The organism is Pyramidobacter sp. YE332, assembly GCF_033060595.1.
In the GTDB taxonomy this organism is placed as follows: domain Bacteria; phylum Synergistota; class Synergistia; order Synergistales; family Dethiosulfovibrionaceae; genus Pyramidobacter.
In genome coordinates this window covers 860,855-1,320,775 of record NZ_CP133038.1, presented here as the reverse complement: position 1 = coordinate 1,320,775, position 459,921 = coordinate 860,855, and the positions used below count along the sequence as shown (strand labels likewise).

At 60.4% G+C, this 459,921-nt stretch carries 423 protein-coding genes, 6 tRNA genes, 1 other RNA gene, 4 pseudogenes and 2 riboswitches (2 of these 436 only partly in view); of the genes and pseudogenes, 223 read left to right on the top strand and 211 right to left on the bottom strand.

Annotated features, from left to right (window positions below; all coding sequences use genetic code 11):
* Window positions 1-846: the 5' portion of a hypothetical protein gene (locus RAH42_RS06180; protein WP_317540194.1), read on the bottom strand. It extends 234 nt beyond the left edge of the window; the window shows 846 of its 1,080 coding nt (coding positions 1-846); its start codon is at window positions 844-846; its stop codon lies off the left edge, out of view.
* 6 nt (window positions 847-852) lie between these two features.
* On the opposite strand from RAH42_RS06180, the gene RAH42_RS06175 reads away from it, so the two are divergent.
* Window positions 853-1,743, top strand: coding sequence for a hypothetical protein (locus RAH42_RS06175; protein ID WP_317540193.1), 891 nt, complete (start codon window positions 853-855; stop codon window positions 1,741-1,743).
* On the opposite strand, the gene RAH42_RS06170 is transcribed toward RAH42_RS06175, so the two are convergent.
* Complete coding sequence (locus RAH42_RS06170; RefSeq protein ID WP_317540192.1) at window positions 1,731-2,270, bottom strand: ankyrin repeat domain-containing protein; 540 nt, start codon at window positions 2,268-2,270, stop codon at window positions 1,731-1,733. The two genes, RAH42_RS06175 and RAH42_RS06170, sit on opposite strands and share 13 nt — an antisense overlap.
* Window positions 2,271-2,299: 29 nt before the next feature.
* Window positions 2,300-2,827 (bottom strand): ankyrin repeat domain-containing protein, encoded by a 528-nt coding sequence (locus RAH42_RS06165; protein WP_317540191.1) that lies wholly within the window; start codon window positions 2,825-2,827, stop codon window positions 2,300-2,302.
* 301 nt (window positions 2,828-3,128) lie between these two features.
* Between RAH42_RS06165 and RAH42_RS06160 the strand changes: the two genes are divergently transcribed.
* The 7 genes from RAH42_RS06160 to RAH42_RS06130 all read left to right on the top strand — a co-directional run bounded on the left by RAH42_RS06160 (window position 3,129) and on the right by RAH42_RS06130 (window position 10,205).
* Complete coding sequence (locus RAH42_RS06160; protein ID WP_317540190.1) at window positions 3,129-4,760, top strand: PucR family transcriptional regulator ligand-binding domain-containing protein; 1,632 nt, start codon at window positions 3,129-3,131, stop codon at window positions 4,758-4,760.
* Between the two features lie 358 nt (window positions 4,761-5,118).
* Window positions 5,119-5,838: a DUF5058 family protein gene (locus tag RAH42_RS06155; protein WP_120371895.1), complete on the top strand. Its 720-nt coding sequence runs from the start codon at window positions 5,119-5,121 to the stop codon at window positions 5,836-5,838.
* A gap of 27 nt (window positions 5,839-5,865) precedes the next feature.
* Window positions 5,866-6,522: a hypothetical protein gene (locus RAH42_RS06150; RefSeq protein ID WP_078016120.1), complete on the top strand. Its 657-nt coding sequence runs from the start codon at window positions 5,866-5,868 to the stop codon at window positions 6,520-6,522.
* 124 nt (window positions 6,523-6,646) lie between these two features.
* Window positions 6,647-7,831, top strand: a complete 1,185-nt coding sequence (locus tag RAH42_RS06145) for a M20 family metallopeptidase (RefSeq protein ID WP_120371897.1) — start codon at window positions 6,647-6,649, stop codon at window positions 7,829-7,831.
* Window positions 7,832-7,846: 15 nt separating this feature from the next.
* Entirely contained in the window at window positions 7,847-8,110 is a 264-nt protein-coding gene (yajC, locus tag RAH42_RS06140) for a preprotein translocase subunit YajC (RefSeq protein WP_078016122.1), read from the top strand.
* Window positions 8,111-8,250: 140 nt separating this feature from the next.
* Window positions 8,251-8,368: riboswitch (SAM riboswitch) on the top strand.
* Window positions 8,369-8,461: 93 nt separating this feature from the next.
* Window positions 8,462-9,646, top strand: a complete 1,185-nt coding sequence (gene metK / locus RAH42_RS06135) for a methionine adenosyltransferase (protein ID WP_078016123.1) — start codon at window positions 8,462-8,464, stop codon at window positions 9,644-9,646.
* Window positions 9,647-9,815: 169 nt separating this feature from the next.
* Window positions 9,816-10,205: a hypothetical protein gene (locus RAH42_RS06130; protein WP_317540189.1), complete on the top strand. Its 390-nt coding sequence runs from the start codon at window positions 9,816-9,818 to the stop codon at window positions 10,203-10,205.
* A 147-nt stretch (window positions 10,206-10,352) separates the two neighbouring features.
* Here RAH42_RS06130 and RAH42_RS06125 read toward each other — a convergent pair whose 3' ends face one another.
* The 3 genes from RAH42_RS06125 to typA all read right to left on the bottom strand — a co-directional run bounded on the left by RAH42_RS06125 (window position 10,353) and on the right by typA (window position 13,515).
* The gene (locus RAH42_RS06125) at window positions 10,353-10,523 is read right to left on the bottom strand and encodes a 4Fe-4S binding protein (RefSeq protein WP_078016125.1); all 171 of its coding nucleotides are present in this window, start codon (window positions 10,521-10,523) and stop codon (window positions 10,353-10,355) included.
* Window positions 10,524-10,632: 109 nt separating this feature from the next.
* Window positions 10,633-11,625, bottom strand: coding sequence for an NAD(P)H-dependent glycerol-3-phosphate dehydrogenase (locus tag RAH42_RS06120; RefSeq protein WP_317540188.1), 993 nt, complete (start codon window positions 11,623-11,625; stop codon window positions 10,633-10,635).
* Window positions 11,626-11,640: 15 nt separating this feature from the next.
* On the bottom strand, window positions 11,641-13,515 hold the full coding sequence (typA, locus tag RAH42_RS06115; RefSeq protein WP_317540187.1) for a translational GTPase TypA: 1,875 nt from the start codon (window positions 13,513-13,515) through the stop codon (window positions 11,641-11,643).
* Window positions 13,516-13,539: 24 nt separating this feature from the next.
* Between typA and RAH42_RS06110 the strand changes: the two genes are divergently transcribed.
* The gene (locus RAH42_RS06110; RefSeq protein ID WP_205948269.1) at window positions 13,540-13,860 is read left to right on the top strand and encodes a hypothetical protein; all 321 of its coding nucleotides are present in this window, start codon (window positions 13,540-13,542) and stop codon (window positions 13,858-13,860) included.
* On the opposite strand, the gene RAH42_RS06105 is transcribed toward RAH42_RS06110, so the two are convergent.
* From RAH42_RS06105 to RAH42_RS06095, 3 genes are all read right to left on the bottom strand, one after another.
* The gene (locus tag RAH42_RS06105) at window positions 13,857-14,447 is read right to left on the bottom strand and encodes a hypothetical protein (protein WP_317540186.1); all 591 of its coding nucleotides are present in this window, start codon (window positions 14,445-14,447) and stop codon (window positions 13,857-13,859) included. The genes RAH42_RS06110 and RAH42_RS06105 overlap by 4 nt on opposite strands.
* Before the next feature lie 86 nt (window positions 14,448-14,533).
* Window positions 14,534-16,051 carry a DUF1846 domain-containing protein gene (locus RAH42_RS06100; RefSeq protein WP_078016129.1) on the bottom strand — a complete coding sequence of 506 codons (1,518 nt, stop codon included), beginning with the start codon at window positions 16,049-16,051 and terminating at the stop codon, window positions 14,534-14,536.
* 8 nt (window positions 16,052-16,059) lie between these two features.
* Entirely contained in the window at window positions 16,060-16,551 is a 492-nt protein-coding gene (locus RAH42_RS06095; protein WP_078016130.1) for a YchJ family protein, read from the bottom strand.
* 216 nt (window positions 16,552-16,767) lie between these two features.
* Here RAH42_RS06095 and RAH42_RS06090 point away from each other — a divergent pair, with 216 nt between their 5' ends.
* The gene (locus RAH42_RS06090; protein ID WP_078016131.1) at window positions 16,768-17,154 is read left to right on the top strand and encodes a (deoxy)nucleoside triphosphate pyrophosphohydrolase; all 387 of its coding nucleotides are present in this window, start codon (window positions 16,768-16,770) and stop codon (window positions 17,152-17,154) included.
* 56 nt (window positions 17,155-17,210) lie between these two features.
* On the opposite strand, the gene RAH42_RS06085 is transcribed toward RAH42_RS06090, so the two are convergent.
* Window positions 17,211-18,458, bottom strand: coding sequence for an amidohydrolase (locus RAH42_RS06085; RefSeq protein ID WP_317540185.1), 1,248 nt, complete (start codon window positions 18,456-18,458; stop codon window positions 17,211-17,213).
* Window positions 18,459-18,493: 35 nt separating this feature from the next.
* Entirely contained in the window at window positions 18,494-19,711 is a 1,218-nt protein-coding gene (locus RAH42_RS06080; protein WP_317540184.1) for an amidohydrolase, read from the bottom strand.
* Between the two features lie 112 nt (window positions 19,712-19,823).
* On the opposite strand from RAH42_RS06080, the gene tmk reads away from it, so the two are divergent.
* From tmk to RAH42_RS05915, 33 genes are all read left to right on the top strand, one after another.
* Window positions 19,824-20,429 (top strand): dTMP kinase, encoded by a 606-nt coding sequence (gene tmk / locus RAH42_RS06075; RefSeq protein WP_317540183.1) that lies wholly within the window; start codon window positions 19,824-19,826, stop codon window positions 20,427-20,429.
* A 122-nt stretch (window positions 20,430-20,551) separates the two neighbouring features.
* Window positions 20,552-21,241, top strand: a complete 690-nt coding sequence (locus RAH42_RS06070) for a DNA polymerase III subunit delta' (protein ID WP_317540182.1) — start codon at window positions 20,552-20,554, stop codon at window positions 21,239-21,241.
* Window positions 21,171-22,655, top strand: coding sequence for a regulatory iron-sulfur-containing complex subunit RicT (gene ricT / locus RAH42_RS06065; RefSeq protein WP_317540181.1), 1,485 nt, complete (start codon window positions 21,171-21,173; stop codon window positions 22,653-22,655). Before RAH42_RS06070 ends, ricT begins: the two co-directional genes overlap by 71 nt.
* Entirely contained in the window at window positions 22,634-23,563 is a 930-nt protein-coding gene (gene ftsY / locus RAH42_RS06060; protein WP_120371906.1) for a signal recognition particle-docking protein FtsY, read from the top strand. The genes ricT and ftsY overlap by 22 nt, the downstream gene beginning before the upstream one ends.
* 21 nt (window positions 23,564-23,584) lie before the next feature.
* A complete protein-coding gene (gene purB, locus RAH42_RS06055; RefSeq protein WP_317540180.1) occupies window positions 23,585-24,877 on the top strand; it encodes an adenylosuccinate lyase in 1,293 nt (430 codons plus the stop codon).
* A 33-nt stretch (window positions 24,878-24,910) separates the two neighbouring features.
* Window positions 24,911-25,918: a class II fructose-bisphosphatase gene (gene glpX, locus RAH42_RS06050; RefSeq protein ID WP_078016139.1), complete on the top strand. Its 1,008-nt coding sequence runs from the start codon at window positions 24,911-24,913 to the stop codon at window positions 25,916-25,918.
* Window positions 25,919-26,196: 278 nt separating this feature from the next.
* Window positions 26,197-27,015 carry a Nif3-like dinuclear metal center hexameric protein gene (locus RAH42_RS06045; protein ID WP_317540179.1) on the top strand — a complete coding sequence of 273 codons (819 nt, stop codon included), beginning with the start codon at window positions 26,197-26,199 and terminating at the stop codon, window positions 27,013-27,015.
* Window positions 27,002-27,745, top strand: coding sequence for a segregation/condensation protein A (locus RAH42_RS06040; RefSeq protein WP_296428576.1), 744 nt, complete (start codon window positions 27,002-27,004; stop codon window positions 27,743-27,745). Before RAH42_RS06045 ends, RAH42_RS06040 begins: the two co-directional genes overlap by 14 nt.
* Window positions 27,717-28,352: an SMC-Scp complex subunit ScpB gene (gene scpB / locus RAH42_RS06035; RefSeq protein ID WP_078016142.1), complete on the top strand. Its 636-nt coding sequence runs from the start codon at window positions 27,717-27,719 to the stop codon at window positions 28,350-28,352. Before RAH42_RS06040 ends, scpB begins: the two co-directional genes overlap by 29 nt.
* A complete protein-coding gene (locus RAH42_RS06030; protein WP_317540178.1) occupies window positions 28,339-29,055 on the top strand; it encodes a pseudouridine synthase in 717 nt (238 codons plus the stop codon). The genes scpB and RAH42_RS06030 overlap by 14 nt, the downstream gene beginning before the upstream one ends.
* A gap of 26 nt (window positions 29,056-29,081) precedes the next feature.
* Window positions 29,082-29,747 (top strand): (d)CMP kinase, encoded by a 666-nt coding sequence (gene cmk / locus RAH42_RS06025; RefSeq protein WP_078016144.1) that lies wholly within the window; start codon window positions 29,082-29,084, stop codon window positions 29,745-29,747.
* A complete protein-coding gene (locus RAH42_RS06020) occupies window positions 29,740-30,378 on the top strand; it encodes a lysophospholipid acyltransferase family protein (protein WP_078016145.1) in 639 nt (212 codons plus the stop codon). Before cmk ends, RAH42_RS06020 begins: the two co-directional genes overlap by 8 nt.
* A 29-nt stretch (window positions 30,379-30,407) precedes the next feature.
* Window positions 30,408-31,505, top strand: coding sequence for a GTPase HflX (gene hflX / locus RAH42_RS06015; protein WP_317540177.1), 1,098 nt, complete (start codon window positions 30,408-30,410; stop codon window positions 31,503-31,505).
* A 28-nt stretch (window positions 31,506-31,533) separates the two neighbouring features.
* Entirely contained in the window at window positions 31,534-32,403 is an 870-nt protein-coding gene (locus RAH42_RS06010) for a YicC/YloC family endoribonuclease (protein WP_317540176.1), read from the top strand.
* 3 nt (window positions 32,404-32,406) lie between these two features.
* Window positions 32,407-32,670 (top strand): DUF370 domain-containing protein, encoded by a 264-nt coding sequence (locus RAH42_RS06005; protein ID WP_009163576.1) that lies wholly within the window; start codon window positions 32,407-32,409, stop codon window positions 32,668-32,670.
* The gene (gene gmk / locus RAH42_RS06000) at window positions 32,657-33,232 is read left to right on the top strand and encodes a guanylate kinase (protein ID WP_078016148.1); all 576 of its coding nucleotides are present in this window, start codon (window positions 32,657-32,659) and stop codon (window positions 33,230-33,232) included. The genes RAH42_RS06005 and gmk overlap by 14 nt, the downstream gene beginning before the upstream one ends.
* Window positions 33,233-33,243: 11 nt before the next feature.
* Window positions 33,244-33,576, top strand: a complete 333-nt coding sequence (locus RAH42_RS05995) for a DNA-directed RNA polymerase subunit omega (RefSeq protein ID WP_078016149.1) — start codon at window positions 33,244-33,246, stop codon at window positions 33,574-33,576.
* A 21-nt stretch (window positions 33,577-33,597) separates the two neighbouring features.
* Window positions 33,598-34,506, top strand: a complete 909-nt coding sequence (locus RAH42_RS05990) for a hypothetical protein (protein WP_317540175.1) — start codon at window positions 33,598-33,600, stop codon at window positions 34,504-34,506.
* Window positions 34,470-35,384, top strand: coding sequence for a hypothetical protein (locus tag RAH42_RS05985; protein ID WP_317540174.1), 915 nt, complete (start codon window positions 34,470-34,472; stop codon window positions 35,382-35,384). Before RAH42_RS05990 ends, RAH42_RS05985 begins: the two co-directional genes overlap by 37 nt.
* Window positions 35,385-35,416: 32 nt before the next feature.
* Window positions 35,417-36,748: a ribosome biogenesis GTPase Der gene (gene der / locus RAH42_RS05980; RefSeq protein WP_296428532.1), complete on the top strand. Its 1,332-nt coding sequence runs from the start codon at window positions 35,417-35,419 to the stop codon at window positions 36,746-36,748.
* Window positions 36,749-36,804: 56 nt separating this feature from the next.
* A complete protein-coding gene (locus tag RAH42_RS05975) occupies window positions 36,805-37,122 on the top strand; it encodes an HU family DNA-binding protein (RefSeq protein ID WP_255415964.1) in 318 nt (105 codons plus the stop codon).
* Window positions 37,123-37,395: 273 nt separating this feature from the next.
* Window positions 37,396-38,610 (top strand): DUF3798 domain-containing protein, encoded by a 1,215-nt coding sequence (locus RAH42_RS05970; protein WP_296428526.1) that lies wholly within the window; start codon window positions 37,396-37,398, stop codon window positions 38,608-38,610.
* Between the two features lie 429 nt (window positions 38,611-39,039).
* Entirely contained in the window at window positions 39,040-40,251 is a 1,212-nt protein-coding gene (locus RAH42_RS05965; RefSeq protein ID WP_078016154.1) for a DUF3798 domain-containing protein, read from the top strand.
* 312 nt (window positions 40,252-40,563) lie between these two features.
* Window positions 40,564-42,162 (top strand): sugar ABC transporter ATP-binding protein, encoded by a 1,599-nt coding sequence (locus RAH42_RS05960; protein WP_296428524.1) that lies wholly within the window; start codon window positions 40,564-40,566, stop codon window positions 42,160-42,162.
* Complete coding sequence (locus RAH42_RS05955; protein WP_317540173.1) at window positions 42,159-43,202, top strand: ABC transporter permease; 1,044 nt, start codon at window positions 42,159-42,161, stop codon at window positions 43,200-43,202. Before RAH42_RS05960 ends, RAH42_RS05955 begins: the two co-directional genes overlap by 4 nt.
* Window positions 43,202-44,311, top strand: coding sequence for an ABC transporter permease (locus RAH42_RS05950; RefSeq protein ID WP_317540172.1), 1,110 nt, complete (start codon window positions 43,202-43,204; stop codon window positions 44,309-44,311). The genes RAH42_RS05955 and RAH42_RS05950 overlap by 1 nt, the downstream gene beginning before the upstream one ends.
* Complete coding sequence (locus tag RAH42_RS05945) at window positions 44,308-44,694, top strand: DUF6672 family protein (protein ID WP_317540171.1); 387 nt, start codon at window positions 44,308-44,310, stop codon at window positions 44,692-44,694. The genes RAH42_RS05950 and RAH42_RS05945 overlap by 4 nt, the downstream gene beginning before the upstream one ends.
* A 165-nt stretch (window positions 44,695-44,859) precedes the next feature.
* Window positions 44,860-45,480, top strand: coding sequence for a 30S ribosomal protein S4 (rpsD, locus tag RAH42_RS05940; RefSeq protein ID WP_120371918.1), 621 nt, complete (start codon window positions 44,860-44,862; stop codon window positions 45,478-45,480).
* Between the two features lie 166 nt (window positions 45,481-45,646).
* A complete protein-coding gene (gene gpmA, locus RAH42_RS05935; RefSeq protein WP_317540170.1) occupies window positions 45,647-46,396 on the top strand; it encodes a 2,3-diphosphoglycerate-dependent phosphoglycerate mutase in 750 nt (249 codons plus the stop codon).
* Window positions 46,397-46,495: 99 nt separating this feature from the next.
* Window positions 46,496-47,374 carry a lysophospholipid acyltransferase family protein gene (locus tag RAH42_RS05930; protein ID WP_296429082.1) on the top strand — a complete coding sequence of 293 codons (879 nt, stop codon included), beginning with the start codon at window positions 46,496-46,498 and terminating at the stop codon, window positions 47,372-47,374.
* 1 nt (window position 47,375) lies between these two features.
* On the top strand, window positions 47,376-47,816 hold the full coding sequence (locus RAH42_RS05925) for an endonuclease (protein WP_317540169.1): 441 nt from the start codon (window positions 47,376-47,378) through the stop codon (window positions 47,814-47,816).
* Between the two features lie 14 nt (window positions 47,817-47,830).
* A complete protein-coding gene (locus RAH42_RS05920) occupies window positions 47,831-49,195 on the top strand; it encodes a chloride channel protein (RefSeq protein ID WP_317540168.1) in 1,365 nt (454 codons plus the stop codon).
* A 702-nt stretch (window positions 49,196-49,897) separates the two neighbouring features.
* A complete protein-coding gene (locus RAH42_RS05915) occupies window positions 49,898-53,383 on the top strand; it encodes an ESPR-type extended signal peptide-containing protein (RefSeq protein WP_317540167.1) in 3,486 nt (1,161 codons plus the stop codon).
* Window positions 53,384-53,554: 171 nt separating this feature from the next.
* Here RAH42_RS05915 and RAH42_RS05910 read toward each other — a convergent pair whose 3' ends face one another.
* The 3 genes from RAH42_RS05910 to RAH42_RS05900 all read right to left on the bottom strand — a co-directional run bounded on the left by RAH42_RS05910 (window position 53,555) and on the right by RAH42_RS05900 (window position 57,430).
* Window positions 53,555-54,652 (bottom strand): ABC transporter ATP-binding protein, encoded by a 1,098-nt coding sequence (locus RAH42_RS05910; protein WP_317540166.1) that lies wholly within the window; start codon window positions 54,650-54,652, stop codon window positions 53,555-53,557.
* Window positions 54,652-56,298, bottom strand: coding sequence for an iron ABC transporter permease (locus tag RAH42_RS05905; RefSeq protein ID WP_317540165.1), 1,647 nt, complete (start codon window positions 56,296-56,298; stop codon window positions 54,652-54,654). The genes RAH42_RS05910 and RAH42_RS05905 overlap by 1 nt, the downstream gene beginning before the upstream one ends.
* A 145-nt stretch (window positions 56,299-56,443) precedes the next feature.
* Window positions 56,444-57,430, bottom strand: coding sequence for an ABC transporter substrate-binding protein (locus RAH42_RS05900; protein ID WP_317540164.1), 987 nt, complete (start codon window positions 57,428-57,430; stop codon window positions 56,444-56,446).
* A gap of 263 nt (window positions 57,431-57,693) precedes the next feature.
* Between RAH42_RS05900 and RAH42_RS05895 the strand changes: the two genes are divergently transcribed.
* Window positions 57,694-58,656: an NrtA/SsuA/CpmA family ABC transporter substrate-binding protein gene (locus tag RAH42_RS05895; protein WP_120372971.1), complete on the top strand. Its 963-nt coding sequence runs from the start codon at window positions 57,694-57,696 to the stop codon at window positions 58,654-58,656.
* A 93-nt stretch (window positions 58,657-58,749) separates the two neighbouring features.
* On the opposite strand, the gene RAH42_RS05890 is transcribed toward RAH42_RS05895, so the two are convergent.
* Together RAH42_RS05890 and RAH42_RS05885 are read right to left on the bottom strand one after the other, a co-directional pair.
* Complete coding sequence (locus tag RAH42_RS05890; RefSeq protein ID WP_317540163.1) at window positions 58,750-60,024, bottom strand: Glu/Leu/Phe/Val dehydrogenase; 1,275 nt, start codon at window positions 60,022-60,024, stop codon at window positions 58,750-58,752.
* Window positions 60,025-60,463: 439 nt separating this feature from the next.
* Window positions 60,464-61,105: a methyltransferase type 11 gene (locus RAH42_RS05885; RefSeq protein ID WP_078017079.1), complete on the bottom strand. Its 642-nt coding sequence runs from the start codon at window positions 61,103-61,105 to the stop codon at window positions 60,464-60,466.
* A 229-nt stretch (window positions 61,106-61,334) separates the two neighbouring features.
* Between RAH42_RS05885 and RAH42_RS05880 the strand changes: the two genes are divergently transcribed.
* The 4 genes from RAH42_RS05880 (at window position 61,335) to recQ (ending at window position 66,697) form a co-directional block, all read left to right on the top strand.
* Window positions 61,335-62,645, top strand: a complete 1,311-nt coding sequence (locus RAH42_RS05880; protein WP_078017078.1) for a Na+/H+ antiporter NhaC family protein — start codon at window positions 61,335-61,337, stop codon at window positions 62,643-62,645.
* A gap of 284 nt (window positions 62,646-62,929) precedes the next feature.
* Window positions 62,930-64,213: an ArsB/NhaD family transporter gene (locus tag RAH42_RS05875; RefSeq protein WP_078017077.1), complete on the top strand. Its 1,284-nt coding sequence runs from the start codon at window positions 62,930-62,932 to the stop codon at window positions 64,211-64,213.
* Between the two features lie 54 nt (window positions 64,214-64,267).
* A complete protein-coding gene (locus RAH42_RS05870; RefSeq protein WP_078017076.1) occupies window positions 64,268-64,747 on the top strand; it encodes a CBS domain-containing protein in 480 nt (159 codons plus the stop codon).
* A 93-nt stretch (window positions 64,748-64,840) separates the two neighbouring features.
* On the top strand, window positions 64,841-66,697 hold the full coding sequence (recQ, locus tag RAH42_RS05865) for a DNA helicase RecQ (RefSeq protein ID WP_078017075.1): 1,857 nt from the start codon (window positions 64,841-64,843) through the stop codon (window positions 66,695-66,697).
* 65 nt (window positions 66,698-66,762) lie between these two features.
* On the opposite strand, the gene rsmA is transcribed toward recQ, so the two are convergent.
* Together rsmA and RAH42_RS05855 are read right to left on the bottom strand one after the other, a co-directional pair.
* Window positions 66,763-67,572 (bottom strand): 16S rRNA (adenine(1518)-N(6)/adenine(1519)-N(6))-dimethyltransferase RsmA, encoded by an 810-nt coding sequence (gene rsmA, locus RAH42_RS05860; protein ID WP_078017074.1) that lies wholly within the window; start codon window positions 67,570-67,572, stop codon window positions 66,763-66,765.
* Window positions 67,573-67,628: 56 nt separating this feature from the next.
* Window positions 67,629-67,706 (bottom strand) — tRNA-Pro (locus RAH42_RS05855).
* A gap of 491 nt (window positions 67,707-68,197) precedes the next feature.
* Between RAH42_RS05855 and RAH42_RS05850 the strand changes: the two genes are divergently transcribed.
* From RAH42_RS05850 to RAH42_RS05700, 31 genes and pseudogenes are all read left to right on the top strand, one after another.
* Window positions 68,198-68,632: a hypothetical protein gene (locus RAH42_RS05850; RefSeq protein WP_317540162.1), complete on the top strand. Its 435-nt coding sequence runs from the start codon at window positions 68,198-68,200 to the stop codon at window positions 68,630-68,632.
* Between the two features lie 419 nt (window positions 68,633-69,051).
* Complete coding sequence (gene ychF / locus RAH42_RS05845; RefSeq protein WP_078016730.1) at window positions 69,052-70,143, top strand: redox-regulated ATPase YchF; 1,092 nt, start codon at window positions 69,052-69,054, stop codon at window positions 70,141-70,143.
* 35 nt (window positions 70,144-70,178) lie between these two features.
* Window positions 70,179-70,613, top strand: a complete 435-nt coding sequence (locus RAH42_RS05840; RefSeq protein ID WP_078016731.1) for a hypothetical protein — start codon at window positions 70,179-70,181, stop codon at window positions 70,611-70,613.
* 71 nt (window positions 70,614-70,684) lie between these two features.
* Window positions 70,685-72,550 (top strand): nucleoside-diphosphate sugar epimerase/dehydratase, encoded by a 1,866-nt coding sequence (locus RAH42_RS05835; RefSeq protein ID WP_143521813.1) that lies wholly within the window; start codon window positions 70,685-70,687, stop codon window positions 72,548-72,550.
* Entirely contained in the window at window positions 72,547-73,029 is a 483-nt protein-coding gene (locus tag RAH42_RS05830; protein ID WP_078016732.1) for a prepilin-type N-terminal cleavage/methylation domain-containing protein, read from the top strand. The genes RAH42_RS05835 and RAH42_RS05830 overlap by 4 nt, the downstream gene beginning before the upstream one ends.
* Window positions 73,030-73,133: 104 nt before the next feature.
* Window positions 73,134-73,645, top strand: a pseudogene (gene lepB / locus RAH42_RS05825) (signal peptidase I).
* Window positions 73,645-74,511 (top strand): GTPase, encoded by an 867-nt coding sequence (locus tag RAH42_RS05820; protein ID WP_078016734.1) that lies wholly within the window; start codon window positions 73,645-73,647, stop codon window positions 74,509-74,511. The pseudogene lepB and the gene RAH42_RS05820 overlap by 1 nt, the downstream one beginning before the upstream one ends.
* Complete coding sequence (locus RAH42_RS05815) at window positions 74,508-75,068, top strand: ribonuclease HII (RefSeq protein ID WP_078016735.1); 561 nt, start codon at window positions 74,508-74,510, stop codon at window positions 75,066-75,068. Before RAH42_RS05820 ends, RAH42_RS05815 begins: the two co-directional genes overlap by 4 nt.
* Before the next feature lie 40 nt (window positions 75,069-75,108).
* Window positions 75,109-75,603: a YraN family protein gene (locus RAH42_RS05810; protein ID WP_078016736.1), complete on the top strand. Its 495-nt coding sequence runs from the start codon at window positions 75,109-75,111 to the stop codon at window positions 75,601-75,603.
* Window positions 75,587-77,098, top strand: coding sequence for a YifB family Mg chelatase-like AAA ATPase (locus RAH42_RS05805; RefSeq protein WP_240496155.1), 1,512 nt, complete (start codon window positions 75,587-75,589; stop codon window positions 77,096-77,098). Before RAH42_RS05810 ends, RAH42_RS05805 begins: the two co-directional genes overlap by 17 nt.
* Window positions 77,095-78,162, top strand: coding sequence for a DNA-processing protein DprA (gene dprA, locus RAH42_RS05800; protein WP_317540161.1), 1,068 nt, complete (start codon window positions 77,095-77,097; stop codon window positions 78,160-78,162). The genes RAH42_RS05805 and dprA overlap by 4 nt, the downstream gene beginning before the upstream one ends.
* An 18-nt stretch (window positions 78,163-78,180) precedes the next feature.
* The gene (locus RAH42_RS05795; protein ID WP_078016739.1) at window positions 78,181-79,062 is read left to right on the top strand and encodes a pyruvate, water dikinase regulatory protein; all 882 of its coding nucleotides are present in this window, start codon (window positions 78,181-78,183) and stop codon (window positions 79,060-79,062) included.
* 69 nt (window positions 79,063-79,131) lie between these two features.
* Window positions 79,132-81,510, top strand: a complete 2,379-nt coding sequence (ppsA, locus tag RAH42_RS05790) for a phosphoenolpyruvate synthase (protein WP_078016740.1) — start codon at window positions 79,132-79,134, stop codon at window positions 81,508-81,510.
* Window positions 81,511-81,594: 84 nt separating this feature from the next.
* Window positions 81,595-81,927 (top strand): hypothetical protein, encoded by a 333-nt coding sequence (locus RAH42_RS05785; protein WP_143521817.1) that lies wholly within the window; start codon window positions 81,595-81,597, stop codon window positions 81,925-81,927.
* A 24-nt stretch (window positions 81,928-81,951) separates the two neighbouring features.
* Complete coding sequence (gene topA / locus RAH42_RS05780; RefSeq protein ID WP_317540160.1) at window positions 81,952-84,252, top strand: type I DNA topoisomerase; 2,301 nt, start codon at window positions 81,952-81,954, stop codon at window positions 84,250-84,252.
* On the top strand, window positions 84,253-85,590 hold the full coding sequence (gene trmFO / locus RAH42_RS05775; protein ID WP_078016743.1) for a methylenetetrahydrofolate--tRNA-(uracil(54)-C(5))-methyltransferase (FADH(2)-oxidizing) TrmFO: 1,338 nt from the start codon (window positions 84,253-84,255) through the stop codon (window positions 85,588-85,590).
* 176 nt (window positions 85,591-85,766) lie between these two features.
* On the top strand, window positions 85,767-86,654 hold the full coding sequence (locus RAH42_RS05770; protein ID WP_233543519.1) for a tyrosine recombinase XerC: 888 nt from the start codon (window positions 85,767-85,769) through the stop codon (window positions 86,652-86,654).
* Between the two features lie 2 nt (window positions 86,655-86,656).
* A complete protein-coding gene (hslV, locus tag RAH42_RS05765; protein ID WP_078016744.1) occupies window positions 86,657-87,199 on the top strand; it encodes an ATP-dependent protease subunit HslV in 543 nt (180 codons plus the stop codon).
* Window positions 87,199-88,614 (top strand): ATP-dependent protease ATPase subunit HslU, encoded by a 1,416-nt coding sequence (gene hslU / locus RAH42_RS05760; RefSeq protein WP_078016745.1) that lies wholly within the window; start codon window positions 87,199-87,201, stop codon window positions 88,612-88,614. Before hslV ends, hslU begins: the two co-directional genes overlap by 1 nt.
* Before the next feature lie 30 nt (window positions 88,615-88,644).
* The gene (codY, locus tag RAH42_RS05755) at window positions 88,645-89,535 is read left to right on the top strand and encodes a GTP-sensing pleiotropic transcriptional regulator CodY (RefSeq protein WP_078016746.1); all 891 of its coding nucleotides are present in this window, start codon (window positions 88,645-88,647) and stop codon (window positions 89,533-89,535) included.
* A gap of 115 nt (window positions 89,536-89,650) precedes the next feature.
* Window positions 89,651-90,277 carry a transglycosylase SLT domain-containing protein gene (locus tag RAH42_RS05750; RefSeq protein ID WP_168170087.1) on the top strand — a complete coding sequence of 209 codons (627 nt, stop codon included), beginning with the start codon at window positions 89,651-89,653 and terminating at the stop codon, window positions 90,275-90,277.
* Window positions 90,278-90,340: 63 nt separating this feature from the next.
* The gene (locus RAH42_RS05745) at window positions 90,341-90,646 is read left to right on the top strand and encodes a hypothetical protein (protein WP_009164346.1); all 306 of its coding nucleotides are present in this window, start codon (window positions 90,341-90,343) and stop codon (window positions 90,644-90,646) included.
* 39 nt (window positions 90,647-90,685) lie between these two features.
* Complete coding sequence (locus RAH42_RS05740) at window positions 90,686-91,129, top strand: S1 RNA-binding domain-containing protein (RefSeq protein WP_317540159.1); 444 nt, start codon at window positions 90,686-90,688, stop codon at window positions 91,127-91,129.
* Window positions 91,120-91,698, top strand: coding sequence for a DUF501 domain-containing protein (locus RAH42_RS05735; protein ID WP_317540158.1), 579 nt, complete (start codon window positions 91,120-91,122; stop codon window positions 91,696-91,698). The genes RAH42_RS05740 and RAH42_RS05735 overlap by 10 nt, the downstream gene beginning before the upstream one ends.
* A 68-nt stretch (window positions 91,699-91,766) precedes the next feature.
* Window positions 91,767-91,842 (top strand) — tRNA-Lys (locus tag RAH42_RS05730).
* Window positions 91,843-91,849: 7 nt separating this feature from the next.
* Window positions 91,850-91,925, top strand: a tRNA-Glu gene (locus tag RAH42_RS05725).
* A gap of 8 nt (window positions 91,926-91,933) precedes the next feature.
* Window positions 91,934-92,009: transfer RNA gene (locus tag RAH42_RS05720), tRNA-Thr, on the top strand.
* Between the two features lie 221 nt (window positions 92,010-92,230).
* Complete coding sequence (locus tag RAH42_RS05715) at window positions 92,231-93,223, top strand: integrase arm-type DNA-binding domain-containing protein (protein ID WP_078016750.1); 993 nt, start codon at window positions 92,231-92,233, stop codon at window positions 93,221-93,223.
* The gene (locus RAH42_RS05710) at window positions 93,220-93,465 is read left to right on the top strand and encodes a hypothetical protein (RefSeq protein ID WP_168170088.1); all 246 of its coding nucleotides are present in this window, start codon (window positions 93,220-93,222) and stop codon (window positions 93,463-93,465) included. Before RAH42_RS05715 ends, RAH42_RS05710 begins: the two co-directional genes overlap by 4 nt.
* Window positions 93,466-93,529: 64 nt before the next feature.
* Window positions 93,530-93,751 carry a DUF6290 family protein gene (locus tag RAH42_RS05705; protein WP_078016752.1) on the top strand — a complete coding sequence of 74 codons (222 nt, stop codon included), beginning with the start codon at window positions 93,530-93,532 and terminating at the stop codon, window positions 93,749-93,751.
* Entirely contained in the window at window positions 93,748-94,017 is a 270-nt protein-coding gene (locus RAH42_RS05700; protein WP_078016753.1) for a type II toxin-antitoxin system RelE/ParE family toxin, read from the top strand. Before RAH42_RS05705 ends, RAH42_RS05700 begins: the two co-directional genes overlap by 4 nt.
* Before the next feature lie 451 nt (window positions 94,018-94,468).
* Here the strand turns inward: RAH42_RS05700 and RAH42_RS05695 are convergent.
* From RAH42_RS05695 to RAH42_RS05675, 5 genes and pseudogenes are all read right to left on the bottom strand, one after another.
* Window positions 94,469-95,667, bottom strand: a pseudogene (locus RAH42_RS05695) (TRAP transporter large permease).
* A gap of 92 nt (window positions 95,668-95,759) precedes the next feature.
* Window positions 95,760-96,269 (bottom strand): TRAP transporter small permease subunit, encoded by a 510-nt coding sequence (locus RAH42_RS05690; RefSeq protein WP_078016755.1) that lies wholly within the window; start codon window positions 96,267-96,269, stop codon window positions 95,760-95,762.
* Between the two features lie 90 nt (window positions 96,270-96,359).
* Window positions 96,360-97,340 carry a TRAP transporter substrate-binding protein DctP gene (dctP, locus tag RAH42_RS05685; protein WP_078016756.1) on the bottom strand — a complete coding sequence of 327 codons (981 nt, stop codon included), beginning with the start codon at window positions 97,338-97,340 and terminating at the stop codon, window positions 96,360-96,362.
* 94 nt (window positions 97,341-97,434) lie between these two features.
* The gene (locus RAH42_RS05680) at window positions 97,435-98,370 is read right to left on the bottom strand and encodes a hydroxymethylglutaryl-CoA lyase (protein ID WP_078016757.1); all 936 of its coding nucleotides are present in this window, start codon (window positions 98,368-98,370) and stop codon (window positions 97,435-97,437) included.
* A gap of 53 nt (window positions 98,371-98,423) precedes the next feature.
* A complete protein-coding gene (locus tag RAH42_RS05675; protein WP_078016758.1) occupies window positions 98,424-99,620 on the bottom strand; it encodes a CoA transferase in 1,197 nt (398 codons plus the stop codon).
* A gap of 583 nt (window positions 99,621-100,203) precedes the next feature.
* Here RAH42_RS05675 and nifJ point away from each other — a divergent pair.
* The 3 genes from nifJ to RAH42_RS05660 all read left to right on the top strand — a co-directional run bounded on the left by nifJ (window position 100,204) and on the right by RAH42_RS05660 (window position 105,305).
* Complete coding sequence (gene nifJ, locus RAH42_RS05670) at window positions 100,204-103,761, top strand: pyruvate:ferredoxin (flavodoxin) oxidoreductase (protein WP_078016759.1); 3,558 nt, start codon at window positions 100,204-100,206, stop codon at window positions 103,759-103,761.
* Window positions 103,762-104,248: 487 nt separating this feature from the next.
* On the top strand, window positions 104,249-104,482 hold the full coding sequence (locus RAH42_RS05665) for a hypothetical protein (RefSeq protein ID WP_317540157.1): 234 nt from the start codon (window positions 104,249-104,251) through the stop codon (window positions 104,480-104,482).
* Entirely contained in the window at window positions 104,472-105,305 is an 834-nt protein-coding gene (locus RAH42_RS05660; RefSeq protein WP_078016760.1) for a hypothetical protein, read from the top strand. The genes RAH42_RS05665 and RAH42_RS05660 overlap by 11 nt, the downstream gene beginning before the upstream one ends.
* On the opposite strand, the gene RAH42_RS05655 is transcribed toward RAH42_RS05660, so the two are convergent.
* Window positions 105,273-105,632, bottom strand: coding sequence for a hypothetical protein (locus RAH42_RS05655; RefSeq protein WP_168170085.1), 360 nt, complete (start codon window positions 105,630-105,632; stop codon window positions 105,273-105,275). The two genes, RAH42_RS05660 and RAH42_RS05655, sit on opposite strands and share 33 nt — an antisense overlap.
* Here RAH42_RS05655 and RAH42_RS05650 point away from each other — a divergent pair.
* The 3 genes from RAH42_RS05650 to RAH42_RS05640 are packed head-to-tail and all read left to right on the top strand — an operon-like array spanning window position 105,544 to window position 107,584.
* On the top strand, window positions 105,544-105,759 hold the full coding sequence (locus RAH42_RS05650; protein ID WP_040550366.1) for a 4Fe-4S binding protein: 216 nt from the start codon (window positions 105,544-105,546) through the stop codon (window positions 105,757-105,759). The two genes, RAH42_RS05655 and RAH42_RS05650, sit on opposite strands and share 89 nt — an antisense overlap.
* Window positions 105,760-105,775: 16 nt before the next feature.
* The gene (gene vorB / locus RAH42_RS05645) at window positions 105,776-106,828 is read left to right on the top strand and encodes a 3-methyl-2-oxobutanoate dehydrogenase subunit VorB (protein WP_078016761.1); all 1,053 of its coding nucleotides are present in this window, start codon (window positions 105,776-105,778) and stop codon (window positions 106,826-106,828) included.
* Between the two features lie 12 nt (window positions 106,829-106,840).
* Window positions 106,841-107,584 carry a thiamine pyrophosphate-dependent enzyme gene (locus tag RAH42_RS05640; protein WP_009164321.1) on the top strand — a complete coding sequence of 248 codons (744 nt, stop codon included), beginning with the start codon at window positions 106,841-106,843 and terminating at the stop codon, window positions 107,582-107,584.
* Between the two features lie 188 nt (window positions 107,585-107,772).
* Here RAH42_RS05640 and RAH42_RS05635 read toward each other — a convergent pair whose 3' ends face one another.
* Window positions 107,773-108,960: an IS110 family transposase gene (locus RAH42_RS05635; RefSeq protein ID WP_317540042.1), complete on the bottom strand. Its 1,188-nt coding sequence runs from the start codon at window positions 108,958-108,960 to the stop codon at window positions 107,773-107,775.
* Window positions 108,961-109,227: 267 nt separating this feature from the next.
* On the opposite strand from RAH42_RS05635, the gene RAH42_RS05630 reads away from it, so the two are divergent.
* From RAH42_RS05630 to pfkA, 37 genes and pseudogenes are all read left to right on the top strand, one after another.
* Entirely contained in the window at window positions 109,228-109,779 is a 552-nt protein-coding gene (locus RAH42_RS05630) for a 2-oxoacid:acceptor oxidoreductase family protein (RefSeq protein WP_009164320.1), read from the top strand.
* A gap of 368 nt (window positions 109,780-110,147) precedes the next feature.
* Complete coding sequence (locus RAH42_RS05625; protein WP_317540156.1) at window positions 110,148-110,801, top strand: histidine phosphatase family protein; 654 nt, start codon at window positions 110,148-110,150, stop codon at window positions 110,799-110,801.
* A gap of 136 nt (window positions 110,802-110,937) precedes the next feature.
* Window positions 110,938-111,528, top strand: coding sequence for a sigma-70 family RNA polymerase sigma factor (locus tag RAH42_RS05620; RefSeq protein WP_078016581.1), 591 nt, complete (start codon window positions 110,938-110,940; stop codon window positions 111,526-111,528).
* Window positions 111,529-111,552: 24 nt separating this feature from the next.
* The gene (locus tag RAH42_RS05615) at window positions 111,553-112,173 is read left to right on the top strand and encodes a hypothetical protein (protein WP_317540155.1); all 621 of its coding nucleotides are present in this window, start codon (window positions 111,553-111,555) and stop codon (window positions 112,171-112,173) included.
* Between the two features lie 55 nt (window positions 112,174-112,228).
* Window positions 112,229-113,986 (top strand): BamA/TamA family outer membrane protein, encoded by a 1,758-nt coding sequence (locus RAH42_RS05610; protein WP_078016579.1) that lies wholly within the window; start codon window positions 112,229-112,231, stop codon window positions 113,984-113,986.
* A 59-nt stretch (window positions 113,987-114,045) separates the two neighbouring features.
* Window positions 114,046-115,323, top strand: a complete 1,278-nt coding sequence (locus RAH42_RS05605) for a hypothetical protein (RefSeq protein ID WP_078016578.1) — start codon at window positions 114,046-114,048, stop codon at window positions 115,321-115,323.
* Between the two features lie 25 nt (window positions 115,324-115,348).
* Complete coding sequence (lpxD, locus tag RAH42_RS05600) at window positions 115,349-116,392, top strand: UDP-3-O-(3-hydroxymyristoyl)glucosamine N-acyltransferase (RefSeq protein WP_078016577.1); 1,044 nt, start codon at window positions 115,349-115,351, stop codon at window positions 116,390-116,392.
* The gene (gene lpxC / locus RAH42_RS05595) at window positions 116,361-117,191 is read left to right on the top strand and encodes a UDP-3-O-acyl-N-acetylglucosamine deacetylase (RefSeq protein WP_078016576.1); all 831 of its coding nucleotides are present in this window, start codon (window positions 116,361-116,363) and stop codon (window positions 117,189-117,191) included. The genes lpxD and lpxC overlap by 32 nt, the downstream gene beginning before the upstream one ends.
* Before the next feature lie 97 nt (window positions 117,192-117,288).
* Entirely contained in the window at window positions 117,289-117,732 is a 444-nt protein-coding gene (gene fabZ / locus RAH42_RS05590; RefSeq protein ID WP_078016575.1) for a 3-hydroxyacyl-ACP dehydratase FabZ, read from the top strand.
* Between the two features lies 1 nt (window position 117,733).
* Window positions 117,734-118,552 carry an acyl-ACP--UDP-N-acetylglucosamine O-acyltransferase gene (lpxA, locus tag RAH42_RS05585; protein ID WP_078016574.1) on the top strand — a complete coding sequence of 273 codons (819 nt, stop codon included), beginning with the start codon at window positions 117,734-117,736 and terminating at the stop codon, window positions 118,550-118,552.
* Window positions 118,549-119,025, top strand: coding sequence for an HAD hydrolase family protein (locus RAH42_RS05580; protein WP_317540154.1), 477 nt, complete (start codon window positions 118,549-118,551; stop codon window positions 119,023-119,025). Before lpxA ends, RAH42_RS05580 begins: the two co-directional genes overlap by 4 nt.
* A gap of 3 nt (window positions 119,026-119,028) precedes the next feature.
* On the top strand, window positions 119,029-120,135 hold the full coding sequence (gene lptG / locus RAH42_RS05575) for an LPS export ABC transporter permease LptG (protein WP_317540153.1): 1,107 nt from the start codon (window positions 119,029-119,031) through the stop codon (window positions 120,133-120,135).
* Window positions 120,132-120,956 carry a UDP-2,3-diacylglucosamine diphosphatase LpxI gene (gene lpxI, locus RAH42_RS05570; RefSeq protein WP_078016571.1) on the top strand — a complete coding sequence of 275 codons (825 nt, stop codon included), beginning with the start codon at window positions 120,132-120,134 and terminating at the stop codon, window positions 120,954-120,956. Before lptG ends, lpxI begins: the two co-directional genes overlap by 4 nt.
* The gene (locus RAH42_RS05565; protein ID WP_078016570.1) at window positions 120,941-122,047 is read left to right on the top strand and encodes a lipid-A-disaccharide synthase; all 1,107 of its coding nucleotides are present in this window, start codon (window positions 120,941-120,943) and stop codon (window positions 122,045-122,047) included. Before lpxI ends, RAH42_RS05565 begins: the two co-directional genes overlap by 16 nt.
* Window positions 122,044-123,153, top strand: a complete 1,110-nt coding sequence (locus RAH42_RS05560; RefSeq protein ID WP_143521802.1) for a lipid-A-disaccharide synthase — start codon at window positions 122,044-122,046, stop codon at window positions 123,151-123,153. Before RAH42_RS05565 ends, RAH42_RS05560 begins: the two co-directional genes overlap by 4 nt.
* Window positions 123,134-124,879: an ABC transporter ATP-binding protein gene (locus tag RAH42_RS05555; RefSeq protein ID WP_317540152.1), complete on the top strand. Its 1,746-nt coding sequence runs from the start codon at window positions 123,134-123,136 to the stop codon at window positions 124,877-124,879. Before RAH42_RS05560 ends, RAH42_RS05555 begins: the two co-directional genes overlap by 20 nt.
* Window positions 124,876-127,113, top strand: a complete 2,238-nt coding sequence (gene lpxK, locus RAH42_RS05550) for a tetraacyldisaccharide 4'-kinase (RefSeq protein WP_317540151.1) — start codon at window positions 124,876-124,878, stop codon at window positions 127,111-127,113. The genes RAH42_RS05555 and lpxK overlap by 4 nt, the downstream gene beginning before the upstream one ends.
* A 30-nt stretch (window positions 127,114-127,143) precedes the next feature.
* Complete coding sequence (gene kdsA, locus RAH42_RS05545) at window positions 127,144-127,995, top strand: 3-deoxy-8-phosphooctulonate synthase (protein ID WP_317540150.1); 852 nt, start codon at window positions 127,144-127,146, stop codon at window positions 127,993-127,995.
* Window positions 127,992-129,011 carry a KpsF/GutQ family sugar-phosphate isomerase gene (locus RAH42_RS05540; RefSeq protein ID WP_317540149.1) on the top strand — a complete coding sequence of 340 codons (1,020 nt, stop codon included), beginning with the start codon at window positions 127,992-127,994 and terminating at the stop codon, window positions 129,009-129,011. Before kdsA ends, RAH42_RS05540 begins: the two co-directional genes overlap by 4 nt.
* Window positions 129,012-129,013: 2 nt before the next feature.
* Window positions 129,014-130,264 (top strand): 3-deoxy-D-manno-octulosonic acid transferase, encoded by a 1,251-nt coding sequence (locus tag RAH42_RS05535; RefSeq protein WP_317540148.1) that lies wholly within the window; start codon window positions 129,014-129,016, stop codon window positions 130,262-130,264.
* A 22-nt stretch (window positions 130,265-130,286) separates the two neighbouring features.
* A complete protein-coding gene (locus tag RAH42_RS05530; RefSeq protein WP_078016564.1) occupies window positions 130,287-131,486 on the top strand; it encodes a hypothetical protein in 1,200 nt (399 codons plus the stop codon).
* A gap of 1 nt (window position 131,487) precedes the next feature.
* Window positions 131,488-132,216 carry a 3-deoxy-manno-octulosonate cytidylyltransferase gene (kdsB, locus tag RAH42_RS05525; RefSeq protein ID WP_317540147.1) on the top strand — a complete coding sequence of 243 codons (729 nt, stop codon included), beginning with the start codon at window positions 131,488-131,490 and terminating at the stop codon, window positions 132,214-132,216.
* A 93-nt stretch (window positions 132,217-132,309) separates the two neighbouring features.
* Window positions 132,310-133,467 (top strand): LarC family nickel insertion protein, encoded by a 1,158-nt coding sequence (locus tag RAH42_RS05520; RefSeq protein ID WP_317540146.1) that lies wholly within the window; start codon window positions 132,310-132,312, stop codon window positions 133,465-133,467.
* A gap of 2 nt (window positions 133,468-133,469) precedes the next feature.
* On the top strand, window positions 133,470-134,618 hold the full coding sequence (locus RAH42_RS05515; RefSeq protein WP_078016561.1) for an ELM1/GtrOC1 family putative glycosyltransferase: 1,149 nt from the start codon (window positions 133,470-133,472) through the stop codon (window positions 134,616-134,618).
* The gene (locus RAH42_RS05510; protein ID WP_317540248.1) at window positions 134,615-134,803 is read left to right on the top strand and encodes a glycosyltransferase; all 189 of its coding nucleotides are present in this window, start codon (window positions 134,615-134,617) and stop codon (window positions 134,801-134,803) included. The genes RAH42_RS05515 and RAH42_RS05510 overlap by 4 nt, the downstream gene beginning before the upstream one ends.
* A pseudogene (locus RAH42_RS05505) lies at window positions 134,791-135,633 on the top strand (glycosyltransferase); the annotation flags it as partial. The gene RAH42_RS05510 and the pseudogene RAH42_RS05505, both read left to right, overlap by 13 nt.
* 73 nt (window positions 135,634-135,706) lie before the next feature.
* Window positions 135,707-136,738: a glycosyltransferase family 4 protein gene (locus RAH42_RS05500; protein ID WP_317540143.1), complete on the top strand. Its 1,032-nt coding sequence runs from the start codon at window positions 135,707-135,709 to the stop codon at window positions 136,736-136,738.
* A 37-nt stretch (window positions 136,739-136,775) separates the two neighbouring features.
* Window positions 136,776-138,056 carry an O-antigen ligase family protein gene (locus RAH42_RS05495; RefSeq protein ID WP_317540142.1) on the top strand — a complete coding sequence of 427 codons (1,281 nt, stop codon included), beginning with the start codon at window positions 136,776-136,778 and terminating at the stop codon, window positions 138,054-138,056.
* Between the two features lie 45 nt (window positions 138,057-138,101).
* Window positions 138,102-139,091 carry a hypothetical protein gene (locus tag RAH42_RS05490; protein WP_317540141.1) on the top strand — a complete coding sequence of 330 codons (990 nt, stop codon included), beginning with the start codon at window positions 138,102-138,104 and terminating at the stop codon, window positions 139,089-139,091.
* Window positions 139,081-140,103 carry a glycosyltransferase family 9 protein gene (locus RAH42_RS05485; protein WP_317540140.1) on the top strand — a complete coding sequence of 341 codons (1,023 nt, stop codon included), beginning with the start codon at window positions 139,081-139,083 and terminating at the stop codon, window positions 140,101-140,103. Before RAH42_RS05490 ends, RAH42_RS05485 begins: the two co-directional genes overlap by 11 nt.
* A gap of 175 nt (window positions 140,104-140,278) precedes the next feature.
* Window positions 140,279-140,680 carry a hypothetical protein gene (locus RAH42_RS05480; protein ID WP_317540139.1) on the top strand — a complete coding sequence of 134 codons (402 nt, stop codon included), beginning with the start codon at window positions 140,279-140,281 and terminating at the stop codon, window positions 140,678-140,680.
* On the top strand, window positions 140,587-141,102 hold the full coding sequence (locus tag RAH42_RS05475; protein ID WP_317540247.1) for a glycosyltransferase family 9 protein: 516 nt from the start codon (window positions 140,587-140,589) through the stop codon (window positions 141,100-141,102). Before RAH42_RS05480 ends, RAH42_RS05475 begins: the two co-directional genes overlap by 94 nt.
* 7 nt (window positions 141,103-141,109) lie before the next feature.
* The gene (rfaE2, locus tag RAH42_RS05470; RefSeq protein WP_317540138.1) at window positions 141,110-142,600 is read left to right on the top strand and encodes a D-glycero-beta-D-manno-heptose 1-phosphate adenylyltransferase; all 1,491 of its coding nucleotides are present in this window, start codon (window positions 141,110-141,112) and stop codon (window positions 142,598-142,600) included.
* Window positions 142,593-143,138: an HAD family hydrolase gene (locus RAH42_RS05465; protein ID WP_317540137.1), complete on the top strand. Its 546-nt coding sequence runs from the start codon at window positions 142,593-142,595 to the stop codon at window positions 143,136-143,138. Before rfaE2 ends, RAH42_RS05465 begins: the two co-directional genes overlap by 8 nt.
* Before the next feature lie 10 nt (window positions 143,139-143,148).
* A complete protein-coding gene (gmhA, locus tag RAH42_RS05460; protein WP_317540136.1) occupies window positions 143,149-143,736 on the top strand; it encodes a D-sedoheptulose 7-phosphate isomerase in 588 nt (195 codons plus the stop codon).
* Window positions 143,737-143,797: 61 nt separating this feature from the next.
* Window positions 143,798-144,532: a hypothetical protein gene (locus tag RAH42_RS05455; protein ID WP_078016551.1), complete on the top strand. Its 735-nt coding sequence runs from the start codon at window positions 143,798-143,800 to the stop codon at window positions 144,530-144,532.
* 124 nt (window positions 144,533-144,656) lie between these two features.
* A complete protein-coding gene (gene pfkA / locus RAH42_RS05450; RefSeq protein WP_078016550.1) occupies window positions 144,657-145,619 on the top strand; it encodes a 6-phosphofructokinase in 963 nt (320 codons plus the stop codon).
* Here the strand turns inward: pfkA and hypF are convergent.
* Window positions 145,616-147,877: a carbamoyltransferase HypF gene (hypF, locus tag RAH42_RS05445; RefSeq protein ID WP_317540135.1), complete on the bottom strand. Its 2,262-nt coding sequence runs from the start codon at window positions 147,875-147,877 to the stop codon at window positions 145,616-145,618. The two genes, pfkA and hypF, sit on opposite strands and share 4 nt — an antisense overlap.
* Before the next feature lie 78 nt (window positions 147,878-147,955).
* On the opposite strand from hypF, the gene RAH42_RS05440 reads away from it, so the two are divergent.
* From RAH42_RS05440 to RAH42_RS05425, 4 genes are all read left to right on the top strand, one after another.
* Entirely contained in the window at window positions 147,956-148,993 is a 1,038-nt protein-coding gene (locus RAH42_RS05440; protein WP_078016549.1) for a tRNA methyl transferase PRC-barrel domain-containing protein, read from the top strand.
* Window positions 148,994-149,007: 14 nt separating this feature from the next.
* On the top strand, window positions 149,008-151,449 hold the full coding sequence (locus RAH42_RS05435) for an ATP-binding protein (protein WP_296427885.1): 2,442 nt from the start codon (window positions 149,008-149,010) through the stop codon (window positions 151,447-151,449).
* Window positions 151,446-152,150 (top strand): endonuclease III, encoded by a 705-nt coding sequence (gene nth, locus RAH42_RS05430; RefSeq protein WP_078016547.1) that lies wholly within the window; start codon window positions 151,446-151,448, stop codon window positions 152,148-152,150. The genes RAH42_RS05435 and nth overlap by 4 nt, the downstream gene beginning before the upstream one ends.
* A gap of 157 nt (window positions 152,151-152,307) precedes the next feature.
* Window positions 152,308-153,627: a replication-associated recombination protein A gene (locus RAH42_RS05425; RefSeq protein ID WP_078016546.1), complete on the top strand. Its 1,320-nt coding sequence runs from the start codon at window positions 152,308-152,310 to the stop codon at window positions 153,625-153,627.
* A 74-nt stretch (window positions 153,628-153,701) separates the two neighbouring features.
* Here the strand turns inward: RAH42_RS05425 and RAH42_RS05420 are convergent.
* Window positions 153,702-153,787 (bottom strand) — tRNA-Leu (locus tag RAH42_RS05420).
* Between the two features lie 235 nt (window positions 153,788-154,022).
* Here RAH42_RS05420 and RAH42_RS05415 point away from each other — a divergent pair.
* The gene (locus tag RAH42_RS05415) at window positions 154,023-154,334 is read left to right on the top strand and encodes a YerC/YecD family TrpR-related protein (protein ID WP_078016545.1); all 312 of its coding nucleotides are present in this window, start codon (window positions 154,023-154,025) and stop codon (window positions 154,332-154,334) included.
* 397 nt (window positions 154,335-154,731) lie between these two features.
* On the opposite strand, the gene RAH42_RS05410 is transcribed toward RAH42_RS05415, so the two are convergent.
* Window positions 154,732-155,259 (bottom strand): hypothetical protein, encoded by a 528-nt coding sequence (locus tag RAH42_RS05410; protein ID WP_317540134.1) that lies wholly within the window; start codon window positions 155,257-155,259, stop codon window positions 154,732-154,734.
* Window positions 155,223-156,086 (bottom strand): ISNCY family transposase, encoded by an 864-nt coding sequence (locus tag RAH42_RS05405; RefSeq protein WP_317540133.1) that lies wholly within the window; start codon window positions 156,084-156,086, stop codon window positions 155,223-155,225. Before RAH42_RS05405 ends, RAH42_RS05410 begins: the two co-directional genes overlap by 37 nt.
* Window positions 156,087-156,263: 177 nt before the next feature.
* Here RAH42_RS05405 and RAH42_RS05400 point away from each other — a divergent pair, with 177 nt between their 5' ends.
* The 4 genes from RAH42_RS05400 to RAH42_RS05385 are packed head-to-tail and all read left to right on the top strand — an operon-like array spanning window position 156,264 to window position 159,768.
* Window positions 156,264-156,806, top strand: coding sequence for an FmdE family protein (locus RAH42_RS05400; RefSeq protein ID WP_078016585.1), 543 nt, complete (start codon window positions 156,264-156,266; stop codon window positions 156,804-156,806).
* 38 nt (window positions 156,807-156,844) lie between these two features.
* Complete coding sequence (locus tag RAH42_RS05395) at window positions 156,845-157,918, top strand: iron ABC transporter substrate-binding protein (protein ID WP_317540132.1); 1,074 nt, start codon at window positions 156,845-156,847, stop codon at window positions 157,916-157,918.
* Between the two features lie 3 nt (window positions 157,919-157,921).
* Window positions 157,922-158,992, top strand: a complete 1,071-nt coding sequence (locus RAH42_RS05390) for an iron ABC transporter permease (protein WP_078016587.1) — start codon at window positions 157,922-157,924, stop codon at window positions 158,990-158,992.
* The gene (locus tag RAH42_RS05385; RefSeq protein WP_120372370.1) at window positions 158,989-159,768 is read left to right on the top strand and encodes an ABC transporter ATP-binding protein; all 780 of its coding nucleotides are present in this window, start codon (window positions 158,989-158,991) and stop codon (window positions 159,766-159,768) included. Before RAH42_RS05390 ends, RAH42_RS05385 begins: the two co-directional genes overlap by 4 nt.
* A 127-nt stretch (window positions 159,769-159,895) precedes the next feature.
* Here the strand turns inward: RAH42_RS05385 and grdD are convergent, their stop codons facing one another.
* The 4 genes from grdD to yedE form a co-directional block, all read right to left on the bottom strand.
* Entirely contained in the window at window positions 159,896-161,050 is a 1,155-nt protein-coding gene (gene grdD, locus RAH42_RS05380; RefSeq protein ID WP_317540131.1) for a glycine/sarcosine/betaine reductase complex component C subunit alpha, read from the bottom strand.
* Between the two features lie 12 nt (window positions 161,051-161,062).
* Window positions 161,063-162,592 carry a glycine/sarcosine/betaine reductase complex component C subunit beta gene (gene grdC, locus RAH42_RS05375; RefSeq protein ID WP_078016590.1) on the bottom strand — a complete coding sequence of 510 codons (1,530 nt, stop codon included), beginning with the start codon at window positions 162,590-162,592 and terminating at the stop codon, window positions 161,063-161,065.
* A gap of 335 nt (window positions 162,593-162,927) precedes the next feature.
* Entirely contained in the window at window positions 162,928-163,137 is a 210-nt protein-coding gene (locus tag RAH42_RS05370) for a sulfurtransferase TusA family protein (RefSeq protein WP_078016591.1), read from the bottom strand.
* Window positions 163,138-163,149: 12 nt separating this feature from the next.
* Entirely contained in the window at window positions 163,150-164,226 is a 1,077-nt protein-coding gene (yedE, locus tag RAH42_RS05365) for a YedE family putative selenium transporter (protein WP_078016619.1), read from the bottom strand.
* Window positions 164,227-164,418: 192 nt separating this feature from the next.
* Here yedE and RAH42_RS05360 point away from each other — a divergent pair, with 192 nt between their 5' ends.
* The 22 genes and pseudogenes from RAH42_RS05360 to RAH42_RS05255 all read left to right on the top strand — a co-directional run bounded on the left by RAH42_RS05360 (window position 164,419) and on the right by RAH42_RS05255 (window position 186,924).
* A complete protein-coding gene (locus tag RAH42_RS05360; RefSeq protein ID WP_078016592.1) occupies window positions 164,419-164,640 on the top strand; it encodes a DUF3343 domain-containing protein in 222 nt (73 codons plus the stop codon).
* 108 nt (window positions 164,641-164,748) lie between these two features.
* Entirely contained in the window at window positions 164,749-164,940 is a 192-nt protein-coding gene (locus RAH42_RS05355) for a hypothetical protein (RefSeq protein WP_317540130.1), read from the top strand.
* Window positions 164,933-165,322, top strand: coding sequence for a translation initiation factor (locus RAH42_RS05350; protein ID WP_205948286.1), 390 nt, complete (start codon window positions 164,933-164,935; stop codon window positions 165,320-165,322). Before RAH42_RS05355 ends, RAH42_RS05350 begins: the two co-directional genes overlap by 8 nt.
* Before the next feature lie 75 nt (window positions 165,323-165,397).
* A complete protein-coding gene (locus tag RAH42_RS05345) occupies window positions 165,398-167,335 on the top strand; it encodes a transketolase (RefSeq protein WP_317540129.1) in 1,938 nt (645 codons plus the stop codon).
* A gap of 9 nt (window positions 167,336-167,344) precedes the next feature.
* Window positions 167,345-167,896: an epoxyqueuosine reductase QueH gene (locus tag RAH42_RS05340; RefSeq protein ID WP_078016595.1), complete on the top strand. Its 552-nt coding sequence runs from the start codon at window positions 167,345-167,347 to the stop codon at window positions 167,894-167,896.
* Between the two features lie 15 nt (window positions 167,897-167,911).
* On the top strand, window positions 167,912-169,027 hold the full coding sequence (locus RAH42_RS05335) for a Xaa-Pro peptidase family protein (protein WP_317540128.1): 1,116 nt from the start codon (window positions 167,912-167,914) through the stop codon (window positions 169,025-169,027).
* 100 nt (window positions 169,028-169,127) lie between these two features.
* On the top strand, window positions 169,128-169,289 hold the full coding sequence (gene rd / locus RAH42_RS05330; protein WP_078016597.1) for a rubredoxin: 162 nt from the start codon (window positions 169,128-169,130) through the stop codon (window positions 169,287-169,289).
* Window positions 169,290-169,485: 196 nt separating this feature from the next.
* Entirely contained in the window at window positions 169,486-170,793 is a 1,308-nt protein-coding gene (miaB, locus tag RAH42_RS05325) for a tRNA (N6-isopentenyl adenosine(37)-C2)-methylthiotransferase MiaB (RefSeq protein ID WP_078016598.1), read from the top strand.
* A 19-nt stretch (window positions 170,794-170,812) separates the two neighbouring features.
* Window positions 170,813-171,430: a ComEA family DNA-binding protein gene (locus RAH42_RS05320; RefSeq protein WP_078016599.1), complete on the top strand. Its 618-nt coding sequence runs from the start codon at window positions 170,813-170,815 to the stop codon at window positions 171,428-171,430.
* 6 nt (window positions 171,431-171,436) lie between these two features.
* Window positions 171,437-172,849, top strand: a complete 1,413-nt coding sequence (locus RAH42_RS05315; RefSeq protein ID WP_317540127.1) for a ComEC/Rec2 family competence protein — start codon at window positions 171,437-171,439, stop codon at window positions 172,847-172,849.
* Between the two features lie 22 nt (window positions 172,850-172,871).
* Window positions 172,872-173,873, top strand: coding sequence for a tRNA-dihydrouridine synthase family protein (locus RAH42_RS05310; protein ID WP_078016601.1), 1,002 nt, complete (start codon window positions 172,872-172,874; stop codon window positions 173,871-173,873).
* A 1-nt stretch (window position 173,874) separates the two neighbouring features.
* Window positions 173,875-175,407, top strand: a complete 1,533-nt coding sequence (gene lysS / locus RAH42_RS05305) for a lysine--tRNA ligase (RefSeq protein WP_078016602.1) — start codon at window positions 173,875-173,877, stop codon at window positions 175,405-175,407.
* 143 nt (window positions 175,408-175,550) lie between these two features.
* Window positions 175,551-176,726: a cation diffusion facilitator family transporter gene (locus RAH42_RS05300; RefSeq protein ID WP_317540126.1), complete on the top strand. Its 1,176-nt coding sequence runs from the start codon at window positions 175,551-175,553 to the stop codon at window positions 176,724-176,726.
* A gap of 1 nt (window position 176,727) precedes the next feature.
* The gene (locus RAH42_RS05295) at window positions 176,728-177,096 is read left to right on the top strand and encodes a hypothetical protein (RefSeq protein ID WP_317540125.1); all 369 of its coding nucleotides are present in this window, start codon (window positions 176,728-176,730) and stop codon (window positions 177,094-177,096) included.
* A gap of 17 nt (window positions 177,097-177,113) precedes the next feature.
* The gene (ligA, locus tag RAH42_RS05290; RefSeq protein WP_317540124.1) at window positions 177,114-179,150 is read left to right on the top strand and encodes an NAD-dependent DNA ligase LigA; all 2,037 of its coding nucleotides are present in this window, start codon (window positions 177,114-177,116) and stop codon (window positions 179,148-179,150) included.
* The gene (gene gatC, locus RAH42_RS05285) at window positions 179,143-179,439 is read left to right on the top strand and encodes an Asp-tRNA(Asn)/Glu-tRNA(Gln) amidotransferase subunit GatC (protein WP_078016605.1); all 297 of its coding nucleotides are present in this window, start codon (window positions 179,143-179,145) and stop codon (window positions 179,437-179,439) included. Before ligA ends, gatC begins: the two co-directional genes overlap by 8 nt.
* The gene (gene gatA / locus RAH42_RS05280) at window positions 179,439-180,899 is read left to right on the top strand and encodes an Asp-tRNA(Asn)/Glu-tRNA(Gln) amidotransferase subunit GatA (protein WP_078016606.1); all 1,461 of its coding nucleotides are present in this window, start codon (window positions 179,439-179,441) and stop codon (window positions 180,897-180,899) included. The genes gatC and gatA overlap by 1 nt, the downstream gene beginning before the upstream one ends.
* Window positions 180,899-182,371 carry an Asp-tRNA(Asn)/Glu-tRNA(Gln) amidotransferase subunit GatB gene (gene gatB / locus RAH42_RS05275; protein ID WP_078016607.1) on the top strand — a complete coding sequence of 491 codons (1,473 nt, stop codon included), beginning with the start codon at window positions 180,899-180,901 and terminating at the stop codon, window positions 182,369-182,371. Before gatA ends, gatB begins: the two co-directional genes overlap by 1 nt.
* A gap of 99 nt (window positions 182,372-182,470) precedes the next feature.
* Window positions 182,471-184,554: pseudogene (gene fusA, locus RAH42_RS05270) on the top strand (elongation factor G).
* A 6-nt stretch (window positions 184,555-184,560) separates the two neighbouring features.
* The gene (gene tpiA, locus RAH42_RS05265; protein ID WP_317540123.1) at window positions 184,561-185,391 is read left to right on the top strand and encodes a triose-phosphate isomerase; all 831 of its coding nucleotides are present in this window, start codon (window positions 184,561-184,563) and stop codon (window positions 185,389-185,391) included.
* Window positions 185,392-185,498: 107 nt separating this feature from the next.
* The gene (locus RAH42_RS05260; protein WP_078016610.1) at window positions 185,499-185,852 is read left to right on the top strand and encodes a hypothetical protein; all 354 of its coding nucleotides are present in this window, start codon (window positions 185,499-185,501) and stop codon (window positions 185,850-185,852) included.
* A 100-nt stretch (window positions 185,853-185,952) separates the two neighbouring features.
* Entirely contained in the window at window positions 185,953-186,924 is a 972-nt protein-coding gene (locus tag RAH42_RS05255) for an NAD(P)-dependent oxidoreductase (RefSeq protein ID WP_317540122.1), read from the top strand.
* An 85-nt stretch (window positions 186,925-187,009) separates the two neighbouring features.
* On the opposite strand, the gene RAH42_RS05250 is transcribed toward RAH42_RS05255, so the two are convergent.
* The gene (locus RAH42_RS05250; RefSeq protein ID WP_078016612.1) at window positions 187,010-187,927 is read right to left on the bottom strand and encodes a TIGR01212 family radical SAM protein; all 918 of its coding nucleotides are present in this window, start codon (window positions 187,925-187,927) and stop codon (window positions 187,010-187,012) included.
* Between the two features lie 229 nt (window positions 187,928-188,156).
* On the opposite strand from RAH42_RS05250, the gene RAH42_RS05245 reads away from it, so the two are divergent.
* From RAH42_RS05245 to RAH42_RS05235, 3 genes are read left to right on the top strand one after another with little or no spacing between them, the layout of a single operon-like run.
* Window positions 188,157-191,261, top strand: a complete 3,105-nt coding sequence (locus RAH42_RS05245; protein ID WP_078016613.1) for an efflux RND transporter permease subunit — start codon at window positions 188,157-188,159, stop codon at window positions 191,259-191,261.
* Window position 191,262: 1 nt separating this feature from the next.
* On the top strand, window positions 191,263-192,555 hold the full coding sequence (locus RAH42_RS05240; RefSeq protein WP_078016614.1) for a TolC family protein: 1,293 nt from the start codon (window positions 191,263-191,265) through the stop codon (window positions 192,553-192,555).
* Window positions 192,552-193,640: an efflux RND transporter periplasmic adaptor subunit gene (locus tag RAH42_RS05235; RefSeq protein WP_078016615.1), complete on the top strand. Its 1,089-nt coding sequence runs from the start codon at window positions 192,552-192,554 to the stop codon at window positions 193,638-193,640. Before RAH42_RS05240 ends, RAH42_RS05235 begins: the two co-directional genes overlap by 4 nt.
* A 59-nt stretch (window positions 193,641-193,699) precedes the next feature.
* Here the strand turns inward: RAH42_RS05235 and RAH42_RS05230 are convergent, their stop codons facing one another.
* Window positions 193,700-195,016, bottom strand: a complete 1,317-nt coding sequence (locus RAH42_RS05230) for a M18 family aminopeptidase (protein WP_078016616.1) — start codon at window positions 195,014-195,016, stop codon at window positions 193,700-193,702.
* 209 nt (window positions 195,017-195,225) lie between these two features.
* Here RAH42_RS05230 and clpB point away from each other — a divergent pair, with 209 nt between their 5' ends.
* Entirely contained in the window at window positions 195,226-197,835 is a 2,610-nt protein-coding gene (gene clpB, locus RAH42_RS05225) for an ATP-dependent chaperone ClpB (RefSeq protein ID WP_078016617.1), read from the top strand.
* 126 nt (window positions 197,836-197,961) lie between these two features.
* Here clpB and RAH42_RS05220 read toward each other — a convergent pair whose 3' ends face one another.
* The 4 genes from RAH42_RS05220 to RAH42_RS05205 form a co-directional block, all read right to left on the bottom strand.
* Window positions 197,962-204,633, bottom strand: coding sequence for a YadA-like family protein (locus RAH42_RS05220; RefSeq protein WP_317540121.1), 6,672 nt, complete (start codon window positions 204,631-204,633; stop codon window positions 197,962-197,964).
* 626 nt (window positions 204,634-205,259) lie between these two features.
* Complete coding sequence (locus tag RAH42_RS05215) at window positions 205,260-206,306, bottom strand: Fic family protein (protein ID WP_078016095.1); 1,047 nt, start codon at window positions 206,304-206,306, stop codon at window positions 205,260-205,262.
* Between the two features lie 174 nt (window positions 206,307-206,480).
* Window positions 206,481-207,290, bottom strand: coding sequence for a DUF4428 domain-containing protein (locus tag RAH42_RS05210; RefSeq protein WP_317540120.1), 810 nt, complete (start codon window positions 207,288-207,290; stop codon window positions 206,481-206,483).
* 83 nt (window positions 207,291-207,373) lie between these two features.
* Window positions 207,374-208,783: a hypothetical protein gene (locus RAH42_RS05205; RefSeq protein ID WP_168170026.1), complete on the bottom strand. Its 1,410-nt coding sequence runs from the start codon at window positions 208,781-208,783 to the stop codon at window positions 207,374-207,376.
* A 16-nt stretch (window positions 208,784-208,799) separates the two neighbouring features.
* On the opposite strand from RAH42_RS05205, the gene RAH42_RS05200 reads away from it, so the two are divergent.
* Window positions 208,800-208,967 carry a hypothetical protein gene (locus RAH42_RS05200; protein WP_158606262.1) on the top strand — a complete coding sequence of 56 codons (168 nt, stop codon included), beginning with the start codon at window positions 208,800-208,802 and terminating at the stop codon, window positions 208,965-208,967.
* Window positions 208,968-209,045: 78 nt separating this feature from the next.
* Here RAH42_RS05200 and RAH42_RS05195 read toward each other — a convergent pair whose 3' ends face one another.
* The 8 genes from RAH42_RS05195 to RAH42_RS05160 form a co-directional block, all read right to left on the bottom strand.
* A complete protein-coding gene (locus RAH42_RS05195; protein ID WP_078016092.1) occupies window positions 209,046-209,846 on the bottom strand; it encodes an ABC transporter ATP-binding protein in 801 nt (266 codons plus the stop codon).
* Between the two features lie 12 nt (window positions 209,847-209,858).
* Window positions 209,859-210,614, bottom strand: coding sequence for an ABC transporter ATP-binding protein (locus RAH42_RS05190; protein WP_120372122.1), 756 nt, complete (start codon window positions 210,612-210,614; stop codon window positions 209,859-209,861).
* Complete coding sequence (locus tag RAH42_RS05185) at window positions 210,601-211,854, bottom strand: ABC transporter permease (RefSeq protein ID WP_078016090.1); 1,254 nt, start codon at window positions 211,852-211,854, stop codon at window positions 210,601-210,603. The genes RAH42_RS05190 and RAH42_RS05185 overlap by 14 nt, the downstream gene beginning before the upstream one ends.
* Entirely contained in the window at window positions 211,851-212,828 is a 978-nt protein-coding gene (locus tag RAH42_RS05180) for an ABC transporter permease (RefSeq protein WP_317540119.1), read from the bottom strand. The genes RAH42_RS05185 and RAH42_RS05180 overlap by 4 nt, the downstream gene beginning before the upstream one ends.
* Entirely contained in the window at window positions 212,825-213,370 is a 546-nt protein-coding gene (locus RAH42_RS05175) for an ABC transporter substrate-binding protein (RefSeq protein ID WP_317540118.1), read from the bottom strand. The genes RAH42_RS05180 and RAH42_RS05175 overlap by 4 nt, the downstream gene beginning before the upstream one ends.
* Entirely contained in the window at window positions 213,337-214,494 is a 1,158-nt protein-coding gene (locus tag RAH42_RS05170; RefSeq protein ID WP_317540117.1) for an ABC transporter substrate-binding protein, read from the bottom strand. Before RAH42_RS05170 ends, RAH42_RS05175 begins: the two co-directional genes overlap by 34 nt.
* Before the next feature lie 146 nt (window positions 214,495-214,640).
* The gene (locus RAH42_RS05165) at window positions 214,641-215,927 is read right to left on the bottom strand and encodes an AAA family ATPase (RefSeq protein WP_317540116.1); all 1,287 of its coding nucleotides are present in this window, start codon (window positions 215,925-215,927) and stop codon (window positions 214,641-214,643) included.
* Window positions 215,879-216,772: an AAA family ATPase gene (locus RAH42_RS05160; protein ID WP_317540115.1), complete on the bottom strand. Its 894-nt coding sequence runs from the start codon at window positions 216,770-216,772 to the stop codon at window positions 215,879-215,881. Before RAH42_RS05160 ends, RAH42_RS05165 begins: the two co-directional genes overlap by 49 nt.
* A 181-nt stretch (window positions 216,773-216,953) precedes the next feature.
* Here RAH42_RS05160 and RAH42_RS05155 point away from each other — a divergent pair, with 181 nt between their 5' ends.
* Genes RAH42_RS05155 through RAH42_RS05145 form a run of 3 tightly spaced genes read left to right on the top strand, consistent with a single transcriptional unit; the run spans window position 216,954 to window position 219,337 of the window.
* The gene (locus RAH42_RS05155; RefSeq protein ID WP_317540114.1) at window positions 216,954-218,000 is read left to right on the top strand and encodes an HD domain-containing protein; all 1,047 of its coding nucleotides are present in this window, start codon (window positions 216,954-216,956) and stop codon (window positions 217,998-218,000) included.
* A gap of 2 nt (window positions 218,001-218,002) precedes the next feature.
* Window positions 218,003-218,950, top strand: a complete 948-nt coding sequence (locus tag RAH42_RS05150) for an RluA family pseudouridine synthase (protein WP_317540113.1) — start codon at window positions 218,003-218,005, stop codon at window positions 218,948-218,950.
* 15 nt (window positions 218,951-218,965) lie between these two features.
* On the top strand, window positions 218,966-219,337 hold the full coding sequence (locus tag RAH42_RS05145; RefSeq protein WP_317540112.1) for a hypothetical protein: 372 nt from the start codon (window positions 218,966-218,968) through the stop codon (window positions 219,335-219,337).
* A gap of 196 nt (window positions 219,338-219,533) precedes the next feature.
* Here RAH42_RS05145 and RAH42_RS05140 read toward each other — a convergent pair whose 3' ends face one another.
* From RAH42_RS05140 to RAH42_RS05130, 3 genes are all read right to left on the bottom strand, one after another.
* Window positions 219,534-220,466, bottom strand: coding sequence for a GTP-binding protein (locus tag RAH42_RS05140; protein WP_317540111.1), 933 nt, complete (start codon window positions 220,464-220,466; stop codon window positions 219,534-219,536).
* A 70-nt stretch (window positions 220,467-220,536) separates the two neighbouring features.
* The gene (locus tag RAH42_RS05135; protein WP_078016083.1) at window positions 220,537-221,598 is read right to left on the bottom strand and encodes an NAD(P)-dependent alcohol dehydrogenase; all 1,062 of its coding nucleotides are present in this window, start codon (window positions 221,596-221,598) and stop codon (window positions 220,537-220,539) included.
* Entirely contained in the window at window positions 221,595-221,894 is a 300-nt protein-coding gene (locus tag RAH42_RS05130) for a hypothetical protein (protein WP_317540110.1), read from the bottom strand. Before RAH42_RS05130 ends, RAH42_RS05135 begins: the two co-directional genes overlap by 4 nt.
* Window positions 221,895-222,033: 139 nt before the next feature.
* On the opposite strand from RAH42_RS05130, the gene RAH42_RS05125 reads away from it, so the two are divergent.
* The 13 genes from RAH42_RS05125 to RAH42_RS05065 all read left to right on the top strand — a co-directional run bounded on the left by RAH42_RS05125 (window position 222,034) and on the right by RAH42_RS05065 (window position 234,621).
* The gene (locus RAH42_RS05125; RefSeq protein WP_317540109.1) at window positions 222,034-223,419 is read left to right on the top strand and encodes a Na+/H+ antiporter NhaC family protein; all 1,386 of its coding nucleotides are present in this window, start codon (window positions 222,034-222,036) and stop codon (window positions 223,417-223,419) included.
* A 91-nt stretch (window positions 223,420-223,510) separates the two neighbouring features.
* Window positions 223,511-224,683 carry a M20 family metallopeptidase gene (locus RAH42_RS05120; RefSeq protein WP_317540108.1) on the top strand — a complete coding sequence of 391 codons (1,173 nt, stop codon included), beginning with the start codon at window positions 223,511-223,513 and terminating at the stop codon, window positions 224,681-224,683.
* 215 nt (window positions 224,684-224,898) lie between these two features.
* Window positions 224,899-226,530, top strand: coding sequence for a phospho-sugar mutase (locus tag RAH42_RS05115; RefSeq protein ID WP_317540107.1), 1,632 nt, complete (start codon window positions 224,899-224,901; stop codon window positions 226,528-226,530).
* Window positions 226,531-226,550: 20 nt separating this feature from the next.
* A complete protein-coding gene (locus RAH42_RS05110) occupies window positions 226,551-226,877 on the top strand; it encodes a hypothetical protein (protein WP_317540106.1) in 327 nt (108 codons plus the stop codon).
* A gap of 136 nt (window positions 226,878-227,013) precedes the next feature.
* Window positions 227,014-227,835 carry a TIGR02757 family protein gene (locus RAH42_RS05105; RefSeq protein WP_317540105.1) on the top strand — a complete coding sequence of 274 codons (822 nt, stop codon included), beginning with the start codon at window positions 227,014-227,016 and terminating at the stop codon, window positions 227,833-227,835.
* Window positions 227,832-228,347 (top strand): TlpA disulfide reductase family protein, encoded by a 516-nt coding sequence (locus RAH42_RS05100; RefSeq protein WP_317540104.1) that lies wholly within the window; start codon window positions 227,832-227,834, stop codon window positions 228,345-228,347. The genes RAH42_RS05105 and RAH42_RS05100 overlap by 4 nt, the downstream gene beginning before the upstream one ends.
* Window positions 228,347-228,484, top strand: a complete 138-nt coding sequence (locus RAH42_RS05095) for a CD1871A family CXXC motif-containing protein (protein ID WP_317540103.1) — start codon at window positions 228,347-228,349, stop codon at window positions 228,482-228,484. The genes RAH42_RS05100 and RAH42_RS05095 overlap by 1 nt, the downstream gene beginning before the upstream one ends.
* On the top strand, window positions 228,477-229,373 hold the full coding sequence (locus tag RAH42_RS05090) for a 4Fe-4S binding protein (protein ID WP_317540102.1): 897 nt from the start codon (window positions 228,477-228,479) through the stop codon (window positions 229,371-229,373). The genes RAH42_RS05095 and RAH42_RS05090 overlap by 8 nt, the downstream gene beginning before the upstream one ends.
* 184 nt (window positions 229,374-229,557) lie before the next feature.
* Entirely contained in the window at window positions 229,558-230,148 is a 591-nt protein-coding gene (locus RAH42_RS05085; RefSeq protein WP_317540101.1) for a 3'-5' exonuclease, read from the top strand.
* 507 nt (window positions 230,149-230,655) lie between these two features.
* Window positions 230,656-231,435, top strand: coding sequence for an ISAs1 family transposase (locus RAH42_RS05080; RefSeq protein ID WP_317540100.1), 780 nt, complete (start codon window positions 230,656-230,658; stop codon window positions 231,433-231,435).
* 289 nt (window positions 231,436-231,724) lie between these two features.
* Window positions 231,725-232,582, top strand: a complete 858-nt coding sequence (locus tag RAH42_RS05075; protein ID WP_317540099.1) for a sce7726 family protein — start codon at window positions 231,725-231,727, stop codon at window positions 232,580-232,582.
* Window positions 232,583-232,585: 3 nt separating this feature from the next.
* Entirely contained in the window at window positions 232,586-233,539 is a 954-nt protein-coding gene (locus RAH42_RS05070) for a sce7725 family protein (protein ID WP_317540098.1), read from the top strand.
* 5 nt (window positions 233,540-233,544) lie between these two features.
* Window positions 233,545-234,621 carry an RES family NAD+ phosphorylase gene (locus RAH42_RS05065; RefSeq protein WP_317540097.1) on the top strand — a complete coding sequence of 359 codons (1,077 nt, stop codon included), beginning with the start codon at window positions 233,545-233,547 and terminating at the stop codon, window positions 234,619-234,621.
* 281 nt (window positions 234,622-234,902) lie between these two features.
* Here RAH42_RS05065 and RAH42_RS05060 read toward each other — a convergent pair whose 3' ends face one another.
* The 7 genes from RAH42_RS05060 to thrC form a co-directional block, all read right to left on the bottom strand.
* The gene (locus tag RAH42_RS05060; protein ID WP_317540096.1) at window positions 234,903-236,267 is read right to left on the bottom strand and encodes a solute carrier family 23 protein; all 1,365 of its coding nucleotides are present in this window, start codon (window positions 236,265-236,267) and stop codon (window positions 234,903-234,905) included.
* A gap of 190 nt (window positions 236,268-236,457) precedes the next feature.
* The gene (locus RAH42_RS05055) at window positions 236,458-236,898 is read right to left on the bottom strand and encodes an Hsp20/alpha crystallin family protein (protein ID WP_317540095.1); all 441 of its coding nucleotides are present in this window, start codon (window positions 236,896-236,898) and stop codon (window positions 236,458-236,460) included.
* A gap of 368 nt (window positions 236,899-237,266) precedes the next feature.
* Complete coding sequence (gene ftsH / locus RAH42_RS05050) at window positions 237,267-239,090, bottom strand: ATP-dependent zinc metalloprotease FtsH (protein ID WP_317540094.1); 1,824 nt, start codon at window positions 239,088-239,090, stop codon at window positions 237,267-237,269.
* A 224-nt stretch (window positions 239,091-239,314) separates the two neighbouring features.
* Window positions 239,315-239,725 carry a GtrA family protein gene (locus RAH42_RS05045; protein WP_317540093.1) on the bottom strand — a complete coding sequence of 137 codons (411 nt, stop codon included), beginning with the start codon at window positions 239,723-239,725 and terminating at the stop codon, window positions 239,315-239,317.
* Complete coding sequence (locus RAH42_RS05040; RefSeq protein WP_317540092.1) at window positions 239,718-240,722, bottom strand: glycosyltransferase family 2 protein; 1,005 nt, start codon at window positions 240,720-240,722, stop codon at window positions 239,718-239,720. Before RAH42_RS05040 ends, RAH42_RS05045 begins: the two co-directional genes overlap by 8 nt.
* Window positions 240,723-240,755: 33 nt before the next feature.
* Entirely contained in the window at window positions 240,756-242,294 is a 1,539-nt protein-coding gene (locus RAH42_RS05035; RefSeq protein ID WP_317540091.1) for a glucosyltransferase domain-containing protein, read from the bottom strand.
* A 138-nt stretch (window positions 242,295-242,432) separates the two neighbouring features.
* On the bottom strand, window positions 242,433-243,614 hold the full coding sequence (thrC, locus tag RAH42_RS05030; protein WP_317540090.1) for a threonine synthase: 1,182 nt from the start codon (window positions 243,612-243,614) through the stop codon (window positions 242,433-242,435).
* A 224-nt stretch (window positions 243,615-243,838) separates the two neighbouring features.
* On the opposite strand from thrC, the gene RAH42_RS05025 reads away from it, so the two are divergent.
* A complete protein-coding gene (locus RAH42_RS05025; protein WP_317540089.1) occupies window positions 243,839-244,792 on the top strand; it encodes a hypothetical protein in 954 nt (317 codons plus the stop codon).
* A 38-nt stretch (window positions 244,793-244,830) separates the two neighbouring features.
* Complete coding sequence (locus RAH42_RS05020; RefSeq protein ID WP_317540088.1) at window positions 244,831-245,229, top strand: hypothetical protein; 399 nt, start codon at window positions 244,831-244,833, stop codon at window positions 245,227-245,229.
* A gap of 98 nt (window positions 245,230-245,327) precedes the next feature.
* Here the strand turns inward: RAH42_RS05020 and RAH42_RS05015 are convergent, their stop codons facing one another.
* Window positions 245,328-246,491 carry an ISAs1 family transposase gene (locus tag RAH42_RS05015; RefSeq protein WP_317540087.1) on the bottom strand — a complete coding sequence of 388 codons (1,164 nt, stop codon included), beginning with the start codon at window positions 246,489-246,491 and terminating at the stop codon, window positions 245,328-245,330.
* A gap of 279 nt (window positions 246,492-246,770) precedes the next feature.
* On the opposite strand from RAH42_RS05015, the gene RAH42_RS05010 reads away from it, so the two are divergent.
* Window positions 246,771-247,832 (top strand): potassium channel family protein, encoded by a 1,062-nt coding sequence (locus RAH42_RS05010; protein ID WP_317540086.1) that lies wholly within the window; start codon window positions 246,771-246,773, stop codon window positions 247,830-247,832.
* 16 nt (window positions 247,833-247,848) lie between these two features.
* The gene (locus tag RAH42_RS05005) at window positions 247,849-248,586 is read left to right on the top strand and encodes an NAD(P)-binding protein (protein ID WP_078016065.1); all 738 of its coding nucleotides are present in this window, start codon (window positions 247,849-247,851) and stop codon (window positions 248,584-248,586) included.
* 282 nt (window positions 248,587-248,868) lie between these two features.
* Here RAH42_RS05005 and RAH42_RS05000 read toward each other — a convergent pair whose 3' ends face one another.
* From RAH42_RS05000 to RAH42_RS04990, 3 genes are all read right to left on the bottom strand, one after another.
* Window positions 248,869-250,065, bottom strand: a complete 1,197-nt coding sequence (locus RAH42_RS05000) for a bifunctional 3,4-dihydroxy-2-butanone-4-phosphate synthase/GTP cyclohydrolase II (RefSeq protein ID WP_343228918.1) — start codon at window positions 250,063-250,065, stop codon at window positions 248,869-248,871.
* 110 nt (window positions 250,066-250,175) lie between these two features.
* A riboswitch (FMN riboswitch) is annotated at window positions 250,176-250,290 on the bottom strand.
* A 50-nt stretch (window positions 250,291-250,340) separates the two neighbouring features.
* Window positions 250,341-253,025 carry an AAA family ATPase gene (locus RAH42_RS04995; protein WP_317540085.1) on the bottom strand — a complete coding sequence of 895 codons (2,685 nt, stop codon included), beginning with the start codon at window positions 253,023-253,025 and terminating at the stop codon, window positions 250,341-250,343.
* On the bottom strand, window positions 253,022-254,230 hold the full coding sequence (locus tag RAH42_RS04990) for an exonuclease SbcCD subunit D C-terminal domain-containing protein (RefSeq protein WP_078016062.1): 1,209 nt from the start codon (window positions 254,228-254,230) through the stop codon (window positions 253,022-253,024). The genes RAH42_RS04995 and RAH42_RS04990 overlap by 4 nt, the downstream gene beginning before the upstream one ends.
* Before the next feature lie 115 nt (window positions 254,231-254,345).
* On the opposite strand from RAH42_RS04990, the gene RAH42_RS04985 reads away from it, so the two are divergent.
* The 4 genes from RAH42_RS04985 (at window position 254,346) to RAH42_RS04970 (ending at window position 259,200) form a co-directional block, all read left to right on the top strand.
* Window positions 254,346-255,140, top strand: a complete 795-nt coding sequence (locus RAH42_RS04985; RefSeq protein ID WP_120372144.1) for an ADP-ribosylglycohydrolase family protein — start codon at window positions 254,346-254,348, stop codon at window positions 255,138-255,140.
* A 250-nt stretch (window positions 255,141-255,390) separates the two neighbouring features.
* Complete coding sequence (gene ldcC / locus RAH42_RS04980) at window positions 255,391-257,532, top strand: lysine decarboxylase LdcC (protein WP_078016060.1); 2,142 nt, start codon at window positions 255,391-255,393, stop codon at window positions 257,530-257,532.
* 56 nt (window positions 257,533-257,588) lie between these two features.
* Window positions 257,589-258,056 (top strand): hypothetical protein, encoded by a 468-nt coding sequence (locus RAH42_RS04975; protein ID WP_317540084.1) that lies wholly within the window; start codon window positions 257,589-257,591, stop codon window positions 258,054-258,056.
* Between the two features lie 166 nt (window positions 258,057-258,222).
* Window positions 258,223-259,200, top strand: coding sequence for a hypothetical protein (locus RAH42_RS04970; RefSeq protein WP_317540083.1), 978 nt, complete (start codon window positions 258,223-258,225; stop codon window positions 259,198-259,200).
* A gap of 62 nt (window positions 259,201-259,262) precedes the next feature.
* On the opposite strand, the gene RAH42_RS04965 is transcribed toward RAH42_RS04970, so the two are convergent.
* From RAH42_RS04965 to RAH42_RS04955, 3 genes are all read right to left on the bottom strand, one after another.
* Window positions 259,263-260,336, bottom strand: a complete 1,074-nt coding sequence (locus tag RAH42_RS04965) for a hypothetical protein (protein ID WP_317540082.1) — start codon at window positions 260,334-260,336, stop codon at window positions 259,263-259,265.
* A 168-nt stretch (window positions 260,337-260,504) separates the two neighbouring features.
* Window positions 260,505-261,308 carry a hypothetical protein gene (locus RAH42_RS04960; RefSeq protein WP_317540081.1) on the bottom strand — a complete coding sequence of 268 codons (804 nt, stop codon included), beginning with the start codon at window positions 261,306-261,308 and terminating at the stop codon, window positions 260,505-260,507.
* Entirely contained in the window at window positions 261,305-262,321 is a 1,017-nt protein-coding gene (locus RAH42_RS04955; protein WP_317540080.1) for a hypothetical protein, read from the bottom strand. Before RAH42_RS04955 ends, RAH42_RS04960 begins: the two co-directional genes overlap by 4 nt.
* 263 nt (window positions 262,322-262,584) lie before the next feature.
* On the opposite strand from RAH42_RS04955, the gene RAH42_RS04950 reads away from it, so the two are divergent.
* Entirely contained in the window at window positions 262,585-263,346 is a 762-nt protein-coding gene (locus RAH42_RS04950; protein ID WP_317540079.1) for a hypothetical protein, read from the top strand.
* A 129-nt stretch (window positions 263,347-263,475) separates the two neighbouring features.
* Here RAH42_RS04950 and RAH42_RS04945 read toward each other — a convergent pair whose 3' ends face one another.
* From RAH42_RS04945 to RAH42_RS04915, 7 genes are all read right to left on the bottom strand, one after another.
* A complete protein-coding gene (locus tag RAH42_RS04945; RefSeq protein ID WP_317540078.1) occupies window positions 263,476-265,476 on the bottom strand; it encodes a putative dsRNA-binding protein in 2,001 nt (666 codons plus the stop codon).
* 144 nt (window positions 265,477-265,620) lie between these two features.
* Window positions 265,621-267,429: an aspartate--tRNA ligase gene (gene aspS, locus RAH42_RS04940; protein WP_317540077.1), complete on the bottom strand. Its 1,809-nt coding sequence runs from the start codon at window positions 267,427-267,429 to the stop codon at window positions 265,621-265,623.
* Window positions 267,430-267,501: 72 nt separating this feature from the next.
* A complete protein-coding gene (gene hisS / locus RAH42_RS04935; protein WP_317540076.1) occupies window positions 267,502-268,773 on the bottom strand; it encodes a histidine--tRNA ligase in 1,272 nt (423 codons plus the stop codon).
* Window positions 268,774-269,018: 245 nt separating this feature from the next.
* Entirely contained in the window at window positions 269,019-269,354 is a 336-nt protein-coding gene (locus tag RAH42_RS04930) for a cupin domain-containing protein (RefSeq protein ID WP_317540075.1), read from the bottom strand.
* A gap of 43 nt (window positions 269,355-269,397) precedes the next feature.
* Complete coding sequence (locus tag RAH42_RS04925; protein ID WP_317540074.1) at window positions 269,398-269,526, bottom strand: hypothetical protein; 129 nt, start codon at window positions 269,524-269,526, stop codon at window positions 269,398-269,400.
* An 87-nt stretch (window positions 269,527-269,613) separates the two neighbouring features.
* Window positions 269,614-270,138 carry a nitroreductase gene (locus tag RAH42_RS04920; protein WP_078016043.1) on the bottom strand — a complete coding sequence of 175 codons (525 nt, stop codon included), beginning with the start codon at window positions 270,136-270,138 and terminating at the stop codon, window positions 269,614-269,616.
* A 136-nt stretch (window positions 270,139-270,274) separates the two neighbouring features.
* The gene (locus tag RAH42_RS04915; RefSeq protein ID WP_317540073.1) at window positions 270,275-270,907 is read right to left on the bottom strand and encodes a hypothetical protein; all 633 of its coding nucleotides are present in this window, start codon (window positions 270,905-270,907) and stop codon (window positions 270,275-270,277) included.
* Window positions 270,908-271,244: 337 nt separating this feature from the next.
* On the opposite strand from RAH42_RS04915, the gene RAH42_RS04910 reads away from it, so the two are divergent.
* Complete coding sequence (locus RAH42_RS04910; RefSeq protein ID WP_317540072.1) at window positions 271,245-271,949, top strand: phenylalanine--tRNA ligase beta subunit-related protein; 705 nt, start codon at window positions 271,245-271,247, stop codon at window positions 271,947-271,949.
* A 426-nt stretch (window positions 271,950-272,375) separates the two neighbouring features.
* Here RAH42_RS04910 and RAH42_RS04905 read toward each other — a convergent pair whose 3' ends face one another.
* The 3 genes from RAH42_RS04905 to RAH42_RS04895 form a co-directional block, all read right to left on the bottom strand.
* The gene (locus RAH42_RS04905) at window positions 272,376-273,122 is read right to left on the bottom strand and encodes a response regulator (protein ID WP_078016041.1); all 747 of its coding nucleotides are present in this window, start codon (window positions 273,120-273,122) and stop codon (window positions 272,376-272,378) included.
* Window positions 273,119-274,735, bottom strand: coding sequence for a sensor histidine kinase (locus RAH42_RS04900; protein ID WP_296429035.1), 1,617 nt, complete (start codon window positions 274,733-274,735; stop codon window positions 273,119-273,121). The genes RAH42_RS04905 and RAH42_RS04900 overlap by 4 nt, the downstream gene beginning before the upstream one ends.
* 482 nt (window positions 274,736-275,217) lie before the next feature.
* Entirely contained in the window at window positions 275,218-276,792 is a 1,575-nt protein-coding gene (locus RAH42_RS04895; protein ID WP_120372883.1) for an AbgT family transporter, read from the bottom strand.
* A gap of 217 nt (window positions 276,793-277,009) precedes the next feature.
* Between RAH42_RS04895 and RAH42_RS04890 the strand changes: the two genes are divergently transcribed.
* Both RAH42_RS04890 and RAH42_RS04885 read left to right on the top strand, forming a co-directional pair.
* Window positions 277,010-277,660, top strand: a complete 651-nt coding sequence (locus RAH42_RS04890) for a nuclease-related domain-containing protein (protein WP_078016037.1) — start codon at window positions 277,010-277,012, stop codon at window positions 277,658-277,660.
* On the top strand, window positions 277,657-278,763 hold the full coding sequence (locus tag RAH42_RS04885; RefSeq protein ID WP_296429032.1) for a M20/M25/M40 family metallo-hydrolase: 1,107 nt from the start codon (window positions 277,657-277,659) through the stop codon (window positions 278,761-278,763). Before RAH42_RS04890 ends, RAH42_RS04885 begins: the two co-directional genes overlap by 4 nt.
* A 120-nt stretch (window positions 278,764-278,883) precedes the next feature.
* On the opposite strand, the gene rfbA is transcribed toward RAH42_RS04885, so the two are convergent.
* Complete coding sequence (gene rfbA, locus RAH42_RS04880; RefSeq protein ID WP_078016034.1) at window positions 278,884-279,771, bottom strand: glucose-1-phosphate thymidylyltransferase RfbA; 888 nt, start codon at window positions 279,769-279,771, stop codon at window positions 278,884-278,886.
* A gap of 167 nt (window positions 279,772-279,938) precedes the next feature.
* On the opposite strand from rfbA, the gene RAH42_RS04875 reads away from it, so the two are divergent.
* Window positions 279,939-280,562: a flavodoxin family protein gene (locus RAH42_RS04875; RefSeq protein ID WP_317540071.1), complete on the top strand. Its 624-nt coding sequence runs from the start codon at window positions 279,939-279,941 to the stop codon at window positions 280,560-280,562.
* A 68-nt stretch (window positions 280,563-280,630) separates the two neighbouring features.
* On the opposite strand, the gene carB is transcribed toward RAH42_RS04875, so the two are convergent.
* The 14 genes from carB to RAH42_RS04805 form a co-directional block, all read right to left on the bottom strand.
* Complete coding sequence (gene carB / locus RAH42_RS04870) at window positions 280,631-284,725, bottom strand: carbamoyl-phosphate synthase large subunit (protein WP_317540070.1); 4,095 nt, start codon at window positions 284,723-284,725, stop codon at window positions 280,631-280,633.
* Window positions 284,712-285,815 carry a carbamoyl phosphate synthase small subunit gene (locus RAH42_RS04865; RefSeq protein WP_317540069.1) on the bottom strand — a complete coding sequence of 368 codons (1,104 nt, stop codon included), beginning with the start codon at window positions 285,813-285,815 and terminating at the stop codon, window positions 284,712-284,714. The genes carB and RAH42_RS04865 overlap by 14 nt, the downstream gene beginning before the upstream one ends.
* 49 nt (window positions 285,816-285,864) lie before the next feature.
* Window positions 285,865-286,911: a dihydroorotase family protein gene (locus RAH42_RS04860; RefSeq protein ID WP_317540068.1), complete on the bottom strand. Its 1,047-nt coding sequence runs from the start codon at window positions 286,909-286,911 to the stop codon at window positions 285,865-285,867.
* Window positions 286,908-287,840, bottom strand: a complete 933-nt coding sequence (locus RAH42_RS04855; RefSeq protein WP_317540067.1) for an aspartate carbamoyltransferase catalytic subunit — start codon at window positions 287,838-287,840, stop codon at window positions 286,908-286,910. The genes RAH42_RS04860 and RAH42_RS04855 overlap by 4 nt, the downstream gene beginning before the upstream one ends.
* A gap of 356 nt (window positions 287,841-288,196) precedes the next feature.
* Window positions 288,197-289,198 carry an ATP-binding cassette domain-containing protein gene (locus tag RAH42_RS04850; RefSeq protein WP_317540066.1) on the bottom strand — a complete coding sequence of 334 codons (1,002 nt, stop codon included), beginning with the start codon at window positions 289,196-289,198 and terminating at the stop codon, window positions 288,197-288,199.
* Window positions 289,176-289,898 carry a GTP-binding protein gene (locus tag RAH42_RS04845; RefSeq protein WP_317540065.1) on the bottom strand — a complete coding sequence of 241 codons (723 nt, stop codon included), beginning with the start codon at window positions 289,896-289,898 and terminating at the stop codon, window positions 289,176-289,178. Before RAH42_RS04845 ends, RAH42_RS04850 begins: the two co-directional genes overlap by 23 nt.
* A 20-nt stretch (window positions 289,899-289,918) precedes the next feature.
* Window positions 289,919-290,944: an iron ABC transporter permease gene (locus tag RAH42_RS04840; RefSeq protein ID WP_317540064.1), complete on the bottom strand. Its 1,026-nt coding sequence runs from the start codon at window positions 290,942-290,944 to the stop codon at window positions 289,919-289,921.
* Between the two features lie 240 nt (window positions 290,945-291,184).
* Entirely contained in the window at window positions 291,185-292,117 is a 933-nt protein-coding gene (locus RAH42_RS04835; protein WP_317540063.1) for an ABC transporter substrate-binding protein, read from the bottom strand.
* 15 nt (window positions 292,118-292,132) lie between these two features.
* The gene (locus tag RAH42_RS04830; protein ID WP_317540062.1) at window positions 292,133-292,738 is read right to left on the bottom strand and encodes a class I SAM-dependent methyltransferase; all 606 of its coding nucleotides are present in this window, start codon (window positions 292,736-292,738) and stop codon (window positions 292,133-292,135) included.
* A 13-nt stretch (window positions 292,739-292,751) separates the two neighbouring features.
* Window positions 292,752-293,666, bottom strand: coding sequence for an ABC transporter substrate-binding protein (locus RAH42_RS04825; protein WP_317540061.1), 915 nt, complete (start codon window positions 293,664-293,666; stop codon window positions 292,752-292,754).
* Window positions 293,663-294,493 (bottom strand): ABC transporter ATP-binding protein, encoded by an 831-nt coding sequence (locus RAH42_RS04820; RefSeq protein ID WP_296428970.1) that lies wholly within the window; start codon window positions 294,491-294,493, stop codon window positions 293,663-293,665. Before RAH42_RS04820 ends, RAH42_RS04825 begins: the two co-directional genes overlap by 4 nt.
* A gap of 35 nt (window positions 294,494-294,528) precedes the next feature.
* On the bottom strand, window positions 294,529-295,083 hold the full coding sequence (locus RAH42_RS04815; RefSeq protein WP_317540060.1) for a chromate transporter: 555 nt from the start codon (window positions 295,081-295,083) through the stop codon (window positions 294,529-294,531).
* Window positions 295,080-295,652 carry a chromate transporter gene (locus RAH42_RS04810; protein WP_317540059.1) on the bottom strand — a complete coding sequence of 191 codons (573 nt, stop codon included), beginning with the start codon at window positions 295,650-295,652 and terminating at the stop codon, window positions 295,080-295,082. Before RAH42_RS04810 ends, RAH42_RS04815 begins: the two co-directional genes overlap by 4 nt.
* A gap of 184 nt (window positions 295,653-295,836) precedes the next feature.
* Complete coding sequence (locus RAH42_RS04805; RefSeq protein ID WP_317540058.1) at window positions 295,837-296,571, bottom strand: metalloregulator ArsR/SmtB family transcription factor; 735 nt, start codon at window positions 296,569-296,571, stop codon at window positions 295,837-295,839.
* 194 nt (window positions 296,572-296,765) lie between these two features.
* Between RAH42_RS04805 and RAH42_RS04800 the strand changes: the two genes are divergently transcribed.
* Entirely contained in the window at window positions 296,766-297,131 is a 366-nt protein-coding gene (locus tag RAH42_RS04800; RefSeq protein ID WP_078016206.1) for a VOC family protein, read from the top strand.
* Between the two features lie 168 nt (window positions 297,132-297,299).
* Here RAH42_RS04800 and RAH42_RS04795 read toward each other — a convergent pair whose 3' ends face one another.
* Genes RAH42_RS04795 through citC form a run of 3 tightly spaced genes read right to left on the bottom strand, consistent with a single transcriptional unit; the run spans window position 297,300 to window position 304,791 of the window.
* On the bottom strand, window positions 297,300-300,929 hold the full coding sequence (locus tag RAH42_RS04795; RefSeq protein WP_317540057.1) for a UvrD-helicase domain-containing protein: 3,630 nt from the start codon (window positions 300,927-300,929) through the stop codon (window positions 297,300-297,302).
* Entirely contained in the window at window positions 300,919-303,756 is a 2,838-nt protein-coding gene (locus RAH42_RS04790) for a PD-(D/E)XK nuclease family protein (protein WP_317540056.1), read from the bottom strand. The genes RAH42_RS04795 and RAH42_RS04790 overlap by 11 nt, the downstream gene beginning before the upstream one ends.
* A gap of 42 nt (window positions 303,757-303,798) precedes the next feature.
* The gene (gene citC, locus RAH42_RS04785) at window positions 303,799-304,791 is read right to left on the bottom strand and encodes a [citrate (pro-3S)-lyase] ligase (protein ID WP_317540055.1); all 993 of its coding nucleotides are present in this window, start codon (window positions 304,789-304,791) and stop codon (window positions 303,799-303,801) included.
* Window positions 304,792-304,954: 163 nt separating this feature from the next.
* On the opposite strand from citC, the gene RAH42_RS04780 reads away from it, so the two are divergent.
* Entirely contained in the window at window positions 304,955-306,472 is a 1,518-nt protein-coding gene (locus RAH42_RS04780) for an ankyrin repeat domain-containing protein (RefSeq protein WP_317540054.1), read from the top strand.
* Between the two features lie 81 nt (window positions 306,473-306,553).
* Here RAH42_RS04780 and RAH42_RS04775 read toward each other — a convergent pair whose 3' ends face one another.
* Complete coding sequence (locus RAH42_RS04775; RefSeq protein WP_317540053.1) at window positions 306,554-307,357, bottom strand: Cof-type HAD-IIB family hydrolase; 804 nt, start codon at window positions 307,355-307,357, stop codon at window positions 306,554-306,556.
* Window positions 307,358-307,625: 268 nt separating this feature from the next.
* On the opposite strand from RAH42_RS04775, the gene RAH42_RS04770 reads away from it, so the two are divergent.
* Window positions 307,626-307,931, top strand: coding sequence for a DUF1622 domain-containing protein (locus RAH42_RS04770; protein ID WP_317540052.1), 306 nt, complete (start codon window positions 307,626-307,628; stop codon window positions 307,929-307,931).
* A 75-nt stretch (window positions 307,932-308,006) separates the two neighbouring features.
* A protein-coding gene (locus RAH42_RS04765) for an IS5 family transposase (protein ID WP_317539161.1) occupies window positions 308,007-308,797 on the top strand; the annotation gives its coding sequence in 2 pieces (ribosomal slippage) (window positions 308,007-308,375 and window positions 308,378-308,797; 789 coding nt in all).
* A 257-nt stretch (window positions 308,798-309,054) separates the two neighbouring features.
* Here the strand turns inward: RAH42_RS04765 and RAH42_RS04760 are convergent.
* The gene (locus RAH42_RS04760; protein WP_317540051.1) at window positions 309,055-310,593 is read right to left on the bottom strand and encodes a hypothetical protein; all 1,539 of its coding nucleotides are present in this window, start codon (window positions 310,591-310,593) and stop codon (window positions 309,055-309,057) included.
* A gap of 238 nt (window positions 310,594-310,831) precedes the next feature.
* On the opposite strand from RAH42_RS04760, the gene RAH42_RS04755 reads away from it, so the two are divergent.
* The 3 genes from RAH42_RS04755 to RAH42_RS04745 all read left to right on the top strand — a co-directional run bounded on the left by RAH42_RS04755 (window position 310,832) and on the right by RAH42_RS04745 (window position 314,555).
* Window positions 310,832-311,263, top strand: coding sequence for a hypothetical protein (locus RAH42_RS04755; protein WP_317540050.1), 432 nt, complete (start codon window positions 310,832-310,834; stop codon window positions 311,261-311,263).
* A gap of 293 nt (window positions 311,264-311,556) precedes the next feature.
* On the top strand, window positions 311,557-313,137 hold the full coding sequence (locus RAH42_RS04750) for a hypothetical protein (protein ID WP_078016197.1): 1,581 nt from the start codon (window positions 311,557-311,559) through the stop codon (window positions 313,135-313,137).
* Window positions 313,134-314,555 carry an ATP-binding protein gene (locus tag RAH42_RS04745; protein ID WP_078016196.1) on the top strand — a complete coding sequence of 474 codons (1,422 nt, stop codon included), beginning with the start codon at window positions 313,134-313,136 and terminating at the stop codon, window positions 314,553-314,555. Before RAH42_RS04750 ends, RAH42_RS04745 begins: the two co-directional genes overlap by 4 nt.
* A 34-nt stretch (window positions 314,556-314,589) precedes the next feature.
* Here the strand turns inward: RAH42_RS04745 and RAH42_RS04740 are convergent, their stop codons facing one another.
* Window positions 314,590-315,201, bottom strand: a complete 612-nt coding sequence (locus RAH42_RS04740) for a response regulator transcription factor (RefSeq protein WP_168170036.1) — start codon at window positions 315,199-315,201, stop codon at window positions 314,590-314,592.
* Window positions 315,202-315,453: 252 nt separating this feature from the next.
* Here RAH42_RS04740 and RAH42_RS04735 point away from each other — a divergent pair, with 252 nt between their 5' ends.
* The 7 genes from RAH42_RS04735 to pbpC all read left to right on the top strand — a co-directional run bounded on the left by RAH42_RS04735 (window position 315,454) and on the right by pbpC (window position 330,169).
* Window positions 315,454-316,779, top strand: a complete 1,326-nt coding sequence (locus RAH42_RS04735) for a hypothetical protein (RefSeq protein WP_240496131.1) — start codon at window positions 315,454-315,456, stop codon at window positions 316,777-316,779.
* Window positions 316,780-316,802: 23 nt separating this feature from the next.
* Complete coding sequence (locus RAH42_RS04730) at window positions 316,803-317,918, top strand: hypothetical protein (protein WP_078016193.1); 1,116 nt, start codon at window positions 316,803-316,805, stop codon at window positions 317,916-317,918.
* 16 nt (window positions 317,919-317,934) lie between these two features.
* On the top strand, window positions 317,935-319,605 hold the full coding sequence (locus RAH42_RS04725) for a hypothetical protein (protein ID WP_317540049.1): 1,671 nt from the start codon (window positions 317,935-317,937) through the stop codon (window positions 319,603-319,605).
* 345 nt (window positions 319,606-319,950) lie between these two features.
* Window positions 319,951-321,306: an SPFH domain-containing protein gene (locus RAH42_RS04720; protein ID WP_317540048.1), complete on the top strand. Its 1,356-nt coding sequence runs from the start codon at window positions 319,951-319,953 to the stop codon at window positions 321,304-321,306.
* A gap of 51 nt (window positions 321,307-321,357) precedes the next feature.
* A complete protein-coding gene (locus RAH42_RS04715; protein WP_078016189.1) occupies window positions 321,358-322,587 on the top strand; it encodes a hypothetical protein in 1,230 nt (409 codons plus the stop codon).
* Window positions 322,588-322,647: 60 nt separating this feature from the next.
* On the top strand, window positions 322,648-327,918 hold the full coding sequence (locus RAH42_RS04710; protein ID WP_317540047.1) for an alpha-2-macroglobulin family protein: 5,271 nt from the start codon (window positions 322,648-322,650) through the stop codon (window positions 327,916-327,918).
* Window positions 327,919-327,931: 13 nt separating this feature from the next.
* A complete protein-coding gene (gene pbpC / locus RAH42_RS04705; protein WP_317540046.1) occupies window positions 327,932-330,169 on the top strand; it encodes a penicillin-binding protein 1C in 2,238 nt (745 codons plus the stop codon).
* 204 nt (window positions 330,170-330,373) lie between these two features.
* Here the strand turns inward: pbpC and RAH42_RS04700 are convergent, their stop codons facing one another.
* The 4 genes from RAH42_RS04700 to RAH42_RS04685 form a co-directional block, all read right to left on the bottom strand.
* Complete coding sequence (locus tag RAH42_RS04700; RefSeq protein WP_078016186.1) at window positions 330,374-331,561, bottom strand: glycine betaine/L-proline ABC transporter ATP-binding protein; 1,188 nt, start codon at window positions 331,559-331,561, stop codon at window positions 330,374-330,376.
* Window positions 331,542-332,444, bottom strand: a complete 903-nt coding sequence (locus RAH42_RS04695; protein WP_078016185.1) for an ABC transporter permease subunit — start codon at window positions 332,442-332,444, stop codon at window positions 331,542-331,544. The genes RAH42_RS04700 and RAH42_RS04695 overlap by 20 nt, the downstream gene beginning before the upstream one ends.
* Window positions 332,445-332,480: 36 nt before the next feature.
* Window positions 332,481-333,458 carry an ABC transporter substrate-binding protein gene (locus RAH42_RS04690; protein WP_078016184.1) on the bottom strand — a complete coding sequence of 326 codons (978 nt, stop codon included), beginning with the start codon at window positions 333,456-333,458 and terminating at the stop codon, window positions 332,481-332,483.
* Window positions 333,459-333,607: 149 nt separating this feature from the next.
* Window positions 333,608-334,255, bottom strand: a complete 648-nt coding sequence (locus RAH42_RS04685) for a TrkA C-terminal domain-containing protein (RefSeq protein WP_168170035.1) — start codon at window positions 334,253-334,255, stop codon at window positions 333,608-333,610.
* Window positions 334,256-335,077: 822 nt separating this feature from the next.
* Between RAH42_RS04685 and RAH42_RS04680 the strand changes: the two genes are divergently transcribed.
* The 6 genes from RAH42_RS04680 (at window position 335,078) to pepT (ending at window position 341,969) form a co-directional block, all read left to right on the top strand.
* Window positions 335,078-336,598: an ABC transporter substrate-binding protein gene (locus tag RAH42_RS04680; protein WP_317540045.1), complete on the top strand. Its 1,521-nt coding sequence runs from the start codon at window positions 335,078-335,080 to the stop codon at window positions 336,596-336,598.
* Window positions 336,599-336,781: 183 nt separating this feature from the next.
* Window positions 336,782-337,714 carry an ABC transporter permease gene (locus RAH42_RS04675; protein WP_078016181.1) on the top strand — a complete coding sequence of 311 codons (933 nt, stop codon included), beginning with the start codon at window positions 336,782-336,784 and terminating at the stop codon, window positions 337,712-337,714.
* Between the two features lie 13 nt (window positions 337,715-337,727).
* Window positions 337,728-338,606: an ABC transporter permease gene (locus RAH42_RS04670; protein ID WP_078016180.1), complete on the top strand. Its 879-nt coding sequence runs from the start codon at window positions 337,728-337,730 to the stop codon at window positions 338,604-338,606.
* A 13-nt stretch (window positions 338,607-338,619) separates the two neighbouring features.
* Entirely contained in the window at window positions 338,620-339,609 is a 990-nt protein-coding gene (locus RAH42_RS04665) for an ABC transporter ATP-binding protein (RefSeq protein WP_078016179.1), read from the top strand.
* A gap of 15 nt (window positions 339,610-339,624) precedes the next feature.
* Window positions 339,625-340,608, top strand: a complete 984-nt coding sequence (locus RAH42_RS04660) for an oligopeptide/dipeptide ABC transporter ATP-binding protein (protein ID WP_078016178.1) — start codon at window positions 339,625-339,627, stop codon at window positions 340,606-340,608.
* A gap of 125 nt (window positions 340,609-340,733) precedes the next feature.
* Complete coding sequence (gene pepT / locus RAH42_RS04655; protein ID WP_078016177.1) at window positions 340,734-341,969, top strand: peptidase T; 1,236 nt, start codon at window positions 340,734-340,736, stop codon at window positions 341,967-341,969.
* Window positions 341,970-342,061: 92 nt separating this feature from the next.
* Here the strand turns inward: pepT and RAH42_RS04650 are convergent, their stop codons facing one another.
* The 5 genes from RAH42_RS04650 to ggt form a co-directional block, all read right to left on the bottom strand.
* A complete protein-coding gene (locus RAH42_RS04650; protein ID WP_078016176.1) occupies window positions 342,062-343,597 on the bottom strand; it encodes a hypothetical protein in 1,536 nt (511 codons plus the stop codon).
* 360 nt (window positions 343,598-343,957) lie between these two features.
* Window positions 343,958-345,946 (bottom strand): TRAP transporter permease, encoded by a 1,989-nt coding sequence (locus tag RAH42_RS04645; protein WP_078016175.1) that lies wholly within the window; start codon window positions 345,944-345,946, stop codon window positions 343,958-343,960.
* Between the two features lie 21 nt (window positions 345,947-345,967).
* Window positions 345,968-346,393: a DUF1850 domain-containing protein gene (locus RAH42_RS04640; protein ID WP_317540044.1), complete on the bottom strand. Its 426-nt coding sequence runs from the start codon at window positions 346,391-346,393 to the stop codon at window positions 345,968-345,970.
* A gap of 212 nt (window positions 346,394-346,605) precedes the next feature.
* A complete protein-coding gene (locus RAH42_RS04635; RefSeq protein ID WP_078016173.1) occupies window positions 346,606-347,565 on the bottom strand; it encodes a TAXI family TRAP transporter solute-binding subunit in 960 nt (319 codons plus the stop codon).
* Window positions 347,566-348,057: 492 nt separating this feature from the next.
* Window positions 348,058-349,779: a gamma-glutamyltransferase gene (ggt, locus tag RAH42_RS04630; RefSeq protein WP_317540043.1), complete on the bottom strand. Its 1,722-nt coding sequence runs from the start codon at window positions 349,777-349,779 to the stop codon at window positions 348,058-348,060.
* A gap of 283 nt (window positions 349,780-350,062) precedes the next feature.
* On the opposite strand from ggt, the gene RAH42_RS04625 reads away from it, so the two are divergent.
* On the top strand, window positions 350,063-351,250 hold the full coding sequence (locus RAH42_RS04625) for an IS110 family transposase (RefSeq protein WP_317540042.1): 1,188 nt from the start codon (window positions 350,063-350,065) through the stop codon (window positions 351,248-351,250).
* 244 nt (window positions 351,251-351,494) lie between these two features.
* Here the strand turns inward: RAH42_RS04625 and RAH42_RS04620 are convergent, their stop codons facing one another.
* From RAH42_RS04620 to RAH42_RS04590, 7 genes are all read right to left on the bottom strand, one after another.
* Window positions 351,495-352,640, bottom strand: a complete 1,146-nt coding sequence (locus RAH42_RS04620) for a succinylglutamate desuccinylase/aspartoacylase family protein (protein WP_078016171.1) — start codon at window positions 352,638-352,640, stop codon at window positions 351,495-351,497.
* 13 nt (window positions 352,641-352,653) lie between these two features.
* On the bottom strand, window positions 352,654-352,797 hold the full coding sequence (locus RAH42_RS04615) for a hypothetical protein (protein ID WP_168170033.1): 144 nt from the start codon (window positions 352,795-352,797) through the stop codon (window positions 352,654-352,656).
* Window positions 352,798-352,811: 14 nt separating this feature from the next.
* The gene (locus RAH42_RS04610) at window positions 352,812-354,098 is read right to left on the bottom strand and encodes an SLC13 family permease (RefSeq protein ID WP_317540041.1); all 1,287 of its coding nucleotides are present in this window, start codon (window positions 354,096-354,098) and stop codon (window positions 352,812-352,814) included.
* Between the two features lie 9 nt (window positions 354,099-354,107).
* Window positions 354,108-354,650 carry a DUF6305 family protein gene (locus RAH42_RS04605; RefSeq protein ID WP_317540246.1) on the bottom strand — a complete coding sequence of 181 codons (543 nt, stop codon included), beginning with the start codon at window positions 354,648-354,650 and terminating at the stop codon, window positions 354,108-354,110.
* A gap of 136 nt (window positions 354,651-354,786) precedes the next feature.
* Window positions 354,787-355,590 (bottom strand): glutamate racemase, encoded by an 804-nt coding sequence (murI, locus tag RAH42_RS04600; protein ID WP_009164805.1) that lies wholly within the window; start codon window positions 355,588-355,590, stop codon window positions 354,787-354,789.
* Window positions 355,591-355,747: 157 nt separating this feature from the next.
* A complete protein-coding gene (gene pepF / locus RAH42_RS04595) occupies window positions 355,748-357,598 on the bottom strand; it encodes an oligoendopeptidase F (protein ID WP_317540040.1) in 1,851 nt (616 codons plus the stop codon).
* 32 nt (window positions 357,599-357,630) lie between these two features.
* On the bottom strand, window positions 357,631-358,383 hold the full coding sequence (locus tag RAH42_RS04590; RefSeq protein WP_317540039.1) for a hypothetical protein: 753 nt from the start codon (window positions 358,381-358,383) through the stop codon (window positions 357,631-357,633).
* Between the two features lie 157 nt (window positions 358,384-358,540).
* Between RAH42_RS04590 and RAH42_RS04585 the strand changes: the two genes are divergently transcribed.
* Window positions 358,541-359,206, top strand: coding sequence for a nitroreductase (locus RAH42_RS04585; RefSeq protein ID WP_317540038.1), 666 nt, complete (start codon window positions 358,541-358,543; stop codon window positions 359,204-359,206).
* A gap of 62 nt (window positions 359,207-359,268) precedes the next feature.
* Here the strand turns inward: RAH42_RS04585 and RAH42_RS04580 are convergent, their stop codons facing one another.
* The 4 genes from RAH42_RS04580 to RAH42_RS04565 all read right to left on the bottom strand — a co-directional run bounded on the left by RAH42_RS04580 (window position 359,269) and on the right by RAH42_RS04565 (window position 362,274).
* Window positions 359,269-359,406 (bottom strand): hypothetical protein, encoded by a 138-nt coding sequence (locus RAH42_RS04580; protein ID WP_154528004.1) that lies wholly within the window; start codon window positions 359,404-359,406, stop codon window positions 359,269-359,271.
* Window positions 359,407-359,581: 175 nt separating this feature from the next.
* The gene (locus RAH42_RS04575) at window positions 359,582-360,109 is read right to left on the bottom strand and encodes a TetR family transcriptional regulator (RefSeq protein ID WP_120371569.1); all 528 of its coding nucleotides are present in this window, start codon (window positions 360,107-360,109) and stop codon (window positions 359,582-359,584) included.
* A gap of 198 nt (window positions 360,110-360,307) precedes the next feature.
* Window positions 360,308-361,690: an S-layer homology domain-containing protein gene (locus RAH42_RS04570; RefSeq protein WP_078015938.1), complete on the bottom strand. Its 1,383-nt coding sequence runs from the start codon at window positions 361,688-361,690 to the stop codon at window positions 360,308-360,310.
* Between the two features lie 230 nt (window positions 361,691-361,920).
* Complete coding sequence (locus tag RAH42_RS04565) at window positions 361,921-362,274, bottom strand: helix-turn-helix domain-containing protein (protein WP_158606205.1); 354 nt, start codon at window positions 362,272-362,274, stop codon at window positions 361,921-361,923.
* 433 nt (window positions 362,275-362,707) lie between these two features.
* Between RAH42_RS04565 and RAH42_RS04560 the strand changes: the two genes are divergently transcribed.
* The 3 genes from RAH42_RS04560 (at window position 362,708) to RAH42_RS04550 (ending at window position 364,124) form a co-directional block, all read left to right on the top strand.
* A complete protein-coding gene (locus RAH42_RS04560; RefSeq protein WP_168170016.1) occupies window positions 362,708-362,983 on the top strand; it encodes a type II toxin-antitoxin system RelB/DinJ family antitoxin in 276 nt (91 codons plus the stop codon).
* A 1-nt stretch (window position 362,984) separates the two neighbouring features.
* Window positions 362,985-363,257: a type II toxin-antitoxin system YafQ family toxin gene (locus RAH42_RS04555; RefSeq protein WP_078015935.1), complete on the top strand. Its 273-nt coding sequence runs from the start codon at window positions 362,985-362,987 to the stop codon at window positions 363,255-363,257.
* 76 nt (window positions 363,258-363,333) lie between these two features.
* Window positions 363,334-364,124 (top strand): IS5 family transposase gene (locus RAH42_RS04550; RefSeq protein WP_317539161.1). Its coding sequence is split into 2 segments (ribosomal slippage): window positions 363,334-363,702 and window positions 363,705-364,124, totalling 789 coding nucleotides; the frame shifts between segments, so codons are not numbered across the junction.
* A gap of 369 nt (window positions 364,125-364,493) precedes the next feature.
* Here RAH42_RS04550 and RAH42_RS04545 read toward each other — a convergent pair.
* The 9 genes from RAH42_RS04545 to RAH42_RS04505 all read right to left on the bottom strand — a co-directional run bounded on the left by RAH42_RS04545 (window position 364,494) and on the right by RAH42_RS04505 (window position 374,473).
* On the bottom strand, window positions 364,494-365,660 hold the full coding sequence (locus RAH42_RS04545) for an efflux RND transporter periplasmic adaptor subunit (protein ID WP_317540037.1): 1,167 nt from the start codon (window positions 365,658-365,660) through the stop codon (window positions 364,494-364,496).
* Window positions 365,661-365,671: 11 nt separating this feature from the next.
* Entirely contained in the window at window positions 365,672-367,120 is a 1,449-nt protein-coding gene (locus tag RAH42_RS04540; RefSeq protein ID WP_078015933.1) for a TolC family protein, read from the bottom strand.
* Between the two features lie 23 nt (window positions 367,121-367,143).
* Window positions 367,144-370,155 carry an efflux RND transporter permease subunit gene (locus RAH42_RS04535; RefSeq protein ID WP_317540036.1) on the bottom strand — a complete coding sequence of 1,004 codons (3,012 nt, stop codon included), beginning with the start codon at window positions 370,153-370,155 and terminating at the stop codon, window positions 367,144-367,146.
* Between the two features lie 29 nt (window positions 370,156-370,184).
* Window positions 370,185-370,805, bottom strand: coding sequence for a TetR/AcrR family transcriptional regulator (locus RAH42_RS04530; protein ID WP_317540035.1), 621 nt, complete (start codon window positions 370,803-370,805; stop codon window positions 370,185-370,187).
* Window positions 370,806-371,113: 308 nt separating this feature from the next.
* An RNA gene (gene ffs, locus RAH42_RS04525) (signal recognition particle sRNA small type) lies at window positions 371,114-371,212 on the bottom strand.
* 133 nt (window positions 371,213-371,345) lie between these two features.
* Entirely contained in the window at window positions 371,346-371,714 is a 369-nt protein-coding gene (locus RAH42_RS04520) for a YegP family protein (RefSeq protein WP_120371577.1), read from the bottom strand.
* Between the two features lie 218 nt (window positions 371,715-371,932).
* On the bottom strand, window positions 371,933-372,376 hold the full coding sequence (locus RAH42_RS04515) for a hypothetical protein (protein WP_317540034.1): 444 nt from the start codon (window positions 372,374-372,376) through the stop codon (window positions 371,933-371,935).
* The gene (locus tag RAH42_RS04510) at window positions 372,367-373,572 is read right to left on the bottom strand and encodes a hypothetical protein (protein ID WP_317540033.1); all 1,206 of its coding nucleotides are present in this window, start codon (window positions 373,570-373,572) and stop codon (window positions 372,367-372,369) included. Before RAH42_RS04510 ends, RAH42_RS04515 begins: the two co-directional genes overlap by 10 nt.
* Window positions 373,573-373,672: 100 nt before the next feature.
* Entirely contained in the window at window positions 373,673-374,473 is an 801-nt protein-coding gene (locus RAH42_RS04505; RefSeq protein ID WP_317540032.1) for an ankyrin repeat domain-containing protein, read from the bottom strand.
* Between the two features lie 209 nt (window positions 374,474-374,682).
* Here RAH42_RS04505 and RAH42_RS04500 point away from each other — a divergent pair, with 209 nt between their 5' ends.
* From RAH42_RS04500 to RAH42_RS04485, 4 genes are read left to right on the top strand one after another with little or no spacing between them, the layout of a single operon-like run.
* Window positions 374,683-375,183, top strand: coding sequence for a hypothetical protein (locus RAH42_RS04500; RefSeq protein ID WP_120371580.1), 501 nt, complete (start codon window positions 374,683-374,685; stop codon window positions 375,181-375,183).
* A complete protein-coding gene (locus RAH42_RS04495; RefSeq protein ID WP_120371581.1) occupies window positions 375,180-375,716 on the top strand; it encodes a pilus assembly protein PilX in 537 nt (178 codons plus the stop codon). The genes RAH42_RS04500 and RAH42_RS04495 overlap by 4 nt, the downstream gene beginning before the upstream one ends.
* Window positions 375,713-377,257: an FAD-binding protein gene (locus RAH42_RS04490; protein ID WP_317540245.1), complete on the top strand. Its 1,545-nt coding sequence runs from the start codon at window positions 375,713-375,715 to the stop codon at window positions 377,255-377,257. The genes RAH42_RS04495 and RAH42_RS04490 overlap by 4 nt, the downstream gene beginning before the upstream one ends.
* Window positions 377,254-377,958 carry a 2Fe-2S iron-sulfur cluster-binding protein gene (locus tag RAH42_RS04485; protein ID WP_317540031.1) on the top strand — a complete coding sequence of 235 codons (705 nt, stop codon included), beginning with the start codon at window positions 377,254-377,256 and terminating at the stop codon, window positions 377,956-377,958. Before RAH42_RS04490 ends, RAH42_RS04485 begins: the two co-directional genes overlap by 4 nt.
* 105 nt (window positions 377,959-378,063) lie before the next feature.
* On the opposite strand, the gene RAH42_RS04480 is transcribed toward RAH42_RS04485, so the two are convergent.
* The 9 genes from RAH42_RS04480 to RAH42_RS04440 all read right to left on the bottom strand — a co-directional run bounded on the left by RAH42_RS04480 (window position 378,064) and on the right by RAH42_RS04440 (window position 385,994).
* Complete coding sequence (locus tag RAH42_RS04480) at window positions 378,064-378,750, bottom strand: ABC transporter ATP-binding protein (RefSeq protein ID WP_078015924.1); 687 nt, start codon at window positions 378,748-378,750, stop codon at window positions 378,064-378,066.
* Between the two features lies 1 nt (window position 378,751).
* Window positions 378,752-379,960, bottom strand: a complete 1,209-nt coding sequence (locus tag RAH42_RS04475; protein ID WP_120371585.1) for an ABC transporter permease — start codon at window positions 379,958-379,960, stop codon at window positions 378,752-378,754.
* Between the two features lie 2 nt (window positions 379,961-379,962).
* Window positions 379,963-380,394 carry a DUF4418 family protein gene (locus RAH42_RS04470; protein WP_078015922.1) on the bottom strand — a complete coding sequence of 144 codons (432 nt, stop codon included), beginning with the start codon at window positions 380,392-380,394 and terminating at the stop codon, window positions 379,963-379,965.
* Between the two features lie 4 nt (window positions 380,395-380,398).
* A complete protein-coding gene (locus tag RAH42_RS04465) occupies window positions 380,399-380,812 on the bottom strand; it encodes an FMN-binding protein (RefSeq protein WP_078015921.1) in 414 nt (137 codons plus the stop codon).
* 15 nt (window positions 380,813-380,827) lie between these two features.
* The gene (locus RAH42_RS04460) at window positions 380,828-381,520 is read right to left on the bottom strand and encodes an ABC transporter ATP-binding protein (RefSeq protein ID WP_078015920.1); all 693 of its coding nucleotides are present in this window, start codon (window positions 381,518-381,520) and stop codon (window positions 380,828-380,830) included.
* Between the two features lie 3 nt (window positions 381,521-381,523).
* Window positions 381,524-382,732, bottom strand: coding sequence for an ABC transporter permease (locus tag RAH42_RS04455; RefSeq protein WP_317540030.1), 1,209 nt, complete (start codon window positions 382,730-382,732; stop codon window positions 381,524-381,526).
* A complete protein-coding gene (locus RAH42_RS04450) occupies window positions 382,722-384,008 on the bottom strand; it encodes an ABC transporter permease (protein ID WP_078015918.1) in 1,287 nt (428 codons plus the stop codon). Before RAH42_RS04450 ends, RAH42_RS04455 begins: the two co-directional genes overlap by 11 nt.
* 15 nt (window positions 384,009-384,023) lie before the next feature.
* Window positions 384,024-385,238 (bottom strand): Fe-S-containing protein, encoded by a 1,215-nt coding sequence (locus RAH42_RS04445; RefSeq protein WP_078015917.1) that lies wholly within the window; start codon window positions 385,236-385,238, stop codon window positions 384,024-384,026.
* Window positions 385,239-385,397: 159 nt separating this feature from the next.
* Window positions 385,398-385,994 (bottom strand): iron transporter, encoded by a 597-nt coding sequence (locus RAH42_RS04440; protein WP_078015916.1) that lies wholly within the window; start codon window positions 385,992-385,994, stop codon window positions 385,398-385,400.
* A 268-nt stretch (window positions 385,995-386,262) separates the two neighbouring features.
* On the opposite strand from RAH42_RS04440, the gene RAH42_RS04435 reads away from it, so the two are divergent.
* Window positions 386,263-387,450: an IS110 family transposase gene (locus tag RAH42_RS04435; protein ID WP_078017176.1), complete on the top strand. Its 1,188-nt coding sequence runs from the start codon at window positions 386,263-386,265 to the stop codon at window positions 387,448-387,450.
* Between the two features lie 245 nt (window positions 387,451-387,695).
* Here the strand turns inward: RAH42_RS04435 and RAH42_RS04430 are convergent, their stop codons facing one another.
* The 9 genes from RAH42_RS04430 to RAH42_RS04390 form a co-directional block, all read right to left on the bottom strand.
* On the bottom strand, window positions 387,696-389,132 hold the full coding sequence (locus RAH42_RS04430; RefSeq protein WP_317540029.1) for an FTR1 family protein: 1,437 nt from the start codon (window positions 389,130-389,132) through the stop codon (window positions 387,696-387,698).
* Window positions 389,133-389,619: 487 nt separating this feature from the next.
* A complete protein-coding gene (locus RAH42_RS04425) occupies window positions 389,620-390,876 on the bottom strand; it encodes a CoA transferase (protein ID WP_296428637.1) in 1,257 nt (418 codons plus the stop codon).
* A 58-nt stretch (window positions 390,877-390,934) separates the two neighbouring features.
* Entirely contained in the window at window positions 390,935-391,933 is a 999-nt protein-coding gene (locus RAH42_RS04420) for an electron transfer flavoprotein subunit alpha/FixB family protein (protein ID WP_317540028.1), read from the bottom strand.
* A 13-nt stretch (window positions 391,934-391,946) separates the two neighbouring features.
* On the bottom strand, window positions 391,947-392,732 hold the full coding sequence (locus RAH42_RS04415; protein ID WP_317540027.1) for an electron transfer flavoprotein subunit beta/FixA family protein: 786 nt from the start codon (window positions 392,730-392,732) through the stop codon (window positions 391,947-391,949).
* Window positions 392,733-392,760: 28 nt separating this feature from the next.
* On the bottom strand, window positions 392,761-393,894 hold the full coding sequence (locus RAH42_RS04410) for an acyl-CoA dehydrogenase family protein (RefSeq protein ID WP_317540026.1): 1,134 nt from the start codon (window positions 393,892-393,894) through the stop codon (window positions 392,761-392,763).
* A 96-nt stretch (window positions 393,895-393,990) separates the two neighbouring features.
* Window positions 393,991-394,203, bottom strand: coding sequence for a hypothetical protein (locus tag RAH42_RS04405; RefSeq protein WP_317540025.1), 213 nt, complete (start codon window positions 394,201-394,203; stop codon window positions 393,991-393,993).
* A gap of 277 nt (window positions 394,204-394,480) precedes the next feature.
* Window positions 394,481-395,881 carry an ATP-binding cassette domain-containing protein gene (locus RAH42_RS04400; RefSeq protein WP_317540244.1) on the bottom strand — a complete coding sequence of 467 codons (1,401 nt, stop codon included), beginning with the start codon at window positions 395,879-395,881 and terminating at the stop codon, window positions 394,481-394,483.
* Between the two features lie 49 nt (window positions 395,882-395,930).
* Window positions 395,931-396,743: a hypothetical protein gene (locus RAH42_RS04395; protein WP_317540024.1), complete on the bottom strand. Its 813-nt coding sequence runs from the start codon at window positions 396,741-396,743 to the stop codon at window positions 395,931-395,933.
* A 293-nt stretch (window positions 396,744-397,036) separates the two neighbouring features.
* Window positions 397,037-397,495 carry a MarR family transcriptional regulator gene (locus tag RAH42_RS04390; protein ID WP_078015909.1) on the bottom strand — a complete coding sequence of 153 codons (459 nt, stop codon included), beginning with the start codon at window positions 397,493-397,495 and terminating at the stop codon, window positions 397,037-397,039.
* A gap of 244 nt (window positions 397,496-397,739) precedes the next feature.
* Between RAH42_RS04390 and RAH42_RS04385 the strand changes: the two genes are divergently transcribed.
* A complete protein-coding gene (locus tag RAH42_RS04385) occupies window positions 397,740-397,940 on the top strand; it encodes a hypothetical protein (RefSeq protein ID WP_078015908.1) in 201 nt (66 codons plus the stop codon).
* Complete coding sequence (locus RAH42_RS04380; protein WP_317540023.1) at window positions 397,937-398,332, top strand: YrzE family protein; 396 nt, start codon at window positions 397,937-397,939, stop codon at window positions 398,330-398,332. The genes RAH42_RS04385 and RAH42_RS04380 overlap by 4 nt, the downstream gene beginning before the upstream one ends.
* 133 nt (window positions 398,333-398,465) lie before the next feature.
* Here the strand turns inward: RAH42_RS04380 and RAH42_RS04375 are convergent.
* From RAH42_RS04375 to argH, 8 genes are all read right to left on the bottom strand, one after another.
* Window positions 398,466-398,553 (bottom strand) — tRNA-Ser (locus RAH42_RS04375).
* Window positions 398,554-398,706: 153 nt separating this feature from the next.
* Window positions 398,707-399,543, bottom strand: coding sequence for a polysaccharide deacetylase (locus RAH42_RS04370; RefSeq protein ID WP_315506613.1), 837 nt, complete (start codon window positions 399,541-399,543; stop codon window positions 398,707-398,709).
* Entirely contained in the window at window positions 399,536-400,405 is an 870-nt protein-coding gene (locus tag RAH42_RS04365; RefSeq protein WP_317540022.1) for a polysaccharide deacetylase, read from the bottom strand. The genes RAH42_RS04370 and RAH42_RS04365 overlap by 8 nt, the downstream gene beginning before the upstream one ends.
* A gap of 24 nt (window positions 400,406-400,429) precedes the next feature.
* A complete protein-coding gene (locus RAH42_RS04360) occupies window positions 400,430-401,152 on the bottom strand; it encodes an amino acid ABC transporter ATP-binding protein (RefSeq protein ID WP_296427005.1) in 723 nt (240 codons plus the stop codon).
* On the bottom strand, window positions 401,139-401,912 hold the full coding sequence (locus RAH42_RS04355; RefSeq protein WP_078015903.1) for an amino acid ABC transporter permease: 774 nt from the start codon (window positions 401,910-401,912) through the stop codon (window positions 401,139-401,141). Before RAH42_RS04355 ends, RAH42_RS04360 begins: the two co-directional genes overlap by 14 nt.
* Window positions 401,913-402,036: 124 nt before the next feature.
* Window positions 402,037-403,545: a transporter substrate-binding domain-containing protein gene (locus RAH42_RS04350; RefSeq protein ID WP_078015902.1), complete on the bottom strand. Its 1,509-nt coding sequence runs from the start codon at window positions 403,543-403,545 to the stop codon at window positions 402,037-402,039.
* 49 nt (window positions 403,546-403,594) lie between these two features.
* On the bottom strand, window positions 403,595-404,329 hold the full coding sequence (locus RAH42_RS04345) for an aspartate/glutamate racemase family protein (RefSeq protein WP_317540021.1): 735 nt from the start codon (window positions 404,327-404,329) through the stop codon (window positions 403,595-403,597).
* Complete coding sequence (argH, locus tag RAH42_RS04340) at window positions 404,326-405,648, bottom strand: argininosuccinate lyase (protein WP_078015900.1); 1,323 nt, start codon at window positions 405,646-405,648, stop codon at window positions 404,326-404,328. The genes RAH42_RS04345 and argH overlap by 4 nt, the downstream gene beginning before the upstream one ends.
* A 338-nt stretch (window positions 405,649-405,986) precedes the next feature.
* Between argH and RAH42_RS04335 the strand changes: the two genes are divergently transcribed.
* Window positions 405,987-406,853: an NAD(P)-dependent oxidoreductase gene (locus RAH42_RS04335; protein ID WP_078015899.1), complete on the top strand. Its 867-nt coding sequence runs from the start codon at window positions 405,987-405,989 to the stop codon at window positions 406,851-406,853.
* Window positions 406,854-406,866: 13 nt separating this feature from the next.
* Entirely contained in the window at window positions 406,867-408,378 is a 1,512-nt protein-coding gene (locus tag RAH42_RS04330) for a carboxypeptidase M32 (RefSeq protein ID WP_317540020.1), read from the top strand.
* 73 nt (window positions 408,379-408,451) lie between these two features.
* Here the strand turns inward: RAH42_RS04330 and RAH42_RS04325 are convergent, their stop codons facing one another.
* From RAH42_RS04325 to RAH42_RS04285, 9 genes are all read right to left on the bottom strand, one after another.
* The gene (locus RAH42_RS04325; RefSeq protein WP_317540019.1) at window positions 408,452-409,747 is read right to left on the bottom strand and encodes an L-serine ammonia-lyase, iron-sulfur-dependent, subunit alpha; all 1,296 of its coding nucleotides are present in this window, start codon (window positions 409,745-409,747) and stop codon (window positions 408,452-408,454) included.
* A 36-nt stretch (window positions 409,748-409,783) separates the two neighbouring features.
* Window positions 409,784-410,785, bottom strand: a complete 1,002-nt coding sequence (locus tag RAH42_RS04320; protein WP_296426991.1) for a uroporphyrinogen decarboxylase family protein — start codon at window positions 410,783-410,785, stop codon at window positions 409,784-409,786.
* 80 nt (window positions 410,786-410,865) lie between these two features.
* On the bottom strand, window positions 410,866-411,609 hold the full coding sequence (locus tag RAH42_RS04315) for a GntR family transcriptional regulator (RefSeq protein WP_078015895.1): 744 nt from the start codon (window positions 411,607-411,609) through the stop codon (window positions 410,866-410,868).
* On the bottom strand, window positions 411,602-412,189 hold the full coding sequence (locus tag RAH42_RS04310) for a hypothetical protein (RefSeq protein ID WP_296426987.1): 588 nt from the start codon (window positions 412,187-412,189) through the stop codon (window positions 411,602-411,604). Before RAH42_RS04310 ends, RAH42_RS04315 begins: the two co-directional genes overlap by 8 nt.
* Entirely contained in the window at window positions 412,182-413,153 is a 972-nt protein-coding gene (locus RAH42_RS04305) for an oligopeptide/dipeptide ABC transporter ATP-binding protein (protein ID WP_078015893.1), read from the bottom strand. The genes RAH42_RS04310 and RAH42_RS04305 overlap by 8 nt, the downstream gene beginning before the upstream one ends.
* Window positions 413,154-413,155: 2 nt before the next feature.
* A complete protein-coding gene (locus RAH42_RS04300) occupies window positions 413,156-414,181 on the bottom strand; it encodes an ABC transporter ATP-binding protein (RefSeq protein ID WP_078015944.1) in 1,026 nt (341 codons plus the stop codon).
* 9 nt (window positions 414,182-414,190) lie between these two features.
* Complete coding sequence (locus RAH42_RS04295; RefSeq protein WP_078015892.1) at window positions 414,191-415,039, bottom strand: ABC transporter permease; 849 nt, start codon at window positions 415,037-415,039, stop codon at window positions 414,191-414,193.
* 14 nt (window positions 415,040-415,053) lie between these two features.
* On the bottom strand, window positions 415,054-415,977 hold the full coding sequence (locus RAH42_RS04290) for an ABC transporter permease (protein WP_078015891.1): 924 nt from the start codon (window positions 415,975-415,977) through the stop codon (window positions 415,054-415,056).
* Between the two features lie 131 nt (window positions 415,978-416,108).
* The gene (locus RAH42_RS04285) at window positions 416,109-417,653 is read right to left on the bottom strand and encodes an ABC transporter substrate-binding protein (protein WP_078015890.1); all 1,545 of its coding nucleotides are present in this window, start codon (window positions 417,651-417,653) and stop codon (window positions 416,109-416,111) included.
* Between the two features lie 557 nt (window positions 417,654-418,210).
* Here RAH42_RS04285 and RAH42_RS04280 point away from each other — a divergent pair.
* On the top strand, window positions 418,211-419,398 hold the full coding sequence (locus RAH42_RS04280; protein WP_317540018.1) for a M20 family metallopeptidase: 1,188 nt from the start codon (window positions 418,211-418,213) through the stop codon (window positions 419,396-419,398).
* Between the two features lie 194 nt (window positions 419,399-419,592).
* Here the strand turns inward: RAH42_RS04280 and RAH42_RS04275 are convergent, their stop codons facing one another.
* From RAH42_RS04275 to RAH42_RS04235, 9 genes are all read right to left on the bottom strand, one after another.
* Window positions 419,593-421,110 carry an ABC transporter substrate-binding protein gene (locus RAH42_RS04275; protein WP_317540243.1) on the bottom strand — a complete coding sequence of 506 codons (1,518 nt, stop codon included), beginning with the start codon at window positions 421,108-421,110 and terminating at the stop codon, window positions 419,593-419,595.
* A gap of 81 nt (window positions 421,111-421,191) precedes the next feature.
* The gene (locus RAH42_RS04270; RefSeq protein WP_078015887.1) at window positions 421,192-422,169 is read right to left on the bottom strand and encodes an alpha/beta fold hydrolase; all 978 of its coding nucleotides are present in this window, start codon (window positions 422,167-422,169) and stop codon (window positions 421,192-421,194) included.
* A 115-nt stretch (window positions 422,170-422,284) separates the two neighbouring features.
* Window positions 422,285-423,796: a hypothetical protein gene (locus RAH42_RS04265; RefSeq protein ID WP_078015886.1), complete on the bottom strand. Its 1,512-nt coding sequence runs from the start codon at window positions 423,794-423,796 to the stop codon at window positions 422,285-422,287.
* Between the two features lie 63 nt (window positions 423,797-423,859).
* The gene (locus RAH42_RS04260; protein WP_317540017.1) at window positions 423,860-424,585 is read right to left on the bottom strand and encodes a sulfite exporter TauE/SafE family protein; all 726 of its coding nucleotides are present in this window, start codon (window positions 424,583-424,585) and stop codon (window positions 423,860-423,862) included.
* Window positions 424,586-425,332: 747 nt separating this feature from the next.
* Window positions 425,333-426,850, bottom strand: a complete 1,518-nt coding sequence (locus tag RAH42_RS04255) for an ABC transporter substrate-binding protein (RefSeq protein ID WP_078015883.1) — start codon at window positions 426,848-426,850, stop codon at window positions 425,333-425,335.
* Between the two features lie 28 nt (window positions 426,851-426,878).
* Window positions 426,879-427,403 (bottom strand): M20/M25/M40 family metallo-hydrolase, encoded by a 525-nt coding sequence (locus RAH42_RS04250; RefSeq protein ID WP_317540016.1) that lies wholly within the window; start codon window positions 427,401-427,403, stop codon window positions 426,879-426,881.
* A gap of 26 nt (window positions 427,404-427,429) precedes the next feature.
* Window positions 427,430-428,089 carry an amidohydrolase gene (locus RAH42_RS04245; RefSeq protein ID WP_317540015.1) on the bottom strand — a complete coding sequence of 220 codons (660 nt, stop codon included), beginning with the start codon at window positions 428,087-428,089 and terminating at the stop codon, window positions 427,430-427,432.
* 361 nt (window positions 428,090-428,450) lie between these two features.
* Window positions 428,451-430,070, bottom strand: a complete 1,620-nt coding sequence (locus tag RAH42_RS04240; protein WP_078015881.1) for an amidohydrolase — start codon at window positions 430,068-430,070, stop codon at window positions 428,451-428,453.
* The gene (locus RAH42_RS04235; RefSeq protein WP_317540014.1) at window positions 430,067-431,203 is read right to left on the bottom strand and encodes a Na+/H+ antiporter NhaC family protein; all 1,137 of its coding nucleotides are present in this window, start codon (window positions 431,201-431,203) and stop codon (window positions 430,067-430,069) included. Before RAH42_RS04235 ends, RAH42_RS04240 begins: the two co-directional genes overlap by 4 nt.
* Window positions 431,204-431,976: 773 nt before the next feature.
* Between RAH42_RS04235 and RAH42_RS04230 the strand changes: the two genes are divergently transcribed.
* Entirely contained in the window at window positions 431,977-432,756 is a 780-nt protein-coding gene (locus RAH42_RS04230) for an IclR family transcriptional regulator (protein WP_317540013.1), read from the top strand.
* Between the two features lie 147 nt (window positions 432,757-432,903).
* On the opposite strand, the gene RAH42_RS04225 is transcribed toward RAH42_RS04230, so the two are convergent.
* From RAH42_RS04225 to rpoC, 43 genes are all read right to left on the bottom strand, one after another.
* Window positions 432,904-433,584 (bottom strand): ComF family protein, encoded by a 681-nt coding sequence (locus RAH42_RS04225; protein ID WP_078015878.1) that lies wholly within the window; start codon window positions 433,582-433,584, stop codon window positions 432,904-432,906.
* Entirely contained in the window at window positions 433,581-434,813 is a 1,233-nt protein-coding gene (locus tag RAH42_RS04220; RefSeq protein ID WP_317540012.1) for a DUF3084 domain-containing protein, read from the bottom strand. The genes RAH42_RS04225 and RAH42_RS04220 overlap by 4 nt, the downstream gene beginning before the upstream one ends.
* Window positions 434,813-435,328: a YkgJ family cysteine cluster protein gene (locus tag RAH42_RS04215; protein WP_078015876.1), complete on the bottom strand. Its 516-nt coding sequence runs from the start codon at window positions 435,326-435,328 to the stop codon at window positions 434,813-434,815. The genes RAH42_RS04220 and RAH42_RS04215 overlap by 1 nt, the downstream gene beginning before the upstream one ends.
* Window positions 435,325-436,368, bottom strand: coding sequence for a rod shape-determining protein (locus tag RAH42_RS04210; RefSeq protein ID WP_078015875.1), 1,044 nt, complete (start codon window positions 436,366-436,368; stop codon window positions 435,325-435,327). The genes RAH42_RS04215 and RAH42_RS04210 overlap by 4 nt, the downstream gene beginning before the upstream one ends.
* Before the next feature lie 92 nt (window positions 436,369-436,460).
* Complete coding sequence (gene truA / locus RAH42_RS04205) at window positions 436,461-437,204, bottom strand: tRNA pseudouridine(38-40) synthase TruA (protein WP_078015874.1); 744 nt, start codon at window positions 437,202-437,204, stop codon at window positions 436,461-436,463.
* The gene (locus tag RAH42_RS04200; protein WP_078015873.1) at window positions 437,204-438,013 is read right to left on the bottom strand and encodes an energy-coupling factor transporter transmembrane component T; all 810 of its coding nucleotides are present in this window, start codon (window positions 438,011-438,013) and stop codon (window positions 437,204-437,206) included. The genes truA and RAH42_RS04200 overlap by 1 nt, the downstream gene beginning before the upstream one ends.
* Complete coding sequence (locus RAH42_RS04195) at window positions 438,010-438,870, bottom strand: ATP-binding cassette domain-containing protein (protein WP_078015872.1); 861 nt, start codon at window positions 438,868-438,870, stop codon at window positions 438,010-438,012. Before RAH42_RS04195 ends, RAH42_RS04200 begins: the two co-directional genes overlap by 4 nt.
* On the bottom strand, window positions 438,846-439,688 hold the full coding sequence (locus RAH42_RS04190) for an energy-coupling factor transporter ATPase (RefSeq protein WP_078015871.1): 843 nt from the start codon (window positions 439,686-439,688) through the stop codon (window positions 438,846-438,848). The genes RAH42_RS04195 and RAH42_RS04190 overlap by 25 nt, the downstream gene beginning before the upstream one ends.
* 12 nt (window positions 439,689-439,700) lie before the next feature.
* Window positions 439,701-440,054 carry a 50S ribosomal protein L17 gene (rplQ, locus tag RAH42_RS04185; RefSeq protein WP_078015870.1) on the bottom strand — a complete coding sequence of 118 codons (354 nt, stop codon included), beginning with the start codon at window positions 440,052-440,054 and terminating at the stop codon, window positions 439,701-439,703.
* Window positions 440,055-440,060: 6 nt separating this feature from the next.
* Window positions 440,061-441,068: a DNA-directed RNA polymerase subunit alpha gene (locus RAH42_RS04180; protein ID WP_317540011.1), complete on the bottom strand. Its 1,008-nt coding sequence runs from the start codon at window positions 441,066-441,068 to the stop codon at window positions 440,061-440,063.
* A 92-nt stretch (window positions 441,069-441,160) separates the two neighbouring features.
* Window positions 441,161-441,544, bottom strand: coding sequence for a 30S ribosomal protein S11 (rpsK, locus tag RAH42_RS04175; protein WP_009165399.1), 384 nt, complete (start codon window positions 441,542-441,544; stop codon window positions 441,161-441,163).
* Between the two features lie 18 nt (window positions 441,545-441,562).
* Window positions 441,563-441,943: a 30S ribosomal protein S13 gene (gene rpsM / locus RAH42_RS04170; RefSeq protein ID WP_009165400.1), complete on the bottom strand. Its 381-nt coding sequence runs from the start codon at window positions 441,941-441,943 to the stop codon at window positions 441,563-441,565.
* 5 nt (window positions 441,944-441,948) lie between these two features.
* Window positions 441,949-442,074 (bottom strand): 50S ribosomal protein L36, encoded by a 126-nt coding sequence (rpmJ, locus tag RAH42_RS04165; protein WP_009165401.1) that lies wholly within the window; start codon window positions 442,072-442,074, stop codon window positions 441,949-441,951.
* Between the two features lie 65 nt (window positions 442,075-442,139).
* A complete protein-coding gene (infA, locus tag RAH42_RS04160) occupies window positions 442,140-442,361 on the bottom strand; it encodes a translation initiation factor IF-1 (RefSeq protein ID WP_009165402.1) in 222 nt (73 codons plus the stop codon).
* A 31-nt stretch (window positions 442,362-442,392) separates the two neighbouring features.
* Window positions 442,393-443,163, bottom strand: coding sequence for a type I methionyl aminopeptidase (map, locus tag RAH42_RS04155; RefSeq protein ID WP_078015868.1), 771 nt, complete (start codon window positions 443,161-443,163; stop codon window positions 442,393-442,395).
* Window positions 443,160-443,810 (bottom strand): adenylate kinase, encoded by a 651-nt coding sequence (locus tag RAH42_RS04150; protein ID WP_078015867.1) that lies wholly within the window; start codon window positions 443,808-443,810, stop codon window positions 443,160-443,162. Before RAH42_RS04150 ends, map begins: the two co-directional genes overlap by 4 nt.
* Window positions 443,811-443,822: 12 nt before the next feature.
* Entirely contained in the window at window positions 443,823-445,109 is a 1,287-nt protein-coding gene (secY, locus tag RAH42_RS04145) for a preprotein translocase subunit SecY (RefSeq protein WP_078015866.1), read from the bottom strand.
* Window position 445,110: 1 nt separating this feature from the next.
* Complete coding sequence (gene rplO / locus RAH42_RS04140) at window positions 445,111-445,557, bottom strand: 50S ribosomal protein L15 (RefSeq protein ID WP_009165406.1); 447 nt, start codon at window positions 445,555-445,557, stop codon at window positions 445,111-445,113.
* Window positions 445,544-445,756 (bottom strand): 50S ribosomal protein L30, encoded by a 213-nt coding sequence (gene rpmD, locus RAH42_RS04135; RefSeq protein WP_078015865.1) that lies wholly within the window; start codon window positions 445,754-445,756, stop codon window positions 445,544-445,546. The genes rplO and rpmD overlap by 14 nt, the downstream gene beginning before the upstream one ends.
* A 13-nt stretch (window positions 445,757-445,769) precedes the next feature.
* Window positions 445,770-446,273, bottom strand: coding sequence for a 30S ribosomal protein S5 (gene rpsE / locus RAH42_RS04130; protein ID WP_078015864.1), 504 nt, complete (start codon window positions 446,271-446,273; stop codon window positions 445,770-445,772).
* A 12-nt stretch (window positions 446,274-446,285) separates the two neighbouring features.
* Complete coding sequence (rplR, locus tag RAH42_RS04125; protein WP_078015863.1) at window positions 446,286-446,657, bottom strand: 50S ribosomal protein L18; 372 nt, start codon at window positions 446,655-446,657, stop codon at window positions 446,286-446,288.
* 16 nt (window positions 446,658-446,673) lie between these two features.
* Window positions 446,674-447,213 (bottom strand): 50S ribosomal protein L6, encoded by a 540-nt coding sequence (rplF, locus tag RAH42_RS04120; RefSeq protein WP_078015862.1) that lies wholly within the window; start codon window positions 447,211-447,213, stop codon window positions 446,674-446,676.
* Between the two features lie 14 nt (window positions 447,214-447,227).
* On the bottom strand, window positions 447,228-447,632 hold the full coding sequence (rpsH, locus tag RAH42_RS04115) for a 30S ribosomal protein S8 (RefSeq protein WP_009165411.1): 405 nt from the start codon (window positions 447,630-447,632) through the stop codon (window positions 447,228-447,230).
* A 28-nt stretch (window positions 447,633-447,660) separates the two neighbouring features.
* Window positions 447,661-447,846 carry a type Z 30S ribosomal protein S14 gene (locus tag RAH42_RS04110; protein ID WP_009165412.1) on the bottom strand — a complete coding sequence of 62 codons (186 nt, stop codon included), beginning with the start codon at window positions 447,844-447,846 and terminating at the stop codon, window positions 447,661-447,663.
* A gap of 11 nt (window positions 447,847-447,857) precedes the next feature.
* Window positions 447,858-448,406: a 50S ribosomal protein L5 gene (gene rplE, locus RAH42_RS04105; protein WP_317540010.1), complete on the bottom strand. Its 549-nt coding sequence runs from the start codon at window positions 448,404-448,406 to the stop codon at window positions 447,858-447,860.
* 15 nt (window positions 448,407-448,421) lie between these two features.
* Window positions 448,422-448,751 carry a 50S ribosomal protein L24 gene (gene rplX / locus RAH42_RS04100; RefSeq protein WP_229769299.1) on the bottom strand — a complete coding sequence of 110 codons (330 nt, stop codon included), beginning with the start codon at window positions 448,749-448,751 and terminating at the stop codon, window positions 448,422-448,424.
* 12 nt (window positions 448,752-448,763) lie between these two features.
* A complete protein-coding gene (rplN, locus tag RAH42_RS04095; RefSeq protein ID WP_009165415.1) occupies window positions 448,764-449,132 on the bottom strand; it encodes a 50S ribosomal protein L14 in 369 nt (122 codons plus the stop codon).
* Window positions 449,133-449,135: 3 nt separating this feature from the next.
* The gene (rpsQ, locus tag RAH42_RS04090; protein ID WP_009165416.1) at window positions 449,136-449,426 is read right to left on the bottom strand and encodes a 30S ribosomal protein S17; all 291 of its coding nucleotides are present in this window, start codon (window positions 449,424-449,426) and stop codon (window positions 449,136-449,138) included.
* Window positions 449,427-449,432: 6 nt separating this feature from the next.
* Entirely contained in the window at window positions 449,433-449,648 is a 216-nt protein-coding gene (rpmC, locus tag RAH42_RS04085; protein ID WP_078015860.1) for a 50S ribosomal protein L29, read from the bottom strand.
* Between the two features lie 2 nt (window positions 449,649-449,650).
* Entirely contained in the window at window positions 449,651-450,073 is a 423-nt protein-coding gene (rplP, locus tag RAH42_RS04080) for a 50S ribosomal protein L16 (protein ID WP_078015859.1), read from the bottom strand.
* Entirely contained in the window at window positions 450,074-450,763 is a 690-nt protein-coding gene (rpsC, locus tag RAH42_RS04075) for a 30S ribosomal protein S3 (RefSeq protein WP_078015858.1), read from the bottom strand. It abuts the gene before it with no gap.
* A gap of 13 nt (window positions 450,764-450,776) precedes the next feature.
* Window positions 450,777-451,106, bottom strand: a complete 330-nt coding sequence (rplV, locus tag RAH42_RS04070; RefSeq protein ID WP_009165420.1) for a 50S ribosomal protein L22 — start codon at window positions 451,104-451,106, stop codon at window positions 450,777-450,779.
* 14 nt (window positions 451,107-451,120) lie between these two features.
* Complete coding sequence (gene rpsS / locus RAH42_RS04065) at window positions 451,121-451,423, bottom strand: 30S ribosomal protein S19 (RefSeq protein WP_078015857.1); 303 nt, start codon at window positions 451,421-451,423, stop codon at window positions 451,121-451,123.
* 20 nt (window positions 451,424-451,443) lie between these two features.
* Window positions 451,444-452,274, bottom strand: coding sequence for a 50S ribosomal protein L2 (gene rplB / locus RAH42_RS04060; RefSeq protein ID WP_078015856.1), 831 nt, complete (start codon window positions 452,272-452,274; stop codon window positions 451,444-451,446).
* A 20-nt stretch (window positions 452,275-452,294) separates the two neighbouring features.
* On the bottom strand, window positions 452,295-452,591 hold the full coding sequence (gene rplW / locus RAH42_RS04055; RefSeq protein ID WP_009165422.1) for a 50S ribosomal protein L23: 297 nt from the start codon (window positions 452,589-452,591) through the stop codon (window positions 452,295-452,297).
* On the bottom strand, window positions 452,588-453,211 hold the full coding sequence (gene rplD, locus RAH42_RS04050) for a 50S ribosomal protein L4 (protein ID WP_317540009.1): 624 nt from the start codon (window positions 453,209-453,211) through the stop codon (window positions 452,588-452,590). Before rplD ends, rplW begins: the two co-directional genes overlap by 4 nt.
* Window positions 453,212-453,231: 20 nt before the next feature.
* Window positions 453,232-453,858 carry a 50S ribosomal protein L3 gene (gene rplC / locus RAH42_RS04045; RefSeq protein ID WP_078015854.1) on the bottom strand — a complete coding sequence of 209 codons (627 nt, stop codon included), beginning with the start codon at window positions 453,856-453,858 and terminating at the stop codon, window positions 453,232-453,234.
* Window positions 453,859-453,938: 80 nt separating this feature from the next.
* Window positions 453,939-454,244 carry a 30S ribosomal protein S10 gene (gene rpsJ / locus RAH42_RS04040; RefSeq protein WP_078015853.1) on the bottom strand — a complete coding sequence of 102 codons (306 nt, stop codon included), beginning with the start codon at window positions 454,242-454,244 and terminating at the stop codon, window positions 453,939-453,941.
* A 14-nt stretch (window positions 454,245-454,258) separates the two neighbouring features.
* Window positions 454,259-455,458, bottom strand: a complete 1,200-nt coding sequence (gene tuf / locus RAH42_RS04035; RefSeq protein ID WP_078017178.1) for an elongation factor Tu — start codon at window positions 455,456-455,458, stop codon at window positions 454,259-454,261.
* A 31-nt stretch (window positions 455,459-455,489) separates the two neighbouring features.
* Entirely contained in the window at window positions 455,490-457,589 is a 2,100-nt protein-coding gene (fusA, locus tag RAH42_RS04030) for an elongation factor G (RefSeq protein WP_078017086.1), read from the bottom strand.
* A 20-nt stretch (window positions 457,590-457,609) separates the two neighbouring features.
* Window positions 457,610-458,080: a 30S ribosomal protein S7 gene (rpsG, locus tag RAH42_RS04025; protein ID WP_078017087.1), complete on the bottom strand. Its 471-nt coding sequence runs from the start codon at window positions 458,078-458,080 to the stop codon at window positions 457,610-457,612.
* 20 nt (window positions 458,081-458,100) lie between these two features.
* Window positions 458,101-458,472 carry a 30S ribosomal protein S12 gene (rpsL, locus tag RAH42_RS04020; protein ID WP_009165707.1) on the bottom strand — a complete coding sequence of 124 codons (372 nt, stop codon included), beginning with the start codon at window positions 458,470-458,472 and terminating at the stop codon, window positions 458,101-458,103.
* A 412-nt stretch (window positions 458,473-458,884) separates the two neighbouring features.
* Window positions 458,885-459,921: the 3' end of a DNA-directed RNA polymerase subunit beta' gene (gene rpoC, locus RAH42_RS04015; protein WP_078017088.1), read on the bottom strand. The gene runs 4,093 nt beyond the window's last position; the window shows 1,037 of its 5,130 coding nt (coding positions 4,094-5,130); its start codon lies beyond the right edge, outside the window; its stop codon occupies window positions 458,885-458,887.

The window sequence follows — 459,921 nt, the reverse complement described above, 5'->3', positions numbered from 1 at the left end:
TTCGATCTCCGCAGCGCGCTGCGCCGCCAGCTCACGCTCGCGCTCCGCCAGCCGCCGCGCAAAGTCGGCGCGCAGCGCGGCCACGTCTTGCATCTTTTGCTGTTCCGCGCGGGCCAGGACGCTCTTTACGTCACGCTCGGCCCGGGCGGCGGCCTGTTCCATTTCTTGGCGGTGTTTGGCGTTGAGGGCGTCACTGGAGGTGGCGAACTCGATCTGCTGCTGCGTTTGCTGTTCCTTGAGCATTTTGTCGTACCGGAGTTCCGCCTGACGCAGCGACTGGGCGTAGGCCGTCTCGAGAAGGCGGCTGGCTTCCTGCCGACCCTGTTCGATGCCGGCTTTGGTCGCCGCGGCTTCTTTTTCCGCTTCCGCGCGCTTTTGAGTCTCGGCGGCGGCCAGAGTTGCGTCCAACAGCTCGCGGCTTTGGGCCTGCGCGACGTCGAAAGCGCGCTGCAGGGCGGAGACTTTTTCGTTCAATTCGTCGCCGCGGCTCTTTCTAAGACGGTTCAGCTCATCGTTATACTGGGCTTCCAACTTGGAAACGGCATCGAACATTTCCTGACGATGAGCGGTCTCCAGACGGGCTTTTTCGATCTCGAACGCGGCTTTGAGCTGAGTGTCCTGCGCTGTCAGCTTTTCGTTCAGTTCGGCGTGCAACTGTTTCTCACGGCTGTCCAGACGGGCCTGAACTTCGGCCAGATCTTGGGCGGCTTTGTCTTTCTGCGAGTTCAGCTCGGCTTCCAGAGCGGCGGAGATCTCGCGTTCCTTCCGCAGGCTGGCGTTCAGCACGACCAGCGTCTCGTCGAACTGCTTTTTCAAGGCGGAGTTCTCCTGCAGGGCAGCTTCCATTTTCTCGTGGAGTTCTTCGTCTTTCTGGCGGCTCAACGCCGAGATTTGAGCCTCGTGGGCTTCTTCAAGGCGCTTTTGCTGCTCGCCCAGCGCCACGGCGTGACGGCTCTGTTCCTGGAGGAGCGCGTTCCGTTGTCGTTCTTCCATGGTGGCGACGGTTTCCCGGATTTTCGCGTCAAGCTTCTGTTCGTTTTGCAGCGTAACTTCTTGCAGTTCTTTGGCGTGCCGATTTTTAAGCTCGGCCAGTTGCTGTTCGTATTTCAGGGCGTTTTCTTCAAGCAGGCGAGCCTGGCGAGATTTCAGGTCGATAACTTCCTGTCGGTGCTGGGACAGGGCCACGCTTTGATATTGAACGGCCTGGTGGCTTTTTTCCTCGCCGACGCGGATTTGGGCGTTCAGTCGCTCCACTTCGTTTCTGTATGCTTCTTCGAGATGGGACTTGACCGCCGCCAAATTGTTCTCCGTCTCGGCGCGTTCTTTGCCGAAATCAGCTTCGGCGGCCGCTTTCTCTTCGGCCAACCGGTTCGATCGCGCTTCGGCGGCCTGCAGGCGAGCGGCGAGCGCGTCGATTTCGCCTTTCCGCTTTTGGAAGTCCAGCCTGTTTTCTTCGATCAGTTTGAGGTTCTTCTGCATTTCGCTCTGCCACAACGCCGTCAGCGTGTCGATGTCCCCGCGGCTCAGTTCCAGCTCTTGCCGCTGGCTGGCCTTGAGTTCCGCGATGTTGTCGGTGAGCTGCTGGATCAGGCTTTTCTGCTGCTCCGACAGTTCGCGGCCGGTCTGGAGCCGTTTTTGGGCGTTTTCGGCCGTCTGGGCGGCGAGGTCGGCTTTTTTCCGCAACTCGACGGCGGCTGTCGTGAGGCGAAGGATCTCGTTCTGCTCGTCGGCTATTTTTTATAGAGCGGCACGATCCGCGGATTGTCCGCGGGGCCGCCGACGCTTTTCTGACGCTCGGCACCGATCTGGATGCCGCGCTCTTCCGCTTCGTTTACGCTTGCGGCGATGGAGGAAAGGAGCAGCAGATCCTCGGCGGCGAACGCCGGATTGGCCTGGGCGTAATCGAAGGCGGTCTTGCCGTCGACGTCGCGGTAATCGACGCGGGCTCCGTGAACGAGAAGCTCGGAAAGGACTTTCGGATTGCCGTTCGTCGAGGCGGCCAGGATCAGCGCGGTGCGCCCGCGGTCGTCGCGGGCGTTCTCGCGGGCCCCCCACTTCATGAGAACACCGACGACGTCGGGGTGCGCGTTGTACTGCGCGGCCCACATCAGCGGCGTCAGGCCATCGACGGGAGCGTTCGGGTCGGTGCGGGCCTCGAGGTAAAGACCGACGCGTCGTGCCAGACCGCGGCGGCAGAGTTTGGCGAAGCGTTCCGGCGTCATGGGGGCGGGAGCATTCTTTTGCTGCGTGCGCTCTTTGAGCGTGGCCAATTGTTCGGGAGTGTATTTTTTGCCGCTTTCTATGTAACTCCAGGCCGTCTTTTGTTGGCGCCGGTCACGGTGGGATCGGCGCCTTCGTCAAGCAGCGTGATCAGAACTTCGTAGGCGTTGCCGGCCCGCGCGGCCAGCATGAACGGGGTGGCGCCGGAGTTATCCGCGGCGGCGAGATCGGCGCCGAGGTCGATCAGCGCCGCGGCGATCTCGGGATTGGGATTGCGCATCGCCGCGAGACCGAGCGGCGTCCAGCCGCGGGAGCCGCGTTCTTCCAGCTCGGCTCCGGCCGCGGCCAGGGCGACGATAATCTCGGGATTGTCGCTGTCCTGGGCGGCGGCGGCCAGCGCGCGCATCCTCTCTTTGTTGGCGGCGTTGACGTTGCTTCCGGCGTTGACGAGCAGCCTGATTTTGTCGGGATCGGCGGCCTTGCCTTTGGCCTGGGCGGCCATCATCAGCGGCGTGTTGCCTTTGGCGTCGGCTTTGCCGACGGAGATCCCTTCGTCTTTCAGGGCCGATGCGACCTGCAGCGCGTCGCCGTTCAGACAAAGATCCATGAACTCCTTCTGCGAAAGCGCCCACGCTGGGGGACAAAGGCAAACGGCGGCGAACGCGAAAAACGCCGGGATTTTACTTTTGAGCAGAGTCATAATTTCTGGGAAGCCTCCTCAAATTTGCCTTCAGAGAATTTTCATGTAGAATTGAAACACTCGTCCTTATCGGCAGAGGACGCGCTGCTTTTCCGCCGCAAAGGCGGCAAAACAAAAACAGACGTCCCTTTATGACGAGCGAAAACGATACCTTTAAAATTCAACTCTATAATAGTACTATACTTTGCATGAAGTTCGCAAGTTCGAAATGCATAAGGAGATCTTGAGCGATGACGACAACTGTGCGGGAAACGTTGGCCCTGGAGTCTTTCAAGGGTTTCATGTGCTGGCGGGATTTGGCGGGCTCGACCGGGAAATTTCCACCACGACCTTTATCGAAGCCCCCGACTCGTGGAAATGGATCCGCGGCGGCGAGTGCGTGCTCACGCTGGCTTACGCTTTTCAGACGGAAGAACAGCTGCTCGCGCTCGTCCGCGAACTGATCGAACGTCAGGCCACCTGCATCGGCATCAAGACCGAACGCTACATCAAACAGGTTCCCCAGTCGGTGCTCGACCTGGCCGACCAGCATAAATTCCCCATCATCGACATTCCCATTTCCGTCCCCTTTGCCGCCATCATTCACCCGGTGCAGTCGCTGATCATTCACGACCAGGCGCGCCTGCTCAAATACTCCGAAAAAGTTCGCCACACCTTTTTCGGCCTCAGCGTGCGGGCGGCGGAGATCGAGGAAATCATGCAGGTGCTCTGCGAATTCACGCACGTGGATCTGGCCTTCGTGGATCTCGCGACGGACAGAAAGTACATTTTCTCCGATTCGCCGCAACTGCCGGCGGCGTTGGATACGCTTCCGCTCAAGGACGTGCTGAATCTTTATCCCCACGAGGACGTGATGCTCAACGGCCGGCTTTTGGGACACCTCATTTTCGACGCCGACGCCGAAAAGCTCAAAGACCGCTGGTCGGAGATCCCGATCAATCAGGCCAAGGGCGCGCTGCTCCTGTACTTTCAGCGCCGCGAGGTTCGGCATCAGGTGGAATCGCGTTATCGCAACGAATTCGTGCAGGACCTGATCACCCGTAACATCCGCATGGAGCAGGAGGCTTGGAATCGAGCCAAGAGTTTCAACTGGAACCTTGAAGGTCCTCAGCGCGTGGTCATCGTCGATATCGACAACTACAAGAGCTGCCTGACCCGCGCCATTTCCGGCGGCCAGGGCGTGAACGCCATCGAAAACAGCAAGTCGCGTATCTATGCGATCGCCCGGTCGTTCCTGGCGCGTCTTAACGGCGGAAAATATCCCTATGCGGAGATGAGCGACTCGATCGTCTTTATCTTTCCTTCGGGCGACGAAAACGGGGGAGGATTCTTTAACGACCTGCTGCGGCGCACGCTGGTCGATATGATGAAGGTGATCCAGACCGAAACCGGTTTTACGGTGACAGTCGGCGTGGGCGATCCGTGCAACAACGTCTTCGACTGTCCCGAAAGTTACCGCCAGGCCCAGCAGGGACTTGAACTTCTGCGTCGCAGCACGGGCGGCAACGTCATCGCATCGTGGTCGGAAATGGGGGTCTATAAACTGCTGTATGGCGTAGCCGGTACTTCCGAGGGCTGCAGCTTCATGGAGCGTTATCTGGGGCCGCTCCTGAGCGATGAACGGCCTGCCGGCGCCACGCTGCTGGATACGCTTCAGACGACGGTGAGCTGCAATTGGAACTTGAAAGACGCGGCCATGGCGATGGACGTTCACTATAACACGCTCAAGTACCGTTGGCGGAAGATCTGCGATCTCCTCGGCATCGATCCGTCCAAAAGCGGCGATCGACTCAACGTGATGATAGCTTTGAAGCTGTACCGCATGCACAAAAAGGCGTAACGGAAACGGCCGATCCTCATGGCCGCATGATGGTAAAATGTCGGTGCGATCTTGTCTCTTGAATACAAAATAAGCCACAGGAGCATGAAAATAGTCTCCTGTGGCTATTTTTATCGGTATTAATTTGTTGTAATTTGAAAAACTGATATAAAAAAAGAACTCAGATCGACGCTATGAAAAAATATCCTTGTTTTTTGTCTTTTAAGAACATTGATGTTTGTGAAAGAAATATTTATGATGAAAACAACGTCGGCGGTGAGCGCTGAAGGAGAAGAGCTGACGCGGGGCTTTATCGAAAAGGCCGGAACGTTGTTCTGGTCCATCTTATGGCGATCATTTTCGAGGAGGTACGGTTTTCATGGAGTCTTTGCAGGAAGTTATGAGAATTGGCAACCAGCCCATGGTCTGGGCCCTCTGCGCCGTCACCGTCGTGGTGTCGCTGGTTCAGTCGCTGCTGTTCACCCGTCTGGCCAAGCGGACGGCCCGCGAGGCGCAGATCAGTCCGGAAATCACCAAGACGGCGTTCCGCGTCGGACTGATCTCGGCCATCGGTCCCGCCATCGGCGTCTTCATCGTCATGGTCGGTCTGATGGCGACGATCGGTTCGCCTATGGCCTGGCTGCGTCTGTCCATCATCGGCGCGGCTCCGACCGAGCTGACGGCGGCTACTCTGGCGGCCGAGGCGGCCGGCAGCGGGCTGGGCAAGGAGAATTTCACGCTGCAGGTCATGGCCGTGACCTGGTTCGCGATGGCCCTGAACGGCTGCGGTTGGCTCCTCGTCAGCGGGCTCTTCGCTCCTTATCTGGAAAAACTCCGCGAAAAAATGGGCGGCGGCGACACGAAATGGCTGGCCGCGATCGGCGGCGCGGCCTCTCTGGGCGTCTTCGGCTATCTGTGCAGCAACGAGATCCGCCGCGGCACGGGCAACATGCTCGCCGCGCTGACCGGAGCCGTGGCGATGGTCTTCCTGGTGAAGTGCGTCGTGCCGAAGCATCCCAAGCTCACCGAATACGCGCTCGGCATCGCCATGCTCTTCGGCATGGCGTGCGCCGTGATCCACGACGTCGTCATGATGTAATCAGGATGGATGAAGGAGGTTTTTTCTATGGATCTGAACGCTCAGTGGAAAAAAGGTTGTATCCGTATCGGTACGCCGACGAATCTTCTCGCCGCCGCCATGAGTTTTTTGCCCGTTTTGTGGCTGTGCAGCGCTTATAACTGCTGGCCCAGCCTCGACGTGGTGCTGAAGGCCTGGGGGCTTGTGGCCGCATCCTTTGGCGCGTTCTATTTCGTCGAACCGATTTCCTATTATTCCGTGATCGGCCTTTCCGGGTCTTATCTCGTGTTCCTTTCCGGCAACATCGGCAACATGCGCGTGCCCTGCGCCGCTCAGGCGCTCGACGCCACGCACACCGAGCCCGGCACGCTCCAGGCCGAAGTGGTCTCGACGCTGGGCATCTGCGGCTCCATCGTCACCAATCTGATCGCCGTCCTCCTGGCCGCGTTCATCGGCGCGTCCGTCGTCGCCGCGCTGCCCAAGGTCGTTTCCGACGCTTTCGTCAAGTACGCGGCCGGCGCGATCTTCGGCGGTACCTTCGGCAACTTCGCGATCAAATATCCCAAGATCGCCGTTTTCGGCCTCGCTATCCCTCTGGCGCTGATCTACTTCGTCAAAACTCCGGCCTACATTACGATCCCCGCGGCGGTCTTCGGCTGCATCGCCATCGCCCGCGCGTTCTACGTGATGGAGAAGAAAGCCTGATTCATCGAAGCTATCCAAAAAAGGTGAGATTCGAACCTCTGTATCGAGTCAGGGCGGGGACGATGCCGTCTTTCGCCCTCTCTTTTATCACATGGATGTCATGGACTGAAAGGAGCTCTTGAATATGTGGGAGAAATGCCAATCGCTTCAAAACGATCTTGTGGCGCTGAGACGCCGGTTCCATCAGATCCCTGAGCTGGGCGAGGATCTTCCCGAAACTCAGGCGCTGCTGTGCGCGGAACTCGACGCGATGGGGATCCCTTACAAGAAGAACGCGCTCGATTCCGGCGTCGTCGCCCTGATCGAAGGCGGCAAGCCCGGCAAGGTCGTGGCCCTGCGCGCCGATATGGACGGTCTGCCTATCGCGGAGGCGACGGGGCTGCCCTTCGCTTCCAGGCACGAGGGACGGATGCATGCCTGCGGCCACGACACGCACATCACGATGCTTCTCGGCGCCGCCAAAGTTCTGAACGAGCACAAAGCCGACCTGAAGGGAACGGTCAAGCTGATCTTCCAGACCGGCGAAGAGACCTGCACCGGCTCTCAGATCATGCTCAAGGAAGGCGTGATGGAAAATCCCCACGTCGACGCCGTGTTCGGCATGCATATCGGCACCATCATCGACCCGAATATCCCCGCGGGGACGGTGATCGTGACGCCCGGTTGCTGCATGGCGTCGTACGACCATTTCATACTGCACGTGACGGGCAAGGGCTGTCACGGATCGACGCCCGAGAAAGGCGTCGATCCGATCGTCGTCGCGTCCAACATCGTGCTGGCTCTGGAGGAGATCATCGCCCGCGAGGTGCCTTCCACCAAGGCGGCGGTCGTCACCATCGGCCGGATCCATGGAGGCATCGCCTACAACGCCATTCCCGGCGAGGTGGAGATCGAGGGGACGACGCGCGCGCTCGAAGAAGAGGTGCGTCAGTATCTTGGCAAACGTATCGGCGAGATCGCCGCAGGCATCGCCACGTCGTACCGCGCCGAGTGCAAGTACGAGATGATCTGGGGCGCGGCCCCGGTGGTGAACGACGACGAAATGGCCAAGTTGGCGGCTGGCGCGGCGGTCAAGGTGCTGGGCGGAGACGGCGTGGTCACTTCCATTCCAGCGCCGAACATGGGCGGCGAGGATTTTGCCTTCTACCTTAGGGAACGTCCCGGCGCTTTTATGTTCCTGTCCTCGTCGAACCACGAAAAGCACACCGACGGCCCGCACCACAACCCCCACTTCGACGTCGACGAAGACGTGTTCTGGAAAGGTTCGGCGGTCTTCGTCTCCATCGTCGAAGATTATCTCGGCAGATAAAACGGCCGCCCCGCGATGGAAAGCAAGGGCCTGTACTACACGCTGCTCTATGTCGGCGTTCTGATCCTTTTCTATTACGCCTTCATTCTGATCCCGGGAAAGAAACGGAAGCGCGCGCACGATGAGATGCAGCGGGGCGTGAAGGCCGGCGACCGCGTCGTGACCATCGGCGGCGTCAAGGGAACGGTGCTCGAGGCCGATGAGGAAACTTTGGTCATTGAAACGGGCGGCAGCCGCATCGAGATTCTTCGCGGCGCTGTGCAGATGGTCTGCAAATAATTTTTGACGTCCCCGGGGGCGTACTGCCCTACGTCGTCGGGAACAAGGTGAGGGAGCTTGCGAGGAGGCGCGGGCTCCCTTTTTGTACGCTTTTATTCGGTTGACAACTTTATGGAGCTGTGTATAATGAACCGGTAAAACTCTTATCAAGAGCGGCTGAGGGACTGGCCCGACGATGCCCGGCAACCTGCCCGTACGGGGAGTGTGGTGCCAAAACCAGAGACCGGAGCGAGAATGCTGCGGGTCGGATGATGAGAGGAGCACACTCGGCTGTTTTTGAGTCTCTCCTCGCGGAGAGGCTCTTTTTTATCTCCCGTGAGAACGGCGATTTCACTTTATGGAGGTACTGCAATGGCGGAAAAAATCCTTATCTCTTCGGAATCGGTCACCGAAGGGCATCCTGACAAGCTGGCCGATCAGATTTCCGACGGCGTGCTCGACGCAATCCTCGCGCAGGACCCGATGAGCCGTGTGGCCTGCGAAACGCTGGTTGCCACAGGGGCGATCATCGTCGCCGGCGAGATCACCACGAAGGCCTACGTAGACATTCCCGGCATCGCCCGCAAAGCGGTGCTCGACGTAGGCTATAACCGTGCCAAATTCGGTTTTGACGGCGAGACCTGCGCCGTGTTCACGCAGATCGACGAGCAGTCCGGCGACATCGCCATGGGCGTTGACAGAGCCATGGAAATCCGCGAGTCGGAGATGGACGACGACCAGATCGATCGTATCGGCGCCGGCGACCAGGGCATGATGATCGGTTACGCGACCGACGAGACGCCCGAATTCCTCCCCATGCCGTTTGCGCTGGCCCAGCGCCTGGCCCGCCGTCTCACGGCCGTGCGCAAGGACGGTACGCTGAATTGCCTGCGTCCCGACGGCAAGACCCAGGTCACGCTGGAATACCGCGACGGCGTTGCCGTCGCGGCTGACACGATTGTGGTGTCGTCGCAGCACAGTCCCATGGTTTCGCTGGAAGAGCTGCGCGACTTGATCACCCGGGACGTCATCGAACCGGTTATGCCCAAAGAATTGATGAAGAATCCTCGCGTCCTCGTCAATCCCACGGGGCGTTTCGTCCTCGGGGGGCCGATGGCCGACACGGGGCTGACGGGACGCAAGATCATCGTTGATACGTACGGCGGCATGGTGCCTCACGGCGGCGGCGCTTTCTCCGGCAAGGACCCGACGAAAGTGGACCGTTCGGGCGCGTATATGGCCCGCTACGCCGCCAAGAACGTCGTCGCGGCCGGCCTGGCCAGGCGTTGTCAGATCCAGGTGGCTTACGCCATCGGCGTGGCTCGTCCCGTTTCGGTGCACGTGGAGACTTTCGGGACTTCTAAACTCAACGAGGAACAGCTGACCGAGCTGGTGCGCGCCAACTTCGATTTCCGTCCCGCGGCGATCATCCGCGATCTGGAGCTGCGCACGCCGCAATATCGCCGTCTGGCCGCCTACGGGCACATGGGGCGTATCGACCTCGAGCCTCTTCCCTGCTGGGAGAAACTTGATCGCGTCGACGCTTTGCGGCGCTGACGCAAAGGGCAGGCCGGCCCTCGCAAAATTTTGCGAGGGCCGGCCTGTGGTCTGGAGATGCTCGTGCGGGAAAGTTGTCCTTTGGGGTTGAATGCTGGTATAATTTTTACGGTCGGAACAAAGGCGTTTTCACGTGCCGGTTGAGAAAAATTTTAATGAGGTGAGATCGATGATCAAACGCTTGTTCGAGTGTCTGGCGCTGGGAATCCTGGCGGTGCTGGGCCTGGCGAAATTGAGGGGGAAAAAGGTCAATCCTCTGGCGCTGCGTGTGCTGCTGGGCATTCTCTGCCTCATGGCGATCCTCGTGGATTCCTCGCTGGTCCTTCTTTACGCGGGAACGTGGCTGCTGTTTTTGCTGGCGGGGGACTTGGGAAGGAAATTCAACGTCAATCTGAACCTTTTTGTGCCTGCGGGGGCGGAAAACGGTAATGCGTCCCTTGAAACGGAGGAAAGTTCCGCGCTGATCCTGCCTGCCGAAGATATCGCGACGGGATCCTTAAAGTTGGCTTTCTTGAAGAAGCCGCTCTCCCTTTTTGCCAGACGGAAGGGTAAAAAATAGATGGTCTCTGCGGAGCCTCTCCTTCCACCCTGCAGGAGCGAAAGGGGAGAGAGGCTCCTCTGATTGCAAAAGAAGACCACCGGCGATGCCGGTGGTCTTCTTTTGCAAAAAAATAAGGCCGTCCGCTGGGGAACGGCCCGATATTTCTTACAGGGAGATTGCTTCAACGGGGCAAGCGCTGACGCAGGAACCGCACTCAACGCACTTGCCTTCATCGACTTTAGACTTGCCGTCCTCAAGAGTGATTGCCTCAACGGGGCAAGCGCCTTCGCACGCGCCGCAGCCGACGCAGACGTCGACATTAACCTTCGCAGCCATTCTGTTGCACCTCCTTCGCTTTTTTGTCATTGACCAAAGTTTACAATAAGTCTTTGATATGCGCAAGAGTTAGCTTTTGTGTCAAATGGAGTAAAGCTAAAAAAATGGGCTATTCCGGTTTGGGATCGCGAGTCAGCAAATTCCGCAAGGCGTCTTCAAGATCGAGGTGCCCGTAAAGTACTTCATGGACTGCGGAAGAGATCGGCATTTCGACGGAGAACTTTTCCGCGAGTTCCTTGACGGCCTTCACGGTATAAGCGCCTTCGGCCACCTGTCCAAGCGCGGCCGCGGCCTCGTTCAGCGTCATTCCGCGGCCGATCATCTCGCCCAGACGGAAGTTGCGCGAATGACGGCTGTAAGCCGTGACCATCAAATCGCCTATGCCGGCGAGGCCGGAAAAAGTCTGGGGACGGCCGCCCAGCGCGACTCCCAAACGGGTAATCTCCGAAAGGCCGCGCGTGACCATCGCCGCCGTGGCGTTGTCGCCCATCTCCAAGCTGTGAAGGAGCCCCGAGGCGATGGCGACGACGTTTTTAACGGCGCCGCCGACTTCCACGCCGGTCACGTCCGGGTTCGTATAAACGCGGAACGTCTCTCTGTTGAGGAGTTTTTGCCAGAGCCTCGCCGATTCCCGATTCAGCGAAGCGGAAACGAGCGCCATCGGCAAGTTGCGGATCACTTCTTCCGCGTGGCTTGGTCCCGAAAGGGCCGTGTAGGCCGCTCCCGGGAAAAATTCTTCCAGCAGCTGGCTTATAAGCTTTAACGAACGTATCTCAACGCCTTTGGCCGCGTTGGCGATTTCGACTTTCGGCGTATAAAAAGGAACGATCTTTTCCAGCGTCGCGCGCAGGAACTGCGTGGGGGTGACGAAAAGCCAGTAATCAGAGAACTCTGCCGCTTCCTGCAGCGCGTGTGCGGCATGGATCAGCGGAGAAAGCTGGAAATCCTGGAGATAAGAAGGATTGTAGCCGTTTGCGTTGATGGCGCGTGCCTGCTCTTCAACGAAACACCAGAGGCACACTTCATGACCGCTGCGGGCGAGGCTTTGCGCTAACGCGGTCCCCCACGTGCCAGCCCCCCAAACCGTGACTGTGGCGTTCATATAATCGCTCCTTTCCTAAGCTTCGTTTTTGATCTTTCCAGCCTTCTTGCGTTCGGTCATATCGAGAATCGTCTTGCGGATGCGCACTTCCTTGGGCGTGGCCTCCACGAGTTCATCGTCTGCGATCCACTCCAACGCACGATCCAGAACGACTGTGCGGGGAACGTCGAGGTGGATCCCCATCTCCTTGGTCGACGAGCGGTAGTTCGTCTGGGCTTTTCTCTTGGTGGGGTTGCAGGGAATGTCGTTGGGGCGGGAATGTTCGCCGATCACTTCGCCGGCGTAGACTTCCGTGCCGGGACTGATGAAGAGCACGCCGCGCTCCTGAAGGTTCTCCAGCTGATAGCTCGTCGCGGTCCCCGTGTCCATGCTGACCATCGAGCCTCGGTTGCGGCTGACGACTTCGCCGCGCCACAGGTCGTAGCCGCGGAAACGCGAAGACATGATGCCGAGGCCGCGCGTGTCCGTCAGGAACGTGTTGCGGTACCCCAGCAACCCGCGGGTGGGAATGTCGAATTCCATGCGGACGATGCCCGTGGAAAGATTGTTCATGCTGACCATTTCGGCCTTGCGCCCCGCCAGTTTCTCGATGACCACGCCCTGGTACGTTTCGGGGACGTCGACGATCAGCTGTTCGATCGGCTCGAGAAGATGCCCCGACTCGTCGGTCTTGGTGATGACTTCGGGGCGGGAAACGCAGAGTTCCGAGCCTTCGCGGATCATCTGTTCCACCAGAATGGCCATCTGCAGCTCGCCGCGCCCGGAAACCTTCAGGCCGTCGGGGCGCCCCAGATCTTCGACTCTCAGGGCGACGTTCGTCTGGCATTCGCGCTCGAGCCGTCCCTTGAGCTGGCGCAGCGTCAGCGGCGTGCCGTCGCGTCCGGCAAAGGGGCTGTTGTTGACGAGGAAGAACATGGAAACCGTCGGCTCCTCGATGTCGAGCGGGTGGAGCGTTTCGCCGTTCAGCGCTTCGGAGGCCATCGTATCGCCGATGCTGATCGACTTGGGACCGGAAAGCCAGACGATGTCGCCGGCGAAAACTTCGTCGACCTCCACGCGTTCAAGGCCGCGCGTGACCCAGAGGTGCACGGCTTTCTCCTGATTGGAGGAAACCGTCTCCCAGCCTTTTTTGCGGTCGTTTTCGTCGATCCATTTGGTGCGGCTGTGGACGAACGGGTCGTTCTTGTGCAGCGTCCCCGCGACGACGCGGCCGCAGGCGATCTGTCCGACATAATCGTTCCAGGCCAGCGTGCTGACCTGCATGAGAAATGGTTTGTCGGCGGTGGCGGGAGGCGGCGGAACCCTGTCGACGATGGTCTGAAACAAGGCATCCATCCCTTCATGGGCATCCTTTTCGAGATTGCGCACCAGCCACCCGGCCAGTCCCGAACCGTAAAGCACGGGAAAATCGGCCTGCTCGTCCGTAGCGCCGAGTTCGAGAAACAGATCGAAAGTCTTCTCGAGCGCTTGGTAAGGCGTCGCTGCGGGACGATCCACCTTGTTGATGATGACGATCGGTTTCAGCCCCATGGCCAGCGCGCGGGAAAGGACGTAACGCGTCTGAGGCATCGGCCCTTCGTTGGCGTCGACCAGAAGGAGAACGCTGTCGACCATCGAGAGGACGCGCTCTACCTCGCCGGAAAAATCGGCGTGCCCGGGCGTGTCGATGATGTTGATCAGGTATTCGTTCCATTCGACGGTGCAATGTTTGGACGTGATCGTGATGCCGCGCTCGCGCTCGAGTTCGCCGCTGTCCATGACACGCTCCGCGATCTGTGCGTTTTCACGGAACGTGTGAGCGCCGCGGAAAATGGAGTCGATCAGCGTGGTCTTGCCGTGGTCGATGTGAGCCACGATCGCCAAATTTCGGATTTTGTCTACTGAATACATGAGAATGCTCCTTACTTTGCCGGATTGCTGCCGCTGAAAGATGTCTTTCAAAAAAGAAATGATACAGCAGATCCCTCTAAAGTACAAGTTGGGGCTCCCGGCAAAAATCAAAGAGGAACGCAGATGTTGCTCTGCATCCCTCTGTCACTTGGCTTAGCGAAATTCGGTCATAATGTAGTAGAGCACGATAAGCAGGGAGAAACCGCAGACGAAGTCGAACGCCGCTTTTCCCGGACGGCCGGCGCGCCGAAAGGAAAAACCCAGCCAGAAAAATGCCAGGGCACAGAGACAAAGGATCAACGGCGCTATCGTAGAAGTGAACATGTGCATGGTCTCCTTTTCTAAAAGCCGGACGGAGAATGGGTGCCGCCGTTTTGAGGAGCGAGGAGTTCGTAGAGTTCGTTTCCCTCGTGGCGTGCCGGCGCGGCTTCGTTTTCATTCTCCGCGTGCTTTTTCTTTTTATCCAGTTTTATCGAGATCCCCAGGCCGACGCCGCCGTGAGAAGGGCGAATTCTCGCGCTCTCGGCCTCGATTCCCAAAAGGCCGAGCGGTGCCTGCACGGCATTCAAAGTCGCTTCGTCGATGTCCTTTATCGTCTTGCCGGCGTTATCGACAAGTTTTTGGATCCCCGGGGAAAACTTGATCCCGCTCTGCTGCTCCTTGTCCTCAAGAAGATCGTGGGACTTCTCTTCGCGCACGAATCCCGTCTCGACTTTGCCGTGGGCGTTGCCGACGCCCTTAAAGCGAGGAAGCTGCGCAGGCCCCGCGGAAGAGCGGCGATGGTTCTGATCCTCCGCTGCCGGCGCCGGGACCTGCGGAACCGTTGTGGCCGTGACGCTGGCGTCTGGGACGGCGAACGCCGCAGAGAGCGAAGAACAGACGAGAAAAAGTGCGCCGGCCGCAACAAAGGATTTTCTGGCCGTGAAAGCCAAAAGGATCACCTCCCGATACTCGAAAGCTCCTGTTCAGTTTCAGTCAATTTTAGCATAAAGAAAAGCCGACGGCGCGCCGTCGGCTTTTACTCGTCGAAAAGACTTTTGCTCGAGAAAGACGGATCACTCGTGAGATTCATGCCCAGTTTGCGGAAACCGCTCTCGTCGCCCGGCGTCGGGATGTGCGAAAGGTGACATTCCCGGTTCCTCAGATGGCGCAGCTGTTCCACCGCGGCGGCGGCGGCGGGGTTGGAAGTGGCGCTGATGCTGAGGGCGAGCAAGGTTTCCTCGAGATCGAGGGCCAGCTTGTTCTCGCCGAAAATCTCTTTCTTGAAGTACGAAAGGGACTGGAGGATGTTGTGCGGCAGCAAGTCGATATCGTCGGGAATGTGAGCGAGGATCTTGGCTGCGTTCAGCACGGCGCTGGAAGAGGAATGGAGCAGCGGAGAATTCTTTCCCGTCACGATCGCGCCGTCGGCCAGTTCGATGGCCGCTCCGGTGAAGATGCCGCCGTCGCCTTTGCCGCGTGCCTGGCCTTCCTTGACGGCCTCCCGCGCCGGGATCACCACGCGGCGGTATTCGGGGAGAAGATCCAGCTCTTTCATGATCAGGCTGATGCGCTGCAGGCAATTTTTGTCCGCCTGACCGAGCGCGACCTCGCAGGAAGTGCGGAAATAGCGGCGAATGATCTCCTGACAGGAGGCTTCGCGCACGGCGCCGTCGTCGACGATCCCCCAGGCGATCCGGTTGACGCCCATATCCGTGGGGGATTTGTAGCCCGCGTCGCCGCCGGTGATACGGCAGAGGATCCGCTGGAGGATGGGGAAGGCTTCCAGATCGCGATTGTAGTTCACGGTCTTTCGGTCGTAGGCTTCGAGATGAAAATGGTCGATCAGATTGACGTCGCCGAGGTCGGCGGTCGCCGCCTCGTAGGCCAGATTCAGCGGATGCTTGAGCGGCAGGTTCCAGACGGGGAAGCTCTCGTATTTCGAATAGCCCGAATGGATGCCCCGTTTGTAATCGTGATAGATCTGTGAAAGGCACGTCGCCAGTTTGCCGCTGCCGGGGCCCGGCGCGGTGACGACGACGATCGGTTTGGTGGTGGGGATGTAGTCGTTGCGTCCGTACCCGTCTTCGCTGACGATGGTGTCCACGTCGGTGGGATAGCCTTTGGTGGCATAGTGCGTATAAACGGCGATGCCGCGGTTCTCCAGACGCCGGCGGAAGTTCTGGACGGTCGGCTGGCCTTCGAAACGGGTGATCACCACGCCGGCCACGTGCAGGCCGCGCTGCGTGAATTCGTCGATCAGGCGGAGGACTTCGGAATCGTACGTGGTGCCGAAGTCGGCGCGGATTTTTTTGCGCTCGACGTCTCCCGAATAGAGGCAGATGATGACTTCCGCCTCGTCGCGAAAACTCTCCAGCAGGCGCATCTTCACGTTGGGATCGAAGCCGGGAAGGCAGCGCGCCGCGTGATAGTCGAAAATAAGCTTGCCGCCGAATTCAAGGTAGAGTTTTTGCCCGTTTTGCCTGACCCGTTCCGCGATGGCCGCGGTTTGCTCCTTCAGGTATTTTTCGTTGTCGAAGCCGATTTGAGAAGCCATGGAAAGACCTAACGGTTTTTGCCGCAGCAGAACTTGTATTTCTTTCCGCTTCCGCAGGGGCACGGGTCGTTCCGTCCCACTTTCGGGGCCGAACGGACGTACGTTTCGGGGACGATCTGACCGTCCACGAAGAACCAGTTCCCGTTGATCTTTTTGAAGTACGATTTCTCGTGGTGGTTTATTTTTTTGCCCTCAAGTTCGAAATGGGCCACGAATTCGACGACGCCGTCGTCATCGTCCGGACCGCCGCCGACCGTGCTGAGGATCTCGATGCCGAGCCAGCGCGCCGAACGGGACCATTCTTCGGTCGCTTCCTTGCTGACGTTCTCCCGTGTTTCCGGATCATGGCTGGAAATGATAAAATCGACGTCGCCGGTCGTGTAGGCCACGTAGCGGGCCTTCATCAATTCTACGGCAGTTTTGGCGCGGCGGCTGCCTTTGATAATGGGTCGGCAGCATTCTTCCAATTCACGGTGTGAACCACAAGGACAAAGGGACATGATGGAACTCCTTTCGGGAAATGCAGAAGATTGGCCGGAGGAGGCAAAAGTCTGCTCCGGCTGAACATTGTCTCATTATAGCACTTCTTCAGCGAAAGACGTGAGCGGCGAACTCGACCGCACAAAAGCGGCCGAGCGACCTTGCGCGATTCGGGAGGACTGTTACAATGAAAATGACGATAGAAAATCCACCGTGCGAAAGCGAGGAAAGATGCCATGATCGACGTGGCGGCTGCCATCATCTGCGGCGATAAAGGGAAAATTTTGATCTGCCAGCGGCAAGGCGGCGGGAACTGCGCCGATCGCTGGGAGTTTCCCGGCGGCAAGCGCGAGCCCGGAGAATCCATGGAAGAATGTCTGATCCGCGAATGCCGCGAAGAGCTGGGCGTCTGCCTCAAGCTGGAGGGGCTTTATGCCGATCTGAGCTATGCTTATCCGGATGGGACGATCCATTTCAATTTTTTCAAGGCCCGGATTCAGAGCGGAACGGCGACGCTGAACGTGCATCGGGAGATGCGATGGGTCGCGCCGGCGCGTCTGTTGGATTTCGACTTCTGTCCGGCCGACGAAGGGATCGTTCGTCGGCTGGCGGCGGGACGATAGCATGATGAAAGCGGGGAATTTGCGGCGAAGCAGATTCCCCGCTTTCTGTCGTTTCTTTATTTTCCGGAGAGACGCCTGATAGCGCCGCAGAGGACGTCGCAGCCGATGGGCAGGCAGGCCTCGTCGAAGTCGAAATGGTCGTTGTGGTGTCCCGCGGCGATGGTCGCCCCCAGACCGACGTACGTGGCTTTGCCGCCGCGATCCTGCACGCGCTTCATCATCCAGCAGGCGTCGTCGCTTCCCGACATCAGCTGTTTGGGGAAGACTTTCGTGACGCCCTTAACCTCGCGGGCCGCGTCGCAGATGATGTCGACGATCTCCCGATCGCTGTCGGCGGTGTTCGCCTCGCCGCGTTTGAAGATCTCCGCCGTGCAGTCGTACATGGCGGCGGCCCCCTGAATGACTTGAACGGCGCGCTCGTACACATATTTGAGAATGTCGTCGGTCGCGCCTCGCGTCTCGATCTTCATGGACGCCTTGGGAGGCACGACGTTGCGTCCTTCGCCGGCCTGAAGCACGCCGACGTTGATGCGCGTCGGCCCGTCGCGATGCGGGGCGATGGCGTGGAGGTTCAGCGCGGCCGAGGCGGCCGCCAGCAGCGCGTTTTTCCCCTGATTGGGCTCGCCGCCGGCGTGGGCCCCCTTGCCGGTGAAATCGACGTCGATTTTCGTAGTGCAGAGGAAACCATAGGTGCCGCCGTAGACCGTTCCTGTCGGCACGCCGAGGCCGAGATGGAGCGCGATGAACCAGTCCGCGTCGTCCAGCAGGCCGGCCTGCGTCATCGCGTAGCCGCCGCGCACGCCCTCTTCCGCCGGCTGAAAGAGAAAACGGATCTTGCCTTTGAGGGAGTCTTTGTGTTCGGAGACGTATTCGGCCACCGCCAGGCCGATCGCGGTGTGCCCGTCGTGACCGCAGGCGTGCATCCAGCCCTTGTTGACGGAGCGGAAACCTTCCCTGGCGGGAAGGTGCCCTTCGTCCGCGGCTTCGTCGGTATCCACGCAATCGATGTCGAAGCGCATGGCGACGACGGGGCCGTCGCGTCCCGTGTCCAGCTCGGCGCAGAGGCCGGTGATGCCGCCCGTTTTTTTCACCCATGCGGGGTCGGCCCCCTGATCGACGGCGCGCCGCATCTGCGCTTCAACGTCGATCACCCGTCCCATGATCGTTTCCGGTCTCATGAAGTCCCCTCCGAATCTCAAGGTATAGCCGAGCCGATCCATGATTTCGGCGACTTTGGCCGTGGTGCGGAACTCCGTCCAGCCGGTCTCGGGATAGCGGTGAAAATCGCGGCGGCGTTCGATCATTTTCTGAATGCGATCGTTTTCGGTTAGCGTGCACGTCATTTTTTGAGTCCTTTCAGGTCGGAGTCGAGAAGTTTCAGCGCCATTGAAGCGAGGTACTGAATTCCATAGGGGAAACAGGCGGGGTCGGGAAGGAAACGGTCGTTGTGGAGCGCCGGCATGTCTTCGGGCTTGACGCCGTCAGGGCGGCAGCCGAGCCAGGCGAAAGCGGCCGGAACTTTCAGCGTATAAAACGAAAAATCCTCGCCCGTCGGCGGCACGGAAAGATCGGGCAGCACGCCCGTTTCTCCCAGCACGTCGCGGATCACTTCCCGGCCGATGCTCACGAGCCGTTCGTGGTTCATCGTCGCCGGGAATCCCCTCTGATAATCGATCTCGGCCGTGCAGCCGTACGCGGCGGCCGTGTTGGAGATCGCCCGCTCGATCCACTGCGGCAGCTTTTTGTGATCCGCCTCGTCGAAGCTGCGCACCGTGCCATCGAGGTCGACGCGGTCGGGGACGATATTGTAGCGGTCGCCGCCTTTGATGGTGCCGATGGTGATGACCGCGGTATTGCGGGGACACAGGTTTCGTGAAATAATAGGCTGAAGCGCCATGACGACGGCCGAGGCCGCCACGATGGCGTCAACGCCCAGGTCGGGCATCGACCCGTGACTGGCGACGCCATGGATCGTGGCGCGAAGATGATCGGAAGAGGCGGACACCGCGCCGGCCTGCAAGCCGATCGTCCCCGTCGCCAGCGTCGGCCAGACGTGAAGGCCGATGATCGCGTCGACATCGGGATTTTCAAGAACGCCGTCGCGGATCATCCCCGGCGCGCCGCCTGTCGGCGTCATCTCCTCCGAGGGCTGGAAGACGAACTTCAGCGAACCGGCGATCTGCGATTTCATCTCGCAGAGCACGTGGACGGTCCCCAACAGGATCGCCGTGTGGGCGTCGTGTCCGCAGGCGTGCATCACGCCGGGAGTTTGCGAGGCGAAGGGACAGTTCGTATTCTCCTGGATGCTCAGCGCGTCCATGTCGGCGCGGAGCGCGATGCACGGCCCCGGCCGTGCGCCCTTTAAAAGCGCGACGACGCCGTGACCGCCGACGTTCGGACGAATTTCGTCCAGCGGCAGGCTCTTCAAAATGTCGTACACGAAAGCCGCGGTTTTCTCTTCGTGGTAACTGAGCTCCGGATGAGCGTGGAGATGGCGGTAAAACGTCATGCAGCTTTCGCGGTATTTCTTTTCGAGTTCTCTGACGAGCTGGTTCACCGTGGATCGCCTCCCAATGAATTGATTCGTGTAAAATATTCGCAGCTTATAGTATAACTTTAGAAGCGCACGTATTCCAGTAAAAATTTCATTCTGGTGGAGTGAGGCATAAATGTTTATCACGATAGAAGGGATCGACGGCTCCGGCAAGTCGACACAGGCCAGGCGCCTCGCGACGCGTTTGAGGCGCGAGGGCAAAAAAGTGACGGAGACGCATGAACCGGGAGACTGGCCCCACGGGGATATTCTGCGCGCTCTTCTGCTGAACGGGCGGCTCCGGCACCCGATGACCGAGATCATGCTTTTTGTGGCCGACCGGTGCGAACACGTCGTGCAGGTCATTCAACCCGCTCTGGATCAAGGGGAATGGGTCGTCTGTGACCGCTATAACGACTCCACCCGGGCCTATCAGTGCTGGGGACGCGGACTGAAAGAAGACATTCTGGAGAGCCTGATAAAGTGGTGCGGGATTCCTGAGCCCGACCTGACGGTCTGGCTTGATCTCCCGGTGGAAGAAGCGAGGAAGAGGATGGCCGGCCGCGGCGGAAGCGATAGGATCGAAGGCGAAGACTTGAAATTCCATCAGACCGTCGCCTGCGGATTCAAGGAATTGGCCGAAAGGAACGGCTCGAGATTTTTCAGAGTCGACGCCCGGGCGGACGAGGACGAGATTGAGGAGACGATTTTCTCCGAATTGAAAAGGCGTTGCGTCAGATGAGTCAGAGCGAAATCTTTTGGCAGAACGACGTTCATTGGCGTGAGTTGCTGAAATTTATCGCTCGGGGATCGATCCCCGGCTCGATCGGCATCGAGATCCGTCTGCCCTGGCAGCGGGAGGTCATGCTTTCGCTGGCTCGCCGCATCCTGTGCGAATCGGGTTCCGCCTGCGGCCAGTGCCCATCGTGTCGGGCCTGGGTTGACATGGAACATCCCGACCTGTTGGTGGCCGGAGAACCAGATGTGCCCGCGCCCGTCGACGAATGCCGCGCGAAAAGCGCCGACCTGTCGCTTTCGCCTGTCGTCGCGCCGGTGCGGCTTCTGGTGTTTTACGCTCCCGAAAAGATGAGCCCGGGAGCCGTGAACAGTCTGCTCAAGATTACCGAAGAACCGCCGTCCAAGGGACGTCTTCTGTATATGATGGATCGCGGCACCATCCTTTCTACTTTGCGAAGTCGTCTGTGGATGTTATCATTCTCCGTGGAAGAAAAAATCGCACCTCTGACGCCTCCGGCTTCCCAGTCCGAATGGCTGCGCTGGCTGAAAGAAAACGAGAAAAACGACGGACAGAAATGGTACGCCATGGCGCATGGCTATGCGTCGTGGCTCTGCAAAAACGGAGAGTTGACGCGTGCCGGGGCGTTGCGTCAGCTTGCCGAGACGGCGCTCGCCACCCACTTGTCCGCAGCGATGTGGACAGACCTTTTGTTTCTTCTTTTGAGAGAGGAGTATCCCTTTGAGCATGTATTTGACGATTTTCGGCAAACCGCGTTACCTGGGGCTGATCGTTGCCGAAAACAGCATTCGTTTTGAAAAAGGCGAGCAGCTGCTCGTAGAAAGTTCTCGGGGGACGGAGATCGCCGTCGTCGCCGGGGAGATTACGGAACGCCAGGAAGCCCTTTACCGGGCCATAGACAATCGTCAGGAGGGACAGTCGGGCAGCGATTCCGGGCTCCAGAACGTGACCTTCCTGCATAGGGCCGAGACGGAAGATTTGGAGAAAGAAAAGGACAACCGCGGCGAAGAAGAGCGCGTCCTTGTCACCGCCAGACAGGTATTGAGCCGTCATGATCTTGACATGAAACTGGTCGACGTGGAATACATGAACGACCGCAAAAAACTGTTCCTGTATTTCACTTCCGAGCAGCGCGTCGATTTTCGCGCTTACGTTCGGGATCTGGCCCGCGAATTCCGTACGCGCATCGAGCTGCGGCAGATCGGAGTCAGAGACGAATCCAAGGTCGTCAAGGGCATCGGTGCCTGCGGCCGTGTCTGCTGCTGCAGCTACTGGCTTCATCGTTTTATGCCGATCGGCATCAAAATGGTCAAGGAGCAGAATCTGGCTCTCAATCCGACCAAGATCTCCGGGCTGTGCGGACGGCTTATGTGCTGCATGAGCTTTGAACAGAACACGTATCATGAATTGTGGAAGAGCCTGCCGTCTCACGGAGCCAAGATCAGGACGGAACAGGGAACGTGGATCTTGACGGGCGTCGATCTGGCGACGCGGACCTGCAGCATTCATGGTCCTGAAGGAAACGTCAGCATCCCCGTGACGATGTATCAACAGTTCAAGGAAACGCTGCTCGCCGGCAAACCGTGGAGCAACGAAGAGCACGGCCTTGACGAGAGAGGGCAAGCGCTGATGGTGTTTGAGGGAGGCGCTCCGATCGTCGGTGAGGAGCGCGGCTGTTCGGGATGTGAGAGTTGTCCTCAGTACAGCGGAACAAAAAAAATATCAGACGATCGCGACGAAACGCGGGTGACGGTTGTAAACGTTTCCGACGTAACGGCGGGCAATGGGAAAGGCACTGCGGAATATACAGAAGAAGCGCGCCGCCGGCATCGCAGGAAGAACACCCGCGTTTTTGCGACAGAGGGCAAGACAGATCCCAGGAGCAAAGAGGAGCCAGTTTGGGAGCAGAAGAAAGCGGGACAGAAAAATATTCTCCGAGGGGGCAAGGCAAAACCTTCCTCAAGATCGTCCGGCTCTAAAGATCAGAAGCGCAGAGATGAGCGGAGAACTGACGAGCAGCAGTCCCAGACCGCGGGAAGCATGGGGGCGGAGTGCCGGCAGAGGCGCGCCGCTCAGGAGCGTGGGCGCGCCGTTCCTCGACTCACGGGTCCCATCGCCCGGTCAACAGGAAAAGATCTGTCTCCGAGCCACCTTCGCGGGCAGATTCTGAGGAGGAAAAAAGCTAGCCCATGTCCTTTTTCGGCAAGTTGAAAGAGAAACTCGGCGGCGTTCGCTGTCGCTGGAGCGCCAACATCATGCGGCTCTTCGGCGGCGCGATCGACGAAGACTTTTGGATGGATCTCGAAGATGTGCTGATCGCGGGCGATGTGGGGCTGGAGACGACGGAAACGCTCCTTGACGAAATGCGAGCGTATCATGCACGATGCCGCTGTGAGGGAAAAGAGCTGCTCCGACATTTCAAAAGCGAACTGATAAAACGCCTCGACGGGATCCCGCGCATGGGCGCGCCGCTGCAAAGCGGCGAAAACGGCCTCTCGGTGATCTTGATGGTCGGGGTGAACGGCAGCGGAAAAACGACCACGACGGGAAAATTGGCGTGGCTTTATAAAGAATCGGGCAAGAAAGTCATTGTCGCCGCCGCGGACACCTTTCGGGCCGCAGCGATAGAGCAGCTGCAGGTCTGGGGCGAAAAAAGCGGGATCCGCGTGATCGCGCAGAAGCAGGGCAGCGATTCGGCCGCGGTCGTGTTCGACGCGATCACGGCGGCGCGGTCGTCCAAGGCAGATGTTTTGATCGTGGATACCGCGGGAAGACTCCAGTCCAAGCACAACCTCATGGAAGAACTGGGAAAAATCTATCGGGTGATCGAACGTGAAGTCGGAAAAGAGCACGTGGAAAGCATTCTTGTGCTCGACTCGGTCATCGGCCAGAACGCTTTCCGGCAGGCGGAAGTCTTCAACGAGGCCGCACGGCTGACCGGCGTCGTCCTCGCCAAGTACGACAACACGGCCAAAGGCGGGATCGTCCTCTCGATCGCCGACAAACTGCGTTTGCCCATTCGCTACATCGGTCTTGGCGAAGCGCCGGAAGACCTGAAACTCTTCGACGCCGAAGAATTTGTGGAAGCCCTTTTCGGAGAAGCGGCTCCGGAAAATTAACTCATTGGAGGCTCGTATAGCATGATCCCACGGTATGAGACGAAAGAAATGAAAGAGATCTGGTCTCTCGAGAATCAGTATCGCAGCTGGGAAGTCGTCGAACTGGCCGTTTGCCACGCCTGGGCGAAAGACGGCGTCATCCCGGCCGAAGCGATGAAGAAAATCGACGAGCGCAGCGGTTTCGACGCCGACGAGATCCTGAAGATCGAGGCCGAAGTTCAGCACGACATGATCGCCTTTGACACGAACATGGCCGACCATGTGGGGGCGGAAGGCCGTTACATCCATCTCGGCCTGACCAGCAGCGACGTGGAGGACACGGCGAGCGCCCTTCGCCTGCGGCAGTCGCTGGACGTCGTGATGCGCGAGCTCGACGTTTTCATGAAGGACGTGCTCGAACAGGCGGAAAAGTATAAATACACGCCTTCCGTCGGGCGCAGCCACGGCGTTCACGCCGAGCCGATCACGTTCGGCCTGAAGATACTGAACTGGTATTCGGAACTGCTGCGGGACCGCAAACGTCTGGAAAGTGCCAAAGAGGAAATCTCCTGCGGAAAGATTTCCGGCGCCGTCGGCACCTACGCCCATTGCCCGCCTCATATCGAAGCTGCCGTCTGCGCCGAACTGGGGCTGAAACCGGATCTCGTTTCGACGCAGATCATTCAGAGAGACCGGCACGCCGTCGTCATGTTCGCTCTGGCCAGCCTCGGCGCCGCGATGGAACGGATCGCCACCGAGATCCGCCACCTGCAGCGCACGGAAGTGCGCGAGGCGCTCGAGCCGTTCGGCAAGAAACAAAAAGGTTCGTCGGCGATGCCTCACAAGCGCAATCCCATCCAGTGCGAGAAAATCTGCGGTATGGCGCGCATGCTGCGCTCCTTCACGATCGTGGCGCAGGAAAACGTTGCCCTCTGGCACGAACGCGACATCAGCCACTCCAGCACCGAACGGCTCATCTGGCCCGACGCTTTTCATCTGGCCCACTACATGCTGAAAACGCTTGGGCGCGTCGTCCGCGGTCTTGACGTTTCGCCGCAGCGCCTGCAGGAGAACCTCGAGCTGACCGGCGGGCTGGTGTACAGTCAAAGAGTTCTTCTTCAGCTGGTGGAAAAGTACCGCATGCGCCGCGAAGACGCGTATCTGGCCGTGCAGCGCAACGCCATGAAGACATGGAACGGCGAAGGTCATTTCCTCGACCTGCTGGCTGGCGACGAACTGATCAAGGGGAAAATCGACCGAACGGAATTGGCGCAGCTTTTTACGAACGATTATTACTTCCGTTTTGTCGACGAGATTTTTGCTCGTTTTGAGTAGATCCAACGATATCCTTTGAGGGAGGGGTCCGTAGTGAAAAGTCTGTTTGGCACCACGCGTCTGCCCGATCGAAATTTAGCGCTTGAGTTTTGCCGCGGCACGGAGGCCGCCGCCATGTCGGCCGGGCGCCTGATGGGGCGCGGCGACAAAAACGCCGCCGACGGCGCCGCCGTCAACGCGATGCGTTACATGCTCAACACCGTGGACATGGACGGCATCGTGGTGATCGGAGAAGGAGAAAAAGACGAAGCGCCGATGCTGTTCAACGGCGAACACCTTGGCACCGGCAAGAACGCCGAAGTGGACATCGCGGTGGATCCCATCGACGGAACGCGTTTGACGGCCCTCGGCATCAGCGGCGCGATCAGCGTCGTCGCCGGAGCGCCGCGCGGCACGATGTTCAATCCCAAGACGGTTTTTTACATGAACAAACTGGTCGTCGGCCCTGAAGCGAAAGACGTCATCGACATCGAAGCTCCGGTGGCGGAAAATATCCGCCGCGTCGCGGAAGCCCGCAAAAAGGCCACGGGCGATATCACGGTGGTCGTGCTGGACCGTCCCCGCCATGAAAAACTCATTGGAGAGATCCGCGCGGCCGGCGCCCGCATCAAGCTCATCACCGACGGCGATATCGCCGGCGCGCTGCTGACCTGTAAATTGGAGCGCGGCGCCGACATGCTCATGGGTATCGGCGGCACCCCCGAGGCCGTCATTACGGCCTGCGCCATCAAGGCCATGGGCGGCAACATGCAGGGCAAACTTTGGGCGCGCAGCGACGAAGAGCGTCAGAAGGCGCTCGATGCCGGAATGGACTTCAATAAAGTACTGACGATCGACGACCTGGTTCGCAGCGACGACGTGTTCTTTGCCGCCACCGGCATCACGGACGGCGACTTTTTGAAGGGCGTCCGTTACGAGGGCGAACGGATCTACACGAGTTCCCTCGTGATGCGCGCCAAAAGCGGAACGGTCCGTTACATCGATGCGGTGCACAGTCTCTATAAGCTTGATAAAATTGCCGGAATTGATTACAAAGCATGATCGTTTTTCTTGAAATAGCGGACACGGATAAGGTCTTCTCCTTGATGGGGAAGACCTTATCCGTGTCCGGCGTGTCTTCGGGGCTTAAAAGCTTAACTTAAAAAGAGGAACGAACCTTCGCCTTTTTCGCGGAAACGAGTATGAAAAATTTGTTCTTCATGCGTCGTGGTATAATCATGGAAATTGTTCTTAAAAAGGGACTGAAATTGATTCTGTGTATTCTCTGGCGGCGGAGTGTGCTCCGGCGCCTTGAAGTCTTGCTGAAGAGAGTGGTGTGAATGAGCGCGTTGAAAGTGCGGGAACTGATCCCGCTGATCGATGATCTCGCTCCTTTCGAACTTGCGGAAAGCTGGGATCGTTGCGGCCTGCGACTCGGCAGATACGACGCGCTTGTCGCCAGGATCGCCGTGGCGCTGGATCCTTCCGCAGAGGCCGTCAGACAGGCGGCGCGGCGTGGCTGCGAGCTTTTGATCACTCATCATCCGCTGCTGTTCGCGCCGCAGGAAGATATGATCTGCGATCGCTGCGACCCGAAGACCGTCGAGGCGGCGTTTCAAAGCGGCGTCTGTCTCATCGCCTGCCATACGAATTTCGACAGCGCCCGCGGCGGCGTGAACGAGAAACTGGCGCAGCTGGCCGGACTTGGAGACGCAAGGCCGCTCGAGCCTCCGGCGACGGAGCGCGGTTTTGGCATGGGAGCGGTCGGTTCCGTTCGTTCCGCCCCGGCCGGAGAGATTGCCTGCGAAATTGCTCGGAAATGGGATCTCTCCGGCTATCGCCTCTATGACGGCGGCTCGGCGGTGGATTGCGTCGCTTTGTGCGGCGGCTCGGGCGGCGAGCTTTGGAAGAATCTGGGGCGGACCGGTTCCGTGCTTTATGCGACGGCCGACCTCCGTTATCATGAGTGCCTGGAAGCCGTCGACGCCGGTCTGAGCGTGATGCTCTGCGACCATGGCGAGATGGAGAATCCGCCGCTGTCGTATTTTTCGAAAGCTTTGGCGCAGAAGACGGGCCTGCCGGTTTATTTCCTCGATCTGATCGGAGCCAAGCGCCGCCGGGAACGCTGGTGCAGCGTCGAACGCCATGTTTCAGCTTGAAATTGAGGGGTTCTCCGGCCCGCTCGATCTGCTCTGCCATATGATTGATCAGGGCCAGATCGAGGCTGCGCGGATCAGCGTCGCCGAGGTCATCTCCATATACGGCGCCTATCTGGCCCGAAGCGGCGGGCTGCCGATCGCTTCGGTGGCCGAATTCATAGCGCAGGCGGCGCATTTGGTGCGGCAGAAGGCTTCGTCTTTGCTGCCCCGATATGAAGTCCATGAAGACGACGGTGAAGTAACCGTATTGGACGATGCCGAAAATGTCGAAAGTCTGTTGGAGCGTTATCGTCCTTACCGCGAGGCGGTCTCGCGGCTGATCGATCTGAAGGAAAAAGCCGACCGGCGCCGTTTCCGCAAAGGGGAAGCGCTCGATCCGTTTTTCGATCTCGGCGATCTTTATTCGCTCTCTCTGCAGTGGCTCGAACTGCTCGACCGTCGTCGGAGCGCGAGTCTCGAACTGCCCGACGAAGACGACTGGGACGACGGCGGAGTGCCGGCGCAGATCCCCGACGAAGTGCAGGTGGAAAACCGCATGGAACGCGTGCTCGAGCGTCTGACCGCTTTTTCGGAGGGGTTGTCCCTGCGTTCCCTGCTGAAGGAAGAGCCGGGACGCGGCGCGCTGGTGGTAACGCTGCTGGCGCTGCTGGAACTGTCGCGGAGGAACTTTGTGACGCTGGTGCAGAAGGAGCTGTTTGGCGATGTCTTTATCACGGCAAGAAGAGCCTGAAAATCTTCTGATCCGGCAGATCGAGGCGATCCTCTTCGTCGCGGCCGACGGCGCTTCCGTGCCGGAAATTTCGCTGGCGACGGGCCAGCCGGCGGCCTCGGTCCGCAAGGTGCTGGCTCGGTTGAGCGAAAGTTACGCTCTTTCGCACGGCCTGGAGATCGTCGAACTCGGCGGGAAGTGGTTCATGACGACCGCCAGCGATCTGAGCGAGACCATGGACAAATTTCACGCCGCCGACGAGAGCGAACGCGTCAGGCTGACGCGGGCGTCTCTCGAGACGCTGGCGGTGATCGCCTACAGCCAGCCGGTGACCCGTTCCGAGATCGAGGCGATCCGCGGCGTGCGCTGCGATCGCGTCATCGACACGCTGCTTGGCTACGGACTGGCGCGCATTGCCGGACGGCGCAAAAGCACCGGTTCGCCTCTTCTGTACCGCACGACGACGAAATTCCTGGAGATCTTCGGGCTGGGGGCCATCTCCGATCTGCCGACGATCGACGAACTCGAGGAGTTGAAGCGGCACCGTCCGGAACCGGAAGATCCTTCCGCGGAACTGGCAACGGTTCCGGAAACGGGAATCGAGGCCGCCGAAGATGAGACTGAATAAATATCTGGCCCTCTGCGGAGTCGGTTCGAGACGCAAGGTCGAAGAGTTCATCTTCGCCGGCCGCGTCGTTTGCGGAGGTTATCAGGTCACCGAGCCGGGCTACGACGTTTCCGACGGAGAGATCGTCACGGTCGACGACGTGGAGGTCCGTCCGGAGAGAAAAATCTACATGGTCCTCCATAAGCCGCGCGGATATATCTGCGCGGTGAGCGACCGCAGTTATCCCGTGATCCTCGATCTGCTGCCGCGCGAATACGACTATTACCGCCTGTTCCCGGTAGGGCGCCTGGATCTGCAGAGCGAGGGGCTTTTGATGCTGACGAACGACGGGGATTTCTCGCAGGAGATGATCCACCCCCGCGCGGGGATCACGAAAGAATACGAGGTCCTGCTCGACCGCGTGCCGAACGAACGGGAAATGCGGCGGCTTCGGGAAGGAACGATTTTCGCGGGGGAAAGGCTTCATCCCGTCGGCGTCGATTTTTTACGACGGGAGCCGGAAGGGCGGTGGCTGCGCTTCGTCCTGAACGAAGGCGTCAAGCGCGAGATCCGTCTCATCGCCGAGAGCGCCGGGCTGAAAGTGCAGGTGCTGTTCCGCCGCAGGATCGGCCGTATGGAACTGCGACATTTGAAAAGCGGCTGTGCCCGTGAGTACAGCGCAGATCAGCTGCGCCGCATGATCCGGCACGGCGGCATCGTATAGAGCGGATGTTTAAGGAGGAAGCGACAGTGAACTGGACGGGAGTTATCGCCATCGACGGCCCCGCGGGCGCCGGCAAAAGCACGGTAGCCAAGCTTGTAGCCTCGAAACTGGGCATCAGTTATCTTGACACGGGAGCGCTCTATCGGGCGCTGGCTTATTACCTCGACAGCCTTGCGATCCCTGCGCAGGAGAGCCCGGAACTTAGAAAAGCCCTTTTCGACGTAACGGTGGAGATCCGCGCTTCCTCCGTTTTTCTCAACGGCACGGACGTATCTTCGCTGATCCGCACGCCGGCGGTCGACAGGATCGCCTCGCTTTATTCGGCGCTGCCCTCGGTGCGCGAAAAACTGCTGATGCTCCAGCGCGATCAGGCTCTGAAAGGCGGTCTGGTGGCCGACGGACGCGATATGGGCACCGTGGTTTTCCCGTATGCGCCGGTCAAGGTGTTTTTGACGGCTCAGGCTGAAGTGCGCGCGCAGCGCCGTCACGACGAGCTGGCGGCCCGCGGCGTGAAGGTCGAGTATCGGAAGCTGCTCGATGAGATCCTCCAGCGGGACGAAGCCGACGTCAAGCGAAGCATCGCGCCGCTGAAACAGGCGCCCGGTGCCGTGCTGCTTGACTCGTCCGCGATGAACGCCGAACAGGTCGCGGACGCGATCGCCGATATCGCACGGGCGGTGTGCCATGTTTAGGGCGTTCCTGTACTGGCTTGCCAGGCACCTGTGCTTCGCCGTTTTGAAAATCCACAACGGCTTGAAGGTGACCGGGAGAGAGCTTGTTCCCGCTGACCGTCCCGTGATCGTCGCCGCAAATCACGTCAGCAATCTCGATCCTGTCGTGGTGGGGTGCGTGTTCCCGGGACGGCTCCGCCCGCTCGGCAAGGAGGAACTTTTTCAAATCAACCCGTTTTTCACCTGGCTCATGAACAATCTCGGCGTGATCTCCGTCAGCCGGACGACGGAGAAAGCCGCCGCGCTGGCGTTGAAAAAATTTCTTTCCCTGCTGAAAAACGGCGAAAGCCTGATGATTTTTCCCGAAGGCGCGCGCTCGTTCGACGGACGCCTCAAGCCGCTTGAGGGAGGCGTTGCCGTGCTGGCGACCAGCGTGGACGCCCCCGTGATTCCGCTGTATATCGAAGGGACGTATGAGGCCATGCCCGTAGGTTCCTCCAAAATCAAGCGAAATCCCATCACAGCGCATTTTGGCAAACCCATCATGCCACTCCCCAAGGAACAGCGGGGCTCGCTGAAAGAGGAGCGTGAACGGATACGAGTCACTCTTCAGAACGAACTGGAACGTATGGAAAAGGAGAGCATTGGCTGACGTCGCTGCCCCCGGATTTCAAAAATCGCGTGGAGGGGCGCCGCCGCGCGGTGATCACCGGTCTGGAACTGTCGCTGCGCGACGATCTGGAATTGCTTCTGGAAGAATTGCGCCTGTTGCTGGCGAACCTCGACGTAGAAGTCGTGGCCGTGGCGACGCAGAAAAGGGATCGCCCCGATCCCGCTTTTCTGCTGGGAGCCAGCAAGGTGGACGAGCTGAAAATCCTGACCCAGGCCTCGGAAGCCGATCTGATCGTCTGCAACGACCTGTTGATGCCGATCCAGCTGAGCAACATGCGGCGGAAAACCGACTGCGAGGTGTGGGACCGGGCGCTGGTCATCATGAAGATCTTCGAACGCCGCGCCTCGACCGCCGAGGCCAAACTCCAGGTGGATCTGGCGCGGTGCCGTTACGAGATGCCTCACATCCGCGGATTGGGAAAGCAGATGTCGAACGCCGGAGCCGGAATCGGCACGCGCGGCCCCGGCGAAACCGAGTTCGAACGGCATCGCCGCAAGCTGCAGGCCCGCATCGTCGAAGCTTCCCGCAAACTGGAGGAGATGAAAAAGCGCCGCCAGGGACAGCGGAAGCAGCGCCGCCGCAGCGGCATCCCCACGGTGGCTCTGGTAGGTTACACGAACAGCGGCAAAACCACGCTGCTGAAACGTCTCAGCGGCGACAAGAAACTTTACGCCGCCGATCAGCTCTTCGCGACGCTGGATACGACGGTCCGTTCGGTTCGTCTGCCGTCGGGGAGGAACATCCTCATGGCCGATACCGTGGGATTCATCCGCGAGCTTCCGCCGGAACTGATCGCCGCCTTCCGAACGACCTTGGAAGAAGCCTGCCAGGCGGATATGCTTCTTGTGGTGCTTGACGCCAACGATCCCGATGTGACGGCGACGTACGACGTGATCCAGCAGACTCTTGACGAGATCGGCGCGGCCGCGCTCCCAAGGGCCGTGGTGCTGAACAAGATCGATCGTTCGGGACTCTTTCGGGTCGAACGGATCAAAGCGCAGCTGAGGCATGACGGGCTGCCGGTCTGCGCCTTAAGCGCGCTGACGGGCGAAGGCGTCGAAAGCCTGTGGGGAGTCTTCGATTGGCTTGCCGTGCGCCGCAGCTGAGGAAAGGAGAAAAACAATGCTTTACAGCATGACAGGTTTTCATCGCGTCAGGCAAGACTTTCCATGGGGAACCCTTGCCGTGGAACTTTCCAGCGTCAATTCCCGTTATCTGGAAATCGCCGTGCGTGCCGACCGGGAACTCTCGAGTTTTGAACCGCTGATCCAAAACGCCCTGCGCGGCCGTCTGGCGCGCGGCAAAGTCGTGGCGCGCGCGGAGATCAGATGGGCGCCGGCGCTGATGCGCGAACGCCTGAACGGCGACGTCCTGCGGGACTATTACCGGGAGATTCAGGAACTGCAGGGCGAGCTTGGCGGACCGGTGCCTGCGGTGACAAGTTTGCTCTGTCTGCCCGGCGTCACCGAGTCCTCTTCCCTGATGGACAAAACCTCCGGCGAAGTCCAGTCGGCGTTGTTCGAACTGCTGGATCAGTGTGCGGACGGCCTGATAAAAATGCGCGGGGTCGAAGGCGAAGCGCTTGAGCGCGATATCATGCAGAATCTCGAAGAGTACGACAGCCTTCTGGAAAAAATCGCCGCTCGGTGGCAGAGCATCTCGCCGCAGTTTTTCGACGACTATCGCGCCAAGATCACGAAAACGATCGCGCAGCTCGGCTATGAGGCGGATCCCGCGCGTCTTGCCCAGGAACTCGTGATCCTGGCGGATAAGTGGGACATCTCCGAAGAATTGACCCGTTCGTCCAGCCATACGTCCCAGTTCCGCACGCTTTTGAAAAGCGGCGGCCCGGTGGGACGCAAGCTGGATTTTCTGGTGCAGGAGATGAACCGGGAAATCAACACGATGGGCTCCAAGTCGGCCAGCACCGAGCTTCGCTGGCTTGTGGTGGACGGCAAAGCGCTGCTCGAACGCATCCGCGAGCAGATCCAGAACGTGGAGTAGGCCATGGCGCGAACGCTTGTGCATGTCGGCTTCGGCAATATGATCGTGGCCGAACGGATCGTGGCGATCATCCAACCCGCCTCTTCTCCCGTCAAAAGGCTCAAGGAAGAGGCGCGCGCGGCCGGACGTCTGATCGACGCCACGAAAGGGCGCAAAACAAGAGCGATCATCGTGACGGACAGCAACCACGTCCTGCTTTCGGCTATCCAGCCGGAAACCATCGTCAACCGTATTTCAGAAGGGGACAGCGCCGATGACGAAGAATAGAAAGGGCACGCTGTTTGTCCTTTCCGGACCCAGCGGCGCCGGAAAAGGCACGATCCGTGCCAGAGTTTTCGAGGCGCTTGACGGATTGAGCTATTCCGTTTCCTGTACCACCCGTGCTCCGCGCGAGGGAGAACGGGACGGCGTAGACTATCGTTTCATCACGCCGGACGACTTTGCGGCGCATATCGCGGCGGGAGACTTCCTGGAATGGGCCGACGTGCATCGTCACCGCTACGGAACTCTGAAAAGCGATGTGGAAAAAGTCTTGAACGAAGGCAAGGACATGTTTCTGGAGATCGATGTGCAAGGAGCGCTTCAGGTCAAGAAAAAGATGCCCGAAGCCGTGACTCTTTTCGTTGTGCCGCCGTCCATCGAAGTCCTTGAAGAACGTCTCAGAGGGCGGCATACCGAAGGCGAAGCCGAGCTGCGGCTTCGCCTTCGGAACGCCGTCGAAGAAATGAAACAGCGGGACCGCTACGATTTCGTGGTGGTCAACGATTCCCTGGACGAAGCGGTAGAGCGCGTGTGCCGTTTCGTGGAGCAGCGCCGTCAGGCTCTTTGAGGAGAGGTAAAATGAATTTTCATAATCTGGATAAAATTATGGACAACGTGAACGTGCACAACAAGTATCTTCTCACGGCGGTCATCGCGCAGAGGGCGCGTCAGATCAGCGAAGTGAAGGGTGTCAACGGGATCCTTGAGAAACACCCCGGCGAAAAGGCCATCTCTTTGGCGCTGTGCGACATGGAAGATGGAAACGTCAGCGTGCAGCTGCAGACCGAAACGATCCCCGACGCCATCGAGAACGAGTTGGAGTCGGAAGCGGCGTTCGAAGAAGAACAGAAGAATCTGGAGCGCGCCGCGGAGAAAAAAAGTTCCGAAGCTGCCGACGGCCGTCGGAAATAAAAGCGGTCTCGGGCTCGGAGCATGCTTCAACTGCAGGTTTTGATCCCCGGGCCATGGTGGCATGAACTGACGTATCAAACAGACCGCGACGTGCCGCCCGGCGCGCGAGTGCTCGTTCCCATGGGACAAGGCGTCCGTGTCGGCCTTGCGGCGGGAAGGACGCAGTCCGCGGCGTCGATCCCGCTGAAAAACGTTCTGCGGGTCTTCGACGCGCAGCCGGTGCTGAACCGTCCTTATCTGCAGGCCGTACGTGAAATTGCCCGGGCCTTTTTGTGTTCGCCGTCGGAAATCCTGCGGCTGCTGATGCCGGCGTCGTTTTGGCGGGGAGAACCCTTCGTGCCGTACGGAGAGAGCGAAAAAATCCCGTTCTCATTTGAATTCTGTTATCGTTACGACGCTGAAGAGCGCTGGCGGCTCTATCGCGAAAAGATCCTCGCCTGTCGTCGCGGCGCGCTGGCGCTCTTTCCGGAACGAGAGCAGGCGCAAAGATTTTACAAAAGTCTGGTCGGCGCGATCCCAAAGGACCGCCTGATCCTGTGGCCGGCGTCGGGCGCTCAGGCGGCGACGAAGAGCTGGCGCCGGGCCCTGTCCCGCGACGACGCCGTGATCGTCGGCGGTCCGGGAGCGGCAGCTGCGCCGCTTGCCGCGCCGGAACTGTTCGTCGTCGACGAAGAAGCGAATCCATCCTGGCGCAGCAAAAAACGTCCGCCGTTCTCGCTGAAGAGCTTTGCCGCGGCCCGCGCCCGCGCCTCCGGCGGCTGTCTTGTCGTGGGGGGCGGATCCCGTCGTCGCGGGTGTTCAAAAACTTCCGCCCGGCCGAGCGGAAAACGCCGGCGCGGGCTGTCGCGCGCATCCTTGACCTCCACGGCGCTTCGCTTCTTCCGTTCAGGGGAGTGCAGTTTCCGCTGCCTCTTTCCGACGTGCTTGTGACGGAAACGCTGCGGCATGCGGCCGACAAGCGCGTCGTTTTTTGGCTTCTGGACCGGCGCGGCGTGAGCGGCGAACTGCAGTGCGCCGATTGCGGCCAAACGGTGCAGTGCCCGCGTTGCGGCGCCGCCATGGTTTTTGAGCGGGACGAGATGCGCTGTCCTCTCTGCGGCGCCAGGGCGGGAGTTCCCGAAGTCTGTCCGCAGTGCGGCGGGCGGATGTTCCAGGGCACCTCTCCCGGTCTGGAAGCGCTTCAGCCGATGGCGCAGAATCTTTTGGGCGCCAGTCCCGTGTGCCTGTGGCACGCCGAGAATCCTGCGAACCTGACCGACGGGCGCCGCCGGCTTGCCGAACTGAAGCAAAAAGGCGGGCTTTTGCTCGGCTCGCGGCGAGCGCTGAGCCTGCTTGACGAACTGCGTCCCGCTTTGATCGGCTGGCTGGACGCTGACGCCGAAGCTCGTCAGCCCGAATATGCATCGCGCTTTTCCGCGTTTTCCATGTTCGAGGAATCCCTGTGGCGGGGACAGGGGACGCGCACAGTTCTGTTTCAGACGCGCCGCCCCGGACAGTCGGTTCTCAAATCTCTTCAGGCCGGCTGGAGCTATTTCTGGCGGGAGGAATTGGCGGAAAGAAGCGCCTTCTCTTTTCCCCCCTATTCGCACCTGGTCAGAATGGAGCTGCCGAAAGGCTGGAAAGAGAAGGACGACTTTGTCTTCGGACTTGACGAAGCCGGTTTTACGACCATGCAGTCCGATGCGGCCGGCGCGGCGCTGACCGTTTTTACCGCGCGCATGGCGCCGTTGCGGCGTTATCTTGAAAAATATTTCACCATCCGGAGTTCCCGCCGAGGTTTCCCCAGCGTCGAAGTTTGCTCGGACTGACGGAAAATCCGCTCGCATGAAGGAGTTATGCAATGGCAATAGTGTCGATCGTCGGACGTCCCAACGTAGGGAAGTCATCGCTGTTCAACAGGATCATCGGCGAACGCCGGGCTATCGTCGACGATATGCCGGGCGTTACGCGCGACCGTTTGTATGGCTGCGTGCAATGGCAGGATAAAAGTTTTTACGTGGTCGATACCGGCGGCCTGCTGCTGAAAGACAAAGACCCGATCATGGAGAGCATGAAAGATCAGATATTCCAGGCCATCGAAGAGAGCGACGTCGTGATCTTCATGATCGACGGCAGTCAGGGCGTCACCTGGATGGACAAAGACGTGGCCCAGGTGCTTCGTTCTCATTCTTCGATGGTCATTCTCGCGGTCAATAAAATAGACGACTTCAGTCACGAGGACGACGTCGTCGAAGCCTATTCGCTTGGCTTCGAAAAAGTCGTTGGGGTCAGCGCGCTTCATGACCGCGGCGTTGACGAGCTTTTGGACCAGATCGTGCAGATGCTGGGCGATAAAGGAGACGCGCAGGGGGCGGAAGAAGGCGTCATCAACGTGGCGCTCGTCGGCCGTCCCAACGTGGGCAAGTCGAGCATCCTCAACGCGCTGACGGGCAGCCGGCGGTCGCTGGTCAGCGACATCCCGGGAACGACCCGCGATTCGATCGACGCCGTGCTCGAGTATAAGGGAGAACGCTTCCGCATTGTCGATACGGCCGGTCTGCGCCGCAAAAGCCGGGTCAAGGACGACATCGAGTTTTATTCGACGGTGCGGGCCATGGACGCGGTCGACCAGTGCGACGTGGCCGTCTTCGTGATGGACGCGCGGGAACTGGCGACGGAGCAGGATCAGCGTCTGGTGGGGGAGATTCTCGCCCGCGGCAAGGGCGTCGTCCTCGTGGTCAACAAATGGGATTTGCTGCCGAACACGCCGGAGACCGGCGACGAAGTGAACGGGAAACTCCGCGAGGAGTTCCGCTTCGTCAGCCATGCGCCGGTGCTTTTCACGTCGGCCGTTTCCGGGCGCCGTCTGCACCGGCTGCTCGATCTGGTCAGCCGGGTGCACAAGCGCCGCCAATCCAGATTCAGCACGACGGTATTGAACCGCATTATCCGCGACATGCTGGCTTTTGACCGTCTGCCGACGGACGGCACGGGACGCCGGCTGCGGATCTATTACTGCACGCAGAGCGCCGCGGTACCGCCGACGTTCATCTTCTTCGTCAACGACACTTCGATCGTGACGAAGAGCTTTGAGAACCATCTGTCAAGAAAAATCCGCGAAGCGGGAGATTTTGCCGGCGTTCCGCTGCGTCTTTTTTGGCGTTCCAGCCATGGAAGCAACGAAAAGGCTTGACCTTTCAGTGACATTGCGTTTAGAATAAGGGCGTCTCATTATGAGGCGCCCTTTTCATGCAGGCTTTTCGTATTGATAATTTAAGGAGGCAGAGAAAAATGACAAAGAACGATCTGATCAACGAAGTTGCCGCAAATGCTGGAATGAGCAAGAAGGCGGCGGGCGAGGCGATTTCGGCTACTTTTGCTGCGATCGAGAAGGCCCTTGCCAAGGGAGACAGGGTTCAGCTGGTCGGTTTCGGCACATTCGAAGTCCGCAAGCGTGCCGCCCGCGTGGGGCGCAATCCCCAGGATCCCAAGAAGACGATCCAGATTCCCGCCAAGAAGGTGCCCGTTTTCCGCGCCGGCAAAGGCCTCAAAGACCAGGTCAACTAATTCTTCGTGGTTTCGGAAACAGCGTGTATGGATTTTGCATGAGTTTTTCTAAAGAAGGGCGCTCAGTGAAAACTGAGCGCCCTTCTGTGTTTATGCCCGTCCAGACGGTGCGGTGCCCGCGAGGACGGCGCTTCTGGATAGTAAATTAATGTTTGTTCATGTTTTGTTTGCAATAAAAGTGTCATTGACGATGCCGAAATATTTGTGTAAGGTCTAAACGGCAAGTGAAATTGATTTTTTTTTGCTAAAATTTATGTATCGGAGGAGATAACAATGAAAAAGTTTGTTGTTGGTCTGCTGACCGCGGCGTTGTTTGCGGGGGCCGTGTCCGCCATGGCGGCAGAGTCGGCGAAGTTCCACATCGGCGTCTGCACGGGCACGGTTTCTCAGACCGAGGACGATCTTCGCGGCGCGGAAGAGCTGATCAAACGTTACGGCGACGTCGCCGACGGCGGCATGATCAAGCACATCACCTACCCCGACAACTTCATGACCGAGCAGGAAACGACGATCTCCCAGATCGCTTCGTTCGCCGACGATCCGCTGATGAAGGCCGTTATCGTCAACCAGGCCATCCCGGGCACGACCGAGGCGTTCCGCCGTATTCGCGAGACGCGCCCCGACATCCTGCTGTTTGCCGGGCAGAACCACGAGGATCCCGGCGTCATCTCTCCCACGTCCGACCTTGTCACTCACGCCGGAGATCTCGCCCGCGGCTATCTGATCATCCTCGCCGCCCACAAGCTGGGCTGCACCGATTTCGTCCATATCTCCTTCCCCCGCCACATGAGCTATGAGCTCCTCTCCCGTCGCGCCAAGATCATGGAGGCCGCCTGCAACGACTTGGGCATGAAATACCATTTCGAAACGGCTCCCGATCCCACCAGCGACGTCGGCGTGGCCGGCGCGCAGCAGTTCATCCTCGAGAAAGTTCCGCATTGGATCGAGAAGTACGGCCCGATGGCGGCTTTTTTCTGCACCAACGACGCGCATACCGAACCCCTGCTGAAGAGGATCGCCGAGGGGAAAGGCGGCTATTTCATCGAAGCGGACATGCCTTCGCCGCTGATGGGCTACCCCGGCGCGCTGGGCGTCGAGCTCTCTGACGTGGCGGGCGATTTCCCCGCGATCCTCAAGCGAGTCGAGGACGCCGTGATCAAGGCGGGCGGTTCCGGACGCATGGGCACCTGGGCTTACTCTTACGGATTCACCAACACTTTGGCGCTGGGCGAGTACGCCAAGAGCTGCATCGAAAAGGACGTCACGCCGAAAAACTTTCGCCGCAACTTCAAGATGGACGCTCTTCTGAAAACTTTCGACGCGGAAACTCCCGGCGCAAGCTGGAACGGGACGATCTACAAGGATGCGAGCACGGGCCTCGAGCTGAAGAACAACATCCTCGTCTATCAGGATACCTACATCTTTGGCAAGGGCTACCTCAACATGACCGGCGAGGTCATTCCCGAAAAATATCTCGACATGAAGTAAATATTTGCCGATATTTGAGGGGCGGAGAAGCGTGCTTCTTCGCCCTTTTTTGCAAAAAATAAGGCCTTGAGCGGGCGTCCGGCGTTCTTGCCGCATATGGGACACGCGGAATCTTTCTTTTGTTTTCATTGCATTAAATTTGAAATAGCTGTTATTTTTAATAGAGCTGTGTATTTATTATCTTAATATTTGACAAAAAGTCTTGGATAAGTCGACGTAAGCTTTTATCTCTGGGAGAGATGCGATGCGCATATCCGACCATGTTACACCGTCATAAATTTTTAGCAGTAAATTCAACGTTTAGTTTTCGTTTTTTTACAACTGACTCGTGATTGACGGTATTTCCTTCCTCGTGTAAACTTTTCCTATGCAAGTAAGAAAAGGCGAATTTCTTCTTGCTAAAATTTATGTATGTGGAGGGGATAAGTAATGAAAAAGTTTGTTGTTGGTCTGCTGACCGCGGCGTTGTTTGCGGGGGCTGTGTCCGCCATGGCGGCGGAGCCCGCGAAGTTCCACATCGGCGTCTGCACGGGCACGGTTTCTCAGTCCGAAGACGATCTCCGCGGCGCGGAAGAGCTGATCAAGCGTTACGGCGACGTCGCCAACGGCGGCATGATCAAGCACATCACCTATCCTGACAACTTCATGACCGAGCAGGAAACGACGATCTCCCAGATCGCTTCGTTCGCCGACGATCCGCTGATGAAGGCCGTCATCGTTAACCAGGCCATCCCCGGCACGACCGAGGCGTTCCGCCGTATTCGCGAAGCCCGGCCCGACATCCTGCTGTTTGCCGGCGAGAACCACGAGGACCCCGGCGTCATCGCGCCTTCGGGAGATCTTATCATTCACTCCGACAGCATCGCCCGTGGTTATCTGATCATCCTCGCCGCCCACAAGCTGGGCTGCACCGATTTCGTCCATATTTCCTTCCCGCGTCATATGAGCTATGAGCTCATGTCCCGCCGCGCCAAGATCATGGAAGCCACGTGCAACGATTTGGGCATGAAATATCACTTCGAGAGCGCTCCCGATCCCACCAGCGACGTCGGCGTGGCCGGCGCGCAGCAGTTCATCCTCGAGCACGTTCCGCAGTGGCTTGACAAGTACGGCCCCAATACCGCGTTCTTCTGCACCAACGACGCCGAAACCGAGCCTCTGCTGAAGAGGATTGCCGAGAGCAAGGGTTTCTTCATTGAAGCCGACCTTCCCTCTCCGCTGATGGGCTATCCCGGCGCGCTGGGCGTCGAGCTCTCTGACGTGGCGGGCGATTTCCCCGCGATCTTGAAGAGAGTGGAAGACGCCGTTGTCGCCAAGGGCGGCGCCGGACGCATGGGCACGTGGGCGTACTCCTACGGGTTTACGACGACCCTTGCTCTTGGCGAATATGCCAAGTCCTGCATCGAAAAGGATGTGACGCCCAAGAATTTCCGCCGCAACTTCAAGCGCGAAGATCTCCTTGCCGCCTATAACGGCGCCACGCCGGGCGCAAAGTGGAACGGTACCGTCTATATGGACGCCAACACCGGGCTCGAGCTGAAGAACAACATCCTTGTCTATCAGGATACTTATATTTTCGGCAAGGGCTATCTCAACATGACCGACGAGGTCGTTCCCGAAAAGTATCTGCAGCTGAAATAGCACATGAAACTCTAGGCAGAAAAAGGAGCGGGGGAGTAATTTTCGACCTCCCCCCGCTCCTTTTTTTAAGCGATCGTCCGGTACTTATACTAATTCTTGATGAAAGTATTGGCATAGTTTTCGGGGGCGCTGCGGGGAAGTTCAGTCGCTCAGAACTCCCTCGACTGCTGCGCGGTCTGCGCAGCTCGCTTTGTGAATCTCCCCGCAGCGCCCTTGCGTTCGGCTTTTTAATTGAGAAATAGTATCAAAGGTAATAGATCAATTTCTGACCGCTTGGAACGGCGGTTTATCTGGTAAAGGAGGTACTCGTCCATGGGAGGAGAACCTTTGCTTCGTGTGGAACAGGTAGGCAAAGCCTATTTCGGGAATCGAGTTCTCAAGAATATCTCGTTTTCCCTGGCTAAAGGACGGATTCTTGGTCTCGTCGGTGAGAACGGCGCGGGGAAATCGACGCTGATGAATATTCTGTTCGGCATGAACGTGATCGCCGAAACAGGCGGTTACGAGGGCAAATTTTACATCAACGGCAGAGAAGCGGACTTCCACAGCCCGAACGACGCGCTGGAAGCCGGCATCGGCATGGTCCATCAGGAATTTTCGCTGATCCCCGGCTTTTCGGTCACGGAAAATATCGTTCTCAATCGCGAGTCCCTCGTTTACAATCCTCTGGTTGAAGCTTTCGGCGACCGTCTGAAGACGCTGAATCGCGCCGACATGAAACTTCGCGCGACCGAGGCGATCAAAAAGCTGAATTTCTCGCTCGACGGCGAGACGCTCATTTCCGAACTTCCCGTCGGGCACAAAGAGTTTACCGAAATCGCCCGCGAGATCGACAAGAGCAAGACGCAGCTTCTGGTTCTCGACGAGCCCACGGCGGTCTTGACCGAGAGCGAAGCGGAGATTCTGCTCGACTCGATGCGCCGGCTGGCCAAAAACGGCATCGCCATCATCTTCATCTCGCACCGCCTGCGCGAGGTCATGGAAGTCTGCGACGACATCGTCGTCCTGCGCGACGGCGAAGTGGTGCTGACGACGGAGCCGTCGAAGACGACCGTGCGCGAGATCGCCAGCAGCATGGTGGGACGCAACATCGAAAAGGCGGCTCAGGGCGATGCGGAGGAGCGCAAGTTCGGGCGGGAGATCCTCAGGGTCCGCAATCTATGGGTCGATATGCCCGGCGAAACGGTGCGCGACGTCGATCTCGACATCAAGGAAGGCGAGATCTTCGGCATCGGCGGTCTGGCCGGACAGGGGAAACTTGGCATCTCCAACGGCATCATGGGGCTTTATGCGTCCGGAGGCTCGGTGGAATTCGACAGCAAGGCCGTACAGCTGAACGACCCGACCTCGCCTTTGTCGATGGGAATCTCCTCGGTTTCCGAGGATCGCCGCGGCGTCGGTTTGCTGCTCGACGAATCGATCGCGTGGAATATCATCTTTACGTCATTGCAGAATCAGAAACGTTTTCTCAAATCGTCGTGCGGCGGTTTGGTGAAGGTTCGCGACGACAGCGCCATTTTGGATTGCGCCAGAAAGTACATTCAGGAGCTGGAGATCAAGTGCGTCAGCCCGAAACAGCGCGTGCGCGAGCTCTCCGGCGGAAATCAGCAGAAGATCTGCCTGGCCAAGGCTTTCGAAACGCATCCCCGGTTGCTTTTCGTTTCCGAACCGACGCGCGGCATCGACGTCGGCGCGAAGAAAGTCGTGCTCGATACGTTGAAGAAGTATAACCGCGAACTTGGCATGACCATCGTGATGATCTCTTCCGAACTGGAGGAGCTGCGTTCGATCTGCGACCGCATCGCGATCATCGACAAGGGGACGGTCGTCGGCATCAAGCCCGCTTCCGCTTCTTCGGAGGAGTTTGGCTATCTGATGCTTGGTACCAGCGAGGAGGCTGCGAATCAATGAAAGACATCAAGAATTTTATCGAGGATGTTGGCTGGCCGCGAATCCTCATCGCGTTGTTCCTGCTCTCGTTGTTCGTGCTTGCGCCTTTTGTCGGCGTGCGTCTCGACGCGTCGATCAACGACACTTTGGTGCGCTTCGGCATGAACGGCGTCATGGTGCTGGCCATGGTGCCGATGGTCCAGTCGGGCTGCGGCCTCAATTTCGGTCTGCCGCTCGGCATCATCGCCGGGCTGCTGGGCGCCGTGACGAGCGTCGAGCTCGAAGTCACCGGACTGCCGGGCATCCTCACCGCCATGCTGATCGCCACGCCCATCGCCGTGGTCCTCGGTTGGTGCTACGGGCTTCTGCTCAACAAGGTCAAAGGCAGCGAGATGATGATCGCCACCTACGTGGGCTTTTCGTCCGTCGCTTTGATGTGCATCATGTGGCTGGTATTGCCTTACAAGAGCCCGAACATGGTCTGGGGCTACGCCGGCAAGGGACTGCGCACGACCATTTCCATCGAAGCTTTCTGGCAGAACGCCATCAGCAGCATCGGCGCGTTTCGCATCAACGAGTTCCTGGCGTTTCCCACGGGAATGTTCCTCTTCTTCCTGCTGCTCTGCGCTCTGATGTCCCTTTTCATGAGGACCCGCACGGGGACGGCCATGACCATCGTCGGTTCCAATCCCGATTATGCCCGTGCCAGCGGCGTGAACATCGACAAGATGCGCACGCTGTCGGTCATCCTTTCCACATGGCTGGGCGCGATCGGCATCATCATGTACGAACAGTGCTTCGGTTTCGTCCAGCTCTATATGGGGCCTTTCTACATGGCGTTTCCGGCTGTCGCCGCGATCCTGATCGGCGGCGCCTCCGTGAAAAAAGCCAATATCGTCAACGTGATCGTCGGAACGATCCTGTTCCAGGGGATCCTGACGATGACGCCGTCGGTTATCAACAGTATGATCCAGACTGATATGTCTGAAGTCATTCGCATTATCGTGTCGAATGGCATGATCCTGTACGCTCTGACTCGTGTGACGAAGGTGAGATCCTGATGAACAATACGAATAAAATCAAGATGTTCCTGATCAGGAACGCGGTGCCGATTGTCTTTCTTGTCGTGAGTGCGATTGCGATTCCGATCTCCCGTTTCTCTCTCGACTATCTGGCCCAGGAGATGCTGATCCGTCTGTCGCGCAACTCGTTCCTCGTCCTCTCGCTGCTCGTTCCCATCATGGCGGGGATGGGGCTGAACTTCGGCATGGTCCTGGGGGCCATGGCGGGGCAGCTCGGGCTGATCTTCGTCAGCGACTGGAACGTTGTCGGCCTGAACGGCATGGTGCTCGCGGCGATCATCGCCACGCCGCTGGCGATCTTTTTCGGCTGGATCTGCGGCGTTGTCCTGAACAAGGCCCGCGGCCGCGAAATGGTCACGTCGTATATCCTGGGATTTTTCATGAACGGCGTGTACCAGCTGGCGGTCCTCTACGGATTCGGCAGCATCGTGCCGATCACGAACAGCAAGCTGGTGCTGTCGAGAGGGTACGGGATCAGGAACACGATCAACCTCGACAACATCCGCCGCTGCCTTGACGACTTGATCCCGCTTGAGATCTTTGGGATCCAGATCCCCGTCGCGACGTTTGTCGTCATTGGCTTCTTCTGCCTGTTCATCGTCTGGTTCCGCAAGACCAAGCTGGGGCAGGACATGCGCGCCACCGGACAGGACATGGCCGTGGCCGATTCGGCGGGCATTCCCGTGCTCCGCACCCGCGTCATTTCCATCGTGATCTCGACGGTGCTGGCCTGTTACGGACAGATCATCTTCCTGCAGAACGTCGGTACGATGAACACCTATAACAGCCACGAACAGGCCGGCGTGTTCGCCATCGCCTCGCTGCTGGTCGGCGGCGCGAGCGTCAGCCGCGCTTCGATCCTCAACGTGTTCGTCGGCGTGATCCTGTTCCATCTGATGTTCGTCGTCTCGCCGATGGCCGGCAAGTATCTGACCGGCGACGCACAGATCGGCGAATTTTTCCGCGTCTTTGTGTCGTACGGCATCATTTCGCTGGCGCTGGTGCTCCATGCCTGGAGACGGCACGCCGATCGTGAGATTGCCCGCGCGCAGTTCCGCGGTCAGAATGCGGACGGAGGCACGAAATGAAGATGAAAAGAATCCTCGTAAACCTTGCGATTGTTTTGATTTTTGCGGCGCTGGGCTGGTATTGCTACGATCGCGGCAAAGCCTATGATTTTCTTGTCGAGAACACGGCCTATACCGGGGACGGCCAGGTGATCGAGTCGATGGAGGCCGTTCAGGTCTCGATCGATTCCAGGGAGGGGAAGATCCTTTATGCCGACGACCGCGATCAGGCCGTTGCGATCGGCAGCGGCACGCACAAAGCCAGGATCGATATCCTCGATATGGACGACAAACCGATCGAAGGACAAAGCCGAATTTTCACTTTCAAACTTTCCCGGCTCGGCAAGAAACCTGTTCTGAACATCCCCTTGGCGTACAAGAACGGCGATCCGGCAGCGAAATAGAGGATCTGTCGAGGGATAAAGAGAACGAGGCGCGTTTTTCATAGATAAAATACTGAAGAAACTCGATTCTCTCCTTGACAGAAACTGATCTTTGAAGTAAGTTTTACAGGCTGCTGGAAAGAAATATCCGTCCAATTTCTTTTGTGCGAAGGAGTAACATGATCAATGTCCAAGAATGTCAACAGAAAGGTCACTCCCAAGGGGAAGATCGTTCGTCGGCTCGGTGCCAACGTATTCGGCAACCCCAAGTACGATAAGCTGCTTGCCAAGAAGGCCACGCCTCCCGGAGGAGCGCCTCGTCGTCGTGCGAAGCAGTCCATTTATGGGCTTCAGCTTCAGGAGAAGCAGAAGATCCGCCTTGCCTACGGTGTGAGCGAGAAACAGCTTCGCGCCGTTTACGTCGCCGCCAAGAAGATGGATGGCGTTACCGGCAGCAACATGCTGGTCCTGCTCGAGAGCCGCTTCGACAACGTAGTCTATCGTCTCGGCTACTGCGTCACCCGTCCTCAGGCCCGTCAGCTTGTTCGCCACGGTCATTTCCTCGTGAACGGCCGCAAGGTCGATATGCCCGGCGTGCGTCTCAACCCCGGTGATGTCGTCACCGTTCGCGAGAACAGCGCCGAGATGGTGGTCCTCAAACAGAACCTCGAAGCGGCGGCAGCGGTTTCCAAGCCCGCATGGCTGACCCTCGAAGGCGGCAAGGGAACGATCGTTCGCCTGCCCGAACGGGCGGACATCCCCAACATCGCCGATGAGCAGATCGTCGTCGAGTTCTACTCCAAGTAAAAGCGTTTCGTGTTTTCAGCCCGTCCGGAGAGGACGGGCTTTTTCTATTTCTCCCGCAGGAGACGAAGCGGCATTTGTCGCGGAGAAAATCCTCGACGCCGGCTGTTTTTTCAGCTAAAATACATCTATCGGCACAGAACATTTTTACTCTCTGGAGGCTGCGATCATGACTTATAAGATAATTCTCCTGCGTCACGGCGAGAGTCAATGGAACCGAGAGAACCGTTTCACCGGGTGGACCGATGTGCCGCTGTCGGAGAAAGGGATCGAAGAGGCGCGTTCCGCCGGGAGGCTCATGAGGGAAGAAGGCTTCGTGTTCGACAAAGCCTACACGTCCTGCCTCAAGCGCGCCATCAAAACGCTGTGGCTCGCCCTGGAAGAGCTCGACCAGATGTGGATCCCGGTCGTCAAAGATTGGCGTCTGAACGAACGCCATTACGGCGCTCTGCAGGGATACAACAAGGCAGAAATGGCCGAAAAAGCGGGCGAGGCGCAGGTCAAGATCTGGCGCCGCAGCTATGACGTGCCGCCGCCCCCTCTGACGCGCGACGATCCCCGCTATCCCGGCAACGACCCACGGTACGTGAATCTGAGCCCGGCCGAACTGCCTTTGACCGAATGCCTGAAAGACACGGTCGCCCGCGTTCTGCCCTATTGGAACGAGGTGATCTGTCCGGAGATCGCGGCAGGGCGGCGGCTGATCGTCGCGGCGCACGGCAACAGCCTCAGGGCGCTGGTCAAATATCTGGACGGCACCGGCGACGAGGAAATCGTCGGGCTCAACATTCCCACGGGGATCCCGCTGCTCTACGAACTGGACGAGAACCTGCGCCCCGTTTCGCACCGTTATCTTGGCGATCCCGAAGCCGCGAAGGCCGCGGCGGAAGCCGTCGCCAACCAGGCCCGAAGAAAGTAATTTGTCGGCGCACGAGGACCGGAGGCAGTTTCCGGTCCTTTTTTGCGGCGCGCTGCGCGAAGCGGCGTTCTCACGACGGCCGCAGAGAGAGGAGAATCCATGCAGAATTTTTACTGGTACTTGATTTGCGCTCTCAAAGCGATTTTTTGCCGGCTGCCGCACAAAACAGCGGTCCGGCTGGGAGACGCGCTGGGAAAGGTCATGTGGCTGGTCTGCAAAAGCAGAGTCGACAAGGCGGAAGCGCGCTGCGTGCGCGCGCTGGGCGTCGGCGTCACGCCGGCGCGGCAGATCGTCCTGCGTTCCTACCGCAATATCGGCCGGGCCGTGGCGGAAACGCTGCGCCTTCCCAAGATCGCGGCGACCGTCGAACGGTATGTCGCTTTGCAGGGCGAAGAAAACCTTCGGCAGGCGCTCGCCCGCGGCCGCGGGGTCATCCTGTTGCTGGGGCATCTCGACAACTGGGAGATCGCCAACATCTGCGTGTCGAAAAAATATCCGCTCAACGTCGTCGCGGCGAATCAGCGCGATCAACGTATCACCGCCCTGCTCATGAAGCTTCGTTCGCTGGCCGGTTCGCGGAACGTGCAGAAAGGGCAGGGCCTGAAAGGCGCGATCCGCTGCCTGCGAAACGGCGAAGTGCTGTGCGTTCTTCACGATCAGGACGCCAAGGATCAGGGGCTTGTCGTCCCCTTCCTGGGGCTGCCGGCCAGCACGCCGACGGGCGTGGCCCGGCTGGCCGCGAAGTTCGGCGCGGCCGTGGTGCCGACGCATATCGTGCGCAACCCCGACGGTTTTACCCATCGGGTGATTTTCGAGCCGGCGCTCGCGGAGCCCTCCGGAACCGCGTTCGGCGAAAACGAAGAAAGCTGTCTGAAAATGTGCAACGACCGCATCAGCGCCTGGATCCGCGAACATCCCGGGCAGTGGCTGCTGTGGCTCTATCCGCGCTGGGCCAGCACAGTACCGGGGGATCGCTGAAATGTATCTGGGCATCGATCCGGGACGACAGAAGTTCGGCTGGGCGCTTGGCGGCGCTGAGGGCACGCTCGTGGCGTCGGGGATTGTTCCGGCGGAAGAACTCGAGGATTTTGCCCTGAAAGCCGCTCGCTCCTGCAAAGGCTGCGAAGAATGGCTGCTCGAAGGGGAACTCCCCGAAGACGGAAAGATCGCCAAAGTCTTCTGCGGCGACGGTACCGGACACGCGCGCTTTGTACAGGAACTGGCGCGCCATTTTGAAGTTGAGCTTGTCGAAGAGCTGAACACGACGTTGGAAGCGCGCCGGCTGTACTGGGACATGCACCCGCCGCGGGGGCTGAGACGGCTCGTGCCGCTTTCGCTGTTGGTGCCGCCGCGCTGTGTCGACGACCTGGCGGCGTTCTGCATCCTGCGTCGGGCGCTTGCTGCCGGCGCGATCGAATAAGTGGGGGATGAAGAGTGGGTAAAGACAACAGAGGCATCCGCATTTTTTTGGAAGAGTTCGTTTTGTGTTACGCCGTGATCAAATGGACGGTGTTGGCCGTACTGTCGGGGCTTGTCGTCGGCGGCGCGGTCAGTCTGTTCGTGGAGCTGCTCGAGTTCTCCATTGGCGTTGCGGGGAAACTGACGGGAATCTGGCATTACGCCATCCTGCCGCTGGGGCTTGCCGCCAGCGCCCTGATGGTTCATTATCTGGCCCCGGACGCCAGCGGGCACGGCACTGAAAAAGTCGTCGAGGCCGTTCACGAGCGGGCCGGGCAGATCGACGTCAAGGTCGTGCCGGTGAAAATGATCACCACGATCGTCACGGTCGCCGCCGGCGGCTCTGCGGGCAAGGAGGGCCCGGCCACGCAGATCGCCGCCGGGCTGACTTCGACGCTGGCGAAGCTGCTGAAGTTCAACGATCTGGATAAAAAGAAACTCGTTGTCTGCGGCGTTTCCGCCGGTTTTGCCGCCGTGTTCGGCACGCCGGTGGCCGGCGCGGTCTTCGCGCTTGAAGTCCTGTACATCGGTCAGATCTTTTACGACGTGCTGTTCGCCTCGTTCCTGAGCGGCGTCGTCGCCTGGCGCACGGCGCTGCTGCTGGGACTGAAATATTCGTTTTTCCCTGTGGCGGAGCACCTGCCGCTCTTTTCGCCGCAGAACTTCCTTTGGACCTTAGCTGCCGGCGTCTTCTTCGGCCTTGTTTCCCTGTGCTTCATCGAGATCATGAACTTCTCCGAAAAATGGTTTCATGACCTGAAAGCGCCGTTGACCGTGAAGGCTGTGATCGGTTCCGCTTTGATCCTCGCTCTGACCTGGTGCGTCGGCGATTCCTATTTCGGACTCAGCGAGGCGGGCATGGTCTCCGTGCTTCACGGCGGCCGCGTCTCCCCGTGGGCATGGCTCTGGAAGATCCTCATGACCGTGCTGACGCTCTCCTGCGGCGGCAGCGGCGGCGTCGTGACGCCGATCTTCTTCATCGGCGCGTCGGCCGGCGCAGCCTTTGCCTCGTTCTTCGGGCTGAACACGATCGCCTACGCCTCCTGGGGACTGGTCGGCGTTCTGGCGGGCAGCGCCAACGCGCCGCTCGCATCGACGATCATGGCCGTCGAACTGCTGGGCGGCCAGGCCGCGCCGTTCGCCGCGGTCGTCAGCGTCACGTCGTTTATGATCGTCGGGCACCGCAGCGTCTATCCCAGCCAGCTCCTGCAGCGCTCCAAATCCTCTCTGCTCGACGTTTCCGAGAAAGGACAGCGGATCGATCGGAACCTCACCGTCCCCACGCCGGAGCGTTCGCCTGTGCTGGGGCATCTGTCTTTGCGCATGAAACGCAAAAAATGAGGCGGCGTACGGCGGCTGTCGAAAAAGCGCCCAACGTCCCTCGAAACAAGAGCATCCGGCGCTTTTTTAAAGAAAAACACCAGCATAGCCTGGGTTTAAACAAGGAAAGGCTATCTCAAAATTACAGAACGACCTTCAAAGACAAATGCTGCATTTTATTCCTCTCATATGTAGCACTTTAGTACGGCATAGAATTCATCGGAGAAATGTAAAGAGGTCGCCTCAATTGATTTTTGAACTGCCCCCAAAAGCTAGATTCCTAGTCTAGCTTTTGGGGGCAGTTCATTTTTTTTTGAGACCTCTTTTTCTTGTATTCTGCAAGTTTCCGATGGATATTTGCCATCGTATAGAGTTGCGTAAGCCTGCGCGGTCGAGCGCGAGAAGGTGAGGGAAACAATGGATGTAAACAATAAGACATCTTTACGCGGGGGGGGGGGGGATGATATGATACCATTCACTGTTTAATTACAATTTGAATATATGAGAGTTATCAGTTTACATTCAACGAAACCATGAACGACGGCTCACATTCTTCAAAAGAGTTTGAAACAAGCCCAAAGGGCCGCGTCAAGAAAGTCCTGAGAAGGCAACGGAAAAATTTGCGACGGGAAGGGATCCATGCGAACGAAAACTTGAGGAAAAAAAACTGCCGAAGGACGGGTTCTTCGGCTTATTTTATGATTGCCTAAGGAGAGTGTATTTATGAATAAGGTTTACCAAGTCATCTGGAGCGGGGCAAGGGGCTGCCGTGTGGTCGTTTCGGAGCTGGTGAAACGCAACGGCAGGAACTGCGGGAGCTGCGGCGTGTCACTGCGGTCCCTGCTCTGCGCGGCGACTGTCGCTGGCGCCGCTTTGGCGCTGGCGCTGCCGGCCGGCGCAGTTCCCGCGGCGGCCGACGGAAAGCAAAAAGAAGTTGTCCTCGCCGCGTCTGACGGCAGTGTGCATTATTTCTCCGTCAAAGCGGACGACAGCGCGAGTCCCGATGGAACCAACTGGAATAACGACGGTGCCACGGGAGATTCGGCCGTCGCCATCGGCCGGAAGGGGCACGCCATAGGCGATTTTTCGGTAGCTATGGGGCATGATTCGCATGCGGCCGGAAAGGGTGGCATTTCGATCGGCCGTACGGACCTGGACTACCGCTATCAGGGCGCTTTGGGAGACGATTCCATCGCCATCGGTACGGACGCCATTGCCGGAGTCAAGGATCATCCCGAGGTGAGCGCTTCCGTGGCGCTGGGTATACGGGCCGTGAGTAACAAGACGGACGCTGTGGCTATCGGCAGCTACAGCGTCGCCGACCGCGAGCCTGTGGCCGATAAAACCTCGGTCTATATGGGCGGCGATGCGGCAGTACAGAACACCGCTGCAAGCACGAGAAGCGCCGTCGCTGTTGGGCGGACGACAGGCGGCAACAGCTCCTGGTCCGAACGGTTCAATCGTCAGATCACCGGTGTAGCGGCTGGCACGGAGAACAGCGACGCCGTCAACGTGGCCCAGCTCAAGGCCGTCGTCGCAATGGTAGGGACGGCAGCCGGTGGGGTGCATTATTTTTCCGTTAAAGCGGACGACGGCGCGAGCCCCGATAGCACAAACTGGAACAACGACGGCGCCACGGGAGAAAAGGCCATTGCGATCGGCAGATCGAGCAAAGCAAAAGGAAGCGATTCCATCGCCATTGGTTCCGAGTCACAGGTCGAGACAAACAGCGGCGTCGCCATTGGCCTTAAATCACAGAGCGGCAACAGCGGCGTCGCGATCGGCGCCAACTCGCAGAGCGGCAGCGAGTCCGTCGCTTTGGGCAACGGCGCGAAGGCGTACGGTCGCGGTGCTGTAGTACTCGGAGACGGCGCTAAAGCGGATGCGAAGGTCGGCAGCAGCGTTGCAATCGGTTCCTCCAGCACTGCCGACCGTGGTGGGTTTACGTCGAGCACAATCGCCCCTTTCAGCGGCGTCGAACTGAAGGATATCACTCTCGGCGCCGTTTCGGTAGCCGGCAGCGGCAAGCTGCGTCAGATCATCAACCTCGCTGACGGTACGGAACCTACCGACGCGGTGAACTTGCGCCAATTGCGAGCTGTGAGCAGTACAGTGGAAGCCAATACCAGCAACATCACGAAGCTTCAGGGCGGTTTCTACCTGAAAGCCGACAACACGACGTCGAACGTCGCCCTGGGCGGCGCGACGCCCCCGACCGTCGAATTCGCGGCAGGCAAGAATCTGACCGTAGGACTGACCGACAAGAAAATCACTTACGTCATCGTCGAGAATCCCGAATTCGCCAGCGTTACGGTCAAGAGCGGAACGAACAAAATCAAACTCAACGGCGCGACCGGCACCATCGCCGGCCTGAGCAACACCACGCTCGACGCCGGCTGGGGCGAAAACGACCGCGCCGGCCAGGCCGCGACCGAAGGGCAATTGAAACTCGTGAAGGATGACATCGACAATCTGACGCCGACAGTCAACAACGCTCTGCAGGATTGGAAAGTTCAGATCGACGGGGCTGACGTGAAGACTGTCAGCAAGACCGACAACATCCTCAACTTCAAAAAGGGCGATAATATCCTTCTGACGAACGACTTGGGCGCCGTGAGGATCGCTACCAGCCAGACGCCGCACTTTACCGAAGTGACCGTCGGCGCCGCTGGCGCTTCTAAGACTTACCTTTACGACGGCTACGCGACCTTCGGCGGCATTTCCATCAACGACGCCGCTGGAAGCAACACCGTCAAAGGCCTGAGCAACACCACCCTCGACACCGGCTGGGGAACCGGCATACGAGCCGGACAAGCCGCCACCGAAGGACAATTGAAAGCGGCCACCCTCGCCGCGGGACAGAACGCCACCTACACCATCGGCGCCGACCCCGCCGGAGCCGCCCCCGGCATCGTCCTCGACAGCGCGCACAAACGCCTCGACATCATCCCCACAGGCGACGTCATCACCACCGCCGTCAGCGGACGCACCCTCAGAGTCGGCCTCGACCCCGCCAAACTCCAGACCCTGATCAACACCACCACCGCGCCCGTCACCAACATCTCCGCAAAGTTCAGCGTCAGCGACGGAGCGAGCACCCCCCACAGCCACACCGTCACCCTCGCCAAGAACCAGACCCCCAACATCCAGTTCGTCGGCGCCTCCAACCAGATCGTCACCAACGTCACCACCACCCCCGCCGGCGGCGTCGTCACCATCGGCCTGCACCAGGACATCCTGGACGCCATCGCCAATGGCAGCGGCGGCAGCGGCGCCTGGAACCTCCAGACCAACGGAGACACCTCCACCCCCATCGGCAACGGCGACACCGTCCAGTTCAAAAACGGCAGGAACGTCGCCGTCACCCGCCCCCATAACGGCAAAGACGTCACCGTGAGCGTCGTCGACGCCCCCGTCTTCGCCGGCAAAGTGACGGCCAAGGGCTTCGACGCGAAGAAAGAGAAAGTCACCAACGTCGGCGCGGGGAACATCAGTTCCGACAGCTATGACGCAGTCAACGGCGCACAGCTGTGGAAAACCGCAAGCAGCCTCGCCACCCACCTCGGCGGCGGCTCCTCCGTCACCCCCGACGGCACCGTCTCCGCCCCCACCTACAAGTTCAAGTACGTAGGCGGCGGCAGCTACAACACCGTCGGCGACGCCTTGAGCGCCGTAGACCGCCAGTTCGGCAACGTCTACAACAACTTCGGCAACGTCTACAACCAGATGGGCGAACTGAGAAGCAGCATCAAGACCACCGGAGCGCTCGGCTCGGCCCTGTCCGCGCTCAAACCGATGCACTACGACCCCGTCGAACCCAGCCAGCTCATGGCCGGCTTCGGAGCCTACAAAGGCGAATACGCTCTGGCCCTCGGCTGGGCGCACTACGTGAAAGAAGACTTCATGGTGCACGCCGGCGTATCCGTCTCGCACCACGGCGAGTCGATGGCCAACGCCGGGCTGACGTGGAAGATCGGCAGGAAGGCAGACAAGGAGGCGATCCCCGAACGCTACCGCAAGGGCCCCATGAACAGCGTCTACGTGATGCAGAAGGAGAACGCTCAGCTGCAGGCGCAGGTGGCGTCAATGGAGAAGACCAACTCCCATCAGGCCGAGGAAATCGCCGAGATGAAGGCTTCGCAGAAGGAAATGCAGGAGCGGATGGAGCGCTTGGAGCGTCTGCTTCGCGCTTCGGGCAAAATCAAGTAAAAACGGAAACAAGAACTGACGCGGAGAAGCGGAGAAATGCAAAAGCAAGAAAAATGACGCCGCTTCCGCAGCGGAGAAAAAACTGAAACAGCGAGACGGAAAAGGCGCGACGATCATTGATTTCGATCGCCGCGCCTTTTCCATATAGAGTTTTGTGTTGTGTTTTGCGGTTTACTGGCGGGGAGTGTCGATGATCACGGCGCCGCGAGGATCGAACGAGGCCTGGGCGCTGGCGCCGCCGGCGCAGATCTGGGTGCCGGGCAGGAAGGGGACGGACAGGCTCAGGACGGGGCGCGGATCGCCGACCGCCAGTTCGGCGTGATAGTCGAGTCGATCGCCCTCGAAGAGGCAGCGCAAGACGCAGATCGGCAGGCTGTTCTCCTGTCCTTCCAGGCTGAGGTTCTCGGGGCGTACGATCAGCAGGGCGTCCTTTCCGACCTGCGGCGGGTTCTGTTTGCCGAGTCGCGCCCTGACCCGGCAGCCCGCAATTTCGAAGACGCCCATGTCGCCCTCGGCCGCGGCGAGGACGCCGGGGATCAAGTTGGCCTGGCCGATGAAGTCGGCGACGAACGGCGAGGCCGGATCGGCGTAGATGTCCATAGGTGTGCCGACCTGCTCGATGCGGCCGCGGTTCATAACCATGATGCGATCCGACATGGTCAGGGCTTCTTTCTGGTCGTGGGTGACGTAGAGACAGGTCAGCCCCAGTTCCTGCTGGATGCGGCGGATCTCCGCGCGCATGTGGATCCGCAGCTTGGCGTCGAGGTTGGAAAGCGGCTCGTCCATCAGCAGCAGTTTGGGACGCAGGACGAGAACGCGCGCCAGCGCCACGCGCTGCTGTTCGCCGCCGGAGAGCTGGTTGGGATAGCGGTCTTCGGCTTTTTCCAGTCCCACGAGCGCCAGCCCTTCGCGCACTTTCTTGGCGATCTCGGCGCGGCCGAGGCCGCGGACTTTGAGCCCGTAGGCGACGTTCTCGAAGATCTTCATGTGCGGGAACAGCGCGTAGTTCTGGAAGACGAAGCCGATGTTGCGCTCGTTGGCCGGCATGGTGGTGATGTCCGCGTCGCCCATGAGGATCTGCCCCGAGGTGGGGATCTCAAAGCCGGCGACCATGCGCAGCGTCGTGGTCTTGCCGCAGCCGGACGGGCCGAGGAAGGTCAGAAACTCTCCCGTGGTGACCGAAAGATTAACGTTTTGGACGGCGTGAAATTTTTCTCCGTCCTTCATGAAAACTTTATTGATATCGTTCAGAGTCAGTGAAACGGACATCAGCGAATTCCTCCTCCCGCATTGCCGGTGCGGCACAGAAGCCGGGCCAGAAGCGCCATCACGCCGCTGGCGATAAAAACAAGCACGATCAGCACGATCGAAAAGGCGCACGCCTGCGCGAACTGAAGTTCGGTCATGCACTCGAGGATACGCGTCGTGATCAGGCTCCAGCGCACGGAGACCAGGAAGATGGTGGCGCTGATCGCCGTCATGGAGTGGATGAACAGATAGCGCATGCCGGCCAGTATGGCGGGGAGCACCAGCGGCAGCGTCACCTTGCGGAACGTCCGCGCCGAGGAAGCCCCCAGACTCGCCGAGGCCTCTTCGATGGACGGGTCGATCTGCTGCAGCGAGGCGACGACGTTGCGGATACCGGCGGAGGAATAGCGGAACACGTAGGAAGCGACAAGGATCGAAACCGTGCCCGTCAGCACCAGCGGCTTGTCGTTGAAGGCGATCACGTAAGCGATGCCGACCACCGTGCCCGGCAGCGCGAAGTTGAGCAGCGAGACCGTCTCCAGCGTCTTATGCCCTTTGACCTTCAGACGTTCTGTGGCGTAGCCGACCAGAACGGCGAGCAGGCCGCCCAGCGGCGTGCCGATGCAGGCGATGATCAGCGTGTCTTTGATGGCCTTGCGCCCGAAGTTGAACACGTAGGCGTAGTTTTCCGACGTCAGCGCGTTGTTGATGCCCCAGACCTTGACGATCGAGCCCCAGAAAATCAGCGCGTAGATGTAGACGACGAAGATCATTACCGCCGCGATCAGGCCGATGATGCAGGCCGCAGGGAACGGCCCCGGCCCTTTCACGCTGCTGCGGCCGCCGGCCTTGCCCGAGATGGTCACGAAACTTTTTTTGCTCAGCCAGCAGTACTGGAGCGCGTAGACGACGAGCGCGGGCACCAGCAGCACGAAGGAGAGCGCCGCGCCGCCCTTGAGGTCGTACATGCCCGTGATCTGCAGATACGCCTGCGTCGGCAGCACGGGAAACGCGTGCCCGGCCAGGACCAGCGGCGTGGCGAAGTCCGCCAGCGAGCAGGCGAAGACGAGCAGAAAGGCGTTCGCCAGCCCCGGCGCCGACAGCGGCAGCGTCACCGTGCGGAAGACCCGCAGCGGCGAAGCCCCCATCGAATAGGCCGCGTCCTCCAGATTGGAGTCGATGCGGCTGAGGATCGTCGTCAGCGTCATGAAGGCGACGGGGTAGAACGTGAGCGTTTCCGAGAGGAACGTGCCCCAGAAGCCGTAGAAGTTGAAGTTTTCGAGCCCGAGCAGCTTGATCAGAAGGCCGTTCGGCCCCAGAGAGAGCGTCAGCGCGATGCTGCTGGTAAAAGGCGGCGAGATCAGCGGCAGCATGGAAATAATGGAAAGCAGCCATTTGAACCAGCCCGGCAGAGAAAGGCGCGTCACCGCGTAAGCGAAAACAAAGCCCAAGACCGTGCCGGAAACGGCCACGCAGCCGCCCAGCAGCAAGCTGTTGATCAGCGCCTGCCGGTCGTACCAATTGGTGAGGACCGGCGCGAGATTGGCAAGGGTGAATCTGCCGTCGACCCAGAACGCGATCCACAGCAGACGAAGAGCCGGATAGACCACGAAAATCCCCAGAGCGATCCAGAGCGCGGCGATCACGGCCCGAGTGGCGGGATCCAAACGGGGGCGAGTAGAAAGACTGTGCGTCAAAGTTTTTCACCTGCTTCAGTCGAAATATCACGTACGGGCTGCGTCCGATGGAGCGGCAGCCTGCCGGACCGTCAAAAAAAGGGGCTCCGCGAGGAGCCCCGGATAAATTGCCGCGCTACTTGATGACCTCGTTCTTCCAGCGCTCCACGAACTCGTCGCGCTTGGCGCCCTTCCATGCCACGTCGGTCTCGACAAGGTTGATCGCGTTCAGATTGAGCAGAGGGTTGTCGGTTGTGACGTCGGTGCGGGTGGGAACGTAGTTGATCTTGTTGGCGACGATGAAATCGGCAAAGCTCTTGCTGACCATCCAGTCGGCGAACTTCTTGGCGTCCTCGAGGTTCTTGGCTCCGTGCACGACGCCGCAGCCTTCGATGCCGTAGGACACGCCGTCCTTGGGATAGCTGATCACCACGGGGTAGCCCTGCTGCTGGATGTCGAGCGCGTCGACGATGTAGAAAATGCCGGAAGCGCACTGACCGGTCGCGATCGGCATGGCGCCGCCCGCGCCGCTCTTCGTGTACATCTGGATGTTGGCGTGCAGCTTCTTCTGATACTTGAAAGCTTCGTCTTCGCCCATGATCTTCACCAGCGAGAAAATACGCTCCGTCGCCGTGCCGGACGTGCGGGCGTCGGCCATCTGCAGACCGTTCTTGTATCTGGGATCGAGCAGATCGTTCCAGGTTGCGGGAGCCTGCATCTCGTTCTTCTTGAGGAAATCCTCGTTCGTCAGGAAGCACAGCGGGATGATGCCGATGCCCGTCCAGTAGCCGTCCGCGCTGCGGAACTTGGCCGGGATCGCCTCGACGCCCTGAGGCAGGTATTTCTCGAAGACGCCCTGCGTGACGATCGCTTCATAGGTATCGGCCGGTCCGCCGATCAGCACGTCGACCTGAGGATTGTTCTTCTCGGCTTCGAGGCGCGTCTTGGCCTCGCCGGAAGACAGACGCAGGAAATTGACGTGGATCCCCGTCTCCTGCTCGAACGCCTGAGTCACCTTGGAAACGTACTTCTCCGGCATGATCGAGTAGGCGTTGATCTCCGCCGCGCTTGCGGGCAGAGCCGTCAGGCCCAACAACAGAACGAGTGCAGCAAACTTTTTCATCACCGAAACATCCTTTCTGAAATGATTGAGATGAGACGCCAGATGGAACGTAAACATTATAGCGCAGATAGTCAGTGATTCCAAGTGAGATCCAACAGATAAAAATGACCGGAAAACCGAAAAAGGGCGAAGGGGAATCGTTCGTTGGCGCTGTTGCAATTTTTACCTTTGTGAGCGAAAATCCTGTATGGGCATCGCACACCTAAGCGCAGTCGAAATTTGTGCAATCACAGTTTAAATTATATTTTTAAGGAGGAGTTTCCATGGGATTGTTTTCTGTGGCGAAGCGTCTTGCGTTCATCGGGATCTGTTCGTTGGCGCTGAATGTCGGCGGCTTGAGGACGGCGAGTTTAGCCCGCACGGTCGAGTCGATGAACTTCACCTACGTGCAGTCGCCGCTGAACGTGCCTTCCATCGTCGAGAAAGCGCGGGGCAGCTTTGCCTCGTACTTCAAAGAACTGGGCCTGCCGGTGAACTACGCCAACCTGACCGCCGGACCGCAGCAGACGGCGGCCCTCGCTTCCGGCGACCTGCAGATCCTCAACGCCGTCGGCGGCACCTCGGTCATCCTGGCGGCGGCCAACGGCGCCGACGTCAAGATCATCAGCATGTACAGCCGTTCGCCCAAGGCGTTCATGCTGTTCTCCAACGACGCGGCCATCGATTCGCCGGCGGCGCTGAAGGGCAAGACCGTCGCCGGTCCCAAAGGCACCAATTTGCATGAATTGCTGGTCGCATACCTCAAAACCGGCGGCCTGACCATCGACGACGTCAAATTCGTCAACATGGGGATCCCCGCGGCGCTGGCCGCCCTCGAAGGCGGCACGATCGACGCGGCGCTGCAGGCCGGCCCCAGCGCCTACAACTGCATGAAGTCGGGCAAACATCTGATCACCGACGGCGACGGACTGATCGCGGCACTCATCGCCACGGCCACCAGCCAGAAATTCTACGACGAGAACAAAGAGTTGGTCGAAACGTTCGAGAGGGCGCAGCGCTCGGTCCTGCAGTTCATCGCCGAAAATCACGATGAAGCCATGAAGATGACGGCCGAGGCGACCGGCCTGAGCGTGGAAGCCGTGGAGGAAATGTTCCCCATGTACGATTTCGCCATGGACGTCTCCGAAAAAGACGTCGAAGACCTGAAGAAAACGGAACAGTTTCTGCTCGACAACGGCATGATCGACAAGGAGATCGACGTGAAGACGCTTTTCTTGAAGCGCTGAGGCAATGATAAGCAACAAAAAAGGACTGCTTTTCAGCAGTCCTTTTTTGTTGCTTCGGTATAGTGATAACTCACGACGGAGGAACCGTAAAACCTAGAGATACACTCCGCGCATTTCCGTGGCGTCGGCGACGCGTTTGATGGCGGCCAGGAACGCCGCGCGGCGCATCTTCACGTTGTGCGTCTGAGCGTAGTCCCAGACCTTCTTGAAATTGTCCTTCATGATGCTTAGCAGACGGTTGTTGTAGTCCTCTTCGGACCAGAAGAAACCGCCGAGATCCTGGCACCACTCGAAGTAGGATCCGATCACGCCGCCGGAGTTGGCGAGGAAGTCGGGAACGACGAGGATGCCTTTCTGATCGAGGATCTTGTCGCCTTCGGGCGTGGTGGGGCCGTTCGCGCCTTCGACGATGTACTTGGCCTTGATGTCGCCGGCGTTCTTCTCGGTGATGACGCCTTCCAGCGCGCAGGGCAGGAAGATGTCGCAATCGCACGTCTGGATGGAATTGATCATCGTGACGCCCGGTTCCTTGTCAAGACCCGTCAGGAGTTTCTTGGGGTTGGAAGCGATCAGTTTGAACGCCTTGGCGATGTCGATGCCGTTCTCATTGTAGTAAACGCCGGTGATGTCGCTGATGGCGACGACCTTGGCGCCGGCTTCGGCGAGGGTCTTGGCGGCGAAGGACCCGACGTTGCCGAATCCCATCACGGCGCACTTCATGCCCTTGATGTCCTTGCCGAGGGCCTTCATGAATTCGATGGCGCAGGTGGCGACGCCAAGGCCGGTGGCCGCGTTGCGGCCTTTGGAACCCCAGAGGGGAATGGGCTTGCCGGTGAAGATCGCCGGTTCGAGACGACCGCGCATGCGGCTGATGGTGTCCATGAACCAGGTCATGACCTGACCGTTGGTGTTCACGTCGGGCGCGGGAACGTCCGTCCAGGCGCCGACGACCGGTTCGATGCGGGCCGCATAGGTGCGGCTCAGGCGCTCGAGCTCCTTCTTGGAGAGCTTCAGCGCGTCGACGCGCACGCCGCCCTTGCCGCCGCCGTAAGGGATGCCGGCCAGCGAACACTTCCACGTCATCATGAAAGCGAGAGCTTCGCACTCGTCAAGGCACACGTCCTGATGGAAACGCACGCCGCCCTTGGCGGGGCCGACGGCGCTGTTGTGAGCGACGCGGAAACCTTCGAAGACCTTGATGGAACCGTCGTCCATTTCAACGGGGACGGAGACGCAGGTCTTGCGCTCGGAATGGGCGAGGATGTCGGTGATCCCCTCGTCAAGCCCCATTTCCTCAGCTGCGCCGTAGAAGTTCTCGAGTGCCGTGCGAAGGAGTACATTGTCAGACTTACGTTTTACCAAAGCCATAGCAAAACACCTCCTGAGATTTAGCGGTAAAATACCGCTTCAAACCGAACACATGCTACATCAATCACAATTTTATTTTAACACTCTTTCCTGGTGAGTCCAGTGCGTTTATGTGTATACATGTCTTGCTCATAAGTTATGAATATTGACTGTCACTGTAATTATTGATGTTTGCTGATTTTAGATGAAAAATAACTATATATTATCCAGCTTTTTGCTTTGCGACGATAAATATTTATAAAGCCTTTAATATATCTTTGAGCGGCGCACGTGAATGATCTCAGGAGGAATTTCGAAGCGTCCGTTCTGTCTCGGCTCAGAAAAGCCGGGCGAATGCGAGGCATTCGTCCGGCCAGAGAAACGATTTTTTGAATTGTGCGCGGCGGGAGCAAGGCGAGCGCACAAAATGGCAGAGCACCGCACCGTCGGGCAGGAGCGGTCATTGCGAAAGATTATGGCGTTCACTGAGCCTGTGCGCGAAAAAAAGCGCCGCCTTTTCCTCGGCGCGGTTTTGCGGCGTGTGGCAATCGTAGACGAACGCCGGCGGGATGTTGCGGAGCACGAACGAGATTCTGACCGATTCGAAAAGATGACAGAAAAGACGGTGCATTTGTCGGGAATATTGATAGGCGATGAATTGGCCGCTGGGTTTTAAGCATGTCACCACGCCCTGGAGGATTTTGCCGGAAACTTCTCTTGGGAGCGTTGTCCAGGGAAGGCTGGAAATGATCACGTCCAGCGAACGTGGCCTGATGACCTGCGCGAGGTCGCAGGCATCTGGGAACACGGCGATCTTAAATCTGTTTTCGATTTTTTCGCGCAGTTTCCGGTCCAGTTCGAAGACGGAAAGACAGGCATCGGGAGAGATTTTCCTGAGGAGCGCTTCCGTGACAACTCCGGTGCCGGCGCCGAGTTCAGCAACGTCGGTCACTGCGGCCCAGTCCGTGAGTTTGAGCATCTCCTGAACGAGAAAGTGAGAACTGGGCGCGACGCTGCCGATCTGTCCCGGCTGCGCGATAAAACGGCGCAGGAAAAGCAGGGTGCTCCAGCGGGGGAGCAGGGGAATCGGTTCTTTATCCATGAAGGGGCCTCCGAATTGTCGTGAAGGGATGAACGAGGCGTTGAAGTCGTTCCGTAAAATGTGAATAATATTGTATCATAGATCCGCGGGCTGCATGAGGCGGAATGTCGGCAGCGCCGCGCGGCGTTAAGAAAAGCGCGGGCTTAAGTATAAAACAGTTGACACTCCCCGTGGCAATTTTTAGAATCAAACTCTTCAGTGATCGAGTCGTTATTACAGAGGTGCTGGGATGGATCTTGTCGTAGCGTTCGTCTTTTTCGCAGGAGCGATGGCGGTGGGGCTCGGCTGTCGTCTGCCCATGTTCTGGGCGATGACCGTCGGCTATTTCGCTTTTGTCGCCGTGGGGCTGCATCGGGGGTACCGTCTTGGCGTCCTGTTGAAAATGTCATGGCCGGGCGCGAAGAATTCTCTGATCGTCATTCGCGTTTTGCTGTTGATCGGCATGTTGACGGGGCTGTGGCGTTCGGCGGGGACTTTCGCTTTCCTGGTAACGTGGGGAATGCGCCTGATCAGGCCTTCGTTGTTTATCCTCGCCGCCTATGCGCTTTCCTGCGGATTGTCCTACGCGATCGGCACCTCGTTCGGCGTCGCCGGCACTCTCGGCGTCGCCCTGATGGCTTTGGCCCGCGGCGGCGGGGCCAACGAGCTGATCACCGCAGGGGCCATCATGTCCGGCATCTACTTTGGCGATCGCTGTTCGCCGGTATCGTCCTGCGCAAATCTTGTCGCGTCGTTGACGGGAACCGAGCTTTACGACAATATCAGGCTGATGATGAAAACGTCTCTGACGGCGGTCGGGTGTTCGTGTCTGTTCTATTATCTTCTTTCTCTGGCTTACCCGATGCCACGCGCCGACAGCGGCATGATCCTGTCGTTGGAGAAGAGTTTCAATTTGACGCCGTGGGTGATCGTTCCCGCGGTCATCATGTTTGTGATGCCACTGCTGAAAGTGCGGCCGCTTTATGCGTTTCTTGCCAGCATCGCGTGTGCCTGGGGCTGCACGGTGTGTTTTCAGCACGCTTCCTGGAGCGGTTCGCTTCGATATGCCGCCTTTGGGTTCTCCGCCGAGCCCGGCTCTGCGGCGGCGCTGTTCAACGGCGGCGGGCTGAGTTCCATGCTCGACATGTGCGCCGTCCTGTTTATTTCCGGGACCTATTCGGGGATTTTCGACGGCACGCACATGCTCGACGGCCTTCAGGGGCGCCTTGTCGGCTTTATGCGCCGAACGAGTCCTTTTGCCGCGTTGACGCTGGTCGGCGTTATTGCCAACGGGATTTTCTGCAATCAGACGATCGGCATCATGATGACGACTCAAATGATGAAAAGCCCTTATGAACGCGCGGGGCTCAGTCGCGCGGAGCTGGCGCAGGACATTGCCAACTCGACGGTGGTGACGGCGGGGCTGATCCCGTGGTGTATCGCCTGTTCCGTGCCGCTGGCGATGCTGGGAGTCCCGGCGCGGGCTCTTCCGTATGCCGCGTACCTCTATTTGCTCCCTCTTTCCTATGCGCTGATGAAAAGGATCTGGTTCAAAAGCTGATCGCTCCGAAGAACGGGAATGGCCGAAGAAGCCGTTCTCGTTCTGTTTTTATGACTGTCGGTACGCTTTTGCCGTTCGCATCGGGGCGTTTGCGTACGCACGATGAATTCAAGGGGCTGGCTTGTAACTTGCAATGTGTTGTTTATGTGCTATTTGCCTTGCGTTTTTTTGGGGTTGAGCTATACTGCGCTATGCAATCCAAACGTAATGTTCCCCGGAGCGGCGAAACCGGCCGAGGGGGAAAAACGCCTTGGCATTATCATTTCGCTCAGGAGGCATGATACATGGACATCAGAGCTTGGGCGGCGCTATCCATCTTTGTCGGCGTCATCGCCGCGATCGCCAGCGGCAAGGTGAAGTCGACGACCGCCACGCTGCTGGGCGCCTCGGTGATGGCGCTGAGCGGCCTTCTTTCCGGCGATCAAATCGTCGCGGCGATCGACCACAACACGGTCGGTCTGCTCGTGGGCATGATGATCGTCGTGGGGATTCTGTCGAAGTGCGGCGTGTTCCAGTATATCGCCGTCAAGGCCGTGAAGGTGACCGGCGGCCGGGGGCGCCTGATCCTCTGGTCGATCTCGTTCATCACGGTGATCCTTTCGGCGTTTCTCGACAACGTCACGACGATCCTGCTGGTGACGCCGGTTGTATTGTCGCTCTGCGATCTGATCGGCCTCAAACCGCTTCCGTTTCTGATGGTGGAGAGCTTTGCCTCGACCATCGGCGGCACGGGGACGCTGATCGGCGATCCGCCCAACATGATCATCGGCTCCATCGCCGGACTCTCGTTCAATGACTTCATCAGAGTGATGACGCCTGTCGCCCTGGGTGTCTGGGCGGCCGTCACGCTGTATATGGAGCGCCGCTACCGCGCCGAGCTGAGCGCCGTGGACGCCGAGGCGACGGCCCGCCTGAACCAGGTCGACGAGTCGAAGCTGATCACCGACCGGCGGCTGATGACCAAGGCGCTGATCGTCATCTCCTTCGTCCTGGCCGCGTTCGTGCTGCAGAAGCAGATCGACGTCGAGCCCTCGGTTTCGGCCCTGACGGCCGCGGCCGTGCTTCTGATCATCACCGGCATCGACGACGCGGCGATCATCCGCGACGAAGTGGGCTGGACGACGATCATTTACTTCGTCTCGCTTTTCGTCATGGGCGGCGGGCTGCGCGCTACCGGCGTGATCACCGCCATAGCGCACGGCATCGCGTCGCTTTTCTCCGACTCGCCGCTGCTGATGGCGCTGGGGATCCTTTGGGTCTCGGGCATTGCCTGCATCTTCATCAACAGCGCGGCCTTTGCGGCGATCTTCGTCTACGTCGTCGCGGAAATCGCTTCGGCGACCGGCATGCCGGCGACGCCGCTGTACTGGGCGCTGGCTTTGGGCGCCTGTCTCGGGGGCAACGGCAGCTATCTGGGGGCGGCCGCCAATGCGGTGATGGCCGATCTGGCCGTGAAAAACAACGTCGGCATTTCCTTCGGGTATTTCATGAAGATCGGTCTGCGCGTCGTGTTGATCTCTCTGTTCATTTCTTCCGCGGCGGTGTACGTGATCTGCAAATTGTCGTAGAATCATGGTGCGGGGAACACCATTCAAAATCGATCGTTAAAGGGGCTGAGTATCGTGAAAATCGGCGAGTTGATGGACCGCGACCTCACGGCGCTGCACGAGGAGAACACCGTGGCGGAAGCGATCGAAACGCTTTTGCGGCATCACATGACAGGGCTCCCGGTGCTCGACGAGGATTGTCATGTCCTCGGTTTCGTCAGCGAAGAGGACATCATCAAATCCGCGCTGCCGGATTATGTCTCCAAGCTGCCCTCTTCGGCGTTCCTTCCCGATTACGGGCAGTTCTCCGCGCGTCTGGCCGCGGCCGGCGCAAAGCTGGTGAAAGACATCATGCACCGCGGCTGCGTCGCCTTCGATGTTGACGAGACGGATTTCGTCGTCGCGGCGGAAATGATCCGCAGGCACATCAAGGTCGCTCCCGTCCTCAAAGACGGCGTGATGGAAGGCTATATCAGCCGCGCCTACCTGATCAAGAGGATGATGCGCGCGGCGAACCCCGGAAGCGACGTGGGAGTTTTAGACGATCAGCACTGAATGCGAAAAGGGGAGGCCCGCGACGGGCCTCCCCTTTTTCATATCTGGTGTAGAATAGGCGTGAAGACCATTTGAAGCGGAGGCGGAAAAACGGTGGACGAAAAGCTGAAAATCCTGAAACGGTACTTTGGCTACTCTTCCTTTCGCCCCGGCCAGGAAAAAACGATCGACGCGCTGATCGGCGGGCGGGACACTTTCGCCGTGATGCCGACCGGCGCGGGAAAGTCCATCTGCTACCAGATCCCGGCGCTTCTGGGGCGCGGCGTCTCGCTGGTCGTCTCACCGCTGGTGTCGCTGATGAAAGACCAGGTCATGTCTCTCGTACAGATGGGAGTCAAGGCCGCTTATATCAACAGCTCGCTGACGCCGGCGCAGATCCGCGTCGTCCTCGGTCGGGCGGCTGCCGGGCAGTACAAGATCATCTACGTCGCTCCCGAGCGTTTGCTGACGGGTGGCTTTCTGCAGTTCGCGCGGAGCGCGCCGCTCGATTACGTGACGGTCGACGAGGCGCACTGCGTCTCCAAATGGGGGCAGGATTTCCGACCCAGTTATCTGGACGTGAAGGCGTTTATTTCCGAACTGCCGAAACGTCCTGTGCTCGGCGCCTTTACGGCCACGGCGACGGCGGAAGTCAGGGAAGACGTCGTCGACCTGCTGGGGTTGGAACGCCCGTACAAAGTGGTGACGGGATTCGACCGGAAGAATCTCTTTTACGAAGTGCGCCATCCGTCCGAGCGCCGGGCGGAGCTGCTGCGCATCGTCAAGGACTTTTCCGGGCGCAGCGGGATTGTGTACTGCGCCACGCGGAAGAACGTGGACGAAATATGCGAGATGCTTCGGGACCGAAACATTCCCGCCGCGCGCTACCACGCCGGGCTCGACGACGCCGAGCGCTCGCGCAGCCAGGACGACTTCATCAACGACCGCGTCGGCGTCATGGTAGCGACGAACGCCTTCGGCATGGGCATCGACAAGTCGAACGTTTCCTACGTCGTCCACTACAACATGCCCGGCGACATGGAAAGTTACTATCAGGAAGCGGGTCGGGCCGGCCGCGACGGCGAACCGGCACGGTGCATCCTGCTCTACGGCGCGCAGGACGTGCGCACGCAGCTTTTCTTCATCGAACACATGGGCGAAAATTCCGCGCCGGGCGACCGGAACCAGAGCGAACTGCAGGAATTGGCGCGACTCCGTCTGAAAGGCATGATCGATTACTGCTTTACTTCCGGCTGTCTGCGCGCCTATATTCTGAAGTACTTCGGCGAAGAGCCGCCGTCGCGCTGCGACAACTGCGGCAACTGCCAGAGAGTTCTCGAACAGGTCGACGTCACGATCGACGCGCAGAAGATCCTCTCCTGCGTGAAGCGCGCCCATGAAGCCTGGGGCGTCAAAGTCATCATGGACGTGCTGCGCGGCAGCAAAGCGGCCAAACTGCACGAGAACGGCCTCGACGGGCTGACGACGTACGGCATCATGGCGGACGTTTCCGAGCGGCGTCTGCGCGACATTATCTTCTATTTGATGCAGGAAAAATATCTGGCCAGTTCCGGGGGCCAGTATCCGCGGCTGATCCTGGGCGAACGGGCCGCGGAAGTGCTGCGCGACCGCAGAAATATCGCGGCGCCGCTGCCGCAGATCGAGAGCCGGGCCGCCCGCAGCGAAAAGAAGAAGCGCATGCAGGCGCAGATGACATCCGCTTCTCAGCCGGAACTTTACGAGCGGCTCAAGTCGCTGCGCTTCGAGATCGCCCGCGCCAAAGGCGTGCCCGCCTTTATGGTGTTCACGAACGCCGCGCTGACCGACATGAGCGAAAAAATGCCGCGGAGCATCGACGAATTCCTCGAAGTTTCCGGCGTCGGCGAGCGCAAGGCCGCGGAGTACGGCGAACGCTTCGTCGCCGCCATCGAAGCCTGGCTGAACGAACGGCGGCCGTCCGCGGAAAAATAAGGAGCCGATAACGAACAGGACGCGCGATGATCCCGGATCATCGCGCGTCTTCGTATGTACGGGCTTCAATTTTCGGCCGCTGCAAATTCCTGGAAAAGGGCGCGCCATTGGGGCGCGGTCAGCTCTTCGGCCCTGGCCGCGAGGCCGATCCCGGCCGCCGCAAAAATTGCGGGGAGCCTGCTTTTGTCGCAGCCGGCGGCCGCAAGATTGTTGACGAGCTTTTTGCGGCGCTGGGCAAAAGCCGCAGCCAGAAGTCGCCGCCACAGAGGGGAAGCGGCGAGGTCGAAGTTTTTTGTAAGAGCGATTGAGATGAGCGCCGACCAGACTTTGGGCGGCGGATTGAAAGAGCCGGGCGAGACTTTCATGAGCGTCCTGACCGCGCCCATCTGTTCCAGCGTGATCCCGAGCGGCGACCGCCCTTTTGTTGCCGGAGGCGCGTTCAGGCGGTCGGCGGCTTCTTTTTGCACCAGAAGGATCAGCCGTTCCAGGCGGTTCGGCCCCAGCTCGGCGAGGATTTTCCAGATCAGGTCGGTCGTGATGTTGTAGGGGATGTTGGCCAGGACCTTGGTGGGAAGCGGGGAAAGCTGCCTTAAATCGACGGACAGCGCGTCGCCCCAGGAAATCTTGAAACGGTCGGGGTGCCTGGTCCGGAGCGGTTCCAGCCACGGCGCGAGCCGCCGGTCGATCTCCAGCGCGTGCACGAAGCGGCAGGAGCTTTGCAAAAGCTCCCGGGTGAGCGCTCCCTGCCCCGGGCCGACTTCGAGAACGACGTCCGCGGGATTGAGCGCGCCCGCTTCGAGGCAGCGGCGCGCGACTGCGGGATTGTTGAGGAAATTCTGCCCAAGGCTGATTTTGTTGTTGAAAGTGTGTGTCATGGTCGAATCCCGGATTATGAAAAAAGCGGATGCCGGAGGCATCCGCTGGAAATTTCTGGTCGGGACGAGAGGATTCGAACCTCCGACCACCTGAACCCCATTCAGGTACGCTAGCCAGGCTGCGCTACGTCCCGTTTAAGACATTGGGCATTATAGCCCTGCGGTGAAGAAGTGTCAAGCGCCAATTTGAAAAGTTGCGCGATTTGCCGAATCTGTGAAATTCTTCAAGGTAAATGCAACGCAACATCCGGTACCCCGTTGCATTAAATCTGAATTAAAAGGAGCTTGCATTTAGTCTGAATTGATGAAAGACCTTTCTTACGAGACAACAGATCTCGGAAAGGAGTTCATCATCATGAACAAACATTTGACTCTGGCTGAAAGAAAAGCCATTGAAAGCGCCCTCAACCGGCGAGAATCTCTCAGAAGTATTGCCTCAACAGTTCTGAAGTCGCCGAGTACGATCTCCAGAGAGATCAGAAAACATGCAGAGACTGTCTTCAAAGGCTGTTATGGCCGGACAGCAAACTGCTGCCTTCACCGGTATGACTGCTCCGTTACTTCCCTTTGTAACACCTCTCCGAAATGCCGTTCACTGTGTTTCCGGTGCTCAAGATGTAATACGATGTGTCCTGACTTTAAGGAGGAGGTCTGCCCGCAGCTTTCGGTTCCTCCGTATGTCTGTAACGGCTGCCCCAACCGTCACCGCTGCACTTTAAAAAAACGGATCTATTCTGCTAAATCTGCAAATGACTCTTACGAGAAAACTTTGCATGAGGCTCGTGAAGGCTTCAATATCTCCGATGCCGAGCTTGCAGATATTGATTCTTTTTTCTCTCCTCTCATCAAACAGGGGCAGTCTCTCTATCATATTATCCGTAATAATCGAGATACTGTTCCCTGTTCTGAAAGTACCGCCAGACGGCTCCTGCTTTCGGGTATTTTAGAGGCACGGAAAATAGACTTGCCCCGAGCTGTCCGTTTTAAGAAGAGAAAGGGAAAAAGAAATAACATGAAGGTGGATAAAAAATGTCGTGAAGGCCGTACCTATCGCCGGTAAATAACGGCTCCTTTTTAATTTCTTGATTGCATTAACTCTGAACTGAAAATTTTGCTTTCAGTTGAGGATCACTTTTGTATGCACTTTTTTCGGACAATTTCCTCGTAACAGCTTTTCATCCCCTTGAATTTGTTCCGTTAGCGCAATCTTGATCGTTATTATGTGTTCGTAATGACTGCTTGCTGCTTTTGTCCTGTCAAAGTAAATGCAACCCCGTCGCATTTACTTTGACGAGGTTGCATTTACTCTGAAAATTTACCTCGCCGATTTTCAGCAGTGAAAATAATAAGAATCCGATGTAAAATGTTCAGTGCATGTGACACGGGGAAACTCTGCGCCGTACTCCGGGAAATCCTTTGCGTATGATTTTTTGCGGTTTGCCTGTTCATCTTCATCAAATTTGAAATGAGGGATCGTCGTTGAAATTAGGTATTGTAGGTCTGCCGAACGTGGGCAAGAGCACTCTTTTCAATGCCATCACAGCCGCCGGGGCGGACGCGTCGAACTATCCTTTCTGCACGATCGAACCCAACGTCGGCGTGGTGGAAGTACCCGATCCGCGTCTCAAAGTCCTTTCCGATATGTTCCACTCGGTGAAAATCACCCCCGCCGTCGTCGAATTTTACGACATTGCCGGTCTTGTGCGCGGCGCCAGCAAGGGAGAAGGGCTGGGGAACAAATTTCTCGCCAATATCCGCGAGGCCAGCGCCATCGTCCAGGTGGTGCGCTGCTTCGAGAACCCCAACATCGTCCACGTGGACGGCTCCGTGAATCCGGCCCGCGACATCGAGACCATTGAACTGGAGCTGATCCTTTCCGACCTGGAAATGGTGGAACGGAACCTCGCCAAACTGGAGAAACTGGCGAAAGCCGACAAAAAGCTGGCACCCAACCTCGAACTGCTGCGTCGGGCGAAGGAAACGCTCGAAGCCGGCAAACTGGTGCGCACCCTTGCGTTGAACGATGAAGAAAAGCAGTATCTTCGCGGTCTGAATCTCCTTTCCGACAAGCCGATGCTCTATGTGGCCAATATCGCCGAGGATGAAATCGGCGTGGCGGCGTTGAACGAGTACGCTCAGGTGGTCCGCGACCATGCGAAGGCCGAAGGGGCGGAGTTCGTGACGATATGCGCTCAGATCGAAGCGGAGATCGCCGAGCTTGCCGATGCTGAAAAGGCGGAGTATCTCGAAGCTCTCGGGCTGAAGGAAGCCGGGCTGGACCGTCTGATTTCCGCGGGATACCGTCTGCTGGGGCTGATCTCGTTCTTGACGGCGGGAGAAAAGGAATCGCGCGCTTGGCCGATTCGCAGAGGAACTTTGGCTCCGCAGGCGGCGGGCACGATTCACAGCGATTTCGAGCGCGGTTTTATCCGCGCCCAGATCGTCGGCTATGACGATCTGATCGCCTGCGGCTCGATCGCCGAGGCGAAAGCCAAGGGGCTGCTCCGTCTTGAAGGGAAAGAGTATGTCATGCAGGATGGCGACGTGGTGGAATTCCGTTTCAACGTTTAAACACGCATAAATTTCATGAAAGGTATGTGGTAAAAATGGCGATGCAGATCAGTCTCGATGAAGTGCTGTCCATGCTTCTTTCGCGCGTGGACGCCATGGCGGTGGCCAACGAAAACATGAAGAGCAAGTTCAACATCCTGGCGCGCGCTCTTTATAAAAAGGGGCTTTTGACGGACGATGACCTTGTCCAGTCGGTGAAAGACGAGCACAAACTGCTCCTCGACCTTGGCGCCATCAAAGAGATGCCTGACGATGCAGCGCTCAAATCGATCGCGGACAACATGATCGTCTGGATCAAGAACGATGCCGAGGCCATTCGGAAGAACATGAAGGATTACGAGGCGAAGGTGAAGGCGATGATCGAGGAAGAGGAAAAGAAACCTCGTCTCGACGTGGCTTCTGCCGCCGATTTGCAGCGGCTCGAACGCATGAGCGGCAAAAAGTCGGGCAGCGGACTTATTATTCCTTAAGGACGATGGGGCCGAGAACCGGATTTTGAAGAAAAACCGTTAAGAGGAGCCGGCTCAGGAGGGGAACGGAAGTGGAGAATTTTGGCCTTCAGATCGTCGGGGCGTGGCGCAGCCTGGGTGCCCGGAACGGCTGCGTGGCCCTGGTCGATGCGCTTCTGCTGAGCCTGGCGGTGTACGTGAGTTACGCCTTGAGATTCTCGATCTTTTTGGAACATGCGGCGGCTTATGGGATCTTCGAGGCGGGGCCGCTTTACGTTGCGGCCGTCATGTTTTCGTTTTATGCCGGCGGAGTCTATCGGGTCTACTGGCTGCAGACGAGCATCGAAGAACTTCTGATCCTGCTGAAAGCCTATCTGCCGGCCTGCGCCGTGCTGATCGGGCTGTATGTTGGGACCGACGTCCCGTTCGTGGTGCCGCGGAGCGTTATGGGAATGCTGTTCCTCTGCGGTTTTGCCTTCCTGACGCTGTCGCGCCTCTCATGGCGGCTGACCTTGCAGGAACACAACGGGAATCCGCGGAGGAGAACGCTGATCGTCGGCGCCGGGGAGGCGGGCGTGCTTTTGGCTCGCGACCTGAAACGACATGATTCTGACTTCAACGTCGTCGGCTTTCTCGATGACGATCCGGCCAAATTGAAAAAGACGATCGCCGGCATTCCCGTCCTTGGGACGCTCCGCGAGCTGATCGGCATTGTCGGGGCCGAGCGGATCAGCGACGTTTGGGTGGCGCTGCCTTCCGCTCCGGCTTGCAGAGTCCGCGATCTCCTGAACGGACTTCTGTCCCTGAAGAGTTCCGTGCGTATTCTGCCTTCGCTGCAGGAACTTGCGGACGGCACGGTCTCTCTGAACAAATTGCGCAAGGTCCGCCTCGAGGATCTGCTGCCCCGGGAGCCCGTCAGCCTCGATGCCGAACAGATCGGTCAGCTTCTCCACGGGCGGACGGTCTTGATTTCCGGTGCGGGAGGCTCGATCGGCAGCGAAATCGTCCGCCAGATTCTGCCTTACGCGCCCGCGGCGCTGGTTTTGCTCGGCCACGGCGAGTTCTCGATTTACACGCTGCTGGAGGAATTGCGGGAAAGGGCGTGCCAGACCGAACTTGTGCCGGTGATTGCCGACGTCGCTGATGAAAGGGCGATGGAAGAAGTTTTTTCTCGGTGGCGTCCGGACATCGTTTTTCACGCGGCGGCCCACAAACATGTGCCGCTGATGGAATGCAACGCCCGCGAGGCGATCCGTACCAACGCGCTCGGCACGTGGATTCTCGGCAGAATGGCCGGCAGATACGAGACGAAACGTTTTGTGATGATTTCCACGGACAAGGCGGTCAACCCGAGCAGCGTCATGGGGGCCAGCAAGCGGATCGCCGAGATGGCCTTGATGGAACTGCAGAAGGATTATCCGCAGACGGCTTACATGGCGGTACGCTTCGGCAACGTTCTCGGCAGCCGCGGCAGCGTTGTTCCCAAGTTCGAGCGCCAGATCGCGGCGGGCGGCCCCGTAACGGTGACTCATCCGCGGATGGTCCGCTATTTCATGCTGATCCCGGAGGCAGCCGGGCTGGTTCTGCAGACGGCGGCCATCGGTTCGCCTGGGCGGATTTACGTCCTGGACATGGGAAAACCCGTCAATATCGCCGAAGTCGCCCGGACGCTGATTCGTCTGAACGGTTACGAGCCGGACCGCGATGTCAGGATCGCGTATACCGGCATTCGTCCGGGCGAGAAGCTCTTTGAAGAACTTTTTTACGATGAGAAACACGTGGAAGCGACCTCGCACTCGAAAATTTTCTGCGCGAAAATCTCTGAAGAAGGACGCGCCGAGATCACAGGGATGCTTGGCAAAATCGAAACGCTTCTCGGGGAGCCTGAGATCGCGTCGTCTCTTGCGAAGATCGTCCCGGAATATAGAGGTTCGGGCGAAGCGGCTGGGGAAAAATGACGCGGGGACGGCGGCGGAAAGCTTTTTCTCTCGCGGAAGTCTTGATCGGCATGGCGATCGTCCTCACGCTTTCGGCGGGACTTTTCAATACGCTGCGCACCGAATCCGTCCAGGACCTGGCCAGGAGGGACATGGACGATCTGATGCAGTGGCTCGATTCGGCCATAGCCCGGGCTGACCGCTGGCGATGCAGTTTTTATCTGAGCGTTTACATGCCCTCGGATTTGTCCGCGCCGCATTTCATGACGCTGCGCTGGCTCGGCAGACATTCGGGCAGCGCGGCAGGAGAGAAGTTCAGCGCGAACGTGCAGGTGCGCTGGCGTCTGAATGTGGATCGTCGGAATTTCACGTATCGCTGGCAGACGCATACGATCACGCCGGCATTTACCGTCACGGCCTGCGAAGCGGGCGGCAAAAACACCGGCGAGTCTTTGAAGCTGTCCCTGCGCGGTTTGCTCACGCGGACAAGCTCTCGGTAAGATGTTTACTTTTGAAGAAGAACTTTCTGTCTGGAGGTAATGGTATGGTGATCAGGGAATGGTGGGAGAATTTGATCGCTCCCGCCGTGAGACTTTGGGAAAAGATGATTCCCGCGGCGTGGCTTCGCGAAACGTTGGAGACCGTGATCTGGGCGGTCGTCCTGGCCCTGCTTCTGAAGACGTTCGTCATCCAGGCTTTTTGGATCCCCAGCGGTTCGATGCTTCCCACGCTCCTTGAGGGAGATCGCGTTCTGGTCTGCAAATTCGAATATCTGCTCCGTTCTCCGCGCCGCGGGACATCTTTGTCTTCAAGTATCCCAAAGATCCCGGCGTCGATTACGTGAAGCGCCTGATCGCCCTGCCCGGCGATAAATTCGAGGTACGGAACGGCGTCGTCTGGATCAACGACCGGAAAGTCGACGAACCCTACGTGACGTTCCGCGACACGTACAATCATGCGCCGGTCGTCGTGCCCGAAAAGTCGTACATCGCGCTCGGCGACAACCGTCCGAACTCGGCCGACAGCCGTTATTGGGGCTACGTGCCCGAACAGAATATCCGCGGTCCCGTGATCCTGCGCTACTGGCCGCTGAGCAGGATCGGGCTGGTAAAATAATGGCGGGCAGGACGGCGTGGTTCCCCGGCCACATGGCCAAGGGCACCCGGCAGCTGGAAGAACTTCTCGACAAGCTCGACGTGATCGTCGAGGTCCGCGACGCGCGCGCCCCCGAGCTGACCGCGTCGCCGCTGACGAAAAAATTTGCGCGGCGCCGGCCCGTCTGGATCGTCATGACCAAACGGGATCTGGCGGACAAGGACATCACGGCGCAATGGCTCGGTCATTATAAAAATAACAGGCGCGAGGCGTGGGCGTTCGATCTGCTGTCACGGCAGATCGCGCCTTTGAAGCAGGCCTTCACGCGCTGCAAGCCCAAATATCGCGAGCTGCGGGTCGCGGTCGTGGGGATCCCCAACGTGGGCAAATCGGCGCTGCTGAATTTGCTGATCGGCAAAAAATCCGCGCCGGTCGGCGGCATCCCCGGCATCACCCGCGGCGTTTCCTGGTACCGCGGCGGCGATTTTCTGGTCGTCGATTCGCCCGGCATCCTCGATCCGCGCTCGGGCGCGGCCGTCCAAAGGGCCCTGGCCTGGCTCGGCTGTTCCAAGGCGGACGTGATCGGCGGCTACGACACGGTCGCCTGCTCTTTGATCGATTATCTGCAGCGGCAGGGGCTCTGGCATTTTATCGAAGAGAAGTGGGGCGTCCCCGCCGACCCGGAAGACACGGCGGCCGTTCTCGAAGCCGTCGGACGCCGATTGGGCTGTCTCGTCAGCGGCGGGATGGTCGATTATACGCTCGCCGGCCGGCGTTTTCTCGAATCGTTCTCCACGGGGAAGCTGGGCAATCTTTCGCTGGAGAGTCCGACGATGCCGGCGGCCGAAAGACTTCAGGCGCCGGAAGATGGGGATGAAGACGAGTGATTCTGGCAGGGGTCGACGAAGCGGGGCGAGGCCCTCTGGCCGGTCCCGTCGTGGCGGCGGCGGTCGTGCTGACGGAAGCGCAGCGGGAAGAACTGGTCGGTCTGGGGCTCCGCGACTCGAAAAAAATGACGCCGCCGCGGCGCGAAAAAGTACTGGCGCGCATGCTCGAACTGAACGTCGTCTGGCGCGCCGCGTCGGCGCCGGCCGAACGGATCGACCGGCTGAACATCCTGCGGGCGACTTTGTGGGCGATGCGCCGTGCGGTCGAAAGGCTCCCGCTTGACGTCGACGGCGTGATCGTCGACGGCAACCAGGAGATCCCCGGCCTGAACGTCTATCAGCAGGCGGTCGTCGGCGGCGACGATATCTATCCGCAGATTTCCGCGGCTTCCGTCGTCGCCAAAGTGCTTCGTGACCGCGTGATGACGGTCTACGACGGTATCTATCCCGATTATGGCTTTGCCCGGCACAAAGGTTACGGGACCGAGGCGCATCGCCGCGCGATTGCCGAACTGGGGCCAACGCCGATTCATAGAAGAAGTTTTTCCTGGAGGTAACCTTCCTGCGAATCCCCATTTCTTTACAAGAGGCGCTGTCATGAGACAACTCACGTTGAATCTTAAAGAGCGGATCGGCCGGCTGCTGAAGCCTGCGCGGCCTGCGAAAGATACCGAGAGCGGTATCCTGACGCAGGCCGAGCGGGCTTTTTTTCTGGCGAAGCAGCGCGCGGCCGTCGGCCGGTGGGCTGAGGAACTGGCCGCCGCTTTTTTGCAAGCGCGAGGGCTGAAGATTTTGGAACGCAACGTCAGAGAACGCTTCTCCGAGCTGGATCTGATCGCTCTGGAAGGGAACGTGCTCGTCTTTGTGGAGGTGCGCTGCCGGCGCAAAAATCCCGTCATGTCGGCGCAGGATTCGATCGGACCGCTGAAATGGAAACGCCTGGTCCGCGGCGCCGAGCTCTATACGCTGCGGCGTCGGTGGCGCGGCGAATGGCGGATGGATCTGGTCAGCGTCGACGTGGATCATGAACGCTGGCATTTGCGGTGGCTCAGATATCTGGAAATGGAAGGAGCGGATGACCGTGGCTGCTGAAATACAAGGCATCACGCTGCGCGGCATCGAAGCGTTGCCGGTGGAAGTGGAATCGGAGATCACGTCGGGGATGTTCTCCTTTTCGGTCGTGGGGCTGCCCGACGCGGCGGTGCGCGAATCGCGCGAACGCGTGCGCGCGGCGCTACGCGAGCTGGATATCTCCATTTACGGCCGCATCGCCGTCAATCTCGCTCCGGCCGATCTGCCCAAGGAGGGGAGTCTGCTCGATCTGCCGATCGCGGTGGCTCTGGCCTGCGAGAAGGAATATTGTTCTCCGCCCGGCGCGGCGATTTATATGGGCGAACTGGCGCTGGACGGACGGGTGCGTCCCGTCCGGGGCGCGGTCCCTGCGGCGATGCTGGCGCGTTCGCTGGCCCTGCCGCTTTTCTGTCCCGAAGGCAACGCCGCGGAAGTGGCGCTGGTCGACGGCGTTGAGGCGTACAGCGTGCCGACGCTGAAAGATCTTTTGCTCTTTCTGCGTCACGAGAAAGAGTTGAGCCGAGTCGTCAAGAACATGCCGCCTTCGGAGTTGAACGCCGTCGAACCGGATTTCGCGGACGTGAAGGGACAGATGATCGCGAGAAGAGCTCTCGAAATCGCGGCGGCCGGCCATCACAACATTTTGCTTGTCGGCTCTCCGGGCAGCGGCAAGACGCTGATGGCGCGCGCCTTGCAGGGCATTTTGCCGCCGCTGTCCGACGACGAGTTTCTCGAAACTCTGCTGATCCGGAGCGCCGTCGGTCTGTCGGCCCCCGTCGACCGACGCCGTCCTTTCCGACAAGTTCATCATACCGCGAGCACCGTCTCCATCTGCGGCGGCGGCAGCGATATCCGCCCCGGCGAAGTGAGCCTTGCGCACCGCGGCGTGCTGTTCCTCGACGAATTCACGGAGTTTCGCCGGGATCTGATCGAGGCGTTGCGTCAGCCGCTGGAAGACGGTTTCATCACGGTGAACCGGGCGGCGGGCAGCGTCACGTACCCGAGCCGGGTCTTGCTCGTGCTGGCGGCCAATCCGTGCGCCTGCGGCTGGCGCGGCGATCCGCTCGAGCAGTGCCGCTGCAGCAGTCAGGAACTGGAGCGCTATAAAAGAAAATTCTCCGGTCCGATGCTGGACCGAGTGGATCTCTACGTCTCGGTGCCGCGTTTGACGCCGCAAGAACTGCTCGAACTGGGAGGAACTCCCAGGGAAAGCAGCGCGGAAATCCGCGCCCGAGTCCTAAGAGCCCGAAAGCGGCAATGGGAGCGCAAAGAACGCGTCGGCGCGGAGTGCAACGCGGAATTGTCCGAGAAGATGCTGCGGTGCGAAATAGGCTTGAGCGCCGAGGCGCGAAGATACCTGACCGCGATGGCCGAACGCCTGCGGCTTTCCGGCCGGGGCTTGAGCCGCGTCCTGCGCGTCGCCCGCACGATCGCCGACCTCGCGGGGGAGCGAAACGTGGATGACCGCGCGGTCGCCGAAGCGCTGGCCTACAGAGATTCGGGAGTGCTGGAATGAACGAACTGGAATTGTGCGTCTGGCTGAACGGGTGCGAAGGACTTTCGGCAAACGCGCTCCAGCACGTGGATCTCTCCGACGGACCGGAAAGAATCGTTGAAAAGCTGCGCCACGGCGAAATCGTTTCTCAGCGCGGCGCCGAGAAATTGAAAAAATTGGCTCGGGAAAACTGGCACAAAAAGGAGATCGAGCGCGCGGAAAACGCTGGTATTTTTTTAATTTCATGGTACAGTAATGAGAGATACCCGTTTCGTTTGCGCGACATCACCGAACCGCCGCTGGTGCTTTACGCAAAAGGGAATTTGCCGGATTTCGAGTCGGCGTATTCAGTCGTAGGAACGCGTCGCTGCACCCCTTACGGGTTCAAAGTCGCCGCCCTGATCGGCAGCGCGCTGTCGCGCGCGGGAATGACCGTCGTCAGCGGCGGGGCGCGCGGCATCGACGGCGCCGCTCACGGCGGCGCGCTGGAAAACGACGGGACGACCGTGGCCGTTTTGGGCACGGGCGTGGATGTCGTCTGGCCGCCGGAACACGACGAGCTTTTCGACAATATCCTGCGCCGCGGCGCGCTGCTCAGCGAATACCCTCTGGGCACTGTGGGGCGCGCCTGGCGTTTTCCCCGCCGCAACCGCATCATCGCGGGGCTGTCGAAAGCGTTGATCGTTGTGGAATCGCCGCTCAAAGGCGGCGCGATGATCACGGCGCGGCTGGCCATGGAAATGGGGCGCGACGTGTGGGCGGTGCCGGGGCGGATCGACGAACGGGTCTGCGAGGGCAGCAATCGCTTGATCCTCGACGGCGCTTCGCCGTTGGTCAATGTGGCGGATTTCGTCGATCATGTCAGCCATTTCGGGCAGCTCGATCTGTTTGCTCCACTGGAACTCGGCGACGATGAACGGCGGGTTCTGGACTGTCTTGCCGATCAGGGGGACCTGACGCTGGATCAGATCTCAAAGAGAACCGGTATTGCCGCGGTAGAATTGATGCGCTTGATTTCGGGACTTCAGGTTCAGTCGCTTATTTATACTTCAGGGGGCGGACGCTGGAGAGCGGTTCCACATTAGAAAGCCGAGGGAAGACCGATGAGTACGGACAGTTACGAACTTTTCTCTTCTGAAGCCGAACAAAACGGTGTGAAGCTGGAGATCTTCATCGTTTCCGATTTTACGGGCGAAACCGCCGAAAGCGTGACGCGCGCCGCGCTGCGCCAGTTCGATGAGGCGCGGCACGTCGTGGCGCTGCATCGTTTCCGCACGGTTGATACGATCGACAAGCTGATCAACATCTGCTGGCAGGCGAAGGAAAACAAGGCGATCATCGTCTGCACTCTGGTGGCGCAGTCGGTGCGCGAGGCCCTGATGCGTTACGCGGGGGAGATGGGCCTGAAGGTCATCGACCTGATCGGTCCGACGCTGGATACGATCTCGGCACGGCTGGGAATTCCTCCCAAGGGGACGCCGGGGTCGCAGCACAAGCTTGACGAAGCCTATTTCCGCCGCGTCAAGGCCCTCGAGTTTTCGAGCACCTGCGACGACGGCGCCAACCCCAACCTCCTGCCGGAGGCCGAACTGGTCATCGTGGGCGTTTCGCGGACCTGCAAGACGCCTCTGTCGATGTATTTGGCCAACAAAGGCATCCGCACCGCCAATGTCCCGCTCGTCCCGGAACTGGCGCCGCCGGATGAGCTTTTCACTCTGCCGCACGGCCGCATCATCGGCCTGATCATCCAGCCCGAAGCGCTGCGCAAGATTCGCCGGGAACGGCTGCAAATCATCGGTCTCGATCCCGATAAAGCTTTTTACGCCCAAGAAGGACGCGTCAAAGCCGAGCTCGATTACGCGCGCCGTATTATGGAGCGCCTGCAGATCAAAGCGATCGACGTGACGGGCCGCGCCTTGGAGGAGACGGCTCAGGTCGTTCTGGACTATCTTCGTGAGCAGGGGTGCCCCGCTCTGCTGGGGTGATGGGCTCTCATCAGGCGGGATACACCCGGTTTCAAGCAATAAATATCTTAATTTTTGGAGGCTGCGCCGATGGAAAACTACAATGCAATTAAGTGGTTTGAAGAGATACGCAAAGATGATATTCCTGTTGTGGGCGGCAAGGGGGCTAACCTGGGCGAGCTGACCTCGACCGGCGCTCCCGTTCCTCCCGGATTCTGCGTGATTGCCGAAACCTATGCGCGTTTTATCAAGGAGAACGGCCTGAACGCGCAGATCTCGGACCTTCTCAAGGACCTGGATTTTGAAGATACGGCGGCGCTCCAGCAGAGGACGGAAACGATCCGGGCTCTGATCCAGAAAGCGCCGATTCCCGCTTCCATCGAAAAGCAGATCGTCGAAGCCTACGAAAAACTGGCGGATAAGGTGGGGCTGAAAGATCCCGACGTCGCCGTCAGAAGCTCCGCCACCGCGGAAGACCTGCCCGACGCCTCGTTCGCCGGGCAGCAGGACACCTACCTCCACGTGATCGGGGCCCCGTCGGTCGTGGATCATGTGAGGCAATGCTGGGCTTCGCTCTGGACGGCTCGCGCGACGTATTACCGCCAGAAGCAGAATTACGATCATTTCAGCGTTTCGCTGTGCGCCGTCGTGCAGAAGATGGTGGCCAGCGAAAAATCCGGCGTGATGTTCACCGCCAACCCCATCACGAACGAGCGCGGCCAGCTGATGATCAACGCCAGCTGGGGGCTGGGCGAAGCGGTCGTGTCGGGGGCGGTCTCGCCCGACGAGTTCATTCTCGACAAGGAGACGCTTACCGAGCTGGACGTCACCATCGCCGACAAAAAGATCATGATCGTCGACAAGGAAAAGGCCGGCGGCACCGCCACCGTGAACGTCGCCGATTATCTGGGACCGGCCGCGGTCAGCTCCCGCTGCATGAGCGTCGAAGAAGTCCGACGCTTGGCCGAGGCCGGCAAGGCCATCGAGGCGCATTACGGCGTTCCCATGGACATCGAATGGGGACAGGACAGGGACACGAAAAAACTCTACATCCTTCAGGCTCGTCCGGTCACGACCCTGAAAGCGGAACCCGCCAAAAAGGAGAACACGATCATGGATCAGAAAACTCTAACGGTGCTTGTGCGCGGACTGGCGGCCTCGCCCGGAATCGCCCACGGGCGTGTGGTGCGCATCGATTCGCTTCAGGAGATCGCCCGCGTCAAGGACGGCGACGTGCTGGTGACGGGCATGACCAATCCCGACATGGTCCCGGCCATGAAAAAAGCCTGCGCGGTCGTCACCGACGAGGGCGGACGCACCTGTCACGCGGCCATCGTTTCCCGCGAACTGGGGATCCCCTGCATCGTCGGCAGCAAAAACGGCACCGAAGTCCTGACGGAAGGCATGGAGATCACCGTCGACGCCACCCGCGGCGTCGTCTACCGCGGCAATGTCAACCTCTCTTCGGATCAGGACATTCATTCGCCCGTCGCCGAGGGCGCGGCCGCGAAACAGTCGGCGGCAGTCCTTGCGGAGGCCGCTCCGATCACGGGCACGAAGATCTACATGAACCTGGGCGACGCTTCGATCATCGGCAAATACAGCCGCCTGCCGTTCGACGGCATCGGCCTGATGCGCACCGAGTTCATCTTCTCGCATATCGGCGTGCATCCCATGTATTTGCTGCGCACGGGGCGCGGCGAAGTGCTGATCAACGACATGAGCGAGGCCATCACGACCGTGGCGCAGGCCATTTATCCCCGGCCTCTGGTCGTGCGCATGAGCGACTTCCGCACCAACGAGTTCCGCGGGCTCGAGGGCGGCGAAGTGGAACCGGAAGAGAACAACCCCATGATCGGCTGGCGCGGCGTCTCCCGTTATATCTCGCCGGCCTACGAAGAAGGGTTCCGCCTCGAGTGCAAGGCCATCAAGAAAGTTCGCGACGAGTTCGGCCTGATCAACGTCTGGGTCATGCTTCCCTTTGTGCGCACGACGTGGGAAGTGGCCCGCGTGAAGGAGATCATGGCTTCCGAAGGTTTGATCCAGAATAAATCCTTCAAGATCTGGATCATGGCCGAAGTGCCGGCGGTCGTCTTCCAGGCGGAAGAGTTCGCCCGGCTGGTCGACGGTTTCAGCATCGGCAGCAACGACCTGACTCAGCTGGTCATGGGCGTCGACCGCGATTCCGGCATCCTCAACAACATGGGCTACTTCGACGAACGCGATCCTTCCGTGAAAAATGCGATCAAGACGCTGATCCATGCGGCGCACAAACAGGGAATCACGTGCTCGATCTGCGGTCAGGGGCCGTCGCTCTATCCCGACTTCGCCGAGTTCCTGGTGCGCGAAGGCATCGACAGCATGAGCGTGAATCCCGACACGGTCGCCTACACGCGGCGGCTCGTCGCGGGCGTGGAGCAGAGAATGATCCTGGGCGGCATGAGAAAACTGATGGGACAGGAGCTTTAGCTTTTCACGACAAACGAAAAGGAGCCGGAGGTTTTTGCCTTCGGCTCCTTTTACAAATTTGACAATTGGAAATTGGACGCTAAAATGTCCGACAGTCATCAAGCGTTTTTTCGGATTTTTAAGATCGAGGAGAAAGGATGTGCCTGCATGATACGAGTTTTGAGTCCCGCAGAACAGTCCTGCCTGACTGTGGACGCGCAGGCTTTGATCTATCGATATCGAACCCAGAAGTGGCTTACGCAGAAGCAGTTCGAGGATCTGATCACCGAAGTTGTCGCGATCTCCAGGATGCGCGGTTTGCCCGGCGATGCCGAATTGGTTGCCGCCGTGCTCCGCAGTATGGGCGAGGCCGATACTGCGGCAGGGTTTTGGGAAGTATCGCTTCAAAAACAGGAATCAGACCATCTCTTCAGTTGAAAACATCATTGGAAGGAGAGCATCATGGCTCCGACAGCAAAAACTCGAAAGACGGCCGCGAAAACGGTCTCGAAAAGAAAAACGGGCGCCGCGGCGACGAAAAGCGCGGTGGCTTCCGGAAAGAAGACGACGGCCGGCGCTTCTGCAAGCTCCGCATCAGTAAGGAAAAAAACGACGAAGCCCGCCGGAAAAACGTCGGGAGAAGCGAAGAAGGCCGTGCCGCCCCGGAGCGGCAAGACGTTAGTGGTCGTCGAGTCGCCGACGAAAGCGAAGACGCTGACGAAGATTTTAGGCTCCGGCTACGTCGTCAAAGCCAGCGTCGGCCATATCGTCGACCTGCCCAAGAGCCGCCTGGCGATCGACATCGAAAACGGTTTCAAACCGGAATACATTCTCGTGAAGGGCAAGGCTCCCGTAAAAAAAGAGCTGCAGACCGCGGCGGCCGCGGCCAAGAAAGTTCTTCTCGCCGCCGACCCCGACCGCGAAGGAGAGGCGATCGCCTGGCACGTCGCCGGGCTGCTCGGCGTCGATCCCGCCGACGACTGCCGGGTGCGCTTTCACGAGATCACGGCCGAGGCCGTTAGAAGCGCCGTGAAGGAACCGACTCCCATCGACATGGACCGCGTCGACGCGCAGCAAGCGCGGCGCGTGCTTGACCGCCTGGTGGGCTACACGCTGAGCCCGCTTCTTTGGAAGAAGATCCGCCGCGGACTTTCGGCCGGGCGGGTGCAGTCGGTCGCTCTGGCGATCCTCTGCGAGCGCGAGCAGGAAATCGAAAATTTCGTGCCTCAGGATTACTGGAATGTCTTCGTCGACGCGACAGCCGACGACGGACGCGCCTACAGGCTGCGCGTCGAAAGGGAGAGCGGGCGCAGCCTGCTTTCCGACGGCAAAACTCTGGCGATCGACACGCCCGCCAAAGTCCGCGATATCGAAAAGACGCTGAAGGAGAAACCTTTGGTCGTCGCGAGTTTCACGGCGAAGAAAAACGCGCGGAAACAGCCGGCCCCGTTCAAAACCAGCACGATGCAGCAGATCGCCGCAAGCCGGCTGGGATTTTCCCCGCGGCGCACCATGGGGATCGCCCAGAGTCTCTTCGAAGGCGTCGCCATCCCCGGACACGGCACGGTCGGCCTGATCACCTACATGAGGACCGACAGCCTGCGCATGGCGCCGGAAGCGCTGAACCAGGCGCGAAAAGCGATCGAAGGGCGCTGGGGCAAAAAATATCTTCCGGCGAAAGCCGTCGTTTATCAGGCTGGCGCCAACGCCCAGGACGCCCACGAAGCCATACGCCCCACGGACTTCACCCTGACGCCCGAATCGCTCAGAGAATCTCTGACGGCGGAACAGTACCGGCTCTACGACCTGATCTGGCGGCGCAGCGTCGCCTCGCAGATGGCGCCCGCCGTCGTCGACTCCGCGACGCTTGACTGCGAGTGCGGGAAATACGGACTGCGCGCCCAGGGCGCCGCCGTCAGTTTCGACGGCTGGGGCGCCGTTTGGGATCTTGACGTCAAGGATGCCATGATACAGAAGGCGCAGGAAGGCGAGCTGCTGAATATCCAGAACGTCGATTCCAAAAAGGAGCAGACCAAGCCGCCGGCGCGCTTTACCGAGTCGACGCTGATCAAGACCCTTGAAGACGACGGGATCGGCCGCCCCTCCACCTACGCGACCATCGTCGAGACGCTTTACGACCGTTCCTACGTCGCGCGCGAGGAAGGCCGCAAGTTGAAGCCGAGCGAACTGGGACGGTCGGTGAACAAATTTCTGCTCGGGCATTTCGACGGAAAATCGACGTCGCCGATCGTCGATGTCGGTTTTACCTCTTCCATGGAAAGTTCCCTCGATCAGGTCGAGTCGGGAAAGAAAAACTGGGTGGAGCTGATCGGGCAGTTTTGGGAACCCTTCACTCACGCCATCGCCGAAGCCGAAAAAGCGCCGGCGGTCCCGCCTCCGCCGCCCGAGCTGACGGGCGAGACCTGTCCGCAGTGCGGCAGGCCGCTCGTGAAAAAGCAGGGGCGCTTCGGCGAATTCATCGGCTGTTCGGGATTCCCCGAATGCCATTACATCAAGCCGGTCCAGAAGGAAATCGGCGTTCCCTGCCCGAAGTGCGGAGCCGAGCACGGCGGGCAAGTCGTGCAGCGCAAAAGCAAAAAAGGGCGTACGTTCTACGGCTGCTCCCGCTATCCCGACTGCGATTACGTTTCCTGGAACAAGCCGGCGGCGGAAAAATGCCCGCTCTGCGGCGGCCAGATGGAATATGTCGGCCGTTCGCGGACGCCCGTCTGTACGCAGTGCGGCCGCAAGGGAGAAGCCTAAATGCAGCCCGTCGTCATCGCCGGCGGCGGTCTGGCCGGTTCCGAAGCGGCCTGGCAGCTTGTGCGGCGGGGAATTCCCGTGCACATGTTCGAGATGCGGCCGGTCGTCTCGAGCCCGGCTCACCGTACCGACAAGCTGGGCGAACTGGTGTGCAGCAATTCGCTGGGCTCCGACCGCGGCGACTCCGCGGCGGGACTTCTCAAGGAAGAGCTCCGCTCCCTCGACAGCCTGATCATGAAAGCGGCCGAGGCGCATTCGGTACCTGCGGGCAAAGCGCTGGCCGTGGACCGCGAACGGTTCTCGCAGTTTGTCACCGACGCGCTGCTGGGAAATCCTCTTTTTACGCTGACCCGCCGCGAAGTGACCGAAATTCCCGAAGGCCCCTGCATTATCGCCAGCGGGCCCTTGACGTCCCCGGCGCTGGCGTCGAAGCTTCAGGCGCTGTTCGGGCAGGATTATCTCTATTTTTACGACGCCGTCGCCCCGGTGATCGAGCTGGAATCGGTCGACATGTCCGTGGCGTACCGCAAAGACCGCTATGCCGACGACGAGGGCGGCGATTACATCAACTGCCCGATGGACGAACGGCAGTATCAGACGTTTTACGAGGCCCTGATCGCGGCCGAAAGGGCCCCGCTGCACGATTTCGAAGGAAAGGCGGAATACTTCGAAGGCTGCATGCCGGTCGAAGTCATCGCCTCGCGCGGGCGCGACACGCTTCGTTTCGGCCCGCTGCGCCCCGTCGGGCTGAACGATCCCCGCACGGGGAAGCGCCCCTACGCCGTCGTGCAGATCCGGCAGGACAACGCCGAAGCCACGCTTTACAACCTTGTCGGTTTTCAGACTAATTTGCGCTGGGGAGAGCAGCAAAGAGTTTTTCGCCTGATCCCCGGGCTCGAACATGCCGAGTTCGTGCGAATGGGCGTCATGCACCGCAATATCTACGTCGACGCGCCGCGCTGCCTCGACGGCTGCCTGCGGCCTCGGGGAATGGATTCCCTTTTTCTGGCGGGACAGATGACCGGCGTGGAAGGCTACGTGGAAAGCACGGCGATGGGAGCCGTCGCCGCGCTGGGCGTTTTCGCCTGCCTGAACGGGCTGCCTCAGCTTCGCTGGCCGGCGGAAAGCGCCATCGGCGCGCTGCTTTTCAGATTGCAGGACGCCACCAATCCCCGTTTCGCTCCGACGAACGCGAATATGGGGATTTTTCCGCCTCTGGACGAAAAAATCAAAAGCCGTCGCGAACGCCATGAGAAAATTTTAAGCCGCGGACGCCTGAGATTCTTACAATTTAAGGCAAATAACGCATTGTTCTTTTCTGAACCAGGCAAAGAGTGACTTCTTGAGTGAAAAAGAAGATTGGAAATAATTTTATTTGTGTGAAATGTACTATTGTCGAAGATTTTTGGACAGAACAAAGATTTCCCAAAATTAGTGATTTTTATGTGAATTCATGTTATGATTTGACCGGCAGCGATATGAAACGGTTCGTATAAAATAGAGGAGGAACGCCAATGTCTGAGGTTTCAATGAACAGCCAGCTGGATTCTTTCCTTGAATATCTGCGGAACAACAAGGCCAGTTCCGAAAACACCGTGACGAATTACGCGGTCGATCTCGCGCAGTTTGCCGACTTTGTCGAAAACCAGAGGATCGCCCCTCACGAAATTACGACGCCGTTGATCCGCGCGTTCCTGCGCTCGCTTGCCGGTTTTGGGTATGCCAATTCCTCGATCGCGCGAAAACTTTCCGCCGTAAAGGCGTTTGAACTCTATCTTCTTGAGAAGAGACTGATCGCGGCCGATCCCGCGGCGTCGATCCGCAGCCCCCGCCTTCCCGAACGGCTGCCACGAGCCCTGTCGCGCGAGGGGATCGAGCGGCTGATCGAGGAGGCGTGGAAAATAAAGCCTTCTTTGCGCAACGGCACGATCCTCGAAGTGATGTACGGCTGCGGCGTCCGCGTGGCGGAACTCGTCTCTCTGCGCTGGGAGGACGTCGATCTGGACGAGCGCTGGCTCAAAGTCAGAGGCAAGGGCGACAAGGAACGTCTCATCCCGTTCGGCCGCTATGCCAAAGAAGCGCTGATAAAATGGAAAGCCGTGTGCCCGCAGGAATCGGGATTTCTTTTTCCGGGAAAGGCGGGCGCCGGCATCACGGTGAGGACGGTGCACCGGCTCGTGGTGCAGGCCGCGCGCAACGCGGGGCTTGAAAACGTCACGCCGCATTCAGTGCGCCACAGCTTCGCCACGCATATGCTGGAAGGCGGGGCTTCGCTGAACGTCCTGCAGGAACTGCTGGGGCACGAAAGCCTGCTGACGACGCAGCGCTATCTGAAGATCACGCCCGGTCATCTGAGAGACAGCTACATGGCGGCTCATCCCAGATCGGGCGAGGAGGAATGAAAATGTCTCGGGACATGACGATTCATGGTACGACGATCGTCTGCGTGCGCAAGGACGGGCAGGTCGCCATGGGCGGCGACGGACAGATGACCCTGGGCAGCCAGATCATCAAAGCGGGAACGAAAAAAGTCCGCAAGCTCTACGACGGCAACGTTCTTGTCGGATTCGCCGGCGCCACGGCCGACGCGATGACGCTGATGGAACTCTTTGAGAAAAAATTGCAGGAATACAGCGGAAACCTGATGAGGGCATCCGTTGAGCTGGCCAAAATGTGGCGCACCGACCGCATGCTGCAGAAGCTGGAGGCCATGCTGCTCGTGGCCGATCGGGAACATACGATCCTGCTCTCCGGCGCCGGGGACGTGATCGAACCGGAAAACGACGTCGCTTCCATCGGTTCCGGTTCGGGATTCGCCTTGGCGGCGGCCCGGGCCTATCTGGACGTTTCGTCCCTTACGGCGGAGGAAACCGTGAAGCGTTCCCTGCTGATCGCTTCCGAAATCTGTATTTATACCGACAACATCCTCACGGTGGAGGTCCTGTGATGCTTCTGACGGAAGAGATGAAAAATCTGGTGCCAGCGGCCATCGTGCAGTATCTCGACCGCTATATCGTCGGACAGGAAAAGGCGAAACGCGCCGTGGCCGTCGCTCTGAGGAATCGCCTCAGGCGCCGCAGGCTGCCCGAAGATCTGGCACAGGAAATCGCGCCGAAAAACATTTTGATGGTCGGCCCCACCGGCGTCGGCAAGACGGAAATCGCCCGGCGCCTTGCCGATCTCGTCAACGCCCCGTTCGTGAAAGTCGAAGCGACGAAATTCACCGAAGTCGGCTATGTGGGGCGCGACGTCGAATCGATGGTCCGCGACCTCGTGGAAAACTCCATGCAGATGGTCAAGAAACGGATGATCGCCGGCGTCCAGTCCGTAGCGTTCGAACACGCGCAGGAGCGGCTGGTGGATTATCTTCTCCCGGTCAGAAAAGCTTCCTCTTCCGCGGGGATCCCCACCTTCCTGAATTATCTCAAGAAAGAACAGGCGGAACCGCCGGAAGGTTCGGCGCCGGAAGAGAGCCCGGCGGTGCGTCAGAGCACTCGCGAACGCATGCTGAACATGCTGAAGAGCGGCAAACTGGACGAACGCGAAGTGGAGATCGACGTGCAGGAAAGTTCCACTCCCATCACTTCTTTTGGCAACGGCGAAATGGGCGGCATCGGCATCAATATCTCCGAGATGTTGGGCGGCATGATACCCAAAAAGAGCAAAAAACGCCGCATGAAAGTGAAAGACGCGCTTCGCGTCCTGCAGGCCGAGGAAGCGGAGAAACTCATCGACATCGAAGCCGCCACGCAGGAGGCTTTGGATAAAGCGCAGCAGGAAGGGATCATTTTCATCGACGAGATCGACAAGATCGTCTCCCGGGGGCGCGGCGGCGGTCCGGACGTCAGCCGCGAAGGCGTGCAGAGGGATCTGCTCCCTATCGTCGAAGGCTGCTCCGTCACTACGAAATACGGCCAGGTGAAAACGGATCACATCTTCTTTATCGCCGCCGGCGCCTTTCACGACGCCAAGCCCTCCGACCTCGTCCCCGAGCTTCAGGGACGGCTGCCCATCCGCGTCGAACTGACGGCGCTTGGCAAGGAAGAGCTGCGGCGCATTCTGGTCGAGCCGCAACACAGCCTGATCCATCAGTCGGTCGCCCTGATCGAGACCGAAGGACTCACACTGCGATTTACCGACGAAGCCGTGGAAGAGATCGCGGCGATGGCCGAACGGATGAATCTGGAGATGGAGAACATCGGAGCGCGCCGGCTGCACACCATTCTGGAGCAGCTCCTGGAGGAAATCAGCTTTTCCGCGCCGGAGCGGGCAGGCGAAGCGGTTGAGATCGACAAATCTTTCGTTGTGAAGAAGCTTGAACCACTTGTTGGCAATAAGGATCTGCGGCGGTATCTTCTTTGATTTTCATGGCTGAAAGGAGACGGAATTCTTATGAAACGCTCATATGCAAAAGAAAAGTTGCCCGAAGGTTTAAACGGCGCTGTCGACAGTGTCGAGATGCATGAACTGCTTGAGAAAACGCGTCAGGTCGGGAGAGCGATGCAAGGCCGTCGCGAAGGGACGCGCCCCGATTACAACAAGCTGGCGCGCCTGCTCTGCGAATTCTCGACCGCGAACGTCTACGTTTTGAGCAGAGAAGGGCAGATCCTGGGATACGCATGGGTGAATGAATACCACAGCGAAGCCATCGCGTCCTTCATCGAACAGGGTTATATGCCTGAAAGTTTTGTGGAAAGGCTGTCGCAGCAGAGAGAGACCGTCCTGAGCAAAGCTGACGGAGCTCTTTTCGACGATCAGGCAGAGAATGTGACTGATAAGACGGCTCTCTATGTGCCGATCTATGGAGCCTCGGAGCGGCTGGGAACGCTTGTACTGGCCCGTTTCGCGAGTAACTTCTCAACCCAGGACCTCGTTCTGGCCGAATATCTGGCGACGCTGGTCGGCATTGAGATCCTGCATGACCGCTCCCGGCAGATCGAGGAGCTTGCCCGAGAGCGTCTTGTTGTGAATATGGCCATGAAAGCCCTTTCATATTCTGAAATCGACGCGATCAACCATATCATCACGCGGCTCAAGGAGCTCTCGGCCGAAAAGAACGCCGGTTTCAGAAAAGAGAACAACGAATGCGAGGGAGTCGTCATCGCCAGCAAGATCGCCGACCACGTCGGGGTGACCCGCAGCGTGATCGTCAACGCGCTGCGCAAGCTCGAGAGCGCCGGGATCATCGAAAGCCGCAGTTTGGGCATGAAAGGCACTTTCATCAAAGTGCTGAGTCCTTTGTTCGTGGAGGAGCTGGCTTCCAAATTTAAGCGCGCGGAATAACCGTCGGCGCCTGGAGCATGCTGTTCATTCCGAAGTTCTAAAAATTTGACACTGGCAAGCTCCCTTAACTTGAGATAAAATGGGCGTAATTCTACGACACTTCTGGAGGTATTTCATGAGTATGAGACGCCCTTTGTTGTGGAGAGGTCTGCTGCTGTTCCTGTTCGCCTCTCAATCATGCTGTCAAGCAAGGGCGGCTGTCGAGCCTGCAGGCCAGGTCAGACAGTCTGTGGATCCCGTACATTCTGGGAAACGCGTGCAGAAGGCGAAAACTGATGCGGCTTCTTATATTTTCCGTTACTACAACAGCTCTCTAAGCATGGACAAAGCGAACGAGTACGCTCGTTATGTCATGGAAGCGTCGAGCCGCTTCTCGGTGGATCCGGCGTTGATTACTGCTATAATTGTCAAGGAATCGCGCGTCAAAGTCAACGCGCGTTCCAAGTACGCGGTCGGCTTGATGCAGGTATATTGGAAGCTGCACCGCAACACGATCATGGCTCAATTTCCCCATATCCGTACAGAAAAGATATTGATGGAGCCTCGCAATAACATAATGGTTGGTACATGGATCTTTTCCAGGTACATGGCACACTGCAAGGGGAACGTTACAAAGGCGCTGAGGAGGTATCTGGGGTCTCAGGCTAATCGTTATGTGGCATTGGTCACGAAATATCGAGGGCACTACACTGAGAGGGTCCTGTTGAATCTGCAGCACGCTTCGAAACGGGCGGTTTCTTAGTGAATAATTATTGCGATGAAAAATGAATATCAATAAAATTTTTATGGAGGCGGAGAAATCATCATGAGCAAATTAGTTAATGACGTATATCTTTCCGGCGTGGTCCACTTTCTGAAGGGCGAAAGCTACGGCGAGAGCCGTTTGGGAAAATATTTCGAGTTTTCCCTCAAGCGTCAGTACAGCGATACGGACGGGTGTGACCGCGTCGATTATCTCCGGATGAGAGTCTTTGATCCCGCGATTCAGGAGTGGATCGTCAAACAGGAAGAAGGCGCGCCCGTGTGGATTGCCGGCGAACTTCGTTCGTCCCTTGGCAGCGGCCGGATCTACGTGATGGTTTCCAAGATTCAGGCATTGAATCAGCTTTAAAATTTAACACAATAAATTCGAGAAAGGGAAGTTCACACTATGCCCGATTTGGCACCAGGTGATGTGGTAACGGGAGTCGTCGAACAGATCATGCCCTATGGGGCTTTTGTTCGTCTTCAAAGCGGCCAGAAGGCAATGATCCACATCTCGCAGCTTTCCCACAAGTTTATCAAAAGCGTCGATGCCGTTCTGCAGCCGCAGCAGGAGATTAAGGCGAAAGTTATCAAGATAGACGAGAGAGGCCGCATTGATCTGTCTTTGAAAGCTCTTGAAGAGCCTCCGGCGGTCCCGGTTCAACGAATGCCCCGGCATATGCCGGCCGCAGGTTCGAATGACGAAGCGGTCGGTTCGGATGATTTCGAAAAAAAATTGTCCACTTTCCTGAAAAGCAGCGAGGAAAAAATTTCTTCGCTGATGAATGCCAAAAGCGGCAAGGGGGACGCCCGCCGCGCCGAAAAGGCGCCCGTCCCTAAATGCGTATGAGGAAATTACGGCGAGAGGTTCCTGCGAACCTCTCGCTTTTTTCAGCGCGCGACGAGATTGTTACGGCGGCTCAGATGGACGGGCGCAATTTTCAAAAGGGGCTTGTCATGTCTGTGGCGGTTCGCTGTAAATGGGGGATGCCCCAGGTTCTGAAATGTCGCCCCTTTTACAGAGGGCACCCCTTTCCGACGCTCTTCTGGCTGACATGCCCCCATTTGGCGTACCAATGCGGACGTCTCGAGTCCGGCGGAGGGGTCAGAGCTCTGGAAGATTTTCTCTGCGAGGATGAAAAGGCATATCGTCTCTACAATTTCCGCTATGCATGGGCGCGGATCTCTTCCTTGAGCCGCTGCGAACGATTTTTCCTGCGCCGATACTCTCCGAAGATCTGGAACGCCATGCTTAAAACCGGCATTGGCGGTATCCGCCGGACTGAAAGTCTGACCGTGAAATGTCTGCATCTCCAGGCGGCAACGATGCTCGCTTTGCCGGGACATCCTGCCGAAGCGTGGTTTGCAGAAAGATTTAAAGAGTTCTGTTGTAAAAAGGCTCACTGTAAAAATATTTAGACTGAAAAATACCTGATAGAATAAGCTTGACGAATCCTCGCCCAAGCGATAGAATATTCCTCGTTCGCGGGTCGTTAGCTCAGTTGGCAGAGCAACGGACTTTTAATCCGTGGGTCGAGGGTTCGACCCCCTCACGACCCACCATGGATGCGGTCCCATAGTCTAGTGGCCTAGGACATCGCCCTTTCAAGGCGAGCACCTGAGTTCGAATCTCAGTGGGACCGCCATTTTTTTCGCCGGTGTAGCTCAGTTGGTAGAGCAGCGCACTCGTAATGCGCAGGTCTCCAGTCCGAATCTGGACACCGGCTCCATCTGATTACTTCCGCGTGTTTCCGAATGCGTTTTCTAGCCCGCCGCGAGGCGGGCTTTTTTGCGTCTTCGTTCCGATTTTGTCTGATATAATGTCCAATACAGATTGATGAGAAACCGGACGTATGACCGTACCCGAAAATGAAGATTGCCCTGAGCGCGGTTTTTTGACCGTACCCACGCATTTTTACGAGTACGGTCGAGAAGGGGAGCGGGCTGAAAAATGCTGACGAACACTGCAATCGAGGGCGCAAAGAAAAAAGACAGGGCTTACATGATTCTTGACGGCGACGGGCTTTACCTCAAAATCTTGCCGACGGGAAGAAAAACATGGGTGCTGCGGTACTGGATCAACGGTCAGGAGATGAAAAAAACTCTAGGCGTCTACCCGATCATGACGGCTGCGAACGCCCGGAGAACTCGCGACGAGATCAAGACGAAGATCAAAGCGGGCGTGCCGCTGGAAGAGCCTAAATCCACGACGTTCGGCGAGATTGCCGAGCGCTGGTACAAGACGATGATGGAACCTAAAAAGGCTGAATCTTACCTGCACACGATCCGGCTGCGAATGAAATATCTTGCGGCGTTGTGGACAAGACCCATAGATGAAATTTCGCGCAAAGAATGCTTTGACGTGTTGTCGTTGATCTCCGCGAGCGGGCGCAAATCAACCGCCAAACGCACGGGGCAGATTGTCGGACAAATCTTCGATTATGCTACGGCGGCAGGCGAAGCGACGATTAACGTTGCCGCCGGCCTCAACCGTTCGCTCCCGTCGGAAAAGGTCAGGCATTTTGACGCCGTGACGAAAATCGCCGACATGCGTAAATTGCTTAATGCGCTGGACTACGTTGACGACTTCATCTTCCGTTCCGGCTTGCAGATTCTTGCTTATTGTTTTGTCCGCCGCAGTGAGTTGTTGCGGGCCGAATGGTCGGAGATCGATTTTGACAGAGCGGAATGGATTATCCCCGCGGCACATATCAAAGGCCGTCGCGATCACCTTGTGCCGCTTTCGAAGCAGGCGCTTGAGATTTTCCGGCGATTGAAAAGATTTCGCCCAAAGTGGGGAAAATTACGGGGAGCGCCAACCTCATCTTGCCTGCGTCGCGAGGCGCGAATACTGGCAGTCGCGTGGGCAACTCCACGTTACTCAAAGAGCTTAAGAGCTTGTACAAAAAACTCGATCCAGACGATCTACCGTCAGAGCCTATGACGCTTCACGGATTCCGGACGATGGCATCGACGTTTCTGAATGAATCCGGGTGGGCGAAGGACGTCATCGAATGTGAGCTTGCTCACTTGGAGGAAAACGAATCGCGCGAGGCGTACAATCGCGCGATGTACGCTCCGGAACGGCGACTCATGATGCAATGGTATGCGGACGCCCTGGACGCCGTGAAAGCGGGGCAGGACATAACGCCCGTTCCTGAAAACATCAAGAATATGCACCGATAAATTCAGGTCTTTACACCTGTACTCTTTTGTAGTACAATGAACTACAGAAAGGAGAGGTGAGGACATGGCATTTTCCATCAGACTGACCGAAGAAGAGCGGAACCTTGCCGACAGCTACGCAAAACTGCATTCTATGTCCATGGGCGAGGCTTTTAAAAAAGCTTTGTTCGAGCGCATCGAGGACGAATACGACATCGCCATCGCCAACGAAGCTTACGATGAATACCTCAAAAGCGGCAAAAAGAGCCGTCCGATCGGCGAACTCTGGAAAGACGTCGATCTATGAGTTACGACGTCCAGACGACCCAGCGATTCGACCGGGAATTTAAAAAGCTCGACAGATACACGCAGCTGATGATCAAATCGTGGATCAACAAAAACCTTGTTGAGTGCGCAGACCCGCGAATCCATGGAAAGCCGCTTGTTGCCAACCGTAAGGGGCAGTGGCGTTACAGAATCGGAGATTACCGCCTGATTTGCCTCATCGACGACCAAGAGTTGATCATTTTGGCCTTGAGCGTTGGACATCGGCGGGAAGCGTACAGGAATTAGATACGACAAAACAGCCCCGGCTGCTGCGGATCGATCATCCGCTGCCGGGGCTGTTTTCATGAAAATTGATGGAACAAGCACGATGCGCTGCACGAACAATCTAGCGCCGGGAGGCGGGAAGCGGCTGCTGCTCGGCGGCTGATTCCGATCGGGGGACAGGTATCGTTTCATCCTGCAGTCTGGCGCCGCACACGATAAATAAGATCCCTGAAATCAAGAACATCAACGCTCTTCCGGTTCTAAGGCCTCTGCTCCGGAAATGACGGAACACGAGCGCGCCAAGGGCAAAAACGATATTGGCCGTACCCAAGCAAAAGCAGAAAACGGGCAAATATCTCTCCATGAAGTTCACTCCTCAAATTCATCGAGCCGTCATGCGGCTGGAAGTGCGCAGGAGGAAAAGAGAGGCCGCCCCAAAAGTCGACCGGAGCAGCCTCTCTCTCTGATCCCATCACATCAGGGAGGGCAACCAGAGGCTCAGCTGAGGAACCATGCCGGCAATGATCAGAAGGACGATGATAATCGCGGCAAACGGAATGACTCCTTTGATGACCTCCTGCATTTTTACGTTGGGGAATAATCCGTTGATAACGTACAGGTTCATGCCGACCGGAGGCGAGATCAGCGCCATGGTCATGTTGATGGTGACCAGCACGCCGTACCAGATGGTGTTGACGCCGAGCGCGTGGAGAATCGGCGTTACCAGCGGCATGGTCAGCAGCACGACGGAAACCGTTTCAAGCAGCGCGCCGAGGACGAACATCAGCAGGTTCATGATGATGATGAACGTTGCGGCGGAGAGCTTGTTGTCGACCACGAAAGCGGTAAGAGCCTGAGGAATCCTCAAATAGGTCATAACGCGCCCGAACAGAAGGGCGCCGCAGATGATGATGGCGATCATGCAGCTTGAAGGAACCGCCTTCATACAGATCTTGGGGATGTCGGCAAATTTAACGGTGCGATAGACGAACAGCGTGATGAAAAGGCTGTATACCAGACCGACGGCAGCAGCTTCCGTGGGCGTGAAGATGCCGGTATAAATGCCGCCGATGATCAGCAGGGGCAGAAAAATGCCGGGCAGGTTCTTGATGGTGATGGACATGCGTTCTTTCCAGGGCGCTTTGGGTTCCGAGGTGTAGCCGCCATGCTTGCTTTTATACACGACATAAACGATGAACAGCGTAGCGAGAAGCAGCCCGGGAACGACTCCCGCCATGAACAGTTTGCCCGTGGAATCCTCAGTGACGGTAGCGTAAATGATCATGGGGATGCTCGGGGGATCAGGATGCCTAACGTTCCGCCGGCGGCCAGCAACCCCAGCGTAAGCGTTTTGTCATAGCCGTGCTTGATCAGGGCAGGATAGGCGACCATGCCGATCGTGGCGGCCGTCGCCGCTCCGGAACCGGTGATGGCGGCGAAAAAGGCGCAGGCGAGGATCGTGCCGATGCCCAGGCCTCCCGGCAGATGGCGGACCCAGGTGTTCATGACTTCGAACAGGTCGTCTCCCACCTTGCCGTCTAACAGTATCTGACTCATCAGGATGAAGATCGGGATAGACAGCGTGTTGAAACTCTCCAGCGACGACCACATGGTGGTGCCGATGATCTTGATGGGCAAGTGGAAAACCTGGATCAGGATCAGCGACGTCATGCCCAGGGAGAAGGCCACCGGCAGCCCCAACGCGAGGATAAAAAGCAGGATGGCGACGACGAGAAGAAAGTTGGTCATACGAGCATCCTCCCTTACTCGCTGAGGCCTTCGCCCGCGCGAAGAGCCGCGATACGGTCAAGCAGGTTGATGAAGAACTGCAGAGCAAGAAGTCCAAAACCCAGCAGCAGGGGAAGCTGGATCCACCACACCGGAATGTGCAGGAGATTGTCGGTCAGTTTGTTCAGCCTGATGCTGGAAGCGATCATGAGCCAGGCTTGCCAGGAGACAACGACGCAAAAGACGATGCCCATAATGCTGGTGACGACATCAAGATAAAGCTGGATTCTTTTCGGGAACTTATCGAATATCAAATCGATGCGGACATGTTTTCCCAGCATCAGCGTATAAGCCGCGCCAACCAGCATGGTCCACATGAACAGGTAAATGGCGGTGTTCATGACCCAGATCGTCGGGGCCTTGAAGATGCCGCGCATCACGACTTCGTACGCGAGGATCAGGCTCATCGCGAGAATCCCGAGCCCGCTGAGATAGCCGCAGAAGGTGTTGCCGGCCTTGACAAGAGCGCGAAGTTTGTTGAGCATATGGGAGAGACCTCCTCTTGTGAGCTGAACGGAGCCCCGGCGACGCCGTCGGGGCTCCGTATCGCATGGTCTGTTATCGGAAAGCTTCTTTTAGTCGAAGACTTTGTGAGCCAGATCAACGAGTTTTTGTCCCGTCTCTCCGGCGCGCGCAACGTAGGTGTCCCAAACGCTCTTGGTGGCCGCAACCATTTGGGCGCGTTCTTCGGCGGTCAGCGCGTTGACTTCAAGTCCCGCATCGCGGACGGTTTTTTCGGCGGCGCCTTCGGATTCCGCCACCGCGCCGCGGAGCCATTTCTCGGCGACTTTGCCGGCTTCGAGGATAGCTTTCTGGCTGTCGGCGTCAAGGCCGTTCCACCAGTCGAGATTGGCCTGAACGGAGAACTGGGCCGTGCTGTAATTGGCGATGGTCAGATATTTGCAGACCTCGTAAATCTTGCGGGACACCGCGGCAGGCATGCCGGTGGTCGCGCCTTTCACGGTGCCGTTCTGAATGGCCATATACATTTCCGCCGAGCTGATCAGAGTGGGGGCCGCGCCGAGAGCCTTCAAGGTAATGGAGTCGCCGGCGCTGTAGGAGCGCATCGTCAGTCCCTCAAAATCCTTGGGGCTGTGCAGAGGATGCTCGTTGTTCCACATCTGAATGAAACCGTAGTCGACCCAGAAAAGGTTTTTCACGCCCTTCTTGTTGAACTCGGCGTCAAGAATATCCGCCGCGCCGGCATTCAAAAACTTTTCCGGCGAGGACAAGTCGACGAACAGGAAAGGCAGGTCGAACACGTCGGCAGCGGGCACCATGCCGCCCCATTTGTAGGTGCCGACGAGGCCGACTTCGACAAGGCCGTCCTGGACCGCTTCGAGAATCTGGCTGTCATTGTACAGGGAACCGGAGTCCGCGACATTGACCTTCAGTTGGCCGCCGCTCAGCTCGACGACTTTGTCGGCGAAAACATGAATGGCCTTGGAAATATGGTGAGAAGGAGGAAATTGATTGGAAACAGTGAACTCCGCGCCAAAAGCGACGGAGCAGGACAGAACCGCAACCGCAGCAAAAGCCATTACTTTCTTGAACATCTACGACACCCCTCTGGAGAAATTTTTTGGAACTGGTCTCTGAGAATTTCAGGAGAAATGCGGAAATGGGATTCCGCCTGAAACCGTGAAAAAGTCACTGATTCTGCACGGGCATCTCCGGTTTGGGCTTGCCAAAGGAGCTCGCGCACAGACTTCCCATCGTCCTCAAACCGTACGCTTTCAGAGCGCGGGCAACCGTCACAACCCTGAGAGGGTCAAGCCCGGTGTCGACGCCCATGCTTTGCATCAGGTAGACCAAATCTTCCGTTGCAGCGTTGCCGGCCGCGCCGGGGGCAAAAGGACAGCCGCCGAGGCCGCCGACGGCCGAATCGAACCTGTTGAATCCCTCGTCAAGGGCGCATTTCACGTTCATGTCGGCAAAACCGTACGTGTTGTGGATGTGCAGATAGGTGGGGATCCCCTCGAGCGCCGGTTTGACGACCTGAAGCGTTTCGGTGAAGTCTTTGGGCGTACAGGTGCCGATCGTTTCGGCAAGGGTGATGCAGTCGACTCCCTTGGCGCGCACTTTGCCGATCAACTCGGCCACCCGGCGGGGATCGATGCGTCCCTCGAAGGGACACATGAAGGACGTGGCCATGGAAACGCAGATCTTCGCTTTGCCCCTGACAAGCGCGATAATGTCGTCCATGCCGGAGAGCGACTGCTCTACGGTGCGGCGGATGTTGGCCATATTATGGCTTTCGCTGACGGAAAACACCACGTTGACGACGTCAGCCCCGGCGACTAACGCGTTCTCCGCTCCCTTGACGTTGGGGACCAAGGCGGTGAACTCGACGTCGGGGTACTCTTTCTTGACGGCCGGCAGCACCTGGGCGGCGTCAGACAGTTGAGGAATCGCTTTCGGGCTGACGAAAGACGTGATTTCCATCTCCTTGATGCCAGTCGAAAGCATTTGGCCGATGAACTCGACCTTCTTTTCCGTGGGAATGAAATCGCAGATCCCCTGAAATCCGTCACGTGGGCAGACCTCGCGAATAACAGCGTTCTTGGGCAGACTGTCAAAATGCATTCGTTAACCTCCTCCTAAAAGTCAATACGGATCGAAAGAGCTGATCGGACGTTTTAAATGACGCCTTTTTCGGAAAGCTCCCGAAGCCGCTCGCCGGACAGGCCGAAAATGCCCCCGTAAACTTCTGCGTTGTCGGCGCCGGGAATAACCGGCGCATGACGCGTGATCTCCACCGGCGTCCCCATAAGTTTGACAGGGTTGCCGTTGACCTGCATGGGACCGATGACGGGGTGGGGCAGATCCACAAGCATCTCGCGGGCTTTGACCAGATGTTCGTCGGTCGTGACGTCGTGAAGGTCGAAGATCGGAGCAGCCGGAACGCCGACCCCCAGGATCTTGTCGACAAGTTCGTCAGCGTTGTAATTCTTGGTCCAGTCATTGATGATCTCGCCGAGCGCGATCCGGTTTTCGGGCTTATTGCGCTCAAGCAGGGTGGCGAAGCGGCTGTCCTCGAGAAGATCCTTTCTGCCCATCAGATCGAGCAGTTTCTCGAACAGCCCCTGGTTGCCGCAGCCGATAATGAATTCCTTGTCCTTGGCTTTGAAGGAGTCGTAAGGATAAGTCGCCGCATATTCATTGCCCATTCTCTCGGGAATCTCGTGGTTGACGAGATATCTTTGAATCCCCGTCTCCAGGCTGGAGACGACCGAGTCGACGAGCGCCACGTCGACTCGCTGTCCCTTGCCGGTGATACTGCGGGCATTCAGAGCGGCCAGAAGGCCGATGGTAAGGTTCATGCCGCCCAACACGTCTCCCATCGCGCTGCCGGAGCGGCAGGGTTTGCCGCCGCGTGGACCGGTGATGCTCATCAGACCGCCCATCGCTTGGGCAATGATGTCGTACCCTGGGCGTTCGCTGTAAGGACCGTAGCAGCCGAAACCGGAAACGGCGCCGTAAATGATTCTGGGGTTCACTTCTTTCAAGACGTCGTAACCGAGGCCGAGCTTATCCATGACGCCGGGACGGTAATTCTCGACGACCATGTCAGCCGTCTTGACCATTTCAAGAAAAAGCTGTTTCCCCTCTGGAGCCTTCATGTTAAGAGAAACGCCCTTTTTGTTGCGGTTCACGTTGGCGTAGTACATGCTGCTTTTATTCTTGTAAGGACCGAAATTGCGGGTGTCGTCGCCTTTGCCGGGGATCTCGATCTTGATGACTTCGGCCCCCATGTCCGCGAGCATCATCGTGCAATATGGCCCCGCCAAAACCCGAGTGAGATCGAGAACGCGAATGTTGCTTAGAGCTCCCATGTGAATATGCCCCTTTCGAATGAGTCGGAAACGCCGGACTTTAGTGTAATTGCTCCATTTTATTGCTTTTCGTTTGAATAATTTTATGAGAAATCCCTCAAAAATTTTCTTGCGCGATGTGAAGTTTAGTACATTCGAGATAAATAATCAAGTGTCATTGCGTGCACCTACATTGTACAAAATACTTCAGTGAACCTGGAAAACGTGCCCTTGGCGAACTGGAGAGAGGTAAATTTTATAAAATCATAGTTATGGTCGAAATGGATTCGAGTTTATTTCAACGGAAACAGTTGCCTTTTGACACGACGAACGCGAGGACGTCAAATGATTTCACTTTTTGAGCAGGCGGCATGATCGTCGGGAAATTTGCCCGGACTCCCTCGCGATGGCAGTCAGGTCGCAAATATGAACTGGCGAGGAACGATATTTTTTGATCAATTATAAATATTTAGTTTTTCATTTTATGCATTGGTTTCAGAAAAAAAGTGTATAATTTGAGTGTATGGGATCCTTGGAAATAAAACCAAAAACAGATGCGGCAAAGGGCAGATCAGGGAACCGTACCAAAAAGGGGGAGACTGAAATGGCAAAACAGATCATGACGATTGACGGCAACGAAGCGGCAGCGCACGTGTCTTACGCCTTCACCGAGGTGGCGACGATCTATCCGATCACGCCTTCTTCACCGATGGCGGAGCATGTGGACGAATGGTCGGCGCGCGGTCGGCAGAACTTGTTCGGTCAGCGTGTCCATTTGATGGAGATGCAGGCCGAGTTCGGCGCGGCGGCCGCCATGCACGGAGCATTGGAGTCGGGCGCGCTTGCCACGTCCTATACGGCGTCGCAGGGATTGATGCTGATGATTCCGCCAATGTACCGCATTGCCGGCCAGTTGATGCCGGGCGTGCTGCATGTCAGCGCGAGGACGGTCGGAACTCACGCATTTTCGATTTTCGGCGATCATTCCGACGTCATGGCCGTACGGCAGACAGGTTTTGCCATGCTGTCTTCGGGCAGCGTGCAGGAAGTGGCCGACCTGGCGGCTGTGCCGCATCTCGCGGCGATTGCCGGCAGCGTGCCTTTCGTGCATTTTTTCGACGGCTTCCGCACTTCTCATGAAATCCAGAAAATCGAGATGCTGTCATACGACGATTTTGGCGAGATGCTGGATAAAGAAGCGCTGCTGGCGTTCCGCAAGAGATCTCTCAACAGCGACCGGCCGGTACAGCGCAGCACCGTGCAGAATCCCGACGTGCTTTTCCAGGCGCGGGAAGCCTGCAATCGTTACTATCTGCGCATGCCTTACATTGTGCAGTCTTATATGGACCGCATCCACGCTCTGACCGGCCGCAGTTACCACCTTTTCGACTATTATGGCGACCCCAACGCGGAGCGGGTCGTTATCGCGATGGGCTCAGTGTCGGGATGTCTTCAGGAAGTTGTCGACGAGCTGCGCTCACGTGGCCAGAAAGTGGGTTTTCTGCAAGTCCATCTTTATCGACCGTTTTCTGCGGAACATTTCCTTACCGCTCTGCCGGAAAGCGTGCGCTGCGTGACCGTGCTCGATCGTACCAAAGAGGCCGGCGCGCCGGGCGAGCCTCTGTACGAAGACGTCTGCTCGACGTTCTCCAATGTTTCCACGGCGCCGATGGTCATCGCCGGGCGCTATGGCCTGTCTTCCAAAGATGTCACTCCGGCGCAGATGATCGCCGCGTTTGACAATATGGATTCGATCCAGCCCAAGAACCATTTCACGATCGGCATCAAGGACGACGTGACCTATCATTCGCTGGAGCTCGGGCCCAATATCGTCACCGAGAGCGAAGGCACCGTGGCCTGCAAGTTTTGGGGACTTGGTTCCGATGGTACCGTGGGAGCCAACAAGAACTCCATCAAGATTATTGGAGACAACACCGACCAATACGTTCAGGCTTATTTTGAATACGACACGAAGAAATCCGGCAGCGTGACGAGATCGCATCTTCGCTTCGGACGGCTGCCGATCCGTTCCACCTATCTGGTCACGCAGGCCGATTTCGTTGCCTGTCACGTGCAAGCCTACATCGGCAAGTACAACGTCTCAGGCGAGCTGAAAGACGGCGGCACCTTCTTGCTGAACTGCGCCTGGAAACCGGAAGATCTGGAGCGGCATCTTCCCGCTTCCGTCAAACGGGATCTGGCTCGTAAACATATCAATTTTTACATCATCGACGCTACCCGCATCGCTATGGAAATCGGCATGGGGAACCGCACAAACTCCGTGCTGCAGTCGGCGTTTTTCAAGCTGTCGGGCATTCTGCCTTTCGAAGACGTCGTGAAGTACATGAAGGAAGCGATCAAGAATACTTACGGCGCGAAGGGCGACAAGGTCCTTCGCATGAACTACGAGGCTGTCGACCGCGGCGGCGCCAGCGTGATCCGCATCGAAGTTCCCGCTGAATGGGCCAACGCCGAGGATAAGGCGGCGGATGAACGCGTTGATCCTTTGCTTCCCGACTATATTCGCAAAGTGCTGATCCCCGTCAACAGCCTGAAAGGCGACGACATTCCCGTCAGCGTTTTTGTTGACGCGGCCGACGGCACGGTGCCGCTGGGGACCTCCAAGTATGAAAAGCGCGGCACGGCAGTGATGGTTCCGGAGTGGAATCCGGAAAGGTGCATTCAATGCAACATGTGTTCTTTTGTTTGTCCGCATGCGGCCATCAGACCCTTCCTGTTGAACGAATCAGAGGCGTTGAACGCGCCGGACGGCTTTGAAACGGTTGATGCCCGCGGTCTGAAAAACGCTCAAGGCCTGAAGTTCCGCATCCAGCTCAGCGCTCTTGACTGCGTCGGCTGCGGCAGCTGCGTCGAAGTCTGCCCGGTCAAGGAGAAAGCGCTCGTGATGAAGTTGCTCGAGACCCAGCTGCCTCAGCAGAAAAACTGGGATTATGCGCTGACCCTCTCGCCGAAAGTGAATCCGATGGATAAATTCACCGTCAAAGGCAGCCAGTTCGAACAGCCTCTGCTTGAATTTTCGGGGGCGTGTGCGGGCTGCGGCGAGACCCCCTACATGAAAGCCATGACGCAGCTTTTCGGCGACCGCATGTACATCGCCAATGCCACAGGCTGCACTCAGGCCTGGGGCGCGGCCTGTCCCTGTGTGCCTTATACGAAGAACAATCGCGGCCATGGACCGGCGTTCTCCAACTCGTTGTTCGAAAATAACGCCGAATTCAGCCTTGGCATGTGCCTGGCCGTCCAGCAGCAGCGCGAGCGCCTGCTGATGACGGCCGAGAAGCTGCTCAACGGTAAGACCCGCGATCCCGAACTGATCCGGGCGCTGCAGGAATGGAAAGACCATTACCATGAGGGCGAAGGCAGCAGGGCGTACAGCGATGCGGTGGAAACGGCCGCCAAAGTCGCGTGCGCCCGCGGCGAGGACAGTCTGGAACTGCGCGACCTGCTGAACAACACCGAACATCTTGTCAAAAAGTCCATGTGGATGTACGGAGGCGACGGCTGGGCCTATGATATCGGCTTTGGCGGCCTCGACCATGTGCTCGCGAATGGCCCTGACGTAAACGTTCTGGTCGTGGATACGGAAGTCTACTCCAATACGGGAGGCCAGTCTTCAAAAGCTACCCCGGTGGCGGCTGTCGCACAGTTTGCCAGCTCCGGCAAGAAGACCGGCAAAAAGGATCTGGGGCTGATGGCTATGAGTTATGGCAATGTCTACGTCGCTCAAGTCGCCATGGGCGCCGATCCCGCTCATTTCATCAAAGTCCTGAAAGAGGCGGAGTCATATGACGGACCGTCGCTGATCATCGCCTATGCGCCCTGCATTAACCACGGCATCGTCAAGGGAATGGGCTATGCGATGCCCGAGAGCAAGTTGGCCGTGCAATCCGGCTATTGGCACCTGTATCGGTACGATCCGCGCCGCGCCGCGAAGGGGGAGAATCCTTTCGTTTTGGATTCCAAGAAGCCCACGATTCCGCTGCGCGATTTCCTCATGGGCGAAGTTCGCTATGCGGCGCTTGGCCGAACGTTCCCCGAGGAAGCCGCTCGCCTTCTGGCAATGGCGGAAGTCCAGGCGGACGCGAAGTACCGGCGTTATGCGGCGATGGCCGAGTCAGGAAAGATTTCCGTTACCGCCTGAGCTCAAGAGATACAGTCGCCGCTTCGGCGTTGCGCGGGAAGATTACCGATCCTCGGGAAGTGCTCGAGTAACCACGGCGCTCCTCCGCAGGGCGGCGAAAATCAGCCGAAAACACGTTGCGATAGATCGGTGGACCTCCCTTGCCACGCGGGGAAGGTCCGCTTTTTGTTGATGGAGGGATGGCTTTAAACGTACTATTGGCTTTTCATTCCGATTTTAGCGTCATTGGGAATCGGGCTCGAGGAAAAAACTCGTTGTTCCTTTTGTCTTTTGCGCGGGGCATATCCTTCTCTTGAGGGCGAAAAAATAAATTCTACTATTGAGAATTGTTAAAAAATAAATTGTCGACACCCTGCGAGATGCGATGATAACGGAAAGTTCACTCGGTAAAATCTTAAAATAAATTATTATCGGCAAATTGCCGGGGCTGGAATTATTAAAATAATAAGGTAGAATGAAGATAGAAAAGATACGGAGGGGCGTCAGGATGGAAGATGAGGGTTTGCGTCATGTTTCGCAAAACCGATCGACACGCAAGACAAAGGTATGTAACGTATCTTCACGTGCTTTATGCCGCTGGTCTTACGATAGTTTTTATTATCTCGCATCGTTCCTCGTTGAAAATGATGACCGCGCCCATGGCCGAGCAAACAGCATGACATACGTTACGGAGGAAATTTTTCTTTGCAAAAACACAGGGGAGGATAAAAATGCCTGTTGACATGCGGCTTTTCAAGGATCTGATCCAGCGTTACGAGTGGCCGAAAGCGATAGCGGTCACGGGCGCTCTGGGATCCGGAAAAACTGAATGGGTCCTCAATCTCGCTCTGGGCTTGAAGACGACTGAGGAAAAAGTAACGATTGCCGACGCTGACATCATCAATCCATACTTCTGCATCCGACAGGTCGTCACTGCGCTGGAGAAGAAGGGGTTTACGGTCTTGACCGCGCCGGGGCAGGCGAAATGGGCAGATATGCCGGTCGTCAGCGCGGAGGTCGACTGGGCTTTGTCGTCTCCCGGCAAGCTGATGATCGACATCGGCGGGGACGCCGAGGGGGCGCTGGCGCTGAAGCAGTTTCAGAAGCGCATCATTCAGGCGGGGTACCTGCTTGTGCTCGTCGTGAACGCTTTCCGTCCTCAGACGTGCACCGTGGAGAAGATTGAATTGATGTGCCGCCGCATGGAGGAAATCTGCGGACTGAAGGTCGGCGCTTTGATCAGCAATTCGCATTTGATGAACGAAACGACGGTGGAAACGGTAACGGAAGGATATCAGCTTGTTCAAAACGCCGCGCGGCGCATGGGACTGCCCCTGCTGTATGTGGGAACGTCGCCGGAGCTCTACGACGACACTGTGAGAGCGTTGGCCGGGGAACGTGTCCCTGTCTGGCCTGTTTCCAGATATATGCTTCTTCCCTGGGAACCCGGTGCGATCTGGGCGACCGGCATTCCTGCACGGCATCATGCCGGCCGTATCTTCCGGGAAAAAGGACAGTCTCCCTTTCAGAATTTAGGGAGGGGAATTCCGCCGGAAAATTTCTGACACCGAATTTCGATTAAAAGTCATCGTTGAAAATGCCGCGCCTTCGCGCGCCCGTGCCGAAAAAAACATGCGCCGCGCGATTTTGCGCAGTTTTCGACGCGCTTCGACGCGAAGCGGGGCTTTGAGGGCGGCGCCATAAAAAGGCGAAAGACGCTCGCCTTTGTGGCGAAAACTAAGCATGACGCGGTTCGCGAACGATTTTTTCAGGGCAGCAATGATTTTAAAGGGGGTTGTATAAATGGCAAAGGGGAGAATCACGGTAGCAGAGGAGTACTGCAAGAGCTGCGGGCTATGCGTTGACGCATGTCCGAAGAAAGTCCTCCGCATCTCGGATCACCTGAACGTCAAGGGGTACCGTCCTGTGGAGCAGTACAAAGAAGGTTGCATCGGTTGCGCGTTGTGCGCTATGACATGTCCTGACGCGGTCATTGAAGTTTTCCGCGAGAACGCATAACTAAGGGGGTTTTATCATGGCGAAAGTTCTTATGAAGGGCGCCGAAGCCCTTGCACAGGCCGCGATCAGCGGGGGATGCCGGTACTTCTTCGGTTATCCCATTACGCCTCAGAACGAAGTTCCCGAATATATGGCGGCACACCTTCCCGAAGTGGGCGGCGTTTATGTTCAGGGTGAGAGCGAAGTCGCCTCGATCAACATGGTGCTTGGGGCGGCATCCACGGGAGCGCAGATCATGACCTCGTCATCCAGCCCCGGGATTTCGCTGATGTCCGAGGGACTGAGCTACATTGCCGCCAATGAATATCCCTGCGTCGTCATGAACGTGGTGCGCGGCGGTCCGGGGCTGGGCGGCATTCTGCCCTCGCAGTGCGACTACAGTCAGGCCACCCGCGGCGGCGGCAACGGCGATTATCATCTGTTCGTGCTGGCGCCGAGCAACCTCCAGGAGGCGGTCGATCTGATCCAGCGTTCCTGGGATTATGCATTCAAGTATATGAATCCTGTCATGATCCTGGCGGACGGTTTCATGGGACAGATGATGGAACCGGTAGAGATCAAGGAACGCACCGCAGAACGCGGCGACTGGCAGAAATGGGCCGTGGGCTGTTTCAGAGAGCGCGGAAACAAGCGCACCTTGTTCCACAGCCTGTATCTCGCCGCGGGGCCTCTTGAAGAGCACAACAAAGATCTGCAGAAAAAATACGAGTTGATGAAGCAGGATGCGATGGCCGAGGATTACATGGTCGATGATGCCGAGGTGATCATCACGGCTTTCGGGACCACGGCGCGCATCGCCAAAACGGCGATCATGCACCTCCGTGCCGAGGGCAAAAAAGTGGGACTGATCCGCCCGATCACGGTCTATCCCTTCCCGGCGGACCACTTCAAAAATTTGCCGGCCACGGTGAGGCACATTCTCGATGTGGAAATGAACTGTGGACAGATGATCGACGACGTGAAACTTGCCACGGAATGCCGCTATCCGGTGACGTTTTACGGCCGTTGCGGCGGTTTCGCTCCTTCCGTTGAAGAAGTGGAAGACGCGTGCAGAAAGCTTTTTGCCTAGGGGGGAAACAGAATGTCTGAAGTCAAAGTCTACTCGAGACCTGAAACATGGATGAAAGGCGTTCATACTCACTATTGTCCCGGCTGCGGCCATGGCATCGCTCACCGCATGATCTGCGAAGCCATTGACGAGCTTGGCATCCAGGGCGATGCGATCAGCATGTCGCCCGTCGGCTGCGCGGCGATGATGTACGACTACATAAACATTGACTTCATCGAAGCGGCTCATGGCCGGGCGCCGGCGACGGCGACCGGCATCAAGAGAGTTCTGCCCGATAAGGTCGTTTTTACCTATCAGGGCGACGGAGACCTTGCCTCCATCGGTATGGCAGAAATCATCCACGCCGCCAACCGCGGCGAGAAGATCTGCGTCTTCTTTATCAACAACGCCATTTACGGTATGACGGGCGGCCAGATGGCCCCCACGACTTTGATCGGGCAGAAGGCCACCACGTGTCCTCAGGGGCGCGACGCCGAGCTGACCGGATATCCCATCCGTATGTGCGAATTGTTGACGTCTCTGGAGACGCCTGCGTATATCGAGCGGGTTTCTTTGGCGAAACCCTACATCGCCAAAGCCAAGAAAGCGATTAAAAAAGCCTTCCAGAACCAGATCGACAGGAAAGGCTTCAGCTTCGTGGAGATTCTCTCGACGTGTCCTACGAACTGGGGGCTTTCGCCTCTTGACGCCTTCGACTGGCAGATGAAGAACATGATCCCCTATTATCCCCTTGGCGTGTTCAAGGACTTTGAATAGGAGGAGACCAGCTATTAAAAGTCAAGTAGGAAATTCGAGCTCATGCCCGAAGTATTTCTAGCCGGTTGCCCGCGTGAAAAAGCCAAAGCGCCCCTGAAAACGGCATATTGGACAGAACTCAGACAAAACAAGCACGCGAACGAGCTCACACGGAAGCGACACGAGCAGGGAATCCCGCGGGAACAGAATCATTCTATGCCCTGGCGGCGTACCTCGTAAGGTTTGTTGGCTTTCAGAACAGCGTAAATCGTATAAAGCAGTTTTCTCGACACAGCCCCCAATGCAGTCCCATGCGCTTTCCCCTCACCGCGCTTCTTTTCGTAGAACGCTTTGAAGACAGGATCGCATCTGACTGCTATCAGCGCCGACATCCAGACAGCTCGTCTCAGGTAGGGGGATCCTTTCTTGGACAAGCGGTTGTGCTGGCCGACATAGTTCCCCGATTGAAACGAAGTCGGATCGATCCCGGCAAAGGCGACGAGTTTCTTGGGATTGGAGAAACGACTGATATCGCCGATCTCACCGAGGATCACGGCGCCCGTCGCCGGCCCCACGCCGGGGACAGTGAGGATGACAGAGCTAAACTTCCTCAGCTGCCGGGCGATCTTCTTGTCGATCTCATCGATCTGCTTCTCCGTGAATTCGATCTGTTCGATGAGAATCCTGATTTGAAAGGCAAAGGCATCCGAACACAGAGTCAGGCCGACCGAACGCGCCGCCAGAGACTTGAGCTCACGGGCTTTGTCAGTACCGTGCCGGCCCCGGCTGGTTTTTCTGAGCAAAGCGGCCAGCGATTTCGTGTTCACGTCGACCACCTGTTCCGGAGTGCCGTACGTCTTGAGAAATGCCTTTGAACTCTCGCCAAAGACGTTGGAGAACAAGGCAGCATACTCCGGAAACACCTGATCCAGAACGGTGACGACCTGTCGCTTGTAGTCGGCGCAGGAGTCCTTGAGCGACTCTCTGAAACGGGCCAGATTGCGCAGCGCCATGATATCTTCATCAGCCAGATGAGTTGCGCTGAACGAGCCGAAACGGATCACCTCAGCCACCAGAAAGCAGTCGACCGCATCCGTTTTCTGCTTCCGGATGTGGAAGTTCCTCAGACTGTCGGATTGGATCGGGTTGATCACATGCAGAGCAAAACCCTGCTCCCGCAGAAAGGAGTAGAGCGCGAGCCAGTAATGACCGGTCGCCTCCATGCCGATACAGAAAGCCTCCCGCTCGGGAAGACTCTGTTCGAGAAAGAGCAGAAGCTGCTGAAAGCCCTCCCGAGCATTGGCGAAACGCAGCGACTTGCCGACGTGGCTGCCGTCCTCCCTGATAAGCCCTGCTTCGTGATTGTTCTTCCCGATGTCAATACCAAGATAGTACATGAGTCACCTCACCACAACGTATTTGCAGGTGAATTCTCACGCTTCCTGCGGCTCACAACCTCCTTGGACAGACGGAGAAGACCTTCGGTCTCAACATCCAGCTCATTCGTGAACTGCCGCAAGAGGTGAGGCGCCACTCTCCTTTACGAGGAAATGTCCCCAAGGAAACAAACGGCGACGCTCACACTGCATGCTGACATTATCGCAGATTGTCCCGTTCAATAATCTGTCAACAAGTGCGACTACATTATTCTAGGAGGAAGGAAAATGGCTGGATTTTACAAAGAATTGATCGCGGCCGGTTTTGGCGGGCAGGGAGTCATGATGCTGGGGCAACTTGTCGCCTATGCCGGTATGGACGAGGGGCGCAACGTATCCTGGATCCCTTCCTACGGTCCCGAGATGCGCGGCGGCACCGCGAATTGCAGCACCGTTGTCAGCGAAGAGCCTGTGGGTTCGCCGATCATCAACAAGTGCGATGTCTGCGTGGTGTTCAATCAGCCGTCGCTGGCCAAATTCGAGAGCTCGCCCCGAGCGGGAGGCGTTCTGGTTTATAACAGCGATCTCGTGAAATACGAAAATCCGCGTCAGGATATCACGGTGATTCCCGTTCCCGCCGAGAAGCTCGCGGCCGAGTGCGGCAGCCCCAAGACGGCGAATATCGTCCTGCTGGGCGCGGCCGTCGCCGCCTCCGGGATCATCAGCCGCGAGTCTGCGAAACATGTCGTGGAAGAAAAGCTTGGCAAGAAAAAGCCGCAGTTCTTGCCGATGAATCTCAAGGCTCTGCAGTGCGGTTTCGAGCAGGCGGACAAAGCCTGACAAGATGAGGTAGGTCATCGCAGCTCCATCTCGGAGTAAAAAAGCGCCTCCAGCCTGTAAAATTCGCTGGAGGCGCTTTTTTTGTCCATCGGCAGGAAACGATCCGAACGAAAGCCGGCGTCGCCCCAAGTCCAAAAAAACGTCTTGAAACGACGCGTTCAGATGAGGTATCATTTTATGGTCCTGCCGTTTTCTGCGACGCTGCGCGGGGACGCTGTACCTCTGCCGGGGCAAGACGATTTTTTGAAGGCGGCCCTGAAAAAGCCGTTCGCTTTTTCGGCGGAGGTCGGACGAAGGTGAAGCGCCAATCGAAGTGAGAATTCTGGCGGACAATCGCCGGATGAGTCGACTATCCAGGAGAGCGTGTGATGACGACGAGAAAAATTCTACTGCTGCGCCACGGCCAGACCGACTGGAACGCGCAGATGCGCTTTCAGGGGCGCATGGACATCCCCTTGAATGAACTGGGCATGCGGCAGGCGGCAATGGCTGCGGAGCGGATCGCCGAATGGGCTCCCGAGGAAATTTATGTCAGCCCTTTAAAAAGAGCTGTGGCGACGGCCGCGATCGCCGCAGACTGCGAGCGGAGCGCCCTTCATGTCATGGAGGATCTGCGCGAAATCGGCTTTGGCGATTGGGAAGGTCAAAGCGTCTCGTCGCTGCGGGAACGCGGCGACGATTATTCGCGTTGGGCGGCGCATCCGTTCTCCGTGAAAATCCCGCATGCGGAATCGGCCGACGAGATCAAAATCCGTATCAGAAGAGTCCTTGCCGCCTTGCGGAAAACGCGGGGACAACGTATTTTGGTGGTCTCGCACGGCGGAACTTTGCGGGCTTTTCTGTCCGAAGCTCTGAATCTCTCGCTGGAGGCGGTCTGGAAAAACTTCCGCATGAATAATTGCGCTTTGACCGGGCTTGAGGACACAGGAGAAAAATTTGTCCTCTGTTTTTATAACGACACGCTCCACAGCGCCGTTTCGTCGCAGGGAGCTTCACGGAAATCGCTGCCGGTGCCATTTTAATCCGTTCTTTTTCAATGAGAAGACTGCGGCGGCGCTGAAAAGGGCCGCCTGCTTCTTATGCCGAAAACTGGCATGAACGAGCAAAAAGCCTCAAGAACTGGTAAAATAGATAAAAATTCAACTGTGGGAGGACGAAATGGGCGAAGCAAGCGAACTTCACTGGGAAAAAGAAAAAAAACTCTGGCTTGCGATGTCCTCCGGAGACGAGGAGGCGCGAGAGCAGCTCATCCTCGCCTATCGTCCGCTGGTGTATTGGGTCGCTAAAAAGTTCAGGGTAAACGGGCAGCGCTTTTCCGACCTTGTGCAGGAGGGGACTCTGGCGTTGATACGCGCCGTCGATAAATTCGACGTGAACTTGGGGCACCGTTTTACAACCTATGCCTGCTACCGAATCAGAGGCCAGATGCTCAATTTTCTCCAGAGAGTGGAGGCGAAAGCCCCGATCCCCGTCGACATCGAGTGCGAGGACGGCGATGAAACGGCGGAATTTCGAGAAGTGGAGGAGATCATCATGCTGCGGGAGGGCCTTCTTCAGCTTCCCGAACGCGAAGCGCACATTTTGCGCGAGCTGGTGGTCGAATGCAGAAACGCCCGCGAGCTGGCGGAAGAAATGAGCCTTGACGTCAGCCACGTCTATCGTTTGAAGAAAAAGGCGCTGGCGCAATTGAAAGAATGGTTTTCTCGGGAATGTGCAACTTCTGGAGCGGCGGCAGGGATAATAAGATGATTCCGTTGTCTCACAAGGAGGAAAATGCTCGATAAGCAATACAGCCGAGTGATTCGTTGGATCCGACGCGCTCAGACCATGAGCGCCGACGGGAATTTTTCCGATGCCATACTCGATGTTGAATGCGCTCGTGCTGAGCTGGATGACGCCCGGCAGGAGCTTTTGTTATGCCATCAGAGCGGAAATGCGCGCCGCTCCGTCCGTACCTCCGTGATGATTTTGCCGGCGGCTTTCGCGGCCATATTGTTCCTGGCGCGCCCTCTGCACGTGACCGAGTCCGAAACGCCGATCGCCGTGTCGCAAATGCGGCGGGCGGATGCAGGCGGGGTGCGGGGAGATTTTTCGGTGTCGCAATCGCTGAGAACGGAAATGAGCCGTTATAATGGCCGGCCGACGTCAGAGGGAAAAAGGACTGCGGAGCCCATGCGAAGCAGCGCGCCGCTGGCGCAAGCCGGCAACTCTCTCCAAGCCGCGGGGAACAGGTCGCTGACGGACACAGGGATGTCCGGCGCCGAAGCGAGGACGGCTGCCCGTCCCCGGCCGGCCGCGTCAAAGCTTTCCGACGCCGATATGTACCGTCTTGTGGAGGTTGGCCGGAAAGCGCTGTATAAAAGCAATAACTCAGTTGTGCTCGAGTTCCATTAATTTGAGGGTCATGGAGGGAATACAGTTGGTTCGTTCTTTGAAAAAATTATTCGCAATGTGCTTCGTTTTGCTCGCCGTCGGCAGCGCCGCTTGTGCCCAAACGGTTTCTGCCCTGAGGGTCGAAGGAAACAACGAAGTTGTCGCTTCTCATATCTTGCGGGCGGTGAAGACCAAGGTCGGCGATGAGCTGAATCAGCAGCAGGTCATGGACGATATCCAGGCGATTTACGACCAGGGCTTTTTCTCCTACGTCGACGCGAAAGTCGCCGCGGACGCGAACGGGGAGCTTGTTCTCACCTTTGTAGTCACCGAGAACCCGACCATCAAGGAGATTCGTTTCCGAGGCAACACGATCTACAAAGAAGACAAATTGAAGAAAATGCTCTTCACGCAGCCCGGCATGATCTTCAACCGCGTTTTTTTCAGGAACGACATCCAGCGCCTCAGAGAACGCTTTCAGGCCGACGGCTACGTCATGACCCGCGTGCAGGACGTGCAGGTGGAAGACGGCGTGGTCACCGTGCTGATCGTCGAGCCGCGCATCAACGACATCGTCATCCAGGGCAACCGGCGCACCAAAACCTACGTCATCCGCCGCAATATCCCCTTGAAAAACGGGGATCTCTTCAACTCGACGCTCCTGCGCCATTCCATCACGAAGCTGCGCAACCTCGGCTTCTTCGAGGATGTCAACGTCGGTTTTGAACCGGTCGAAGACAGCGACAACGTCGACGTGATTGTCACCGTCAAGGAGAAGCGAAGCGCCAGCTTGATCTTCTCGGTCAGCTACGGGTCGAGCAGCGGACTGGGCGGCGGCGCTTCCTACCGCGAAAGCAATCTCGGCGGCCGGGCCAGGATTTTCGAAATCGGCTTCGATCAGGGCGACTACAAGAATTACTGGCTGTCGCTGTCCGACCCTTACATGGACAAGAAGACGTTCGCCTGGAAGCTCGGCGCCTACAAGCGCGAAGATGATGATCTGACGTACCGTTACAATGGTATAGTTGACGGCGTTCGTAAGCGCTACAATGCCTTCGAGTATGAAGAAGACCGTACGGGAATGTATGCCGGTTTCGGACGCAAGTTCGGCGGCAGCGAGATGTTCAGCTGGTATCTGACCGCTGACTGGCACAAGAGCAAGATTAATTGGACTGGCAAGTCATCGTATTGGAATACTGACGCACAAAGCCGAGAAGATTTCGACAAAATAGTTGGACAGGACTCTCTCAACAGCAAGGTGTTTTCGACGACGCTCGAGTTGACGCGTAACAACGTCGACAGATATTTGAGCTATCCCAAGGGCGACCGCGAGACGATCGGCGTCGAGCACGCCTGGGAAGCTCTCGGCGGCGAATGGGATTACACCAAGTACTGGGCCGAAGCCGTCGCCTATGTGCCTATCAAGGGGTTGGAGGACTACATCGACCTCGGACAGACCGAGGACCGGCCGATCATCCTCGCCCTGCGCGTGCGCGCCGGTTTCTCGGATGGTTCGATTCCGCTTTCCGAGCGCTACTCGCTGGGCGGCGCCAACAGCCTGCGCGGTTATGAAAGCGGCGACTTCAAGGGACATGAGATGTTCCTCGGCAACGTCGAGCTGCGCATCCCCATCGACGAGAACTTCTCGATCGTCGCCTTCTACGACATCGGAAACGCATGGGACAAGACCCAGGGGGCCGGTTTCAGCTTTGATGATCTGGAAGATTCTCCCGGCGTCGGCGTCAGAGTGAAGACGCCGCTCGGCAATATCCGCGTCGACGTGGCCAAAGGAGATGAGACGCAGTTCCACTTCGGCTTTGGCGAGATGTTCTAAAACTCGAGCCCGGAATAACATGAAAATAAGCTGCTGCAGAAGGAGGGAGGCCGAAAGGAATGTTTCAGAGGAAACACGTTCCCGCGATCGTTGCCGAATGTTTTTGGCGCATTCTTCCGGCAGCAGCTCTTTTTCTCGGCGTCATTCCCGCGCAAAGCCGGGCGATGCCCGCGCTGCCGCTGCGCTGCGATGCTCCGGCATGGCTCAAAAGTTCGATCCAGGGAAGCATGAGCGCCGTCTGGCGCGAACTGCAAGGCAGCCGGCTCTCGCGTCAGGCGGCGGTGGAGGCGTTGGCCCTCGTGGGGAGCCGCCTCTTTCCGGGTTTTAAGGTTTCGCTTGTCAATCAGAAGTTCGTCTCGATGGAGCCGCCGCGCAGATGGAACTGGCGCCTTTCCCTGCAAATGTCGGAAGGGAGCGCCCGTCTGCCGGAGCCCTGTTCCGCCTGGATGAAGAACGATATCGAACGCGCCGTGCCTCCGCTTCGGGAAATCGTGGAGAACGTGCCGCCGGAGGCCCTGCGCTGGAGCGCGGAGAGCTTTCAGAGCCAGATCGATAAAATCATCGACGAATATATTCCGGGATGGCGCTGCTCGGTGCGCGTTCACGCCGAGGATCTGGAGGCTCTGCTCGATCTGAAGCTTTACCTTCGGCCGCCCTTGTTGCTCGCCTTTTCTCCGGAGACGCTGTCGGCTTCGCTTCCGCAGTTGCTGACGGACCGGATGAGCGACAAGACGCTCGAGTATCTTTCGCCGCTGACGGGGCTGCCGCTCAGCTGGATCAGTTTCCACCTCGCGGAGATGGAGCGGTGGCTCGGGGAGAAACAGCTGCAGAACAAATGGCTGAGAATGCTGCGGGCTTCGTCGGTGAACGACATTGCCGTCAAACCCATCACGAAAGTGACGACTCACATCGAAAGCACGACCTATTCGTTTCGCGGCTGGTTTTCCGTGCATGCCGGAGGTCCCGCGAGGCTGGAAGCCGGGCTTCATTTGGGCAGATATTTCCCGTTGGGCCCGAAAATTCCGGCGGAAGCTTACGCCGAGATCGTCATGGGACTTGAGCATTGGCATGTTGACGGCAGAGCGGGGCTGCGTTTCTCGCCGTTGGAATTCATGTGGCTGGGACTGGAAGGCAGTACTGAAGATTCGTCTCCGCTCTGGTATCGCCTGTGGCTCGGGCGCGACCGCCCCGGTCTCTATGGCTGGCTGAGATACAGCGACGATGACGATTTGGAAGCGGCCATCGGCTACCGTTTGAATCGTTATGTCGCGTTCGAGCTGTATTACGATAACCGGCAGGACGATCGCGTCAGCCTTCGCGCTTTTAGCAACCTTTGAGGGATAATTTAAGGAGAGAGCTGCCATGGAAAATTCGTACCGTCTGCGCGAGTTGTCCGAGCGGATCGGCGCGACTGTTTGCGGAAATGGCGAACGGATCGTCGAGGGCCTTTCCGAGTTGAACGACTGCGCTCCTGAACGCTTGAGTTTTATAGAGTCGCAGAAGCTCGCCCGCGGCCTTCCGGAGAACGTTGCCGTCGTCGCGGATGAAAAGAATTTTCCCGACGGACGCGACGGCTTGAAGGTAAAGTCGTTCCGCGCGGCAATGGCGGCGCTTCTGGCGATCTTCGAACCGCGCTATGCGCCGCCTGTCGGGATCTCTGGCAGCGCATTCGTCGATCCTGAGGCGATCGTGGCGCCTTCCGCATACGTCGGGCCGAACTGTACGGTCTGCGCCGGCGCGCGTATCGGCAGCGGCGTCAGGCTGATCGCCAACGTATACGTCGGCCCGGACGTGGAGATCGGCGACGACAGCGTGCTCGAACCGATGGCCGTTCTTCAGCGCCGCACGAAAGTCGGCGCGAGGTGCCTTATCCACAGCTGCGCGGTCTTGGGAGCCGACGGCTTCGGCATCATCCCCGGCGGTCCTGACGGCGAGAACGTAAAAGTTCCGCAGATCGGCCGGGTCGTCGTCGGCGACGACGTGGAGATCGGCGCCGGGACCTGCATCGATCGGGCGACGATCGCGGCTACCGTTGTGCAGAACGGCACGAAAATGGACAATCAAGTGCAGATCGGCCACAACTGCCACGTCGGGAAAAACTGCATCATCGCCAGTCAATCGGGCGTCGCCGGCAGCACGACCATCGAAGACGGCGTCGTCATGGGAGCGCGCAGCGGTTTGAACGGCCATATTAAAGTCGCTCGCGGCACTCAGATCGCCGGAATGGGGATCGTTATGAAGAGCACCAAGCCGGGGCAGATCCTCTCGGGGCATCCCGCCACCGATCACATGGAAGACTTTCGTTTCAAGGCTTCGCTGCGCCGCGTTCCCGATCTGCTGAAGCGTTTGAAAAAATTGGAAGAGGTCGCTGCTCATGAGCCGCCGCACGCTGAAAAAAGAGATTGACTTCAGCGGCGTCGGGCTTCATTCGGGCAAGCCGGTCTCCATGAAGCTGCTGCCGGCCGACAGCGGCGAGGGGTATGTGTTCCTTTTCGGCGGCAAGCGTTTCCCGATCCAATCCGCAAAGTACTCCGGCGACGGGCGCGGAACCGTTCTCGCGTTCGATTCTCATCGGGTGATGACGGTAGAGCACCTGCTCGGCGCGCTGCGCGGCCTCGGCGTTGACGACGTTATCCTTTGCCCCGAGGGGATCGAAACGCCGCTGCTTGACGGCAGCGCCGCTCCGTTCTGCGAGGAAATCCTGAAAGCGGGGCTTGAAGAGCTTCCCGGGGAGCCGTCGTACCTGCGCGTTTCTTCCCCGGTGTGCGTGACTTCCGAGGACGAGAAGAAAATATGCGCCGTCCTGCCGTCCGATCGGCTCAGCTTCACTTATGTGATCGAATACGGCGACAACGCCATCGGCACTCAGGCCGCGACCGTCGTGCCGACAAAAGACAACTTTGTCGCGGAACTCGGACAGTGCCGGACGTTTTGTCTGTACGAAGAAGTGGCGCACATGCGTTCTCTGGGCTTGGGGCTGGGCGGAACGGTGGAAACGGCCCTGATCGTCGATGGTCAAAGAGTTCTGACGCCCGGCGGTTTGAGACGCCCGGATGAATTTGTCAGACATAAAATTTTGGATATGATGGGCGACCTGACGCTGATAGGCAAGCCGGTTATCGGCCATTTTGTCGGGATACGGGCCGGGCATGCCATGCATCAGAAACTGGTCGATCGTATCGCGCGCGAGTTTGTCTCGGCTTAAAAAATCCGCATCATAAAGTTTTGCCTGTTCACGGCGACGCGTCGGGGAATCATGTGTGCAGCATGGTACAGGTGAGTGACTGTAAGGAGATGGCGTTATGCTTGATATTAAAGAAATCATGTCGTGTGTGCCTCATCGGTATCCCTTTCTTCTCGTCGACCGCATTCAGGAGTTGGTGCCCGGGAAGAGCGTCGTGGCCATTAAAAATGTCACGATCAACGAACCGTTTTTTCAGGGACATTTTCCCGGCGAGCCCGTGATGCCCGGCGTCCTGATCCTGGAAGCGATGGCTCAGGCCGGGGCCATGATGGTGCTGAATATTCCCGAACTGCGCGGCACGATCGCTTTCCTGACCACGGTCAACAGAACGAAGTTCCGGCGTCCGGTCGTGCCGGGAGATCAGCTTGTGATCTATACCGAGATGGGACGCATCTTCGGCAAGATGGGCAAGGTCAAAGCCCGCGCGGAAGTTGAGGGAAAAACGGTCGCCGAGGCCGAATTGGGGTTTATGCTGACCAAGAAACCTGAAGGGGAAAAATAAAATGGGGATTCAAATACATCCGACTGCGATTGTCTCGCCTCACGCCGAACTGGCTGACGGCGTCGTGATTGGCCCCTTTTCCATTGTGGACGAGAATGTCGTCGTGGGGCGCAATACGGTCCTGCGTCCGTTTGTCCACCTCTGCCCCTACACTAAAATCGGCGAGGACGCCGTGATCTTCGAGGACGCCGTGATCGGCCCCGAACCGCAGGACCATGCGTTCAAAGGTGAAACCAGCTGGGTCTCCGTGGGCAACCGGTCGGTCATCAGGGAAAACGTGACGATCCATCGCGCTTCCGGCGAGGGGAACGTGACCTCGGTCGGCGATGACTGCCTGATCATGGAAGGCGTGCATTTGGGGCATAACGTGCAGATTTCCGATTCCGTGACGATTTCGAGCAAATCCGGGCTCGCCGGTTACGTAAAAATCGGGCGGGGAACGGTGATCGGCGGCATGTCCGGCTTCCATCAATTCGTCCGTGTGGGCTCGTTCTGCATGATCGGCGGCGCCTCGCGCGTGGCGCAGGACGTGGCGCCGTTCCTGCTGGTCAACGGCTCCGAATTGTGCCGTGTATACAGCCTGAACGTTATCGGCCTGCGTCGCAATAACTTTTCGTCCGAGCGCCGTCTGGAAATAAAGCGCGCCTACAGAAAAATTTACCATTCGGGGTTGCCCATGCGCGAAGCTCTTGCCGAACTCGAAAAGCAGGACGCAAAATCCGCTGATGTGGAAGAGATCATCCGTTTCTTCAGGGAAGGCGACAAGAAAAGGGGCTTCTGCCCCTGGCCTGCAGGCAGCGCGGGCAGATCCGGGGAATGATGTTTCGACTTCTGGCCATGGATGTCGACGGCACGCTGACGGACGGCAGCGTTTTCATCGACGCGGCGGGGAACGAATTCAAGCGCTTCGACATCCAGGATGGAATGGGCATGGCGCTGTTTCGCAAAGCGGGCGGCAAAGTTGCCTGGATCAGCGGACGTTTTTCCGCCGTGACGGAGCTGAGAGCTCGGGAACTGCACGTCGATTTTCTGGCCAACGGCGTCGCAGAGAAGCTGCCCGTCCTTCGGAAAATCGCTGCCGAAGCAGGCGTGACCGCCGGCGAAGTGATTTTTATCGGCGACGACGTCAACGACCGCGAATGCGTCCGCTGGGCTGGGCTGGGAGTCGCCGTGGCGAACGCCGTCCCCGCACTGAAAGCGTCCGCCTCGCATGTGACGCAGCGCAGCGGCGGCAGCGGCGCCATACGCGAAGTCGTCGATATGGTCCTTGCGTCTGAAGCGGAGGAGGGCTAGCCTATGAAGCCTTTTCGCACGTTGGATCGTTTTATTATGAAAGAGCTCATGGGGCCATTTCTCTTCGGAGTGATGGCCTTTACGTTGATCATGGTCGCCGGCGGGTTATTGTTCAAACTGGCCGACCTCATCATCGAACAAGGCGTTTCTCTGGGCGTCGCCGGCCGCCTTTTTTTCTACGAGCTTCCTTCCGTCGTCGTTCTGACGCTGCCGATGTCCTGCCTTTTGGCTGCGCTCCTGGGCTTCAGCAAAATGTCCGCCAACAGCGAGATCGTCGCCTTGAAAGCGGCCGGGATCTCGTTTTCGCGCATCAGCCGTCCCGTCCTGGTCGCCGCTTTTGGCATCTCGATACTCTCTCTTGCCTTGAACGAAACGGTCGTGCCGCTCGGCAAGATCGCCGCGCAGAACGTGATGCGCTACGAAGTCGCCCGCGAAAAGCCCGCGCTCCTGAAGGAGCAGGTGTTTTTGCGGAGCAGCGATCCTTCGGCCGAGGGGCTGAGAAGGATCGTTTACATCAACAAGCTTTATGCCCGTTCGGGCACGATGGACGACGTGGTCGTTCAAGAGTTCAGGGGCGCCGATCTGGTCCGGCTGACGACGGCCCGGAAGGGCACGTGGATCGACGGCGTGTGGTATCTCGACGACGGCGACGTGTTCGAAGTGAAAGGCAGAACCACCGTCGAGCTGACGCTGCATTTCAAACGCCAGGCGCTTCCGATTCGCCTGACCCCGCAGCAGATCTCGCGTTCTACCGCCAAACCCGACGACATGAGCTGCCTGGAGCTGATCAAATATATCGAAATCCTCAAAGCTCAGGGAAAAAGTCTGGAGCCGCTGTGGGTCGCGTTCCATCTGCGTCTGGCGGTGCCCTGGGCATGCGTGATCCTGGCGCTGATCGGCGCGACGCTCGGCGTGCGTCCGATGAGAAAGGGCGGCGCCAGCGTCGGTTTCGGGCAAAGCATTTTGATCGTCTTCGTCTATTATGTCGTCATGTCGATGGGGCGTTCCCTGGGACAGGCGGGACACATTCCTCCCATCCTCGGCGCGTGGCTGCCCAATATCCTGTTCTTTGCCGGGGCGCTTCTTCTTGCCCGGAGGGCCGACCGATGAACGTCGAACATCTGGCTCTTGTCGCGGGAGAAGGCGCGCTGCCTCTGGAGATCCTGAAAGCGATGATCCAAAAGAAGGCGCCGCTGCCGAAAGTGTACCTGCTGGCGGAGGACGACGCCCCCTATTTGAACGAAGGCATCGCCGTGCAGAAGATCACCAATCCCATGGCGATCGCGATGATCCTCGCCAAAATGCGCCTGATGGGGATCCGTCGCTTGATGATGGCCGGCGGCGTGCCCAAAAAGAACATCTACTCTACGGAGAAGCTCGACCGGGGAGCCAAGTCCATCCTCTCCGCCGTACAGGACCGCAACGATCACAGCTTGCTGGCCGGGGTCGTGAAGTATATCGAAAAATTCGGCATTCAGGTCGTGAGCTACGAGGAAGTCATCCCGGAACTTCTGGCGTCCGAGGGACATATCGCCGGCCCTCTCGCCGACGCGGAACAGCTGCAGGACTGCGAGTATGGGCTGAACATCCTGCGCGTCCTGCTGCCGCTTTCGTTCGGCCAGTCCCTTGTCGTTTCGAATCGCGCCGTTGTCGCCGTGGAAGCGATGGAAGGCACGGACGAGACCATCCGGCGCGCGGCGTCGTTAAGCGCTCATGGGATCCTGCTGAAGGGAATGCGCGCCGATCAGGACCGCCGTTACGATCTGCCGGTCGTCGGCGTGCAGACGTTGCGAAACATGGCCGATTCCGGTCTGACGGGGCTTTTTGTCGAGGCGCACAGCGTTCTTTTGTTGGAAAGAGATGCCTTCCTGCAGGAAGCGGAACGTTTGGGGATCAGCGTGACGGGAGTTGCCACATGTCGATTTTTATAAGCACCGGAGAGCTTTCCGGCGATATCTATGCGGCCAAATTGAGCGCGGCGCTCCATAAAATCCTTCCCCACGAGCAGCTCTGGGGAATGGGCGGCGCTCTTGCGGAAGGGATCTGCAAGGAATGGGACAACGCGCTCCTGCACATCATCGGTCTGGGACGGATCATCAAGTCGCTGCCGTCGTTGTTTCGTTTGAGAAAAGATCTGGCGGAGGCCGTCGTGAAACGAGCGCCGCGGGCCGTCATCGTCGTCGACAGTCCGGATTTCCACATCCCGCTGCTCAGCAAGATCCGCTCCCTCGGCTATAAAGGTCCCGTCGTCTATGTGTGCCCGCCGACGATCTGGGCCTGGCGCAGCGGCCGGGCGAAATATCTGAAACGCTACTGCGATCTCTGCCTGCCGCTGTTTCATTTTGAAGAAACGGCCCTGCAAGCGTGGGATGTGCGGAGCTATTGGTGCGGGAATCCGCTGATCGACGATCTCGACAATTTCGTCCCGGTCGGAGCTTCTTTGCAGGACGATGCGAGGCGCGTCGCCCTGCTGCCGGGAAGCCGGCGTTCCGAAATAAAAGCGCTGCTTCCCGTCCTTCAGGAAACGGCGCTGAGATTGAAAGGGATGGGACTTCATCCCGTGTTCTCCATCGCTCCGGGACTCGACGAGGCCAGCAAGGCAATGGTCAGGGACAACGAGGCCGGCGTCGAAGCGACGGAGATCAGCGGGCGCAATCTGATGCACGCCTCGAAATTCGTCATCGGCGCCAGCGGCACGACGGCCGTCGAGGCGATGTTGCTGAATCGCTACATGATCGTGCTTTACAAGGGGACCGCGCTGGAATGGCGGATTTATAAAATGCTGACGCATACGCCCTTCGTTTCCATCCCCAACGTGCTGGCGGGAAAGACAATGTTTCCCGAACTTCTGCAGGACGACGCGCGCGCCGACAGGATCCTGCACTATGTCGATCTGTACCTTCACGACAAGGATTATTGTGACGGCGTTCATAAACAGGTTGTGTCGAACAGGCGCCTGATGGGGGAGCCGGGAGCAATTCAACGCTGGGCAGAAGCCATTTCCGAGCTGGTGAATTCATGAAAGTCGCTTTTTTGGCCAACGGGCCGGGAGAAGTCTGGGGCTGGTGCCGGCCGCTCATCAAAGAAGCCGCCGGCAGAAATTGGACGGTGGACGTTCACCTTCTGCCCTGTCCCTTCGCTTCGGGGCGGGAAATCAACGCGCTCTCGCGGCTTCCCGCGACGATATCGAGGCACCGGACGACTGTCGGCGCCCTGCGATGTTTTTTTTCGGCTGCAAAATACGACGTCGTTTTGCAGCTGGGGGGCGACTTGTTTTTCGGCCGCTTTCTGGCGTGGAGGCAGCGCGTCCCGCTGGCCTGCTATTCTTACGGCTATAAAAAGGGCATGAAGCGCTGCGAAACGGTGCTGACGTCCCGCCCCGGCCTGTTCAGTTCCGAGAGATTGGAGATCGTCGGGGACCTGGTGCTGGACAGCCTCGAGCAGGGAACTCCGGAAGGCTGGCGCGCGCCTCGGGGCAGGCGGCTGGCGATTTTTCCCGGCAGCCGGCCGAACATCCGGCGCAAAGCCTTTTTTTTCCTGAAAGAGATCCGTTCGCATTTGATGAAGATCGATCCCGAGATCGAATTGAGGGTCCTCCTCTCGCCATTTTCGGAGGAGAGCGAAGCCCGGCCGTGGAACGAGAACGGCTTTTCGGTCTGGACGGGGACGACCCCCGCGGGGATCCAAGGCGCGGATCTCGCCCTGACGCAGCCCGGGACGAACACCCTGGAGCTGATGTACTGCGAACAGCCGTTCGTGGTTGCCGTCCCTTTTTCTTTCCTGCGGCAGATGCCGATCGCCGGGCTGGTCGGCATGCTCGACCGCATTCCCTGGGTCGGCTGCGCGCTGAGGGAGCGGATCATTCGAAAAGCGATCCCCCGTCATATCGGGAAGATGTCGTGGCCCAACCGGCTCGTGAAAGGGAGTTTTGTCCCCGAGTTCATCGGCGAATACAGCGCTTCGCAGCTTGCCGACGAGGTCGCCAGGATTTTGCGGGATCCGGAATCGCTCGAAACGCAGAGGAAACGTCTGCACGCGCTTGCCGCCGTGGTCGCGCCCGGCGCTCCGGCGAAGATTTGCAACATTCTTGGAAGGATGGCAGCCGATCATGAAAGAGAAAGGAAGTAAGCCTCTCTATCGTCGACTGGCGGCACTCCTTTTGCCTTACAGGGCAAAATTGGGATGCGCTTTCGTCTGTATGGTCGGCGCCGGGCTCTGCGCGGCGATCCCCGCCTGGCTGATGAAGAACGTCGTCGACGGCGTGCTGATCCGCAAGGATTACGCGATGCTGAACGTGCTGGTCGTCTCGCTCGTCATGCTCTTTGTTTTCAAGGCGGCGTTTACTTACGGCCAAAAGTATCTGATGGGCTGGGTCGGGCAAAAAGTCGTCATGGATATGCGGGTCGCCGCTTACGCTCATCTGCAGACGCTGTCGCTGAAATTCATCAACAGCAAACGCGTGGGCGAACTGCTGTCGCGAGTCACCAACGACGCCAACATGCTGCAGATGACCGTCACGAACGTCGCCGTGGATCTTGTCATTCAGGGCGTCTCGTGTGCGGCGATGCTTTCCTATTGCCTCTATCTGAACTGGAAGCTGATGCTCTACACGCTCTTGATCCTGCCGGTGGTCGTCCTCGTGCTGAAGAGCGCTTCGGAGATCCTCCGCAGGGTTGGGCGCCATATGCAGCAGTGTGTCGCCGATCTCTCCGCGGTAGCCGAGGAAGCGCTTTCGGCGATTCGCATCGTGAGGGCTTTCGCGACGGAGGAGCTGGAACTTGCCCGTTTCAAGGAAAGCAATCGGCAGAATTTTGACGCCATCATCCAAGGCGTCAAGGTCAACGCCGTTTTGAACGGCGCCGTCGAGGTCCTTCTCATTGCGGCGCTCGCTCTGATCCTCTGGCTGGGAGGCCGGCAGGTGCTGAGCGACGTCATGTCGCCCGGGGAACTGATCGCTTTTCTCGGTTCGTTGGGCTTTCTGGCTTCTCCGATCAATAATTTTACGCGCGCCGTCAGCCAGCTCCAGTTCGGTTTCGCGGCGGCGGAGCGGATCTTCGGCCTTCTCGACAACGACGACCGGGTCGTGACGCCGCCCGGCGCGGTCATTTTGAAACGCCTGCAAGGCGAAGTGCGCTTTGAAAACGTGTGGTTCTGCTACGAGCCGGGACAGTGGATCTTGAAAGATCTGAATCTGACGGTCCGCCCCGGCGAGAAGATCGCCGTCGTCGGATCGACGGGCGCCGGCAAGTCGACGCTCGTCGATCTGGTGCAGCGCTTTTACGATCCGCAAAAGGGAACGGTTTTCATCGACGGGCACGACGTCAAGACCGTCGATCTCAAAAGCCTGCGCACTCAGATCGGCGTGGTGCCGCAGGATCCGGTTCTGATGAAAGGCTCCATCGCCTTCAACATCGCCTATGGATATGATGCGAAAAAAGGCGAGATCGAAGAAGCGGCCGCTATCGCCGGCATCTCCGGATTCATCGGTTCCCTTCCCGACAAATACGACACGGAAGTCGGCATTCGCGGCGTCACCGTGAGCGGCGGCCAGCGGCAGAGGATCGCCATCGCGCGGGCGATCGTCCGCAATCCCCGCATCATCATCCTCGACGAGGCCACCTCGTCGCTCGACGCCGCCGTGGAGCGACAGATCCAGGAGGCGATGGACCGCGCCATGGAAGGGCGCACGTCGTTCATCATCGCTCATCGGCTTTCGACGATCATCAACGCGGATCGCATCCTTTACCTCGAGAACGGGCATATCATCGAAGAGGGGACTCACGAGGAGCTCCTTCGGAAAAACGGGGCCTATCAAAAACTCTTTTCGCTCCAGTACGGGGCCGGGCATCCATGAACTTTCTCACGAAGTCCTATCTTGCCTATTCCCATGGAGAAAAGACCGTATCGCCGTGGGTGATTCTGAAACCGCTGGGATGGCTGGGCTCCGTCATCGTCGGAACCCGGCGGGCGTTTTACGATCACGGCGTTTACGCTTCGGAAGAACCGCCGCTGCCCGTCATCAGCGTCGGAAATCTTACCACCGGGGGAACGAACAAAACGCCTTTCGTCGAATTCATTGCCGAACAGTTGTCCCGCTGGGGGCTGAAGCCGGGGATCGTCAGCCGAGGCTACGGCGGCACAACGTCCGAGCCGGTCGTCGTTTTGAACGGCCGCGGCGACAGAAGCGTCGTCGGGGACGAGCCGCTTCTGCTCTCGTCACGGCTGACGGACGTCCCGGTAGCGGTTTCGAGCGACCGCATGGCGGACGTGGCGGCGCTTTTGGACCACGACGTCGATATCGCCGTCGCCGACGATGCGTTTCAGCATCGCAGGATGGTCCGCGACGTCGACATCGTTCTCGTCGACGCCACCTGTCCGTTCGGCAATGGGACGTCCCTGCCCAACGGCATTTTGCGCGAGCTCCCCGGTTCTTTGTCGCGGGCTCATGCCGTCGTCATTTCCAAGTCGGATCAGACATCGCCGGAGGCTTTGCGACGCCTGAAAGAGCGCATCTCCCATTGGGTCCCGCAAGAGCGCATATTTTATTCGCGGCTGGCTGATCCCCTCTGGGAGCGATGGGATGGAGAGCGGTTCGTTCCCGTCGGGAAGAGCATGACGGCCTTTTCTCTGATAGTTTTTTCCGCGATCGGCAATCCGCACAGTTTTCGAAACACGGTCCTCAAAAGCGGCGCGGCCATTCTCCATGAATTCGAATTCAAGGATCATCACCACTATGATGCGAATGATTTGCAGAAGATCGAAGATGCGGCCCGGAAATCGGGCGGCAAGGCCATATGCTGCACGGAAAAAGACATATTCAATCTGCCGCGCGGATACGTTCCCCGCGTTCCGCTCTACGTGCCGAGAATAAGCGCGCTCGTCGAAGAGCCCGGCAGATTCTGGAACGTCGTCGTTCAGGCGCTTCGTCCTCAGATTGTCGTCGCGTCGAACGGGTACGGCGAAGACGCTATCGGGGCCAGGCTCGCGCGCAAAGCCGCACAGAGATTTCCGCAGGCGGAGGTCTGCGCTTTTCCGCTTGTGGGATCGGGGATCCCTTACAAGAAGATCGGCGTCAGAATCCTGCCGCCCCTTTCGAAATCGCCGACCGGCGGGATCATAAAATATCATCTGCGTGATCTTTATCAAGAGATCAAGGCCGGGCTTTTTCGGCAGATTTCCCGTCAGCTGTCTGCGTGGAATCAGCTGCGCAGCAGCTGCCGTACGGTTCTTTGCGTTGGCGATGCGTATCTCCTCTGTCATACTTTATGGGGGCAGGGGAAAAAGGCTCTCATGGTGGCGACGGCGAAAACGAAATTTATCAGCGGCCATTGGAAGCTGGAAAGTTTTCTGTACCGAAAAGGCTGCAGGAAGGTCTGGACCCGCGACGAAGAAACGGCGGTCGAATTGCGCCAAAACGGCGTCGCCGCCGTCTTCGAAGGAAATCCAATCATGGACCTTTCTTGTGATAATACTAAAGGGACCGTTCCGTGGGGCGAGGGGCGGCGCCTTCTCGTGCTGCCCGGCAGCCGGGAGCGGGCGTACAAGGATCTGGGGCTGTTGCTGCGCGCGCTCGGCAAAATTTCCGAACGCTGCGCGATTGCGGCCGTGATGGTCCCCGCTCCCAGCATCGATATCGACACACTGGTGAAAACGGCGGTCGGCTGGGAGTTCGACGGCCTTCATCTTTGCCGCGGCAGGCTGGACATCGTTATTTACCGGGGCGAGGTCGCGGAGGCGGCGCGGGGGGCCGAGCTTCTGCTGGGGCTGGCCGGAACGGCCAATCAGGTCTGTGCCGGTTTGGGAGTCCCCGTTCTGTCGGTCATTGAAAAGGGGAAGTTGGTACAGAAAAAACTCCTCGGAGACTCCGAACTTTTGGTGGAAGCCGATGCGGACGTCCTCGCGGAGGCGGCGCTCGATCTTTTGGCCGACGCCGAGCGACTGGCTCATATGAGTTCGGAAGGGCGCCTGCGCTTAGGCCAATCGGGAGCGCTTGACGCCGTTTTGAATTATGCTTCGGAGCAGTTGGGCTGGAAGAAAAGAGCCTTTGTTTACGACGAATTGAGCAAGCGGATGAAATTCGATCGATGACAGCGCTTGCTTCAAGGGAGGGAAGGGCGATTGAAGAAGATAGAAATTGGAGATTTTGCGGTCGGAGGCGACCGGCTCACCTTGATTGCAGGCCCTTGTGCCCTGGAAAGCCTGGAACTCGGACTGGAAGTCGGCAAAAGAACTCAGGCTTTATGCAAGAAGCTGGGGCTCAATTACATTTTCAAAGCCTCGTACGACAAGGCGAACCGCACTTCGATTTCCAGCCCGCGCGGCCCCGGCCTCGAGAAAGGGCTCCAATGGCTGGCGCGGATCAAGTCCGAGCTGGGGGCGCCCATCCTGACGGACATCCACGAGTCGTGGCAGGCCGCTCCCGTCGCTGAAGTCGCCGACGTGCTGCAGATCCCGGCTTTCTTGTGCCGTCAGACCGATCTTCTGGTGGCCGCCGCCAAAACCGGACGGGCGGTCAACGTCAAAAAAGCGCAGTTTCTTTCCGCCTGGGACATGAAATCCGTGCTGGGCAAGCTGACGGAAGCCGGCAACGATCGCGTCATGCTGTGCGAGCGGGGCACGACGATGGGCTACAATCAGCTGGTCGTCGACATGCGCTCTCTCGTGATCATGCGCTCTCTGGGCGCGCCCGTCGTTTTCGACGCCACTCACAGCGTGCAGATGCCCGGCGGCATGGGAAACAGCTCCGGCGGCGACCGGCGCTTCGCTTTGCCGCTGGCCCGCGCGGCCGTCGGCATCGGCGTGGACGCTTTGTTCCTTGAAGTCCATCCGCAGCCGGAAAAAGCGATGAGCGACGGGCCGAACATGGTGCCGCTGGATCTTTTGGAGAAATTCCTCGAACCGGTCTGCGCCATCGACCGCCTTGTCAGAAGCGGTATCGGCCCTGTCTCCCTGGACTGGTGCGAACGATGAATCCGGCCATGACGCTGCCGTCGGATCGGCAGCCGGAAAAGCTCTCGGACGAAGAACTGCTCGAAGCGGGCTGCCAAGTGCTGCGGCACGAGGCGGAAGAACTTGTCCGCGCGGCCGATCGTTTCGGGCCGGAGCTCGTACAGGCCGCCCGTCTGCTGGAAGCCTGCAAGGGGAGGATCGTCGTCTCCGGCATCGGCAAGGCGGGGCATATCGGGCGCAAGATCGCGGCGACTCTTTCGTCGCTGGGCACGCCGTCGTTCTTCCTTCAGGCCAGCGAAGCGGCGCACGGCGATCTCGGCATGGTCCGCCACGAAGACGTGGCGCTGCTGATCAGCAACAGCGGCAAGACGGCGGAAGTCGTCGCCCTGCTGCCGTTTTTCCGCCGTATCGGCGCGCCGGTCATCGCCGTCTCGGGCGACGCTGATTCGCCGCTGGCGCTGGGAGCGGATATTTTTTTGAACTCTTCGATCGAACGCGAGGCGGATCCGCTCAATCTGGCGCCGACCAGCAGCACGACCCTGCAGCTGGCCATCGGCGACGCGCTGGGAGCGATGGTGACGCTGCTGCGCGGCCTGAAAAAAGAGGACTTCGCCCTGTTCCATCCGGCCGGCTCGCTGGGAAAGAAGCTCCTGCTGCGCGTGTGCGACGTGATGAATACGAGCGGCTCCCTGCCGGTCGTCTCGCACGAAACTCTGGTCAAAGACGCCCTGTTCGAGATCACCAGCAAGAATTACGGCGCCACCAGCGTCGTCGACGACGAGGGCTTTCTCGTCGGCATCTTCACCGACGGCGATCTGAGGCGGCTGATCGCCAAAGAGGGGATCCATTGTCTGGACCGCAAAGTCGAAGACGTGATGATCAGCTCGCCGCGGACCATCGCTCCCGAAGCGCTCGCCGCGGAGGCGGTGCACGTCATGGAAAAGCTCGAGATCTCCGTTCTGATCGTCGTCGACAAGGACCGCCGCCCCGTGGGGATGGTGCACGTTCACGAGCTGCTGCAAAGCGGCGTCGCCTGATCATGTCGTTTTATGGCTGTGTTTCCGAGCTTTTGTTTTTTGCCGCGCGCCCTTTCCTGAACCGAAAATACGACGAAGGCAACGAACAGAGGTACGGCCGCTATCCCGACGATCTGCCCAAGGGCGCTCTGTGGATCCATGCGGTTTCAGTCGGCGAGGTGCAGTCGGCCTATCCTTTTATCAGGGAGATCAAACGGCAGGCTCCGGATATGCCCATTCTCCTTTCGACGATCACGGAGACCGGCCGGGCCATGGCGGAGCGGCTGGCGGGCGATCTCGTCCGGCATATTTATTATCCGTGGGATTCGCCGAGCGTTCTCAGAAGAGCGCTGACGGCTCTGCGTCCGGCCGCCTACATCACGATCGAGACGGAGATCTGGCCGGAGATGCTCTTTCAGCTTCGGAAACGACGGATCCCGACCTTTCTCGTCAACGGCCGGCTGTCGGAATCGAGTTTTCGAAAATACCGGCGTCTGCGCTTTTTCTGGAAGCGGGTCATTCGCCGTTATTCTCTGATCATGACTCGTTCCGCGCCGGATCGGGATCGTTTTATCGCCTTGGGCGCGGAACCGGACCGGGTGAAGGTGACCGGAGACTGCAAAGTGGACGCGTTGATCGCCCGCAAAAATGCGGCCGACGGCGCCGGCCTGGGGGAGATTTTTGCCGGCAAAGAACCGCTGATCCTTGCCGGAAGCACCCACGAAGGGGAAGAAGAGATCGTCTTCGACGCCTACGCGGAGCTGCTGAAAATCTATCCCGGCCTGAAACTCGTCGTCGTGCCGCGGCATCCCGAACGCGGCCGCGCGCTGCTGGACGAAGCGTCGGCAAGAAAGCTCGGCCGAGTTGAGCTGATGTCGGAGGCGTACGGCGACTGGAACGTTCTTATCGTCGACCGCATCGGCGTGCTTTTCTCTCTTTACGGATATGCGAGAGCGGCGTTTCTCGGCGGTTCGCTCGTTCCCAAAGGCGGTCAGAACATCATGGAGCCGGCGATCTGGGGCGTCCCGTTCTGTCAGGGGCCTGACTACCGCGATTTTTCGGAAGCGACGGAAGCCCTCAAAAAAACGGGACTGTGCACCATTGTGCGCGACGCGCGGGAGATGAGAGATTTTTTCGACGGCGTGCTGTCAAACGGTAATTCCGATTTCGGCCGGGAGCGTCAAGAATTTTTCGCCGCCCTGAGCGGCGCGTCCCGGCGAAGCTGGGATTTGATAAAAGATTTTCGTAGCGGGCATCCGGAAAAATATCTGTAAGCGTCAAGGAAGAAGGGGCATTATGGCATCGATTCACAGAGAACTGCTGAAAACTTTTTTTGAGCGTCAGGACGAGCGCACCCGGGCCGGCATCGAAAAGGCCACGGAAAAGATGGTCGAGGTCAAGAAGAACGGCGGCAAGATCGTCGTCGCCTGCGGCAGCGGTCCCAACATCCACGAAGGCGTGACGACGCTGATCGCGGAACTGATGGACAAGGGCATCATCGACGGCGTCACCACCAGCTCGGCGGTCGTCGGGCATGAAATGGCGGGTTCTCTCGACCGCGTGAAAATGGTCAGTTCCGACGAGCTGGGGTTCGACCCCGAGGACATGCCGCGCGGCAACGTCTTCGAGTTCACCTGCATGAAGCCCGACGAGCTGGCGGCGCTGAAAAAGCAGATCGTCCTGGACGACGCGCTTCTCGCCAAAAAAGACCGGATCGCCGGGCACGAGGTCATCAAAGCGGCCGGCAACATGGCCTATCCGATGGGCTACTGGAACGAACACGTCGCCTCCGAGATCTGCGACATCGCCCGCACGTACGCGCTTCCGTTCGAAGTCGTCGCGGGCTGGGGCTGCGACCGTCGCACGATGCTGGGCGTCGGCGCGGCGAAAGATCTTCCCGTGCTGGTCAGCCTGCCGCAGATGGTCGGCGGCGGCAACATCGGTTCGTGCATCGGCGACAGTATCCCGATCCGCCAGCGCTGCATGCGCGTCGCGCGCATGCTCGAAGACGCGGACGTCATCATCGAGTCGGCCATCGCCCTTTCGCAGGAACTTCACGACGGTCCGTTCGAGAAGTACACGGGACACGGCATCTGGGCCTGGTGGAACGGCATGCACACCTACAACCTGCGCGGCAAGACGCTGATCCGCCTCGACCTCGACGAAAATCTGCGCCGGGCCTGCGATTCCCAGGCGCAGATGCAGGAAGCGATCGCCAAGGGCCTGCCGAAAACGAAGATCTCCGGCATTCCCTTCCGCATGGAAATGTCGGCCTTCGCGCGCCACGAAGGAAGCATCCCGCTGATCGGCGACATCGGCGAAGTCTGGCCGGTCCTGGCCGTCGGCGTCGCCGACGCGCTCGGCATCGAACTCGATTTCATGAGCTACAAGCAGGAGACTGCCGAGGGCAAAGCCATGCGCGAATGGATCGTCGACAACGTAAAACCGTTGGATGTCACCAAGATCAGAGCGAAAGCCCTGACGTTCAAACTGTAAAATGAAAACGATCGGAATCATCCCGGCCCGCTGGGGCTCCAGCCGCCTGCCCGGCAAGCCGCTTGCCGATCTCTGCGGCAAGCCCGTCATCCAGCACGTCTACGAGCAGTGCCTGAAAGCCCGTTCTCTGGCGCGGGTTATCGTCGCGACCGACGACGAAAGGATCCTGAACGCCGTCGCCGCGTTCGGCGGAGAAGCCGTGATGACGGCTCCCGACCATCCCAACGGCACCAGCCGCGTCGCCGAAGTCGCCGCGCGCGTGGAATGCGACTACGTCATCAACATTCAGGGCGACGAGCCGATGCTCGACCCGCGCGTGATCGATCAGCTTGCCGACGTTCTGGTCCATGCCGGCGAGCCGATGGCGACGCTCTCCGTTCCCTTTGCCTCCGCGGCGGAGGCGGCCGACCCGAACAACGTCAAAGTCGTCGTCGATCAAAAAGGGCGAGCTTTGTATTTCAGCCGCAGCGTCATTCCCTTCGCGCGCTGCGGAACGCCCGTCGTCTCCAAACACATCGGCATTTACGGTTACCGCAAAGATTTTCTGCCCGTTTATCTGCGCCTTGCGGAAACGCCGCTCGCCGAAGCGGAGAGCCTCGAGCAGCTCCGCGCCCTGGAACATGGCTACGACATCGCCGTCGCCGTTTCCGCGTATCCCGACCGCGGCGTGGGAATCAACACGCCTCATGATCTGGAGCTGGCGCGAAAGCTGATGAACGAAAAAAGCTGAACAAAATCCGTGATAATCGGATATAATAAAAGCCAGTCTGCGTTTATTCAGACTGGCTTTTATCGTATCGATATCCCCGTTCGAGGAGAAAAAATGAAAACTCTGTACATCGACTGCACAGCAGGCATCTCCGGCAGCAGATTGATCGGGGCCCTGCTTGATCTAAAAGGAGAAAAAGCCGACGAATTCGAGCGGCGGATGTCATGGCTCCGTCGCTATGGCTGCGCGTGGGCCGTCAGCGCGGGCCCGAACGGCGGGGCCGGCATCGAGGCGAAACCGGTTCCTTCCGGCTGCAAGACCTTTGGATTCGCGGAAATAGAGGCGCTCCTCGACGAGTCGAAGCTTTTGCCGGAGACGAAGGAACGCGCGCTCTCGGCCTTCAGCGCTTTGAAAACCGTGGGACGCGGCTTTTGCGGCGACGAAAGCGGGGCGCCTCTCCTTGACGCCTGCCTCGTGTTCGAAATTGTCGGAGCGCTCGCGCTCTTGGATACGCTTCAGGTCGATGCCGTCTATTCCTCGCCGGTCAACGTCGGCGGCCGTATGGGCGGATCTGGACAGAGCGCCGTGTCCGTGCCGGTTTCGTTTTTTCTGAAAGGGATGACCGTTTTCGCCCGCGAAGGGAAACATGAACGAACGACGTTAAGCGGCGCCCTGCTGCTCAAAGCCCTCTCCGCATCCACCGAGCCTCTTCCGGCAGGCAGGCTGCTTGCCGGCGGCTGCGGGGGAGTCGCGCCGCAGGGAAGCGCCGAGGCGCTGCACGTCATGGTGCTTGAGCAAAACGACGAAGCGGCTCTTCCGTATCTGACGGGGAAGATCGTCGTGATGGAAACGAATATCGATGACATGAACCCGCAGGATTATCAGAACCTGGAAGAGCGCCTCTTCGCGTGCGGCGCGCTGGACGTTTTTTTTACGCCCATACTGATGAAAAAACTCCGCCCCGCCGTGAGGCTGACGTGCATTTCCCGCGCCGCCGACAGAGAAAAGCTGGGCGAGATCATTCTGAGATACAGCACGACGATCGGCCTGCGTTGGAGCGAAGTCAACCGCATGACGCTGGAGCGCCGCCTCCGGAAATTCGAAAGTTCGTTCGGCCCGGTGTCGATGAAATTGTCATGCTGGGGCGGCGAAATCGTCCGCGTCACGGCGGAGTACGAGGATTTAAAGCGTATCTCTCAGGAGACAGGCTGTCCTTTGGATCGGCTTCGTCCTCTGGTCGTCAGTGAATTCCGTCAAAAGGAAGATTTATAAAAATGGATCTGAAACCGTTTTTGATACTTCTTAACGAGAATACCCGCGGACATATCGTCCAAAGCCGGGGGATACGCGACCGCATGCAGGAGCTTGCCGATTTCGAAACGGCGGAGTTCGACATCCCCCATTTACGCGGAGCGGCGCGGATCAAAGCTCTCAAACTGCTTGCCCGACGCCTTCCCAAGGCGACGCCGCAGGGCGCGGAGCGTTGGCTTTTGAGAGCCGGGGGCAGAGAGCTTCTTGACCGCATCGCGATGCTGAATCCGGAGCGGCGCCCGCTTCTTTTCCTTTCGGCGGGAAGTACGGCCGCGCCCTATTGCTTGGCTCTCGCCAAAAGATTCAACGGGAAAAGCTGCGTGGTGATGACGCCCTCCGTTTTGGGGACGAAACCCTTTGATATGGCGGTCGTGCCCAAACACGACGGACGCCGCGGCGACAACGTTCTGGTCACGCTGGGCGCCCCCAATTCCATTTCTCCGAAGCTTTTGGAGAGCCAGCGCCGGGAGCTGCTGAGCGATTATCCCCCGCACCAAAAAGACGCCTGGGGGATCCTCATCGGCGGCGACGATTTGAACTACTCGATCGCCCCTCTCTGGGTGAACAAAGTCCTGCCGACGCTGCTCGACGCCGCGGCCGACGCCAACGTCGACCTGTATATCACGACCTCGCGCCGCACGCAGGCCGCGACGGAGATGGAGATCGCCAAACTCTGCGGGGACACCAGCGTGGTGCGGATGCTCCTGCTGGCTTCGCAGGATTCCCGCAATCCCGTTCCCGGCATTCTCGGCCACTGCTCGCGCGTCTTCTGCACCGAAGACTCCGTTTCGATGATCTCCGAAGCGGTCACCGCCGGCGTGCAGACGGCGGTCGTCACCGTCGGCCATCACCACGGCGTCAAACGGCTTCTGCAGGAGGTGACGGAGTGGCTCGTGGACGCCCGGCTGCTCTCCACCACGCGTCTGTGGGGCGTGCCCCGCTTCAACAGGATGATCGAGGATTTCGAAAACCAGAATTATCTGTGCCTGGTCACCCCACGCAACCTGGACGACGATCTTCGCCATTTCCTCGAACGGCCGCTCGACGGGATGAACGGCTTCAACGAAGCCGGAAAAGCCGCGCGGTGGATCCTCGACCGGTGGCTGCCATGAAAATCATCCACATCCTCCCCGAACTTGAGATCGGCGGCGTCGAGCGCCATGTCATCGACCTGGCGAACGAGCTGGTCAAAAGAGGTCACGAGGTCATGGTGATCTCGGCCGGCGGCCGGATGGAGCGCCAGCTCAACGCGAAGGTGCTGGTGCGTCATCTTCCCGTGCACAAAAAAATCCGCTGACGGGACTGTACAGCGCGGTGAAAATCGCCCGCTGGGTCAGACGCGAAGGCTGGCAGATCCTTCACGCCCACTCCCGCGTGCCGGCGTGGATCGCCAACTGGGCCAGTCCTTTGGCCCGCGTCCCGTGGCTGTATACCGCTCATGCCGTGTACAGCCACAATTTCGGGCTTCATCCTTTATCAAAAGCTGATAAAGTGATCTGTATCAGTCAGGCCGTCAGGGATGATCTCAAAGACTATCTTCCCGCCGACTGTGAAGTGATTTACAACGGCTTGCCTGAAGACGTGCCGCAGTGGCATCCGCCTGTCGGCGGCACGCCGATCATTCTTTCGGTCGGTCGTTTGACTCGTTTGAAAGGGATCGATATTGTCCTCCGGGCGCTGGCTCTCTTGAAGCAAGAGGGGATATCCAACTGGCGGTTTGTGATTGTCGGCGACGGCCCGCAGAAAAAAGGACTGGAACAATGCGCCGTCAGTCTCGGCATTGCCTCACAGGTTGAATTTACGGGGTATAGAGAAGATATCGTCGATCGTTTGTTGAAATGCAGATGTTACGTGCTTCCTTCCGCTTCGGAAGGAATGGGGCTGACCTTGATGCTTGCCGCGAAGATGGGAACGCCCGTGCTCGCGTCGAATCTGCCCGCGGTGTGCGAACTGGCGCTGGATAAAGAAAAGCTTTTGCCGCCCTCGGATTCGGCGGCATGGGCCCGCAGCTTGCGCCGGTTATTGGCCGGACACATGGATGCCGCCTCGCGGTTCAACGCCGCCGCGCTTTTGACAGAGTCGCAGATGGTTCGAAAATTGATTGCGGTATATCAGAAGTTTGTGTGATCGTTGCGAGAGGACGTATGATATGCGGCAAAAACGCGTGTTGCATTATGTCGATGAAAACAGACTGTCGTGGATGCTTCCGTGGATTCAGCTTCTCAAGGAGCTGGAACGTTTGGGGATAGAGAACCATGTCCTTTGTCGAAGCGGCGGGACGTTGTGTGCGGCGTTGCGAGCAAATGACATCAAGTGTCTTACGTATAATCCGCTGGCGCAGTGGTTCCCGTTTATGTCACGCGGCATCGGCCGAGCTCTCAAGGTCGTCAGGCCAGATCTGATCCATACGCGACTTTCCTCTGCTGCGGCTTTAGGCGGGTGGTGGGGAAAACATAGAAATGTCCCCGTCGTCTCGACGTTCGATAAGTTTGCAAAAAGACGATATTACCGTCACAGTAACGTGCTGATCGGCTGTTCTTCCGCCGTGACGGCACATATCAAGACGCTTGACCTGCCGTGCGCCTGCTTCATCGGGACAATCCTGAACCCTATCGAAGCAGGACACTACACACGTGATGAATCAGTTCGCAAGACCACTCGTGCCGTAGAAAAGGTTGCCGCCGAAGAGATTGTCGTAATGGGCATGGGACGCTTTGTCGGTTGGAAGGGGTGGGATACTTACTTAAAGGCGATCGCTTTGGTTCCTGAGAATAAACGCTTCCGTTTTTACTTGTTTGGCTGCGGCGAAGAGGAAAAAAAGTTAAAACAGCTTGCGGAGCGTTTGGGCATTGTCCATCGCGTAAAGTTTAAACCGTTTGTTTCGGACGTAAGGCCATGGCTCTGGGCCGCGGATGTGTTCGTTTTCCCCTCGCATGCCGACGAAGCGTTCGGTCTGATGCTGCTCGAGGCTATGGCATGCAAGACCGTTCCTATCGCTACGGATATTCCCGGCACGCGGGACATTGCGTTCAAAGATCGAAACGCGCTCATATTTGGTGTCGGTGACGCCGCGGCGCTCAGCGAGGCGATTCTGCGCTGTACCGACGTTCAACTGAGAGCGAGGCTGTCTGCGGAGGCGGTGCGTACGGCCGAAAGAATCAGCGTGAGCGAGATTGCGCGCCAGACGCGCGATCTCTACGAATGCATAGTGCCTGTGATGTGCCGAGAGTAAGCCGTGATGGACGTATCCATAGAGGTGAAGACGAATCATGCGTGATGCAGTGTTTCAATCGAAAGGAAACAGCGCCGAACGGATCGAAAAACTGGCTGTATTTTCATACATGATCTCCGTTGCATTTTCTCCGCTCGGTCCTGTCGTTCATTACTCCTTGTGGACAATTTGTCTGAGCTCGATCCTCGTGACCAAAATAAAGTATCGCATGCCCCTCTCTCCACAGAACATCGACACGAAAGGAAGATGGATATTGCTGGGGTGGGGGACGCTGTGTCTCTGGACAGTGGCGATGGGGCTTTTGACTTTTCACGATCTCGACAGTTATGGCCGCAATGTTACAACGCCGCTGGAAGTGCTGCTGGGCATGTATTTGGCCGCACGTCTTCTGGGCAATGAAGCGGCTCGCGAAAAATTTATTCGCCTGTTTGTTTGGGCAAGCGTCTTTATTATGTTGGGCAACCTGAGTCGTGAACTGCATCTGATCGGTTACTTCCCGAACCGTTCTCTGGAAAACGGGAATAGTTTGGGACTATGCAGCGTTCTTCTGCTGCCGCCTCTGGTATGCTATGCGTTTTGGCGCGTTGACGATCTTATTCGTCGTCTAGCGATCGTTATGCCCGTATGTGTGGCAGTCTTTTTATCCTTTTCTCTGGGAGCGTGGGGTGCGGCGGCTTTCGGCGGCGCGGTCCTGCTTTATTGGATGTTCCGGTTCAAAAAGATCAAGGTCTCGCTTTTGTTGGGAATGAGCGCTTGTTTGTTGCTGATGGGCGCGGCGTTTGATTGGCATTCAGGAGGCGCCCTCTGGAAAAGGGCACAGGTAGAATATCGGCAGATCACGTCAACGCAGGATGTCGGCGCGCTGACGACCTACCGCAACGAAATCTGGAGCGCTTCGGCCTGTCTTATACGCAAACGGCCCATGACTGGGTGGGGCGGCATGCGCTTTGTAGACCTCTATCAGGAACTTTTCAGAACAAAAGCAGATGAGCTGGGATTAAAATATCAGCCGAGAGGAGAACATCCGCACTCGACGCTTTTTAACGTCGCGTTCCTTGCGGGAATTCCGGGGTTAATGCTTTTTCTGGCCGTTTATGCCGTTTCTTTGAAGAAGGCTTTCCGGCTCGTTCAATCCGAAGGCGGATGTGCTTTCCCATGGGGATTGTCGATTTCCGTTCTGCTGTTGACGATGCTGGTGTATGCTCTGAGCGGCGATGTGCTTGTGGGGCGGCGCGACATCTCGGTGATGTTCTGGTGTTTTTGGGGAATCTTGCTGATCGTGCCGGAGGGGCGCGGTTCGTCCCGCGAGAAATCATGACCGCGTTCGACCTGTTTTTACCGATATGATGAAAGAGGCATCGCAATGAGTCGTTTTATGGAGCTGGATCCGACCAAGGCAAAAACGTATCAGGCAAGAGAGCGTCTTTCTCTCGTCTCTGCGGCGAGCGGAGGGAAAGCCTACCGCCACGGCATGAGCATGGGAGAATTCTTCCTCGGCCTTCCGAACGTCCTGAAAGCCAAAGACCTCCTCGAGGTCGCCGCGGCGATCGCGCTGGCGAAGAAAAACGGCCGCCCCGTGATCGCCATGTTCGGCGGTCACGTTGTCAAGTGCGGATGTGTTCCGTTTCTGCTGGATCTGGCGAAAGACGGCTTCATCACGCATTTCGCGTCGAACGGCGCCGCCGCCATCCACGATACCGAACTGGCGTTGTGCGGGCACACCTCGGAAGACGTGGCCGCGCAAATCGAAGACGGTTCTTTCGGCATGGCGGCGGATACGGCGGATGTGTTGAACCACGCCGCTTCCCGCGCTCGCCTCAGGAAGGAAGGTTTTGGCGAAGCGCTTGGCGCCCTGCTGGCGGAAAAACGGGCTCCTTACGACCGTCTCTGCCTCTCGGTCCAGGCGGCCCGGCTGAATATCCCTTACACAGTTCATGTCGCTTTGGGGACGGATATCGTGCATCAGCATCCCAGCGCCGTCGGGGCGGATATCGGCGACGCGTCGCTGAGGGATTTCCGCATCTTTGCCGCCTCCGTTTCCCGGCTCGAAGGCGGGGTAATTTTGAATTTGGGAAGCGCGGTGATCATGCCGGAGGTCTTTCTCAAGGCGCTGTCGCTGGCGCGGAATTTAAAATTCAGCGTAAAAAACTTTACTGCGGTCAACATGGACATGATCCAGCATTATCGTCCCCGCATGAACGTCGTCACTCGTCCGGTGCAAAATTCCGGGAGAGGGTACGCCATCACCGGACATCACGAGATCATGATCCCGCTGCTTGGCGCCGCCGTCAGGGAATTCGAGGCGGGAACCTTGCATTTGCCGAGAGACGAGGTGCGCCGTGGTGAAGATTGAGCCGTCCAAAATCGAGCGAGTCCTCGTCGTCGGACTCTCGTGCATCGGCGACATGCTGCTGAGCAGCGCGGCCCTGTACAATTTGAGGATGTACCTGCCTCATGCGCATTTCACGATTCGTGCAAACGCTCAAGTTTCTGCAATGCTTGCCGATGACCCCATGTGGGATGAAATAAAATTTTACGACCGCGGCAAGCCGAATTCCCCCTACAATGGATGGCGAGGACGCGTTCGGGCGATCCGCGAGTTTCGCGCCGGAAAGTACGATCTCATCGTCGATCTGCGCAGCACGTTGATCCCGCTGTTCATGAACTGCCGGTACCGGCCGCTCTGGGGCTGGCGGGAAGTTTTTTTGCCGCGAAAGGTGCATGAAGCGGAAAGAAATCTCTATTGTATGCAAACTCTGGGCGTGCCGCTGAGAAGTCGAAGCATGAGGCTTTACGTCCCCGGGGATATCCACCGCGGCGTCCAGCGTGAGCTGGCTCCCTATCGGAACAAACTGGTGATTTTGAATCCGGGGGGGCGTGCGTTCAAACGCTGGCCCGCCGAAAACTTTGCGGCGTTGGGACGTCGTTTGAGCGAACGGGGATATAAAATCGCCGTGATGGGGTATTCTGCCGAGGAGCAAGCCGCGGCAGCGCCGGTTCTGGCTTCATTGCCGGAGGCGCTCGATTTTTCGGGACAGGTGCCCATGCCGATCAGCGCTTCGCGTTTGGCCGCGGCGTGTCTGTATGTCACGAATGACTGCGGCGGCCTTCATATGGCCAGCGCCATGGGAACGCCGACGGTCGGCATTTTCGGCACGACGGATCCGTGGCGGTATGGCCCGTGGGGAAACAGGCATGAAATCGTTTTTCCCAAGACGTGCCCGAAATCTTTTTGCCGCGACGAGGGCGCGAATTGTCCGATCGGGCGCGATAATTGCTTGAAGCAGATCCCGGTGGACGACGTGTGGGCGGCGGCGAGAAAAATCCTTGCGGCGTCGATTGACTGTGACGAGGGGCGAAAATGAATTTTCCGCGGGTGGCTCTGGATAACAATATCAAAGCGAAAGTTTTGTTTGTTCGTCTTTCATCTCTCGGTGATATCGTTCTTACGGCTCATATCGGCAGGAGACTGAAAGAGCTTTTCCCTTTTTTGAACTGTCATGGCTCACGGAAAAAAATTACGGTCCCTTTGCAGAATACATGCCATGGATCGACAAGGTAATACCGTGGGACCGAAAAGAGGGGTGGCGGGGTTTTCTTAAACTGATTTCGCGCGTTCGCAACGAGAAGTTTGATATCCTGTTTAACTTGCAGGACAACGATCGCACGGCCTTGTTGACCCTGCTTACGCACATTCCGTTGAAGATCGGCTTCCATCGGCATTTTCAGTTTGTTTATAACCAAGATGTCTATGCCGTCTTGGGGCAATTAGGCATTCCTCCCTGTCTAGAAAAACAAATTCGCAGTTCCTTGGTGCGTCCGGAGGGGACTCGCGTGTTGCCCCATGTATCGAAAGAGAAAACACGCGGTGTTGCGCCGCCCTGGCCATCGGAGCCAGCAAGGCGCGCAAGCGCTGGCCCGTTCCCTATTGGGCGCAGCTGATTCATTTTCTTTCGGAGAAAAACTGTCTGGCGGTGCTTCTGGGCTCTGGCGCCGAAGAAAAAAAGATGGCTCGAGAGATTATGGCACAGTGCTCTGGACAGAGAGTTCTCGATTGGGTAGACAAACTTTCGACGTCGGAATTGCTCTGCGTGTTGGCTGACGCTTCTTTTGTCGTCGCCGCCGACACCGGGCCGCTTCACATGGCGCGGGCGCTGGGGACTCCGGTGATCGCGATGTTCGGCCCGACGTCGCTCTCGATCTCTTATACGCAAAGCTTTGACAAGGTTGTTTATACATCCTGCGAAAAGATGGGGTGTTTGGATTGGAAATGCGATTTGCCCTGCATGGAACGTATTGCTCCGCAGAAGGTCATCAAAGCCGCAGAGGAAATTCTGGAATCTATTTTCCCGCAAAAGGGGTGAATCCGCTTTGTCCGAAGGCACTCTTGCAAAGATCATAGAACGGGTCGAGCGGCTTTCTCCATGTACAGTCGCCGTCGTCGGCGACCTCATGCTCGACCGGTATCTTTACGGCAGCGTGGAGCGGATCTCCCCCGAAGCGCCGATCCCGGTCGTGAAGTTTCAGAGTGAAAGGAGCGTCCTCGGCGGGGCGGGCAACGTCGTCGCCAATCTCTGCGGGCTGGGGGCGGACGTCAAGTGCTTCGCTCAGCTCGGCGGGGATCCGGCGGCGCGGGAAGTCCTGAAGCTTGTGGACGCCGTGAACGGTTCGTCCCGGGGAAGCGTCGAACTGTTCCCGTTCCATAAGGAGACGACGACCGTGAAAACGCGCGTCATCGGCAACGGGCGTCAGCAGATGATGAGGCTTGATCATGAGGATATCCTCCCGCTGGACCCGGAATCGGAGGGCGAACTTCTCTCCCGGCTGGCGGAATTTGCCGCGCGCCGTCTGAATGCGGTCGTCCTCTCCGATTACGGCAAGGGGATGTGTTCGTTTTCGTTGTGCCGCAAGGTCGTCGAGCTGTGCCGGGCGCGGCGGATCCCGGTTTTCGTCGATCCCAAGGGGCGGGATTGGCGGCGCTACGCCGGCGCCGAACTGGTCACTCCCAACGTGAAAGAGCTTTCGGACGTGGCGGGGTTCCACATATCGAACGACGATGACGAGGCGCTTGTGACGCAAGCTCAAAAGATTCGTTCTTCCTTTGGGTTGAATAATTTGCTGGTTACCCGCTCCGAAAAGGGCAGCACGTTCGTCGGCGAGCGCGAGTGTTTTGACGAACCGTCTCAGGCGGTCGACGTTTACGACGTTTCCGGCGCCGGCGATACCGTTATTGCTGCGGTCGCTTTTTTCCGCGCCTACGGCGTCGACTGGCGGAACTGCTGTCGGCTGTCGAATGCGGCGGCTCAAGTGGTGATCGGCAAGGCCGGTACGTATCCGATTTCCTGTCGGGAGCTGAAAGGTCTGTGCCTCTCCCAGGCGAAAGAACATCCGCCCTCCGGCGGGCAGAAGATTCTCGATGCGACTGCGGCGGTACGGCGGGTGAAGGCGTGGAAGGAACAAGGGGAAAAAGTGGTTTTCACGAACGGCTGCTTCGACGTCTTTCACGCCGGCCATGTCGACTCGCTGACGCGCGCCAGAACTTTGGGCGATCGTTTGATCGTCGGCCTCAACTCCGACCGCTCGGTGACAAATCTGAAAGGCGATACTCGTCCGATCAACAGCGAGCAGAACCGAGCCGCCGTTCTGGCGGCCCTTGAATGCGTCGACGCCGTGGTGATTTTCGACGAGGACACGCCGGAGCGGCTTCTTTCTCTGATCAGGCCCGATGTTCTGGTCAAGGGCGGCGACTATCGGCCGGAGCGGATCGCCGGCGCCGCATACGCCGGCAGAGTGGAGATCTTGCCGCTGTTGCCGGGGCTTTCCAGCACGTCGATCATTGACAAATTGCGCGAAAATGAATAAAAAAAAGTGGGTGATTCTCGATCGCGACGGGACGATCATCGAGGAAAAAAACTATCTCCATCGTCCCGAGCAGGTAGTCCTTCTGCCCGGCGTAGCCGAAGGCCTGAGATTTCTGTATGAGCGCGGTTACGTGCTGACGGTTGTGACCAATCAGTCGGGCGTCGGCCGCGGTTATTTTGCGATGGACGACGTTGACCGCGTGCACTGCCGGCTGACGGAGCTGCTGGCGGAACGGGGAATCACGCTGCAAGGGATCTACGTTTGCCCGCATCGTCCGGAAGAGCGCTGTGCGTGCCGCAAACCGGCCGTCGGGCTCATTTCACGGGCAAGCGCCGATTGCGGGCTGAACAACGACAATATTGCCGCCGTGATCGGCGACAAAGAATCCGACATGCAGTTTGGCAAAAATCTCGCCAGCCCTGTGATACTATTAATGTCGGGTTACGGCCGTAAGGAACGGGCGCGCGGCGTAAGCGCCGATTTTTACGCCGAGAACTTGCCGCAGGCGGCCCGTTGGCTTTGGGAACGTCAAGAATAAGGTGGAATCCATGGACAGGCACACGATAGAAGCGATCATTGCGGGAAATCTGGAACGCCACCGTCAGGTCTGCGAACGTCTGGCCGGTATGATGCCGCTGGTCGAGCGCGCTGCGGCGCTGATGATTCAGTCGCTGAAAAACGACGGGCGTATTCTTTTCTGCGGCAACGGCGGCTCGGCCGCCGACGCTCAGCATCTCGCCGCGGAACTTTCCGGACGGTACCTTCTCAACCGGCCGGCGCTTGACGCGGAAGCGCTGCATGTCAACACTTCGGCGCTCACCGCAATCGCCAACGATTTCGGTTACGAAACGGTTTTCTCGCGGCAAGTCGAGGCGCATGGCCGTCCCGGAGACACGCTGGTGGCGATTTCGACCAGCGGCGGCAGCGCCAACGTCGTGAAAGCGGCCGAAGCCGCGCGTCGCAAAAATATGCGCGTCATTGCCATGACGGGAGAAAGAAACTCGCTTCTGGCCGGCATGGCGGACGTCGTGCTGGCGGTGCCGACGGCCGAGACGCCTCGGATTCAGGAAATGCACATTCTGATCGGACACACGCTGTGTGAAATCATTGAAAAAAGCCTTTTTGAAGAGAAGTGATTTTTTTCTTGGGCTTTTTTCCGGATCGGGGAACGCGTTTTATCATCAAGGAGGGACTCGAATGAGTGTCAAAAGAAGAGGATTTTATTTTGCGCTGATGGTGAGCATGTTGAGCGTTTCGGCCGCCTCTGCCGCGGAGTGGCGCCAAAAGAAGGAATATCGCGACGATTTCGGCGCCAGCGTCGAAGTTCAGGCGACGTACTATGCGTCGGAATACGTGGAACGCTCGACTCAGGATCAGGCGCAGAAGAATCTGTGGACGGCCGACGAGGCGGAAGATTATCGTTACAATTTGCTGCAGCAGCTGAAACTTGATGATACGATCCCCGTGTTCATCAAATTCACGAACCGCGGGCCGGCGATCCGGATGGCTCCTTTCGAGAGCCAGGTCACTCTGACCGTGGGCAAACATCGTCTTTCCCCCGTCGATTACGACAAACGCTTCAACTTCAAAATCACCGATGAACGCGAAGGTTTCGTCTACTTTCCCCGCTACGATTCCAAGGGAAAACCCTATCTGACGCCGAAAGTCAAAACGGTCAAGTTCACCATCGACGGCGCCATCACGCCCGTGACGCTCGGCAAGACCATCGATTTCTTCTGGGACGTCAAAGACGACGACCCCGATAAGCTGCTGAAAGGCAAATCGGGCGCACGCATGGAGATGGACCGTCTGAACAAACGCGTCGGCAACCTCACGAAGGAAGGCAAAGGCCTTCAGGACCGCCTGAACGAGATCCAGGAAGAATTGACCAAGATCAACAATCGCATGATGGAGCTGCAAAAAGAAATCTAATGCCGGCGGAAAACGTAAAGGGACTCAACTCGTGGAGAGTTGAGTCCCTTTACGTTGGCCCCGGTGATTCCGGTTGAAGAGAAAAGTGTATAATTGGACAAACAGCGCGCAAGGAGGATGAAAGATGAAACGTATTGCAGTGTTGACCAGCGGCGGCGACGCGCCCGGGATGAACGCGGCCATCAGGGCCGTCGTCAGGTGCGCGGCCTATCACGACATAAAATGTCTGGGAGTGGAACAGGGCTATGAGGGACTCATCGACGGCATGTTCCGCAAGATCGAAGTGCGGGACGTGGGGTCGATCATCCAGCGCGGCGGGACGGTGCTGCGAACCTCGCGCAGCGAGCGTTTCCTGACGGAGGAAGGCAGAAAGAAAGCGCGCCAGCAGTGCGACGACCGCAACATCGACGGCCTGATCGTCATCGGCGGCGACGGTTCGTTCCGCGGCGCGTGGGAACTGCAGAAAATGGGGCTGCCCGTCGTGGGGATCCCCGCGACGATCGACAACGACGTCAACGGCACCGACATGACGATCGGCTTCGATACGGCGCTCAATACGGCTCTGGACGCCGTGCGGCGGCTGCGCGATACGGCCCACAGCCATGACAAACTTTTCATCGTCGAAGTGATGGGGCGTCACTGCGGCTTTATCGCGCTTCAGACGGCCGTGGCCGGCGGCGCGGAATTTGCGGTGCTGCCCGAGATCCCCTTCGACATCGGCGCCCTGTGCAAAAAGCTCAAAGCGTCGCGCCTCAGCGGAAAAAATTATTCCCTCATCATCCTTGCGGAAGGCGTCATGTCCGGCTACGAACTGCAAAAAAAGCTTGCCGAACAGGCTCCCGGTTACAAAGCGACCGTAACGGTGCTCGGCCACATCCAGCGCGGCGGAGCGCCGTCCAGCTACGACGCGACGATCGCCACCCGCATGGGCGCTTACGCGGTCAACTGCCTGCTGGGAGGGAAGCACGGCGTCATGGCCGGACTGGTCAACGGGCACATGACGCCGGTCCCTCTGCCGAACACGTGGGAGATAAGAAAGCGACTGAACCCCGAGCTGCTCGAGCTGGTGGAAGAACTCAGCATCTAACTTCCGTTCCGCCGCAGGCCGCCGATATAGGCCTGACCGACGGAGAGGCACTCGTCGTTCGGGGAAAGCAGTTTATGGGTGAGCGGCGTCAGTCCCCGAGCGCGCAGCAGGGGCAGCGTCTCTTTCAAGAGCAGGCCGTTCTGCCAGCAGCCACCGGAAAGGGCGACCAGGCGGATGCCCGTCTGCCCGGCAACGTTCGCGGCGCACTGGGCCAGCGCCTGCGCCAAGCGGGAATGAAAAGCCCCGGCCGCAAAAAGGACGTCGTGCGGAGTCCGGGCCAGAGCGGCGACGAAAGGCCGCCAGTCGATGACGCCGTTTTCAACGTCAAAGGGCGAACCGCTGGCGGGCAGGGGATGCGTTTCCGCAAGAGCCTGCAGTTCCATGGCCGCTTCGCCGTCGTAACTGACGGATTCTTTTCCCAGCACGATCGCGGCCAGGCCGTCGAAAAGACGTCCACAGGAACTTGTGAGCGGAAACGCCTCCCAGGCGTTCAGAAGCTGCCGGGCGGCGGCGGTCCGTCCGGGCCAGAGAGTTTGGCACAGTTCAAGAGCCTGGGAAACGCCGCAGCTTTCCACCAGCAGGCTCAAGCCGCAGCGCCAGGGTTCCATGACGGCGCGGTCGCCTCCGGGCAGACGGAATTCCTTGAGATGGCCGCAGCGTTCGAAGCTTTTCGCGTCGCCGCAGAGGATCTCTCCGCCCCAGATCGAGCCGTCGCTGCCGTATCCCGTGCCATCCATGATGATGCCGAGGGCGGGGGAATCGACGCGGTTTTCCGCGAGGCAGGCCATCATGTGGGCGTAGTGGTGCTGCACGGCAAGCGCCGGCAGCTGGGGAAAAGCCCTCTTCGCCGCGGCGGTGGAGAGATAAAGCGGATGCAGATCGGTGACGAGCCGCTCGGGGGCGAAGTTGTAGAGGCCGAGAAAGTGCCGCAGGGCTTTTTCGTAGAACTGCGCGGTTCCCATGTCCTTCATGTCGCCGAGGTATTGGCTGGGAAAGATCATGGCGTCCTGGCTGAACGAAAAAGTCGCTTTCATCTCCGCGCCGGCGGCGAGCACCGGCGCCAGCTCGCGTGCGGCGATAATGGGATTGGGAACGTAGCCGCGCGCCCGTCGGATCAGGACGGGGCCGTCGTCGTGATGGAGCAGGACGGAATCGTCGATCTTCATGTGGATCGGGCGGTTGTGGACGAGGAACCCGTCGCAGATCCCGGCGAGGCGTCGGTACGCCTCCTCGTTTTCGGAGACGAGCGGCTCGCCGCTCAGATTGGCGCTTGTCATCACGAGGGCGTCGAATCCTTCCATGATCATGTGATGAAGCGGGGTATAGGGGAGCATCACGCCCAGACGATTCAAGCCGGGCGCGACCGACGGGGCGAGAAAGTTGGAATCGTTCCGTTCCAGCAGTATAATAGGAGCTCGTGCGCCCGTCAGCAGCTTTGCGTCGGCGGCGCTCAGCTTCACGATCTTTTCGGCGACGGCGACGTTTTTGACCATGACCGCAAAGGGGCGGCGCGGACGGCGCTTGCGGCGGCGCAGCAGGGAGACGGGCTCTTCCCGGGTCGCGTCGCAGGCCAGATGGAAGCCGCCCAGCCCTTTGACGGCGATGATTCGGCCGTTCGCAAGCGCGGCGACCGCCAGCCCGAAGGCTTTTTCATCCCGCGCGATCTCTTCTCCCCGAGCGTCGCAATATGTCAGGCGAGGCCCGCACACGGGGCAGGCGTTCGGCTGAGCGTGAAAGCGGCGGTTTGTTTCGTCGGCGTATTCCTGCCGGCACGCGGGGCACATCGGAAAGGCCGACATGGTCGTCTTGGGCCGGTCGTAGGGGAGTTCTCTGACGATCGAAAAGCGCGGGCCGCAGTTCGTGCAGTTCGTGAAGGCGTAACGGTAACGCCTGTCGGCGGGATCCCTGATGTCGGCCAGGCAGTTCCGGCACGTCGCCATGTCGGGCGGAAGCAGGACTCTCTGCCGAAGCGAACGCACGCTTTTGAGTATGGTAAAATCATCATCGGCCTGTTCGACGTCCTTTCGTTCGAGCAGCTTGATATCCACGATCAGCGCCACGTCGGGGCAGTCGCGTTTCAGTTCCGCCACGTATCGGGCGATGGCGTCCTCCGTCCCCTGCAAACGGAGCAGGACGCCGTCGGAAGTGTTCGCCACGGAGCCGCGGATCCCGGTGCGACGCGCGATCCTTACGCACAGCGGGCGGAAGCCGACGCCCTGGACGATGCCGCTGACGCTGTATGTTTTTTCAATCAGCATGAATTCCACCTCGAATATGAAAACGCTCCGATTATTTTAATCGGTCGAAGACCTGCCCACAAGCGGCGCGGAGAGAGCATGAGCGAAAAAATCCTTGTCGGAGTCAGCGGCGGCGTTGACAGCGCCTTATCCGCCCTGCGGCTCAGAGACCTTGGCTACGACGTGACGGCGGCGCATCTGCTCCTGAAAGACGGCGAAGACCCGACCGACCGCCTGCGGCTGGAACGACTGGCGCAGCATGTGCCGATGCATCGCCTGGACTGTCGAAAACAATTTGGCGACCGCGTCGTGCAGCCTTTTCTCGACGCATACAGAAAAGGCCTCACGCCCAATCCCTGCGTGATCTGCAACGCCAGCCTGAAATTCAGGGTGTTGCTCGAGCTGGCCGACCGGCTGGGCATCGAAAAGGTCGCCACGGGACATTACGCGCGCGTTCTCAAGCGCGGAAACCGCTGGGCCATCGCCCGGACGCCCTCGCCGAAAGATCAGACCTACATGCTGTGCCGGCTGCCGTACGAATGGCTGCCGCGGCTTTGCTTTCCGCTTTCGGCAGAACGAGATAAAACGGGCGTGAAAAACGAGCTCGCATCCAGGCTGGGCGGACGGCTGGCGCAGGGCGACAGCCAGGGCATCTGTTTTCTTGAGGGCGGCTCGCTGGAACGTTTTCTCGAAGATCACATCGCGTCGGAGGAACGCCACATCGGACGCATGGTCGACCATGACGGCAAAGATTTGGGCCCGCATCGGGGCTTGATCTTCTATACCGAAGGGCAGCGCCGCGGGCTGGGCCTGTCGCGCGGCCCGTGGTTCGTCGAACGCCGGGATTTTACGAACGATCGCCTGCTGCTGTCTCATGGGACGGAAGCCACGGTCGGGACGATCTCTTTTGAAAACGCCGTCTGGCAGCAGGAAGTCCGCGCCGGGCAGGAATGTCTCGTGCAGTACTGCTATCGCGCCCGGCCGGTTCCCGGCCGGCTGACGGACTGCCACGACGGCTGCGGCGCGGTCAAACTGCGGAAACCCGCCGGGAGCGTTTCGATCGGACAGGCGCTTGCCCTTTACGACGGGACGGAGTACATCCTCCTCGGTGGCGGATTTATAAAATACATGGAATGACTGGGGGAAAGGCCATGAAAATACGGGCCCGAAAATTAACGGCGGCGCAGGCGCGAAGAAAGACGGATCCCAAGGTGCTGCGCTGTTCTTCTTCCGCTGAGCTGGAAGGACTGACTCATTTTATCGGACAGGAACGGGCTGTCAAATCGATCGATTTCGGTCTCGCCGTCAAGAGCACCGGCTACAACGTCTTTATCGTCGGGGCGCAGGGCAGCGGGCGCACAAGCTACGCGCTCAAAAGCGTGCGTGAAAAAGCGGCGCGCATGCCGGCGCCCAGCGACTGGATCTACGTCAACAATTTCGACGAGCCGGCAAAGCCTCTGGCCATCGACCTGCCGGCCGGGCAGGCGAAAAAGGCCGAGGAAGACTTCACCAAGCTGATCGAAGAGTTGAAGTCCGTGATCAGCGGCGCTTTCGAGAAAAGCAGCTACGAAGACGCTAAGGCGCAGGAGATCAGTTCGTTTCAGGATCAGATCTCGAAGATGATGAATCACGTCCGCGAAGAGGCCGAGAAGGACGGTTTCCTCGTCAAGCGCACGCCGCAGGGTTTTGTCAACATTCCCCTCAAAATCGTCAAGAACGGCAAAGGCAAAAAGGAGTTCAAGGAGCTTCAGACCGACGAATTCGAAGCCCTGCCGCGGAAAGAGCAGAAGCGCCTCAAGAGCGTATCCGACGCCTTGACCTCGAAAACTCTGGAAGTCCTGCGGCAGATCCGGGAGAAGGAGCGCGCGCTCAAGGCCAAGCTTTCGGATATGGAAGCCGAGATCTGCCGCACGGCGATCGGCCCTTACCTGGACGAGATCCGGGAGAAATACGGACAAACGAAGAAATTCGCCCAGTGGATCGATTCGCTGGAGCGCCAGATCGTCGCCAATCACGCCCTGTTCATTGCCGCCGCCCGCGACGAGAGCGGCGAAGTGGATTTCACGCCGTACAAGATCAACGTCTTCGTCGGCAACGATCCCAAGGGCGGCGCGCCGGCCGTGTGGGAGACCAATCCGACTTTTTACAACATCGCCGGCAAGATGGAGTACGAGAGCCGCCAGGGATATTATTATACCGACTTCACGAGGATCGTGAGCGGCGCGCTGCATCGGGCCAACGGCGGTTATCTGATCCTCGACGCGGAAGAGCTGCTGCGCAATTTCATGTCCTACGATCTGTTGAAACGCGTGCTGCGCTCCGGCCTGCTCACGGTCGAGAACCTCAGCGACCAATACAGCGTCATGCCGATCACGACGCCGCGCCCGGAAGCGATCCCCATCAAGACCAAAGTGATCCTCGTCGGCAGTTATTACATTTATTATCTGCTGCGCGAATACGACCCCGATTTCCCCAAATTCTTCAAGACCGTCGCGGAATTCGACTACGAAATGCCGCGCACGCCGGAAAACGAGTGGGATATGGCGCGCTTCGTCAAAACGACGGCCGAACAGGACGGCTGCCTGCCGTTCAACAAAAAAGCCTTGGCCGAACTGATCGAATGGGCTTCGCGCCTCGCCGACGATCAGAACAAACTCTCGACCCAGTTCAACAGGCTGAAAGAATACGTCGTCGAATCGTCCGCCTGGGCTCTGTCCGAAGGCGCCAAATCGGTGGACCGCAAGCACGTGCTGCGGGCGATCCAGGAGAAGCGCTACCGCTCGAGCCAGACGGAAGAAAAGATCCGCGCCGCCTTCGCCGAAGACATCATCCGCATCGACACGGACGGCGCCGTCGTCGGGCAGATCAACGGGCTGGCCGTCGTCAGCTTTGCCGAAGTCTCCTTCGGGCATCCCGCGCGCATCACCGCCAACACGTTCATGGGGCAGGAAGGCGTTATCAACATCGAGCGCGAGATTTTAATGGCGGGTCCGATCCACAACAAGGGCCTGCTGACTTTGAGCAGCTACCTCGGGCGCGTTTACGCCCAGGACATGCCGCTGACGCTTTCCGCCCGCCTGTCGTTCGAGCAGAATTACGGCGGTATCGACGGCGACAGCGCCTCGTCCACCGAATTGTACTGCCTGCTTTCCTCTCTGGCCGACGTGCCGATCGCGCAGAACATCGCCGTGACCGGCTCGGTCGATCAGTTCGGCAACATCCAGCCGATCGGCGGCGTCAACGAGAAGATCGAGGGCTTTTTCAGCTATTGTCTTGCGCGCGGCCTGACCGGCTCGCAGGGCGTGCTGATCCCCTGGCAGAACGAGCGGCATCTGATGCTGAACCACGACGTGGTCGAAGCGATCCGCCGCAAGCAGTTCCACATCTGGTCCGTGAAGACGATCGACGAAGGCATCGAGCTCCTGACCGGCTGCCCGGCCGGAAAGCGCCGGGCCGACGGGACGTATCCGGAAGATTCGATCCACGGCCGGGCGATGGCGAAGCTGAAACGATGGATCGAAAAAAGCGCCGCCCTGAGCAGAGGCCAAAAGGGGAACGCGCCTTCCGCCGTTTCCCGGGAGCGAAAACAATGAGCCGGGCTGACGTCGGCAAAACGGTGACGCCCGCTCCGATCGCTCCGCCGTCGATCACGACCGTGCTGGAAATCCTGGAACAACTCTGGAAACAGGGGACGGACTCGGCCAAAATCGTCTATGAAGAGCCGCTCGACGGGCTGATCGAGACGGTGCTGTCGCAAAACACCAACGACCGCAACCGCGACATGGCCTTCGAACGCCTGAAATCTCAATACGGAAGCTGGGAGCGCGTCGCCGCGCTGCCGCAGGACCGGATCGCCGAGGCGATCAAGCCGGCGGGAATCTGCAACAACAAGGCGGCGACGATCCTGCGCGTGCTGAAAACCGTGAAAGAGCGCTTCGGCGAGTATTCGCTCAAACGCCTGAAAAGCGGTACGCCCGCCGCGGCCTGGGATTTTATGACGCACATCCAGGGCGTCGGCCCGAAAACGGCCGCCTGCGTGCTCGCTTTCGATCTCGGTTTTCCGGCCTTTCCCGTGGACACGCATGTGGCGCGCATCTCGAAGCGTCTCGGCTGGGCCGACGCCAAAGAGACGCCTGCGGAGATCCAGGCCCGCCTCGAACGGCTTGTGCCCGACGAGATGAAGTGCGCCGGGCACCTGAACGTGATCCAGCACGGAAAAAACATCTGCAAGGCCCGAGCGCCGAAGTGCGGCGAATGTCCCCTCAGGGGCATCTGTCCTTCCAGCGAAGCCTGACGGAAAAAAAGGAGTTCCCCGGTATTTTTCGGGGAACTCCTTTTTTCTGTCTGTGCGTAAGCTTTGAGGCGTGATAGAATATTTTCAGTCAGTCGCCGATATTTCCCGCCTCGACACTGAACGGCGGGGAATCGTTCGCGCAAAGGGGGAGTGATCCATGGAAGAGCTCAACTTGTTTGAAAGCGGGCAGACGCAGCCCCTTGCCGCCCGGCTACGGCCGCAGAACCTGGACGAGTTCGTCGGGCAGACGCATCTGCTGGGGCCGGATAAAATCCTGCGCCGCCTGATCGTCAACGACACCATTTCCTCGATGATCTTCTGGGGGCCGCCGGGCGTCGGCAAGACCACGCTGGCCCGCATCATCGCCAACCAGACCAAGGCGGAGTTCATCAACTTTTCGGCGGTGACCAGCGGCATCAAAGAGATCCGCACGGTCATGCAGCAGGCCGAGAGCAACCGCACCTTCGGCGGCAAGACCATCGTCTTCGTCGACGAGATCCACCGCTTCAACAAAGCCCAGCAGGACGCCTTCCTGCCGTTCGTCGAGAAGGGGAGCATCATCCTCATCGGCGCGACGACGGAAAATCCTTCTTTTGAGGTCAACGGCGCGCTTCTGTCGCGCTGCAAGGTCTTCGTATTACAGGCGCTCACGACGGAAGAGCTGGTTTCTTTGCTGCGGCGGGCGCTTGCCGACCCGCGCGGCTTCGGCGGACAAAACGTCCGCATCGCGCCCGAACTGCTGGAAGCGATCGCCAACTTCGCCAACGGCGACGCCCGTTCGGCCCTTTCGACGCTGGAAATGGTCGTGCTGAACGGCAATCGCGCCGGCGGCGAGGTCGTCGTCACGCCGGAAGTGCTGGAACAGTGCATCTCCAAGAAATCGCTGCTCTACGACAAGAAAGGCGAAGAACATTACAACCTCATCTCGGCGCTGCACAAATCAATGCGCAACTCGGACCCCGACGCCGCGGTTTACTGGCTGGCGCGGATGCTCGAAGCGGGCGAGGATCCGCTTTACGTGGCGCGCCGGATCGTGCGCTTCGCCAGCGAGGACGTCGGGCTGGCCGATCCGAGAGCGCTGGAACTGGCGGTGGCGGCGTATCAGGCCTGCCATTTCATCGGCATGCCCGAGTGTTCCGTCCACCTGACGCAGGCGGCCGTCTACCTCTCGCTGGCGCCCAAGTCGAACGCCCTTTACCGCGCCTATGAAACGGCCCGGCGCGACGCGATCTCTCAACTGGCCGAGCCCGTCCCGCTTGTGATCCGCAACGCCCCGACCAGACTGATGAAAGAACTGGACTACGGCAAGGGCTATCAGTACGCCCACGACGCCGCGGAAAAACTGACGGGCATGCAGTGCCTGCCGGATTCGCTGCTGGGAAAGGTCTACTACGAACCGACGGAGCAGGGGCTCGAAGCGAAATACAAGGCGCGCCTCGAGTTCATCAAAGACTGGAAGGCCAAGCATGGCAGCTGACGTGTTTATAAAAAAGAAAATCCCGTCGTGCGGCGCATTCGACACGTCGCACGACGGGATCGGCATCTCGGCGGTGGTGCTCAGAGCGGGACTCGAACCCGCACGGCGCAATGCCAGGGGATTTTAAGTCCCCAGTGTCTACCGATTCCACCATCTGAGCCCTTTCAATTACTCACGAATCATACCATAGGTTGAGTGACGTCTCAAGATATTTTTGCTCCCGCGGCGCCGCGTATTTCCGCGCGCGAATCCCGCCGGGGGATACGGAGACCGATACGGTTTGTCTGAGGGCCCCGGTTTGGATTGTGCATTGTGCTTTTGTGTGCTAAAGTGGGACCGAAATGGAGCCTTAAAAGTTGTCTCTGCAATAATATTCAGTCGGGAGGCGCGGCCATATGGAAAAATGGAAGGATGAACTGACAGAACAGCTTGCTTCTGCGTTTCTTTCTTTGAACACAGTGGAAGAAGTGTATAATTTCCTCGAAGATGTGGCGACCATCGGCGAGATCAAGGCGCTTTCTCAGCGATTGGAAGTGGCGCGCCTGCTGCGCCGGAATCACACGTATCCGCAGATAGCGCAGCTGACCGGCGCCAGCACGGCGACGATCAGCCGCGTACGCAAATTTCTCGACTATGGCGCCGACGGTTATGGCGTGGTGCTGAACAGGCTTGAAGAGAACGGGAAAAACGTCACGAACAAGAAATGACTTTCATGCGCCAGAGCCGTCGGTAATCCAGACGGCCCTGGCGCATGTTCATACTGTTTCTTGATAAAAAGCGTTAACATAGTTTTTTGGCGCTGCGAGGGAGTTCAGTCGCTCAGAACTCCCTCGCAGCGCCCTTGTGTTTGTCCTTTTAATTGAGAAGTAGTATAAGAAGCGCCGCTCCTCTAAAAACATTATAGGACTTTTTTGAAAAAAGATTTATCCTTACAGAAGATGTCGAAAGGCCAAGCAGGGAAGACGCCGTGGGCAACGGCCATGAAAGATGTCAATAGCCAATAAAAATGTCACCATAACTGCTCATTAAAAAAGTCACCCCATCACACTCCCATCACAGCAAGACACCTCGAAAGAACTCCCCATCGTGCCGCCATAACAACGTCTACGCGAACGTACGTTTATCCCGACATGTGCTATGATATCCCTGCCTTTTGACGACGCCACGCCGCCAAGGGTGGTCCGGAGCGGGCTTGTGCGCTTTCACAAGCCCGCTTTTCCGTTTCTTTGCCGATGCCTCATCGGAGTCGACTCGTTTTTGACTTTCAACCTCCTTCATCTCGATCCGTCTGCCCTTGGAAACACCCCAGATCCGCCCGGTCGACGTTTCACGCACCTCAACCGTCGTTTTGGCCATCCCGAGGCAATCGTCCGCCGCCGGAACGTACCGACGACCTCCGTAGGAGATCATGCCGCCGTGATCCGTCCTGCGAGATTCGCGACGCGCAAAGAGAAAATCCAAATCGACTTTTCCTTCCGGCTTCACATAAACGTCCTCTCCCTCAGCCGGCGTGACGGCAAACTTCCGATTGTGCCTGGCGATGAGCTTGGGCAAAACCTCGTTGGCCGCCGTGATATCCGAGACGCCAAGCAGCCTCAGCTCCCCGGCAGCCTGTCCTGCATCGTGTTCCAAAGACGTTCGACACGCCCCTTCGCCTCCGGCGTCAAGGCAAAGATCTGCCCGATCCCAAGATCCTTCAGCCCCCGTCCGAAACAACTTAACGGCTCCTCCTTCCCCGCCTCATTCCCTTCATTTTCTTCATTCCCTTCGATCCGATCCTCATCATCCTGCGCCCGTGCCTTTGGAGAGCGGAAAATCGTATGCCGGTCGCTGTAAATCGCCATCGGCAGCCCATACCCCTCGATCCCCATCCCCAGCGCGGCGACATAGCCCGCCATACATTCGTTCTCAGTGAAACAGGCGCCAGTCACGATCCCCGTCGCATCGTCAATATAAGCGTGCAGCGTCGCGCGCCCGTTCCCCCTGCCAAACCATTCAAACGACGTGGCGTCAGTCTGCCACAACATCCCCGCGGCCACCTTCTGCGGTCGGGAACGGTGAAGCTTCGGCCGCCGCCGCGCACTCTTCTTGCTCCTGATCCCCTCGTCCTTCAGAATGCGGACGACACTCGAACGGCTGATCCCGATCCCCTCCCGTTCGTTCAGGCATTCCGCAAAGTGAGAGAAGTTGAAATCGTAATAGACCTCCTCATACGCCTTCAGCACCGACTCCCGAACCTCATCTCCGATCCTGCGCCGAGACGTTCTGCCGCGGTTGCCGTGAACAAGCCCTGCCGCCCCTTGAGCGGCGAACCTCTTCTTGATCCTGATGATTTGCCGTTGACAGAGCCCCAGCTTTTCCGCCGCCTCCCTGTTCGTCATGCGTCCCTCGACAAGCGCTCCGATAATCCTGATACGATCCAGTTCCTTTTGTGACAATGTCATTCGCTCCTGTTTCATGAACGGTATTATCTCAGAGTGACATTTTCTTGGAACAGTTATGGGTGACTTTATCACTGAACAACGACACAACGGCCATGAAAGATTGTAATCCAGGCGGACTGTGCTAGAATGATCGTGCTACGTAAAAAATAGAAAGTAGCGTTATTTTTACTCTTTGAATCGGAGGTTATGGATATGGCATCGTTGAAAATTCCACCGGAACTAACGCCCGTCGTCGCTTTTCACGGACATCTGTGTCCCGGCCTGTTGATCGGCTGGCGCGCTTCTCGAATGGCCATGAAGCTGCTGAATCTGTCCCGCGACGTGGATGAAGAGATTGTGGCGGTTGTGGAAAATGACGCCTGCGGCGTGGATGCGATCCAAGCAGTTCTTGGCTGCACGTTCGGAAAGGGAAATTTCATTTTCCGCGATTACGGCAAGCACGCTTTCACCGTTTTCCGCCATTCTGACGGACGCGGCGTGAGGCTGGTCTATCGCTCGCCTGAAAACGCACTTTCGCGCGACGAACACATGGGCCGTCTTTTGACGGAACCTGATGAAGCTCTGTTCGACGTGAAGAAACCCGAAGAGGCGATCCCGCAGAAAGCGCGTATTCACGATTCGGAAAACTGTTCCGTGTGCGGCGAGAAAGTCATGGTCACTCGCCTCGAGACGTGCGCGGACGGACGAAAAGTCTGTGTGCCCTGCGCGGAAAAGATCAGGAGGATGACAAAATGAAGAGTTCGATGAAATTTCTTGCGTCCCTTGTGTTAGCGATGCTGTGTGCGTCTGCGGCATGCGGCGCGGAGATGACGGTCACGGACTGCCTCGGGCGTTCCGTGACCGTGCCCGTCGCGCCGCAGCGGATCCTTGGCTCGGGATCCGGAGCCTTGAGGCTGCTGACCTACCTTCAGGCGAATGATCGCGTGATCGCGGTGGATTCCATCGAAAAGCGCAACGATCCTCCGCAGAGCAAAGCATCGCGTCCTTATGCCTTCGCTCATCCTGAGTTTGCCGCTCTGCCTCTTTTCGGCGAGTTTCGCGGCAAAGACAATCCCGAACTGATTGCCGGGCTTTCTCCGCAGCCGCAGGTGATCTTCAAAGTGTCGCCTCTTTCCGGTCCTCATCCCGACCAGCTGACGGCCAAAACGGGGATTCCCGTGATCGGCCTGGAATACGGAAATCTGAGCGACGAAAAGGAACAGTTCTACGCGACGCTGCGTCTGATGGGGAAAGTCCTTGACAAGGAACAGAGGGCGGAAGAAGTGGCGGCTTTCTTCGAAAAGCACCTCGCCGAACTGCGCCGGAGGACTGCCGGCGTTCCCGAAGAAGAGCGCAGAAGCTGCTATATCGGCGGCGTATCCATGCGCGGCACGCATGGTTTCACCTCGACGGAAACGGGATATCCGCCGTTCCTTTACACCGGCGCGAAAAACGTGGCCTCCGACGGTTCCGGCAGATCGGAAACGGTCAACGTCGCCAAGGAAAAGATCTTGCAGTGGGATCCCCAAGTCGTCTTCATGGACATCAACACCCTGCGGGCGAAAGGCGAGGCCAGCGGCCTCTGGCAGCTCAGTTTCGATCCCGTCTACGCCGAACTGTCGGCCGTCGAAAACGGCGAGATCTGGAGCGTGCTTCCCTACAATTCGTACACGATCAATTACGGTTCCGTGCTGGTCAACAGCTATTTCGTGGGGAAAACTCTCTATCCCGACCGTTTCGCCGACGTCGAGATCGCGTCCGTCGCCGACGAGATCTATTCTTTCCTTGTCGGAAAACCGCTCTACGCTCAGATCAGCGAAGCCCTTTCCGGCAAAATTTTCCGACGTCTGAACCTTGAAGGGAAATAAGCCGTGCTTCGGCAGGAGCATCTCCTTTCGTTGGAGTACGAAGCCTACGTCGGCCGTAAAAAGCTTTTTCTCCTTGGACTGGGAGGGCTGTGTTTGCTCCTCGGCCTGCTGTCCGTGGCCTGGGGAGCCGTCAGGATCCCTGTCTCCGAGGTGATCGAGGTTCTTCTCGGCGGCGGGGAAGGGCGGGCCAAGGTGATCGTCGTGAATATCCGCCTGCCCCAGACTCTGGCCGCTATGCTGGCGGGAGGCGGGCTGTCGCTCGCGGGGCTGGTCATGCAGGCAGTGCTGCGCAATCCATTGGGGTCTCCCTTCACGTTGGGGATCTCCAACGCGGCCGCTTTCGGCGCGGCCTTCTCGATCATCGTCCTCGGCTCGGGAACGATGCAGAGCACTGCGGCGGACGCGGTGACGATCATGGACCACTGGCTCACGACGGGGGCGGCCTTCGCAGCCGCTCTGGCCTGCATGGGCATCGTGCTTTTCATCGTCTCGGCAACCGGCGGCGCGGGCGAAGTCATGGTGCTGGCTGGCGTCGCGCTGAGTTCGCTGTTTACCGCCGGGACCATGTTTCTTCAGTATTTCGCCGACGACGCCCAGCTGGCGGCTACTGTCTTCTGGACTTTCGGCGACGTCTCGCGCGCGTCGTGGCGCGAGATCCCCATGATGTCGGCTCTGTTGGCCCTTTCTTCGGCGTTGTTCTTTTACAGGCGCTTCGATCTGAACGCTTTGTGCTGCGGCGATGAGACCGCTGTGTCGCTGGGCGTCTCGGCTTCGTGGATCCGTCTCGAAGCCATGGTCGTGACGTCGCTGCTTGCCGCCGTCATGGTGGCGTTTCTCGGCGTGATCGGTTTTGTCGGACTTGTCTGTCCCCATATGCTGCGCCGTTTCCTCGGGGGCGATCATCGTTTCCTGATCCCCGGCTCGGTTCTCTTGGGAGCGGCCCTTCTGACGGGCGCCGACATGGGGGCGCGGCTCCTGCTCGCGCCGCGTCTTCTGCCCGTCTCCGTCTTTACGGCGTTCATGGGCGCGCCGGTGTTCGTGGCGCTCCTGATGAAAAGGAGAAGCCGAAAATGACGCTGTCGGTATCGGGACTTTCCTTCGCCTACGGGCGCAACGACGTTTTGAAGGACGTGAGTTTTTCTCTGGAACAGGGGGAGATCGTCGTGCTGCTCGGTCCCAACGGCACGGGAAAGACCACGCTGCTGCGAGCCATTAACGGGATCCTGCGCCCTGCGATGGGGACGGTCTTTCTTGATGGGCGTACGCTCGCCTTGTGTCCGCGGCGCGACCGGGCCAAGATTTTCGGTTACGTCCCCCAGAGGGACGAACCGCAGCATCTGACCGTTTTCGACGCGGTCCTGCTTGGCCGCCGCCCGCACATCGCATGGACGATAAAGGACGAAGACGTTGAAAAAGTGGAAGCGGCGCTAAAAGCTCTGTCTCTCGAAAAATTTTCCCTGCGGTTCCTCGACGAGCTGAGCGGCGGCGAGTTCCAAAAGGTCGCTCTTGCCCGCGCTCTCGTGCAGGAACCCAAAGTCCTGCTGTTGGACGAACCGACGAGCAGCCTTGATCTCAAAAATCAGATCGACATGCTGCGGACGCTGCGGCAGATCGTTCAAGGACGGAACGTGGCGATTCTGATGTCGATCCACGATCTAAACACGTCTTTGCGCGTCGCCGACCGTTTGATCTTTCTGCGCGACGGCGCCGTTTGCGCGGCCTGCCGGCCGGCGGAGGCGACCGCCGATCTGATCGGCGACGTTTACGGGATTCCCGTAGACGTGATCGCGCACGACGGCGCGCCTTTGGTGATTCCGCGCCTGCGGAGCGATCCCGCTTTTCGCGCGTGATGCAAATTTTTGCTTTATGAAAAAACAATGACGCGGAACAAAAAAATGACGTTGGAAGTTCGTCCTTCCAACGTCATTTTTTTGTTCTTCACGCGCTTTTCCCTTGCGCGCGCCGTGTTTCAAGGTTCTAAATGTAGCTGGCGGCGGCGAGGATCTTGCGGGCTTCTTCTTCTTTGCTCTTGTTCAGCTTGACGACGGGGCCGGTGCAGCCCATCGAGCTTTCGGCGTAAATGCCGTGCTTCCACAGCTCGCGCACGGCGTCCTCGATGGCGAGCACGTCGACGCCGTGGATTTCCTCGTCGGTCGGCTCGGCCGCCGGGGCTTTGATTTCCTCTTCGGCCGCGGCCGGTTTGGGCATGAAGCTGGCGATGATTTCCTCGAGACCGCAGCCCTTGGCCGCTTCGACTTCCTTGGCGACCAGTTCGGGAAGTTTGCCTGCCGCCGCGGCGCCGCAATAGGCGACGGCGTTGGCGATCACGGGAGCGCCGGAAGCGCGGGAGATGATGTTGACGACGTGCTTCCAGCCTTCGCCGGCGGAGGGGCCGTAGCCCCAGCCCAGCGCTTCGTACGAACCGCCGGTGCTGAACGAGGAGAACATCTTCATCAGCACGTTGCCGGTCAGCGTGTCGCAGACGCACACGTCGACGACGCCCTGGAGGATGTCGTTGCCGCGCAGGACGGAACCACCGTCGGCGCGTTTGCTTTCGCCGAAAGTGATGTCGTAGCCGTTTTCCTGAAGCTTGCGCAGCGCCTTGAAGACCACCTGCGCGCCTTCGACGTTGAGAATGCCCACGGTGGGATTCTGTTTGCCGATGGACTTGGCGACGGCGATGCCGTAGACGGCGTTGCGGATCATGGCTTCGACGCGGTTAATGGCGCTGGTGCCGGTCGTGGAGGCGACGATCATGTCGCGGCCGCAGGCGGGCGTAAAGACGCGGCCGATCGTGGTCACGCCCATGGGGAACGGATGGTGCATGGCGACGATGCCGGCGACTTTGCCGCTGTCCATGGCTTCGTCCATGGCTTTTTCGAGGTCGATCTCGCAGTCGGGGGTCTCGATCCACTCGAGGTCGTCGAAACCTTCGACTTTTTTAGGGCCGATCATCACGACCTGAATGTTGGGGTTCTGGCGCTGGGCGAGGCGTGCGGCGTTGGCGATTTCTTCGGAGCCGTGCTCGCTGCCATTCGCCTGCAGGCCGACGCGGACGCGGGGGCCGCCGTGAGCGGCAGAATCGATGATCTCGGAGAGAGCCTCACCGATGAGCTTGCGAACGTCAGACATACAAAAGCCTCCTTACTTCTTGAGGTCTGCTGCGATTTCGGAAAGAGACTCCAACAGCAGGCTCTTGATGTCGTCCTTGCTCACTGCCGCGGCTACGGGCGCGGGCTTTTCGAGCAGGAACGAAGCGCCGTCGGCGAGATTGGTCAGGCGGGCGAGGAACAGGCTGCCCTTGCCGATGATCATGGCGCGGTTGATCTTGCCCTCCTTGATCCAGTCGGCGGCGGGGCCGATGAAGGGCGCGCCGGCGGGGATGTGTCCCTGAGTGTGGGCGAAGCCGTGCAGTCCCTTCTCCTTGACGAAGGTCATCATGTCCTTCTTTTCGATGCTCTTCTTCATGACGGCCAGAGCGGCGATCATTTTGATGTTGGCGAGCGGCACGTTGCCGGCGCCGGCGGGTTCGGTGATCTCGGGGATATGAAGTTCGGCGCCGAACTTGTCGACGTCGGCGAAGGTCAGTCCGGCCTTCTGGAGCGGCTCCCAGGTGAGGGCCTGCGTGACGGCCTGAGGCGAGGCGCCCGCGCCGACGGAGTGTTTGCCGAGGACGTCCAGACGCATTTCGGCGCTGACGCCGTCGCAGGGAGTGATCAGGATCGCGAACGAGCCAAGGCAGTCCTCGAGAGCGGGCATGTCCTTCTTGACGTGGTCGCGGCTGTTCATGTAAAGCTTGGGGATGGCGCCGCCGGCCAGGACGACGACGTTCTTGCGGGCGCCCGCGGCGACCTGGGAAGCGCCGTTGATCATGGCGTTGACGGGGCCGGCGCAGAAACCGCGCACGTCGCAGCCGCTGGCGTTCACGCAGCCGGCGATCTCGGCGATGGCCTTGGCGAAGTTGCCGCCGGCGCGCTGGCAGGCGTCGCCCGCGCCTTCCTCGGAACACTCGATCACGAAATCGACCTCTTCGGGTTTCAGGCCGGTGTTGCGGAGCAGATGGAGCAGGGCGAGCACGGAGCCGGCCTTGCTGGCAAGATTCTCGAGCAGAACGTGGGCAAACAGATTGTCGTCCACGGCGTGCGCCGCGCGCGCCATGCCGACGACCTTGCCGTCGAAATAGAGCGGCAAAACCTGAGTATGATCGCTGCTCTTGAGGTATTCTTCGATCTCGGCGCGATCGTGTCCGGCTTCGAGGCGGGCGAGAATGGACTCGGTGATCAGTTCGTGCTTGGAAAGCTTTTCGCGGACGGAGGCGGCAAAGTCCTTTTCGAGCCAGATCAGGTCGAAAACGTCGCAGATGTCGAGCAGGCCGAGGAATTCGTCTTCGGGCATGATCTCGCCGTATGTGCCGAAACGGGGCGCCTCGAGATTGTAGTTCTGGTACATGGGCGTCGGCTGCGCGTCAAGATCCTCAAGGGGCAGAGCTCCGATGTACGTCATGTTGGGAGCATATCCCTTCGCCTGTTCGTAGGTCTGAAGATGCTTGGGAAGAGCCTGAAGATACTCTTTCTCGCCTTCGCCGGCCGTATAGGGCGTGTTGCCGTAGTGAAGCCCCAGCTGGGGAACATGCTCAAGGCAGTAAGCGGAACCTTTGATTGCAACTCTGGACATTACTGAAAATACCTCCTCAGGGATTTTGTGGAGCGAAAATTTATCGCAAGGACTTTGCCTTGTAACCGACGCTATTATAATACAAGATGTCGCAATAAAAACCAAGATCCTTGATTTCTCAAGTGATGATGAAAGTTTTTATGTTTTTTGCTGAAATTGTCTTTTCCCCTTTCGCGACGAACATTCGCAGTTTTTATAATTGCAGTGATATTTCAATGAGAAGAGATTTTTTTACCGTGAAATGAGGCCTGTAGAAATACGATGGGCGACAAAATCAAGCAAATATGAAAAAGAGGCGGTGTCGAGCCGCCTCTCCTTATGATCATCGCCGCTGATTATTTGACGAAGACAAGTTTGTTCGATTGATCAGGCTGAATATCGTTTGTCTTGAGCTGATAGCCCTGGTTTGTCATGAAGCGGGTAACGTTCGTGATCGACGTCGGGTTATCGAGAAAAATCTCGATCTCCTTTTCTCCCGTCGCCGCCGCTTTTTTGGCCTCGACGACAGGCTGAGGACAGGAAAGTCCGCGTGCATCAACAACCATTTTTTCTCCTCCTTAAGCCTTCCTGCGCATCACGAAACCGACGCAGAGACAGAAAATCATGCCGATGACGAAAGCGGTCGGGGCGTGAGCGCCGATCCCGGCGCCGCTGCTGGCAAGACCGAAGTTATGGGCCACCGCCGCGCCCGCGATCATGCCGAAGACGAAAACAGCCGCATCGCCGTCGCCCTCGCCGGCCATGACCAGCTGACGGCCGGGACATCCTCCGGCGAGCGTGAAGCACAGGCCGGACAGGACCATGCCGAGGAAATTCCAGAGCGAGTCGGTATGAGCCACGGGCTGCCCCGCGAATCCGGACTTGAAGCTCCCCAGCACGAAGTTCATGCCGAACGCGGCCACCAGCAGGGCGACGATCCCCCAGAACAGATAGCCGTCGTGGGCGAGAACGAGATCCCTGAGCGCTCCGATCGTGCAGAAGCGGCTGCGCTGCGCAAGCCAGCCGACCAAAAGCATCACGGCCAGACTGACATACCACGGCGCGTGCATCGAGCCGGGCCCCTTTTCGGAGAAGAAAATCGGTCCCGTCCCCTCGGCTCCCAACTTGGGCGCGATCAGCAGCAGCGCCAGCAGCCCAAGCGCGAACAGCGGCATCATCAAACCGGATAATTTCGCTTCGGCCGGAGCGGGATAGGCTCTACCCAAATTGTAGTTGGAACTGATAAAATAAATGCCGATCAAGATCCCCACAAAGAGTCCGGCGATGCCGTAAAGGGCGTTGAAATCGCCGCCCGCCAGACGGAGATACGCTCTCCAGGGGCAGCCGAGGAAGATCAGCGCGCCGATGGAAGCGAAAATGCCGAGCAGAAAGCGCACGGCGGGGGCCGATCCCGCGCGCGGCTTGAATTCCTTGAACGCCAGCGCGGAACCGAAAGCGCCGAGGATCAGGCCGATGATCTCCGGACGGATATACTGGACCGCCGCCGCCCTGTGAAAGCCCAGCGCCCCGGCGATATCGCGCTCGAAACAGGCAACGCAGATCCCCATATTGCCCGGGTTCCCCAGAAGCACGAGAACCGGCGCAAGTATGCCCACGGCAAGACCTGCGATAACGGGGCCCAACCGCGACACCATGAGAGAATCAAAATTTTTCAATGACAACCGCCTCCTGCGATGAAATGAAGTTTGAACAAGGCATAGTATAAATAACTATCATTGACCTTATTCTTGTTCTTTAGTATATTCGAAAAAAGCCGGAAGTCAAATTATCAAAACGCATGAATAAAACCCTTGCATAAATTCATAATCTATAAGGAGTTCTGTATAATGAAATGTCTTGCGACCTTTGACGTCACCAGTATGGCCCTGATGTTCGAGAAACAATGCCGCCGCGCCGGTTTCGACGTGAGGATCATCCCCGTGCCCCGGCAGATCTCGGCAAGCTGCGGGCTGGCCTGCTCCTATCCCTGCGACCGCGAAAACGAGATCATACGGCTTTGTGAAAAGGGCGGGATCGAGATCTCCGAGACGCATCACATGACAGACTGACGGTTTCACGGAAATTCCGCCTTGAGAGAAAATGTGCGATGCATTATACTGCAACCGTGTGAGACGCGTTCCCGCGTTTTCATATGGATAAAGTTTGGAGAAGAGAGAATGCTTGACAGGAAGTTGATCGAGATGATGTACGAAACGGCGGCCAAGAGCGAGCTGCAGGGCGCTCGTTCGGCGGTGGCGGTTTATCGGCAGATGCTGGAGATGCCGCTGGATTCGCAGATGACGGTCCGTTTTCGGGAAGGCGAAGATTTTATCGTCACCTGCCGCGAAGAAGGGTATGAGCTTGCGTAGTTCCAAAAAGAAGATCGATCTGCAGAGCCTGGACGCCGAATCCTTCACGATTGCCGACGCCATGGGGCTGTCGCGGGAACCGGCCCGCCTGTCTGCGAAGGAGCCGTCTCGCGCCGACGCCGAACCGGCGCGAGACCACGCGCTTGAGACGGCGCCGTTGAGGCTTTTCCTGGAGCGCAAGGGCAGAAGCGGAAAAAACGTCACGCGGCTTGCCGGTCTGCCGTCGGGAGAACGGAGCAGCCGTCTTGTGAAGGAGCTGAAGCAGAATTTGGGCTGCGGCGCCGCAATCGAAGAGGAGGATGTTTTCTTTCAGGGAGATCAGCGCGCGCGGTTGTCGAAACTTCTGAAGGATCTCGGCGCGCGGAATGTGAAGATCGTTTGAGGCAACGGGGATTTTTGTCTTATAATGATTTTATAAAACGGTGATCGAAAAATTTCATGCGGAGGCGTAAAAACGATGATGTTCGATAAGGCTGTCAAAATAAATTCTTTTCAATGGGAAGAACTGCCGCCGGCCGAAGAGCGGCAGCTGGACAAAGCCGCGCAAGTCTGCAAGGGCCTCGCGGTGGCGATGGTCGCCCGCGCCAACAGCGGGCACCCCGCGGGGGCGCTCTCCAGCATGAAAATGTACATGGCCGCCTACGGCGCTGCGAACGTGTCGCCACAAAACTGCGACTCGCTCGACCGCGATTTCGTCGTGATCAGCCACGGGCACACCTCGGCCGCGGCGTATGCGACCCTGGCGTATTACGGATTTGTGGACGCGTTCGACGCCGTGAACGAGTTTCGACGAACGGGCAGCCGCTTTCAGGGACACGTCGAGCGCATGGTCCCCGGCATCGACTGGGGTTCCGGCTGTCTCGGCCAGGGGCTGTCCGCGGGAGCGGGGTTTGCCCTGGCGCAGAAGGCGCGCGGCTACGACGGCCGCGTCTACGTTCTGATGGGGGACGGCGAGCAGCCGAAAGGGCAGATCGCCGAAGCGCGCCGCTTGATCGCGGCTCGAAAACTGACCAGCATGACGGCGCTGATCGACGTCAACGACATCCAGATCTCCGGGCGCTGCGGCGACGTCATGCCCGCGCATATCAAGGAGCTCTGGGAAGCCGACGGCTGGCAGACGCTCCTGTGCGACGGCGATTCGTTCGCGGAGCTGTACGCCGCTTTGAAGGCGGCGCGCGCCGCCGGGCGCCCGACGGCGATCCTCTGCCGGACGACTATGGGCAAGGGCGTTTCCTTTATGGAAGACAAGCCGGACTATCACGGCAAGGCCGCTTCGGGCGACCTCTACCGGCAAGCGATGAAAGAGCTGGGACAGCCGGATCTCGTCGCGTTGGCCGCGGAGCACAAAAAAGCGAAGTTCAGCGCCGCGCGCGCCGTCGAACCGCTTGAAGCGGTCCTCGATCTGGGCGCAGCGAAGGTCTACGGCCCCGCCGACACGACGGACAACCGCTCCGCCTTCGGCTCGGCGTTGGCGGAAGTGGGGCAGCTCAACTACAAAAAGACCGGGCGCGCCCCCGTGCTCGTTTTCGACTGCGACCTCGCCGGTTCGGTCAAGACCGGCGAATTTGCGAAAAAATGCCCGGACAACTTCATCCAGTGCGGCATTCAGGAGAACACCACGGCCACGGCCGCCGGAGCGGCGTCTGCCGGCGGCGTCGTGTCAGTCTGGGCGGACTTCGGCGTTTTCGGCCTGGCGGAAGCCTACAACCAGCAGCGCATGAACGACGTCAACCACGCGAACGAAAAGCTCGTCCTCACTCACGTGGGGCTCGACGTCGGCGAAGACGGCATGACGCATCAGTGCATCGACTACGTTGCGCTGATGTCGAACTTCTTCAACTGGAAGCTGGTCGTTCCCGCCGACCCGAATCAGACGGACCGCGCGACGCGCTGGGCGCTGAAAACGGCGGGCAACGTCTGCCTGGCGATGGGGCGCAGCAAACTGCCGGCGCTCTGCGCGAACGGCAAGCCGCTGTTGGCGCGCGATTTCACGTACGGCGAAGCCGTCAAAGTCCGCGAGGGCAAGGACGCCGCCATCTTGGCGCTGGGAGCGATGGCGGGGCGCGCCGTGCAGGCGGCGGAGCTGCTTGCCGAAAAAGGCGTCGAAACGGCGGTCTACGCCGTCTCGTGCCCGCTGGAGATCGACGAGAGCGCGTTGACGGAAGCGTTTCAGACCGGTACGGTGTTGACCGTCGAAGATCACAATGTCGTCAGCGGCATGGGCAGCCTCTGGCTGGCCCGCGCCGAAGAACTGGGACTGCATTCCGTCGCGCGCCGTTTAGGCGTGCATCGTTACGGCGATTCCGGCCCGAGCGAAGAAGTGTACGCCGCCATGGGGCTTTCCGCGGACAAAATCGCAGAATCTCTCGAGGAACTGAAAAAAGTCGCGCGCTAAGAGCTGTCGATGGAAGAAAAATTACTGTTCCACGCCTGCTGCGGTCCCTGCGCGACGACCGGCGTCCACGCTCTGACCGAGGAGAAACGGGAAGTGACGCTTTATTTTTACGGCGGCAACATCCATCCCTACGATGAATGGCAGCGGCGGCTGGAAGCTTTGCAAAAACTGGCGGCGGCGTATTGCCTCCCGCTGATCGTCCGCCCTTACGACACGTCCGAATGGGACCGCCGCACGGCGGGATTGGAAAACGAACGGGAAGGCGGCCGCCGTTGCGAGCGCTGCATGCGCCTGCAGCTGGAAAGCGCCGCGGAAAAAGCGGCCGAGCTTTCCGTGTCGACGCTTTGCACCAGCCTGACGCTCAGCCCGCAGAAACACCCCGACCTGATCAACCTCTGGGGGAGGGGGCTTGCCGGCCGTTACGCGCTGAACTGGGAAGAACGAATCTGGAGAAAAAAGAACGGGCAGCTCTTCTCCGTTCAGGAGTGCAAGCGGCTGGGGCTTTACCGGCAGAATTACTGCGGGTGCCGTTACAGCATGGAGCGCCCTCACCATTTTTAGGAGCGTGAAGATCGTATGCCTCATGAGAATTACATGGAGAACCGTCTGGTCGGTCTGAGAAAAAAACTGCTGGAAGAAAAACTCGACGCCCTGCTTTTGATCGATTCCGAGTCGAGCGGCTGGGAGAATCTGTTTTATTACAGCGGATTTCACGGTTCGTCCGCCGTCGTCGCGGTGACGCAGGAGCGGGCGATCCTTGCCACGGATTCGCGTTATCTGACCCAAGCCGCGCAGCAGTCGCCTTTCGAGATCCGCGCGGTGAAGACGGGGGAGAGCCAGGTCGCGACGGCCGGACGTCTTCTCGGCGAGCTGAAAATCCGCCGCTGCGGCTACGACGGCGCCATGCTTAGCGCGCAGACTTATCTGGCGCTGAGCGAGTTTTCCGTCGAATGGCGCAACTTTTCCTCAGCCATGGCTGAACAGCGCCGCCGCAAAGACGCTCATGAAATCGAATCGATCATCAAAGCGGCCGACATCGCTTCCGCCGCGTATCTGGAAACGCTGCCGCTGGTCAGGCCCGGCATGAAGGAAAAAGAATTCGCCAAGTTGCTCGAATTGAACATCGCCCGCCACGACGGCGAAGGCGTGTGGCACAAAAACGAGATGATCGTCGCTTCCGGCGTTCGCAGCGCCATGCCGCACGGCGTGGCCAGTGCGAAAAAAATGGAAGCGGGCGACCAGGTCACCGTCGATTACGGCGCGATCTTCGGCGCCTACATGTCCGACCTGACGCGGAACTTTTCTCTGGGCGCGCCCAAAGACGCCGAGTTTCTGGAGATCCACGAAGTTCTCCTGAAAGCCCACCGGGATTCCGCGGCGCTGCTGAAGCCGGGGGCACGCGGCTGCGATGTGCATGCGGTCGCCGCCCAGGTTATCGCCGACGCCGGTTACGGCGCGTATTTCGGTCACGGACTCGGGCACAGCTTCGGCCTGGAGATCCACGAAGCGCCGCGCCTTTCGCCTCTGTACCAGGGACCTCTCCAGTGCGGCGACGTGATCACGATCGAGCCGGGCATTTACATTCCCGATCGCGGCGGCCTGCGCATCGAAGACGATTATCTGATCACGGAAGACGGAGCGCGCCGCCTTTCCGCCAATTTACCGCAGGAGTTCGTTCACCTGCCGCTGTGATTGATAAACTTGAATCATCGTCGTCGCGGTGGCGGCCGGGGGATTTATATGATAGAATTTCGGTAATGTTTCACAGATACGATATGGGGGAGGAAAAAACATGAAAAAGTATGTGTGTTCTGTGTGTGGGTGGGAATACGATCCGGCGGTGGGCGATCCCGATAACGGCATCGCGCCCGGCACGGCCTTCGAAGATCTTCCCGAGGACTTTGTCTGCCCCGTCTGCGGCGTGGGCAAGGATCAGTTCGAAGCGGTCGAATGAGTTCAGGTTCGTAAGATAAAAAGAGACTCTCGAGTTCATCTTTCTCGAGAGTCTCTTTTTTGTGCCGTTCCGTTCGCCGAGCGGACGAGGCGCGGTGGAAAAGCGGGGTTCTTTTCGAAGAATGCTTTATTTCGCCGCCCGTTCGGGTATAATTGACGGGAAGCTATTCTGGAATGTACTCGTGGAGGTTTTTTCAGTGTACGGTTTTGCGATGAAAGTTTACGGGTGTCAAATGAATCAGTACGACGCCGACAAGATCAGGACGGCGCTCGTCGCGCGCGGGGCTTACGAAACCGCGGAAGAAAGCGCCGACGCGATCGTCTTTATCGGCTGCAGCATCCGAGACAAGGCCGAGCATAAAGTCTGGAGCGAATTGGGGCATTACGAAGAACGCTGGCGCAAAGAAGGGCGTCCCGTCGTCGCCATGACGGGCTGCATCGCTCAAAACGTGGGCGTCGACATGTCCAGACGTTATCCGTGGATCCGCGTCGTTTCCGGCCCCCGGCATATCGGTCTGGTGCCCGACGCTTTGGAAACGGCCTTGTCGGGCAGCGAGAAAGTCGTCCTGCTCGACGACGATCCCCGCGAACTGCACGAACTGCGCTTTGCCCCGCTGGAACGCCAATTTCCCTGGAAAGCTTCGGTAATGATCTCGCACGGATGCGACAATTTCTGCACCTACTGCATCGTCCCTTACGTGCGCGGTCGATTCGCTTCCCGCAGCTCCCGGGAGATCATGGACGAGGTGGAACAGCTTGTCGAAGGAGGGGTCAAAGAGATCTGTCTGCTCGGGCAGAACGTCGACACCTACGGAAAAGATCTCGACCGTTACAGCTTCGCCGATCTGCTGAACGACGTCGCCCATATCGCGGGGCTGGAACGTCTGCGCTTCATGACTTCTTATCCGACGGATTTCACGAAAGACGTGGTCGAAGCGATCGCCGAAAACGCCAACATCTGTCCCGCAATCAACCTGCCGATCCAGGCGGGCAGCGACCGGATCCTGAAAGCGATGAACCGCCGCTACACGGTGGAGGAGTATGCCAAGGTCGTCGACGGCATCCGCCGCGGCCTGCCCGAAGTCGGCCTGACCTCCGACCTCATTGTCGGTTTCCCGGGCGAGACGGACGAAGATTTCGCCTGTTCGATGGCGGCGCTGGAACGGTTCCGCTTCGATCAGGTCCACACGGCGGCCTATTCGCGCCGGCAGGGGACGCCGGCCGCCGCGATGAAGGAGCAGGTCCCCGAAAACGTAAAGAGTCGGCGCTTGAACGAGGTCAATCGACTGCAGACGGAAATCGCCAAAGAGATCAACGAAAAACTGATCGGGCGGCGCTATCGCGTGCTGGTCGACGGCAAGGCGCTGAAAGGGGATTTGCTGCAGGGGAGAAATCCGGCCGATAAAGTGATCCTTTTCGAAGGCGGCGAAAGCTTGATCGGAACGTTCACCGACGTGGAGGTGACCGCCGCCGACAGCTGGTCGCTGAAGGGGAGAATCCTTTAATAAGGGAGGGGAGCCGCCGGTGGAGAATCGGACGAAAATTTCTTTGTGCGTCGCCGGGGCCATATTCTGCATAGGCTGCGCCGGCGCCGCGGTGCGGATTTTCAGGGGGAGCTGGCAGGACGAAGCGCCGACGGCGGTCGCGGGGCCCGCCCTGTGGCTTCAGTCGCCGTCTTACAAGCTGCCCGCTTCGTCTTCGCCCGAACACTACGCTTATATCACCGGCGCCGTTTCCCGTCCGGGCGTTTATCCCATCTCGGCGGACGCGCGGGTCTTTCAGCTCGTGGAAGCCGCCGGCGGTTTCCGCTTCGACGCGGATCAGTCGCAGGTCAACCTCGCCGCGCCGATACGCGACGGCGCGCATGTCCACGTCAAAGCCGCCGCGCTTACGCCCCGGACTTCCGCCAAGAGCGCATCCTCTCAGGACAGGAAGCGGGAGAACAAAACGCAGTACGTCTACGTCAACACGGCAACGGAAGAAGATCTGTGCACGCTTCCCGGCGTCGGCCCGGCTACGGCCCGGAAGATCATAGAGTACCGCCAGACCCACGGGCCTTTCCATTCCGCCGAGGCGCTGCTGGAAATTCCCGGCATCGGCAAAGGCAAACTGAGCCAGATGCAGACGCTGCTTCGGTTTTGACGCCGCATGGATTCTCTGTTGAACAGGATCCCTGCGCTCCTGCTGCTGCAAGGCGGCGTGCTCTCGCTGGCGGCAGTGGAAAGCGGGCTCCCTTTATGGCTGGCGATTCCCCTTTCCGTCTGCGCGCTCAGCGCGGAAATGCTGCTTTCGGAAGAGCGCTGGTATGCGTGCAAGTTTTGTTTCGCGCTGGCGCTCGTGGTGCTTTCAGGCGTTTTCTCCGTGTTCCTGCAGTCGCGGCTCGAAGAGGGGCCGACGTCCGTAAAAGCCGTTTCCGGCCGTTTCCTTGTGGCGGAGCGGCGGCAGTGGGGAGAGCGCGAAGTGCTTCGATTGACCGACGCGCGCGGCGCCGGCTGGCTTCTCGCCGTCGGCAAAGGACTGCAGGACGTCGAAGAAGGGGACGAGCTCTCGTTGGAAGCTTCCGTCGTTCCGCTCCGGAACGGTTCTCTGAGAAGTTCCTTTTCCCCGCGTCGGTACTGGCGGGCGCGCGGCGTGCAGGGCGAACTGCGCCGGGCCGCGCGCATCGAAAAACGGGGCAAAAGCTTTTCGCGCCACAGCTTCCGCCAGTATTTAAGGACGCGGCTCGAAACGTTGCCGTGCAACACGCACGCTCTGGCGGCCGCCGTCCTTCTCGGCGACCGGGACGCCAACCTCCGCGAGGATTACAGGAGATGGGGGATCAGCCACATCTTGGCCGTCTCGGGGTGGCACGTCGGGCTGGCGCTGATGCTCGGCTGCCTGATCTTCGGCGGCGGACGGCGCGGCCTTCTCTGGTGCTCGCTGCTCCTGTGGGGATACTGTCTCACCAGCGGGGCGTCGATGAGCGCCGTACGCGCCTCTTTGATGGTCCAGATCGGCATGCTCGGGCTTTACTGGGGGCATCCCGGACGCGCCCTGAACGCGATCGGCGTCGCCGGGATCGCGATGCTTCTGTGGAATCCGTGGTGTTTTTTCGATCTTGGCTGGCAGTTGTCGGTGATCGCCGCGATCGCCGTGACGGCTTTGGAAAAATGCAAGTCGGCGCTGCTCGTCGTCTTTTCTCCCCTTGTCATGTGGATCTTGACGTCGCCGCTGATCGCGCCGCTGGCCGGAGGCGTTTATCTGTCCTCCCTGCCGATCAACGCCATGGCTTCCGCGTTGTTTGCCGTGATCCTTTTTGCCGTGCTTGCCGCGGCGCTTCCTTGGATCTTGGGGATCCGGCTTTTCTGGCTGGCTTGGCCGGCGGAAAAGCTGATGCAGATCTGGGCGCTGGCGGCCGATCAATGGGTGGAATGGCTGCCGCAGGCGCTCCCGGTCCATTTCTTCCCCGCCTGGCTGTGCGCCGGCATTTTGTTCTTTCTCGTCGCCCTGGCGGAAAAAGTTTCCCTCGGGCGGGCCGTCCTGCTGGGAGGCTGCGGCGCGTTCATCGCCGTCATCTTTTAGAGAGAATGTCTGAGAGGATTTTATGGAAACGAAACTCGTGATCGGCGGGGTGGAAGTCGAGAACCCCGTGTTTTTTGCGCCTTTGGCCGGCGTCAGCATCGCGGCGGTGCGGCGGCTTTTCCGCCGCCTGGGGGCCGCTTTGACCCATACGGAGATGATCAGCAGCGCGGGGCTTCTTTACGCCGGGACGAAGACCTGGCGGATGACGGAATGTACCGACGGGGAAAGACCGCTCGTCCTGCAGCTTTTCACGGGCGACGCGGACAGTCTGTGCCGCTCGGCGGAGCGGTGTCTGCAAAGCCGTTCGTACGCCGCGTTCAGCATCAACATGGCCTGTCCGATGCCGAAGGTCCACAAAAAAGGCGCCGGCAGCCGCCTGCTGCAGGATCCCGACGTCGCTTTCGCGATGGTGCGCGAGCTGAAAAAATTCGGCCTGCCCGTCTGGCCCAAGATCCGCAAGATCGTTCCGGACGGCCGCGAATATCGCCTGGATACGCTGCAGTTCGCCGAGGGATTGCTCGCGGCCGGGGCCGACAACGTGACAATCCATGGACGCACGCCCCAGCAGCGGTACGAGGGGAAAGCCGATAAAAGCGAAGTCGTCCGCGCGGCGCGGCGCTTCGAAGGCAGAATCACCGCTTCGGGGGACGTTTACGCTCCCCGCGACGTCGCGTTCTATCTCGACAACGGCTGCGCGGCAGTGCTCTGTGCCCGCGGCGCGATCGCCGATCCGTTCATGGTCGTGCAATCTTTGCGGGTTTTGGGTTATAATACTCGAATGTCAGATGGCGAGCCCTCGCTTGAAGAACGCGCGGAAATCCTTATCGGCTTTGCGGACGATCTCTATCGGCTCCATGGCGAACGCGCGGCTCTTGTGCTCTTGAGGCGTTTCCTTGCCGGATTTTTCAGGGGCAAGGCGGGGACCGCGGAATTCAAACGCACGCTGGCCAGCGCGAAAGACTGGGATTCTGCGTACAGGATCCTGTGCGACTGGCGCTCATATTTTGAAAGGGGATTCATGTAAAATGGCGGAAATTGCAGCCGGCACTCAGGAAACGGAAATTCTCAGACAGCGCATCGACAAACTGAGACGACTTCGCGAAGAGGAAGGCTATAATCCTTTCGAAAACGAAAAGTGGAACGTCGATCACACCGTCGCGCAGGTGCGGAAAGATTTCGATTATCTCAAGGCGGAAGAAGCCGTCCCCGAGACGAAATTTTCCATGGCCGGACGCCTGATGACGCTGCGCCGCCAGGGCAAAGCGGCGTTTGTCAACATGCAGGACGAGACGGGAACGATCCAGCTCTATTTCCGTTACGACACTCTGGGCGAGAAAGACTACACCTTCTTCAAGAAGTGGCTCGACTCCGGCGACATCGTCGGCATCGTCGGCCATCCGTTCCGCACGCAGCGCGGCGAGCTGACGGTCGCCGTCGAGCGGTTCCGCCTGCTGACCAAGGCGCTCCGCCCCCTGCCCGAGAAGTGGCACGGCCTGACGGACCTTGAGATCCGTTACCGCAAGCGCTATCTCGATCTGATCGTCAATCCCGAAGCGCGCGAAGTCTTCAGGAAAAGGGCCAAGATCATCTCCACCTTCCGCGCCGTGCTCGAGAAACACGGCACGCTGGAAGTCGAGACGCCGGTGCTTTCCTATCTCGCCGGCGGCGCCAACGCGCGTCCTTTCATCACCTATCACAACGCGCTGGGCGCCAACATGTACCTGCGTATCGCCACGGAGCTCTATCTGAAGCGGCTCGTCGTCGGCATGATGGGGCGCGTGTACGAGATCAGCAAGGATTTCCGCAACGAGGGCATGGACCTGACGCACAATCCCGAATTCACGATGATGGAAGTTTACTGGCCCTATGCGGATTACGTCGACATGATGGATCTGACCGAAGAACTGATCCGCGAGTCCTGCATCGCCGCCAACGGCGCGCCGTTCATCGAGCGCAACGGCGTGACGCTGGATTTTGCCAAGCCGTTCCGCCGCGCCACGATGGTGGAACTGGTGAAAGAGACCTGCGACGTCGATTTCGCCGCCATCACCGACGAAGAAGCGCGCGACGCCGCCCGCAAGAACAAGATCGAGATCACGGGGCACGAGTCGCGCTTCAAGATCCTCACCATGTTCATGGAGGAGTTCGTCGAAGAGAAACTCGTGCAGCCGACGTTCGTGATGGGACATCCCGTCGAGATCTCGCCGCTGTCGAAGAAGGACCCCGAGCACCCCGACTACACCCACCGCTTCGAGCTTTTCTGCTGCGGCAAGGAACTCAGCAACGGCTACAGCGAGCTGAACGACCCCATCGACCAGAAAAAACGCTTTCTCGATCAGGCGCAGAAAAAGACCGAAGGCGAGGACGAAACGCATCCTTTCGACGAGGACTTTGTCGAAGCCCTGGAGCAGGGGCTGCCGCCGACCGGCGGGCTGGGGATCGGCATGGACCGCGTCGTCATGTTCCTGACCAACTGCCGCTCGATCCGCGACGTCATCTTCTTCCCGACGATGAAACCCATCGAGAACCGAGAACCGTCCGCCAAGCCGGAAGATTAAAGAGGCGATCATCCGACAGATATACAAGGGAGCGGGCGGCGTATGCTGCCGGTTCTCTTGTATATCTATAGCGCACACGCAAAAAGGCAAGGATCCGAGCGGGAAAAAGAACGCAGGAGCGGAAACAGGGGGGGAGAAACATCGTGTTGGCTGCGAAAATAAAAGAAGCAGAACGCGCCGGCATGTCGTCGGAGGAGTTTGAAAAAACGACGTTGAGGAATCGCATTATCGTGCGTACCAGTATCATCGGAATTCTCGCGAATGTCATGTTGGCCGCATTCAAGGCGGTGATCGGTGTGATGACTGGCTCGATTGCCATCACGATGGATGCCGTCAATAATATCAGCGACGCAGCCTCTTCGCTGATTACGATCATCGGCACAAAATTGGCGACAAAGCCGGCAGACCGGAAGCATCCGTTTGGATACGGCCGGATCGAATATCTGAGCGCAATGATCATTTCTATTATCGTCTTCTATGCCGGCATTACCTCTTTTGCGGAATCAGTCAAGAAAATCGTACACCCGGAAACACCAGAATATTCTATGACATCTTTGGTGATTGTCGCGATAGGCGTTCTCGTCAAAATCGTGCTTGGACATTTTGTCAAGAAAACCGGCCAGAAGGTAAACTCAGATTCGCTTGTCAATTCCGGCGAGGATGCCAAGCTGGATTCCGTTATTTCCGCTTCGACGCTAGCGGCAGCAGTCGTTTTTATGATCTTTCACGTGTCGTTGGAATCTTGGCTTGGAGCAATCATTTCTATTGTCATTATCAAGTCTGGCCTGGAAATGTTGAGGAACACAGTGTCCGAAATTCTTGGCGAGCGAGGGGATGCCGAACTTGCAAAGGGAGTCAAAGAGACGGTCTCGTCTTTTCCGGAAGTTCGTGGAGCTTATGATCTGGTCCTGAATAATTACGGACCAAATGCATATAGCGGCTCTCTCCATATCGAAGTCCCAGATACGATGACTGCTGATAAGCTGGACGTTTTGACGCGGCAAATCACAGCGGAAGTCTCCATGAAAAATCATGTATACCTTACGGCAATCGGCGTCTATTCCTACAACACAAAAGATCTGGAAGCTGCCACAATGCGGGACAGGATTAGAAAGAAAGTCATGGAGCATGAAAATGTTATGCAGATGCATGCATTTTACGCAGACAGGGAACGGAAGGTGATCCGTTTCGATATGATTGTAAGTTTTGACGCAAAAGACAGAACGGCGCTTTATCATGAGGTTACCGAGGAGATTCAAGAAATGTATCCGGAATATACAGTCATTACCGCTCTCGACACAGATTTTTCGGAGAGTTAAATTGAAGGGGCATCTCTTTGTTCATTATGATGCAGAGATCAGCAACGGAGAAACGAGATTCCTATTAGAATTTGTGCCGATGATCGTGATCAGCAAGGAATCGGCGCATAAAATCCCAGGGACAACGCAAACCGTCGGAGCACGCAGCTCCTGCGGTTTCTTTTATATCCATCTGCCGGCGAATGGCGCCGAAGCCCGCGTGATTTATCGTCTTCCGCATTCGAACGGCGGGAATCTCTTGCTGGAAAAGCATTTTGGGGTTAGAATTTATCAATGTTCTGCATACATAATGAGCATCTGTCCCGCTTCGCTTCATAAAATCGGGAAGATCGCTCGGGCAGCGGCTTTTTCCCCGCCGCTGGCAATGTGACAGGGGTGGTGTTCTGCGTGGAACAGGAAAAACTGGACCGCTATCATTGGCTCGTCGACGAGCTGAATCGTCATGGGCGCCTCTATTACGTTCTGGACGCCCCGGAAATCGAGGACGACGAATACGATGCGCTGATGCGCGAGATGCTTCAGTTCGAAAGGGAACATCCCGACCTGATCCGCGACGACTCTCCGTCGAAGCGCGTCGGCGGTACGGTGCTGGAGGCGTTTGAAAAAGTTGCGCACGCCAAACCGATGCTCAGCCTCGAAGACGTTTTCTCGAAGGGAGAGCTTCACGACTGGCTGCAGCGGGCGGCAGAAGGCGTCGGGCAACCGTGGATCCCCTGGTGCTGCGAATTGAAGATCGACGGCTTGGCGGTGTCTTTGATCTTCGAGGACGGCAAATTCGTTCAGGCTTCGACCCGCGGCGACGGTATCGTCGGCGAGGACGTCACGGAAAATCTGAAAACGGTCAAAGACCTGCCGCTTCGCCTCCTCGGCGATGTCCCGGGGCATCTGGAGCTGCGCGGCGAAGTGTACATGAGCAAAGAGGGATTCGCTCGACTGAACGCCGCAAGGGAAGAAGCGGGGCTGCCGCTTTTCGCCAATCCCCGCAACGCGGCGGCGGGCAGTTTGCGACAGCTTGACACGGCGGTCGCCGCCAAACGGAATCTGCGCCTTTTCACCTACTATGTGCAGGATGCGGAATCCTACGGCCTGCACAGCCAATCGGAAGTCCTCGGATGGCTGAAAGCCCGTGGGCTTCCCGTGCAGAGAGCCTGGCGCCGGGCCGGGACGGAAGCCGAGGTTCTCGATTTCCTGGAGCGATGGAGCGGCGAACGTTTCAGTCTGCCCTACGCGACGGACGGCGCCGTGTTCAAGGCCGATCCGACGGAATACTGGAAGATCCTGGGAAACAACGTCAAAACGCCCCGCTGGGCCGTGGCCTATAAATATCCGCCGGAAGAGCGAAAAACGAAACTCGAGAGCATAGAGATTTCCCTCGGCCGCACGGGCGTGCTCACGCCGGTGGCGATTCTGACCCCTGTCTTGATCTCGGGAACGGTGGTGAAACGCGCCAGCCTCCACAACGACGAGGAGATCCAGCGCAAGGACATCCGCGTCGGCGACCAGGTCTGGGTCCGCAAAGCCGGCGAGATCATCCCCGAGATCGTCCGCGTCGACACCGCCAGCCGTACGGGCACAGAGGAATCTTTCACGATGCCCGCAACGTGTCCCGTGTGCGGAGCGGCCGTGGCCAAGCTTCCCGGCGAAGTGGCGCTGCGCTGTCCCAACAGATCCTGTCCGGCGCAGCTGACCCAAGGGCTGATCCATTTTGCCTCCCGCCAGGGCATGGACATTCGGGGCATCGGCGACCGTCTGGCGGAACAGCTCGTCCAGAGCGGGCTGGTCAAGAGTTTCGGCGATCTGTACGCCTTGCGCGTCGAGCCGCTTATCCGTCTGGACCGCATGGGAGAAAAGTCCGCGGGGAAACTGATCCAGGCCATCGCAAAATCCAAAGAGCGCCCGCTGAAATTTTTGATCACGGCGCTGGGGATCCGGGAAGTCGGCGCGGGAGTCGCGGCGGAGCTGGCGAAACGCTTTTCGTCGCTCGATGAGATCGCCGCCGCCGACGAAGAACGGCTCGCCGCCGTCGAGGGCGTGGGACCGGTGATCGCCGGGTCGATCAAAGCGTTTTTCGGCGAAGAGCATAACCGGCGGCTCATCGACGAACTGCGCGAAGCCGGCGTATCCATGCGGAGCGAAACGGCGCCGGAAGCCCCGATAGGGCCGCTGGCCGGCAAGACGTTCGTCTTTACCGGGGAGCTTTCGCGTATGTCCAGGGCGCAGGCGCAGGAACTCGTGGCGCAGCGCGGGGGAAAAAACGTCGCTTCCGTGAGCAAAAAGACGTCCTATGTCGTCGTCGGCGAGGCGCCGGGCAGCAAGGCCGAAAAAGCGCTCAGCCTGAACGTGCCGACGCTGAACGAAGAGGAATTTTTCGCCATGATCGATAAATTACCGCAGCACATGTCTGGAGGAACGAACGATGCCTAGATTGTCCAAGGAAGAAGTCCTGAAGATCGGCAAGCTTGCCCGTCTGGAGATCGCCCCTGAAGAGCTCGATTCTTTGTCGGAGCACTTCAACGGCATTCTCGATTATTTTTCCAAACTCGAGGAGCTCGATCTCAGCGCCGTCGATCCGTTCACGATGGAAGATACCCGGCCGGTCCGCCTCCGCGACGACGAAGTGGAGGAGAACGACCGGAGGGAAGCGATCCTGAACCAGTCGCCCTCGCGCGAAGGCGACTTCATCAGAGTCCCCCGCATCGGAGGCGACAAGTGATGGAGCTGTACAGACTGAGCGCCGCGGAAATCGTCGCGGGACTGAAGGCGCGCCGTTTCAAGTGCGCCGACGTCGTGCGGTCGTGCCTTGAGCGCATGCGGGAAATGGAATCCCACCTTCACGCCATGCTTCATATCGCGGCGGATTCCGCGCTTAAAACCGCCGCCGCCGTCGACGCCGCCGTCGCGGAAGGCCGCGATCCGGGGCGCCTGATGGGCGTGCCCGTCATCCTCAAAGACAACATCTGCACCGGCGACATGCCGACCACCTGCGCCAGCAAAATCCTCGCCGGCTGGGTGCCTCCCTACGACGCGACCGTCGTGAAGATGTTGAGGGCCGAGGGCGCCGTCATTCTCGGCAAAGCGAACTGCGACGAGTTCGCCATGGGAGGCTCCACGGAAAACTCCGCTTTCGGCCCGACGATGAACCCCTGGGACGTCGGCCGCGTGCCGGGCGGCAGTTCCGGCGGCAGCGCCGCCGCCGTCGCCGCCGGTTATGCGCCGATCTCCCTGGGCAGCGACACCGGCGGTTCGATCCGCCAGCCCGCTTCGTTCTGCGGGCTCTACGGCATGAAACCGACCTACGGGCAGGTGAGCCGTTACGGGCTGGTCGCCTTCGCCTCGTCGCTCGACCAGATCGGCCCCTTTGCGCGCACCGCCGAAGACCTCAAACTAATCCTCTCGGCGATCTGCGCGTTCGACCCTCACGACTCGACCAGCGAAGACCGTCCCGCGCCCCGTTTCGATCTCAGCGACGCGCCGTTGTGCGGGAAGAAGATCGGCGTGCTGACGAAGCTCGTCGACGGCAAGCTGACGGCCGACCTGCAGGCGGCGATGGACGGACAAATCGAAGAATGCCGCCGCCTGGGGGCGGAGATCGTTGAAGTCGCTCTGCCGAAAGCGCTTGAGTACGGACTGGCCTGCTATTATATCCTCGCGCCCGCGGAGGCAAGCTCCAATCTCGCCCGTTACGACGGCGTGCGCTACGGAGCCGCTTACGGGGATGCCAAGTCGCTGCTCGAGCTTTACGTCAAGACGCGTGGGGAAAACTTCGGCCCGGAAGTGAAGCGCCGTATCCTGACCGGCACCTACGTGCTCAGCTCGGGATTTTACGACGCCTATTATCTGACGGCGCAAAAGGTCCGCAAAGTCATCAAGCAGGAATTCGCCGCAGCCTTCGAACAGGTGGACGCCATCCTGCTGCCGACCTCGCCGACGCCCGCCTTCAAACTGGGGGAGATGAGCGCGCCGCTGACGATGTATATGGCGGACGTTTTCACGATCCCCGTCAATCTGGCCGGTCTGCCCGGCATTTCCTTCAACGCCGGCTTTTCGTCCGCAGGACTGCCGCTGGGGATGCAGTTGATCGGCCCGCGCTGGTCCGATGCGGCGATTCTCGACATGGCCGCCGCTCTTGGCAAAAAGGCGGAAGGCCGCATCGCCGAGGGAGGTGTCCGTTAATGGCTCTTGAATTCACGACCGTCATCGGGCTGGAAATCCACATCCAGCTCAACACGAAAACGAAGATCTTCTGCAGTTGCTCGACCGACTACATCGGCGCAACGCCGAACTCCCATGTCTGTCCGGTCTGCACCGGACAGCCGGGCGCTCTGCCGGTCCTGAACGGGAAAGTCGTCGAGTTCGGCGTGCGCGGCGGTCTGGCGCTGCACTGCAAGATCAACAAACTGACGCGCTTCGACCGCAAGAACTATTTCTACGCCGACCTTCCCAAGGCGTATCAGATCACCGAATACTACGTGCCGCTCGCCGAGAACGGCTATCTGACCATCACCGGCGACGACGGGCAGCCCCGCCGCATCGGCATCACGCGGCTCCATCTCGAAGAAGACGCCGGCAAACTCGTTCACGTCGCATCCGACGGACGGATCGTCGGCTCCAGCCAGTCTTTCGTCGATTACAACCGCGGCGGCGTGCCGCTCGCCGAAGTGGTGTCCGAGCCCGACATCGCTTCGCCGCGCGAGGCCCGCGAGTACGTGTCGGCCATGCGCCAGCTGGTGCGCTATCTGGGCATTTCCGACGGCGACATGGAAAAGGGATCTATGCGCGTCGACGCGAACATTTCGCAGAAAGTTTCCGACGGCCGCTGGGGCAACCGCGTCGAAGTCAAAAACATGAACTCGCTCAAGGCGCTGGAACGCGCGCTCGAGTACGAGACGCTGCGCCAGCGCGACCTGCTCGCCCGCGGCGAACGGATCGCTCAGGAGACGCGCAACTGGGACGACGCCGACGGCATCACAACGCCGTCGCGCAGCAAAGAAGAGTCCAACGACTACCGTTATTTCCCCGAGCCCGATCTGCCGCCGCTGCTGCTCGACGACGAGTACATCGAAGGCATCAAAGCCGCCATGCCGGAGCTCCCCGACGCCAAGCGCGAACGGTTCCTCGCGCAGTACAAGCTGCCTGTGGAAGACGTGCTGGTGCTGACGGAGACGCCCGAAGTCGCCGCGTATTACGAGAACGTCGTGAAAGCCGGCGGCGAGCCGGTCAGATCTTCGAACTGGGTGCGGACCGACCTGATGAGAGCGCTGAAAGAGCGGGGCCGGGAGATCGCCGACGCCCCGGTGAGCGCCGAAACTTTGGCCGGGCTGATCAAGCTCGTCGACGGCAAAAAAATCTCCACGACGGCCGCGAAAGACGTTTTCGAGAAACTCGCCGGCAGCGAGATGACGCTCGAACAGGCCATTCAGGCCTGCGGCATCCAGACCGGCGCGGTGGGCGGCGACAGACTGCGGGAAATCATCGCCGCGGTCGCCGGCGCCAACGCCGACGTCGTCGAGGTGATCCGTTCCGGCCAGGACAAGAAAGACAAGAAGCTCAAGTTCCTCATGGGGCTGGTCATGAAGGAGAGCCGCGGACAGGCGAAACCGGACGAAGTTTTGAAAGCTTTGAACGAGTTTCTTGCGAAGGAGTAGTGTTATGTTTGAATAAATCTGTTAAAATACGGGAGTATAGAAAAACTTAAACAAGGAACTGTGTCATCGCCGAAATCATCGAGGAGGTTGGCAAGAGATATGGGAATGAAAACGGAAGACATCAGAAGTATCGCGATTGTTGCTCACGGAAGCGCAGGCAAAACTTCGCTTGCGGAAGCGTTGCTCTTTGACGCCGGCGTCACGACCCGCCGGGGCAGCGTGGAAAACGGGAACACCGTTTCCGACTACACTGCCGAAGAACAAAAACGCCAGATCTCTATCAGCACCTCCCTCCTGAATTACGACTACAAGGGCAAAAAAGTCTTTGTCCTTGACGTTCCCGGCTATGCCGACTTCATTGGCGACCTGCGCAGCTCGCTGCGCGTCGCCGGTTCCGCCGTGATGCTCGTGAGCGCGGTCGACGGCGTTGAAGTGCAGACGGAAAAAGCCTGGGAGTTCGCACGGGAGTTCGAGACGTCTACCATTTTCTTCGTCAACAAGATGGACCGCGAAAACGCCGATTACAACGGGGTTTACGAACAGATCCGCGCCAATCTGAGCAAGGGCGCCTACCGTTTCATGCTCCCGATCGGCAGCGAAGCCTCCTTTAAGGGCGTCGTCGATGTCCTCAAGGACATCGCTTACGTTTACAACGACGATTCGGGGAAATTCGAAGAGCAGGGGATCCCCGAAGAGATGATCAGCGACGCGCACCGCGCCCGCGGCTATCTCGTCGAAGCCATCGTCGAAGAAGACGAAGAGATGATGATGCGTTATCTCGACGGCGAAGACATCCCCATCGACGAACTGCTTCCCGTTTTGCAGCGCTGCATTTACAAGTGCAAGATCTTCCCGGTCATGCCCGGTTCCGCGCTGAAAAACATCGGCGTCCGCCAGCTCATGGACCTGATCGTCGATTATCTTCCCAGCCCGCTGGAGATGCGCGAACGCCCCGCGGTCAAGGGAGGGGAGAAAGAGATCACGATCAAGCCGGACGACGACGCCACGTTCAGCGGCCTGTGCTTCAAGGTGCTGGTCGATCCTTACGTGGGCAAACTTTCCTATGTCCGCGTCAATTCCGGCAAACTGACCACCGACGAACCGATCTTCAACGTCAGCACCGGGCAGGAGGAGCGCGTCAGCACCTTCAAGATTATGCAGGGCAAGGAGAGCGTCGACGTCAAGGAAGTCACGACCGGCATGATCGTCGCCATTCCCAAGCTGCAGAGCACGCGGGCCGGCGATACGATGGGCAAGGCCGGCAGCACCGTGCTCTATCCGGCCATCAAGTTCCCGCGCCCGGTGTATTCGGTCGCCGTCGATCCCGAGAGCCGCGCCGACGAGGACAAGCTGGGGACGGCGGTCCGCCGTATCACCGAAGAAGATCCCACGGTCAGCTTCGAGAAAAACGCGGAAACGAACGACAACATCCTTTCCGGCATGGGCAATCTCCATCTCGACATCGTTCTCGCCAAGCTGAAAGACCGCTTCGGCGTCAACCTGAAGACCCGCGTGCCGCAGGTCGCGTATCGCGAAACGATCCGCAAGTCGGCCAAGGCGCAGGGCAAGCACAAAAAGCAGACCGGCGGCCACGGCCAGTACGGCGACGTTTACATCGAGTTCAGCCCCTCGAGCGGGGAGAGGGCTTCGTCTTCGAAGACAAGATCACCGGCGGCACGGTGCCGAGGCAGTACATCCCCGCCGTCGAAAAAGGGCTGCGCGAGTGCCTGAACAAGGGCGTGCTGGCGGCGTTCCCGACGGTGGACTTCAAAGCGTCGCTGTATTTCGGTTCGTATCACGACGTCGATTCCTCGGAAATGGCCTTCAAGACGGCGGCGCACCTGGCCTTCAAGAAGGGGATGGCCGAAGCTTCGCCGATCCTGCTCGAGCCGATCATGGACGTGAAAGTCATTGTCCCCGATCAGTATCTCGGCGAGATCATGGGGGATTTCAACACCCGCCGCGGCCGCATCATGGGCGTCGACACGCTGGGGCATCTCCAGGTCGTCAACGCGCAGGTGCCTCAGGCGGAGATGTTCCAGTACGCCATCAACTTGCGTTCGATGACTTCCGGACGCGGAACTTACGAAATGGCCTTTTCGCACTATGATCCCGTCCCCGAAGAGATCACGAAAAAGATCGTCTCCGAACGCCAGGGGTTGCTGACCGAGGAAGAAGAGTAGTTTTTGATGCGACGGAAGCCTGCTTTTCGAGTGAATGCCATGCCGGGAAGCGGGCTTTTTGACAACCAACGGTGCAGAAAAGCGAGGTCAGGCATGAAAAGAATTTTCCTGTTCGGTAATTGGAAAATGAACCAGAGCCTTCACGCCATAAATGATTTTGCCGCCGAGAGCGCCGCTTTCTTTTCGGAGCGGCCGGGCTTGAACGCCGAAACGGAGATTTGCGTTTTTCCTCCTTTCGTCCTCATCCCCGAAGCGGTGAAAAACTTCACGAACCTCGGCATCAACGTGGGGGCGCAAAACGCCAGCGACCACGGCGAAGGCGCTTATACCGGCGAGGTCGCGCCGTCGATGCTGAAGGAAGCCGGCTGTCGGTACGTGATCGTCGGGCACAGCGAGCGCCGTCATATCTATGGCGAATCTTCGGAGCTGGTCAACAAAAAAGCGCTGAATTGCCTGGCGTCCGCTTTGATCCCGGTGCTGTGCGTCGGCGAAACGCTCGAACAGCGCGACGCCGGGCGAACGGCCGCCGTCATTTCCGATCAGCTTCAAAAAGGCGTGAAAGACTTTCCCGCCGGCGCGGCGTATATCGTCGCTTACGAACCGGTCTGGGCCATCGGCACCGGCCGCGCGGCCAGCGCCGAAGACGCGGAAAAAGTCTGCCGCCTCATCAAAGATTCGGTTCGCGTTCCGGTCCTGTACGGCGGCTCGGTCAAACCGTCGAACGCGGCGGAACTCTTCAGCCGGCCGTCGATCGACGGCGGCCTGATCGGCGGCGCTTCATTGAAAGCGCGCGATTTTTTCGCGATCCTGAAAAATTTCCGCGCCGCCGAGCTCTGATTTGTATCCAGCCAAAATCGGCAAGAATTCCCCTGCGCGTAACATAAGATACATTATAGGACACCATGAAAAACGATCGGGACAAAATCTCAAGGAGGCATATAAACATGTTGGAAGAAAAAACGAAGATCGCTGAATACGTCAAAGGTCTGGGGGTAAAGAAGATCGTTCTGATCGTTCTCGGCGTCGTTCTGCTCCTGAATATTTTGGCTACGGTGACGAACAGCCGTTTCGACTCTTTGAAGGCCGAGCTGGATCAGATCAAGACGTCCGCCGTCGGTCAGATGCCGAATGACGAGATCGCCCAGGTCAAAAAAGACCTGGCTTCGATGCAGAAATCCGTCGACGAGCTTACGGCTTTCACCCAGAATCTTGCCCGCGCCGAATACGACGCCTTTAAAGCGCAGCTCGAGCAGATGAGCAAGCATCTTGACGAAATGGGCAAAATGATCGGCAAATAAGGTATTTGACTCGATGGCGAATCCCCGGAAAAGAGACGTTTCTCTTCTGGGGATTCGCTTTATGCGTAGGCGAAAGGATTTTTCGAACATGAAACCATGTGTGACAGTCATCGAACCGGAAGGACCGGAAGCATGGTTCGCCGCGCTGCGCGAGATCGCCGCGGTCGAATTTGTCAATCCCGACGGTCCCGTGCGGCCCGAGGAGATCGACGAGATCCTTGCCCGTTCCGCGGCGGTCGTGATTACCTCCGCGACGGCGATATCCAACGATCAGCTGCTGGCGGCGACCGGACTCAAGCTCATCGCCAAGTGCGGCGGCCCGCCTTCCAATATCGACGTCGGATATGCCGCCCGCTGCGGCGTCGCCGTCTCATGCGTCCCCGGCGCCAACACGACGACGATCGCCGAATATACCGTCATGCTGATCATCGCCGCGCTGCGGCGCTTCGACCTGCAGCTGCCGGTCATCCGCCGGGGCGGCTGGCGCAGCTCCGACTCTTTGCTGGGACATGACCTGCGCGGTGCCACGGTCGGGATCGTCGGGCTGGGGGCGATCGGCCGCGAAGTCCTCGACCGGCTCGTCCCCTTCGGCTGCCGTCTGCTCGTCTACTCCCCTCATGCCCGGGACGGGCGCCCGGACGACGGCCGGTTCTCTTTCGTCGAGACTTTGGAAGAGATGCTGCCTCAGTGCGACGCCGTGACCCTTCACTGCCGGGTGAACGAAGCCACGCGGGGATTTTTCGACGAGCGACTCTTCGAAATGATGAAGCCCGGCTCCGTCTTCGTCAACACGGCCCGCGGCGCGCTCGTCGACGAAGCGGCGCTCGCCCGGGCGCTCGAAAACGGCCCCTTGTCCGCCGCGGCCGTCGACGTCTTTCAGGTCGAACCGCCGCAGTCCGGAAATCCGCTTCTTCGCTGCGGCAGCGCCCTGCTCACGCCCCACTCCGCCGGCTGGACTGCCGAAGCTCTGCGGCGCGAGTGCCGCGGCGCCGTCGATTCCGTCCTGGCGTTCTTCGCCAACAGGACGATCCCCGGCCTGCTGAACGAAGACTATATTCGGCATCTCCGTTAAAAAATCGACACGCCAGTCTTTATGAAGTCTGGCGTGTCGATTTTTAATATTGTCTTATAATAGTTTTATAGCCATCCCGCCGGGATCATCGGACGGAGTTCTGACGAGGCGGCATGAAAATGAAACGCGCGGCGATCTGCCGTTCCAACGATTCTTTGTCCAAGATCCACTGCGGCGCGACCAGCTGCGCCGGTCTCACGCCCGCCGTCAGCCTTTGCAGGACGATCCCGTCGGGCAATTTCCAAAGAGCTTCGACGAGACGCCCGACGTATCCTTTCCGGCTCAGCGGCTCGAATCGCCCCGCCGCGTACAGAGTTTCAAGCGGCGTCCCGCGCAGCACATACAGCGGGTGGAATTTGAGCGCCTGCACTCCCCTTTCCGCAAGCCACAGAGCCGACCGCGTCAGCTGATCTTCCCGTTCACCCGGGATGCCCGCGATCAGGTGCGCGCAAGTTTGCACGCGCGTTTTGCTCAGCCGGGCAAGAGCCTGCTCCACGACGTCCAATCCATGCCCGCGGCGCAGCCACCGCAATCCTTGCGGGTCCGTGGTCTGCACGCCGAGCTCCAGCCAGATCTGGCAGTTTTCCGCCAGCTCCTGCAGATAATTGAGGACCGGCTCGGGGAGCAGGTCGGGGCGCGTGCTCACGGAAATGGCGCGCACGTTCGCTCCCAAAGCGGCCGCGGCGTCGCGAGCTTCGTTGAGCGCCGACGCGAACCGTTCCAGCGGCAGATTGGTCGCCGAATAGCTCTGAAAGTACAGGATGATGGAACGAGTGCCGTAATGTTTCCAGGCTCCGGCGATCCCTCTTCTGACCTGTTCCCGCAGGGATATGCCCTGAATGAAGGCGCCGCTGCCGCCTCCCCTTTCGTCGCAGAAAATGCAGCCGCCGCCGCGCAGTCCCTGGCGATGCGGGCAGCCGGCGCCGATATCCAGGGAAACTTTCTGGACCCGTTCGCCGAATTGCCGCCGCAGGACGGCCGACCATCGTAACAGGTGCTTCATGAATCTCGCGCTCCTCTGTGATTGGGCGGTTTCGGACCGCTCCGCCGCGATCGCATGGATTTATTTTTTTTGAATTTCTCCGAAGTTAACGCTTCGATTGTCATAATCTACATTGCGCGCGTTCAAAATAGAGATATAATTCAAAATCAGAGCTATTATAACTCAAGCACGGTGAAATTGGCGCGTCTTCTCTCAGGGCGCCGTTCGATGGCGGGAAAGGACGGATAAGATGAAAATTGTCGAAAGTTCGATGCGCAGGCCTGTCGGCGTGATTATCGGCACTCTGGCGCTGATCGTCTTTGGACTGTACGGCCTGTATCAGATCGGCATCGAGCGGATGCCGAACGTCGATATCCCCGTCGTCATGGTTCGCACGACGCTCGAGGGCGCCAGTCCCGCCATCGTCGACAACGACGTGACCGACGTCCTGGAAGCGCGCATCAACACCATCGAGGGCATCAAAAACATCTCGTCGAGCAGTTACGAGGGACGCTCCTTCATCATCGTCGAGTTCGTCCTCGAGCGCGATATCGACAACGCCGCCGCCGACGTCCGCGGCAAGGCCAGCATGGTGCAGAGCAGTCTTCCCGACGACGCCAAAAGCCCGCAGACCGACAAGTTCAACATGGACGACCGTCCCGTCATGTTCATTGCCGTCGAAAGCACCGGTCAAACCAGCAGACGCGACCTTTCCCGGTTCGTCGACAAAGTCGCCCTCGAACGTCTGCAGACGGTCCAGGGCGTCGGCGGCGCCGAAAGCGGCGGCTTTCAGGAACGCCAGATCCGCGTCTGGGTCGATCCGTACAAACTGGAGTCGCGCAATCTGACGGCCCTTGAAGTGAAGAACGCCATTCAAAACAAGCACGTAGAGCTTCCCGCCGGACGGGTCGAGACCGGCGCGCAGGAGTACGGGATCCGCCTCAACGGAGAATATGCCAGCGTCGAAGAGCTGGCCAACCTGCCGATCAAAAACGTCAACGGCGCCGTGATCCGCCTCCGCGACATCGCCCGCATCGAAGACGGCTTTGAAGACGTCAGGAACGTCGCCCTCTACAACGGCAAGGATTCCATCTTGATTTTCATCCGCAAGCAGCGAGGCGCCAACGAGGTCGATCTTGCCGCAGGCGTGAAAAAACGCCTCGAAGAGCTGAACGGCATCGCGCCTCCCGGCGTGACGCTGAAAGTCGTTCAGGACAACTCCGTCTACATTCTCAACTCCATGCACGGCGTGCGCGACGACATCATTATGGGGATCCTGCTGACCTCTCTGATTATGTTCCTGTTCCTGCGCACTTTCAGGGCGACCATCGTCACGGTCATCACGATCCCCGTCTGCCTTCTGGGAAGTATCATCGTCCTCTGGGGCATGGGATTCACCCTGAACAACATGAGCGCCATGGGACTGTCGCTGGCCGTCGGCATGGTCGTCGACGCGACCACCGTCGTGATCGAGAACGTGCAGCGCCACCGCGAGATGGGCAAGACGGCCATGCGGGCGGCGCTCGACGGCACGAGCGAAGTGGGCGCTTCGGTCATTGCCGGCGCCGCGACGACGATCGCCGTGTTCCTGCCCGTCGCGCTGATGCCCGGCATGATCGGACGTTTCTTCAGTTCCTTCGGCACCACGGTGACGGTGACGATCGCCATCTCCCTGCTCCTTTCGGTGACGCTGACGCCGTTTCTGTGCGCCAACCTGCTCGGACGCATGAAAAAGCCGGTCCGCTGGCAGAACTGGATGGAGAAACCGCTGATCTGGCTCGAGCGCGGTTACAGCCGCGTCCTGAAAGCCGCGGTCCGCCACCGTCTCTCGACGCTGGCGATCGCCGTCGGCGCTTTCACCGCAGGCATTTTCATCGCCGGGAAGCTGGGCAGCGAATTCTTCCCCAACGAAGACCAGGGGCGCTTCAACATCAGCGTGGAAATGGCGGCCGACGCTTCGATCGAGAGCACGCTCGCCTTCATGAAGGAGCTTTCCGAAACGGTCCAGCAGGATCCGCGGGTTTTGTATACCTACGGCAACGCCGGCGGCGGCGCCGGTTCGGCCGTGTACAAGGGGACGCTACACGTCCATCTCGTCGACCGCAAGCTCAGGCCCTCGTCCGGCGCGATCATGCGCGAATGGCGCGAGAAGCTCGCCGCGTACAAGGACGTCGACATCAAGCTCGGCAACTGGGGCGGCAGCGATCTGACGCTGGTCATCCAGGGGCCGACCACCGAAGAGCTGGCCAAGCTCGGCGACGAGATCAAGGCCGACCTGCAGCGCGAAAAGCGCGGCCTCGCCGACATCGTCACCGACCTGCAGATGAACAAGCCGCGCATCAACCTCGAGCTCAACCGCGCCCTGGCGGACGACCTCGGCGTCAACGTGAGGACGCTTTCGTCCGAGCTCGACGCCTGGTTCGGCGGCACGACTGCCGGCACGTTCAACGACGAAGGATACCGCTACGACATCCGCATCCGCGCCGACGAACCCGGACGCAACACGCCGGATAAAGTGCTCAACACGCTCGTGCGCACGAACGGCGGCGACCTGATCCGCGCCGACGGTCTGGTCACGCCCGTCATGGATATGGCCCCGAACGTCATCAAGCGCTACAACCGGCAGCGCTCCATCCAGATCCAGGCCAATACCGAAGGGATCTCGCCCGGCGAAGGCATTCAGATCATGGAAGAGGTCTTCCGCCGCCACGCCCCGCAGAACGGGCTCTTCACGATGACGCCGGCCGGGGATTCCGAGAACATGCGGGAGAGCTTCGGTTATATCGTCACGGGCATCGTTTTCGCCGTCGTGCTCGTGTACATGGTCATGGCCGTGCAGTTCGAATCGTTCCTGCACCCGCTGACGGTGATGTTCTCCCTGCCGCTCATGACCAGCGGCGCGTTCGGCTTCCTCTACCTGATGGGGCTGCGGCTGAGCGTCATGAGCCTGATGGGGATCATCCTTCTGATCGGCATCGTCGTCAACAACGCCATCATGCTCGTCGATTTCGCCAACAAGGAACGCGCCAAGGGCCTGGACAAGGTCACGGCGATGCTGAACGCCGGACCGCTGCGCCTGCGGGCCATCCTGATGACGACGACCTCGACGATGATCGGCACGCTGCCGATCGCCCTTGGCCTCAGCCTTGGCGGCGAAGTGCGCCAGCCCATGTCCGCGGCCGTGATCGGCGGCCTTTTCACCTCCACGCTGCTGACATTGCTCGTCATCCCCGTCGTGTATCTGTCGATGGACGATTTCGCCGATTTCGTCAAGGGCAAACTCCATCGCGCCAAGGCCGTGCGCCGCGGACGCCGGATGAAAAAGGCGGCGTTCTCGCAGACGAAAGGAGCGTAACATGAAACGGATCATGCGGGCGGTTCTTCTTGCGGGCGCTCTCCTCTGCCCCGCCGGGCTGCGCGCTCAGGACCTCTCGATCGGCGAAGCGATCGTCACGGCCTTGGAACAGAGCCCGACTCTCAACTCCCGGCGGCAGGAGCTCAACAAAGCCAAAGGCGGCGTCGTGCAGGCCCGGGGAAATTTTTTGCCGCGATTGAGCCTGACCGGCCAATACAGCGACAACCGTTCCCCCACCGTCATCGGCACTTCGCGGACCGACAGCGTCAGCGCCGGCATCGCGTTGACGCAGAACCTTTACGCCGGCGGCAGGCACGCGGCCCAGCGGCGTCAGGCGCAGGCGACGCTGTCGCAGGCGGAACTCGGCGTGCGGGAAGCGGAAGAGGCGTTGGCCGTGAACGTTTACGACGCCTTTTACGGCGTCATCCTCGCGCGCGAGAAAGTGGCCGCGGCGCAGGACGCCGTGGAGACTTCCCGCACGCACGTGCGGGAAGTCCGGCAAATGCTCGGGGTCGGCCTGGCCAATCAGCTCGAAGTCATCCGCGCCGAACAGAAGCTCAGCGCCAACGAGGCGGCGCTGGCTTCCAGCCGCGGCGCCTTCGACGCTGAGCGCATCACGTTGCTGAACCTGATGGGGCTGGCGCCTTCCAGCGCGCTGCTCCCCAAGGGGACCCTCGAACTCGCCGATCCCCGGGGCACGGCGCAGCAGTCCGTCGCGCTGGCTCAAAAGCAGCGCGCCGACGTCGCCATGCTGGAAAAACAGATCGCGATCCAGTCGGAACAGATCAAGATCGTCCGCGGCGCCATGAAGCCAAGTTTCGATCTGAGCGCGGCCGCCGACTACTCCGATCCATATCGTAACCAGGACGCCGGCGACGACTCATGGAAAGCGACGCTCACCCTCGAGATCCCGCTCTACGACCGCGGGCAGACCCGCGGCGAAGTCATGAAGGCGAAGGCCGTTCAGGAGCAGAACAAACAGGCGCTGCGGCAGAAAGAACTGGACGTCCTCTCGGAGATCGAGCTGGCCTGGGTCGAGATCGGCGACAGCGCCGTTCAAGTCGAAGCGCATCGCAAGTCGCTGGCATTGGCCCGGGAGACGCTGCGCCTCTCCCAGGTCGGTTACCGCGAAGGCGTGACGCCGCAGCTCGACCTGCTGGAAGCCCAATCCAACCTGACGGCGGCGCGCAAGGATTACAGCCAGTCGCTCTTCGACCATTTGATGAAAGTCGTCGCGTTGAAACGTGCCGAGGGAGCCTTGATTCCCTGGACGCTGGAAGGGAAAAAACGATGAAAAAACGTTTCTGCCTGATACCGCTGCTGGCGCTGACACTGTCGCCTCTTCGGCCGGCCCCGATCGCGGCGGCCCCCGCCGGGCCGGCCTATGTGCGGATCAAAGTGCTGCGCGCCGACGCGACGATCCGCGAAGGCTTCACGCAAAACACCTCGCTCGAGGCGCTGCAGCGCGTCGTCCTCTATCCGCGCGTCACGGGACGGCTGGAAAGACTGACCGTCGCCAAAGGCGCCGTCGTCAAAAAAGGACAGCAGATCGCCGTCCTCGCCCACGCCGAACAGGACGCCCAGATCGCCGCGGCCCGGGCCGCCGTCGCCCGCACCCGCGCCGAATGGGCCAACGCGCAGATCGAGCTGCAGCGGTACCAGCGTTTGAAAAAAGAGGGTTTCAGCACGCAGCAGCTGCTCGACAGCAAAGACACGGCCTATCGAAGCGCCCGCGCGCAATACGACGCCGCCAGATCCGATCTGGACCGCCTCACGGTCACCCGCGACGAATACATCATCACCGCTTCGATCGACGGCACCGTGCTGAACGACTATGCCCTCGCTCCCGGCGCCATGCTCTCCCCCAACACGCCCGTGGCGGAGCTGGCAGACCTGAGCGTTATCAAGGCGACCTTCCGCGTGCCGGAAAAGCGCTTTTACTCCGTCCATCCGGGCATGTCGGTGCTTCTCTCTCTCGACGCGCTCCCCAGGGAAGAGTTCAGGGCGCAGATCGTCGCAGTGGACGATTACATCGATCCGCAATCCCGCACCGCTTCCGTGGAAGCGCAGCTGGAGAACGCCGCGGCGGGCGACAAACTTCGCCCCGGCATGTTCGGGCGCGCCTTCGTCGTGGAACGGGAAGCCGTCGGCGCGTTCGTCGTGCCGACAAGCGCGCTGCGCCTCGACCGCACCGCCGATCCGGAAAACAATGAACTGGTGCTGCACGAGCATGGAACGGCGAAAGTCGTCAAGGTCAAAACCGGCATCTCGCAGGGAGTCGACGTGCAAATCCTGGCGGGCCTGAAAGACGGCGACGAAGTGATCGTCTTCGGCGGCAACGCCCTCAAAGACGGCGATCCCGTCAGGCTGATGCAATAGAAAAAGAGGAAGGAACCAGAGCGCGGTTCCTTCCTCTTTTTCTATTGTCGCAACATGGTTCATTCCAGCGCGATCCGCCCGTCCGCGCCGTGGCGGAAGCTTTTGCCGTAGAACGCGCGCGCAGCGGCGATCAGGTATTCGGCGTCCTTGACGCCGGCGATTTCATAGCAGCTGTGCATGGCCAGCTGCGGCAGGCCGATGTCGACCGTCGGCACCGACAGGTGCGAGCCGCTGATGTTGCCCAGCGTCGAGCCGCCCGGCAGGTCGGCGCGGTTGCTGTAGCGCTGCACCGGCACGCCGGCCAGTTCGCACAGCCGCGTGAAGACCGCGCCGGAAAGGCCGTCGGTCGTGTACTTCTGCGCGGCGTTGTATTTGATGACGACGCCGCCGTTCAACACCGGGAACTCGTTGCCGTCGGCGTATTCGGAATGCGCGGGATGGATCGCGTGGGCGTTGTCGGCGGAAATCATAAAGCTGTCGGCGACGGCCGCGCCGCGCTCGTCGGCGCTCATGCCCAGGCTTCCGCAGATGCGGCCGACGGTGTCTTCCAAAAATGTGGAATTGGCGCCCTGGCGGCTGCCGCTGCCCACCTCTTCGTTGTTGAAGACGCAGAACAGCGGCGCCGAGGCGGACGGTTCGCTTTCGCTCTCGACAAAACCGTTATAGCAGCAGAACACGCATTCGAGGTCGTCGAGCCGCGGCGAGGCGATGAACTCTTCGTTCAAACCTACCAGCGTGCCGGGCGTGCGCGGATAAAGGAACAGCTCCGTCGAAACGATCTCGTCCGCGCCGACGCCCGCGGCTTCGGCGACCAGACGGCGGAACGCGCCCTCCTCGCCCGCCGCGGAAAACAGCGGCAGCATGTCGACGTTGGCCTTGAGCTCGACGCCCTTGTTCATCTCCCGGTTCATGTGGATGGCCAGGCTGGGGATGACGAGCAGGTCGCGGTCGATGTCGATCAGTTTGGAGGCAAGCCCCGCGCCCTCCTTGACGAAGACGCGTCCGGCCACGGACAGCGGTTTGTCGAGCCACGAGCGCATGATGGCCCCGCCGTACCCCTCGACGCTGAGGCGCACCGTATTGCCCGCGGAAGGGACTTCGGCGTTCTGGCGCAGCTTGAACGTCGGCGAGTCGCTGTGCGAGGCCGTCAGCATGAAGCCGCGCAGCTCGCCCGCGGGGAGCCGGAACGCGATCAGCGACGATTCGCCCCGCGTTACGAAATATTTGCCGCCGCGCGCGAGCGCCCAGCGTTCGGACTCGCGAAGCGGCGCGTAGCCCTTTTCCCGCAGTCGGGAAGAAAGATTTTCGATCGCCTGGTAGCACGTGGGACTGCCGTCGAGAAAGTCGATCAGCCGCCGCGAAACGTCGTTTTTCATGAGGATCCCTCCGCTGTCATCGCAAAATTTTTACGGCCGCGCAAGGTCGTTGCCGCCGCACGCATCATAGCACGATCCCCTGGAATTGCCAAATCGCCGCGAAAGGTCGATAAAAAGCAAAAATTTCTCCGGAACCTCTTGACTGACCAATATTGACCATATATAATGCAGCTGTGAAAAAGAAGCGCACCCCGAAAGGAGGGTTCTCCATGAACCTCAATAAATTGACGCAAAAATCCCAGGAAGCCCTGTCCGAAGCCCAGAACCTGGCCATCCAGCGCGGCCATCAGGAGGTCGACGTCGAACACCTCACGCTCGCCCTGCTCTCGCAAAAGGACGGACTGATCCCTTCGATCCTCGAGAAGACCGGCGCCAACGCGGCGGCGCTGAGCGCCCGCACGGCCCAGCTTTTGGAGCGCAAGCCGCGGATCACCGGCGGCTACGACAAAGACCGCATCTACCTGTCGCAGAATCTGTCCAAAGTCCTGACCGACGCCGAGAAAAGGGCGCAGGCGCTTGGCGACGAATACGTTTCCGTCGAGCACCTGTTCGCGGCCATCCTCGACCTGCCCGGTCATCCCGTCGCCCAGCTGCTGGCCGAGGGCGGCGTCGGCGCCGACGCTTTTCTGAAAGCGCTCGAGAGCGTGCGCGGCGGCGCGCGCGTGCAGAACGCAAATCCGGAAGAGACCTACGAAGCCCTGAAAAAATACGGCATCGACCTCGTCGAGTACGCCCGGAACGACAAGCTCGACCCCGTCATCGGCCGCGACGACGAGATCCTGCGCGTGATCCAGATCCTCAGCCGCAAGACCAAGAACAACCCCGTGCTGATCGGCGAGCCCGGCGTCGGCAAGACCGCCATCGTCGAAGGGCTGGCGCAGCGCATCCTCAAGGGCGACGTGCCCGAAGACCTGAAAAACCGCACCGTCTTCTCCCTCGACATGGGTTCCCTGATCGCCGGCGCCAAATACCGCGGCGAATTCGAGGAGCGCCTCAAGGCCGTCATCAACGAAGTGAAGCGCAGCGAAGGCCGCGTCATCCTCTTCATCGACGAGATCCACACCATCGTCGGCGCCGGCAGGACCGAAGGCTCGATGGATGCCGGCAACCTGCTCAAGCCGATGCTGGCGCGCGGCGAGCTGCACTGCATCGGCGCCACGACCATCGACGAGTACCGCAAGAACATCGAGAAGGACGCCGCGCTCGAACGCCGCTTCCAGCCCGTGATGGTCGATCCGCCCTCCCAGGAGGACGCCATTTCGATTTTGCGCGGCCTGAAGGACCGCTTCCAGGTCTATCACGGCGTGCGCATCACCGACGGCGCCATCGTCGCCGCCGTCACGCTCTCCGACCGTTACATCAGCGACCGTTTCCTGCCCGACAAGGCCATCGACCTGATCGACGAAGCCTGCGCCATGGTGCGCACGGAGATCAACTCCATGCCTTCGGAACTGGACGGCGTTTCGCGCAAGGTCGTGCGCCTGGAGATCGAAGAAGCGGCGCTGAAAAAGGAAAAGGACGACGCCAGCGCCGCCCGTCTGGCCGAGCTGCAGAAAGAGCTTTCCGACCTGAAAGACCGGCAGAAGGAACTGACGGCGCGCTACAATTCCGAAAAGGAAAAGCTGACGGAAGTGCAGCAGCTGCGCCAGAAGATCGAAGCGACCAAACACGACGTCGAAACGGCGGAGCGCCGGTACGACCTGAACAAGGCCGCCGAGCTCCAGCACGGCGTGCTGCCCCAGCTGCAGAAGGAGCTGAAAGAGAAAGAAGCCGCCCTGCGCGGCGCATCGGGCGACGGCTCGCTGCTGCGCGAGTCGGTGACGGAAAACGAGATCTCGCGCATCGTCAGCGACTGGACGGGGATCCCCGTCACCAAGCTGATGGAAGGCGAACGGGAAAAACTCCTCCACCTCGACGACGAACTCCACAAGGGCGTCATCGGCCAGGACGAAGCCGTTTCGCTGGTCGCCGACGCCATCATGAGAGCGCGGGCCGGCATCAAGGATCCGCGCCGCCCCATCGGTTCCTTCATCTTCCTCGGCCCCACCGGCGTCGGCAAGACCGAACTGGCCAAGACGCTGGCGCGGACGCTCTTCGACAGCGAAGACAACATGGTCCGCATCGACATGTCCGAGTACATGGAGAAGTACTCCGTCTCCCGCCTGCTCGGCGCGCCTCCCGGATACGTGGGCTACGACGAGGGCGGCCAGCTCACCGAAGCCGTGCGCAGCAAACCGTACAGCGTCATCCTCTTCGACGAGATCGAAAAAGCCCACCCCGACGTGTTCAACGTCATGCTCCAGATCCTCGACGACGGCCGCGTCACCGACAGCCACGGCCGCACCGTCGATTTCAAGAACACCGTCATCATCATGACCAGCAACCTCGGTTCCGATCTGCTGCTCGAAGGCGTGCGCGACGAGACGATCCCGCCGGACGTCAGAGACGGCGTCATGGATCTGCTGAAAAGCCGCTTCCGCCCCGAATTCCTCAACCGCGTGGACGACATCGTGCTCTTCTCGCCGCTGGACAAGGCGCAGCTCCGCAAGATCGTCGGACTGATCCTGAACGACCTCGCCAAGCGCCTCGGCGAGCGCCGCATTGCGCTCAACGTCAGCGACGCGGCCCTCGATTTCATCACCGAGTACGGCTACGACCCCGTTTTCGGCGCGCGCCCGCTGAAACGCTACATCAGCCACAACGTAGAAACGCTCGTGGCGCGCTACCTGATCGCCAACTCCGTCGTCGAAGGCGCCACGCTCTCTATCGACGTGCAGGGCGACCGGCTGGCGCTTTCTGCGCAGCCGCCCCGGGAATAACGATATCAAAAACGAAAAGGTCACGGCAAAATGCCGTGACCTTTTCGTTTTTGCGGTGCGAAACGAGCGCCGGAGCGCGGGGCGATACGTTTTTTCCCGTATCCGCGAGTCCTGGCTGCGTCTGTGCTAGCGCCGCGAAGCGCGAAGCAGACGCCTCATTTCCTCCATGTTCGCCTTCAATTCCGCCTGCATCGCCTTCAGTTCGGCGATCTCCTGGCTCTGTAGCGCGTTCGTTTCGGCCTGCTGGGCGTTCGTGCGTTTCAGCGAGGTTACCTCGGCCTGCAGCTGAGCGTTCTCCTTCTGCATCACGTAGACGCTGTTCATGGGGCCCTTGCGGTAACGTTCGGGGATCGCCTCCCTGTCTTCCTTGCGGCCGATCTTCCACGTCAGCCCGGCGTTGGCCATCGACTCGCCGTGGTGCGAGACGGACACTCCGGCGTGCACCATGAAGTCTTCTTTCACGTAGTGCGCAAAGCCAAGGGCCAGGGCGTATTCGCCTTTGTAGGCTCCGAAGCCGGCCATGAGCTGGCTGGGTTCGACGGGGTCGTAGTGCATCGGTTTGAGCGCGCTCAAGGCCGAGCCGAGCGCTCCGGTGGTCTTGATGCTGCTTCTCAGTTCGCCCATCTGGTTGTAGACGTTGCCGAAGTTGTTGTAGACGTTGCCGAACTGGCGGTCTACGGCGCTCAAGGCGTCGCCGACGGTGTTGTAGCTGCCGCCGTTCACGTACTTGAACTTGTAGGTGGGGGCGGAGACGGTGCCGTCGGGGGTGACGGAGGAGCCGCCGCCGAGGTGGGTGGCGATGCTGCTCGAGGTCTTCCACAGCTGCGCGCCGTTGATGGCGTCGCCGCTGGTCTGGTTCACGGCTCCGGCTTTGACGTTCTCGATCTTGTGGCCGATGGCGTCGAAGCCTTTGGCGGTGACTTTGCCGGCAAAATTCGGCGCGTCGACGACGGAGATCTTGATGGCGCCGCTGTCGTCGCTCAGTTTGATGTTGCTGCCTTTCTTGAAGTTGAGGACGTTGTCGGTCTTGCTGACGGTCTTCACTTTCACTCCGTCGATCTGGGCGTCCCAGCTTTTCAGGGTGTCGGCGGAGATGGCGGCGATCTTGTCGTCCACGGCTTTGAGCTGGTCTTCGGTGGCGGCCTGGCCGGAGGTGATGCTCAGGGGGTTCCAGGTTGTGTTGCTCAGGCCGTTGACGGTGCCTTTGTCGTCCTTGTTGATGGTGAGTTTGTTTGTCGTCCCGGTCACGTCGAATTTCAGTTCGTTCTTGAGGGCGACGACGACTTTGCCGCCGTCGACTTTGGTCTCGGTGTTCGTGCCGTCGCCGGCGACGTGGAGGGTCTCGCCGAGTTTCCTGTTGACGGTGTTGGTATCGTCGGCTTTGAAGGTGAGGCCTTTGTTCACTGTGGTGCTGGTCTGGTCGATCTTGTTCTCCACGGCCTGGAGCTGGCCGTAGTTGACCGCGTCGGTCGCGGCGGCGCCGTTGGCGACGCCGTGGACGATCTGGTTGCCCATGTTCACGTTGGTCTTGGTGATGACGGGGCCGCCGGTAATCGTCAGGCCGCTGCCGTTAAGCAGAGTGTCGCCGATGGTCACGCTGCCGGCGCTTCCCAGGTTCAGGTTCTGCGCCAGTTTCACTTTCAGTTCGCCGCTGGCGGGATCGGTGATTACGCCGATATTGTCGTCCGTAAGTTTCGAGACGTCCGCTCCGCCGCTGATTTTCAGCGTCTCTCCGAGTTTTCTGCCGACGGGGGTCCCGCCGTCGCCGGCGAATTTCAGGCCGTCGTCCATCGTCGCCACTTGGTGATCGCCCTTTTCATCCGTGTAGTAGATGCGGGTCATCTCGGTGGCGCTCAGGTTCTTCGCCGGATCGAGGCTGGCAGGGCCGGCATTGATGCCGATGTCGGCTTTGGCGTTCTCGCCGTCGGAGCCCTTCGGGCCGGTCAGGCCGATCTTGCCTTCCGTTCCGTCCGCGCCGTCTTTGGCATAAATGGTCACTCCGTCTTTGCCGTCTTTGCCCTTGACGCTGATCCCGTCCTTGCCGTGAATTACGACGGATTGGCCGTCTTTGCCGTTGATGCCGATGGAACCGTCTTTACCGTCGGCTCCTGCCTTGCCCAGTACGAGATCGTCTTTGACGTTGACCTTGTACGGCTTGGCAGCCGTGCCTTCGCCTTCGACTGTCGTATTATGGCCGTCTTTCAGGATCGTCTTGCTGTTGGCGATCTGTGCTGTCAGCTGGCCGTAGTTGACGGCATCGGTGTCGGACGTGCCTTGGGCGACGCCGTGGATCTGCAGGCCACCCATGTTCACGTCTGTCTTGGTGAGCTTGGGGCCGCCGGTAATCGTCAGACCGCTGCCGTTAAGCAGAGTGTCGCCGATGGTCAGGCTGCCGGCTGCCGTCAGGTTGAGGTTCTGCGCCAGCTGAACTTTCAGCTGGCCGCCGACGTTGTTCACGCCGATGTTGCCGTCGGTCAGCGCGCCGGAGGCTCCGCCGATGATGTCGAGCGTGTTGTTCAGTTTCTTCTTGATGACTTTGCTCGCGTCGCTCTGGCCGTTGTCGCCGGCGTACTTCATGCCGTCGTCCATCGTCGCAACTTGGTGATCGCCCTTTTCATCCGTGTAGTAGATGCGGGTCATCTCGGTGGCGCTCAGGTTCTTCGCCGGATCGAGGCTGGCAGGGCCGGCATTGATGCCGATGTCGGCTTTGGCGTTCTTGCCGTCGGAGCCCTTCGGGCCGGTCAGGCCGATCTTGCCTTCCGTTCCGTCCGCGCCGTCTTTGGCATAAATGGTCACTCCGTCTTTGCCGTCTTTGCCCTTGACGCTGATCCCGTCCTTGCCGTGAATTACGACGGATTGGCCGTCTTTGCCGTTGATGCCGATGGAACCGTCTTTACCGTCGGCTCCTGCCTTGCCCAGTACGAGATCGTCTTTGACGTTGACCTTGTACGGCTTGGCAGCCGTGCCTTCGCCTTCGACTGTCGTATTATGGCCGTCTTTCAGGATCGTCTTGCTGTTGGCGATCTGCGCTGTCAGCTGGCCGTAGTTGACGGCGTCCTTGGTCGAGGTGCCGGCTTCCACGTTGGTGATCTTCTGATTGTTGGCGTTCAGGCCGGCGGTGGTGATGTAATCCTTGCCGCCAATGCTGATTTTGCCTTCGCTCAGAACGACTTTGTTCGTCGAGCCGACGGTCACTTCCGTGAATTCGGGTTTCTCGCTCATGACGAGGTCGAGTCCGTCACCGGCGGCGTTCTTCTTCACGCCGAGGTTCTTGCCGGACGCGTTCGCGCTCACGTCGGACAATCCGCCCTTGACGCTCAGAGTTTGCCCAAGCTCGCGCTTGACTGCAACTCCGTCGTTGCCGGCGAATTTCAGCCCCTTGTCCAATGTCTCGTTGATGGTGGTGATGCTGGTGTTATTGCTGATGTTGATGGTCTCGCCCAACTTCGGGTCGGCTTTCACGGTCACAACGGGGATTGAATCGCTCCCGCTCACTTCGACGTCGATCTTGTCAGCTTCGCCCTTGAACTGGATCTCGGGCGCGCCGTTCTTGCCGATGGTGAGGGTCTTGGTGTTCGCCGCCGTGCCGTCGCTCACCTTGAACTTGCCTTCGATGTTGGTGATGGCCGTGCCGCCGTTGTTGATATTGGTGATGATGTCGCCGGTAATGTTGTTGACCAGTTTGGTCTTGTCGATACTGTAGGTCACGTTGCGGTCGGCGTCGACGCTCGCCGTGAAGGCATCGCCGACTCCCGTTGCCTTGAAGATCACTGCCTGCTTGTTGCTTCCGCCCAGTTCGACGCTGCCCTTCACTCCGTTGGCGTCGGCAAGGTCGAAGCCCGCCTTCAGACTGGTGATGCTGGTGTTGTTGCTGATGTTGATGGTCTCGCCCAACTTCGGGTCGGCTTTCACGGTCACAGTCGCTCCGTCGGCGGCCTTGGCGACTTCGACGGCGATCTTGTCCGGCTCGCCTTTGAACTGGATGTTCTGTTTGTCCGTTTCGCCGAGTTTGATTTCGGGTTTGACGCTGCCGTCTCCGTCGCTCACGGTGAAGCCGCCCTTGAGGTTGGTGATGTCGGTGGTGTGGTTGTTCACCGTGGTGGTCAGGTTGCTGATGTTGCTCGTGTTGGTCTTCACGACGTCGCTGACGACTTTCAGCTGGTCTTCGGTAGCGGCCTGGCCGTTCACTATCGTCGGGTTGTCGATATCCCAGGCGCGGTTCGTCAGTTCGTTGACTGTGCCTGCGCCCGCGATCTTGACTGTGCCCGCCTGGATGTCGCCGGTGGCGCCGTTGACGGTTACTTTGGTGCCGACTGTGAGTTTGCCGGCGGTTCCGTCGATGGAGATTTTCTTGGCCGGATCAGTGCCGAGAGTTACGCTGTCTTTCAGGCTGACGGTGTATTCCTTGCCGCCCTGGGAGTTCGCGCCATCGGACACGCCGATGTTATCGCTGCCCTTGACCGTAGTCGGCTTCGCCCCCGCCGTGACCAGGGACTTCACCTGGTTGAGGTTGACCGCGTCCGTTCCTTCCGTGCCGGCCTTTACGTTCTTGATTTGCTGGCTGTTGGCGTTCAGACCGGCGGTGGTGATGTAATCCTTGCCGCCAATGCTGATTTTGCCTTCGCTCAGAACGACTTTGTTCGTCGAGCCGACGGTCACTTCCGTGAATTCGGGTTTCTCGCTCATGACGAGGTCGAGTCCGTCACCGGCGGCGTTCTTCTTCACGCCGAGGTTCTTGCCGGACGCGTTCGCGCTCACGTCGGACAATCCGCCCTTGACGCTCAGAGTTTGCCCAAGCTCGCGCTTGACTGCAACTCCGTCGTTGCCGGCGAATTTCAGCCCCTTGTCCAATGTCTCGTTGATGGTGGTGATGCTGGTGTTGTTGGTGATGGTGCTGTTCAGCTTGGTTTCGTCCATGCTCAGGTGAAGGCCAAAGTTGTCCACTTTGGTCTTTACGTAAGCGTCGCCTTTGACGACCAACGGGGTCGTAGCGTTGATTTCCTTGCTCCCGCTGCCTCCGTCTTTGATGGTCCACTTGGTTTTATTGCCGATAATGGTATTGACGTCGCCGATGGTAGCCGCATTGTTCGTAACGCTGCCGCCGCTGGCTACGTTGGTGATCTGCTTGTTGCCCGCGTCGAACGTGGTGCCGTTGATCGTCGTGCCGCCCGCCACGATCTGATTGGTGGCGATGCCGGTACTGTTGATCGTGGTGCCGCCGGCCTGCAGGCTGCCCGTACTGCCCAGGTTCACATCTTTGGACAGCTTGACGGTGAGGGTGTCCGTGCCGTTGGAAACCACGCCGATATTGTTTTCGGTCAGGCCGGTGCTCTTGCCGCCCTTGACGCTGGTCTGTTCGCCCAGTCTGCGGGTAAAGACGGCGCCCGTGTCTCCGCCGTATTTGGTTCCTTTGTTCACTTCTTCGATGACGCCGAACAGCTGGCTGCCGTTGACGGCGTCCGTAGAGTTGCCGCTGATGCGTCCGGCCGCCACGTTGGTGATCGTGCGCTCCGTGCCGGCTTTGCCCACGCTGACGGTAGAGGCTGGATCTGTTCCCGCAAAATTCTTCGTCTGCCCGTTAACCATGTAGGAAGCCGTTCCCACGGCTGCCGCTGTTTCCGAGCCGGCACCCAAAGCGACGTCGCCTTCGGAAGCTGCGGCTTTGGCCTCGTTACCGATGGCCACGGCCCCGACCGTTTCGGCCTTGGCTATCGTGCCGAGGGCCGTGCTCTGGTTCCCGGTCGCCTGGGCATAATAGCCTACCGCCGTAGCGCTGGAGCCGGACGCCTGCGTGACATAACCAAGCGCTGTGGAACTGTGTCCTTCGGCCTTGCCCCCCAGTGCGATGGTGGAAGTATTCGTCGCAGACGCTCCGTTGCCAATGCTGACCGCGTTCATACCCGCGGCGTGGGCGCTCGTGCCCAAAGCCATTGCCGAACCGCCGGTGCTACTGGAAGAAGGGGGAACCCCTTCGGCTTCAGCCTTGTAACCTAAGGCTATGTCAAAATTCTTTTTTGCATTGGCAAGATGACCTACGGCCACGCCAGAGGTCCCCATGGCCTTGGCTTCCTTGCCCAGAGCCACGCCGTTGTCGCCTTTGACCAGAGCGCTCCGGCCGATCGCCGTGATGCCTACGAAATGTCCTGCGTTGTCGCCCGGCGTGTTGCCTTGTACATAAGAGCCATCTTCGGGAACGCCTTCGGCCCCATAATTGCCGATAACGACGTTATCCTTGCCTTCGATGTCGCGGCCTGCGTTCTTTCCGATAAAAACGCTTTCTTTGCTCGATTTGAACTTCCCTACGGGAATAACGCCATGCTCTCCTTTGACCTTGCTCGTCGAGCCGGCCATCCAGCCCAACGACGTCGTAAAGTCGTCGGCCACCGCGCCGGAACCGATGGCGATACTGCGGTTGCCGTGCGCGGTGCTCAGCGTGCCGAAAGCGATGGCATTGCTTTTCAGCGCCCGCGCCCGGGAGCCGATGGCGATTGCCGGAACCGCATAATTAGATTGCTGCGGATTGTTGGCTTCCGCCTCGTAGCCTATCGCGATACTTTCCTCTCCCTTTGCTTTGGCCTTATTGCCGACGGCGATCGCCTTCGTATGATTCGCCTCGGCCCCTCTCGCAATCTCCACATAGCTCTCGTCGATCACCGACGCCCGCGACGGTTCAAAGCTCCCGACGGCCAACGCCAGAGCGCATACCAGGACCGCGGCGCGTCTTACGCCGACGATCCCGGGCGCTTCTGCATGGCATTTTCGAGCCTTGTTTTCCACCTCTTCGTAAATCGAACCCATGTACCACATCTCCTCCTTTTTTGTTTTTACTACAAAAACAAATTCGATTGATAAAACAAACGCATTCAAATTGTATATGGGCAAACAGTGAAGAGCATATCATACCCCCCCCCGTGTAAAGATAACTCATTGTTTGCGTTTGCATTTTCGCCGTTCGTAAATAAAAACCGCGGCGTTCGCAACGATTCGCGGCGTTCCGAACGGTTCGCTCCGGAAAAAAATCCGCAATATCCGCAGGTCGTTTTCAGCGGTCGTCATCAAAAATAGATTTGCGCAAAAAAAGAGGACGTCTCGAAATGAACTGCCCCCCAAAAGTTAGACTTTTGGGGGGCAGTTCAAGATCGATCGAGGCGTCCTCTTTTTTCGTATATTCCGTTTCGAAGTTTCCTTGCGCCTTTACGTCCCGCGGGGGCCTGCGTTCATTTCGGCGATCGAGCCCTCAGCGCCCGAAGAGCCGGGCGAAGAATCCCTTTTTCTTGACCTTGTCCTGGTCGATGTCGATTGACTTCTAAAGGCCCCCGGCGAGCGCTTCCTTGACGCCGCCGCCCTTGAGCGCCGTCTATCAGGGCGGCACAGGATGCCTGCTTGAGAATCCCGGCCTCCACCTTGAGCTTTTTGTCCGCTTTTTACGCCTTTGCATATCTCGACGCCCTGCCAGCACCAATGCGTTTAATGGCACCGGCTTTTACCATGGCTCCCAACACGGCCTCCACCGTCGTTGGGCTGACGTCCGGGAGGATCTTGCATATCTCGGCTTTGGAGAGCGGCGTCAGGCTGTTCAATACGGTCGATTCAATGCGTGCCTTTTTGGTGATTTTTCTCCCGTGGACTACGGCGAAACGCTTATCCAGCTCTTTATAGCACATATACAAAGTGGACAGGAAGTTCTCGATAAACGGGAAATAGGTGTTTTCATTTGTGCGCCAGCCATCAGAAGATCGCCGCAGCGCCTCATAGTAATACGCCTTGCGATTGTTGATCTGCTCCTCGAAAGAGACATATTTCCCCACGTCATGACCGCTTTTGTACAGCAGCAGGAGCGATAAGAGTCGCGACATTCTTCCGTTGCCGTCTCGGAAGGGATGGATACACAGAAAATCCAGAATCACGCACGGGATCAACAAGAGCTGATTGACGTTGGCGTCGCCGCAGGCGTCCAGATAGGCAAGTTCCAGCTGTTCCATCGCGGCTTCCGTTTCAGCGGCCGGAGTAGGAGAAAACCGTACTTTTCGGTTCCCGAACGCATCGACTTCCATGATTACGTTGTCATCCGTCTTGTAGCGTCCGCCGTATTCATGCCCGGCAGCCGACAAAAGCATTTCATGCAGCCTCAAGATGTCACTCCGGCGGAAGTTGATGTGCTCGCAGCCCAGATGTATTTCATTCAGGGCGTCTCTGTACCCGGCGATCTCCGCTTCGGTGTGATTCAGCGGTGCACTATTCTGATTCACGATCGCCGCGATACGTTCATCGCTGGTAACAATCCCCTCGATCGCATTGGAACTCTTTACCGATTGTACCTTCGCGATGGCTTCCAATTCCGTGAAAACACGGACGTATTCCTCTTTCCGAACCCCGGCCATCGTTTTCAGGCTCGTAATGCTTGCCGTAAGGTTCACAAACTTTGCGGGCAACAGTCCATTATTAAGGAAAGAATAATCGAATCGTCTCATTGTATCTTCTCCTATCTGCATATCATCTTACCATATTATATGCAGATAAACGAGTTCCCGCAAAAAGAATCTGCATATAATCCTTGGATTATATGCAGATTCTTTTCATCTATGCAAATGCCGTTGCAATGTGCGATCGGGATCCCTGCAGAAAAAACCGTATCAGCCGCGGTCTCACCGCCCGAAGAGCCGGGCGAAGAATCCCTTTTTCCTGACCTTGCCCTGGTCGATGTCGATCGACTTTTGGAGGCCTTCGGCGAGAGCTTCCTTGACGTCGCCGCCCTTGAGCGCCGCTTTCAGCGCTTCGTTGGCGGTCTTGCAGGCGTTCTTCACCTGCAGATCCTCTTTGTCGCGGGCGGTTTGAATGCCGCGCGACACTCGATAGTCGCATTTGCCGCAGATGTTCCTGTAAAACCTCTGCACTTTGTCGGCGTCGGCTTCTTTGGGAATTTTGATGAGGATCTCGGGAACGGCGGCGTCGAAGTAAGGGATACGGAGCTCCCAGCCGTCGTTTTTCTTGTCGGCGGACAGTTTCTCCTTGAGCGTGATCAGAGTGCTGTAGTCGCGCACGGCTTCGCGCGGCGCGGCGCCGACGCTGCGCTCGACGAAGGCCTCGCTGGGGTTCCACTTGCGGATGCTGCTGAAGTAGAACACGGGACGATGCTCGTAGCGTCGGGTCTCCGGCGTGGAAATCGTGAAGATGTCGCCGCCGCCCTTCTGGCTGCGGAAATGGATAACCTTCCCCATGCCGACGTCCAGATATTCGTCGCTCAGCTCCATGCCGTCGAGGAGCTTCTCGTCGCGCTCCGCGCGCGCGAACATCTCGGCGACCTGATCCTTGGTCAGATGGTCGACGCGCGCGAAGGGGTTGCCTTTCTTGCGGCAGTCGTCGCAGACGTAATCCTTGCTGCTCATCTTGCTGCGGCTCATCATGCCGACTTCTTTGCCGCAGAACGCGCAGGGTTCCTTGCTGAACAGGGCCATGATTTTCCCTCCTTTTTCGAAAAACGGCCTGCCGACGCTCCCGACAAGGAGCCGGAGGCCGTTTCTTCAACGATAAACGAGCCCTAGAATCCGTCGACGCGGAACACGACGAGTTCGTAGGTGGACTTGTCGGCGCGCTCGCGGCGGGTCAGCGTCAGCAGGCCGCCGCCGGGCAGCAGGACGCCGTCCTCGTTGGCGGCCACGCCGGTGGTGGGGCTGTCGTAGAGTTTTTTGACGTCGTTAAGACGGCCGATCGGATTGCCTTCCTTGTCCCACAGTATCACAGTGCTCTGCAGCGGCAGGGCGACGAAGCCGTTGGCGGTTTCGCCCGCGAAGAAGACGCCGCCCATGGAGTTTTGGGCCGGCTCCCTGAGGATCTTTTCCAGTTTGCCGCCGTGGTCGTAGACGAAAAGCGCCGTGGTCTTGGAACCGGCTTCGCGGCCGCTGACGTAGATGTGGTTGGCGTCGATGCGCAGATAGGCGTTGACCATAGAGTCGATCTCGGCCAGGGGGAAGTCGACGGTCGCGACGGTCCCGTCCGCGGCGATCTCGTACTTCTTCATCTCCGCGCCCTTGCGGCAGGAGCGCTCGAGTCCCCAGGTCCCCGAGGGGTGCATGACCAGTTCGCGCGGGCCTTTGATTTTCTCGACGGCGCCGTCCTTGATGTGGCAGGCGCCGCGGCCGACCCCGCCCAGCCAGACCGCGCCGTCGTCGGTGACGGTCATGGTCTGGTAGTTAGCTTTGTCGCCAAGCTCGATGTCGGCCTTCTTGACCAGTTTGCCGCCGTCGAGGGCGTACTCGGCGAGTTTGCAGGCGTTGCTGAGGATATACGCCCTGGTCCCGTCGGACCAGATGCGGTTGCCGCCGATCACGGAGCGGATGATGATGGGGTCGATGGGCACGTGCTTGCTGTTCAGCGTCACGGAGCCGACTTCCGCGGAGTGTTCGGCGCTGGCGTAGGGCGTGCCGTTCCAGTACCAGGGGCCGTCCTTTTTGCCGGCGTCGGTCACTTTGAACTGAAGTCCCTTCAGCAGCGTTCTGACGTCTTCCAGCTTTTCCTTGGAATCGGCCGAAATCTGGATGGTTTCGCCGGCGCCCTCGACGCGGGCGAGATAGTTGATCCTGGACGAATCTTCTTTGACGAGGCAGTCCACGCCGCCCAGCGGGACGAGCGTGTAGGAACGCTTTTCCGCGTATTCGTACGGGTCGAAGCCAAACTGCTCGAGATAGCGGCGGAAGTTCGACTGATTTTCGATATTCGCCTTGACGTCCACCAGCGCGTCGCTCCTCTTGGGATCGGCCGCGCTGGGAATGCGAATCCGCAGCGTCGAAGCCTTCTGGCTGTCTTTGAGGTCTTTTTTCTCGTCGAAGGTCCAGCCCGCGTCCGTCTCGTAATCCAGCGTGAAATAGGTCGCCTCGATCTTTTTGACTTCGGCCCGGGCCGCGCCGCCGCACAGACAGGCGGCCAATCCCGCCGCCGTCAGAACGCTCATAACTTTTCGCGCAGAAATGTCCTTCATCGTCATGCTCCTTTCGCAAACGCGCTTCCGCCGCCGCGCGGCGGCAAAAACGTCTTCCTTTTCCGGCCCCCGCCGGATGCCCGCGCACGTTTTTGAAACCGATACCAGCATATCCGACGCGTGGAAAAAAGCATCACCCGTTCGGGTGAAACCGTAAATTCATTATAAAAACGTAACAAAATTATGTCAAGATAACATCATTCCCGCCATCCCGATAGAGACGCTTTCTCTTCAGTCACGCCCCGGGGAGCGGTTTCGCCGGCAGCACGGGGATCGCCGCGATCAGAGCCTTTGTGTAAGGAGCCCGAGGACGGGACAGCACTTCGGCGGCGGGCCCCTCCTCGCAAAGGCGCCCGCGCTGCATGACGAGGATGCGTTCGGCGGCGCGGGCCGCCAGTTTCAGGTCGTGAGTGACGAAGATCAGGCTCATGCCGCGCTCCACGTGTCGGCGCAACACCGCGATGATGTCGCCGCGCGTCGACACGTCCTGCATGGAGGTCGGTTCGTCGCAGAGCAGCAATTCCGGCCCGAGCATCAGCGCCCGGGCCAGTTCGACGCGCTGGCGCTGGCCGCCCGAAAGCCCGACGGCGCGGGAATCGAGGACGCGCTCGCCCGTCAGCCCCAGCTCGGCCAGAATCGCTTTGGCTCTGGCGCGAACGTCTTCTTTCGTACGTCCGCGCCGGGCGATGAGCGCCGGTTCCATCACAGCGCCCAGCGCGGTCAGCGACGGCGGCAGCGCTCCGTACGGATCCTGCGGCACGTAACCGCAGCGCTGGCGTATCTTCGAAAGATCCGCCGCGGCGAGCTCCTGCAGATCGTGCCCGAAAAGCGCCACCGACCCCGCCTCCGGCGGCACGAGGCCGATCAGCGCGCGCAGCAGCGTGGTTTTGCCGCTGCCCGATTCGCCGACGACGGCCAGCGTCCCGCCTTTTTCCACGGCGAAGGAAAGCCCCGCGACCGCCCGATGTTCGCCGCCGTTCTTGGAACGAAAGCTCACGAAAAGATTGTGCACCCGAATCGTCGCTTCCACAGCCATCTCCCCTTCGCCTCAAAGTATCGCGCGAACGAGCCGGCGCGTGTAGGGATGACGGGGCGCCGTCAACAGATCCTCCGGCGCGCCGCGCTCGACCAGCCGGCCGTCTTTCATCACGAAAAGCTGCGAACAGACGGACGCGGCCATGGGCAGGTCGTGGGTCACAAGCAGCACGGTCAGCCGCTTTTCCCGCTGCAGCCGGCGCAGCAATCCGAGAATGCCGGCCTGGGTGATCACGTCAAGCGCCGTGGTCGGTTCGTCGGCCAGCAGCAGCGACGGTTCGCAGGCCAGCGCCAGGGCGATGGCGGCGCGCTGTTTCTGGCCGCCGGACAGTTCGTGAGGATAACGGCGGGCGACGGCGGCGTCCAGTTCGGCTTCCGCCAGCAGCGCGGCGGCGCGCGCCTTGGCCGCCTCGCCGCGCAGGCGCAGATGAACGCGCAGGACTTCCTCGATGTGGGCCCCGATCGTTTTGACGGGCGTAAAGGAATTCTGCGCGCCCTGCGGCACCAGCGCGATCTTTTTCCAGCGCAGGCGGCGCAGCGATTCCTCGTCGAGCGCCAGCAGGTTCCGCCCGGCGAAGAAGACGGAACCGGCCGCGACGCTGCCCGCAGGCAAAAGCCCCAGCGCCGTCATGACGATACTGGTCTTGCCGCTGCCCGACTCTCCGACAAGGCCGACGAAAGCTCCCCGCGGCACGTCGAACGACACCCCCGAAACCGCCTCATGAGACTGACCGTCGTAACGGACGCGGAGCCCTTCAACGGTGAGCATGATCTTCTCCTCCCAGCCGCGGGTCGATGCGCTCTTCAAGGAAACGCCCCATGTCCACGAAGATCAGACACAGCGACACGATGCCGAGGCCGGGCGGCACGATCAGCCACCACGCGCCCTCGGTAAACGCGCCGAAAGAGTGCGCTTCGTGCAGCATTCGCCCCCACGACACCAGGCGCGGGTCCGACAATCCCAAAAAGGCCAGCCCCGCTTCCGCCAGAATCGCGCCCGGCACCCCCAGAGCCAGATTGGCCAGCACGATCGGCGCCGTCTCGGGGAGCAGATGCCGCCGGAGGATATAACTTTTTTTCGCGCCGAGCGCCTTCAATCCCTCCACCCACGGGCTTTCGCGGACGGTCAGCGTCAGCGCGCGCACCGAACGGGCCGTTCCCATCCACGAGAAGATCGACAGGATCAGCACAAGCTGCCATAATCCTTTGCCCCACAAACCGGCCAACGTCATCAAAATCGGCAGCGCGGGGATCGCCAGCAGAATGTCCACGACGCGCATGATCAGAGCGTCGATCCAGCCGCCCACGTAACCGGCCGTCAGCCCGAAGCCGAGCCCCAGCAGCGTCGCCGCCAGCGTCGCGCTGACGCCGACGGTCAGCGACGTGCCGATGCCGTTCAGCAGCAGGGCAAGGACGTCGCGCCCGCGTTGGTCGGTGCCCAGCAATCCCTGTTTCTGACCGAACAGGATCAGTTTGAGGCGAAAACTCTCCGCGCCGCCGACCACGAGTTCGTAACGCCCCCGCCGCGGGAAAAGCCGTTCCGTGCCGCGGCCGATCAGCGGCAGGCCAAGGCGCCGCTTGAAGATCATGTCCCGCGCGTCCAGATTGAGCCAATACTTTTCCTGTCCGTCACGGCGCACCAGCTCAAAATCCTTTTCCGGGGCGCGCCACGTCACGGTCACCGTCCGGGCGGGATTCGCCGTGATCTCGCCTTCCAGCGCGAAAACCGCCGCCGGCTGCGTCTTCCAGTCGAAAGCCAGCCCCGACGCGCCGGGGCGCAGGCCGACGTCGTCTTTCGCAAAGCCGTCGGTTGCCAGCGTCGCGCGTCCGCCGGCAGCCGAGATCTCCGCCGTTTTCGACGTCGAAAGATCGCCGCGCCACCAGAGCGGCCGGGCAAACGGCGCCCCCACGACGTCGGCGGGGCTGTCCAGCAGCCGCGGACCGACGATTCCCGCCGCGGCGATGAAGACAAGGGACCAAAAGGAAGCGCGCCCGAAAAAACCGCTCATCGGTTCACCCCCTCGAGGCGCACGCGCGGGTCGACCAGCCCATAGGCGACGTCGGCCAGCAGGTTGCAGACGACCGTGATCAGCGCCAGCAAATAAAAGGAAGCCCCCGCCGCCGGATAATCATGGCCCGAAAGCGCCTCGAGCAAAAACGAACCCACGCCGCGCAGCGAGAAGACCGTCTCGGTGATCACCGCGCCGGAAACGAGCCCCGGCACCGACATCAGCAGGATCGTCACGAGCGGCGGCAGGATCGTGCGGAAGGCATGCCCGTAAATCACGCGGCGTCTCGTCAGGCCGCGGGCGCGGGCCATCAGCACGTAATCTTCGCCAAGCGCGCGGACCATCAGATTGCGCACGTACAGCGCCCAGCCGCCGAAACCCATCAGCGTCAGCGACAGCACCGGCAGCGCCAGATGCCAGGCGCGGTCGGCCAACAGCGCCCAGGCGCCCGAAGGGGCAGGGACCGACAGGCTGCCGCGCAGCGGAAAGATCGGGAAGTCGTGCGCCAGCAGCATGAGCAGCACCAGCTGCACAAAAAATCCCGGGAACGACGACATCGCCGCGCCGACGCGCAGGACCGTCCGCTCCAGCCATGAGCCGCGTTTCACCGCCGCTTTCACGCCGAGCCAAATGCCCAGCGCCGCCGAGCAGAGCATGGCCAGCGACATCAAGATCAGCGTGCCGGGCAAGCGCGAAAGCAGTTCGTCCCAGACGGGCTTCCGGCTCAGGAACGACAGGCCGAAACGGAACGTCAGCATCCGCTTCAGATACAAAAAGAACTGTTCCGGCAAGGGGCGTTCCAACCCGTAGAGTTCGCGCAGGCGTTCCTTGGCCTGCGGCGAAAAGTTCGGGTCGATGATGGTGCTCACGGCGTCGCCGGGCATCACCCGGAAAAGGACGAAGTTCAGCGCCAGCACAGCCGCCAGCACGGCCAGCGAGGCCAGCACGCGGCGCAGCAGCCAGTTTTTTCTCATCGCCTTTCCTCCTCCGGCAAGCGCAGATAGCAGGGATTCCGTTTCATCATCACGTACTCGCCGGGGCGGTATTCCTCGAGCATGAAGGGGCCGGCGCCGACGAGGCCGCGCGGGCCGAATTTTTCTTCGCGGTCGAGGGGGTCCCAGTTCTGCCAGTCCCTGACGTTTTCCACGATCCGCGCCGGCATCCAGGGCAGACCGGCGACGTTGTCGAGATACCAGTAGCTCACGCCTTTCATGGTCACCGTCAGCTCGCGGGCGTTCGGCGCCTCCGTTTCCGCCACGTCCTTGACGGCGTCGAAGAAGCGGGGAATTTCGTTTTTATGGACGAAATCGATCGTCGCCTTCAAGTCGCCGGCCGTCAGCGGCGTTCCGTCATTCCAGCGCAGATTCTCCTTCAGCCGGAAGCGCAGCACGGTATGAGCGCCGGCGCCTTCGCCCGCCGTCTCGACGCGCCATTCTTCCGCCAGACCGGGCATGTCCTCGAGCGTGAAAGGGTTGACAGCGATCAGGCCTCGTAGATCATGCCGAGCACCTGCCATGAATAGGCGCTGCTGGCGGTAAATGGATTCAGGCTGCGCGGTTCCTCGGCCAGCGCCATGGTCATGGTGCGCGTCGTCCCGTCGCGCGGTTCGGCCATCATCAGCGTCCACAGGTTGTCGGCGGTGATCCGGTCCGTCGACAGCACGTTGCGCCACTTTTTCGAGACGGCCGCCACGGAGAAGCGGCTGTAAACAGGCACCGACGGCACCAGTTCGCCGAGCAGGCGCTGCGCTTCCGCCGACGCCCGTTCCGCCGACGCCTTGTCGGGCGCGAAGCGCAGTCTCGTCAGCGCCGCGTCGAGCGCCGCGTCGTGAGTGCCGGTCAGATTGTAACCGCCGGCAACGTCCATGGAGCTGTGGTAAAAGCTGTAAAGCGAATCGGGATTGCGCCCCATGGACCAGGCCAGCACCGCCAGCGAATAGTCCTTGCGGTCCAGGCGCGCGACCATGGCGGAAAAGTCCAGCGGCTCCACTTCCACGTCGAAGCCGGCGGCGTTCAGCGAGTCGGCGAGGCGCTCCGCCATTTCCGCCGTGGTCGGCGCCGCGCGGGCCAGCGGCGCCAGCAGCGTGATTTTAGGCAGCGGGCGGCCGTCGGGAGCCGTCAGTTTTCCCGCAAAGTTGAAGCGGTAGCCGCAGGAAAGCAGTTTCTCGCGGGCGGCGGCGCGGTCGAAAATATTGCGCGTGCCGTCCGGGCTCGCCCAGGGCGAAACGGGCGGCAGCCAGCTGTTGATGGGCTCGCAGTAGCCGGAATAGATGCTGCGCACCATGCCGTTGCGGTCGATGGACTGAGCCGCCGCCTGGCGGACGATCCGATCGTTCCAAGGGGCGCGGGTGTTGTTCATGAGCAGGAAGAACGCATGGAAACCTCGCGCCAGCGACATTTCCAGATTCGGGTCGGCGCTCAGGCGATCGATGTCCGCGGGGCGGGCGATGTCGCCGAGGATGTCGAGCTCGCCGTTTTCCGCCGCCAGCACCTGCGCATCGGCGTTGGCGACGATGACCAGGCACAGCCTTTCGATTCGCGGTCCGGTCACTTTTTCCGGATCGAAGACCGGCGCGCCCAATGACGGCCAGGCGCAGCACAGAAGCAGCGCCGTCAGCGCCGCGACTTTTTTCATTCCCATCACCTCGAGGGGGATCCGATGCGACTCGCATCGTCCTTGAAAAAAGGGCCTGTTTTCGCAAACAGACCCGTTCGATCTTCTTGAAACTCAGCGGCGCTTCGCCGCTCTCTCGGCGAAGGAGCGGAAGCGCCAGCGCGGCCAAAAGCTCATGAACCATCCGCTTTATCGCCGTTTTCCCGCTCCAGCGCCTGACGGCGCAGCTTTTCCGCCCGAAAAGCCGCCTCGAAATGACGCCGCTCCAGGCAGGGAGAAACGTCGGTCCCGTTGCGGATCTGCTCGCGCAGCGCCTCCATGGAGGCGGCGTGGCACAGAGCCGCGATCTCGGCGCCGTTCATGCCTTCGCTCCGTACGGCCAGATCATGGAACGACAGCCCCGCAAGGGGGATCTTGCGCAGATGGATGCGCAGGATCTCCTCGCGCGCCGCTTCGTCGGGCATGGGCAGTTCCAGCGCCAGTTCGAAACGGCCGGCGCTGAACAGGGCCGGATCGATGCGGTCGATGCGGTTCGTCGTCGCTACCACCACCACGCCTCCCATGTCTTCGATGCCGCTCATCTCGGCCAGGAACTGGCTGATCACGCGGTCGGCGGTCTGCGCCTGCGAGCTGCCGTCGTTGCCGCGGCGCGGCGTCAGCGAGTCGATCTCGTCGAAATAGAGGATCGACGGCGCCGCCTGCCGGGCCGTGCGGAACACGTCGCGCAGGGCCCGCTCGCTTTCGCCCACGTAGCGCGACATCAGCGACGGGCCCTTGACGGTGATGAAGTTCACGCCGCTCTCGTGAGCCAGAGCCTTGACCAGCAGCGTCTTGCCCGTGCCGGAAGGGCCGTGGATCATGATGCCCCGCGGCGGCGTCACGCCCCAGCGGCGGAACAGATCGCCCTGTTTGAGCGGCCACTGCACGGCCTCGACGAGTTTTTCCTTCGCGTCTTTCAGACCGCCCACGTCGTCCCAGGTCGTGTTCGGGATCTCCACGAAAACTTCGCGGATGGCCGACGCCTCGATCTCGCGCAGCGCCGTGAGAAAGTCGCCCATGGTGATCTCCATGGAAAGGAAGCTTTCGTCCTTCAGTTTCGCCGCGTCGTCGAGCGACGGCAGCAGGCGGCGCAGCGCCATCATGGCCGATTCCTTGGCGAGGGCCTGCAGGTCGGCGCCGACGAAACCGTGCGTGATGTCGGCCAGACGTTCCAGATCCACGCTTTCCGCCAGAGGCATGCCGCGCGTGTGGATCTTCAGGATCTCCAGGCGGCCGTTGCGGTCGGGGATGGGCACGGCAATCTCGCGGTCGAAACGCCCGGGACGGCGCAGAGCCGGATCGAGCGTGTTGGGGATGTTCGTGGCGGCGATGACCACGACCTGGCCGCGCGACGAAAGCCCGTCCATCAGCGTCAGCAGCTGGGCCACGACGCGCCGCTCCACCTGTTTCTCGCCGCCCATCTCCTCCCGTTTGGGGCGATGGCGTCCACTTCGTCGATGAAGATGATGGCCGGCGCGTTCTGCTGGGCTTCCTCGAAAACGGCGCGCAGGCGCTCCTCGCTCTCGCCGTAATACTTGCCGATGATCTCCGGGCCGGAGATGCTCGTGAACCAGGCGTCGCTTTCGTTGGCCACGGCGCGGGCGATCACCGTCTTGCCGGTGCCGGGCGGGCCGTAAAGGAGCACGCCCTTCGGCGGCTCCACGCCGAGGCGCACAAAAGCTTCCGGGAACTTCAGCGGCAGTTCGATCATCTCGCGGATACGGCGCAGCTGCGCGTCCAGCCCGCCGATGTCGGCATAGGTGATCTTCTTCGGTTTCAGGGCGCCGATCTGGGCCCGTTCGAGGACGACGTCGGTGGAGGCGGTCACCATCACGGCGCCGCCGGGCATCGTCTCGGCCACGCGCAGACGCAGTTCGTTTCCGTACGGCGACAGGATCCGCACCTCGTCGCCGACGCTCGCCGGCAGGTCGCGCAGGCGCGCGCGGAGATAGCCGCGGTCCAGTTCGTCGGCGGCGGCAACGGCCATGGGGATCAGCACGACGCGCTCGGCATACCCCAGCTCGCAGCGATAAAGGCGCACCTCGCCCCCTTCGCCGCGGCCGAGATTCTCCATGCCGACGGGATCGAGCCCCACGCAGCCTTCGGCAACGGAAGCGTCGTAGACCACGCGGAACGCCGAGCGGCGTTCGCCTTCGAGCTCCACGAAACCGCCGTCGGTCAGCGCATATCGGCTCATATCGGCCGGAGACACCCGCGCGTGCACGAGCCCCCGGTCCGATTCGTTTCCACTGATGATTTTCAGCAAAGCCACCACCTCCGTGACACAGTGAAAGTTTAACACACTTCGTTTTCTTCGGCAGAATCGTCACGGAAAATTCCCGATCTTTCAGCGCCTTGCCTCTTGACTTTTGGCGGTGATATTATAAGTTGTCTGCGGCAGGATCTTTTTCAGCTGAGCCACTTTCATCACGTAAAGGAGTTTTTTCATGTCCAATAAAACGCTCGCGGAAGTGCGCGCGCTTCCCGTCGATTCCAAGTTCCAGTCCGTCGGCCTGGTCACGGAGCTCAAGGAAAAGCGCGACAAAAACGACAAGCCCTACTGGGTCATGTCCGTCATGGACAAGTCGGGCGCGCTCGACGCCAAGATCTGGGGCAACGCCCAGTGGTTCGACCTCAAGGACGGCGTCAAAAAGGAAATCGCCGAACCGGCCGCTTCGCCGCTGGTACGGAACCTCAAAGGCGAAACGGTGGGGCTGATCGGCTCGATCACCGAGTTCAAGGGCAAGCCTCAGTATCAGTTCAATCAGATCTGGCTCGTCGATCAGGAGCGCGAGGAATACCGTCCGGCCGCGTTCATCCGCGCCGCCGGGGTCCCCGTCGACCGGCTGGAAGCCGAGTTCTGGCAGTTCGTCAACGGCTGCGGAGGCGAGGCGGGCGAATTCCTGCGCTTCGTCTTCCAGCCCGACAGCGCTACGTGGCAGGCCTTCAGGACCTTTCCCGCCGCCGTGGCGCACCATCACGCCTACCTGCACGGCCTGCTCGAACACACGCTCGGCGTGGCGCGCTCCGCCCGGGCCATCGCCCAGAGCTATCAGGGCACCGCGTACGAGCCCGACCTCGACGTTGTCGTCGCCGGAGCGCTGCTGCACGATCTCGGCAAGCTCGACACCTACGCGCTCGATCCCGGCCCCGAATCGACGCTGGAAGGCACGGTGCTCGACCACATCGCCACCGGCTACGCGCGCTTCGTCAGGCTGGCGGACGAGTTCAAGCTCACGCCGCTGACGCGCACGCTGCTCGGGCACATCATCCTCAGCCACCACGGCCAGAAGGAGTTCGGCTCGCCGGTGCTGCCCGCCACGCCCGAGGCCATGATCGTGGCGGCGGCGGACAATCTGGACTTTTACCTCAACAGCTGGCACGGTTCCGTCGAACAGCTCGACGGCGGCATGGAAGCGGACCGCGCCATCTCCGACTTCGATTTCTCCACGCAGCGGCGCCTGTGGAAATGGCGCCCCGAGCAGCCCCGCTGACCATGAGCTGGCAATTCCAGATCAGCCGCCACGACGAAGGCCGACGCCTCGACGCCGTGCTGCGCGGCATGTGGCCGGGCGTGCCGCTGGGCGCGATGATGAAATACTTCCGCAAGGGGGCCGTGCGCCTCGAAGGCAAACGCTGCCAGCCGAACGACCGCGTCCTCGAGGGACAGCACGTCTGGGTGCCGTGGGAAGAGCCGGGCACCGTCGGCCGCGCCGAGATGCCCGACGGCACGCCGCGCCGGCTGCCGCTCGACGTCGTTTACAGCGACCGCTGCGTGATGGTCGTGAACAAGCCTGCCGGGCTGCTGAGCCAGCCCGACGTCAAGGGCGAGGACAGCGTCGTCACGCGCGCGCTGGGCTACGCCGTCGATCCCGAATTCCCGCCCCAGCTGGTACACCGCCTCGACCGCAACACCAGCGGCGTCATGGCGCTGGCCATGGACGGGCCGACCACGCGCGCGCTGATGGAATGCTTCAAGGCCCGCCGCGCCGACAAGCGCTACTGGGCCATCGTCATCGGCGAACTGCCCGAGCGCGGCCGCATCGACGTGCCGCTGCTCAAAGACGCCGACAAGAAGCTGGTGCGCGTCGATCCCAAAGGCGAACGCGCCGTCACCGAATACAAACGCCTGACGAGCAGCGGCGCCTTCAGTCTGGCCGAGGTGCATCTGCTCACGGGGCGCACGCACCAGATCCGCGTGCACATGAACCACGTCGGCCATCCGCTGCTCGGCGACGTGAAATACGGCGACTTCGGCTCCAAAGGGCAGCTGAGATCGCTCGGCGTCAAGCGGCCCATGCTGCACGCCCGCAGCCTGACGCTCGGCGGCCTGCCGGCGTTTTTGTCGCATCTCGAAGGCAGAACGTTCCGCGCCCCGGCTCCCGATGACCTGCGCCGCGTCATGGAAAAGCTCGGCTTCATCGACGCCGGCGCGCGGCCTTGACCCCAGGAGGAAAACATGTCCGAACTGAAACTGACCGTCACCGACCGCGCCATGGAGCGCATGCTCGCCATGGGCAGGGAATTCACGATCGCCGCGATGCAGCTCACCACGCGCAGCGGCCCCGTGCCGGCCGCCGTCTGCCGTTTCGGCGCGCCGGACGCGGAAGCGCGCGCCGGTTACGCGCCTCTGACCCAGGGGGAACTGACCGTGTGGGCGCCGCTCGCGGAGAGCTTCATCAACGACGAAGTGATCGTTGACCTCTGCGGCGTCGCCAACATGGTGCTGCCCGTCGCCCTGACGGCGATCCTGACGCCCGCCTGCGACGGCGGCTGCGCCCGCTGCGCCGCCGGCTGCGCCTCGCGGCGCGGGGACGACGAAGAATTTTAAGCGTGCCGCCGCTGACCGGGCCTTCCCGAAAACAGAACCCGCCGCCACGACGCAAAGAGCGCACATCGCTGAGACACTATGAAAACATGAGGACGGATGACTGATTTTTATCCCGGTCATCCGTCCTCATGTTTTTGCCGCGAAACGGCTCTTCGCTCTTCTTCGCGCCGCGGCGGCGGCTTTTACCTGCCTTCTGTCACGTCTCAACCGCGCCGTCGGTTCCGGCGTTCAGTCGGTCGAAAAGGGCCCGTCTTTTGACGGTGCGGCCGATGAAGACGCACTGCGTTTCCTGCGCGTAGCCTTCGGCGCCGGTCACGCCGTAGCGCGAATCGGCGGCGTCGAAACGCAGCCATTCGCCGCCGCACTGCAGGACGCCTTTGGCCCGGCTGATGTCGCCCAGTTCGCCGCGGATCACGTCTTCCAAAAGGACGATCAGTTCCGCCGGATTGCGCAGGCGTGCCTTGGCAAACGTGCACTCGTGGATTTTCGAGGCGCGGCCGGCGCTTTCGGCCGCCGTGTTCCACGTGGAACATTCCGCGGCGCGCTCTTCCTCCAGCAGTCCGTTCCACCACGCGTCATCCTGCTGGGTGTAGTGGCGGCAGACGATCTCGGCCCGCGGGTTGAGCCTGCGGATCTCGGCGGCGATCTTTTCGAGAACGTCGGGCGATTCGTTTTCGCCTTTGGAGAAGACGATCCGCGAAGAATTTTCGATCTGATCGAGATAGATGTCGGGATGCTCGCGCCGATACCGGTAAAAACTCTGCGGCGTCACGATCGTCACCGGGCGGAGCAGGCTGATCCGCTCGTACTCATATTTTTGGGCCGTCGCCAGGATGCTGCTCAGCTTGCCGATCCCCGTCGGCTCGACGACAAGGTACTCGGGATCCAGCGAGGACGAGATCGTCAGCAGCGACGAGGCGAAGCTGTCCTTCATGGAACAGCAGATGCAGCCTTCGGCAAATTCGAGGATGTCGACGTCGGACGTCTGCGAGATCTCCTGGCTGTCCAGGTTCACCTCGCCGTATTCGTTCTCCATGACGACGACGTTCTTGCCCGTGCGCCGGATCAGCTCCTTGATGAAGGTCGTTTTTCCGGCTCCCAGAAAGCCGGAGATGACCAGTATTTTCACGTTTCCACCTCCGCACGACAAAAAACAGGCCTGAATTTCGAGCTCAGGCCTGTTTTTTTACGATGTTCCGTCAGCCGGAGATCTTGACGACCGGCTTGATCAGCTCCGCGGGCTTGTCCTTCATGAGCTGCAGCGCTTCGGGCAGATGTTCCCAGCCTTCGAAGACGTGAGTCGACAGCGGCGCGACGTCCAGCTTGCCGGAGGTGATGAGTCGGGCGAGCTTTTCCATGCGCAGACGGCCGCCGGGCATCAGCCCGCCGTTGATCTGCTTGTGGCCCATGCCCACGCCCCACTCGGCGCGGGGAATGTTGATGTAGGTGCCGCTGCCCAGGTAGTTGACGTTGCCGATCTTGCCGCCGGGCTTGAGGGATTTGACGGCCGGCTCGAAGGATGCCACGGTGCCGCCGGCGATGACGACGCGGTCGACGCCCTTGCCGCCGGTGAGCTCCAAGACCTGCTCCTCGATCGGGCCTTTCTTGTAGCTGATGAAATCGGTGGCGCCGTACTTCTTGGCGGCTTCGACGCAGACCGGGCGCGTGCCGACGGCGATGATCCGCGAAGCGCCGCGCATGTTGGTGCCGGCTACGGCCATCAGGCCGACCGGGCCGATGCCGATGACCAGGACGACGTCGCCGAACTGCACGTCGGCCAGTTCAACGCCGTGGAACCCGGTCGGGACCATGTCGGAAAGCATGCAGGCGTCGACGGTGTTCATGCCCTCGGGGATCAGGGCCAGGTTGCCGTCGGCGTCGTTGACGTGGAAGTACTCGGCGAAAACGCCGTCCTTGAAGTTGGAGAACTTCCAGCCGGCGAGCATGCCGCCGGAATGCATGGAATAGCCGCCCTGGGCCTCGAGGGAGTTCCAGTCGGGCGTGATCGCGGGCACGAGCACGCGGTCGCCGGGCTTGAAGTCCTTGACCATCGAGCCGACTTCCACGACCTCGGCGCAGCCTTCGTGGCCGAGGATCATGTTGTGCCGTTCGCCGATGGCCCCCTCCCAGACCGTATGGACGTCCGATGTGCAGATCGCCAGCGCAAGCGGTTTGCAGATGGCGTCCATCGGGCCGCAGGCCGGCCGGTCTTTTTCGATCCAACCAACTTCGCCAATTTTGAGCATCGCGTAACCTCTCATAACACACACACCTCTTTTTTCTTTGGAATAGCGGGCTGCCCCTGCAGCACACCGCTTAAAATATATTTTACCATTTTATGGGGGGAATGTTCCATGCTCATATTTGAAGAAGAACGGTCAGATTTACAAGGCATATTCCAGGAAAAATTCTCAATAATATAGGGACAGAGCCAGCGGCCATGACGCGACGGGCTTCGAAAAAAACGAACGGTCGAGGTCTCTTCCGCAGCCCGCGTTTTTTTCATAGACTGTCGCTTACTGGACAGCCGCCGGAGATGGCGCGTTCCCGATTTCACCGTCGACGGGAGATGGTCTTCGCCGTTTTTTCAGAAAATTAAACTTATTTATTCTTCTTGTACTTGTCCAACTCAGGCGGTTATGGTAATTTACCGAAACAAACCCTTTGGTCTTATATCATTTTCGGGAGGGATCACAATGGCAGTCCAGAACAAAGCGCTCAAGCTTCCTCACACGTTCGCGCTCATGTTTGTCCTCACGGCCGTGATGGCGGCGCTGACGTGGATCATCCCCGCCGGCGTGTACGACGTCGATCCGCAGACCAAGCGAGTCATCGCCGATTCCTATCATCAGGTGGCGAGCAATCCCCAGGGGCTGTGGGACATCTTCAACGCCGTCACCAAGGGCATGATCCAGTCGGCCGTGATGATGTCGATGGTGTTCTTCATCGGCGGCGCCGTCGAAGTGATCGAACAGACCGGCACGATCCGCGCCGGCATGGGACGCATCGTCGGCATGCTGAAGGGCAAGGAGATCTGGGCCGTGGTCGTCATTATGATCGTCATGTCGATCGGCGGCGCCGTGGGGGTTTTCGCCAATCCCGTCATCGCCCTGATCCCCGTCGGCGTGCTGCTGGCCAAGAGCCTCGGCTACGACGCCGTGGTCGGCTTCGCCATGATGTATCTGGGCTCCTACGCCGGCTTCAACGTGGGCTGGGCCAACATGTTCACGGTCGGCATCGCCAACGAGATCGCCGGCCTGCCCATCACCTCGGGGTTCAACATCCGCGTGGTGCTTCACGTCCTCAACATCGCGCTGACGATCGCCTTCGTGCTGATCTACATCAGAAGGATCAAAAAGGATCCCACGAAGAGCCTTGTCTACGATCCGAACGCGCCGGCGCAAGCGGAAGACCTCGGCGCTCTCGCGGCGAACGCGAAGATGACCTGGCGGCAGTCGGTCTGCGCGCTGATCGTGGCGCTCAGTTTCGGCTTCATCATCTACGGCTCGCTGAACTGGAAGTGGGGCATCTCCCACTACTCCACCGTTTTCCTGATCATGGGGCTGACCTCCGGCTTCGTCGGCGGGCTGGGGCTGAACCAGACGTTCAAAGCCTTTACCAAGGGCATGTCCGGTCTGACGTACGCAGCCTTCGTGATCGTTTTCGCCCGCGCCATCTCGGTGGTCATGACGGACGGCAAGATCATCCACACCATCGTCTACTACCTGTCCATGCCCATCGGCAAAGTCAGCGCCGTCGTGGGGGCCAACCTGATGTTCCTGGCCAACGTGATCATCAACTTCTTTATTCCTTCCGGCTCCGGCCAGGCGGTCACCGTCATGCCGATCATGGTGCCCGTGGCCGATCTGAGCAACATCAGCCGCCAGGTGGCCGTGCAGGCGTTCCAGTTCGGCGACGGTTTCACGAACTGCTTCATCCCCACCTCGGGCGTGCTCATGGGCGTCCTCGGCCTGGCGGGAATCGCCTACGGCAAATACGTGCGCTGGTTCCTGCCCATGCTGCTTCTCCAGATTCTCATGGGCTGCGCCACGGTCACGCTGATGCAGATCTTCGGCTGGTGAACACAATCAAACAATGGAAGCGGAAAAACGTCCCGGCAGAGATGTTTTTCCGCTTTTCCATGACATGCTGCACGACAGGGAGGCATAAACAATGGATCTTCTAAAACTGGCTTCGTCGGTCGTCGGCGACGTGACGGCGTGGCGTCACCATCTTCACGCCCATCCGGAGCTGAGCGGTCAGGAAGTGGAAACGTCGGCGTTCGTAGAGAGGACGCTGCGCGAAATGGGCGCGGACGAGGTGCGCCGCGCCGGCAAAACGGGGGTCGTGGCGCTGGTCAGGGGCGCTCGGCCCGGCCCGGTCTTCGCCCTGCGCGCCGACATGGACGCTTTGCCCGTGCCGGAGCTGGCCGACGTGGAATTCAAATCGCGGAACGAAAACGTGATGCACGCCTGCGGCCACGACGTTCACACGGCGGTGCTGCTGGGCGCGGCCAAGGCGCTGTGCGGCGTGCGCGGACAGATTCACGGCGCGGTGAAATTTTTCTTCCAGCCCGCCGAAGAGATCGGCCGGGGCGCCAGGGAGATGATCGCCGCAGGGGAGCTGGACGAAAAGGATCCGCCCGCCTGCATCGCGGCGCTGCACGTTTTTCCCGGCATTCCCGCCGGAACGCTGGGCGTGCGCCGCGGCGCGTTCAACGCCTCGTCCGACAGTTTCTCGCTGGACGTCATCGGCCGGCAGGGACACGGCGCCTATCCGGAGCTGTGCATCGACCCGATCGCCGTCGGCGCCCAGGTGATCACGGCCCTGCAGCAGCTGGTCAGCCGCGAGGTGGCGCCGCAGGACTCGGCGGTGGTCACGATCGGCACGATCCACGGCGGCGTCAGGAGCAACATCATCGCCCCCGACGTGAAGATGACGGGCACGATCCGCACGGTCCGCTCCCGGGTGCGGGAGCACCTGTTCGAAGCCATCCCGCGCGTCGCCAGATTGACGGCCGAAGCGCTGCGCGCCTGCGCCGGGGTGGAGATCCGCGAAGGCACGCCGGTGCTGGTCAACGACGACGGCATGTTCGACCGGCTCGTCTCCGTGGCCGAGCGCGTCGTCGGCAAAGACCGCATCGTCGCCTTCGAGAACTGCTCCATGGGCGGCGAGGATTTCGCCTTCTTCACCGAACGAGTTCCCGGCGTCATGTTCCGCCTCGGCGTCGGCTTCAAGGACAAGGACAACGCGCCGCTCCATTCGTCCTGTTTCAAAGCAGACGAAAGCGCCTTCGTCTGCGGCGTCGCCGCGCTGACCGGACTGGCTCTGGACGTGTGCCGCTGAATCAGCGTGAATTTCCAGCCCGCGCGAATAAATTCGCGCGGGCTGTTTTGTACCGCATCGTTTCAAATTTGCGGTTTTCCTCATCTTGCAGGGCCGACGTCGTTCAATTAAAATCAAGTGGGAACCACGAATCTCTTTTGGGCGCGGCGAAGGCAGATGTTCCACGTGGAACATCTGCCGCCGCTGCAAAATTTTAAACCGACGGAGGACTGACCATGACTTATCGCGAACGATACGAACAATGGCTTGGCGCTTCATGGCTCGACGAGGCGTCGCGGCGCGAACTGGCGGCGCTGAGCGACGAGAAGGAGATCGAAGACCGTTTCTACCGCGACCTCGAATTCGGCACCGCCGGCATGCGCGGCGTCATGGGCGCGGGCACGAACCGCCTCAACCGCTACACCGTCGGCAAGGCCACGCTGGGGCTGGCGCGCTATCTCAAGGCGGAAATCGCGGACTGGCAGCGCGGCGTCGTCGTCGCCTACGATTCGCGCAACCGCTCATCCGAATTCGCGCTGGAAACGGCGCGCGTGCTTTCCGCCTGCGGCGTGCCGGTGAAGATTTTCCGGCAGCTCGAACCGGTGCCCGCGCTGTCGTTCGCCGTCAAGCACCACAAGGCCGCGGCCGGCGTGGTCATCACCGCCAGCCACAACCCCAAAGAATACAACGGCTACAAAGTTTACGACGAGCACGGCTGCCAGCTCTGCCCCGCCCCCGCCGCCAAACTGACGAAATACGTGGAGGCCGCCGACCTGGCGCAGATCCCTCCCGGCGACGAAAAGCTGATCGCCTGGATCGGTCAGGAGACCGTCGAGGCCTTTCTCGACGCCGTCCAGTGCCAGTCGGTGCCGCAGCGGGACGCGGGCGTGCTGAAAGTGGTCTACACGCCGCTGCACGGCTCGGGCAACCTTCCGGTGCGCGCCATCCTGAAGCGCTGCGGCTTCGCCGACGTGCAGGTCGTCGCCGAACAGGAACTGCCCGACGGCGATTTTCCCACCGTCACGGCGCCCAATCCCGAGGAGCGCAGCACGCTTTCGCTGGGCATCGAGCTGGCCCGCCGCGTCGGCGCCGACGTCGTCATCGGCACCGATCCGGACAGCGACCGCATCGGCTGCGCCGTCGCCGCGGGCGGCGAATTCCGGCTGCTTTCGGGCAACCAGATCGGCGCGCTGCTGGCCGACTTCGTGCTCTCTCACCGCGCCCTCACGCCCAAATCGACGATGATCACCACGATCGTCACCGGCGAACTGGGGGCCCGCGTGGCGCAGAGCCGCGGCGTGACCGTGCTGCGCACGCTGACGGGCTTCAAGTACATCGGCGAAAAGATCACCGAGTTCGCGCGCAGCGGCGAGCGCGAGTTCCTGTTCGGCTACGAGGAAAGCTACGGCTACCTGGCCGGCACGCACGCGCAGGACAAGGACGCCGTCGTCGCGGCCATGCTGATCTGCGAAATGGCGGCCGCGGCCAAGTCGCAGGGGCGCACGCTGATCGACGAGCTGGACGGGCTGTACGCGCGCTTCGGCTATTACCTCGACGCCCAGGAGTCGCACACGCTCAAGGGCAAGGACGGCGCCGAGCGCATCGCCGCGATGATGGCACGCCTGCGCGGCGGCGCGCGCTTCGAAGGCGTTTCGCAGACGCTTGACTACGCGCAGGGGCTGGACGGCCTGCCGCGCGAAAACGTGATGAAGTTCCTCTGCGCCGACGGCTCGTGGTTCGCCGTGCGCCCTTCCGGCACCGAGCCGAAGATCAAAATCTACTATTCCATCAAAGACGCGGACGAGACGAGCGCGCGCGCCAAGCTCGACGCCCGCCGCGCCGAAGTCGGCGGCGTCCTCGGACTGTAAGGGAAAGGAAGGATCGGATCATGCGCAAAAAAATCGTGACGTGTCTCCTTCTGCTCGCGCTGGCGGCGTCCGCCGCTCAGGCCCGCAGCTATATCGCCCAGCTCTGCTCCAACTGCGCTTTCGGCGACCGGCGCAGGTACTGCGTCAAATGCGGGGCCTACACGTTCGACAAGGGCGTCCCGGCGCGGCTGTGCGAGAACTGCGGCTTCGGCGACCGCTGGCGGTACTGCGTCAAATGCGGCGCCTACACGTTCGGCCGCGGCGCCCCCGCCGTGCTGTGCCAGAACTGCGCCTTCGGCGACCGCAAGAAGCATTGCCTCAAGTGCGGCCGCTATCTGTTCGACTGACGGCGGATTTTCTTCCGTAACTTTGTCACGGAATGGGAACCGCGTTTCCCATATACTCAGAACAGCGACGACGCCGCACGTTTTTCGGCCGGCGGAATTATGATATAATAGCTCGGGAATTCGAGGTGACGACGTCATGACGCCGCGGCAAAAGTCGCTTGGGCTCTATCTTGAGGAATTGTACGAACGCTGCAACCGGCGTGAACTCGTCTCGCCCGACCCGCTGCAGTTCCTCTACCGCTACGAAGCGCCCGAAGACCGCGAGATCGCCGCGCTCGTCGCCTCGTCGCTGGCCTACGGGCGCGTGGCGACGATCCTCAAAAGCGTCGGCGTCGTGCTCGGCGCGATCGGGGCCTCGCCGCGGACGGCCGTAGAACGGTACGGCGAAGAACACTGGCGCGGCGTCTTCGCGGCGTTCCGGCACCGCTTCACCGACGGGGCCGACGTCGCGGCGCTGCTGGGCGGCGTCAGGCGCGTCGTTTCCCGCTGGGGCAGTCTCGGTGCCTGTATGCTCGCGGCCCGCCGGGAATGCGGCTCGCTTGCGGGCGCGCTCGATTTCCTGATCGCGGCGCTGGAAAACGGCCGTCCGAGCAGCCTGCTGTGCCGTCCGCAGCGCGGCAGCGCCTGCAAGCGGCATTTTCTGATGCTGCGCTGGCTCGTCCGCCGCGACGAAGTGGACCCCGGCGGTTGGGACGGGCTCGACCCCGCCGAGCTGATCGTGCCGCTTGACACGCACATGTACGCGGTGTGCCGCTCGCTGCGCTTCACGAAGCGCAGGGCGGCCGATCTGAAAACGGCGCAGGAAGTCACGCGGGCTTTCGCGCGTCTGTCGCCGCGCGACCCGGTGCGCTACGATTTTGTCCTGACGAGGTTCGGCATCCGTGCCGACATGGAACAGGAAGCGTTGCTGGCGGAATGCCGGGCGCGCTCTACAACAGGAAGGATTGAAACGGAATGATGAAAAAGTTTTTGCTTGTCGCAACGGTTCTGGCGATGATGGCTTCGTCCGCTTTCGCGGCGAAAAAGATCGGCGCGTTCAAGGCCGAGGATCTGGAAGGCGCGGCGCACGACGAGGCGCTCTTCCGGCAGGCGCCGCTGACGATGTTCAACGTCTGGGGCACGTTCTGTCCGCCCTGCCTGCACGAGATGCCCGATCTCGGCCGGCTGGCGAAGGAAATGGCCCCCGAAGGCGTGCAAATCGTCGGACTGCTCTACGACTGGTTCGATCCGGCCGGCCGCCGCAGCGAGAAACAGATCGTCAAGGCGAAGACGCTGGTGGAGCGCACCGGCGCCGATTACCTCCACCTGCTGCTTGACGACGGTCTGGCGCGGCATCTCGGCGACTTCAGCGCCATCCCGCAGACGTTCTTCGTGAACGGACGCGGCGAGATCGTCGGCGAGGCGACGGGCGCGCGGAGCGCCGCGCAGTGGCGGGAGATCATCCGCGAAATGCTGGCGAAGGCCAAATAATGAAAAGATACGGCGCGGGCTGGATGTGTCTGCTCGCCGGCGCTGCCCTGATCGCCGCCGGGTTGTGGGGCGGCGAGAACTTCGCCGTGTTCCAGAAGGCCGCCAAGATCTGTCTGGAGTGCGTGGGCATTGGCTAGCGCCCGGAAAAAGAGCGGTCGGCTGCGTCAGACCGTTCAGGTGCTGTGGACGGCCGTAACCAACGGCTACCTGGCGGGCTTCCTGAAGGGCAAAATTTACACGGGCACGCTGAAAAACGTCTGCGTCCCCGGGCTAAACTGCTATTCCTGCCCCGGCGCGCTGGGGGCCTGCCCGGTCGGCTCCTTCCAGGCCATGCTGACGGGCTTCGAGCCGCAGCTGCCGCTGTACGTCACGGGTTTTCTGTTCGCGTTCGGCGCGCTGCTGGGACGCTTCGTTTGCGGCTGGCTCTGCCCGTTCGGGCTGGTCCAGGACCTGCTGTACAAGATCCCGCTCGGGCGCAAGCGGCTCGATCTGCCCGGCGACCGCGCCCTGAGGCGGCTGAAATACGCCGTGCTGGCGCTGTTCGTCATCATCCTGCCGCTGTTCGTGCGCGACGATCTAACCGGCGTCAGCTCTCCATGGTTCTGCAAGTACATTTGTCCTTCGGGCACGCTGATGGGCGGCTGGACGCTGCTGAGCCTGAACGAAAGTCTGCGCGGCGCGGCCGGATGGCTGTTCACGTGGAAGAGCGCGCTGCTGACCGCGCTGATCGTCCTGTCGGTGAAGTCGTTTCGCCCTTTCTGCAAATATCTGTGCCCCCTGGGGGCCTTTTACGGCTTCTTCAACCGCATCGCCCTGCTCCGTTACGACTTCGACGAAAAAAAATGCGTCGCCTGCGGGCGCTGCGCCGCGTCCTGCCCGATGACGCTGAGGCTGCCGCAGGGCACCAACGGCGGCGAATGCATCCGCTGCGGCCGGTGCGTGGACGTCTGCCCTGTCGCCGCGCTGACGCCGCCGCTCAAACAAAGCCTGAAAGCGCGGCGCAAACCGTCGCCGGAACGTCCCTGAAAACCGGCGGCACAAATCCTCAAAAAGGCGAAGGTTCCGGGGAAATGGATTTTCCGCCCGGAACCTTCGCTTTTTTAAACCGCGCCGCAGCCCCTTGACAGAGCGCGCGCTTTTGCACTAGACTTTTTCACGTCGGACGGCTCTTCTCGGGCCGCCCAAGCAGCAAACAGAAAGGAGGCGTCTCATGCCTCTCTCCATCGCCGAAACGGGCTTCACCGCCCTCGACATCGAAACCACCGGATTGAGTCCCGCCTTGTGCGGCATCGTCGAGATCGCCGCTCTGAAAATCTTTCCCGATGGCTCGCAGCGGCCTTTTCAAATGCTGGTCGATCCCGGGCGCCCCATCCCGCGCGACGTCTCCGCCATCCACGGCATCGACGACGCCATGGTCCGCGGTCAGCCCCGCGCCGCCGACGCCGTCGCCGCGCTCGTGAGCTTCGTGGGACCGTCGCCGCTGGTGCTGCACAACGCACCGTTCGACATGAGCTTTCTCAACCCCGTCGTGCGGCGGCAGCGGCTCCAGTGGAGCAGCCCCGCCGTCTTCGACACGCTCAGGCTGAGCCGCCAGGCCTTTCCCGGACTGAACAGCTACAGCCTGGAAAACCTGAGCCGCTTCTTCGACTTCGACGCCGGCGGCCATCACCGCGCGCTGACCGACTGCCGCTACTGCGCTCAGCTCTTCGCGCGCATCCTGCGCAAGATCCGCGGGCTCGACATGGATTTCGCCGCGTTCGCGCGCGAGTACGCCTCGTCCGCCCGCCTGCTCGCAAGGTAAAAAGGCTTTATAATAAATGTTAGTGGGAGGCAAGCGATTATCGTTTGCCTCCCACTAACATTTATTATAAAGCCACAAAGGTCGGAGCAAATAGCACGTATAATATGTGTGAAAACGCTTCGACACCTAAAATTTACGGCATGACAAAGGAAGAGGATTGCCCCGAGGAGCATATCTCTCTGGCTGATTCAAGGGACTTGAAACTGCAAAAAAACGCCCCTATCCCTGCACAAACCTTTATGGCTTGTGCCTAAAAGCCTTTGAAAAACAGGACATTTCATATTGTGTTATTATGTCTCTTTTCTTCTTCACGAAACTATTCCCCGTCCGACACCACGAGCATCCCCCATACCAGGACAATCGCTTACGAAAAAGGACTCGTGAAAAGCGTCTGCAAGCCCGTGAGGAAAGAACGTCTCCCAGAAGAGCACGTCTCTCTTAATCTCAAGCAGCCTTCCCTGCGGTAGAATAAAAGTAACATCAAGAACCTCGACAGGAGGCACGAGAATGAACCAGACATTTCTGGAACTGCTGGCAGAAATCGAAGACTTCCGCACAGGCAACGCGATCCACTATCGGCTCCAGGATATCCTTCTGGTCAGCGTGCTGGCCGTGATCTGCAACACGGATACCTCCACGGAAATGGCCATGTTTGCCAATCATCAAAGGAAATATCTGGAACCGTTCTGCGACTTCCGCCACGGCACCCCTTCTCACGATACCTTTGGCAAGGTGTTGAGCCGCCTCGATCCCCGCGTGTTGTCCGAACGCTTCAACGCCTGGATGAGCGAGCTGTGCGTCCACCTGGGCAAGCTGGCGGAGTCAAGAGGCATGACCGTCGCCATCGACGGCAAGACCATATGCCGCAGCGGCAGTTCCGAACAGAAAGCCAGTCACGTGCTCACCGCTTTTGCCAGTCGGGCGCAGCTGGTCCTCGGTCAGATCAAGACCGACGAGAAGAGCAACGAGATCACGGCCATCCCCGAACTGCTGGATCTCTTTCAGGTCAAAGACACCGTCGTCACCATCGACGCCATGGGGACGCAGAAGGACATCGCCGCCAAGATCATCGAAAAGGGCGGAGATTACGTCCTCGCCGTCAAAGGCAAATCAGAAGAAACTGCACGACGACATCATCTGGCACCTGCGCAGCGAAGCTCAGGACACAAGCACAAGAGAACTCAAAGCCAAAGGACAGTATGCCAGCACCCTGGAGAAGGATCATGGCCGCATCGAGAGAAGAGAATGTTACCTCTCCAACGACCTGAGCTAGTTCGAAGACCTTGAAGACTGCCGAGCGAGAGCGAAGAACGCGGCCGAAGTGATGAATATTCTGCGGAAACTCGCCTTACAGATGCTGAAGACCTGCAGTACGTGCAAATGCGGGATGAGGAGCAAACGAAAGCTCTGCGGGCTTGGCATCCCCACGGCTCTGCAGGTCTTGGGGCTCGTGCCTACGGGCTTGCTTGTTTCGTAAACGATTGCTCTGGGCCCCAATATAACCAGAAACCCAAGAGCTTGACTGATATGATACAATAAAATGTAGTTGTAACTAAATCGAAGGGAGGGGCATGATTTGACAGAAAATAATCTAATCTTAAATCGGTTCTTTACTCAAAATTTTCTCTTTAGCATGGTTAATTCTAATTTTAACGATACCACTTATGGAGCCGTAATTCAACGTTTTGTAAGTGCCCCCAGGGACAAAGACAACGGAGCCTTGATAAGTGAAATATATAAGTTCATGTCAAAAGCCTACCGCAATGAATATTTCTATCAAAACACGTTACTCAACAAACTTTTGCTTGGGAAGCACAGCGTAAATACTACAACAGCATTGACACAAGTTCCAATTTGCAAATCGAAAGCTGATTTTATTTTAATTAACGGCAAAGCAGTTGTATATGAGATAAAGACAGATCTTGACTCCTTTGATCGTCTTGACACTCAGTTGCGAGATTATTTTAAGGCTTTTAATCATGTATGTGTTGTCACGTCAGAAAGCCAATATGAACGTGCAGTGAATATTCTCCAAGGTACACAGGTAGGTATTTATGTACTTACTCCCCAGAACACAATCAGCACAAAATTGCGGAAAGAACCAGAAGAAAATAACTCACAACTTGATCATACAGCCATTTTCAAGATACTGCACAAACGCGAGTATGAAAACATATTGTTACAATATTTTGGCAAACTCCCCGTTGCTTCGCAGGTGTTCTATTATGGCGAATGCCTAAAGCAGTTCTCGCAGATTCCAATTGTACGCGCCTATAGGATGGCTCTTAAGCAGCTTAAGAAGCGCAACAGAATTAGAGTTAATGAATTTAAGAAGATACCATACGAGTTAAAATCCCTAATATACTTTGCCAGTCCATCGACATCTGACTGGCAAGCCATCAATGGCTTTTTAAATCAGAAATATGGAGGATAATCTATGTATTTCCCGTATGTTCGAGGCCGGCAATACGAGTTGCTTGCACTACGCGAGCTAGCGACAAATGATCTCTTGGGTGATTCCGTTACTCCCATTGTTGAACCTGTAAAACTCTCCCCTACCCTTGTAAATGTGATGGCGGAGTTTATTAAGATCGGACATCCCATTTCGATTATACGAAATCCCGCAGTGGGTACTTTTATGTCTGATTGGCAAGATGTTCAGAAACAATCCAAAGAAGCTGCGTATAAGCAGCGTTTTTCAGAGCAATATGAGAATTCAACTATAATTAAGTCACTCATAATGCAGGAAAATGCAAAAGTTTTGCTTGAGTTTTGGGATGAACAAAACATTAATAAATCGGATTTGCTTGTTATTAATACTGATCGAGATTATTTAGAACTATACGAGAGCACATTCGAAATAGAGGTCCCCCGCTATGTGTTGATGCCGGATGAGAGTGTATTCAGGCGTAAAGTACGTCATCATAAAGTTTTACTTGACGACAAGTTCGAAAGGCAAGGTAGAAACGCAGATTATCAAGAAAGCGAAGATGAATTCTTTTCTGACGACCATTTATTCTATAAAGAAGATGGTTTTATCGGTTTTTCTGACTATTCAGTAGTTGGCAATGAGTACCTTGAAGCTGGATTTGCGCCCTATGCGGTAGCTATTCATATAGTGTATTTTGCATCTGACAAAACTTTACGTGTTAGGCATTTTGTCTCGGATTCCAACGAGGATATCACAAACCCTGCTTTGAAGTTCTACGAAGCAGTATCAAAGCTAGCTGCGTGGTACAATGCTGATCCGCACCCTGTTGAGATGACCTCAGGTCTCCAAACTTTTTTACAGCATCACGAGCAACAGTCTTATCCAGGACTCGGGACAGTAAAAAAACTCTCGCTGATGCACCACCTGGAGTTGATGGGTAAATATCTTAGCGAGAGGTAATGCGTATGTTCTGTTGCAGTAATTGTTTTGCTGACACAGAAATCAAAGCAATTATAGATGGGAACAAAACAACTGGCGATTGCGATTTCTGCGGGAGTCATAATACCCATGTATATGAAATTGGAAAAGATTCCATTATAGCAGAGCTCTTTGATGGATTGTTAGATATTTATACCCCAGTATCAGATTTATCTGCCGATTTTCCACGTGAGAAGACAGATCTTATAAAGAACATTCTTTGCAATAACTGCCAAATTTTTAATTTAAAACCTGATGGAGCATATCGGCTTATCACCACAATTTGCGCCAAAAGATATAAAGATCAGCCAGAATTATTTGATAGCCCTGTTGCTATTAAGCAGTGTCAGGATCTTGATTATTTAGAGGAAAACTCAATTCTAAAGAATAATTGCTGGGGTGACTTCGTCGAGGGAATTAAGCGCAAGAACCGTTTTCACGGCGACTATATCAATACGGACAAGCTGTTTATATTTCTGAGATGCGCTGTAAAATTCCATCATAAAGGCGAAGTAATGTATCGCTCACGAATATGCCCTGACGAAAAAGGATTTATGAAAACAGAAATGGGGGCCCCTCCAGATAACAAGGCAAAAGGCGGACGTGTAAATCCAATGGGTATCAGTATCCTTTATCTTTCTGACTCAACAGAAACGACCTTGTACGAAATCCGGGCAGGTGTATATGACTTTGTCACAGTTGGTCGTTTCAAACTTCAAAAGGACATTGAGGTCATCAACCTCGCAGGTATTGACCATATTAGTCCGTTTATTGGCATTGATTATGGATTTGACTTTATGCAGTATGCCATGAACATTGAGCATCTTAAAATGATTTCACAAGAAATTGCAAAACCCCTGCGAAATGATAACGCTCTCGATTATTTGCCGACACAGTATATTAGTGATTATATACGCAGCAGAGGATATAATGGAATCGAATACATAAGCACGATGTGTAAAAATGGCGCTAATTTAGCAGTTTTCAACCCTTCTCTTTTCAAATGCACTGACACAAGTGTGTACGACGTAAAATCAATTTCCTATTCCTATACAAAACTATAGTTTTTTTGCTTATAATAGCGACCATCAAAACAATGGTCGCTATTTTTGTTCAAAGAAAACCCCCGGCACAGCCGGGGGTTTTCTTTGAACAAAAACGCGGCACGAAAAAGCTTTTGCCGTTTCGCGCTGCGTTTTACGCCGTACCGGTACCGTTTTTTGTTGAATGATTCAGACTTTTGCCTTTTGACAGCGCCCCGCGTGAATAACGCATGGATTCGCTGCATGTTTTTTGCCGCACGGTTCCAGTGCGGCATTTTCAACGAGAACTTCTCAAATCGCGATCAGTCCCTGAAGCCGCGCTCCTCGCGCGTGCCGGGGATCAGATTGTCCAGCAGACAGGCCGAAACGCCCGCCACCGCCATCGACGTCTTGCCGACCGCCCAGAGGATCTGGCCGGGAATGCCCCAGCCGAAGAACAGTTCCTTCTGCGCCTCCACCCAGCCCGGCAGCCCCAGCGCCATCAGGAAGGAAAAGCCGACGATCATCACGTTGCGCTGCTTCTGCATGTCGGCGCGGGTCAGCGCCTGGATGCCCAGCGCGCCGATGGTGCCGAACAGGGCGATGTAACAGCCGCCGATGATCGGCGCAGGCAGCGTGGCCACCAGCGCGCCGAACTTGCCGACCATGCTCATGCCGATCAACAGGATCGCACCGACGCGCACCACCCAGCGCGAAGCCACGCCCGTCAGGCCGATCAGGCCGATGTTCTCGGTGTAGCTCGTGCAGGCCACCGCCCCCGTCAGGCCGCCGAAGATGCAGCCCAGCCCCTCGGCGCGGATGCCCCGGCTGATCTGCTGTTCCGTCGGATCGGGCAGTCCCGCCGCGTTGCAGACATTGAAATAGTCGCCGATGCTCTCGAGGATGACGGAAAAGAAGCCCGCCAAGATCGCGCCGAACGCCACCAGACTGAACTTCGGCATGCCCCAGGGCATAAAGCCCGTGAACTGGAACCACTTGGCCGCGTTCACGTTCTCGAGACCGATATAAACGGGGTGCCCCGGCTGGAACACGCCGGAACTGCTCAGCGCGAAGCACGCTCCCCAGACGATGACCACGCTCAGAAGGACCGAGAAGATGTTGACGTAACGCCCCTTGACTTTCAGACCGAACAGGAAGATCAGCGCCACCACTGCCAGCGAGGCCGGCCAGTACCCGGCCGCGTTGCCGCTGATGGCCGTTCCAGCCAGCGAGAAGCCGATCGCCATGATCGTCGTGCCCACCGTGATCGGGCCGACGAAGCGGCGGATCCGTCCGATCAGCCCGAACTGCCCCAGCAGCACCAGGCACACGCCCCCCGAGATCAGCGCCCCGCCGATGTACTGCAGGATCACGTTCGTGCCCTGCGCCGAATAGATGCCGACGATCGTCATGATCGGCGGGATGAAGCTGAAGCTCGAGCCCTGCACGATCGGCAGCCCGGAACCGAACGGGCTGGTCTGGATCAGCGTGCACACTCCCATGGCGAAATACACGCAGGAAATGAAAAATCCGATCTGCGCCGGCGTCATCCCCATCGCCGGGCCGAAAATCAGCGGCACCAGCGTCGTCGCTCCGAACAGCGTGAGCACGTGCTGCGCGCCCGCCAGCAGCAAAATCGGCAATGACGGAACGTCGTCCACTCCATATACCAGTTCTTTCCGAGCCATCACACAAACACCTCCGGGTGAATTTTGATCCTGCCGGAATTATAGCACAGAAAATGTAAAACCGGTTGCACATCATTCATAACCAACCATTCGAAGCGGCGTTCACATAAAACGCCGCTTCGAGAGCGCCCCTTTCCAAAAAACGCGGCAGGCCGCCGGGATTCGCTCCCGGCGGCCTGCCTGCAGACGCCTATTCGATTTCGATCAGCTTGCTCTGTTCGAGTTCCTTTTCGCTCTTCTTCGGGAAGGTCAAGCGCAGGATGCCGTCTTCCAGCTTGGCGCTGATGTCTTCCTTCTTGATGCCGTCCCCTACGTAGAAGCTGCGCGAACAGCTGCCCTCGTAGCGTTCCTGACGGATGAAGGCACCCTTGGCGTCCTTCTCTTCCTTGGAGTGCTGCCTGACGGCGCTGATCGTCAGATAGCCGTTCTGCAGCTGGACATTGACGTTTTCCTTTTTGAAGCCAGGCAGGTCGACGTCGACTTCATAATTGCTCTCCGTCTCGCGCACGTCGGTCTTCATCATGTTCCGCTCCCGGCGCCCGTACAGCGGGCTGCGGCGGAAGAAACCGTCGCTGAACACGTTTTCCAGTTCGTCAAACAGATTGTCGTTCCAAATGCTCGGTACCATCATCTTTATTTCCTCCTCGAGATCGGGCGGCCCCGTGCGGGATCCGCCTTCTATATTAACGATGCGGGAACGTCCGGAGGTCTCTCGCTTCATCGTTCCTCCTTCGTTCTGAGTGTATTATAGCACTCTTGTTAGCACTGTCAAGCATCGAGTGCTAATTCATTTTAAATTGATATAAATGATTGATACGACTCATTTTGATAGGCTTAAGACAGGTCATGAAAGGTCAAACTCAGCCTTGATTCAAAAAACTTTTTGCCGATTTTTTCGGACGAGACGCGCTGCGCGAAAGATTTTCCCGCGCGGTGCGCGCAAAAAATTCCCGAAAGGCGCACAGCCTTCCGGGAATTTTTTGCGCACGTCTTCTTCAGTTAGGACTGCGCGGGCACGGCGTTGAGGATCTCCATGAATTCCTCGCCGGTGATGGTTTCGCGTTCGTAAAGGACTTTGGCCAAATCGTCGAGCGTGCGTCGGTTGTCGGTGAGGATCCTGCGGGCTTTTTCGTGCTGTTCTCTGACGAGCGCCACGACCTTTTTGTCGATCAGCGACTGCGTTTCCGGCGCGCAGGCCAGCGAGGCGTCGCCGCCCAGATACTGGTTGGTCACCGTTTCCAGCGCCACCATGCCGAAATCGTCGCTCATGCCGTAACGCGTGATCATGGCGCGGGCCAGCCTGGTGGCCTGCTCGATATCGTTTGACGCGCCCGTGGTCACGGAACCGAAGACGACTTCTTCGGCGGCGCGGCCGCCGGTGAGCGTGGCGATCTTGTTTTCCAGCTCTTCCTTGCTCATCAGGTAATGATTGCCCTCCTCCACCTGCATGGTGTAGCCGAGGGCCCCCGACGTACGCGGGATGATCGTGATCTTCTGCACGGGCGCGGAGTGGCTCTGCATGGCGGCGACGAGGGCGTGGCCGATCTCGTGGTAGGCGACGATCATCTTTTCCTTGTCGGTGAGGATGGCGTTCTTCTTCTGATAGCCGGCGATCACTACTTCGATGCTCTCTTCGAGGTCCGCCTGCGTGGCCTGTCCGCGGTTGTCGCGCACGGCGCGCAGCGCCGCCTCGTTGACGATGTTGGCCAGCTCGGCGCCGGAAGCTCCGGATGCCATGCGCGCCACCTTGTTGAAATCGACGTGGGGCTCGAGCTTGATCTTTTTGGCGTGCACCTTGAGGATGTCCTCGCGCCCTTTCAGGTCGGGCAGCTCCACGGGCACGCGCCGGTCGAAGCGGCCGGGGCGCGTCAGCGCGGGGTCGAGCGACTCGGGGCGGTTTGTGGCGGCGAGGATGATCACGCCGGTATTGTCCTCGAAGCCGTCCATCTCGGTGAGCAGCTGGTTGAGCGTCTGCTCGCGCTCGTCGTTGCCCATCACGTTGCCGCTGCGCTTCGTGCCGATGGCGTCGATCTCGTCGATGAAGACGATGCAGGGCGCTTTTTCCTTGGCCTGCTTGAACAGGTCGCGCACTTTCGAGGCGCCCATGCCCACGAACATCTCCACGAACTCGGAGCCGGACATGGAGAAGAACGGCACGTTCGACTCGCCGGCGACGGCCTTGGCCAGCATGGTCTTGCCGGTGCCGGGCGGGCCGACGAGCAGGATGCCCTTGGGCATCTTCGCGCCGATGTCGCGGTAGCGCCCGGGATTGTGCAGGTACTCGACGATCTCCGCCAGGTTCTCCTTGGCTTCGTCCTCGCCGGCCACGTCGGAGAACTTGATGCCCTCGGTGGACTTGACGTAAACGCGGGCCTTGCTCTTGCCCATGCCGAACATCATCGAGTCGCCGCCCATGCGGTTCATGAGCTTCTTCTGCATGTACTGGCCCAGCCCCCAGAAGAGCAGCAGCGGCACCACCCACGACAGCAGCATGCTGACGATCGGCGACGCCTGTTCGACGATCTCGCTGGAGAACTTGGCGCCCGACTGATAAAGGCGCTCCGTGCGCCCGGGGTCGTCCATCGGCCCCGTGCGGTAGACTTTTTTGCCCTCGGTGTCGGTGAAGAGGATCTGGTTCTCCTCGATGTTGACCTTGCCGATCTTTTTCTCTTCGGTCATCCTGATGAACGTGCCGTAGTCCACCTCGTCGATCTGCGCGCGCATCAGCCACGGCTTGGCCAGCAGGTTGAACAGCATCAGCACGAGCATGGCGATCGCGTAATAATAAAGCAGCGGCTTTCTGGGATTTTTGATTTCGTCCACAGCGTTTCCCCCTTTATGTGAAAATGTTGATTGCTTTTCATTATACTCGCAAAAACGACCGCGTCAGTGATGAAATCACCGATCTTTATCGGCTGCCGCCCTCTGCAAAAGCGAGCAGCGCAGCCCGCCCAGCGGCCGAGACCGGCCTGAATATCTGGACTTCCTCGCAGCGCCCAGCGAGCTCTGTCCATGCTTCTCAATCAAGAAACAGCATCAGCTTTCCGTCACCCCCGCCTGCGGAAAATCCAGCGTTTGCTGAAAACGTAGTTGAGCGCCGTGACGAACACGTTGCCGCCGATTTTCACCCACATGTCCGGCCAGCCCAGCTTCTCGGCAAACAGCCACATCATGCCCACGTCGAGCAGGCCGGAAAAAAGGCGCGCCGCCACGAAGGCCGACAGCTCGCGCCCCAGCGCCGCCAGGCCGCGCGTGCGGCTGCGAAAGACCCAGAGCTTGTTGGTCACGAACGCGAACAGCACCGCCAGCCCCCAGGCCCAGACCGTCGCCGCCGTCACGCCCATTCCCAGCCCGCGCGTCAGCGCGTAGTAGCTGACGTAGTTGACGATCGTCGTCAGCACGCCGAAGAACAGGTAGCCGGCGACTTCCCGGAACCGTTCCCGTTCCGTCTCAGTCATGCCGTGCCTCCTCGCGATTCGGGAACGTTTCGTCCGGCGTCTCGTCAGTCACGTTGCTTTCGGCCACGACGTAGAGCGGGCGCCCTTTGGTCTCCATGAAGACGCGGCCGAGATACTCGCCGATGACGCCCAGTCCCAGCAGCTGCACGCCGCCGAAGAAGAGGATGCCGCAGAACAGCGAGGGGTAGCCGGGCACGGGATTGCCCCACACCGCCGTGCGGATCAGGAACCAGCAGAACGAAAGCAGCGCCACGGCGGCGCTGAGCGCGCCGAGAATCGTGGCCAGACGCAGCGGCGCCGTCGTGAACGAGGTGATGCCGTCCAGGGCCAGGTTGAGCAGGCGGAAGAAACCGAACTTGCTTGCGCCGTGCAGGCGCGGTTCCTGGTCGACGGGCACGGCTTTCTTTTTGAAGCCGATCCAGCTGTACAGGCTTTTCATGTTGCGCTGGTGTTCGGGCATTCGCCGCAGCACCGCCAGCGCCCGGGCGCTGAGCAGGCGGAAATCGCCGGCGTCCATCTGGATGGGGATGCGCGTCGAGCGCGCCAGCACGTGATAGTACAGTTTCGCCGTCAGCTTTTTGAAAGCCGACTCGCCGCCGCGCGTGCGGCGCTGCGCATACACGTCGTCGTAGCCCTCGAACCAACCCTCAATCAGCTTCGGGATCAGCTCCGGCGGATGCTGCAGGTCGGCGTCCATGAAGATGGCGCCGTCGCCGCGCGCATGATCGATGGCTGCCGACAGGGCGATCTCCTTGCCGAAGTTGCGCGAGAAGCTCAGGTAGCGCACGCGGGCGTCCTGCGCCGCCAGGGAGCGCACGACGTCCAGCGAGGCGTCGGCGCTGCCGTCGTCCACAAAAAGCAGCTCGAAGTCGCAGTTTTCCACGCCAACGACGACGCGGCAGAGGCGCTCGTACAACGCCCGCAAGTTCTCCTGCTCGTTGTAAAACGGCACCGCGATGGAAAACAGCGGCCGTTTTCCCTGTCTCTTCTCGGTCATGCCTATCGCTCCTTTCGCACCGTGCCGCCGTCGTCAAAATTTGACGACGATAGCCTCGTTCACGACCCTGATCGAGCCTTCGAGAGGATAGCGCGGCATGGCCATCACTTCGGGCAGCTTTTCGAAGGATTCCACGTTCTCGATGACGATCGGCGAATAATCGCACCACATGCGCATGAAGTCCTTCCACGCGTAGTTGTTGATCAGCGGGGACTCCTCGTTGAACAGGTAAGGAATCAGACGAATGCGTTCGAATTCCGGGATCACGGGCGCGTTGAAATCCTGTTTTGCGTCTTCGTTCAGAAAAGCCACGGGCAGGTAGGGCGAATAGCCGGGCATGCTCTCGATGCGCGCCGCCAGCCGCGTGAAGTAGCTGATCGCCTGATTCTGCAGAAAGTTGGCCTTGAAATAGCAGATGTTGGAGAAGCGGCAGTACAGCACCGTCACGCAGAACATCAGCAGCATGCCGCCTCGATAGACCCAGCGCGGATAATGGAGGCGGTCCAGAGCGGCGTTCTCCAGCAGGCAGATGAAGCCCACGAAGACGAAAACTTTGGAGTAGACCATGAGCGAGTGGACCATCTTCACGTCCACCATGACGTGGATAAAATTGACTGCCAGCGGCAGCAGCGCCAGCGTCAGCAGGAATTCGAAGCCGCGCCGCGGTTTGCGCCGGAACAGCTGAGCGGCCCGGTCCAGCCCGAGCAGAACGCCGAACCACAGCACGGCCTGATAGAGCCAGCGCAGCGACGCCGTGGGATACATGTCGCGCATCTTCATCGGCGGCGGCAGGAAAAACTCGCGGTAGGCCCGCGCCGCGCGGTCAAGATACTCGCTCCAGCCGCCGAAGCCGAACGTGTTGATGCTCTCGTAATCGGAAAGCTGCGCGCCCGCGGCCTTCAGGCTGAACCAGTTCACCGCCAGGTACAGCGCCATGAACAGCGCACAGGCCAGCGCCAGGGAAAGCCCCTTGTAAAAGAAATCGAAGCGCCGCGCCGAGGCGTCGTCATGCAGACTCATCATCATGTGCAGCAACATCACGCTGAGCACGATGGGGATGCAGGACTGATATACGCCCACCGCGCAGGCCGCCAGCACGCAGCCCGCCGGCAGCCGGTACCAGTGCCGCCGGTCGCCGTCGCAGATCAGCCAGGCGCCGGCCACGGCCAGGTCGAGACCGATCATGTAATAGGGCACCGTGTACATGTACCCCATCATCGCCGTCACCACAGGAAAGGCCACCATCACGCCCGCCAGCAGCACGCAGCTGTAAACGCGCCGCAGCCGGAATATTCTCGCCGTCATGCAGGCCGCCAGACCGACCAGAATCAGCGTCAGCAGGCCGTTGAAAAGCGGCAGGCTGTAGAGGCTGCCGCCGAAAACGAACTCGGTGACGCGCTTCAGCACCTCGAGCATCCACCGTCCCGACGTCACCGTGGCGCCGAGGCCGAAGCCCAGCTTGGCGTCGTCGTGGAACGAAAATTTATTGAGCAGCATCATGCCGTGCGCGAAAAGCCCCCAGAGCAGCGTGCTGAGGAGGATCAGACGGCAGGGATTCTTCGATTGTTCCATGGCAAAAGTCCTCGCTTTTCTTGAAACATCCTTCTCGAACAGGTCAGGATATTATACTCCCCGGCGAGCCGGGAGACAAAGCGCCGCTTCTCACGCCCTCCCCTTCGGTCGACCGGAGGCGGCGCTTTGGCCGCGCGATTATCGCAGATGCTCCGGCAGCGCCGCAAGGTCGCAGTCGCACCATTTAAGGCGGTGCGCCGCGAAAGCCGCCGTATACTTCAGCCCGCTGCCCGTCATCACCAGCACGGCGCTCTCGCCCTCCGCCACGATGCCGGCCGCGCGGGCCCGGCGCAGGACCGCCAGCGGCACGCAGGACGCCGGCTGGCCAAACAGACCGCAACGGGCCAGGTCGGCCTGGGCGCGGACGATCTCGCCTTCGTCCGCCGTCATCGCCGCGCCGCCGAGACGGCGCAGCTCCGCCAGCACGCGGTTGCCGCTGGGCGGAAACGGATTGTCGATGGCGTGGGCGATCGTATCGTTGCCGGGGAATCGGCTGATCCGCGCCGCGCCGGCGGCGAAGGCCGCGGCGACGGGCGCGACGCGGGCCGTCTGCGCGCAGATGAACCGCGGCAGGCGGTCGGTCAGGCCCGCGCGCCGCAGATCCTCGAAGCCGTTGATAATGCCGCGCAGGTTGCCGCCCGCGCTCACCGGCACGATCACCCAGTCAGGGACGCGGAAGCCGCGCTCTTCGGCGATCTCGTAGGCGATCGTGCGCGAGCCGGCGACGCGAAACGGCACGTCGGAATTCATGAAGTAGATGCCGCGCTCGGCGCCGAGGCGCAGGCTTTCGCTGTACAGCGCGTCGTACGGGCCGGCGACGCGCAGCAGATGCGGCCCGTAAATGGCGATCGGCGCCAGTTTCTCGTCGGCGACGTTGCCTTTGACGAGAATGAAGGCCTCCATGCCCGCCGCCGCGGCGTACGCCGCCACCGAGGCCGCCATGTTGCCCGAAGAGACCGTGCCGACTTTTGTATAGCCGAGCGCCCGCGCGTGGGCGATACAGGCCGCCGTGCCGCGGTCCTTGAACGACCAGGTGGGGTTGGCGCTCTCGTTTTTGACCGCCAGCTCGGCCAGGCCAAGCTCCTGGCCCAGCGCCTCGAGCTTTACGAGCGGCGTGCCGCCCTCGCCCAGCGAGCGCCACTCGTCCGCCGCAAACGGATAGAACGCCGCGTAGCGACGCGACTGGCATCTTTCGTTCGTGTCGATGCCGGCTCCGTCCCACGCCAGATCGAGCGGTTCGCCGCAGGCGCAGCGAAATGGCGCCCGCTCCGCGCCGTACTCGGCGCCGCAGGTTTTGCACCGCAGAAGAGCTTTTTTCATGGAAAACACCCCGTTCCGACAGAAAGATAAAATCATCTTACCACAAAGATCCTGCAAAAAAATATGATTTCATGAGCTTTGCCAGTTGATTTTTCTCCGTTTTCAAGTTTAAATATATGGTTGAGGCAGTTGTGCGCACACACAGCGCCAAAATCACCGCATGAAGACAGACAGTCCGGCTCGCGCCGGCCGTTTCCCAGCGAAAAAGCAGGAGGTACATGCAGATGTCAGCCGACCGTGAGGATCTCAAAAAAGAAAAACCGCAGCCCCATGGGCTGAGGAAACTCGCGCCCAACGATTTCGACGAGGAAATGAACGCCATCAAAAACGGCCTTCACCACGTCGCCGAGAAGTTCCACAAGAACGCTCCCGTCGCCGAGGGGCGCCCCGTTCCCGTAGACCAGCTGGGCAAACGTTCGGCCGCGCAGACGTTCGCCGCGATCGGGCACCTGATCAAAAGCGCCTTGCCCGACGCAGCCGAGCGCAGCGCCCGGGCCCACGCCGGCAAAAAAGAGAAGCTCGTCGTCGACTTCGAAGAGGAAGAGACGCCGTGCGAAGAAACGAGCCGCGATGAACAGAGCGTCGCTCCGCAAAAGCTCCCCGCGGCGGCGAACAAGACGAAAGAAATCCTGAAGAGCGGCGCGCTGCGCCTTGCCAGCGAGAAGAACCGCGAGATGGGACGCATCGCCGCCGGAGCGGCCGCCGAAGGGTTCGGCACGGCGTTCTACGGCGTCGCCGAGGGGGCGCGTGCCCTTCGCCGTGCCGTCGAAAACAGGTTTCCCAAGGCGAACAGGATCTTCCACGCCGTCGGCATCGCCCTCGGCACGTCGCTCAGCGCCGCCGGCAAAGTCGCCCGGGCGGCCGGCAAAGGGCTCGTCTCGGTCGGTCGCGGCGCCGGAGAGAAGCTGAAAGACCTCAAAGACTCGGGAGCCTTCGAGAACGCGAAAGACAAACTCGGCCAGAGCGCGTCCAGCGCCATGCAGGAACTTTCGCGGAAGGGCAAAAACGCCGGCGAGCGCCTCGGCAAAGCCGCCTCGGGCGCCGCGACGGGATTGAAGGAAGCCGCCCGGAACGCCGGCGAGCGTCTGGGGCCCTCAAGGAAAAGGCCGACGCCAAACGCGAAGAGCGCCGCGCCGCCCGCGAAGCCGAGGGGACGCTCAGCGCCGGAGAGAAACTGAAAGCCCTCTCCGAAAAAGCGGCCAGCCGATTCAAAAGCATGCGCGGCGAGCTTTCCGAGAAGGCCAGGAAAATCGCCGCAAACGCCAAGAGCACGCTGCACCGCGACCACGCCGAACGCCCCGGCCGCGACGAAGGGAACGCCGGCGAGGAAAAACAGCCCGGCAAGAGCGCGCCGCTGGGCGAAAAACTTCGCGGCTGGAAGGACAAAGTGACGCTCGGCGCCAAGGATTTGGCCGCGAAGGCAAAAAGCCGCTTCGACGCTCTGCGCGTTCCCGAAGAGGAAACGCCCGAGGATCCGCCCGCGCCGCAAATTCCCGCCGTTCCCCCGCAGCCTCGGCAGCCCGTCTCCCCGGCGGACGACGTCAACGACTATACCGCCGAAGAGACCATCGCTCCCGACATGTTCCGCCAGAAGGACGACGAGAAACAAAACTGAGAACCGCCGCTCGCAGGCCCCGCCGTCGGGGCCTGTTTTTTATGCCGCGGCGCGCGGAACCGTTTCTCCGCGCGCCGCGGGCAGAACAGGGCAATCGCTTACGGAATAAGAACCCCCGTAGGGACGAGTCCCAAGACCTGCAGAGCCGTAGGAATGCCAAGCCCGCAGAGCTTGCGCTTGCTCCTCATCCCGCATTTGCACGTGTCACAGGTCTTCAGCATCTGCAAAGCGAGTTTTCGCAGAATGTTCATCACTTCCGCCGCGTTCTTCGCTCTCGCCCGACAGTCATCCTCCCTGAAGGCCATGTCCAGCATCCAGTGTAAGTTGTTCTCGATCGCCCAGTGCTCTCTCTTGATGCGCAGAAGGTCTTGCGCCCGGGCTCCTTTCAGGCTGTAGATGAAGTAATGGTCTTCAGTGCTGGTCTTGTTATCGACGTTCCGGGTGTTGTGGATCCAGGCGACGCCCGTGATGCCTCGCCAGTCTTCAAGTCCTTCGAACCAGCTCAGGTCGTTGGAAAGGTAACATTCTCTTCTCTCGATGCGCCCATGATCCTTCTCCAGGGTGCTGGCATACTGTCCTTTGGCTTTGAGTTCTCTTGTGCTTGTGTCCTGCGCTTCGCTGCGCAGGTGCCAGATGATGTCGTCGTGCAGTTTCTTCTGATTGCCTTTGACGGCGAGGACGTAATCTCCGCCCTTTTCGATGATCTTGGCGGCGATGTCCTTCTGCGTCCCCATGGCGTCGATGGTGACGACGGTGTCTTTGACCTGAAAGAGATCCAGCAGTTCGGGGATAGCCGTGATCTCGTTGCTCTTCTCGTCGGTCTTGATCTGACCGAGGACCAGCTGCGCCCGACTGGCAAAAGCGGTGAGCACGTGACTGGCTTTCTGTTCGGAACTGCCGCTGCGGCATATGGTCTTGCCGTCGATGGCGACGGTCATGCCTCTTGACTCCGCCAGCTTGCCCAGGTGGACGTACAGCTCGCTCATCCAGGCGTTGAAGCGTTCGGACAACACACGGGGATCGAGGCGGCTCAACACCTTGCCAAAGGTATCGTGAGAAGGGGTGCCGTGGCGGAAGTCGCAGAACGGCGCCAGATATTTCTTCTGATGATCGGCAAACATGGCCATTTCCGTATAGGTATCCATGTTACAGATCACGGCCAGCACGCTGACCAGAAGGATATCCTGGAGCCGATAGTGGATCGCGTTGCCTGTGCGGAAATCTTCAATTTCTGCCAGCAGTTCCAGAAATGTCTGGTTCATTCTCGTGCCTCCTGTCGGTGTTTTGGGGCGTTTTCGGTGTTTCTTTGTATTCTACCGCAGGGAGGCTTTCTTGGGATGAACTTACTTTTCTGCGTTGCGGCTTTCTTCTTCTCGTGAGCTTAATGGCAATTTCCTCGAGTGGATTTTCGTAAGCGATTGCCCTGGCGGGCAGAAAAGCCCGCAAGCATTTTTCCCGTTTCTTTGTTATACTTATTTTTGGTCCCCCGAGCGCGTTCCGAAGGGGGACGTCAGATTGCATACTCCTGCGGAGGTGACATTGTGGCTTCGAATTATTCCCAAAAGGTCAAAGGGCTGAAGCGCGGCGCCAACATGGCCGGCAAGCTGCACAAGTATTTTTTCTGGATCCTGCTCGGATTCCTGGCGCTGGTTTCCGGCTCGGCCTATCTGTACTGGAAGCTGGAACGCGGCGGCGAGGGCAGCGTCTTCGAAGCCCTGTGGACGATCCTGTTCACGCTGATCGGCCAGGGCGAGTTCGCCAACAACCCTCACACGATGGTCGGGCGCGTGATCGTCTTCGCGCTCTCCATCGTCGGCATTTCCGTGCTCGGCGTCGTGCTGTCGGAAGTGCTCACGCGCGTGATGAAGTACAATCTCAAGAACATGCTCGGACTGAACGCGTGCAGATACGAGGGGCACACGATCTTCTGCGGCTGGAACGGCCGCGCCGAGCTCGTGCTGAAGGAACTTGCCGCCTCGGGACGGCAGGTCGCCGTGCTGACTCGCGCCAAGCCGGCGGAACTGTCGCATTACGACGTATTTTTCGTCGCCGGCGAACCGACCAACGAGGCGCGCCTGATCCAGGCCGGCATCGAAAAAGCCGAGTCGGCGATCGTCTTCGCCGAACCGCAGCCCCGACTGACGAACGACGACCTCGACGCGCACACCGTGCTCACCGCCCTCGCGGTCGAGTCGCTGCGCCCCGAGATCTACACGGTCGTCGAACTGCTCGATCCCGCCAACGAGCGCCACGCCCGCCGCGCCCACGTGGACGACATCGTCTACTGCGAAAGCACGCTGGCCGACATCGTCGCCGCCTGCGCCTCACAGCAGGGCATCAGCTCGTTCATCGGCGACATCCTCACTTATTCCGACAGCGGCTCGGCCCTTCGCGCCGCCGACATCGAACCGCAGTGGGAGAATCGGACCACCGGCGAGCTGTTCGCGGCCATGCAGGCCGACGGCGAACTGCCGCTGGGCGTCATGACGCCCGACGCCTCTTCCGGAGCGGAACGCTGGCGCCACGAGATCAACCCGCCGGCGTCCAGGCCCGTCAGGCTGCCCATGCGCGTCGTGTTCATCTCGAAAAACAGCGGGAAGTAAAGGGAGGCCTTCACCCATGACCGAAATCTTCGTCAACATCCCCCAAGGACACACGCTCATCTGCGGCTGGAACTCCCACGCGCTCAAGGTGCTCAGGGAACTCGAAGCCTCCGGGCAACCCGTTGTCGTCGTCGCCCGCAGGCGTCCCGAAGAGCTGAAAAACAGCGCCGTACCGGTCGTCGAAGGCGACATCTCCGACGACGAAACGCTCAAGAGGGCCGGCGTCGAGACCGCCACGGCCGCCATTATCCTCGCCGAGAACGTCGGCTCTCTGCCGGCCGACACCGTCGACGCCCGCTCAATCCTCACGGCGCTGGCCGTCGAATCGCTGCATCCGGAGATCTACTCCGTGCTGGAAATCATCAATCCCGAAAACGAACGCCATGCCCACAACGCCAACGTGGACAACGTGGTCTACTGCAATCGTCTGATCGCCAATTACATCGCGCTCTGCGCTTCGCAGCGGGGCATCTCCGACTTCGCCAACGACCTCTTCAGCCATTCCGACGACCGTTCCAGCCTGAACACGATGGATCTCGATCCCAAATGGCAGGGCAGGAGCATCGGCGAAATCTTCGCGGCCGTCCGCGCGCAGGGCGACCTGCCGCTCGGCGTCATGCGCCGCGACGACAACGATTCGCGCCAAGTCTGGCGTCACGAGATCAACCCCGCCGCGGGGACGAAAGCGGAGCTGCCGATGAAAGTCATTTACATCAGCTGCGAGAAACCGGGACAAAACAACGGAGAGCGCTGAAGCGCTCCCCGAAGGCGCACAACGAAAAATGCGTGATGATCGGGCCCGATCATCACGCATTTTTCGTTGTGCGCCCGCGGCGCTCCGCGCCGCTTGCAGCCATTCGCCATTTTCCGCGCAGAGACGGCGGGCCATACTATTTCTTAATTAAAAAGCCGAACGTAAGAGCGCTGCAGGGGAGATTCACAAAGCGAGCCGCGCGGCAGTCGAGGCAGTTCTGAGCGACTGAACTCCCCCGCAGCCCCCGAAAACTATGCTAATACTTTCTATCAAGAATTAGTATTAATAGGTGACGAGATGACCCATCTTGTGCTCTTTCGTCTGAAGGTAGAACAGGTCGTTGGCGGTGGCGGGCATCTGGATGGGGACGCGCGCGGCGATCTCCAGGCCGAAATCCGCCAGCCCTTCGATCTTCTTCGGATTGTTGGTGAGCAGGCGCAGCGTGCGCACGCCGAGGTCGCGCAGGATCTGCGCGCCGATGTAGTACTCGCGCTGGTCTTCTTCGAAGCCGAGAGCCAGGTTGGCTTCGACGGTGTCCAGGCCGCGGTCCTGCAGCGCGTAGGCGCGCAGCTTGTTGAGCAGGCCGATGCCGCGTCCTTCCTGGCGCAGGTAAAGCATGACGCCGCGCCCTTCCGCGGCGATCTGCGTCATGGCGGCGGCGAACTGCTGGCCGCAGTCGCAGCGCAGCGAGCCGAACGTGTCGCCGGTCAGGCATTCGGAGTGGACGCGGCAGAGCACGTCGCGCCCGTCGCCCACGTCGCCCATGACGAGCGCGACGTGATGCTCGCCGTTGAGGCGGTTGCGATAGCCGTAGGCCGTGAAGAAGCCGTACTTGGTGGGCATCTTCGTCGTCGCCACGCGCTCGACGAACGTTTCATGACGCTTGCGGTATTCCTGGATGGCGCGGATGGTGATGAATTTCAGGCCCCACTCTTTCGCCTTCTCCGCCAGCTCGGGAGCGCGCATCATCCCGCCGTCGTCGCGCATCACTTCGCAGCAGAGGCCGCACTCTTTCAGCCCGGCGAGGCGCAGCAGGTCCACCGTGGCTTCGGTGTGTCCGTTGCGTTCGAGCACGCCGTTCGGCCGGGCCAGCAGCGGGAACATGTGGCCGGGGCGGCGGAAGTCTTCCGGCTTGGCGTCGTCGCCCACGCAGGCGCGGGCAGTGACGCCGCGTTCGACGGCGGAGATGCCCGTGGCGGTGGAAATATGGTCGATGGAGACGGTAAAGGCCGTGCAGTGGTTGTCGGTGTTGCTCTCGACCATCTGCGGCAGGCCGAGGCGTTTCACGTAGGCCGCGCTCATGGGCATGCAGATCAGGCCGCGCGCGAAGCGGGCCATGAAGTTGACGTTTTCGGTGCCGGCGAACTGGGCGGCGCAGATCATGTCGCCTTCGTTCTCGCGATTCTCGTCGTCGGCGACGAGGACGATCTTGCCGGCGCGCAGTTCGGCGGCGGCTTCTTCAACGGTGTTGTACTGGATCACGTCGGATTCCTCCCTCTGGAAATCATCAGGGCCGTCGTTTGGCTACGAAAAAAAAGGCTCTGAAACGCGCGGAGCATTTCAGAGCCGGGATCCCGGGACAACGGCGGAACTCGCTTCTTCCATCCAGACTGTACTGTCGGCTTCGGAATCTCACCGAATCATGCCTTGCGGCTCGCGGGCTTTACCGCCGGTAGGGACTTTCACCCTGCCCTGAAGTTCGATTGTGATGGTGCGAAAAGAATCATACTCCTCCGGCCGCCGCCGGTCAAGAGTCAGCCCAGCCGCGAGCAGCCGGGACCGCCCAGCAGGCTGTGGCCGCCGGGGCCGGGCGTGAGCGTGAGATGCGCGTCGATGCGTTCGCGCAGCGTCTTCACGTGGGAGATGACGCCGACGAGCTTGCCCCTCTCGCGCAGGCGGTTCAGGCAGTCGAGCACGGTCTCCAGCGTTTCTTCGTCGAGCGTGCCGAAGCCCTCGTCGAGGAACAGCGAGTCCACTTTCACTTCCCTCATGCCGTGCGACAGGGCCAGAGCCAGCGCCAGGCTGACGATGAAGCTCTCGCCGCCGGAGAGGTTGCGCGAGGTGCGCACTTCGCCGCCCTGCCAGAGGTCGACGACGTCGAGGCGCAGGGCGTCGTCGGCCGCCACCTTGAGGCGGTAACGCTCGGAAAGCTGTTCGAGCTGCAGGTTGGCGGCCCGCACGAGGCGGCGGAAGGTGAGGCCCTGCACGTAGCGGCTGAACTGGTCGCCGGAGGCGGAGCCGATCCGGTCGTTGAGGTCGCTCCAGAGTTCGTAGACTTTCCGCCGGCGCGCTTCGGCTTCCCGCAGCTCGCCCAGACGGCGGCGACATTCGTCGTCGTGGCGCAGCATCTGCTCGTCGGCGCCGCGGTTCTTGAGCAGATCGGTCAGTTCGTTTCCGCACGCCTCGAGCGCGGCCGTGAGGTCGGCGGCGGCGAGCTCGGGCGCGGGACCGAGCGCGCGCTCTTCCTCGTCGAGCAGCAGCGCCTGCGAGCGCAGCGCTTCTTCGCGCCGCTGCAATTCTTCGAGACGAGCGCGCAGAGCCGCGACAACTTCTTCGGAAAGCGCGGCGGCCCGCCACGCGGATTCTTCCGCAAAGCCGAGGCGCTTCAATCTCTCGGCAAACTGCGCCTGAGCTGCGGCGAGCTCGCCGCTCAGCGCCGCCAGATCTTCGCGCACGCCTGCCAGTTCGGTCTCGGTACGGGCGGCGTCGAGGGCGCTCTGATGGCGGAGCGCGTCCGCCTCGGCCAACGAGCTCTCGGCGGCGGCAAGTTTTTCTTTCAGCTTCGCGGCTTCCGCCTCGGGACGGCGTTCGCCGAACAGCTCGCGCCGCGCCCGCTGGCGCGCTTCCAGATTTTCCTGTCCGCGAGCCAGCGTTTCGCGCGCGTCCTGGAGCGAACGCTGCGCCGTCTGCCCCATCGTGGAAAGACGCTTGTGCTCCATCTGCCGGGCGGCGATCTTTTCCTGCATGGAGGCAAACTTGCGTTCCAGATCGGTCACTTTCCGCGCCGCTTTTTCGGCGTTCTGATGGAGCTTCAACTCTTCTTCCTGAAGCACGCTGCGCTGATAGGGCGCGGGATGATGGACGGCGCCGCAAAGCGGACAGGGCTTGCCCTCTTCGAGGCGGGAACTGAGAATGCTGAGGTCGGCGCGGTACATGGCCGCCATCGCCTGTTCCTTTTCTTCGCGCGCCCCGGCGAGGCTTTTGTTCATCGCCTCGGCTTCGAACTTGAACTGATTCAGCTCGGCCAGCACGGCGATGTCCTGCGCGTCGCCGGCGGCGAAGGAACTTTCCAGCTCGGCGATGCGGGTCTCCTGCTCGTGGCAGCGCAGGGCGTGACTTTCGATCTCGCGGTCGAGGTCGTGGACTTTGGCCCATAGTTCGGCCTGCTCGCCGTGTTCTTTCTTCAAAAGCGCCAGATCCTCCGCGGCGCTGACGCGCCGGTGTTCCGCGTCTTCGCGCCGCTGCGCGCCGGCGGCGGCGTCTTTTTCGAGGCGTTCCAGATCGCCCGCGGCGGCGTCGAGACGCGAGCGGCCGCGCGTCAAAGCGGCGTAAAGGTCGCCTGCCTGCGCGGCTCGCTCGGCCCGCGCCAGATCCTCGGCCTGCGGCGCAAAAGCCGTCTGCTCCCCGTTCAGTTCGCAACGCGCCTGTTCGTATTCCGCCCGGCGCGCCGAGAGGGCGTCGCGGCGGTCATACCAATCCAGCGCCTGCCGAAGCGTTTTTTCCCGCGCGCGCAGTTCCTTCTCGCGCGTCTCGCTGACGGCGGCGCGCCGCTGCGCCGCGGCGCGGACTTCCTCGGCCAGCGGGGCGTGTTCGGCCTGCGAGGAACGGATCTGCTCCAGCTCGAATCTCTCGCGCTTGGTTCGGTCGTAGACTTCGCGCGAGATCCGCCGGTAGATTTCCGCGCCCGTCAGCTCTTCGAGCAGTTTGGCGCGGTCGGCGCCGTCGGCCTGCAGGAAGGCCGCGAAGCCGCCCTGCGGCAGCATGACGGTGCGCGTGAAGCGCTCGAAATCGAGACGGCAGACTTCCTCCACCTTTTTGGCCATGGAGCTGACGCTGTCGGCCAGCACTTCTTCGCCGCCGCCGAGCCGCGAGAAACGGCACTTCGGCGCCTGCCACTCCCGGGCCGCGCCCTTGCGGGAGGATTTTTTCTGCGACCAGAAGGCGCTGTAGCGCTCGCCGCCGATCTCGAAGACCGCTTCGGCGAAACACTCGCGCTCGCCGCGGGTCATGATCTCATTGCCGGAGGTGTTGACGCGCTCCAGGCGCGGCGTGCGGCCGTAAAGCGCCAGGCACACGGCGTCGAGCAGCGTGCTCTTGCCCGCGCCGGTGGGGCCGGTGATGGCGAACAGGCCGCCGCGGAATTCCGGCGACTCGAAATCGACGTTCCACTCTCCGGCGAGAGAGTTGAGGTTCTTGAAATGAAGGCGGCACAGTCTCATCGCGCCGCCTCCGTCCGCACGGCTTCGAGCGCCTCGAGATACGCGCCCGTCAGCGCCTCCGCTTCCGCGCCCTCAATCTGGTGCTCGTTCAGATAGAGCCTGAAGACTTCGCGCGGCGACCAGTCCTCGTTCAGGTCGCCCGCGCCGGAAAAAGCGTCCGCCGGCCCCGCGCCCGCCACTTTGACGCGCAGGATCTTCACCGCGCCGCCGCTCAGCTCGCGGATACGGTCGTTCAGTCCCTGAGCGCCCTCGTCGGCGCAGTCCGCTTCGACCCAAACGGAGCGGCCGGACCGTTCGAGTTCGCTCAAAGCGGCGGCGATCTCGTCGAAGGAGCCTTTCAGGCGGCGGATCTCCTGCCACACGGGCACGTCGATCGCGCGCACCGAAACGGCGCGCCCGTCGAAATCGACGACGCAGACCTGCTTTTTCTGCCCCGCCTCGCCGAAGCCCATGCACAGCGGCGCGCCGCAATAACGGCGGCTCTCGAGCCCGCCGCAGATCTGCGGCGCGTGCAGGTGCCCCAGCGCCAGATAATCGACGTTTTCGGGAAAAGCCGACAGCGGCACCGCGCCCAGTGAACCGACCGCCAGGTCGCGCACGCCGTCGTCGGCGCGCACGGTTCCGCCGGCGGCAAAGCAGTGCCCCAGGGCGACGACGGGGATATCGCGCCCCGCGCGCCGCGTTTCGGCCAGCGCGCACACGGCGGCGTAATGCTTCGCGAAGCCGTCCAGTTCGGCGCGCGCGATCGCGTCGGCGTCTTCGCCGACAAGCGCGCCGCAGAGGTCGCGCGAGCGCAGAAACGGCACGGCGCAGCACAACGCGCCCGTTTTCCCCTGCGCGTCCGGCAGCTCGAAAAGCTCCGCGCCGGGCTCCGCCGCCGGCGCGCCCACGACGTGGACGTCGAGACGGTCCAGCAGCTCCCGGGGCGAGTCGAGCAGCGCCGCCGAATCGTGATTGCCGGCCACGATCACCGCGCTGCGGCAGGGCGTGCGCGACAGTCCCGTGAGAAAACGGTAATAAAGGCTCTGCGCCCACAAGGGCGGCGTGTAGGAATCGAAAACGTCCCCCGCCACGACGAGCGCGTCGACACGTTCGCAAATCAGCGTATCCGTCAGCCAGTCGAGAAACTGGCGGAATTCGTCGGCCCGCTCCTGGCCGCAGAGCTTGCGTCCCAGATGCCAGTCCGACGTGTGAAGGATTCTCATCGATCAGCCTCCTCATGGAGCGCCGTCTTTCGCGAAACGGCGATCCTGCGGTACAATAATCATAACACAGCGGAGGACGCAGAGGTTTCACTCTCAAAACAGGAGGAATGAAAAAATGCTCGGCGCGATTCTCGGCGATTTCTGCGGCGCTCAGTACGAGAGCCGTTGTTCCCGTTACGACGGTTCGCGGCCGCTGCTCAACGGCGGCTGCCGTTTCACCGACGACTCGATCCTCACTTTCGCCACGGCGGAAACGCTGCTCGGCGGCGACCGCAGCGCGGAACGCTTCGCCCGCGGCTACATGGAATGGGGCCGCGCGTATCCGAACCGCGGCTATGGACGCGGCTTCCGCCTCTGGCTCGAAAACGGCGAGCTGGCCCGAAACGACAGCTTCGGCAACGGCTCGGCCATGCGCGTTTCCCCCGTCGGCTGGGCGGCGCGCACGCGCGACGAGGCCCTTGAACTGGCGCGCGCCAGCGCCCTTTACACACACGGGCATCCCGAAGGCGTCAAGGGCGCGCAGATCATCGCCGCCGCCGTTTTCACGCTGCGTCAGGGAGCGTCCAACGACGAGCTGAAAAATTATCTCGAGGCGACGTTCGGCTGCGACCTGAGCACGCCAGTAGCGCAGATCATGGCGCAGGGCTATGCGTTCAGCGCCGCCTGCCAGGGCAGCGTGCCCCAGGCCGTGCGCTGTTTCCTCGAAAGCTCGTCCTACGAGGACGCCGTCGCCAAAGCGCTGCTTCTCAACGGCGACACCGATACGCAGGCCGACATGGCCGGCGCGCTGGCGCAGGTCCGCTTCGGCGTGCCGGAGGCGATGCGCGCGGCAGCGCTAGCGGCCATGGACGAAAAGATGAAAGCCGTGCTGCTGGCTTTCGAAGGACGCTTCATGGGCGGCGCGCCGTAAGGCGCCGCCCCGTTGCAACAAATTGGGGCAAAAGGCTTTTTTCGCCCGCCCCTGGAGAGATGAGACAAATAAACCTATTGCTGAATTTTCGCCCCTTCTTCCAGAGAAAGCGGAAGAGGGGCGATTCTTCGCGCCGCATGAAATTTTCGCGCCGCCGGATTTTTCCGATTTCCGCCCTTGCGCTTTGAGGCGAAAGCGCTTATAAAGTACCACGTAACGATCACCGATCTTCCCAGAAAGGGGGGGCGAGATGAACGTCCTCTTGCTGCTCGACCGCGCTTCGGATTCGATTTTCGACAGCCCCGAAACCGCCGAGCTTTTCGAAGAACTGGAAAATAAAGGCTACCGCCTGCAGCGTCCGGAATTGGAGGGAAGCCTTGTCGACATGCTGGAGCAGCGCCCCGAAGCCGCCGGCGCGATCATCGACTGGGACACGATGGGCGGCGAACTGTACGCTTCTATGGGGGAACTGAACGAGCGCCTGCCCTTTTTCGCTCTGACCAGCCCGGGGGCCGCCAAGGAACTGCAGCCGCCGGACAAGGACAAACTGACGCTGGCCTTCGTGCCGCTGCCCTGCCGCAACGCCGAGAGAACCGCGGCGAAAATCGACCGCGCCGTGCGCCGCTATTTCGAGCTGCTGCTGCCGCCGTTCACGCGCGCGCTGTTCAAGTTCGCCGACGCGAAGAAGAACACCTTCTGTACCACGGGGCACCTGCTCGGCTCGGCGTTCCGCCATCACGCCATGGGCTGGGCTTACTACAAATTCTACGGAGCCAACGCCTTCCGCGCCGACACGTCGGTGTCGGTGCCCGACATGGGCTCGCTGCTGGAACACACCGGCGTGCACAAAGACGCCGAAGAGCTGATCGCCCGCGCCTTCAACGCCGACCGCAGCTACATCGTCACCAACGGCACGTCCACGGCCAACAAGATCGTCGGCATGTACTGCGTGTCGCAGGGCGACACGGTGCTGATCGACCGCAACTGCCACAAGTCGATGACGCACCTGCTGATGATGTGCGACGTGGTGCCCATTTATTTGCTGCCGACGCGCAACGCCTACGGCATGATCGGCGGCATCCCCGCCGACGAGTTCACGTCCGAGGCCATCCATTACAAACTTTCCCAGCGCGACGACGCCACCTGGCCCACCTACGCGGTCATCAGCGACAGCACTTACGACGGGCTGCTCTACGACTGCAGCTGGATCAAGGCCAACCTGCCGGTGAAAAAAATTCATTTCGACAGCGCCTGGTCGCCCTACGCGCCGTTCAACCAAATCTACGAGAACAAGTTCGGCATGTGCGGCGAAGCGACGGCCGGCAAGACCATTTTTGAAACGCAGTCGGCGCACAAGATGCTGGCCTCCTTCGCGCAGGCGAGTTACGTTCACGTCAAGGGCGAGTACGACGCATCCGTGCTCGACGAGGTTTACATGATGCACACCACCACCTCGGCCAACTATCCCATCGTCGCCAGCGCCGAGACGGGCGCGGCGATGATGACGGGCAACCAGGGACGGCGGCTGCTGCAGAACTCCATCGACCGCGCCATGACTTTCCGCCGCGAGCTGGCGCGCCTGCACGACGAATGCAGCACGTGGTTCTTCAAGTGCTGGCAGCCCGACGACATTTCCGAGACCAAATGCTGGCCCATCTCCCGCGGCGAACGCTGGCACGGTTTCCTCGGCGCCGACGAGGACTTCAACTACCTCGACCCGATCCGCGTCTCCGTGCTCACGCCCGGCATGGATCCCACGGGACAGCTCATGGAAGAGGGCATCCCCGCCGCCGTGGTGTCGCGCTACCTTAACAATCACGGCGTCGTCACCGAGAAGACGGGGCCGTACCACATGCTGTTCCTGTTCGCGCTCGGCGTCGACGAGCTGCGCACCAAGGCGCTGCTGCGAGCGCTTCAGGATTTCAAGCGCGACTACGACAACGACGTTCCCATCCGCGAGGCCATGCCCGACCTGTTCAAGCTCGATCCCGTGTTTTACATGAACATGTCGCTGCAGCAGCTCACGCGCGGCCTGCACCGCGTGATGCGCAAACGCGACCTGCCCAAGCTGATGTACCACGCCTACGACGATCTGCCGGAGATGGAATACACGCCGTACCAGGCCTTTCAGAAAAACCTGCGCGGCGAAACGCACGAGGTGCCGCTGGCGGAACTGCTCGGCCAAGTCAGCGCCGACATGATCCTGCCCTACCCGCCCGGCGTGCCGCTGGTCATGCCCGGCGAGAAAGTCACCGAGAAGAGCGCCGCCGTGCTGGATTACCTGAACATGCTCTGCGAGACGGGCGAACTGTTCCCCGGCTTCGACACCGAGATCCACGGCGCCTACCGCCGCAAGGACGGCTATTACGTCAAGGTGCTCGACGAAGAATGAGCGCGCGGCGCACCGCAGGCGCAAAGACAAAATTGATGTGCCCGGGAGGGGTTTTCATGAAAAAACTGATGGCGCTGTTCATCGTCATGCTGTGCGCCCGTTCGGCCTCCGCCACGGAGATCCGCACCAAAGCGCTGACCGTCGTCTTTCCCGAAACATGGGACGCCGCAGTCCGCGCCGACGACAGCGTAACGCTGACCGCCGCCAACAAAAAGACCGTGATCACGCTGACGGTTCAGGCGGTGGCCAGCGCTCGGGAAAAGGCTGACCTCGATCCGCAGACGGTCGCCGGATACCTTGCCGAGCAGCTTCGCGAAGGCGGCGCCCAAACCAGCGCCGTCTCCGCCGCGGCGGACGGTTCCTGCTCGTTCACCGTCGTGGGCAAAGACTCGCGCAGTCAAACCGAGACGAAAAGCCGTTTCCGCTTCGCGATCGAAAACGGCGCGTGGTTCGTCACGCAGATCGTCAAGGACGGCGACACGCCCGAAACGGAACGTATCCTCAGCTCGCTTCGTTATCATTGACGGCCGCCGCTGTATGTTCCGCGCGGCACGTTTTCGCTTCATACAGGAAGAGCTTGCGCCGGAATCCTCCGTTCCTCGGGGAAAAATCGCAATTTCCGAAAGCTCAGTGTAAAATGGAACAAACTGCCGCGGCGGCAAGCCGACTTTTCGTCTTCCGAGGTGCGCTGTGCTGAATTTCCTTTCCTCACTGATCTCTTTCGTCGTCGCCCATTCGCTGCTTCTGAGCGCGCTGGGCTTTATTCTGCTGCGCCAGCGCCTGTCGCATCGGCTCAGCGTCTTTCTGGTGGAGAAATATTTCCCCGCCGCGCCCGCCGCGCCGCTGCCCGTCCGCCGCTACGACGGCTGGTTCGACCGGATCACGCGCGCGATCCCCGATTACATCGACGACACGGTGATGCGGCGGGCGCGGGAGCAGCGCGTGGCCGAGCAGGTGCGGCGGCGCTTTCTCGAACTGGTGATCGTCAGCCTCTTCAAGTCCTTCACGACGCTCGTCGTCTTCCTGACGGGCTACGCGCTGGCGCGCCTGCACGTGATCAGCGTCGCCTCGCTGGGATTCGTGGTGCGCGCCCTCTCGCTCGGCATCGCCATGCAGAATCTTTACTACTACTTCACCCGCTGGGACTTTCCGCTCAAAAAGGTCAGGGAGATCTACGGCGAATTCGGCTTCAACCTGGTGCGCTTCATCGAGGTGCAGATCTTCGCGCGCGTCTACCGGGAAGCCTGCGCCCGGATCGACCGGAGCGTGCAGGGGCTCGGCCGGTGGCAGCGCTGGGCTTACCGCTTCATGGGCAGCGGCACGGAATGTTACGCGCGGGCCATCTCGCAGCAGGCGCTGGACGAGAACCGCCGCTTCATCCGCTTGATCGCCGTGCTGGCGCCGCTGTCGCTGTGCTGTTATTACGCCGTGATGCGCCTGTTTCTCGCGCCGCTGGTGGCGCGCCTGACGGGCGAGCGGTTTTTCCGCTTCGTTTACGTCGCCCCGGCCGCGGGGCTACTGCAGTTCTGCGCGGATCATCCGCTGCTCGCCGTTTCGGCCCTGCTGGCCGGCTGGGGGCTGTTCCACGCGCGGAGCCGTCTCGCGCGCCTTTGCGCGCCGCTGTGGCGCCGGCTCGCGGCCAAGCTCAAGCCGTTTCTGCCCGATTAAAAAAGGAGTTCACCGAAAAATTTTCGTGAACTCCTTTTTGTTTTACGTTTTTTCCGCAACGTTCAGCGGAAGTCGCCCAGATGCGTCTTCCTGCCCGGTTCCCTGGTGAAGGGCGCGTAGATGCGCAGATGCGTGATATGGTCGAAGGCGTGGTCGTCCTTGCCGGCTGCGGCGTTAAAACGCCGCCATTCGCCGCCGTCGACGCGGCACATCACCAGCGAGCGGCGGCCGTACGTGGACCAGAAATCCCACAGCTTCTCCAGCGCCTGCGCTCCCGGCGTGAAAACGCCCTTGAAAAGCGGCGCGCGCGCCGTCATCTTTTCGCCGTCGAGGGAACGAACGATCATCCACTGCGTCTTCTCCCACGCCGATTTCATTTCCGGCGAGAACGAATGCTCGTAAGGAATGATCTGGAAGCCGCCGATGTCGCCGACGTCGCTCGTGCTCACGCAGATCACGCCGCAATGATTGGCGCGCAGGGCGCTGCGGCGCTGGAACTTGCTGCCGCCGAAGCGTCCCACGCCGCGGAAGGGGCGCTCCACGGAGGCGATCGCCTTGCCGCCGCCGCGCCAGTACGCCCGCACCTCGCCGCCGGCGCGGTTTTCGAAGTCGAACATGTAGGGTCCGTCGAGGTCTTCCGTCACCGACACCACCAGCGTCTCGCCGGGTTCGGGCAGCTGAGCCGCCGTCAGCTCGCGCAGCGTGCCGTCGGCGCGGCGCACGCGCGCCCGGTCGCCCACCACCGGCGCCCAGCCGCCGAACAGCCCCGCACCGGCCGGACAGTCGATCACGAACGCCGCCGACGCGCCCGCCGCGGGAGCGATCGTCTCCGCCGGCACAAGGCTGACGATGCGCCCCTTTTCGTTCTCCACGGAAACCGTCAGGTGGATCGCGTTCACCGCCGTGGCCGCCACGGTGCCGGGTTCGGCCCAGGCGCTGGCCGTGTAGCCGGGATATCGCGTGGCCGTGGGCACGCGCAGCACTTTGCCGAGATCTTTCGTCTGTCCGTTGGGGCGGACGGCGCGCGCCATGCCGCCCGCCGCCGCGGGGATCTCGATCCGGAAGATCTCCTCCGGCCGCGCCCAGGCCGGGACGCAGAGCCAGATCAGCCACATCGCCGTTATCAGTTTCTTCACTTCTATCGACCGCCTTCACTCTGTTTCTGTTTGCCGCTTCATATTGTAGCACCGCCGCCCGCCGATGGGAAAGCGCCCCCGCTCCCCGCCGGGGGTCCCAAAAGAAAGAAGCCGCCTCAAAATCTCGATCGAGGCGGCTTCTTCGCCGTTGTTCTCCGCTTTGAAGTTTTATCTGCCCAGATCCAGCATCACGGCGTTTTTGCCGAAGACCCAGCCGGCGCCGAAGGAGCCTTTCACCTGATACCAGCCGCCCTGCGAGCCGACGACTTCGGCCGTTTCGTTGCTGAGGCGGCCGATGACTTTGGACCCTTTGTCGGCGTTCGGCACGTCGCGCACGTTGTTGCTGCCGCGCAGGTAGACGAACTTCCGTCTCGACTCGGCTTGCGCCGCGGCCAGCTCCGTCTTGGCCCGCTCAAGCCGGGCGTTCAGCGCCGCGATCCGTTCGTCGCGCGCGGCGCTTTGAGCGGTCAGTTTCCTGATCTCTTCGTCCTTGGCGGCACTGACCGCCGTCAGCTCGCCGATCTTCTGCTCGCGCTCGGCCACGAGCCCCATCTGCTCCCGCACCTTGCCGTCCGTTTCGGCGATCCTCGCGTCCTTCGCTTTCACCTCTTCGGCGATCTGCTGATAGGCGGGATCGTTGGCACGGGCGTCGCGGAACCTCTCCGCCATCACGCCCTTGTCGTAATACCACACGGCGGCGCCGCCGGCTCCGGCCGCCGCCATCATGGCGATCACGGCGACGGAGAGCGGCAGTTTCTTCACGGGCGTTTCCTCACCGGCCCTCACCAGCGCGCTGCTCAGCAACGCGGAGAGCGCGTACAGCAGCAGCGCGATCCATGAGAACGCGTAATACTCGGGCCAGATCAGTTCGCCCCCCAGCGAGACGAACATCGCCGCCAGCAGCAGCCAGGCGGAAAAGCGCAGGCCGCAGAGCGCCAGCAGGCCGCCCGCAAGGCCAAGCGCCGCCGTCACCGCGGCGCATAGCGTCTTCGCGTCCAGATCGCCCAGCGCGGCCAGGCAGAAACCGCCGCCGAACTTTTCGCCAAGAACGCGGCACGCCCCGCTCTGATAAAGCGAAATAGCCGCAGCCGCCAGCGCGAAAATAAAGGCGAAAACATAGGCCGACGTGTAACGGCGTCCCGCCCGGGCCGCGTCCACCGCCGCACCGGGCCAGGAAACCGCGCCGGCGACAAGGCAGAGGACAAAAGCCCCCAGGACGCGGGGAACCAGACGTCCCAGTGAAGCTGGGCCACCGCGCAGACCACGGCCGCAACGGTCAAAAACAGCGTAGCGCCGGCACGCTTCGCCAGCGCCAGCAGGCCGCCCAACAAGGCCAGAGCCGCCGCGGCAAGCGCGCTTAACGATTTGGCGTCGAGCGAGGGAAGATTCTTATACCATTCGAGATCGACGAAGTGTGCCTGCACGACCGGCCACATGCCGCTCTGCCAGAGCGTATAACCTGCCGCCGCCAACGCCAGCAGGAACCCCCAGAGGCGCGAACAGCCCGCCTTCGGGGCCGGCATTCCCTCCTCCGCCGCGGCGAGCTCATCTTTCACTTCGCGGTCAAGCGCCGTCGCCGGAGCGGGGTCGGCCATTTCCGGCTCCTTGCCGACATATTCCTCGTCCCCGTATTCGTCCTCCGCGCCGCGGACCTTCATGCCCATCAGTGCGGCCGCCGCGAACAGCACCGCCGAAGCGCGAACGTAGGGATAGACGATTTTCAGCCTGAACTCGCAGTACAAAGAGATCCCCGCCGCCGCGAACAGCAGCAGCGCCGCAAGCTTTTTCCTGAACAGGGCCAGCAGCGCCCCCAGCACCGCCAGAGCGGAAGAAGCGACGACGCACATCGACTTGGGATCGAGCGAAGCGAAGTCCTTCAGCCAGCCCAGCTCAAAACCGCTTTCCATGATCATGGCGAGACAGCCGCTGTAACACAGGGACAGCGCCGCTCCGGCGGCCGCCAGCAAAAAAGCGAACACGTGCATGATGAAATTCCTCCTCTGTTCGGACCGCAACACTCAGCCCGCAATCACACGATCGTTCGAAAATTATAGCCGATCTTCGTTCATAATACCATAAAAATGGCGGCGCCTTCGCAGCGCCGCGCGAAAAACGAGCTTGCCCATCCGCCCGCGGCCGGCGCCGCTTCACCCCTTTGGGCGATGACCGGCCGGTATGTTTCTGCTACACTGCAATCGTTTTTTCGAAACGCCGGCCCCATCACAACATCGACGAAGGAGGAAGCTTCATGAAGAAAATCATCGGCGCCGTTTTGGTCCTGCTGGGAATCGGAACGGGCGCTCTCGTCTGGAAGATGCATAACGACATGCCGAAAGCGCAGGAGCAGCTGGCCGCCGCCGCGTTCCTCGGCGAGCCGGCCGTCCTGCCGGAAAACGAAGGCCGCCTGGTCGTGTGCGGCGGCGTTCTGGAGATGACCGCGCCGGCGGTGGACGGAGAGCTGAACGTCACGCTGCCCTCGCCCAAGGCCGAGCGCCTGACCGAACGTTACGAAAGAGTCGGTACGGACGGCAAAAACAAATACGAGTGGAAGAAAATCTATTCCGGAGCGCTGGGCAGCCGCACGCTCGTCGGCGAAGCCAAGCTCGGCGCCTTCGTCCTGGCGCCGGAACTGCTCAGGACCCTGCCGACGCCAGCGTTCTGCCGGGAGTTCGACGGCGGGGAACTCGCGCGCGCCGGACTGGTAACGTACGGCAAGCTCCTCGGCAGCGAGCGCTATCTGTCGCGCTCCAAGGGCAACGTGCGCGGCGCGCTGCGCTTCTCCTACCGCATCTCCGACCTCGACGGCCGCCAGGTCACGGTGAAAGCCGTTCAGAAGGACGGCGCGCTCCATCCCGCGCCCGATCAGGCGCCGTGCGTTCTGGAAGGCATTCTCAGCCGTGAGGAAGTGCTGAAAGACAGCGAAGAATCCGGCGTCATGGGGCTTGCGACCGGCGCAGTCATCGCCGCGCTGCTCCTCGCCGCGGGCGTCGCCACGTTCCGCCGCGGCTGAGCCGCTCCGCCGCATCCCGTGAAACAAAAGAAAGGCCGGCCCGCGATGAAGTGAAATTTCATCGCGGGCCGGCCTTTCTTTGGACGGAGACTGCCTCGGGGCCGCCACGAACGCTCCAAGCGGCGTCGGTCACGATTGCGTGTACAGGTCGCCCATGCGGCGCAGCCAGCTGCCGAAGCGCTGTTTGAGCGTGACTTTCGGCTGGGGCGCTTCGGGCAAAGGCAGAGGAGCGACCGGCGCGCGGCGGCGCGGCTTGCGGCGCTCGTGCGGGGCGCTCGGCGCGGTACGGGCGGCGGGGGCTTCTTTTTTGAGCGGCGGCACGAGCGCGCTTTCGCGCGCGGCGCGGTCAAGCAGCAGCAACGCCAGCGCCTGCTCGGCGATTTTCTTGCCGGGAGCGGTCATGCAGGCGGCCAGATCGCCCTTGACGAACAGGCCGGTGCGGTACAGGCGCAGGTCTTCGCTGCCGCCGGCGCGCAGCGACAGGATCTCGGCGGGGCCGCGGCGCGAGCTTTTCAGACGCTCTTCCAGCAGCAGGTCGGGACGGACGTTCTGCGGCGACATGCCGGCAGGCGCGCTCAGCTTCAGCTCGCGCAGCACGTCCTTCCAGCGCCGGGTCTGCGTGACGGCCCTGAACAGGGCCAGCAGGCGGGCCTGATTTTCGCCGAGGCCGGGCACTTCGGTGCAGAACCGGTCGCCGAAAAAGACGCGGGCGCGGCGCATTTCGTCCTGCCCGGCAACGGAGGCGATCTCGACGCGCAGATCTTTCTCGCCGCCGCGCTCGCAGACGGCGCGAAAGGCGCTCTCCAGACGGGCCTGCAGCTGAGGCAGGTCGGCGTTCAGCCGCTCGCTTTCCCCGAGGGCGTCGGCGGCGAGCAGCTGCAGCATTTTCCAGGCGGCGGCCTGGCCGGCGGCGCGCTTGCTCTGGCCGCTGCCGCTGACGATCGGCTCGCCGCTCAGCTGCAGTTCCACGAAGAACAGCGGGCTTTTGCCGCCCGGCGAGGGCAGATCGACGTAATGGGGCTGGCCGATGCCGAGGCGCTCGCAGCAGGTCTGCAGGCGGCCTTTCAGCTCGGGGCTGTTTTTCAGGCCGGCAAGCTCCAGGTCCCTGAAAGCGTCGGCGCCGCGCTTCGTCTGCCGGGCGGCGGCTTTGCCCACCTCGCGGACCAGGGCTTTCAGCGCGTCCTTCTTCGACGGGCCGCCGGCTTCGGCGACGCGGATGCCGTTTCGAAACGCCGCGGCGGTGAACACCGGCTTGTGCTCGGGACCGTCTTTGGCGACGATGCGGTATTCCACGCCGTCGCGGACGAGGACGGGCTTTTCCGCGGCGGCGTTTTCGGCCTCGCTCGCGCCGGCCGCACTGCGGCCGCGGGGTGGCTGCCCATGGCGGGGCAGGACGCGGCGGTAGCGGGCGCGCAGCACGACGGCGCGCTTTTTCTGTTCCTCGGCGGAAGCGTGACTGAGGCGGCACATGGCGTCGCGCGCGGCGTTGCGCTCCGCCTCGGTGCGGTCGGCGCCGAGGCCCGTGCCCGAGGGCTCTTTGTCGAGGGAGACGGTGCTCTCGAAGATGATCTTGCCGTTGGCGCGGCGGCGCATCGTGCTGTAGCGCGGCGCGCCGAGCTTTTCGTACGAGCAGTCGCGCTCGAGGTGGCGGCGCGAATCGAAGCCCGCGCCCTGGTCGGGGTAGTCGGCAAAGCTCTGCAGCAGCGCGCGCACGGCGTCCAGCCCGCCGTCGAGAAAAAAGGCGCCGGCCACGGCCTCGACCGAGTCTTCCACCATGGCGTCGGAAACTTCCACGCCCTCGCACACGCGCAGCATCCGGTCGAAGCCGGCCTCGTAGCCCCAGGCGCTGAGATTGCGGCCGCAGACCAATTTGGAGCGCTCGATGGTCATAAAACCTTCGTCGGCCTCGGGATATTCCTGGTAGAGGGCCTCGCCGACCAGCAGCCCCAAGGCGGCGTCGCCAAGGAATTCGAGGCGTTCGTTGTTCATGCTCGGGCTCTGGCCGCCGGCGCCGGACCGCTGCGTGAAGGCCAGGCGCAGCAGCTCGGGATCGCGGAACTGATAGCCGGTGCGCTTCTGCAGGCTGTCGGCGCGCTGCCAGAACTCCTTGGGCATGTTTTTTTCGTTCATCCATTCACCTCCTTTCGACGATCTTTACGCGCCGGATCTGCCGACGCTTCGCAACAAAACGATTCTAACACACCGCGCGCCGCCGCACAAAAAACGCCGCGTCCTTTTCACGGGGGACGCGGCGTTTCACGTTTTTCGCGAAAATCACTTTTTCGCTGCGGCGGCGAACGCGCGCACGGAGATGCCCAGCTCGTCGAGCTGAAGCGATTCGACCGGCGAAGGCGCGCCGGCCATCAGGTCCTGGGCCTTGGCCGTCTTGGGGAAGGCCATCACCTCGCGAATGCCCTTGCAGCCGCACAGCAGCATGCAGAGGCGGTCGAAACCGATGGCCAGCCCGCCGTGGGGCGGCGTGCCGTACTTGAGCGCGTCGAGGAAGAAACCGAAACGGCTTCGCGCTTCTTCGGGCGTGAAGGCCAGACACTTGAAGACCTTTTCCTGCACTTCTTCGTCGTGGATGCGGATCGAGCCGCCGCCCACCTCGATGCCGTTGAGCACGAGGTCGTAGGTGCGCGAGCCGCAGCGCGCGGGATCGCTTTCGAGATAGGGCAGGTCCTCGGGGTTGGGCTGGGTGAACGGGTGATGCGTGGCCACCCAGCGGTTTTCATCGGGACTCCACTCCAGCAGCGGGAAGTTGGTGACCCAGAGGAACTCCCAGCCCTCTCGCACCAGGCCGTGCGCCCTGGCGACGTCGAGACGAAGCTGCCCCAGCACCGTGGCGACCAGCATGGCGTCGACGTTGGCGATCAGGAAAATCGCGTCGCCGTCCTGCGCCTGCGCCAGTTCGAGGAACTGCGCCTTGTGTTCGTCGTCGAGGTATTTGGCCAGCGGCCCCTTGAGCGTTCCTTCCTTGATCTGGAAAAACGCCACGTCGGGCGCGCCCAGCTTCTTGCCGGCGGCAGCGACGTCCTCGCACTGCTTGCGCGACCATGCGGCGCCGCCGGGCACGGAGATCGTGCGGATCACGCCGCCGTTGGCGATCAGATTCTGGAAGGGAGCGAAGCTCGTGCTTTCGAAAGCGGCGGTGACGTCGTGAATTTCGAAGGGGATGCGCAGGTCGGGCTTGTCGCTGCCGAAGCGGCGCATCGCCTCGCCGTAGCCGAGGCGGCGGAAGGGCGCCGCGATTTCGACGCCGAGGATCTTCTTCCACAGGCCGACGACGTAGCCCTCGAGCAGATCGTACACGTCTTCTTCGGTGACGAAGCTCATCTCCAGATCGACCTGTGTGAACTCGGGCTGGCGGTCGGCGCGCAGGTCCTCGTCGCGGAAGCATTTGGCGATCTGATAGTAACGGTCCATGCCGGAGATCATCAGGATCTGCTTGAACAGCTGCGGCGACTGGGGCAGCGCGTAGAACGAGCCGGGCGCGACGCGGCTGGGCACGAGGTAGTCGCGCGCGCCTTCGGGCGTAGACTTCATCAGGATCGGCGTTTCCACCTCGGTGAAATCGCGGCCGTTCAGATAGGCGCGCGTGTACTGAGCCACCTCGTGGCGCGTGCGCAGGTTGTTCTGCATGCGCTCGCGGCGCAGGTCGAGATAACGGTAGGTGAGACGCAGGTTTTCGTCGACGTTTTCCGTCTCGTCGCCGATCTCGAAAGGGATCGGCGCGGCCGCCGACAGCAGCAGGAAGTCGCTCGCCACCATCTCCCAGCGTCCGGTCGTCATGTGGGGATTGATCATGCCGTCGGGGCGCACGCGCATTCTGCCTTTCACGGCGATCACGTATTCGCTGCGCAGATCGCCGGCGTCGGCGTGCATCTGCACGTCCACCTCCGGCGTGAAGACCACCTGCACGCTGCCCGACTTGTCCCACAGCTCGATGAAAATCACGCCGCCATGGTCGCGGCGGTTGCGGACCCAGCCGTTGAGCACGATCTCCTTGCCGACCAGCTCTTCGCCGACCAGCCCGCATTTGACGGTTCGCTTCCAGCTTGAATCGAAAATTCCCTTGCGCATTTTTCTCCAAACTCCCTTGTCTGTTCAAAAAAGTCCAACGAAGCGCCGCGTTGGAACGGCGCTTCGCGTTTTTTACCGTGTGCCGGCCAGAGACGCCACGCGGGCGGGCACGTCGGCGAGAGGCACTTCTTCCTGCGCCGCCGCGCTCAAGTCGCGCACCGCGGCCACGCCGCGCGCGATCTCGTCGCCGCCGAGGATGCAGGCAGCTTTGGCGCCGCTGGCGACCGCCGTTTTCATCTGCCCCTTCATGCCGCGGCCGGCGTAGTCCATGTCGGCTTTCAGCCCGGCGCGGCGCAGCGCGTAGAGCAGCTCCACGGCGTTCAGCCGCGCCGAATCGTCGGGGCAGACCACGTAGGCGTCGAGCGCCGGCTGCGCGCCGAACGAGCAGCCCTGCTCATCCATGACGAGGATGACGCGGTCGAGTCCGGCCGCGAAGCCCACGCCCGGCACGTGCGGCCCGCCGATCGCCTCCGCCAGGTTGTCGTAACGCCCGCCGCCGCACACGGCGCTCTGCGCGCCGAGGTCGCCGGACTTGACCTCGAAAGCGGTCTTGGTGTAATAGTCGAGGCCGCGCACCAGCGTTTTGTCGAGCGTGTATTTGACGCCCAGCCGGGTCAGCGCCGCGGTGACGGTCTTGAAGTGTTCGGCGCATTCGTCGCAGAGACTGTCGAAAATGTCGGGCGCGCCGGCGACGATCTCGCGGTCTTCTTTGCAGTCGAGCACGCGCAGCGGGTTGCGCTGCAGACGGCTTTTGCAGGTGTCGCAGAGTTCGTCGCACCGACCCTGCAGATAGCCGATCAGCTTCTCGCGGTAGACGGGACGGCACTTGGGGCAGCCCACGGAATTGATCACCACCTCGAGGTTCCGCATCCCCAGAGTACGGAACAGCTCGATGGCAGTCATGATCACCTCCGCGTCGACGAGCGGGCTCTCGGAGCCGATCTCCTCGTAGTCGAGCTGCCAGAACTGACGGTAGCGCCCCTTCTGAGGGCGCTCGTAACGGAACATCGGCCCCGCGCCCCACAGCTTGGCGGGGTTGCCGCCGGGCACGCCGAGCGAGTGCTCCACGTAGCTGCGCATCATGCCGGCCGTCATCTCCGGACGCAGCGTGATGCTGCGGTCGCCCTTGTCGGTGAAGGTGTACATTTCCTTCTCCACGATGTCGGTCGTGTCGCCCACGCCGCGACTGAAAAGCTCGGTATGCTCGAAGATCGGAAGCCGGACCTCGCTGTAATTGAACCTGCCCGCCGTTTCCGCGGCGCGGCCGAGCACATAGGCCCATTTCCAAGACTCGTCGGGAAGAATGTCGCGGACTCCGCGCGGTCCCTTGATAGATTCAGACATCGATCCGTACCTCCTGCGTGTCGAAAAATTTTAACGATACGGCTTTCGCGAACCGCCGCATGAGAAAGCACTGCTTCTATAAAGCAAATATTATACCGCAGATCGCGGATCTGGGAAGAGGCTCTTTTCACAAAATCCGCCAGGCGAAACGAGGCGAGAAAGATCCCGTCAGGACGTCTTGAGAATCTTCCAGATACCTTCTCATGAAAAATGTTCCACATGGAACATGTATTCCGAGAAGACTATCAGCGTTGAAAATGGACTGCGATCCACACGCAGGGCGGTTCGGCGCTGGTATAGACGACGCGGTGGCGGACATGGGCGGGGATCAGCAGCCAGTCGCCGGACGAGAGCGCGCTTTCGCCGCCGTCCGCCCAGAGCAGGCGCGCCTTTCCCTGCAGCAGCGCCACCCATTCGTCGCCGTCCTGATCGTACCACTGCCCCGCGGGCGTGATCTGCCCCATGGAAACGATGCGCTCGACGCGGCAGCCCTGGCCGGCCGCCAGTTCGTCGAGGAGTTCGTTGCCGCCCGGCGCGCAGCGCCGCGAAAGCGCGAAAAGACGCCCGCGTTTTATCTCCATCGTAGTCCTCCTCTGCATCCCCCGCCGCTCCCGTCCGCGTCCGTCAGGCGGACACCTCGGCCGCGCGCCTCGCTCGCGCGGGGATCGGCGCGCCGCAGATGGCGCCGATCCCCGGTCCTCCGGACTTACGGGGCATGCCTTCACCGGCGATAAAGTTTAAAATCCATCCCATTATATCATCGCGGCGTTCCCAATGCCTCAACGCAAAAAAGCGCTCTCCCCGCCCTCGGGAAAAGCGCTTTTTTTCTCGGAGATCCCTTTATTTCACGTAACGGACGTAGCCCGCTTTGCGCGATGCCGCCGCTTTGGGCTCTTCGGCGGGATAGCCGAGCACACAGTTGCCGATGCCCTCATAGCGGCCCTCGAGGCCAAGTTTTTTCAGGAGTTCCCTGAACTCGTCGCGTTCGAAAGTCTCTTTGGCGCGATGGATCCAGCAGCTGCCCAATCCGAGCGCATGGGCGGCAAGCAGCATATTGCCGATCACCAGCGAGCCGTCATAGACATAGGTGGGGACGGACGTGTCGGCCAACACGATCAACACGACCGGCGCACCGTAAAACATGTCGGCGCCCGGGTTGCCGCGGATCTCGGCGTTCACCCGCGACAGTTTATCGCGCAGTTCCCTGTTGGTGACGGCAACGATGACGGGCGACTGCTTGCCCATGCCCGAAGCGGCATAAGTCCCCGCCTCGATAACCTGATCGATCAGTTCCTGCGGCACGAGATCGGGCTTATACTTCTTACAGCTGCGGCGTTCCAGGATCGCTTTCATGACTTCGTTCATGATGACTCCTCCTTTCGTTTCCATAGCGATTTTATTATAACGCACAACGGCGTTTTATGCGTCGTCATCCCCCCCAAAATAACAATGCCGCCGAAGCGAAACAACGGCGGCACAAGTTCTTCGAACTGACAGCGGCTCAGATGTGATACGGCGGCGGAGGCGGCCGCTGTCCGGGACGCGGAGGAGGGGGAGGTCGGTGTCCGGGACGCCGCGGGGGAGGAGGAGGTGGTGGCGGTGGACCGTAACCGGGGCGCCGGCCATGATGCGGCGGCGGAGGCGGCGATGGAGGCGGCGGCGCGACGCGGGGACCGCGCCAACCGATCGTAAAGCGCCACCCGCGATAAGTCTTTGCCAGCACGATAGTGACGTCGCGTCCATACCAGCTCGCTTTCTGGTACCCGTTGTTCGTCGTCCCGTACTGAGGGCGTCCGTAACGGCGAACGGCGTAGTGAAGAACATCCGCATAGGAAGAGCTGCGGTCGTCGACCTGCCCCTCCACTCCCCAAAAGCGGCCGTCGTCGCGGAAAGCGTAATAGAGCGTATTCAGCGGATAACCCAGCCATTCGCTGCCGCCGAAAATCCTCTCGTAATAATACTTCCCGCCCGAAGGCGCCTGGGGCGCCTCGCGGAACTGATCGCTCATGCCTTCCCAACGCGAACCCCAGGCAATGCCGTTGAATCCCGCCGGCTCGTTGGGAAAGGCCCAGGCCGCTGCGCTGAACATCAGCACCGCCGCGGCTGCGGCTGCGCATTTGCCATAAAACTTCATTTCTTCTGCCTCCTTTTATTCTCAAGATTTCCGGAGCACGGCCCTGCCGGGATGCCCGCAATGCTTCCAATCTCACGACCACGCCGTTTATTTATGTTTTTCAGTCTAGCAGAAAAACTTTAAGAAAACAACTGTCAAAAACAACTGCCCGACACCTGAAGAATTCCGCACTCCGTTCCGCCCAAGCCGAGTCTGCCGCTCCTCTTTTGATGAACGGCGAAAACAAATTCATGTGCGGAAGGCGTTTCCGCAGCCGGTCTCACGAGGCGGAAACTTGAGTTCTTCCGGCAAAGTCCGTATAATCGGCCGAAAAGCGACACGAAGGAGGAAGGCTCACATGAAATTCATCGTCGCGCCCCAATTTTTCGAGAAACTTCCCGACGTCTGCTTCGGCGTCGTGGTCGCCAGAAACATCGACAACGCGGCGGTTTACCCGCAGATCGACGCGATGCTCGCGGAGGCGGCCGCGGCGGCCGCGGCTCGCTATGAAGGGCGAAAAATCAAGGACGAACCGGCCATTCTGCCTTATCGGCAGGCCTTTCGGGCGCTGGAGCTCAATCCCAACAAATTCATGAGTTCTATCGAGGCCATGTTCACCCGCGTCGGCAAGGGCAAAGGACTGCCGCACATCAATCCCGTCGTCGACCTCGGCAACGCGCTCTCGCTCAAATACGCGCTGCCCATGGGAGCTCACGATATCGGCCGGATGGACGGCGACATCGAAGTGCGCTTCACGCGCGAGGGCGACAGCTTCGTCCCCTTCGGCGAAGCCGAGGCCGAACCGGTGCCCGCCGGTGAACCTGTCTACGCGGTCGGCCGGAAGATTCGCACGCGCCGCTGGATCTGGCGGCAAAGCGAGCTGGGCAAGATCGGTCCGCAGTCCCAGGACATTTTCTTTCCCATCGACGGCTTCGCCTCCGCGAACAAAGAGGCGATCTTCGCCGCCCGCCGCGAACTGGCCGATTGCTGCGCTCACATCTTCGGCTGCCGCGACGTGAAGAGCGATTTTCTCGACGCTTCCCACCGCGAGACGGAGCTGTAGCCGCTCCCGCTGTCTGCCCAATCCCGCCGGCGGGTGCCGTCTTCATCCTTGCATCGTTGCCGAAACCACTGCTGAAGTTTCGGCGTTTCAGCGCGGCGATCCCGTACGCAGGCGCCGCACATACATGGGCCCCGGCAGCGCGAACGTGCGCTGCCGGGGCCTAACTGTGCGGTCATTTTCGTCTGTTCGTGCGCCAGCCGGCGACGGTGAGCACAAAAATGACGGCCTCTTTTCAGCCGTCTTCAAATGCAGTCTTTTCCAACACAACAGAGACTCTCGCGAGGTTCTTTCAACAACGTTCCCCGCGGAGTCTGCCACGTCTCTTCTTTAAAAACAAACCGAACCCACACAAAATCCCCTTCTGCGGCCCTGCATGGCAAAAGCCGCAGAAGGTCCCATCACGTAGGAGGAAAAAACGGAAAAACGCTATTTCTTCTCTTCTTCGTTCGAACTGCTTTCTTCCGTCGTCTCGTCCTTCTTTTCGACGCTGTCGGGACGGATGAAGTACTTGATGCAGGGGCGTCCGCCCGTCTCGTAATCGACGGAGCTGTCGATCTCGCCGATTTCGGCGAGGTAGTTCAGATAGCGGCGCACCGTCACCTTCGACAGGCCGACCACGCCGGCCAGGGTGTCGCAGGTGCAGGTCTCGCCCTTCATCTTGTCGAGATGCGAACGGATCATGTCCAGCGTGCGCTGCTGAAGCCCTTTCTTCAGATCGCGCGCGGGGGCCTGGGGCTGGGGAGCGCCCACGCTGACAAGCGCGTCGATGGCGTCCTGGTTCAGCGTCGAAGCGTCTTTCAGCACGTGCGCCTTCTTGCGGTACTTTTCGATGGCTTCCATGAAGCGCTCGTACTCGAAGGGCTTGACAAGATAGTCCACGATGCCGAGACGCAGGGCTTCCTCGACGTTTTTCACGTCGTTGGCCGCCGTGACCATGATCACGTCGGACTGGATGTCGGCCTTGCGGATCTCGCGAAGCAGCTCCAGACCGTTCATCACCGGCATGTACACGTCGAGGATGATCAAATCGGGTTCTTCATCCTCGATATACGCCAGCGCATCCTTGCCGTTATCAAAGACCGCAGCCACCTGAATGTCGTTGGCTGTGTCAAGATAGCGCCGGTTGATCTGCGCAACCATCGGGTCGTCTTCAACAATAATCGTCTTAATCACAGTTTTCCCTCCCTGGTGAAACACACCGTGATGGATGTGCCCACTCCTTTTTCTGAATCGATCTGCATTTCTCCGCCGCTCGACTCGAGCACGGAACGAATCAGCCTCATTCCCGTACCGCGATGCCGACCTTTGGAACTATAACCGCCTTGCCTTACGTGTTCGATCTCTTCCGGCGTCATGCCCTCTCCCGTGTCGTCAACCGTGACCATCAGGCTCCGCTCGTCCTCGTGAACCAACAGAGACACCTCACGATCGCCTTCGCCCTTGGCCTTGGCGTTCACCGCTTCGATAGCGTTCTCGACAAGGTTGCCGACCAGCGTCACAAAGGCGTTGCCAGACAGAAACCGGCTGACTGCCGGGACCGAGCTGGAACCAACCAGATTGAACTCTATATCCAGCTCCCGGCAGTGAGACATTTTGCCAAGGAGCAGAGCCCCCAAGTTCTTGTTTTGGATCTTCTGCAGGACCGCCGCGATCACATCCGACTGTTCCCGGGCGATCCCGGTGATGTAACGCTCGGCTTCCTCCGGCTCGCCGATGCGCAGCAGGCCGAGGATCACCTGCATCTTGTTCATGAACTCATGGCTGTTGCTGCGCAGCGCGTCGATCATGTGGTTGACGCCGGTCAGCTCTTCCGCCATACGGGTCAGTTCGGTGCGGTTGCGCAGGATGGCCACCGCCCCGAGAAGCGTTCCGTTCTCCCTGATCGGGATGCGGTTACAGAGAATGTTGACGTCGCCCAGGATGATGCCGTTGTTGTACAGCGGCTCCCCCGACGCCAGCGTTTCGCCGATGCGGATCTGCGGGTAAATGTCGTCGAGGAGGCGAACGCGCAGGTCTCCTGGGGCAATGTGGAGCATCGTCCCCGCCGCCTTGTTGACCAGCGTAATATAGCCGGCCGCATTGACGGCCACGATCCCCTCCTCCAGCGAATTCAGAACTTCGTCGCGCTCGAGGAAGAACTTCGACAGCTGTTCCGGTTCGTACCCCAGCAGCGATTTTTTGATGCCGCGGGCCGTCAGCCATGCCGCCAGCAGGCCGATCGCCAAGATCGACAGCAGCGCGCCGAAGTGCGCTTCGTAAATTTCCCAGCGCTGCGAGGCGATGTTGGTCATCAGCGAAGCGACCACGATGAAACCGATCTCTTTCTGCGTCTCCGCGTCGAGGACCGGCACGAAATAGCGTTTTTGGTCGCCCAGCGAACCGACGGCTCGGGAAAAGTAACGTTCTCCCCTCAGCACCCGTTCCTCGTCGCCGCCGACGAAATTCTCGCCGATCCGGGAACGGTTCACGTGGTACAGACGCCGCAAACGCATGTCCGCCAGCGTGATCACGTCGACGTCGCGCAGCCCCTTGATAAGATTGTCCAGATAAAGGATCAATTCCTCGCTGCTCTGGTCTTCCTTGAAAGCCTGAATGACCAGCGGATTGGCGGCGACCATTTCGCCCAGGTCGTGCAGCGTCGTCTCGATCCGGTGGCTTTGAAGCTTCAGATTGAGGCGCAGGACCATCACGATCGTAAAGCCGATCGTCAAAAACACAAGAATAACGCTGCCCAGCATGAGCTTCTGCGACAAAAGCATGACGCGGGCATTCTTGCCTGTTTTCATGTTCGTCTCCCAACTCTTCGTAAGAAGTGCGCCGACGGCCCGCCGGAAGCGCCTGTTCACATGAAAGTTATTTTATCATACTTTGGCACTTTTTGGAGATTTTAGTTCCATCCCAAAAGAACAATAACTATCAATCATGACGATAACGTTCCATATCCGCAGAAAATCGCGCAACACCCGACGGCGGCGCAAAAATTTCACCCTCCGGCGTCCTTTTGTCCCGGAGTTCTCATTTACTTAGTATGTATAATATCATACCCTCCTGAGGAAACGCAATAACTAAAATGATAAAACCTGAATAATGCGCATTTTCAATCAAAGAAACTTCACTGGCAACGCGGTGATTCGAAGCGCCTCCAAAGATTCGCCTCGTAACGCCGCAAGTTCGTGAGGGCCGCAAAAAACGCGGCGCCGCCGAAAAAGGCAGCGCCGCGTTTCCAGGCCGGAATCATGAATCGTCGTCGATGGGACGACGGGAATCTCTACATCGGCGGCAGGACGCCGGCGGGCAGCGTGGCGTAGACGCCGGGGCCGATCGGCAGCCCGAAGTAATCCCAAACGATGAAGAAGACGATCCAGGCGATCTGCATGAAGAACGCGATCGGCACGAGATTGGCCACGAGCGTGCCGATCTTGATGTCCTTCATGTATTTGGCCTGCGCGACGCTCAGGACCATCCAGATATAGGGACTCATGGGCGTGAAGCAGTTGGTGGGAGAGTCGCCGAGCCGGTACAGCAGCTGGGTAAAGCCGGGGTGATAGCCGAGCAGCATGAACATGGGCACGAAAATGGGAGCGAAGATGGCCCACTTGGCCGAGCCGGAGGCGACGAAAAGGTTGACGACCATCGCCAGCAAAATGAAGGCGACGCACATAGACGTCCCCGTGAAGCCGATGCCCTTGAGGAAATCGGCGCCGCCGATGGCGAGCATGGTGCCCAGCTTGGTCCAGTTGAACAGCATGTTGAACTGTCCGGCGAAGAAACAGAACACGACGTAGCCGCCCATGGCCGCGGCCTGCTTGACCATGCCTTTGTTGAGGTCGCCGCTGTTCTTGATCGTGCCGGCGGAATAACCGTACACGATGCCCGGCAGCGCGAAGAAGAAGAACAGAAGCGGGATCATGCCCTTGAGCAGCGGCGATCCCACGAAGATGCGCGAGCCGTCGGCGGCGATCTTCGCCAGCGGGCCGAAGAAGAAGCCGGCGACCAGCAGCGCAACGTAAGCCAGCGCCACCCATCCGGCGCGGCGCAGTCCCTTTTTCTGGCTGTCGCTCAGCTCTTCGATCTTGGCGTCGTCGGCGCCGCCCTCGTACTTGCCGAAACGGGGCTCGACGAGCCAGGTGCAGATGCCGCCGATGACGAGAGTGCAGAGGAACGTGGAGGCGATCAGGAAGAACCAGTTGCAGGTCACGTCGACCGTGAACGTACTGTCGGGGATAAAGCCTTTGATGGCCTGATTGGTCAGCCCTTGAAGCAGGGAGTCGGTGCCGGCGATCATCAGGTTGGCGGTGAACCCGGCCTGGGCGCCGGCGTAGCCGTTGATCATGCCGACGACGGGATGCTTGCCCACGCCCATGTAAACGATGGCGGCCATCGGCGGGATCACGACCATGGCGGTGTCGGAAGCGATGTTGCCGACGGTGCCGAGGAACGCGATCACGAAGGGCACCAGAGCGGGCGGAACGTTTCTCATGCACTTGCTGAGCATGGCCAGAAGCAGGCCGGACTCCTCGCACATGCCGATGGCGAGCGTCATCGTGATGACGAGCCCCAGCGGCGCGAAGCCGGTGAAGTTCTTGACCATGTTGTCGAGAAGCCACTGAAGTCCGGTGGCGGAGAACAGGTTTTGGGATTTCACGACCGCCTTGGCGGGATCCGAAATGGCCGGATTGATCATCGAGAAATCCGTCACGGTGAAGATGGCGCCGATCACGGCGACGATCAGGAAGAGCCAGCAGAACAGGATGGCGGGCGGCGGCAGTTTGTTGCACACGCGCTCGATGCCGTCCAAAAAGCGGTCTACCCATGATTTCTTCGCTGCTGCAGTGTCAGTCATGTTTCTGACCCCCTCAAAAAGATAAAGTGATTTGAGATAACGCCGCGCAAGCTTCTTTCGAGCGTCCTGCGCCGGTAAACCCGATCTTGGGTTCACTTTCGGAAATTATATCATACGTGGATACAAAACTACAATAAGACTTTTTGCATACTTTATCAAGCCGGATGTGTTAGAATAAGACGTTTCCAAAATCCTACCGACAGGAGAGAGACGCCTCATGGAATTCAAATTTTTCGGCATGAATCTGGAGCTCTGGAAGCTGCGCTCCGTTTCGGATTATGCGCGGTTTTTCTTTTTCATGGCGGCCGGCGTTCTCGTTTTCGTCCTTCTGGCGAAACGCATCGGCAAACGCCGCAACGACGCCGCCGCGACGGAGCGCGTCGTCCGGAAACTGCGGCGGCTCTGCAAAAAGGAAGGAACCGTTTGTAGCGCGTCCCCGCCCGCCGTGCCGCCGGGAACGGCCGACGCCCTGCTGGTTTCGCAGCGCGGGATCTTTGCGCTGCGCTGCATCGGCTGGGGGATCCGTGTTTTCGGCAGCATCGAAAGTCCGCAGTGGCGCGTCGAGGACAACAACGAGAAACGCGCCATCCCCAATCCTCTCGCGCAAGCGGGCGCGGCCGCCGCGGCGCTGAACGTCCGCCTGGCGGAAAAAGGGCTCGCCGCCGCGGTGCAGCCGCTGGCCGTCTTCGCCGATCCCTTCGACTCCCCCCGTCTCAGCCTCGAAGGCGGCGCCTGCGCCGTCGCTTACGGAGACCTGAAAAAGTGGTATCATTCTCAGCCGGAGCACCCCGCCATGGAGCGTTCCGTTCGGGACGAAATCATCCGGGCGCTTGCGCTTACGGAATGGAAAAAGGAGAGAAAATCATGATCGACAGCGAACGACTGGTAAAGAACTTCTGCGCCTACGCGCGGATCGACAGCGAGAGCTTCGACGAGGGGCTCATGGAGAAACGCCTCGTCAAAGACCTCGAGGAGCTCGGCTGCGAGGTCCGCACCGACGGCGCCGGGGCCAAAACAGGCTCCACCGGCAACAACATTTACGCCTTTTACAAGGGCACGCTGCCCGGCGAGCCGCTAATCTACTCGTGCCACATGGACACCGTCGCGCCCGGAAAAGGCGTCGCGCCCGTCGTCAAAGACGGCGTCATTTCCAGCGGCGGCGACACGATCCTCGCCGCCGACGACAAGTCGGGCATCGCCGGCATCGTCGAGGCGCTGACCGTCGTCCGTGAAAAGGGACTGCCCTGCCACGACTTCGAGATCATCGTCACCATCGGCGAAGAACAGGGCCTGCTGGGCGCCAAGCATTTCGATTTCAGCCGCGTCAAGGGCAGGGAAGCCGTGGTCCTCGACGGCGCCGGCGACGTCGGCACGATCGTCCCCAACGCGCCCGGCCAGATCAAGATGCACGCCGTCGTCACGGGGCGCAGCGCCCACGCGGGCCTGGCGCCGGAAAAAGGCGTCAGCGCCATCCAGGCGGCCGCCCGCGGCGTCGCCGCCATGAACCTGCTGCGCATCGACGAGGAAACGACCTGCAACATCGGCACGTTCAAGTCCGAAGGCGCGACCAACATCGTCCCCGCCAAAGCGGAGATCGTCGCCGAAATCCGCAGCCGCAATCTCGACAAGCTCAACGCCCAGGCCGCGCACATGCGCGGCTGCCTGCAGAAAGCCTGCGACGATCTGGGCGCCACGCTCGACTGCGAGCTGAAGACGACCTACGTCAGCTTCGCCTGCCCCGACGATCATCCGCTGATGAAGCGCCTGCGCGCCGCCTGCGAAGCGATCGGCTGCCCCGTCCGCCGCGTCGACGGAGGCGGCGGCAGCGACGCCAACGTGATGGCGCTTTCCGGCATCACGCCCGTCGTGCTCGGCACCGGCATGAAGGACGTGCACACCGTCAACGAAACGATCACCGTCAAAAACCTCGAAGACACGGCCAGGCTCGTCCTGCGTCTGATGACCGACTGATACCGATTCCCGAGAGAAAGCACAAACATAGTTTTCCGGGCGCTGCGGCGCATAGACAAAGGCGGGGAGGAATGTTCCACGTGGAACATTCCTCCCCGCCTTTGCTTTCGCCAGCGGAAATCACTTCTTGAACTGATGGTAAAGCTTTGCCAAATAGCGGCCGTAATTGTTGTTCTTGTCCGCCTCGCCGTACTCGCGCAATTTTTCGAGGGCGAGGAATCCGGCGCTGTAAGCCGCCTCCTCGGGACAGCAGATCATGTGCCCCTGCTCGCGCTCGACGCGCGCCACGTAATTGGACGCCTCCAGCAGACTGTCGTACGTGCCGGAGTCGAGCCACGCGAATCCCTGCGGGAACACCTGCAGGTCGAGCTTGCCCTGCTCCATGTAAACGCGATTCACGTCGGTGATCGACACCTCCCTGTCAGCCGGGATCTGCCGGCGCAGCTCATGGGCGTACTGCATGACCTTGCCGTCGAAGAAGTACAGGCCGACGACGGCGCAGTTCGATTTGGGATGCGCAGGCTTTTCCTCGAGCGTCAGGACCTTGCCCTCTTCGTTGAAAGAAGCGACGCCGAAACGTTCCGGATCGGGGACGACGGCGCCGAAAACGGTGGCGCCCTCCGTCTGCGCGGACGCCTTGCTGAGCATGGCGGGGAACCCGGAACCGTAGAAGATGTTGTCGCCGAGGATCAGCACGCAGGGATCGCCGGCGATGAAATCCTCCGTCTGGACAAACGCGTCGACCAGACCGTTGGGCACGTATTGGACCGTGTAATGCATGTGGATGCCGAAGCGGGAGCCGTCGCCGAGCAGCCGCTCGAAACTGCTCTTGTCAACTTCGGAAGTGACCAGCATGATATCGCGCACGCCGGCCTTGATCAGCACCCAGATCGCGTAGTAGATCATCGGTTTGTCATAGACGGGGATAAGCTGTTTATTCACGGCTAAAGTCATGGGATGGAGCCTGGTGCCGAGTCCAGCCGCGAGAATTACTCCTTTTCTGGCCATGAACGGGCCTCCTTCACAGTGATGTTCTCCTACATTATATCTAATTTTCGTAAAATATCCAGTACACAACTTTGCTTATTTTCTCCTTCCGCCTGGCGGCCGCGGGAAAACGACACGGAGCGTGGTACAATTTCCGCAGAGAATCTATTTCCATGGGGGGATTTCATATGAAAAAAGCGCTTTTGATCAACGGCAGCCCGCATCGGGAAGGTTGCACTTTCACCGCGCTGGCCGAACTGCAAAAGGCGTTGAGCGGCGCGGGCGTCGCCGGCGATCTGCTTTGGCTGGGGACAAAGCCCATGCAGGACTGTACCTCCTGCGGCCGCTGCGAAGCGACGGGACGCTGCGTTTTCGTCGACCAGGTCAACGAAGTGCTGGACCAGCTCGACGATTACGGCGCCATCGTGGCCGGCTCGCCGGTGTACTATTCCGGGGCGACGGGACGCCTGTGTTCGTTTCTCGACCGCCTTTTCTACGCCGGCGGCGACCGCATGGCCGGCAAGCTGGGGGCGGCCGTGGTGTCCTGCCGGCGCGGCGGATCCACGGCTTCGTTCGAACGGCTCAATCAGTACTTTCTGATCAGCAACATGTTCGTTGTCGGCTCGCAGTACTGGAACCAAGTGCACGGCTTCACGCCCGACGACGTGCGCCAGGATGCCGAAGGACTTCAGACCATGCGCACGCTGGGGGTCAACATGGCCTGGATGCTCCGTTCCATCGACGCCGGACAGAAAGCCGGCATTCCCGCGCCGGCCTACGAGGAACACGTTTGGACGCACTTCATCGGTTGAATTTCACCGCGCATACAACATAGGGGTTTCGGCCTGGCGCCGAAACCCCTATGTCGTCCTGCCGCGGCCTACATCTCGATGACACCCTCAAAGTCGCAGTCCACGCCGCCGATCAGGAATACCCCTTCGGGCGCGAGACGGACGACCAGCAGCCCCCCCGCCGTCCTCACGGAGATCTCGCCTTCGTCTACCAGCCCCAGTCTGGCCGCGACGACGGCCGCGGCGCAGGCCGAAGTGCCGCAGCTCATGGTTTCGCCGATGCGGCGCTCCCATGTACGCACCCGCAGCGTGTGGCGGTCGGCAACGCTGACGCAGCTGACGTTGGTCCCTTCCGGAAATATCTCCGCGCGTTCCATCAACGGGCCCGCCACGTTCAGTTCCGCGCCGTCGCAGTCGTCGGTCAGAATCACGCACTGCGGGTCGCCCAGCGACAGGCAGGTAATCTGATCGTCGAATCCGCCGCAGGAATAATACTGACTGACCACGGGCCGGCCGTCGGCGTTGAGCGTGACGGGCACGCGCGCGGGGTCGAAATCGGGTCGGCCGATCAGCGCCTCGACGCTGTAGATCTCGCCGTCGCGGTCGTAAAGGCGAAGCGCCTTGACGCCGTCGTCGGTTTCGATCGACAGATCTTTTTTCTTCACGTCCAGTTTCTCGTAAACATATTTGCCTACGCCGCGCAGCGCGTTGCCGCCGATGCGGGCGCGCGTGCCGTCGGCATCGTAAAGGATCATGCGCGCGTCGGCTTTTCCCCGAGCCGGGGCGACGATCACGAGACCATCGCCGCCGACGCTGCGCCGCCGCCCGCACAGGGCCACGCTGAGGCTGGCCGGCTCGGCGACGCTCTGGCGGATCGCATCGACATAAATGTATTCGTTGCCGCCGCAACGCATCTTGACAAAATGGACGGGACGTTTGCGTTCCGGCAAATGGGCCATGTCGACGAGCTCCACGTTGCCCTCGTCGTAACCGCTGACCATACAGTCTACGAGAGCGCGGGCCGTGTCGAGGCTGGTCATGCAGGCGGCGCGGCGCTCGATGGCCTTGCTGCGCAGCACCTGAGCGTCGGCGCGCTCGCTGCTGTCGGGCGAGCTGGTCGAGAGCACGTACTGCACGCGTCCCTGATCGAGCAGATAAGGAATATCGCGGTTGCCCTGGCTGATCTTGCCCACCGAGGCGCTGCGAATGCCACGGCTTTTCAGGTACTCGGCGGTGCCGCCGGTGGTGTAAAGGCGGCAGCCCAGCGAAGCGAGGCGGCGGGCCAGTTCCACGATCTCGGGCTTGTCGCGGTCTTGCACGCTGATCAGCACGCCGCCCGGTTCATGATGGCGCACGGCGTAACCGGCCGCAATCAGCCCTTTGTACAGGGCCTCTTCGAGATTTTTGCCCACGCCGAGCACTTCGCCAGTGGACTTCATTTCCGGCCCCAGCTGCACGTCGGCGCCGCTCAGTTTTTCGAAGGAGAACACGGGCACCTTGACGGCGCAGTAAGGGCTGGGCCGGTACAGGCCCGTGCCGCAGGGCAGGTCGCGCAGCTTCGGCGCGTCGGGCGTCAGCGTGGCGAGCATCACCTGCGTGGCGATATCCACCAGCGGCAGCCCGGTGACTTTGCTGATGTAAGGGATCGTGCGGCTGGCGCGGGGATTGCTCTCGATCACGTAAACTTGGTTGTTGTAGATCACGTACTGGATGTTGACCAGTCCCTTCACGCCCAGTTCGATGGCGATGCGGGCTGTGCTCTCCACCAATTTTTCGGTGACGGGGCCGGAAAGGTTCCAGGCCGGATAAGCGGCGATGCTGTCGCCGGAATGGACTCCGGCGCGTTCGATGTGTTCCATGATCCCGGGAATCAGCACGTCGGTCCCGTCGCAAACGGCGTCGACTTCAACCTCGGTGCCTTCGAGGTATTTGTCGATCAGCACGGGGCCGTCGGTACCGATGGCGAGAAGACGCCGCATGTAATTGCTGACGCTTTCGTCGTCGTAAGCGATGATCATGTTCTGGCCCCCCAGCACGTAGGACGGGCGCACGAGCACGGGGTAGCCGATGTCGCGGGCGGCGTCGAGCGCCTGCTCCAGCGTTTCCACGCCATGCCCCCTGGGGCGGTCGATGCCGCAGCGGTTCAGAATCGCGTCGAAGCGCTCGCGGTCCTCGGCGGCGTCGATGGCGTCGGCGCTGGTGCCGAGGATGGCGACGCCGTTTTCGCTGAGGGATTTCGTCAGCTTGATGGCAGTCTGCCCGCCAAAGGCCACGACCACGCCGAGAGGCCTTTCCAGACGGATGATGTCCATCACGTCCTCCGGCGTGAGCGGTTCGAAGTAAAGGCGGTCGGCCGTGTCGAAATCGGTGCTGACCGTCTCGGGATTGTTGTTGATCATCACGACCGTGTACCCCAGGCGCTTCAGCGCCCACACGCAGTGCACGGCGGCGTAGTCGAACTCGATGCCCTGGCCAATGCGGATCGGCCCGCTGCCGAGGACGACGATGGTCCCTTTGGAGGCGACAAGGCCGGCATGATGGGCGATGAATCCGGCCGCTTCGTCTTCGCTGCCCGAGACCGGAGCGGCGGCGTAGAAGTAAGGCGTTTCGGCCGCAAATTCGGCGGCGCAGGTATCGACCATGCGGTAGACCGGCGCCAAATGTTTTTCCACTTTCGCGCCTGAAAGCTTCTCGATCGTGCGGTCAAGAAAACCTGTCGCCTTGGCGCCGGCGTACAGTTCGTCGGGCAGGACGCCGCCGCACTTCTGCAAAGCGCTCTCGACGGCAAGGATTTTTTTCAGCTTCCACAGGAACCAGCGGTCGATCTTCGTCACGTCGTGGACGTGATCGACCGACACGCCGCGGCCCAAAGCCTCGTACACGACGGACAGCCGCTGGTCGGTAGGCTCTCGCAGGCAGGCCTCGAGCTGATCGTCGCCGAGCTCCTTCAGGGAAGCGAGGCGCGGCGAATCCATACCGATCTCGGCGCCGCGCAGCGATTTGAGCAGAGCTTCCTCAAAGGTCGGCGCGATCGCCATCACTTCGCCGGTGGCTTTCATCTGCGGTCCCAGCGTGCGCGTGGCGCTGCTGAACTTGTCGAAGGGCCAGCGCGGCATCTTCACCACCACGTAGTCCAGCGCCGGCTCGAAGAAAGCCGACGTCTTGCCGGTGACGGCGTTGGGGATCTCGTCAAGGCGCAGGCCCATGGCGATCTGCGCCGAAACCTTGGCGATCGGGTAGCCGGTCGCCTTGGAGGCCAGCGCCGAAGAGCGCGACACGCGCGGGTTGACTTCGATCACGGCATATTCGAAGCTGCCGGGGTTGAGCGCGAACTGCACGTTGCAGCCGCCCTGCACTTCGAGCTCGCGCACGATGCGAAGCGCCGCGCTGCGCAGCAGCTGGTACTCCCTATCGGCCAGCGTCAGCGCCGGCGCCACGACGATGGAATCGCCGGTGTGCACGCCTACGGGATCGAGGTTCTCCATGGAGCAAATGGCGATACAGTTGTCGTCGCCGTCGCGCATCATCTCGAACTCGATCTCTTTCCAACCGGCGACGCTGCGCTCCACGAGGATCTGCCCCACGGGCGAGACTTCCAGTCCGCGTCGCGCGAGCTGCTCCATCTCCGCGGCGCTGTGGGCGATGCCGCCGCCGGTGCCGCCCAGCGTGAAGGAGGGGCGGATGATGACGGGATAACCGATTTTGGCGCCGAAGTTCATGGCTTCGTCCAGTCGGGTCGCGATCGCCGAGGGGATGACGGGTTCGCCGATTTTCTCCAGCATGTCCTTGAAAAGCTGACGGTCCTCGGCTCGTTCGATCGTATCCAGCGACGCGCCCAGCAGTCTGACGCCTTTCGATTCAAGCCAGCCGTCCCGGGCCAGCTGCATGGACAGGGTCAGCCCGTTCTGGCCGCCGATGGTGGAGAGCAGTCCGTCGGGGCGTTCCTTCTCGATCAGGCGCTTCAGGATCTCTACCGTCAGCGGTTCGATGTAGACCTTGTCGGCGATGTCGCTGTCGGTCATGATCGTGGCAGGATTGGAGTTGACCAGGATCACCTCGATGCCGAGCGCGCGCAGGGCCCGGCAGGCTTGAGTGCCGGCATAGTCGAATTCGGCGGCCTGGCCGATCACGATCGGGCCGGAGCCGATGATCATCACCCGTTTCAGTTTTTTATCGAGCGGCATGGCGGACGGCCTCCTCGCAATTCTTCAAAAAGCGGTCAAACAGGAACGCCGTGTCCTGCGGACCGGCACAGGCTTCGGGATGGAACTGCACGGAAAAGGCGTTGACGCCGCCGTAATCGATGCCCTCGCAGGTGCCGTCGTTCACGTTGACGTAGCTCAGACGGTTCTCCGCCGGAATGCTGTCGTTCTCCACCGCGTAACCGTGGTTCTGACTGGTGATCAGCAGACGCCCCGTCGCCGTTTCGCGCACGGGCTGGTTTTCGCCGCGGTGACCGTACTTCAGCTTCGTCGTGCGCGCGCCGCGGGCCAGGGCCAGAAGCTGATGGCCAAGGCAGATGCCGAACATGGGCAGCCCCGTCTCGGCCACGGTGTTGACGTTCTCGACGATGCCGCGGCAGGAGGCGGGATCGCCGGGACCGTTGGACAGCAGCACGCCGTCGGGACGCAGGGCAAGGATCTTCACCGCCGCCGTGTCCGCCGGCACCACGGTGACGCGGCAGCCGCGCTCCGTCAGCGCGCGGGCAATGCCGCCTTTGCAGCCAAAGTCCCAGAGCACGATGTGGCGCGTGCCGTCGGGGTTGAGGATAAAGGGCTTGTCGCAGGTCACCGCAAAGACGTCGCTCGACAGCCGCCGTCCCGCCAGATCCGCCGTGAAAGCCGGCAGGTCCTCGGGCAGACGCGAGCAGACGGCGGCGTTCATCGCGCCGTGCTCGCGGATGATGCGCGTCAGCGTGCGCGTATCCACGCCGGCAAGTCCGGCTACGCCGCTTTCCCGCAGATAATCGTCAAGCGTGCCGCCGCTGCGGAAGTTCGAAGGAGCGTCGCACAGTTCGCGCACGATATACGCGCTCAGCCGCGGGCGCGGGCTTTCGAAATCCTCGCGGATGACGCCGCAGTCGCCGATCAGCGGAAAGGTCTGCACGACGATCTCCCCGTGGTAGCTGGGGTCGGTGAGCGTTTCCAGATAACCGGTCATGCCCGTGGCGAAAACGATCTCCGCCGTCACGTCGCCGGCCGCGCCGAAGCGTTCTCCGGCAAAAACGCGCCCGTTTTGCAGCACCAGATAGGCTTTCTCTCTCAAAGTCCTCACCCTCTTTTCTCCGTCCGCGCCGCCGCGCGGCGCCATTTTTCGTCCACGGTCATTCGTCTTCGTAAAATGCCCGCCAGCCCGATGCGGCGCGAACCAGCAGCGTGCGCCCGGCGGCGGGACGGCCGAGCACTTTCGCCGGCCCCTCGCCGAGGGCCGCCAGCAGCCGTTCGATGCCGCAGGGGCGGCCCTGCGCCTCCCAGCCGTCCAGCAGTTCCGGCAGGACGCCGTTCAACTTTTCGCTGCCGAAGGGGATCTCCTCGAAAGGCAGGCTCAGCTGATCGGCGCTGCGCGCGCAGTGATTGCTCACGACCGCCGCGATCAGACCTTCGTCGAGCGCCCGCCACAGGGCGGCGCGGTCGTCCGCGCCGCGCAGCACCGGCCAGACTTTGAGCGCGCCCTCAAGGGACGCCGCGTCGTACTCGTCTTCGGTATGGAGCAGGTTCATGAAGGGCACGTCGCAGGTCACGTCCTGCCCGCCGTCCCGCGCCGCACGGATCGCTTCCAGCGAAGCGCGGCAGCTGACGCCGCGCACGTGCAGCGGCACGCCCCACTCGCCCGCCAGCGTCAGGACCGCCGCCACGGCGATCGCTTCGGCGACGGCGGGGACGCCTTTCATGCCCAGCCGGTCGGCCGCGTCGCCGTCGTTGATCTGGCCGAAAGCGCACAGCTCGCCCAGGCACGGCCTCACGGCGAGGCGGCAGCCCAGCCCGGAAGCGTAGCAGAACAGCGCCCGCAGCCGCCGCCAGTCTTCGAATCCTTCGGGCACGCAGAACAGCTTTTCGCCGTCTCGCGCCATCAGGCCGATCTCGGCCATCGCGCCGTTGTCGCGCAGCGCCGCGGGCAGCGGCCACACCCCCGCGCCGTCTTCCGACGCCAGCAGGCGGGCGGCCTTCAACGCGCCCGGGCCGTCGCTGCCGGCTTCGGCCGTCAGGGCCGTCAGCCCCCAGCCGCCGCGGCGGGCTTCCGCGGCCAGCGCCGCGCCGCTTTTGGCGCCGGCGCGGCAGAACAGGTCGATCGCGGCGGGGATGCGCCAGGCTTCCAGGACTTTTTCGGAAAGTTTCAGCGTTCGCGGATCCACGGCATAACGAGAACTCATCGCGCGCCACCTCCCAGGCAAATGTCGAGCAGAGCCATACGCGTCAGCACGCCGCAGAGCACCTGCTCGCGGATCAGGCTCGACGGGCCGTCGGCCACCGACGAAGCGACCTCGACGCCGCGGTTGATCGGCGCCGGATGCATCACCACCGCGCCGGGACGGGCGCAGGCCAGCAGTTCCTCCGTGGCGCCGTAGCGCGCGTGATATTCCTTTACCGACGGGAACAGCCCCGCTTCCTGACGCTCCAGCTGCACGCGCAGCAGGCCGAGGATGTCCGCCTGCGCGGCCGCCGCGCGCGGGTCGGGCTCGTACTCCGCGCCCAGCGCCTCGGGACGCGTCGGCATCAGCGTGCGCGGGCCGCTGAGGATCACGCGCGCGCCCATGCCGCGAAAGGCTTTGACGTCGCTGCGCGCCACGCGGCTGTAACGGACGTCGCCGATGATCGCCAGCGTTTTCCCCTTCAGACTGCCCAAACGCTCCACGGCCGCCGTGACGTCGAGCAAACCTTGCGTCGGGTGGCTGCGCGCGCCGTCGCCGGCGTTGAACACCGGGACGTGCGGCACGAGCTTCTGGATGTAATAAGGCATCCCCGTCGCGGAATGGCGCACCACCAGCCCGTTGACTCCCATCTCGCAGAGCGTCCAGACCGTGTCGCGCAGGCTCTCGCCCTTGGACATGCTCGATCCGGAAGCGCTCCAGTCGATCACCTCGGCCCCGGTCATCCGTTCGGCGACGTCGAACGAGTTGCGGGTGCGCGTGGAATTCTCGAAGAAAAGATTCGCCACGGTGAGGCCTCGCAGCGAATCGAGCGGCCGCTTCGGCACGCTCACAAGGCGCGGTTTCAACGCCAGAGCGCGCTTCACGAAATCCTCGAAATCCTGCGGCGTCCAGTCGTTCAGATCGAGCAGGTTCTTTCGGTTCCAGGACATAAAACTCCTCCTTCCGGCACTGCGGTTCTTCCTTCCAACCCTGCGGCGCGGTTTTACCGAGACGGATTATACTCCGCGAAACGATTTTATGCAACCGATTGCATCAATTAAAAATCACGCCGTTTTTCCGCTCGCGCCATCATGAAACGGGGAAAACCATGACGTCGCTCCCATAAAAAAACGAGCGTCTACGAAAGTAAACGCTCGGGGAGATTTCCCGAATAACGACCGTTTTCGTTCCAATACCGTTTCTTAAATAAAAGGCCGAACTCAAGGGCGCTGCGAGGAAAATCCACAAAACAAGCCGTGCGGCGGTCGGGAATAGTCCCGCGCGGCCGCCCCCCTCGCAGCGCCGATCATCCTTCGGAGTCTTCTTTCGCTGCGAGCGTTTTTCCATTTCTCAGACGCTCGCGATAGTTCATCAGAACGCGGTCCATGCGGTACAGCTCGCTCAGGCACGCCTTTTCTTCCGCCGTCGTCTCGATGATCCCGGATATCCCGCCGTCGCGGATCACCATCCGGCGATCGCTGCGCAGCGCAAGCAACGGATCATGGGTCACGATCAGCACGATCTTCTGATTTTGGATCAGCAATTCCAAAGCCCGCTCCCGATCTATGCCGGCGTTTTCGATCTCATCGATCAGCACGATCGGCGAAAAGCTCAGATACGCAATGTCCGCCACCATCAACGCGCGGGACTGACCGCCGCTGAGCGCGGTCAGAGGCGCGGCGGGATCGAACGGCTCGCCGGACAGTTCATTCGCCCTTTGAATGACCTTTTCCGCCAGACGATCTCCCCGTTCACGATTTCTGCTGGCGGCGTGCAGCTTGAGAAAATCGACGACGGTGATGTCCATCACAAAGTTCATGTTCTGGGACAGCTGCGCCACCAGTCGCTTATCCAGCGAGAAACGCCACTCTTCAGGCGGCTCGCGTCCATTGATCAGGATCCTCCGCTTTGTGGGCGTATCTCCCTGGGCCATCCATTCGATATCCGCCAGCAGCCTGCTTTTTCCCGATCCCGTAGGGCCCACGACGCAGACGACTTCCCCTTGGCGGATCTCGATCTCATCCACTTCCGGAGCGCCATGCTTATCTTCCCCGCCGAGAATCGTCAAGACGCGCACGTCGAAGGAAACGCCGCGGCGCAAATCAACGAGCTGCTCCATAAACAGATCGAATCTCTCCAGAAGCGCTTCATGATCGATCCCCATATCGGTGACAAAAGCATAAGCCAAAGACTCGATATACTGCGCTACGGTCAGATTTCCATCCCGCGGATGGAGACTATTGACTTCGAAGAAGTCTTCCGAGCCGGGAAAGCGGGCGAAAAGCTCACGTATCTTCGTGTTTCTCATGATGCGTTACCGCCTGATCCAGGTCCATTCTCCGGACGTTCCCTTTTTGTTTTTCCTTTCCGATCCGCGTTTCGCCCAGACAATAGGAACAGAGCGCCGAGGGCATACTGATCCGAAGCTTGGCGCCCTTAAGCGTGTCGGGTTCTCCCGCCTGCTGCAAGAGCGCCGCCAGCCGGTACGCGCCCTGTCCCGTGATGCCGTTGATATGCATGACGATCCCTCGCGGATTGGCCTGACGAACCTTTAAGGCAAAGATCTCCCGCTCCGCCTGCGAGACGATGTCGCCTTTGGTGATCACCACGATGTCCGCCATTTTCAGCATGGGGCCGATTTTTTTCGGCGCGCCGATGCCCATCAGACTGTCGATCACGCAGATGGAAAGGCATCCCTGAATATGGGGCGAACAGCGATTGCACAGGCCCGCGCTTTCGCTGACCATCAGATCGTACCCGTTCCGCGTCCCCCAATCGAAGCAGTCGTCGATATTGCTGACGAAGTAATGATCCGGACACAGGCTTCCGGCAAGTCCCACGGCGCAGTCGACGCCGTTCTCCCGATACAGGCGGCCGTCGTCGGTGGCGAGGCAGTCAAAATTCAAGACGCATATCCTGGCGCTTTTTTTCCGCATTTCCGAGACAGTCCGCAGGATGACCGAGGTCTTTCCCGACGAGGGAGGCCCCGAAAACGTTGCAAATCTCATTTTCGTTTTCCTCATTTCATTCACCGGACGGACTCCGCTTTTCCCTTCCGGCAGAGCAAAACCAGGAAGAAGGGGGCCCCCAACACGGAAGTGATGATACCGACCGACAGTTCCACGGGCAAAAACACGGTGCGGGCGATCGTATCCGACGCCGCCAACAGAAGCGCGCCGAACAGCGCGGACAACGGCACCAGGAAGCGGTGATCGTTTCCGACGAGCAGCCTGGCGGCGTGCGGCGCGATCAGGCCGATAAAGCCGATCGTTCCCGCTACGCTGACCGCGCTTCCTGCAAGTATCGCCGCGAACAGCAGCGCGATCATCCGGCAGACTTTTACCGAGAGCCCTACGCTTTCCGCCATTTCTTCCCCGAGCGTCAGCAAGTTGATCTTGGGACTGATAAACGCCGAAAGCGCTAGCGCCGCAACGCTGTAGGGCAAAATGGACTGCACCGCGGCCCAGCTCTTCCCGGAAAGACTGCCGAGAAGCCACGAATAAGTGATGTCCAACGTATCGCTGTTGATCGTCATCAGTCCTGAAGCGACCGCGCTCATCAGGTTGGAAACGGCGATGCCGGCGAGAACGATATGGACCGTGCGGCTCTTTCCGAAAGCCGCAGACAAAAAACAGATAAGCGTCGCCGTCAGCAAAGCTCCCAAAAAGGAAGCGGCCGGGATCATCGGTACCCGCCCGGGGAAAACCGTCATCACGACGACGGCCGCCAAGCCCGCTCCGGCGTTGACGCCGATAATATTGGGAGAAGCCATGGGATTATGCAGAACGCCCTGCAGCAGCACGCCCGCGACGCCAAGGTTCATACCGACCAATATGCCTGTGATGATCCGGGGCATTCTCACGTTTCCAAGAATTTGAACAGCCAGGTCGTTCCCGGCGCGCCCCGACATCCAAACCAGGACCTCTTCCAGCGAAAACCGGATTGTCCCCGAGACCAGGCCGATCAGCGTCACGGCTCCCAGCGCCAGCGCGGAAAGGAAAATCAGCACCGTTTTCGCTCGCGCCGTCATCGGCCGTCTGAGCACGTTTTTCATGTAACGAGCACCTCCAGAATCGGATGATGAAAATCTCCTGCCCTGGCGGAGAACCATTCGGGCAGGAGTCATACTATTTCTTGATTGAAAGATCGAATCTTGCGGCGCTCCGAGAGAGAGCCACAAAGCGAGTTACGCAGAGCGCGCAACGGTCGAGAGAGTTCCGCGCGACTGACCTCTCCCGCGGCGCCCGGCGAGCTACGTTGATTCTTTTTATCAAGAAACAGTATAGAAAGAACATTATTTCGCGTTTTCCAGAATCGCTTCCGCCGTTTTTTCGAGCATCACTTCCGCGGCGGAGCGGTTCGGATTGACAGCGAAAGGAAGGATCAGCACCCTGCCGTTTTTCACGGCGCCGAGGGTCTGCCACTTGACGTCCGCCTTGAACTGCCGGAGAATCCTCTGGTTCTCTTTTCGGTCTTTACTGTTCGTCACAATGAAGACCAGGTCCGGGTCCGCCGCGAGAACGGCCTCCACGTCAAAAGTCACGAAGGACGCTTTCTTCGCGTTGGGCAGATCGGCGGGAACGACGTTTTCGATCCCCAGCAGGGTAAGCATGCTGCCGAAACTGGAAGCGCTCTGCGCCGCCTTTACGCCGCTTCCGGCCTGCAGGACGACGCCGGTCTTGACTCCGGCGCCGTTGGCGACTTTCTTTTTCAGCGCCGCCGCGCGGTCAAAGACCATGTCCATATAGGCGTTCGCTTCCTTGTCGCGGCCGATCAGATGGCCGACGTATCCGGTCAGCTCGACCAGAGGGATCTCGCCGACGGCATCCGGGTCGAAGAAGAAGACGACCGCGCCGGTCCGGATCAGTTCTTCCTTCAACGCAGCGTGAAAACGGCTGCTGGCGACGATCAGATCGGGTTTCAAGGCATAAACGGCTTCGATGTTGATACTGTCGGCCCTGCCCACGGACGGCAGGGCCATGCCTTTTTCCGAAATCCTGTAATCCTCGACTTTGCCTACAGGCATCGCGCCGGAATTGACGACCGCCTGCATGGCGGCGGAGGTAAGCGCCAGGACCCGCTGCGGATTTTCGGGGATCGTCACTTCCCGTCCCAAGTCGTCCTTTACCGCCAAAGAAGCTCCCGCGGCAAACGCGGCCGCCTGCGAGGCGATCAGCGTCATCGCAACCAGCGCCATGAAGGCGACGCGTTCTTTCAATTTTTCCATCATGATATCCTCCCGTTATTTTTTCTTTTCGATCTCGATCCATCGTCCCCCGGCATGTTCGCCGTCCGAGACGACCCTGCATCCCGTCAGTCCCGCGCGTTCGACCAGGGCGGCGAGTTCCACCAGCGAGGGACGCTTCTCATTTCTCCTTTTCAAGCCTGCCTGCACCGCCTTCTGCATGCGTTCGCGCATGCTTGGCGGGATATAGCGGCCCAATCCGCCGCCGACGACGGCGAAACAGCCGGGCTTGAGGATCCGATGGACAGCCCGCAATCCCTCCTCAGGACGCTCCCAGAACCAGATGGAACCGCGGCTCATCACGAAATCGACGCTGTCGTCTTCCAAGGGCATTTCGCAGACATCCGCCTGGACGAAGGAGACTTCGTTGTCCACCGGCAACGCTTCATAGTTCTTTTTGGCCAGGTCGAGAGAATCCCGGCTGATATCCAGGAAGACGATGCGCATGTCCGTGATCTTGGCCAGTTCCATCCCCAGCCAGCCAGGTCCGACGCCGATATCCACGGCGATCCCGTTTTGAAGTCGGTAATCGTCCACAAACTGCTGGATCAGCAATGGATACATGGGCTGCAGGATCTGATAATTGTCGTCCGTTCTTAACATTTTTCCCGTCCCTTCAAGCCCGATAATTGTCAAACGCCAGAACAGAATTGAAATATGCCGTCCAGCCGCGCCATTCCCGAAGCTGTTTTTCACGACTCAGATCGCACGGAGCCGCGACCTCCGCATGAACAGGCCACGAGCCCTGCCCGCTGAAATAACTTTGCATGGCGCGCCCCGCCATGAATTCGGCAAAGGGAAGCAAGGCGGCGCCCGTATTCTTTTTCCAGACAAGCATCTGCGGCAGCAGGACGGCGCCTTCTTTCGCCGCATTGACGGCAAGCCGGTCGCCCGTCCCCACAGAGGCGAATCCGACGTTGGTCATGGCGACGTCATACTCCCCGGACATGACGGAACGCACGACGCTGGCAGGGGGCCCGTCATAAACGACGCGACGCTCAAAGGCGGCGAACTCGTCCGGCCATACGGAGAGAAGATACGCCCCCGCCGCCCGCGTCAGCGGCTTATCTCGGTCCGGAAAAACGACGCGGAAATCGGGGTTGAACAGATCTTTCCAGGAATGCGTCAGCTTCTCCGCCGCTATTTTCCCCGGATTGTAGATCATGACCAGCGGCGTTACGGAAATGGGATAGAAATAACCCTCCGGATCCAGCAGCGCTTGCATTTCTTTTCGCACAGGATGCTTTTCTACAAACAGCGGAGCATCCCGTCCCAAAACGGCTTCCTTCACCGTTTTATCCAGCGGCGCGAGTTCCGTCGCGTTTACAACCGTCAGATCGGGCAGGATACCCTTCCGAACGGCGGGCAGCAGCCATTCCTCCGTGCAATCGCCGGTATACTCGGGATCATGAGGCGTGCAAAGCAGCACATCCTCGCCCGTCTCCGCTCGGAATTTGCCCAGCGCTTCTCCCAGCCTGTCGGACAGATACCCCCGCATGTTGACGGGGATATGTACCATCAATCGTTTCAACGGCGTCGCTCCTCTCGTTTTTTCATCTCGGCGCACGAGCGCCGGCACGCACACGTTTCCCGCGTGGGGATCACCACGTTGCGGCAGCATTTTTCAAACCGGCAGACATGCGCCCTGATCTGGAACACCTCGCGGATCGTTTCTTCCGTAACGACCTGTTCGCATGGACCGGACCGAAACACTCTTCCGTTTTTCAGCGCATACACGCGATCCGACACTTCGATCGCGTGATTGATGTCATGAAATACGGAAACGACCGTCTTGTGGAAATGCCGCTTCAGGCTCAGGATGACCTGAAGCAGATCGTACTGATGCCTCAGATCCATATAGGTGACCGGTTCATCGAGAAGGACGACGGGCGTATCCTGCGCAAGGATCATGGCGATCCAGACGCGTTGTTTCTCACCGCCCGACAGGTTTTCCACATACCGGTCCAAATATCGCTCCACATTCATATACGAAGAAGCCCAGCGTATCTTTTCCCTGTCTTCGGCATTTTCGAGCCAGCCGGATCGATGATAGGGAGCCCGGCCCATAGCGATCAGTTCCCGTACGGTCGTGCCCTGCATGTTTGCATGGAATTGCGGTAAAAAAGCGATCTTCTTGGCGATTTCCCTGCCGCTCATCCGGCGAATCGGGCGCCCATCGAGCAAAACCGAATTTCCGGCAGCAGGCATCAAACCGCACAGACATCTGAGAAGCGTTGATTTTCCGGAGCCGTTCGGTCCGATCAACGAAATGATCTGCCCCTTGCCAGCGGAAAAATCGACGTCGCTCAGCACCTCGGTGCGCCCATATCGAAAACAGAGTTTCTGCGCTTTCAGCATGTTATTTCCTCGAATTGATATCCATGGCTCCGGCATCACGACCAAACAAAGATCCCCAGTACAGCGGACGCGAGGATCAGCATAACCGGCGGCAGCTTCTTCTTTCGAACGCCACGATAACCGATTATCAGCACGCCCATGACCGCAAACAGCAGCGCCGTTTTTCCGGCCTCCGCCGCCGGCTTTCCGCGGCACTGATTCACGGCCAGCACGCTGCCGGTCGCGAGGACCATCCCGACCACGCAGGGTTTCAGGCCCCTGACCGCAAACTGTACATACGGGTTTTTGACCGCCCCGCGCAGCGCCGCGGCCACAAGCAGGACCACCAGAAACGACGGCAAGACCACCGCCAGCGTAGCCAGCAGCGCGCCCGCAAAACCCGCCCGAGAACCGCCGACATACGTGGCAAGGTTCACCATGATCGGACCCGGCGTACTTTCGCTGACGGCGATCATATCCATCAGCGCCTCTTCCGTCAGCCAACCGTACGAGAGCGCCACGTCCCGAATCAGCGGAATCGCCCCGTAAGCTCCGCCAAAGGCAAAGCAGCCGACCCGGAGAAAACCGAGAAACAACTCCAGCAGGATCATTTTTCCCCGCCTTTCTTTCGATATCGAGTCACGCCGAAATACGCCAAGCTGAATATGCCGGACGCGACCATCAACACAACGGACGAAACGTGAACGCCCGCCAGCGCGCCCGTCAGCGGGATCATAAAAGACGCCGCCATAACGCCGAGCGGCAGCGTTTTTTTCGGCGTCCTTTTCAGCATTGCGACCCCCGCGTCCAGGATCAGGAGCGCGACCGCGATCCGAATACCTTGAAAGGCGTGGGGTACCCACGGGATCTCCAGCCAGTTTTTAAGAAAACCGGCCAGAAAGAAAATGACGAGAAAAGACGGCAGGACCATCCCCACGGTGGCTGCGACCGCGCCCATGACTCCTGCCTGCCGCCAGCCCGCGTAGGTCGCGCAGTTGATGGCGATAGGGCCGGGAGTAGATTCGGCGACGACGGTCATGTCCATCATCTCGTCGTGGCTGATCCACCCACGCTTGCCGACGCAAGCGTCTTCGATCAGCGCCAGCATGGCGTAGCCTCCTCCGAAGGTAAAAAGCCCCACCTTGGCGAAAGTCCAGAACAGCGCGGCAAAGATACGCATAGCATAAGTCTCCTTCGTTCGTTTGATGTCGGTCACCGTTTCACGCTTTTCGAGCCGCAGGCACGAAAACAATTAGAAGGAGCTAACCGAGTGTTTCAATATACGCGGGCGCTCCAACGAAATCGATCAATTCGGAATGGGCGCAGCATGACTCTCCGGAACGTAGCGATTCTTTCCAATCGCGTCAATTCCCGGCGCCTTTGTCACCGTGTTCCCGCGAGGAGCGCGGCGGATGCTCGTCATATGTCAGTAAGCCGTTGAGCAGACTCCGCACCGCCTGATCCGCGGCCCCCGCACAGCCCGCGCAGAAGCGGATCCCCCTTTCCACAAGCGCGTTTCGAGCGCCTTCGCCGATGTCTCCGCAGATCACCGCATCGACTTGGCATTGCTTCAGAAACGCCGCCAGAGCGGCGCGACGGTATCCCTCCGTGTCCACGATCTGGCTGCGCGTCACTTTCTCCCCCGCCGTGTCATAGAGTTTGAACGTTTCCGCGAGTCCAAACTTTTGAAAAATCTCTCCCCTGGCGCACGGAACGGCGATCCTCACAGCCGGGATTTCTTTGGGAACGATGTCCTGCGCAACAGGAAGCGCCTGATTTTCGAACTGCTTCCGAAATTCGCACTGACATTCCTTCTCATCGCGATCCAGAAGCATGGACGCCCGTCTCATTTCTTCAAACGAAGCGGCAAGAAAATCAACGGCGTCCTGACTGGGAAGATAATGTTTGTGAGCGCCGTACTGCTCACGATAAACCAGACCAGCTTCCCTCAATACGCGCAGATGCTGAGACACCGCGGGCTCGCTGATCCCCATTCTTCTCGAGAGCGAGCGCGTACAGTGCCTGCGGTTCAACAACAGTCTGAAAATCTGAAACCGCGTAGGTTCTCCAAGCGCCTTGAGATATTCAGCGATATCCATGCCATTCCTCCCCCGTCCTGTAATTAAGTACAAGCTTAATTTGCGAACGGTTAGATGATACTACCTCAAACAAATTAAGTCAAAACTTAATTTGCCGCATTCGCCGAACAACGGCTCAGCGATCCGGCGTCCTCGTTTTTCCACGGACGCCGTGATAAAATGAGAAAACTCAAACGACACAAGGGGGTTTCCTGATGAAATTTCACTTCATCCACACGAACTTCAACGTCCTCGACCTGAAACGGAGCATGGCTTTTTACGAAAAGGCGCTGGGGCTGAAAGAAGCGCGCCGCATCGAGGGAGACGGTTTCACGATCGTTTACCTGGGCGACGGCGTCACCGATTTTCAGCTCGAGCTGACTTGGATGCACGACCGTACCGAGCCGTACGACCTCGGCGAGCAGGAGTTCCATCTGGCGCTGCGCGTCGACGATTTCGAGGCAGCGCACCGGCTTCACGAGGAAATGGGCTGCATCTGCTACGAAAACCCGTCCATGGGCATCTACTTCATTCAGGATCCCGACCAGTACTGGATCGAAGTGCTGCCCACGCGCGGATAATCTTTTTTCGCCCAAGAAAAAGGATCGCCGCACCGCGGCAAAAACGCGAGGGCGAACGGCTGGATTTCATCCGGCCGTTCGCCCTCGCGTTTTCGTTTCGGAATGTTCCACGTGGAACATTTTTATCTAAAACCAGACAGTCAGTGAATAAAATTACGACAGTTCATTTCACATTTCCAAAGGATCTCCGTGCCTCCAGAACACGCAGGCGCGCGCGTAAGCGCAGCCGGCGCAGCGCGAGCGGTCGGGCGGCCACGGGCCGGAGGCCGCCTGGGACGCCTGCGCCAGGAGCGCGGCTTCCAGCGCTTTTTCGGCCTCCGCGTCCAGCGCTTCGAGCTTCTGTTCCGCGCCGCCGCGCAGGTTCCACAGCGCCAGATCGAGCTGCAGCGGCGCAAACTCGGGACGCTGGCGGCGCAGGGCCAGCGCATAAAACCGCAGCTGCCGCGCGTAAAAATCGTCCATCCAGCGGCGGCGCAACGGGTCTTTCGGCAGGCGCGTGGTCTTGTAGTCGCGCACGCACAGCCGCGCCGGACGGCCGGCGGCGCTTTCGATCCAGAAGGCGTCGACGGCGCCGACCAGCTCGACGGGGCCGAGGCGGACCTTGAACGGGTATTCGCGCGCCAGCGTCCCTTCTGCCAGCGCCCGGCGCAGCCGCGCCAGCAGCTTTTCGCCGCCGGTGCTGTGGAAGTTCTGCAAAAAGCGTTCCAGCTCGCGGCGCGAGGCCGGATCGCGCCAGACGCGGCGGAATTCGGGGCGCAGGTGCCCGTCGCGGAGGCCGAGGATGCGTCGGTAATCGCCGTCGCTGAAGTCCCATTTGGAAAGGATCCAGTGCGCGACGTCGCCCAGCTCGGCGCCACCGGACGCTTCGCGAAGCGATTCGCCTTCGCCGGCGTTCCAGCTCAGGTCGAGGTTCTGGCGGAAGGACAGGCGCCACGCCGCCGGGCACAGGCTCCAGAGGGCGTGCGAGGTGGCGCTGACGCGGCGCAGCGCGCGCGGGCAGAGGACGGTCAGCGGCACGTCGGCGCCGGGGATCGTCTTTTCGCGCGCGCCGGCCGCGTTGCGGCGCAGCCAGGCGTCGGCCTGGCGACGGGAGACTTCGCCGGACGCGGGGACGAACTCGCCGCCGGCGCGCTCGATCGACAGCAGCGAACGGTCTTTTTCCGCGCGTTTTCCCCCGCCGGGCATGAGGCCGCACAGGATCAGGCCGTCGCGCGCGCGGGTCAGCGCCACGTAATAAAGGCGCGTCCGTTCTTCGTACTCGGCGCGTTCGTCGAGACGGGCGTGCGCCTTGCCGAGCAGGCAGTCGCCTTCGGGCCAGCCGTCGGGGAAACGCGGCGCGGCCGCCAGCAGATGGCGCGAAGGAGCCACGCCTTTTTCCCGCGCGCCGGCGCGGCCGCCATGCTCCAGGCCGAAGACGGCCACGAGCGGGAATTCCAGCCCCTTGGAGGCGTGGATCGTCATCACCCTGACCGTGTCGCCGTCGGCTTCGGCGCTGGCTTCGGGATCGGCCGCGCCGCGGCGCAGGGCGCTGCGAAGATACGCGGCGACGCCCGCCGACGACGGGCCGACGCCCGCTTCGTACTCTTCCAGCAGAGCCACGGCGCGGCGCAGATTGGCCAGCGCCGCGGCGCGCCGTTTCGGATGGACGTTTTTCAGGCAGTCGCCGCGGGCCAGCAGCGAAGCCAGCGCCGCCGACGGGCCTTCGAGCATGGCCTGCCGGGCCAGGGATCTCAGTTTCGCGGCCGGGCCGGGCCAATGCTCCGCCAGCGTTTTCGGCGGCTCGCCGCGGTCGAGCAGCGGCAGCAGCGCCTGGGCGTCCGCGAGCGGCAGGCCGGAGAAAGGTGAACACAAAAACCCCGCCAGCGCCGTGCGGTCGCGCGGATCGGCGAGAAACGCGCAGAGCGCGCAGGCGTCGCGGATCTCCGGCCGCGCGTAAAAACTGCGCCCGCCGGTAAAGGCGGCGGGGACGCCGCAGAGTGAAAAAGCTCTCTGCAGGTTCTCGTAGGAGCTGCGGGTCGGCGTCAGCACGGCCATGTCGCCCCAGCGGACGGGGCGCAGGCGGTCGCGGTCCCAGATTTTCGCCTCCTGTCCGCGCAGCTCGCAGAGACGCAGCGCCAGACGCAGCGCCAGACGGTCGCGCGCGGCGGCCGCGCTTTCGCGCGCCCTTCCCTCTTCGTCGCGCTGGAATTCTTCCAGCAGCCGTTCGCAGACGGGCAGTTCCGTGCGCTGGCGTTCGTCGATCCACGCGGCGGCGCGCGCCAGACCGCGCGGCGAACGCAACGCCTCGTAGGGCTGGTTCAGTTCCGCGCCGAGGCGGTCTTTCCAGATTTTTTCGAAACGGCCGTTGACGGCGTCCAGAACTTTTTCGCCGCTGCGGAACGACACCGACAGGCTCACGTAACGGCCGCCGCGGCGCGCCGCGGCGACATAGCGCTCGAAGATGGCCGGCTCGGCGTGGCGGAAGCGGTAAATGGACTGTTTCAGGTCGCCGACCACGAACAGCCGCGCGCGCGCCGCGCGCCGGACGGCGCGCAGCAGGGCGTCCTGCTGGTCGTTGGTGTCCTGGAATTCGTCCACGAGCACTTCGGAAAAGCGCGCGGCGTAAGATTCGTCATGTTCCAGCGCCTGAGCGGCCAGAGCGATCATGTCGGAAAAAGAGATGCCGCCGCGCGAGGACTTGTACGCCTGCCACTTGCGCCAGCACAGCCAGCCGAAGCGGATCAGCAGCGCGCGCAGCCTCAGCTCGTCGGCGCTCCACCCGTCGGCGAGCAGGCGCTCGAAGACTCGCAGCGCGTCGGCGTCCCTGCGCCAGTCGGCCAGCTTGACACCCATCGCCTCCGCCAGCGCGTCGGCCAGCTTGCCGCGCGCGTTTTTGACGGTGTCGGCGGCGTCGAAGACGAACTCGCGGCAGTCCGCTTCGCTCGCGAAACCGCGCGCGTTCCAGCGGTCGCGGAAGGCGGCGAAGCGCGCGACGAAATCGCCCGTGCCGCCGCATCGAACGGGATCGACGTCGAAGCCTTCGGTCCAGCAGTCGGCCAGCCGCGCGAACTCGGCGCCGAGATTTTGCCGCAGCAGCTCCAGCGCCTGCGCGTCGGGGGAGCTCAACTTTTCGAGAACGCTGTCGGGGGTTTCGCCGAAGTCGGACATCATGCCCTCGAAGCTGCGGGCGAAATCGGCGACGCCTTCGGGCCGCCAGCAGTTCACCACGTCGGCGGCTCCGGGGTCGCTCAGCAGCGCGCGCGCGGAGGCTCCGTACCCGCGGTCCATGCCCCAGCAGAACCATTCGGCGTCGAGCCGGTCCAGCGCGCCGGTCAGTTCGCGCCAGAACTCGTCGGCCTCCGCGTCGCCGACGAGGCGCAGCGACGGTTCGACGGGCAGCGACAGCCCCGCTTCGCCGATGACGCGCGCGCCGAAGCCGTGGATCGTGGAGATGTAGGCCTGATCGAGCGAAGCCAGCGCGGCGGCGCGGCGGCGCGAAAGTTCGGCCGAAGCGGCGAGCGCCGGCTCGAGGTCCGCCAGCAGCGCAGCGATGCGGCGGCGCATCTCCGACGCCGCTTTTTCGGTAAACGTCAGCGTCAGCGTATGGCGCACGTCTTCGCGCGTCAGCACGGTCCAGACGAAGCGCCAGGCCAGCGTCCAGGTCTTGCCCGTGCCGGCCCCGGCGCCGACCACCGTCAGCGGCGCGTCGGACGTGATCGCCTCGACCTGCTCGGGCAGGCCCTGCGAGGCGACGTAATTTTTCAGCAGCGCCAGGTCTTCTTCCGGCAGAGGCGGCCGTCCGCGTTCTTTATTCGTCATCGGCGCCCTCCTCTTCCGATTCTTCGAGTTCGCCGCTCATCTCGCCGCGGCGGCAGATCGCCGCGAAGGCGCAGGCGCGGCAGCGTTTGCTCTCGTAGCGCGGCGGGAACTGCCCGGCGTCCATGGCCAGGGCGATATCCGACAGCAGCTGGCCGGCCCCGTCTTTCCGCTCGCGCAGCGTTTTCGATCCGCTCCGTTTGTTCAGCAGCGAGGCGACGTCGTCGTCCCAACAGCCGGAAACGGCGGCGTCCTTCTGGCCGACGTAGCCCCAGCCGGCGCATCCGCCTCCGCCCAAGCCGCCGCTTTCGAGGGCCAGCGCGTAGCAGCCCAGCTGGAACGCCTTGCCGTAAGCGGAGGCTTTTCCCGCTTTGTAGTCCCAGAGCAGGAAACGGCCGTCTTTGAGGCGGTCGAGGCGGTCGCAGCGGCCGCGGAACGTGACCGCGCCGCGTCGCAGCGGCGGCAGGTCGAGCTCGCAGAGGATCTCCGCGCGCAGCGGTCGCAGCGCCGTTTCCCACTCGTCCTGTTTCGCTGCGCAGCGTTCCGCGCCGCTGCGCAGTTCCAGCAGCGCGCGGCTCAGCGACGGAGAGCGCAGCAGCGCCGGATAGTTTTCGCCGACGACTCCGTCGAACAGACGGCGCGTCCTCTCTTCGACCGAGCCGCGGCAGCCCGACGCGGCGTATTCGCGCCAGACGCGCTCCCAGAGGGCGTGCATGGCCGTGCCGCCGCGGAGCGGGTCATACTCGTCCTCGCGCGGCGGCTCCTCGTAACCGAGGACGGCACGCAGCGCGAAAAGGTACGGGCACTCGGCGAAGTCGTCCACGGAACTCAGGCGCACTTCGGCGGCCGCGGCTTCGAGGCGTCCCAGCGGCACGCGGCTGGCCGGCAGCGAGTTCTCGGCGCGGAAATCCGGCTGCCGCGTCTCGACGGGCGTCAGCGCCGCTTCCTGCGGCGCGGCGAGAAGACGATCGAGCCCGCGCGCGACCGTTCTTTCCACGGAGATCCAACGGTCGGCCGCGGCGGCGGCGATCAGCGCCGATTCCTCCTGCGGCCGCTCCTGCGCGTCCACGGCGCTGCGGCAGAGGAACGTACAGAGGTCGCCGCAGGCGATCAAACGGCGGAAAAGGAACTCGCGCTGCCACCGCTGTTCCGACAGCAGGGGCAGATGGCTGCGGTCCAGCCCCAGAGAACTCAGACCGTGGAGGCGCTCCTTGCGCGCCTCGTCGAGCAGCGGCGACTCACGAAGGCCGCCCGGCCACTGCGAAGCTTCCGTGCCGATCATGAACCAGTACGGCGCGTGGAACAGCGGCGACGGCGCGCCGGCGAAGACCGTCAGGCAGCCGGCCTCGCGCTGCCCCGGCGAGGCGGTCGTGCCGTCGGCCCACGCCGACAGGTAGGCGCGCGCGTCGGCGCCGGAAAGTTTCTGCGAGCCGAACTCGCCGAGGTCGCGTACGACTTCTTTGATGAAAAGGATCTTGCGGTCCAGCTCGCGCAGCGCTTCCGAGAACAGGGCGATGCGGCCGTCCAGCTCCGGCGCATCGACCGTCAGCCGCGCCACGATCAGCGCCCGCCCCGAGGCAAACGCGCGCAGCGCCGTCAGCAGTTCCAGCGCCGTCCCGCCGCGCCGCACTTTCGCGGCATAGCGGCGGCAGTCGACGAACGCGGCGCGGGCGGAAGCGCCGGCGCCGTCGAGCGCTTTTTCCCAGCCTTTGGCGCCGCGGGGATGGAACGCTCTCAACCGTTCTATGTCGAGCTCGGATCCGCACAGCCACGGCAGCGACAGCAGCCGCAGCGTCGGCTCCGTCTGCCAGCCGCTCTCGGCCGCTTCGAGACAGGCCGACGAGAGCTGCCAGAGCGGCGTCTCGCTGATCGCGCGGCGGAAATCCCAAAAGACGGGCAGGCCGTAGCGTGCAAAGACTTCTTTTGCCTCGGCGAGGCGGGAGCGCGGCATCGAAAAGGCCACGGCTTCCAGCCCCGGCCACGGCCCCAACTCCGCCAGCGGCCCTTCGCCTCGCTCCCAAAGCGCCAGCGAGCGCGCCGCCGTTTCCAGTTCCTGGCGCGGGTCGCCGCCCTGGATCTTCACCGCGCGCAGCGGCCGCCGTTCCGACAGCGCTTCGCCGTCGACGCCGAACTGCTGCGCCGCGCCGTAGGCCCCGGCCAGATCGGCGACGGGCGCGCACAGGCGCACGGCCGCGCCGTGCCCGACGAGCGCGCGCACGAGCGCCAGCTGCGAATGGGTCAGGCTGGAAAATCCGACGAGCACGAGATCGAGAGAACGGCACACGTCCGCCGCGCCGGGCAGGTCGAGGAGTTTGCGCGTTTCCGTGGTGACGCCGGCGCTGTCCGAAAGCCCCTGCCGGTCGAGCGCTCCGAGATACGCGCGGTACAGGCTGACGAAGGCCCGGCCGAGCTGGTCGCCTTCTTCGCAGACGGCCGCGAGGCTTTCCGGCGGCACCTCTTCGCTGATCAGCTCGCGGATCTGCGAGCCCAGCAGCGTCAGAAAGCCGCGGCGCTGCGCGCCCGCCGGCAGGACGCCGCCGGATTCACGGTAACGCTTGACGATGCTCCAGAGCAGCAGCCAGTGGTCGGGCGGGTCGATCTGTACGCGCGGCTTTTCGACGCTCAGTTCTTCCGCAAAGAAGCGGTAGATCTCGTCCCAGCGGCGGATCCGATACTCCGGCGACGTCTCCGTTCCCGACAGCGTTTCGGCCAGCAGTTCGCGGTCGCCCGAACCGGCCACGAGGAACGTGCGGCCCCGCGCCGGCGGCAGGGCGCGCAGCAGCCGTTCCAGATCGCCGATACGCCGGTAAGCGTACAGTTCAAAGGGCATGGCGCTTCTCCTTTCGTTCCTCGTCCCATGCGGCCGCGGCCGCTATCGGCGGTACTCGCGCAGCAGCGCCAGCGTCGTTTCCGGCAACAGCGCCGCCAACTCCGGCTCGTCAAGGCCGCCGCGTTCCAGCAGCGCGCGCACGCGCATGGCGCTGATCGGCGCGCCGCCGGCCTCGCAGCGGGGGATTTCCGTCACTTCGACGCCCAATGGCGGCAAAAACACCTTCATGGCTTCGTTGTAACGCTCCGTCACGGGACTGAGTGGCTCCGTGCCGACGAAGCGCCGCGTGATGTTCATCGGTTCGGCGAAACAGCGCGCGAAGATGGTCAGGTCGAGTTCGCACTTGACGTCGCCGGCGCGCGCCTTGTCCTTGAGGAAATAATCGGAGAACGTCGCCGCCGAGATCAGATAATCTCCGGTCGGATGCACGGCGACGTTTTTCAGGTGCGCGGTGCCGCGGCGCACCATCTCCAGCCGCAGCGCCGCGGGGAAAAGGCTCTTTTCCGCCGAAAGCACGAAGACGTGCAGAAAATCGCACTGCGACGCCGCCGTCTCCATCAGGTAGCGATGCCCTTTCGTGAACGGATTGCAGTTCACCACCACGGCGCCGATCACGCCGTCCCGGACGGGACGTTCCAGCGAAGCGACGAAGCGCTTCACGCCGTCGCGGCGGTTTTCCATCAGCAGCACGTCGGCGGTCTCCGCCATCGGGAAAAATCCCAGATCGTCGAAGATCTGCCGGTTCGACGGCTTCGTGAACACGAACAGATGAGTCAGCCCCGCCTGGATCGCGTCGGTCACGACCTCGCTCACGACCGACGCCGCCAGCCCCTCGCCCTGACGCGCCGCGCTGACGCCGACGCACTTGATCACCGCGCCCTGGCGCGACGCCGTGGCGACCACCTCGCCCTCCTCGTCGCAGGCGCAGGCCGTCATCTCCACGCCGTCGTCGTAGTCCAGCCCCAGCGACGCCAGAAATTTTTCGATCCGTTCCAGCGTTCTGCCCTTGAACGGACGCCCTTGCATCATATCCATCGGCTCAGTCCTCCCTTCGCAAGTTCGAATCGTCTCATTGATTCTACACTACCCCGCGGCGAAACAAAAGATTGCCGCGCTCATTCGGGCTTCGGTTGTGATATGATGAACTGCGAAAATTCGCTCTTTTCCCCCAACAAAGAATTTCACCGGAGGTTCTGCCATGAATCTGAAAAAACTGCTGATCGTGGTCTGGCTGACGGCCTGCGGCGCCGGCGAGGCCGCCGCGCCGACGGCGGATGCGCTGGACGCCGCCGAGTCGTCGTCCGTCGGCGGCGCCGATGTCAACGTCGCCGGCACGAACCGCTGGACGCCATTGACGCTCGCGCTCTGCGCCGGCGGGGACACGGCCGCCGCCGAAGCGCTTCTGGCCGCCGGGGCCGACGTCAACGCCCGCAGCAAAGAGCGCTGGACGCCGCTGATGTTCGCGCTGCGCTTCGACAAACCCGCCGCGTTCGTCGCCAGGCTGCTCACGCAATACCATGCGCTGGCGTCGGCCGAGAGCGAAGACGGCACGACGGCGATGATGATCGCCTGTCAGTACGCAAGCGATCCCGCCGTCGTCGAAGCGCTTTACGCCGCCGACGCCGACGCCGTGCAGCCGCGCCGCGGCGGAGACTGCCCGATCCATTTCGCCGCCCGCAACGCCACGGACGGCGCGCCCGGCATCATCGCGTTCCTGCTCAACAGCCGCGCGGACGCGAACCAGGCGAACGACGCCGGCTGGACGCCGCTGATGACGGCCGCCCGCTTCAGCACGAGGACCGACGTCATCGACGCGCTGGTAGCCGCTGGGGCCGACGTCAACGCCCGCAATCGCGACGGTCTGACCGCGCTGATGCTCGCCGCCGCCAACGAAGCGCCCGCGGCCGTGGCGATCGCAAAAAAGCTCCTGGACGCCGGCGCCGATCCGGAAACGGCCGACCGCTCCGGCCGCACCGCCGCGCTGGTGGCCGTGCGCAGCGGCCATTCCGCGGCGATGGTCCGCTTTCTCGACCGTGAACTGACGCCCCGCAGCGTCGCCCGGCAGACGGCGCTCCTTGCGGTCCTGCCCGTCTGCCGCACGGTGAAAGAATGCGCCCGGCTCGTGAGCGTCCGCGGCGAACGAGCGCCGCTTTCCGCGCCCCGGCCGCCGCACCGCGCCGCTTCCCCCGCTCTCGTCAACAAGGCGTCCGGCCGTTCGCCGCAGCCGGCCGCCGGACAGAGATCACGCTTTATAGAAGCTCCGGCGCTGGCCGCCGTGTCGCGGAACACGCGCCTGCTCTCGCGCCCGGCGCTGCGCGCCGCGCGCATCCGCGCTTCGGCGGCGCTGTCCGCGTCCGCCAAACGCCGCCGTCTCAAAAAGCTGAACGCCGCGCTGAAGCGCGACCCGGCCCGCGTCACGCCGCTGATGCTCGCCGCCGCCAATCCCAACGCCGCCGCGCCGGAGATCATCGCCTATCTGCTCGAAAAAGGCGAAGCGCTCGAAGCCAGGGACGGCGAAGGACGCACGGCGCTGATCTGCGCCGTGCGCTACAACCCCAGCCCGCTGGCGGCGGAAGCCCTGCTGAACGCCGGCGCCGACCCGCGCGCCACGATCAACGGCAACGGCCTGCGCCGCCTGCTCCGCTTCAACGAGCGCATGAGCCCCCAAGACAAAAAGCGTCTGCTGCGCCTGCTCCGCGAAAAGCTGGCCCGCTGACGCCGCGCCGTATAAAAAAGCTCGAAGCGGCCCTGCCGCTTCGAGCTTTTTTGTTTACGCGCCTCTTTTCCTGTCCCCGCCTCACCGCCGCTGCGCCAGCAGGCGCTCGACGATCTGCCCGACGCCGCCCTCGCCGTTCGGCGGGGCGATAATATCGGCCTGTTCTTTCAGCTCTCTTGCGCCGTTTTCCATCGCTACGCGGATGCCCGCGGCCCGGAACAGCTCGAGGTCGTTGTAGTTGTCGCCGAACGCGGCGATCTCCTCGCGGGCGACGCCGAAGCGCCGCGCCACCATCGCCAGCGCCAGTCCCTTGTTCGCCTGCGGCGCCAGCGCTTCGATCTGGCGCTCGCTGGAGCGCGTCACGTAGAGCCGGGGACCGAAGCGCGCCGTCAGATCGCCGTGCAGCGCCTCGACCTGCTGCGGCGTCAGAAGCGCGAGAAGTTTTTCCGGCCGTTCGCCGTATTTCGCCGCCAGGTCGGGGACGAGCTCCACCGACGCGCCCGTGCGCCGTTTCAGGGCGTCGAGCGCGTCGGAGCTTTCTTCGGCGAAGCAGACGTCGCCGACGTAAAACCACGGCTTCGCCCCCGCCGCGCGAAAACGGTCCAGCGCCTCGCGCGCCAGTCCCGGTTCGAGACCGACGCGGCGCAGGTATGTCTCCGACCGGCTCATGCGCACGACCGCGCCGTTGACGCAGATCACCGGCTGGTCGCCCGGCGCCGTCAAAGCGTACCTGCGCCCGCCCGCGAACAGCCGCCCCGTGCAGATCACCACGCGCACGCCCAGGGACGCCGCTTTTTCCAGCGCCGCGCGGTTGCGCTCCGGCATGGACAGGCCGCCGGGGGCCAGCAGCGTGCCGTCGAGATCGGTCGCGATCATCCTGATCATCGTTTTTCCTCCGCTCCGTTCTTTTCGCCAAAAAGGCGCCGTTTCTCCCGTCCATTATAGATGAAAGAAGCGCCGCCGCCCAGACTTCAGATTTTTCCGGACGGGAAATTGCTTCTTTTCAACAGCGCCCAAATCGGTTATTATACCAACGAATCGTTAAATATGAATTTGCTGTTTCCCGTAAGGAGGAACTATTGTGAGCGTAGAAATCGCCCGCTGGGTCGCGTCCGCGATCGAACTGATCAGTATCTTCATCATCGCCTAGGGCGTGCTGCTGGCCCTGTACCGCATCGTGGCGCTGGCGCTGGAAAACTACCGCGTCGACGTCGACATGCGCGGCGGCTGGCTGCGGCTGCGCCGCACTTTCGGCGAGATCATGCTGCTCGGGCTGCAGTTTCTCGTCGCCGCCGACATCATCCTGACGATCTGCAACCCCGATCTGCAGACGGTCAGCGTCCTCGCCGCCATCGTCATCATCCGCGTCGTGCTCAGCGTCTCGCTGGGCAAGGAGATCCACGGCCTGGAAGAGCGCGACGCCGACGCCAAGCGTCACGCGCCGCCGCGCTACGAATAATACTATTTCTCAATTAGGGCTTGTTTAAAAAACGTCAAAGTTGCCTAAATCGATCCAATCGCTTAAACTTTTCTCATGGAAGAGAGAAGATATGAACTGACCTCCAGCGAGTGGAATCGAATCAAGAGAATGCTGCCGCCCGAACACCCGAAATCAGGTCAACGTGGACGCCCGGCAAAATACGATAACCGCAGGATCATCAATGGGATTCTGTGGCTTGCCAGAAGTGGAGCGCCATGGAGAGATCTTCCGGAGCGTTACGGCAAATGGCAGGCAGTTTACGCACGTTTCAGGCTGTGGAAACAGCGGGGAATATTCGAGGCGATCTTTGCCGCCCTAAGCGCTGATGCCGACATGGAAAATCTCTCTATCGACTCCACGTCCTGCAAAGTACATCAAAGTGCCAACGGGAGAGGGAAAACCCCGGAAGGGGGAAAAAAGGGGCTCAAGCGATTGGCATGTCCAGAGGCGGCAAGAATACGAAAATTCATGCGATAGTAGATGGTTTAGGCAATCCGCTGGCGCTCCTGCTCAGTCCCGGCAATGACCACGATTCCCGCCATGCCGTGTCCTTGCTCGGGCAAGCGGAAATCAGAGGGAGCAACGTCATCGGCGATAAGGCTTACGGTTCGCAAGCCATCAGAGAGTACATTACTTCTCGGGAGGGAAGTTACACTATCCCGCCGAAGAGCGATAATCCCGAACCGTGGTTTATAGATGAGCATGTTTACAAGGAACGACACTTGGTTGAATGTTTCTTTCAGAAAATCAAATGGTTCCGTAGAATTTTCACCCGCTATGACAAACTTGACGCTTCGTTTTTCGCTTTTGTTCTTGTCGCTGCCAGTGTTATTTTATTGAAATAATACAAGCTGAAATGTTTTTTAAACAAGCCCTAAAAGGCCGAACATAAGGGCGCTGCGGGGGAGATTCACAAAGCGAGCTGCGCAGACTGCGCAGCGGTCGAGAGAGTTCTGAGCGACTGAACTCCCTCGCAGCGCCCTGCAAACTATGTTAACGCTTTTTATCAAGAAATAGTATAAGCCCGTCCCCGCGTAAAAAAAATTCCGCCGCGCTTCCAGCTGCCTCGAAGCGCGGCGGAATTTTTACCGTCCGGCAAGTCTTAGCCGGCGGCGGGCATCCGCCCCTTCAGGCGCGTGCGCCGTTCCCTGCCCGGGTCTTTCCAGTCCGCCAGATCGGGAACGGAGATCTGCTCCATCTCGATGTCCCCGTCTTCGCTCAGCCCCACGGCCTGATAGCTGTCGAGCGTCGAACTCTCCGTGATCCGATAATCCTCGCCCACGGCGCTGTCGTACACGCGCACGTCCAGCGCGTAGCCCGGCTCGCGCCCGCTCTGCAGGTCGGCCTCGAGGTTCAGCGCCGAATAGACCGCGCGCCAGGGATCGAACCAGTAAAACGCCCCGTAGGCAGGGCGCAGCGTCGCCAGGTGGCAAAACGCCTCGTGCTCGTAATAGCTCAGTCGGTACAGTTCGAGGTCGCGGACCTGCGACCCTTCTTCGCCGACGGCCACGATCAGGCGCTCGCCCTTGGGCGAGATGCCGACGTCGCGGATCCTCTCCGGCTCGCCCACGAAAAAAGCCGCCGTCAGCGCCGGATCGTCGGCCTCGGCGTTGTCCTGCGAGAGCGTGAAGACGTAGAGCACGGGGATCTCGCCGGCCGGATCCCCTTCGCCGCCGGCGACGAACCAGTAATAGTCCACCCTCACCGCTTCGTCGTCGAACGGCGAGAAAGCGTCCGGGAACTGTCCCTGGCGAAGCTCGACGGCGTATTCCCTGCGCTCGCGCCCCTCGCCGGCAAACACGCGGCCGTTTTCGGCATCGACGCTGAACACCGCTTTCGGCGTCCGCCACCACTCGCCGGGCTTCCAGCCCGGCAGCCAGCAATAGGTGCGCTCCGAGCGCAGCGCCCCGTTTTCCTCGGGGCCGCCGGCCGCCCACTGCGACGCGTCGTCCACGTAATAATGCGCCATGGTGACGAAGCCGTCGCAATAACCCATCATCGCGTACTCGTCCGTCGGCGTGGCCGCTTTGAGCGTCTGCGAACGGCGGCTGTCCGCGTCGAAAAGGCGCACGGAGAGATAACCGGCTTCCGCGCCTTCAAGGCCGGGCTTCTTCATCTTCGCGTCGTCGAACGACGTGTAGACGAAGCGGCGTTCGTCCACCCAGACGGGGCCGCCCCAGTCGACGATGGAACCGCGCACCGAGGTCAGCGGCTTCATCTGCGCAAAATCGTAGACGCGGTTGACGCGCCCGGCCTCGCCGTCGGGCACCGAAAGCACGAATCTGGCCGCGTCAGGCGAAGCGGCCACGCAGGCGCCGTCGAATCCGCCCTGCAAGGGCAGCAGCGCGCTCTGGCGCCCGTCCGGCGCAAAAAACGCCACGCCGGACTCGGGAAGCGCCTCGTCCGTCGCGTTCGGATCGAGCGCCGCCCAGTAATACCGCGTTTCGCCGCCCGATTTGACCTCGTGAAGTTCGAAGCCGAGTTCGGTCTTCCGTCCCGGTTCCAGCTTGTACACCCTGCCTTCGCCGGGATCCGCCGCGTAGAGTTCCCGCGTTTTCGCCGGCGCGGCGAAAGCCGGCGAAACGGATACCAGCGCCGCGAGAACTCCCACGATCAGTTTCCTTGCCTTCATCGATCTCACGCCTTTCTCGATTCCGCCCGGCGTTTTTCGACGGCCGGACGCTGACGAAAAGATTGTTTTCCGTTCCCTTATCTTATCAGAAAAAAGGTCCGCGGCCTCACCTGAAAAGGCGATTTTTTCGCCTCCTGCGTCTTTTCGCGAAACGCGCCGGCGTGATATGATTACAGCCGTAGATCGGGAATCCGAAAACTCCGGCCGCGCGGCCGGAGCGTCGTGACTTTTTGAGGAGGAATCTTCCATGAAAAAAATTCTCGCGCTCGCGGCGACGCTGGCGATGGCCGCGACGGCGTCCGCCGCCCCAGTCGACGCCGGTTTTTTCACCGCCGAGACGCCGTCCGCAGGCTGGACGCTCCAGGCGGACGGCGAAAACTCCGCCGCGCTTGCGTCTCCCGACAAAGCGATCGTCTTCACGGTGACGAAAATGCCCGCGGCGGGCACGCCGTTGCAGGACGCCGCATCCCGCATGGCCGAAGCGCACGGCTCTCAGGACCTCGTCAGGATGGAGGGCGAAGGCGAAGCCTGGGAATACACCGGCGCGGCCAACGGCCAGCCCCTGTACGCCCAAGTTTTCGACCTCGGCGGCGGCGCGTACGGCTGCATCACCATCGTCGGCGATCACGGGAGCGACGCGGCCACCGACGTGTTCAATTCGATCGAGTTCAAAAAATAAACAGCCGTCGCGCGCTTCTCTTCGCATATGCCAACGGCAACGAAAGCCGATAGCCAACCACCGGTCGGTTATCGGCTTTTTAACATGCAAATCCCCACAAGACGCCGCAAGGGCTCGCGAAAAACGTTCTACATGGAACATTTTATCCTGCATGATGATTGACCGTATTTATTTCGCGCCGCCTGCCTTTGAAAAAATTCAAAACTTCACCTCTTCGGGTGATGCTTTTCCGCCGCGTCATGATAGGATAAGCTCCAGAAAAAGAAATTTCGCCGCACGGAGGTGAGACGACCATGACGGCACTGGAAGGCGGCGTCGGGCAGGGGCTGGGGCATCTGCTTTTTCTCGCGGTCCTGTGCGGATGGAGCTGGTCGCTGCAGCGCCGCGTCGTTCATCCGGCGCTGCGCCGCGGCATGCAGGGAACGGCGCTGCTGCTGTTTTTCTGGATCGCGCTGCGGGCGCTGCAGTTTTTGGCGGCGTTCAATCTGCCCATGGCCCGCGACCGGTGGCAGGCATACCGCCTCATGCAGACGGCGGCGCTGCGCGGCATGGACGTTGTCAGCTGGCTGATCTTCGCGCTGCTGCCGTGGCTCGATCTGCTGATCCTGCGCGTTTCCTCGCAGCCGCTCGACGCGCCGCCGCTGGACCGGGCGCTGACGCTCCATCTGACGGTTTCGCTGGCGCTGTGGCTGGCGGCGGTCCTGCCGCTGGCCGCGGGGGCGAAAAAAATCCTCGTCGGCTGGATCGCGCTCTCGACGCTGTGCTTCGCCGCCGGGCTGATCAAAAACGCCGCCTCGCCGGCCCGCGCCCGCCGCGCCGCCGCGCCGATCGCGATCCTCGTCGCTTTCGCGCTCTACGTCTGGCTGTATTTCGTCAAACGGCCCGCCTGGCTGCCGGGCGGCGGCTTTATTTTCGCCACGGCCGTCGCGGTCTTCCTCTTCTGGGAAAGCTGCCTGTGCAGCGGCGCGCTTCCCTGCAACAGCCGCTACGAGGAACTGTTCGCGCTCGCCCCGGCGCGGATGTGGATCGAGGACGAACGGGGAACGCCCGTCTACCGCACCCGCCTCGCCCCGCCCCGTCCGGGGGCGGACGCGCCGCCGGGGACGCAGCGCCGTTTGTGGCCGCTGCGCGGCGGCTCGGTCCTGTGGGAGGAGGACGTGAGCGAACTCCTGGCGCTTCAGGAAAAACTGCGCGAACTGACGCGCGAACGCGAACGCGGCAACCGCCTGCTGGCGCAGCGCAATCAGATCCGCGGCCGCCTGCTGGAACTGCGCTGGCAGAACCGCCTCTGCGCCGAAGTCGAACGACGCATGCAGGACAAGATCGAAGCGGCGCGCCGGCTTCTCGCGGCCATTCCCGAACGCCCCGCCGCGGGAGATCGCGAAACGGTCCGCCGCGCCCTCGCCCGTCTGGGCGTGCTGATCTGCGCCGTAAAGCGCAAGAGTCATCTGTTCCTGAAAAGCAAACAGTCGAACCGGCTGCCGCTGGCCGAGATCATGCAGGCCGCCATGGAATCGGCCCGCTGCGCCGCGCCGGCCGGCGTGGACTGCGCCCCGTTCTGCGCCGAAAGCGGCGCCGTGCCGGCGCGGACAGGCATGTTCGTCTACGATCTGTTCGAGGAAGCGCTGGAATGCTGCCTGACGGCCGCGCCCGCGTCGCTGCTGATGCGGCTGCGGCGCGCCGGCGACGAATTGGAACTGCGTCTCGTGATCGAAAGCGCGCAGCCGCCCGACGAAGCGGCGCTTTTACCGCCGCCGCTGCGGGAAACGCTGCGCCGTCTGGGCGGCGCGTATCGTCTCGAACGCGACGAGGGCAGCCTGTACGCGACCTGCCGCTTGCCGCTTCTCGCCGACGGAAAGGAGGCGCGCCCATGAACGAGCTGCTGGCGTTCGACGCCTTTTTCCGTATCGCCCTGATGGGGCTGACCGCTCTGGCGCTGCTGTTCGAAGTTTTTCTGTCGCTGGAGCTGGCCTTGCAGCGGAAACGCCCCGGCCTGCGCGCCGAGCGCTTCGGAGAATTCTTGACCGGTTTGTATTTGTTGGGCGCTTTTGCGCTGCTTCTCTCCGTCCACTGCCGCGGCTACGCGGGGACAGAGGCCGTTTTCCCGCTGACGCCGTGGCGGTGGCTGAGCGCCGTCCCGCTTGTCGTTTTCGGCGTCGTCTCGCGCCGGTCGATGTTTTTGCCGGGCGCGTTTTTCGCGTTCGCCGCGCTGCCCTGCTTCGACCGCGCGCGCTTTTTCGCGCCGCTGTTCGTCCTCGGGCTGCCGTTCTTCGCGCTGCGGGCCGCCTGGTGCGACGCCCGCGCGCGGCGCGAACGCCGCCGTTCCGTCGCGCGCCACTCCATCAAGGAAGCGCTCGACCGGCTGCCGGACGGCGTTCTGTTCAGCGATCCCACGGGCCGCCCCGTGCTCGCCAACCGGCAGATGCTGCTTCTGGCCGAAACGCTCACGGCCCGGCCGCTGCGCGACGGCGAGGCGTTCTGGCAGGCGCTGAACGGCGGCGCGCTCCGCGAGGGCGTCGAGCGGATCGCGCTCGCGGATGCGCTGCTGTTCCGCGCCGACGGCCAGTCGTGGGAATTTTCGCGCCGCCTGCTCGACGTGGAGGGACGCGCGTTCAGCGCGATCTTCGCCGCCTGCGTGACCGAGACCGACCGGCTCACGCGCGAGCTGCAAAAGCTTCACGAAGAACTGGCCGCGCGCGCCGAAGAGCTGCGCGAAGCCGGAGCAGCGCTTGCCGCCGTCAAACGCGAGCAGGAGCTGGCGCGTCTGCAGAGCCGCATCCACGACATGGCGGGACACCGCATCTACCTGATGCAGCAGTACCTGCAGCGCGGCGGCGAAAATTTCCACGACCTCGAGCGCTTCCTGCCGCTCCTCTCCGGCCTGATCGACGACCTGCGCGCCGACGTCACGGCGCCCGCCGCGCGGCTGCTGGCCGACCTGCAGCGGTCGTTCGGCTTCATCGGCGTCGAACTGAGCGTGGAAGGCCGGCTTCCCCGCGACGAGCGGCAGGCCGCGGTACTGATCAAGATCCTGCGCGAAGCGTCGACCAACGCTGTCAAACACGCGGGCGCGTCCCGCGTCGAGGCGCGGATCGAGCGCACCGGCGCGGGGCTGGCGATGCGCGTCGCCAACGACGGCGCGCCCTTTGACGGCGACCGGCCGCTCAAAGAAAACCAGGGGCTGGCCGGCATGCGCCGCCTCGCCGCCGAAGCGGGGGGCACGCTGGAGATCGCGACTTCGCCGCGCTTCACCGTGACCGTAAAACTGCCGCCGGAAGAGCGCGAGGCATAAAAAAAGAAGCTCCGGCCGTTCCGGAGCTTCCGTCCTATATTTTCGTGTTGATGAAACCGTTGGAGACGGCGAAGATCGCCAGCTTGGCGACGCTCTCGTAGCCCGTTTTCGAGAGGATGTTCGAAAAGTGCGTCTTCACCGAGTTGACCGTGATGTTCAGCCGCTCGGCGATCTCCCGGCGCGACAGCCCGTCGCAGATCAGCACCAGCACCTCGCGCTCGCGCCGCGTCAGTTCGCCGAAGTTGAGAACTTCCTCGCGTCGTCCCGGATAGACGCTTTTGCCCGCGCAGGTGTCGCGGATCACGCCGGCCAGGCCGTTCACGTCCAGATCCTTGTAGACGAAGCTGTCGGCCCCCGCCTCGCGGGCCCGTTCGACGAACGTCACCTCCGGCAGCCCCGTCATCATCACCACGCGCACCTGCGGGAAGCGTTTTTTGATCGCCGCCGCCGCGTCCAGCCCGCTGGAATCGTTCTCGGTGCACACGTCCATCAGCACCAGATCGGGAGACGTCCTCTCGCAGTACAGTTCCGCCAGCGCCGCGTCGGCGATGGCGGCGATGACGTTGAAATCCTCGACGCCGTCCAGGCTGTTTTTCAGCGCGTCGCGCACCATCGTCTGATCCTCGACGATCATGATTCGGACCATATCCTTCGCCTCCGCCCGGCGTTCGAGATTTTTTCCGCCGCGTTGCGCGCTTCGACGCTTTTTGCATTTCACGGCACAACGCGGACGAAAAATTTCGATTGCTTCCATCGGCGTTATTTTATCAGGATTCAAAAATTTATGCAGGGTGATTTTTCAATCCGTTCGTGCTAACATATTTTTTCGATAAGTTATGAAGATCGCAAACCGGCATCGTTCAATCCATTTATTCTATTTAAGGAGGCTTCACTGCGCATGAAAAGGAAATCGCTGCTGCTCTTCACCGCCGCCGTCTGCGCCGGAGCGCTGAACGCCGCGCCCGCAAGCGCGATCAGCAAGGAGCATCTGATCGGACACGCCGAATACTACGTGCGCGAGTTCGAGAAAGAGGTGGAACGCCAGCGCGGCGGCGAAAAGACGGTCTGGCGCGGCAAGCAGGACGCGCTCAGCCGCGTGCAGGCGCTCAAGCTCCAGTACCCCGACGATCCCAAGGTCGAAGAGCTGTTCCAGCGCACCAAGAGCGCGCTGATGAAGAGCAAGGGGGACTACATCCAGATCACCCCCGAGATGACCGCCTACCTACGCACGGAGGAGAATCTGCGCCGCGAGATCGCCGCGCTGGGCAAAAAGGCGTGGGACGAGAAGCTCGCCGAATATCGGGACACGCTGATCGACAAGCCTTTCCCCGCGCCCGACTCCAAACAGACCGCCGTCAGCGACCTGGAAGGCAAATACGTCGTGCTCGACGACGTGCAGTACCCGCAGCACCAGTTCTACGGCGCGACGGGCGAGTACGTTTTCGCCGGCAAGCCGTCCGCCGGCTATTACTTCGTCGACATCGGCAGCCGCGCCTGGCTTGGGCCTTACGAGGCCGCCAAACGCTTCCGCCGCCAGGTGGACACCGAACTCGAAGAGGCGAAGAGCTGGACCGTGCTCGGCAAGATCACCGACATCACCGCCGAGATCCCCGAAGCCGGCGAGAAAAAAGTCGGCGGCTTCCAGTACGGCTGGGTGGTCACGCCCGTGGCGCTGTACGTCCCGGGGCACGTCATGGCCTATCACACGCCGGACGGCGAGGCGGGCGGCGCGTTCGCCGGCGAAGACATCGTCGCGGAGAGGAAAAAGAGCTGGTACAGCGTCACGTCCGTTCCAGCGGACGTCTCGCCCGAACGGCTGATGGAGATCTACGTCGCCGCCATCAAGGAAAAGAACTACGACCTTTACCGCGAGTGCATCTACCCCGACTGCTACAAGGAAGACACCGGCAAGGGACTGCTTTCCTACCACTGGGACCTGCATCAGGGGCGTTTCCACGGCGAGTACGTGCACGTCACCTTCGGCCAGGCGAAGATCAGCGTGCTGAAAGGCTTCGACGACAAAAACGACCTGGAGAACTTCTTCCTCGACGCCGGTCAGAAAGAAACCCTGAACAAAGTCGGCGGCACGAAGATCGAAGAAGCCGTCGTCGAGACCCGCGCCTGGGACGCAAACGGCAAAGCCGTCGGTTCGCCGCATCCGCACCGCCTGCGCCGCGAAGGCGGCGGGCGCTGGTACGTTTACGACTACCAGCCGCGCTTTTAACCCCCGAGAGGAGCTGAAGAAAAATGTTTCCTTCCGCAAAAAGACTGACCGCCGTCCTGATCTTCTGCCTGAGCGCCGCGCTGCCCGCCGCCGCGCAGGAACCGTCCGAGGCGCAGAGGCCCAACGACCTTGCCTTCTGCAAAGGCTGTATCGCGCAGGAACTCAGCGCCCGCGCCGCGCTCGTCAAGGGCGACGCTTTTCGGGATCCCGACCGCGACGCCGATCTGAGACAGTACGTGAGCCTCATGTATTCGCCGACGACGCTCTCGATAGCGCTGAATTTCACCGGCACGCCGGCGGAGATCCAGCGCTGCCGGGAGATAGCTGCCGCTTTCCAGCGCTACAACGATACCTCCCTCTGCCGGACCACGTTAGGGCGCATGCTCAACATCCTCGCCGGCAACCGGGCCGTCATCCGCGCCAAGAAACTGAACACTTCCTTCCAATGGTTCGAAGAGATGGGGCCGGCTTACAGAAAGCTCATGAACGGCTACGACGCCGCCTACCGCAAGTTCGTCGAAGCCGCCCAAAAGCTGAAGAACAACGTCGATCTGAAGGGCGTGAAAGCGAGCGGCCCTTATCCCTGGAACGTCGATTTCGTCGACGTCTTCAACTACGCCGGCCTGAACGAATACGCGCTGAAAGTCCTGCGCGCCCAGCCCTACTTCGAGAACGAGATGCGCGTCCTCGACTCGCAGATCGTCGCCTGCAGCGACTCGAAACTGAACGAGCAGAAAAGCATGTTCGAAGCGCTCAAGAAAGAATGGGAGAAAGCCCACGCCTCGTTCAGCCAGGCGAAAGAAGCCGTGCTGAAACTGCCCGGTTACGCCGAGATCCAGCCCATCGTCGACGCCGACGAAAAGATCCTGCTCAACGCGTTCGATCTGCTCGACGGAGCGCTGACGACCATCGAATCCCTGAACGACGGCGACACCATCGGCGGCAGCCTGCGCGCGTGGAAGAACGTCGCCGCCACCGCCTTCGACACCGGCGATTCCATTTCCAGCGGCGGCGGTCCCGTCTACACGCGCCGCCTGCGCAAAAGCCTGACCGAGCTGCGCCGCATCTGGAACGACTCCGTCGTGCACCTCGATGTCGCCTACGGCGGCTCGCAAGGCTGGCACACGATGAAATATTAAAGGGGAGGCACAAAAAATGAAAATCCCGCGCGCCCTCGTTCTGGCGCTGCTCCTCGCCGCAGGTTCGGCCGCGGCGAGGAGCGCCGTCACCGTGGCCGAAGTGATCCAGTCGGGCGGCGAATATCGGGGCAAGATCGCCACGCTCCTGCTGCCGCAGGGCTGGAAGAAAGGCACGTTCGACACCGACCGCTGGCTCGACTTCAAGGCCCCGACCGGCAGGATCACCACCAAGACGCTGCGCTTCTCGCAGGAGATCCTCTACTCCCACTCGCCCGAAGAGTTTCAGCAGAAGGTCGCCGCCGCCGCGGAAAAAGCGGGCGCGACGCTGCAGTCCGCGCTGATCGACGACATTCCCTTCACGTTCTACGTAACGCCGTCGAAATATCAGGACAAGCGCGTCCCCGGCACGCAGTACGACATGATCCTGTGGGCCGACTGGCCCCGCAGGGAAGAACCGGTCGGCAACGAATTCCGCGACGCCATGAACATTTCCATTCTGGAGCGCCCGCTGCTCGGCCCCGACGCGCAGACGGCGCTGAAGCCCGAACAAACCGGCGAACTGCTGCGCAAGGGCATCCTTCCCGACGTGGAGATCATGGCCATCCTGCACAGCATTGCCTTTGCCGACAGCCCCGCCAAACGATACCACGCGCGCTTCGCCGCCATCCGCCGCCAGGCGCAGGAGCAGAAAGACGCCGCCGCGGTGACGCGCCTGATCGCCGTCGGCAAACTGGCCGGCACATGGGTCCCCACCGAGCTGCGCGTGAACGGACGCACGCTGACCGGCGCCGAGATGGAAGAAGCCGCCGCCGGCCGCCTGCGCACCGTCACCTTCGGCACGGACGGCGCCTACCGATTCGAGCCGCGCGACGAGACGTGGAAGCCCGACGGCAAGGGCGGCTACACGCTCGGCGACTTCAGCGGCCGCCTCTGGGTCGAGAACAACGGCCTCGTCAACTTCCGCGACGCCGACGGCTATCACTTCGTCTTCCGCAAGCTGCCCAGCGAGTTCCCCAGCGACCCCGAGCTGCTGGCCGCCGCCGTCGGAGAGTGGACGCCGGTGGAACTGATCGCCGGCGGCAAAGACGCCATGGGGGACGAACTCGAGCGCGCCGCCCGGCTGGCCCGCGCGCCGCTGCAGCCGCTTTCCGTGCGCACCGACGGCACGCTCTTCGACGGCAAGAAGTTCGGCTCGTGGAAGCTCGAAAACAACCGCTTCGTCATGACGTTCGAGAACTATCAGTTCGTCCTGCGCGGCGCGCACATCGAGAACCTCGCCGCCGACGGCGCGCGCGTGATCTACGCGCGCCAGGGCGAAGAGCGCCGCTTCAAGTCCGTTTTCATGAGCGAACTGCTGGCGGCCGAAGCGGCGGCGGCCGAGAGCGAACCGCTCATCGGCCGCTGGGAGCCCGCAGGCGTGACGAAAAACGGCGAAGAAATGCCCAAGAGCATCGCCAGCGACAACTACCGCGCCAACGCCCGTCCCATCTGGATCCGCTCCGACGGCACGGTCTTCGCGGACGGGCGCGACTGCGGCGCGTGGACAAACGAAAGCGGCGTTTACACGTTCAGTCTCAAGAGTTTGCTCGCCCAGGCCGAACTCAAGTTCGAAAACGGAAAGCTGACGCGCGGCTTTTCCGGCGGCGTCGTCGTGATCTACAAAAAACTGCCGTTCGCGCTCCAGTAAGGAATGTTCTTTCCGCCCCGCGAGGCCGAAACGTTTCGCGGGGCGTTTTTTTTCGTTCCGCGCGGGACGAAAAAATCTTTCCGCGCCGCCGCGGACGAACGCGGCGCGGTTTTCACCCCTTCGGGTGATGCCTTTTCGCGGCGGCGCGCTTATGATAGCGGCAAGAACGTCGATCAGGCTGCCTTTTTTCCGCGCGCGTTTTTCATTTTTCAAAAGCGGGAAAGCCTCGAAAACCGACAAAAACCCCGTGCATGAAACGGCTTTTTATGTTAATCTTACGATGATGTTAATAAAGAATAATTTCTCGGGGAAACTTGAGAAAGAAATCTGAGAGGGGTGCTGAAAATGGGACTTTTCAAAGCGATCGGCGGCGCCATGGGAGACGTGCTTTCCGACCAGTGGCGCGAGTACTTTTACTGCGACGCGATGGAACGCGACGTGCTCGTCGAACGCGGCTACAAACGCAAGGGCAAGCGCGGCAACAACAAAGGCGGCGACAACATCATCAGCAACGGCTCGATCATCTCCGTGGCCGACGGCCAGTGCATGATCGTCGTCGACCAGGGAAAAGTCGTCGAGCTCTGCGCCGAACCGGGCGAGTTCGTCTACGACACGTCCAGCGAGCCGAGCATCTTCTACGGCGGGCTCGGGCACGGCCTCAAGGAAAGCTTCAAGACCATCGGCAAGCGCATTTCCTTCGGCGGCGAAGCGCCCAAGGAGCAGCGCGTCTACTACTTCAACACCAAGGAGATCATGGGCAACCGCTACGGCACGGCCAACCCCGTTCCGTTCCGCGTCGTCGACAGCAACATCGGCCTCGACATCGACATCGCCATCCGCTGCAACGGCGAATATTCCTACCGCATCACCAACCCGATGCTGTTCTACACCAACGTCTGCGGCAACGTGAACGAGGTCTACACGCGCGACCAGATCGACAGCCAGCTCAAGACCGAGCTGCTGACGGCGCTGCAGCCCGCCTTCGCCCGCCTTTCCGAACAGGGCATCCGTTACAGCTCCCTGCCCGCCCATACCATGGAAATGGCCAAGGCGCTGAACGACATCCTTTCCGAACAGTGGGGCGCCCTGCGCGGCATCGAGATCGTGGCTTTCGGCGTGAACTCCGTCAAGGCGTCCGAAGAGGACGAGAAGATGATCAAGGAAATGCAGCGCAGCGCCGTGCTCCGCAATCCCAACATGATGGCCGCCCATCTCGGCCAGGCGCAGGCCGACGCCATGCGCGCCGCCGCCTCCAACACGGCGACGGGGCCGATGTTCGCCTTCGCGGGCATGAACATGGCCTCTCAGGCCGGCGGCATGAACGCAGCCAATCTGTTCGCCATGGGCGCGCAGCAGCAGCACGCCGCCTCCGCCCCGCAGGCCGCGAAGCCGGCGCCGGCTCCCGTTCCCGCCGGCTGGAAGTGCGGCGCGTGCGGACACGACGGCAATCGCGGCAAGTTCTGCTCGGAGTGCGGCGCCCCTCAGCCCGCGCCGGCTTCGGCCGAAGGCTGGACCTGCCCGACCTGCGGCCACGTCAACAAGGGTAAGTTCTGCCCCGAATGCGGCGCCAGAAAGCCCGCCGGCGAACCGCTCTACCGATGCGACAAGTGCGGCTGGGAGCCCAAGGATCCCCATCATCCGCCCAAGTTCTGCCCCGAGTGCGGCGATCCCTTCGACGAGAACGACAACATCAACAAATAAGGGATTTCCCATAGAGTTTCCGCATCGCGCTTGACGAAAGGAGAAAATTCCATGGAAGAAAAACCGGCCTTTCAGGATGAGCAGGAACCTGTACGGGTCCGAACCAAGGACGAGACCGACAAGAAATGCCCGCAGTGCGGCGGCGTCATGGAGTTCGACCCCGCCACGGGCGGCATGAAATGTCCCTACTGCGAATACGCCGAAGAGATCGCGGCCGGCGAGGCCGCCCGCGAGATCGACTTCGAAGACGCCGAAGACCGCGCCAGTCACGACTGGGGAGCCGCCAAGAAAAGGGTTCTCTGCGAGTCCTGCGGCGCGGAAACGATCTACGACGCGCTCGAAGTCGCCAACGAATGCCCTTACTGCGGTTCCAACCAGGTCATGGAAGTGCAGGACGACGACACCATGGCCCCCGGCGGCGTCTGCCCGTTCAAGATCGACAAGAAGACCGCCGGCGCGAACTTCAAGCGCTGGATCGCCGGCAAACTGTTCTGCCCGTCGCTGGCCAAGCAGAAGGCGCGTCCCGACGCCTTCCACGGCGTCTATCTGCCTTACTGGACCTTCGACACGCAGACCGAGTCCGAGTACGACGGGCGCTACGGCATCTACCGCACGGTCAGGGAGGCCGACGGCAAAACCCGCACGGTCACCGACTGGTACTACACTTCCGGCGATTACAGCGAATTCGTCAACGATCATCCCGTGCTCGCCACGGCGCGCCACGACGCCTCGATCCTGAACGAGATCCTGCCCTTCGACACCGAGGCCAACGTCGCTTATAACCCCCGATACCTGGCCGGCTACGCCGCCGAACGCTACTCCGTCGGCCTCAACGACGGCTGGGAACAGGGACGCGAAGAGATCCACGACCATCTCGAACGCCAGGTCAAGCAGAAGATCCGCTACGAATGCCGCGCCGACACGGTCGCCAACGTCAACGTACAGACCAGCTACGACGACCTCAAGTTCAAGTATCTGCTGCTGCCGGTGTGGCTGTCGTCGTTCCGCTACAACGGCAAGGTCTACAACTTCATGGTCAACGGCCAGACCGGACGGGTCGGCGGCAAGTCGCCGATCTCGGCGCTCCGCGTCACCATCGCCGTGCTCCTGGCGGCGGCGCTTATCGGCGGCGCCTGGTACTTCATCAACAAAAAGTCGGCGCCGGCCACGCCGCCGGCCGTGCGGTCGTCCTTCCGCGTCCCGGCGCGGTCAACCGCGAGCCTGCCGGCGGAATTCGCGCGCCGGCCGAAGCTGTTCCACGGGGAACGTTTCTGGTGTTAACGCGGCTTCCGTAAGCTCGTTTTCCGCATCATAAAATCTTTCTCGCAAGGAGGTCTTTCCATGCGCAAATTTTTCGGCGCCCTGCTGTGCGGCTTGATTCTCGCCGGCGCGGCATGGGCGGCCAACGATGTGACCGTCAAAAGCTTCTCCCCCGAGGGCGAAGTGACGGCCAACCGCCCGAAGTTCACCGTTACTTTCAGCGGCGACGTGGTGAAAAGCAACCAGCTGAACAAGCCCCTCACGGGCGGCGCGGTGCCGCTCAAATTCCGTCCGGCTCTGGCCGGTACGGCCAAGTGGGTGAAGACGAATCAGCTGGTCTTCACGCCGTCCGCCAATCTGCAGCCGGCCACGCGCTATGACGCCGATTTCGGCCCCGGCGGGCTCCGCACCGCCGGCGGATCGCTGGTCGCGGGACGTCAGAGCTTCACGTTCCACCGCCCGGCGCTCAGCTTCGACCGCGTGACCATCATCGGCACGTCGCCCAACCGCGAGCTGACGCTGCGCCTCGACTTCAGCGCCGAAGTCTCGCCCGTGCGCCTGCGCGGCTTCCTGAAGATCTTCAACGCCGCCGGCAACTCCGTGAGCTACAACATCCAGGGCGCGACGCCCGCCAAAGAGATCGTCGTCCGCACCAGCTCCGTCTACGGCAAGAGCGTCAAAGTCCTCGTCGAGGGCGGGCTGCTGCCCGACAAGGGCGACCTGCCGCAGGCAGGCGGGCTCGAAGCGACGCTGAACGTCTCCACCGAAACGCTGGTGACCGATTCCAACGCCTACATGAACGAATCCGGCCGCGGGCGTATCCGCGTCGGTCTGAACAACAGCGTCGATCTGGCCAAGGCCAAAGGATTCATCGAACTGTCTCCCGCCGTTCCCTTCACACTGACCGGCAGTTACGACGGCTTCAACATCGAGGGCGATTTCGCGCCCCGCAGCCGCGTCACACTGACGATCCGCAAGGGACTGACCGGGCAGGACGCCCAACCGATGAAAGAAGATTTCGTCAAAGCGTTCATCTTCCCCGACATGCCCTCTTTCGTGCGCTTCCCCGCCGCCGGAATGTTCCTCACGCCCGCGGAGGCCCCGTGCGTCGCCGTGGAGAGCGCCAACATCGAAACGCTCGAAGTTTCGGCGTGGCGGCTCTACAACAACAACGTGCCGATCGCCGCGCTCGATCTTGACGACGAGGGCAGCTTCATCAGCTGGGCAAAACCGCTCGGTTCCAAGAAATACGCCGTCGGCGGCATGGTCAACGAGACCGCGCGCCGCGCCCTCGATCTGGCCGGCCTCGGCTGCGAAGGCGAAGGCGTCTACCTGATCGAGGCCAAAAACGGAGATCCCTCCACGTGGGACAGCGCCAGAATGCTCCTCACCATCACCGACACGGCGCTGTCGGCGCGCATGTACAAGCGCGGCCTGCAGATCTGGGCCAATTCGATCTCGGACAGCAAGCCGCTGTCCGGAGCCGAAGTGAAAGTTTACTCCAGCAAAAATCAGCTGCTCCTGAACGGAACGACGGATGCCGACGGCCTGGTTTCCTTCGGCGTCGCCGAAGGTTGGCAGGAAGACCTTCAGCCTTCCGTGGCCACCGTTGAAAAGGAAGGACGTCTCTCCTTCGTCAAGCTCGGCGTCAATCAGCTTTCCGGCCGCGACGTCGACATCTCCGGCGCGCCGTGGAACGACGCCTACGACGGCATGTGGATCCTGCCGCGCGCGCTCTGGCAGCCGGGCGAAACGCTCGAAGCCAAGGCGATCGTGCGCAGCACCGTGCTCGAACTGCCCGGCGAATTCCCGCTGAATTGGGCGCTGACCGCCCGCGGCATCGACCTGGCTTCCGGCGTCATCAAGCTCGGCGCCGACGGCACGGGCGTCGTCTCCGTACCGATCCCCGCTACGGTCGACAGCGGTTCCTATTCGCTGCGGCTGACCGTTCCCGGCACGAAGACCGTCGTCGCCGAGCGCGCCGTGCAGATCGAGGAGTTCCGTCCGCCTCAGATCGAAACGAAGCTTCAGGCCCCCAAGGCGTTTTATCCCGGGCAGGAAGCCACGCTCGAACTCAGCGCCCGCTACCTCTTCGGCGGCAGCGGCGCCGGCCTGAACTGGGAACTCGATTACACCACCGTTCCCGAAGCCTACGTCTCCAAGGCGAATCCCAGCTACGTCTTCGGCTCCGAAATGGGCAAGGACGCCGGGCGCTCTTCCGGCCAGATCGCCAGCGGAGAGCTTGACGAGAACGGCGCCGCTCAGGCCGTCTGGACGCCCGAGGCCGATCTGAACGCTCCTTCGATCATCCGCGCCCATCTGCGTCTCAACGTCATGGAAGCCAACGGCCGCTGGACCGGCAGCACGGTTTCGGCGCCGATCTATCCCACCAAGGCGCTGATCGGCGTGATGGCCCCGAAGGCCGAAGTCCGTCCCAACAGCTCCGCCGAGATCGGCCTCGTCGCCGTCGATCCGGACGACAAGCCCGTAAACCTGGGCGAAGTGGCCGTCGAGATCAGCAAGGTCACCAGCCGCTACGTGATGGTCAGCGACGACAACGGCAGCCGCATGACCTGGCAGGAAGAGTTCTCCGAGCCCGTCACGGACAAGGTCACGCTGAACGGCAAGGGCAAATACGCCTTCACGCCCAAGGACGAGGGCGAATACCGCCTGACCTTCACTCACGCCGATGGACGCGCCTCGCTGCGCCTCTGGGTGTGGGAAAACTGGACCGGCTCCGCTTCCATGGGCGCCGTCATGCCCGACCGCGTCGAGCTGAAAGCCGACAAGGAAAGCTATCTGCCCGGCGCCACGGCGCGGATCACCGTCAAGTCGCCCTTCGCCGGACGCGCCATCCTCGCCCTCGGCAGCGACCGCCCCGTGATGGTCAAGTCCTTCGACATGGCCGACAAGGAAACGACCGTCGACGTGCCCGTCACCGAAGAACTGCTCCCCAACGGCTGGCTCACGATCCAGGTCGTCCGCCCCGAAAGCGCCGACACCAAGCCGCCGTATCGCGCGCTGGGCGCCCTGCCGCTGAAGCTCGACCTCAGCGACCGCCGTCTGAACGTCTCCGTCGAGGCGCCCGACAAGGCGGAGCCCGGCGTGTTCAGCGCCAAGATCCGCGTCGCCGACGCCAAGGGACAGCCCGCCAAGGGGACCGTGGCCGTCGCCCTCGTCGATCGCGGCATCCTGCTTTTGAGCGGCAGCGACAACGCCGATCCATGGAAGTACTTCACGCGCCGCCGCGGCATGGACGGCAAGATGTGCGACATTTACGACTCGCTGCTGCCCATCGAGGCCCGCGGCACGGCGCTGCTCCATCCCGCCGGCGGCGACGACGCCGAAATGAGCAGAGCCAAGCTGATGGCCAACGCCGACATGATGTCGCCGGTCCGCGCTTCCGATTACAAGCCGCTGTCGATCTGGCTGCCCGCCGTCGAGCTGAAGGACGGCACGGCGGAGATCACCACGCAGGTGCCCGAGTTCGCCGGCGCGCTTCGCGTCGAAGCGATCGCTGTCGACGGCGTGGCTCTGGGACGCGCCGAAAGCGAGTCGAAGATCGCCCGCCCCGTGGTCATCGACCTGACGCTGCCCCGCTTCACCGCGCCCGGCGACCAGCTCCAGGCGGCGCTGAACGTCACCGCCGAACAGGGCGGCAGCGCCTCCGCCGTCGTGACTCCCGCGGAAGGGCTCGACTTGAACTTCAACGGCCAAAGCGAGTGGAAGGATACGATCGCGCTGACGGCCAACAAGCGTCTCGAACTGACGTCGCTGATCCCCACGCTGACGGCTCGCAGCGCCAGCGAACACGGCGCCCTGAAAGCTTCCGTCTCGCTGGACGGCCGCGATTATGCGTCCGAAACCGGGCTTGCCATCCGTCCCGGCTGGCCGCTGACTTCCGTGGTCGGCGGCGGCAGCGCCGGCGAAGGTTCGACCGACATCGTCCTGCCCGACGACTGGTACCCCGGTACGGGCAGCCTGACGCTGACCATCTCCGGCGCGCCCGTGGTCGACGCGGTCTCGCTGCTCGAGACGGTCGATACGTGGGGCTTCGGCCTTGACCGTCTCGTCTCGCGCGGCTGGATCACGCTGAACATGCCCAGCCTGCTCAGCGACGAAGATCAGGATCTGGTCAACCCGATCGAGAACCGCATCGCCATGAACACCGTCCTCGCCGGTCTGGCGAGCTATCAGCTCTACGACGGCTCGTGGAGCGCCTGGCGCGGCGACGGTACCGACGCCTGGGGCTCGGTGGCCGCCCTGCACCTGCTGACGGCCGTCAAAGCCGCCGGCGTCATCGAACCTTCCGGCCTGAACGCCGGCGCTCAGTGGCTGCGCCGTTACATGGCCGAGCCGCTGCCGGAAAAGAACGTCCGCGAAGCCATGAACGCCCGCGCCTATGGCGCCTACGTGCTGGCGCTGGGCGGCGAAGCGCCGCTGGGCTGGATGAACTGGCTCGAAGAGCGCATCGGCGACCTGAGCGGCTCCGGCCGCGCGCTGCTGGCCGCCAGCTACGCCCTCGCCGGCGATCAGGAAAAAGCCCAGGCGCTGGCCGGTTCGGAATCCTCTTCGGCCGACGCCAAGCTGTCGCTGCCCGAAGCCGGATTCAGGATGCTGGCGCTTGACGCCATCGAACCCGGCGGAGCGCCCAGCCGCGATCTCGCGGCCCGCATCGCCGCGGAACTGGCCAAGGGCAGCGGACGCCGCAGCGCCCGCGACGCCGGCAGCATGATCATGGCGCTCGGCGTGTTCTCGACTCACGTCGTCCCCGGCCCCGTCACGGCCAAACTGTTCGACGCCGACGGCAACGAGGCGGCGGTCTTTGACGGCAAGCCCGCGATCTGGCGCGGCGGCAAGGGCGGGACCATGAAGCTCGAAGCCAGCGGCGCCGGTTCGATCTGGTACTCCTGGACCGCCAGCGGCGTGCCCAACAAGGAGCCGCGCAGCTACAGCCGCGGCCTGCGAGTGGAGCGCAGCTTCGTCGACGCCAAGACGGGCGAAAACCTCGATCTGTCCTCCATCGCCTTCGGCCAGGAAGCGGCCATGAAGATCAAGGTCACCGCCAGCTCGCGTCCCGCGGCGCTGCGGCTGAGCGCGCTGCTGCCCGCCGGATTCGAAGCGGTCAGCGCCGGCGAAATGACCGCCGGCGAAGGCTACTCCGTCCGCTCCGACCTGCGCTTCGACCGTCTGCTGCTCCACATCGACGGGCAGGGCAAGAACTTCGAATGGAAACTGCCGCTCCGCGCCGTCTACCGCGGCACGTTCTCCGTACCGCCGATCTCCGTCGAGGCGCTGGGCAACAAGGGCATCGGTTACCTCGGCAAGGCCGGTACGGTGACGATCCAGTAACCGTTCATTACAGATGAAATTTCATAAGCTCACGCTTTGGATGGGAGGGGCGGCGCTTCTCTGCGCGTTTCTCGCCGCCGCAGCCGGTTGGCGTTATTGGAACCGGCTCGGCCGGCTCGAGCCGATCGAGGCGCGCCTCTCGTCCTGGCCCCGCTCCACGGTCGTCCGCGACCGCAAGGGGACGATGCTCAGCGTGACCATGTCAGAGGACGGGGAGTTTTGTCTCCCCGTCCTTCTTTCTGAGATGGGGCGCTGGATGCCGCTCGTCGCCGTGGAAGTGGAGGACCGTCGTTTCTGGTCGCACGGCGGCGTGGACTGGCGGGGCGTTTTGCGCGCCGCCAAGGACAATCTGCTGGCCGGGAAGGTGCGCTCCGGCGCCTCGACAATCACCAGCCAGGTGATCCGCCTCTGCTGGCCGGCCGAACGCAATCTGAAAACCAAGCTGCGCGAGTTCGCCCAGGCAACTCAACTGGAAAAGATCAAATCGAAAGACGAGATCCTCCAGATCTACCTGAACGTGGTCCCGCTGGGCAGCAATCTGCGCGGCGTCGAAGCCGCCTCGCTGGCCTGGTTCCGTCGCTCGGCCCGCGACCTGACCATCGCGCAGGCGTCGCTGCTGGCCGTCATGATCAAGGGACCGACCGCCTACCGTCCCGACCTGCATCCCCAAGCGGCGCGGCAGCGGCGCAACTGGGCCATTTCGCTGCTGCGCGAGCGCGGCAGGATCACCGACCGGCAGGCGCGCTCCGCCATGGCCGAACCGCTGCCGGAAACGATCTCGCCGCCGCCGGCCGACGAGTGGGTCTCCTGCCAGAAGGTCATCAGCCTGACGGAAGAAAAGGACATCACGTCCACGCTCGACCGCAACGCGCAGAAAGTCCTCCGCGCCGCGCTGCTCGACGCGCTGGCCTCGCAGGACGACGCCGTCACGGCGGCCGGCGTGCTGATCGAGAACGCCACCGGCGCCGTGCGCGCCTATGTGCCCAACGCCCGCTGGGGCATGAAGGGCGCTCCCGCCGGCTGGGTGGACTGCGCCTCGTCTTTGCGTTCGCCCGGCTCGGCGCTGAAACCGTTCGCCTACGCCATGGCCTTCGAGGACGGCGCGCTCACACCCGCCTCGCTGATGGCCGACACGCCGCTGACGCTTTCGGGACGCGCGCCGCGCAACTTCGACCGCATCTATCGCGGCCCCGTCAGCGCCGCCAACGCGCTGGTCGATTCGCTCAACGTCCCCGCCGTGCGCATCCTGCGCGCGGAAGGCGGCGAACGCCTGCTGCAGAAACTGCGCAATCTCGGCTTCGCGGCGCTGACGCAGAGCGCCGCGCACTACGGCGACTCGCTCGTGCTGGGCGGCTGCGAAGTGTCGCCGCTCCAGCTCGCCCGCGCCGTCACCGCGCTGGCGCGCCGCGGACGGCTGATCGAGAGCCGCTTCGTCGAAAAAGAGCCGCTTTCGGAACGCGACGTCTATTCCGCCGAAAGCGCCTGGATCACCACCAACGTCCTCGCCGATCCGGCGCGGATGCCGACGCTGCTGCGATCCGTCGATCCGTCGCGCGGGCAGATCGCCTTCAAGACCGGTACCTCCTACGGCCTGCGCGACGCCTGGACGGCCGGCTGGAACGACCGCTGGTCGCTGGTCGTGTGGCTGGGGGACCCGCGCGGCGAACCGCATCCCGAACTCGTCGGCCTCGGCGCGGCCGCGCCAGCCGTGCTGAAAGCGTTCCGCGCCCTGCCGCCGGGAGGATTCGGCGCGCCGCCGGCCGGCGTGGCGCAGCGCGAAGTCTGCTCGCTTTCGGGACTGCCGCCCACTGACCTTTGCCCGCGCACCGTTAGGGAATATTTCATTCCCGGCGTCTCGCCGTCCGGAGTCTGCCCCATGCACCAGCTCGAACAGGGCAAAGTGGTGGTCGTCTGGCCGCAGGAGCTGTCCGTCTACATGGAAAGCGCGCGCGAAAAGCGGACCGAGCTGACGGTCGCCTCGCCGCTGGCCGACGCCGCTTACCTGATGCACGAGGAAGACGCCAAACTGGTCTTCCGCGCCGAAGGCACCGGCGAGTTCTTCTGGTTCGTCGACGGCAAATACGCCGGCCGCGGCACGGCGGACCGGCCCTGCCTGTGGCCGATGACGCCGGGGCGTCACCGCCTTTCCGTGACCGACTCGCTGGGACGGCAGAAAGCGATCTCCTTCTCCGTTTACACGCTGGACGACAATCCCGGCCGACAGCTCCCCGATCTGCTCCCGCTCGATTGACCGCCGCACTCCCGCGGCCTCTGCCAACGCCGCTTTGAACAAAAAAGGCTGCTTCTCTCCGCGCAAAAGCATGGAGGGAAGCAGCCTTTTCTCGTTCAACGGACTCGCGAATACCGAAAGACCGCAGCGCGCCCGTTCTCCGCAGAGCGACTCCGCAGGGCTCCGTCCGCAGCCCGCGCCTCCGGGTTTTCGCCGGAAAGCGGCTCACATCAGAGAGGAAAGGATGCTGGCCTTGGTGACGATGCCGAGCAAAACCCCCTCCTCGTCGACAACGGCGATGGGGAACGGCGCTTCCGCCGCGAGGGAGATGGCGTCTGCGATCAGCGTATCGGGCGTCGCGGTCTGCACGTTCCGGCAGAGCGCCTGAGCGATCGGCTGCCCCTGCCGGCGCGCCTCGATCGCCTCCCTGATCGAGAGGATCCCTGACAGGCGCAGATCATGGTCGATCACGAAAACGGAAGACAAACCGTTCATCCGCATCTCATGGATGGCGTAATCCACGCTGTTGTCCAGGCGGACAATGCTGGACGGCGTGATCATGATGTTGCGCACCGACACCACTTTCGTCTTGTCCGCGCTGTTGACGAAGTTCCGCACGTACTCGTCGGCAGGCTGCGTGCTCAGCTGTTCCGGCGTGCCGATCTGAACGACTTTCCCGTCCTTCATGATGCAGACCCTGTCCCCCATCTTGAAGGCTTCGTCGATGTCGTGCGTGATGAAGACGATCGTCTTTTTCAGTTTCCGCTGGATCTGCAGCAGTTCGAACTGCATGTCCCGGCGCACCAGAGGATCCAGCGCGGAAAACGGCTCGTCCATCAGCAGCACTTCGGGATCGCTGACCAGCGCCCGGGCGATGCCGACCCGCTGGCGCATCCCGCCGGAGAGCCGCTCGCACGGCTGATGTTCCCAGCCGTCGAGTCCCACCATGGAAATGCTCGCTTTGGCGAGGCGTTCACGGTCTTCGCGCCCGAGCCCTTTCACCTCCAGGCCGTAGGTGACGTTTCCCAGGACGTCTCTGTGGCTCATCAGCCCGAACGACTGAAAGACCATCGCTATCTTTTCGCGGCGCAGGTTCAGCAGCTCCCTGCGGCTCATCGACTGAATATCGCGCCCCTCGAAGAGGACCTTTCCGCTCGTCGGCGTCGTCAGTCTGTTGAAACAGCGTACCGCCGTCGATTTTCCCGATCCCGAAAGGCCGATGATCACGAAAATGCTTCCCCTGAAAACCTCCAGGCCGACATCCCACAAAGCGACGGTGCACCCCGTTTTTTTGTAAACCGTATCCTTGTCGGCCCCCGCCGACATCATCCTGGACGCTTCCGCGCAGTTCGGACCATAGAGCTTGGTCACGTGCTCCATCCTCAGGATCACGTCATTTCGAAGGGCTGTCATGAGCCTGTCCTCCGTCTCCATTGGGACTGTCCGCACCTTTTCCGGAGCTCATCCCCTGCGTCACCCGATCGAGCACGATCGCCAGGACGACGACGCAGCTTCCGGCCACGAGCCCGCGCCCGATCTCGATCCGGTTGACGGCGTTCAAGACTTCCATGCCGAGCCCGCGCACGCCGATCATCGAAGTCGTGACCACCATGGCCATGGCCATCATCAGAGTCTGGTTGACGCCCGCCATGATCGTCGGTTTGGCCTGGGGGATCTGCACCTTGAACAGCGTTTGCCACCGTGTGGAGCCGAAGGCCCTGGCGGCTTCCACCACCTCTTTGTCCACCTGGCGGATCCCCAGACTGGTGAGGCGGATGACCGGGACGACGGCGTAAATGACCGTGGCGATCACGCCCGAGGCGTTGCCCGTCCCGAACAGCAGCAGCGCGGGGATCAGATAGACGAACACCGGCATCGTCTGCATGGTGTCCAAAACGGGGCGGAGCATTTTATTCGCCAGATCGGAACCGGAGATCAGGATCCCGATCGGAATGCCGATCACAAGGGCGATCATCACGCTGGCCAGCACGACGGACAGCGTCACCAGCATCATCTGCCACAGTCCGGCGAAGCCGATGGCAGCGACCAGCGCGGCGTACAGGACGCCGCTGCGGAGACTCCGGCGGGCGCGCCAGACCAGGAGCGCGACCAGCAGCAGGAAGAGCGGCCACGGCACGTGCCTCAGGCACAGCAGGACGAGGCTCACGAAGCTGTTGAGGCCGCCTTTGATCAGGTCAAGAAAGGTTTCGGCGTTCACGGCGAAAGAACGCACCGTCGTGTCGATCGCCGTCGTGTTCAGTTTGAAGAATTCCGGGAATGTGAACAGCCAATCCATGCTCTACCCCCTTTCGGAACGCACAAAGCGGCGCTGTCACAGAGCCGCCCTCACCTTTGCCGCCTGTTCGGGCGAGAGCCATCGATCCAGCAGTTCGGGATGCGACTTCGTCAACAGCCACTCCGCGGCCTCTTCGTAGCCGGCATTGGTGGTGTTCATATAGGCTAAAGCTTCGCTGATCATCGCGGAACTCATCTTGAATTTAGCAAGAAACGCGCAGAATTCCGGATTCGACGCGGCAAAGTCATTGCTCACCGCCACCGTCACCGTGACCGAAGGGCAGGCGCTGTATCCCTCGTGATAGCGTTCGGCGTCGTACGGCTCGTCTTCGAGAAGGACGAAATCGTATTTTCCCAGCAGCCACGTGGGTTCCCAGTAATAGGCCACGATCGGTGCCTTCTTGTCCCAGGCGGAGACCATCGCCGCGCTGAGCACCGCGTCGCTACCGCTGGCGAAATAGTTGTAACTCTTGTCCAGCCCGTAGGCCGCTATTTTTTTGTTCATGATCTCCGTGATCTCCCAGCCGACGATGCCGCCGTAAATGATGCCCTTCGAGGCATCCTCCGGGTCGGGGAACAGTTCGGCATAACGGGCCAGATCTTTTACGCTCTTCAGATCGGGACAGCGGTCGGCCACGTACCTGGGAATGTAAAAGCCCTGGCGGTTATCGTCGAAGTTCACGCCCAGTTCGGTGAAACGGCCGGCCTGCAGGTCCGGAGCGTAAGACCGAATGTTGCTGGTCCATTCCTCCATGTGAATGTCGATTTCTCCCTTCAGCAGGGCCTCATGGGAGATCGGCGTGGAACCCGGCGTTTCCTGCCACGTGTACCCAAAAACTTTTTCCGCGATCAATCCGGCCAGCGCGTTGTTCAGTTTGATGGAATCCCAGCCCACGTCGGCGAATGTGAGAGCGGTTTTCTCTTTCCCCGTCGCAGTGCCGCCGGCGGCGCACCCCGCCGACACACACGGCAGGAGCATTGCCAAGAGCAGCAGCGATCTTGTCGTCTTTTTCATGATGTCCTCCTTTTCATGGGTTTCGGATCCCCCGGAGCGCCGATGGCGGCGGGAGACAGACCGCCCCGAAAGCGGCCCCTCCCCAGCGCCCCAGGAGTTCGCGAAGAAGCGCGTCACTCTCCGAAAAAATGGCTTCGTCCCGTCGCCCTTCAACTTTTGCAGCGGGCCTTGGGAACGCCGTCCTCCATGAGTTCGCGGACTTTATCGATATGCTGCACCCCGCACGCGACGATCAGCACGTCGTTGACCTTGAATTCCGTCGACGGCTCCGGCGACAGTATGGTTTCATCATCCCGCCTGATCGCCACGATCGTGGCGCCGGTTTTTTGCCGGAACTGAAAATCGCGGATGCTGACCCCCAGAGCGGGGAAAGTTCCGCCGATCTTGAACGTGAACATGTGCAGTCGGTCGCTGTCCCGAAAGCGCTGATTCAATTCAAGGATCTGCCCGAGGGTGGCGTCGATGTCTCGATTAAGCTCGTCCCGCGCCGCGATCATGGCGTCAAGCCGCGCTCTGAGAGCGAGCAGATCGTTGTCGAGCTGGCGATGCTCGACATATTCCACGGCATGGCTTCGGGATACAATCGTCGAACCGACGTTGTCCTGCGTCGAAATGGCCCCCACGTCGTTCAGATGCCAGAGCGCGCGCCGGATCGTTTCCGGAGACGCCTTGTACTGCGTCCCCATCAACGAGCGTCCGGTGATCTTCGTCCCTTCCCTGAGCTCGCCGCTGGCAATTTTGACGGCGAGATCAAAGGCGATTTTGGAATAGACGGACTGCCCCTGCCCCTTCCTCATGGAAATCCCCTCTTCTGACGAGTTCTGTTCGACCATACGTTCGAGAAAAATTTTCAGAGATTGTGACAACTCATTTTAATTTATAAGTTGGCAGACTGTCAAATCCCCTTGGAGAACGCGCCGTCCCTGGCTCTCGACGGCTTCACCGTTTCATACTATTTCTTAATTAAAAAGCCGGACGCAAGGGCGCTGCGGGGGAGTCCTGTCGCACAGGACTCCCCCGCAGCGCCCAGAAAACCATGTTACAAGAATTAGGATCAGCTCCGATCCGCGGAGACGGCCTTTAAAAACGGGAGATTGCTTTTCCGATTGACGATCGGTCATTGCCCGGCATGATTTCGAAGCGGACTCTTGACAAAGTTATTGAACAATCCATTGATTAGTTAAGACAAACAGATACATTCCCGTAAATATGGACGGCCGACGCCTCAGAAGCGGGAAAGAGTTCATCGAAGAAGCAGGTTCAAAGCGTCGGAAGTCTCTTTGAAAACATTCGCGCAATTTTGACTTCTTGTCTTTGACAAGTTAAAAATTATATCTTCTTGACGACGAGCCCCGAATAAGGCATAATTATTCACATGAAAACTTTCTGTCTTTCGCCGTGCTTTCCTAACAATAAATAACATTCGGAAGAGCACCGTCGGCGATCGTTTCTTTGGACACGAACAAGACGGAAAGCGGATCGAGAAACAAAGCGGTCTGCGGGACAGACCGCGCGGCGGCGACGCGATGTCGCCATCCCGTCCCCGGCGGGCGCTGGCGGGAGACGGGACGGCAGTTTGGCTTTCAGTGCTCTTATCCTATCGAAGGAGATGGCATTACATGAAGAAAAGCACCATTCTGGCTCTCGCGGCCCTCGTTCTCGGTGTGGCGGCCAGCACCGCTTTCGCGGCCAAGGATCGTCTGATCGTCGCCGATCAGTACGACGTCACCAGCATGGATCCTATCGGCCACAACGACGTTCCCAGTTCGCGCTGCTGCTTCGAGCTGTACGACACGCTGATTTTCCGCGACAATCAGAACGTTGTCACGCCCGGTCTCGCCGAGAGCTGGGAGTTCGTCTCGCCCACCGAGATCAAGTTCGTGCTCCGCAAGGGCGTCAAGTTCCACAACGGCGAAGAGCTGAAGGCAGAGGACGTCGCTTTCACGCTGATGCGCGCCACCACCGACAAAGGCGCCAAGATCCGCAGCTATTCCCAGGACGTCAAGGATGTCAAGGTCCTCGACGACTACTCCTTCGTCATCGAACTGAAAGCCCCCAACTCCTCGTTCTTCAATTCCCTGACCCACAGCTGGGCCTCGATCCTCAACAAGAAGGCCGTCGAAGCCGCTGGCGACAACTATGGCACCTTGGCCGCGCCGCCCGTCGGCACCGGCCCCTTCAAATTCCTGAGCTGGCAGAAGAACGACAAGTATGAGCTTGAGCGCTTCGACGGTTTCTGGGGCGAAGCTCCCAAGTACCAGTATCTCGAAGTCCGTTCCATCCCCGAAGCCAACAACCGCACCATCGAGCTCGAGACCAAGGGCGTCGATATCGCCTTCCCCATCGCCGTCAACGACCTGAACCGCGTCAAGGATAACCCCGAACTGGTTCTGCAGCAGGTTCCCGCCGTCAACGTCACTTACCTTGGTTTCGACACCGTCAAGGCTCCCTTCGATAACGTAGTCGTCCGCCGCGCCGTCAACGCCGCCATCGACAGCATCGGCATGCACAAGGTCGTCTATGAGAAGCTCGGCAAGAACGGCTCCGTGCCCCGCGCCATTGTGCCCGCGGGTCTGCCTTACAGCATCGCCAACGATCAGCCCGAGCACGTGCAGGATCAGGAGCTTGCCAAGAAGCTGCTCGCCGAATCGGGCATCGATCTGAACAAGACCTACCAGATCTGGACGAACGAGCGCAAAGAACGTCAGGACATGGCCCAGATCATTCAGGGCATGCTGGCCGAAGTCGGCATGAAGACCGAGATCAAGGTCCTCGAGTGGGGCGCGTATCTCAACGGCCTGCAGGAAAAGAACCATGACATGTTCATCCTCGGCTGGTCCACCAGCGTTCCCGATCCCAACTTCGCCATGAGCGGTCTGCTTGAGACGAACGCCGGCTCCAACTATACCTTCTTCAGCAACGCCGCTTTCGACGCCGCCATGGACAAGGGACGCAAGACCCTCGACGGTCCCGAGCGCGCCGCCGTTTACAAGGAAGCTCAGGAAATCCTCCTTGATCAGTGCCCCCAGGTTTATCTTCACAGCGACGACAACTGCGTCGGCACTCAGAAGTATGTCAAGGGCTTTGAAGTCGGCGCGAACGACACCTACAACTTCCGCACCGTCTACTTCGAGGACTAATCCGCAGCGCCTGCCGGCTTGAGGAAAAAACTCAGGCACGCGCGCAAGCAGGGGAATTTCCTGTTCCCCTGCTTTTTTCTTTGGCGTTCTGTATCGGTTTGAGAGTCCAATTCATAGCTAATCTGTCTTTATTCTCACACCGTGAACCCAACGGTCAAAATTCGACGAAAAGAAGGTAAAACCATGCTTCGATACATTCTCCGCCGGATTATCCTGCTCATTCCCGTACTGGTCGGCGTGGCGTTCTGCGTCTTCCTGCTGCTCTATCTGACGCCGGGGGACCCGGCCAAGATGGTGCTCGGCGACCAGGCCACGGAGACTGCCATTCAAGAGTTCCGCGAACGGGAAGGCCTGAACGATCCCTTCTGGATCCGCTTCGGCACATATTTATACAAGATCGTCGTCAAGGGAGATCTCGGACGCTCCTACGCTTCCAGAACGCCCGTCATGAAGGAGCTGCTGGCGGCGTTTCCGGCTACGTTGAAGCTGGCCGGCTTCGCCATATTCATAGCGGTCCTCATCGGCATCCCATGCGGCATCGTTTCCGCCATCAAGCAATACTCGCTTTTCGATACCGTCACCATGATCTTCGCCATGATCGGTTTGTCCATGCCCGTGTTCTGGCTGGGGCTGCTGCTGATCCTGTTCTTCTCGGTGCGTCTGCGCTGGCTGCCGTCGTCGGGTTTTTCCACGTTCAAGGCGATGATCCTGCCTTCGGTCGCGCTGTCCGCTCAGTCCATCTCAATGATCACGCGCATGACCCGTTCCTCCATGCTCGAGGTCATCCGCGCCGACTACATCCGCACGGTGCGCGCCAAAGGGCAGACCGAACGCGTCGTCATCTGGGGGCACGCGCTGCATAACGCGCTGATCCCCGTGGTCACGCTCTGCGGGCTCCAGTTCGGACACTTGCTGTCGGGCGCTCTGCTGACGGAATCGATTTTCGCCATCCCCGGCGTCGGGCGCGTCATGCTCACGTCCATCATGGCCCGCGATTATCCCATGGTGCAGGGAGCCGTGTTGTGCGTCTCGGCGGCGTTCAGCGTCGTCAACCTGCTGGTTGACATTCTGTACGCCTTCATCGATCCGCGCATCAAGGCGCAGTACAAACGATAGAGGAGGTCATCTCATGACTGAAAAAGTTATCGACGCTCCCGTCAAAAAACAGCGCCGCGGCATCGCCGAAGTCTTGCATCGCCTGAGCAAAAGTCCTCTGGCCATGTTCGGGCTGGGTTTTATCATTCTGCTGGTCATCTGCGCCATTTTCGCAAATCAGCTGGCGCCGTTCTCCTTCTCCAAGCAGGACCTGATGCACACGTTCGACCTGCCGTCGGCCAAGCATCTGCTCGGCACCGACGAGTTTGGGCGCGACATTCTCAGCCGCCTGATTTTCGGCGCGCGCGTGTCGCTGCAGGTCGGTTTCATCGCCGTCGGCATTTCGCTGGTCGTCGGCGGCCTGCTCGGCGCGTTCGCCGGCTTTTACGGCGGCACGCTCGACAACGTGATCATGCGCGTCATGGACGTGCTGCTGGCCGTTCCGCAGACGCTGCTGGCCATCGCCATCGCCGCGGCGCTCGGGCCGGGTTTGTTCAACATGATGATCGCCGTCGGCATTTCCGCCGTTCCCAACTACGCGCGCATCGTGCGCGGCTCGGTGCTCTCGATCCGCGGCATGGAGTACGTCGAAGCGGCCCGCGCCGTCGGCTCTTCCGATCTGCGCATCATTCTGCGCCACATCATTCCCAACAGCATGGCCCCGATCATCGTCCAGTCCACGCTGGGCGTCGCCTCGGCGATCCTCAACGCGGCCGGGCTGTCGTTCATCGGGCTGGGCATCCAGCCGCCCAATCCCGAATGGGGCGCCATGCTCTCCGGCGGGCGTCAGTACATCCGCGACTTCCCGCATCTGACGCTCTATCCCGGCCTGGCCATCATGCTCACGATTCTGGCCCTGAACTTCCTCGGCGACGGTCTTCGCGACGCCCTGGATCCCAAGCTGAAGCGCTAAGGAGGAGCCTGCCATGTCCGAAAACAAAGATTTGCTCCTCGAGATCAAGGATCTGACCATCCACTACGTCACCGAGAGCGGCCGCGTCCACGCCGTCGAAGGGCTGAACCTCGAACTGGCGCCCGGCGAGACGCTGGGCTTCGTCGGCGAAACGGGCGCCGGCAAGACGACCACCGCGCTGGGCATCATGCGCCTGCTGCCCATGCCGCCCGCCAAGATCGTTTCCGGCGACATCCTCTTCGAAGGCGAGAGCCTGCTGAGCAAGCCCGAAAGCCAGATGCGCGCCATCCGCGGCGGCAAGATCGCGATGATCTTCCAGGATCCCATGACCTCGCTGGATCCCGTCGTTCCCGTCGTCGAACAGATCGCCGAGATGGTGGAGCTGCACCAGAAGGGCACCAAGGCCGACGCGCTCAAACGCGCCGGCGACATGCTCGAACTGGTCGGCATCCCCCGCGAGCGCGGCGTCGCCTTCCCGCACCAGTTTTCGGGCGGCATGAAGCAGCGCGTCGTCATCGCCATCGCGCTGGCCTGCGACCCGACGCTGCTGATCGCCGACGAGCCGACCACGGCTCTGGACGTGACGATCCAGGCTCAGGTGCTCGAGCTGATGCACGAGCTCAAGGAAAAGTTCAAGACCGCCATGATCATGATCACCCACGACCTGGGCATCGTCGCCGAGATGTGCGATAAGGTGGCCATCATGTACGCCGGTCGCGTCGTCGAGTACGGCACGACCGAGATGATCTACAACCACCGCCTGCATCCCTACACGGAAGGGCTGTTCAACTCGCTGCCCGACCTCGAGTCGGAGCAGGAAGAGTTGAAGGTCATCCACGGCCTGATGCCCGATCCCACCAACCTGCCTTCGGGCTGCTGCTTCCATCCCCGCTGCCCCTACGCGACGGAAAACTGCTCCAAGAGCGCGCCGGAAATGGCCGAAGTGGCGCCCGGACATTTCGTCGCCTGCCCCGTGCGCACGGCGGCGCTGAAGAACGACTAAAGGAGGCCGATGACTATGACTGAACAGCTGAACAACCAGCCCATGGTAGTTGTCAACCACCTGAAGAAGTACTTCAACACGCCGCGCGGTCTGCTCCATGCGGTCGACGACGTTTCTTTCTTCGTCAACCGCGGCGAGACGCTGGGATTGGTCGGCGAATCCGGCTGCGGCAAGTCCACGCTCGGCCGCGCCATGATCCGCCTGCTGGAACCGACTTCCGGCGAAGTGAAGTTCTGGGGACGCGACATCGTCGGCCTGAGCAAGGGCGAAATGAAAGAAATGCGCAAAAAGGTCCAGATCGTTTTCCAGGATCCCTACTCCTGCCTGAACCCCCGCCTTTCCGTTTCCGAACTGATCGCCGAACCGCTGATCGTCAACAAGATCTGCTCCAGCCGCAAAGAAATGAACGACCGCATCACCAAGCTGATGGACACGGTCGGCCTGGCCCGCCGCCTGATCGGCGCCTACCCTCACGAACTGGACGGCGGCCGCCGCCAGCGCATCGGCATCGCCCGCTCGCTGGCGCTCGATCCCGAGTTCATCGTCCTCGACGAACCCGTTTCCGCCCTCGACGTGTGCATCCAGGCTCAGGTGCTCAATCTTCTCAACCAGCTGCAGAAGGAGAACAACTACACCTACGTGTTCATCTCCCACAATCTCAGCGTCGTCAAGCACCTCTCCGACCGCATCGCCGTCATGTATCTGGGCAAGATCGTGGAGCTGACGGACTACAAGACCACCTTCAAGAATCCCCTGCATCCCTACACGCAGGCGCTGCTGTCGGCCATTCCCATCCCCAAGGTGGGACAGAAACGCAACCGCATCATCCTCGAAGGCGACGTGCCCAGCCCCGTCAACCCGCCCCAGGGCTGCCGCTTCGCCGGCCGCTGCCGTTTCGCCCAGGACGTCTGCCGCCAGCAGTCACCCGAGCTGAACGAGTACGAGCCGAACCATTTCGTGGCCTGCCATTTCACCGGCAAGCTCCAGTACGCCCGTTAATATCGCTCCCCCAAAGGGTCTGTGTGCGCCACAGGCCCTTTTTTGATGACGCCGTTTTTATTTTTTTGCGGTAGAATAGTTTCGCGCCAACAATTTCCCATTGCTTTTTCGAAGGAGGATCTTTCATGTCTTCACTGGTTGATCGCTTTATCCGCTACGTCAAAATCGACACGCAGTCGGCCGAAGGGCAGAATTGCGTGCCCAGCACGCCCTGCCAGCACGATCTCGCCAAAGTCCTCGGCGAAGAGCTGCGCAGCCTCGGCCTCAGCGACGTGACGGTCACCGAGAACGCTTACGTTTGCGCCACTCTGCCCGCCAACTGCGAGGGCGCGCCCGCCATCGGCTTTTGCGCCCACATCGACACGGCCCTCGAAGTGACCGGCAAAAACGTCAAACCCCGCCTCGTCGAGAACTACGACGGCGGCGACGTCGTGCTGAACGCCGCCGAGAACGTGGTGCTGTCGCCGAAAGTTTTTCCCGAGCTGAACGACCACAAGGGCGAGACGCTGATCGTCACCGACGGCACCACGCTGCTCGGCGCCGACGACAAGGCCGGCGTCGCCGAGATCATGACCGCCGTCGAGCACATGGTGCGGCATCCCGAATTCAAACACGGCAAAATCGTGGTCTGTTTCTGCCCCGACGAGGAGATCGGCCACGGCGCCAAGTTCTGGGATCTGGAAAAATACGGCGCCGACTTCGCCTACACCGTCGACGGCGGCGGCACGGGGACCTTCTCTTACGAGACGTTCAACGCCGCCCAGGCGCACGTGAAGATCAAGGGTGTCGCCGTCCATCCCGGCACCGCCAAGAACAAGATGATCAACGCCGCCATGGTGGCCATGGAGTTCGCTGCCTCGCTGCCGCCCGCCGAGACGCCGCCCCACACGGAGCTGTACGAGGGGTACTACCACATGACCGGGATCGCAGGCGGCGTGGAAGAGGCGGAGATGACCTACATCATCCGCGACCACGACACCGCCAAGTTCGAGGCGCGCAAAGAACATTTCCAGCTGCTCGTGCGCCAGCTCAACGAACGCTGGGGCCGCGAACTGGCCGAGCTGGAAATGCACGACCAGTATTACAACATGGCCGTGCCGCTGCAGAAGCGCATGGACATCGTCAACACCGCGCTGAAAGCCTACGAGATGGCCGGCGTCACGCCGAAGATCATCGCCGCTCGCGGCGGCACCGACGGCTCGCAGCTCTCCTTCCGCGGCCTGCTCACGCCCAATCTCTTCATCGGCGGCTACAACTGCCACGGCAAGTACGAATACGCCGTGGTCGGCGCCATGGAAAAATGCGTCAAGGTCATCCTCAACATCGTCCAGCTGTACGCCGAAGGCAAACAGGTCAAATAAACGGCGCGCCCAACAAACGAACCGCCCCGCTGAAATTTCAGCGGGGCGGTTCGTTTGTTTTTCGTTTCTTGAAACGTGCGGAAAGAACGTTTTTACTGCGCCGCGGGCAGGATCGCGCCCACCATTTCGGCGTTGGGCGTCACTTCGAGCACGAGCGTGTCGGCGTCGGCGTTGACCAGGTTGACCGCGTCGATCATGCCCATGTTGTCCAGTACCATGGAGACGATGCCCTTCGCGTCGTCGCCGCCCAGCGCCGGCATGACGCTGTCGCCGAAGTCGGCGAACAGCTTCTTCAGCACGGGCTGCAGGACTTTGACGTCAAAGCCGAGCGCCACGTTGCGGGGTTCGAGCGCCGCCGCAAGGCCGGAAGCCGCTTCGGCGGCCTGACCGAATTGATCGGCGTTCATGCCGGCGATCAGCAGGCCCTTCTCGCCGCCGGCGACGAGGACCGAGACGGGCGCGGCGAACGCGAAGCCCTTCCAGCCGTCCGCGTCGTAGGCGGCCGGTTCGCCGGCCACCATCTTGCCCTGCTCGGCGAGCATGTTGGCAAGCGCGGCCGCCTTGGCGGCGTCGATGTCGGAAACGTGCAGGTACAGGCCGGGGATTTCGCCCACCATGGGAGCGGCCAGCTTGCCGGCCACGCCGAGCGTGACGTTGCCGCGCAGGATCTTGACGACGTCCGCCCACTCAAGGCCAACGGCGCCAATGGCTCCATTGATTTCTGACTCGGCTTCCTTGAGCATGTCCGCGTCGGCGATCAGGTCGGCGAGCTTGAAGTTCTCCGGCAGGAAGGAAGCGGACAGGTTCACGAGAGCGGCCAGCGGCGAAGAGCCGTAGACGAACGGGGCCTTGGCCGCGGCGCCGCCGTTGAGCACGGCGCGCAGATCTTTGCCGATCAGGGCGCCGATCTCGTCCACAAGGTTGCTCCACAGCATCGCCTTCACGGACGTCGCCGTGTCGTCAAGCCCCAGTTCGAGGCTGAGCGGCTGCGGCAGCGGCGCGTCCATCTTGGCCAGCGTCTCCGCCGAGATCTGCATCTGCGCCCAAACGTTGGCGGGCGTGCGGGCCGTCACCACGGCGCTGTTCTCGGGAGCGCCGGCCATCACGGCCAGGTTGGCGGGATCGCCGCTCGCGCCGATCAGGTACTTGGCGCCGTCGCGCTCCAGCGTCGCCAAATAAATCAGGCCGATGGAGCCGTCCTCGGAGTCAACCGTGCCCAGCGGCGTGACGGTCGTGCCTTCGGGAGCGGTCACCGTGAACTCGGGGGCCTTGAAATTGCCGGCGGCCGCAAAATCCTCGGCGGTCAGGGGCGCTTTCATCTCCATCGCCAGAGCCAGCTTGTCGACCTCGTCGAGGCTCGACTTCAGAGCGATGCGCACGTCGAAGCTGCCGGCCTTGTCGGCGTAGTTCTTCACCTGCTCGGCGGGCAGCATTTTCATGGCGCGCATCAGCAGAGAATCCGCCGGTTTGTTCAGCAGCGCCTGCGCGTCGCGCAGTCCGAACGCGGCCCAGTCGCCGCCGCCAACCAGACCGGTCGTCAGATCGCCCGGTCGGGGAGCAGCGAACGCGGAAGACACCAGGAGCGCCAACGCCGCCGAAGCGGCCAGAACGGAACGGAATTTCTTCATAAGACATTCCACCTTTCAAATATTCGTCTTGCCCTGCGGCAAGAACCACATCAGCCCCTCTTACGAAAGGCGTACTACCGGTTTGAATCTTATCATTCCGAAACTCTTTCCTCAATGCATAATATTAAATAAAATACTATCTAAAGCGGGATATTCTTCGTGCCTTTCCCTTCGCACGGCCCCCGGCGTGCCATCCGCGCGCCGCTCATCGGCCGGCGGCCTTCACGGAACGCCGCATCCATCCGTATCCTACCATGGAACGAGACGCTCGCATCACCCGATAGGATGAAATTTCTGCGTCGCCCCCGACAGAAAATCCGGACCGGCTGCCCAGCAGCCGGTCCGGATTGGGCGCAAGCGTCACGCCCTGTTTTTCAGCGTCATCTTTTGAAGCAGATACATCGCCACGCCGACGCCGGCGCCGATCACGTCGGTCATCCAGCCAGGCTGGATCAGCAGCAGCGAAGCGGCGAAGATCACGGCGCGCTCGAACAGGTTCAGATTGCGCAGCCAGTAGCCCGCCGCCGCGAAGGACAGCAGCACGGTGCCGAGGATCGCCGTCACGACCGGCACGGTCGTGTTGGCGACGGAGGCGTTGATCATCAGCAGTTCGGGGCTGTAAACGAAGAAATAGGGAATCAAAAATCCGGCCACGGCCAGACGCAGGGCGGTAAAACCGGTGCGCATCGGGTTGGCTCCGGCGATGCCGGCGCCGGCGTAGGCCGCCAGCGCGACCGGCGGCGTCAGGTCGGCGATGATGCCGTAGTAGAAGATGAACATATGCGCCGCCAGCACGGGCACGCCGAACTTCTGAATGGCGGGCGCGGCCATCGAAGCCAGCACGATGTACTTGGCGGTCGTGGGCAGCCCCATGCCGAGCAAGATCGACGTGATCATGGTCAGCACCAGCGTGAAGAACAAATGCCCGCCCGCCAGCGAAACAATGCCGTTGGCAAGCTTCAGGCCGATGCCGGTCAGCGTCACGGAGCCGATCACGAGGCCGGCGCAGGCGCAGGCCGCGGCGACGCCGAGAGCGCTGCGGGCGCCTTCGTCGAAAGCGGCGATGATGTCGCTCAGCTTCATGCGCGTGTTCTTGCGGCACATGGCCACGGCCACCGTCCAGAGGATGCTGTAGAACGCGGCCTTCAGCGGCGTATAGCCTTTGATCAGCATGTAAACGATGACGAACAGCGGGATGAGCAGGTGCCCGCCGGCCAGGAAGATCTTCTTCGTGTTGGGCAGCTGCTCTTTGGGCAGCCCCCGCAGGCCGAGGCGCTTGGCTTCCATGTGGATCATGATGAACACGGCCATGTAATAGAGCAGGGCGGGAAGCACGGCGGCAATGGCGATCGTGATGTAGGGCACGCCGATGAAGTCGGACATGATAAAAGCCGCCGCCCCCATGATCGGGGGCATCAGCTGGCCGCCCGTGGACGACGCCGCTTCGACGGCGCCGGCAAAGTGCGGCAGGTAACCGATGCTCTTCATCAGCGGGATCGTGAACGTTCCCGTCGTCACCGTGTTGGCCACGGAACTGCCGGAAATGGTGCCGAAGAACGCCGACGAGATGACGGCCACTTTGGCCGGGCCGCCGGCCTGATGCCCGGCCGCGGCAAGGGCCAGATCGATGAAGAACTTGCCCAGCCCGGTCTTGTTCAGGAAAGCGCCAAACAGGATGAACATGAAGACGAAGGTCGAAGAAACGCCGACGGGCGAGCCAAGAATCCCTTCAGTGGTCAGGTACATGTGGTTGACGATGCGCGTCCAGCTGAAACCGCGGTGAGCGAGGAAGCCGGGCATGATCTTGCCGAAATGGGCGTAGAGCACGAAGACCAGGGCGACAAGCACGATCGGCAGCCCGACGATGCGGCGCGCCGCTTCGAACGTGAACAGGATCGCCAGAGCGCCGAAGATCAGGTCGAACGTCGTGGGCAGCCCGCCGCGGTACAGGATCGCCTCGTAATTGACGACAAGGTAGATCATCGTCGAACCGGCAAGAACGGCCAGCACCACGTCGAGCCAATGCATCGTCTTTCTGGAGAACGACGCGAACGAAGGATACAGCAGGAAAATCAGCACGAACGTGAAGAACACGTGCAGAGGACGCTGAATCTGCGCCGGCAGCACGCCGAAACCGGCCGTATAGAACTGGAACAGAGAAAAAACGATGCAGATGAGCTTGATCGCCTTGCCCCAGAAACCATCCGGGCGACGGTACCGCGATTCCGTATCGTACTTTTCGAGATTCTCCTGGACTGCGCTCTGGTCGCCGGCCACCGTGTCGGCATTCAGCTGCTTTTTCTCTTGCGGCAGCTCTGTCGCGCCTGACTCTTTCTTCATTTCATCCATATTCCCATACCCCCTTATACTCTACAACATGCTCCGACATTTAAACTTCAGCAGTTCGCACAGATTCCCTTCGTGGACCGTGAACGTCAGCGGCTTCCCCGGGGCGAACACCCACTGCTTCAGCCTGAATTCATCCTTCCCGACACACAGCGTGTGATCCGCCACGACCTTGCTGATGCGGTAGGTCACCGCGGGGAGCCTCAGATGAAAACCCCTGATGTGGTATGCGCCGTCCTCCACCGTGAACGTCTGGCCGTCCAGAGGCTCCGTCGGCAGCCCCGCGCCCATCATGTCATAAACCGTTTCGCGCAGGATGGAACAGCCCGGGGCGATCTCGTAGATCTCGTCCACCGGGCGCCGTGCCACCGAATGGATAAAACGCACCGTGTAGCGCTCTCCCAGTTTTACCGGACGCAGATAGACCACCGTCCCCCGTTCATCCGTCACGGTCAGATACTGCTGCCGCACACCATACAGGATCCCGCGGCAGCCATAAGCAGAAAGACGAAAAGAGACGCACGCCCCCGGGATTTTTTCATGTTCACGTCCTCTCCGCCGCACATCGCCGGCAGAATGAAAAGTCACGCTTTTTCCTGAAAAAACGGAAGGAGCCTCGCGACTCCTTCCGTTTGAGAAAGCTCCAAACTTCCGAGCCCCGCTTACTTGACCAGGCCGACTTCCTTGTAGTACTTCAGAGCGCCGGGGTGAATGTCAAGCGTCATGCCGTCAAGAGCGTGCTCAAGCGTCAGATTCTTGCCCTTGGCGTGCGCGTTGCCAAGCGCCTCGAGATTCTCGAAGATCGCCTTGGTGACGGCGTAGGCTTCGTCTTCCGACATGTCGCGGCGGGCCACAAGGCACGCCTGCACGGCGATAGTCTCGACATCGTGATCAAGCCCGCTGTACGTCCCCTTCTCGATCAGCGCGGGGGCGAAGAACGGATATTTGGCAATGATGTCGTCGCGAAGCTTGTCCTTGATCTCGAGGAAACGCAGAGGCTGCGTCGTGACGATCTCCTGAATGCCCGAGTTGGGAGCGCCGGTCGTGAAGGTGAAACCGTCGATCAGGCGATCCTTGAAGTGCGACGTGGCCTCGGCGTAGGACAGGAAGTGAGGCGTAAACCCTACGTAATTGGCGCCGTCAAACAGGCCGATCTCGCCGAAAATCTGGCGGGCGTTCGCTTCGTTGCCGGAGCCGGGCGCGCCGACGGAAATATTCTTGCCCTTGAAGTCCTCCAGCGACTTGATGGCGCTGTCGGCGTTGACGGCAACCTGAATGTGCTCGGGATAAATGCGGCAGATGCCGGTCACGTTCGCCAGCGGCGCCTTGAAGAACATCACGCCGCGCTTGGCGTAATCGGCAGTATCGTTCTGCACCAGAGCCAGGTCGATGTCGCCGGCGTTGAGCAGATTCAGATTCTCGACGGAAGCCCCCGTCGCCTGGGCTACGCAGGCAACCTTGCCGCCGGAATGGTCGGTGATGATCTGGGAGATGGCGCCGCCCAGAGGATAATAGGTCCCCGACGTGCCGCCCGTGCCCATGATGAACTGGCTGGCCGCAAAAGCCGTCGAAGCGGCAAAAAGCCCCGCGAGCGCAACTGCCAAAACTCTTGATTTCTTCATCCGTATCCCCTCCACAGAATAAGATATGAATCTTCAGAGAAATGAATCTTCCCCTTGGCATTATTATACATTTTTAACCCGGCTTTGAGAAGTCCCCGAACCAAAGTATACAATAGCAAACGTCCCTTGTATGAGAGACATTTCAAGCGGCGTTATGCGATTTCCTGTCGTGTTATTCCTCCCCGACGGCGCGTCGAGTTCCACATTTTACAGAACATTCCCCACGAGAATGTCAGCCTCTATAAAATCACGCGGTATTATATGCGTCGCGGCGTCTCCGCCACGACTCGCGAAACCGACGCCCGGAATATTCCCGGCGCGACGATGAAAGGACCTCGCCCGGACCGCCTCGCCCCATTGCTGCAAACCCTTTCGGCAGCAAAAAATCATGCTCCCCGGAAGACCCCGGCGCCGCCGCACACGCCAAAGCGCGGAGAACCGTCGGTTCTCCGCGCTTTGGCCATCGGTCAATATTCGGATCGTTTTTCCCCGCTAGAAGCCGACGGCCGCTCCCAAACGACGGCTGTCGGCGCCGCCGTTGAGGAACTTGTCGGTGCCCTTGGCGTTCCAGTTGAACATGATGCCCTGGGCGCCGCCGGTGTACAGCGGTTCCTGCAGCGAGATCTTGTAGCCCATCAGTTCGAGCGTGTCAAGAAGCGCTTTGTCGTAGCGATCGTTTTCGGTTCTCATTTCGTTGCCGCTCTGATTGTGGAAGCGCGCCGCCTCGATCGCCTCGTCCATCGTCATACCGTGATCGACGGCGTTCATGATGCACTGAGCTACGGCGGTGATGATGCGGGTCGCTCCGGGCGAACCGATGCTCATGAAAGGACGCCCTTCGGGATCGAGCACGATCGTGGGGCTCATGCAGGACAGAGGGCGCTTGCCGGGTTCGGGGGCGTTGACGCTTTCCGGATTGGAAGCGAAGTCGTCCATCTCGTCGTTGATCAGGAAACCGTACTCGGGCACGAACACCGAAGACCCCATGAAGAAATTGATCGTGTTGGTCGAAGTGACGACGTTGCCGAACTGATCGGCCACGGAGAAGCTGGAAGTCGAGAAACGCTCGTCTCCCATGCCGCCGAGGAAAGAAGTCTTCTCCGCCGTGTCGTACTTCCAGGGATCGCCCGCTTCCGGCTTGTCGACGATCGCGTCGGTGATCCTGCCGGCCTCCTCCTTGGCGTATTCCTTGGACTGCAGCCCCGCCAGCGGGACTTTGGCGTAAGCCGTGTCGGCCATGTACTTGCTGCGGTCGGCGAACATCATCTTCGTCGCCTCGCCGAAGACATGAACCTTCTTCGCGGACTTGAATCCCAGGTTCTTGACGTCGTAGTTTTCCATGATGTTGAGCAGCTGGACCACATGCGTGCCGCCGGACGACGCGGGAGGCACGGAATAAATCCGGTAGCCCCGATAGGTGCCGACGACGGGCTTGCGAACGTACATCTGATAACTGGCAAGATCCTCCATGGTCATCTTGCCGCCGCTACGCTCCACGGCCCTGCAAATGGCCTCGCCGATCTCGCCCTTGTAGAACACGTCGATCCCCTTCTCGGCGATCAGGCGGAACGTTTTGGCCAGCGCCGGCTGTTTCAGAAGCGTGCCGCCCTCGATGGGCAGTCCGACCTCGTCGAAGAAAGGCAGCGTGCCGGGTTCGTTGAACTGGTTCAGCGTCTCGAAATGGTCCTGAATGAATCCCTTCTGGGCCGGGTCGGTGACGAAACCTTCCTCGGCCAGACGGATGGCGGGTTCGGCAACCTGGGCAAAGGTCATGGTGCCGTAGTTCTCGAGCGCGTAGGTCATGCCCTTCAGCCAGCCGGGCACGCCGACGGACTTGCCGCCGTAGGCCGACCACTTTTCCTTCTTGGCCTGCTCGGACGCGAACATATCCTTGGTGGCCGAAGCGGGAGCCTGCTCGCGGTAATCGAGGCAGATCACGTCTTTCGTCTTTTCCGAATAGAAGGTCATAAATCCGCCGCCGCCGATACCGGAAGCGTTGAATTCCACGACGTTCAGCGCCAGAGCCGTGGCGACCGCCGCGTCGATAGCATTGCCGCCCTTCTGCAGGATCTCGACGCCGGCTTTGGCCGCCAGTTCGTGCGCCGCAGCCACCATGCCATGCTCGGCATAAACATCCTTAACCTCCGCGGCGCCGGCCCTGCATGCAGCAGCGGCGACCAGAGCCAATGCCAACGTTGCGCCCAACTTCTTCATACCATTCCCTCCTAGAATAATGTAGTCGCACTTGTTGACAGATTATTGAGTTGACAGATTATTGAACGGGACAATCTGCGATAATGTCAGCATGCAGTGTGAGCGTCGCCGTTTGTTTCCTTGGGGACATTTCCTCGTAAAGGAGAGTGGCGCCTCACCTCTTGCGGCAGTTCACGAATGAGCTGGATGTTGAGACCGAAGGTCTTCTCCGTCTGTCCAAGGAGGTTGTGAGCCGCAGGAAGCGTGAGAATTCACCTGCAAATACGTTGTGGTGAGGTGACTCATGTACTATCTTGGTATTGACATCGGGAAGAACAATCACGAAGCAGGGCTTATCAGGGAGGACGGCAGCCACGTCGGCAAGTCGCTGCGTTTCGCCAATGCTCGGGAGGGCTTTCAGCAGCTTCTGCTCTTTCTCGAACAGAGTCTTCCCGAGCGGGAGGCTTTCTGTATCGGCATGGAGGCGACCGGTCATTACTGGCTCGCGCTCTACTCCTTTCTGCGGGAGCAGGGTTTTGCTCTGCATGTGATCAACCCGATCCAATCCGACAGTCTGAGGAACTTCCACATCCGGAAGCAGAAAACGGATGCGGTCGACTGCTTTCTGGTGGCTGAGGTGATCCGTTTCGGCTCGTTCAGCGCAACTCATCTGGCTGATGAAGATATCATGGCGCTGCGCAATCTGGCCCGTTTCAGAGAGTCGCTCAAGGACTCCTGCGCCGACTACAAGCGACAGGTCGTCACCGTTCTGGATCAGGTGTTTCCGGAGTATGCTGCCTTGTTCTCCAACGTCTTTGGCGAGAGTTCAAAGGCATTTCTCAAGACGTACGGCACTCCGGAACAGGTGGTCGACGTGAACACGAAATCGCTGGCCGCTTTGCTCAGAAAAACCAGCCGGGGCCGGCACGGTACTGACAAAGCCCGTGAGCTCAAGTCTCTGGCGGCGCGTTCGGTCGGCCTGACTCTGTGTTCGGATGCCTTTGCCTTTCAAATCAGGATTCTCATCGAACAGATCGAATTCACGGAGAAGCAGATCGATGAGATCGACAAGAAGATCGCCCGGCAGCTGAGGAAGTTTAGCTCTGTCATCCTCACTGTCCCCGGCGTGGGGCCGGCGACGGGCGCCGTGATCCTCGGTGAGATCGGCGATATCAGTCGTTTCTCCAATCCCAAGAAACTCGTCGCCTTTGCCGGGATCGATCCGACTTCGTTTCAATCGGGGAACTATGTCGGCCAGCACAACCGCTTGTCCAAGAAAGGATCCCCCTACCTGAGACGAGCTGTCTGGATGTCGGCGCTGATAGCAGTCAGATGCGATCCTGTCTTCAAAGCGTTCTACGAAAAGAAGCGCGGTGAGGGGAAAGCGCATGGGACTGCATTGGGGGCTGTGTCGAGAAAACTGCTTTATACGATTTACGCTGTTCTGAAAGCCAACAAACCTTACGAGGTACGCCGCCAGGGCATAGAATGATCCTGTTCCCGCGGGGTTCCCTGCTCGTGTCGCTTCCGTGTGAGCTCGTTCGCGTGCTTGTTTTGTCTGAGTTCTGTCCAATATGCCGTTTTCAGGGGCGCTTTGGCTTTTTCACGCGGGCAACCGGCTAGAAATACTTCGGGCATGAGCTCGAATTTCCTACTTGACTTTTAATAGCTGGTCTCCTTTGTATTTTGAGGCTGCAAAGCGCTCCGCAGCCTTGAAACCCAACTCCATAAAACAACTACCTCGCCGGAGCCAGCCAGGCGCCGAGCCCTTTTTCGTTGATCTCTTCATACGAAGGGATGCCCTCCACGACGATTTCCTTGCCGGGGCGCACGTCGCCAAGCAGTTCGATGTACTTGCTCATGGCCGCGACGTGGCGAGCCGTCCTCAATTCAAGCGGCTGCCGATCCTCGTAGGGGATGAACAGCACGCCGAGCTTGGCGGCTTTCATGTAGGCCTTGTCGTGCCCCGAGAGCACCAGCGCCTCATCGGTGTGGCCGCGCAGACGCCCCTGCGCCGGATTGCCGGCTTCCATCAGGATCGGGATCACATTCGGGCAGTGATCTCCCCACTCGCGGTGGCTCAAACCGCGGAAGTTCACCGGCGAAGGTTCGAGCCGCATGGGAATGCCCATCATCTCGAGTTCCATCGTGACCATCGCGGCCAGCTCCATGGAATGTTCATGGGCGACCGTCGCATTGATGACGGGGTATTCCGGCGAAGCTTCATGAAGGTCGAACGCCAGATCGACGTTTTCCTTGTTCAGCAGTTCGACGATGGCGAGGCCGACCAGCTGCGTCAGGCCGTCGTTCCTCGTGCCGGGATAGGAGCGGTTCAGATTGCTGCGCGAGCCGCCATCGAGTTTCTGACCGGAAGGATAGTGGATATATACATCGGGCTCCGGCCACTGGTCGATTGGATTGGTGGCGCGCGAACCGTACTTGAACACCCGCGCCTTTCCTCCTTCCTGAGGAATGTGGAAGCGCTGGGGGGCCGCGTCTTGAGGCGAGTTGTGAGTGAACGCCGACATATTGGCGCAGGGCAGCACGATCAGACGCCCCTTCTTCACCTGCGCGCGCTCAAGGTACATGACGGCGCCCATATAGCCGGCAGGCTCGTTAGGATGCGTGCCGCCCATGACGAAGACCGTGCCGCCCTCCTCGGCCCCCTTCTGAATGTAAACGGGGGTGTCGCCGTGAGTCCCCTTCAAGGCGGGTTCCCATTCGGACAGCGCATGCCGCTCGAAGCCCGGCGCCGGATACAAGACATCCGGCTTCCACATGGACATGAACGACTGCGCCGTCAGCCAGCAGATCAGTCCGACCAGAGCGCACAGCACGACAGCCGTGAGAGGACTGCCTTTGACCTTATAGCTCTCTTCCATCGCGCCGGCCTCCTTACTTGATCATGAGCAGACGGAGGACCAGCGGTATAAGCACCATCGCGCCGGTGACCTGCTTCCAGAACGAGCGCTCTTTGAACATGCAGCGCAGCACGAAGAGCAGCACGAAGAGCACGATCCCTCGGTAGATTAGCGTCATCAGGCTCTCCCTCCCTACTTGAGCAAAGCAGCGATATCGTTGCTGTAGACGATGATCAGAATGCCCCAGACGTCGAGGATAAAGCTCGGCCAGAGACACTTTTTGAGGATCTTGAAATAGTTCTCCTCCTCGACCACCTGCGCGGCGAAAATACCGGCCAGCGCCGTCGGCGGCATCAGATCGCCCAGCGCAGCCACAAGGCTGAGCGCCGCCGCGACGACGACCGAATCCTTGCTGAGCATGGCCAGCAGGCAGGGAACGCCGAGCACCGAAGAGGAACCGAAGGACGAGACCGCTCCGAACAGCGGGATGATCAGCGCGATGCCGAGATAGAGCGTCCAGCTCGGCAGGCTCAGCGTCGAGACGACAATAAAGCCTTGCACGCCGATCAGCGTCATGATCTGGATGAACATGCCCACGCCCATGAGGATGCCGAGCATGGGCAGACAGTCGTTGACCGCCTCGGTAACCGTGTCGACGAAGTTCCATTTCACTCCCGCGAAGAATCCCGCCGCCGTGGAAACGAGGAAGATCAGCGGCATGCCAAGCCCCGGCCAGACGGAAGCCAGCGCCTGCTCGACGACAAACAGCGCAACCAGCACGATCACGGGCAGAGCGAGGCGGAAACCGAGCTTCTCGCGTTCCATCGTTTTCAGGTGCTCTTCAAGGGCCTGCGTGTCTTCGCTTTTACGGATCGCGGGATAGATCATCGTCAGCGCGTAGACGACCGCCAGCGGCATCGTGCAGACCAGCAGCGGCAGCGCGAACCCCACGTAAGGGATATCGACGCCGGCGCAAATGATCATCGCGGGGATACTGATCGGCGGCGCGATCATGCCCAGCAGGGCAGCCATGGAAATGATCGCGCCCGTCTTGACCTTGTCGACTCCCAGCGCCCTCAGCACCGGCGCGACCAGCGCTCCCGTGGTCAGCACGGAAGCCGTGGAAGATCCGGTGATCATGCCGGGCACCATGACGATCAGCATCAGGCCGATGCTGAGCAGCGCCGGGAAACGGCGGAACCTGCGAATCAGCCATGCCGACAGCGCGTCAAGCAGGCCGATCCTGAGGATGACCTTCATGAAGATCATGGCCGTGGCGATCACAAGGATCGTGTTCAGATAGCCGAACTGGCCTTCCACAAAATGACGGAGCGGGAACCCCTCGCCGCCAACCAGCGCGCCCACGATCGCGGCCAGGGCCATGGCCACGGCGATAGGCAGCTTCCAGCGGAAAGCGCCAAAAGCAAAAACTGCGATCATGAGGAAGGTATAAAAACCTTCCGGCCAGAACCACTCCATGGGCGCGCCTTACCGGCCCGCGTCCCAGTCGGCGAGGATCTTCCCCAGCGGCTCCTTTGTTCCCTTCACGTTGGGAGCGGTCTGGATGACGATCTTCCTTTCGTCGGCGTACTTGTCGAACACCCCGTCGGAGTTGCCGCCGTCGACGACGATCATGCCGTCGGCGTAAGGAGCCGCCGCGTTGATGAACAGGTCGGACAGAGTGCCGCGGCGTCCCTCGCCGCCCACGTGCATGATCAGGACCTTCACGCCCTTCTTTGCGGCCGCGTCCAGCAGGGCCTTCGCACGCGCCACTTCTTCTTCCTTGTCGATGCCCGCCGCGCCAAGCCCCTTGGAACTGCCGCCGACGACGGCGACCAGTACCTTTTGGTTCTGCAGCGCTTCGGGCCTCATCAGCGCATCATAATCGGGAACCACCTTCAGGGCGCGCATAACCACTTTCACCATCATCGCATCGGGTCCCTGGCCGATCGAGGTCAGGGCCACGTCGGCGGCGCAAGCGGCCGTCGCCAGGGTAAACACGGCGATCATCGCGGAAACAACTCTTCTCATCTTCACAAAAACCAGCCTCCTCTGATTTGGCCGTCGGGAACGGCGGCGCTCGACAATCGTTGCGGCGGCGCGTTTGGGCGCCGCCAGGAATGCCCCCTGCGCCGTCGAGAGCGCGGAGGGCTTTTTTGCCCTCTGTCTAAAGCGGCTGAGCGGCCGCGACGGTGTTGATCGCGCGCGGCTCCTTCAGGCCGAAGCGCCGCGCCGCTTCGGCGTACTGTGCCGCGTCTCCGGACGTGTTCAGCTCCAGGCTGCCGGAGCCGGCGTCGTTGAGCAGCCCCTGCGATTCGAGAAAACGCTTCACCGCCAGCGCCTGCTCATGAGCGGGATCGATCAGCGTCAGCTGCGGATAAAGACGGTTCAGATACCCGGAAACCAGCGGATAGTGAGTGCAGCCCAGGATCAGGTGCCGGATCGGCGCTTGGGCCAACAGCGGTTCCACCGCCGCGCGCAGCTCGGGATCGATCGATTCGGGACGAAGGTCACCGCCGTCGATCAGGCGCGCCAGATTGGGACAGCCTTGGGCGTAGACCTTCATCTCCGGCCGGACGGCGTTGATGAGGCGATGGTACGCCCCCGACCGCGCCGTGAAGACGGTCCCGATCACGCCGACGCAATCGGCGTCCAGCGTCGCCACGGAAGCGGCGCCCGCTTCGATGACGCTGAAAATCTTGAACGGATAATCGTCGCGGTACCGGTCGATCAGCGAAGAAATCGTGTTGCAGGCCACGGCCGCCGCCTTGACGCCGCGCCGCTCCAAAAACGCGAGGATCTGGCGCGTCAGATGCAGGATCTCCTCGCCCGATCTGTTGCCGTAAGGCATGTTGGCGCTGTCGCCGTAATAGAGCACATCTTCTCCCGGCAGGACTTTTTGTATTTCCTTGACGACGGAAAAGCCCCCCACTCCGGAATCGAAAACGCCCACGGGACTCAGCTTATCCATAGGACTCCCCTCTTTATCTGAATTTTGGACCTTGCCTGACAGTATTCTAGCACAAAAAAACGGCCGGACATGCGCGTCCGGCCGAACGTTTTTCGTTAAATGCATTGCAGCGGATCCCCGCCGTTAAAATCCCGGCGCCCGGCCGCTGCAAGCCGTTTTACCGCAGCAGTCCCCTCAGCTCGGCCGTTTTGCGCCCGAACACGGCCAGCGCCCGCTCCACCGGCTCGGACGTGCTCATATCGACGCCGGCGTCGCGCAGCAGGCTGATCGGGTCTTTCGAGCAGCCGCCCCGCAGCAGATTCAGATAAGCGTCGCGCTCGGCGCGCCCGCCGGCGAGGATGCGGTCAACCAGCGCCAGCGCCGCCGCAAGGCTGGTGGCGTACTGATAAACGTAAAAGGCGTTGTAAAAGTGCGGGATGCGCGACCACTCCGCGGCCAGGTCGGGATTGGCGCCGACTTCTTCGCCATAGTAGCGCGTGTACAGCTCGCTCCACATACGGTTCAGCAGCTCCGGCGTCAGGGGCTCGCCCTTTTCGGCCAGAGCGTGCGCGTCGCGTTCGAACTCGGCGAACAGCGTCTGGCGGTAGATGGTCAGGCGGATCAGCTCGAGCTGCTGGCTCAGCAGAAAGATTTTCTCGTCGCGGTCGTCCGTGTTCCCCAGCAGATGCTCCGCCAGCAGCGTCTCGTTGACCGTGCTGGCCACCTCGGCGACGAACAGCGTGTAGCCGGCGTAGACCTGCGGCTGGGCGGCGTTGGACATCCACGTGTGGATGGAGTGCCCGCCCTCGTGGGCCAGCGTCGAGACGTCGCTGAACGTGCCGCCGTAGTTGAGCAGCATGTAGGGATGCACGCCCCAGCAGCCCCACGAATAAGCGCCGCTGCGCTTGCCGCGGTTCTCGTACACGTCGATCCAGCGCTCGCTGAAAGCGCGCCGCATGGCCCGCGCGTACTCCTCGCCAAGAGGCGCAACGGCTTCGAGCACCAGCTTCTGCGCCGTCTCGTAGCTGAACGTCCGCTTGAGTTCCTTCGTGAAAGGGGCGTACAAATCCCACGGCTCCATGCGTTCCACGCCGAGGGCTTTTTTCTTCAGCGCCACGTATTCGTGCAGCGCCGGCAGTTTTCCGTTCACCGCCGCGACCAGGCCGTCGTAGACGGACACGGGGATCTCGTTGCCGTACAGCGACGCTTCCAGCGCCGAACCGTAGCGGCGCAGGCGCGCGAAGGTGACGTCTTTCCTGACGCTGGCCGCATAGGCCGCGCCCAGCGTGTTGCGGAACTTCGCAAACGTCCGGTGGATGCCCTCGAACGCTTCGCGGCGCACGCGGCGTTTCGGCGAGGAGATGTAGCGGCCGTAGCTTTCCTGCGTCAGCGGCCGCTTTTCGCCCTTTTCGTCGGCGATCTCGCCGAACTGCATGTCCGCGTCGGCGAGCATCGAAAAGATCTCGTCGGGGGCCCCGGCCAGCTCGCCCATCGCCGCCATGACGGCTTCCTGCTCGGCGGAAAGGACGTGCTTCTTCTCGCGCAGGATGCGCCGCAGCATCAGGCGGTACAGCTCCAGCTTCGGCTCCCGCGCCAGAAAGGCGCCGATCTTCGCCTCGTCGGCGCTGAGGATCTCCGGAGACAGGAACGCCGACGCCTCCGCCGCCCGAACGCTCAGCTGCGTGGCGCGCGCCGCCAGCGCCTTCGGCCCTTCCGCCGCCGTGTCCTCGTGGCTGCGCATCACCGCGTAGCTGTACAGCCGCCCCAGCAGGTAATCCAGCCGCTCGTCCAGCGTGATCGCCTTCAGCAGCGACGCGGCCGAGTCCATCACGCGCCCCCGGCAGGCCGCCAGTTCCGCCGCCGTCGCTTCCGCTTCCTTCGCCTCCGCTTCCCACTGCGCCGGCGCGGCGTAAATGTCTTCCAGCTTCCAGCGCGCCGCCTCGGGCACCTCCGCGCGCGTTTCGTACAGCGGCGCCGCGTAGCCCGCGTCGCCGGCGACGCCCGATGCCTTCGTTTCGTTCTCCGTCATTTCGCAACTCCCTTTCTCATCTTCTCCGACGCTCAAAAACCGGGAATGAAAAACAGCTTACGATCGTGCAGGCTGATGCGGTAGATCCGCCCCGAGGGACGGTCCCAGGCGTAAAATCCGTTGCCCGCCGGGATGCCCGCGCCGTCGAGGAACTGCATGTCCCCGCCGCGCGCGGTGGAATCGGTGACCGTGCCGCGCACCGGGCGGGCGATCGGCAGACGCCCCACCACCCGGCGCGGCCGCCAGTTCCCGCGCAGCCCCGTGCGCGCCACGATATCCGCCACAGCCTCGGCCACCGGCGCCGGACAGACGCCGAGAAAGTCGTAACGCCCGTGCGGCGAGCGCGCGAAATCGCGCAGCAGCCCGGCCGCCAGCCATTCGCCGCCTTCACGGCGCGGCAGTTCAATCAGCGCTGCATAGAGCGCGTCGATCACCATGAACGCCCGCGGCGTTTCCGACGGCAGCTCGAAAGAGCCGACCTCGTCCCAGCGGCTCGGATCGCCGCCCGGCACGTGGGCGCGCAGGACGCTCCACGCCGCCTGCAGCCGCTGCGCCCCCTCGCCCCGGACGCAGCGCCGCCACAGCGAGTACAAAGAGCCCTCGAGAATCTGACCGTCGAGCGTCCGGCGCAGCTCCGCCGCTTTCGCCTCGCCCGCCGCGCGGGCCTCCTGCGCCGCCGTCAGCCGCTGCCAGCGGGCGTCGATTTCCGCTTTCGTCAGCGCCGCGGCCGAAGCCGGGACGGCACATATCCAAAACGCTGCGACAAGACATTTTATGCGATTCATTCTGCTTCATCTCCTTAAAACATTTCAACGTAACGTTTCGCCTTTCCACCGTCGGAGCTTTTTCATTATAACTCATGGGCACGGCGCTTGCGCGCACTCTTTTTCGGCGTTATACTTTCTCCGCAAGATTATTTATTCTTTCGGGAGGAATTATCAGATGTGCAATGAAGAAACCATGGGCCTGCTGGCCGGCATCGCCGCGCGCCGGTCCTGCCGCGCCTTCGAAAACACGCCGCCGGGGCCGGAGCTGCTCGCGTCGGTGCTGAAATACGCCACGTTCTCGCCCTCGGCCAAAAACGCCCAGCCGTGGGAAGTCTACGTCGTCGCCGGAGAACGCCTCGACGCCCTGCGCGCGAAGATGGACGAAGCCTTTCGTCAGGGCCGGGGCGTGCCCATGCACGCCGGGCGGGAAATGCCCGCGTGGCAGGCCCGCGCCCGCGAACTGAGCGGCGCCCTGGCGCCCGTTCTCGAGCGCCAGGGCTGGGAGCCGAAAAGCTTCATCGGCCGCTGCCTGCGCTTCTTCGACGCGCCGGCCGCCGCCATCGTCTGCATGGACGGCGAGCCCAGCCCCCTGCATCTCCTCGACATCGGCATGTTCACGCAGACCCTGTGCTTGTCCGCCGCCGGCCACGGCCTTGCCAGCTGCATCATCGCCTACACGCTGATCGTCGAGCCGGCCATCCGCGAGTTCCTGCGCCTGCCCGCCGAGCGCCGCGTCATGATCACCGTGGCGCTCGGCTTCCCCGCCAAAGACCAGCCCATGGCCCAGTTCAGATCCGGGCGCGCCGGAGCCGGCGAGAACGTGCACTTCGTCCGATCCTGACATTCGACGCCAGAGGCCCGGCGGTCGCGTGACCGCCGGGCCTCTGGCGTTGAATACCAATATCAGTGGCGCGGCTGCTCTTCGGCGGGGAGGTCGGGGCGGACGACCAGCGTCACGTTGTTCTCGCGGGAAAACCGGGCCAGCATGGCGTCGAAACGCTCCTTCACTTCCGCCGGCACGTCAACTTTCATGGTCTCCATAGGCATCGCTCCTCCGTTAATAGTTTATCATGATAAAGCATTAACCGACAGTTGGATGATACCACAAAGGACAAAAAAAGCAAGAGGGAGAAAAAGAGCTTCTCCGTCTTGCCGGGAAATTCCACCGCCCCGCACGCGATCCCGACGCCGCAGTCACAGGCGACGCGCTTTCGAATCAGGAGGGAGGGAGGGAGGGAGGGAGGGAGAAATTTTTCAGCAGTTCCGCACAGCGCGACAGACTTTTCCCCAAATCGGAGCTCATGTCCCCTTCCAGCCAATCCAGCAGGAACCCCGCCAGCGCGAAGCGGCACACGGAAAGCAGCAGTTCCCGGTTCTCCTTCTCCGCGAAAAGCCCGCCTTCCCCGGCGCCGACGCAGCGGGCCACGGCGTAGCGCACCCAGACGCCCAATTCCTCGATGAACGTCTCGCGCGGCAGCGACCTGTAGACGTGCATGACGGCCGCCCGGCGCCGCGACAGCGCGGCGACGACCGCCGCCGCGCCCGCTCCGTCGGCGAACAGCTCGTCGAGCCAGCCGAGCACGGACGTGCGGAGCAGATCGCGAAGATCCTGAAAGTGATAGTAAAACGTGTTGCGGTTCACGCCGCAGCGCGCGACGACCGCTTTCACCGTGATCTTGCCGAACGGGCGCTCTTCCAGAAGCTGCCAGAACGCGCTCTGTATTTCTTTCTTCGTAAAATCCATGGCGGCCGCCTTTCCGACGCTCCCCGCGGAACTTCGCCGCCGTCGAGGGACGGAAGGCGCGGCTCCGCCGCGGCGTCACCAATATGATCGATCATACCTCAAAACGCGCGCTGCGTCACGGACTTTTCACGGCGCGCGAAGATGCGAAAAAGCGGGGCTGCCGAAGCAGCCCCGCTTTTTGCGTATGCAGAGATTCGCTTAGAAGTTCAGCAGCGTGCGGAAGCGGATCTGGTTGTTGTCGTAGTTGGGATCGAAGAAGCTGCCGTCCATATCGGCGTAGGCCAGCTCGAAGTAGAGGTTGGGGCTGTACTGGTAACCAATGGCCACAGACCACTCCTTGGCATCCCAGAAAGTGTCAATGTCGTACTTGACATAGCGCTCGATCGTGCTCCACTTGTCGTTCCACTTCTGCTTCGCCTTGACAAAGAGGACGTCCACGTCGTCCGGCAGGGTGACGCCCGCAGAGATGTCGCCCGGCCACAGGACATCGCTGAAGGACCAGGGGCTTCTGTCGATGTAGAAGCCCTGGTCGAGCTTGGCGTACTCGACCCACAGGCTGGTGAACTTCAGCACGTCCTGGTCGACGTCGAGGATGACCTTGAAGGCCTTGGGATCGTCGATGGCCGCGCCGTCGATGTCTTCCATGTAGTAGGCGCCCTTCAGCTCGAGGCCGTCCATGAAGCTGAAGCCGAGGCCGGCCCAGTAGGTCTTGTAGTTCGTGTCGCCCACGTTGTACCACAGGCCGTTCAGGCTCAGCCAGAACTTCTCGCTGAAGTCGAACTTCAGGCGGGCGCCGTAGTACTCGTCGCTGGCGTTGTCAGCGTAGATGTTGCCGCCCTGGTTGGAGGCCGCGAAGCCCTCGACGGTGAACATGCCGCGGTTGTACTTCAGGTCGAAGCCGCGATAGTTGGCGTCCATGTTGAACGCGTCGTTGTCGTCGTACAGTCCGTCTTCGTCTTCCCAGTCAAGGTAGAACTGACCGCCGCGCATCGTCAAGCCTTCCAGGCCCATGAAGTCCTTGGCGGTGACCCACCAGCGGTCGAAGTTACCCCTGTGCCAACGAGCGTCGAAGCTGACGCCGTCGCTCAGGTCGCGGTGCAGGAACAGACGGGCACGGTTCATCGTGAAGCCGTCGGCGCCGGCGCCGGTCGCAGCACCGTCGTTGTCCCACGCGTTGTAGTCGAAGCGCATCTGGCCGGTGATCTTCCATCCGCCGAGGCCCTTCTCAAGCGCGCTCAGGCGGCTGTCGAAACCGTCCACTTTCACGCCCAAGGCTTCCAGCTCGGGCTGGAACTCCACCACCAGCGCCTTCAGCTTCTCCAGGTCTTCGCCGCTCAGGCCGCCCGCGGCCATCATGCGCGCCACCATCGTGGCGATCTCGTAGCGCGTCATGGCGCGGTTGCCCTTGAACGTCCCGTTCGGATAACCTTCCAGGATGCCCTTCGCGCTCAGCTGCTCCACGGCGTCGTACGCCCAGTGGTTCATCGGCACGTCGCTGAACGGGTTCGCGGCGAACGCGGGCGCGGCTACGGCCACCAGCGACGCGGCGGCTACTACGGCGAGCATTTTCTTCATACTCATTCTCAAAACTCCTCCTCAAACACGGAACAATGATGTGTGACGCCTCATGGCGCCGTTTCCCGGCCGTTCGGGGCGGAAAACGGATCGTCGCGAACCGCGTTTGTGGGGAGTTTCCACGTTTCCTCGCCCGTCGCGCTTTCGTTCCGTCCCGTTTCACGCCTGATGCGGCCGTGAAATGTTGTTTTATATTGCACGAGCCTCCCCGCGGGAGGTCCGCCACACGCTTTCGGTCATGCGGAGTGTTCTTCGCTTCCGGCGATGCGCCGCTCGAGGTAAGAGAGGTGTTTCTTGAGGACGTGGCGCTCTTCCTTGAGGTTTTTGATGCTGGCCCGGAGCAGGCGGTTCTCGACCCGCAGCTTTTCCGTCTCGCCCAGCTCGTCGGCTTCGCCGAGGCTGCGTCCGGTGCCGCGCCGATCCTGCAGGCCGGCCGCGCCGTACTGGCGGTATTTGTTGATCCAGGAATAAATCTGGCCGTAGCTGACGCCGTACTTGCGGATCACTTTGAGGCAGTCGGCGCCGTTGTCGAGGTAGTAGTTGACGATCTCCAGCCGCTCTTCACACGTGGTCTGCCGTACCTTGGCCATGCGCGCCACCTCTCTTGCCTTCGTTCCACACTTCTCACGCATACTTTACTTTGCCATTTTACGAAAGATGTCTTTGCGGGCAATAGACAATATCGACTCAAATGCCTATAATTCAGGCAGATATATAAATGTTGGCTGGATAACAAGCTTTAAACAAAACTCGCACGACACAGCAGAAGCCGCCGCGGCGCAAAGACGCGGAGAAAAACATGAATCCTCAAAAAACGAAAACGAGGGGGACGACCGGATCAATTCCAGTCGTCCCCCCTCGTTCTTTGCGCCGCGAAGCGGCCCTGTCTTATGAGCTTCTCTCCGCATCCCCGCATCGTTACAGTGTTTTTTGTTTCCGCCGTTCCGCCGCTGCCCAACGTTTCTCAATATTGACATCATATTGCTAAAATCACTATAATATCATCATAAAGGGGTGATGATCATGGCTACAGCCACCAAAGACAGCTCGATTCAGATCAAAGTCGATCCCAAACTGAAGGCCGACGCGGCCGGTATCGCCGAAGAGCTGGGCATGAATCTGTCCACTCTCATCAACGTCTACCTCAAGCGCGTCGTCGCCGAACGCGGGATCCCGTTCCCCCTCGCCGCGCCCCTGACGCCCAACGCCCGCACGCGGCAGGCGATCCGCGACCTCCGCGCCGGCAAGACGAAACGGTTCGACACCGCGGAAGAAGCGCTCCGGGACCTGGGCATCTGAGATGCTGCACGTCGAATTCACCGCCCAGTTCCGCAAAGACCGAAAGCGCATGGAAAAGCGCGGCGCCGACATGGGCAAGCTGCGAGAAGCCGTCCTCATCCTCGCGGCGGAGGAGGAACTTCCCCCGCGCTCTCGGGATCACGGACTGACCGGCGAGTGGAAAGGATGCCGCGATCTTCACATTGAACCGGACTGGATTCTGATCTACGAAATCCGCGGCGACGTCCTCGGCCTCGTCCGAACGGGTTCGCACGCCGATCTTTTCGACAGATAGACGCCGTTTTCAGACTAGGGCTTGTTTAAAAAACGTCAAAGTTGCCTAAATCGATCCAATCGCTTAAACTTTTCTCATGGAAGAGAGAAGATATGAACTGACCTCCAGCGAGTGGAATCGAATCAAGAGAATGCTGCCGCCCGAACACCCGAAATCAGGTCAACGTGGACGCCCGGCAAAATACGATAACCGCAGGATCATCAATGGGATTCTGTGGCTTGCCAGAAGTGGAGCGCCATGGAGAGATCTTCCGGAGCGTTACGGCAAATGGCAGGCAGTTTACGCACGTTTCAGGCTGTGGAAACAGCGGGGAATATTCGAGGCGATCTTTGCCGCCCTAAGCGCTGATGCCGACATGGAAAATCTCTCTATCGACTCCACGTCCTGCAAAGTACATCAAAGTGCCAACGGGAGAGGGAAAACCCCGGAAGGGGGAAAAAAGGGGCTCAAGCGATTGGCATGTCCAGAGGCGGCAAGAATACGAAAATTCATGCGATAGTAGATGGTTTAGGCAATCCGCTGGCGCTCCTGCTCAGTCCCGGCAATGACCACGATTCCCGCCATGCCGTGTCCTTGCTCGGGCAAGCGGAAATCAGAGGGAGCAACGTCATCGGCGATAAGGCTTACGGTTCGCAAGCCATCAGAGAGTACATTACTTCTCGGGAGGGAAGTTACACTATCCCGCCGAAGAGCGATAATCCCGAACCGTGGTTTATAGATGAGCATGTTTACAAGGAACGACACTTGGTTGAATGTTTCTTTCAGAAAATCAAATGGTTCCGTAGAATTTTCACCCGCTATGACAAACTTGACGCTTCGTTTTTCGCTTTTGTTCTTGTCGCTGCCAGTGTTATTTTATTGAAATAATACAAGCTGAAATGTTTTTTAAACAAGCCCTAATTCTTGATAGAAAGTATTAACATAGTTTTCCGGGGGCCGCGGGGGAGTTCAGTCGCTCGGGACTCCCTCGACCGCTACGCGGTCTGCGCAGCTCGCTTTGTGAATCTCCCCCGCAGCCCCCTTGTGTTCGGCCTTTTAATTAAGAAATAGTATCAGACACCCCGCCTCGGGCAAACATAAAACACGAAAACGAGGGCGGACGACTGGATCGATTCCAGTCGTCCGCCCTCGTTTTCTGCGCCGCGAAGCGGCCGGATCGTTTCGTTTTTCCCGGCGCTTTGGCGGCGGTTCTTGTTTTCCCATTCGCCGCCGCTTCGCGGCGGAAGTCGTTTCGGCCTACTCGGCGGTGATGACGAACTCGACTTCGGTGCCTTCGGCAACGTTGTTGCCGCCGGAGACGACGACGTCTTCGCCGATCTGCAGGCCGCCGGAGACGGTGACCATGCCGCCGGTGGCGGCGCCGGTGACGACTTTCTGGATCGCGGCCCTGCCGTCGCGGATGACCATGACGGAACCGTCGGCGCGCAGCGCTTCGCTGGGGATGACGAGGGGATTCTCCTCGCTGGTCTCGACCAGCAGCACGCGGGCGAACATGCCGGGGCGCAGCTTGAAGCCGGTGGCCTGGTTGTCGACGGTGATCTCGGCGCCGATGGTGCGGGTGGAGGTGTTGATGTAGGGGTCGATCAGCGTCACGGTGCCGTAAAAGGTCTGCCCGCTCAGGCTCTCGAAGGTGAGCACGGCGTCCATGCCGAGGCGCAGGCGGCCCATGTCGCGCTCGGGGATGTCGACGCGGGCCTTGAGGCGGTCGACGCGGCCGATGCGCAGCACGTTGGTGGCGTCTTTGACGAGGGCGCCGAGGGTAAGGTCGTAATCGTCGAGGATGACGCCCTTGATCGGCGCTTTGAGCTGGTACTCGCTGAGCAGCACGGCCTGGGCGTCCAGATTGGCCTGGGCCTGCTTGACCTGCGCGGCGGCTTTGGCGTTGGCGGCCACGGCGGCCTGATAGGTGGTGCTGCGCGCGTCGTACTCCTGCTGGGTGGCGTAGCCCGACTTGCGCAGGCGGCCGTAGCGGTCAAGCTCGCGCTTGGCGTCGGCGAGCGTGACGGCGGACTGGGAGAGTTCGGCTTTGCTGACGGCGACCTGGGCCTGCATGGAGTTGTACTCGGCTTCCTGGTTGCGGCTGTCGAGCACGACGAGCGTGTCGCCGGCCTCGACGAGGTCGCCTTTGGCGACGACGAGGTTGTCGATGCGGCCGGTGACTTTGGGGTTGAGGATCACTTCTTCGAGGGCCTGCAGCGTGGAGGTGGTGGTGATGCCCTGCTGCACGCTGCTGAGGCGTTTGACGACGGCCACCTCGACGCGCGGCAGCGGCGCGACGGGCTGTTTGGCGCGGGCTTCGGCGCGGGAACCGAACCACGCGGCGGCCGCGGGGCCGCACAGGGGCGAGAGGGCGGCGGCAAGCAGCGCGGGCAGAAGATAGACTTTGAGTTTCGCAAATTTCATGGGCATTGACCTCACTTTGTCTTCTTTCGGGAATCGGCGCGGAGGCCGGCGCTTTTCGCCGGAGCGGCGGCGCGGTCGCGAAGATTTTCCTGAAGCAGGGCGCGCTCGATGAGGACGCCCTGCGCTTTCCACAGGTTGGCCTGCGCCTCGCGGCTGTCGCGGAGATACTGCGCCAGCAGCTGGAGCGCGTCGGTCAGCTCGCTGCGGGCCTGCAGCACGTCGATCTGCGTGTTGACGCCCTCGCGGTAGCCCGATTCGGCGTAGGCAAGGCTCTCTTTCGCCAGCTGCACGTTGGCGCGGCCGGCGCTGAGGGTCTCCAGCGCGTTCTGGAGGCTGAGCCATCCGTCGGCAAGTTCGGCCTTGATGCTGTCCTCTTTTTCGCCCAGGGCGTGTTCGGCGGCTTTCAGTCCGGCTTTGGCGGCGCGGACATTGCCGCTGGCGCCGCCGCCGTCGTAGACGGGCACGTCGAGGGTGAGCGAGGCGGTCCACTGGTTTTTGTCGGAGACGCCGCCGAGGCCGCTCGACGCGTAGCCGAAGCGGTAGCCGCTGCTGAGGCTGAGCGTGGGCAGCAGGCCGCTTTTCGCCACGGCGATCTCGTTTTTCCGCGAGGCGGCGGCGTAGCGCAGCGACTGATAATCGCCGCGGCGTTCGAGCACTTCGCGAATGGCCGCCTCGACGTCGTCGGGGATCTTGCGGGCGTCTTCCAGTTTGGGCAGGTTATCCTCGAGCGAACCGGAGAGGGCGAGGTCCGTCTCGGGGCGCATGCGCAGCAGGCGGCACAGTTCGATGCGCGCCGCTTCGAGGTTGTTCCCGGCGGCGATGTTGCTTGCCCGGGCGTTTTCCTTCTGCTGGCGCACGCGGGTGAGGTCGAGGTTGGTGGAGAGGCCGTAGACGACGCGCTCGTTCAGCTCTTTTTCGGCGTTGCCGTAGTAGTCGAGCGCGTTCTCGGTGTTGCGCAGCACTTCGCGGCGGTACAGCACTTCGCAGTAGGCGTTCCAGACGGTCAGCGCCACGCTCTCGCGGGCGCTGCGCAGGTCCTGCTCGGCCTGTTTGACGCCGAGTTTGCCCTGGCGGGCCCGCGCCTGATTTTTGCCGCCGGAATACAGGCTCTGGCTGACGGTGACGCGCGAAAGCAGTTCGTTGTCGGGATAGCCCGGAATGCCGTCGTAGGCGTTCCCCTGCCCCTGAAGGTTCAGCTGCGGGTTGAGCGCGGCGCCGGCCGCCCTGCTCTGTCCTTTGGCGCTCTCCACGTTCTGCTCGGCCGTCAGCACGGTAAAGTTGCGGTCCAGCGCGATGCTCAGCGCTCGCCCCATGGTGAGGATGACCGCTTCGGAGTCGCCGGCCGCGGGACGCGCGGCGTTCCGCAGCGCCTCAAGTGAACTGGCCGCCGGCGCGCCCGGCGCGGGGCACCCCAGCAGCGAAAACGAGAGCGCCAGCGCGGCCGCCTGAATTCTTTTCATGATGTTCGCTTCTCCTCTCTTGCCTAAGGCAGCGCCTTCTGGAAAAGTTTGCGTCCCAGGCGCTCTTTGACGTTGTCCAGCACCAGATAGACGACGGGCACGACCAGCAGCGTCAGCAGCGTGGAGGTGAACAGCCCGCCGAAGATCGCCACCGACATGGGCTGGCGCGATTCGGAGCCCTCGCTCAGCTTCAGCGCCGCGGGAATGGCGCCGATCAGCGTGGACAGCGAGGTGATCAGGATGGCGCGCAGGCGGCGCGGGCCGGCGTCGATGACGGCGCTGACTTTGTCCATGCCGCTCAGGCGGTTCTGGTTGATGAAGTCGACGAGGATGATGCCGTTGTTGACGACGATGCCGACGAGCAGGATGATGCCCATGTAGGCCATCACGTCGAGCTTGACGTTCATCGCGTACATCAGGCAGAAGGTGCCGGGGGTCATCAGCGGCAGCGAGAACATGACCGTGAAGGGATGCAGGAACGATTCGAACTGCACGGCCATGATCACATACATCAGCGAGATGGCGATGAGCAGCGCCGTGAACAGGCGGGCGAACTCTTTCTGCATGTTCTTGGTGCGCCCGGAGGGCTGGAGGGTGATGCCGGACCCCTCGGGAATGTACTTTTTGCCGAGCTCCTGAATGTAGACCATGGCTTCGCCCATGGAGTAATCGCTGGTGACGTTGGCGGAGATGGTCAACGCGGTCTGGCGGCCGTAGCGCTTGATGACGCTGGGGGCCATGACCCGGTTGACGGTGATCAGGCCGGGGGCCTGCACGATCTCGCCGGCGCCGTTCTTGAACGAGACGATCTGCAGGTCTTCGAGGCTGGAGCGCTGGCCGCGGCGGGCCATGAGGCGGATGTCGTAGCGGTAGCCGCCTTCTTTGAACACGCCGGCCTTGACGCCGCCGAAGTAGGCCTGGATCTCCGTGGACAGCGAACGCACGTCGACGTTCATGGCGTCGGTCATGTTGCGGTCGATGGAGATGTTGAGCTGGGGCTTGTCGAGGCGCACGTCGGTCTCGACGTCGCGCAGTTTGCTCATGGTCTTCATCTCGGCCATAAGTTTCTGGGCGAGCGCCGCCAAAGTTTCCGTGGGGGCGCCGGACATGACCATTTCCACGTCCTTGCCGCCGAAGGTGGTGAAGTTCATGGTCACGTCGCGGAAGCCGGCCACGGAGTTGCGCACATCGTTCATGACGACGTCCTGGGCCTCGCGCAACTTGCGCGCGATCAGCTGCACGTAGATGCTGCCCTTGTTCGACTCGCCGCCGCTGCCGGAGCCGGCGGAGATGATCGTGCGCATGACGCCGGGATGGCGGCGCGCCACGTCGGCGATGCTCTGCATGACGCGGCCGGTCTCCTCGATCTCGGTGCCGGAGGGCAGCTCGCAGTTGATGATGAAGATGCCCTGGTCGTCGTTGGTCGAAAAGGTGGAGCCGACTTTGCCGGCCACGAAGACGCCGAAGGCGAAGATGCCCAGCGCGGTCGCCAGCGTCACGGCCTTGTGATGCACGGCCGCGGTGAGCACGCGCCGGTAGCCGCGTTCCAGAGAGCGCAGCAGCGCGTCGCAGAACTGCGCGGCGCGGCCGGGCGGCGTGATGCGCAAAATGCGCGAGCAGGCAAAGGGCGTCAGCGTCAGCGAGAGGATCAGCGACAGCGAGATGGTGACGACGACGGTGATGCCGAAGGCGTAGAAAAAGCGGCCGATGATGCCGCCCATCGTGGCGATGGGGGCGAACACGCCGATGGTGGTGAGGGCGCCGCCGAGCACGGAAAAGCCGACCTCGTTCGTGCCCTTGAGGGCCGCGTCGAAGGGCAGCAGCCCCTTGTGCATGTGCGTGTAGATGTTCTCCAGCACGACGGTGGTGGCGTCGACGACCATGCCGACGGCCAGCGAGATGGCCATCATCGACATGTTGTTGACGGTGATGCCCAGATACGACAGCACGCAGAAGCTGCCGATCAGGCAGACGGGCATGGAGATGACCGTCACGAACGTGGCGCGGAACGTCTGCAGGAAAAACAGCATCAGCAGCGAGCAAAGGATCACAGCCTGGATGATGTCGCCGCCGACGCCGTTCATGGAACGGCGGATGAAGTCGGACTTGTTGTAGATCTGCTGCATCGTGATGCCCTCGGGCACCATGCCCTGCATCTCGCCGAACTTGGCGACGATGGCGTCGCACACTTCCACCTCGTTGGCGCCGCGCTGTTTCATGACGCCCATGACGATGGTGGACTGCTCGTTGACGAAAGCTTCGCTGTCCTCCTCTTCGAAGCCGTCCTCCACGTCGGCCACGTCGCCGAGGCGGATCACCACGCCGTTGCGCGTCGTGACGGGCAGGCTCTTGAGCTCTTCCACCGAGGAGTATTCGCCCTCGATGCGCAGGTCCATCTTGAAGCGGTCGATGCTGAGGCTGCCGGCGGGAAGTTCGACGTGCTTGCTGGCGATGGCGCTGGACAGGTCGCTGACGACCAGACCGCGCGAGCGCAGGCGCACCGGGTCGATCCAGACGCGGATCTCGCGGTCGCGCAGGCCGGGCATGCTGACGTTGCCGACGCCGTTGACCGACTGGAACTGCACCTTGGCCACCTTGTCGGCGAAATAGACTTTGTCCCTGTAGGGCGCGTCGCCGGTGATGGAAAACATCACCAGCGGCGAATCGCCGATGTCGTACTTGGCGATGATGGGCTGATTGGCCTCGTCGGGCAGATCGGCCTGGGCGGCGTTGACTTTGTCGCGCACGTCGGCCGCGGCGGCGTCGATGTCGCGGGCCAGGTCGAACTCCACGACCGTGACGGCGGCGCCCATGTAACTGGACGAGCTCAGGCTCTCGATGCCGGAGATGGTGTTGATCTGCTCTTCCAGCACGTCGGTGACGTCGTTGTCCATAACGGCGGCGGTAGCGCCGGTCATCGTCGTCGTCACCATGACGACGGGCAGATCGACGTCGGGGGTCTGCTGCACGCCCATGCGGGCGTAGGAAAACAGCCCGAAATACACCAGCGCCAGCGTCAGAACGGTGACCGTCACCGGCCTTCTCAATGATGTTTCCGTAATCCTCATTTTTCCTCCGTACAAATGCCGCGCAGAAGCCAGTCCGCGACCAGCTCGCGGATCTGCTGCGAATCCGTGTTCAGCGCGCCGTGAAAGCGGCTGCCGATTTCCACGCCCATCAGCGACGAATGGAGCGCGGCCGCCATCAGGACGGGATCGCCGGGACGTACCGAACCGTCCTTCATGCCCCGTTCCATGACGGCGGCAAGAACCTCGTGCACACAGTCCATGGCCGCGTCGTCCCGGGCCGCCCCTTCCGGACCGGCCTGCCTCATCACCACGTCGCCGATGGCGAAGTGAAGAAAGCGGAACTCCTTCATGCCCTCGATCGATTTCAGCACGATGCGGCGCAGCAGCCGGCAGGTGTCGCGCTCCCGCTCCATGTCGCGCCGGATGCGGTCGGTGATCTGCCGGGCAAGACAGTCGCGGATGAAGAGGATCACGGCGTCCTTGTCGCGAAAATAATTGTAGACGGTGCCCTTGGCCACGCCCATGCGCGCGGCCAGATCCTTCATCGTGAAGCGGCGCCACTCCGCATCGCGCAGCATCGCGCAGGCGCACGCAAAGGCCTTGTCCCGCACCGCCGCAGTGATCAGCTCTTTGTTCTCAGCCGAAAGTTTCGGCACGCTTCCCGCCTCCTTTCGCGCCGTCGGAAGACGGCAAGTCAAAATAACGACCCTCGGTCATTTTTATTCGAACGAGGATATTATAGCCATCACCCGGCCATCTGTCACCGCCCCGTTCCCGCGGCTTAATTACAAAAGCGGGAAGAAAACGAAACCCGCCGCGGAGTCACGGAGAAACGCAAGAGAAAAACGCGACGCCGTTTTTCGCGGCGAAGCCGCCGTGCAATTTTATTTTTCGCCGTTTCTCCATGTCTCCGTGGCAGCCGTCGTTTTTTTCCGTGCGCCGCACGACGAAAAAGCCTCCCCCAGGAGACCCAGAGAGCCGTGGCACCCGAAAAGATCCTCTTACCGCTGCTTCCTTCCGGACCTGACGGGATTCGTGGTTTTTCGCCGCACGGGGCTGGGCCTCCTGCGAGAGGCTTCAGACATATTTTAACAAAATCCGCGCCCTTTGCAAGGGCGCGGCGGGGATGTTCCACGTGGAACACTTGAATCGAAAAAAGATAACGACAGGATTTTTCGCAGATGCGAAAAAACGAATTACGCCTTTTCGACGGAGGCGTTCGGGGCGTTCTTGCGCACGCTTTCGATGCCGTTCAGGCAGCCGGCTTTGGCTTTGTAGCCTTCGGAGACGGCGACGATCTGGCCGTTGCGGGCCTTGAGGCGGAAGCGGAACTCGCCGGCCTTGTCGGCGTAAAGCTCGAACTTCGGGTTCTTCCGGACGGCACAATCCTTCTCGGTCTGATCTTCCACGACGGCTTCGGCCGCGTTCTTCACCACGCTTTCGATGCCGTTGCGGCAGGCCGCCTCGGTGGTGTACACCTCGGACGTGGCGATCACCTCGCCGTTGCCCGCCTTCAGATCGAACTTCAGGCCCGACGCGACGCTTTTCATCACAAACTTTGCCACTTTCGTCTCCTCCTTTAGCAAGCATATTTCATGAAGCCGCTCTCAGCTTAACAGACTTTTATCAAAAAGCAAGCGAGGTCACGACGAAAAACAGATTTTTGCAGCTTTCTTCCGATCGGGAGCCGCCGCGTCGAAACGGAGCCGGGAGCGAGCAGGCAGCCGTCCGCGCGGAGGGCGTGGCGGACGTTCGTCGTTTGAGCGTCTCCCCGTTTCGCCGCTCAAAAACCGAAAGCCGTCAAATAGCACATGGTGCAAAAGGACGCGATCCCAAACCAGACTGCCAGGCAGAGCGGCGGCTTTATCAGCAAAACGAGGACGACCGCGAGACCGTCCACCACTTTTTTCCACGTGATTTCGATCTTTTTTCTGTAACGCTTCTTTCCGCCGTCCTCTGCAAGGGTATAGATCCACGGGGCATCATAAAGCCTTGCCATGCCGAAAACCACAAAGTAAATCGGCACGACGGGAACCATAATGCAGAACCACACGGCCGAGCCGCCGAGAGACAACCTTGCAAAGTCGAATCCGTTGAGAAAGAGGGCGACGATCGCCGGCAAAAAAATGACCGCGAAACTCAGCAGCGCGATCCCCATCATCCGTTTCGGCGACCTGAAAAGATAGACGACGGGCTGGACCTTGCCGTCCAGTTTCCTCAAGAACACCGGCCGGGCCACCTTGCGCTCCAGGATCTCCTCGCGAAGGACAAGCTTCCCCCGTCCCTGCGAAAGGTCCGCTCTCCCGAGGTGAATATCTTTCGGTAAGACCCGATCTCCCCGCTGTTATTCGCGAAATCGCCGAGCATGCACAGATAGACGATCAGATAAAAGATCCCGAGCATGCCCGCGATGCCCAGGCTTTCCCAGAGATCCATGCCGGAAAGCCTCAGCGCGGAAAACGTGGCGCCGACAGCCAAAAGCAGCGTCACCATGGCTTTCAGCCACCACGGCAGAGTGACGTAATACGTTTTCTTCTCCGCTCGGACGCTGACTTTGCCCGTCTGTCCGTTCACGGCCGCATGGATATCCCCGCCGGAAATATAATAGACCGGCAAAAGCACTGGCAGCCTGACGGCGGACTTTGCCTCCGTATTGATCTTGATCGCCTTGGTGCCCCACATCTTTTCCAGCTGCGGCCGGTAGTTTTCCGAGACCTCTTCCGTCATCCGCCTTTCGGCTTCGGCCTCGGATATATCCGTTATCTTTACATGCTGTCCCGCCACATAGGCGAAATCGAAGGCTTCAAGACCGTCCAGATCGAACGGTTCCATGGCGTCCAGCAGTAAATTGTCGAGCTGTTTCGAACCGTTTACGAACTCATCGTTCACAAAACCCTCGAAGCCGTAGACCTCGGCCGTCCTCTTGCAGCTCACGCGGCAATGCACCGGGCCGCGCACCATCTCGTAGGGAAGATAGAATCCCTTCAGCTCGGGGATCAGGGGGCGCAGATGCTTGGCCTCCTTTTTGCGCCTGTTCCGGTCGCACCATTCTTCCAGCCTTTGCTGCGCTTCCGCTTTCGTGAGCCTGAACGGGATGACGCTCTCCGGCAGTCCCGCCTCGTACAGATACTCTTTCCGCACCAGGCTCCTGCCGCAAAACGCGCATTTCGACAGAGCCTCGTTTTCCTCGAACACAATCGTCGCGCCGCACCCGCTGCAGGACGCAGACTCCAAAGCAAACGCCTCGGCCGACTTCTTCATTTTTTTCTGCTGCGCGTTCCGGTAATCCTTTTTTTCCTCCAGCGCCGCCTCGACCTTCACCGTTCCGCCGCAGTAGCCGCATTCATAGACCTGATGGACAATGTCGAAGTTTGCCGGCGCCCCGCACTGAGGGCAATGGATGTTCAGTATCTCTTTCCCCATGACTCGGTTCTCCTTTCGATCGCCGCCAAAGGGCATGATCTCATCGTCGGCCCAATCCGGAACCGGAGAAGCGCTTATCACTTTCTGTCGGGAACCGGCGTTACGGCTCCTTTTCTTCGGAACAGTAGAAACGGGACAGGCGGCTGCTCAGCCGGGTCTTGTCGGCGCTGCTCATCAGCGGATTCTGATGGAGCAGCCTCGTCAGCGTTTCCCGTTCCGTTTCGTCGCGGCCGGGGCGCGCGCCGGCGCCGAGGAGCAGTGCGACGGCTTCGGTCGTTTTGTTGTAGGCGACGGCCAGCTTCAGCGGCGTCCAGCCGTCTTTGTCGCGGAGGTTGGCGTCCGCGCCCGCCAGCAGCAGGAGGCGCACCACGGCGGGCGACGGCACGACCTGCTTGAGCGCGTACATCAGCGCGCTCATGCCGCCGCGGTCGCCGCGGTCGATCTGCGCGCCGGAGCGCAACAGGATGTCGACGACGGCAGCGTCGCGGTTGTAGGCCGCGGCGTACATCAGCGCCGTGCGGCCCTGCCGGTCGCGGGCGCCGACTTTCGCTCCCGCTTCGACGAGCAGATCGACGACGACGGCGCTGCGTTTCTGCGCGGCGATCATCAGGGGCGTAGCGTGCTCGCCGTTTCTCGTTTCCAAGGGCGCGCCGCGCTCGAGCAGGACTTTCAGCGCCGCCAGGCTGGCATTGGAGTTCAGCGCCGCCGTCAGCGGCGTCACGCCGCGTTCGTCGCGGGCCTCGGCCGGAGCGCCCCGGCGCAGCGCCGTTTCTATCTCCGCCGCCGAGCCGCGCGCGCATAAGGCAATAAACTGCCTGGCGGCCGACAATTCCCCGCCGCCGGCGACGAAGTCTCCGTCCGCGTCCAGAATGATGCGCAGCTGTTCGTATGTCTCGCCCATGGAATCCATCCCCTTCCCTCCGCATTTATTATATATGAAAGATCGGAAAGTTGCGACAGATAAAAATCTCTCCCCGCCGGGACGGATCCCTCGTCGCCGGATTTTATGCCACGACGGGGACGAGCGTGTTCTTTCCCCAAAAATTGCGGTACAATAGAGGCGAAGTTCACTGAAACTAACGCCAACGGATTTTCGAAAAGGGTGAGACCATGATCAAACGCGCTTTTATCGTCGCGGCGCTGACGCTGTGCCTGATCGCCGGAACGGGCTTTTATTACCGCTCGCGGCTCGACGCGCTTTCGGCCGCTTCCTCGGGGGCGCGGCGCGCCCACGCCGGCGAGAAGGAGCTGGACGGGCTCTATCTGCTGGCGGTCAATCCGCGCGTGGACGCGTCCGGCGAACTGCTGCGCGGACTGCGCGAGGCCGCGCTGGGACGGCCGGCGCGCTTTGGACGCCCCGGCGAGCTGAAGCTGGCCTACACGACCGACGAAAAGGCGCTCGGCGTTTACGCGCGGCGTCTGGCGCGCCGGCTGGAACGCGCCGGCCTGAACGTGAAACTGAGCCCCTGCTCGCCCGTGATGCTGCGGTCGAAGGCGCTCGCGGGCAAGTACGATCTGTTCGTCACGCCGCGGCGCGTCATCCTCATGAGCGACATCGGGCGGCTGGGCGCGCTGACGTTGAAAGCGCGGGAAATGGAGCGCGCGCTGTGAGGCGGCTCAACGCGCTGGTCACGGCGGCCCTGCTGGCGCTGCTGGCGTGGCACGGCATGTCGGGCAGCTTCATGCTGCTGGGAGTCAACGCCGGCACGGACAAGATCGTGGCCTGGACGGCGATGGCGCTGGCGGCGCTGCACGGCGCCATCGGTCTGGCGCTGACGGTCCCGACGCTGCGCGCTTCGCGGCGGGGCGCGCTGTATCTGCGGCAGAACGCGCGCTTCTGGGCGATCCGCCTCAGCGGGCTGGCCCTGATCCTGCTGCTGTGCCTGCACGTCGGCGTCTTCGGGCGCGTTCGTTCGGGGCAGTTCGTGCTGTTCGAGTTCACGACGCTGAAAATGCTCGTGCAGATCCTTCTGGCCGCGGCGCTGGCGCTGCACGTGCTGGCGGGGCTGGGGCCGCTGCTGGTCTCGCTGGGCGTCTGCCGCTACCGCGTCTGGCAGGGGGACCTGCTGTTGATTTTCTCGCTGCTGCTGCTGTTTTTCGCGGCGGCGCTGATCTTTTATTACGCGGAGTGGCAGTGGCGATGAAGACGCTGCTGATCGTCGGCGCGGGTCTGGCGGGCCTGGCGGCCGCCCTGACCGCCGCGGAAAAAGGGGGGCGCGCCGCGCTCGTCTCGTCGATGCCGTCGGAGCGCGCCCAGTCGGTGATGGCCGAGGGCGGCATCAACGCGGCGCTGAACGTGAAGGGCGAAAACGACAGCCCGGCGCAGCACTTCGCCGACACGTACAAAGCCGGCTGCGAGCTGGCCGACGCCGCGGCACTGCGCGGCATGACCGAGGCGGCGCCGGGCATCGTGCGCCGCCTGCTGGAGATGGGGACGCAGTTCAATCGGACAAACGGCGAGATCGACCAGCGCCATTTCGGCGGACAGAAGAAAAAGCGCACCGCCTTCGCCCAAAGCAGCACGGGCAAGCAGATAATGACGGCGCTGATCGACGCCGTGCGCCGTTACGAAGGCGAGGGGCTCGTCGTCCGTCTGCCGCATCACGATTTCGTCACGCTGCTGCGCGACGGGATCGCCTGCGGCGGCGCGGCGCTGCGCGACCGTTTCGACGGCTCCGTGTCGGAAGTCCGCGCCGACGCGGTGATCATGGCGACCGGCGGCATGCACGGCCTTTTTTCCGACACCACCGGCTCGCTGAACAACACGGGCGAAGCCGCGGCCGAACTGTTCCGTCTTGGCGCGCCGATCGCCGACGGCGAGTTCATCCAATACCACCCCACCACCGTGTCCGCTTCGGGCAAACGACATCTGATCAGCGAGGCCGCGCGCGGCGAGGGCGGGCGGCTTTTCACGATACGGGACGGCGAGCGCCGGTACTTCATGGAAGAGAAATACCCCGAGCTGGGCAACCTGATGCCGCGCGACGTCACCGCGCGCGAGATCTGGCGGGCGCGGCGCGGCGGCCCCGTGTTCCTCGACCTCACGGAACTGCCCGAAAACGTGATGAGCCGCAAGCTGGCCGGCGTGGTCGACACCTGCCTCACCTACCTGCGCCTCGACCCGCGCGAGCGGCCCATCCCCGTCGAGCCGGGACTGCACTACTTCATGGGCGGCCTCAAGGTGGACGCATCTCACCGCGTCGCCGGGTTCGAGAACCTGTACGCCGCCGGCGAGTGCGCTTGCCTGTACCACGGCGCCAACCGCCTCGGCGGCAACTCGCTGCTGGGCGCCATCTACGGCGGGCAGATCGCGGCGCGCACGGCCCTCGGCGAGGCGAAAGCCCCGGCGCGCTGCCGCGCCGGCGAAGCGCCGCCGCCTGCGCCGCAGCGGGACGTGAACGCCATGCACGCGGTCACGAAGCGCTGCCTCGGCGTGGTCCGCGACGGCGAGACCATGGCCCGCGGCCTGAGCGAGCTGGAAAAGCTTTCCGGCACGCTGCCGCTGCTGGCCCGCTCTCTGCTGCAAAGCGCGCTGGCGCGAGAGGAAAGCCGCGGCGCGCACTTCCGCAGCGACTTTCCCGCGCGCGACGACGCAAAGTTCCGCCGCGCCAGCGCGGCGCGCTTCGACGGCGCGCGCGTCGCCGTCACGTTCGAGGACGTCGGAAAGGGGGACGAGCGGCCGTGAACTTCGTCATCCGCGTCAAACGCGCCGCCGGCCCCGGCGCGCACGTTTTCTGGCAGGAATTCGCCTACGAAGGCGACGAGTCCGAGTCCGTCGCCGCCGCGCTGCGCGAGCTGAACGCGCGCACGCCGCTGACCGACCTGGAAGGCCGCGAAGCGCCGCCCGTCCGCTGGGAATGCGGCTGCGCCTGCGGCAAGTGCGGCGCCTGCGCCATGCGCGTCAACGGACTGCCGATGCTGGCCTGCAAAGCCTTTCTCGGCCCTCTGGGACGGACGGTCACGCTCGAGCCGCTGAGCAAGTTCCCGCTCGTCGCCGATCTTGTCGTCGACCGCGGCGTCATCTTCGAACAGCTGAAAAAAATCCATCTGTGGCTCTCCGGCAAAGCCGTGACGCGCGAAAAGACCCACGAACTGCGCTTCCAGTCGGCCCGCTGCCTGATGTGCGGCTGCTGCCTCGAGATCTGCCCGAACTTTTCCGCCGGAGGCGGCTTCGCCGGCGCGCTGGCGGCCGTCGGCGCCTACCGCATGTTCAATCAGGAGAGCGACGAACCCCACCGCGCCGAAGCGGCGAAACGATATGTCAAACATTATTACGCCGGCTGCGGCACCTCGCTGGCCTGCCGCGACATCTGCCCGGCCGGCATCCCCGTGGACGAGCTGATCTCCCGCAGCAACGCCGCCGCCGTCTGGCGAAGGCGGTCGTGAGCCTGCATCAAAAAGAAGCGAATAAAAAACCGCGCGGACGAACGGGAAAAATTCCGTTCGTCCGCGCGGTTTTCGTTTTGCGTTCCATTTTCCCGCAGTCCCCGTTTACGCCTCGAACAAATTGCCCTCGCGCAGCTTGCCTTCGCTCATCGTGCAGACCCGCTTGCCGTATTTCAGCGAGTCGAGGTCGTGCGAGACGATCAGCAGCGTCACGCCCTCGGCGTTGAGGCGCGAGAATTCCTCCATGATGCCGCGGCTGGATTCCACGTCGAGATCCGACGTCGGCTCGTCGGCGATCACCAGCTTGGGACGGTTGATCAGCGCGCGGGCGATCAGCGCCCGGCGCAGTTCGCCGCCGGACAGCTCGCCCGGGTACGAACCGGCCGTCGCGCCGATGCCGAAGCGTTCCAGCAGCAGTCGGGCCGCGCCTTCGCCGTCGCCGCCGTGCGGGTAAAGGCAGAACGGCAGCATCACGTTCTCCAGCACGGTCAGATTGGGCAGCGCCGCCGCTCCCTGAGGGATGAAGCCGATCCTGTCGCAGCGCAGCCGCGACAGTTCCGCGTCGCTTTTGCCGGCCAGACCGACGCCGTCCAGTTCGACCGAGCCGGACGTGGCCGTCAGCATGCCCGCCGCCAGGTTCAGCAGCGTCGATTTGCCGCTGCCGGAACGGCCGACGACGTTGACGAAATCCCCGCTCGCGACGGTCAGCGACACATGGTCCACGGCGAAGAACGGACGGCCGCCGCGCGAATACTCTTTGCACAGGTCTTTCAGATTCAAAACGGCGGCCATCTCAGTTCCCCCTCAACGTGTCGTAAATGTCGGCGCGGCTGGCCCGGCGCGCCGAGAACAGCGCGCTCAGCACGCCCGTAAGGACGGAGACCGTCACGGACGCGACGCCCAGCAGGATCAGCGCCCTCCAGGACGGCAGAAGGAACGGCAGCTTCAGCGCTTCCGAAACCGCCGGGCTGACGACGGCTGCGGCCGCGGCGCCGAGAGACGTGCCCAGCACGGCGCCGTAAAAACTGATCAGCAGCGCTTCGGTCAGAGCCAGAGCAAGGATTTTGCCGCGGCTGGCGCCGACGGCGCGCAGAACGCCGATCTCGCCCTTGCGCTCGTTCATGGTCACGGAGAACAGCAGCGCGATGACGATCACCGCCAGCAGCCAGACCAGACCGATGCCGCCGCGGATCATCCACGAGACCAGCGTCAGCGAAGAGGCGATGCTGTTGACGAACTTCTTGCTGAACAGCGCGAAAATATCGTCGTCGCCGAAGCGGCGGTTGATCTCCTGCGCCACCTTCACCGAATCGTAACCCGGCTTCAGCTTGACCATCACCGTCGAGACGAGGCTGCCGTCGTTGGCGAGCGGATGTTTGAAGATGTTTTCCGCCGCCTTGGCCAGGTCGGTCACCGTTTTGCGCGTCACGAAAACCGTCGAATCGAACCCCATGCCCGTCTGTTCCAGCCTTCCGGCGATGGGCAGATCGACGCCGAAGAAATGCAGCCGCTCGCCCGCTTCGCCGTTGACGCGGTAGCCGACGATCAGCTCGCCGTCTTTGAGGCCGCGCCCCAGCGTCGCTTCCAGCCACGGGCGCACGATGAAGTCGCTGTCGTAGTCCACGCCGACGATCTGCAGCGGATAGGAACAGCAGGAGGCGCGCAGCGTCGCCAGAAAAGTCTGCGGCGACATGCGGTCGATCCCTTCCACGTCCCGCAGGCGCTCGAGGATGTCCTTGGGCAGGTAGAACATCGACGGCTTGCCCGAGAGGATGATACTGTCGATGTGGGGATCGTACCCCGCCGGCACGACGATGACGTCGGCGCCGAGGCGGTCGGCGGTGCTGCGCGCGCCGCCGGACAGACTGATCGACAGGACCGTGCCCGCGTACAGGAAGAACGCGAACAGCAGCACCGTGAGCACAAGGCAGAAACTCCGCCAGGGGCGGCGGCGGATGTTTTTGCGCGCGACGGCCGCCATGCTCAAGGGTGCGCCCGCCATCTTCAGCGCCCTCCCCTGACGAAAGACAGGATCAGCGAGACGACGTTCAGCGCGACGATGGCGGCGGCGATTTTCCGCACAAGCGGCATCGTCACGGCGCGGCAGGCGTGCGTCGGATCGCCGCACAGACCGCAGACCCAGCCGGCGCCGCGCAGCGGGATCACGCCGTTGGGCACGAGCAGACAGGCCACCGCCGCCGCAACGGCGACAAGCGAAGCCAGAACCGCAAACCAGCCGCGGCCGCGGCGCAGCAGGGCGAACAGCGCCAGAACAACGACGACCGCGCCCATTCCCGCAATGAACAGTCCAGAATAGTAACACTTCATCGGGCCGCCGTGAGGCGCCATCTGCGAACAGACCGGCGCCAGCCAGAACGGCGTCAGGGCAAGAACCAGTCCGAGCAGAGCGTTCACGACGGCAAACAACGTTCTCATCGCTCTACCTCGCTTTGCTCAGCGCTTCATGCACGGCGATCTGCATGGCCTTGTAGGTAACGGACGCGCCGGAAATGCTGTCCATCGTGTCCACATCCTGCGCCTCGATCAGCATGTCCGGATACTTCTTCATCTCGCGCACGGCGCGCTGCGCCTGGCGAAAATCCTCGGCCGAACCGTCCCTGCCGTGATTTTCGTCCTTGACGTTGCCCAGCGCGTCGCGCGCTTCGAGAACGCAGGCCACGATCCTGTTGTCCTTGAGCGTCAGGATCACTTTGGTGTTTTCGCCGTCGTCGGCCTGATACTCGCCCTCGTAAACGCCGTCCCGGTACGTAACGCCGAAGATCCTGTCTTTCATGGCGAAAACGCCGCCGCCGATCACGGCGAGGACGGCGATCAAAATCAGTGCTTTCTTCACGATGCGCGCTCTCCTTTACGCTCTCAGCACGCCGCTGAAACTGGCGCGCTGGTCGATATCCTGAACGATCTTGCCGTGCTCCAGCACGATCTTGCGCTGCGCCACGTCGCCGACTTCGGGATCGTGGGTGACGACGATCAGCGTCACGCCCTCGTCGTGCAGGCGGTGGAAGATGTCCACGACGATGCGTTCGTTCTCCTCGTCGAGGTTGCCCGTCGGCTCGTCGCCGAGCAGGATGCGGGGCGAGTTGATCAGCGCGCGGGCGATGCAGACGCGCTGCTGCTCGCCGCCGGAAAGCTGCGTGGGCAGGTGATGGGCGCGCTGTCCCAGACCGACTTTTTCCAGAGCGTCCATGGCTTCTTTCTCGTCGGGCATGCTGTGGTAGTACTGGGCGACCATGACGTTTTCGAGCGCGGAAAGATAACTGATCAGGTGAAACTGCTGGAAGATCAGGCCGATCTTGTCGCGGCGGATCTTCGTCAGGTTCGCGGCGCTCTCGCGGCTGATGTCGGCGCCGTCGAGGACGACGCCGCCCTCGGAGGGAGTGTCCATGCAGCCGATGACGTTCAGCATCGTCGTCTTGCCGGAGCCGGAAGGCCCCATGATGGACAGCCACTCGCCTTCGTTCACCGTCAGGTTGATATGCGAGAGGGCGTGCAGGTCGCCGTAGATCTTGGAAACATCTTTCAATTCGAGAATCTTACCCAATTTTTATTCCCCCCTGAGCACGATCGCGGGATGAATGTCCATTACCCGGCGCACCGGCAGGATCGAAGCGAGCACGGTGATCGCGATGAAAACCGCGATGGTAACGGGGATGATGGGCCACTGGAAGTCGATGGCCCGGCCGAAGACGTTCAAACTGACGCGCTGCGCGAACTCGAAGCCGAGGAACACGCCGACGACGCTGCCGATAAAGCCCAGCAGCACGCCTTCCCCGAGCAGCTCGCCCATGACGAGGCGATTCTCGGCGCCGAGCGCTTTTTTGAGGGCGATCTCGCGGCGGCGTTCGGCGACCATGGCCATCATCGTGGTGGAGACCGAGATCATCGTGATGATCAGCACCACTACCGTGACCAGCAGCACCAGCGCCTGCAGCTTGCCCAGCACGATGTCCTGCGCCTGAGTGAGGCGGCGCACGGCGCGCGGCTGGATGCCGGGCATCTCCGCCTCCAGGGCGGCGGTCAGTTCTTCCATCTGCTCCGAATCGGCCACGACGCTGCACTCCACCACGTCGCCTCGGAAGCTGTCGCCGATCAGACCGTCGAGCATGTCCACGTCGGCGAAGATGAAGCCCTCTTCGGCGCCGCCGGTGGTGACGATGCCGCAGACGGTCAATTTCTTGGCGAAATTCTGTTCGCCTTCGTCGCGGACGCGGTTCTCTTCCGCCGACAGGTTCTGCCCGGAGGCTTCGGCGCGGCGGCCGTACTTGACGCCCAGCACGGTGAACGTGTCGCCGATGGACAAATTCAGCGTCTCGGCGATCTCCTTGCCGACCATCACCCGGTCGGGCGCGGCGGCGCTGCCCCAGTCTCCCTCCACGTACCAGAAGGGACTGTTCTTCTTCGCCTGCGGCAGGTCGGTGCCGGCGATAATGTAGGGCTGCTCGTTGATCTTCACCGTCTGGTAACGGTACGGCGCCATGCCGACGATGCGGTCGGAGCCGATGATGCCGCGCACCCGTTCGAGGTCTTCGCGGCTGATGCGGGCGTCGCCCTTGGGCAACAGCAGCAGATTGGCGCCGTAGGAGCGGAATTCGCGCCCCAACTGACGCGGGATGTCATAGTAGATCGTCACCAGGCCCGACAGGATGGTGGCGCCGATCGCGATAGCCAGCACGGCGATGATCAGCCGCGAGGCGCGCCGGATCAGCGAACTCGTCACCATTTTGAGGTACATTTTCCGTCTTCTATTTACCATGGAGGACCTCCGTCGGTTTCAGGTTCAGCAGGTAACGGATCGCCGGGATCGAGCCGAACAGCGTCACGAAGAACAGGATCACGGCCACGATCACGATCACCAGCCGCGCGATCTCGATGGAGGAGCCGAAGACCGTCTGGCCGATGATCTGCGCGAAGCCGATGCCGAGGAAATATCCCAGCGCGCCGCCGAACAGGCTGGTCATCATCACCTCGACCAGCACCAGCAGCACGATCTGATAGTTATGGGCGCCGAGCGCCTTGAGCAGCCCCAGTTCCTGGCTGCGCTCGATCACGCTGGCCGTGATCAGGTTGGAGATCGCCAGCGCCGAGCCGATGGAGCTGAGGATCGTGATCAGGATCATCAGCAGCGTCGTCTTGTTGAGGATCGTCCCCTCCGACTCCGCCACCTGACGCACGGGCTTGGCCACGCCGTCGCGCACCACTTCCTGGATCTGGTGGCAGATGGCGCTGACGTAGGCCGTACAGTACCATGTCTCGTACTCTTCGGGCGAGAGGCTGCGCGGATCCTGGGCGGCCTTTCGCGCCAGATCGTTGTCGGGCGTGGTCAGCGCCGAGACTTCGAGGCGCGAGACCTTGCCCGGCAGACTCATGAGCTCCTGCACCATTTTCAGCGTGCCGACGATCTGGCCGTCGGCCGCGCCGCCGTCGTTGAAGATGCCCTTGACGGTCACTTTCTTCGCCGCGCCGTTATGCGTCAGCGTCAGTTCGCCGCCGACGCCGATTTGAAGCCGTTCGGCCAGAGCGCCGCCGACCATGACGAAGCCGTCGTCGTCTTCGCCGAGCCAGTCGCCCTTCATGTCGATCTGCCACCAGTTGCGCAAGGGGCGCAGACCGGTGTCGATCTCCTCGCCGGTGTTCAGCACGGCGTGTTTCTGCACCCAGGCTCCCAACAGCGGGACTTCCTCGCCGCCGTTGACCCGGGCGCGTCCGTCGATCATCGGCGCGAAGTCGATGATGTTGAACCCCCAGAAGATCGTCTTGAGCTTGAGCACGTCCTCTTCGTACAGGAACTTGTCGGTGACGCCCAGTCCCTCGCTGAGACCGTAGAGATCGTTCATCAGCGCCGCGTCCTTGTGGCGCACGGTGATGTTGGCGCCGTAAACTTTCAGCTCGCGGTTGACCTTGTCGCCGACGCCCAGCATGACGTTCATCATCGCCGTGGACAACGATACGCCGAGGATGACGGTGAAAGCGATCATCAGCATCTTGCTCTTCTGGCGGGCAAGCGTCCGCCAAATCATTCTCCAGAACATGTCCGCTCCCGCCTCCTACCTGAAGCGCCGTTCGTGGCGCTCGAGCTCCCTGACATCGATGGAGATCCGGCCTTCCCGTACCTCATAGGGGAAGGGAATCGGATTGCAGCCTCCCTTGAAGCCGATCGTGTTCTTGTTCATGACCACGTCGCAGCGGCGGCAGACCACGTCGTCGCCGCGTTCGAAATATCCGGCGACGCCGCAGATCTCGCAGGCGTCCAGGCCGACGCCATAGGCCGTGCCGACGGGCTTTTTGACGACGAGAAAGCGCACGTCGTAGCCGTTCGGCGTAACGTAGGAAAATTTGTGCAGGTGCCCGTCGGACACCTTTCCCAGGTCTATGGAAATGATGCCGTCGCTGAGATCGTAAGCTTCCGGCGGCACTTCCGCCGGAGGCTTGGTGTCGTAATAATGGAGCGCCGTCACCGTCAGCGCCGCCGCCAGAGCCCAGGAGAACAGGCTCCACGACCAGCGGCGGCAGGTGCGCAGGCGGGCTTTTTCCTTGCGCAGCAGGGCGCGGTTGGCGAACTCCCCTTCGGGGCGCCGGTGCGTGGCGATCACCCACAGCAGCATGACCAGCCCCAGCAGCAGCTGAGCGAAGAGGAAATAATTTTCATATTCGTCGCCCAGGACCATGATCTCGAACACGAGGTCGCTGAGCGGGATCATCTTCAGTCTCTGCAGCGAAGCGACGGCGTTGAAGCCGTATTCGACGAAGAAGAAAAGCACGGAGACGCCGAGGAACACCATGCCGCCGCGCTCGTCCAGAGCGCGATGGACCTTGAACGAACTCAAGCCCAGCAGCAGGCACAGCGCGAGACCGAGGGCAAAGCCGATCGCGCGCAGCAGCGCCTTGGTGCTGAAGCCGCTCTCGCCGAAATAGACGAACTCCTGAGTGAACTGGATCACGGACGGCGCCAGATACATGAAGGCGACGCCCAGCAGCGCCGCCAGCAGCACGACGCCCAGCGTCCGCCAGGCGCCTTCGACGCGGCGCGGCAGCGACGAAAGCAGCGCCCACAAAAGAGCCGCGGCCGCGACAACCGCGACGGCGACGACGACCCAGCGGTTGAACCGCGTCAGGGGCAGATTCATGCCCTTGGGATCGTACAGGCGCACGCCGAAAACGACAAAGCCGAGAAGGATCCCCGCCGCCATTCCACCCCAGGCGATCGAACGGCCGATTTTCTCTCGGCTCCGCGTCGCGAAGCCGAGGATCAGGCCGGTCAAAAACGATAAGGAGGCGAGATGATCCGTGACCGCAACAAGATATTTTAAAATGAGACTGACCCCCGTTCTCAATAAACAGCCAAAGCGGGGCGCTGTTCTGCTCTTACGGCAGCGCAGCTCCCCGCATACTCGACTTCTTTTTTTGCTTATACCTCGATTTTACTGATTCTGAAGCTGCTCAGCGGTGTACTTCCATTTGAAATCGCAGGTGTAGGTCTTGAAGTAATCCTTGGCGTTCTCCTTCGCCGGCACGCCGGTCTCGGGATCGGTGTGGAGGAGATAATCCGTGGGCGGCTCGATGGTGAAGCGCAGCGTGTAGGTGCCGACCTTCAGGCCCTTCTTGATGTTGGCGCCGTAATGGGGGCCGTCATCGGCGTTCATGGGCATGAAGGAACCGTACATGACGATCTTGTTGTTCTTGTCGAGGATCTCGTACTTGACGGTCAGGTACGCGGGCCAGATGTTGTCGCCGGCGCCGAAGCCGTACTGCACGGCGTATTCGGGCTGCAGGTGGATGTCGGCCTCGAGGTGCATGTCGGACTCTTCCTTGGAAGGATTCTTGCCGGCGGGATACATATCGACGGCCTGGAAGTACACGGCGGCGACGTTGTAGGGGCCGACCTGCTTCTCTTCGCCGATGGAGATCTCGGCAAAGCCGCTCTCACCCGGCTTTTCCACCGCGGGGGCGGCCATCGCGGACGCCGCCAGAGCCACCACGGCAAGACCGGCCAGCATTGCAACAAAAGACTTTTTCATAAGAACTTCCTCCTAGAATAATGTAGTCGCACTTGTTGACAGATTATTGAACGGGACAATCTGCGATAATGTCAGCATGCAGTGTGAGCGTCGCCGTTTGTTTCCTTGGGGACATTTCCTCGTAAAGGAGAGTGGCGCCTCACCTCTTGCGGCAGTTCACGAATGAGCTGGATGTTGAGACCGAAGGTCTTCTCCGTCTGTCCAAGGAGGTTGTGAGCCGCAGGAAGCGTGAGAATTCACCTGCAAATACGTTGTGGTGAGGTGACTCATGTACTATCTTGGTATTGACATCGGGAAGAACAATCACGAAGCAGGGCTTATCAGGGAGGACGGCAGCCACGTCGGCAAGTCGCTGCGTTTCGCCAATGCTCGGGAGGGCTTTCAGCAGCTTCTGCTCTTTCTCGAACAGAGTCTTCCCGAGCGGGAGGCTTTCTGTATCGGCATGGAGGCGACCGGTCATTACTGGCTCGCGCTCTACTCCTTTCTGCGGGAGCAGGGTTTTGCTCTGCATGTGATCAACCCGATCCAATCCGACAGTCTGAGGAACTTCCACATCCGGAAGCAGAAAACGGATGCGGTCGACTGCTTTCTGGTGGCTGAGGTGATCCGTTTCGGCTCGTTCAGCGAAACTCATCTGGCTGATGAAGATATCATGGCGCTGCGCAATCTGGCCCGTTTCAGAGAGTCGCTCAAGGACTCCTGCGCCGACTACAAGCGACAGGTCGTCACCGTTCTGGATCAGGTGTTTCCGGAGTATGCTGCCTTGTTCTCCAACGTCTTTGGCGAGAGTTCAAAGGCATTTCTCAAGACGTACGGCACTCCGGAACAGGTGGTCGACGTGAACACGAAATCGCTGGCCGCTTTGCTCAGAAAAACCAGCCGGGGCCGGCACGGTACTGACAAAGCCCGTGAGCTCAAGTCTCTGGCGGCGCGTTCGGTCGGCCTGACTCTGTGTTCGGATGCCTTTGCCTTTCAAATCAGGATTCTCATCGAACAGATCGAATTCACGGAGAAGCAGATCGATGAGATCGACAAGAAGATCGCCCGGCAGCTGAGGAAGTTTAGCTCTGTCATCCTCACTGTCCCCGGCGTGGGGCCGGCGACGGGCGCCGTGATCCTCGGTGAGATCGGCGATATCAGTCGTTTCTCCAATCCCAAGAAACTCGTCGCCTTTGCCGGGATCGATCCGACTTCGTTTCAATCGGGGAACTATGTCGGCCAGCACAACCGCTTGTCCAAGAAAGGATCCCCCTACCTGAGACGAGCTGTCTGGATGTCGGCGCTGATAGCAGTCAGATGCGATCCTGTCTTCAAAGCGTTCTACGAAAAGAAGCGCGGTGAGGGGAAAGCGCATGGGACTGCATTGGGGGCTGTGTCGAGAAAACTGCTTTATACGATTTACGCTGTTCTGAAAGCCAACAAACCTTACGAGGTACGCCGCCAGGGCATAGAATGATCCTGTTCCCGCGGGGTTCCCTGCTCGTGTCGCTTCCGTGTGAGCTCGTTCGCGTGCTTGTTTTGTCTGAGTTCTGTCCAATATGCCGTTTTCAGGGGCGCTTTGGCTTTTTCACGCGGGCAACCGGCTAGAAATACTTCGGGCATGAGCTCGAATTTCCTACTTGACTTTTAATAGCTGGTCTCCTTTAAAGATAGCGTTCTATAAAAGTTCCGCGCGGCGCGGAATCTTTCCGAAGATAAAAACTACTTCGCTCCCCCGTCCTTCTTTTTGCCGAACAGATGAGGCAGCGTCACCCACAGCGAGGCGATCAGCAGCATGACCTGCGGGATCAGCGTCTCGGCGCGGTCGTAAATGCTGAGGATCTCGATCTGGAAGCCCTTCATCGCGGGGATGACCGTGCGCCCCGTGATCACGTCGGCTTCCGTCAGTTCCACCACGCCCTTGCCCATGAAGGAAATGCACATCAAAAACAGCAAAATGCTGGTGAACAGGAAAAACGGCTTGAGCGGCAGCTTGACGCTGAAGTAACGGAACGCCACCCAGACGGCGACCAGCACCGCCGTGCCGGCGAGAATGCCGTAGACGATGTGCGGGACGCTGTTCATGCCGCCCGTGAAGGCTGCCTTGTAGAACAGGATCAGCTCCGCGCCCTCGCGCATCACGGCGATGAACGCCGCGAAGATCAGCGTCCACTGGCTCTTGCTGTCGATCGACTGCCGCACTTTGCCGCCAATGTAATTCTCCCAGCGCTCCGTGTCGGCCTTGGAGAGCATCCAGTTGCTGACGTAAAACAGCACGGCCACCGCCAGGAACATCGTCCAGCCCTCGAGCAGCTCGCGCGCCACGCCGCTGGCGTCGCCCATCATGTACTCCAGGAACCAGGCCAGCACCGCGCTGGCGAAAACGGCGGCGAAACAGCCGAAATACACGCCTTTGATCATCGGCTTGTTGCCCGTCTTGATCAGATAGGCGACGATGGCGACGATGACCAGGATCGCTTCGAGCCCCTCGCGGACCAGGAGCCCGAACGCCGTCAAAAACGTCAGCCAGTCGCGGCTGACCGGGGCTTTCTTGGGAGCCGCATCCTGCGCAGGCCGCGCGTCCCGACCGGCGGGAACGACTGCCACCTTCTCGGGCTCGGCCTTCTTTCCCGGCTCGACGGCAACTTCCGCGCCGTACGGCGCCGGCTTGCCCGCCGAGCCGTAGACGGCCTCGCCGAGGCTGTCTGGATCGGTATCGCTGATGTCGCCGTCGAGGACCATGGCGTCCTTGTAGACCTTGACCTTCAGGTCCTCGATCTCGCTGACGAGCGTCGCCTTGTCCATCGAGTCGTTGTTGCCGAGCAGCACGTGCTTGATGGCCGAGAACTTGCCTTCGATGTGGCCGACGCGGGCCGAAGAGATGGCGACCATGACGTTCTTCTCGAAGCCCTGGATCTCGTAATAGCCGAAATAGGCGTCGTTCATGTTCTTGTGGGCGGCCTTGTACTCGCCTTTCTCGACGTTCTCCCGCGCGCGCGAGAACTCGACCGCCATGTCCGCCGCCACGGCTTTCCACGTGTCGTATTTCTTCTTCTTGGCCGCGGAAGCGTCCTGCGCCGAAGAGAAAAGAAAGAAGAGAACAGCGACCGCAAGCAGTCCCAAGGCCCGCCCGCGCCGCAACGTGTTCTTTGTCTGCATCGTGCCGTCTCCTTAGAATTTAAATTTCCAGCCTTCGGCCCTTGCCGAGGACGCAACTCCCCGCGCGGAGAAAAAACTCCGCGCGCCGACTCTGCTCATCAAGATCCGTTGCGTTTCCGCCAAAGATCTTGCCCGTGAAAATATGCGCTGCGGACTGGACTCCCTGTAAGTCTCGGACCGTGTGTTTCCCGACTTTTCTTAGTTGTTGCTAACTAATACGCCGTTAGTTTAACATCTCTAACCATCCTGTCAAGCGTTTTTTCAAAAAAAATCCCCTTAGAGCAATTAAAAACATTCTCTCCCGGCCATGGCGCATCATTCTGATACTCGATCGGGAACGACAAATCATACTATTTCTTGATCAAAAAGCCGAACACGAGGGCGGGACCGTCGCCGCCGCAAAAAAGCCGGAAAGAGCATGGCGCTCTTTCCGGCTTTTTTGCGGTTCTACGGCATAGTTCTTCCCCGAGGCACGCCCCGAGCCTGATCAGATAAGCCCCTTCTCTCGCAGCGACGAAATCTTGGCGTCATCGTATCCAAGGATGGTCTTGAGGATGTTTTCGGTGTCCTGTCCGAGCTTCGGCGCCCCGCGCCAGACTTTGCCAGGCGTCTCGGACATCTTCGGGGCGATGCCGAAGGCGGTGATTTCGGTTTCGACGGTCTGATCCTCGTACGTGATCCAGTCGTTGCGGCTTTTGAAATGCTCGTTCTCGAAGGCGGATTTGGCCGTGTTCAGCACAGCGCAGGGAACCCGCGCCTCCTCCATCTTCCGCTCGATTTCCGCGGCGGTCAGAGAGGCGCACCATTCGATGACTTTCCGATCCAGTTCGCGTCCCTTGGGCGAGGCGACGGCTTCTATGCCGGACGAGCAATCCTCGTAGTTGAAATAGTCGAGGTCGAATCCGGCGCCCTGAATGAATCTCTTGTACACTCCCGGGCCAAAGGCGCCGAGCGCCACGAGGAACCCGTCTTTCGACTTGAAAATATTGTACGGCTGGAACGCCGGCGAGGCGTTGCCGCTTCTTTCGGAAATTTCCCCGGCCATGGTGTATGAGGTGTAGGTGCCGCACATATACTGCGCCATCGCTTCGAACTGCGCGACGTCGACGACCTGCCCCCTGCCCGTCTTCTGAACGTTGATATACGCGCCCAACGTGCCGAAGAGAACGGCGAACGCCGAAACGAAGTCGTTCGTATAAGGTTTGGACACCGACGGATCGCGGTCGGGGTCGCCCTGCAGGTACAGCCATCCGGAAAACGCCTGCCCGATCATGTCGTACGAAGCCCTGTTGCAGACCGAGGGGACGCCGCCGAACTCCTTGTGCCCAAGCCCGCTGACGTGGACGATGACGAGCTTCGGATTGACCTTCAGCAGTTCCTCGTCGTAGATGCCGAGCTTCTCCAGCCAGACCATGTTCTCCATGAAGACGTCGGCTTCCTTGATGAGCCCATAAAATATCTCTTTGACTTCCTCATGCCGGAGGTTGAGCTCGAGCGTCATCGACAGCTTGTTTCTCGCATCCTGCGCCCAGGCCGTGGAAACTTTCTTGCCGTTGACGGTGGCGAACGGCGCCATCAAACGCAGCGTGTCGCCGACGCCAGGACGTTCGATGTGAATGACTTCGGCTCCGAAATCGGCCAACATCGTGGCGGCAAAGGGCATCGCAATGAGAGAGCCGCTGTCGATGATCCTCATCCCCGCAAGGGGGCCGAATTCCGGGATGATAAACGTACGATCGCGCATGGACAAGGTCCTCCTTCAAAATGATATGAATCTCCGCACAAAGCCCGAACCCTGATCCTCAGGCTTTTCGCCTTCTGATCTCCTCGATCAGGGCCGGTATCAGCGCCCTGTAGTCGGCAACCGCGCCGTAGTGGGAAATGTCGAAGATCGGGGCGCCCTTGGTATGGTTGACGCTGATGATGCAGCCGGCTTTCTGCATGCCGACCTGATACTGGACCGAGCCCGAAATCGCGACGTTGAAGATGTATTTGGGCTTTACGGTCGTTCCGCTCTGGCCGATCTGCCGGTCGTGCGGAAGCCATCCGCTGTCAACCAGCGGGCGAGACGCCGCAAGACGTCCGCCCAGCAGGGCGGCGAGCTCGTCCAAACGCTTCAGGTCTTCCTCGCTCTTGATCCCTCGCCCGCCCGAAACCAGAATGTCCGCATCCTCTATGGATCCGCCGTGATCCTGCCGCGCCATTGTTTCAAGAACTTCGTAATCTCCGTCCGCCGCGATGTCTACCGTTTCGGCAATCATCCGGCCCGAAGCGCCGGACCGCGGCTCGACGGGATCGAACATCTTCGGACGGACAGTTACCATCTGCGGCCGCTTTTCGAGGATCGCAATGCGGGCAAGAACGCTGCCGCCGTATGCCGGCGTCGTCTGGCAGAACACCCCGTCCTCGTCGAACCCCAGGTCTACCGCGTCGGCGGTCAGTCCCGTGCGCAAAGAGACCATCACGCGCGGAGCCAGGTCTCTCCCGAGAGAGGTGGCCCCGTAGAGCAGGATGGAAGGCCGATGCTTTTGGACCAGCTGCGTCAGGGCCTTTTCGTAAGGACGAGCGCTGTACTGCGCCAGGGCGTCGTTCTCGGCGACGATCACGGCTTCGGCGCCGTACTCGAAAAGGGCCGGGGCCAACGCGGTCACGCCCTTGCCCAGCAGCACCGCCGTGATTTCTTCTCCGCTGTGGTTTTTCAGATCGAGGGCCCGCGCCAGAATTTCGAAAACCGTGTCGTTCAATTTTCCGTCCTGCTGTTCGGCAAACACCCATATTCCTTTGCAGTCTTCCTGTGCCATGAGGTCCGCCCCCTTAAATCAGGCGCTCGTCATGCAGCAGATCGGCGATCTGCGCCGCGATTTCCCGCGGCTGTCCCTGAAAATACTTCGTGTCGGCCTTGCGTTTCCGCGGCTCCATCAGTCCGCGCGTCGACGTCGGCGAGCCGTTCATCCCGATCCGGGAAGGATCCGCCCCCAGGTCCTGAGCGGTCCACGCGTGCCGCGGTTTCTTCAGCGCCTTCACGATATCGACGGGCTTGGGATAGCGCGGTTTGTTCATCTCCGCCGTGACGGTCACGAGCGCGGGCATCCTGGCCCTGACTTTTTGCGTGCGGTCTTCCAGACGGCGCTCGCAGATGACCCAGCCGTCCTCGACGTCTATGGAGGAGGCCAGCGTGACCTGCGGGATGCCGAGGAAGGCCGCCGTGGCGGGCCCCGTCTGGGCCGTATCGCCGTCGACGGCGTTGCGCCCGAACAGGAGCAGATCATAGCCGCCGATCCGGCGTGCCGCCAGGGACAGCGTATACGCCGTGGCCAGCGTGTCCGCGCCGCCCAGCGGACGGTCCGACAACAGATACGACTCGTCGCAGCCAAGCGCCAGCGCCTTTTTCAGAACGTCTTCCGCCTGAGGCGGCCCCATGCTGACAACGCCGACCGTGCCGCCGTGCTTTTCTTTGAGCTGCACAGCCGCTTCAACGGCGTTCGCATCGACCGGGTTGAGTTTGCTCTCCACGCCTTCCCGCACGAGCCGCCCCGTTTTCGGGTCGAGCGCGACGTCGTCAGTATCCGGAACCTGCTTGACAAAAACGAGGATTTTCATCGGATTCCATGCCTCGATGGACGCGGGCCTATCGGCCGAGGACGGAGCTGCTGATGATCAGACGCAGGATCTCGCTCGTGCCTTCGCCGATTTCCAAAAGCTTGGCGTCGCGATAGAATCTCTCGACGTCGAATTCCTCGCTGTAGCCGTTGCCGCCGAAGATCTGAATGCAGTCGTCGCACACTTCGCATGCCCATCGGGAGGCAAGGAGCTTCAGCTCCGCCGCTTCGACGGAAAATCTTTTCCCCTGCCGCTTGAGCTCGCAGGTATCCCAGACCATCAGGTCGGTGGCGCGGATTTTGGCCGCCATATCGGCGAACTTGAACCCGACCGCCTGGTGCCCGGCGATGGGCTTGCCGAACGTCGTGCGTTCTCTGGCATACGCGGCGGCCTTGTCCATGGCGTGCTGCATCAGTCCCGAAGCGATCGCGCCGATGGAGATGCGCGCCCCGTCCAGAGCCTGCATGGCCATCATGAAGCCCTTGCCTTCGTCGCCGACCAGAGAGTCGGCGGGAAGCTCGATGTTGTCGAAAGAGAGCTCGCAGGTGGCGGTGCCCCTCATGCCCATTTTCTTCTCGAATTTGCCGACGGTCAGCCCTTCGGCGTCCTTGGGGACGACGAACACGGAAATGCCGTGGCTGCCGGCGGCGGGATCCGTTTTGGCCATGATCAGGTAGTAATCCGCGACGCCTGAGTTCGTGATCCACGCCTTGCTTCCGTTGAGGATATAGCTGCCGTCAGGCTGTTTCTCCGCCGCCGACTTGATCGCCGCCGCATCGGAACCCGCGCTGGATTCCGTCAGGCCGAAAGCGAAAACCTTGCCCTCGGCGCACTGCGGGAGATATTTTTTCTTCTGCGCCTCGCTGCCGTGCAGGAGGATCAAGTCGGCCGCCAGCCAATGGGCGTCGAGAAACAACGCGACGGAAGCGCTGCCCTTGGCGATTTCGTTGATCACGATCTCGCTGGTGACCGCGTCGCCGCCGCCTCCGCCGTACTCCTCCGGCATATGAATGGCCATCAAGCCGGCTTCCGTCAGCTTTTTGCGCAGCTCATGATCGAATCCGTTCTCGTCCATCCAGCGATCGCGCGGGGCGACTTCGTTCTTCGTGAACTCGCGGACCATGTCGCAGATCATCACCTGAGCCTCGCTGAACTGAATCATCTGCATCCCTCCATTTTCAAACGAATATCCGAGTGCAAAAGACGCGACTTTGCCATAATAAAAGGATCGTTACTTTTTTAGACTGATTTTATTATATCATGAACGAGCATATCGATTTAACCGTAAAACTGCGTCGATCAAAAGCCTAAATTTTCGCAATAGCTTCCGCAGCCATATGGGAACCGGATCCCAGCGCTTTTCGAGAAATCGTCGGCGGCGCTTTTTTTTCAATCCCGCGCCGCACGTTTTTTTGCGGCGCGGCGCGCGGATGCGCGGCATTTTCAATGCCGCCCCGTAATCGAAATTCATACTATTTCTTAGTTAAAAAACCGAACACAAAGGCGCCGAGGGAGATCCGCGAAGCGAGCGGCGCAGCCTGAGGAACGTCGGCTTTAAACACGACACAAGAGGCCGTCTCAAAAGTCGATTGAGGCGGCCTCCCTGCCGTTTTCTCCGTTTCATTCCGTGCGACGACAGAAACTCCGACGGCGTTCCGACGGACGTCCGTATCCCTCCCGATCTCCATTTCTCGATTGAGCCGCAGGCGCCGCATGCGATAAAAGCCGCCGGGCCGGAGGCGTTTTCGCTATCGGAGCGCTTCAAGCATATACTTTGCGGTTTTGGAGCCCGAACATTTCAACAGCTGTTCGGGGACCCCCTCGAATACCACTGTTCCCCCGCCGGAGCCGCCGTCCGGCCCCATGTCGATGACCCAGTCCGCCTGTGCGATCAGTTCCATGCGATGCTCGACCATGACCACGGTGTTCCCGCTCCCCACCAGCCCGCGGAGCAGCGCCAGCAGCTTTTCAATGTCGCTAGCGTGTAAGCCGGTGCTTGGTTCGTCCAGCACATAGATCTGTCCCTGCCTGTGCAGCTCGCTGGCCAGCTTGACCCGCTGCACTTCTCCGCCGGACAGCGTGCTCGTGAGCTGTCCCAGCGTGAGATAATCCAGCCCCACGTCGATCATGCTCCGCAGGAGCTTGCGGATCTTGGCATTGTCGAAGAAATCATACGCCTGCCCGATAGTCAGCCTCATCGCTTCTTCGATGTTCATTCCTTTGTAACAGTAAGACAGCGCCGTGGGATTGTAGCGATGTCCGCCGCATTCCTCGCAGGGGACGGCCAACGGCTCGGCGAAGGCCATATCGTAGGTGATCTGCCCGGTGCCCTTGCAGATAGGGCAGCCGCCCTCGGAATTGAAGGAGAACCAGCCCGCGCCGACGCCGTTCTCCTTGGCGAAGACCTTTCTGATCTCGTCCATCACGCCGGTATAAGTGGCGGGCGTCGAGCGGATGGATGTGCCGATGGGCTTTTGGTCGATGATGACGGCATCCGGGTATGCTTTAGGGAACTCACGGCGCATCAGCGAGCTTTTGCCGCTTCCCGCCACGCCGGTGACGGCGGTGAGAACGCCCTTCGGAACGGTCACGTTCACGTGCTTCAAATTGTGGCAATGGGCGTCTCTGATCTCGTAGCCTTCCGTCCACGGCAGCGGCTCTCTGTTGACTGCGACCTTCTGACGGATCGCCTGCGCCGTGAGCGTCCCCGCTTTTTGCAGTTCTTCAAGGCTGCCCGAAAAGACGAGACTGCCGCCTCCGATTCCGGCCCCCGGCCCCATTTCGATGATGTGGTCCGCAAGCGCAAGCATTTGACGGCTGTGTTCCACCACAAGCACGTTGTTGTGCTTGTCCCGCAGGTCGCAGAGCATCCTGCCGATCCGCTCCGCATCCGCCGGATGCAGGCCGGCCGTGGGTTCGTCGAAAATGTAAGTGATATTGTTGAGATATCCGCCGAGATTGCGAACCATTTTTAACCGCTGGGCCTCGCCGCCGGAGAGAGTTTCGGTCTTGCGCGAAAGGGACAAATAGCCGATACCGACGCCGATCATACGTTCCAGATATTCGGCGATCTGCTTGGCAAGCGAGCCGCCGCGCGGGTCGCCGATCGTTTCGAGGAACGGCAGCAGATCGGCGGCGGTCATGTCCATGCACTCCACGATGTTTTGCCGTTGATCCTTGAGGCCAGAGCCTTCGGATTCAGTCCCGTCCCCCGCAGGTGCGACATGCCCCGCGCCTCACATGAGACATGATCTCGTCCTGCAAGCCTTTTTTCAGCTTGGTGATGTCCCGCTTCATGTAGACACGCTCAAAACGGGGGAAAACGCCCTCATATTCCACCATATCCACACGTCCGGTATTGTTGGACTTGATTCCCACTTTGACCGGTTCTTTCGATCCGTATTTCAGCGTGTCCCATTCCTCGGATGTAAAATCCCGGAGCTTTTTATCGGGATCGAGCAGAGGATTGTTCTGATACAGGTGCGTCTGCCATCCGGCGGAAAACTGGCTGAACAGAATGGCTCCTTCCGCAAGAGTCTTATCCGGGTCGAACATGGATTCCTCGATCAGCTCCAACCGTTCTCCGACGCCGGTGCAGTCCGGGCACATCCCGGCGGGATGATTGAAGGAGTACGCCATACTGCCGCCGGCACTCGGCTCGCCCACGCGGGAAAACAGCAGACGCAAAAGCGGCGCGACGTCCACCGCCGTGCCGACCGTGGAACGGGTGTTCGCGCCGATGGCGCGCTGATCCACTACGATGGCGGGCGTCAGATTGCGGATCTCGTCCACCTTTGGGCGGTCATAGTGCGGCATCTTGTTGCGCAGAAACAGCGGATAGCTCTGCTGCCATTCGCGTTCGGATTCCACAGCCACCGTATCAAAAGCCAGCGAACTCTTGCCCGAGCCGGAGACGCCGGCAAAGACGACCAGCTTCCCCTTCGGTATGGTCACGTCGATGTGCTTCAAGTTGTTCTCGGACGCGCCGCGGATTTCAATATTGTCGTTCATCGCACGATCTCCTTCGTCGCTCATAAACGCTTTCCCGTTCCCATCACGTTCCACATTTCGACGCGCCACTCGTCCGCCTCTTCAAGAAATGCACCAGAAGTCATATTGACACGCAGGCAAGAGCCGGATGGGATCTTATACTGCCCCCGCCGGTTCCTCTTGGGCGGATTATCCCTTGAATGACAGCCGCACGCTCCGGGACGCCTCTGACCTTATCCGGATAATGCATATAACGGTTTTCCCAGTCCTCGCTGTATTTTTGGCAGCCGCGCCAAAGATTCCATGATCTCAAGTCAGGCATCCGTCAAACCTTCGTCTTGAAACGCTCGTTGCAAGTGAGAATAAAAACTGTTGTGGAGCGAGACAAACTGTTCCATGCGCTCGGCTCCCATGGCCTCAACGGCCCGGAGTTCCGCATGCCGCATCCGCTCTACGGTCGCTTGTGCCAGCTTCGCTCCGGTGTCCGTCAAAAAGATCGTCTTCCGATTACGGGTGCCGGGGACGATCTGAAGTTGGACAAGCCCCTCTTTGGAAAGCTTCATCACAGCAGAATTGATGGTCTGCTTGGGAAACATCATCTTCTCGATCAGATCCTGCTGTGTTATCGGCCCATCGGAAGAAACGAGAAAATACAACACCCACATCGCACAATCCGGCAGATCAAATTTCGCGCTTGTTTCCCGATACAGAGCATCGAATTGTTTTTCCTGCATGGCAATCCGCGTCAAGTAATCTTTCGTATTCGAACCCATTGTATAGTGTCCCCATAAGACAAAAAAATCCGAAAACGGACGCTTAAATTATAGTCCGTTCTCGGATTTTTTCAAGACAAGACAGGCGGCGAGGAGCGCTCCCCGCCGCCCATGATACTATTTCTTAACTAAAAAGCCGAACGCAAGGGCGCTGCGGGGCAGATTCACAAAAAGAGCCGCGCATGGCGGTGGAGAGGTCACGATTGACGGGTATGATACAATAGATCAAAAGGAGGGGATGGGGATGGCACAGATTATCAACATGCTGCGCATCGATTCCGAAGACCTGACCATTGAACAATACCTGAGCCTGCGCGAAAAGGACAAGGCGAAAATAAAAGAAACGAGAATCATCCCGCCTCGCCTTGGCGATCCAACAGTCGGCGGAAAAATCCGCGTAACTTATACGCATCCTATTTACGCCCCGCTCGGAGAGGCTAAATGAACGACAACCATCCAGCGCCGTCTGCACAGCCCGCTGCTCCCCAGCTTCCGCCGGAGGCATTGAACGCGCTCATCGCCAATCAGGCACGGGAGATAGATTTACGGGAAAAGGAACTTCTTACTCGGCAAACAGAAGACAAATACAGCTACGAATATGCTCAGACGGCTTTGAAAGCGCAAATGCAGGATAACGAAAAAAGCCGTCAGTACGATATCAAAAAGAAACGCGAGCTGTATATTTTCTGCGGATTGGTGTTATTTCTCATCGTCCTTTTTGTCGGATGGGCACTCCACGCGGGCTTCGGAGAATTCGTCAAAGACCTGGTAAAAGTTCTGCTGGCTTTTGCAGCTGGCGCCGTGAGCGGATTCCAATACGGGAAAAAGAAAAATTGAGCTGATGTTACGTTTTTCGTTTGTATCATAACCACCGGCATGGCCGGTGGTTTTCGTTTTACAGCAAAAAAGCCGCCCGCAGGCGGCTTTGTCCGTTTTTTGTCCAAGATTGTCCATGTTTGACCGTTAAAAATGGCGGAGGGGAGAGGATTCGAACCTCCGGTACCCTAAGGTACACATGCCTTCCAAGCAAGCACCATCGACCACTCGGACACCCCTCCGCGGACAAAGGGCATTATAACACAGGCGGGCGTTTTTTGACAAGTTGCGGCCGCGGCTTCGACGGAAACGTGCCGCTTGAAGACGGCGGCGGGGAGAGGGGGCGAACATTCGCTCCCTCGCGGTACATTCGTTTCCCGTTCCGCAACAAAGAGCTACTTCGCGGGATAAACGGCGGACCAGTAATCGTACATCTCGCCGCCGGTGGCGAGCCAGGCCGCGCCGCTCTCCTTGATCTCGGTCAGCAGTCCGCGCAGCAGCGGCATGCGGCCGGGAGTGCAGGCGGTCTGCGGGTCGAGCTGGAGCACGTAACAGAGGCCGCGCTCGGCGCAGCCGAGGAACTCCTCGCGGAAGTTATTGAAGACCTGAGCGGAGTTGGCGATCCGCCCCTGTCCCTTCGGCATGGGCGGGTGGTAGTTGAAGGCGAAGTACGGCAGGTCGTAAAGCGCCCAGTGAACGGGGATCTCCAGCAGTTTTTCGCCGTTTCCCAGGTCGAACCAGAAGGGGCGGTCGTCGCTGCTGAGGCTGCTGGAATACACGGCGCCGTTGGCATGGGCGGCGCGCAGGGTGTCGAGGGTGAACTCGGCGATGGGAGCGCGGTAGCCTCTGGGTTGCGCGCCGACGACGTTTTTGAGGACAGCGGCGCCTTTTTCCATGTCGGCCGCGGCCTGTTCGGCGGGCAGCAGGCCCCAGTTGAGCAGTTCGTAGCCGCGCAGGGCGATCTCGTGGCCGCGGGCGGCGACGTCTTTCACTTTTTCGGCGTAGGCCGCGGCGGTCGAACCGGGCACGAAAAACGTGGCCTTGATATCCAAATCGTCAAGAAGCTCCAGCAGGCGCGGCAGGCCGCGGTCCATGCCGTACTGCCCCATGGACAGAGTCTTCGGGCGTTTCGAGACGTCGGGGTCGACGGCCAGCCAGAAGTTTTCGGCGTCGAGGTTGACGGTGATCATGGCGGCGCAGCGGGCGCCGTCCTTCCACTCGATTTCAGGCATTTTTCAGGACCTCCTCGCGGTCGTAATGCTCGCGGTACCACCGCGCCACTTCGCCGCCGCGCGCGAACCAGACGTCGCCTCGCTCCTTGATATGCCGGATCAGCTTTTCGAGGATGCGCAGGCGGCCGGGAGTGCCGGTGACCTGCGGATGGATCATGCTGACGAAGCACAGGCCGTATTCGTAATAGCCGTCGAACTCGCGCGAGAAATTGTCGTAGACCAGGTCGTAGCCGGAGATGCGGTCCTGCCCGTCGGGTTCGGCGGGGAAATAATTGTAGGCGGTGGCCACGTAATCGTCCAGTTCCCAGCGCGTAGGGATCTCGATGAAGTCGGTCTTTTCGCCGTCGATCGCGGTGTGATAGGGGCGGTCGTTGCCGCGCATCGAGCTGCTGTAGTCGACGCCGCGCTCGTACAGCAGGCGCGGCGTGTCCAGCGACCAGTCGCCGGACGGGGTGCGAAAGCCGCGGGCGGGCTTGCCGATCAGGTCGCAGAAGATGTTCTGGCACTTTTCGACGATCTCGATCTGCCGCTCGCGGCCGTAGTTGAAGAACATTTCGTGCGTGTAGCCGTGCTGGCCGATCTCGTGCCCTTCGGCGTCGATGCGGCGGATCAGCCCGGGGTTGTCCTCGGCGACCTTGCCGGGCACGAAGAAGGTGCCGGGGACGCCGTATTTCTTCAGCAGGTCGAGGATGGCGTGAGCGCCGCGGTTGGGGCCGTAAAGCCCTACCGAGCGGGCTTTCAGGAACTTGTCGCCGCCTTCGTAGTGGGCGTTGCCGTTCTTCCACGTGGTGTCCCCGTCGAGATCGAACGTCAGCATCACGGCGCAGCGGGCGCCGTTTTTCCAATGCAGCCGGTCTTCCATTTTTCAGTCTCCGTTTCTCTGCGTCTAAAGCACTTTTTCCAAAAACTGCCGGGCGCGCGCCGACTTCGGCGACGAGAAGAACTCAGACGGCGCGGCGTCTTCGGCGATCACGCCCTCGTCGACGAAGCAGACGCGGTCGGAAGCCTCGCGGGCGAAGCCCATCTCGTGGGTGACGATCGCCATGGTGATGCCCGTGGAAACCAGGCTGCGGATCACGTCGAGCACTTCCTTGACCATCTCCGGATCGAGCGCCGAGGTGGGCTCGTCGAAAAGCAGCGTCTTCGGCTCCATGGCCAGGGCGCGGGCGATGGCGACGCGCTGCTGCTGGCCGCCGGAGAGCATGGAAGGATAGGCGCGGGCCTTGTCGGCCAGACCGACGCGCTCGAGCAGCCGCATGGCCTTTTCGACGGCCTGCGCCTCGGGAAGGCCGCGCACTTTCATGGGCGCGTAGATCATGTTCTGGAGCACGTTCTTGTTCTGGAACAGGTTGAAGTGCTGAAACACCATGCCCACGTTCTCGCGCACTTTCTGGATGTCCACGCCTCTTTGGGTGATGTCCACCCCGTCGATCACGACCTGTCCCGACGTGGGCGTTTCGAGCAGGTTGATGCAGCGCAGCAGCGTCGACTTGCCCGAGCCGGAGGGGCCGATGACGGACACCACTTCGCCGTCGTCGATCTTCAGGTTGACGCCCCGAAGCACCTCGAGGGAGCCGAATTGTTTTTTCAGATCCTTAATTTCGATCACTTTTGTGCAGCCTCCTCTCCAGGCGCGAGGCGACGGCCGTGAAGATCATCACGAGCACGTAGTACATGCCGGCGACGACGATGAACGGCTCGAAGGCCAGATAGGTGGAGTTCATGGCGGTCTGGGCGGCGCGCATCATGTCGAGCATGCCGATGGTGGCGACGATGGAGGTGTCCTTGAGCAGGGCGATGAGCTCGTTGACCAGCGACGGCAGCACGGTGCGCAGCGCCTGAGGGATGACGATGTCGAACATCATGGCGCGGTAGGGCACGCCCAGGGCCATGGCGGCCTCGCGCTGGCCGACGTCGATGGACTGGATGCCGCCGCGCAGGATCTCGGACACGTAGGCGGCGGAGTTGAGCCCGAAGGTCAGCACCACGGCGTTGAAGGCCGGGATCTGATAATCGAAGAGCTGCGGCGTGGCGAAATAAACGAGGAACAACTGCACCATCAGCGGCGTGCCGCGGAACACCGAGGTGTAGGCCGTGGCGAACCACGACAGCGGCCCGAGGCGCGAGACTTTGAGCAGCGCCAGCACGGTGCCGCAGACCGAGCCCATGATCACGGACATGAAGGTCACCTCGAGCGAATTGATCATGCCGCGGTAAAAGACTTTGTAATAGGGCCAGATGCGTTCGAAATGCAGCGCAAACCGCCGCGCCGGGGCCGGCGCGGCCCAGGCCAGCCCCGCCAGAGCCAGCACGGCCGCGAGGGCCAGCAGCGGCGGCGCTTTTTTGCGGCCGAAAAGCGATTTTCTCATGTTCTTCCTTCCTGCGGCGTTTCGCAAAGCCGCCGCGGCGACGCGCGGCGCGCCCGTCGCACAGGGCCGAAGGGATCTCCGCGCGCGGCGGCGAGCCCTTCGGCCGCTCTTTTTTCGAAAAAAGTTACTTGACGAACTCCTCGCCCATCCATTTGACGATCAGCTCGTTCATCCGGCCGCTGGCGAACATCTTCCCGATCTGTTCGTTGAACAGGGGGATCAGCCCGGAACCTTTCTGGAAGGCGATGGAATACGCGCCGGAAACGTAATGGGCGCTTTCGAGCTCTTCGTTGGGGATGACGTGGTACACGTAACCCTCGTTCTGCTCGCACTTGGTCTTGGCCTGCGAGGCGTCCATGACGGCGCCGTCGACGCGGCCGTTCAGCAGCTCCTGAGTGACCATGGTGCTGTTGTCGAGCAGCGTGGGAACGGAACCGGAGGCCTCGACCACCTTGGCGTACTCGGTGCCGAACACGGTGGCGATCTTTTTGCCCTTCATCTCCGCCATGGTCTTCACCGGCGCGGCGGCCGGCGAGATGATGGCGGTCTTGCAGAAATAATAGGGAACGGAGAAATCGACGCTCTTGCGGCGCTCCTCCGTGTCCGACAGGCCGGAGATGACGAAGTCGGCGCGGCCGCTGTGCAGCTCGCCGATCAGGCCGGAGAAGTTCATGTCCTTGATCTCGTAGGTGAAGCCGAGCGCCGCGGCGATCGCGTCGAGCACGTCGATGTCGAAACCGGTGATGACGCTCTCGCCCGTGTCGTTCACCTGGGCGAACTCGAACGGCGCGAAGGTGGCGTTGATCGCCAGCTTGTAGTGCTTGCCCCGGAGCGGCTTGGCGTCGTAGGGCCAGGGGCCGATCCACTTCTCGTAAATGGCCTTCATGGTGCCGTCGGCCTGCATCTTTTCGATCTGTTCGGTGAACAGCGGTTCCAGTTCCGAGCCCTTGGGGAACACGGCGGCGAAACAGTCGGAGACGTTGCCGCCCTGCACCTTGTCGAGTTCGTCCTGCGGCAGCACGAAGTACTCGAGCTCGGGATGCTGCTTGACGCGGATGGAAGCGGAGGCGGCGTCCTGTACCACGCCGTCGGCGCGGCCGGCCAGGAGTTCCTGCATGCTGTATGTGCTGCTGTCCATCGCGGCGACGACGGCGCCCGCCGCTTCGGCGAAGTCGGCGTACTGAGTGCCGAAGGAGGCGGCGATCTTTTTGCCCTTCAGGTCCGCCACGGTCTTGATGTTGGTTCCCTTGTGCTGGATGATTGAAGTCTGGCAATAATAGTAGGGCACGGAGAAATCGACGGTCTTTTTGCGCTCCTCGGTGGGCGACATGCCGGAGACGACGAAGTCGACGCGGTGACTGGCCAGCTCCCCCATCAATCCCTTGAAGTTGGTGTGCACCAGCTCGTAGGTGAAGCCGAGCTCCGCGGCGATCGCGTCCACCATGTCGATGTCGTAGCCGACGATGCGGGCATTGCCCTGCTCGTCGAGCTGCTCGAACTCGAAAGGCGGGAACGTGGGGCTGACGGCCATCTTCAGCTTTTGCCCTTCGAGCGGCTTGGCCGCACAGGCCGATACGGCGCACAGCATGACCGCCGCAACGCCGGCGGCAATTTTTTTGACGTTGAAATTCATCGTGTGTTCCTCCTCATAAATATAAATGTCGCATGGCGCAGCGCCACGTTCAGTTTTCGATGGTCCCCGCGCCCCAGAAGCGTCGCGCCGCCGGCGGCTCGGGCCAGCTCCGCTTGCTGTGGCTGAGTCCCTGAACGACCAAAGATTCGGCCGTGGCGATCAGCGCGGCGGCGGGGTCGATCACCGGCACGCCGAGCCGCTCCGTCAGCTCCGCGCCCATGCCGGCGAAGCTGAGACAGCCGAGGATCACGGCGCCGGCGCCGTCTTCTTCGACGCACAGCCGTCCGCCCGCCTCGAGAATTTCAATGATTTCGCTCCGTTCCCGCGAGGCGCCCGGCGGCAGTTCGACGCCGCGCACGCTCGCGATCCTGACGGGATCGGCGCCCAGCGCGCGGAGAAAGGCTTTTTTCTGCGGGATCCGCCGCGCCGACGTGGTCAGCACCGAAAAGCTGAGGGCCAGCTGGCTGGCCAGCAGCACCGCGGCCTGCGCGCCGCCGACGACGGGGACGCGGAGCAGTTCCCGGCAGGCGTCGAAGCCGGGATCGCTGAAACAGTACAGGCACACCGCGTCGGCGCCGCCGGCTTGCGCCCGCAGCGCCATCTCCGCGATCTCCGGCGCGTCCAGCGCCGCGTCGAGGCACGAATCGACGCAGAGATTGTTCTTGCGCGGGCAGACCATGACGATTTCCGTATCGGGGCGCGCAAAGGCGCGCAGCAGCTCGACCCTCAGTTTCAGACCCGCCGCGTCGAGGCCGCTGTCGGGATTGACGACGCAGATCTTCATAGCATTTGACTCTTGACGCCCAGTTTGATCGTGTTTTCGTAATCCAGCTGGCCGTACACGTCCGCGCCGATCGCGGGGCTGAGTTTTTGCAGCTCCTCCAGCGGCAGGTCCTCGATCGCGCAGCCTTTTTTCTCGCACAGCAGCACCGCCGCGCCGACGACGGCATGCGCGTCGCGGAAGGGCACGCCGCGTTTGACGAGGTAGTCGGCCAGCTCGGTGGCGTTGAGAAAACCGTCGTGAAGCGCTTTTTTCATGGCCTCGGGGTGGACGGTCATCGTGGCGACGAGGCCGCTCATGATCTCGAGGCACATCAGCGTGTCGTCCAGCGCCGGCAGAAAGGCCCGCTTGTCGAGCTGCATGTCCTTGTTGTAGGCCAGCGGCAGCCCCTTCATCTCCGTCAGCATCGCCATCAGCGAGCCGTAGACCAGCCCCGCGCTGCCGCGGATCAGTTCGGCGCTGTCGGGGTTCTTCTTCTGGGGCATGATGCTGCTGCCCGTGGAATAGGCGTCGCTGAGCGTGACGAAGCGGAACTCCTGCGAACACCAGAGGATGATCGATTCGCTCAGGCGGCTGAGGTGCATGAGGACGATCGCGAAGACGCCGAGCAGCTCGCAGAAATAATCGCGGTCGCTGACGCCGTCGAGGAAATTGTCGCAGGGCTTTTGGAACCCCAGCGCCGCGGCGGTCATGCCGCGGTCGATGGGATGCGTGGTCCCCGCCAGCGCGCCGCAGCCCAGCGGACAGTCTTCCATCATGATCTCCACGGCGTTGCGCAGGCGCTTGCGGTCGCGCTGGAACATGCGCTCGAAGGCCGCCAGCGTGTGTTTGAAGGTGACGGCCTGCGCGCGCTGCAGGTGCGTGTAGCCCGGCATCAGCCAGGGATTGGCGTCGGCCGTAGCTTTGAGCGCGCCGCACAGTTTGTCCAGCTTCTCCTCCACCCGCGCGGCGGCGTTTTTGGCGAAGAGCTTCGAATCCACGGCCACCTGGTCGTTGCGGCTGCGCGCCGTGTGGAGCTTTTTGCCCGCCTCGCCGATGCGCTTCGTCAAATTCAGCTCCACAAAGCTGTGAATGTCCTCGTACCCCTCGTCGCCGATCACGAGCGCGCCGCTTTCGATGTCGCCCATGATCCCCTGCAGCCCCTTCCGGATCGCCTCGGCGTCTTCCTTCGTGATGATCCCGCAGGCGCCGAGCATAGCCGCGTGCGCGAGGCTGCCTTCGATGTCTTCCTTCCAGTAACGCTTGCCCAGCGGCAGCGAATTGTCGAAGGCCTTCATCAGCTCGTCTTCGGCGCCTTGAAAGCGCCCTCCCCATAAATTCATATTTTTTCACCTCAATACGATGCACGAATAAACTATTATTCATCACTCGATGAAAACTGAAGCGATATTATCATTGCCTTGGGACGCTGTCAAGATGAACTTCTATATTATTTAATGACTTTCACAAAACTGAAGTTTTGATAAACTGAGATTTGTCCGGAGAAAGCGTTCTCTTTCTCGAACCGCAATGGCTTCGCTCGAGATCTTATGGCATAATAGCGGCGGGAGCCGTTTTGGCATGAAGATCCGGCGTAAGCCGCGTTCGCGGTGCGGACAGAACCATATCTCACGAGGACCACGCGGGAAAAATCTCGCCGTCGGGAAAAGGAGAAAACAAAATGAACCAAGCGCTCGCCTTCATCGGCCTGGGCATCATGGGAAAGCCCATGGGCCGCAATCTCATGAACGCCGGATACGAACTGCACGTTTACGCCCGGCATCCGGAAAAGGCGCGGGATCTGATCAACGCCGGCGCGCGCCTTCACAATTCCATCGCCGACTGCGTCCGCTCCGCCGCGGTCGCGCTCACCATGCTCGGCGCGCCCGCCGACGTGGAACAGGTCTATTTCGGCCGAGGAGGATTGATGGATTCGGCGCGTCCGGGGACGTTCCTGATCGACATGACCACCTCCAGCCCGGCGCTGGCGGAACGGATCTTCGCCGAGGGGCAAAAGCGCGGGCTGCGCGCGCTCGACGCGCCCGTCACGGGCGGCGCGAAGGGAGCGGCGGAAGGGACGCTGTCGTTCCTCGTCGGCGGTGCGGCGGCGGATTTCGAAAGATGCCGGCCTCTTTTTTCGGCTATGGGGGCAAAAGCGGACTTTATGGGGCCGGCGGGGAAAGGCCAGCACGCCAAGGCGGCCAACCAGATCCTCGTGGCCGGAACGCTTTCGGGCATTTGCGAGTCGTTCGCGTACGCCCGCCGGGCCGGCCTTGACCTGAACCGCCTTTTCGGGCTCGTCAGCAGCGGTTCCGCCGCCAGCCGGCAACTGGACACGCTGGGACCGAAGATCATTTCCGGCGACGACTCGCCCACTTTTTTCGTCAAATATCTGGCCAAAGATCTGCGCATCGCCGCTGAGGAAGCCCGAAGCGCCGGACTCTCTCTCGACGTGCTCGAGGCCGCGCTGCGCAATTGTCTCGACGTGACAGCGCGCGGCATGGGCGACCTCGGCACGCAGGCGCTGATCCATCATTACGAAAAGTGAGCGGAGGCCGAGCATGGACTTTGACGAAGCATTGCGGACCGCCCGTGCGGTCAATCAAACGGCCGTTTATTACCGTTCGCTGAACGGGCTGCTTCAGTACGACCAATGGACTTCGCTGCCCCGCCGCGGCGGCGCATACCGTCAGGAGATGAGCGCCTTTTTCGGGGCGCAGAAAGCGAAGCTTTACGCCTCCGACGACGCCCGCCGAGCCGCCGCGTACCTTAACGGAGTGCCCCTTGCGGAGATCGAAAGCGACGCCGACCGCGCCCAGGCGCGCATCTTCCGGCGCGACTACCGCAACTCCGTTCTCATTCCCTCCGACACGCTACGCGAGTTCACGCTGATCAAGGCCAACGTGCTGAACGCCTGGAAAGAAGCCCGCGAAAAGCGCGATTATCGGATCTTCATGCCGTGGCTGAAACGGGCCTTCGCGCTGAAAGCCGAGATCGCCCGAGCTCTCGCCCCCGGCCAGCCCGTTTTCGACACGCTCGTGGGGCTGACCGACGAAGACGTCAAAACCGGCGATATCAGCCGCGAGTTCGCGCGGCTACGCGCCGGCATCATCGCCTTGATCGAACGTATCCGCTCTTCCGGCAAAACGATTTCCCGCGATTTCATAAACCGCGAGTACGACGCCGGCGCGCTGATGGCGCTGGGACGCCGCCTGGCCTGCTGGAACGGGCTCGATCCGGAGACGGTAACCTTCAACGACCGCGCCATCCACGGCATGACCAACCGCCCGGGGCCTCTCGATTCGCGCATTTCCACGGCCCGCCTCGGGCGGATCGACATGATCTTCACGCTCCTGCACGAGGGCGGGCACGCCATGTACTCCAGCCGCACCGATCCCGCGCTGCGCGGCGAGGGACTGTGGGGCGGCACGACCGGCGCGCTGCAGGAAGGCGCAGCGCGCTTTTACGAAAACATCGTCGGGCGCAGCCGCGAATTCTGGCAGTGCCATTACGGAGCGCTGCAAGCCGCGCTGCCCGAATTCAAAGATCTGCCGCCGGAAGATTTCTACGCCGGCGTCAACGCCGTTTCGCCCAACCTCAAGCGCACGGCCGCCGACGAAGTGACGTACAGCCTGCACATCATCGTCCGCTTCGAGCTGGAACGCGATTATTTCGCCGGGCTTCTCACAGCGGAAGACCTTGCCGACGCATGGGATGACGCTTACGAACGCACGCTCGGCGTCCGCCCCGCCGACGACCTGGAAGGGATCCTGCAGGATATCCACTGGGCCGGCGACTACATCGGCTACTTCCAGAGCTACGCGCTCGGCAACATCTACGGCGGCCAGTGGCGCGCCGCGCTGCTGAAAAAACGTCCCGACGCCTTTGCGCACCTTGCCGCAGGCGACATCGGCGCCATCGACGGCTGGATGCAGGAACATCTGTTCCGCTGGGGCTGCTGCTTCACTTCGCCCGAACTGATGAAGCGCGTCGCCGGAAGCGAACTCGACGCCAGCCCCTATCTGGATTACCTAAATGAAAAATACTCGCGGCTGTACGGATTCAAAATTTAGCCCTGCCGCAAAAAAGCTGACCTCCGCGCCGTCGTTTACGGTTCGGAGGTCAGCTTTTCTCTTGCGATTTTTTTCAGCGGTGCGTGATGATGTCGATGATGGTATGATCGACGTCCTTCATGCCTTCGCGATTCAGTCTGGCCGCGTTCTCGGCGGTACGGGTGAAACTGTTCACGTCGACGACGCCCTGCGACACGGCCATGCCGCCGCCAGCCAGGGCGATCTGCGCGGCGTAAAACGCTTCGGTCGCGCCGGTGCCCACTTTGAGCGCGCAGGATTCCTTGGCGCCGTCGCAGAGCATGCCGGTGATGTTGCCGAGCACGAGTTCCATGGCTTTCTTGGCCTGGCCGTCCGTGCCGCCCATGACGTTGACGATGCCCGCGGCCGCTCCGGCTCCGGCCGCCACGGCGCAGCCGCACACGGGGCTGAGACGGCCCATGCGGCTCTTGACAAAACTCGTCGCCAGATGGCTGTACGCCACGGCGCGGGCGATCTGTTCGCGGGTCTTATTCTTGGCTTTGCCGACGACGTAGACGGGCAGGATGGCGGTGATACCGTGATTGCCGCTGCCGGCGCTGCTCATCACAGGCAGCGCTACGCCGGCCATGCGCGCGTCGGAGGCCGCCGCGGAAACGGCTTTCACCTGGGCGGCCAGATCGTTTTCGTAGTTCGCTCCGGCCGCGGCTCTGACGGTCCGCCCCAGTCCAAGGCCGACGTCGTTCTCGAAGCCGTAATCGGAGATCCTCATGTTCATGTCGATGCCCTGCCACACGTAGTCGATGTCTTCGGGAGAGAGCCGGCCGGCGAGCGCGACGAGTTCCTCGAAATCCATCTCTTTCACCTGGTCGGGAACGGAGAGCGTTTTCGCGGGAGCGGCCGATACGGCGCTATCGCAGTGCGGCACGGCCTGAAAGACGACTTCGCCGTTTTTCTTCACCAGCGTGATGTTGCCGTGCGTCTGCTCGATCACGGCGACGCCGGTTTCGTCGCCGCGATATGCCGCAGCTTCCACGTAGACGCCACCCTTGCCGTTGGTTGTCAGCTTCAGACGGCCTGCGGCAATGAACTCCTTGGCGTGGAACAGATCTTCGGGGGTGGCGTCCTTGAGCACTTCGAGGCTGTAAGCGCTGTGGCCGCAGAACACGGCCAGCGCCGCGGCGATCTCGTTGCCGCGGGCGCCGTTGGTGCCGGGCACGCCGACGGCGATGCCGTTCTTGAAAATGTTGTCGCTGACGACCACTGCCACGCGCTCGGCCAGACCGCTCAGCTGCTCGCACGCTTTGGCGACGGCCAGAGCCACAGCCCCCGGCTCCGTGCAGCCAAGGGCCGGCTTGACTTCCTGATGAAGAAATTCGGTAATGGTAAACATGGATGATCTTAAACCTCTCTCTGATGTTCGCAGATTTTATTTACAACAACGGCCTTTGCCGGCGCACTCGAGAATCGTCCGATGGACCAGTTCGAGGAACTTTTCAGGTGTGTGGGGCTCGATGACGCAGCCGGGGCCAAGGATGACTCCCTTGTGGCCACACATCTCGCGGACTTCGGCGGCGACCTGTTCTTCCGTCTTGGTCAGCCAGTTCTCGCCCCAGCTCAGGCCGCCGACGAACGCCTTGGAACTGTACGTGCGCACTTCCTCCATGGAAGGGCCGTCGTCGCGGTCGTGCCAGCTCAGCCCCTGCACGGGATAATGCTGCACTTCGTCGATGCGCACTGCGGCGCCGTGCATGTGCAGCACGTTGAACCACGTGAGATCCTTGACGGCGTTCAGCACTTCGAGGTCGTACTTCATGACGAACTCCTCATGCTCCGCCTTCTCCATCGTCTTGCGGCCGGAAAGCTGAGTGGCGTAGAAGAAGCCGTCGGCGCCGAGCGCTGCGGAAGCTCGGGCAAACTGGATGGTGGTGTCGGTGACCATCTCCAGCACGCGGTGGACTCGGGCGGGATCCTCGCGCATGTGCTTGACCAGCGCGGTGGGCGAGCACATCTTGGCCAGCGTGGTGGCGGGACTGAAGAGCGTCTGCAGGAACGGCACATGTTCGTCCATCATCTCCATGAGAATGCGCTGCGATTCGAGCACTACGGCGTACTCGCCGCGGACGCCGCTGACGGGGCGGATCCGATCCCAGTCCTTCACGTCCTTGACGACGGGCTCGTGCAGCGTGGGAGCTTTTTCGAAGCCAGGATACACGTCGAGATCGACACCCATGTCGATAGTGGTGTACAGGCCGAAGGGCATGTACTTGATGAAGTCGAGGTCGTACTTCTTCTGATTGGCGAGCGCCAGTTCGGCCAGGCGGCGGGGATGGCGGTCTCGGTTGGGAAAGTGCATCCACATACTGTACGGCGTGCGGTCGTTTTCCTTCAGGGCGAGGGCGTTTTCGATTCTCTGTTTGTGCGTGAACATTCATAAAACCTCCTAAAATTCTTTCATGCTGCAAAAAACAGCTTATAAATTTGACGGCTGAGCCGTCTGAAATCCTGCGTTCAAACCGACGCCTGCTTCGACATGAGGATCTGTTCCGAGGCGCGGCGGTTGATCAGCGGAGGGAACAGCGTAAAGAACTCGTCGGGCGCAGGCGCGCTGATCTTTTCCTGCAGGAAAAGGTCGAGCCGGCGCAGCGCGGTCATCATGTGCTCGTGCAGCAGCACCGTCGCTTCGACCGTGTCGCCAGCGCGGCAGGCCTGGAGGATCGCGTCATGGGATTTGAAAGCGTACTCCTGCGCGCTGGGCTTGGTGATGTCCATCTGCACATAACGGTCGATCTTGTTGTACTGGGATTCGATCAGCTCCAACAAGCGCGGCTTGTTTGCGATCTCGTAGAGGGCGCGGTGAAATTCCCAGTTCGTCTTGCGGCTGCGTTCTTCGGGCGGCGTCCGCGTCGAAGCGAGCAGCAGGGCATGAACACTCCCGGCCGCTTCCTCGGTGATGTTCTGCACCACGTAGCGGAGGATCAGGGATTCCAGCGAATAGCGGATCTCGAAGATCTCGTGCAGCTCGTCGAGGGAGAACGAGGCAACGACCGCGCCCTTGTAGGGGATAATCTCGACCAGCCCTTCGCTCGAAAGCTGCATCAGAGCTTCCCTCACGGGGATGCGGCTGACGTGATATTCTTCGGCCAGATCGGCCTGCAGCAGCTGCTGCCCGTCGTGGTAACGCCCTGAGAGAATGTCGTTGCGCAGGCTCAGGTACACCTGTTCGTTCATGGTATGTTTGCCGCTTTTAAGCATGATGACCAACCTTCTCTCCCGCAAAGTCAAGGGCTTTTCGATACGTCTCGTCGTCGGGGCAGTAAATCTGCGCGAGCCGCCCCCGCTTTCCCCGGAGCTGGAACGAATTCATTCCCCGCAGCTCCCTGACGCCTTTCACATCGTCCCAGCTCACGTTTTTCGTCACGCTGCGGACGATCTCCGCCGGCTCTTCGACGGCAAAGGGGCGGACGTGAACCCCCTCCGCGCCGGGAACTTTTCGGGCGCGGATCGTTTCCATGAAGACGCCGTTCTGTTCGAAACGGTAAAACATCACATAGCCACGGCGGTAAAAAATCACGCACACGGCGGCGAACAGGAACAGCACCAGCGCCGTCAGATAACTCGCGTAGATCGAAGCCGCCGCGATATGGGAACCCTGTAGAGCCCCCGTACCGAACATCAGCTGCGCGAGCGCCATGATCAGCACCGTGACGAACCACAGCGCCGCGGTCCCCGTCAACAGGTCGATCAGAATCAGCGGATTGGTGAGCACGGGAACGCCGCAAAACCAGCGCAGCGTCTTCTGCGGCGCAGCAGCCTGACCGTCGCGCTCAGACATGGCAGACAAGCTGATCTTTCAGCCGATGGCACGCCACAAAATGTCCCGGTTCCACTTCAACCAGAGGCGGCGTCTGGCACGTGCAGATCTCCTCGTGCTGCCAGCAGCGTCCGGCGAAGCGGCAGCCTTCGGGAGGATTGACCGGGCTGGGCACGTCGCCTTCGAGGATGATGCGCTGCTTCTTCGGCCCCACGCTGGCGATCGGCACGGCCGAAAGCAGCGCCTGCGTGTAGGGGTGCAGCGGCGATTTGAACAGCGTGCTATTGTCGGCCTTCTCCACCACGTTGCCGAGGTACATGACCGCGACTTCGTCGGAAACGTAACGGACGACGGAAAGATTGTGGGAGATGAAAAGATAGGTGTAGCCACGCTGTTCGCGCAGGTCGGCCAGCAGGTTGAGCACCTGCGCCTGAATGCACACGTCCAGCGCCGAAACCGGCTCGTCGAGGACGATGAACTCGGGGTCGAGCGCCAGCGCGCGGGCGATGCCGATGCGCTGGCGGCGGCCGCCGTCAAGTTCGTGAGGGAACGAAGTCGTCAGGCGCGAAGCCAGGCCGACCAGATCCATCAGCTCGCCGACCTTCTCGTCCAGCTCTTTTCTGGAACGGCAGATGCCGTTGATGATCAACGGCTCGGAGATGAGCTGCGACACGGACATACGAGGATTCAGCGAAGAAAACGGATCCTGAAAGACGATCTGGGCGTGGCGGCGGAACTCGCTCCGCTTGGCGCCGTCGAATTTAAGCGAATCCTCGCCGTTGAAGAACACCTCGCCGCCGCTCGCCTTGAGCAGACCGATAATGACGCGCCCCAGAGTGGACTTGCCGCATCCCGACTCGCCGACCAGCCCTAGCGTCTTGCCGCGGGGGATGTCCAGGGAAACGTCGTCGACGGCGTGAAGCAGACCGCTGGAGACGTGAAAGTATTTTTTCAGGTGTTTGATCTCGATCAGATTATCGCTCATGGCTATTCGGCCTCCTTGCAAGGACGCTCAAGAAACGCGTTGCCGGATTCGGGCGTCAGCGGGAAGTGGCAGTCCACGAAATGTCCCGGCCCCGCCTCGCGCATGCCGCAGGCGCGCTCATGGCAGACATCCCTGGCGTAGGGGCAGCGCGGCGAGAAAGAACAGCCCTTGGGCAGATTCGTCGGATCGGGCGGCAGACCGGGAATCACGGCCAGCCGGCTGCCAAGAGGGCTCTCGAGCGTGGGAACGGCGTTGAACAGCCCCTGAGTGTAGGGATGCTTGGGATTGGTATACAGCTCTTTGATGCCGGCGTACTCCACCAGATGACCGCCGTACATGATCGCCACGCTGTCGCAGGTCTCGGCGACGATCCCCAGATCGTGCGTGATCAGCAGCATCGACGTTTTTTCACTCTGCTGCAGCTTTTTGATCAGTTCCAGCACCTGCGCCTGAATCGTCACGTCCAGCGCCGTGGTCGGCTCGTCGGCGATGATCAGCTGCGGACGGCAGGCCAAGGCGATGGCAATCACCACGCGCTGCCTCATCCCGCCGGAAAACTGATGGGGAAAGTCCTTGGCGCGCTCGGGCCGGATGCCGACGAGACGCAGCATCTCGATGGCGCGCTCGCGGGCCGCTTCGCCTTTCAGGTTAAGGTGCAGCGAGACCATCTCCATGATCTGCTCTTCGACCGTCATGATCGGATTGAGCGATGTCATCGGATCCTGGAAGATCATGGAGATGTCGCCGCCGCGCAGATGGCGCTTCTCCGCCTCTGTCATCCGCCGCACGTCCACCCCGTTGAACAGGATCTCACCGCTGGTGATCTCGCCGGGAGGCGTCTGTACCAGCTGCAGAATGGAAAGGGCCGTCGTCGTCTTGCCGGCGCCCGTTTCGCCGACAAATCCCAGAGACTTGCCGCGCTCAAGCCGCAGGTTCAGGTGATTGACTGCCTTGACCACGCCGGAATCCGTGTTGAACTGAACGGAAAGATCCTTTATGTCGAGAAGAATGTCTTTATTTTCGCTCATAACGTCCACCTATCGTTTCTGCTTGGGGTCAAGGGCGTCGCGAAGACCGTCGCCGAGAAAATTCAGAGACAGGATCGTGAACATGATGGCCAGCCCGGGGAAAATGCTCATATAGGCGCTGTTGCGCAGATACGGGCGGGCCGCCGAGAGCATGCCGCCCCACTCGGGATAGGGGGGCTGAATGCCCAGCCCAAGAAAGCTCAGCGTCGCGGCGAACAGGATCGCGTTGGCCACGCTCAGCGTGGACTGAACGATCAGCGGTGCGGCGCAGTTGGGCAGGATGTACAGGCAGATGATGCGCGTGTGCGAGGCGCCCATAGCGCGAGCCGCCTCAATGAATTCCTGATCTTTGATAGAAAGCACTGAAGCGCGCGTCAAGCGGGCAAATTTGGGAATGTAGGTGATGCCCACGGCGACCATCAGGTTGAACAGCCCGGGGCCGAGCACGGAAGAGATGACGATGGCCATCAGAATCGTGGGGATGGCCATCTGAATGTCCATCAGACGCATCAACACGTTGTCCAGTTTGCCGCCGAAGTATCCGGAAACCGCGCCGATCAGCCCTCCGACCACCAGCGAGATAGAGACGGCGATCAGGCCGACCTGCAGCGAGATGCGCGAACCGTAGATCAGGCGGCTGAGAATGTCGCGGCCGAATTCGTCGGTGCCCAGCCAGTGCATCGCGGAAGGCGCCTTGCGGATCATCATGTAATCCTGCTGGGCATAGCCGAAGGGAGCCAGCTGGTCGGCAAAAATGGCGCAGACGATCAGCACTACGAGGATGAACAACCCGAAAAGCGCCAGATAGTTGCGGCGCAGGCGGATCATCGTGTACTTGAGCATGGAATTGTTCTTCATGGCAGTACCTTCCCTTACTTGACGTGGATACGCGGATCGACCACCGCGTACAGCAGATCGACCGCAAGGTTGATGAAGCAGTACGCCACGGAGATAAACAAAACGCCACCTTGAATGATGGGATAGTCGCGTAAGTTTATGGCCTCAAGCATCAGACGGCCGACGCCGGAGATGGAGAAAATGGCCTCCGTGACGATGGAACCGCCCAACAGAGCTCCGAACTGCATGCTGATAATGGTCATGATGGGGATCAGCGCGTTCGGCAGCGCGTGACGCCAAATCACGACGCTTTCCTTCTGTCCCTTGGCGCGGGCCGTTCTGATGTAGTCCGACTTGATGACTTCCAGCATGCTGGAACGGGTCATCTTGGCGAACAGAGCCGTCGACGAACCCGACAGCGTCACCACCGGCAGCACCATCTCGCTCAGCGTGTCAAAGCCCATGGAAGGCAGCCAGCCCAGCTTGACCGAAAAAGCCAGAATAAGCAATAGCCCCGTCCAGAATGTCGGCATGGAAACGCCCAGCAGGATGAAGACCGTCACGACGCTGTCAAGCAGCGAATACTGCTTGATCGCGCTGAGGATCCCCAGCGGTAGCCCCAGCAGCGTGCTGAAGAGCACGGCCGCAAACGCCAGCCTCATGGTGGTGGGGATGCGGATCGCCAGCTCCTGCGCGACGGGGCTCTTCATGTTGTAGGAATACCCCAGATCAAACTTGGTCACCGCATTGTAAACGTAGTGTCCAAACTGGACGAAAAACGGATCGTTCAGCCCGTGTTCGTCGCGGAACGACTCGATCGCTTCGGGCGTCGCCTCTTCGCCGAGGGCGATGCGCGCCGGATCTCCGGGCGTAAAGTAGAGGATGGTGAAGAGGATGAACATAACGCTGAGAATAACAGGGATCAGAATAAAAATTCGGCGGATAGCGTACTTCAGCACGGGAGCATCACCTTTTCTCTGTGATCTGTGATCGCGAAAAATCTAAAAAATCCATAGGGGGTGGATTAAAAACAACTTTCACAAAAGCGCCGGACGCAGCGGAGGCGTCCGGCGCCCCATGAAAAAGCGACTTATTTTACGCGTTCAGTCTGCTCGGGATAGTGAATGTTGGAAAGCAGATTGATCTTGCCATCGTAGAGCTCGTCCACACCGATCAGATCCTTCTGGGCACCGTGAAGCTCATCGGCCTGGCACAGATAGACCCAGGGGTGCAGATCGTTGACACGATCCCAGATCTTCTGGAAGACTTTGCCGCGCTCGCCCTCGTCGATGCAGTGATTGGCCTCGTCCATCAGCGTGTCGATCTCGGGGTCAGACAAACGGGCCGAGTTGGTACTGACGATGGAGGTCGTGGTGATGACCGACTGCCAGTAAACGCCGGCGTCACGGTTGGTCTGCATGCCCCAGGTGGCGGCGTACATATCGTACTTTTCAGGCTCCTTACGGACCTTGTCATTGATGACGGCATTCTCGAACACCGACACGTTGACCTTGATGCCGACAGCTCCCAGCATACTCTGCAGCACCGTCGCGCCGTTGACGCGGTCGGCGGCGTTCATAACCCAGAGGTTCAGTTCCAGATCCTTGACGCCGGCCTCGGCAAGAAGTTTTTTGGCGAGCTCGGGATTGTAATCCCATTTCTCGGGATTCTCGGGGAACCATGAGCTCGCCGTGGGCAGGGGCCCCTGGCCGGGGATGCCGTTACCGTTGTAGACGACCTGAACGTAGGCGTCCTTGTTGATCGCGGCGTCGATCGCTTTGCGCACGCGGGGATCCTTCAGTTTGGGGCTGTCCGTGTTCATGGCCAGATGCAGCAGTACCAGACCGGGAGCCTTGACAGCCTTGACCTTGTCGCTGCTCTGCAAGCGCTCGAAATCGGAGGGCGGCACGGCGTAGATCATGTCGACCTTGCCCGTCTCAAGAGCGATGATGCGCGTACTGTCGTCGGGCAGGACCACGAACGTCAGCTTTTTCGCGTAGGGCTTGGTTCCCCAGTAGTCGGCGAAAGCTTCCATCTCGACTCGTTCGCCCTTGGTCCAGCTCACGAACTTGTACGGGCCCGTCCCCACGGGCTGACGGAAGTAATCGGCGCCGGCTTCTTCAACGGCCTTACGGTTCAGGATCATAGCGTAAGGGTGCTTCATAGAGCCCAGCCAACCGCCGACGGGGCCGTTGGTGCGGACGATCACGGTATGCTTGTCGATCACTTCGAAGCCCTTCGGATCGATCCACACGCCCTTCGACTTGGCGAAGACGGACTTGGAAGGATCGGTGACGCGGGTCAGAGAGAAAACCACGTCATCCGCGGTAAACTCCTCGCCGTTGTGGAACTTGACGCCCTTGCGCAGATGGAACTTGTAAGTGTGGTCGTCAAGGATCTCGACGCTTTCGGCGAGCACCGGCGTCAGCTTGCGGGTCTTGCCGTCCACCGTGAACAGCGGCTCGTAGATCTGTTTCTGCATGGAGAACGAATAGGTATCGACAGAGTTCTGCGGATCAAAGTTCTTCGCGTCGATGGAGACGCCGACACGAAGTTCCTCGCCCCGCGGCGCGGCGAAAGCCGTTCCGGCGCACAGCATGGCACAGACGAGACACAAAGCGAATGTCCTCTTCATAACAAAGAACCCCTTCCTAAAATGAGATTGCGGAACCTGCAGCCTTTACTCCACTTCCCCCAATATGGCAACATGACGTCGCGGCCCGTTAAAAGGACAACCTGAAATTCCCAACCCGTTTTTCAAATAAGGATGCTCTTTTCTCGGGAAAAAGAATATCCACGACTAAGTCAGATTCTAGCAAATAATATACAAAAAGCAAGGAGTCTCAAATTTTGACTTTGCCTATTGAATAAAATTCAAAACGAATGTCGCTTTCAGTTAAAGGACACATATCACAACTATTACAGCAAATAATCATAATATATTGTCGTTAAATACGAATAAATTCACCACATAAGCCAAAAACATTTCATGCGGCCTCTCCATTGTCCTTTAATATATTGTATACATATCTGATATATTATTCTTCATGGTTGAAAAAATCAGGCAGGAGTGTATATTATTCTAGTCACGCGACTGAAACAGCTCGCTTCTTGCCCAATTTCAAATTTTTTATATTTTCAAAGCGACCGCTCCATGTAAACTAAAGATCCCATCCAGGAGGAGGAAAAAGGATGCCTTCAGAAGTACTCGAAAAAACCCAATCTATATGCAGCTACCTCGTAGATTGCAAGCGCAGGATCCACCGTAACCCCGAGCTGGGGATGCAAGAGCTCCAAACAGCGGCCTTCGTGAGAGCCGAACTGAAGAAAATGGGCGTGGAAATTCAGCCGCTCGACACCAAAGTCGGCGTGCTGGGGCTTATCCGCGGCACAAAAGCCGGCGCGGGAAAAGTGATCGCCCTGCGCGCCGACATGGACGCGCTGCCCATTCAGGAAGCCGCCGGCCAGCCCGATCAGTCCGAGGTAGCCGGCGTCATGCACGCCTGCGGACACGACGCGCACACCGCCATGCTGCTGGGGGCCGCCCAACTTCTGATGAGCATGCGGGAACGCTTCAGCGGCGTCGTGAAGTTGATCTTTCAGCCCGCCGAGGAGACGCTGGGCGGCTCGGAGCTGATGATCCGGCTCGGCTGCCTCGAAAACCCCAAAGTAGACATTATGCTCGGACAGCACGGCATCGGCGAATTCGCCACGGGCGACATCGCCTTTCGCGAAGGTCCCAGCATGGCCTCGTCCGACACCTTCTCCGTCACTGTCAAAGGCGTCGGCGGGCACGGAGCCTATCCGCACAATTCCGGCGCCGACGCGCTGCTCGCCGCGGCCAACTGCGTCACGTCCCTGCAGGGCCTGATCACTCGTCAGTTCAACGCCGTCGATCCCGTCGTCCTCTCGATCTGCACGTTCCACGGCGGTACGGCCAAGAACATCATCCCCGAAGAAGTCGCCTTCGGCGGCTCCATACGCTGTCAGTCTCCCGAAAGCCGCGGCAGGATCAGAAGCGCGCTGGACCGTATGATCGGTTCCATCGTCGCCGGTTACAACTGCACCCACGAGCTCGACTACACCTACGGCGTCCCGCCGCTGGTCAACGACGCCGCCGTGGTGAGAGCGATGCGCTCCGCCGCAGCCAAGCTGCTAGGGGAGGAACACGTCAAAACCATGGAACAGCCCCGCATGGGTTCGGAAGATTATGCCTGCTACTCCGAAAAGATCCCCGCCTCCTGTTTCGCCCGCCTGGGAATCTGGAAAGACGGCCGGGCGCAGCCCAAATTCCATAATCCCGCCTTTGTCTTCGACGAAAACGCGCTGCCCGTCGGAGCAGGATTCTTCGTGCAAGCCGTGCTGGAGATCAACGGATAGTTTTTCGAATGCTTTTCATAACGCCGGCGCCCGCTTTGGAATCATACGATTCCAAAGCGGGCGCCGGCGTTATTTCTGTCAGAAAAAACGTTACTCAGGGTACTACAGCTCGGGATAGATAGTGCAGATTACCGGGGGGCAGCCCTGCCATCAGGTGATCCTCGACGCCAACCCGACCTGTTCCCTATTCACTGTTAATAATGCAGATTGCCAAGGAAACTGATTTTACCGTCACATAGGTCTTTGACGCCCTTCAGATCTTTTTGGGCGCCGTACAGTTCGCTGGGGATCGACAGATAAACCCAGGGATGCAATTCGTTGATGCGATCCCAGATCTTCTGAAAAATTCCATTCCGCTTCGCAGTATCGACGGTTTCAGCGGCTTCTTTGATCCATGCGTTGGTCTGAGGATCGTCAAAACGGGTGAAATTGGTCGTACCAATGGCCTCTTTGGTGAACAACGACTGCCAGTAGACGGCCGCGTCACGGTTGGTCATCATGCCCCACATGTAGATGAACATGTCATAGCCGCCGGTTTTCATCCGATCGTTGAAGACGCCGTTTTCAAGTACCTGAATGTCAAGCGTAATGCCGACCTGTGCCAGCATAGCCTGAAGCACCGTGGCGGTGTTAATCAGATCCTGAAGGTTCAGCACCCATAAACTGAGTTTCAGATCCTTGACGCCGGCATCTTTCAGCAGCGCTTTCGATCTCTCGGGATCATAACCGAACGGACGAGCATCTTCGGGATAGAAACTGCACACCGGCAGAAGCGGTCCGACGGCCGGTGCGGAGTTTCCCTCGTAGACCACCTGATTCAAGGCTTCCTTGTTGACGGCGTACTCGATCGCAAGCCTCACGCGAGGATCAGCCAGCCGAGGCGACTGCGTGTTCAGACCAAGATAATGAAGCACAAGCCCGGGAGCGCGAACGAGCTGCACTTTATCGCTTTGGGAAAGACGATTAAACTCCGTTGTGGGAACAGCATAGATAAGATCGACCTTGCCGGTCTCAAGAGCGATAACGCGGTTACTGTCATCGGGGATAATCAGGAAAGTCAGCTTCTTGTAGACAGGTTTTGTTCCGTGATAATCCTCGAAGCGCTCCAGCTCCAGCTTCTCTCCCTTTGTCCATTTAATCAGCTTGAAAGCGCCGGTGCCTACGGGGTGCATGGAATAGTTACTGCCGGCCTCCTCCACAGCTTTTTTATTGAGGATCGAGGCATAAGGATGCTTCATTGACTCAAGGAATCCCCCAAAAGGTGTCCGCGTCTTCACGACAACCGTGTATTTGTCTTCGATTTTAAAGCCGTCGGGGTCAATATAGCGTCCCTTTGAACCGGCGAAAACCGACTGGGGAGAAGTGGCGCGTTTGAGTGAAAAAACGACGTCGTCGGCAGTAAGTTCTTCGCCGTTGTGGAATTTAACGCCTTTTTTCAAATGAAAGCGATACGTCTTATCGTCAAGGATGTCCACGCTTTCCGCAAGGACAGGGACCAGTTTGCGGGTCTTGCCGTCGACAGTGTATAAAGTCTCGTAAATTTGGTTCGTCAGACAAAAAGAATACGTATCGACCGAATTCTGCGGATCGAGATTCTTGGCGTCGATGGCGACGCCGACGGCCATCTCGTCTCCGCGGGCAAAGGCACATGACGCCAGAAACGCACTCACTGCTAAACTATAAAACAATGATTTCAGCTTCAAAAAAGACACCTCTTTCACCTATTAAGTTCCAAATTTGCTGAAAACATCATCCCGCGCAACACTGCCTCGTCGACGCTCTCCATAGGATTTCTACTTCATCAGCCCCTTCTCCGTCATCCAACTTTGAACCATTTCAGCTACCTGGACCGAATTACGGTCCATCATCAGCAAATGCGTATTGCCGAAAATACCGCGTTTCGGCAAATCGATCCAGGTGATCGGCGCGCCGAGCTCTTTCATGATACGAAAATATTCAGGATAAATTTTAAAATAAGCGGCTTTTGTCCACGCGCAGAGCTCCGGCACCCTGATGAAATCGCCCCAGAGAACGAGCTGAGGAATCTCTTTCAGCGCGGAAAATTCCGTCGTTTGAGGATCGGGAGTACGGGCCGGCTCCAACAGGATCAGCCCCCTTACCTTGTCAGGATGAGCGAGGGCTGCCGGAAGAGCGAAATTGGCACCCTGGCTGTGAGCCATGATCACGCACCCACCATCGAACCGATCTACCAGATTATTATAGGCGTCCTGCGCCCAATCATCCATACTGCGCCAGCGAGGCACAATCTGTTTGCAGAACTCGTCGTAATATTTCATTGGGAACTGCGTGCCCGCATAGGGAACGCGCTCCGCGTGATTTTCAGCAAAAACGGGCCCCATGCGAAAGTTGCTCCAGCAGGCCGCTTTGGTGGTAAATTCCGGAGGCGTACGATAGATCTCCGGGTACATGGCCCAGGAAGATCGCCCCCGCTCCACCGAATCGCTCACGTAAACGTCATGCCCATAGCGAAGAAACAGACTTCTCCAGCCTTCACGGCCGTCGGGCGTAGCCCCCCAGGTGGCGCCGGTCAAACCGCCGCCGTGCCACATCAACAGCGGATATTTGGCTTTCGGCTGAGCTAGCTTAACATATTCAACATACATCTGTCCCGCTTCGTACTGGCCGTTGGGGTCAAAATCCTGCGTCGTTCCGTCCTGACAAATAAAAGCTTTGTGAGGGAGGCCTCGCAGAATTACCTCATGACCGCCCACGTAAAAATTTCCCAGTTCCCTTACGGAAATATTTTCCATAAAATATTACACTTCCTTAAGTCCTCAAAAGAGTTTCCATAGTACTGCCTTTATAGAATTACGATCTCTATATAAAGATTTTGCCCGGAGTCCTAAAGATTTTTTCCCCGCTCTTTCACTGTATGACTAACGCCTCTGCGCGCGCTTCTTTCCCGACATTCGCCTCCAGCGCGGCAGTATAAAACTCTTTCAGGTCGCGGCGGAACTGGAGGCGCGCTTCGGGATTGGAATAGAACATGTGCCCGCCCCAGTAGGTTTTGAAAGTGACATTCGCACGTAGACGAGCGGGAATGTCCATATGGTTCAGACAGTAGCGCGTCGTATCGATCGAGCAGTGCAGGTCGAACTGCCCGGCGCAGGCGAAGAACTTAAAACGAGAATCCATCTTCATGGCCGTGCACAGGTCCGCCAGCATGGACGCGAAACCGCCGGCGCGCGGCGCGGCGCCCGAGGCCGTCGGCAGATAGCCGCTGGCAAAATCCCATCTGCCGCCGTCCACGCGGGGATTGAAGGCGAGATAATCCCGGTGTTCCGGCAGCTTCATGATGCGCCCGAAATACTCGTAAAACGCCGCGTAACAGGCCGCCGACATGTTGAATGTCTGTGGGTCAGCCGCAGCGTTAAAGCCGCGCCCCGGATAGGTCAGCCGCGCGTCGAAGTAGCTCGTCACAAGGCCTTGATCCGCGAGCAGCAGCCCCGCGAACTGCTTGTCGCCGACGCGCAGATTCAGCGCTTCGAGATCCGGCGCTTTCAGCGCCGTGTAGCGGCGCAGCTTTTCCAGAACAGCGTTGCGTTCCTCCGCCGAAGCCTCGCAGCCCTTCCACAGAAACAGCAGATACTCGCTCTGCGCCCACGCCGCCGCTTCGGCACGCACGTCTTCAAGAGGGCGCGCCAGCAGATCGGCGTCCAGCTTTTTGTGGAACCACGCCGCCGCGCACAGCGCCGGCACCGTGTGCACCAGATGGTGTTCGTACAGCATCGACGTGTGCAGCTCGCCGTACGACAACGCCGGGGACACCGCCACAAAACCGCTCGACATGATGTGCATCTGCTGCAGCCGCAGCACAAGTCCGCTGCCGCGCAGTCCGCCGTAGCTCTCGCCAACGATGAACACGGGCGAGGCGAAACGCCCGTGACGCGCCATCCACGCGCGGATGATACGTGCGATCGCGTCCACGTCCTGCCGCACGCCGTAATACTGGCGTTCCTTCTCGCGGTTCACAGTGCAGCTGAATCCCGTCCCCACAGGATCGATGAAGACCAGATCGGAAAAATCGAGGATCGTACCGGGATTGTCGCCAACGATATAAGGCCGCCGCGGCGCCTCCTCACCCTGCCCCGTCAGGCTGAACGTCTTCGGCGCCAGCGCCGCCATGTGCAGATAAAGCGTCGAAGTCCCCGGTTTCCCGTTGAAGGCGAAAGTCACCGGCCGCTGCGCGCCGCCGTCCGTCAGAGCGTAGCTGACGCAGAAACTGCGCGCCTGTTCGGCGCCCTCATCGTCGTAAACAGGGATGGACTCTGCCGTAATGCCGTACTTCAGCCGCTGTCCTTCCAGCGCGATCGCATCCTCAGCGCGCTGCGGCTCAAGAAAAGGTTCCGTCGGCAAAAACTGTTCGTTCGCGATCATTGATATTCTCCTTCTCTGGCACACTCTTCGATGAAATTTTTTCATGTCCCCCGCAGACATGAGCTACTTAAACAGCATGGTCACGCCGGAGACGGCCAGGTAGCCGTACACAGCGAGGCGCAGGCGACGGGCGTCGAGGCGTTTGAAGATTTTGTTGCCGAGAAAGATGCCAAAAGCCAGCGCCGCGACGACCAGCAGCCACAGCTGAACCGTCATGGGAGTGATGACGCCGCTGCGCCATCTCATGAACGTGGCGACGCCGGAAGTGAAGCAGAAATGAGCGTTCAGCGTGGCGCGGTACTCCTGATTGTCGCGGGTCGACGAGAGCAGATAGATAGCGACGGGAGGTCCACCGACAGCGAAAAGTCCGGCGCACGCGCCGCCGATGGCACCGGCGACCATACCGGTCAAAGGTGTCCCTTTGATGCGGATCCTGCCGCCGAGAAAAATGGAATAGAAGCTGACGGCAATCAGCATCGCGCCAAGCGCATGCACCATCATCCTTTCCGCCGCACCGAGGGACAGTACGACCGAAGCCGCCGAAAAAAACAGCCCCGAAAGTGCACAGGGCAGCAGAATTCTGAAGTTGATCCTGTGCCAGTGAGGAACGGCAATCATCACGGCCGTGCTGGCGCCGCAGAGCGCCGAAACGGCTACAGCCTGGGGATAGGAGAGAAAATACGGCCATGTGGCCATCGCCACGGCGCCAAAGCCGAAGCCGCACACACTGGCCACGATTCCGCCGGCCACCGTTGTCCCCATCATCATGGCAGTGAGCATCCAGTCCATAACGCCATCTCCAATTTCTACAGAAATTTTACCGTAGGCATGAAACTTCCGCGCCAAAAGCATTTAAGGAATCTCTGACTTTATAAAGAGAGCCCGTTCTCAGATCAGGGTTCATTCATCTCATACCTGACTGGCAATGTCACTTAGACTACAAAATCAGAGCAACCGTCGCGAGAAACAAGCAGACCTCATAGATCCCAGTAAAATGACGTTTATCACGAGGAGAACTGAGCCCCTGTACCCATCTTACACCATTCGAACGCGAAAAGCTCATGTCGCTTTCCAATAGCGGAAAAGGGCTCTCCGAGATCGCACAGCATCTTGGACGTCATAAATCGACGATCTCCGGAGAGCGAAAGCGGAATGCTTTTTCCGAGCCGTATTCTTCTTCCCCGGTGCAAGGCGCTCGCTATGCTCGCGGAAAGGCCTGCCGCCCCAGGCGAAAGCTTGACGACGAGAGGGCTTTAAAGCGGGTACGGAACTTTTTTATTTCATAAAAGCGTTCCTCCGGAAAAGTATTAACATAATTCTCTGGGCACTGCGAGTATGTTCGAGCGACCGAACTTCCCCGCGGCGCCCTTATGTTCGGCTTTTTAATTAAAAAATAGTATAAATGGCTAAATCGATTTGAGCAATTTCACGTTTTTTAGGCAAGCCCAATAAAATTGTGCAAGGCCGACAAATAACGTTGCCTTGCACAATTTTATCAGTGAGTATTTTTTCTAAAATAAAAAACTCAGTTAAAATTCATTCCACCGTCACGCGCCCAAGGTAGTTCAGGCGTCCGTCGCAAAAATCCTCCATGCCCCGAAGATCTTTGCGGCCGCCGTAAAGTTCGTTGGGAACAGCCAAAGAAACAAAAGGATGGATCTCGTCGAGCCGCGCCCAGACTTTTTGGAAAGCCGCCTGGCGTTCCGCCGGTTCGACGCTTCGATTGCCCAGTTCAATGTTCTCATCAACGATCTTGTCGTCCAGCACCGCCCAATTCGTAGTCCCGATACTGCTGGAATGGAACAGCGACAGCCAGAACTGTCCCGCATCGCGGTTCGTCTGCATACCCCATGTACTGATGAACAAGCTCTGCGTATTGCTCGTGACGCGGTCGTCGAAGACGCCGGACTCCATGACGATGATGTTGACTTTGATGCCGATATCCTGAAGCATGGATTGAAGCACGGTCGCGCCGTTCACGTAATCCTGGCGCGTCGTGATCCACAGATCGAACGTCAGGCCGTCGGCATAGCCGGCCTCTTTCAGAAGTTGTCTAGCTTTGACGGGATCGCGGGGATGGCGTCGAATGTCGGCAGGAGTGAAGCTGCTGGAGGAAACCAGCGGCCCGTCGGGGACCACCGCTTTTCCCTGATACACCACTTGGACAAAAGCATCCTTATCAATGGCATACTCGATGGCCATGCGGACGCGCGGATCCTTGAGAGCACCTTTTTGAGTGTTCATACCGAGATAAATGAGGTTATGCCCGGTCCCCTTGATGACCTTCACTCGGCCTTCTTCGGCAAGACGATCGAAATCGTTCACAGGCACGTTGTAAATCAAGTCGGCCTTGCCGGTTTCAAGGGCGATGACGCGGCTGCTGTCGTCGGCCATTGTAAGAAAATTCAAGCGTTGGGAATGGGGCTTATCGCCATGATAGTCGCCAAACGCTTCCAGTTCTACGCGGTCGCCCTTGAGCCACCGCTTGAACTTGTAAGGCCCCGTGCCGACCGGCATCCTGAAGTAATCGCCGCCGGCGTCCGCAACGGCTTTGCGGTTGAAAATACTGGCATAGGGATGCTTCATCGATTCCAGAAAACCGCCGAAAGGCGTCAGCGTCTTCACGATCAGCGTATGCCGGTCGATCACCTGGAATCCCTGCGGATCAATGTACTTAGCCTTGGATTTGGCATAAACGGATTCATTTGAAAGAGCTCGCTGAAACGAGAACACCACATCGTCTGCGGTAAACTCTTCACCATTATGGAACTTAACGCCTTTTTTCAGATAAAACTTATAGGTCAGCGGATCAAGCACTTTCCAACGTTCCGCCAGCACGGGCACCAACTGCTTGGTTCTGCCGTCCACCGTCACCAGCGTTTCATTAATATGCTTGATCATGGCAAAGGAGACCGTATCGACAGCCTTGAGCGGATCCATGCTCTTGGCGTCGTTGGGGACTCCCACGTTGAGCGTCTGCAAATCCGCCGCCACGCAGGACGCAGCAAAAACCAAAAGCGACGTCAAAAACAACAGGGTCTTTTTCACGTTCATCTTCGTTCAATGCCTCCCCTTAAAAATATTACTCTGAACCCGTGAGCGCGTTAAGCACCGTAGTGGTCATGACTTCCGTCCCAATAGGGATCGAGCGGTCGTCGGCATAAAAGTTGACCGAATGGGTGGGACAGTGGAGGCCGCCCGGCGAGCGGCACCCCAAGCGGAAGAGCGTCCCCGGCGCTTTTTTCAGGAAAAGCGCAAAATCTTCGCCGCCCATGGCGGGGGAAGGGAGATCGACAACGTTCGTCACCGACTTTACCTGCGCGCAGGCACGGCGTACCCGGTCGACCCAGCTTCTGGCGACCACAGAGGGGATGCTTTCCGGCGTGATCTCCACGGTCACTTTCGCGCGCAGTCCCGCGCCGATACTTTCGGCGATCTCGCGCACACGGCGCCGAAAACGGTCGTGCGTCTCGTCGCGAAGGTAGCGGATGCAGCCTTCCAATACCACCGGGGCACCGATATAAGAATTGGAAATGCCACCATGAATACTGCCAAAAGTCACCAGCGCACAGTCAGTAGGAGCCAGCTCACGCGACCCCAGACTCATGAGCGCGGTGACGATTGTCGAAGCGGTCAGGATCGTGTCGACGCCGTAATGAGGATACCCCCATGCGCCCTTTTGCCTTCGACGGTGATCTTGAGGATATCGACGCCGGCCGTCATGAAGTCATCTCTCACGCCGATCTCACCGACATAGATGTCAGGCAGCGCGTGAAGCGCCAACACAGCGTCCACGGCAGGATCTTCCATCACACCAGCTTCGATGAATTCCACCGCGCCGCCAAGCTCTTCCTCGGCATGTTGGAAAAAAAACTTGACTGTCCCCGCGAAGTAACTGCGAAATTCGCTGAGCAGCCAAGCCGTGCCCAACAGCGCCGCAGTGTGGGTGTCATGCCCGCAGCCATGGAAGACGCCGTCATTTTGGGAAACGAACGGCACGCCTGACTGCTCCTGGATCGGCAGCGCGTCCATATCGGCTCTGACGGCGATGCAAACATCTGGTCCCGTACCCGTTCCCCGCAGCACGGCGAGAATGCCTGTCTGTGACCTCCCGACCCGCCGGATCGAGTCCATATCCATTTTCCTGAGTTGCTCTTCCACCAGCGCGGAGGTCTTCACCTCGCGAAAGCTCAATTCCGGATTCCGATGGATCTGATGACGCCACTCGATCAGCTGCGGTGCAATCTCCTTCAGCCGTTGCGCGAGTCTGTCGCGGCGGTAGCTGCACAACATCGCGGGACCTCCTGGAATAAAAATGCGAAATATTACCAAGATAATAATTCTTTATAAAACATTCTACTGTATGTTAGAAAAATGTCAATAATTTTTTTCGACAATCAAGTTTCGCCGCCGGAGCCGTCCCAAGACGCCCCCCTCGAGCATATAAATCTCGCCATGTTTCCGATAACGGACAAGGATATCGCTCTTGGGCAAGGCGTTTCGCTTTTCTTGACATGGACGCCGTCGCCGATGCCTTCGACGTTCAGAAACGCCACACATCATTTTTCCACAATCTAGCGAGAAGTCGACATCATAAAAAAGCTACCTCAACTTTGCTGCGTGAGTTTGAGGTAGCTTTCTTCACAACGTGATTTTATCTCTCGTATACGATACGTCCGTCCATAAGGGTCAGGATCGGCGCGGTCTCCAGAATTTCATGCGGATCGTCCAGCGAAAACAGATCATGATCCAGCACGACGATGTCCGCGTACTTTCCTTCTTCCAGAGTGCCGACCCGGTCTTCCATGAAAGCGCCGTAGGCGGAACCGGCCGTGTAGCCTTTCAGAAGCTGCGCCATCGTGACCTTCTCGCCCGGATTCCAGCCGCCTTCCGGCTGACCGTCGTTGAACAGGCGGGTCGTGCCCCGATAAAGGGCCAGCATGGGGTTGTTGTCGTAAATTGGGAAATCCGTGCCGAACTGCATGTGCGCGCCGGTTTCCAAAATCGAACGGATCGGCCACGTCTCCGCGGCGCGGCGTTCGCCCAGCCGGGCGAAATAGGGATTGTCCGCAAACTTTTCGCAGATGCTGAGATGATCCGGCTGCATCGACGCCACCACGCCCAGTTGAGCGAAGCGGCCGATGTCTTCTTTGGCGATGATCTCGATGTGCTCGATCGTGTGCCGGGAATCGCGCTTGCCGTTGTGCTTTTGGGCCAGCTCGCAGCAGTCCAGCGCCCTTCGGACGGAGCCGTCGCCGCAGGCGTGCATCCTCACCCGGAAGCCTTCGCGGTCGGCATCCACCACTCTGCGGGCCAGTTCTTCCACCGGGATCCGGCTGGAGCCGACGGAATCGGGTTTGTCCGCGTAAGGTTCGAGCAGCAGTGCCGTCCAGCCCGTCGCCGTTCCGTCGACGATGTGCTTCAGACCGGAAAAACGCACCTTGTCGCTGTCGTATTCCTGCCGTAGGCGACGCGGGCGCTCCAGATCCCCGGTCAGGCCGGCGGCGAAGAAAAAGCGGACGTTGAGACGCCCTTCCCGCTCGAACTGCTTCACCACGGCGACGTTGCCCACGTCGATGTCCGACCCCTGGTAGCACTGGATGTTACTGACCGAGGTGATGCCCAGGGAGGCCGTGCGGCGCTGGAACTCGTCGAAAATGACCTCCTGGACCGGCATGGGCATGTCGAAGGCCAGTCGAGCGACCATGAGCATCGGCGTCTCGGCGATATAACCGGTGGGCGATCCGTCGGGATCGCGGGCGACGAGGTCGCCACCGAACTCTTCGACGTCCGCAACGCCGCTGAGCTTGATGGCGGCGGAATTGAGCCAGGCGGAATGCCCTTCCGTGTCGATCAGGTAAACCGGCGTATCGGGCAGAAGCGCGTCCAGAGTTTCCTTGCGGGGATGCCGCGCCTGCTCCCAAGCGATGTTCGACCAGTCCGTGCCGATAATCCAGGACAGCTCGGGGTGCGCGTCCGCAAAATCCTTGACGCGTCGCGCCGCTTCCTGCTCGGAAGCGCAATCGCTCAGATCGACGGCCCGGCCGAAAATGCCGCCCAGAAATGCGTGCTCGTGCCCGTCGAAAAAACCCGGCATGATCAGCTGACTGCCGTAATCCCTCACGTCCGTTCCGGAGCCTATATACGAGGCCATCTCTTCGGGCGGACAGACCTTTTCGATCCGGTTGCCTCTGACGCCGACTGCCAGACGCTCGGGGCCGTCTTTGAGCCCCGTGAAGACGGCGTCGCTTTTCAACACCAGATCCATGATCATAACACGAACCCTCCGACCAGGAAGAGAACGAAAGAAAGGGCCGCGCCGATCAGCGCGTAGGGAAGCGTCGTGACGCCATGATCGGCCGTCGAGATGTTCGTGGCGGCGGAGCACATGATCAGCGCGTCGGAGAACAGGCAGCTCTGGCTGCCGAAGGCCGCGGCGGAGAAAACCGCGCCGAGCACGAGATACACGTTGACGCCGATCCCTTGCGCCAGCGGGATGACGATGGGAAGCATCACGGCCGCCATACTCCAGAAACAGCTGGTAAAGTACGCATAAATGATGCAGACTACAAAAGTGACCGCCGGAAGCAATCCGCCCTTCATGATCGGTTTGACGACGCCGATGATGTACGGGGCCAGCTTCAGCGTGTCGTTGGCCTCTTTGAGCGTGAAAGCCACGATCAGCAGCACGTCGATGAACACCATGTTTTTCATGCCCTGCATGAAGACCTTGAAGAATTCGTCGTAAGGCATCGTCTTGGTAAGGAGGAACGTGACCGCACAGACGGCTAGAGCGGTCATCACGCCGTAGAGGATTTCGTTGTCGCAGGCAATGGTCACGCCCACAAGCGTCACGACCGGCAGCAAGAAGTTCCAGACGTTATGTCTGCCGTTTTCGGCCGCGGGTTCGTCCTCGCTGTTGAGCAGCTCGGGATCGATGGTTTTCATCGGACCGATCGCGGGAACAACGCCCAGCGCGAAGAGGAACGAGATGATGATCGCGATCCAGCAGTAGAACAGATAAGGGATGCAGCGCAGATAAGTGCTTGTCGCCGACCCGACGACGAATCCCGACGTCTCCAGCAACCCGGCGAAGAACACGACCCACGAAGAGATCGGCATGAGGCAGCAGAGGTTGCCGGCGTTGGAGTTGACGACGTAGGCAAGCTCCGTCCGTTTGACGCCGCGGGAATCGGTGATGTACTTCATCGTGGAAGCAGTCGTCAGGTTATGCAGGTAATCGTCCAAAAAGAAGATGCTTCCCAGCAGCCACGTGATCATGAGGGACTTCTTGCGGCTCGTGGCGTATTTTCGGGCCAGCGCCGCGAAGCTGCCGAGGCCGCCCGACTTTTCCAGCAGCGCGATCAGACTGCCGAAAAGAGTTACCACGAGAATCAACCATACCATATGCTTGCTGCACATTACCTTGTAGAGAGAGTCAATCCAGGCCGTTGCGAAGTTCGCTTTGTATATGATGATATGGCCGACGATCGCCGCCACGAATAAGGGCTCAAGCGATCTTTTCGTCGAGAACGCCATGGCGAACAGAACAAATATGGGGATAAGGGATAAAGCGCCGTAAGTTTCCACGTAAAACGATCTCCTTTCGTTACGCTGTCACAAAAATGCCGGCCCGGCGCGCTTACGGGCAAGTATTCCGCAGCGTCGCGCGCAAAACCTCACATCGAGAATCCGGCCGCCGACGTGGCCCCGCGCGAATGATCCCCGCAAAGCGCTTGTCGTTTTTTGCAAAATGCCACCAGATGCCGGCCGGCGCAAATGAGTTCATCCTCCGTAAGACATCGCAAATTATACAATCATCCGTCCGATTCATGACTAAAAAATTCCCCTTTATGGGATTAATTTTCCGCTAAGCAGAATTTTATACATAATGAACATTTTATGTCAATATCTAAAAATAAAATTCTGTAAAATATAACAACCGAAATGATATTGTGCTAAATCACTATACGCGCAAAATAAAAACTGATTCGACACTATGAACACAAATGCCGGCGATTGCTGCTCTCAAAAAGTGTATAACTTTTACTTCCTGCCAAACAACGCAAAAAACACCGTCCTGTTTTGGATAAGGGGTAAGAAAATTACTGACAGACATTGCCCTGGCCGTCAATTTGGTATATACTGCCTAAAAGATTTTTTGCAAAGGAGATCTTGCGTTGTCCAACGAATATAATTATCATGAAGCATTGCAGTCAGTAGAGAGAACCGTTGCGATTCTTGAGCTGCTCGCAAAAAATTCGCAGGGATTGTATCTCACCGAGATCTCAGAGGAGTCCGGCCTAAGCAGCAGCACCGTCCACCGTTTGCTGCGCTCGTTGATTTCTCTCGGCTATGTTCTGAATCGCAAAGAAAATAGCGGAAGGTACAAACTCAGCTACAAACTTTACGAACTTGGCACAAAATATCTCGCAGGACAAACATTTATACGAGCGGCGTTTCCGTTTCTGGAAAAATTATCATCAAGCACCTTCCGTACCGTCTCTTTGTGCGTACCCGAGATGTTCGACGTAATCTCCGTCGCACGAACGAGGAACTGGAGAGAAAAGGCGACGGTCGATCTTCCCGCATTCCGTGTGCCGATGTACGCCTGCTCCGCCGGCATCGCCATCCTCTCTACCTATGACAACGACCGGATCAAAAAACTTTGGGATCTCTCAAAAATCACGCCCTTTACTCCTTGCACGATAAAGACGCTGGAACATCTTTACCTCCGTGTCGAAACGACGAGAGAAAGGGGATATGACGTGTCCCAGGACGAATACCAAATGGGAATATCCAACGTCGCGGCCGTTATTGTCCCTCACGGGAGAGCGGCCATCGGCGCCATACAATACATTTACCCATCTTCCGAAAGTCAGACGTCTGCCCTCAAAAACTGTCCGGCCCTCGTGGAAACAGCAAAAGCTCTGACGGAGTTGTACAGTGATTCTCTGTAGTACGTACAAAAACGTTGTGACCTTCCATACTTCGCGGCACGCAGAATTTTTTGAAAAAACAGCGGCTCCGCGCTCAAAGCGGCGAGACCAACGAGCATGCGTTCGTTGGTCTCGCCGCTTTGAGCGCGGAGCCGTTTGTTTTGTGCCTCACGTCCGCCAGGCGACGCTCCAGCACAGACTGATCACCTGCTGCGCTCCGACGCCGTAGAGGCACTGGGCGGCGCGCAGCAGTGTGGTGCCGGTGGTGCTGACGTCGTCGAGCAGGAAGACTCGTTCGGGCGCCGCGCCGGCGCAGACGAAGCTGTCTTCGGGCATGGCGCGGCGTGACTGCGAATCGGGCTGCTGCTTCTGCGGCGTGCGTTTTTCCTTCCAGCGCAGGCATTCCCGCACGGGCACGCCGAGGGCGCCGGCAAGGCCGCGGGCCATCCACTGCAGGTGGCTGTCGCCGCGAGGAAAAAAGCATACGCGCGGATGCGGCGGAATGGGGACGATGGTCCATCCGCCCCGACGCTCATTTTCGCCGACCAGCCGGGTCAACGCAACGCCCATTTTCCGCGCCGCCACGCCGGAGCCGCCGTACTTGACCGTCAGCAGCAGCTCGCGCGCCTCGCCTTTGTGCAGCGTCAGGGCGCGCGCTTCATAGCGCCGGCCGTGGCGTTTGCAGGGCGAAGCTCCGTCGCAGCACAGGCAGTGCGGCAGGGGCGGCTCGGGAGCGGAAATTTTTTCCAGGCATTCGGGGCAGAGCGGGGAGGCCAGTTTTCCGCAGACGGGGCAGCTTTCCGGCATCAGCAGATGGCCCAGCAGTTCGGCGACAGGCGGCCAGTTCATTTTCGGCCCGTCGTCTTCGCCAGTACGGAAGAATTCCCCCGCTCCGCGGCGGTAAGATCGGGCAGCTCTTCGTCCAGTGAATCGAGGTTGTCGAGGCTCACGTTCTGTTCCACGACGATTTTCACGCTCACAGGACCTTCGCTGTAGATGTCGCGGGCGGCCAGCAGGGTGACGCGCAGCGGCGCTTTCGCGGCGGCGAGGCGCTCGACGCCGTCGTAAAAGTCGTTGGCGGGGATGCCGCCGACCATGCCGGTCAGCGGATCGTTGAGGATGCCGCTGGATGTCGCCATGCGGTTCAGCTCGCGCAGCATGTAGCTGAGCATGGTCTCGGCCTGCTCGGCGCTGGGTTTGAAACGCAGCACGCGGGTGATCAGCGCTTCCTCCTTGCGAAAAACCAGCGAACTCTCGTAAACGCGGTAGACGACGCGCACCGTCTCGCCGGCGGCGATGTTCTGCGGCACCATGGCGCGCACGACTTTGCGGCTGTCATAGGCGAGGATGCGCTGCATGGCGTTCTGCAGCGACTCGGGATCCTCTTCGAGGGAGATCGAGGCAGGCACGGCGTCGGAACGGCGGGCCACTTCAAAGCGCACGCGCTCGTTGAGACGGTCCAGGTACCTGCGGGCTTCCGCCTCGCTGGCGACGCCTTCGGGGATCACTTCCTGCCCGAGGCGCTCGTCGGAGAAGGCGACGATACGCCCTTCCTGAAGTTTGCCCAGCGTCGTGCGGATCCGGTTCACGTCCTCTTCGAGCCTGGCGCGTTCTTGGGTGAGACGGTCGCGTTCGGCCTGCATTTCTTCCGTGGTCTTGCGCAGCGCGTCGGCCCGGGTCTGCAGGTCGTCCAGCTCTTTTTCCTTGCTGGTGAGCTGCTGCTGCGCCTCGACGATCAACAGCGAAGAGATCTGCTGTTCGTTGCGGCTGTCCTGCAGCTGCCGCGTCAGATCGACGATCTGGCGTTGGATGAACTGCATGGAGAACAGGCTGGTGCGCACCGATTCGGAAACGACGGCCAGAATGGCGATGACGCACAGCGAGATCAGCATGCCCGTGCAGGCGGTCAGGATCGACGAGGTGTACTTCGGACGCAGGTTGAACAGCGTCACGCGGCGTTTGGCGAATTTCATGCCGACGCGGTCGCCGATGATCGACAACACGCCGCCGGCCAGGAGCGTCAGCGCGATCATTTTCCAGTTGACTTCAGTGAGCAGCTCCCACAGGCTTTCTTCCATCAGCGAGCCTCCTTTCTCCATTCGCGGGAGAGTTTCTCCGCGTAATTTTCATGAGCCGCCAGCACGGCGGCGATGCGTCGCGGGCTCCATAGCGGCCCGGAATCCATGCCGGGGCAGCGGTGAGCCGCCGCCTGCCAGGTCTGCGGCGATTCGAGCAGCTCCGGCCAGAACGGCCAGGTGCGGCACTCGACGGGACGGCAAGCGTAAACGCGGCAGCGTCCGTCGTCGCCGTTCATGACGCAGCGGCCGCAGCCCGTCTCTCTCAGGCTGGGAAAGCGCCAGCGCGTCGTCTCGAAGCGCGAACGCAGCTGTTCCGCCGTCAGATTCAGCGCGGCGGCGATGCGCCGCTCCTCGACGGGGCGCATGAAGATCCCGCCGGAAGCGCCTCGGCAGCAACGGCCGCACCCCAGACATTCAAAACGAAGGCCCCCGCAGGCCCACCAGGGAAGTTCCCGAGCGGTTCTGCGGGGGCCTGAAGAGATCCCTTCAACGTCCGGCAAGGTCGTCTCGATCATTTTCGCTGACGGCGGGCCGAGAACAGAAAACTGCCCTGCCCCTTCTCCGAAAGCTTGCCGATGTTGGCCAGCGCCAATCCGGTGCCCAGCGCCACGCACTCGGCGGGGCGATCGGCCACGACGCACTTGATGCCGGTGCTGCGGCCGATCAGCTCGGGCAGGCCGCGCAGCAACGCGCCGCCGCCGGTGAGCACGATGCCCTGGTCGATAATGTCGGCGGAAAGTTCGGGCGGCGTCATCTCCAGCACGTTCTTGACGCCGTCGACGATGGCCTGGATGCGCTCGATGATGGCCGAGCACACGCTGCGGCTGTTGATCTCGATCTGGCGGGGCAGCCCCTGAACCAGGTCGCGGCCTTTCAGCGTCATGTTGTTCTCCTCGCCGTCGGGCAGGCAGGAACCGATCATGATCTTCAGGTTCTCCGCCATCTGCTCGCCGATGGCCAGATTGTACTGCTTGCGCAGGTAGCGCATGATGCACTCGTCGAGCTTGTCGCCGCCGATGCGCAGCGATTTGGAGATGACGCAGCCGCCCAGCGAGATCACGGCGATGTCCGTGGTGCCGCCGCCGATGTCGACCACCATCTTGCCGCGCGATTCCTCCACGTGCAGATCGGCGCCGATGGCCGCAGCCATCGGTTCCTCGATCAGATAGGCATCGCGGGCGCCCACCTCCACCGCCGCCTCGAGCACGGCGCGGCGCTCCACGTCGGTCGCGCCCGACGGCACGCAGATCATCACGCGGCTGCGGAAATAGCGGTGCAGGCCGCGGTTGATCTTCCTCATGAAGTAGCGCATCATCGCTTCCGTCATCGAATAATCGGCGATCACGCCGTCGCGCAGCGGGCGTACCGACACTACGTTGCCCGGCGTGCGCCCCACCATGTTTTTCGCCTCGTAGCCGACGGCCAGGATACGCCCCGTATCCTGATCGACCGCCACGCACGAAGGCTCGCGCAGCACGATGCCCTTGCCTTTCATATAGATAAGCACCGTGGCGGTGCCGAGATCGATGCCGATGTCGTTGCCCAGGGAAAACATTTTAGGAAGAGCCTCCCTTCTGAAGTTGGTCAGCTTTTGAATCGTACGGGAGTCAGAACACATTCTCCAAAACTGTTCTATTGTACCCTATTTTAGTCCTTGTAGCCAACCTTCCAGAAAAACAACCCGTCCGGCGGCACCGTCATCGCCGAGTCGCTGCGGCTCGCGCCATCCAGCAGCGCGGCCAGCCACGAGAGCGGCCGGCGTCCCGAAGCGACGGCGTCCAGATTGCCAACCATGATCCGCACCATGTTGGTCAAAAAAGCGTCGCCGCGGATGCGGAAGACCGACAGCCGGCCGCGGCGAATATAGCGCACGAAGTGCATGCGCCGCACCGCGTTTTCCGGCAGGTCGCCGGCCCGGCAGAACGCGCTGAAATCGTGCCGTCCCTCCAGCAGCGCGCAGCCGCGGCGGATCAGATCATGATCCCAGTCGTCCTTTTTTTTCCACCACACGTAGGGCTTCATCATTGGATAGCAGAATGAACCGCGCCACACGAAAAAGGCGTATTCGCGCCACAGCGCGTCGCGCCGCGCGTCGAACTCCGGCGGGCGCTCCCGTACCGACGCAACCGCCGCGCCCTCGGGCAGATTCGCGTTCAGCGCCAGCAGAAGCCGCCGCGGCTCCCAGGCTCGGTCCATCAGGAAGGAAGCCGTCTGTCCGCGCGCGTGCACGCCGGCGTCCGTGCGCCCTGCGCCCGTTGCCTTCACCGGCGAACCGTTCAGCAGCGACAGGACCCGCTCCAGCGACTCCTGAACGGTGGCGCCGTTGGGCTGCGTCTGCCAGCCGCAGAACTTGCCGCCGTCGTAGCTGATCACGCAGGAATAGCGCGGCATCAGCCGACCACCCAGTTCAGCAGCTTCTGGCCGGCGATCAGCAGCGCGCAGAAAACCAGCGCCGCCGTGTCGGCCGCCCGCCAGCGAAACGGCTTCATGCGCGTCCGCCCCTCGCCGCCGCGGTAACAGCGGGCTTCCATCGCCACCGCCAGATCGTCGGCGCGCTGAAAGACGATCACGAACAGCGGCACCAGCACGGGGATGAACGCCTTCATGCGCCTGACGACCGAACCGCGGTCAAGGTCCGCGCCGCGGGCCAGCTGCGCTTTGAGGATGCGGTCCGTCTCGCTCAGCAGCGTGGGGATGAAGCGCAGCGCGATCGTCATCATCATCGCCAGTTCGTGCGCCGGAAAACCGAAGCGCTTGAACGGCGAAAAGAGACTCTCCAGCCCGTCGGACAGCGCCATCGGACTGGTCGTCAGCGTCAGCAGATTGGCGAACAGCACCAGCAGCGTCAGCCGCAGCGCCATCGTCCAGGCCAGCTCGACGCCTTCCCGGCTGACGCGGAAGATCCCCCACTGCCACAGAGGCTCCCCCGACGCGAAGAACAGATTCAGCAGCGCCGTGAAAACGATCAGGAACAGCACCGTGCGGATCGAACGCAGCAAAAACGCCACGTTCGTCTGCGCCAGCGCCGCGCAGAGCCACAGCACCGCCGCCCAGAGGATCCAATCGTAGGGGCGCCCCGCCATGAATATCCCCGTCAGCAGCAGCGCCAGCGCGCCCACCTTGGCGCGCGGGTCGAGGCGATGCACCCACGAACGGGCGGGCACGTACTGCCCGAAACTCATGTTCTCAAGAAACTTCAACGCCCCCGCCTCCTCTCGCGGACCAGCGCCTGCGCCAGCCTTTCGGCATCGCAGGTCAGCGGCGCGCGCAGTCCGCGCTCGCGCAACTTCAGCGCCGTCAGCATCACTTCAGGCAGCACCAGCCCCGAAACCGGCCGCCGGTACAGCTGCACCGCGATCTCGTCCGCCGTGCCCAGACCGGCGCAGCGCCCGTGGTCGAGCACGAGAATGCGGTCGCTGCGCGAAAAGGCGATCTCCAGATCGTGAGTGACCAGCACGATCCCCGTGCCCTCGCGGTGGATACGGTCCAGCAGCTTCAGCAGCGCCGCCCGGCCGCGCTCGTCCAGTCCCGCCGTCGGCTCGTCGAGCACCAGATAATCCGGCGCGCAGGTCAGCACCGAGGCGATCGCCACGCGCCTCTTCTCGCCGCCGGAGAGGCCGAAAGGATTGCGCTCCAGATAAGAATCGTCGAGTTCCACCGCGCGCAGCGCCCCCGCCGTCAGCTCGCCGATCCGGGACTCCGGCACGCCCCAGTTGCGCGGCGCAAAAGCCAGCTCCTCGCGCACCGTCTCCTCGAAAAGCTGCTGCTCGGGATACTGGAAGATCAGCCCCACCTTGCGGCGGATCTCGCGAAAATCGGTCTTCTCCCGTTTTTTCTCCGGCAGGATCGCCGCGCCGTCCACCGTCACCGAACCCGACGTAGGGCGCAGGATCGCGTTCAGGTGCTGAGCCAGCGTCGACTTGCCGCTGCCCGTATGGCCGATGAACGAGGTCCAGTGACCGCGTTCGATCGACAGCGAAACGCCCTCCAGAGCTGCCGTCTGGAGGGCAGTGTTTTCATGGTAAATGTGGCTTAAATTTTCGACGACGATAGACATAAAGCCGTTCCTATCCCCTCCGCCGTCGGCGGAGTATCTTTTGCTATCAGCCCGGCGGCGACGAGCCGCTCCCGAAGAATCACGACGGGCGGCACTTCCAGTCCCCAGCGGGCGCCGATGTCTTTCAGGCGGAAAAGCTGATCCGGCGTGCCTTCCCAGGCGAAGCGCCCCTGATCGAGAACGATCACGCGATCGGCGCCAATCACCTCTTCGAGGCGGTGCGTCACCTGCACGATCGTGATGCCGCGTCCATGCAGCTCGCGCAGCAGCGTCCCCACTTCCCGGCGCCCCTCGGGATCGAGCATCGCCGTCGGCTCGTCGAGCACCAGACACTGCGTGCCCATGGCCAGAGCGCCGGCAATGGCCAAACGCTGCTTTTGCCCGCCGGACAGCGTGTAGACCGCCTTGTCGGCTTTCTCCGCAAGACCGCAGACTTTGAGGGCTTCGTCCACGCGGCGGCGGATCTCCGCCGCCGGCAGGCCGAGATTTTCCGGACCGAACGCAACGTCGTCCTCCACTACCGTGGAAACGATCTGATTTTCGGGATTCTGAAAGACCATCGACACGGAAGAGCGGATCTTCCACAGATTTTCTTCCTCGCGGGAGTCCCGTCCCAAGATAAAACAAGCGCCCTGCATCGGAACGAGCAGGGCGTTAAGGTGTTTGGCCAGCGTGGACTTCCCAGAGCCATTGCTGCCGACCAGGGCGATCCACTCGCCCTGCCGCACTTCGAAACTGACGTTCTCAAGCGCGGGCCTCCCCGTGTCGGAGTAAGAATAGCCAACACCCCTCAGGGAGATCATATTGGGTTGTTCCATTTTCCGGCGTTTTTAGTCAACCAGCGAGATGACCGCCATGGGCGACGCGTCGCCGACGCGGAAACGGGTACGGACGATACGGGTGTATCCGCCGGGACGATCCGCAAAACGGGGAGCGACGTCGTCAAACAGTTTGATGACGGCTTCCTTGTAGTTCATGCGCGAAATGACGATGCGGCGATCGTGCAGCGTGCCGCCCTTGGCGCGCGTGATCAAACGCTCGGCGACGCGGCGAACTTCCTTCGCGCGGGTCACCGTGGTCTCGATGCTGCCTTCAAGGATCAGGCTCGCGACCATATTGGCCAGCATCGCGCGTCTGTGGCTGCCGTTGCGGCCGAGCTTTCTCTGGGCAACTCCATGTCTCATAGGGACTTAGTCCTCCTTGCTTGAGTTCTCTGCGCTTGCCTTGTCGTCACTGAGGACGATACCGTACTTGGTCATCTTCTCTTCGATCTCGCGAAGAGAGATCTTGCCCAGGTTGCGGATCTTCAGCAAGTCATCCTTACTGCGGCTGACAAGATCGCCAATGGTATGAATGCCACCGCGAAGCAGGCAGTTTTCACTTCTGATTGAAAGTTCAAGTTCCCTGACCGGTTTGTTCAGCAGGGCATTCTCCGGCGGATTATCGGCGCCGTCTCCGGCCTGACTGTTCCCGGAAGGCTGAGACGCGCTTTCGTCGTCGAACAGCCCGAGCTCGGCGGGATGAAGCTTGCGAAGCTCCTGAATGACGATGTCGAAATACTCGCGAAGCAGTTTCGCCGCTTCGGCGACGGCGATATCGGGAGCGACGACGCCATTCGTGGTGACGTTCATCACAATTTTTTCATAGTCCGTCTTTTGGCCGACGCGTTCGTTCTGAACTTCGTACTTGACGCGAAGGATCGGGGAATAGATGGCGTCGATCATGAGAGCGTCTACCGGTAAATAGCTCAGGCGCGGACGATCCACCGTGGCGTAGCCGACGCCCTGCTCGATGTAAACTTCGAGCGAAAGCGAATGCCCTTCCGCCAGCGTGCAGATGTACGCGTCGGGATCTATGAACTCGATGTCGCTGTCCTCCTGAAAATCGGCTGCCGTAACCTTCTTTCCGCCTTCCACATCCAGCTTCAGTGTACGGTATTCGGCGCTATGGGAGCGGACAGGCACGTGCTTGAGATTCAGCAGCAGCTCGATAACGTCTTCCTTCATGCCGGGGATCGTCGTAAACTCGTGCTGAGCGCCTTCAACGCGAACCGCACTGATCGCCGCTCCTTTGATCGAAGAAAGCAGCACACGACGGAGAGCGTTACCTATCGTCTGACCATAACCGCGTTCGAGCGGACCAATAACCAGCCGCGCGGCGGTACTGGAACACTCTTCAACTTGAATCTCAGGCCGCATAATCTCCAAAGATCCCCACACCCTTCCTATAACTCCATAGCCGATTGAGGCTACGACGGATTCTACGCAGCTTTAACGACAAAATACAAGTATTAGACGCGGCGTCTTTTGGGAGGACGGCATCCGTTGTGAGGGATGGGGGTCTCGTCCCTGATGGAGTTGACCTGCAGGCCGACGGCCTGAAGCGCGCGGATGGCAGACTCACGGCCTGGACCGGGGCCCTTGACGACCACGTCGATCTCGCGAAGGCCGTGATCCTGAGCCGTTTTGGCGGCCTGCTGAGAAGCGACCTGCGCGGCGAAGGGAGTGGACTTGCGGGCGCCCTTGAAACCGACGTTGCCGCCCGACGCCCACGCCAGCAGAGCGCCGCCCTTGTCGGTGATGCTCACGATGGTGTTGTTGAACGTCGAGAAGATATGAGCGACTCCGTAGCTGATATTCTTCTTTTCCTTCTTACGCTGTGTGCGATTGGCCACGAACGTTACCTCCCTTGGTTATGCGGTCTTCTTACCGGCAACGGGACGTGAACGTCCTTTGCGGTTCTTCCACGTGCGGGCATTCGTCTTGGTGCGCTGGCCGCGACAGGGCAACCCCAGGCGGTGACGGATACCACGATAACAGCCGATGTCCATCAACCGCTTGATGTTCATGGACACCTCACGGCGAAGGTCGCCCTCCACCTTGTGATTGTTGACGATTTCGGAACGAAGCAGCTGGGCTTCTTCTTCGGTGAGATCCTTGACGCGCGTATCCGGGTTCACGCCAGTCTTCTTGAGAATCTCACGAGCCGTGCTCAGACCGATGCCATAGATGTAGGTGAGGCCGATCTCAACACGCTTGTCGCGGGGAAGATCAACTCCTGCAATTCGAGCCATACCGGTTACCTCCTAGCTCCCTGACGCTGTTTATGACGAGGATCGCGGCTGCAGATGACGCGGATGACGCCATTGCGCTTGATCACTCGGCAATACTCACAAATGGGTTTAACAGATGATCTAACCTTCATAGTTTGCACACTCCTCATGGACATTCCGCTCCCGGCTGCAAACAGCCGCAGAGGCAGCATATCGACTACTTGTAGCGGTAAGTGATCCGCCCTCTGGTCAGGTCGTAAGGCGACAATTCCAACAACACCTTGTCGCCGGGAAGAATACGGATGAAATGCATCCTCATTTTTCCCGAAACATGAGCCAGAATCACCTGGCCCGTCTCAAGCCTGACGCGAAACATGGCGTTGGGCAAGGGCTCTTCAACTTCGCCGTGGACCTCGATCACATCGTCCTTGTTAGCCATGGAACCTTACGAACCTCCTCAAAGATCCCGGTTAGTGCCAGGGAGTCAGGATTTCTGCTCCGTCCGTCGTGACGAGGACGGTTTTTTCGAAATGGGCCGCATCAGAACCGTCGGCTGTCGAAACAAGCCAACCGTCCGTTCCATCTTTCAGGGTCTCGCCGCCGCACATGATCATGGGTTCGATGGCGATCGTCATCCCCTTCAAAAGAGTTACTCCCGTGCCGGGCTCACCGTAGTTCAAGACCGACGGGGCCTCATGGGGATGACGCCCAATTCCGTGTCCTGCATATTCCCGCACTATGCCATAACCTTTGGGAATCACAAAAGACTCCACAGCGTTTCCGATGTCTCCGAGAGTCGCTCCGGCTTTCACCTTGGCGATCGCGCGATCCAGACTTTCCCGTGTTACGTCAAGCAGCGCCTGCCTCTGCGGCGAAATGTCGCCCACCGCGTAGGTGTAGCACGCATCAGCGTGGAGGCCTTGATAAGAGGCCATGACATCGACACTGACAATGTCGCCGTCCTCAAGGATCCGTTTGTCGCTGGGGATCCCATGGACCACTTCGTCGTTGACCGACGTGCAGACCGAAGCAGGATAAGGCTCAGAAATCCCCGGCACCGCGTACCCCTTTTCGGAAGGAACGGCGCCGTTCTTCCTGATAAAGTCTTCGGCATATCGATCAATATCGGCCGTCGTCATGCCGGGTTTGACGATCCCCTTCAAGTTCATCAGAAGATCGGCAAGAATCGCACCGGCATGGCGCATCTTCTCAATATCGCCAACGGACTTGAGAGAGATCATGCACGCCTCTCAAGCATGGCTTCGATACGGCTTAAAACCTGGTCCCCGGCTTCGGCAGCGTCGATTCTGAGCAGAAGCCCCGCCTTGCCGTAATAATCGACAAGAGGAGCCGTCTGATCATGATACACGGCCAGACGCTGACGGATCACTTCTTCCCTGTCGTCGTCCCTCTGGTAGAGCTCGCCGTCGCATGAATCGCAGCGGTCTCCCTTCGCAGAAGGCTTGAAAGAGACATGGAAGATCCGGCCGCACTTCTTGCACATGCGGCGTCCGCACAAACGTTCGACGACCGTTTCGTCGTCCACGTCGAGAAGGATCACACCGTCAAGCTCGATCCCCATCTCCGCCAGAAGCGCCGTCAGCGCTTCGGCCTGAGGAACGGTGCGGGGGAAACCGTCGAGGATGAACCCTTTCCGACAGTCGTCTTCAGCGAGTCGGCCGCGCATCATGCCGACGATCACGTCGTCAGGCACAAGAGCGCCGGCGTCCATGAAGGACTTGGCTTTTCTGCCAAGCTCCGTGCCAGCCGTGACGTTGGCGCGAAGGATGTCGCCCGTGGAGATGTGGGCGACACCGTACTTCGCGACAATCTTCTCAGCCTGAGTGCCTTTGCCTGCGCCGGGAGGTCCGACAAGAATAATCCTCATCTCCCGTCCTCCCTAGAAGCGAAGCAATCCCCGGCCGCTCTTGGCACGCTTGAGGACGCCCTCATAGTTGCGCATCAAAAGCTGACTGTTGACCTGCTCGACGATCTCCAGCGCCACACCCACGATGATCAGGACGGACGTTCCGCCAAAGTAAAAACTCGTGATGCCGAACACGTTGGTCAGAAGATCGGGGACAAGAGCGACCACGACGAGAAAGACCGACCCCACCAGCGTGATGCGGGAGGCGATCTTTTCGATGTAGTCTGACGTAGGCTTGCCCGGACGGATTCCGAGAATGAAGCCGCCGTTTTTCTTCATGTTGTCCGCGATGTCGCTCGGATTGAAGACCATGGCCGTGTAGAAGAAACTGAAGAAGACGATCAGCACTACATACAGGACCGTGTAAAGCCAACTGCCGGGCGCAAAGTAATTCGCCAGCCGCTCTGTGCCGTGGAAAAGGCGAAGCACCGTCGAGGGGAAAATCAGCAGCGACGAGGCAAAGATGATCGGCATGACGCCGCCCATGTTGACACGCAGCGGAATAAAACTGCTCTGTCCGCCGTAGACGCGGTTGCCGACGACGCGCTTCGCGTACTGAACGGGAAGACGCCGCTGCCCCTGTTCAAGGAGCACAGCGCCCGCCAGAACAGCGACCATGACGGCGAGCGCCAGAATCAGCGTGACGACGTTCATTTCACCGGAGCTGACCATCGAAAGCGTCTGGATCACAGCCTCGGGAAGACGGGCAACGATACCGGCAAAGATCAGCAGGGAAATGCCGTTGCCGATGCCGTGATCGGTCATTTCTTCGCCAAGCCACATCACGGCTACCGATCCCGTCACCGCCGTAATGACAGCGACAAAGAAATCAAGTCCCGACGCAGCCAGAACCCCGGCGCGGCGCAGCCACATGGCCATGCCGACCGCCTGCACAAACGCGAAGAAGATCGCTCCATACCTCGTATACTGCGTCATTTTCTTCTGCCCCTGCGGACCTTCTTTCTGAAGACGCTCAAGCGTGGGGAAAATGACAGCGGCCAACTGCAAAACAATGCTCGCGTTGATGTAAGGCGCCACACCAAGCGAGAAAAGACTGAACCTTCTCAGCGCACCACCGGCAAACAGGTCAAGGAAACCGAGAACGCCACTTCCTTCAAAGAGCTGCGACATCGCCGCCGAGTTGATGCCCGGCGTAGGAATGTGAGCTCCCAGGCGGAAAACAAACAGCATTCCCAAGGTAAAGAGAATGCGCCTTTTGAGATCCGGAAGTTTGAATACGTCGCGGAAGGTATCAGCCACTTTAAATCACCTCAGCAGTTCCGCCTGCAGCTGCAATCTTCTGAGCAGCAGACTTGCTGAAGGCTTCTGCCTTGATCGTCAGCGGTTTGTCAAGCTCGCCATCACCAAGGATCTTGACGGGCGTATCCATATTGCGGACCAAGCCGTACGCAAAGAGCTCGTTCACCGTGATGACAGCGCCTTCTTTGAAGATCTCGGCAATGTCGCCCAGATTGGCGATCTGATATACCTTAGCAAAATTGTAATTGTTGAAACCGCGCTTGGGCGTACGGCGAACCAAAGGCATCTGGCCGCCCTCAAAACCGGGACGGATAGCGCTGCCGGCACGGGAGCCGTACCCCTTGGTGCCTCTTCCGGCAGTTTTGCCGTTGCCGCTGCCGATGCCGCAGCCAACGCGCTTCGCTTTGTGCTTGGCACCTTCGGCCGGACGCAGATCACTCAGATTCATTAGCTTTGCCCCCTTCCTCGTTCACTTCAGAGCACTCGACAAGGTGAGCCACCGCGCGAACCATGCCGCGGATCTGGGGCGTATCCTCGTGAATGACGACCGAGTTCAGCTTATGGAATCCCAGCGCCTTGATCGTACGCGACTGACGCTCAGGACGGCCGATATCGCTCCTCTTCCAGACAATACGAAGTTTAGCCATGGTCCCTTACCTCCTAAGCGTTCTCCGTCTTTTTCTTGCCGCGCAGAACCATGATCTCGTCACGAGTGCGCAGCGAAGCGACGGCAGCCAGAGTGGCGCGGGCGACGTTGACGGGGTTGCTGGTGTGTCCGACGACCTTGGTCATAACGTCCTTGATGCCACCCAGCTCCATGATGGCGCGCACGACGCTGCCGGCGATAACTCCGGTACCGTCAGCGGCGGGGCGGAGCATAACGGCCGCCGAGCCATAGCGTCCCATCACCGGATGAGGAATGGTCTTGCCGTTGCGCTTCACAGGGATCATGTCTTTCTTCGCGTCTTCCATGCCCTTGCGGACAGCTTCGGAAATTTCGCGAGCCTTGCCCATACCGATGCCCACGTTGCCTTCACCGTCGCCGACGGCAAGAAGGATGCTGAAACGGAATCTCTTGCCGCCCTTGACGGTCTTGCTGACACGGTTGATAAAGACAACGCGCTCGTTCAGCTCGGTACCGCTCGCAGACTGTTTTTCGGTCATTGAAATTCCTCCTTAGAGCTTCAAACCGGCTTCACGAGCGGCGTCGGCGATCGCCTGAACGCGGCCGTGATACACGTGGCCACCGCGATCGAAGACGACCTCGGTGATACCTTTTTCCCTCGCACGCTCCGCAACAAGCTTGCCCACAACCTTGGCAGCGGCTACCGTGCAATGGCCGCACTCAAGGCTCTGCGCCACGACCTTTTCCTTTGTGGATACGGAGATCAGCGTATGACCGACGGTGTCGTCGATCACCTGAACGTAGATGTCTTTCAGGCTGCGGAAAACAGACAGTCTCGGTCTCTCAGCGGTGCCGGAAACGCTCTTGCGAAGACGGCTGTGCCGAAGGAGACGCATTTCATTTCTGCTCTTGGTCTTAATCATATCGGCTCACCTCGTCTTACTTAGTAGCGGTCTTGCCGGCCTTGCGCAGGATGTGCTCGCCGAGATAGTGAATGCCCTTGCCCTTGTAGGGTTCGGGAGCGCGGTATCCGCGAATGATCGCAGCGATCTGGCCAACAACTTGTTTGTCGATGCCTTTGACGAAAATCTTGGTCGCGCCTTCCACGGCAAAGGTGATTCCCTCGGGAGGAATCACTTCAAGCGGATGGGAAAAACCCAAGCTCAGACCGAGGTTCTTGCCTTTCATGGCGGCGCGATAGCCAACGCCCTCGATTTCGAGAGTCTTGGTGTACCCTTCGGTGACGCCGATAACCATGTTGTTGATCATGGCGCGCACCATGCCGTGCGCGGCCTTGGTGGGCTTCTCCTCGTTGGCGCGGGCTACGTGAACGGCGCCGTCCTTGACTTCGACGGAGATGTTCTCCACAAGAGGCATGGACAACTGGCCGTTCTTGCCCTTGACAACGATTCTGTCTTCCTTGACTTCTACGCTGGTACCCTGCGGGACCGTGACGGGTTTACGTCCTAATCTTGACATGTTAATCCCTCGCCTTACCAGACATAGCAGACGACTTCTCCACCGAGCCCAAGCAGCCTGGCCTCGGCGTCAGTCTTCAGACCCTGGGAAGTGGAAATAATGGCAATTCCCAAGCCTCCCATGACTTTGGGCAGTTTATCTTTGCCGACATAGACACGGCGGCCGGGCTTACTCATGCGGCGAAGGCCCTGTACGACGCGTTCGCGGTTGGGACCATAGTTCATAAAGACCTTAATGGTGCCCGCGGGCTTTTTGGGGTCGTTGAGGACCTTGTAGTTGCGGATGTAACCTTCACTTTTCAGGATCTTCGCAATCCCCAGCTTCATCTTGCTGATCGGGATATCGACGCTCTCATGGTAGACCATGTTCGCGTTGCGAATTCTCGTGAGCATATCCGCAATCGGATCGTTAACGTACATGAAAGTTCCCCTTTCTCAGAGCGGTAATTTACCAGCTCGACTTGACAATTCCAGGGATCTTGCCTTCGCGGGCAAGATTGCGGAAGCAGCAGCGGCACATGTCGAAATCTCTCATGTAACCGTGCATACGGCCACAGATCGGGCATCTGTTGTAGCCGCGGGTCGAAAACTTCGGGGTCAGCGCAGCTTTGTTCTTCAGAGCTTTTCTCGCCATCTCAACCCCTCCTATTCAGCGTGCGCAAAAGGCATGCCAAGCTTCTCGAGCATGACAAAAGCCTCTTCGTCGGTGTTCGCAGTCGTCACGATGGTAACGTTCATACCGCGAAGCTTGACAACTTTGTCGTAATCGATCTCGGGGAAAATCAGCTGGTCCCTGAGGCCGAGGTTGTAGTTGCCGCGTCCGTCGAAGGACGTTCTCGACACGCCCTGAAAGTCCTTGATGCGAGCAAGAGTGAGATTCAGCAGACGGTCGAGAAACTCCCACATGCGCACGCCGCGAAGCGTCACGCTGCAGCCGACGGGAGAACCTTCGCGAAGTTTGAAGTTCGCGATGGACTTCTTCGACTTCTTGATCATCGGACGCTGTCCGCTGATCGTGGCAAGCTCGGCGGCGGCGACATCGATAAACTTGCTGTCGCTCTTGGCGTCGCCAACGCCGATATTGATGACGACCTTGACGATCTTAGGCATCATCATGGGATTTTTATAAGCGAACTGAGCCTGAAGCGCAGGCACGACTTCGCTCTTGTACTTTTCCAGCACGCGTACGGTCATGATTTGCCTCCTCCACTACTTGAGCTGGTCGACAATTTCGCCGGAAACCTTGGCCACGCGCACTTTGCGGCCGTCTTCCAGGAAAGCGTGACCAACGCGGGTGGGTTTACCGGTGTTGGGGCAAATCAGCATGACCTTGGAGGCATAGATCGGCGTCTCCTTCTTGACGATGCCGCCCTGCGGATTGGCCTGAGTGGGCTTGCTGTGACGCGAGGCAACGCTTACGCCTTCGACGATAACCTTGTTTTCCGCGGGGAAGGAAACAAGAATCTTGCCTTCTTTGCCCTTGTCCTTACCGGAGATGACTCTGACGCGGTCACCCTTCTTCAAACGCATTTTGCTCATCACGCAGGCCTCCTATACAACTTCGGGCGCCAGCGAGATGATGCGCATGTACTTCTTCGCGCGAAGCTCACGGGCGACTGGGCCAAAAATACGAGTTCCTCTCGGATCGCCGTTGCCGTCGATCAGAACCGCGGCGTTATCGTCAAAGCGCACGTAGGAACCATCCGCACGACGACGCTCTTTTTTGGTACGAACGATCACAGCCTTGACGACGCTGCCCTTGGCAACATTGCTGTTGGGGATGGCTTCCTTTACAGCGCAGACAATGATATCGCCCAGCGAGCCGAAACGGCGTCGGCTGCCGCCGAGCACTTGAATGCACTTGACGCGCTTCGCGCCCGTGTTGTCAGCAACGTTAAGCACTGTATTTAACTGAATCATCGGTTAAACATCCTCCTCGACAGATCCGCCCAGGATGGGGGCTCTCTCAATGATCTTGACGAGGGTCCAGCGCTTGTTCTTGCTCATAGGACGAGTTTCGGCAAACTGGACTCTGTCGCCCATGCGGCAGGCGTTCTCAGCATCGTGCACAAGGAACTTCTTGGACTTGATGATGCGCTTGCCGTACACGGGGTGCATGGCATGCCGGGTCACACGGACGGAAATCGTCTTCTCCATCTTGTCGCTGACAACGATTCCGATCTTCATCTTACGATGAGGGGTTTTAGCTTCCATTGTGCCTTACCTCCTTCCGGCGTTCACGTTCAGTCCCTGTTCCTTTTCGTGAACAATGGTAAGGACTCTCGCGATGGTCTTTTTGACCTCTTTGATCCTGCTGGTGTTCTTCAACTGACCAACAGCATTCTGGAAGCGCAGGTTAAACAGCTCTTCCTTGAACTGGTCGTGCTTGTTCATAAGCTCTTCAACGGTCATTTCACGCAGACTTTTGGCGTCCATTACTATTCACCATCCAAACTGTCGCGGGTCACAAGCCGCACCTTGATAGGAAGCTTGTGAGAGGCCGTGCGGAACGCTTCCTCAGCGATTTCACGGGGAATCCCGCCAAGCTCAAACATGATGCGGCCTTTACGAACGGCGGATACCCAGAACTCCGGAGCGCCCTTTCCCTTTCCCATTCGGGTTTCAAGAGGCTTCTTCGTATAAGGCACGTCGGGGAAGATGCGGATCCACAACTTGCCGCCCTTGCGCATCTTACGGTTGATGGCAACGCGGGTCGCTTCGATCTGGCGGGCAGTAATGTAGGCGCATTCCATCGCCTGCACGCCGAACTCGCCAAAAGCCACGTAAGCCCCGCCTTTCGCTTCACCCACAAGGCAGTCGCGATGAGGCTTACGGAACTTTGTTCTTTTCGGCATCAACATTTAGGCCCGGCCTCCTTCCCTTTTGTTCGCTCTGCTGCGGACTGGACGAGGAGCTGCCGTGTTCAAGGCTTTCTCATCACGGTAGATCCAGCACTTCACACCAATAGCGCCATACATGGTCACGGCCTTGACGCAACTGTAGTCCACGTCAGCACGAAGCGTGGAAAGAGGAAGGCGCCCATCGTTATACCACTCCGTGCGGGCAATTTCCGCTCCGCCAAGACGTCCCGAACATTGAATCTTGATGCCCAGACCGCCGGCCTTCATGGTACGGAACATGGCCTGCTTCATGGCGCGGCGGAAGCTGACGCGGCGCTCCAGCGCGGAGGCGATACCTTCGGCCACAAGCTGCGCGTCGACGTCGGGATTTTTGATCTCCTGAACGTTCAGCATCACGCGGGTGCCGGTCAAAGCCTGGAGCTCGTCTTTCACTTTCGTCAGCTCGGCGCCCTGTTTGCCGATCACCACACCAGGACGAGCCGTCCATAGCGTGAAACGAATTACTTTGCCCACGCGCTCAATCTCGACGCGAGAAATGCCGGCGCCTTCCCAGCGATTCTTGATCCAGGTGCGCAGCTTGATATCCTCGTGAAGATTCTTCACATAATTTTTACCAACCGCATACCACTTGGATTCCCAGTCGCGGATCACGCCGATACGATAACCGATCGGATGAACTTTCTGACCCATAAGTCCTTTCCCCTTACTCGGCGACCGTCACAGTGATGTGACTGGTACGATGCACATACGCATGAGCCCGCCCCATAGACGCGGGACGAAAACGTTTCATGCTGGGGCCCTGATCGGCTTTGGCCTCGACAACCTTCAGCTTCTCAACATCCATGCCAAAGTTGAACTCAGCATTAGCGACGGCGCTCTTCAGCACCTTTTCCACAAGTCGGGCAGCTTTCTTCGGGGTATAACGGAGAACCATCATGGCATCTCCAACTTTTTTGCCACGAATCAAAGGCAGTACCTGACGAACTTTATAAGGCGAAATACGAACCGCCTTGGCAACTGCATAAGCCTGCACGTCAATGTCCCCCTTTACTTAGCCTTCGGCGCTGCCGCCGCGGTCGGAATCGAACGCTCCTGACCGCTGTGGCCGGTAAAACGACGGGTCAGCGCGAATTCACCCAACTTATGACCGATCATGTTCTCGCTGATATAGACCGGAACATGGGTACGGCCATTATGAACAGCGATTGTATGACCAACCATAGGCGGAACGATCATGGAAGCGCGCGACCAGGTCTTGAGAACCTTTTTCGTGCCGCTTCCGTTCAGTTCCTCGACCCTCTTGAGGAGCCTCGCCTCGACGTAGGGTCCTTTTTTAGCAGAACGTGCCATATTTTGTCCTCCTTACCCTACTACTTGGCGTAACGACGTCTGACAATGAACTTGTCAGAAGGCTTACGCGCACGAGTACGATAGCCCTTCGCAGGGGTGCCCCAAGGCGAACAGGGGTGATGATGCGATTTCGTGGTGCCCTCTCCGCCGCCCATGGGGTGGTCGACAGGGTTCTGAATCATAGCGCGGATGCGTCCCTTGCGTCCCAGCCAGCGAGTCTTGCCGGCCTTGCCCAACGAGACGTTTTCGTGTTCGCCGTTGCCAACCACGCCAATAGTAGCGGTGCACTCAAGCAGGAACTTGCGAAGTTCGCCGCTGGGCATGCGCACAAATGCGAACTTGCCTTCTCTGGCCATCAGCTGAGCGCTGACGCCGGCGGAACGGACCAGCTTGGCGCCGCGACCGGGTTCGAGCTCGATGTTGTGAACCAACGTGCCGTCAGGAATGTTTTTGAACTTCTTGGCGTTGCCGGGGCGGATATCCGCCTCGGGCCCCGCCATGATCGTATCGCCGACATGAAGCTGGTCGGGGCAGAGGATGTAGCGTTTTTCGCCGTCGACGTAGAAAATCAACGCCAGACGCGCAGAACGGTTGGGATCATATTCGATCGCCGCAACGCGACCGGGGACGCCAATTTTATCGCGCTTGAAATCGACGATGCGCAGGCGGCGGATGTGACCACCACCGATGAAACGCATAGTCCTGCGCCCGTAATTGTTGCGGCCGCCCGTCCTTTTCTTTCTGCCGGCAAGCAGAGAGCGCTCAGGCTTCTGCTTCGTGATGTCCTCACGGCTTAGAACCGTCATATGACGTCTACTGGCGGTGTAGGGATTGAATTCCTTGATTGCCATTTTCAGATTTCCTCCAATCGCTAGGCGCCAGCGCCTTCGAAGAACTGGATGCGCTCTCCCTCGGCTAACGTGATGATGGCCTTTTTCCACGCGCGGCTCTTGCCAAGAAAAGCTCCCATGCGCTTGGGCTTGGAATGGACCTTCACCGTATGGACGCTCTTGACCTTAACCTTGAAGACAACCTCGACAGCCTTGCGAATCTCAATCTTATTGGCCATAGGATGAACTTCGAAGGTGTACTTGTTCATTTCCATCAAGCGGCTGCTCTTCTCGGTAACCACAGGACGGATGATGATGTCATGAGCTACAAGATTCATCGAGCGTACACCTCCTCAAGCTTTTCGAGAACCGCCGGCGTGGCTACGACATGATCATGATGAACCAGGTCAAGCACGTTGATGCTGTCAACATGAAGGACCTTGGCGCCGGGGATGTTGCTGGCGGATCTGACAACATTTTCATCTCTCTGGTCAAGCAGGAACAGGACCTTTTTGGCCTTCAGAGAATCGATGAAACCTTTCATCTTCTTCGTGGACGGGACCTCAAAGCCAAAGCTCTCCACCGCACAAAGCGACTGCTCAATCACCCGCATCGAAAGAGCACTGCGCATCGCCAGGGCGCGGACCTTCTTATTGACTTTCAGGCTGTAGGAACGGGGTTTGGGCCCGTGAACCACGCCGCCGCCGACCCAGAGAGGCGAACGGCTGCTGCCCGCGCGCGCGCCCCCGATATGTTTCTGTTTCCATGGCTTCTTGCCGCCGCCGCGAACTTCGCCGCGCATCTTGGTGCTGGCTGTCCCTTGTCTGGCATGAGCCAACTGAGCCACTACAACCTGATGCATCGCAGAAACATGAACAGAAGCGCCGAAGACTTCGTCCGAGAGCGTCTTCTCCCCAACGATTTCTCCGCTGATATTCATAATCTTGATAACAGGCATTTCGTTGATCCTCCTTCAGCCTAGTCCTGCTTGTGAATCAGGACGAGGCCGTTTTTGGCGCCAGGAACCGCACCCTTGATGAGAAGGAGGTTGTTCTCCTTATCAACTGCGACGACGGTCAGATTCTTGATGGTGACGCGCTCGTTGCCGAGATGTCCGGGCATCGTCTTGCCCTTGAAAATATGGCTCGGATAGCTGCTGGCGCCGCTTGAGGCCGGCTTACGATGCGACACGGACACGCCATGACTCGCCTGAAGACCACCAAAGTTCCAGCGCTTCATAACGCCCGCGAATCCTTTCCCCTTGCTGGTGCCGGTGACGCTGACCGTCTCGCCCTCGGCAAAGACGGCCACGTCGACAATCTGACCAGCTTTATACTCGGCGGAATTCTCAATACGGAATTCACGCAGCCAACGACAGGGCTTTACACCGCAGCGGTCATACATACCCTGAAGCGGCTTCGTGACCTTGTGAGGCTTACGTTCGCCCAAACCGAGAAGAACGGCACTGTAACCGTTTTTCTCAGGGGTACGGACATCGACCACAGGGCAAGGGCCAGCAGCGATAACGGTCACCGGAACGGACTGCCCCGCTTCGTTAAATACGCGGGTCATCCCCAGCTTCTGTCCAAGAATACCAAGACTCATACTACAATACACTCTCCTTTGCTCAGAGCTCCCTCCAGCGAGGGAGATTCAGCTTTATTGGCTCAGAGCTTCCCGCTCGGTTAGAGCTTGATCTGGATATCGACACCAGAGGGAAGATTCAGCTGCATCAATGCTTCCATCGTCTTCTGCGTCGGATCGAAAATGTCGATGAGACGCTTGTGGGTTCTCATTTCATAGTGCTCGCGGGCATCCTTATTGACATGAGGTGATGTGAGGATGCAGAACTTGTTGATCTCCGTAGGAAGCGGGATCGGACCGGCGACCTTGGCGCCGCTGCGAGCCGCGGTTTCAGCGATTTGGACGGCGGAGGTATCGAGTACGCGGTGATCGAACGCTTTGAGACGAATTCTGATTTTTTTGGACACGACACGGCCTCCGCTTACTCGAGGATCTGGGAGACGACGCCGGCGCCGACGGTGTGGCCGCCTTCGCGGATGGCGAAACGAAGGCCTTCGTTCATCGCCACGGGCGCGATCAGGTCCACTTCGAAGGTGCTGTTGTCTCCCGGCATCACCATTTCCACTCCGTCCGGAAGTTTGATGGAGCCGGTCACGTCGGTGGTGCGCACGTAGAACTGGGGTTTGTAGCCGTTGAAGAAGGGGGTGTGACGGCCGCCTTCTTCTTTCTTCAGCACGTACACTTCCGCTTTGAATTTCTTGTGGGGCTGGATGCTCCCGGGTTTCGCCAATACCTGTCCGCGTTCGACTTCGCTCTTGTCGATGCCGCGCAGCAGCGCTCCGACGTTGTCGCCGGCTTCGGCGTCGTCGAGCATTTTGCGGAACATTTCCAAGCTGGTGATGACGACTTTGCGGGTGTCTTTGATGCCGACGATCTCGGCTTCGTCGCCGGGTTTGATCACTCCGCGTTCGACTCGCCCGGTCACGACGGTGCCGCGCCCGGTGATGGTGAAGACGTCTTCGATGGGCATCAGGAAGGGTTTGTCCATTTCACGCACGGGTTCGGGGAGGTAGCTGTCGCACGCGTCAAGGAGGTCCCAGATGGGTTTGCTCCACTTGTCGTCGCGCGCTCCGGTCCCTTCTTCCAGCGCTTTCAGCGCGCTGCCGCGGATGATGGGGATGTCGTCGCCGGGGAAGCCGTATTTGCTCAGCAGTTCGCGCACTTCCATTTCCACGAGGTCGAGGAGTTCGGGGTCGTCGACGAGGTCGATTTTGTTCATGAAGACGATCAGCGCGGGGACGTTGACTTGGCGGGCGAGCAGGACGTGTTCGCGGGTCTGGGGCATGGGCCCGTCGGTGGCCGCGACGACGAGGATGGCTCCGTCCATCTGCGCCGCTCCGGTGATCATGTTCTTGATGTAGTCGGCGTGCCCGGGGCAGTCGATGTGGGCGTAGTGGCGTTTGTCGGTGGTGTACTCGATGTGGGAGATGTTGATGGTGATGCCGCGTTCTTTCTCTTCCGGCGCTTTGTCGATCTGGTCGAATTTGGTCTCTTCCGCGTAGCCTGTCTTCGACAGAACGTGAGAGATCGCCGCCGTCAGCGTCGTCTTGCCGTGGTCGATGTGCCCGATCGTTCCGATGTTCAGATGGGGCTTGCTGCGCTCAAATTTCTCTTTTGCCATTGTTTTTTCCTCCCTAGGCTTTCCTAGAAACTTACTTTTTGCCAGCGGAGTCAGCGCCGCTGGGGTTCAAGATCGTCTCGGCAACATTCTTGGGAACCGGTTCGTAGTGGTCAAACTGCATGGTGTAGTTGGCGCGCCCCGAAGTTTTGCTTCTCAAATCGGTGGCGTAACCGAACATCTCGCCCAGAGGCACATAGGCCTTGATCGCGCGGGCATTCGCCCTCATTTCCATGCCGTCAACACGGCCACGGCGGGACGAAAGATCGCCCATAACGTCGCCCACGTAATCCTCCGGAGTCACGACTTCGACGGACATAATAGGCTCCATCAGCGTGGGATTCGCCTTTCTCATGGCCTCCTTGAAAGCCATCGAAGCGGCGATCTTGAAGGCCATTTCCGAAGAGTCGACCTCGTGATAGCTTCCGTACACCAACTCGACTTTCACGCCGATGACGGGGAACCCGCCGAGAACGCCGCTGCCCATGGCTTCTTCGAAGCCTTTCTGACAGGCGGGGATGAATTCGCGAGGAATGACGCCGCCGACGATATCGTCCTCAAACACAAATCCTTCCTGTCCATCGGGCAAAGGCTCCATGTTGATGACGCAATCACCGTACTGTCCATGGCCGCCGCTCTGACGGACGAACTTGCCCTGAACCTTTTCAACGCGGTTCTGAATGGCCTCGCGGTAAGCGACCTGCGGACGCCCGACGTTGACGTGGACGCCGAACTCGCGGCGCAGGCGGTCAACGATGATGTCAAGATGGAGCTCGCCCATGCCCGAGATCGTCGTCTGCCCCGTTTCTTCGTTATCTTTGACGACGAAGGTGGGATCTTCGTCAGACAGCGCGATCAGCCCCTTGGCCAATTTGGTTTTGTCCTCGGTCGTCGCGGGTTCGACCGCCAGCGTGATGACGGGAGCGGGGAAGGTAAGACTTTCAAGCACGACGGGATTGTTCTCGTCGCAGAGAGTGTCACCCGTACGGGTGTTTTTGAGACTGGGCAGGGCCACGATCATGCCGGCGCTGGCGTCGTCGATGTCGATACGCTTGTTGGAATGCATCAGGAGGATGCGGCCAATGCGTTCGCGCTTACGGCTTGCAGGATTGTAAAGAGTGTCGCCAGTATGAAGCGTGCCGGAGTAAATACGACAAAACGTCAAACGCCCCACAAAGGGATCGACAGCAACCTTGAACGCCAAAGCCGAGAGCGGCTCGTCCATCTTAGGATGGCGTTCAATCACCTTGGTCTCGTCATCAGGAGAAGTCCCCTCGACTGCGGGAATATCGACGGGACTGGGCAGATAATCGATAACCGCATCAAGCACGGGCTGAATCCCCTTATTTTTAAAAGCGCTGCCGCAGAAGCAGGGCACGAACTTCAGCGCGATCGTCTGACGGCGGATGGCCGCCTTCAGCTGTTCGACCGTCGGCTCCTGCCCTTCAAGATACATGTTCATGATCTCATCGTCGACGTCGCCCAGCTGCTCGATGAGGTTCTCACGATACATTTTCGCGTCGTCGAGCATATCGGCGGGAATGTCGCGAAGCTCAGGATGCGCGCCGGTTTCGTCAACATAGACGACCTCCTTCATATGAAGAAGGTCAACGATTCCCTGAAAAGAATCCTCCGCACCGATGGGCAGAACCACCGGCACAGCACGAGCACCGAGACGATCATGAATCTGGCTTACAACGCCAAAAAAGTTCGCGCCGACACGATCCATCTTGTTGATGAACGCGATGCGAGGGACCTTGTACTTGTCAGCCTGACGCCAGACCGTTTCCGATTGGGGTTCGACGCCGCCGACCGCGCAGAAGACGGAAACGGCTCCGTCGAGGACGCGCAAAGAACGTTCCACTTCGACCGTAAAATCCACGTGGCCGGGAGTGTCAATAATATTGATAAAACAATCCTTCCACTGGCAGGTAATAGCGGCGGAAGTGATGGTGATCCCGCGTTCGCGCTCCTGAGCCATCCAGTCCATGGTCGCGGTGCCGTCGTGAGTTTCGCCGATCTTGTAGTTCACGCCCGTGTAGAACAGGATGCGTTCCGTGGTCGTGGTCTTTCCGGCGTCGATATGGGCGGCAATGCCAATGTTGCGGAGTTTCGTCAGATCCTTAGTCAGCATGAAACGTCACCAACGGCTGACTACCAACGGTAATGAGCGAAGGCTCTGTTGGCCTCGGCCATCTTGTGGGTATCTTCGCGTTTCTTCACGGAACTGCCCTCATTGTTGTAGGCGTCCATCAACTCGCGGGCAAGACGTTCCGCCATGGGCATGCCTTTTTTGCTGCGGGCGTAAGAAATGATCCAACGGATGGCCAACGCCTGCGCACGCGCGGGAGCGACTTCGACGGGGACCTGATAGGTCGCGCCGCCGACACGGCGGGAACGGACCTCGACCGCGGGCTTGACGTTTTCCATAGCCTTCTCAAAAAGAGCCATGGGTTCGACCTTCAGCTTCTCGGAAGCTTTTTCGAGGGCGCCGTACATAATGCCTTCGGCAATGCTCTTCTTGCCGTCGAGCATCAGAGTATTGATGAACTTCGTGACGACAACGCTGTTGTAAGTCGCATCAGCGATGGTTTCACGTTTTTTGATATGCCCTTTACGCGGCATGGAATTTCCTCCTTAAATACTTACTTGGGACGGCGAGCGCCGTACTTGGAACGGCTGCGCTTGCGATCCGCAACGCCGCCACAGTCGAGAGCTCCGCGAACGATGTGGTAACGGACGCCGGGAAGGTCCTTGACGCGACCGCCGCGCACGAGAACCACCGAGTGCTCCTGCAGGTTGTGTCCGACGCCGGGAATGTAAGACGTAACCTCAATGCCGTTGGTCAGGCGGACACGAGCCACCTTGCGAAGGGCCGAATTGGGCTTCTTGGGAGTCACGGTGTAGACACGGGTGCAGACGCCGCGGCGAACGGGAGAGTTCTGCAGCGCGGGAGACGCCGACTTGTAAGTCGCAGCGACGCGTCCCTTACGCACAAGCTGATTGATTGTTGGCACGATATTTCCTCCTTCTTCCGAAAAAATTCTATTGAACTTCGCCGAAGAACAACTTCTCCGGCTGTCTTCCGTATGATGTACACCGGTCCGGGTTTGTCTGGATAAGTTCCGCGCGGGGAAGAAAAACCAGCCTCTCTCGAGAGCATTCGTTTACTCAAGCCCTGGGGCTTGATCCACGGCAGATTAAACCAAAATGGTCCCAGACGTTCACCTTTCCCGAGGGAAAGAGCGCGCATCCTTGGAATCATCGCGGTTCCCGATAAAAGGACACAGTTCACCCTCGCACGAAAGACACCAAGTGATAATAGCAACGGGGCGCGCTAATGTCAAGCTTTTAGCACGCCCCGCATCGAGTATTTTAAGCCGACTTCTTCGACATTTAAAACTTACACATTTGACTTTTCTTAGATTCTCACTCGTCCGCCGGGACCTCAGCGCCGTCAGACATCTGTTTTTCCGCAGCATCATCGGCGTTCTCAGCTTCGGAGACGGGCACGAACTTGCTGGAAACATTCAGGCTCTGAAAGCGTTCGATCCCCGTTCCCGCAGGAATCAGGTGACCAATGATGACGTTCTCCTTGAGCCCCATCAGATGATCGACCTGACTGCGCACAGCGGCGCCGGCAAGGATCTGGGCGGTCTGCTGGAAAGACGCGGCGCTCAGGAAACTCTCCGTTGCCAGAGCGGCCTTGGTGATCCCGTGAATGAATTTTTTGCATACAGGAGAAACGCGCAGCTTACGCACGTAGGAAACGCGTGAAATCAGCGTCACTTCTTCGCTCTGCGGTGAAGCGGGACGCAGGCTCAGCTTCGGCACGCGGCTGGCAATGATGCGGGCAGCGTGTTCTTCCGTGAGCGTAACGCCGGCGGGGATGCTGCCCCTGCCTTCGCCGAGTTCTACGGCTTCCAGCGTGACTTTACCGACAACGGCATTGATGAGCGCCTGGGCCAGATACTCGTCAAGATGAACGGGCTTGTCGCTGTCGTGCAATGCCAGCGTCTTGATCTTGTTCTGCAGAATGGCCCGAATCACCGACGCGTCGACGATCCTGGGCATATTGGGCGCGGGATTGCCTTCGGCGTCGAAAGCGGCAGTCAGAAGTTTGCCCCAGTGAGTGCTGATCAGGCGCTCCTGGAGGTAATCGATAACGTCGATGTGCTGGACGTTCTTCCAGATGCGGATGCTTTTGACGGGATTGCTGCTGAGTTTTTGCACCAGCTCGCCGTTGACCAGATCGTTGGTCCTGGCGATCACCGTATCGCCTATCGAAACATCCTTGGCCAAATAGGCCGCGTCAGTGAGTTTGCGCAAAGTTTCCACGTCACGATAGAAATGAGGCTCCGAAGGCGTGGCTGTGATGCGAGTCAAGTCCTGCAGCGTCAGCTCGCGAGAGTTGGGGATCACCGTGCCGTCGGCGCAGGTGATGGGTTCCACGGGCTGGAATCCTT

Bases quoted from the DNA above. Each gene is read 5' to 3' on its own strand.
- RAH42_RS04875 (WP_317540071.1), top strand. From the start codon at position 279,939: ATGAAAAAAGCGCTTTTGATCAACGGCAGCCCGCATCGGGAAGGTTGC.
- RAH42_RS05875 (WP_078017077.1), top strand. From the start codon at position 62,930: ATGGACATCAGAGCTTGGGCGGCGCTATCCATCTTTGTCGGCGTCATC.
- RAH42_RS04455 (WP_317540030.1), bottom strand. From the start codon at position 382,732: ATGGTAAATAGAAGACGGAAAATGTACCTCAAAATGGTGACGAGTTCG.
- yajC (WP_078016122.1), top strand. From the start codon at position 7,847: ATGGAAAGCAAGGGCCTGTACTACACGCTGCTCTATGTCGGCGTTCTG.
- RAH42_RS04710 (WP_317540047.1), top strand. From the start codon at position 322,648: ATGCGCAAATTTTTCGGCGCCCTGCTGTGCGGCTTGATTCTCGCCGGC.
- RAH42_RS04335 (WP_078015899.1), top strand. From the start codon at position 405,987: ATGAACCAAGCGCTCGCCTTCATCGGCCTGGGCATCATGGGAAAGCCC.
- RAH42_RS04695 (WP_078016185.1), bottom strand. From the start codon at position 332,444: ATGGATTGGCTGTTCACATTCCCGGAATTCTTCAAACTGAACACGACG.
- RAH42_RS04195 (WP_078015872.1), bottom strand. From the start codon at position 438,870: ATGTCTATCGTCGTCGAAAATTTAAGCCACATTTACCATGAAAACACT.
- RAH42_RS05795 (WP_078016739.1), top strand. From the start codon at position 78,181: ATGAGTACGGACAGTTACGAACTTTTCTCTTCTGAAGCCGAACAAAAC.
- RAH42_RS05900 (WP_317540164.1), bottom strand. From the start codon at position 57,430: ATGAAAAAGTTTGCTGCACTCGTTCTGTTGTTGGGCCTGACGGCTCTG.
- RAH42_RS05095 (WP_317540103.1), top strand. From the start codon at position 228,347: ATGAAAAGATACGGCGCGGGCTGGATGTGTCTGCTCGCCGGCGCTGCC.
- RAH42_RS05960 (WP_296428524.1), top strand. From the start codon at position 40,564: ATGGGAGGAGAACCTTTGCTTCGTGTGGAACAGGTAGGCAAAGCCTAT.
- RAH42_RS05415 (WP_078016545.1), top strand. From the start codon at position 154,023: ATGGAAAAATGGAAGGATGAACTGACAGAACAGCTTGCTTCTGCGTTT.
- RAH42_RS05395 (WP_317540132.1), top strand. From the start codon at position 156,845: ATGCTGTGTGCGTCTGCGGCATGCGGCGCGGAGATGACGGTCACGGAC.
- RAH42_RS04410 (WP_317540026.1), bottom strand. From the start codon at position 393,894: ATGATTCAGTTCAGCGAGGCTCAGGTGATGATCTGCGACATGGTCCGC.
- RAH42_RS04615 (WP_168170033.1), bottom strand. From the start codon at position 352,797: ATGACGCTAATCTACCGAGGGATCGTGCTCTTCGTGCTGCTCTTCGTG.
- RAH42_RS04330 (WP_317540020.1), top strand. From the start codon at position 406,867: ATGGACTTTGACGAAGCATTGCGGACCGCCCGTGCGGTCAATCAAACG.
- RAH42_RS04585 (WP_317540038.1), top strand. From the start codon at position 358,541: ATGTGCAATGAAGAAACCATGGGCCTGCTGGCCGGCATCGCCGCGCGC.
- RAH42_RS05105 (WP_317540105.1), top strand. From the start codon at position 227,014: ATGACGCCGCGGCAAAAGTCGCTTGGGCTCTATCTTGAGGAATTGTAC.
- RAH42_RS04405 (WP_317540025.1), bottom strand. From the start codon at position 394,203: ATGAATTTCGATTACGGGGCGGCATTGAAAATGCCGCGCATCCGCGCG.
- RAH42_RS05115 (WP_317540107.1), top strand. From the start codon at position 224,899: ATGACTTATCGCGAACGATACGAACAATGGCTTGGCGCTTCATGGCTC.
- RAH42_RS05955 (WP_317540173.1), top strand. From the start codon at position 42,159: ATGAAAGACATCAAGAATTTTATCGAGGATGTTGGCTGGCCGCGAATC.
- RAH42_RS05355 (WP_317540130.1), top strand. From the start codon at position 164,749: ATGCTTGACAGGAAGTTGATCGAGATGATGTACGAAACGGCGGCCAAG.
- metK (WP_078016123.1), top strand. From the start codon at position 8,462: ATGGCGGAAAAAATCCTTATCTCTTCGGAATCGGTCACCGAAGGGCAT.
- RAH42_RS04755 (WP_317540050.1), top strand. From the start codon at position 310,832: ATGAAAAAAATTCTCGCGCTCGCGGCGACGCTGGCGATGGCCGCGACG.
- RAH42_RS05520 (WP_317540146.1), top strand. From the start codon at position 132,310: ATGAAAACTCTGTACATCGACTGCACAGCAGGCATCTCCGGCAGCAGA.
- truA (WP_078015874.1), bottom strand. From the start codon at position 437,204: ATGCCGCGCTATTCCTGCGTGATCAGCTACGACGGCGGCAAGTTCTGC.
- RAH42_RS04215 (WP_078015876.1), bottom strand. From the start codon at position 435,328: ATGATCGAGACGACCTTGCCGGACGTTGAAGGGATCTCTTCAGGCCCC.
- RAH42_RS04945 (WP_317540078.1), bottom strand. From the start codon at position 265,476: ATGAACGAAAAAAACATGCCCAAGGAGTTCTGGCAGCGCGCCGACAGC.
- RAH42_RS05510 (WP_317540248.1), top strand. From the start codon at position 134,615: ATGAAAATCATCCACATCCTCCCCGAACTTGAGATCGGCGGCGTCGAG.
- RAH42_RS05565 (WP_078016570.1), top strand. From the start codon at position 120,941: ATGTCGATTTTTATAAGCACCGGAGAGCTTTCCGGCGATATCTATGCG.
- RAH42_RS05830 (WP_078016732.1), top strand. From the start codon at position 72,547: ATGACGCGGGGACGGCGGCGGAAAGCTTTTTCTCTCGCGGAAGTCTTG.
- RAH42_RS05125 (WP_317540109.1), top strand. From the start codon at position 222,034: ATGGCAGTCCAGAACAAAGCGCTCAAGCTTCCTCACACGTTCGCGCTC.
- RAH42_RS05385 (WP_120372370.1), top strand. From the start codon at position 158,989: ATGACGCTGTCGGTATCGGGACTTTCCTTCGCCTACGGGCGCAACGAC.
- RAH42_RS04270 (WP_078015887.1), bottom strand. From the start codon at position 422,169: ATGGAAAATATTTCCGTAAGGGAACTGGGAAATTTTTACGTGGGCGGT.
- RAH42_RS05165 (WP_317540116.1), bottom strand. From the start codon at position 215,927: ATGGGCGGCGAGAAACAGGTGGAGCGGCGCGTCGTGGCCCAGCTGCTG.
- RAH42_RS04660 (WP_078016178.1), top strand. From the start codon at position 339,625: ATGACTGAACAGCTGAACAACCAGCCCATGGTAGTTGTCAACCACCTG.
- RAH42_RS04645 (WP_078016175.1), bottom strand. From the start codon at position 345,946: ATGGATGAAATGAAGAAAGAGTCAGGCGCGACAGAGCTGCCGCAAGAG.
- RAH42_RS05650 (WP_040550366.1), top strand. From the start codon at position 105,544: ATGGCAAAGGGGAGAATCACGGTAGCAGAGGAGTACTGCAAGAGCTGC.
- RAH42_RS04860 (WP_317540068.1), bottom strand. From the start codon at position 286,911: ATGAGTTCTCGTTATGCCGTGGATCCGCGAACGCTGAAACTTTCCGAA.
- RAH42_RS04700 (WP_078016186.1), bottom strand. From the start codon at position 331,561: ATGACAGCCCTTCGAAATGACGTGATCCTGAGGATGGAGCACGTGACC.
- RAH42_RS05740 (WP_317540159.1), top strand. From the start codon at position 90,686: ATGCCCGATTTGGCACCAGGTGATGTGGTAACGGGAGTCGTCGAACAG.
- ricT (WP_317540181.1), top strand. From the start codon at position 21,171: ATGTATTTGACGATTTTCGGCAAACCGCGTTACCTGGGGCTGATCGTT.
- RAH42_RS05675 (WP_078016758.1), bottom strand. From the start codon at position 99,620: ATGGGAGCTCTAAGCAACATTCGCGTTCTCGATCTCACTCGGGTTTTG.
- RAH42_RS04440 (WP_078015916.1), bottom strand. From the start codon at position 385,994: ATGAAAAAGTCTTTTGTTGCAATGCTGGCCGGTCTTGCCGTGGTGGCT.
- RAH42_RS04540 (WP_078015933.1), bottom strand. From the start codon at position 367,120: ATGAAAAGAATTCAGGCGGCCGCGCTGGCGCTCTCGTTTTCGCTGCTG.
- RAH42_RS05745 (WP_009164346.1), top strand. From the start codon at position 90,341: ATGAGCAAATTAGTTAATGACGTATATCTTTCCGGCGTGGTCCACTTT.
- RAH42_RS04775 (WP_317540053.1), bottom strand. From the start codon at position 307,357: ATGATCAGGATGATCGCGACCGATCTCGACGGCACGCTGCTGGCCCCC.
- RAH42_RS04400 (WP_317540244.1), bottom strand. From the start codon at position 395,881: ATGGACATGACCGCCGCCGATCTGCTGCCGTTCCTCGAAACGATCGGC.
- RAH42_RS04580 (WP_154528004.1), bottom strand. From the start codon at position 359,406: ATGGAGACCATGAAAGTTGACGTGCCGGCGGAAGTGAAGGAGCGTTTC.
- RAH42_RS04300 (WP_078015944.1), bottom strand. From the start codon at position 414,181: ATGAGCGAAAATAAAGACATTCTTCTCGACATAAAGGATCTTTCCGTT.
- RAH42_RS05515 (WP_078016561.1), top strand. From the start codon at position 133,470: ATGGATCTGAAACCGTTTTTGATACTTCTTAACGAGAATACCCGCGGA.
- RAH42_RS05630 (WP_009164320.1), top strand. From the start codon at position 109,228: ATGGCTGGATTTTACAAAGAATTGATCGCGGCCGGTTTTGGCGGGCAG.
- RAH42_RS04985 (WP_120372144.1), top strand. From the start codon at position 254,346: ATGCTCGGCGCGATTCTCGGCGATTTCTGCGGCGCTCAGTACGAGAGC.
- rplP (WP_078015859.1), bottom strand. From the start codon at position 450,073: ATGTTGATGCCGAAAAGAACAAAGTTCCGTAAGCCTCATCGCGACTGC.
- RAH42_RS05635 (WP_317540042.1), bottom strand. From the start codon at position 108,960: ATGTACTATCTTGGTATTGACATCGGGAAGAACAATCACGAAGCAGGG.
- RAH42_RS05735 (WP_317540158.1), top strand. From the start codon at position 91,120: ATGCGTATGAGGAAATTACGGCGAGAGGTTCCTGCGAACCTCTCGCTT.
- RAH42_RS04560 (WP_168170016.1), top strand. From the start codon at position 362,708: ATGGCTACAGCCACCAAAGACAGCTCGATTCAGATCAAAGTCGATCCC.
- RAH42_RS04355 (WP_078015903.1), bottom strand. From the start codon at position 401,912: ATGAGAAAATCGCTTTTCGGCCGCAAAAAAGCGCCGCCGCTGCTGGCC.
- RAH42_RS05065 (WP_317540097.1), top strand. From the start codon at position 233,545: ATGTTCTGTTGCAGTAATTGTTTTGCTGACACAGAAATCAAAGCAATT.
- infA (WP_009165402.1), bottom strand. From the start codon at position 442,361: ATGGCTAACAAGGACGATGTGATCGAGGTCCACGGCGAAGTTGAAGAG.
- RAH42_RS04950 (WP_317540079.1), top strand. From the start codon at position 262,585: ATGAAGAAAATCATCGGCGCCGTTTTGGTCCTGCTGGGAATCGGAACG.
- hslU (WP_078016745.1), top strand. From the start codon at position 87,199: ATGCTTCTGACGGAAGAGATGAAAAATCTGGTGCCAGCGGCCATCGTG.
- RAH42_RS04635 (WP_078016173.1), bottom strand. From the start codon at position 347,565: ATGAAGAAATCAAGAGTTTTGGCAGTTGCGCTCGCGGGGCTTTTTGCC.
- RAH42_RS06005 (WP_009163576.1), top strand. From the start codon at position 32,407: ATGGCGCGAACGCTTGTGCATGTCGGCTTCGGCAATATGATCGTGGCC.
- RAH42_RS04840 (WP_317540064.1), bottom strand. From the start codon at position 290,944: ATGAAAAACGTGCTCAGACGGCCGATGACGGCGCGAGCGAAAACGGTG.
- RAH42_RS04795 (WP_317540057.1), bottom strand. From the start codon at position 300,929: ATGACGAATAAAGAACGCGGACGGCCGCCTCTGCCGGAAGAAGACCTG.
- RAH42_RS06070 (WP_317540182.1), top strand. From the start codon at position 20,552: ATGCTTTCGCTGGCTCGCCGCATCCTGTGCGAATCGGGTTCCGCCTGC.
- argH (WP_078015900.1), bottom strand. From the start codon at position 405,648: ATGAATTTATGGGGAGGGCGCTTTCAAGGCGCCGAAGACGAGCTGATG.
- RAH42_RS04430 (WP_317540029.1), bottom strand. From the start codon at position 389,132: ATGCAGACAAAGAACACGTTGCGGCGCGGGCGGGCCTTGGGACTGCTT.
- RAH42_RS05405 (WP_317540133.1), bottom strand. From the start codon at position 156,086: ATGAAACAGGAGCGAATGACATTGTCACAAAAGGAACTGGATCGTATC.
- RAH42_RS04790 (WP_317540056.1), bottom strand. From the start codon at position 303,756: ATGCCCTTTGAACTGTACGCTTACCGGCGTATCGGCGATCTGGAACGG.
- RAH42_RS04380 (WP_317540023.1), top strand. From the start codon at position 397,937: ATGAACGACAACCATCCAGCGCCGTCTGCACAGCCCGCTGCTCCCCAG.
- RAH42_RS04250 (WP_317540016.1), bottom strand. From the start codon at position 427,403: ATGAGTCTGGGGTCGCGTGAGCTGGCTCCTACTGACTGTGCGCTGGTG.
- RAH42_RS05230 (WP_078016616.1), bottom strand. From the start codon at position 195,016: ATGAAAAACGACGTTTCGCGGCGGCTGATCGACTTTCTCGACGGCAGT.
- RAH42_RS04150 (WP_078015867.1), bottom strand. From the start codon at position 443,810: ATGAGGATTATTCTTGTCGGACCTCCCGGCGCAGGCAAAGGCACTCAG.
- fusA (WP_078017086.1), bottom strand. From the start codon at position 457,589: ATGCTGACTAAGGATCTGACGAAACTCCGCAACATTGGCATTGCCGCC.
- RAH42_RS05610 (WP_078016579.1), top strand. From the start codon at position 112,229: ATGTGCTTCGTTTTGCTCGCCGTCGGCAGCGCCGCTTGTGCCCAAACG.
- RAH42_RS05250 (WP_078016612.1), bottom strand. From the start codon at position 187,927: ATGAAGCACCTGTTACGATGGTCGGCCGTCCTGCGGCGGCAATTCGGC.
- RAH42_RS05080 (WP_317540100.1), top strand. From the start codon at position 230,656: ATGAACCAGACATTTCTGGAACTGCTGGCAGAAATCGAAGACTTCCGC.
- RAH42_RS05535 (WP_317540148.1), top strand. From the start codon at position 129,014: ATGTCGTTTTATGGCTGTGTTTCCGAGCTTTTGTTTTTTGCCGCGCGC.
- RAH42_RS05005 (WP_078016065.1), top strand. From the start codon at position 247,849: ATGACCGAAATCTTCGTCAACATCCCCCAAGGACACACGCTCATCTGC.
- RAH42_RS04925 (WP_317540074.1), bottom strand. From the start codon at position 269,526: ATGGGATGGATTTTAAACTTTATCGCCGGTGAAGGCATGCCCCGTAAG.
- RAH42_RS05185 (WP_078016090.1), bottom strand. From the start codon at position 211,854: ATGAGCGGTTTTTTCGGGCGCGCTTCCTTTTGGTCCCTTGTCTTCATC.
- RAH42_RS05620 (WP_078016581.1), top strand. From the start codon at position 110,938: ATGGGCGAAGCAAGCGAACTTCACTGGGAAAAAGAAAAAAAACTCTGG.
- fabZ (WP_078016575.1), top strand. From the start codon at position 117,289: ATGCTTGATATTAAAGAAATCATGTCGTGTGTGCCTCATCGGTATCCC.
- RAH42_RS04285 (WP_078015890.1), bottom strand. From the start codon at position 417,653: ATGAAGAGGACATTCGCTTTGTGTCTCGTCTGTGCCATGCTGTGCGCC.
- RAH42_RS04590 (WP_317540039.1), bottom strand. From the start codon at position 358,383: ATGAATCGCATAAAATGTCTTGTCGCAGCGTTTTGGATATGTGCCGTC.
- RAH42_RS06160 (WP_317540190.1), top strand. From the start codon at position 3,129: ATGCATAAGGAGATCTTGAGCGATGACGACAACTGTGCGGGAAACGTT.
- RAH42_RS05770 (WP_233543519.1), top strand. From the start codon at position 85,767: ATGTCTGAGGTTTCAATGAACAGCCAGCTGGATTCTTTCCTTGAATAT.
- RAH42_RS05040 (WP_317540092.1), bottom strand. From the start codon at position 240,722: ATGACCGAGAAGAGACAGGGAAAACGGCCGCTGTTTTCCATCGCGGTG.
- RAH42_RS05110 (WP_317540106.1), top strand. From the start codon at position 226,551: ATGCGCAAAAAAATCGTGACGTGTCTCCTTCTGCTCGCGCTGGCGGCG.
- RAH42_RS06125 (WP_078016125.1), bottom strand. From the start codon at position 10,523: ATGGCTGCGAAGGTTAATGTCGACGTCTGCGTCGGCTGCGGCGCGTGC.
- hypF (WP_317540135.1), bottom strand. From the start codon at position 147,877: ATGCTGATTGAAAAAACATACAGCGTCAGCGGCATCGTCCAGGGCGTC.
- RAH42_RS04420 (WP_317540028.1), bottom strand. From the start codon at position 391,933: ATGGCACAGGAAGACTGCAAAGGAATATGGGTGTTTGCCGAACAGCAG.
- thrC (WP_317540090.1), bottom strand. From the start codon at position 243,614: ATGAAAAAAGCTCTTCTGCGGTGCAAAACCTGCGGCGCCGAGTACGGC.
- dctP (WP_078016756.1), bottom strand. From the start codon at position 97,340: ATGTTCAAGAAAGTAATGGCTTTTGCTGCGGTTGCGGTTCTGTCCTGC.
- RAH42_RS04480 (WP_078015924.1), bottom strand. From the start codon at position 378,750: ATGGCCGCCGTTTTGAATCTGAAAGACCTGTGCAAAGAGTATTCGCGC.
- ggt (WP_317540043.1), bottom strand. From the start codon at position 349,779: ATGAAGAAGTTGGGCGCAACGTTGGCATTGGCTCTGGTCGCCGCTGCT.
- RAH42_RS04780 (WP_317540054.1), top strand. From the start codon at position 304,955: ATGAATCTGAAAAAACTGCTGATCGTGGTCTGGCTGACGGCCTGCGGC.
- RAH42_RS05060 (WP_317540096.1), bottom strand. From the start codon at position 236,267: ATGGCTCGGAAAGAACTGGTATATGGAGTGGACGACGTTCCGTCATTG.
- RAH42_RS05425 (WP_078016546.1), top strand. From the start codon at position 152,308: ATGGAAGAGCTCAACTTGTTTGAAAGCGGGCAGACGCAGCCCCTTGCC.
- RAH42_RS05705 (WP_078016752.1), top strand. From the start codon at position 93,530: ATGGCATTTTCCATCAGACTGACCGAAGAAGAGCGGAACCTTGCCGAC.
- lpxD (WP_078016577.1), top strand. From the start codon at position 115,349: ATGGAAAATTCGTACCGTCTGCGCGAGTTGTCCGAGCGGATCGGCGCG.
- RAH42_RS04365 (WP_317540022.1), bottom strand. From the start codon at position 400,405: ATGGAAGACCGGCTGCATTGGAAAAACGGCGCCCGCTGCGCCGTGATG.
- trmFO (WP_078016743.1), top strand. From the start codon at position 84,253: ATGCAGCCCGTCGTCATCGCCGGCGGCGGTCTGGCCGGTTCCGAAGCG.
- RAH42_RS04975 (WP_317540084.1), top strand. From the start codon at position 257,589: ATGAAAAAACTGATGGCGCTGTTCATCGTCATGCTGTGCGCCCGTTCG.
- RAH42_RS04565 (WP_158606205.1), bottom strand. From the start codon at position 362,274: ATGGCCAAGGTACGGCAGACCACGTGTGAAGAGCGGCTGGAGATCGTC.
- RAH42_RS05820 (WP_078016734.1), top strand. From the start codon at position 73,645: ATGGCGGGCAGGACGGCGTGGTTCCCCGGCCACATGGCCAAGGGCACC.
- RAH42_RS04265 (WP_078015886.1), bottom strand. From the start codon at position 423,796: ATGATCGCGAACGAACAGTTTTTGCCGACGGAACCTTTTCTTGAGCCG.
- RAH42_RS04730 (WP_078016193.1), top strand. From the start codon at position 316,803: ATGTTTCCTTCCGCAAAAAGACTGACCGCCGTCCTGATCTTCTGCCTG.
- RAH42_RS04295 (WP_078015892.1), bottom strand. From the start codon at position 415,039: ATGAAGAACAATTCCATGCTCAAGTACACGATGATCCGCCTGCGCCGC.
- RAH42_RS05220 (WP_317540121.1), bottom strand. From the start codon at position 204,633: ATGGGTTCGATTTACGAAGAGGTGGAAAACAAGGCTCGAAAATGCCAT.
- RAH42_RS05975 (WP_255415964.1), top strand. From the start codon at position 36,805: ATGCAGGCTTTTCGTATTGATAATTTAAGGAGGCAGAGAAAAATGACA.
- rpsG (WP_078017087.1), bottom strand. From the start codon at position 458,080: ATGCCGCGTAAAGGGCATATCAAAAAACGTGAAACCATCGCTGATGCG.
- RAH42_RS05615 (WP_317540155.1), top strand. From the start codon at position 111,553: ATGCTCGATAAGCAATACAGCCGAGTGATTCGTTGGATCCGACGCGCT.
- RAH42_RS05495 (WP_317540142.1), top strand. From the start codon at position 136,776: ATGCGTGATGCAGTGTTTCAATCGAAAGGAAACAGCGCCGAACGGATC.
- grdD (WP_317540131.1), bottom strand. From the start codon at position 161,050: ATGTCTGACGTTCGCAAGCTCATCGGTGAGGCTCTCTCCGAGATCATC.
- RAH42_RS04490 (WP_317540245.1), top strand. From the start codon at position 375,713: ATGAAGACGCTGCTGATCGTCGGCGCGGGTCTGGCGGGCCTGGCGGCC.
- rplC (WP_078015854.1), bottom strand. From the start codon at position 453,858: ATGAGTCTTGGTATTCTTGGACAGAAGCTGGGGATGACCCGCGTATTT.
- RAH42_RS04225 (WP_078015878.1), bottom strand. From the start codon at position 433,584: ATGAACTGGCCGCCTGTCGCCGAACTGCTGGGCCATCTGCTGATGCCG.
- rpsD (WP_120371918.1), top strand. From the start codon at position 44,860: ATGTCCAAGAATGTCAACAGAAAGGTCACTCCCAAGGGGAAGATCGTT.
- RAH42_RS06030 (WP_317540178.1), top strand. From the start codon at position 28,339: ATGAGACTGAATAAATATCTGGCCCTCTGCGGAGTCGGTTCGAGACGC.
- RAH42_RS04545 (WP_317540037.1), bottom strand. From the start codon at position 365,660: ATGAAATTTGCGAAACTCAAAGTCTATCTTCTGCCCGCGCTGCTTGCC.
- RAH42_RS04845 (WP_317540065.1), bottom strand. From the start codon at position 289,898: ATGAGATTTGCAACGTTTTCGGGGCCTCCCTCGTCGGGAAAGACCTCG.
- RAH42_RS05340 (WP_078016595.1), top strand. From the start codon at position 167,345: ATGGAAGAAAAATTACTGTTCCACGCCTGCTGCGGTCCCTGCGCGACG.
- RAH42_RS05025 (WP_317540089.1), top strand. From the start codon at position 243,839: ATGTCAGCCGACCGTGAGGATCTCAAAAAAGAAAAACCGCAGCCCCAT.
- RAH42_RS04930 (WP_317540075.1), bottom strand. From the start codon at position 269,354: ATGGAGATAAAACGCGGGCGTCTTTTCGCGCTTTCGCGGCGCTGCGCG.
- rplE (WP_317540010.1), bottom strand. From the start codon at position 448,406: ATGACCGTACGCGTGCTGGAAAAGTACAAGAGCGAAGTCGTGCCTGCG.
- RAH42_RS06010 (WP_317540176.1), top strand. From the start codon at position 31,534: ATGACAGGTTTTCATCGCGTCAGGCAAGACTTTCCATGGGGAACCCTT.
- RAH42_RS04320 (WP_296426991.1), bottom strand. From the start codon at position 410,785: ATGTTCACGCACAAACAGAGAATCGAAAACGCCCTCGCCCTGAAGGAA.
- typA (WP_317540187.1), bottom strand. From the start codon at position 13,515: ATGTATTCAGTAGACAAAATCCGAAATTTGGCGATCGTGGCTCACATC.
- RAH42_RS04735 (WP_240496131.1), top strand. From the start codon at position 315,454: ATGAAAAGGAAATCGCTGCTGCTCTTCACCGCCGCCGTCTGCGCCGGA.
- RAH42_RS05555 (WP_317540152.1), top strand. From the start codon at position 123,134: ATGAAAGAGAAAGGAAGTAAGCCTCTCTATCGTCGACTGGCGGCACTC.
- RAH42_RS04390 (WP_078015909.1), bottom strand. From the start codon at position 397,495: ATGGGTTCGAATACGAAAGATTACTTGACGCGGATTGCCATGCAGGAA.
- RAH42_RS04500 (WP_120371580.1), top strand. From the start codon at position 374,683: ATGATCAAACGCGCTTTTATCGTCGCGGCGCTGACGCTGTGCCTGATC.
- RAH42_RS05195 (WP_078016092.1), bottom strand. From the start codon at position 209,846: ATGGCTGTGGAAGCGACGATTCGGGTGCACAATCTTTTCGTGAGCTTT.
- RAH42_RS04850 (WP_317540066.1), bottom strand. From the start codon at position 289,198: ATGAGAAACACGAAGATACGTGAGCTTTTCGCCCGCTTTCCCGGCTCG.
- RAH42_RS05315 (WP_317540127.1), top strand. From the start codon at position 171,437: ATGGATTCTCTGTTGAACAGGATCCCTGCGCTCCTGCTGCTGCAAGGC.
- RAH42_RS05930 (WP_296429082.1), top strand. From the start codon at position 46,496: ATGCAGAATTTTTACTGGTACTTGATTTGCGCTCTCAAAGCGATTTTT.
- RAH42_RS05015 (WP_317540087.1), bottom strand. From the start codon at position 246,491: ATGAACCAGACATTTCTGGAACTGCTGGCAGAAATTGAAGATTTCCGC.
- RAH42_RS05895 (WP_120372971.1), top strand. From the start codon at position 57,694: ATGGGATTGTTTTCTGTGGCGAAGCGTCTTGCGTTCATCGGGATCTGT.
- RAH42_RS05840 (WP_078016731.1), top strand. From the start codon at position 70,179: ATGGCGATGCAGATCAGTCTCGATGAAGTGCTGTCCATGCTTCTTTCG.
- rplO (WP_009165406.1), bottom strand. From the start codon at position 445,557: ATGAATCTGAGTGATCTGCGTCCGGCCGAAGGTGCCAAGCACAAAGCG.
- RAH42_RS05150 (WP_317540113.1), top strand. From the start codon at position 218,003: ATGAGCTGGCAATTCCAGATCAGCCGCCACGACGAAGGCCGACGCCTC.
- RAH42_RS04280 (WP_317540018.1), top strand. From the start codon at position 418,211: ATGCCTTCAGAAGTACTCGAAAAAACCCAATCTATATGCAGCTACCTC.
- tpiA (WP_317540123.1), top strand. From the start codon at position 184,561: ATGCGACGGAAGCCTGCTTTTCGAGTGAATGCCATGCCGGGAAGCGGG.
- RAH42_RS05135 (WP_078016083.1), bottom strand. From the start codon at position 221,598: ATGAGAGGTTACGCGATGCTCAAAATTGGCGAAGTTGGTTGGATCGAA.
- RAH42_RS04240 (WP_078015881.1), bottom strand. From the start codon at position 430,070: ATGATCATGGATCTGGTGTTGAAAAGCGACGCCGTCTTCACGGGGCTC.
- gatB (WP_078016607.1), top strand. From the start codon at position 180,899: ATGGCTCTTGAATTCACGACCGTCATCGGGCTGGAAATCCACATCCAG.
- RAH42_RS04385 (WP_078015908.1), top strand. From the start codon at position 397,740: ATGGCACAGATTATCAACATGCTGCGCATCGATTCCGAAGACCTGACC.
- RAH42_RS04190 (WP_078015871.1), bottom strand. From the start codon at position 439,688: ATGGAACAACCCAATATGATCTCCCTGAGGGGTGTTGGCTATTCTTAC.
- RAH42_RS04305 (WP_078015893.1), bottom strand. From the start codon at position 413,153: ATGAGCGATAATCTGATCGAGATCAAACACCTGAAAAAATACTTTCAC.
- RAH42_RS06045 (WP_317540179.1), top strand. From the start codon at position 26,197: ATGAGCGCGTTGAAAGTGCGGGAACTGATCCCGCTGATCGATGATCTC.
- RAH42_RS04690 (WP_078016184.1), bottom strand. From the start codon at position 333,458: ATGAAAAAGACGACAAGATCGCTGCTGCTCTTGGCAATGCTCCTGCCG.
- RAH42_RS05155 (WP_317540114.1), top strand. From the start codon at position 216,954: ATGTCCAATAAAACGCTCGCGGAAGTGCGCGCGCTTCCCGTCGATTCC.
- RAH42_RS05560 (WP_143521802.1), top strand. From the start codon at position 122,044: ATGAAAGTCGCTTTTTTGGCCAACGGGCCGGGAGAAGTCTGGGGCTGG.
- RAH42_RS05715 (WP_078016750.1), top strand. From the start codon at position 92,231: ATGCTGACGAACACTGCAATCGAGGGCGCAAAGAAAAAAGACAGGGCT.
- RAH42_RS05200 (WP_158606262.1), top strand. From the start codon at position 208,800: ATGTCCTTCATCGTCATGCTCCTTTCGCAAACGCGCTTCCGCCGCCGC.
- RAH42_RS04220 (WP_317540012.1), bottom strand. From the start codon at position 434,813: ATGGAAGAAAGCCTGTGGGAGCTGCTCACTGAAGTCAACTGGAAAATG.
- RAH42_RS05145 (WP_317540112.1), top strand. From the start codon at position 218,966: ATGTCCGAACTGAAACTGACCGTCACCGACCGCGCCATGGAGCGCATG.
- ldcC (WP_078016060.1), top strand. From the start codon at position 255,391: ATGAACGTCCTCTTGCTGCTCGACCGCGCTTCGGATTCGATTTTCGAC.
- RAH42_RS05925 (WP_317540169.1), top strand. From the start codon at position 47,376: ATGTATCTGGGCATCGATCCGGGACGACAGAAGTTCGGCTGGGCGCTT.
- RAH42_RS04255 (WP_078015883.1), bottom strand. From the start codon at position 426,850: ATGAACGTGAAAAAGACCCTGTTGTTTTTGACGTCGCTTTTGGTTTTT.
- nth (WP_078016547.1), top strand. From the start codon at position 151,446: ATGAGCCGGGCTGACGTCGGCAAAACGGTGACGCCCGCTCCGATCGCT.
- hisS (WP_317540076.1), bottom strand. From the start codon at position 268,773: ATGTCTGAATCTATCAAGGGACCGCGCGGAGTCCGCGACATTCTTCCC.
- rplQ (WP_078015870.1), bottom strand. From the start codon at position 440,054: ATGAGACATGGAGTTGCCCAGAGAAAGCTCGGCCGCAACGGCAGCCAC.
- RAH42_RS06090 (WP_078016131.1), top strand. From the start codon at position 16,768: ATGATCGACGTGGCGGCTGCCATCATCTGCGGCGATAAAGGGAAAATT.
- RAH42_RS04990 (WP_078016062.1), bottom strand. From the start codon at position 254,230: ATGAGAATCCTTCACACGTCGGACTGGCATCTGGGACGCAAGCTCTGC.
- RAH42_RS05785 (WP_143521817.1), top strand. From the start codon at position 81,595: ATGTCCGACAGTCATCAAGCGTTTTTTCGGATTTTTAAGATCGAGGAG.
- RAH42_RS05245 (WP_078016613.1), top strand. From the start codon at position 188,157: ATGAAAATTGTCGAAAGTTCGATGCGCAGGCCTGTCGGCGTGATTATC.
- RAH42_RS05180 (WP_317540119.1), bottom strand. From the start codon at position 212,828: ATGAGAAAAAACTGGCTGCTGCGCCGCGTGCTGGCCTCGCTGGCCGTG.
- RAH42_RS05950 (WP_317540172.1), top strand. From the start codon at position 43,202: ATGAACAATACGAATAAAATCAAGATGTTCCTGATCAGGAACGCGGTG.
- citC (WP_317540055.1), bottom strand. From the start codon at position 304,791: ATGGATATGATGCAAGGGCGTCCGTTCAAGGGCAGAACGCTGGAACGG.
- RAH42_RS04820 (WP_296428970.1), bottom strand. From the start codon at position 294,493: ATGCTGAAAGCGCAGAAACTCTGTTTTCGATATGGGCGCACCGAGGTG.
- RAH42_RS05100 (WP_317540104.1), top strand. From the start codon at position 227,832: ATGATGAAAAAGTTTTTGCTTGTCGCAACGGTTCTGGCGATGATGGCT.
- RAH42_RS05190 (WP_120372122.1), bottom strand. From the start codon at position 210,614: ATGCTCACCGTTGAAGGGCTCCGCGTCCGTTACGACGGTCAGTCTCAT.
- RAH42_RS05710 (WP_168170088.1), top strand. From the start codon at position 93,220: ATGACGCTTCACGGATTCCGGACGATGGCATCGACGTTTCTGAATGAA.
- RAH42_RS06130 (WP_317540189.1), top strand. From the start codon at position 9,816: ATGATCAAACGCTTGTTCGAGTGTCTGGCGCTGGGAATCCTGGCGGTG.
- RAH42_RS05035 (WP_317540091.1), bottom strand. From the start codon at position 242,294: ATGGAACAATCGAAGAATCCCTGCCGTCTGATCCTCCTCAGCACGCTG.
- RAH42_RS04745 (WP_078016196.1), top strand. From the start codon at position 313,134: ATGAACGAGCTGCTGGCGTTCGACGCCTTTTTCCGTATCGCCCTGATG.
- grdC (WP_078016590.1), bottom strand. From the start codon at position 162,592: ATGTCCAGAGTTGCAATCAAAGGTTCCGCTTACTGCCTTGAGCATGTT.
- RAH42_RS04325 (WP_317540019.1), bottom strand. From the start codon at position 409,747: ATGTTTACCATTACCGAATTTCTTCATCAGGAAGTCAAGCCGGCCCTT.
- RAH42_RS05215 (WP_078016095.1), bottom strand. From the start codon at position 206,306: ATGAGACGATTCGATTATTCTTTCCTTAATAATGGACTGTTGCCCGCA.
- RAH42_RS05335 (WP_317540128.1), top strand. From the start codon at position 167,912: ATGCCTCATGAGAATTACATGGAGAACCGTCTGGTCGGTCTGAGAAAA.
- RAH42_RS05310 (WP_078016601.1), top strand. From the start codon at position 172,872: ATGGAAACGAAACTCGTGATCGGCGGGGTGGAAGTCGAGAACCCCGTG.
- lpxI (WP_078016571.1), top strand. From the start codon at position 120,132: ATGAACGTCGAACATCTGGCTCTTGTCGCGGGAGAAGGCGCGCTGCCT.
- RAH42_RS04740 (WP_168170036.1), bottom strand. From the start codon at position 315,201: ATGGTCCGAATCATGATCGTCGAGGATCAGACGATGGTGCGCGACGCG.
- RAH42_RS05170 (WP_317540117.1), bottom strand. From the start codon at position 214,494: ATGGGAATGAAAAAAGTCGCGGCGCTGACGGCGCTGCTTCTGTGCTGC.
- RAH42_RS05400 (WP_078016585.1), top strand. From the start codon at position 156,264: ATGGCATCGTTGAAAATTCCACCGGAACTAACGCCCGTCGTCGCTTTT.
- RAH42_RS05665 (WP_317540157.1), top strand. From the start codon at position 104,249: ATGGAAGATGAGGGTTTGCGTCATGTTTCGCAAAACCGATCGACACGC.
- RAH42_RS05465 (WP_317540137.1), top strand. From the start codon at position 142,593: ATGAATAAAAAAAAGTGGGTGATTCTCGATCGCGACGGGACGATCATC.
- rd (WP_078016597.1), top strand. From the start codon at position 169,128: ATGAAAAAGTATGTGTGTTCTGTGTGTGGGTGGGAATACGATCCGGCG.
- RAH42_RS04995 (WP_317540085.1), bottom strand. From the start codon at position 253,025: ATGAGACTGTGCCGCCTTCATTTCAAGAACCTCAACTCTCTCGCCGGA.
- RAH42_RS05810 (WP_078016736.1), top strand. From the start codon at position 75,109: ATGAGACAACTCACGTTGAATCTTAAAGAGCGGATCGGCCGGCTGCTG.
- lpxK (WP_317540151.1), top strand. From the start codon at position 124,876: ATGAACTTTCTCACGAAGTCCTATCTTGCCTATTCCCATGGAGAAAAG.
- RAH42_RS04505 (WP_317540032.1), bottom strand. From the start codon at position 374,473: ATGGGCGAGACATACGAACAGCTGCGCATCATTCTGGACGCGGACGGA.
- RAH42_RS05480 (WP_317540139.1), top strand. From the start codon at position 140,279: ATGCCATGGATCGACAAGGTAATACCGTGGGACCGAAAAGAGGGGTGG.
- aspS (WP_317540077.1), bottom strand. From the start codon at position 267,429: ATGCGCAAGGGAATTTTCGATTCAAGCTGGAAGCGAACCGTCAAATGC.
- RAH42_RS06040 (WP_296428576.1), top strand. From the start codon at position 27,002: ATGTTTCAGCTTGAAATTGAGGGGTTCTCCGGCCCGCTCGATCTGCTC.
- RAH42_RS05440 (WP_078016549.1), top strand. From the start codon at position 147,956: ATGAGCGAAAAAATCCTTGTCGGAGTCAGCGGCGGCGTTGACAGCGCC.
- RAH42_RS04470 (WP_078015922.1), bottom strand. From the start codon at position 380,394: ATGAGAACGTTGTTTGCCGTCGTGAACGCTCTGCTCGGACTGGTTCTT.
- RAH42_RS05890 (WP_317540163.1), bottom strand. From the start codon at position 60,024: ATGGCTTTGGTAAAACGTAAGTCTGACAATGTACTCCTTCGCACGGCA.
- pfkA (WP_078016550.1), top strand. From the start codon at position 144,657: ATGAAACGTATTGCAGTGTTGACCAGCGGCGGCGACGCGCCCGGGATG.
- RAH42_RS05085 (WP_317540101.1), top strand. From the start codon at position 229,558: ATGCCTCTCTCCATCGCCGAAACGGGCTTCACCGCCCTCGACATCGAA.
- lysS (WP_078016602.1), top strand. From the start codon at position 173,875: ATGGCGGAAATTGCAGCCGGCACTCAGGAAACGGAAATTCTCAGACAG.
- tmk (WP_317540183.1), top strand. From the start codon at position 19,824: ATGTTTATCACGATAGAAGGGATCGACGGCTCCGGCAAGTCGACACAG.
- RAH42_RS06120 (WP_317540188.1), bottom strand. From the start codon at position 11,625: ATGAACGCCACAGTCACGGTTTGGGGGGCTGGCACGTGGGGGACCGCG.
- rplR (WP_078015863.1), bottom strand. From the start codon at position 446,657: ATGATTAAGACCAAGAGCAGAAATGAAATGCGTCTCCTTCGGCACAGC.
- RAH42_RS04900 (WP_296429035.1), bottom strand. From the start codon at position 274,735: ATGAAAACAGGCAAGAATGCCCGCGTCATGCTTTTGTCGCAGAAGCTC.
- RAH42_RS04575 (WP_120371569.1), bottom strand. From the start codon at position 360,109: ATGGATTTTACGAAGAAAGAAATACAGAGCGCGTTCTGGCAGCTTCTG.
- RAH42_RS04395 (WP_317540024.1), bottom strand. From the start codon at position 396,743: ATGAACGACAATATTGAAATCCGCGGCGCGTCCGAGAACAACTTGAAG.
- ppsA (WP_078016740.1), top strand. From the start codon at position 79,132: ATGGAAAACTACAATGCAATTAAGTGGTTTGAAGAGATACGCAAAGAT.
- RAH42_RS04315 (WP_078015895.1), bottom strand. From the start codon at position 411,609: ATGCTTAAAAGCGGCAAACATACCATGAACGAACAGGTGTACCTGAGC.
- RAH42_RS06085 (WP_317540185.1), bottom strand. From the start codon at position 18,458: ATGATCGAACGCCGCCGCGATTTTCACCGCTATCCCGAGACCGGCTGG.
- rplD (WP_317540009.1), bottom strand. From the start codon at position 453,211: ATGCCTGTTATCAAGATTATGAATATCAGCGGAGAAATCGTTGGGGAG.
- RAH42_RS04345 (WP_317540021.1), bottom strand. From the start codon at position 404,329: ATGAAGATCTGCGTCGTCAATCCCGACAGCGGCCTCGACGCGGCGGGT.
- RAH42_RS04625 (WP_317540042.1), top strand. From the start codon at position 350,063: ATGTACTATCTTGGTATTGACATCGGGAAGAACAATCACGAAGCAGGG.
- RAH42_RS04605 (WP_317540246.1), bottom strand. From the start codon at position 354,650: ATGAGAAGAGTTGTTTCCGCGATGATCGCCGTGTTTACCCTGGCGACG.
- RAH42_RS05805 (WP_240496155.1), top strand. From the start codon at position 75,587: ATGACCGTGGCTGCTGAAATACAAGGCATCACGCTGCGCGGCATCGAA.
- RAH42_RS04680 (WP_317540045.1), top strand. From the start codon at position 335,078: ATGAAGAAAAGCACCATTCTGGCTCTCGCGGCCCTCGTTCTCGGTGTG.
- RAH42_RS05945 (WP_317540171.1), top strand. From the start codon at position 44,308: ATGAAGATGAAAAGAATCCTCGTAAACCTTGCGATTGTTTTGATTTTT.
- RAH42_RS05625 (WP_317540156.1), top strand. From the start codon at position 110,148: ATGACGACGAGAAAAATTCTACTGCTGCGCCACGGCCAGACCGACTGG.
- RAH42_RS05655 (WP_168170085.1), bottom strand. From the start codon at position 105,632: ATGCGGAGGACTTTCTTCGGACATGCGTCAACGCATAGCCCGCAGCTC.
- RAH42_RS05915 (WP_317540167.1), top strand. From the start codon at position 49,898: ATGAATAAGGTTTACCAAGTCATCTGGAGCGGGGCAAGGGGCTGCCGT.
- pbpC (WP_317540046.1), top strand. From the start codon at position 327,932: ATGAAATTTCATAAGCTCACGCTTTGGATGGGAGGGGCGGCGCTTCTC.
- RAH42_RS04260 (WP_317540017.1), bottom strand. From the start codon at position 424,585: ATGGACTGGATGCTCACTGCCATGATGATGGGGACAACGGTGGCCGGC.
- RAH42_RS04885 (WP_296429032.1), top strand. From the start codon at position 277,657: ATGATCGACAGCGAACGACTGGTAAAGAACTTCTGCGCCTACGCGCGG.
- pepF (WP_317540040.1), bottom strand. From the start codon at position 357,598: ATGACGGAGAACGAAACGAAGGCATCGGGCGTCGCCGGCGACGCGGGC.
- RAH42_RS05455 (WP_078016551.1), top strand. From the start codon at position 143,798: ATGAGTGTCAAAAGAAGAGGATTTTATTTTGCGCTGATGGTGAGCATG.
- RAH42_RS05700 (WP_078016753.1), top strand. From the start codon at position 93,748: ATGAGTTACGACGTCCAGACGACCCAGCGATTCGACCGGGAATTTAAA.
- vorB (WP_078016761.1), top strand. From the start codon at position 105,776: ATGGCGAAAGTTCTTATGAAGGGCGCCGAAGCCCTTGCACAGGCCGCG.
- RAH42_RS05490 (WP_317540141.1), top strand. From the start codon at position 138,102: ATGAGTCGTTTTATGGAGCTGGATCCGACCAAGGCAAAAACGTATCAG.
- rplW (WP_009165422.1), bottom strand. From the start codon at position 452,591: ATGAATCTTGTAGCTCATGACATCATCATCCGTCCTGTGGTTACCGAG.
- RAH42_RS05530 (WP_078016564.1), top strand. From the start codon at position 130,287: ATGGCATCGATTCACAGAGAACTGCTGAAAACTTTTTTTGAGCGTCAG.
- RAH42_RS04350 (WP_078015902.1), bottom strand. From the start codon at position 403,545: ATGAATTTCAACGTCAAAAAAATTGCCGCCGGCGTTGCGGCGGTCATG.
- RAH42_RS06145 (WP_120371897.1), top strand. From the start codon at position 6,647: ATGTGGGAGAAATGCCAATCGCTTCAAAACGATCTTGTGGCGCTGAGA.
- gmk (WP_078016148.1), top strand. From the start codon at position 32,657: ATGACGAAGAATAGAAAGGGCACGCTGTTTGTCCTTTCCGGACCCAGC.
- gatC (WP_078016605.1), top strand. From the start codon at position 179,143: ATGCCTAGATTGTCCAAGGAAGAAGTCCTGAAGATCGGCAAGCTTGCC.
- pepT (WP_078016177.1), top strand. From the start codon at position 340,734: ATGTCTTCACTGGTTGATCGCTTTATCCGCTACGTCAAAATCGACACG.
- RAH42_RS05260 (WP_078016610.1), top strand. From the start codon at position 185,499: ATGTTGGAAGAAAAAACGAAGATCGCTGAATACGTCAAAGGTCTGGGG.
- RAH42_RS04610 (WP_317540041.1), bottom strand. From the start codon at position 354,098: ATGGAGTGGTTCTGGCCGGAAGGTTTTTATACCTTCCTCATGATCGCA.
- rpmC (WP_078015860.1), bottom strand. From the start codon at position 449,648: ATGGACGCCAAAAGTCTGCGTGAAATGACCGTTGAAGAGCTTATGAAC.
- RAH42_RS04805 (WP_317540058.1), bottom strand. From the start codon at position 296,571: ATGGATATCGCTGAATATCTCAAGGCGCTTGGAGAACCTACGCGGTTT.
- murI (WP_009164805.1), bottom strand. From the start codon at position 355,590: ATGGATAAGCTGAGTCCCGTGGGCGTTTTCGATTCCGGAGTGGGGGGC.
- RAH42_RS04835 (WP_317540063.1), bottom strand. From the start codon at position 292,117: ATGGAAAAATTGAAAGAACGCGTCGCCTTCATGGCGCTGGTTGCGATG.
- RAH42_RS06020 (WP_078016145.1), top strand. From the start codon at position 29,740: ATGTTTAGGGCGTTCCTGTACTGGCTTGCCAGGCACCTGTGCTTCGCC.
- RAH42_RS06100 (WP_078016129.1), bottom strand. From the start codon at position 16,051: ATGGCTTCTCAAATCGGCTTCGACAACGAAAAATACCTGAAGGAGCAA.
- RAH42_RS04800 (WP_078016206.1), top strand. From the start codon at position 296,766: ATGAAATTTCACTTCATCCACACGAACTTCAACGTCCTCGACCTGAAA.
- rpmD (WP_078015865.1), bottom strand. From the start codon at position 445,756: ATGGCTAAACTTCGTATTGTCTGGAAGAGGAGCGATATCGGCCGTCCT.
- topA (WP_317540160.1), top strand. From the start codon at position 81,952: ATGGCTCCGACAGCAAAAACTCGAAAGACGGCCGCGAAAACGGTCTCG.
- RAH42_RS06165 (WP_317540191.1), bottom strand. From the start codon at position 2,827: ATGGATCTTTGTCTGAACGGCGACGCGCTGCAGGTCGCATCGGCCCTG.
- hslV (WP_078016744.1), top strand. From the start codon at position 86,657: ATGTCTCGGGACATGACGATTCATGGTACGACGATCGTCTGCGTGCGC.
- RAH42_RS04675 (WP_078016181.1), top strand. From the start codon at position 336,782: ATGCTTCGATACATTCTCCGCCGGATTATCCTGCTCATTCCCGTACTG.
- RAH42_RS05500 (WP_317540143.1), top strand. From the start codon at position 135,707: ATGCTTCCGTGGATTCAGCTTCTCAAGGAGCTGGAACGTTTGGGGATA.
- carB (WP_317540070.1), bottom strand. From the start codon at position 284,725: ATGCCGCTCGATAAAAAACTGAAACGGGTGATGATCATCGGCTCCGGC.
- RAH42_RS04475 (WP_120371585.1), bottom strand. From the start codon at position 379,960: ATGGCGGGCGCACCCTTGAGCATGGCGGCCGTCGCGCGCAAAAACATC.
- RAH42_RS05370 (WP_078016591.1), bottom strand. From the start codon at position 163,137: ATGGTTGTTGATGCACGCGGACTTTCCTGTCCTCAGCCTGTCGTCGAG.
- nifJ (WP_078016759.1), top strand. From the start codon at position 100,204: ATGGCAAAACAGATCATGACGATTGACGGCAACGAAGCGGCAGCGCAC.
- RAH42_RS04815 (WP_317540060.1), bottom strand. From the start codon at position 295,083: ATGATCCTGCTGGAGTTGTTTCTCGGTTTTCTCCGGGTCGGCTGCTTT.
- RAH42_RS06150 (WP_078016120.1), top strand. From the start codon at position 5,866: ATGGATCTGAACGCTCAGTGGAAAAAAGGTTGTATCCGTATCGGTACG.
- RAH42_RS05690 (WP_078016755.1), bottom strand. From the start codon at position 96,269: ATGCTCAACAAACTTCGCGCTCTTGTCAAGGCCGGCAACACCTTCTGC.
- RAH42_RS04450 (WP_078015918.1), bottom strand. From the start codon at position 384,008: ATGTTCTGGAGAATGATTTGGCGGACGCTTGCCCGCCAGAAGAGCAAG.
- RAH42_RS04720 (WP_317540048.1), top strand. From the start codon at position 319,951: ATGGGACTTTTCAAAGCGATCGGCGGCGCCATGGGAGACGTGCTTTCC.
- RAH42_RS04180 (WP_317540011.1), bottom strand. From the start codon at position 441,068: ATGCGGCCTGAGATTCAAGTTGAAGAGTGTTCCAGTACCGCCGCGCGG.
- RAH42_RS05240 (WP_078016614.1), top strand. From the start codon at position 191,263: ATGAAACGGATCATGCGGGCGGTTCTTCTTGCGGGCGCTCTCCTCTGC.
- RAH42_RS06155 (WP_120371895.1), top strand. From the start codon at position 5,119: ATGGAGTCTTTGCAGGAAGTTATGAGAATTGGCAACCAGCCCATGGTC.
- RAH42_RS05120 (WP_317540108.1), top strand. From the start codon at position 223,511: ATGGATCTTCTAAAACTGGCTTCGTCGGTCGTCGGCGACGTGACGGCG.
- RAH42_RS05210 (WP_317540120.1), bottom strand. From the start codon at position 207,290: ATGGCCCTGTTCAGCAAGGAACCCTGCGCGTTCTGCGGCAAAGAAGTC.
- map (WP_078015868.1), bottom strand. From the start codon at position 443,163: ATGATCTCTCTCAAGTCCGTTGGCGATATTGAGAAGATGCGCCATGCC.
- RAH42_RS04310 (WP_296426987.1), bottom strand. From the start codon at position 412,189: ATGTCTGAGCGCGACGGTCAGGCTGCTGCGCCGCAGAAGACGCTGCGC.
- RAH42_RS04910 (WP_317540072.1), top strand. From the start codon at position 271,245: ATGAAATTCATCGTCGCGCCCCAATTTTTCGAGAAACTTCCCGACGTC.
- RAH42_RS04750 (WP_078016197.1), top strand. From the start codon at position 311,557: ATGACGGCACTGGAAGGCGGCGTCGGGCAGGGGCTGGGGCATCTGCTT.
- RAH42_RS05055 (WP_317540095.1), bottom strand. From the start codon at position 236,898: ATGATGGTACCGAGCATTTGGAACGACAATCTGTTTGACGAACTGGAA.
- rplN (WP_009165415.1), bottom strand. From the start codon at position 449,132: ATGATTCAGTTAAATACAGTGCTTAACGTTGCTGACAACACGGGCGCG.
- RAH42_RS04370 (WP_315506613.1), bottom strand. From the start codon at position 399,543: ATGCCTGAAATCGAGTGGAAGGACGGCGCCCGCTGCGCCGCCATGATC.
- RAH42_RS05605 (WP_078016578.1), top strand. From the start codon at position 114,046: ATGTTTCAGAGGAAACACGTTCCCGCGATCGTTGCCGAATGTTTTTGG.
- RAH42_RS05345 (WP_317540129.1), top strand. From the start codon at position 165,398: ATGATGTTCGATAAGGCTGTCAAAATAAATTCTTTTCAATGGGAAGAA.
- RAH42_RS04810 (WP_317540059.1), bottom strand. From the start codon at position 295,652: ATGCGTATCTTTGCCGCGCTGTTCTGGACTTTCGCCAAGGTGGGGCTT.
- rpsE (WP_078015864.1), bottom strand. From the start codon at position 446,273: ATGACCGAAAAACAGTCTGCGAGCGGTACCGAGCTGAACGAGCGCGTT.
- tuf (WP_078017178.1), bottom strand. From the start codon at position 455,458: ATGGCAAAAGAGAAATTTGAGCGCAGCAAGCCCCATCTGAACATCGGA.
- RAH42_RS05235 (WP_078016615.1), top strand. From the start codon at position 192,552: ATGAAAAAACGTTTCTGCCTGATACCGCTGCTGGCGCTGACACTGTCG.
- rsmA (WP_078017074.1), bottom strand. From the start codon at position 67,572: ATGACACACACTTTCAACAACAAAATCAGCCTTGGGCAGAATTTCCTC.
- RAH42_RS05175 (WP_317540118.1), bottom strand. From the start codon at position 213,370: ATGGCAGGTGCTCGGCATGATCTACGAGGCCTGATCGCTGTCAACCCT.
- RAH42_RS04510 (WP_317540033.1), bottom strand. From the start codon at position 373,572: ATGGGGAAAGAGATACTGAACATCCATTGCCCTCAGTGCGGGGCGCCG.
- RAH42_RS06095 (WP_078016130.1), bottom strand. From the start codon at position 16,551: ATGTCCCTTTGTCCTTGTGGTTCACACCGTGAATTGGAAGAATGCTGC.
- RAH42_RS05660 (WP_078016760.1), top strand. From the start codon at position 104,472: ATGCCTGTTGACATGCGGCTTTTCAAGGATCTGATCCAGCGTTACGAG.
- RAH42_RS05205 (WP_168170026.1), bottom strand. From the start codon at position 208,783: ATGAGCGTTCTGACGGCGGCGGGATTGGCCGCCTGTCTGTGCGGCGGC.
- RAH42_RS05680 (WP_078016757.1), bottom strand. From the start codon at position 98,370: ATGCATTTTGACAGTCTGCCCAAGAACGCTGTTATTCGCGAGGTCTGC.
- RAH42_RS04650 (WP_078016176.1), bottom strand. From the start codon at position 343,597: ATGAAGAAATTCCGTTCCGTTCTGGCCGCTTCGGCGGCGTTGGCGCTC.
- rpsQ (WP_009165416.1), bottom strand. From the start codon at position 449,426: ATGGAAGCTAAAACCCCTCATCGTAAGATGAAGATCGGAATCGTTGTC.
- RAH42_RS05990 (WP_317540175.1), top strand. From the start codon at position 33,598: ATGCTTCAACTGCAGGTTTTGATCCCCGGGCCATGGTGGCATGAACTG.
- purB (WP_317540180.1), top strand. From the start codon at position 23,585: ATGATCCCACGGTATGAGACGAAAGAAATGAAAGAGATCTGGTCTCTC.
- RAH42_RS04895 (WP_120372883.1), bottom strand. From the start codon at position 276,792: ATGACTGACACTGCAGCAGCGAAGAAATCATGGGTAGACCGCTTTTTG.
- RAH42_RS05435 (WP_296427885.1), top strand. From the start codon at position 149,008: ATGAAAATACGGGCCCGAAAATTAACGGCGGCGCAGGCGCGAAGAAAG.
- RAH42_RS04555 (WP_078015935.1), top strand. From the start codon at position 362,985: ATGCTGCACGTCGAATTCACCGCCCAGTTCCGCAAAGACCGAAAGCGC.
- RAH42_RS04715 (WP_078016189.1), top strand. From the start codon at position 321,358: ATGGAAGAAAAACCGGCCTTTCAGGATGAGCAGGAACCTGTACGGGTC.
- RAH42_RS04210 (WP_078015875.1), bottom strand. From the start codon at position 436,368: ATGTTTTCCCTGGGCAACGACATCGGCATCGATCTCGGCACCGCCACG.
- gpmA (WP_317540170.1), top strand. From the start codon at position 45,647: ATGACTTATAAGATAATTCTCCTGCGTCACGGCGAGAGTCAATGGAAC.
- rpmJ (WP_009165401.1), bottom strand. From the start codon at position 442,074: ATGAAGGTTAGATCATCTGTTAAACCCATTTGTGAGTATTGCCGAGTG.
- rpsM (WP_009165400.1), bottom strand. From the start codon at position 441,943: ATGGCTCGAATTGCAGGAGTTGATCTTCCCCGCGACAAGCGTGTTGAG.
- RAH42_RS04830 (WP_317540062.1), bottom strand. From the start codon at position 292,738: ATGTTAAGAACGGACGACAATTATCAGATCCTGCAGCCCATGTATCCA.
- RAH42_RS05880 (WP_078017078.1), top strand. From the start codon at position 61,335: ATGGATCTTGTCGTAGCGTTCGTCTTTTTCGCAGGAGCGATGGCGGTG.
- RAH42_RS05070 (WP_317540098.1), top strand. From the start codon at position 232,586: ATGTATTTCCCGTATGTTCGAGGCCGGCAATACGAGTTGCTTGCACTA.
- scpB (WP_078016142.1), top strand. From the start codon at position 27,717: ATGTCTTTATCACGGCAAGAAGAGCCTGAAAATCTTCTGATCCGGCAG.
- RAH42_RS04620 (WP_078016171.1), bottom strand. From the start codon at position 352,640: ATGGAAGAGAGCTATAAGGTCAAAGGCAGTCCTCTCACGGCTGTCGTG.
- RAH42_RS04425 (WP_296428637.1), bottom strand. From the start codon at position 390,876: ATGCGCGATCGTACGTTTATCATCCCGGAATTCGGCCCCCTTGCGGGG.
- RAH42_RS05020 (WP_317540088.1), top strand. From the start codon at position 244,831: ATGCGCGGCGAGCTTTCCGAGAAGGCCAGGAAAATCGCCGCAAACGCC.
- gatA (WP_078016606.1), top strand. From the start codon at position 179,439: ATGGAGCTGTACAGACTGAGCGCCGCGGAAATCGTCGCGGGACTGAAG.
- rplX (WP_229769299.1), bottom strand. From the start codon at position 448,751: ATGAGCAAAATGCGTTTGAAGAAGGGTGACCGCGTCAGAGTCATCTCC.
- rpsS (WP_078015857.1), bottom strand. From the start codon at position 451,423: ATGGCACGTTCTGCTAAAAAAGGACCCTACGTCGAGGCGAGGCTCCTC.
- RAH42_RS05360 (WP_078016592.1), top strand. From the start codon at position 164,419: ATGAAATGTCTTGCGACCTTTGACGTCACCAGTATGGCCCTGATGTTC.
- RAH42_RS04435 (WP_078017176.1), top strand. From the start codon at position 386,263: ATGTACTATCTTGGTATTGACATCGGGAAGAACAATCACGAAGCAGGG.
- RAH42_RS04570 (WP_078015938.1), bottom strand. From the start codon at position 361,690: ATGAGTATGAAGAAAATGCTCGCCGTAGTAGCCGCCGCGTCGCTGGTG.
- RAH42_RS04665 (WP_078016179.1), top strand. From the start codon at position 338,620: ATGTCCGAAAACAAAGATTTGCTCCTCGAGATCAAGGATCTGACCATC.
- rpsC (WP_078015858.1), bottom strand. From the start codon at position 450,763: ATGGGTCAGAAAGTTCATCCGATCGGTTATCGTATCGGCGTGATCCGC.
- rplB (WP_078015856.1), bottom strand. From the start codon at position 452,274: ATGGCAATCAAGGAATTCAATCCCTACACCGCCAGTAGACGTCATATG.
- RAH42_RS04235 (WP_317540014.1), bottom strand. From the start codon at position 431,203: ATGGTATGGTTGATTCTCGTGGTAACTCTTTTCGGCAGTCTGATCGCG.
- rplF (WP_078015862.1), bottom strand. From the start codon at position 447,213: ATGTCAAGATTAGGACGTAAACCCGTCACGGTCCCGCAGGGTACCAGC.
- RAH42_RS04685 (WP_168170035.1), bottom strand. From the start codon at position 334,255: ATGAGGAAGGGGCAGGGGCAGTCCGTCTATTCCAAAATCGCCTTTGAT.
- RAH42_RS04955 (WP_317540080.1), bottom strand. From the start codon at position 262,321: ATGCACGTGTTCGCTTTTTTGCTGGCGGCCGCCGGAGCGGCGCTGTCC.
- der (WP_296428532.1), top strand. From the start codon at position 35,417: ATGGCAATAGTGTCGATCGTCGGACGTCCCAACGTAGGGAAGTCATCG.
- RAH42_RS05965 (WP_078016154.1), top strand. From the start codon at position 39,040: ATGAAAAAGTTTGTTGTTGGTCTGCTGACCGCGGCGTTGTTTGCGGGG.
- clpB (WP_078016617.1), top strand. From the start codon at position 195,226: ATGAACCTCAATAAATTGACGCAAAAATCCCAGGAAGCCCTGTCCGAA.
- RAH42_RS05850 (WP_317540162.1), top strand. From the start codon at position 68,198: ATGTGTCCTGACTTTAAGGAGGAGGTCTGCCCGCAGCTTTCGGTTCCT.
- RAH42_RS05995 (WP_078016149.1), top strand. From the start codon at position 33,244: ATGAATTTTCATAATCTGGATAAAATTATGGACAACGTGAACGTGCAC.
- lpxA (WP_078016574.1), top strand. From the start codon at position 117,734: ATGGGGATTCAAATACATCCGACTGCGATTGTCTCGCCTCACGCCGAA.
- RAH42_RS05970 (WP_296428526.1), top strand. From the start codon at position 37,396: ATGAAAAAGTTTGTTGTTGGTCTGCTGACCGCGGCGTTGTTTGCGGGG.
- RAH42_RS04915 (WP_317540073.1), bottom strand. From the start codon at position 270,907: ATGAAGTTTTATGGCAAATGCGCAGCCGCAGCCGCGGCGGTGCTGATG.
- RAH42_RS04670 (WP_078016180.1), top strand. From the start codon at position 337,728: ATGACTGAAAAAGTTATCGACGCTCCCGTCAAAAAACAGCGCCGCGGC.
- rfbA (WP_078016034.1), bottom strand. From the start codon at position 279,771: ATGGCCAGAAAAGGAGTAATTCTCGCGGCTGGACTCGGCACCAGGCTC.
- RAH42_RS04110 (WP_009165412.1), bottom strand. From the start codon at position 447,846: ATGGCGAGAAAAGCTCTGAAGAACAAAGCTGCGCTGACCCCGAAGTTT.
- kdsB (WP_317540147.1), top strand. From the start codon at position 131,488: ATGAAAACGATCGGAATCATCCCGGCCCGCTGGGGCTCCAGCCGCCTG.
- RAH42_RS04245 (WP_317540015.1), bottom strand. From the start codon at position 428,089: ATGTTGTGCAGCTACCGCCGCGACAGACTCGCGCAACGGCTGAAGGAG.
- lpxC (WP_078016576.1), top strand. From the start codon at position 116,361: ATGAGCCGCCGCACGCTGAAAAAAGAGATTGACTTCAGCGGCGTCGGG.
- RAH42_RS05885 (WP_078017079.1), bottom strand. From the start codon at position 61,105: ATGGATAAAGAACCGATTCCCCTGCTCCCCCGCTGGAGCACCCTGCTT.
- dprA (WP_317540161.1), top strand. From the start codon at position 77,095: ATGAACGAACTGGAATTGTGCGTCTGGCTGAACGGGTGCGAAGGACTT.
- codY (WP_078016746.1), top strand. From the start codon at position 88,645: ATGAAACGCTCATATGCAAAAGAAAAGTTGCCCGAAGGTTTAAACGGC.
- RAH42_RS04920 (WP_078016043.1), bottom strand. From the start codon at position 270,138: ATGAACGAAGTCATGAAAGCGATCCTGGAACGCCGCAGCTGTAAGAAG.
- RAH42_RS05750 (WP_168170087.1), top strand. From the start codon at position 89,651: ATGAGTATGAGACGCCCTTTGTTGTGGAGAGGTCTGCTGCTGTTCCTG.
- RAH42_RS04415 (WP_317540027.1), bottom strand. From the start codon at position 392,732: ATGAAAATCCTCGTTTTTGTCAAGCAGGTTCCGGATACTGACGACGTC.
- RAH42_RS05910 (WP_317540166.1), bottom strand. From the start codon at position 54,652: ATGTCCGTTTCACTGACTCTGAACGATATCAATAAAGTTTTCATGAAG.
- RAH42_RS04855 (WP_317540067.1), bottom strand. From the start codon at position 287,840: ATGTCCTGGAACCGAAAGAACCTGCTCGATCTGAACGACTGGACGCCG.
- RAH42_RS05045 (WP_317540093.1), bottom strand. From the start codon at position 239,725: ATGACTGAGACGGAACGGGAACGGTTCCGGGAAGTCGCCGGCTACCTG.
- RAH42_RS04890 (WP_078016037.1), top strand. From the start codon at position 277,010: ATGGAATTCAAATTTTTCGGCATGAATCTGGAGCTCTGGAAGCTGCGC.
- RAH42_RS05640 (WP_009164321.1), top strand. From the start codon at position 106,841: ATGTCTGAAGTCAAAGTCTACTCGAGACCTGAAACATGGATGAAAGGC.
- RAH42_RS04725 (WP_317540049.1), top strand. From the start codon at position 317,935: ATGAAAATCCCGCGCGCCCTCGTTCTGGCGCTGCTCCTCGCCGCAGGT.
- lptG (WP_317540153.1), top strand. From the start codon at position 119,029: ATGAAGCCTTTTCGCACGTTGGATCGTTTTATTATGAAAGAGCTCATG.
- rpsH (WP_009165411.1), bottom strand. From the start codon at position 447,632: ATGTACGTTAACGATCCGATTGCGGATATGCTCACGAGAATTCGCAAC.
- RAH42_RS05580 (WP_317540154.1), top strand. From the start codon at position 118,549: ATGATGTTTCGACTTCTGGCCATGGATGTCGACGGCACGCTGACGGAC.
- ftsY (WP_120371906.1), top strand. From the start codon at position 22,634: ATGTCCTTTTTCGGCAAGTTGAAAGAGAAACTCGGCGGCGTTCGCTGT.
- RAH42_RS05540 (WP_317540149.1), top strand. From the start codon at position 127,992: ATGAATCCGGCCATGACGCTGCCGTCGGATCGGCAGCCGGAAAAGCTC.
- yedE (WP_078016619.1), bottom strand. From the start codon at position 164,226: ATGGTGTCGCGGTTGGGCCCCGTTATCGCAGGTCTTGCCGTGGGCATA.
- gmhA (WP_317540136.1), top strand. From the start codon at position 143,149: ATGGACAGGCACACGATAGAAGCGATCATTGCGGGAAATCTGGAACGC.